The 460152-nt window shown below is 71.2% G+C and carries 400 protein-coding genes, 3 tRNA genes and 9 pseudogenes (2 of these 412 cut by a window edge); 211 read left to right on the forward strand and 201 right to left on the reverse strand.

What is annotated here, in order from left to right; translation table 11 throughout:
• From J8M51_RS01165 to J8M51_RS01175, 3 genes are all read left to right on the forward strand, one after another.
• Positions 1–158 carry the end of a family 2B encapsulin nanocompartment shell protein gene (locus J8M51_RS01165; protein ID WP_267298895.1) on the forward strand. Its footprint begins 1258 nt before the window's first position, so the window shows 158 of its 1416 coding nt (coding positions 1259–1416); its start codon lies beyond the left edge, outside the window; its stop codon occupies positions 156–158.
• Positions 159–276: 118 nt separating this feature from the next.
• Entirely contained in the window at positions 277–1626 is a 1350-nt protein-coding gene (locus J8M51_RS01170; RefSeq protein WP_267298896.1) for a family 2 encapsulin nanocompartment cargo protein terpene cyclase, read from the forward strand.
• A 15-nt stretch (positions 1627–1641) separates the two neighbouring features.
• Positions 1642–2541, forward strand: a complete 900-nt coding sequence (locus J8M51_RS01175) for a geranyl diphosphate 2-C-methyltransferase (RefSeq protein ID WP_398855319.1) — start codon at positions 1642–1644, stop codon at positions 2539–2541.
• Positions 2542–2566: 25 nt separating this feature from the next.
• Here J8M51_RS01175 and J8M51_RS01180 read toward each other — a convergent pair whose 3' ends face one another.
• From J8M51_RS01180 to J8M51_RS01200, 5 genes are all read right to left on the reverse strand, one after another.
• Positions 2567–4321: an amylo-alpha-1,6-glucosidase gene (locus tag J8M51_RS01180; protein ID WP_267298897.1), complete on the reverse strand. Its 1755-nt coding sequence runs from the start codon at positions 4319–4321 to the stop codon at positions 2567–2569.
• Between the two features lie 60 nt (positions 4322–4381).
• A complete protein-coding gene (locus J8M51_RS01185) occupies positions 4382–5194 on the reverse strand; it encodes a carbohydrate ABC transporter permease (protein WP_086762558.1) in 813 nt (270 codons plus the stop codon).
• Complete coding sequence (locus J8M51_RS01190; protein WP_256966251.1) at positions 5191–6099, reverse strand: carbohydrate ABC transporter permease; 909 nt, start codon at positions 6097–6099, stop codon at positions 5191–5193. Before J8M51_RS01190 ends, J8M51_RS01185 begins: the two co-directional genes overlap by 4 nt.
• A 21-nt stretch (positions 6100–6120) precedes the next feature.
• The gene (locus J8M51_RS01195; RefSeq protein ID WP_267298898.1) at positions 6121–7362 is read right to left on the reverse strand and encodes a sugar ABC transporter substrate-binding protein; all 1242 of its coding nucleotides are present in this window, start codon (positions 7360–7362) and stop codon (positions 6121–6123) included.
• 188 nt (positions 7363–7550) lie between these two features.
• Entirely contained in the window at positions 7551–8579 is a 1029-nt protein-coding gene (locus J8M51_RS01200) for a LacI family DNA-binding transcriptional regulator (RefSeq protein WP_267298899.1), read from the reverse strand.
• A gap of 491 nt (positions 8580–9070) precedes the next feature.
• Between J8M51_RS01200 and J8M51_RS01205 the strand changes: the two genes are divergently transcribed.
• Positions 9071–12724 (forward strand): LamG-like jellyroll fold domain-containing protein, encoded by a 3654-nt coding sequence (locus J8M51_RS01205; RefSeq protein WP_267298900.1) that lies wholly within the window; start codon positions 9071–9073, stop codon positions 12722–12724.
• Between the two features lie 75 nt (positions 12725–12799).
• Here the strand turns inward: J8M51_RS01205 and J8M51_RS01210 are convergent, their stop codons facing one another.
• The 5 genes from J8M51_RS01210 to J8M51_RS01230 form a co-directional block, all read right to left on the reverse strand.
• The gene (locus J8M51_RS01210; protein ID WP_179203235.1) at positions 12800–13846 is read right to left on the reverse strand and encodes a polyprenyl synthetase family protein; all 1047 of its coding nucleotides are present in this window, start codon (positions 13844–13846) and stop codon (positions 12800–12802) included.
• Positions 13843–15027: a tetratricopeptide repeat protein gene (locus J8M51_RS01215; RefSeq protein WP_256965432.1), complete on the reverse strand. Its 1185-nt coding sequence runs from the start codon at positions 15025–15027 to the stop codon at positions 13843–13845. Before J8M51_RS01215 ends, J8M51_RS01210 begins: the two co-directional genes overlap by 4 nt.
• Positions 15028–15294: 267 nt before the next feature.
• Positions 15295–15762 (reverse strand): MarR family winged helix-turn-helix transcriptional regulator, encoded by a 468-nt coding sequence (locus J8M51_RS01220; protein WP_086758628.1) that lies wholly within the window; start codon positions 15760–15762, stop codon positions 15295–15297.
• A 138-nt stretch (positions 15763–15900) separates the two neighbouring features.
• The gene (locus J8M51_RS01225) at positions 15901–16851 is read right to left on the reverse strand and encodes an NmrA/HSCARG family protein (protein WP_086758630.1); all 951 of its coding nucleotides are present in this window, start codon (positions 16849–16851) and stop codon (positions 15901–15903) included.
• 97 nt (positions 16852–16948) lie between these two features.
• Complete coding sequence (locus J8M51_RS01230) at positions 16949–17845, reverse strand: LLM class flavin-dependent oxidoreductase (protein ID WP_086758632.1); 897 nt, start codon at positions 17843–17845, stop codon at positions 16949–16951.
• A gap of 381 nt (positions 17846–18226) precedes the next feature.
• Between J8M51_RS01230 and J8M51_RS01235 the strand changes: the two are divergent.
• Together J8M51_RS01235 and J8M51_RS01240 are read left to right on the forward strand one after the other, a co-directional pair.
• Positions 18227–18729: pseudogene (locus J8M51_RS01235) on the forward strand (sensor histidine kinase); the annotation flags it as partial.
• 9 nt (positions 18730–18738) lie between these two features.
• A complete protein-coding gene (locus tag J8M51_RS01240) occupies positions 18739–19059 on the forward strand; it encodes a DUF6191 domain-containing protein (protein ID WP_086758642.1) in 321 nt (106 codons plus the stop codon).
• A 50-nt stretch (positions 19060–19109) separates the two neighbouring features.
• Here the strand turns inward: J8M51_RS01240 and J8M51_RS01245 are convergent, their stop codons facing one another.
• Together J8M51_RS01245 and J8M51_RS01250 are read right to left on the reverse strand one after the other, a co-directional pair.
• Entirely contained in the window at positions 19110–19664 is a 555-nt protein-coding gene (locus tag J8M51_RS01245; protein WP_086758644.1) for a GNAT family N-acetyltransferase, read from the reverse strand.
• Positions 19665–19696: 32 nt separating this feature from the next.
• Positions 19697–20620, reverse strand: coding sequence for an RNA polymerase sigma-70 factor (locus J8M51_RS01250; RefSeq protein ID WP_179203236.1), 924 nt, complete (start codon positions 20618–20620; stop codon positions 19697–19699).
• 179 nt (positions 20621–20799) lie between these two features.
• On the opposite strand from J8M51_RS01250, the gene J8M51_RS01255 reads away from it, so the two are divergent.
• A complete protein-coding gene (locus J8M51_RS01255) occupies positions 20800–21189 on the forward strand; it encodes a DoxX family protein (RefSeq protein ID WP_398855326.1) in 390 nt (129 codons plus the stop codon).
• Positions 21190–21239: 50 nt separating this feature from the next.
• Here J8M51_RS01255 and J8M51_RS01260 read toward each other — a convergent pair whose 3' ends face one another.
• Positions 21240–22130, reverse strand: a complete 891-nt coding sequence (locus tag J8M51_RS01260; RefSeq protein ID WP_086758634.1) for a LysR family transcriptional regulator — start codon at positions 22128–22130, stop codon at positions 21240–21242.
• Between the two features lie 106 nt (positions 22131–22236).
• Between J8M51_RS01260 and J8M51_RS01265 the strand changes: the two genes are divergently transcribed.
• The gene (locus J8M51_RS01265; protein ID WP_267298901.1) at positions 22237–22701 is read left to right on the forward strand and encodes a nuclear transport factor 2 family protein; all 465 of its coding nucleotides are present in this window, start codon (positions 22237–22239) and stop codon (positions 22699–22701) included.
• A complete protein-coding gene (locus J8M51_RS01270; protein WP_267298902.1) occupies positions 22701–23543 on the forward strand; it encodes an NAD(P)H-binding protein in 843 nt (280 codons plus the stop codon). The genes J8M51_RS01265 and J8M51_RS01270 overlap by 1 nt, the downstream gene beginning before the upstream one ends.
• Before the next feature lie 73 nt (positions 23544–23616).
• Here J8M51_RS01270 and J8M51_RS01275 read toward each other — a convergent pair whose 3' ends face one another.
• The 3 genes from J8M51_RS01275 to J8M51_RS01285 form a co-directional block, all read right to left on the reverse strand.
• On the reverse strand, positions 23617–25644 hold the full coding sequence (locus J8M51_RS01275; protein ID WP_267298903.1) for an FHA domain-containing protein: 2028 nt from the start codon (positions 25642–25644) through the stop codon (positions 23617–23619).
• A 64-nt stretch (positions 25645–25708) separates the two neighbouring features.
• The gene (locus J8M51_RS01280) at positions 25709–27355 is read right to left on the reverse strand and encodes a serine/threonine-protein kinase (protein WP_267298904.1); all 1647 of its coding nucleotides are present in this window, start codon (positions 27353–27355) and stop codon (positions 25709–25711) included.
• A 120-nt stretch (positions 27356–27475) separates the two neighbouring features.
• Complete coding sequence (locus J8M51_RS01285) at positions 27476–28078, reverse strand: sugar O-acetyltransferase (RefSeq protein ID WP_086758901.1); 603 nt, start codon at positions 28076–28078, stop codon at positions 27476–27478.
• A 459-nt stretch (positions 28079–28537) separates the two neighbouring features.
• Between J8M51_RS01285 and J8M51_RS01290 the strand changes: the two genes are divergently transcribed.
• Complete coding sequence (locus tag J8M51_RS01290) at positions 28538–29422, forward strand: hypothetical protein (protein ID WP_256965504.1); 885 nt, start codon at positions 28538–28540, stop codon at positions 29420–29422.
• Between the two features lie 36 nt (positions 29423–29458).
• On the opposite strand, the gene J8M51_RS01295 is transcribed toward J8M51_RS01290, so the two are convergent.
• The 9 genes from J8M51_RS01295 to J8M51_RS01335 all read right to left on the reverse strand — a co-directional run bounded on the left by J8M51_RS01295 (position 29459) and on the right by J8M51_RS01335 (position 37837).
• Positions 29459–30871, reverse strand: coding sequence for an aldehyde dehydrogenase family protein (locus tag J8M51_RS01295; RefSeq protein ID WP_086758900.1), 1413 nt, complete (start codon positions 30869–30871; stop codon positions 29459–29461).
• Entirely contained in the window at positions 30868–31302 is a 435-nt protein-coding gene (locus J8M51_RS01300; RefSeq protein WP_086758898.1) for a cupin domain-containing protein, read from the reverse strand. The genes J8M51_RS01295 and J8M51_RS01300 overlap by 4 nt, the downstream gene beginning before the upstream one ends.
• Positions 31303–31324: 22 nt before the next feature.
• Positions 31325–31627, reverse strand: a complete 303-nt coding sequence (locus tag J8M51_RS01305) for a putative quinol monooxygenase (RefSeq protein WP_216591672.1) — start codon at positions 31625–31627, stop codon at positions 31325–31327.
• Entirely contained in the window at positions 31624–32718 is a 1095-nt protein-coding gene (locus J8M51_RS01310) for an Ldh family oxidoreductase (protein ID WP_267298905.1), read from the reverse strand. Before J8M51_RS01310 ends, J8M51_RS01305 begins: the two co-directional genes overlap by 4 nt.
• An 89-nt stretch (positions 32719–32807) precedes the next feature.
• Positions 32808–33533 carry a GntR family transcriptional regulator gene (locus J8M51_RS01315; protein ID WP_086763183.1) on the reverse strand — a complete coding sequence of 242 codons (726 nt, stop codon included), beginning with the start codon at positions 33531–33533 and terminating at the stop codon, positions 32808–32810.
• Positions 33534–33616: 83 nt separating this feature from the next.
• A complete protein-coding gene (locus J8M51_RS01320; RefSeq protein WP_086763181.1) occupies positions 33617–34630 on the reverse strand; it encodes a VOC family protein in 1014 nt (337 codons plus the stop codon).
• The gene (locus J8M51_RS01325; protein ID WP_216590050.1) at positions 34627–35505 is read right to left on the reverse strand and encodes an alpha/beta fold hydrolase; all 879 of its coding nucleotides are present in this window, start codon (positions 35503–35505) and stop codon (positions 34627–34629) included. Before J8M51_RS01325 ends, J8M51_RS01320 begins: the two co-directional genes overlap by 4 nt.
• An 8-nt stretch (positions 35506–35513) precedes the next feature.
• A complete protein-coding gene (locus J8M51_RS01330) occupies positions 35514–37130 on the reverse strand; it encodes a bifunctional 3-(3-hydroxy-phenyl)propionate/3-hydroxycinnamic acid hydroxylase (RefSeq protein ID WP_267299279.1) in 1617 nt (538 codons plus the stop codon).
• A gap of 164 nt (positions 37131–37294) precedes the next feature.
• Complete coding sequence (locus J8M51_RS01335) at positions 37295–37837, reverse strand: hypothetical protein (RefSeq protein ID WP_216590051.1); 543 nt, start codon at positions 37835–37837, stop codon at positions 37295–37297.
• Between the two features lie 122 nt (positions 37838–37959).
• Between J8M51_RS01335 and J8M51_RS01340 the strand changes: the two genes are divergently transcribed.
• From J8M51_RS01340 to J8M51_RS01350, 3 genes are all read left to right on the forward strand, one after another.
• Positions 37960–39150: a serine hydrolase domain-containing protein gene (locus J8M51_RS01340; RefSeq protein ID WP_086763889.1), complete on the forward strand. Its 1191-nt coding sequence runs from the start codon at positions 37960–37962 to the stop codon at positions 39148–39150.
• Positions 39151–39507: 357 nt separating this feature from the next.
• The gene (locus J8M51_RS01345) at positions 39508–40170 is read left to right on the forward strand and encodes a response regulator (protein ID WP_086763896.1); all 663 of its coding nucleotides are present in this window, start codon (positions 39508–39510) and stop codon (positions 40168–40170) included.
• Entirely contained in the window at positions 40167–41318 is a 1152-nt protein-coding gene (locus J8M51_RS01350; RefSeq protein WP_256966313.1) for a sensor histidine kinase, read from the forward strand. Before J8M51_RS01345 ends, J8M51_RS01350 begins: the two co-directional genes overlap by 4 nt.
• Positions 41319–41416: 98 nt before the next feature.
• Here the strand turns inward: J8M51_RS01350 and J8M51_RS01355 are convergent, their stop codons facing one another.
• A complete protein-coding gene (locus J8M51_RS01355; protein WP_267298906.1) occupies positions 41417–42613 on the reverse strand; it encodes a polyamine ABC transporter substrate-binding protein in 1197 nt (398 codons plus the stop codon).
• A 259-nt stretch (positions 42614–42872) separates the two neighbouring features.
• On the opposite strand from J8M51_RS01355, the gene J8M51_RS01360 reads away from it, so the two are divergent.
• Positions 42873–43802 carry an alpha/beta hydrolase gene (locus J8M51_RS01360; RefSeq protein ID WP_267298907.1) on the forward strand — a complete coding sequence of 310 codons (930 nt, stop codon included), beginning with the start codon at positions 42873–42875 and terminating at the stop codon, positions 43800–43802.
• A 77-nt stretch (positions 43803–43879) separates the two neighbouring features.
• Here the strand turns inward: J8M51_RS01360 and J8M51_RS01365 are convergent, their stop codons facing one another.
• From J8M51_RS01365 to J8M51_RS01380, 4 genes are all read right to left on the reverse strand, one after another.
• Positions 43880–45016, reverse strand: a complete 1137-nt coding sequence (locus J8M51_RS01365) for an AI-2E family transporter (protein WP_086758667.1) — start codon at positions 45014–45016, stop codon at positions 43880–43882.
• Positions 45017–45329: 313 nt separating this feature from the next.
• Entirely contained in the window at positions 45330–45986 is a 657-nt protein-coding gene (locus J8M51_RS01370; RefSeq protein WP_086758665.1) for a response regulator, read from the reverse strand.
• Complete coding sequence (locus tag J8M51_RS01375; protein WP_256965440.1) at positions 45983–47311, reverse strand: sensor histidine kinase; 1329 nt, start codon at positions 47309–47311, stop codon at positions 45983–45985. The genes J8M51_RS01370 and J8M51_RS01375 overlap by 4 nt, the downstream gene beginning before the upstream one ends.
• Positions 47312–47441: 130 nt before the next feature.
• Positions 47442–49700: an MMPL family transporter gene (locus J8M51_RS01380; RefSeq protein ID WP_086758661.1), complete on the reverse strand. Its 2259-nt coding sequence runs from the start codon at positions 49698–49700 to the stop codon at positions 47442–47444.
• A 292-nt stretch (positions 49701–49992) separates the two neighbouring features.
• Between J8M51_RS01380 and J8M51_RS01385 the strand changes: the two genes are divergently transcribed.
• Entirely contained in the window at positions 49993–50685 is a 693-nt protein-coding gene (locus J8M51_RS01385; protein ID WP_086758660.1) for a GNAT family N-acetyltransferase, read from the forward strand.
• Between the two features lie 19 nt (positions 50686–50704).
• Here the strand turns inward: J8M51_RS01385 and J8M51_RS01390 are convergent, their stop codons facing one another.
• A complete protein-coding gene (locus J8M51_RS01390) occupies positions 50705–53848 on the reverse strand; it encodes a glycosyl hydrolase family 95 catalytic domain-containing protein (RefSeq protein WP_398855335.1) in 3144 nt (1047 codons plus the stop codon).
• Positions 53849–54176: 328 nt separating this feature from the next.
• Positions 54177–54731: a hypothetical protein gene (locus J8M51_RS01395; RefSeq protein WP_143673278.1), complete on the reverse strand. Its 555-nt coding sequence runs from the start codon at positions 54729–54731 to the stop codon at positions 54177–54179.
• Between the two features lie 522 nt (positions 54732–55253).
• Between J8M51_RS01395 and J8M51_RS01400 the strand changes: the two genes are divergently transcribed.
• The gene (locus tag J8M51_RS01400; RefSeq protein WP_086758654.1) at positions 55254–58112 is read left to right on the forward strand and encodes an FG-GAP-like repeat-containing protein; all 2859 of its coding nucleotides are present in this window, start codon (positions 55254–55256) and stop codon (positions 58110–58112) included.
• A 35-nt stretch (positions 58113–58147) separates the two neighbouring features.
• Here J8M51_RS01400 and J8M51_RS01405 read toward each other — a convergent pair whose 3' ends face one another.
• From J8M51_RS01405 to J8M51_RS01420, 4 genes are all read right to left on the reverse strand, one after another.
• Entirely contained in the window at positions 58148–59659 is a 1512-nt protein-coding gene (locus J8M51_RS01405) for an aminobutyraldehyde dehydrogenase (RefSeq protein ID WP_086758652.1), read from the reverse strand.
• A 25-nt stretch (positions 59660–59684) separates the two neighbouring features.
• The gene (gene dapA, locus J8M51_RS01410) at positions 59685–60584 is read right to left on the reverse strand and encodes a 4-hydroxy-tetrahydrodipicolinate synthase (RefSeq protein WP_086758650.1); all 900 of its coding nucleotides are present in this window, start codon (positions 60582–60584) and stop codon (positions 59685–59687) included.
• Between the two features lie 157 nt (positions 60585–60741).
• The gene (locus J8M51_RS01415) at positions 60742–62130 is read right to left on the reverse strand and encodes an FAD-dependent oxidoreductase (protein ID WP_267298908.1); all 1389 of its coding nucleotides are present in this window, start codon (positions 62128–62130) and stop codon (positions 60742–60744) included.
• 101 nt (positions 62131–62231) lie between these two features.
• Positions 62232–63602: an MFS transporter gene (locus J8M51_RS01420; RefSeq protein WP_086759805.1), complete on the reverse strand. Its 1371-nt coding sequence runs from the start codon at positions 63600–63602 to the stop codon at positions 62232–62234.
• 186 nt (positions 63603–63788) lie between these two features.
• Between J8M51_RS01420 and J8M51_RS01425 the strand changes: the two genes are divergently transcribed.
• The 4 genes from J8M51_RS01425 to J8M51_RS01440 all read left to right on the forward strand — a co-directional run bounded on the left by J8M51_RS01425 (position 63789) and on the right by J8M51_RS01440 (position 67492).
• Positions 63789–64457, forward strand: coding sequence for a GntR family transcriptional regulator (locus J8M51_RS01425; protein ID WP_086759803.1), 669 nt, complete (start codon positions 63789–63791; stop codon positions 64455–64457).
• 271 nt (positions 64458–64728) lie between these two features.
• Entirely contained in the window at positions 64729–65676 is a 948-nt protein-coding gene (locus J8M51_RS01430; protein WP_179203301.1) for a transporter substrate-binding domain-containing protein, read from the forward strand.
• On the forward strand, positions 65673–66689 hold the full coding sequence (locus J8M51_RS01435; protein ID WP_086759799.1) for an amino acid ABC transporter permease: 1017 nt from the start codon (positions 65673–65675) through the stop codon (positions 66687–66689). The genes J8M51_RS01430 and J8M51_RS01435 overlap by 4 nt, the downstream gene beginning before the upstream one ends.
• A complete protein-coding gene (locus J8M51_RS01440; RefSeq protein ID WP_317852971.1) occupies positions 66686–67492 on the forward strand; it encodes an amino acid ABC transporter ATP-binding protein in 807 nt (268 codons plus the stop codon). Before J8M51_RS01435 ends, J8M51_RS01440 begins: the two co-directional genes overlap by 4 nt.
• A gap of 257 nt (positions 67493–67749) precedes the next feature.
• Here J8M51_RS01440 and J8M51_RS01450 read toward each other — a convergent pair whose 3' ends face one another.
• The 3 genes from J8M51_RS01450 to J8M51_RS01460 all read right to left on the reverse strand — a co-directional run bounded on the left by J8M51_RS01450 (position 67750) and on the right by J8M51_RS01460 (position 70817).
• Entirely contained in the window at positions 67750–68184 is a 435-nt protein-coding gene (locus tag J8M51_RS01450; RefSeq protein ID WP_086759797.1) for a VOC family protein, read from the reverse strand.
• 28 nt (positions 68185–68212) lie between these two features.
• Positions 68213–70096, reverse strand: a complete 1884-nt coding sequence (locus J8M51_RS01455) for an ABC transporter ATP-binding protein (protein WP_086759795.1) — start codon at positions 70094–70096, stop codon at positions 68213–68215.
• 142 nt (positions 70097–70238) lie between these two features.
• On the reverse strand, positions 70239–70817 hold the full coding sequence (locus J8M51_RS01460) for a dihydrofolate reductase family protein (protein ID WP_086759793.1): 579 nt from the start codon (positions 70815–70817) through the stop codon (positions 70239–70241).
• Positions 70818–71009: 192 nt separating this feature from the next.
• On the opposite strand from J8M51_RS01460, the gene J8M51_RS01465 reads away from it, so the two are divergent.
• Complete coding sequence (locus J8M51_RS01465; RefSeq protein WP_086759791.1) at positions 71010–72890, forward strand: SMI1/KNR4 family protein; 1881 nt, start codon at positions 71010–71012, stop codon at positions 72888–72890.
• 17 nt (positions 72891–72907) lie between these two features.
• On the opposite strand, the gene J8M51_RS01470 is transcribed toward J8M51_RS01465, so the two are convergent.
• Positions 72908–73513: a TetR/AcrR family transcriptional regulator gene (locus tag J8M51_RS01470; protein ID WP_086759789.1), complete on the reverse strand. Its 606-nt coding sequence runs from the start codon at positions 73511–73513 to the stop codon at positions 72908–72910.
• A 148-nt stretch (positions 73514–73661) separates the two neighbouring features.
• Between J8M51_RS01470 and J8M51_RS01475 the strand changes: the two genes are divergently transcribed.
• Positions 73662–74780, forward strand: a complete 1119-nt coding sequence (locus J8M51_RS01475) for an FAD-dependent monooxygenase (RefSeq protein WP_086759787.1) — start codon at positions 73662–73664, stop codon at positions 74778–74780.
• The gene (locus tag J8M51_RS01480) at positions 74777–76252 is read left to right on the forward strand and encodes an MFS transporter (RefSeq protein ID WP_086759785.1); all 1476 of its coding nucleotides are present in this window, start codon (positions 74777–74779) and stop codon (positions 76250–76252) included. Before J8M51_RS01475 ends, J8M51_RS01480 begins: the two co-directional genes overlap by 4 nt.
• Positions 76253–76312: 60 nt before the next feature.
• Here J8M51_RS01480 and J8M51_RS01485 read toward each other — a convergent pair whose 3' ends face one another.
• The 3 genes from J8M51_RS01485 to J8M51_RS01495 form a co-directional block, all read right to left on the reverse strand.
• On the reverse strand, positions 76313–79294 hold the full coding sequence (locus J8M51_RS01485; RefSeq protein WP_086759782.1) for a hypothetical protein: 2982 nt from the start codon (positions 79292–79294) through the stop codon (positions 76313–76315).
• Between the two features lie 2 nt (positions 79295–79296).
• Positions 79297–81153, reverse strand: a complete 1857-nt coding sequence (locus tag J8M51_RS01490) for an HSP90 family protein (RefSeq protein WP_267298909.1) — start codon at positions 81151–81153, stop codon at positions 79297–79299.
• 207 nt (positions 81154–81360) lie between these two features.
• Positions 81361–82347: a hypothetical protein gene (locus tag J8M51_RS01495; protein WP_267298910.1), complete on the reverse strand. Its 987-nt coding sequence runs from the start codon at positions 82345–82347 to the stop codon at positions 81361–81363.
• 217 nt (positions 82348–82564) lie between these two features.
• On the opposite strand from J8M51_RS01495, the gene J8M51_RS01500 reads away from it, so the two are divergent.
• The 4 genes from J8M51_RS01500 to J8M51_RS01515 all read left to right on the forward strand — a co-directional run bounded on the left by J8M51_RS01500 (position 82565) and on the right by J8M51_RS01515 (position 85681).
• Positions 82565–83455, forward strand: coding sequence for a calcium-binding protein (locus J8M51_RS01500; RefSeq protein WP_179203310.1), 891 nt, complete (start codon positions 82565–82567; stop codon positions 83453–83455).
• 190 nt (positions 83456–83645) lie between these two features.
• Positions 83646–84395, forward strand: a complete 750-nt coding sequence (locus tag J8M51_RS01505) for a hypothetical protein (protein WP_086760085.1) — start codon at positions 83646–83648, stop codon at positions 84393–84395.
• A gap of 152 nt (positions 84396–84547) precedes the next feature.
• On the forward strand, positions 84548–85159 hold the full coding sequence (locus J8M51_RS01510) for a calcium-binding protein (protein WP_143673327.1): 612 nt from the start codon (positions 84548–84550) through the stop codon (positions 85157–85159).
• Positions 85160–85240: 81 nt separating this feature from the next.
• Positions 85241–85681, forward strand: a complete 441-nt coding sequence (locus J8M51_RS01515; RefSeq protein WP_086760081.1) for a cytidine deaminase family protein — start codon at positions 85241–85243, stop codon at positions 85679–85681.
• Between the two features lie 269 nt (positions 85682–85950).
• Here J8M51_RS01515 and J8M51_RS01520 read toward each other — a convergent pair whose 3' ends face one another.
• The 3 genes from J8M51_RS01520 to J8M51_RS01530 are packed head-to-tail and all read right to left on the reverse strand — an operon-like array spanning position 85951 to position 87124.
• On the reverse strand, positions 85951–86496 hold the full coding sequence (locus J8M51_RS01520; RefSeq protein ID WP_086760093.1) for an AAA family ATPase: 546 nt from the start codon (positions 86494–86496) through the stop codon (positions 85951–85953).
• A 5-nt stretch (positions 86497–86501) separates the two neighbouring features.
• Positions 86502–86873, reverse strand: coding sequence for a fic family toxin-antitoxin system, toxin component (locus J8M51_RS01525; protein ID WP_086760079.1), 372 nt, complete (start codon positions 86871–86873; stop codon positions 86502–86504).
• Entirely contained in the window at positions 86870–87124 is a 255-nt protein-coding gene (locus J8M51_RS01530; protein WP_086760077.1) for a hypothetical protein, read from the reverse strand. The genes J8M51_RS01525 and J8M51_RS01530 overlap by 4 nt, the downstream gene beginning before the upstream one ends.
• Positions 87125–87299: 175 nt before the next feature.
• Here J8M51_RS01530 and J8M51_RS01535 point away from each other — a divergent pair, with 175 nt between their 5' ends.
• The gene (locus J8M51_RS01535) at positions 87300–88292 is read left to right on the forward strand and encodes an aldo/keto reductase (RefSeq protein WP_086760075.1); all 993 of its coding nucleotides are present in this window, start codon (positions 87300–87302) and stop codon (positions 88290–88292) included.
• Between the two features lie 506 nt (positions 88293–88798).
• Here the strand turns inward: J8M51_RS01535 and J8M51_RS01540 are convergent.
• The 5 genes from J8M51_RS01540 to J8M51_RS01560 form a co-directional block, all read right to left on the reverse strand.
• On the reverse strand, positions 88799–89839 hold the full coding sequence (locus J8M51_RS01540; RefSeq protein ID WP_086755339.1) for a maleylacetate reductase: 1041 nt from the start codon (positions 89837–89839) through the stop codon (positions 88799–88801).
• 29 nt (positions 89840–89868) lie between these two features.
• Positions 89869–90831 (reverse strand): intradiol ring-cleavage dioxygenase, encoded by a 963-nt coding sequence (locus J8M51_RS01545; protein WP_086755340.1) that lies wholly within the window; start codon positions 90829–90831, stop codon positions 89869–89871.
• Positions 90828–91451, reverse strand: a complete 624-nt coding sequence (locus J8M51_RS01550) for a nuclear transport factor 2 family protein (protein ID WP_086755322.1) — start codon at positions 91449–91451, stop codon at positions 90828–90830. The genes J8M51_RS01545 and J8M51_RS01550 overlap by 4 nt, the downstream gene beginning before the upstream one ends.
• A 129-nt stretch (positions 91452–91580) precedes the next feature.
• A complete protein-coding gene (locus tag J8M51_RS01555; protein WP_086755323.1) occupies positions 91581–92342 on the reverse strand; it encodes an IclR family transcriptional regulator in 762 nt (253 codons plus the stop codon).
• Between the two features lie 160 nt (positions 92343–92502).
• On the reverse strand, positions 92503–94143 hold the full coding sequence (locus J8M51_RS01560) for a thiamine pyrophosphate-binding protein (RefSeq protein ID WP_086755324.1): 1641 nt from the start codon (positions 94141–94143) through the stop codon (positions 92503–92505).
• A gap of 491 nt (positions 94144–94634) precedes the next feature.
• Between J8M51_RS01560 and J8M51_RS01565 the strand changes: the two genes are divergently transcribed.
• The 3 genes from J8M51_RS01565 (at position 94635) to J8M51_RS01575 (ending at position 97764) form a co-directional block, all read left to right on the forward strand.
• Positions 94635–95909 (forward strand): aminomethyl transferase family protein, encoded by a 1275-nt coding sequence (locus J8M51_RS01565; RefSeq protein WP_218781430.1) that lies wholly within the window; start codon positions 94635–94637, stop codon positions 95907–95909.
• A 31-nt stretch (positions 95910–95940) separates the two neighbouring features.
• Positions 95941–96852, forward strand: coding sequence for a formyltetrahydrofolate deformylase (gene purU / locus J8M51_RS01570; RefSeq protein WP_086755326.1), 912 nt, complete (start codon positions 95941–95943; stop codon positions 96850–96852).
• Positions 96853–96930: 78 nt separating this feature from the next.
• Positions 96931–97764: a CmcJ/NvfI family oxidoreductase gene (locus tag J8M51_RS01575; protein ID WP_143673150.1), complete on the forward strand. Its 834-nt coding sequence runs from the start codon at positions 96931–96933 to the stop codon at positions 97762–97764.
• Positions 97765–98650: 886 nt separating this feature from the next.
• Here J8M51_RS01575 and J8M51_RS01580 read toward each other — a convergent pair.
• A complete protein-coding gene (locus J8M51_RS01580) occupies positions 98651–98824 on the reverse strand; it encodes a hypothetical protein (protein ID WP_218781431.1) in 174 nt (57 codons plus the stop codon).
• Positions 98825–99240: 416 nt separating this feature from the next.
• On the opposite strand from J8M51_RS01580, the gene J8M51_RS01585 reads away from it, so the two are divergent.
• Positions 99241–100170 carry a serine protein kinase RIO gene (locus J8M51_RS01585; protein WP_086755329.1) on the forward strand — a complete coding sequence of 310 codons (930 nt, stop codon included), beginning with the start codon at positions 99241–99243 and terminating at the stop codon, positions 100168–100170.
• A gap of 172 nt (positions 100171–100342) precedes the next feature.
• Here J8M51_RS01585 and J8M51_RS01590 read toward each other — a convergent pair whose 3' ends face one another.
• The 7 genes from J8M51_RS01590 to mdcA form a co-directional block, all read right to left on the reverse strand.
• Positions 100343–101140: an SGNH/GDSL hydrolase family protein gene (locus J8M51_RS01590; protein WP_086755330.1), complete on the reverse strand. Its 798-nt coding sequence runs from the start codon at positions 101138–101140 to the stop codon at positions 100343–100345.
• A 100-nt stretch (positions 101141–101240) separates the two neighbouring features.
• Complete coding sequence (locus J8M51_RS01595) at positions 101241–102179, reverse strand: ACP S-malonyltransferase (protein ID WP_086755331.1); 939 nt, start codon at positions 102177–102179, stop codon at positions 101241–101243.
• A complete protein-coding gene (locus J8M51_RS01600) occupies positions 102176–102799 on the reverse strand; it encodes a malonate decarboxylase holo-ACP synthase (RefSeq protein WP_086755341.1) in 624 nt (207 codons plus the stop codon). Before J8M51_RS01600 ends, J8M51_RS01595 begins: the two co-directional genes overlap by 4 nt.
• Positions 102796–104493: a biotin-independent malonate decarboxylase subunit beta gene (gene mdcD, locus J8M51_RS01605; RefSeq protein WP_086755332.1), complete on the reverse strand. Its 1698-nt coding sequence runs from the start codon at positions 104491–104493 to the stop codon at positions 102796–102798. The genes J8M51_RS01600 and mdcD overlap by 4 nt, the downstream gene beginning before the upstream one ends.
• Entirely contained in the window at positions 104490–104807 is a 318-nt protein-coding gene (gene mdcC, locus J8M51_RS01610; RefSeq protein ID WP_086755333.1) for a malonate decarboxylase acyl carrier protein, read from the reverse strand. The genes mdcD and mdcC overlap by 4 nt, the downstream gene beginning before the upstream one ends.
• A complete protein-coding gene (mdcB, locus tag J8M51_RS01615) occupies positions 104776–105687 on the reverse strand; it encodes a triphosphoribosyl-dephospho-CoA synthase MdcB (RefSeq protein WP_179203058.1) in 912 nt (303 codons plus the stop codon). Before mdcB ends, mdcC begins: the two co-directional genes overlap by 32 nt.
• A 5-nt stretch (positions 105688–105692) precedes the next feature.
• Entirely contained in the window at positions 105693–107354 is a 1662-nt protein-coding gene (gene mdcA / locus J8M51_RS01620) for a malonate decarboxylase subunit alpha (protein WP_086755335.1), read from the reverse strand.
• 171 nt (positions 107355–107525) lie between these two features.
• Between mdcA and J8M51_RS01625 the strand changes: the two genes are divergently transcribed.
• Positions 107526–108467 carry a LysR substrate-binding domain-containing protein gene (locus tag J8M51_RS01625; RefSeq protein ID WP_086755336.1) on the forward strand — a complete coding sequence of 314 codons (942 nt, stop codon included), beginning with the start codon at positions 107526–107528 and terminating at the stop codon, positions 108465–108467.
• A gap of 106 nt (positions 108468–108573) precedes the next feature.
• Here the strand turns inward: J8M51_RS01625 and J8M51_RS01630 are convergent, their stop codons facing one another.
• Both J8M51_RS01630 and J8M51_RS01635 read right to left on the reverse strand, forming a co-directional pair.
• Positions 108574–110172, reverse strand: a complete 1599-nt coding sequence (locus tag J8M51_RS01630; RefSeq protein ID WP_086755337.1) for an MDR family MFS transporter — start codon at positions 110170–110172, stop codon at positions 108574–108576.
• A 339-nt stretch (positions 110173–110511) separates the two neighbouring features.
• Positions 110512–111978 (reverse strand): annotated as a pseudogene (locus J8M51_RS01635) (ISL3 family transposase); the annotation flags it as partial.
• Positions 111979–112712: 734 nt separating this feature from the next.
• Here J8M51_RS01635 and J8M51_RS01640 point away from each other — a divergent pair.
• The 7 genes from J8M51_RS01640 to J8M51_RS01670 all read left to right on the forward strand — a co-directional run bounded on the left by J8M51_RS01640 (position 112713) and on the right by J8M51_RS01670 (position 122278).
• Positions 112713–113408: a TetR/AcrR family transcriptional regulator gene (locus tag J8M51_RS01640; RefSeq protein WP_086755966.1), complete on the forward strand. Its 696-nt coding sequence runs from the start codon at positions 112713–112715 to the stop codon at positions 113406–113408.
• A gap of 274 nt (positions 113409–113682) precedes the next feature.
• Positions 113683–114003 carry a DUF6191 domain-containing protein gene (locus J8M51_RS01645; RefSeq protein ID WP_086755968.1) on the forward strand — a complete coding sequence of 107 codons (321 nt, stop codon included), beginning with the start codon at positions 113683–113685 and terminating at the stop codon, positions 114001–114003.
• Between the two features lie 754 nt (positions 114004–114757).
• The gene (locus J8M51_RS01650) at positions 114758–115981 is read left to right on the forward strand and encodes an alpha/beta hydrolase (RefSeq protein WP_179203110.1); all 1224 of its coding nucleotides are present in this window, start codon (positions 114758–114760) and stop codon (positions 115979–115981) included.
• Positions 115982–116227: 246 nt separating this feature from the next.
• On the forward strand, positions 116228–117496 hold the full coding sequence (locus J8M51_RS01655; RefSeq protein WP_179203111.1) for an MFS transporter: 1269 nt from the start codon (positions 116228–116230) through the stop codon (positions 117494–117496).
• 70 nt (positions 117497–117566) lie between these two features.
• On the forward strand, positions 117567–120002 hold the full coding sequence (locus tag J8M51_RS01660) for a beta-glucosidase family protein (RefSeq protein ID WP_086755973.1): 2436 nt from the start codon (positions 117567–117569) through the stop codon (positions 120000–120002).
• A 263-nt stretch (positions 120003–120265) separates the two neighbouring features.
• Positions 120266–121087 carry an SDR family oxidoreductase gene (locus J8M51_RS01665; protein WP_086755975.1) on the forward strand — a complete coding sequence of 274 codons (822 nt, stop codon included), beginning with the start codon at positions 120266–120268 and terminating at the stop codon, positions 121085–121087.
• Between the two features lie 282 nt (positions 121088–121369).
• Positions 121370–122278, forward strand: coding sequence for a LacI family DNA-binding transcriptional regulator (locus J8M51_RS01670; RefSeq protein WP_179203112.1), 909 nt, complete (start codon positions 121370–121372; stop codon positions 122276–122278).
• Between the two features lie 325 nt (positions 122279–122603).
• Here J8M51_RS01670 and J8M51_RS01675 read toward each other — a convergent pair whose 3' ends face one another.
• Entirely contained in the window at positions 122604–123572 is a 969-nt protein-coding gene (locus tag J8M51_RS01675) for a helix-turn-helix transcriptional regulator (protein ID WP_086755979.1), read from the reverse strand.
• 96 nt (positions 123573–123668) lie between these two features.
• Between J8M51_RS01675 and J8M51_RS01680 the strand changes: the two genes are divergently transcribed.
• Together J8M51_RS01680 and J8M51_RS01685 are read left to right on the forward strand one after the other, a co-directional pair.
• Positions 123669–125204 carry a carboxylesterase/lipase family protein gene (locus J8M51_RS01680; RefSeq protein ID WP_086755981.1) on the forward strand — a complete coding sequence of 512 codons (1536 nt, stop codon included), beginning with the start codon at positions 123669–123671 and terminating at the stop codon, positions 125202–125204.
• Between the two features lie 171 nt (positions 125205–125375).
• Positions 125376–126341: an alpha/beta hydrolase gene (locus J8M51_RS01685; protein WP_086755983.1), complete on the forward strand. Its 966-nt coding sequence runs from the start codon at positions 125376–125378 to the stop codon at positions 126339–126341.
• Positions 126342–126406: 65 nt separating this feature from the next.
• Here the strand turns inward: J8M51_RS01685 and J8M51_RS01690 are convergent, their stop codons facing one another.
• On the reverse strand, positions 126407–127033 hold the full coding sequence (locus tag J8M51_RS01690) for a TetR/AcrR family transcriptional regulator (protein ID WP_086755986.1): 627 nt from the start codon (positions 127031–127033) through the stop codon (positions 126407–126409).
• A gap of 144 nt (positions 127034–127177) precedes the next feature.
• On the opposite strand from J8M51_RS01690, the gene J8M51_RS01695 reads away from it, so the two are divergent.
• On the forward strand, positions 127178–128002 hold the full coding sequence (locus J8M51_RS01695) for an SDR family oxidoreductase (RefSeq protein WP_218781441.1): 825 nt from the start codon (positions 127178–127180) through the stop codon (positions 128000–128002).
• 150 nt (positions 128003–128152) lie between these two features.
• Here the strand turns inward: J8M51_RS01695 and J8M51_RS01700 are convergent, their stop codons facing one another.
• From J8M51_RS01700 to J8M51_RS01730, 7 genes and pseudogenes are all read right to left on the reverse strand, one after another.
• Positions 128153–129034, reverse strand: a complete 882-nt coding sequence (locus J8M51_RS01700) for a fumarylacetoacetate hydrolase family protein (RefSeq protein ID WP_086755987.1) — start codon at positions 129032–129034, stop codon at positions 128153–128155.
• A gap of 13 nt (positions 129035–129047) precedes the next feature.
• A complete protein-coding gene (locus tag J8M51_RS01705; RefSeq protein ID WP_086755989.1) occupies positions 129048–130796 on the reverse strand; it encodes a hydantoinase B/oxoprolinase family protein in 1749 nt (582 codons plus the stop codon).
• Entirely contained in the window at positions 130793–132856 is a 2064-nt protein-coding gene (locus J8M51_RS01710; RefSeq protein ID WP_086755991.1) for a hydantoinase/oxoprolinase family protein, read from the reverse strand. Before J8M51_RS01710 ends, J8M51_RS01705 begins: the two co-directional genes overlap by 4 nt.
• A 55-nt stretch (positions 132857–132911) precedes the next feature.
• Positions 132912–133271, reverse strand: coding sequence for a hypothetical protein (locus J8M51_RS01715; protein ID WP_143673192.1), 360 nt, complete (start codon positions 133269–133271; stop codon positions 132912–132914).
• 32 nt (positions 133272–133303) lie between these two features.
• Positions 133304–134245, reverse strand: a complete 942-nt coding sequence (locus J8M51_RS01720) for a LysR family transcriptional regulator (protein WP_086755994.1) — start codon at positions 134243–134245, stop codon at positions 133304–133306.
• A 3-nt stretch (positions 134246–134248) separates the two neighbouring features.
• Entirely contained in the window at positions 134249–135073 is an 825-nt protein-coding gene (locus tag J8M51_RS01725) for a LysR family transcriptional regulator substrate-binding protein (RefSeq protein WP_256964762.1), read from the reverse strand.
• 128 nt (positions 135074–135201) lie between these two features.
• A pseudogene (locus J8M51_RS01730) lies at positions 135202–135312 on the reverse strand (helix-turn-helix domain-containing protein); the annotation flags it as partial.
• 227 nt (positions 135313–135539) lie between these two features.
• On the opposite strand from J8M51_RS01730, the gene J8M51_RS01735 reads away from it, so the two are divergent.
• From J8M51_RS01735 to J8M51_RS01750, 4 genes are read left to right on the forward strand one after another with little or no spacing between them, the layout of a single operon-like run.
• The gene (locus tag J8M51_RS01735; RefSeq protein ID WP_086755995.1) at positions 135540–136628 is read left to right on the forward strand and encodes an amidohydrolase family protein; all 1089 of its coding nucleotides are present in this window, start codon (positions 135540–135542) and stop codon (positions 136626–136628) included.
• Positions 136621–137004, forward strand: a complete 384-nt coding sequence (locus tag J8M51_RS01740; RefSeq protein WP_086755997.1) for a metal-sulfur cluster assembly factor — start codon at positions 136621–136623, stop codon at positions 137002–137004. Before J8M51_RS01735 ends, J8M51_RS01740 begins: the two co-directional genes overlap by 8 nt.
• Positions 137005–137032: 28 nt before the next feature.
• Complete coding sequence (locus J8M51_RS01745) at positions 137033–137902, forward strand: EthD domain-containing protein (protein WP_086755999.1); 870 nt, start codon at positions 137033–137035, stop codon at positions 137900–137902.
• Positions 137899–138783 carry an alpha/beta fold hydrolase gene (locus tag J8M51_RS01750; protein WP_086756001.1) on the forward strand — a complete coding sequence of 295 codons (885 nt, stop codon included), beginning with the start codon at positions 137899–137901 and terminating at the stop codon, positions 138781–138783. Before J8M51_RS01745 ends, J8M51_RS01750 begins: the two co-directional genes overlap by 4 nt.
• 118 nt (positions 138784–138901) lie before the next feature.
• Here J8M51_RS01750 and J8M51_RS01755 read toward each other — a convergent pair whose 3' ends face one another.
• Complete coding sequence (locus J8M51_RS01755; protein WP_086756002.1) at positions 138902–139702, reverse strand: IclR family transcriptional regulator; 801 nt, start codon at positions 139700–139702, stop codon at positions 138902–138904.
• Between the two features lie 208 nt (positions 139703–139910).
• On the opposite strand from J8M51_RS01755, the gene J8M51_RS01760 reads away from it, so the two are divergent.
• Genes J8M51_RS01760 through J8M51_RS01775 form a run of 4 tightly spaced genes read left to right on the forward strand, consistent with a single transcriptional unit; the run spans position 139911 to position 145182 of the window.
• Positions 139911–141533: a thiamine pyrophosphate-binding protein gene (locus J8M51_RS01760; protein WP_086756004.1), complete on the forward strand. Its 1623-nt coding sequence runs from the start codon at positions 139911–139913 to the stop codon at positions 141531–141533.
• A gap of 57 nt (positions 141534–141590) precedes the next feature.
• Positions 141591–143048 carry an aldehyde dehydrogenase family protein gene (locus J8M51_RS01765; protein ID WP_086756006.1) on the forward strand — a complete coding sequence of 486 codons (1458 nt, stop codon included), beginning with the start codon at positions 141591–141593 and terminating at the stop codon, positions 143046–143048.
• Positions 143049–143065: 17 nt separating this feature from the next.
• The gene (locus tag J8M51_RS01770) at positions 143066–144157 is read left to right on the forward strand and encodes an aromatic ring-hydroxylating dioxygenase subunit alpha (RefSeq protein ID WP_267298911.1); all 1092 of its coding nucleotides are present in this window, start codon (positions 143066–143068) and stop codon (positions 144155–144157) included.
• Entirely contained in the window at positions 144154–145182 is a 1029-nt protein-coding gene (locus J8M51_RS01775) for a PDR/VanB family oxidoreductase (RefSeq protein WP_143673313.1), read from the forward strand. Before J8M51_RS01770 ends, J8M51_RS01775 begins: the two co-directional genes overlap by 4 nt.
• A gap of 266 nt (positions 145183–145448) precedes the next feature.
• Here the strand turns inward: J8M51_RS01775 and J8M51_RS01780 are convergent, their stop codons facing one another.
• On the reverse strand, positions 145449–146243 hold the full coding sequence (locus J8M51_RS01780) for an IclR family transcriptional regulator (RefSeq protein WP_086759637.1): 795 nt from the start codon (positions 146241–146243) through the stop codon (positions 145449–145451).
• Between the two features lie 164 nt (positions 146244–146407).
• On the opposite strand from J8M51_RS01780, the gene J8M51_RS01785 reads away from it, so the two are divergent.
• From J8M51_RS01785 to J8M51_RS01840, 12 genes are all read left to right on the forward strand, one after another.
• Positions 146408–147826 carry a Rieske 2Fe-2S domain-containing protein gene (locus J8M51_RS01785; RefSeq protein ID WP_218781468.1) on the forward strand — a complete coding sequence of 473 codons (1419 nt, stop codon included), beginning with the start codon at positions 146408–146410 and terminating at the stop codon, positions 147824–147826.
• A complete protein-coding gene (locus J8M51_RS01790) occupies positions 147823–148449 on the forward strand; it encodes a 3-phenylpropionate/cinnamic acid dioxygenase subunit beta (RefSeq protein WP_086759638.1) in 627 nt (208 codons plus the stop codon). Before J8M51_RS01785 ends, J8M51_RS01790 begins: the two co-directional genes overlap by 4 nt.
• A complete protein-coding gene (locus J8M51_RS01795; RefSeq protein WP_086759640.1) occupies positions 148446–148751 on the forward strand; it encodes a hypothetical protein in 306 nt (101 codons plus the stop codon). Before J8M51_RS01790 ends, J8M51_RS01795 begins: the two co-directional genes overlap by 4 nt.
• On the forward strand, positions 148751–149536 hold the full coding sequence (gene hcaB / locus J8M51_RS01800) for a 3-(cis-5,6-dihydroxycyclohexa-1,3-dien-1-yl)propanoate dehydrogenase (protein WP_086759641.1): 786 nt from the start codon (positions 148751–148753) through the stop codon (positions 149534–149536). The genes J8M51_RS01795 and hcaB (J8M51_RS01800) overlap by 1 nt, the downstream gene beginning before the upstream one ends.
• Before the next feature lie 51 nt (positions 149537–149587).
• Positions 149588–149785 carry a ferredoxin gene (locus J8M51_RS01805; RefSeq protein WP_086759642.1) on the forward strand — a complete coding sequence of 66 codons (198 nt, stop codon included), beginning with the start codon at positions 149588–149590 and terminating at the stop codon, positions 149783–149785.
• Positions 149782–151026 (forward strand): NAD(P)/FAD-dependent oxidoreductase, encoded by a 1245-nt coding sequence (locus tag J8M51_RS01810; RefSeq protein ID WP_086759644.1) that lies wholly within the window; start codon positions 149782–149784, stop codon positions 151024–151026. Before J8M51_RS01805 ends, J8M51_RS01810 begins: the two co-directional genes overlap by 4 nt.
• The gene (locus tag J8M51_RS01815) at positions 151026–151748 is read left to right on the forward strand and encodes a class II aldolase/adducin family protein (protein ID WP_086759646.1); all 723 of its coding nucleotides are present in this window, start codon (positions 151026–151028) and stop codon (positions 151746–151748) included. Before J8M51_RS01810 ends, J8M51_RS01815 begins: the two co-directional genes overlap by 1 nt.
• 1508 nt (positions 151749–153256) lie before the next feature.
• Positions 153257–154498, forward strand: a complete 1242-nt coding sequence (locus J8M51_RS01820; protein ID WP_179203286.1) for an amidohydrolase family protein — start codon at positions 153257–153259, stop codon at positions 154496–154498.
• A 194-nt stretch (positions 154499–154692) separates the two neighbouring features.
• Positions 154693–156027 (forward strand): FAD-binding oxidoreductase, encoded by a 1335-nt coding sequence (locus J8M51_RS01825; RefSeq protein ID WP_086759650.1) that lies wholly within the window; start codon positions 154693–154695, stop codon positions 156025–156027.
• A 45-nt stretch (positions 156028–156072) separates the two neighbouring features.
• A complete protein-coding gene (locus tag J8M51_RS01830; RefSeq protein ID WP_086759652.1) occupies positions 156073–156597 on the forward strand; it encodes a nuclear transport factor 2 family protein in 525 nt (174 codons plus the stop codon).
• Between the two features lie 5 nt (positions 156598–156602).
• Positions 156603–158171: a carboxylesterase/lipase family protein gene (locus J8M51_RS01835; protein WP_179203287.1), complete on the forward strand. Its 1569-nt coding sequence runs from the start codon at positions 156603–156605 to the stop codon at positions 158169–158171.
• A complete protein-coding gene (locus J8M51_RS01840; protein ID WP_086759656.1) occupies positions 158161–158931 on the forward strand; it encodes an SDR family NAD(P)-dependent oxidoreductase in 771 nt (256 codons plus the stop codon). Before J8M51_RS01835 ends, J8M51_RS01840 begins: the two co-directional genes overlap by 11 nt.
• A gap of 26 nt (positions 158932–158957) precedes the next feature.
• Here the strand turns inward: J8M51_RS01840 and J8M51_RS01845 are convergent, their stop codons facing one another.
• The 3 genes from J8M51_RS01845 to J8M51_RS01855 form a co-directional block, all read right to left on the reverse strand.
• The gene (locus J8M51_RS01845; protein WP_086759657.1) at positions 158958–159893 is read right to left on the reverse strand and encodes a LysR family transcriptional regulator; all 936 of its coding nucleotides are present in this window, start codon (positions 159891–159893) and stop codon (positions 158958–158960) included.
• A gap of 298 nt (positions 159894–160191) precedes the next feature.
• On the reverse strand, positions 160192–161010 hold the full coding sequence (locus J8M51_RS01850) for an SDR family oxidoreductase (protein ID WP_086759659.1): 819 nt from the start codon (positions 161008–161010) through the stop codon (positions 160192–160194).
• Between the two features lie 298 nt (positions 161011–161308).
• Positions 161309–162094 carry an SDR family NAD(P)-dependent oxidoreductase gene (locus tag J8M51_RS01855; protein ID WP_086759661.1) on the reverse strand — a complete coding sequence of 262 codons (786 nt, stop codon included), beginning with the start codon at positions 162092–162094 and terminating at the stop codon, positions 161309–161311.
• Between the two features lie 71 nt (positions 162095–162165).
• On the opposite strand from J8M51_RS01855, the gene J8M51_RS01860 reads away from it, so the two are divergent.
• From J8M51_RS01860 to J8M51_RS01870, 3 genes are all read left to right on the forward strand, one after another.
• Entirely contained in the window at positions 162166–162621 is a 456-nt protein-coding gene (locus tag J8M51_RS01860) for a MarR family winged helix-turn-helix transcriptional regulator (protein WP_086759663.1), read from the forward strand.
• Positions 162622–163011: 390 nt separating this feature from the next.
• Positions 163012–163803 carry an IclR family transcriptional regulator gene (locus tag J8M51_RS01865; RefSeq protein WP_256964270.1) on the forward strand — a complete coding sequence of 264 codons (792 nt, stop codon included), beginning with the start codon at positions 163012–163014 and terminating at the stop codon, positions 163801–163803.
• Between the two features lie 53 nt (positions 163804–163856).
• The gene (locus tag J8M51_RS01870) at positions 163857–164468 is read left to right on the forward strand and encodes a TetR/AcrR family transcriptional regulator (protein ID WP_086754900.1); all 612 of its coding nucleotides are present in this window, start codon (positions 163857–163859) and stop codon (positions 164466–164468) included.
• Here J8M51_RS01870 and J8M51_RS01875 read toward each other — a convergent pair.
• Positions 164455–165906: an MFS transporter gene (locus J8M51_RS01875; protein ID WP_086754901.1), complete on the reverse strand. Its 1452-nt coding sequence runs from the start codon at positions 165904–165906 to the stop codon at positions 164455–164457. The genes J8M51_RS01870 and J8M51_RS01875 overlap by 14 nt on opposite strands.
• 157 nt (positions 165907–166063) lie before the next feature.
• Here J8M51_RS01875 and J8M51_RS01880 point away from each other — a divergent pair, with 157 nt between their 5' ends.
• The 10 genes from J8M51_RS01880 (at position 166064) to dmpG (ending at position 175300) form a co-directional block, all read left to right on the forward strand.
• Positions 166064–167347, forward strand: coding sequence for an NAD(P)/FAD-dependent oxidoreductase (locus J8M51_RS01880; RefSeq protein ID WP_086754902.1), 1284 nt, complete (start codon positions 166064–166066; stop codon positions 167345–167347).
• A gap of 36 nt (positions 167348–167383) precedes the next feature.
• A complete protein-coding gene (locus J8M51_RS01885) occupies positions 167384–167716 on the forward strand; it encodes a bifunctional 3-phenylpropionate/cinnamic acid dioxygenase ferredoxin subunit (protein ID WP_086754903.1) in 333 nt (110 codons plus the stop codon).
• Entirely contained in the window at positions 167713–168624 is a 912-nt protein-coding gene (locus J8M51_RS01890) for a VOC family protein (protein ID WP_086754904.1), read from the forward strand. Before J8M51_RS01885 ends, J8M51_RS01890 begins: the two co-directional genes overlap by 4 nt.
• 29 nt (positions 168625–168653) lie before the next feature.
• On the forward strand, positions 168654–169589 hold the full coding sequence (locus J8M51_RS01895) for an alpha/beta fold hydrolase (protein WP_086754905.1): 936 nt from the start codon (positions 168654–168656) through the stop codon (positions 169587–169589).
• A gap of 95 nt (positions 169590–169684) precedes the next feature.
• Positions 169685–171049: an aromatic ring-hydroxylating oxygenase subunit alpha gene (locus J8M51_RS01900; RefSeq protein WP_086754906.1), complete on the forward strand. Its 1365-nt coding sequence runs from the start codon at positions 169685–169687 to the stop codon at positions 171047–171049.
• Positions 171046–171594, forward strand: a complete 549-nt coding sequence (locus J8M51_RS01905) for an aromatic-ring-hydroxylating dioxygenase subunit beta (RefSeq protein ID WP_086754907.1) — start codon at positions 171046–171048, stop codon at positions 171592–171594. The genes J8M51_RS01900 and J8M51_RS01905 overlap by 4 nt, the downstream gene beginning before the upstream one ends.
• Positions 171594–172406 (forward strand): 3-(cis-5,6-dihydroxycyclohexa-1,3-dien-1-yl)propanoate dehydrogenase, encoded by an 813-nt coding sequence (gene hcaB, locus J8M51_RS01910; RefSeq protein ID WP_086754908.1) that lies wholly within the window; start codon positions 171594–171596, stop codon positions 172404–172406. Before J8M51_RS01905 ends, hcaB (J8M51_RS01910) begins: the two co-directional genes overlap by 1 nt.
• 112 nt (positions 172407–172518) lie before the next feature.
• On the forward strand, positions 172519–173325 hold the full coding sequence (locus tag J8M51_RS01915) for a 2-keto-4-pentenoate hydratase (protein ID WP_086754909.1): 807 nt from the start codon (positions 172519–172521) through the stop codon (positions 173323–173325).
• Positions 173322–174287, forward strand: coding sequence for an acetaldehyde dehydrogenase (acetylating) (locus J8M51_RS01920; protein ID WP_086754910.1), 966 nt, complete (start codon positions 173322–173324; stop codon positions 174285–174287). Before J8M51_RS01915 ends, J8M51_RS01920 begins: the two co-directional genes overlap by 4 nt.
• Entirely contained in the window at positions 174284–175300 is a 1017-nt protein-coding gene (gene dmpG / locus J8M51_RS01925) for a 4-hydroxy-2-oxovalerate aldolase (RefSeq protein WP_086754911.1), read from the forward strand. The genes J8M51_RS01920 and dmpG overlap by 4 nt, the downstream gene beginning before the upstream one ends.
• A gap of 277 nt (positions 175301–175577) precedes the next feature.
• On the opposite strand, the gene J8M51_RS01930 is transcribed toward dmpG, so the two are convergent.
• From J8M51_RS01930 to J8M51_RS01950, 5 genes are all read right to left on the reverse strand, one after another.
• Positions 175578–176507 (reverse strand): DUF6807 domain-containing protein, encoded by a 930-nt coding sequence (locus tag J8M51_RS01930; protein ID WP_086754912.1) that lies wholly within the window; start codon positions 176505–176507, stop codon positions 175578–175580.
• Positions 176504–177622 (reverse strand): Gfo/Idh/MocA family protein, encoded by a 1119-nt coding sequence (locus tag J8M51_RS01935; RefSeq protein ID WP_179203016.1) that lies wholly within the window; start codon positions 177620–177622, stop codon positions 176504–176506. Before J8M51_RS01935 ends, J8M51_RS01930 begins: the two co-directional genes overlap by 4 nt.
• A gap of 89 nt (positions 177623–177711) precedes the next feature.
• On the reverse strand, positions 177712–179022 hold the full coding sequence (locus tag J8M51_RS01940) for an ABC transporter substrate-binding protein (RefSeq protein WP_086754914.1): 1311 nt from the start codon (positions 179020–179022) through the stop codon (positions 177712–177714).
• A 113-nt stretch (positions 179023–179135) separates the two neighbouring features.
• Complete coding sequence (locus J8M51_RS01945) at positions 179136–180032, reverse strand: carbohydrate ABC transporter permease (RefSeq protein WP_086754915.1); 897 nt, start codon at positions 180030–180032, stop codon at positions 179136–179138.
• Positions 180025–180969 (reverse strand): carbohydrate ABC transporter permease, encoded by a 945-nt coding sequence (locus J8M51_RS01950; RefSeq protein WP_086754916.1) that lies wholly within the window; start codon positions 180967–180969, stop codon positions 180025–180027. The genes J8M51_RS01945 and J8M51_RS01950 overlap by 8 nt, the downstream gene beginning before the upstream one ends.
• Positions 180970–181127: 158 nt before the next feature.
• Here J8M51_RS01950 and J8M51_RS01955 point away from each other — a divergent pair, with 158 nt between their 5' ends.
• Entirely contained in the window at positions 181128–182162 is a 1035-nt protein-coding gene (locus tag J8M51_RS01955; RefSeq protein ID WP_086754917.1) for a LacI family DNA-binding transcriptional regulator, read from the forward strand.
• Positions 182163–182419: 257 nt separating this feature from the next.
• On the opposite strand, the pseudogene J8M51_RS01960 reads toward J8M51_RS01955, so the two are convergent.
• Positions 182420–183129 (reverse strand): annotated as a pseudogene (locus J8M51_RS01960) (cupin domain-containing protein).
• 109 nt (positions 183130–183238) lie between these two features.
• Here J8M51_RS01960 and J8M51_RS01965 point away from each other — a divergent pair.
• On the forward strand, positions 183239–183901 hold the full coding sequence (locus J8M51_RS01965; protein WP_086754918.1) for an SGNH/GDSL hydrolase family protein: 663 nt from the start codon (positions 183239–183241) through the stop codon (positions 183899–183901).
• 84 nt (positions 183902–183985) lie between these two features.
• Here the strand turns inward: J8M51_RS01965 and J8M51_RS01970 are convergent, their stop codons facing one another.
• Both J8M51_RS01970 and J8M51_RS01975 read right to left on the reverse strand, forming a co-directional pair.
• Positions 183986–186193: a right-handed parallel beta-helix repeat-containing protein gene (locus tag J8M51_RS01970; protein ID WP_256964200.1), complete on the reverse strand. Its 2208-nt coding sequence runs from the start codon at positions 186191–186193 to the stop codon at positions 183986–183988.
• Positions 186194–187322: 1129 nt separating this feature from the next.
• The gene (locus tag J8M51_RS01975) at positions 187323–188357 is read right to left on the reverse strand and encodes a LacI family DNA-binding transcriptional regulator (RefSeq protein WP_086754792.1); all 1035 of its coding nucleotides are present in this window, start codon (positions 188355–188357) and stop codon (positions 187323–187325) included.
• Positions 188358–188878: 521 nt separating this feature from the next.
• Between J8M51_RS01975 and J8M51_RS01980 the strand changes: the two genes are divergently transcribed.
• From J8M51_RS01980 to J8M51_RS01990, 3 genes and pseudogenes are all read left to right on the forward strand, one after another.
• Complete coding sequence (locus J8M51_RS01980; protein WP_086754791.1) at positions 188879–189946, forward strand: LacI family DNA-binding transcriptional regulator; 1068 nt, start codon at positions 188879–188881, stop codon at positions 189944–189946.
• 156 nt (positions 189947–190102) lie between these two features.
• Positions 190103–190987: pseudogene (locus J8M51_RS46080) on the forward strand (IS701 family transposase); the annotation flags it as partial.
• Complete coding sequence (locus tag J8M51_RS01990) at positions 190950–191795, forward strand: IS5 family transposase (RefSeq protein ID WP_086754790.1); 846 nt, start codon at positions 190950–190952, stop codon at positions 191793–191795. The pseudogene J8M51_RS46080 and the gene J8M51_RS01990, both read left to right, overlap by 38 nt.
• Before the next feature lie 262 nt (positions 191796–192057).
• On the opposite strand, the gene J8M51_RS01995 is transcribed toward J8M51_RS01990, so the two are convergent.
• The 6 genes from J8M51_RS01995 to J8M51_RS02020 form a co-directional block, all read right to left on the reverse strand.
• Complete coding sequence (locus J8M51_RS01995; RefSeq protein ID WP_086754788.1) at positions 192058–192330, reverse strand: hypothetical protein; 273 nt, start codon at positions 192328–192330, stop codon at positions 192058–192060.
• Positions 192331–192586: 256 nt separating this feature from the next.
• Positions 192587–193732, reverse strand: coding sequence for a DUF475 domain-containing protein (locus tag J8M51_RS02000; RefSeq protein WP_086753651.1), 1146 nt, complete (start codon positions 193730–193732; stop codon positions 192587–192589).
• 125 nt (positions 193733–193857) lie between these two features.
• Positions 193858–194433 carry a TerD family protein gene (locus tag J8M51_RS02005; RefSeq protein WP_037704475.1) on the reverse strand — a complete coding sequence of 192 codons (576 nt, stop codon included), beginning with the start codon at positions 194431–194433 and terminating at the stop codon, positions 193858–193860.
• 168 nt (positions 194434–194601) lie between these two features.
• Entirely contained in the window at positions 194602–195177 is a 576-nt protein-coding gene (locus tag J8M51_RS02010; RefSeq protein ID WP_086753653.1) for a calcium homeostasis/redox stress adaptation protein, read from the reverse strand.
• A 114-nt stretch (positions 195178–195291) separates the two neighbouring features.
• Positions 195292–195750: a peroxiredoxin gene (locus J8M51_RS02015; protein WP_086753655.1), complete on the reverse strand. Its 459-nt coding sequence runs from the start codon at positions 195748–195750 to the stop codon at positions 195292–195294.
• A 203-nt stretch (positions 195751–195953) separates the two neighbouring features.
• Entirely contained in the window at positions 195954–196394 is a 441-nt protein-coding gene (locus J8M51_RS02020; RefSeq protein WP_033527287.1) for a DUF3052 domain-containing protein, read from the reverse strand.
• Between the two features lie 436 nt (positions 196395–196830).
• Here J8M51_RS02020 and aceE point away from each other — a divergent pair, with 436 nt between their 5' ends.
• Together aceE and J8M51_RS02030 are read left to right on the forward strand one after the other, a co-directional pair.
• A complete protein-coding gene (gene aceE, locus J8M51_RS02025) occupies positions 196831–199563 on the forward strand; it encodes a pyruvate dehydrogenase (acetyl-transferring), homodimeric type (protein WP_086753657.1) in 2733 nt (910 codons plus the stop codon).
• Positions 199564–199634: 71 nt separating this feature from the next.
• Positions 199635–200396 (forward strand): potassium channel family protein, encoded by a 762-nt coding sequence (locus J8M51_RS02030; RefSeq protein WP_086753659.1) that lies wholly within the window; start codon positions 199635–199637, stop codon positions 200394–200396.
• Between the two features lie 173 nt (positions 200397–200569).
• On the opposite strand, the gene J8M51_RS02035 is transcribed toward J8M51_RS02030, so the two are convergent.
• Complete coding sequence (locus J8M51_RS02035) at positions 200570–200875, reverse strand: small hydrophobic protein (RefSeq protein ID WP_216588478.1); 306 nt, start codon at positions 200873–200875, stop codon at positions 200570–200572.
• Positions 200876–201161: 286 nt separating this feature from the next.
• A complete protein-coding gene (locus tag J8M51_RS02040) occupies positions 201162–202787 on the reverse strand; it encodes an MFS transporter (protein WP_267298912.1) in 1626 nt (541 codons plus the stop codon).
• 99 nt (positions 202788–202886) lie between these two features.
• Here J8M51_RS02040 and J8M51_RS02045 point away from each other — a divergent pair, with 99 nt between their 5' ends.
• From J8M51_RS02045 to J8M51_RS02055, 3 genes are all read left to right on the forward strand, one after another.
• Positions 202887–203552 (forward strand): TetR/AcrR family transcriptional regulator, encoded by a 666-nt coding sequence (locus tag J8M51_RS02045; RefSeq protein ID WP_086756764.1) that lies wholly within the window; start codon positions 202887–202889, stop codon positions 203550–203552.
• A 125-nt stretch (positions 203553–203677) separates the two neighbouring features.
• A complete protein-coding gene (locus J8M51_RS02050) occupies positions 203678–204886 on the forward strand; it encodes an alpha/beta hydrolase (RefSeq protein WP_086756766.1) in 1209 nt (402 codons plus the stop codon).
• 75 nt (positions 204887–204961) lie between these two features.
• Complete coding sequence (locus tag J8M51_RS02055) at positions 204962–205816, forward strand: DUF4429 domain-containing protein (protein WP_086756768.1); 855 nt, start codon at positions 204962–204964, stop codon at positions 205814–205816.
• Between the two features lie 92 nt (positions 205817–205908).
• Here the strand turns inward: J8M51_RS02055 and J8M51_RS02060 are convergent, their stop codons facing one another.
• Positions 205909–206952 (reverse strand): aldo/keto reductase, encoded by a 1044-nt coding sequence (locus J8M51_RS02060; RefSeq protein ID WP_086756769.1) that lies wholly within the window; start codon positions 206950–206952, stop codon positions 205909–205911.
• The gene (locus J8M51_RS02065) at positions 206949–207461 is read right to left on the reverse strand and encodes a MerR family transcriptional regulator (RefSeq protein ID WP_256964965.1); all 513 of its coding nucleotides are present in this window, start codon (positions 207459–207461) and stop codon (positions 206949–206951) included. Before J8M51_RS02065 ends, J8M51_RS02060 begins: the two co-directional genes overlap by 4 nt.
• A 97-nt stretch (positions 207462–207558) precedes the next feature.
• Between J8M51_RS02065 and J8M51_RS02070 the strand changes: the two genes are divergently transcribed.
• From J8M51_RS02070 to J8M51_RS02080, 3 genes are all read left to right on the forward strand, one after another.
• The gene (locus tag J8M51_RS02070) at positions 207559–208029 is read left to right on the forward strand and encodes a GNAT family N-acetyltransferase (RefSeq protein ID WP_086756775.1); all 471 of its coding nucleotides are present in this window, start codon (positions 207559–207561) and stop codon (positions 208027–208029) included.
• Between the two features lie 19 nt (positions 208030–208048).
• On the forward strand, positions 208049–208876 hold the full coding sequence (locus J8M51_RS02075; RefSeq protein WP_086756773.1) for a serine hydrolase domain-containing protein: 828 nt from the start codon (positions 208049–208051) through the stop codon (positions 208874–208876).
• Positions 208877–209000: 124 nt separating this feature from the next.
• Positions 209001–210878, forward strand: a complete 1878-nt coding sequence (locus tag J8M51_RS02080; RefSeq protein WP_267298913.1) for a serine/threonine-protein kinase — start codon at positions 209001–209003, stop codon at positions 210876–210878.
• A 7-nt stretch (positions 210879–210885) separates the two neighbouring features.
• Here the strand turns inward: J8M51_RS02080 and J8M51_RS02085 are convergent, their stop codons facing one another.
• Positions 210886–211551 (reverse strand): pirin family protein, encoded by a 666-nt coding sequence (locus J8M51_RS02085; RefSeq protein ID WP_086760603.1) that lies wholly within the window; start codon positions 211549–211551, stop codon positions 210886–210888.
• Positions 211552–211780: 229 nt separating this feature from the next.
• Here J8M51_RS02085 and fasR point away from each other — a divergent pair, with 229 nt between their 5' ends.
• The 5 genes from fasR to fabF all read left to right on the forward strand — a co-directional run bounded on the left by fasR (position 211781) and on the right by fabF (position 216758).
• Complete coding sequence (gene fasR / locus J8M51_RS02090; RefSeq protein WP_086760601.1) at positions 211781–212983, forward strand: fatty acid biosynthesis transcriptional regulator FasR; 1203 nt, start codon at positions 211781–211783, stop codon at positions 212981–212983.
• A gap of 89 nt (positions 212984–213072) precedes the next feature.
• A complete protein-coding gene (locus tag J8M51_RS02095; protein WP_086760599.1) occupies positions 213073–213987 on the forward strand; it encodes an ACP S-malonyltransferase in 915 nt (304 codons plus the stop codon).
• Between the two features lie 13 nt (positions 213988–214000).
• Positions 214001–215032 carry a ketoacyl-ACP synthase III gene (locus J8M51_RS02100; protein WP_086760597.1) on the forward strand — a complete coding sequence of 344 codons (1032 nt, stop codon included), beginning with the start codon at positions 214001–214003 and terminating at the stop codon, positions 215030–215032.
• 101 nt (positions 215033–215133) lie between these two features.
• Positions 215134–215382: an acyl carrier protein gene (locus J8M51_RS02105; protein WP_045557916.1), complete on the forward strand. Its 249-nt coding sequence runs from the start codon at positions 215134–215136 to the stop codon at positions 215380–215382.
• Between the two features lie 104 nt (positions 215383–215486).
• The gene (fabF, locus tag J8M51_RS02110; RefSeq protein ID WP_086760605.1) at positions 215487–216758 is read left to right on the forward strand and encodes a beta-ketoacyl-ACP synthase II; all 1272 of its coding nucleotides are present in this window, start codon (positions 215487–215489) and stop codon (positions 216756–216758) included.
• A gap of 78 nt (positions 216759–216836) precedes the next feature.
• On the opposite strand, the gene J8M51_RS02115 is transcribed toward fabF, so the two are convergent.
• Positions 216837–217331, reverse strand: coding sequence for a DUF3145 domain-containing protein (locus J8M51_RS02115; protein ID WP_086760595.1), 495 nt, complete (start codon positions 217329–217331; stop codon positions 216837–216839).
• A gap of 275 nt (positions 217332–217606) precedes the next feature.
• On the opposite strand from J8M51_RS02115, the gene J8M51_RS02120 reads away from it, so the two are divergent.
• The gene (locus J8M51_RS02120) at positions 217607–218524 is read left to right on the forward strand and encodes an SGNH/GDSL hydrolase family protein (RefSeq protein ID WP_086760593.1); all 918 of its coding nucleotides are present in this window, start codon (positions 217607–217609) and stop codon (positions 218522–218524) included.
• A gap of 33 nt (positions 218525–218557) precedes the next feature.
• Positions 218558–219547 (forward strand): aldose epimerase family protein, encoded by a 990-nt coding sequence (locus tag J8M51_RS02125; RefSeq protein WP_267298914.1) that lies wholly within the window; start codon positions 218558–218560, stop codon positions 219545–219547.
• An 86-nt stretch (positions 219548–219633) separates the two neighbouring features.
• Here the strand turns inward: J8M51_RS02125 and J8M51_RS02130 are convergent, their stop codons facing one another.
• On the reverse strand, positions 219634–222087 hold the full coding sequence (locus tag J8M51_RS02130) for a glycoside hydrolase family 3 protein (RefSeq protein ID WP_267298915.1): 2454 nt from the start codon (positions 222085–222087) through the stop codon (positions 219634–219636).
• Between the two features lie 125 nt (positions 222088–222212).
• On the opposite strand from J8M51_RS02130, the gene J8M51_RS02135 reads away from it, so the two are divergent.
• Both J8M51_RS02135 and J8M51_RS02140 read left to right on the forward strand, forming a co-directional pair.
• Positions 222213–222800 (forward strand): TetR/AcrR family transcriptional regulator, encoded by a 588-nt coding sequence (locus J8M51_RS02135; protein WP_086763126.1) that lies wholly within the window; start codon positions 222213–222215, stop codon positions 222798–222800.
• A gap of 141 nt (positions 222801–222941) precedes the next feature.
• Positions 222942–224252: a pyroglutamyl peptidase gene (locus J8M51_RS02140; protein ID WP_398856261.1), complete on the forward strand. Its 1311-nt coding sequence runs from the start codon at positions 222942–222944 to the stop codon at positions 224250–224252.
• Here the strand turns inward: J8M51_RS02140 and J8M51_RS02145 are convergent.
• From J8M51_RS02145 to J8M51_RS02165, 5 genes are all read right to left on the reverse strand, one after another.
• Positions 224224–224841, reverse strand: a complete 618-nt coding sequence (locus J8M51_RS02145) for a LysE family transporter (RefSeq protein ID WP_086759438.1) — start codon at positions 224839–224841, stop codon at positions 224224–224226. The two genes, J8M51_RS02140 and J8M51_RS02145, sit on opposite strands and share 29 nt — an antisense overlap.
• On the reverse strand, positions 224838–225668 hold the full coding sequence (locus J8M51_RS02150) for an EI24 domain-containing protein (protein ID WP_086759440.1): 831 nt from the start codon (positions 225666–225668) through the stop codon (positions 224838–224840). The genes J8M51_RS02145 and J8M51_RS02150 overlap by 4 nt, the downstream gene beginning before the upstream one ends.
• 124 nt (positions 225669–225792) lie before the next feature.
• Positions 225793–226980 (reverse strand): GDSL-type esterase/lipase family protein, encoded by a 1188-nt coding sequence (locus J8M51_RS02155; RefSeq protein ID WP_267298917.1) that lies wholly within the window; start codon positions 226978–226980, stop codon positions 225793–225795.
• Between the two features lie 65 nt (positions 226981–227045).
• Positions 227046–227624, reverse strand: coding sequence for a TetR/AcrR family transcriptional regulator (locus J8M51_RS02160; protein WP_086759963.1), 579 nt, complete (start codon positions 227622–227624; stop codon positions 227046–227048).
• 81 nt (positions 227625–227705) lie between these two features.
• Positions 227706–228716: a protein kinase family protein gene (locus J8M51_RS02165; protein ID WP_086759958.1), complete on the reverse strand. Its 1011-nt coding sequence runs from the start codon at positions 228714–228716 to the stop codon at positions 227706–227708.
• A gap of 204 nt (positions 228717–228920) precedes the next feature.
• Between J8M51_RS02165 and J8M51_RS02170 the strand changes: the two genes are divergently transcribed.
• On the forward strand, positions 228921–231524 hold the full coding sequence (locus tag J8M51_RS02170) for a M14 family zinc carboxypeptidase (RefSeq protein ID WP_086759960.1): 2604 nt from the start codon (positions 228921–228923) through the stop codon (positions 231522–231524).
• A gap of 25 nt (positions 231525–231549) precedes the next feature.
• On the forward strand, positions 231550–232734 hold the full coding sequence (locus J8M51_RS02175; RefSeq protein WP_086759962.1) for a serine hydrolase domain-containing protein: 1185 nt from the start codon (positions 231550–231552) through the stop codon (positions 232732–232734).
• A 108-nt stretch (positions 232735–232842) separates the two neighbouring features.
• Here J8M51_RS02175 and J8M51_RS02180 read toward each other — a convergent pair whose 3' ends face one another.
• Positions 232843–233865 carry an NADP-dependent oxidoreductase gene (locus J8M51_RS02180; RefSeq protein WP_267298918.1) on the reverse strand — a complete coding sequence of 341 codons (1023 nt, stop codon included), beginning with the start codon at positions 233863–233865 and terminating at the stop codon, positions 232843–232845.
• A 112-nt stretch (positions 233866–233977) separates the two neighbouring features.
• Here J8M51_RS02180 and J8M51_RS02185 point away from each other — a divergent pair, with 112 nt between their 5' ends.
• From J8M51_RS02185 to J8M51_RS02210, 6 genes are all read left to right on the forward strand, one after another.
• Complete coding sequence (locus tag J8M51_RS02185) at positions 233978–234415, forward strand: MarR family winged helix-turn-helix transcriptional regulator (protein WP_267298919.1); 438 nt, start codon at positions 233978–233980, stop codon at positions 234413–234415.
• Positions 234416–234581: 166 nt separating this feature from the next.
• Entirely contained in the window at positions 234582–235043 is a 462-nt protein-coding gene (locus J8M51_RS02190; RefSeq protein ID WP_086754170.1) for a DUF4396 domain-containing protein, read from the forward strand.
• A gap of 70 nt (positions 235044–235113) precedes the next feature.
• Entirely contained in the window at positions 235114–235518 is a 405-nt protein-coding gene (locus J8M51_RS02195) for a DUF6153 family protein (RefSeq protein WP_179202970.1), read from the forward strand.
• 110 nt (positions 235519–235628) lie between these two features.
• Entirely contained in the window at positions 235629–236303 is a 675-nt protein-coding gene (locus J8M51_RS02200) for a DUF305 domain-containing protein (RefSeq protein WP_086754172.1), read from the forward strand.
• Between the two features lie 69 nt (positions 236304–236372).
• A complete protein-coding gene (locus tag J8M51_RS02205; RefSeq protein WP_086754174.1) occupies positions 236373–236798 on the forward strand; it encodes a GNAT family N-acetyltransferase in 426 nt (141 codons plus the stop codon).
• A 43-nt stretch (positions 236799–236841) separates the two neighbouring features.
• Entirely contained in the window at positions 236842–237693 is an 852-nt protein-coding gene (locus J8M51_RS02210) for an alpha/beta fold hydrolase (RefSeq protein WP_086754176.1), read from the forward strand.
• Positions 237694–237765: 72 nt separating this feature from the next.
• On the opposite strand, the gene yjfF is transcribed toward J8M51_RS02210, so the two are convergent.
• The 6 genes from yjfF to J8M51_RS02240 form a co-directional block, all read right to left on the reverse strand.
• Positions 237766–238797: a galactofuranose ABC transporter, permease protein YjfF gene (gene yjfF / locus J8M51_RS02215; RefSeq protein ID WP_086754178.1), complete on the reverse strand. Its 1032-nt coding sequence runs from the start codon at positions 238795–238797 to the stop codon at positions 237766–237768.
• Positions 238797–239933: an ABC transporter permease gene (locus J8M51_RS02220; RefSeq protein WP_086754198.1), complete on the reverse strand. Its 1137-nt coding sequence runs from the start codon at positions 239931–239933 to the stop codon at positions 238797–238799. The genes yjfF and J8M51_RS02220 overlap by 1 nt, the downstream gene beginning before the upstream one ends.
• A gap of 11 nt (positions 239934–239944) precedes the next feature.
• Entirely contained in the window at positions 239945–241486 is a 1542-nt protein-coding gene (locus J8M51_RS02225) for a sugar ABC transporter ATP-binding protein (RefSeq protein ID WP_086754180.1), read from the reverse strand.
• 111 nt (positions 241487–241597) lie between these two features.
• Positions 241598–242608: a substrate-binding domain-containing protein gene (locus J8M51_RS02230; RefSeq protein ID WP_086754200.1), complete on the reverse strand. Its 1011-nt coding sequence runs from the start codon at positions 242606–242608 to the stop codon at positions 241598–241600.
• A 160-nt stretch (positions 242609–242768) separates the two neighbouring features.
• On the reverse strand, positions 242769–243818 hold the full coding sequence (locus J8M51_RS02235) for a LacI family DNA-binding transcriptional regulator (RefSeq protein WP_086754202.1): 1050 nt from the start codon (positions 243816–243818) through the stop codon (positions 242769–242771).
• Positions 243819–244274: 456 nt separating this feature from the next.
• Complete coding sequence (locus J8M51_RS02240; RefSeq protein WP_179202971.1) at positions 244275–245183, reverse strand: SCO2400 family protein; 909 nt, start codon at positions 245181–245183, stop codon at positions 244275–244277.
• Between the two features lie 523 nt (positions 245184–245706).
• Between J8M51_RS02240 and J8M51_RS02245 the strand changes: the two genes are divergently transcribed.
• The 9 genes from J8M51_RS02245 to J8M51_RS02285 all read left to right on the forward strand — a co-directional run bounded on the left by J8M51_RS02245 (position 245707) and on the right by J8M51_RS02285 (position 257610).
• A complete protein-coding gene (locus J8M51_RS02245; RefSeq protein WP_086754182.1) occupies positions 245707–246864 on the forward strand; it encodes a mandelate racemase/muconate lactonizing enzyme family protein in 1158 nt (385 codons plus the stop codon).
• Entirely contained in the window at positions 246861–247901 is a 1041-nt protein-coding gene (locus J8M51_RS02250) for a zinc-dependent alcohol dehydrogenase (RefSeq protein WP_086754184.1), read from the forward strand. Before J8M51_RS02245 ends, J8M51_RS02250 begins: the two co-directional genes overlap by 4 nt.
• Before the next feature lie 141 nt (positions 247902–248042).
• Positions 248043–249011, forward strand: coding sequence for a hypothetical protein (locus tag J8M51_RS02255; protein WP_086754186.1), 969 nt, complete (start codon positions 248043–248045; stop codon positions 249009–249011).
• 149 nt (positions 249012–249160) lie between these two features.
• Positions 249161–250273, forward strand: a complete 1113-nt coding sequence (gene chvE, locus J8M51_RS02260; protein ID WP_179202972.1) for a multiple monosaccharide ABC transporter substrate-binding protein — start codon at positions 249161–249163, stop codon at positions 250271–250273.
• Between the two features lie 42 nt (positions 250274–250315).
• Positions 250316–251866: a multiple monosaccharide ABC transporter ATP-binding protein gene (mmsA, locus tag J8M51_RS02265; protein ID WP_086754190.1), complete on the forward strand. Its 1551-nt coding sequence runs from the start codon at positions 250316–250318 to the stop codon at positions 251864–251866.
• The gene (gene mmsB / locus J8M51_RS02270) at positions 251863–253107 is read left to right on the forward strand and encodes a multiple monosaccharide ABC transporter permease (RefSeq protein WP_086754192.1); all 1245 of its coding nucleotides are present in this window, start codon (positions 251863–251865) and stop codon (positions 253105–253107) included. Before mmsA ends, mmsB begins: the two co-directional genes overlap by 4 nt.
• Positions 253108–253218: 111 nt before the next feature.
• Positions 253219–254274, forward strand: a complete 1056-nt coding sequence (locus J8M51_RS02275) for an aldose epimerase family protein (protein WP_256964151.1) — start codon at positions 253219–253221, stop codon at positions 254272–254274.
• 198 nt (positions 254275–254472) lie between these two features.
• The gene (locus J8M51_RS02280) at positions 254473–256170 is read left to right on the forward strand and encodes a pyridoxal phosphate-dependent aminotransferase (RefSeq protein ID WP_267298920.1); all 1698 of its coding nucleotides are present in this window, start codon (positions 254473–254475) and stop codon (positions 256168–256170) included.
• A gap of 162 nt (positions 256171–256332) precedes the next feature.
• Entirely contained in the window at positions 256333–257610 is a 1278-nt protein-coding gene (locus tag J8M51_RS02285) for an extracellular solute-binding protein (RefSeq protein ID WP_455568213.1), read from the forward strand.
• A gap of 9 nt (positions 257611–257619) precedes the next feature.
• On the opposite strand, the gene J8M51_RS02290 is transcribed toward J8M51_RS02285, so the two are convergent.
• Positions 257620–258885 (reverse strand): cation:proton antiporter, encoded by a 1266-nt coding sequence (locus tag J8M51_RS02290; protein WP_267298921.1) that lies wholly within the window; start codon positions 258883–258885, stop codon positions 257620–257622.
• Positions 258886–258914: 29 nt separating this feature from the next.
• Entirely contained in the window at positions 258915–259250 is a 336-nt protein-coding gene (locus J8M51_RS02295) for a hypothetical protein (RefSeq protein ID WP_267298922.1), read from the reverse strand.
• Between the two features lie 215 nt (positions 259251–259465).
• Here J8M51_RS02295 and J8M51_RS02300 point away from each other — a divergent pair, with 215 nt between their 5' ends.
• From J8M51_RS02300 to J8M51_RS02315, 4 genes are all read left to right on the forward strand, one after another.
• Positions 259466–260485, forward strand: coding sequence for a HAMP domain-containing sensor histidine kinase (locus J8M51_RS02300; protein WP_267298923.1), 1020 nt, complete (start codon positions 259466–259468; stop codon positions 260483–260485).
• Between the two features lie 2 nt (positions 260486–260487).
• Complete coding sequence (locus J8M51_RS02305; protein WP_086761624.1) at positions 260488–261156, forward strand: response regulator; 669 nt, start codon at positions 260488–260490, stop codon at positions 261154–261156.
• A gap of 130 nt (positions 261157–261286) precedes the next feature.
• The gene (locus J8M51_RS02310) at positions 261287–262108 is read left to right on the forward strand and encodes an intradiol ring-cleavage dioxygenase (RefSeq protein ID WP_086761626.1); all 822 of its coding nucleotides are present in this window, start codon (positions 261287–261289) and stop codon (positions 262106–262108) included.
• A 330-nt stretch (positions 262109–262438) separates the two neighbouring features.
• On the forward strand, positions 262439–262924 hold the full coding sequence (locus J8M51_RS02315; protein ID WP_216590519.1) for an ATP-binding protein: 486 nt from the start codon (positions 262439–262441) through the stop codon (positions 262922–262924).
• A gap of 16 nt (positions 262925–262940) precedes the next feature.
• Here J8M51_RS02315 and J8M51_RS02320 read toward each other — a convergent pair whose 3' ends face one another.
• The gene (locus J8M51_RS02320) at positions 262941–263423 is read right to left on the reverse strand and encodes a pyridoxamine 5'-phosphate oxidase family protein (RefSeq protein WP_086763311.1); all 483 of its coding nucleotides are present in this window, start codon (positions 263421–263423) and stop codon (positions 262941–262943) included.
• A 250-nt stretch (positions 263424–263673) separates the two neighbouring features.
• Here J8M51_RS02320 and J8M51_RS02325 point away from each other — a divergent pair, with 250 nt between their 5' ends.
• Positions 263674–264150 carry a hypothetical protein gene (locus J8M51_RS02325; protein ID WP_179203488.1) on the forward strand — a complete coding sequence of 159 codons (477 nt, stop codon included), beginning with the start codon at positions 263674–263676 and terminating at the stop codon, positions 264148–264150.
• A gap of 36 nt (positions 264151–264186) precedes the next feature.
• Here the strand turns inward: J8M51_RS02325 and J8M51_RS02330 are convergent, their stop codons facing one another.
• The 6 genes from J8M51_RS02330 to J8M51_RS02355 form a co-directional block, all read right to left on the reverse strand.
• Positions 264187–265053, reverse strand: coding sequence for an aldo/keto reductase (locus J8M51_RS02330; protein WP_086763305.1), 867 nt, complete (start codon positions 265051–265053; stop codon positions 264187–264189).
• 180 nt (positions 265054–265233) lie between these two features.
• A complete protein-coding gene (tgmC, locus tag J8M51_RS02335; RefSeq protein ID WP_267298924.1) occupies positions 265234–266364 on the reverse strand; it encodes an ATP-grasp peptide maturase system methyltransferase in 1131 nt (376 codons plus the stop codon).
• Positions 266361–267314, reverse strand: a complete 954-nt coding sequence (tgmB, locus tag J8M51_RS02340) for an ATP-grasp ribosomal peptide maturase (protein ID WP_086763877.1) — start codon at positions 267312–267314, stop codon at positions 266361–266363. Before tgmB ends, tgmC begins: the two co-directional genes overlap by 4 nt.
• Positions 267311–267607 carry a putative ATP-grasp-modified RiPP gene (gene tgmA / locus J8M51_RS02345; RefSeq protein WP_086763875.1) on the reverse strand — a complete coding sequence of 99 codons (297 nt, stop codon included), beginning with the start codon at positions 267605–267607 and terminating at the stop codon, positions 267311–267313. The genes tgmB and tgmA overlap by 4 nt, the downstream gene beginning before the upstream one ends.
• 154 nt (positions 267608–267761) lie before the next feature.
• Positions 267762–268022, reverse strand: coding sequence for a hypothetical protein (locus J8M51_RS02350; protein WP_086763873.1), 261 nt, complete (start codon positions 268020–268022; stop codon positions 267762–267764).
• Positions 268019–268222, reverse strand: coding sequence for a hypothetical protein (locus J8M51_RS02355; protein ID WP_086763871.1), 204 nt, complete (start codon positions 268220–268222; stop codon positions 268019–268021). The genes J8M51_RS02350 and J8M51_RS02355 overlap by 4 nt, the downstream gene beginning before the upstream one ends.
• Before the next feature lie 653 nt (positions 268223–268875).
• On the opposite strand from J8M51_RS02355, the gene J8M51_RS02360 reads away from it, so the two are divergent.
• From J8M51_RS02360 to J8M51_RS02370, 3 genes are all read left to right on the forward strand, one after another.
• Positions 268876–270216, forward strand: a complete 1341-nt coding sequence (locus J8M51_RS02360) for a hypothetical protein (RefSeq protein ID WP_256966311.1) — start codon at positions 268876–268878, stop codon at positions 270214–270216.
• A gap of 22 nt (positions 270217–270238) precedes the next feature.
• Positions 270239–270799, forward strand: coding sequence for a GNAT family N-acetyltransferase (locus J8M51_RS02365; RefSeq protein WP_086763869.1), 561 nt, complete (start codon positions 270239–270241; stop codon positions 270797–270799).
• A gap of 211 nt (positions 270800–271010) precedes the next feature.
• Entirely contained in the window at positions 271011–271871 is an 861-nt protein-coding gene (locus J8M51_RS02370; RefSeq protein WP_398855396.1) for an intradiol ring-cleavage dioxygenase, read from the forward strand.
• A gap of 77 nt (positions 271872–271948) precedes the next feature.
• Here the strand turns inward: J8M51_RS02370 and J8M51_RS02375 are convergent, their stop codons facing one another.
• The 3 genes from J8M51_RS02375 to arfA form a co-directional block, all read right to left on the reverse strand.
• Entirely contained in the window at positions 271949–272866 is a 918-nt protein-coding gene (locus tag J8M51_RS02375; RefSeq protein WP_086763867.1) for a sulfite exporter TauE/SafE family protein, read from the reverse strand.
• 178 nt (positions 272867–273044) lie between these two features.
• Positions 273045–273503: an RrF2 family transcriptional regulator gene (locus J8M51_RS02380; protein ID WP_086763865.1), complete on the reverse strand. Its 459-nt coding sequence runs from the start codon at positions 273501–273503 to the stop codon at positions 273045–273047.
• A gap of 70 nt (positions 273504–273573) precedes the next feature.
• Positions 273574–275088 carry an arabinosylfuranosidase ArfA gene (arfA, locus tag J8M51_RS02385; protein ID WP_086763863.1) on the reverse strand — a complete coding sequence of 505 codons (1515 nt, stop codon included), beginning with the start codon at positions 275086–275088 and terminating at the stop codon, positions 273574–273576.
• A gap of 333 nt (positions 275089–275421) precedes the next feature.
• Here arfA and J8M51_RS02390 point away from each other — a divergent pair, with 333 nt between their 5' ends.
• From J8M51_RS02390 to J8M51_RS02400, 3 genes are all read left to right on the forward strand, one after another.
• Positions 275422–276051: a transcriptional regulator gene (locus J8M51_RS02390; RefSeq protein ID WP_216590528.1), complete on the forward strand. Its 630-nt coding sequence runs from the start codon at positions 275422–275424 to the stop codon at positions 276049–276051.
• Positions 276052–276182: 131 nt separating this feature from the next.
• Positions 276183–276794, forward strand: coding sequence for a toxin-antitoxin system, toxin component (locus J8M51_RS02395; protein ID WP_086763916.1), 612 nt, complete (start codon positions 276183–276185; stop codon positions 276792–276794).
• Positions 276791–278095, forward strand: a complete 1305-nt coding sequence (locus tag J8M51_RS02400; protein ID WP_179203511.1) for an MAB_1171c family putative transporter — start codon at positions 276791–276793, stop codon at positions 278093–278095. Before J8M51_RS02395 ends, J8M51_RS02400 begins: the two co-directional genes overlap by 4 nt.
• A gap of 29 nt (positions 278096–278124) precedes the next feature.
• On the opposite strand, the gene J8M51_RS02405 is transcribed toward J8M51_RS02400, so the two are convergent.
• From J8M51_RS02405 to J8M51_RS02425, 5 genes are all read right to left on the reverse strand, one after another.
• Entirely contained in the window at positions 278125–279006 is an 882-nt protein-coding gene (locus tag J8M51_RS02405; RefSeq protein ID WP_216590530.1) for an SMP-30/gluconolactonase/LRE family protein, read from the reverse strand.
• Positions 279003–279776 (reverse strand): IclR family transcriptional regulator, encoded by a 774-nt coding sequence (locus J8M51_RS02410; RefSeq protein WP_086756330.1) that lies wholly within the window; start codon positions 279774–279776, stop codon positions 279003–279005. The genes J8M51_RS02405 and J8M51_RS02410 overlap by 4 nt, the downstream gene beginning before the upstream one ends.
• Before the next feature lie 286 nt (positions 279777–280062).
• A complete protein-coding gene (locus J8M51_RS02415) occupies positions 280063–280881 on the reverse strand; it encodes an IS5 family transposase (RefSeq protein ID WP_086756328.1) in 819 nt (272 codons plus the stop codon).
• A 376-nt stretch (positions 280882–281257) separates the two neighbouring features.
• Positions 281258–282499: a helix-turn-helix domain-containing protein gene (locus J8M51_RS02420; RefSeq protein ID WP_216591337.1), complete on the reverse strand. Its 1242-nt coding sequence runs from the start codon at positions 282497–282499 to the stop codon at positions 281258–281260.
• A gap of 3 nt (positions 282500–282502) precedes the next feature.
• Positions 282503–282655, reverse strand: coding sequence for a hypothetical protein (locus J8M51_RS02425; protein ID WP_179203426.1), 153 nt, complete (start codon positions 282653–282655; stop codon positions 282503–282505).
• Positions 282656–282984: 329 nt separating this feature from the next.
• Here J8M51_RS02425 and J8M51_RS02430 point away from each other — a divergent pair, with 329 nt between their 5' ends.
• From J8M51_RS02430 to J8M51_RS02485, 12 genes are all read left to right on the forward strand, one after another.
• A complete protein-coding gene (locus J8M51_RS02430; RefSeq protein ID WP_086762300.1) occupies positions 282985–283962 on the forward strand; it encodes a DUF3068 domain-containing protein in 978 nt (325 codons plus the stop codon).
• 239 nt (positions 283963–284201) lie between these two features.
• A complete protein-coding gene (locus J8M51_RS02435; protein ID WP_086762760.1) occupies positions 284202–285353 on the forward strand; it encodes a glycosyltransferase family 4 protein in 1152 nt (383 codons plus the stop codon).
• Positions 285354–285505: 152 nt separating this feature from the next.
• On the forward strand, positions 285506–286186 hold the full coding sequence (locus J8M51_RS02440; RefSeq protein ID WP_086762758.1) for a class I SAM-dependent methyltransferase: 681 nt from the start codon (positions 285506–285508) through the stop codon (positions 286184–286186).
• Complete coding sequence (locus J8M51_RS02445) at positions 286183–290643, forward strand: alpha-(1->3)-arabinofuranosyltransferase domain-containing protein (protein ID WP_267299281.1); 4461 nt, start codon at positions 286183–286185, stop codon at positions 290641–290643. The genes J8M51_RS02440 and J8M51_RS02445 overlap by 4 nt, the downstream gene beginning before the upstream one ends.
• Positions 290640–292085 carry a condensation protein gene (locus tag J8M51_RS02450; protein ID WP_267298925.1) on the forward strand — a complete coding sequence of 482 codons (1446 nt, stop codon included), beginning with the start codon at positions 290640–290642 and terminating at the stop codon, positions 292083–292085. The genes J8M51_RS02445 and J8M51_RS02450 overlap by 4 nt, the downstream gene beginning before the upstream one ends.
• Positions 292082–292852 (forward strand): class I SAM-dependent methyltransferase, encoded by a 771-nt coding sequence (locus J8M51_RS02455; protein WP_216591413.1) that lies wholly within the window; start codon positions 292082–292084, stop codon positions 292850–292852. Before J8M51_RS02450 ends, J8M51_RS02455 begins: the two co-directional genes overlap by 4 nt.
• A gap of 15 nt (positions 292853–292867) precedes the next feature.
• Positions 292868–293785 carry a hypothetical protein gene (locus tag J8M51_RS02460; protein ID WP_086764317.1) on the forward strand — a complete coding sequence of 306 codons (918 nt, stop codon included), beginning with the start codon at positions 292868–292870 and terminating at the stop codon, positions 293783–293785.
• Positions 293782–294036, forward strand: a complete 255-nt coding sequence (locus tag J8M51_RS02465) for a Trm112 family protein (RefSeq protein ID WP_086764315.1) — start codon at positions 293782–293784, stop codon at positions 294034–294036. Before J8M51_RS02460 ends, J8M51_RS02465 begins: the two co-directional genes overlap by 4 nt.
• Complete coding sequence (locus J8M51_RS02470) at positions 294033–294872, forward strand: FkbM family methyltransferase (protein WP_267298926.1); 840 nt, start codon at positions 294033–294035, stop codon at positions 294870–294872. Before J8M51_RS02465 ends, J8M51_RS02470 begins: the two co-directional genes overlap by 4 nt.
• Positions 294832–295437: a hypothetical protein gene (locus J8M51_RS02475; protein WP_398855404.1), complete on the forward strand. Its 606-nt coding sequence runs from the start codon at positions 294832–294834 to the stop codon at positions 295435–295437. Before J8M51_RS02470 ends, J8M51_RS02475 begins: the two co-directional genes overlap by 41 nt.
• A gap of 335 nt (positions 295438–295772) precedes the next feature.
• Positions 295773–296693, forward strand: coding sequence for an MEDS domain-containing protein (locus J8M51_RS02480; RefSeq protein ID WP_216591416.1), 921 nt, complete (start codon positions 295773–295775; stop codon positions 296691–296693).
• Entirely contained in the window at positions 296690–297130 is a 441-nt protein-coding gene (locus J8M51_RS02485; protein WP_267298928.1) for an ATP-binding protein, read from the forward strand. The genes J8M51_RS02480 and J8M51_RS02485 overlap by 4 nt, the downstream gene beginning before the upstream one ends.
• Here J8M51_RS02485 and J8M51_RS02490 read toward each other — a convergent pair.
• The 3 genes from J8M51_RS02490 to J8M51_RS02500 all read right to left on the reverse strand — a co-directional run bounded on the left by J8M51_RS02490 (position 297108) and on the right by J8M51_RS02500 (position 301565).
• Positions 297108–299648: a LuxR C-terminal-related transcriptional regulator gene (locus J8M51_RS02490; RefSeq protein WP_267298929.1), complete on the reverse strand. Its 2541-nt coding sequence runs from the start codon at positions 299646–299648 to the stop codon at positions 297108–297110. The genes J8M51_RS02485 and J8M51_RS02490 overlap by 23 nt on opposite strands.
• Positions 299649–299776: 128 nt before the next feature.
• Positions 299777–300685: an ATP-grasp domain-containing protein gene (locus J8M51_RS02495; RefSeq protein ID WP_267298930.1), complete on the reverse strand. Its 909-nt coding sequence runs from the start codon at positions 300683–300685 to the stop codon at positions 299777–299779.
• 43 nt (positions 300686–300728) lie between these two features.
• Positions 300729–301565, reverse strand: coding sequence for a DUF3152 domain-containing protein (locus tag J8M51_RS02500; protein ID WP_086756694.1), 837 nt, complete (start codon positions 301563–301565; stop codon positions 300729–300731).
• A gap of 263 nt (positions 301566–301828) precedes the next feature.
• Between J8M51_RS02500 and J8M51_RS02505 the strand changes: the two genes are divergently transcribed.
• Positions 301829–302923, forward strand: coding sequence for a MerR family transcriptional regulator (locus J8M51_RS02505; protein ID WP_086756695.1), 1095 nt, complete (start codon positions 301829–301831; stop codon positions 302921–302923).
• Positions 302924–302929: 6 nt separating this feature from the next.
• Here the strand turns inward: J8M51_RS02505 and J8M51_RS02510 are convergent, their stop codons facing one another.
• The 3 genes from J8M51_RS02510 to J8M51_RS02520 all read right to left on the reverse strand — a co-directional run bounded on the left by J8M51_RS02510 (position 302930) and on the right by J8M51_RS02520 (position 305391).
• Complete coding sequence (locus J8M51_RS02510; protein ID WP_086756690.1) at positions 302930–303901, reverse strand: nucleotidyl transferase AbiEii/AbiGii toxin family protein; 972 nt, start codon at positions 303899–303901, stop codon at positions 302930–302932.
• The gene (locus J8M51_RS02515) at positions 303898–304590 is read right to left on the reverse strand and encodes a hypothetical protein (RefSeq protein ID WP_256964934.1); all 693 of its coding nucleotides are present in this window, start codon (positions 304588–304590) and stop codon (positions 303898–303900) included. Before J8M51_RS02515 ends, J8M51_RS02510 begins: the two co-directional genes overlap by 4 nt.
• Positions 304591–304680: 90 nt before the next feature.
• On the reverse strand, positions 304681–305391 hold the full coding sequence (locus J8M51_RS02520; protein WP_216591464.1) for a FadR/GntR family transcriptional regulator: 711 nt from the start codon (positions 305389–305391) through the stop codon (positions 304681–304683).
• Positions 305392–305657: 266 nt separating this feature from the next.
• On the opposite strand from J8M51_RS02520, the gene J8M51_RS02525 reads away from it, so the two are divergent.
• From J8M51_RS02525 to J8M51_RS02545, 5 genes are all read left to right on the forward strand, one after another.
• On the forward strand, positions 305658–306953 hold the full coding sequence (locus tag J8M51_RS02525) for an SLC13 family permease (protein ID WP_086763921.1): 1296 nt from the start codon (positions 305658–305660) through the stop codon (positions 306951–306953).
• Positions 306954–307052: 99 nt separating this feature from the next.
• A complete protein-coding gene (locus J8M51_RS02530; RefSeq protein ID WP_216591462.1) occupies positions 307053–308549 on the forward strand; it encodes an acyl-CoA synthetase in 1497 nt (498 codons plus the stop codon).
• Between the two features lie 11 nt (positions 308550–308560).
• The gene (locus tag J8M51_RS02535) at positions 308561–310072 is read left to right on the forward strand and encodes a carboxyl transferase domain-containing protein (protein ID WP_267298931.1); all 1512 of its coding nucleotides are present in this window, start codon (positions 308561–308563) and stop codon (positions 310070–310072) included.
• Positions 310073–310266: 194 nt separating this feature from the next.
• Positions 310267–311304: a rod shape-determining protein gene (locus tag J8M51_RS02540; RefSeq protein WP_216590615.1), complete on the forward strand. Its 1038-nt coding sequence runs from the start codon at positions 310267–310269 to the stop codon at positions 311302–311304.
• A 252-nt stretch (positions 311305–311556) separates the two neighbouring features.
• A complete protein-coding gene (locus tag J8M51_RS02545; RefSeq protein ID WP_216869878.1) occupies positions 311557–312048 on the forward strand; it encodes a hypothetical protein in 492 nt (163 codons plus the stop codon).
• Between the two features lie 33 nt (positions 312049–312081).
• Here the strand turns inward: J8M51_RS02545 and J8M51_RS02550 are convergent, their stop codons facing one another.
• Positions 312082–312996, reverse strand: coding sequence for a DUF4231 domain-containing protein (locus J8M51_RS02550; protein ID WP_267298932.1), 915 nt, complete (start codon positions 312994–312996; stop codon positions 312082–312084).
• 259 nt (positions 312997–313255) lie between these two features.
• Here J8M51_RS02550 and J8M51_RS02555 point away from each other — a divergent pair, with 259 nt between their 5' ends.
• The 5 genes from J8M51_RS02555 to fxsT all read left to right on the forward strand — a co-directional run bounded on the left by J8M51_RS02555 (position 313256) and on the right by fxsT (position 321805).
• The gene (locus J8M51_RS02555; protein WP_236067896.1) at positions 313256–313417 is read left to right on the forward strand and encodes a hypothetical protein; all 162 of its coding nucleotides are present in this window, start codon (positions 313256–313258) and stop codon (positions 313415–313417) included.
• Positions 313418–313513: 96 nt separating this feature from the next.
• Positions 313514–315664, forward strand: a complete 2151-nt coding sequence (gene fxsBH / locus J8M51_RS02560) for a radical SAM/SPASM protein FxsBH, inactivated beta-hydroxylase extension form (protein WP_086754715.1) — start codon at positions 313514–313516, stop codon at positions 315662–315664.
• The gene (locus tag J8M51_RS02565) at positions 315657–316430 is read left to right on the forward strand and encodes an AAC(3) family N-acetyltransferase (protein WP_086754716.1); all 774 of its coding nucleotides are present in this window, start codon (positions 315657–315659) and stop codon (positions 316428–316430) included. Before fxsBH ends, J8M51_RS02565 begins: the two co-directional genes overlap by 8 nt.
• Positions 316431–316526: 96 nt before the next feature.
• Positions 316527–317858, forward strand: a complete 1332-nt coding sequence (locus J8M51_RS02570) for a TIR-like protein FxsC (protein ID WP_179202997.1) — start codon at positions 316527–316529, stop codon at positions 317856–317858.
• On the forward strand, positions 317855–321805 hold the full coding sequence (gene fxsT, locus J8M51_RS02575) for an FxSxx-COOH system tetratricopeptide repeat protein (RefSeq protein ID WP_086754718.1): 3951 nt from the start codon (positions 317855–317857) through the stop codon (positions 321803–321805). The genes J8M51_RS02570 and fxsT overlap by 4 nt, the downstream gene beginning before the upstream one ends.
• Positions 321806–321855: 50 nt before the next feature.
• On the opposite strand, the gene J8M51_RS02580 is transcribed toward fxsT, so the two are convergent.
• Entirely contained in the window at positions 321856–322758 is a 903-nt protein-coding gene (locus J8M51_RS02580; RefSeq protein ID WP_086754719.1) for an alpha/beta fold hydrolase, read from the reverse strand.
• Between the two features lie 256 nt (positions 322759–323014).
• Between J8M51_RS02580 and kstD the strand changes: the two genes are divergently transcribed.
• Positions 323015–324814 carry a 3-oxosteroid 1-dehydrogenase gene (gene kstD, locus J8M51_RS02585; protein ID WP_086754720.1) on the forward strand — a complete coding sequence of 600 codons (1800 nt, stop codon included), beginning with the start codon at positions 323015–323017 and terminating at the stop codon, positions 324812–324814.
• On the opposite strand, the gene J8M51_RS02590 is transcribed toward kstD, so the two are convergent.
• On the reverse strand, positions 324811–325287 hold the full coding sequence (locus J8M51_RS02590) for a GNAT family N-acetyltransferase (protein ID WP_086754721.1): 477 nt from the start codon (positions 325285–325287) through the stop codon (positions 324811–324813). The two genes, kstD and J8M51_RS02590, sit on opposite strands and share 4 nt — an antisense overlap.
• A gap of 20 nt (positions 325288–325307) precedes the next feature.
• On the reverse strand, positions 325308–325988 hold the full coding sequence (locus J8M51_RS02595) for a cyclase family protein (RefSeq protein ID WP_236067897.1): 681 nt from the start codon (positions 325986–325988) through the stop codon (positions 325308–325310).
• Between the two features lie 70 nt (positions 325989–326058).
• Here J8M51_RS02595 and J8M51_RS02600 point away from each other — a divergent pair, with 70 nt between their 5' ends.
• Positions 326059–326982: a LysR family transcriptional regulator gene (locus J8M51_RS02600; protein WP_216590610.1), complete on the forward strand. Its 924-nt coding sequence runs from the start codon at positions 326059–326061 to the stop codon at positions 326980–326982.
• Between the two features lie 17 nt (positions 326983–326999).
• Here the strand turns inward: J8M51_RS02600 and J8M51_RS02605 are convergent, their stop codons facing one another.
• The 4 genes from J8M51_RS02605 to J8M51_RS02620 all read right to left on the reverse strand — a co-directional run bounded on the left by J8M51_RS02605 (position 327000) and on the right by J8M51_RS02620 (position 331028).
• Positions 327000–327155: a hypothetical protein gene (locus J8M51_RS02605; protein ID WP_267298933.1), complete on the reverse strand. Its 156-nt coding sequence runs from the start codon at positions 327153–327155 to the stop codon at positions 327000–327002.
• Positions 327156–327231: 76 nt separating this feature from the next.
• On the reverse strand, positions 327232–328878 hold the full coding sequence (gene mhpA / locus J8M51_RS02610; RefSeq protein WP_267298934.1) for a bifunctional 3-(3-hydroxy-phenyl)propionate/3-hydroxycinnamic acid hydroxylase MhpA: 1647 nt from the start codon (positions 328876–328878) through the stop codon (positions 327232–327234).
• Between the two features lie 21 nt (positions 328879–328899).
• Positions 328900–329913: a fumarylacetoacetate hydrolase family protein gene (locus J8M51_RS02615; protein ID WP_086755435.1), complete on the reverse strand. Its 1014-nt coding sequence runs from the start codon at positions 329911–329913 to the stop codon at positions 328900–328902.
• Positions 329910–331028: a VOC family protein gene (locus tag J8M51_RS02620; protein ID WP_086755436.1), complete on the reverse strand. Its 1119-nt coding sequence runs from the start codon at positions 331026–331028 to the stop codon at positions 329910–329912. Before J8M51_RS02620 ends, J8M51_RS02615 begins: the two co-directional genes overlap by 4 nt.
• A gap of 158 nt (positions 331029–331186) precedes the next feature.
• Between J8M51_RS02620 and J8M51_RS02625 the strand changes: the two genes are divergently transcribed.
• On the forward strand, positions 331187–331828 hold the full coding sequence (locus J8M51_RS02625; RefSeq protein WP_086755437.1) for a TetR/AcrR family transcriptional regulator: 642 nt from the start codon (positions 331187–331189) through the stop codon (positions 331826–331828).
• Between the two features lie 187 nt (positions 331829–332015).
• On the opposite strand, the gene J8M51_RS02630 is transcribed toward J8M51_RS02625, so the two are convergent.
• Positions 332016–333617 (reverse strand): MFS transporter, encoded by a 1602-nt coding sequence (locus J8M51_RS02630; RefSeq protein WP_267298935.1) that lies wholly within the window; start codon positions 333615–333617, stop codon positions 332016–332018.
• 131 nt (positions 333618–333748) lie between these two features.
• On the opposite strand from J8M51_RS02630, the gene J8M51_RS02635 reads away from it, so the two are divergent.
• Both J8M51_RS02635 and J8M51_RS02640 read left to right on the forward strand, forming a co-directional pair.
• Positions 333749–334489 carry a TetR/AcrR family transcriptional regulator gene (locus J8M51_RS02635; protein WP_317852972.1) on the forward strand — a complete coding sequence of 247 codons (741 nt, stop codon included), beginning with the start codon at positions 333749–333751 and terminating at the stop codon, positions 334487–334489.
• 11 nt (positions 334490–334500) lie between these two features.
• Positions 334501–335394 carry an LmeA family phospholipid-binding protein gene (locus tag J8M51_RS02640; protein ID WP_256966126.1) on the forward strand — a complete coding sequence of 298 codons (894 nt, stop codon included), beginning with the start codon at positions 334501–334503 and terminating at the stop codon, positions 335392–335394.
• Positions 335395–335436: 42 nt separating this feature from the next.
• Here the strand turns inward: J8M51_RS02640 and J8M51_RS02645 are convergent, their stop codons facing one another.
• A complete protein-coding gene (locus J8M51_RS02645; RefSeq protein ID WP_179203404.1) occupies positions 335437–336090 on the reverse strand; it encodes a TetR/AcrR family transcriptional regulator in 654 nt (217 codons plus the stop codon).
• Between the two features lie 629 nt (positions 336091–336719).
• Between J8M51_RS02645 and J8M51_RS02650 the strand changes: the two genes are divergently transcribed.
• The 5 genes from J8M51_RS02650 (at position 336720) to J8M51_RS02670 (ending at position 340325) form a co-directional block, all read left to right on the forward strand.
• Entirely contained in the window at positions 336720–337406 is a 687-nt protein-coding gene (locus J8M51_RS02650; RefSeq protein ID WP_256966124.1) for a hypothetical protein, read from the forward strand.
• Positions 337407–337618: 212 nt separating this feature from the next.
• On the forward strand, positions 337619–338002 hold the full coding sequence (locus J8M51_RS02655; RefSeq protein WP_086761737.1) for a hypothetical protein: 384 nt from the start codon (positions 337619–337621) through the stop codon (positions 338000–338002).
• Positions 338003–338150: 148 nt separating this feature from the next.
• A complete protein-coding gene (locus tag J8M51_RS02660) occupies positions 338151–338498 on the forward strand; it encodes a hypothetical protein (protein ID WP_143673392.1) in 348 nt (115 codons plus the stop codon).
• A 1070-nt stretch (positions 338499–339568) separates the two neighbouring features.
• A complete protein-coding gene (locus J8M51_RS02665) occupies positions 339569–340045 on the forward strand; it encodes a hypothetical protein (RefSeq protein ID WP_086761731.1) in 477 nt (158 codons plus the stop codon).
• A 100-nt stretch (positions 340046–340145) separates the two neighbouring features.
• A complete protein-coding gene (locus J8M51_RS02670) occupies positions 340146–340325 on the forward strand; it encodes a hypothetical protein (RefSeq protein ID WP_143673391.1) in 180 nt (59 codons plus the stop codon).
• 525 nt (positions 340326–340850) lie between these two features.
• Here the strand turns inward: J8M51_RS02670 and J8M51_RS02675 are convergent.
• From J8M51_RS02675 to J8M51_RS02695, 4 genes are all read right to left on the reverse strand, one after another.
• A protein-coding gene (locus J8M51_RS02675; RefSeq protein ID WP_107473821.1) for an IS3 family transposase occupies positions 340851–342013 on the reverse strand; the annotation gives its coding sequence in 2 pieces (ribosomal slippage) (positions 340851–341726 and positions 341729–342013; 1161 coding nt in all).
• A gap of 335 nt (positions 342014–342348) precedes the next feature.
• Positions 342349–342714, reverse strand: a complete 366-nt coding sequence (locus J8M51_RS02680) for a DUF805 domain-containing protein (protein ID WP_256965022.1) — start codon at positions 342712–342714, stop codon at positions 342349–342351.
• A gap of 187 nt (positions 342715–342901) precedes the next feature.
• On the reverse strand, positions 342902–343273 hold the full coding sequence (locus J8M51_RS02685; RefSeq protein WP_086756978.1) for a DoxX family protein: 372 nt from the start codon (positions 343271–343273) through the stop codon (positions 342902–342904).
• A 356-nt stretch (positions 343274–343629) separates the two neighbouring features.
• On the reverse strand, positions 343630–344304 hold the full coding sequence (locus J8M51_RS02695; protein ID WP_086756975.1) for an SDR family NAD(P)-dependent oxidoreductase: 675 nt from the start codon (positions 344302–344304) through the stop codon (positions 343630–343632).
• A gap of 129 nt (positions 344305–344433) precedes the next feature.
• On the opposite strand from J8M51_RS02695, the gene J8M51_RS02700 reads away from it, so the two are divergent.
• On the forward strand, positions 344434–345147 hold the full coding sequence (locus tag J8M51_RS02700; protein ID WP_086756973.1) for a TetR/AcrR family transcriptional regulator: 714 nt from the start codon (positions 344434–344436) through the stop codon (positions 345145–345147).
• Between the two features lie 124 nt (positions 345148–345271).
• Here the strand turns inward: J8M51_RS02700 and J8M51_RS02705 are convergent, their stop codons facing one another.
• From J8M51_RS02705 to J8M51_RS02730, 6 genes and pseudogenes are all read right to left on the reverse strand, one after another.
• Positions 345272–345574, reverse strand: coding sequence for a hypothetical protein (locus J8M51_RS02705; protein ID WP_256965023.1), 303 nt, complete (start codon positions 345572–345574; stop codon positions 345272–345274).
• An 84-nt stretch (positions 345575–345658) separates the two neighbouring features.
• Positions 345659–346039: pseudogene (locus J8M51_RS02710) on the reverse strand (hypothetical protein); the annotation flags it as partial.
• Positions 346040–346049: 10 nt separating this feature from the next.
• Complete coding sequence (locus J8M51_RS02715) at positions 346050–346184, reverse strand: hypothetical protein (RefSeq protein WP_256965021.1); 135 nt, start codon at positions 346182–346184, stop codon at positions 346050–346052.
• Positions 346185–346632: 448 nt separating this feature from the next.
• Positions 346633–346706 (reverse strand) — tRNA-Ile (locus tag J8M51_RS02720).
• Between the two features lie 176 nt (positions 346707–346882).
• Positions 346883–346955, reverse strand: a tRNA-Asn gene (locus J8M51_RS02725).
• Positions 346956–346961: 6 nt separating this feature from the next.
• Positions 346962–347034: transfer RNA gene (locus tag J8M51_RS02730), tRNA-Asn, on the reverse strand.
• A 186-nt stretch (positions 347035–347220) separates the two neighbouring features.
• On the opposite strand from J8M51_RS02730, the gene J8M51_RS02735 reads away from it, so the two are divergent.
• From J8M51_RS02735 to J8M51_RS02750, 4 genes are all read left to right on the forward strand, one after another.
• On the forward strand, positions 347221–347526 hold the full coding sequence (locus J8M51_RS02735; protein WP_086756971.1) for a hypothetical protein: 306 nt from the start codon (positions 347221–347223) through the stop codon (positions 347524–347526).
• Positions 347527–347595: 69 nt separating this feature from the next.
• Positions 347596–349050, forward strand: coding sequence for an FGGY family carbohydrate kinase (locus tag J8M51_RS02740; protein WP_086756969.1), 1455 nt, complete (start codon positions 347596–347598; stop codon positions 349048–349050).
• Between the two features lie 145 nt (positions 349051–349195).
• Positions 349196–350929, forward strand: coding sequence for an ABC transporter ATP-binding protein (locus tag J8M51_RS02745; protein ID WP_086756968.1), 1734 nt, complete (start codon positions 349196–349198; stop codon positions 350927–350929).
• Entirely contained in the window at positions 350929–352863 is a 1935-nt protein-coding gene (locus tag J8M51_RS02750; protein ID WP_086756966.1) for an ABC transporter ATP-binding protein, read from the forward strand. Before J8M51_RS02745 ends, J8M51_RS02750 begins: the two co-directional genes overlap by 1 nt.
• 143 nt (positions 352864–353006) lie before the next feature.
• On the opposite strand, the gene J8M51_RS02755 is transcribed toward J8M51_RS02750, so the two are convergent.
• The 5 genes from J8M51_RS02755 to J8M51_RS02775 all read right to left on the reverse strand — a co-directional run bounded on the left by J8M51_RS02755 (position 353007) and on the right by J8M51_RS02775 (position 360314).
• Positions 353007–354335, reverse strand: a complete 1329-nt coding sequence (locus J8M51_RS02755; protein WP_086756965.1) for an RNA polymerase sigma factor — start codon at positions 354333–354335, stop codon at positions 353007–353009.
• A 214-nt stretch (positions 354336–354549) separates the two neighbouring features.
• Entirely contained in the window at positions 354550–356451 is a 1902-nt protein-coding gene (dnaG, locus tag J8M51_RS02760; RefSeq protein WP_086756963.1) for a DNA primase, read from the reverse strand.
• A 114-nt stretch (positions 356452–356565) separates the two neighbouring features.
• Positions 356566–357831 (reverse strand): NAD(P)/FAD-dependent oxidoreductase, encoded by a 1266-nt coding sequence (locus J8M51_RS02765; protein ID WP_086756962.1) that lies wholly within the window; start codon positions 357829–357831, stop codon positions 356566–356568.
• A gap of 144 nt (positions 357832–357975) precedes the next feature.
• Positions 357976–359301 (reverse strand): deoxyguanosinetriphosphate triphosphohydrolase, encoded by a 1326-nt coding sequence (locus J8M51_RS02770; RefSeq protein WP_216589597.1) that lies wholly within the window; start codon positions 359299–359301, stop codon positions 357976–357978.
• Positions 359302–359453: 152 nt separating this feature from the next.
• The gene (locus tag J8M51_RS02775) at positions 359454–360314 is read right to left on the reverse strand and encodes a sirohydrochlorin chelatase (protein WP_086762862.1); all 861 of its coding nucleotides are present in this window, start codon (positions 360312–360314) and stop codon (positions 359454–359456) included.
• A gap of 380 nt (positions 360315–360694) precedes the next feature.
• On the opposite strand from J8M51_RS02775, the gene J8M51_RS02780 reads away from it, so the two are divergent.
• Positions 360695–361312 carry a SanA/YdcF family protein gene (locus J8M51_RS02780; RefSeq protein ID WP_236067738.1) on the forward strand — a complete coding sequence of 206 codons (618 nt, stop codon included), beginning with the start codon at positions 360695–360697 and terminating at the stop codon, positions 361310–361312.
• Positions 361313–361336: 24 nt separating this feature from the next.
• Here the strand turns inward: J8M51_RS02780 and J8M51_RS02785 are convergent, their stop codons facing one another.
• Complete coding sequence (locus tag J8M51_RS02785) at positions 361337–361864, reverse strand: hypothetical protein (protein ID WP_086760664.1); 528 nt, start codon at positions 361862–361864, stop codon at positions 361337–361339.
• A 300-nt stretch (positions 361865–362164) separates the two neighbouring features.
• On the opposite strand from J8M51_RS02785, the gene J8M51_RS02790 reads away from it, so the two are divergent.
• Entirely contained in the window at positions 362165–364366 is a 2202-nt protein-coding gene (locus J8M51_RS02790) for a molybdopterin oxidoreductase family protein (protein WP_267298936.1), read from the forward strand.
• 223 nt (positions 364367–364589) lie between these two features.
• Complete coding sequence (locus J8M51_RS02795; protein ID WP_256966335.1) at positions 364590–365558, forward strand: hypothetical protein; 969 nt, start codon at positions 364590–364592, stop codon at positions 365556–365558.
• A gap of 41 nt (positions 365559–365599) precedes the next feature.
• On the opposite strand, the gene J8M51_RS02800 is transcribed toward J8M51_RS02795, so the two are convergent.
• The gene (locus tag J8M51_RS02800; RefSeq protein ID WP_086764164.1) at positions 365600–366040 is read right to left on the reverse strand and encodes a gamma-glutamylcyclotransferase family protein; all 441 of its coding nucleotides are present in this window, start codon (positions 366038–366040) and stop codon (positions 365600–365602) included.
• Between the two features lie 176 nt (positions 366041–366216).
• Between J8M51_RS02800 and J8M51_RS02805 the strand changes: the two genes are divergently transcribed.
• Positions 366217–367860 (forward strand): M4 family metallopeptidase, encoded by a 1644-nt coding sequence (locus tag J8M51_RS02805; RefSeq protein WP_086764166.1) that lies wholly within the window; start codon positions 366217–366219, stop codon positions 367858–367860.
• 49 nt (positions 367861–367909) lie between these two features.
• On the opposite strand, the gene J8M51_RS02810 is transcribed toward J8M51_RS02805, so the two are convergent.
• Genes J8M51_RS02810 through J8M51_RS02825 form a run of 4 tightly spaced genes read right to left on the reverse strand, consistent with a single transcriptional unit; the run spans position 367910 to position 370765 of the window.
• Positions 367910–368332, reverse strand: coding sequence for a hypothetical protein (locus J8M51_RS02810; protein ID WP_086764168.1), 423 nt, complete (start codon positions 368330–368332; stop codon positions 367910–367912).
• A 20-nt stretch (positions 368333–368352) separates the two neighbouring features.
• Positions 368353–369159 (reverse strand): TIGR03943 family putative permease subunit, encoded by an 807-nt coding sequence (locus tag J8M51_RS02815; protein WP_086764170.1) that lies wholly within the window; start codon positions 369157–369159, stop codon positions 368353–368355.
• Positions 369156–370301: a permease gene (locus tag J8M51_RS02820; RefSeq protein ID WP_086764172.1), complete on the reverse strand. Its 1146-nt coding sequence runs from the start codon at positions 370299–370301 to the stop codon at positions 369156–369158. Before J8M51_RS02820 ends, J8M51_RS02815 begins: the two co-directional genes overlap by 4 nt.
• A gap of 23 nt (positions 370302–370324) precedes the next feature.
• On the reverse strand, positions 370325–370765 hold the full coding sequence (locus J8M51_RS02825) for an SsgA family sporulation/cell division regulator (RefSeq protein WP_256966336.1): 441 nt from the start codon (positions 370763–370765) through the stop codon (positions 370325–370327).
• A 353-nt stretch (positions 370766–371118) separates the two neighbouring features.
• On the opposite strand from J8M51_RS02825, the gene J8M51_RS02830 reads away from it, so the two are divergent.
• Both J8M51_RS02830 and J8M51_RS02835 read left to right on the forward strand, forming a co-directional pair.
• A complete protein-coding gene (locus J8M51_RS02830) occupies positions 371119–372798 on the forward strand; it encodes a sigma-70 family RNA polymerase sigma factor (protein ID WP_267298937.1) in 1680 nt (559 codons plus the stop codon).
• Between the two features lie 68 nt (positions 372799–372866).
• The gene (locus J8M51_RS02835; RefSeq protein WP_267298938.1) at positions 372867–373574 is read left to right on the forward strand and encodes a hypothetical protein; all 708 of its coding nucleotides are present in this window, start codon (positions 372867–372869) and stop codon (positions 373572–373574) included.
• 22 nt (positions 373575–373596) lie between these two features.
• Here the strand turns inward: J8M51_RS02835 and J8M51_RS02840 are convergent, their stop codons facing one another.
• A complete protein-coding gene (locus tag J8M51_RS02840; protein WP_216589588.1) occupies positions 373597–374220 on the reverse strand; it encodes an NADPH-dependent FMN reductase in 624 nt (207 codons plus the stop codon).
• Positions 374221–374504: 284 nt separating this feature from the next.
• Here J8M51_RS02840 and J8M51_RS02845 point away from each other — a divergent pair, with 284 nt between their 5' ends.
• Positions 374505–375035 carry a hypothetical protein gene (locus J8M51_RS02845; RefSeq protein WP_216591270.1) on the forward strand — a complete coding sequence of 177 codons (531 nt, stop codon included), beginning with the start codon at positions 374505–374507 and terminating at the stop codon, positions 375033–375035.
• Between the two features lie 149 nt (positions 375036–375184).
• The gene (locus J8M51_RS02850) at positions 375185–375862 is read left to right on the forward strand and encodes a class F sortase (protein WP_267298939.1); all 678 of its coding nucleotides are present in this window, start codon (positions 375185–375187) and stop codon (positions 375860–375862) included.
• Positions 375863–375908: 46 nt separating this feature from the next.
• On the opposite strand, the gene J8M51_RS02855 is transcribed toward J8M51_RS02850, so the two are convergent.
• The gene (locus J8M51_RS02855) at positions 375909–376694 is read right to left on the reverse strand and encodes a sulfite exporter TauE/SafE family protein (RefSeq protein ID WP_216591268.1); all 786 of its coding nucleotides are present in this window, start codon (positions 376692–376694) and stop codon (positions 375909–375911) included.
• 303 nt (positions 376695–376997) lie between these two features.
• Here J8M51_RS02855 and J8M51_RS02860 point away from each other — a divergent pair, with 303 nt between their 5' ends.
• From J8M51_RS02860 to nirD, 3 genes are read left to right on the forward strand one after another with little or no spacing between them, the layout of a single operon-like run.
• Positions 376998–378224: an NAD(P)/FAD-dependent oxidoreductase gene (locus J8M51_RS02860; RefSeq protein ID WP_086755474.1), complete on the forward strand. Its 1227-nt coding sequence runs from the start codon at positions 376998–377000 to the stop codon at positions 378222–378224.
• Positions 378225–380837, forward strand: a complete 2613-nt coding sequence (gene nirB, locus J8M51_RS02865) for a nitrite reductase large subunit NirB (protein ID WP_086755473.1) — start codon at positions 378225–378227, stop codon at positions 380835–380837.
• Positions 380834–381184, forward strand: coding sequence for a nitrite reductase small subunit NirD (nirD, locus tag J8M51_RS02870; RefSeq protein ID WP_086755472.1), 351 nt, complete (start codon positions 380834–380836; stop codon positions 381182–381184). Before nirB ends, nirD begins: the two co-directional genes overlap by 4 nt.
• Before the next feature lie 18 nt (positions 381185–381202).
• Here nirD and J8M51_RS02875 read toward each other — a convergent pair whose 3' ends face one another.
• The 3 genes from J8M51_RS02875 to J8M51_RS02885 all read right to left on the reverse strand — a co-directional run bounded on the left by J8M51_RS02875 (position 381203) and on the right by J8M51_RS02885 (position 384840).
• Positions 381203–382132: an oxidoreductase gene (locus J8M51_RS02875; protein WP_216591264.1), complete on the reverse strand. Its 930-nt coding sequence runs from the start codon at positions 382130–382132 to the stop codon at positions 381203–381205.
• Between the two features lie 171 nt (positions 382133–382303).
• On the reverse strand, positions 382304–384202 hold the full coding sequence (locus J8M51_RS02880) for a SulP family inorganic anion transporter (RefSeq protein WP_267298940.1): 1899 nt from the start codon (positions 384200–384202) through the stop codon (positions 382304–382306).
• On the reverse strand, positions 384199–384840 hold the full coding sequence (locus tag J8M51_RS02885) for a carbonic anhydrase (protein WP_086764343.1): 642 nt from the start codon (positions 384838–384840) through the stop codon (positions 384199–384201). Before J8M51_RS02885 ends, J8M51_RS02880 begins: the two co-directional genes overlap by 4 nt.
• A gap of 293 nt (positions 384841–385133) precedes the next feature.
• Here J8M51_RS02885 and J8M51_RS02890 point away from each other — a divergent pair.
• The 6 genes and pseudogenes from J8M51_RS02890 to J8M51_RS02915 all read left to right on the forward strand — a co-directional run.
• Positions 385134–385490, forward strand: a pseudogene (locus J8M51_RS02890) (response regulator transcription factor); the annotation flags it as partial.
• Positions 385491–386681: 1191 nt separating this feature from the next.
• The gene (locus J8M51_RS02895; protein ID WP_398856267.1) at positions 386682–387191 is read left to right on the forward strand and encodes a winged helix-turn-helix domain-containing protein; all 510 of its coding nucleotides are present in this window, start codon (positions 386682–386684) and stop codon (positions 387189–387191) included.
• A complete protein-coding gene (locus J8M51_RS02900; protein ID WP_086758075.1) occupies positions 387188–388837 on the forward strand; it encodes a sensor histidine kinase in 1650 nt (549 codons plus the stop codon). The genes J8M51_RS02895 and J8M51_RS02900 overlap by 4 nt, the downstream gene beginning before the upstream one ends.
• A 169-nt stretch (positions 388838–389006) precedes the next feature.
• A complete protein-coding gene (locus J8M51_RS02905; RefSeq protein ID WP_086758073.1) occupies positions 389007–390167 on the forward strand; it encodes an alkaline phosphatase PhoX in 1161 nt (386 codons plus the stop codon).
• An 83-nt stretch (positions 390168–390250) separates the two neighbouring features.
• Positions 390251–391615 carry a glycosyltransferase gene (locus tag J8M51_RS02910; RefSeq protein ID WP_086758080.1) on the forward strand — a complete coding sequence of 455 codons (1365 nt, stop codon included), beginning with the start codon at positions 390251–390253 and terminating at the stop codon, positions 391613–391615.
• A 234-nt stretch (positions 391616–391849) separates the two neighbouring features.
• Positions 391850–393211, forward strand: coding sequence for a condensation domain-containing protein (locus J8M51_RS02915; protein WP_256965338.1), 1362 nt, complete (start codon positions 391850–391852; stop codon positions 393209–393211).
• 59 nt (positions 393212–393270) lie between these two features.
• On the opposite strand, the gene J8M51_RS02920 is transcribed toward J8M51_RS02915, so the two are convergent.
• From J8M51_RS02920 to J8M51_RS02945, 6 genes are all read right to left on the reverse strand, one after another.
• The gene (locus tag J8M51_RS02920; RefSeq protein WP_086758069.1) at positions 393271–393621 is read right to left on the reverse strand and encodes a hypothetical protein; all 351 of its coding nucleotides are present in this window, start codon (positions 393619–393621) and stop codon (positions 393271–393273) included.
• 174 nt (positions 393622–393795) lie between these two features.
• Positions 393796–396093 carry an FtsX-like permease family protein gene (locus tag J8M51_RS02925; protein ID WP_086758067.1) on the reverse strand — a complete coding sequence of 766 codons (2298 nt, stop codon included), beginning with the start codon at positions 396091–396093 and terminating at the stop codon, positions 393796–393798.
• Entirely contained in the window at positions 396090–396776 is a 687-nt protein-coding gene (locus J8M51_RS02930; protein ID WP_086758065.1) for an ABC transporter ATP-binding protein, read from the reverse strand. Before J8M51_RS02930 ends, J8M51_RS02925 begins: the two co-directional genes overlap by 4 nt.
• Before the next feature lie 64 nt (positions 396777–396840).
• Entirely contained in the window at positions 396841–397260 is a 420-nt protein-coding gene (locus J8M51_RS02935) for a hypothetical protein (RefSeq protein WP_086758063.1), read from the reverse strand.
• Positions 397261–397563: 303 nt separating this feature from the next.
• Entirely contained in the window at positions 397564–400311 is a 2748-nt protein-coding gene (gene ppdK, locus J8M51_RS02940) for a pyruvate, phosphate dikinase (RefSeq protein WP_086758062.1), read from the reverse strand.
• Between the two features lie 417 nt (positions 400312–400728).
• Positions 400729–401949, reverse strand: coding sequence for an ROK family protein (locus J8M51_RS02945; RefSeq protein WP_179203213.1), 1221 nt, complete (start codon positions 401947–401949; stop codon positions 400729–400731).
• 212 nt (positions 401950–402161) lie between these two features.
• Here J8M51_RS02945 and J8M51_RS02950 point away from each other — a divergent pair, with 212 nt between their 5' ends.
• Together J8M51_RS02950 and J8M51_RS02955 are read left to right on the forward strand one after the other, a co-directional pair.
• Positions 402162–403688 (forward strand): MGH1-like glycoside hydrolase domain-containing protein, encoded by a 1527-nt coding sequence (locus J8M51_RS02950; protein ID WP_086758060.1) that lies wholly within the window; start codon positions 402162–402164, stop codon positions 403686–403688.
• Positions 403685–405625 carry an amylo-alpha-1,6-glucosidase gene (locus tag J8M51_RS02955; RefSeq protein ID WP_267298941.1) on the forward strand — a complete coding sequence of 647 codons (1941 nt, stop codon included), beginning with the start codon at positions 403685–403687 and terminating at the stop codon, positions 405623–405625. The genes J8M51_RS02950 and J8M51_RS02955 overlap by 4 nt, the downstream gene beginning before the upstream one ends.
• 95 nt (positions 405626–405720) lie before the next feature.
• Here J8M51_RS02955 and J8M51_RS02960 read toward each other — a convergent pair whose 3' ends face one another.
• Both J8M51_RS02960 and dusB read right to left on the reverse strand, forming a co-directional pair.
• The gene (locus tag J8M51_RS02960; RefSeq protein WP_267298942.1) at positions 405721–406707 is read right to left on the reverse strand and encodes a polysaccharide pyruvyl transferase family protein; all 987 of its coding nucleotides are present in this window, start codon (positions 406705–406707) and stop codon (positions 405721–405723) included.
• 285 nt (positions 406708–406992) lie between these two features.
• On the reverse strand, positions 406993–408147 hold the full coding sequence (gene dusB / locus J8M51_RS02965; RefSeq protein ID WP_216587041.1) for a tRNA dihydrouridine synthase DusB: 1155 nt from the start codon (positions 408145–408147) through the stop codon (positions 406993–406995).
• An 81-nt stretch (positions 408148–408228) separates the two neighbouring features.
• Here dusB and J8M51_RS02970 point away from each other — a divergent pair, with 81 nt between their 5' ends.
• The gene (locus tag J8M51_RS02970) at positions 408229–409674 is read left to right on the forward strand and encodes an MFS transporter (protein WP_086761429.1); all 1446 of its coding nucleotides are present in this window, start codon (positions 408229–408231) and stop codon (positions 409672–409674) included.
• A gap of 243 nt (positions 409675–409917) precedes the next feature.
• On the opposite strand, the gene J8M51_RS02975 is transcribed toward J8M51_RS02970, so the two are convergent.
• Positions 409918–410133 (reverse strand): hypothetical protein, encoded by a 216-nt coding sequence (locus J8M51_RS02975; RefSeq protein WP_236067290.1) that lies wholly within the window; start codon positions 410131–410133, stop codon positions 409918–409920.
• A gap of 91 nt (positions 410134–410224) precedes the next feature.
• Between J8M51_RS02975 and J8M51_RS02980 the strand changes: the two genes are divergently transcribed.
• The gene (locus J8M51_RS02980) at positions 410225–411490 is read left to right on the forward strand and encodes a Twin-arginine translocation pathway signal (RefSeq protein ID WP_256966071.1); all 1266 of its coding nucleotides are present in this window, start codon (positions 410225–410227) and stop codon (positions 411488–411490) included.
• A 2-nt stretch (positions 411491–411492) separates the two neighbouring features.
• Entirely contained in the window at positions 411493–411813 is a 321-nt protein-coding gene (locus J8M51_RS02985) for a 4a-hydroxytetrahydrobiopterin dehydratase (protein ID WP_179203386.1), read from the forward strand.
• Between the two features lie 56 nt (positions 411814–411869).
• Here the strand turns inward: J8M51_RS02985 and J8M51_RS46440 are convergent.
• Positions 411870–412025 (reverse strand): annotated as a pseudogene (locus J8M51_RS46440) (XRE family transcriptional regulator); the annotation flags it as partial.
• On the opposite strand from J8M51_RS46440, the gene J8M51_RS02995 reads away from it, so the two are divergent.
• Both J8M51_RS02995 and J8M51_RS03000 read left to right on the forward strand, forming a co-directional pair.
• Entirely contained in the window at positions 411973–412146 is a 174-nt protein-coding gene (locus J8M51_RS02995; protein WP_179203385.1) for a hypothetical protein, read from the forward strand. The pseudogene J8M51_RS46440 and the gene J8M51_RS02995 overlap by 53 nt on opposite strands.
• A gap of 181 nt (positions 412147–412327) precedes the next feature.
• Entirely contained in the window at positions 412328–412549 is a 222-nt protein-coding gene (locus J8M51_RS03000; protein ID WP_086761421.1) for a hypothetical protein, read from the forward strand.
• A gap of 12 nt (positions 412550–412561) precedes the next feature.
• Here the strand turns inward: J8M51_RS03000 and J8M51_RS03005 are convergent, their stop codons facing one another.
• Positions 412562–412993: an SRPBCC domain-containing protein gene (locus tag J8M51_RS03005; protein WP_086761423.1), complete on the reverse strand. Its 432-nt coding sequence runs from the start codon at positions 412991–412993 to the stop codon at positions 412562–412564.
• 16 nt (positions 412994–413009) lie between these two features.
• Complete coding sequence (locus J8M51_RS03010) at positions 413010–413678, reverse strand: CGNR zinc finger domain-containing protein (protein ID WP_086761425.1); 669 nt, start codon at positions 413676–413678, stop codon at positions 413010–413012.
• A gap of 21 nt (positions 413679–413699) precedes the next feature.
• On the opposite strand from J8M51_RS03010, the gene J8M51_RS03015 reads away from it, so the two are divergent.
• Both J8M51_RS03015 and J8M51_RS03020 read left to right on the forward strand, forming a co-directional pair.
• Entirely contained in the window at positions 413700–414164 is a 465-nt protein-coding gene (locus tag J8M51_RS03015) for a VOC family protein (protein ID WP_216587039.1), read from the forward strand.
• Between the two features lie 32 nt (positions 414165–414196).
• Positions 414197–414607, forward strand: a complete 411-nt coding sequence (locus tag J8M51_RS03020) for a DUF4259 domain-containing protein (protein WP_267298943.1) — start codon at positions 414197–414199, stop codon at positions 414605–414607.
• Positions 414608–414637: 30 nt separating this feature from the next.
• Here J8M51_RS03020 and J8M51_RS03025 read toward each other — a convergent pair whose 3' ends face one another.
• From J8M51_RS03025 to J8M51_RS03035, 3 genes are all read right to left on the reverse strand, one after another.
• A complete protein-coding gene (locus tag J8M51_RS03025) occupies positions 414638–415231 on the reverse strand; it encodes a TetR family transcriptional regulator (RefSeq protein ID WP_267298944.1) in 594 nt (197 codons plus the stop codon).
• A gap of 26 nt (positions 415232–415257) precedes the next feature.
• Positions 415258–416274, reverse strand: coding sequence for an aldo/keto reductase (locus J8M51_RS03030; RefSeq protein ID WP_267298945.1), 1017 nt, complete (start codon positions 416272–416274; stop codon positions 415258–415260).
• 72 nt (positions 416275–416346) lie between these two features.
• Positions 416347–417327 (reverse strand): DUF4394 domain-containing protein, encoded by a 981-nt coding sequence (locus J8M51_RS03035; protein ID WP_086755815.1) that lies wholly within the window; start codon positions 417325–417327, stop codon positions 416347–416349.
• A 180-nt stretch (positions 417328–417507) separates the two neighbouring features.
• Here J8M51_RS03035 and J8M51_RS03040 point away from each other — a divergent pair, with 180 nt between their 5' ends.
• A complete protein-coding gene (locus tag J8M51_RS03040) occupies positions 417508–418623 on the forward strand; it encodes an endonuclease/exonuclease/phosphatase family protein (protein ID WP_086755814.1) in 1116 nt (371 codons plus the stop codon).
• Positions 418624–418764: 141 nt separating this feature from the next.
• Here J8M51_RS03040 and J8M51_RS03045 read toward each other — a convergent pair whose 3' ends face one another.
• On the reverse strand, positions 418765–420147 hold the full coding sequence (locus J8M51_RS03045) for a glycine--tRNA ligase (RefSeq protein WP_086755813.1): 1383 nt from the start codon (positions 420145–420147) through the stop codon (positions 418765–418767).
• Between the two features lie 227 nt (positions 420148–420374).
• Here J8M51_RS03045 and J8M51_RS03050 point away from each other — a divergent pair, with 227 nt between their 5' ends.
• The 4 genes from J8M51_RS03050 (at position 420375) to J8M51_RS03065 (ending at position 423594) form a co-directional block, all read left to right on the forward strand.
• Positions 420375–421337, forward strand: coding sequence for a metal ABC transporter substrate-binding protein (locus tag J8M51_RS03050; RefSeq protein ID WP_086755812.1), 963 nt, complete (start codon positions 420375–420377; stop codon positions 421335–421337).
• A gap of 52 nt (positions 421338–421389) precedes the next feature.
• Positions 421390–422157 carry a metal ABC transporter ATP-binding protein gene (locus J8M51_RS03055; protein ID WP_086755811.1) on the forward strand — a complete coding sequence of 256 codons (768 nt, stop codon included), beginning with the start codon at positions 421390–421392 and terminating at the stop codon, positions 422155–422157.
• Positions 422158–422170: 13 nt separating this feature from the next.
• A complete protein-coding gene (locus tag J8M51_RS03060) occupies positions 422171–423115 on the forward strand; it encodes a metal ABC transporter permease (protein WP_086755810.1) in 945 nt (314 codons plus the stop codon).
• Positions 423116–423186: 71 nt separating this feature from the next.
• Complete coding sequence (locus J8M51_RS03065) at positions 423187–423594, forward strand: Fur family transcriptional regulator (RefSeq protein WP_086755809.1); 408 nt, start codon at positions 423187–423189, stop codon at positions 423592–423594.
• Between the two features lie 58 nt (positions 423595–423652).
• On the opposite strand, the gene J8M51_RS03070 is transcribed toward J8M51_RS03065, so the two are convergent.
• From J8M51_RS03070 to J8M51_RS03095, 6 genes are all read right to left on the reverse strand, one after another.
• Positions 423653–425038 carry a histidine-type phosphatase gene (locus J8M51_RS03070; protein WP_086755808.1) on the reverse strand — a complete coding sequence of 462 codons (1386 nt, stop codon included), beginning with the start codon at positions 425036–425038 and terminating at the stop codon, positions 423653–423655.
• A gap of 287 nt (positions 425039–425325) precedes the next feature.
• Complete coding sequence (locus J8M51_RS03075) at positions 425326–425886, reverse strand: YcxB family protein (RefSeq protein WP_256964682.1); 561 nt, start codon at positions 425884–425886, stop codon at positions 425326–425328.
• Positions 425887–425889: 3 nt separating this feature from the next.
• Positions 425890–426738 (reverse strand): isoprenyl transferase, encoded by an 849-nt coding sequence (locus J8M51_RS03080; RefSeq protein ID WP_086755807.1) that lies wholly within the window; start codon positions 426736–426738, stop codon positions 425890–425892.
• Positions 426739–426798: 60 nt separating this feature from the next.
• A complete protein-coding gene (recO, locus tag J8M51_RS03085; protein ID WP_086755806.1) occupies positions 426799–427548 on the reverse strand; it encodes a DNA repair protein RecO in 750 nt (249 codons plus the stop codon).
• Positions 427545–427676 carry a hypothetical protein gene (locus tag J8M51_RS46085; RefSeq protein WP_317852980.1) on the reverse strand — a complete coding sequence of 44 codons (132 nt, stop codon included), beginning with the start codon at positions 427674–427676 and terminating at the stop codon, positions 427545–427547. Before J8M51_RS46085 ends, recO begins: the two co-directional genes overlap by 4 nt.
• A 58-nt stretch (positions 427677–427734) precedes the next feature.
• The gene (locus J8M51_RS03095) at positions 427735–427971 is read right to left on the reverse strand and encodes a hypothetical protein (protein WP_086755805.1); all 237 of its coding nucleotides are present in this window, start codon (positions 427969–427971) and stop codon (positions 427735–427737) included.
• Between the two features lie 297 nt (positions 427972–428268).
• Between J8M51_RS03095 and J8M51_RS03100 the strand changes: the two genes are divergently transcribed.
• The 3 genes from J8M51_RS03100 (at position 428269) to J8M51_RS03110 (ending at position 433273) form a co-directional block, all read left to right on the forward strand.
• Positions 428269–428865 (forward strand): HD domain-containing protein, encoded by a 597-nt coding sequence (locus J8M51_RS03100; protein WP_086755804.1) that lies wholly within the window; start codon positions 428269–428271, stop codon positions 428863–428865.
• A gap of 258 nt (positions 428866–429123) precedes the next feature.
• Positions 429124–432246: an AfsR/SARP family transcriptional regulator gene (locus tag J8M51_RS03105; protein ID WP_267298946.1), complete on the forward strand. Its 3123-nt coding sequence runs from the start codon at positions 429124–429126 to the stop codon at positions 432244–432246.
• Between the two features lie 370 nt (positions 432247–432616).
• Complete coding sequence (locus J8M51_RS03110; RefSeq protein ID WP_086763163.1) at positions 432617–433273, forward strand: M15 family metallopeptidase; 657 nt, start codon at positions 432617–432619, stop codon at positions 433271–433273.
• Positions 433274–433445: 172 nt separating this feature from the next.
• On the opposite strand, the gene J8M51_RS03115 is transcribed toward J8M51_RS03110, so the two are convergent.
• Entirely contained in the window at positions 433446–433775 is a 330-nt protein-coding gene (locus J8M51_RS03115; RefSeq protein WP_086763165.1) for a hypothetical protein, read from the reverse strand.
• Positions 433776–433833: 58 nt separating this feature from the next.
• Here J8M51_RS03115 and J8M51_RS03120 point away from each other — a divergent pair, with 58 nt between their 5' ends.
• Positions 433834–434208, forward strand: a complete 375-nt coding sequence (locus J8M51_RS03120; protein WP_143673455.1) for a hypothetical protein — start codon at positions 433834–433836, stop codon at positions 434206–434208.
• A 118-nt stretch (positions 434209–434326) separates the two neighbouring features.
• On the opposite strand, the gene J8M51_RS03125 is transcribed toward J8M51_RS03120, so the two are convergent.
• Both J8M51_RS03125 and J8M51_RS03130 read right to left on the reverse strand, forming a co-directional pair.
• Positions 434327–434797, reverse strand: coding sequence for a protein-tyrosine phosphatase family protein (locus J8M51_RS03125; RefSeq protein WP_086763169.1), 471 nt, complete (start codon positions 434795–434797; stop codon positions 434327–434329).
• Between the two features lie 18 nt (positions 434798–434815).
• The gene (locus tag J8M51_RS03130) at positions 434816–435556 is read right to left on the reverse strand and encodes a FadR/GntR family transcriptional regulator (RefSeq protein ID WP_179203480.1); all 741 of its coding nucleotides are present in this window, start codon (positions 435554–435556) and stop codon (positions 434816–434818) included.
• 324 nt (positions 435557–435880) lie between these two features.
• Here J8M51_RS03130 and J8M51_RS03135 point away from each other — a divergent pair, with 324 nt between their 5' ends.
• The 5 genes from J8M51_RS03135 (at position 435881) to J8M51_RS03155 (ending at position 442541) form a co-directional block, all read left to right on the forward strand.
• Positions 435881–437512 (forward strand): ABC transporter substrate-binding protein, encoded by a 1632-nt coding sequence (locus J8M51_RS03135; protein WP_086763173.1) that lies wholly within the window; start codon positions 435881–435883, stop codon positions 437510–437512.
• Between the two features lies 1 nt (position 437513).
• The gene (locus J8M51_RS03140; protein ID WP_086763175.1) at positions 437514–438473 is read left to right on the forward strand and encodes an ABC transporter permease; all 960 of its coding nucleotides are present in this window, start codon (positions 437514–437516) and stop codon (positions 438471–438473) included.
• Between the two features lie 82 nt (positions 438474–438555).
• Positions 438556–440556: a dipeptide/oligopeptide/nickel ABC transporter permease/ATP-binding protein gene (locus J8M51_RS03145; RefSeq protein WP_267298947.1), complete on the forward strand. Its 2001-nt coding sequence runs from the start codon at positions 438556–438558 to the stop codon at positions 440554–440556.
• Complete coding sequence (locus tag J8M51_RS03150; protein WP_267298948.1) at positions 440553–441590, forward strand: oligopeptide/dipeptide ABC transporter ATP-binding protein; 1038 nt, start codon at positions 440553–440555, stop codon at positions 441588–441590. The genes J8M51_RS03145 and J8M51_RS03150 overlap by 4 nt, the downstream gene beginning before the upstream one ends.
• A 15-nt stretch (positions 441591–441605) precedes the next feature.
• The gene (locus J8M51_RS03155) at positions 441606–442541 is read left to right on the forward strand and encodes a dihydrodipicolinate synthase family protein (RefSeq protein ID WP_086761129.1); all 936 of its coding nucleotides are present in this window, start codon (positions 441606–441608) and stop codon (positions 442539–442541) included.
• A gap of 116 nt (positions 442542–442657) precedes the next feature.
• Here J8M51_RS03155 and J8M51_RS03160 read toward each other — a convergent pair whose 3' ends face one another.
• The 5 genes from J8M51_RS03160 to leuA form a co-directional block, all read right to left on the reverse strand.
• Positions 442658–443338: a response regulator gene (locus J8M51_RS03160; protein ID WP_086761131.1), complete on the reverse strand. Its 681-nt coding sequence runs from the start codon at positions 443336–443338 to the stop codon at positions 442658–442660.
• A complete protein-coding gene (locus J8M51_RS03165; protein ID WP_398855445.1) occupies positions 443335–444585 on the reverse strand; it encodes a sensor histidine kinase in 1251 nt (416 codons plus the stop codon). Before J8M51_RS03165 ends, J8M51_RS03160 begins: the two co-directional genes overlap by 4 nt.
• A gap of 80 nt (positions 444586–444665) precedes the next feature.
• A complete protein-coding gene (locus J8M51_RS03170) occupies positions 444666–446789 on the reverse strand; it encodes an MMPL family transporter (protein WP_086762795.1) in 2124 nt (707 codons plus the stop codon).
• A gap of 176 nt (positions 446790–446965) precedes the next feature.
• Entirely contained in the window at positions 446966–447697 is a 732-nt protein-coding gene (locus J8M51_RS03175; protein ID WP_398855447.1) for a tellurite resistance TerB family protein, read from the reverse strand.
• A 229-nt stretch (positions 447698–447926) separates the two neighbouring features.
• Complete coding sequence (gene leuA, locus J8M51_RS03180; RefSeq protein ID WP_086762792.1) at positions 447927–449648, reverse strand: 2-isopropylmalate synthase; 1722 nt, start codon at positions 449646–449648, stop codon at positions 447927–447929.
• Between the two features lie 427 nt (positions 449649–450075).
• Here leuA and J8M51_RS03185 point away from each other — a divergent pair, with 427 nt between their 5' ends.
• From J8M51_RS03185 to J8M51_RS03200, 4 genes are all read left to right on the forward strand, one after another.
• On the forward strand, positions 450076–451146 hold the full coding sequence (locus J8M51_RS03185; RefSeq protein ID WP_086762790.1) for a M4 family metallopeptidase: 1071 nt from the start codon (positions 450076–450078) through the stop codon (positions 451144–451146).
• Positions 451147–451167: 21 nt separating this feature from the next.
• Positions 451168–451434: a protealysin inhibitor emfourin gene (locus J8M51_RS03190; RefSeq protein ID WP_086762788.1), complete on the forward strand. Its 267-nt coding sequence runs from the start codon at positions 451168–451170 to the stop codon at positions 451432–451434.
• A gap of 49 nt (positions 451435–451483) precedes the next feature.
• Entirely contained in the window at positions 451484–452818 is a 1335-nt protein-coding gene (locus J8M51_RS03195) for a GH1 family beta-glucosidase (protein ID WP_086762786.1), read from the forward strand.
• A gap of 338 nt (positions 452819–453156) precedes the next feature.
• Positions 453157–455118, forward strand: a complete 1962-nt coding sequence (locus J8M51_RS03200; protein WP_267298949.1) for a protein-arginine deiminase domain-containing protein — start codon at positions 453157–453159, stop codon at positions 455116–455118.
• Positions 455119–455196: 78 nt separating this feature from the next.
• Here the strand turns inward: J8M51_RS03200 and J8M51_RS03205 are convergent, their stop codons facing one another.
• Both J8M51_RS03205 and era read right to left on the reverse strand, forming a co-directional pair.
• On the reverse strand, positions 455197–455907 hold the full coding sequence (locus tag J8M51_RS03205; protein WP_086759177.1) for a bleomycin resistance protein: 711 nt from the start codon (positions 455905–455907) through the stop codon (positions 455197–455199).
• A 77-nt stretch (positions 455908–455984) separates the two neighbouring features.
• Entirely contained in the window at positions 455985–456947 is a 963-nt protein-coding gene (gene era, locus J8M51_RS03210) for a GTPase Era (RefSeq protein WP_179203269.1), read from the reverse strand.
• 176 nt (positions 456948–457123) lie between these two features.
• Here era and J8M51_RS03215 point away from each other — a divergent pair, with 176 nt between their 5' ends.
• A complete protein-coding gene (locus tag J8M51_RS03215; protein WP_179203268.1) occupies positions 457124–458437 on the forward strand; it encodes an ammonium transporter in 1314 nt (437 codons plus the stop codon).
• A gap of 3 nt (positions 458438–458440) precedes the next feature.
• Positions 458441–458779 carry a P-II family nitrogen regulator gene (locus tag J8M51_RS03220; protein WP_086759172.1) on the forward strand — a complete coding sequence of 113 codons (339 nt, stop codon included), beginning with the start codon at positions 458441–458443 and terminating at the stop codon, positions 458777–458779.
• A 76-nt stretch (positions 458780–458855) separates the two neighbouring features.
• Here the strand turns inward: J8M51_RS03220 and J8M51_RS03225 are convergent, their stop codons facing one another.
• On the reverse strand, positions 458856–459332 hold the full coding sequence (locus J8M51_RS03225) for a hypothetical protein (protein ID WP_086759171.1): 477 nt from the start codon (positions 459330–459332) through the stop codon (positions 458856–458858).
• 579 nt (positions 459333–459911) lie between these two features.
• Between J8M51_RS03225 and J8M51_RS03230 the strand changes: the two are divergent.
• Positions 459912–460152 (forward strand): annotated as a pseudogene (locus tag J8M51_RS03230) (oxidoreductase) (its annotated part continues 68 nt past the right edge of the window); the annotation flags it as partial.

Raw genomic sequence — 460152 nt, forward strand, 5'->3', positions numbered from 1 at the left:
TGGACGAGTACGAAGAGGGCCTGTCCGTGCGCTTCATGGGCATCGACGAGCGGGCGATCGTCTCCTACCTCGTCAGCACCTACTACTCCGCCGCGGTCCTCCTGCCCGACGCCCTCGGTGTGATGGAGAACGTGCAGATCGCCCCCACCTCGCACTGACGGCCCGCCCCGCGCTGACGGCCCACTCCGCGCGCCCCCGGCCCACCGGGCACGGCTCAGCACTCGCCCCACCGCGCCCACGACGGAACACCCGCCCCACCGCAGCAAGGAGCTGCCGATGCCCGACTCCGGGCCCCTCGGATCATCACCGCCTGAGCAGCGGCCGACGCCGCACCCAGCCCTGCCGGACGCCCCCGCGCCGGTGGTCCCGGACCCTCCGGCCACGCCGATCGCCCCCGGCTTTCTGGCAGCGCTGCACCCGCCGGTCACGGTCCCCGGCCCGCCGACTCCACCGCCGCCCACGGCCTCCACCGCTCCCGTCACCGCCACCGCCGTACGGGACACGGTGGACACGCCCGCGGCCGGCTCCACACTGCAGGACATCCTGCGCGGAGCCACCGGACTGGGCACGGCCGCACTCGCCCTGGCCGACCGGTACCGGGCCCAGCTCCCGGCACAGGTGTCCCCGGCGCCCGCGCCGCCCGCCGCGGGCCCGGCCGTCCCCGGTCTCTACCACCACCCCGTCCCGGAGCCCGATCCGGTACGTGTCGAGGAGGTGAGCCGCCGGATCAAGCGCTGGGCCGAGGACGAGGTCCAGCTCTATCCCGAGGAGTGGGAGGGGCAGTTCGACGGCTTCTCCGTCGGCCGTTACATGGTCGGCTGCCACCCCGACGCGCCCACGGTCGACCATCTGATGCTCGCCACCCGGCTGATGGTCGCGGAGAACGCGGTGGACGACTGCTACTGCGAGGACCACGGCGGCTCCCCCGTCGGTCTCGGCGGGCGGCTCCTCCTCGCGCACACCGCTCTCGACCACGTCCACAGCACGGCGCAGTACGCGCCGGCCTGGCAGGAGTCCCTCGCGTCGGACGCCCCGCGCCGGGCGTACCGCAGCGCGATGGACCACTTCGTCCGCGCGACCACGCCCTCCCAGGCCGACCGTTTCCGGCACGACATGGCCCGGCTGCACATGGGCTACCTCGCGGAGGCCGCCTGGGCGCAGACCGGTCATGTGCCGGAGGTGTGGGAGTACCTGGCCATGCGTCAGTTCAACAACTTCCGCCCCTGCCCCACGATCACCGACGCCGTCGGCGGCTACGAACTCCCCGCGGACCTGCACGCCCGGCCGGACATGCAACGGGTCATCGCCCTCGCGGGCAACGCGACCACCATCGTCAACGACCTCTACTCGTACACCAAGGAACTCGACAGCCCCGGCCTCCATCTGAACCTGCCGGTGGTGATCGCGAAGCGCGAGGACCTCTCCGAACGCGACGCGTATCTGAAGGCCGTCGAGGTCCACAACGAACTCCAGCACGCCTTCGAGGCCGCCTCGGCCGAACTCGCGGCGGCCTGTCCCGTGCCCACCGTGCTGCGCTTCCTCAGGGGCGTGGCCGCCTGGGTCGACGGCAACCACGACTGGCACCGCACCAATACCTTCCGCTACAGCCTGCCCGATTTCTGGTAAAGAACGGATATCTCTGTGACCACTGAAACCACCGCCACCGCGACGACCGCCACGGAAGCCCCCGCCACCGTCAAGATCCCGGCCCCGGCCTCGCCGTACCAGGGGGACATCGCCCGTTACTGGAACAACGAGGCACGGCCCGTGAATCTCCGCCTGGGTGACGTGGACGGGCTGTACCACCACCACTACGGCATCGGCGACGTGGACCACGCCGCGCTCGGCGACCCGGCGGACAGCGCGTACGAGAAGAAGCTCATCGCGGAGCTGCACCGACTGGAGTCGGCCCAGGCGGAGTTCCTCATGGACCACCTCGGCACCGTCGGTCCGGACGACACCCTCGTCGACGCCGGCTGTGGGCGCGGCGGCTCCATGATCATGGCCCATCGCCGCTTCGGCTCCAAGGTCGAGGGCGTCACCCTGTCCGCGACCCAGGCCGACTTCGGCAACAAGCGGGCGCGCGAACTGCGGGTCGAGGACCACGTCCGCTCCCGGGTGTGCAACATGCTCGACACGCCGTTCGACAAGGGCAGCGTCTCGGCCTCGTGGAACAACGAGTCGACCATGTACGTCGACCTTCACGACCTGTTCGCCGAGCACTCCCGTTTCCTGAAGCCGGGCGGCCGCTATGTGACGATCACCGGCTGCTGGAACCCCCGTTACGGCCAGCCCTCGAAGTGGGTCTCCCAGATCAACGCCCACTTCGAGTGCAACATCCACTCCCGCCGCGAGTATCTGCGGGCCATGGCCGACAACCGGCTCGTGCCGCACACCATCGTCGACCTCACCCCCGAGACGCTGCCCTACTGGGAGCTGCGGGCGACGTCCTCGCTGGTCACCGGGATCGAGGAGGCGTTCATCGAGTCCTACCGTGACGGCTCCTTCCAGTACGTCCTGATCGCCGCAGACCGCGTGTGAGCCCGTCCTCGCGGGGCCGGGGCCCCTACCGGGGTCCCGGCCCCGCGAGTTCCTCCCGCCGGTGGTGGTCCCGGGCGAGGAGGAGGTAGCTGCTCGCGGTCCAGGTGTAGGCACGGTCGCGCAGTCCGGTGCCGGTGAGGGCGTCGAAGTTCTCGGCGAAGCCATGGGTCTCGCACAGGGCGCGGAAACGGGCGCTGATGTCGTCCGCGAGCCGCCGGTGGCCGGCCCGGCGCAGGCCGTCCTCGACGAGGACGGTGGCGGGGGCCCAGATCGGGCCGCGCCAGTAGCCGTCGGCGAGGTAGTGCGGGGAGGTGGGCAGTTCGGTGGCGAGACCGTGCGGGGTGAGGTGGGCCTCGATGCGGTCGGCGAGCGCGCTGCCGACCTCGGCGGGCAGGTGCTCGCCCAGCACGATGGGCATCAGGTCCAGGAGGCTGGCACTGCCCCAGGTCTCCCCGGTCGCGGCCGAGCGGGCGACGAACCTGTCCCCGGTCCAGAGCTGGTCGAGCAGCGCCGCCTGGATCTCCCCGGCTGTCCGCGTCCACCGCCGCGCCTCGTCGCTCCGGTCCAACTCCTGCGCCAGTACGGCGAGTTCGTGGAGCTGGAGGACGAGGAGGGCGGCGAGGTCGGCGGTGACGACGACCCGCTCGGGGTCGAAGGTGGTGGCGTTGTCCCAGCCGCTGTCGTTGCCGTGCTGGTAGTGCGGCAGGTCGGCGCCGGGGGCCCGCCGGGCGGTGAGCCAGAAGCCGGTCCAGCGCTCCAGACGCTCGTACGTCTCCGTCAGCGCGGCCCGGTCCACAGGGGTCGTCATGGTGCGGCGCAGCCGGCCGAGGGCCCAGCCGTGGACGGGTGGCTTGACGAAGTTGTGCAGGACCTCGGAGTGGGTGACCGAGTCCGGCAGGGCGCCGCTCTCGTCCTGGTGGTCGAAGGGCAGGTGGTACTGGTGCCAGGCCAGTTCCGGCGAACCCTCGGCAAGGGCAAGGGCGTTGAAGCAGTGGTCCCAGCTCCAGACCTTGTCCATCCAGTGCTTGGACATCAGCACGCCCGGCCGGGTGAGCAGGCCCTTCGCCGCCACGGTCGCCGACCAGACGACGTACGCGGCGAGTTCGGCCGCCGGGGTGGCCGCCGAACGCCAGGGGGCCACGGCGTCGGCGAAGTCCGCGAAGGCTCCCCGCGCGGCGGCCACGACGGTGTCGAAGGGCGCCGGGGGCGCGTAGGGCGGGCGGGCGGTGTCGAGTTCCTCGATCGCGATCTCCCAGTGGCCGTCCGCCGGCCCGGTCACGGTGACGCCGCGGTCGCTCCTGCCCAGGGCCTGGGCTCCGGTGGTGTCGGCGAGGCTTCCGGACAGCAGGGTGACGCGGTAGCGGCGGCCGGTCTCGTAGGAGGTGAACACATGGGCGTCGGCGGTCGGGTCGTGGAAGAAGTACGTGCCGCTGAACGGCGTCAGGGTCCGCGCGGCGGCGTGGACGTGGAAGTCCAGGCCGCTGCCCCGCAGCCGTACGGTGTCGGGCGCCTCGTAGGCGAGTTCGGCGCGGCCCCCGCCGCCGGTCCAGGTGAGCAGGCCCGGTGTCGCCTCGACACGGGTCTCGGCCCGTTCGCCCGTGGCCGGGTCCACGGGGACCAGGCGCAGGACACCGTGCATGCCGTTCTGGTGCGAGACGAGGTGGAGGTCGTCGGCGTACGTCTTCTCCGCCACCACGGGCGAGATGTCGAACCAGGATCCGTACGCGCTGAACGGGATGTCGTGGACGGAGAAGGCCGGGCCGGATCGGGCGGCGGTCATGTGGCGTGACTCGTTTCTGGAGCAGGGGGTGCCCGTCTGCGGGCGTGGCGGGTGGGGGGCTCAGTCCTTGACGGCGCCGGTGGTGACACCGGCCGCCACATAGCGCTGGGCGAGGACGAGGATGACCGCGGCGGGCAGTGACGCGACCACGGCGGTGGCCATGATGGCGTTCCACTCCTGGTTGTTGTTGCCGATGTAGTGGTAGACGCCGAGCGTGATCGGCTCGTGGGCGCCGCCGTTGACCAGGGTGTTGGCGAAGACGAAGTCCGACCAGGACCACAGGAACGCGAACAGCGAGACCGTGACGACGGCGTTGCGGCTCATCGGCAGGACGATCGACCAGAAGGTCCGCAGGGCTCTCGCGCCGTCCAGCTGCGCCGCCTGGAGCAGTTCGCCGGGGATGCCGGACATGAACGCGGTGAAGATCAGCACCGCGAAGGGGACGGCCAGGGTGGAGTCGGCGACGATCAGGCCGGGGACGGAGTGGAGCAGGCCGAGCTGGAGGTAGATGGCGTAGAAGCCCATCGCCATGATGATGCCGGGGATCATCTGGGCGGCCAGCAGGACGAAGCTCAGCAGACCGCCGCCGCGTGGGCGCAGCTTGGCCAGGGCGTAGCCGGCGGGCGCGGCCAGGGCCACGGTCAGTACGACGGTGCCGAGGGCGATGACGAGGCTGGTGGCGAGGTAGGGCAGTTGCTCGTCGAGGACGGTGCGGTACCCGGCCAGGGTGCCGTGCGTCGGGAACAGGTCGGGCGGGCTCTTGCGCATGTCCTGTTCGCGGGTGAAGGAGACGTTGACCATCCAGTAGACCGGGAACAGCATGACCCCGGTCAGCAGCAGACCGACGGCCGTCTTCCACCAGGTTCGGTTCATGACAGTGTCTGCTTTCGCTGGACCCGGACGTGGATCAGACCGAACACCAGGGCGGCGACCACGAGCAGGTTGCCGACGGCCGCGCCGGGGCCGAAGGCGGGCAGGAGGTTGCCGAAGCCGAGTTGGTAGGACCAGGTGGCGAAGGTGGTGGAGGAGTCCGCCGGGCCGCCCTTGGTCATGATCCAGATGATGTCGAAGACCTTGAGGGTGTAGACGAGGCCCAGCAGCAGGGTGACGGCGGAGACCGGGCGCAGCAGCGGGAAGGTGAGGTGCCAAAAACGCTGCCAGGCGTTCGCCCCGTCGAGGGCGGCGGCCTCGTACAGGCCGGCCGGGATCGACTGCAGTCCGCTGTGGAGCACCACCAGGTTGAACGGGACCCCGATCCAGACGTTCGCGATGATCACGGAGGTCAGCGACCAGGACGGTGAGGTCAGCCAGTGCACCGGGCCGATACCGACGGCGTGCAGGGCGGTGTTGACGATGCCGGAGTCGCTGTTGAGCATCCATGACCAGGTGGAGGCGGACACGATGAGCGGCAGCAGCCAGGGCACCAGGAACAGGGCCCGCAGGGTGGTGGCGAGCCGGAAGTGCTGGTGGAAGAAGACCGCGAGCGCCAGGCCGATGGCGTACTGGAGGGCCAGGCACACGGTGGTGAAGACGACGGTGTGCAGCAGGGCGGGCGCGAAGGTCGGGTCGTCGAAGACCTTCTGGTAGTTCGCCAGGCCGGTGAACGGCGCGTCGCCCCGGACGAAGGAGCGGACGGTGTAGTCGCGCAGGCTCAGGTCGAGGTTGCGGTACAGGGGGTAGGCGTAGAAGAGGGCGAGGTAGAGGGTGACCGGGGCGAGGAAGGCCCAGGCGGTCCACTGCGGGGACCGGTGGTCCCGCCGTCGTGTCGCGTGTTTCATCCGAGGACCCGGGATCATCGGCTACTTGACGGCGGACTGGGCCTTGGCCAGCGCGTCCTTCGGCGACTCGGCGCCGCTGAGCGCGGACTGGACGGCCTTCCACAACTGCTCGGAGATCTTCGGGTACTTGGTGCCCAGGTCGTCACTGGTCCGGCCCTTGGCCGCCTTGACGGCGTCGACCCACGGCTTCAGTTCGGCGTTCGCCGCCACCTGCTTGTCCCGCACCTCGCCGGTGGGGGCGACGTAGGACAGGGTGGTGTCGGTGTCGTACAGGTTGTCGGTGCTGGTCAGACAGGTCACCAGTTTCTGTGAGGTGGCGTAGCGGCCGGTGTCGTCCTGGACGGGGACGGTCACGAACTCGCCGCCGGTCGGGGCCGCCGCGTTGCCGCCCGCGGCGGCCGGGACGGGTATCACGCCGTAGTCGAAGCCGGCCTTCCCCGCGTTCGCGAGCTGCCAGGTGCCGTTCTCGCTGAACGCGTAGTCGCCGGTGGCGAACTCCTGCCAGCTGGTGGTCTGGGTGTTGTTGAGGACCGAGTTGGGGGCGTAGCCCTGGTCGAGCCAGTCCTTCCACAGCGTCAGCGCGGAGACGCTCTCGGCGGAGTCGAGTGCGGTCAGCTGTGCGCCCGAGCCCCAGAACCAGGGCAGGAACTGGAAGCTGCCCTCCTCCGTGCCGATCGCGGAGAAGGTGATCCCCTTCTTGCCCGCCTTCTTGACCTTCGCCAGCGCCGCTGTCAGCGACTTCCAGTCCTTGACCGAGGCGATGTCCACGCCGGCGTCCTTCAGCACCTCCTTGTTGTAGTAGAGCGCGAGGGTGTTGGCGCCGATCGGTGTGCCGTAGGTCTTGCCGCCGGACTGGCCGGCCGCGAGCAGGTTGGGGTCCACCGCGGAGGTGTCGAGCTTGTTGTCGTCGGTGGTGGTGAGGACGCCGGCCTCGGCCAGGGTGGAGACGACCGGGTTGTCGACGACGAGGACGTCCGGGGAGTTGCCCTGCTGGGCCGCCAGCAGGGTCTTGTTGGGCAGGTCGCTGGTGTCGAAGCCGGTCCGCTTGATCTTCACGCCCGCGTCGGTGCCGCACTTGTCCAGCAGCTTCGCCCAGGCCGAGCCCTTGGCGAACTGCGGGTAGGGGTCCCAGACGGTGTAGGTGCCGCTGTCGGCGCCCTTGGTGTCGGTGCCGCCCGTGCCGGCGGAGCAGGCGGTGCCCGCGACGGCGACGGCGGTCGTCAGGGCGGCGGCGGTGAGGCGGCGTCCGGTGGTTCTGCGCATGGCGGGTTCCTTGATTTCGGACACGGGTGTGCCGTGCGGGGAGGGCGAAGGAGGCATGGGGGCATGGGGGCATGGGGGCGTGCCGAACGGCCCCGTGAAGGTGAGGGCGAGGGGTTCGGGTGCCCGGTGTGGAGAGGGGTGCGGAGAGAAGCCGGGGTCCGGGGCTAGGTCTGGGGCTGGGGCTGGGGCTAGGTCTGGGCGAAGGGTGCGCCGCCGACGGGTCCGGTGCTGGCCCGCAGCGAGATCGGCGGTGCGAGGAGGTGGTGGCGGGGTGCCGCGGTGGGATGGTCGAGCCGTTCGATGAGGAGGTCGACGGCGTGGCGGCCCATCTCCTCCGCCGGGACGTCGGCCGCGGTGAGCTGCGGGGTCACCGTCTCCGCCCATCGGCCGGCCACCACGCCGGTGACGGAGAAGTCGCGCGGCACATGGCGGCCCGCGTGGGCGAGGCCGCGGTAGAGGCCGCCGAGGGCCGCCTCGTTCAGGGTGACCAACGCCGTGGTGGCCGGGTCGTCGTGGAGGATCCGCTCCAGGCACGCCTGCCCCGAGGCGGCGTCGTCCCCGCAGCAGTACGTCCGCACGGTCAGCCCCCGCTCGGCCGCGGCCTTGGTGAAGCCGTCGAGTCCCCGGTGCGCCGACTCGTAGCCGGCCCGCAGGAGTTGCTCGGGCCGGTTGACGAAGGCGACCCGGCGGTGGCCGAGGTCCGCGAGGTGGTGGACACAGGCCGCCGCCAGCGCGGTGTGGTCCAGGCCCACCCACCAGGTTCCCTCCGGGTGCGCCGTACGGCCGATGGCGACGGATGGGAAGCCCAGCTCGGCCAGGTGGTCCACCCGGTCGTCCGCCAGTCTGATCTCCATCAGGATCGCGCCGTCGACGCGCCGCTCCCCCAGCAGCCGCTGGAAGGAACGGTCGCTGTCCACGCCACTGGGCGACAGCAGCACGTCGTAGTCGTGGGCGGCGGCGGCCTCCACCACGCTGCCGATGAAGTCCAGCTGCATGCCCGTGTAGTGGTTCCCGGCGGGCGGGAAGACGAGGCCGATGGTGCTGGTCCGTCCGTTGGCCAGGGCTCGGGCGCTGGCGTTGGGCCGGTAGCCCAGTTCGTCGATGACCCGCTGGATCTTGCGGCGGGTGTCGTCCGAGACGGGGCGTTTGCCGCTCAGCGCATAGGACACGGTGCTCCGCGAGACTCCGGCCCGCCGGGCGATCTCACCGATGTTCACGGAGGACTCCTCACTCGCTCACTCGAAGCTCGAACCGGTTCGCCGCCCCGATGGGACAGAGCGTCCGACCCGTACAGGACGGGAGACCCGGAGTGTATCGACCCTCGGTCGTCGAACCGGTTCGCATGAGCTGAACGTAGGAACCGCGCCGGGCCGCTGTCAACACCTGGAGCGAGAATCCCTTCTGCGGCAAGGCGGTTCTGGCCCGATCCGGGGTCTTCGTCGATTCACTCGCGTCGGATGTATTGCTGTGGGAAATGGCCGGTGCTAGCTTCCAGCGAACCGGTTCGACGAATGGTCCCGCCGAAGACCACAGACGACCGCCGACGACCGCAGAACACATGCGATCGGACCGACGCCGCAGCGTGCCACCCGCACCCGCCTCACGGGCAACGGCCCGTGAACGAGCAGCCGGGGGCCGAGGCAGGCCGACCGGCCCCGCCACCGCAGGCCGGCACCCACACACCACTCTCAGGATCGAGGACGCATCCATGTCATCCGCCGACAGATCAGCCCGGCGCCGGGCCCCGGCCGTCCTGGCTCTGGCCCTCGGCGCGGGCGTACTGGTCGCACCGACCGTCCCCGCCCGGGCGGCCGACGCACCCGAGCCCACGGCCCACTACACCTTCGACGAGGACGACCTCACCTCCGGGAAGATCACGGACAGCTCCGGCAACGGTCTGACGGCGAGCCTGGTGAACCCCTCCACCGCGCGGTCCGTCGAGGGCACGGGGGGCGGCAGGGCGCTCGCCCTGCCCGGCGGGGCACCCACGTCCGACGGCGCCTACGTCCGGCTGCCCCGCGCGGTCGTCGGTGAGGCGACCGATCTGACGGTGTCCGCCCGAGTGAAGTGGGGCAACGACACCTCGTCCTGGCAGCGGATCTTCGACCTGGGCACCGACACCACCAGGTACCTCTTCACCACCCCGTCCCACAACGGCGGGCTGCTGCGCACCGCCGTGACCACCGGCGGAGGGGGCGCGGAGGCCCAGGTCTCCGGGTACGCGGCACTGCCCGCCGACGCCTGGCGGACGGTCACGGTCACCCTCGACACCGCCGCCGGACGCGTCACCACCTATCTCGACGGTGTGGCGGTCTCCTCCGCCGCGACGACCGTCAAGGCCAGGGAACTGCTGGACGGCTCGGCCACGGCCGCCGGCTACATCGGCAAGTCGTTCTGGCCGGACCCGCTGCTCAAGGGCGCGATCGACGACTTCACCGTCTGGCACACGGCGCTCAGCCCCGCGCAGGTGGCCGGTACCGTCGGTGATGTGCCGACCGTCCGTGAACCGTCCAGGACGTCGTTCGAGGTCCGTACGACGACCGGGACCGCCCCCGCCCTCCCCGGCGCCGTCCGCTCCTCCTTCTCCGACGGCTACGACCGCGGCACGCCGGTCGCCTGGGACGCCGTACCGGCCGAGAAGTACGCCGCGCCCGGAACGTTCACGGTGGCAGGACGCGCGGCCGGGAAGGACGTGAAGGCGACCGTCACCGTGGTCCGCGAGGGACAGCTCACCGTCGACCTCGCCTCGGACACGGGCGCGTTCCACGGCGGGGCCTCCGGCACCCTCTACGGCGTGTACGGACCGGACGTCCCCACCAACAACCTCATCGAGGGCATGGGGCTGCGCACCGTCTCCACCAAGGCGCAGGACGGCCCGCAGCATCCGGGCGCCGACGCGCTGGAGGTGGTGAAGCCGCTGGCCGACTCCACCGACGGCGATGTGTACATCTACATGACCGACATCCACCGGGGCTTCCCCTACGAGTGGCCGGGCGACACCCCGGCGGAGAAGGTCAGGCTCTACGAGGAGAAGATCGCGAAGCAGGTCGACCAGGTCCTGAAGCTGCCGGAGCGGTACCGGGACAACATCGTCTTCGTGCCGTTCAACGAGCCCGAGGGCAACATGTTCGGCACCGGTCAGTGGAGTTACGACAAGGTCAGCTGGCTCGACGACCCCGACGCGTTCTTCGCCGCCTGGGACTCCGCGTACGGGCTGATCAAGAAGAAGATGCCGGACGCCCGTATCGCGGGCCCCAACACCAGTGTCCTGTACGACCAGGTGAAGGGTTTCCTGTCCCACGCCCTGGCCGCCGGCACGCTCCCCGAGGTGATCACCTGGCACGAGCTGAGCCATCCGGAGGCGGTGCGCGACAGTGTCGCCAAGTACCGGGGCTGGGAGAAGGACCTGTTCGAGGGCACCGACCGTGAGGGCACCGAACTGCCCGTCAACATCAACGAGTACGCGTTCAACTACCACACCTCGGTACCCGGCCAGATGATCCAGTGGGTCTCCGCGATCGAGGAGTCCAAGGTGGACGCGGACATCGCGTACTGGAACATCGACGGCAATCTCTCCGACTCCGCCGTGCAGTCCAACCGCGGCAACGGCCAGTGGTGGCTGCTCAACTCCTACGCCTCGATGAGCGGCCACACGGTCGCGGTGACCCCGCCGTTCCCCGGCGAGAACTACACCCTGCAGGGCGTCGGCACACTCGACGAGAAGAAGAAGCAGGCCCGGCTGATCCTCGGCGGCTCCACCGGCAAGGGGCACATCACCTTCACCGGCGTCCCGAGGAAGGTGTTCGGCAAGAACGTCCACGCCTGGGTCCGCGAGATCGAGTGGAGCGGCCAGCTCGGCGACAGCTCCGGGCCGAAACTGCTCACGGAGACGAACCTGAGGGTCGGAGCCGACGGCACGGTCTCCCTCGACTTCGGCGACGGCACCCTGCCCGCGCTGAAGGAGTCATCGGCGTACGAGATCGTCCTCAGCCCCGCCGGGAAGGCGGCCGGGGCCCAGTCCCCGCCGGTGCGCTGGCAGGGTTCGTACGAGGCCGAGGACGCCGCGCACACCGGGTCCGGCTACTCGAAGAACGGCCCGGAGGGCTCCCCTCGCGACGTGTCGAAGTTCTACACCTCCGGCGGGTACGACGTCGGCGGTCTGCGCACCGGTTCCGACCTGACGCTCGACTTCACCGTGGACGTGCCCGAGGACGGCACCTACGACCTGAGCGTCTTCGCCAACTCCCTCAACACCTTCGACAAGGTGAAGGACCAGGGCCCCACCAATGTGTTCCTCCGGGTGGACGGCAAGGCGGACGGCGAGCGGGAGCTGTATCTGCCGCTCGGCTACAAGTGGGTGGTGTGGGACCACACCGACACGAAGGTGAAGCTCACCAAGGGCAGGCACACCCTCACGCTCGCCGCGCGGAGCGCCGACGGCAAGGGTGTCACCAAGGGCGACGCCATCGTGGACCGGCTGACCCTGTCCCTGCCGGACGCCTCCGCCCGCAGCCGGGTGTACGAGGGTGAACTGGCCTGGCTCGGCGGCGGGGCACGGCCCGTCTACGACCCGCCGAAGCGGGCGGCCACCGGATCGGGCGCGGCGAGGCTCCCGAAGAAGGGGACCGCCACGTTCTGGGTCTACTCCCCCGCCGACCGCGAAGCCACCCTCACGATCGACACCCTCAAGGGTTCGGGTGCCCGTGTCTCCGTCAACGGCCAGGACGTCCTGCGGCTGGACAAGGGCGGGAACAGCGTCGCGGTCTCCCTCTCCGGTGGCGTCAACAAGGTGACGGTGACCGGGAGTTCGTCCACCACGCTGGTGGACCGGCTCACGGTCGCGCCGACCGAGGGCGCGCTCCCCACGCGTACGTACGAGGGGAAGGACGCCGCACTCGCCGGCTCGGCCGCCCTGAGCCCGCTCTCCCTGGCCACGGGCGGAACGGCGATCACCGGAATCGGCGGCGACCCGGGCAACGGCAACACCGCCACGTTCACCGTCACCGCGGACAGGGCGGGTACGCACGCGCTGCGCATCCGCTACTCCAACCCCGAGCAGTCACCGGCCACGCACTACAACCCGGACCCGCTCGCCCGCCACGCCGACCTCACCGTCAACGGCGGCGAAGCCCGGCGGGTCACCTTCCCGCACACCTTCCACCAGAACAACTTCTGGGAACTGACCGTCCCCGTCCAGCTGAGGAAGGGCCGGAACACGATCACCTTCCGCTCCGAGGAACTCCCGAACTTCGACGGCACCACCTACGCCTCGGACACCTTCCCCGGCGTGCTGCTCCGCTCCCGCTACGCACCGCTGATCGACCGGATCACGGTGGCGCCGTACGCGAGGGAAGTGCGCTGAGGTGCGATGAGATGAGGTGAGCGGTACCGGTGGCGCGGTGAGGTGCGCCACCGGTGCCGCGAGGCGCGGGCCGGCTCAGAGGTCGCGTCGTACCAGATACGCCGACAACGCCCGCAGCTCGTCCCCGGCTCCGCCCTCCGGCGAGATGTCGGCCAGTGCGGTCTCGGCGGCGGCGATGTGTGTCCGTGCCTCGTCGAGCGCCGCCTGCCGGCCGCCCGCCGCCTCGATCAGCTCGGCGGTCTCCCGGGGGTCCGCCGCCCCCGACTTCAGCAGCACGGCCAGCCGTCGCGACGCAGAGGACGGGGAGTCGAGCGCGGCCAGGACGGGGTAGGTCTTCTTGCCCTCGCGGAGGTCACCGTGCACGGGTTTGCCGGTGACGTCGGGGTCGCCCCAGATACCCAGTACGTCGTCGACGATCTGGAACGCCAGGCCGAGACGGCGGCCGACCAGATCGAGCGCCGAGACCACGGGCGGCGGACCGCCGCCCAGCAGCGCGCCGAGCGCGGCCGCGCCACCGAGCAGCGCCCCTGTCTTGCCCTCGGCCATCGCCCGGTACTCGGCGGGCCGCACCCGCTCGGGACCGGTCCAGGGCCGTGCCGCGAACAGCAGGTCCTCCGCCTGTCCGTGCACCAGGTCGCCCAACGCCACCGACAGCACGCGTACCGCGGAGGCCCCCGCGTCGGTGGCCGCGAGCGTCTCGACGGCGAGCGCGAACAGAGCGTCGCCCGCGAGGACCGCGGGGCCCGTGCCGTATGCCTTCCAGACGGCGGGGCGACTGCGCCGGGCGGAGTCACCGTCCATGATGTCGTCGTGCAGCAGCGAGAAGGCGTGCACCAGCTCCACCGCGACCGCCGCGGGCACCCCGGTCCGTCCGGCGGCCCCCACCGCCTCGGCCCCGAGCACGGCCAGTGCCTGCCGCACCCCCTTGCCCCCGGACGCGGCGGCGGGGGCGGGGGCGCCGCCCACCTCGCACCAGCCGAAGGAGTACGCGGCCATCTCGGCCACCCAGGGATGCATCCGCCCGACCGCGTCCACCAGCGCCGGCCGCACCAGCTCGCGGCAGCGTTCCAGTACGAGGGGGACGTCGGTCGGCGACCGCAGCGCCGAGGGGAGCGGGGTCACCGTACGGCCTCCGCCCGGACGCCGCGGTCCGTCCGCGCGTCGCCGTCCGCCGGGTCGCCGGGCCGGGTCCGCTCGCCGGGCCGGGCCGGGTCGCCGGGATCCGTCCGGTCGTGTGCGATGAGCCGGTCCTGGGCCCGCGGGCCGGATGCGTCGTCGTCCAGCAGACCGAGCTCGTCCCGTGCCCGAGCCACCATCTGCCGCGCATGCCGCAGTCCGATCCGGTCCAACTCGCGTGCCAGATCGTCCAGTTCGGCGGCCGTCTCGGCGCGGCTGCGGCCCAGCCGGGCCAGGGACTTGGCCAGCCCCAGCCTGGCCAGCGCTTCCCCGCGCGGCTCGCTCATCTCGCGGAACTCCGCGAGGGCCAGCTCGTACGTGTCCCGCGCCTCGGCATGGCGCCCCGCCCGGTAGAGCACGTTGCCCCGCATCTTGTGGTTGTAGGCCAGCGCGCTGGAGAGCCGCATCGCGCGGCACACGACCTCCGCCTCCGACAGCAGGGCGAGCGCCCGCTCGACGTCCCCGTCCCGCGCCGAGACGATGTCGGCGAGCCCGCGCAACGCCCAGGCGTGGCCGCGCCGGTCGTCGGCGCCCGCGGCTATCCCGGCCGCCTCCTCGAACATCGCGTAGGCGCTGTCGTACGACCCGCGCTGGCGGTGGATCTGCGCGATGCCCTCCAGCGCCCACACCGTGTGCCGGGCCTCCCCGCGTCGCCGGGCCTCGGCCAGCAGCTGTTCGTGGAGTTGGGCGACGGCCTCGTAGTCGCCCTGGATCCTGCCCGTCTCGGCCAGTCCCGCGAGGGAGTAGCCGCGCACGACGACATCGCCGCCCCGTTCACCGAGGTCGGCCGCCAGTCCGAGCAGCCGCCGGGCCAGGGCGAACGAGCCGCGCTGCCGGGCCAGCGTGCCGCCGCTCCACAGGGCCCAGGCCATCGCTCCCTCGTCACCCGCCGCTCTGGCCGCACGGTAGCTCGCCTTCCACGCCCGGTCGGCCTCCCCGATCTGCCCCAGCCGACGGTGCGCCTCGGCCACGGCGAGCCCGGAGCGGGCCGCCTCGCCGTGTTCCCCGGCGCGCTCCGCCTCTCTCAACTGCCGGGTGCCGGCCGCCAGCACCTCGGTCAGCGAGGAATTCACGGACAGGGTGGTCAGAGCGCCTTGGTATTCGGGCGCGAACGCCTTGCCGTACATGGAACCCTTTCGATGGAGGCGCTCTATACACTCTGCGTATACATGACGTGTATAGAGCGTGAAAATCGACGCCGCCCCCAGGAGCCGGGGCGGCGTCCGTCATCGATCAAGATGCCGTAGACGCCGGGAGGGTTGCTCGTGAGGTGTAGATCACGTCGCAACCACCGCCGGACGGGCCTCAGTTGGGGTGTCCGCGCGCGAGGGTGACCGGGACCCCCTTCCCGGTAGGCCGGACCCCGGACGGCGGCGGCCCGACCCCGCCCCGGGTCAGACCGGCTCTTCGTCCAGCTTGGCGATCACGCGGTCGGAGATCTCGGTCAGGACCCGTAGCTCGGCCGGCGTGACATGGTCCATGAACAGCGCGCGCACCGCCTCGACGTGACGCGGGGCGGCCGCCTCGACGGCCGCTCGGCCGGCGTCCGTGATCACCACATAGGCCCCGCGTCCGTCCTCGGTGCACTCCTCCCGCACCACCATGCCCCGCCCGGCCATCCGGGCGATGTGGTGGGACATCCGGCTCTTCTCCCACTCCAGGGCCCGCGCCAGATCCTGGTACCGCTGACGCCCGTCCGGCGAGTCGGTCAGATGGACGAGCACGCCGAAGTCCGCGGGGGACACCTGGGACTCCGACTGCAACTGGCGCCCCAGGCGCCCGCCGAGCCGCTCGTGCAACCGGACGAAGCCGCGCCACGCGCGCTGCTCCTCCGGTGTCAGCCATCGCACTGTGTCTCCCATGGAGAAAGTGTATACATAGTTGACATTTCATCGAATGACCGCGGCGGCTGTGCGGTCCCGCGCAGCGCCGTCGCCCCGGCGGGCCGGGGCCTGCCGGGGCGACGGGTGGGGTGACGGGTGGGGCGACGGGCCGTCCGGTCAGTCCACCTGGATGCCGGAGGCGTTCTCGGCCAGCCAGGTGTCGAAGCTCTTGAGCCCCGGGTGGATCTCCCGGAGCCCGTCCAGGTCACGGGCGCCGGTGAACTCCTGGTCGAAGTCGCCGTAGTACTGGAACATGTTGGCGATCTCGTCGCCCGCCGGCACGCCGAAGGAGCGGAAGACGTCGTAGGGCACCGACTGGAAGCGCACCGGCTCGCCGATCGCGGCCCCCAGCTTCTCCGCGTACTGGGCGCCGGTCAGGTGGTCGCCCGCCAGGCCGACGGTGTGGCCGATGAAGCGCTCGCCGTTCCTGAGGATGGCGAGGGTGGTGCGGCCGATGTCGTTCACGTCCACGCCGGCCAGCAGCTTGCCGTCCTCGAAGGGCAGGGTCAGCGTCAGTACGCCGTCCTCGGCCCGCTTGGGGGCCATCATCGACAGGAAGCCCTGGAAGAAGAACGTGGTGTTCAGGTAGGTGGTCGGCACCCCGGCCCGGCGGAACAGCTCGTTGGCCTCGCCCTTGGCGTCGAAGTGCGGCACGTTGTACTTGTCCTGGAGAACGGGCATCCGTTCGTCGTCCAGCGGCAGCAGCTCGCGGGTGTCCTCCAGCGTCGACCACACCACGTGCCGGAGTCCGGCGGCCTTGGCCGCGCGGACCAGGACCTCGACCTCCTCGGTCTCCTTGGCGGCCGAGCCGTGCGCCCAGAAGTTGGTGACCAGGAAGGCTCCGTACGCACCCTCGAACGCCTGGTGCACGGACGGCTCGTCGTAGAAGTCGGCCCGTACGACCTCCGCACCGAGCCCGGCCAGCTCCTTGGCGGCGGGCGAGTCCGGGTTCCGGGTCAGCGCGCGCACGGTGAAGCCCGAGTCCGGATCGGCCAGGATCGCGCGCGCGACGCCGCCGCCCTGTGCGCCCGTGGCTCCGGTGACCGCGATGATCTTCTTGTCACTCATGCCGGCTACCTCTGTCCAGAAGAGACAATCGTTGATGCATCAACAAAAGCGCATTGTGGTTGATGCGTCAACCATCAGAATCGGTCGACCGCACCGGTCACCTGCGGGCCTTCTCGACCAGTTCGCGTACGGCGGGGGCCACGTCCTCGCCGAACCGCTGGATGCCGGTGGGGTCGTCGCCGGCCAGGACGTAGCCGGTCACGCCGTGCTCCAGGGTGATCTCGGCGAGTTGCTCGGCCCACTGGGTGAGCGGACCCCTCAGGACCGGAGAACCGTCAGGGGTGAAGTGGCCGCCGATGTTCAGCAGTCGGCGGATGGAGGCGGGGTCGCGCCCCGCCGCACGGGCACCCTCGTCGATGTGCCGTCCGGCTTCGGCGAGCCCCGCGAGCCCGCCGTCGAGGTAGCTCAGGCTGGGCACCCACCCGTCGGCCACGCGGCCGACGAGCCTGAGAATGCGCGGCCGGTAGGCACCGACCCAGATGCCGATGTCATGGGCGGGCGCGGGTCCGCGCTTGGCACCCGAGACCTGGTAGTGGGCGCCGTCCATCCGGACCCCGCCACGGGTTCCGGTGTCCCAGATCTCACGGATGACGGTGATGGCCTCCTCAAGGGCGTCGATGGACTCACCAGGGCTCAGCCGCCCACCGCCGATCGCCTCGATCGCCTCCCAGAACCCGCCCGCGCCCAGCGCCAGTTCGACGCGTCCGCCGCTCAGCAGGTCCAGGCTTGCGGCACTCCGGGCGATCACGACGGGCTGACGCATCGGCAGGTTCATCACATTGGGCGCCAGCCTGATCCGGCTGGTCGCCGCGGCCAGGTAGGAGATCAGCGTCCAGGAGTCCAGCAGGCGCGGCTGGTAGGGGTGGTCCTGAAAGGTGGCGAGGTCGAGCCCGGCCCGCTCGGACAGCCGGGTGAGTGACACCACCTGCTCGACGTTGTCGGCGCTCGGCGTGATGAAGCTGCCGAAGAGCAACTCGTGCGGTTGTTGGGTCATGTCCGACGACCTCTCTCCATGGCCCGGGCCAAGGCCGATGCCGATGCCGAGACCGGAGCGCTCATCACCTGACGTGACAACACGTCCCTGGCGCAGGAACATTCCATCGAAGGGGACGACCGGCCACGGGCGGCTTCATCGGCACGGACATGGACGCCGACGCATCCTCCGCACCCGGCCCGGACCGGGTCCTCGACGCCGTGGCCGCCCACCTCGTCCGGTCGCCTCGTCCGGCCGCTTCGTCCGGCCGTCACCGTGCGAGGGACGTGACGCCGCCCACCACGATCACCGGGTGTCGTGCCGGGTCGGGCGTGAGCAGCAGTTCCTCCATGTGCTGCCGGGACAGGCTGACGCAGCCGTGGGTGGGTCCCCCGTGGTCGACACCGGGAGCCGCTGGCCGCGGACGACTTGATCCGCCAGGCCGCCGCCGCGCCCAAGGTGGCGCCGACGCCGCGGACATACGGCTGCGGGCCGAGGCCGACCCCGGACTCCGGATGGACGCCGACCCGGTGCGTATGCGGCAGGTCCTGGGCAACCTCGTCTCCAACGCGCTGCGGCACACCCCCGCGCGGGGCACGGTCACGCTCGGCGGACAGGGGACAGCGGACAGCAGGCGGCAGACGGCGGGCGAGGCCGTTCTGGCGGTGCGCAACAGCGGGGACGGCATCGCCCGCGAGGATCTGCCCCATGGCTTCGATCGGTCCTGGCACGCCGAGAAATGCCGCAGCAGACGCACCGGCGGCAGCGGTCTCGGCCTGTCCATCGTCCGCCGGCTCGTCGAGGCCCACGGCGGAACCGTCACGGCCGACAGCACCCCCGGCGGCGGGACGGCCTTCGCCGTCCGCCTGCCCCGTACGCCCGGTCCGGAGGAATCTCGGATATGAATGGACGGTATGGAATTCGTCGTCTTCATGACCCTGCCCGGGCTGGTCGTCCTGCTGACCGTCGTGGCCTTCGCGGATCAGGTGCTTCTGCGGGTCGGCCGGGCGGGGCTGCTGCCCTGGCGGAACAGTGTTCGGCAGGGGCAGATATCGGCCACCGGATTCGAGCAGCTGCATGCGAGCCTCTCACCGGGGAAGCAGGCCGAACTCAAGGAGCGGCAGTCGTCGTTGGTCATGCGGGACGACGAGGAGGACGGGACGCCGCCGAACCGGACCAGGGTGGACCTGGAGCGAGGGCGTGCGGTCGTGCGGATGCCGGAGAGCGGCCGGTAGGACGGTCTCCGGCATCCACCTGGTCCGAGGGCCGCGCGAGGTGCTGTCGGTCAGGGTGAGGACGTCGCCGTCGGTGGGGACCAGACGCCGAGCCACTGCTCGGCGTCGTACGCCTCGAACCGTTCCAGTTCGGTGAACCCGAGCCTCGCCGCCAGGCGCATCGAACGGGCGTTGGCGGTCTGGGTGTAGAGCACGACCGGCTCACCGGGCAGCGCGTCGGCGAACCAGGCGAGGGCCGCGGCACAGGCCTCGCCGGCGTATCCGTGTCCCCAGGTCCGTGGCAGGAACAGATAGCCGAGTTCGGTGTTCCCGGCCTCCCGACGGCGGTTCCCCTCGCGCTCGGGATCGTGCGGGTCGAGCTGGATCGTGCCGATGGCGGCGCCGTCGAGTTCGACGACGAAGAAGCCGGGGCGCTGCCCGGGGACCTCGGGCACCGTGCGTTCCAGTTCGGCGCGCGGTCGGGGGCCGCCGAGGTAAGTACCCACCTCCGGCGAGGCGTTCAGGTCGACGACCGTCGCACGGTCCCGGGCCTCGGACGGGCGGAGTACGAGCCGCTCGGTCCTGATCGGGGCGGACGGCCAGGCGAGGGGTCTGAGGTCGGTCATGCCGTCCAACCCTACGGCTGTCCCGCGCGGAGTCAGGTCGTCCGTGGGCGGGTCCGTTTCACCTCGCCGTCGATGGCCCAGGCGTCGGCGACCGGCCCCAGGTGCCCGAGCTTGTCGGGGTTGATCACCGACCGGATGGCCTGGATCCGCCCGTCGAGCATGTCGAGGGCCAGGGTATGGAGGATCTTGCCGTCCCGGTCGCGGAAGAGGGCGCCGGGCTGGCCGTTGACCTCATGCTGTTCGAACGTCACGTCGATCCGGGCCATCCGCGGGAAGACGGCGGCCAGCAGCCGGGCCACATTGTCGGCGCCGCTGACGGCCCGGGCCAGCTGCGGGGCCTTGCCACCGCCGTCCCCGACCAACTGAACGTCGGCGGCGAGCAGATCCCGCAGCCCGGAGACGTCGCCTTCGCGCAGGGCGTCGAAGAACCGCGCCGCCAGTTCCTGCCGCTCCTGTCGGTCCGCCTCGAACCGTGGCCGGCCCGCCTTCATGTGCCGCCGTGCCCGCACCAGCAACTGCCGGCAGGCCGCCTCCGAACGTCCCACCGCCGAGGCGATGTCGTCGAACCCGAAGCCGAACACCTCCCGCAGCACGAACACCGACCGCTCCAGCGGGCTGAGCCGCTCCAGAAGCAGCAGCGCCGCCATGGACACCGAGTCGGCCAGCTCCGCCGAGCGCGCCGGATCCTGGTACGGATCGCTCAGCAGTGGCTCGGGGAACCACGGGCCCACGTACTCCTCCCGCCGCACCCGCGCGGAACGCAGCACGTCGATCGCGATCCGCGTCACCGTGGCGGACAGAAACGCCTTGACCGACCTGGGAACGGTCGTCGAGCCGTCGAAACGCAGCCATGTCTCCTGCACCGCGTCCTCGGCCTCGCTCACGCTGCCCAGCATCCGGTAGGCGATCGAGAACAGCAGGGGCCGTAGCTCCTCGAACTCCTCCACCTTGTTCACGTCGCGTCCTCCTTGCTCGGACCTCACCGGTGTCCACTCCCCCTGGGACGAGACGGGCAGGCGCCCTGTGACACGGGCGCGGGAGATCCGCGTCCGCACGCACTCGGATGTTCGCAGGTGTCACAGGCGGAGCGGCCGTCTCGTCCCAGGGGAGCAGGCAATCCCCGACCAAGGAGCCGATGATGGACCTCGCCCTCTGGATCGTCGCCGGACTGTTGGCCGCCGTCTGTCTGATCGGCAGCTCCAAGATGTTCGTGCCCAAGGAGAAACTGGCCGCCTCGGGCGGCAGCGCCACCCGATGGGTCGAGGACTTCGATCCCCGTGCGCTCAGGGCCGTCGGCGCGGTCGAACTCCTGGCCGCGGCGGGCCTGATCCTGCCCGCCGTGCTCGGTGTCGCGCCGGTTCTCGTGCCGCTGGCCGCCGGCGGACTGGTGTTGTTGTTCACCGGCGCGCTGACCATGCGTCTTCGCCGTGGCGAGAGAGCGACCGTCACCGGCGATCTGGTCTACCTCGTCCTGGCTCTCTTCCTGGTGTGGGGCCGCTTGGGCCCCGAGTCCTTCACCGGATGACCCGCCGGGCCCGCGTGAGCCCGTCGCCGGGGCGCCGTCCGTCGCCGGCGTCACAGTGCGACGGGGCCGAGATCGGCGGCGGTCCGGGCGAGGGCGCGGAGGGTGGGGCTGTCGGCGGTGGTGCGCCAGGTGAGTGCCCATTCGAGGGTGGGGGCGTCGTGGAGGGGCAGGAACACGATGCCGGGGGGCTTGTTGTAGCGGGCGGCCACTTCGCCGAGCGGGTGGACACAGCGTCCCGCGGCGACCAGGGACAGGATCTCGTGGAACGTCCGCGCGGCGGGCCCCCGGGGGATGCGGCGGCCGAGCGGGGTGCGGACGGGGACCATGGCGGCCACCCAGTACTCGGGGGCGTCGGGGCCGAGGTCGACGACGTGGTTGTCGGCCAGGTCCTCCACGGAGGCGGCGCCGCGTCGGACGAGCGGATGGTCCGCGGACACGGCCAGCACACGCCCTCCGGTGAGGACGGTGGGTCCGACGGTGAGGTCCGGTTCGGCGACGGGCAGCCACAGCACATGTGCGTCGTGCTCTCCGGCGCGCAGGGCGGTGAACGCGTCGTTGCCGTTGATCTCGCCGAACTCGATGTCGCTGCCGGGGTGGCGGGCGCGGAACGCGTCGACGAGGGGCCGCAGTTCGTGTCCGGCGTGGCCGAAGACGCCCAGCCGGAGGGTCCGGCCCGCACCCGGACCGGCCGCCTGGGCGCGGGCGAGTCCCGCGTGGAGGAGGTCGACGGCCTGCTGGAGGTCCTCGCGCAGGCGGCGGCCGACCGGGGTCAGGGCCACGCGCCGGCTGGTGCGGTCGAACAGGGTGACGCCGAGGCTGCGTTCCTGTCTGCGGATGGCCTGGCTGACGCGGGCCTGGGACACATGGAGCCGATCGGCGGTGCGGCCGAAGTGCAGCTCCTCGGCCAGGGTCAGGAAGATCTCGATGTCCCGCAGCTCCATGCATAACCCCCGCGTTATGAACAGCCCCACGGACTCTACCTTGTTCCGCGTCTGACCTGCGTCGATGCTGAACACATCACCCGCTACGACAAGGCAGGGAAACCCCATGAGCGCTGCGCCGGCCGTCGTCGATCGCTTCGAGATCCAGGAGTTGCGGGCCGAGGTCACCGACGCGGTGACGATGCGCGACTTCGACCGGGTGGCCTCGCTGTTCACACCCGACGGTGTCATGCGCTGGCCGCACATCGGCAGGGAGTTCGTGGGCCGCGAGGAGATCCGCGCGGGGATCGAGTGGGGGCAGGGGCTCTGGGAGTTCTTCGTGCAGAACGTCCATGCCGGCATCGTCCGGCTGGACGGCGACACGGCGGCCGGCCGCGGGTACGTCCAGGAGTTCGGGCGGATGCGCGACGGCGGCTCACATCTGAACCACGCCATCTACCACGACCGTTACCGGCGCACGTCCGACGGCTGGAAGTTCAGCGAACGGGTCTACGAGGTCAGATACCTCGACTCCACCCCGCTCACGGGCGCACCGCCCGTGAGCCCGGCATCGAACCAAGGAGCACTGTGATGATCCTGATCACCGGAGCCAACGGCGTCGTCGGACGTCAGGTGATGGGCCTGCTGCTGCGGGAGGGCGCGGACGTCTCCGCCGTCACCCGCGGTCCCGGCTCGGCCGCCCTCCCGGACGGTGTCGCGGCCGTCAGCGGCGACCTGTTCCGCCCCCAGTGGATCGAGGGGGCGCTGAAGGGGGTGGAGGCCCTGCAGATCAGTCCCCGTGCCACGGGTCCGGGACTCGGGGAACTCCTGCGGCTCGCCGTCGAGCAGGGGGTACGGCGGGTGGTGCTGCTGTCGGCCACCACCGTGGAGTATCCGGCGGGGGAAGCCCGTTTCGCCGCGCGGTTCCGGCACGCCGAGGAGCTCGTCCGAGGCTCGGGGCTGGACTGGACGGTGCTGCGGCTGGCCGACTTCGCGGCCAACGCGCTGGCCTGGGCCCCGCAGATCAGGTCCGGTGACGTGGTGCGGGGCGCCTACGGCCGGGCGGCCACCTCCCCCGTCCACGAGGCCGACGTCGCGGCGGTCGCCGTACGCGCCCTCACCGGCGGCCTTCCCCCGGGGGCGGTCCACACGCTGACCGGGCCGCAGTCGCTGGACCAGATCGAGAAGGCCCACCTCATCGGCGCCGCCCTCGGGAGGGCCCTGTCCTTCCAGGAACTCCCGCCGGAGCGTGTACGGCAGGGCATGCTCGCGCAGGGGCTGCCCGAGGAGGTCCCCGACCGGCTGCTCGGCTCCCTGGCCGACTACGCCCGCCGCCCCGGGCCCACCACCGGCACCGTGGCGGAGCTCCTCGGCCGGCCCGCGCGCACCTTCGCGGACTGGGCGCGCGACAACGCACCCGCCTTCGGCGGCTGACGCGCGGCGCGGCGGGCCGCCGTGGCAGGGCGTGTCGGGCCGTCGTGACAGGCCCACGGGTCAGACCGTCATGTCAGGCCGGGCCCAGGATGGCCGAGGTGCGGGGGTCGGGGAGCTGGTCGGTCGCGCGGGGGGTGGCGGGGACGAAGACCGGGGCGTCCTGCTGGTAGAAGATGTCGATGTCCGCTTCCTCGCCGCCGACGATCAGGGTGTCCCACGCGCCGCTCTCCTGGAGCGTCCGCAGGGTCGCGGGGGCCAACGCGGCCAGATGGGAACGGAGTTCCTCGTCGTCGGGCAGGCCCGGCAGGCGTTCCGCGAGGCGCTCGCGGATGGACCGCATACGGTCCAGCAGGATCTCCAGGTCGGACTCCGTGGCCCCCGAGGACGCTGAGCCCACAGCGACTCCAGCGCCCCCGGCGGACCGGGCGGACCCGGCGGACCCGGCGGACCGGACTGCCGATCCGGCGGCTCCGGCCGCCGGGCCTCCCGGGGTCTCCATGCTGCGGTCGATGATGTCCTTGATCGCCCGGGTGACGCCTCGCTCGTCGGTCGTGACCATCGCGTTCCACGCGCGGCTCTTGTGGCGGTACTGCAGCATCGACATCGCGGCCTCGTGCCGGATGAAGTCCGCGTCCCGCAGCGGGCGTCCGCGCCAGACGCGGCTGAGGGAGCGGGCCAGGGAGACGGCCGAGGCGAGGCCGCTGTTCAGACCGCGGCCGGGCCAGAAGTGGATGGCGTTGGCCGCGTCGCCCAGCAGGAAGCCGTACGTCCCGGGGCGGTCGGCGGCGGGGCGGGTGAGCTGGGCGGTGAACCGCGGGCGCTGCACCATGTCGAGCCGGAACGACGTGATCGCGCTGAGGTCGTCCTCGTCGACGCCGAACAGCCGCAGTCCTTCCTGGATCCGCTTCCACAGCGGCGAACTCCGCAGCAGCGCCGGCAGGAACAGCGTCCCGTGCGTCGGGCAGACGAACTCGTTGTCCTCGTGCCGGCTCATCACACACGGCCGGGCGGCGATGCACTCCTCGAAGACCTGCCGCACCGGGTCGATCCCGATGACGGCACGCGCCTCCTCACGGGTCAGGCGCATGTTCAGGAAGCCCTCGCCGCGCAGCGAGTTGAGCAGGAACCGGTTCTGCGCCACCGTCAGGAGCACGCTCATCGGGTCCGTGAGCCGGGACTTGACCCGCAGGCCCAGGATGACGTCCTGGAGGTGCTCCCCGTCGAGGGAGTAGATGGTGGCGTCGGCCGCGCCGAAGCGGTCGGCGAAATGCTCGCGGGTGCGGGACCGGCCGCCCTCGCAGATCACCAGCACATGGTCGCGGGCGACGAGGTGCCCCTGTTCCACCGGGTCGAACTTCTTGGGCACCAGCCGGATCGCGGGCTTGCTGCCCGCCAGCTCCAGCAGCCGGTCCTCGATGTAGGCGATCCGGATGTTGCGGGGCGGGCGTCCGTCGACGGAGTCGGGGCCCAGCGGCCACATCTCGGAGAACTGGCCGCCGTCCCCGAACAGCGTCGCCCGGATCTCCTCCGTCAGGGCCAGATACTGCCGGCTCTGGACGGTGACGACCTGCTGGCGGCGGACGTTGCCCTGGGTCTCGTCCTTCCAGACCACGGAGGTGCCGCTGCGGACCCACCGGCCGTCGTGGACGGTGACCGAGACCCGCCCCGGGAGTGCCTCCTCCAGCAGCAGCGCGAAGGCGAGGCCGACCGGACCGCCGCCGGTGACCGTGACCCGCAGCACGCCCGGGTTGGCGACGGCGTCGGCACGGGGCAGGGCGAGCTGGGAGAGGTCCATGACCGTCTCCACCGCCTCCTGCGTCTCGAACAGGAAGGTCTCGTCGCCGATGCGGATGACGTCGCCGGGCGTCAGCTCGTGCCGGGTGACGCGCAGGTCGTTGACGTACGTTCCGTTCCTGCTGTCGCGGTCGCGCAAGACGTACACGCCGTTCTCCGTGACGATCTCGGCGTGGAACCGGGAGGCGCTGACGCTGACGATGATGACGTCGTTGTCGCTCTTGCGGCCGAACGTGAGCGGAGTGTCGCCGAGGACCACGCTCTGACCGGCGAAGGGTCCGCCGCGTCCCACTATGACCGACAGCACGGAAACTCCTTAGGGGAGGCCACGTCAGTTCGATTAGGTCGATTATGTACGGTGTGGCGCCGTATCACTCACTGTTCGATCGGCAAGTCAGCGAAAAAGCAACGGAGTTGGACTTGGCGTCGAACGGCGAACGGATCTCCACGGCCATCCCGCCGCGCAGCGTCCCCTCCCGCGCGTACGTCGTCAGCCGCACCGTCTCCTTCTTGGTGGTGGCGTCGCCCTCCCGGAACGCCAGAGTCCGCCACGCGCGGTCCGTCACCGCCCCGTTCTCCGAGACCCACCGGTAGGAGAACTGGACGGGCCGTTGGGACGTCGTGAACGTCGCGGTGAACCACGGCGCCCGGTCCTCCGTCGGCGGGCAGCTCCCGTCGTAGGTGGTCGCGCCGCCCGTCACCGTCACGGACACGGGTCGCGACGCGCTCCCGCCGGTCCCCGTCCCCTCCTCGCCGTCGCGGCCCACTAGGGCGTACGTCAACCCGCCGCCGAGCAGGACCAGCACGGCCGCCGCCGCTCCCATCAGGTACGCGGTACGGCGGGGGTGGCGCCGCCCGGGGGTGGGGGCGGGCCCGGCGCCGGGGTCGGGGCGGGGGTCGGGCGCCGTGCCCGACGGTCCGAACGCCGCCGCGTCGGGGGGCGGGCCGAACACCCCGAGGGGCGCGGGTACGGCCACGGGAGCCGGCCCGGTCTCCGGCGCCGCGATGACGCCGACGGTCACCATGTCCGTGACGGCGTCGGTGGCCCCGGGGGTGTCCGTGACCGTGACGGCGTCCGGGGCCGAGGTCACGGTCACGGTCACGGCCGCGGTCCCTGGATCGGTCGTCGCGGCCGTGGTCCCGGTGGCGGTGTCCGCCCGCGCCGGAACCGGCGACTCCCCCGCGATCAGGCTCAGTTCACGCCCGGCCTCCTCCGCCGTCATCCGCTGCCCGGGGTCCTTGCGCAGCAGCCCCTCGATGACCGGCGTGAGCGGCCCGGCCCGGTGCGGTGGCGGGAGTTCGTCGTCGACGATGGCGCGCAGCGTGTCCAGAGCCGTCGTCCGGCGGAACGGCGAACGGCCCTGCACGGCCATGTAGAGCAGCGCGCCCAGCGACCACAGGTCGGACGCGGCCCCCGGGGTCCGGCCCAACGCCCGCTCCGGCGCCACGTACTCGGGTGAGCCGACGACCTCGCCGGTCATCGTCAGCGGAGTGTCGCCCTCCACCGTGGCTATCCCGAAGTCGGTCAGGACGACCCGGCCCTCGTCGGCGAGCAGGACATTGGCCGGCTTCACGTCGCGGTGCAGCACTCCCGCGCCGTGTGCCGCGCGCAGCGCCGCCAGGACCTCGACGCCGATCCGCGCGGCCTCCTTCGGCGGCAGGGCGCCCCCGGAGCCGATCACATCGGCCAGCGACCTGCCGCGGACCAGTTCCATGACGATCCAGGGCCGGCCGTCGAAGGTGACGACGTCGTAGACGGACACCACCCCACGGGCGTTGACCCGTGCCGCCGCCCACGCCTCCCGCTCCAGACGGGCGGAGAGCCGCGCGCCGCGATCCGCGGGCAGGTCCGCGGCGGCCCGGACCTCCTTGACCGCCGCCTCCCGGCGCAGCACCTCGTCGAAGGCGCGCCACACCGTGCCCATGCCGCCCGCGCCGAGCACGGACAGGAGCCGGTACCGGCCGGCGACCAGCCGTTCGCCCCCGCCGTCCGGCGAGGCCGCGTCCTGGTGGGGCATAGGGGTCAACTCCCTGTCTCCGCGAACCGCCGGCCGCGGCGGCGACCTCTCACAGCCTTGCCCCGCCGCCCCGTCGATTATGGCCGGGCCTCGCACCCGGGACCAGCGGGCCGAGGCCCGCTAATGTCCGGCGGTACGTGTGGTGAGGTCCTCGTCGGTGATGGAGCGGACCACGCGGCAGGGTGTTCCGAGGGCGACGGTCATCGGGGGTATGTCACGGCTGACGACGCTGCCGGCGCCGATGACCGACCCGTAGCCGATCCGAACACCGGGCAGGACCACCGCGTTGCTGCCGATCCACACCTTGTCCTCGATCACGATCGGCTCGGAGAATCGCGCGAAGTCGGTGCGCCGTGACGGGTGCACGGGATGTCCTGTCGTGGTCAGTGTCACGCTGGGAGCGATCATGACGCCGTCGCCGATACGGATGTCCACGTCGTCGACGAACGTGAGGTTCACGTTCCCGAAGAAGTCGTCCCCGATGTGGACGTTGCTGCCGAACCCGGCGTGGAACGGCGGCAGCAGCACGGTGCGCGCACCGACCGAGCCGAGGATCGCGACGAGCAGCGCCCGGCGTTTCTCCGCTTCGCCCGGAGGTGTGTGGTTGTACGCGAAGATCTGCTCCGTACGGCGGCGAGAGGCCTGGAAGGCCGCCTCCGACTCCGTGTAGACGAGCCCCTCGGCGATCCGAGCCAGGACTTCTTCCTCGTGCGCATCCGTCACAACGGGGCTTTCCCTTCCGTCCGTTCGTCTCGGGCGCCGGCCCGGCGCGACCACGGCCGACCGCGCGCCCAGAGCCTACGTGCACCGTGCAGGCATCATGAGCCCTGGTCCGCGCCGGGCGGCGCGGGGACCGGCATGCCGCGGAGGATCTGCTGCGGATCGCGCTGATGAAGACCTGGCAGGGCGAGGCCGCCGCCGTCTCCCTGACACGGGAAGAACCCTGTGGACCAGCCAGGTGGGCTTCGAGATGCCCGATCAGGACTCCGCCGACAGCATGGCCAACGGCATCGCCGCTCCGGTGGTCTCGGAGAAGCGGCGGGTCGTCTGCTTCCTCGCCCGTCCGGGGATCTGTCGGGCCTCGATCTGCGCACGGGGGAGTGGGTCTGGCGCGATCGCGTCGGCCTGGGCAGGTCGGGATCGGGGACCGCGCACCGGGGCCGTCCCCAACTCGTGTGCCACGTGGACGTGTTGATCGCCCGGGACGCCAGCAGGATGGTCTCGCTGCTGCCCCGGTTCGCCGACGGACCGTACGCGGGACCGGCGGGCGGCCGGTCCCGCGGCCGGGAGATGATCTCCCGCATGACGAAGTCGGCGGACGCGGGTACGGACGCGCATACGGGCGCGGGTGCGAGCGCCGATGACGCGCACGCGTGGGACGCGCGGCTCGGCTGGGCGTCCGGGCTGATGGCCGACGACCCCGCCGAACGCGCCGTGGCGCTGGACCGTCTTGCCGCCGTCCAGAGGGACGTGCGGGATGCTCTTGGCCGGTTCAACGAGGTATGGCGCCTGACCGGGCCGCTCGGCGGACGGGAGCGGTGGCGGGATCCGTCCTTCCTCCGGGCGCATGAGAGGTACGTCGAAGCCGGCAGGTACGCACTGCCCAACGCGTTGTGGAACCGCCCGCTCGGGGACATCAGGACCTGGCCGGGCCTGCCCTACGCGCTCCTCTTCCTGGAATGGGAGGCGAGGTGTCCGCAGGAGTGGACTCGCCATGCCAAGCACTGGGGCACGAAGCAGGGCCTCGTCCGGGACCTGGCGGTCCCCGGTCACGGCGAGCCGGTCAGGACGCGGCTCGTCGAGCTGGTCGGGATCGTCGTGCGCAGGCCCTACCGCTGCAAGGACCGCGAGTACGTGCGGGTCGCGCGGGCCGTCGACGGTGAGGCTCTGCGCGCCACGCTGGGAGCCGCCTCCCGGTCCGACGCCTCCTGGGCACGACTCCATGCCGGCCATGTCCTCTGGCTCCTCGATCACCCCGAGGTGCCCAACACGGTGCACGTCTGGCGGAGCCGGATCGCGGCCGAGCGCGAGAGCGTGGGGCGCCCGGGCCCGTCCGTCGGGGAGTGACGGGCGGGTCCAGGGGGCGGAGCGGGGGCCCGTGCGTCAGGGGCTGACCCAGTACGTGCGGGTGTTGGTGAACTCTCGGATGCCCGCGGCGGCCAGTTCGCGGCCGTGGCCGCTGCGTTTGGTGCCGCCGAAGGGCAGCCGGGGGTCGGAGGCGACGACGGCGTTGACGAAGGCGGCGCCGGTGGTGACGCGCCGGGCCAGGGCGACGCCCCGTGCGGGGTCGGACGTCCACACGCTCAGGCCCAGTCCGTAGACGGTGGCGTCGGCGAGCCGTACGGCATCGTCGTCGTCGCGGGCGACGGTGAGGGCGGCCAGCGGGCCGAAGGTCTCCTCGTCGAAGGCGGGCATGCCGGGGCCGGTGCCGGCGAGGACGGTCGGTCGGAAGAAGCTGCCGTCGCCGGGAAGCGGCGCGCCGCCGGTGAGCAGGCGCGCACCGGCCGCGACCGACTCCCGTACCTGGCGGGCGACGGCGGTGCGCAGGTCGTCGCGGGCGAGCGGGCCGACCTGGGTGGCGAGGTCGAGGGGATCGCCGACCCGCAGCGCCTCGACACGGCGGACGAACGCCTCGGTGAAGGCGTCCGCGACCGCCTCGGCCACGATGAACCGCTTGGCGCACACACAGCTCTGACCGGAGTTGGTGAAGCGGGCCCTCACCGCCGCCTCGGCGGCCCGCTCCACGTCGGCGTCGTCGAGGACGACGAAGGCGTCCGAACCTCCCAGCTCCAGCACGGACTTCTTCGCCGCGCGCCCGGCCGCCGCGCCGACGGCCGCGCCCGCCCGGTTGCTGCCGGTGAGGGTGACGGCGGCGATCCGGTCGTCCTCGACGAGCCGGGCGATCACCTCGGGCACGTCCGTGTCGGCGATCACCAGCGCGGTGACGAGGTGTTCGGGGAAGCCCGCCTCGACGAAGAGGTCCTGGAGGGCGAGCGCGCCGCCGGTGACGTTGGAGGCGTGCTTGAGCAGCACACCGTTGCCCGCCAGGAGGGACGGGATCGCGCAGCGCATGACCTGCCAGACGGGGAAGTTCCACGGCATGACGGCCAGGACCAGCCCGAGGGGCTCGTACGCCACCCAGGCCCGTGCGCCTTCGCCCACGTCGACCTGTTCGTCGGCCAGGATGCCGGGGCCGTGCGTGGCGTAGTGCTCGGCGGTGACCGCCGACTTCTCCACCTCGCCCGCCGCCTCCCCGATCGGTTTGCCCATCTCGGTGGTGACCAGCCGCGCGAGGCGGTCCTCGTGCTCACGCAGGACACCGGCCAGCCGGGCGATGCGGGCGGCCCGTTCGGCGAGCGGTACCCGGGCCCAGGCGCGGGCGGCGTCATGGGCGCGCTCGACGGCGGCCTCGACGCGTCCGGCGTCCCAGGCGTCGTAGGTCGCGACGGGTCGGCCGGTGGTGGGGTCGAGGGTACGGACGACGGTCGTGGTGGGGGTGTCGATGCCGGTGCTCATGAGGTGGCCGCGCCTCCCTTGTCGTGTTCGGAGAGGTGCGCGAAGGTCTCGCCGGTGGCGGTGATGGTGCGGGTGACGTCCCGGCCGCCGTAGACCCAGTAGATCCGCAGGACGCCCTCGCCCCGGTTGAAGAACCGGTGCGGGACGCCCGCCGGGACCCAGGTGGCCTGGCCGGGCTCCAGGTCGAAGAACTCGCCGTCGATCTCGGCGGTCGCCGCGCCCTCCAGGATCAGGACGGACTCCTCGACGTTGTGGCTGTGCAGGGGCAGACCCGTGCCGGGCTGGAACACGGTCTGGCCGGTGGTGATGAGCGCCTGCTCGGAGTTCCATTTCCCCACATAGGGGAGGGTGGCCACTCCCCCGCCGCGGTCGAAGCGTTCGACGTTGTCGGGGTGGATGAGCAGGTGGGGCTCCGCGGGCTGGGTGCACATGAGAGCGGCTCCGTTCGGCGGGTCAGGAGTGGTGGAACAGGCGGCGGGAGAGCGTGTTGACCTGGCTGCCGGGGACGACGTACCGCGCCGCCGCCTCCCGCCAGTCCTTGAAGTGCGGAGCCGCGCGATGCGCGTCGACGGCGGCCTCGTCGTCGTAGATCTCGTGGAAGACGAAGTGGTGGTCGTCGGCCAGGTCGCAGACGACGTCGAAGGAGCGGCAGCCGGGCTCGTCCGTGAACGAGCGTGCGGCGTTCGCCTCGATGGCGGCGAGGAAGGCGTCACGGTGGCCCGGGACGACCTGGAGGGACACGGTCAGCGCGATCATGCGGGCGGCTCCTGGTGGGTGGGGTGCACGGGGGCGGGCGGGGCTACGGGGGTGGGCAGGGGGACGGCGGTGGCCTCGGCGATCCGGGCGAGGGCGGTCCAGGTGCCGTCGGCGAGCGTGATCCCCTCGGCGCGCAGCCGCTCGGCGGTACGGATCTCCGGCTCACCTGGCACGAGGATCTCCGCCGTGCCGGGGGCGACGGGCGTGTTCTTCGTCTCCTCGATCAGGGCCTCCATCCGCCGCCCGAACTCGGCCGGTTCGGCCAGCGCCGCGATGTCCACGCACAGCAGGAGATGGCCGACGCCGCTGCGGCCCTCGGGGGCGTACGGGCCGGTCACGCCCGTGCCGAAGGCACTGCCGGTGAGGACGCCGGCGAGGACGTCGAACATGAAGGAGATGGCGTAGCCCTTGTGACCGGCCATGGGCAGGATCAGGCCCTCCACGGCCCGGCGGGGGTCGGTGGTCGGTACGCCGTCCGGGTCCGCCGCCCAGCCCTCGGGGATCGGCTCGCCCCGCTCCTTCGCGTGGTAGATCTTGCCCCGCGCGACCGCCGTGTTGGCGATGTCCATGACGACGGTGCCGTACCGGCCGCCGGGGGCGGCGATCGACCAGGGGTTGGTGCCCACCCGCTTCTCCCGGCCGCCCCAAGGGGCCATCGCCGGGCTCGCGTTGGTGGCCAGCAGGGCGACGCAGCCCTGCTCGGCGGCGCGGCGCGTGAAGTACGCGGCGGTTCCGAAGTGCCCGGAGTTCCGCACGGCCACCGCACTGATCCCGTGCGCCCGCGCCCGCTCCACGCCCCAGGTCACCGCGCGCGCGGTGAGCACCTGGCCGAGACCGTCACGGCCGTCGACCACCAGCACGGCGCCGTTGTCGGTCACGATGTCCGGCGCGGCGACGGCGGCGGTCGCCCCGCTCCGCAGCCGGTCCAGGTACCAGGGCAGCCGCAGCATGCCGTGCGAGGGATGCCCCCACAGTTCGGCGGTCACCAGGGTGTCCGCGAGCAGCCGGGCGTCCACGGGCGGGACGCCGTGCGCCTGCGTCGAGGCGGCGGCGAAGTCCAGCAGATCGGCGGCACCGACGGTGTGCGGCATGGGACCTCCTCACTTCTCTGTATCCAGCTTCGTATCCATCTCTGTATACATCAAGCGATACCGCGAAGCCACAGTCGGAGAGCGGGGGCTCAGCCGGTGATGTCCACCTGCATGCCTCCGCCGAGGTACAGATCCTGGCTGGTCAGACCGTCGATGAGAGCGTGCTGGGTCTGCGCGAGATGGTGGCGGGAGGCCGCCTCCGCCGCGTGGGCGTCGCCCTTGGTGATCGCCTTCAGCATCGCGCGGTGCTCCTCCAGCGAGGTCAGCATCCGGCGCGGCCCGCTGTGGGAGATGTGCCGCAGCCGTACGGTCTGGCTGCGCAGATCACGGATGGTGCGGGCGAGGTAGGGGTTGGGGCACGTGGCGATGACCGCCTGGTCGAAGCCCTCGGTGACCTCGTAGAACTCCTGGTACGACCCGGACTGCGCGGTCGCGTCCAGCGCCCGGAAGGATTCGTCGAACTCCTCCAGACGGGCCAGCAGTTCACGGAACGGCACCAGCGACCGCTCGTCGGCGGCCCCCGCCGTCGCGACCGACGCGGCGGCCCGGGGCTCCAGCAGCATCCGGAACTCGAAGAGCGCGCGGACCCCGCCCAGCGAGATCGCGGCGACGCGGGCCACCTCACCGGGGACGAAGTCGACCAGCCCCTCCGCCGCGAGCCGGCGGATCGCCTCCCGCACAGGCGTCCGCGAGGCTCCCAGCTCCTCGCCCAGCTGCACCTCGCCCAGCTTGGCGCCCGGTCGCAGCCGCAGCGACTCGATGTCGCCCTTCAGCCGCTCGTAGACCGCCTCGCTCTTGCCAGTCACCCGGGCCATGAATCTCCTCGTCGGCCGCACGCTACGCTGTATACAGCGTAGCGTGCGGCCGCGCGTGGAGGGCCCCGACCGGCGGGAGCCCGTCAGTCGTCGGGGATTCCGGCGCCGCTCAGCGCGCGGACCGTGACCTCCGGCCGGGCCAGTGAGCGCGCGCCCAGCCGGAACTGGTCGAGCTTGTCGATGATCGTCCGGCCGACCGGCAGGTGACCCCAGACGCTGATGCCCTGGTGGGTGGTGGGTTCCCAGGTGGTCTCGTCGATGACGATCGGGTTCCAGCCCACCTCCCATTCGAAGCCCGAGGGCGTACGGGCGTAGTACGACAGCTCTTTGTCGTTGGTGTGCTGTCCGACGGACAGGGCCATGTCGAAGCCGAGCGCGTGGACGCGTTCGTAGCCGCGGGCGAGGTCGTCGAGGTTCGCGACCTCGGTGTTGAGGTGCTGGACGCGGGTGCGGACCGGGTCGATCGGCAGGCCCCGGACCGCGGCGACGGCGATGGAGTGGTGGCGCTCGTTCACCCGCAGGAAGCGGATCCTGAGCTTGACGCCGCTGATGGTCTCGTCGATGTAGTCCGTCAGCCGGGCGTCGAAGACCGTGGCGAAGTAGCCGCGCAGCCGTTCCGGTCTGGTCGAGGTGATCGCCACATGGCCCATGCCCGAGGCGCCGGTGACGAACGCCGAGTTGAGCATGGACAGGGGCGCGGCCGTCCGCACCGGAGTGGTGTAGATCTCCTGGGTGATGCCCTTGGGGCCGGGGAAGCGCAGCAGCCGTTCGACGCCGCGCAGGGCCGCCTCGTCGTCGGTGCCCCGGACGACGGGGACGCCGTGGGCGCGCACCCTGGCCTCGATCCGCTCGAACGTGCTGTGGTCGTCCAGGTGCCAGCCGGTGACGACGACGTCCTCGGCGGGTCCCCGCCGGAACAGGAAGCGGCACGTGTGGTCGTCCAGACGGAACCGCATGTGGTTCCGGTCCAGGGCGTCGTGGTGCATGCCGATGGCCTCGGCGCCGAAGCGCCGCCAGTCGGTGAAGCGGTCGGTCTCGATGACGAGGTAGCCGAGGTGCACCGACCCGAAGACGGAAGGGGTGTCCGGGGCCCTCATCGCCGGCCCGCCAGGAAGCCGGCGCACAGCGCGTTGAACAGCTCGGCGCGCTCGAACTGCACCCAGTGTCCGGTGTTGGCGACCGTGTAGAGGTCGCAGTCGGGCATGCGCTCGGCCAGCATCCGGCCGCCGGAGGGCCGGTTGACCTTGTCGGCGGCGCCCCACAGCACCAGCGTGGGCACGGGCAGCCGGGACAGGCGTCTGTCACGGGTGAAGTCCATCTTCCACAGGGTCTTCGGCGCGCCGGGGCCGGAGGGGCGGCGCAGCGGCGGGCTCGCGACGACCTCGGGGTCGACGCTGTCCCGGTACCGCGCGTCGATCACCGAGTCCGGTACGCCGGCGGCGTTGAAGACCAGGTAGGTGCGGACGAACCTCTCCAGTTTCAGCCGGGAGGGGCCGTCGCCGGAGTAGTAGGCGAGCAGGCTGTTGAGGCCGGGGGTGGGCAGCGCGCGGGTGGTGCCGATACCGCCCGGGCCCATCAGGACCATGCGGTCGACGCGGTCGGGGGTGTCCAGGGCGAGCCGCAGGGCGCAGGCACCGCCGTAGGAGTTGCCGACGAGATGGGCCCTGCCCAGGCCGAGTTCGTCGAGCAGGCCGCGGATGCCGTCCGCGAGGTGGCCGAACGGGTCGGAGGCGTCGACTCCCTTCGTGCTCCGGCCGTAGCCGGGCAGGTCGGGGACGATGACCCGGTACTCCTTCGCCAACTCCCCGATGTTGCGGGCGTAGTTGGCGACGCCGGACGCGCCCGGGCCGCCGCCGTGCAGCAGCAGGACGGGCGCCGCGTCGGGGTCGCCCGTCTCCGCGACGAAGATCTGCCGGCCGCCGACGTCGGCGAGACGCTCCCGCATCGGCGGTGGTTCGGTGTACGTGGTCATGGCTCTCCTCACTGGGCGGGGACGACGGCGGGCTCGGTGGCCGGGGTGAATCCGGCGGGGGGCGGCGGGAGTCGGCCGCCCTTGGGCGCCGCGGCGTAGACGTACGCGTCGGGGCGCAGGACGAGGGTGGCCGCGCGGTGCCCGGTCAGCCACGCCCGCAGTACGCCGTCGGTGTCGACGACCGTGCCCTCGGCGGGGCGGGATCCGGCGGGGGTGACGGTGAGCGAGGGCACGCCGAGGCGGTCCCAGGCGGGCTGGGGCGTGGCCGAGGCGGCGTGCAGCAGCAGCCAGCGGCCGGCGAGCACGTCGTCGAGGCGCACGTGCGCGCCGTCGGGGCCGGTGACCCGGGGCTGGGGGATCTGTGAGCCGGTGGCCCGGTGGCGCGGGCGGGCCCGGAAGCCGTCGGCGTAGCGGGCGACCGGTATCCAGTGGGAGTCCTGCAGCCAGTCGGTGAAGCCCGGTACACGGGACAGCACCGGGACCAGGGCGTCGCGGGGCCGGGTGATCACCCTGCGCCGTTCGGTGATGATCCGCCCGACGAACACGGCCCGCCGGGTGACCTCCTTGACGTGCGGTTTGCGCTCCGTCTCGTAGGAGTCCAGCACCGACTCGGGCAGCTCGCCCCGCAGCACGGCCGCGAGCTTCCAGCACAGGTTGGCCGCGTCGCGCACACCGGCGGCCATGCCCTGGCCGATCCACGGCGGCATGGCGTGGGCGGCGTCACCGGCGAGGAAGACCCTGCCCGCGCGGAAGCGGGCCGCGAAGCGCACATGGTGGCTGTACACCGTGGCCCGCAGGATCTCGATCCGGTCCCGGCCGATGCCGTACTCGGCCACCATCGCGTGGATCGCCTCGGGGGTGGTCAGCTGCTTCTCGTCGTCGCCGGGCAGGATCGGGAACTCCCACCGGTGGTGGTCGAGCGGGGTCGGACAGTCGACCGCGGGGCGCCGCGGGTCGCAGCGGAAGCGCAGCCGGTCGTGGTCCGGCCACGGCTCGATCATCCTGGTGTCGACGACGACCCAGCGGTCCTCGTACGTCGTCCCCTCGTAGCCGATGTTCAGCTGCCCCCGGGTGAGGCTGGAGCCGCCGTCGGCGGCGATCACGTACTGGGCGCGCAGCCGGTGGACGGAGTCGTCGGCGGTGCCCAGCACGGTCAGCTCCACGGCGTCGGCCTCCTGGCGCAGCCTGAGGCACTCGTGGCGAAGAAGGACCTCCACGTGGGGATAGCGGTCGACGCCGTCGCGCAGGACCTGCTCCAGGGCCGGCTGGTGGAGGAAGAGCTGCGGCGGATGGCCGTGGCCGCGCGGGGTGGGGTGCGCGCTGAGGAAGGCCCGGCCCTTGGCGTCGACGAAGTCGAGGCGGCGCTCGGCCAGCATGTCCTGCTTCAGCCGGTCGGCGAGACCGACGCGCTGCCAGACGCGCATCACCTCCTCGTCGGTGGAGATGGCCCGGGCCCGGGAGAAGATCTCGGCGTCACGCTCCAGTACGACGACCCTGAGACCCAGCGCGCCCAGCAGGTTCGCCGCGGTCACCCCCGTCGGCCCGTAGCCGATCACGGCCACGTCGTACGTGCCGGACCGGGCCCCCTCCCCCAGGCCCGGCCCCGCGCTGCCCCTGGCACTGATCCGGCTCACCGGGCCACCTCACTGTCCTGCGTCGGCATGCTGATGTAGCGCTCACTCCAATTGGAATGTTCGCTACGGTAATCCGGCCGTCGGGGCCGGTCAAGCGTCGACGGCGACCGGTGCCGAAGCCGCCGGGGCTCGATGCCCCAGGAGCGCGGCAGGTCTCAGGAGCGCGGCAGGTGGAGTGAGGTCCGTGGCCGCTCGATCTCCACGTCGTCGGTGAGGGCGCCGGCCGCCGCCACGCCGCCGAGGAGTGCCGCGATCAGGGCCGCGACCGCCGCCAGGGTGCGACGGGAGTGCCGGAAGGGCCTGTTCCGCGGCAACGGACGAGGCGCCTCGGCGAGCGCATCGGTCGCCTCGGGGGACCCTCCGGTCGCCTCGGCAGAGGGTCCGGCCGTCCCGGCGGAGTCACCGACCGTCCCGGCGAGGCCGCCGCACGCGATGGTCAGGCGGGCGTCCAGCCAGGCGTCCGCCTCGTCCTCGGGCACCCCGCAGGCCGCCACGAACGCGGCGACGGACTCCGCGCGGGGCAGCCGGTCCCGGCCGAGCATGGTCGCCGCCGTGGAGTAGGGCAGGGTGTGGCCCGCCGCGGTCGCGCGGCGTTCCAGTCGGCGGTAGCTGTGGCCGGACCAGGTCTTGAGGTGGCGGAGTGCCGCCACGAAGGCGACCGCGTCGGTGTCCGGTGGTGTGGGCGGTGGTGTGGTCATCTCGGTCCCCCTGTTGACCTGGACGTACACGGGCTCGCACAAGCTCGAACACCCTAGTGGCTTGAGGAACGGCGTCAGCGACGGTCAACCTCGGTGCGCATTCCCGATGTTGGAGAGGTCCCATGCGTACGACGCCGTCCCACCACCGCCATCAGCGGCACCGCCGCCGCTCCCGCCGCCGTACGGCCCTCGGCGCCGCCCTCGCCCTGGCACTGCTGGTCGCCGGGTGCGCCGAAGGGGCCGACGCCGGGACGCCGTCGGCCCGCGTCCCGAAGCCCCGGCACCACGACGGAGCGTCGGTGGCCGGCTTCCTGCGCCGCACGCTGCCCGCCGGTCCCGGCGTCAGCGTCGTCGCCGCCCGCGGTGACCGGCTCGTGTACTGCGGCGGCTTCGGAGTGGCGGACCGCTCCGCCGGCACCCCCGCGAGCTGCTTGACCGTGTACGACGTCATGTCGATCACCAAGCAGTTCACCGCGGCCGCGATCGTGAAGCTCGAGGTGATGGGCCGGCTGCGGGTGAGCGATCCGATCGGCCGGTTCCTCGGACATGGGCGGCGGCCCGTACCCGAGGACAAGCGCGGCATCACCATCGAGCACCTGCTCACCCACACGTCGGGCCTGCCCGAGGGGCTCGGCGACGACTACGACCCGGTGTCACGGGAGGAGTTGGTGCGCGGGGCCCTGTCCTCGAAGCCGCTCTCCGCCCCGGGCGAGGAGTTCCACTACTCCAACACCGGCTACAGCCTGCTCGCCGTGATCGTCGAGGAGGCGTCCGGGCAGCCGTACGAACGGTTCCTGGCCCGGCACCTGTTCGCGCCGGCCGGGATGGATCGGACCGGCTACGTACTGCCCCGCCTGCCACGGCACCTGGTCGCGGTGGAGTACGACGGCGAGGGGCGCGCCCGGGGCAGGCCCTTCGACCACCCCTGGGCCGCCGACGGACCGTACTGGAACCTGCGCGGCAACGGCGGCATGCTCTCCACCGCACAGGACATGTTCCGCTGGCACCGCGCGCTCCTGGGCGACAGGATCCTGCCGGCCCGGGCCAGGGAGAAGCTCTTCCGGCCCCACGTGCAGGAGCCGGAATCGGGGAACGCGTACGGCTACGGCTGGAGCGTCCGCGACACGCCGGACGGCCCGCTCGCCTGGCACGACGGCGGCAACGACTGGTCCCTCGGGCTACTGGGCCGGTACCTGGACGACGGGGTCCTCGTCTTCTGGATCAGCAACCACGCACACCGCGAGGGGAAATGGAACCTGGAGGAGCAGGCGCAGGAACTGACGCTGGGTGTCGCGGACCGCGTTCGCGGCTGATCCTCCCCCGGAGTGAACACGACCTGGGCCACGCACAGGCCGCACGGCCGCGCCCCGCTTGACGAACTCGCCGGCGATCACGACGATCACATCCGGCGGCGCGGCGGCCGTCGAACCGGCCGGGGTACTACGGATCGCCGACGCCACCACCGGTCACCGCGGCGGGACCACCGCCTCGGGGGCGACGGTGACTCCCCCGTGCGGCGGGAACTCACCCCCCGGGTGGCTGGAGTGCCCCGCCGAGCCGTCCTGGCAGGCACGGCCGGGACTACGGTCGGAGCAGTGACACACGACATCGACGTGCGGCCGAAACCGTACGCACCCTACGGCGAGGCAGGAGAGCCCGTGATCCGGGTCATGGTGGTGGATGACGAGGCGCTGGTGCGCTCCGGCTTCGAACTCATCCTGAGCGCGGCCGACGACATCGAGGTGGTCGCGACCACGACCGGCGCCGAGGCCGTCGACACCGTACGGCGGGAAGGTCCCGACGTCGTGCTGCTGGACATCCGGATGCCGGACGTCGACGGGCTGACGGTGCTGCGGCAGCTGCGGGTCCTGCCGCGGCCACCGGTGGTGGCGATGCTGACCACGTTCGACGCCGACGAGTACATCCTCACCGCGCTGCGCTCCGGTGCGGCGGGTTTCCTCCTCAAGGACACCGAGCCCGACCAACTCGCCCAGCTGGTGCGCACCTTGGCCGCGGGCGGCGTCGTGATGTCGCCGAAGGCGTCCCGGGCCGTGTGGCAGAGCCACCCCGGGGCCACCGCGGCCGACGACGCCGAGGCGGGGCGCGTCCGGCTGCTCACCGAACGCGAGCGCGAGGTCCTGGTACTGATCGCGGAGGGCCTGTCCAACGCCGACATCGGCACCCGTATCCACCTCAGCGCGGGCACCGTCAAGGACCATGTCAGCGCGATCCTCACCAAACTGCGGGTCGGCAGCCGGGTGCAGGCCGCGCTGCTCGCCCAGCGGGCCGGTCTGCTCGACGACGCGGCACGGCGCCCGGGGCCCCGGCGGTGACCGTGCCCAGAGCGTGGTGGGCGCGAATCCCGGACCCGGTCGTCGACCTCGTGGTCGTCGCGGTGGCCGTCATCGACATCGTGCTGTGTCTCGGCGGCGCGAGCGGCCTCGCCCGCGCGATGGCGGCCCTGGCCTGTGTCGCCCTCACGGTTCGACGCCGCTTCCCCCTGCCGGTGTTCCTGCTGACCCTGCCCGCGAGCCTGATGCTGGACATCGTCTTCGCCCCGTTCGCCGCCCTGTTCACCCTGGCGGAACGCTCCCGCGACCGCCGTCTGCTCGTGGTGTGCGCGGTGCTCTTCGCCACCGCCTCCGCGTCCCCCTGGCCGCTCGACGAGTTCTCCTCGCACGACCGCACCTGGACGGTCGTCTACTTCTTCTACACGCTCGCCACCGCCGCCGCCCCGGTCCTGCTGGGCCAGCTCGTCCAGGCCCGCCGGGACCTGGCCCGGCGGCTCGCCGAGATCGAGGAGGCCCGGGAACACGAGCGGCTGCTGCACTCCCAGGCCGTCCTCGCCCGGGAACGCGCCCAGCTCGCCCGCGAGATGCACGATGTCGTCTCCCATCAGGTCAGCCTCATCGCCGTACAGGCGGGCGCCCTCCAGGTGGCGGCGACCGAACCGAGGTTCAGGGAGGGCGCCCGCACCATCCGGTCACTGAGCGTCGACACCCTCGACGAGTTGCGTCATATGGTCACCCTGTTGCGGGCCTCCGGCAGCCGCACCACCGAGCTGACCCCTCAGCCCACCCTCGCCGACCTCCACCGGCTCGTGACGAACAGCGGCATCGAGGCCCGGCTGACCGGTGATCTGCCGCCCGACATCAGCACGACCGCACAGCGCGCCGTCTACCGCACCGTCCAGGAAGCCCTCACCAACGTCCGCAAGCACGCGCCCGGCGCCACCGCCACCATCCGGCTGTGGCGCACCGACGCCGACGACGGCGACGGCGACGGCGACGGCGACTCCTTCGGCGTCACCGTCACCAATACTCCGCCCACCCGCCCTTCGCTGCCCCTGCCCGGCTCCCACCAGGGCCTCATCGGCCTGAGAGAACGCGCCGAACTGCTCAGCGGCGTCCTCGGATCCGGCCCCACCCCCGAGGGCGGCTTCGAGGTGAGTCTGCGGATCCCGGCCCACGGGGACACCTGACGCCACCCGCCGGGCCCGAGCCGGTCCGGTCCGGTCCGATCCGAACCGAACCGGCTCGTGAGGCGCGGCGCCGTACGCCGTCCGCTCGACGGCGCGAGCTACAGCCCGACGATTCCGTTCCACCGCCGGGCGAGCTCCCGCCGTTCCGCCGAGGTGATGTCCCGGGCGACGGCGAGCCGGGCGCGCATGGCGTCGTCGGGGAAGATCAGCGGATCCTCGGCGAGGGCGGCGGTCTCCTCGTCCTTGGCGGAGGCGAGGACGTCGCGGGCGGCGGGGACCGGGCAGACGTAGTTGACCCAGGCGGCGAGTTCGGCGGCGACCTCCGGGTCGTAGTAGTGGTCGACCAGGCGCTCGGCGTTCGTCTTGTGACGGGCCAGGTTGGGGATCATCAGGGACTCCGACCAGAGTTCGGCGCCCTCCTCGGGGACGACGAAGCGGATGTCCGGGTCGTCGGCCTGGAGCTGGATGACATCGCCCGAGTACGCCTGGCAGGCGAGAACGTCGCCGCCGGCGAGGTCCTTGATGTAGTCGTTGCCGGTGAAACGGCGGATGTGACCGGTCCGGACCCGCGCCTCGACCTGGTCGCAGACGGTGTGGAAGTCGTCGGCGGTCCAGCGCGTGACATCGACGCCGTTGCCCTGCATCAGCAGCGCGAACGCCTCGTCCAGCCCGGAGAGAAGCGTGACGCGCCCCTTGAGGCCGTCCGCCCACAGATCGGCGACACTCCGAATCTCCCGGCCCACCTCGCGCCGGTTGTAGGCGATGCCGGTGATCCCCGACTGCCAGGGCACGGTGTGCGCGCGGCCGGGATCGAAGGCGGGCGAGCGCAGCTGCGGGTCCAGATGACGGGTGACGTTCGGCAGGTTCGCCGCGTCCATGGCCTGGACCCAGCCCAGCCGGACGAAGCGGGCACACATCCAGTCGCTGAGGACGATCAGGTCCCGGCCGGTCTGCTGATGGTTCATCAGCGCCGGGCTGACCTTGCCGAAGAACTCGTCGTTGTCGTTGATCTCCTCGACGTAGTCGACGGCGATCCCGGTGCCCTCCTCGAAGGCCTCCAGCGTGGGGCGCCGCGAGGCGTCGGAGTCGTCGGTGTCGACGTACAGCGGCCAGTTGGCGAACGCCAGCCTCTTCTCGCGCGCCGAGAGATCCGTCGCGGCCCGGTCGCCGGGTGCCACGTAGGCCGCGGGAACCCCGCACCCGGCGAGGGCGCCGAGCGCGGCGCCCCCGCCGAGGACACGCAGCAGGGTGCGGCGGGAGGGGACGGGCGGGAGGGTCCGCGGGCGAGGCAGCATCCGGGAAGCATGGCGGGGCCGGACGGCAGCGGGCAATGGACGCCCCGTCGAGCGCGGGCGCCGCCCGCGGACACCCTGTCCATCCCGGCGTGCCGTTCGTCCGGAAGTAGGCCGGCGCCTCCTCCTCCAGTAGCAGTGGACCTGGACGTTTTCGCTTCTCCGGTGCCCTGCTCCGCCGTCGGGCGATGACTAACCTCGACCGACTCACCCGAACTCATCGAACCGATCGAATGCATTGAACTGATCGAACGGAGCTGTCATGTCTCTCCTGGCCCGCCCGGCGTTCGCCACTCCCGTCGCCAAGGCGATGCAGCGCCTCAACGCCCTGCTGGCGGACCGGCACGTCGCGTCCTCCCTGCACAAGCGCTATCCGGAGTACCCCCGGAACACCTACGAGCTGACCGTCCCGACCTCCGTCGCCCCGGCCCGCGCCGTGGTGTACGTACCCGAGGGTGCCGCCGACGCGCCCTTGCCGCCGGTCCATGTGAACTTCCACGGTGGCGGCTTCGTCCTGCCGCCCGTCGAACTGGACGATCCGCTGTGCCGCTTCCTCGCGGCCGAGGCGGGGGCGGTGGTGGTGAACGTGGACTACGTCGTCGCGCCGCAGCACCCGTTTCCCGCGCCGCCGCACCAGGCGTACGAGGTTGTCGAGTGGGTCGCGGGGCACGGCGCCGAACACGGCTGGGACGGCGGCCTCCTCACCGTGGGGGGCCAGAGCGCCGGAGGTGCCCTCGCCGCGGCGGTGGCCCGTCAGGCACTGGAGAAGGGAGGCCCCTCCCTCGCGCTGCAGATCCTGCACTATCCCCCTCTGGATCTCGTCACCGATGCCAGGGACAAGCGCTCGGTCATCGCCAAGCCGATGCTGCGCCCGTGGATGGCGGACGTCTTCGACACCTCCTACGTCCCGGACCCGGAGAAGCGCGGCCATCCCCTGGTCTCCCCCGCCCACCCCTCCGACACCGCCGATCTGACCGGCATCGCACCCGCCCTCGTCATCACACCGGAGCACGATCTGCTCCGCGCGGAGGGCACACGCTACGCCGAGCGCCTGCGCGCGGTCGGAGCCCTGCGCGAGCATCTCGACGTGCCGGGGGCCGACCACGGCTACGACCAGAAGGACGCCGAGACGGCCCGGAACATCTACCGGTCGATGGCCCGGCACATGCGCCGCGCCGTGCACCCCGGCTGAGCACGGCCCCCGGCGAAGGCGGTCGGCGAGTGGGGCCCGCCGACCGCTCCCGACCAGCCACCACCGGTGTCGACGGGTCAGGCTCCGGACGCCGTGCCCTTGAGCCCGCGTGACAGGCGCGACGCCAGGCGCGACGGCCGAGGGGACGCCGGACGGGACGGGCGAGGGGACGGCGGAGGGGACGGCGCAGCGGCTGCCGCCGGGGAGGCGGCCGGGGGGTCTCCGTCCTCGTAGCGGCCCCGCAGCTCCGACAGCACCCCGAACGCCGCCGCGGTCATGGGCACGGACAGGAGCATGCCGAGGATTCCGGCGACCGACGCACCGGCGGTGAGGGCCAGCAGGATCACCGCGGGGTGCATCTGCAGCGTGCGGCTCTGGATCATCGGCTGCAGCACATTGCCCTCGACGAGTTGCACCGCGAAGACGATGCCGAGGACCCACAGCGCGGTCCCGAGGCCCCCGTCGGCGAAGGCGACCAGGACCGCGACCGCCCCGGACAGAAGCGCGCCGAGGTAGGGGATGTACGCGCCGATGAACACCAGCGCGCCGAGTCCGACCGCGCCGGGGACGTCCAGGACGAGCAGGCCGACGGTGATGCAGACGGCGTCGATGAAGGCGACGATCGTCGTGCCGCGCATGAAGCCCTCGATCGCGCGGAAGGCGCGCCGGGCGATCACTTCGAGCGTGCCGCCGGAGCCGCGAGGAGCGAGCGAGTGCAGTGCGGCGACGGCCCGGTCGGAGTCACGCAGGAAGAAGAACATCAGCAGGATGGCGAGCGTGCCGGTCGCGGTCGTCTCGGCGACCACGCTCACGCCGCTGAGCAGACCGGAGACGGCGGTCCCGCCGAACCTCGCCAGCAGGTCCTGCGCGTTCGCGGCGAGATCGTCCAGGGAGGTCCCCGCCACCTCGAACCGCTCCCCGAGCGACGCGGCCGCGTCGCGCAGCGAGGAGACGATCTGATCGCCCGTGTCGATCAGGGCGGTCACCACGATGTACGCCGCCCCGCCCATGACCACGACGACGGCGGCACAGGTCAGCCCGGCGGCGAGCGACTTGTTGATCCTCATCGCGACCAGCCGGCGGTAGAGCGGGCCGAGCAGGGCGGCGCCCAGCAGCGCGAGCAGGACCGGTGTCACGATCGTCTCGAACGCGACGCAGAACCACACCACGACGGAGACGACCCCGCTGACGAGGAGTATCAGCGCGCTCCCCACGGCCACCCGCCGGGCGATCCCGGCGAGCGGGTCGTGCCGCCGGTCCGCCCGGTCCCGGCCGGACCGCCCCGGCCCGCCCGGGGGCGCGCCCCCGGCCCTGATCACCGGCCGCGTCCGATGCACGGCCCCTCGCCGCCGTCGCTCCCCCGCTCCCGGAACTCCCGAGGCACGTACGGCCCCCGCGGACCCCGGACGGGCGCCCCCACGTTCCCCGCTGCGTATGCTCACTCCGGCCTTCTCCCTCCGTACGCCCGTACGGCGTCCCACCCGGCTGTTCCCGCCGACGCTCGTGCCGGCCCCTCGCACCGGCCGCTCAGGCCGGCCGTACGAGCCCGACGTCGTAGGCGAAGATGACCGCCTGGACCCGGTCCCGGGCGCCGATCTTGGCGAGGATGCGGCTGACGTGGGACTTGACGGTGGTCTCGGCCAGATGCAGGCGTTCGGCGACCTCGGCGTTGCTGCAGCCGGTGGCGACCGCCGTGAGGACCTCGATCTCACGTTCGGTGAGGGCTTCCAGCTGCCGCGTCTGCTCGGGGCTGTGGCCGGGCAGGCGCGTGGTGAAGGCGTCGATGAGCTTGCGGGTCAGGCCCGGTGAGATGACGGCGTCCCCGGCCGCGACCGCGCGGATTCCGGCGAGGAGTTCCGCGGGCAGGGCGTCCTTGAGGAGGAAGCCGCTGGCTCCGGCGCGCAGGGCGTCGTACGCGTACTCGTCCAGGTCGAAGGTGGTCATGACCAGCACGCGGGAGCGACCGCCGGAGGTGACGATGCGCCGGGTCGCCTCGATGCCGTCCATGCCGGGCATACGGACGTCCATCAGCACGACGTCGGGGTGGAGTTCGGCCGTCATCCGTACGGCCTCGGTGCCGTGCGTGGCCTCGCCGACGACCGTGAGGTCGGGGTGCTGTTCCATGAGCATGCTGAAGCCGAGGCGTTGCAGGGCCTGGTCGTCGACGATGAGGACAGTGGTCATGCCGGGTGCTTCTCCGTGGGCGTAGGGGTGGGTGGGACGAAGTGCAGTTCCGCTCGGACGCTCCAGCCGCCCCGGGAGTTCGGGCCGGCGGTCACGGTCCCCTGGTAGAGCAGGGCACGCTCGCGCATGCCGAGGAGCCCCTGTCCCCCGTCGGACCGGGGGCGTTTGCGGGGTGTACGGGGCGGGCCGCCGTCCTCGACGGCGACCTGTACCGCGCGGGAGGTCGCCGCGAGGGTCACGTCGACCGTCGTGGTGAGCGATCCGTGCTTGAGGGTGTTGGTGAGGGCTTCCTGGACGATGCGGTAGACGGTGAGCTGGAGTCCCGCGGGGAGGCCGGTGAGGTTCCCCTCGGTGTTCAGGTTCACGGTGGGGCCGGCGGCCCGGACCCGTTCCAGGAGGGCGTCGAGGTCGGTCAGGCCGGGCTGGGGTGCCAGCGGGGTGTCCCGGGAGGCGCTGTCGCGGGCCGCGTCGCCGTCCTCGTGGAGGGTGCCGAGGAGCCGCCGCAGATCGCCGAGGGCGCCGCGCCCGCTGTCGGCGATGATCCGCAGTGTCTCGGCACCCCGCTCGGGCTTGGCCTCGGCCAGTCCGGCCGCGCCGTCGGCGAGGCCGACGATGACGGCGAGGGTGTGGCCGAGGATGTCGTGCATCTCCCGGGAGATACGGGCCCGCTCCGCCGCCTCCGCGAGCCGGGCCCGCTGGTCCCGCTCCACCTCCAGCCGCACCGTCCGGTCCTGGAGGGTGGTGATGTACAGGCGCGCCACCCGGCCGCCCAGTCCCAGTCCGGCCATCGCGATCATGCCGAGGGTCAGCATGACCGCCAGCGCCAGGGCCGAGGTGATGCGTTCCAGTTGCACGTCGGACGTGAAGGCGAGGACGGTGACCAGGGTCTGGGTCACGGCGACCGAGACGGCTCCGACCAGGGCGGCGGGGGTGGCGAAGCGGGCCAGGTTGTAGAGCACGACCATCTGGGCGAGGAAGTGCGCGTTGTTCAGCACCCCGCAGGCGGCCTCCGCCGCGGAGAAGCCCGTGACGACGGCGAACACCAGCACAGGATGGCTCTGCCGCCACAGCAGCGGCACGCCGATTCCGGCGAGCAGGAGCAGCGCGACCGGGAGCGGGGGTCCGGAGCGGGGGTACTCCAGCAGGGGCTGGAGGCCGAGGGCGACGCACACCAGCGGCATGCCCCATCGCTTGACGTGGGGATGCGCCCGGTCCGCCTGTCCCACCGAGACGAGAAAGGTCAGGAGCCGGATGACGGTCCGGTGCTCCGAGCCGCCCAGCATGCTGCAGGGGTCGACCGAGGGGTCCTTGAATGCTGACGTCACGGCGTGTGTCTCCGAGGTACGGGCGGACCGTCCGTCGGCCCCGGGGGTGGGGGCCGACGGACGGCGACCGAAGGGGCCGCTGCGACTCCGTGGGATCACGTGCGCCGGCCCACTGTAGGCGGCCGGGCCTTCAGTCCTGGGCTCCGCGGACGGGTTCGAGCGGCCTGTCCCGCCGACTTCCCTGACCGGAGTCCTCGTCGGGCTCCGGGGTGCGGGCCTGCCCGGCCAGGGCGTGGCGCAGCTTCTCCCCCTCGACGTCCACGTCGGGCAGGATCCGGTCCAGCCAGCGGGGCAGGGCCCAGGCCCGGCGTCCCAGCAGGGTCATGACCGCGGGCACGATCGTCATACGGACCACGAAGGCGTCGAAGAGGACCGCCGAGGCGAGTCCCAGGCCGATCGACTTGATCAGTGAGGCGTCGGCGAGCAGGAACCCGGCGAAGACCGAGATCATGATGATCGCCGCGGCCGTCACCACCCGGGCTCCGTGCCGGAAGCCCGCGATCACCGCCTCGGTGGGCTCGGCGCCGTGGACGTACTCCTCGCGCATCCGGGTGACGAGGAAGACCTGGTAGTCCATGGCGAGTCCGAAGACCACGCCGATCATGAAGATCGGCATCACGCTCACGATGGGCGCGGTCGTGTCGACGCCGAAGACGTCCTTGAGCCAGCCCCACTGGAAGACCGCGACCAGGACGCCGAGCGTCGCCACCACGCTGAGCAGGAAGCCGAGTGTCGCCTTGAGGGGGACCAGGATCGAGCGGAACACGAGCAGCAGCAGGATCACGGCCAGGCCGACGACCACCAGGAGGTAGGGCACGAGGGCATCGCCGAGCTTGTCGGAGACGTCGATGTTCAGGGCCGTCGTACCGGTGACGACGACCTCCGCGTCGGTGGCCTTCAGCAGGGCGGGGGCGGTGGTGTCACGGATCTCCCCGACCAGGTCCACCGTCTTCTGGCTGTTGGGGGAGCTCTTCGGGACGGCCCGGATCAGTGCCACGTCACCCGAGGTGTTGAACACCGCCGGGCTCACGGAGGCGACGTCGGGCAGCTTGCCCAGCGCTGTCACCGTCTCCGCGGCGGCGGCCTTCGGGTCCCCGCTGTCCCGGGCGTCGACGACGACGGTGAGCGGGCCGTTGTAGCCGGGGCCGAAGCCCTTGCTCAGGGTGTCGTAGGCGGTCCGCTGGGTGCTGCCCGCCGGGGCGGTGCTGTCGTCGGGCATGCCCAGCCGCATCCCGAGCGCGGGAGCGGCCAGCAGGCCCAGGACGGCCGTCGAGAGGATGAGCGCCTTCCACGGGCGGGCGATGACGAACCGTGCCCAGCGCACGCCCATCGGCTCGCCCTCGCCCCGCTCCAGCGCGCGCATGCGTTTGGTCTTGAGGTTGCCCTTCATGATGCGTGGGCCGGCGAAGCCGAGGACGGCGGGCAGCAGGGTCAGGGCGACGACGACGGCCACGACGACCGCGAACGCCGCCGCCAGACCCAGGTCGGACAGCATCCGGATGCCCACGACGGTGAGTCCCGCGAGAGCGATCACCACGGTCAGGCCGGCGAACACGACCGCCGATCCGGCCGTCCCCAGGGCCCGGCCGCAGGCTTCCTCCGGGTCGTGGCCCTCCCTGATCTCACCGCGGTAGCGGGAGACGATGAACAGGGCGTAGTCGATGGCGACCGCGAGGCCCAGCATCAGCGCGAGCGTCGACGCCGAGGAGCTCATGTCCCAGAGCGCAGTGGCGATGGTGATCGACAGGATCGCCATGACGACGCCCAGGAGGGCGGTCAGCAGCGGCAGACCCGCGGCGAGCAGCGAGCCGAAGGTGATCACCAGTGCCACGGCGGCCACCGCGAGACCGATCAGTTCGGCGGCGTTCGCGCCTTCCTTCTCGTTGACGGCGTTACCGCCCAGGCTCACCGCGAGGCCCGCCTTGTCGCCCTTCTCGGCGACGGCGTGCAGGGCGTCCCGTGCCTCGGGGGTGATGTCGGCCTGGGCGACCCGGTAGGTCACCTGCGCGTAGGTGACGGTGCCGTCCCGGCTGATGAGGCGGCTGGCGTACGGGTCGCTGACGCTCGCCACCTGGGGAGCCTTCTGGAGGTCGGCGATCAGCGCCTCGACCTCGGTCCGGTGGGCGCCGGACGTCAGCTGCTGCCCGCGGGGGGCCTCGAAGACGACTCGGGCGGTGGCACCCGACGCGGAGGCCTGGGGGAACTCCTTGTCGAGCAGGTCCAGCGCCTTCTGCGACTGGGTGCCGGGAATCGTGAACTGGTCCGACGACGTGCCGGACACACTCGCGGAGCCAATGCCGACGACCGCGAGAACGGCGATCCACAACAGCACCACGAGACGGCGCCGCCGGAAGGCGAACCGGCCGATCCTGTAGAGGAAGGTGGCCACAGAGGTACTCCCACCTGGGAAAACAACGGGACGGATGACGAGAACTGAGTGGGTCTGCGTGACCCGTCCCTCAAGCTAGGCGCGGAATTCCGGCCGCCCCCGGCACCGGGGAAGCGGATACGGCGCCGGCGCCTCCTCCTGCGGTACTGGTCGCACTCCTCCTCAAGGACCTCTGCCGGACCGGCCGGGCGACGGTGACGGTACCGTTGGGCGGCGCCCCGGCCGTTTCGTGTTGCGCCGAACGGCCGGAACAGCGGGAGCAGCAGGAGCAGTCCGGGAAGGGCACGACAGCATGACGAGCGTGGACACCGCCGTACTCGACGATCCGGTGGGTGAGTCACTGCGCGGGCATCACGCGGGTCTCGGCCGACGGCTGGGCCGGGCCGCCACGTACGTGGCGGACGTGGCGACCTTCTCGGCGGTGTCGCCCACCGCCGAGGCGGCGGACTGGGACGATCTCGCCGGACTGCTCGGCCGGGACGCCTTCGCCGACATGTTCAGCTGCCCGGCGCTCCCGCCGCCGGACTGGGAGCCGGTGTTCGTCCTCGAAGGCCGGCAGATGATCTGGCCCGGCGGCCGGCCCGGTCCGACGGGCGTCGACGGCGTGGTCGAACTGGGCCCGGCCGATGTGCCCGAGATGCTCGACCTCGTCGCACGGACCCGGCCGGGACCGTTCTGGCCGCGCACCCACGAACTCGGCACCTATCTGGGCGTCCGCGTCGACGGCCGTCTCGTGGCCATGGCGGGCGAGCGTCTCCGGCCTCCCGGATGGAGCGAGATAAGCGCCGTCTGCACCGCCCCCGAGGCGCGCGGCCAGGGCCACGCCGTCCGCCTGGTGGGGGCGGTCACCGCACGCGTCCTGGCCCGGAACGAACGTCCCTTCCTGCACGTCGCCGAGACGAACACCGCCGCGACCGCCCTGTACGAACGGCTCGGCTTCGAGAGCCGCAGCCAGGTGACCTTCCGCGGATTCCGTACGCCGTGAACCGTGAGCGCGGTGCGCGTCAGGGCCTGGCCGGCCTCACCTTCTTGTCGGTGCCGTCGACCCGTACGGTGACGGGCTTCCGGTGGCGGGCCCGGTCGGCCACGATGTCGTACGACGTGACCTTGCCGTCGCGCCACTCACAGCTGACCTCGTAGCCGCCGCGGGCGCGCAGGCCGGTGAAGGAGCCCCGGGGTTTCCACGCGTCCGGGAGGGCGGGCAGCAGGTGGATCACGCCGTCGTGGCTCTGCAGGAGCATCTCCGCCACCGCGCCCGAGATACCGAAGTTGCCGTCCATCTGGAAGGGCGGGTGGTCGCAGAAGAGGTTGGGCAGGGTGTTGTAGGTCAGCAGGCCGCGCAGCATGATCTGGGCGCGGCGGCCGTCGCCGAGACGGGCGAAGAGGGCCGCCCGCCAGGGCCAGGTCCAGGAGCGTCGGCTGTCGCCGGAGACCGTCGCGGCGGTGAACGGGACGCCTTCCTTCTCGCCGCACCGCGCCTTGAGGGAGACGAGGGCGGCGGCCGCGAACTCGGCCGTGGCCGGGGTGATCTGGCGACCGGGGTAGACCGCGAAGAGGTGGGAGGTGTGGCGGTGGATGTCGGTGGGGCTGTCGATGTCCTCCTGCCACTCCTGCAGCTGGCCCCATCTGCCGATCTTGTTCGGTGCGAGGCGGGCCTGCATGTCCGCCACCTTGGCCCGGTAGGCGGGGTCCGCGTCGAGCACCGCCTCGCAGTCGAGGTAGTTCTGGAACAGGTCCCAGATGATCTGCTGGTCGTACATGACGCCGTCCTCGCGGGGCCCGTGCTCGGGTGACCAGCCGTTCGGGGCGACGAGGAGTCCGTCCGCACGCTCCTTGAGATGGTCCTCCCAGAACTGGCAGATCTCCTTGATCATCGGGTGGGCGAGGGTGCGGAGGTACTCCAGGTCCTGGGTGAACGCCCAGTGTTCGTACAGGTGTTGGGCGTACCAGGCGCTCGCGACGGTGTTCCACTCCCAGGCGTTGCCGCCGAAGACGCTCTGGCTGGTGCGGGCGGTCCAGCCGCGGGTGTCGGCGCCGAACGCGTTGCGGGTCGCCACGCGGCTGGGCACCGCGACCTGTTCGATGAAGCCGACGAGCGCCTCGTGACACTCCGGCAGGTTCGTCGTCTCGGCGCCCCAGTAGTTCATCTGGACATTGATGTTGGTGTGGTAGTCGGAGGCCCAGGCGGGCTGGTTGCTGTCGTTCCACAGGCCCTGGAGGTTGGCGGGCAGGCCCTTCGGGCGGGAGGAACCGATCAGCAGGTAGCGGCCGTAGTCGAACATCGTCTGTTCGAGGGTGGGGTCCTCGCCGCCGGCCGCGTAGCGCGCCAGCCGGGCGTCGGTCGGCAGGGCCACGACGGCGGGGTCCGAGGTGCCCCAACTGACGGAGACCCGGTTCATCAGGGCCCGGGTCTCGGCGGTGTGCTGGGCGCGCAGTTCGGCGTAGGGGCGGCGGGCCGCCTTGGCGAGGGTTCTGGCGACGACCGGTTCGGGGTCGGCGCCGCGCCAGCCGGCGGCCGCGTCGAGCTTGTAGTCGGTGCGGGCGTCGAGGAGCAGGGTCAGGGTCGTGCAGTCCCGGAACCGGAGCGTCGGTCCGCCGGCGGCACGGTCGCCGGCGTCGCCGTCCTCGTCGATGCCGAAGTCGCCGTCGGCGTCGACGACCTGGACGGTGCAGGCGTGCCGGAGGCCGTTGCCCATGACGCCCTTGAAGGCGATCCGGCGGGCGTCGGCGTGGACGGTCGTGGGGGCCTCGTCCTGACCGGACGTCAGTGAGATCGTTCCGGAGAGCCCGTGCCTGGTGTCGGAGGTGTAGCGGAAGACCATGACGTCGGCGGTCCGGCCGGCGAAGGCCTCGCGCACGACGCGTCGCCCCGGTGCGCCGAAGCGGGTCGTGTGGACGCCGTCCACGAAGTCGAGGCTGCGCTGGTAGTCGACGACCGTCCGCTGGGTGCGGGTGTCGAACCCTTCGCCCGTCAGCGCGATCCCCGCGATCCCGAGGCCGGTCGAGGACGCGCCGGGGGTGAGGGTGAGCCGGTAGACGCGGTAGGCCGTGCTGTTGGTGAACCGGAAGGTACGTGTCTCGCCGCGGGCGGTGAAGGGCTTCTCGGGGTTCTGGGTGTCGAGGGTCGTCCAGGTACGCCCGTCCTGCGACGCCTCCAGCCGCCAGGCCCGGGGGTCCTCGCGGGGGCGGTCCGGCGCCGAGGTCAGCGCGTACGAGGTGACGGCTCGGGCGCGGGGCAGATCGGCCTGCCAGACGACCGGGGTCGTGCTCGCGCCGACCCGCCAGACCGTGGCCGGATCACCGTCCACCGAGCGCGAGATGTCCTTGGCCCGGGATCCGCTCCCGGCGCCGGAGCCCTCCGAGTGCCCGCTCGGCGACGACAGATAGACCGAACCGCCCCCGCCGAGATCGACGCCGGCCAGGCCGATCTCGCTCACCTGGAAGTGGCTGACGCCCGCCTTGGGGACGAAGTCGAACCGGTAGAAGCGGTAGGCGCCGCTGTCGGCGCTGGTGAACTCCTTGGTCTGGAAGCGGCTCTCGAAGGGCGCGTCCAGCGTGCGGCTGTCCAGCGCCGTCCAGGTGGTGCCGTCGGCGGAACCCGAGAAGGTCCACTCCCGCGGGTCGCGCTGCGGTACGTCGTTGGCGCTCGTCAGACGGTACGACGCCACCTCGACGGGGTCGGGCAGTTCGACCTGCCAGCGCACCTTCTCGCCGGGCCCGTCGATGCACCACTTGGTGCTCGACGTGCCGTCGTACGTCTTGTCGACACCCTCCCCCGAGGAGCTGTTGTACGGTCCGCCCGGGGCCGTGACCTTCGGGCTCGACGGGGTGGCGAAGGTGACGACGAGGTCGCCGAAGGTGCGGTAGGAGCCGAAGCCGGTCATACCGGTGTCGAAGTCGCTGTCCGGCCGGCCGGCGAGGGCGTTGTCGTAGTTGTCGAGTCCGCCCCACAGGCTCTGTTCGTTGAACTGGACGCGCTCCTGGTGGGGGTCGGCGAAGAGCATCGCGCCGAGGCGACCGTTGCCGATCGGCAGGGCCTGCGACTGCCAGTCCGCGGCCGGGACACGGTACTTCAGCGCCTTGCGCGAGAGAGTCGGCCACTGGAGGGCCGTGGGGGTGCCGGTTTCCGCGGCGACCGCCTGTCCCATGGGAGTACCACCGGTCAGTTGAGTGATCAAAGGTGCGAAGGCGAGGGCACCGCCGGCCTTGAGGATGCTCCGTCGCTGCGGTTCGGGTGCATTGATCACAGTAAGGTCTCCCGGCCCATTCATCGGCTCTTTCGTCAGCTCCCACACCGGAAGCGACAGGTATTCTCATCCTCCTGTGCGGGAGCGATCATCGTGGCCGGAGAATTGATCCGATGTCTAGAGGTCGGCAGCATCAAATGAACACACGTGCCGCCTCCGTCCGTACCGCGGCCGGTCGAGGGGCCGCCCAGGCGGAACTCGGGCTGGGCGGCCCGGGGTTCGACTCCGGTCAGCCGTTCTGTCCGGACCGCGTCAGCGAACAGGAGGTGATCGCCACGACGGGCCCGGCCGCACCGAGGTTGCTCGTCCGGGGCTGCTGCCCGGGCGGGAAGACGATGGCGCTCTGCGCCTGGGACGTCCACGACCCCGGGAGGCACACGGTCGCCGCGTTGGCCTCGATGTAGGCGGAACCGTGGTTCTGGTTCGCCTGCGCGGCGACGGTCGTCCCGTTGCGGGCGAGCACGAGCTGGATCTGGAGGGACTGCACCTCATGGGTGCACCGGACGTTGGCCGACGTACCCATGAGCCTGATCCCGTCCTCGCCCGGGGCCTTGTAGGGGCCGTAGAGGGTGAGGGTGCAAGTGATCACGTCCTCCGCCGACTTGGCGACCCGCACACCGGCGGAGCCCAGGGAGAGGTCGGACCGTGTGCCGCCCCGGGGCAGCGTGAAGCTACGGCTCACCGACGGGCGACTCGTGGCGTCGGCCGGGGCCGATCCGGCGTCGCCCGCCGACGAGGACGCGTTCGCGGCCGGGACCGCCGCACCGAGAGCGGCGGCGCTCATGGCGGCCACCGCCAGACTCCGGGTGGTCCGCCGGACGCGACCCGGCATGCTCGGTGAGCGGTGTGCACGTGGTGAAGACATGGCGATTCCCTGTCCTGGAAGGTGACGATCGAGGTGAAGCACCGGTCCGGACGGCGCCGTGCACCGGCCCGCCGCGGTTCTCGGCCCGCCGCGCCGTCCGACACCGCAGAGCCCAGGAAGCGGCCCCGCGGAAACGCGGAACTCCCGCTGTATCCGCCCCACCACCTGACCGACCCCTCCGACCTGCGCGATCGGCCCCCGTCGAACCGTCGCACCACCTCGCGACCGGCAACAACCGGCAGCCGACCGGCAAAACGGGAAACGACCACCCGAGGCCGCGTCCACGTCCGATGAACACCCGGTCCGTGCCGCGACGGCAGGCCCCACGGACCGTCCGCCACCACCGGAGCTCGTGGCCCGCGCGGCGGAGAGCCTCCGTTCGCCTCACGGCCGGACGCTATTTCGTTGAAGCGTCATGTGAGAACGTCATAGCGTCCTCCCATGAATCTCTCCGCCGTCGTCAGGGCTCTGCTGCTGCCGCTGGTAGCCGGCGTCGCACTGGTGTCACCGGCACCCGCGACCGCAGCGCCCGTCATCACGGCCCAGCCACCCCAACTGCCCAGCCAGTCCACCCTGTTCACCTCGAACACCACCATCGGCGGCCGGACCTACACCTGCTTCCGCGTCCCCTCGCTGGTCAGCACCGGCAACGGGACGCTGATCGCCTTCGCCGAGGCACGGATGAGCGCGACATGCGATGACAAACTGGAGATGGACATCGTGAGCCGGACGTCGACGGACGGCGGCGCCACCTGGACCTCCCCGCAGATCATCGCCCGCAGTCTGTCCAGCGACCCCGCGAACCTGGGCGTGCCTGCCATCAACGCCCAGCCCACACCGATCGTCGACGCCACCTACAAGAATCCGGCCACGGGTGCCGTCGAGGGCCAGGTGGTGCTGCTCTACAGCGTGCGGCTCCTCACCAACGGGACGATCAACGGCCCGGACGGCAAGCCGAACCGTATCCAGACGTTCGCCATGTACAGCCACGACGACGGCAGAACCTGGGGCGGCCGGACGGACATCACCAGCCAGGTGAACCCGGCGCAGAGCAACCAGCCCGACGGCGAGCAGCAGGGCGTCCGCTTCTTCCTGCCCGGCCCGGGGCACGGCATCCAACTGCGTCCGACCCCGGCCGTCGCCGACGGCCGGCTGCTGGCGCCCGCGTACCAGAACGGCCGTGTGGACGCCGGCGGGGATTGGGTGGACGCCGGCATCCACCACGCCTCCGCCATCTACAGCGACAACCACGGACAGAGCTGGCAGCGGGGCAAGATCACCCCCAACACCGATAGATACGTCGGCGAGCCCAGCATCGCGCAACTGTCCAACGGGCACCTCTACATGACCTCCCGCAACAACCAGAACGTCACCAACGCCGACAGCGATGCCTCCTCGGGCGTCAACCGCAACAAGGCCATCAGCACGGACGGCGGCGCGAGTTGGGAACCGGCGACCGCGGCCAACCTCCCCGGCGCGCGGGTCTTCGCCCCGGTGCTGTCTCTCAACAGCGTCCCGCGCGGTGACAGCTTCAACCAGCTGGTGATCACCGAGCCCGTCTCCCGCGACACCGCGCATCCGGCACGGCAGGGCACCCTCAGGCTCCGCTCCTCCTTCGACGACGGCGTCACCTGGCAGACACCCGCCCAGGGCCTGGCCATCACCAGAGGGGGCGCAGGCTACTCCGACATCACCCGCACCACGTCCGGCGGTCTCGGAGTGATCTACGAGGCAGGGCCCGCCCCGAAGACGGACCCCGACAACGTGTACGACCACACCTCGGTCCGCTTCACCAACGTCTCCGCCGGCCAGACCGCGCTCCCCGGCCCGGTGACCGGCGCCCGTACGCCGGACACCGCCGGGGGCAACGCGGCCGTCCTGCGCGGCAGGGCACGGCTGACCGACGGCAGGTTCGGCCGCGCGCTGACGCTGAGCCCGGACACCTCCGCCGGTTTCGTCGACGTCGCGCCGAGCCCGGCGTACGCCAGTCTCAGCGGGGACTTCACGGCCGCCGCCGACTTCAAGTACAACTCCACCACCGGGCTGCGGAGCATCCTCTGGGGCTTCGGCGTCGGCGCGGGGCTGCCGCAGCTGTGGATCCGGGCGGAACCCGAGAACAACCGGATCGTGGCCAACGCCACCACGGCGTCCGGCAGCAGGAATCTGACCTCCACGTCGAGCTACAACGACAACGCCTGGCACCACGTGGCCCTCGTCCGCAGCGGCCAGGAGCTGAGCCTGTGGATCGACGGCACCGAGGTCGACACCGACACCGCGCCGAGCGGCGCCGTCTCCCCGGCCCGCCCCCAGCCGCTCCAGGTCGGCAACCGGCTGGACGGCGCACAGCCCTTCTCGGGTTCGCTGGACAGCGTGGTGCTCTACGACCGGGCCCTGAGCGCCCAGGAGATCTCCGCCGCGGCAGCCTCGGACACGTACTCCGGTACCGGCCGACTGCTCCACCTTCCCTTCGAGACCGGCGAGGCCGACACCCGTTCCTGGGACGACACCGACGGCGACGGCCAGTTGGATGTCCTCAACCGTGCGAGTGACGGCAACCTCTGGTACTTCGCGGGCTTCGGTGACGCGACCACCGGCGAACGGCATCTGGAGAACCGCACGCTGATCGGCGGCACCTTCGGCTCGTCCTTCCACCCGGCCCGCGGCGACTTCAACAACGACGGCCTCGGCGACCTCATCGCCATCGACGACCAGGGCCGGCTGAACTTCTGGCTGGGCCAGGGCGACGGCACCCTGTCCGCACCCGCCGTCCTGATGTCCGGCACCTCGTTCAGCAGCGTCAAGGCGGTCTCCGGCGGCGACTTCAACGCCGACGGCCTCACGGACATCGTCGGCCTCGGCTTCGACGGCAGCCTGTGGTGGTGGCCCGGAAACGGCGACCGTACCTTCGGTGCCCGGCAGAACCTGGTGTCCGGCACGGCCTTCGCCGGCTACTCCGGCGTCCCCACCGGCGACTTCGACGACGACGGCAGGACCGATGTCGCCGCCGTCGACTCGGGCGGCACCCTGTGGTGGTGGAAGGGCAACGGCAACGGCGGTCTGGGCGCCGCCCAGCAGCTGGCGTCCGGCACCTCCTTCGCCGCGTACAGCCGCTTCTTCACGGGCGACGTGGACTCCGACGGCCACACCGACTTCGCGGCCGTCGACTCCTCCGGCGCCGCCCGCTGGTGGCCCGGCGACGGCGCCGGGCACGTCTCCGGCACCGCCAGGACGCTCACCGTCCTCTCCCCCGTCGCCGGGACGACCCCCGCCCTCCTGAACGGAGGCGTCTACACCTTCTGACCCGACCCCGCGGGCGCTGATCCGGCCCGGCCGGATCAGCGCCCGTGGTTGTGCATGACGTGCTTGGTGCGCGAGTAGTCGTCCAGCGCGTAGACGGACAGGTCCCGGCCGTAGCCGGAGCCCTTGAAGCCGCCCCAGGGGACCTCGCCGGCCAGGACGAGGTGCGAGTTGACCCAGACGGTGCCGAAGTCGAGGCGCGCGGCGATGTCGTGGCTGCGACGGGCGTTCTCGGTCCACACCGACGCCGACAGGCCGAGGGGGACCTCGTTGGCCCGCCGTACCGCTTCGTCCTCGTCCGTGAAGGTCTCGACCGAGATCACCGGGCCGAAGACCTCCTCGCGCGTGATCTCGGCGCCGGCGGGGACGTCGGCCAGGACGGTCGGGGCCACGAAGTACCCGGGCCCGTGGAGGGCTCCTCCGCCGGTCGCCACACGGGCGCCTTCGCTCCGCGCCCGCTCCAGACAGCCGGTGACACGGTCGAAGTGGGCCCGGGAGACCATCGGGCCGACCTCGACGTCCTCCCCGGACGCCGGCTCACCGACGACCAGGGAGCGGACCTCGGCGACGAGTCGCTCCACGAACCGCTCGGCGACCGACGCGTGGACGAGGACGCGGCAGGCGGCCCCGCACTCCTGGCCCGAGTTCCAGAAACCGGCGGTGCGCAGCGACGACGCGGCGGCCTCGATGTCGGCGTCCGGGAAGATCACGACCGGGGCCTTGCCGCCCAGTTCGAGGTGCACACGCTTGAGGGTGGCGGCGGCGGCACGGGCGACGGCGCGGCCACTGGGCACCGAGCCGGTCAGGGCGACCATGTTCACCTCGGGGTGCTCGGCGAGCCGGGCGCCGACGGGCGTGCCGTGTCCGGTGACCACGTTCAGTACGCCGGGCGGCAGGAGGTCGGCGACGAGTTCGGCGAACTTGAGGGTGGTCAGCGGGGTCTGCTCGGACGGCTTGAGGACCACGGTGTTGCCCGCGGCGAGGATCGGCGCGATCTTCCAGGCCGCCATCAGCAGGGGGTAGTTCCACGGGGTGATCACGCCGATCACGCCGAGGGGTTCGCGCAGGATGACCGAGAGGTGGTCCTCGGCGTAGTCACCGGCGGCCAGGGAGGTGGTCGCGCGCACCGCGCCGGCCATGAAGCGGAAGGTGTCGACGGTCATGGCGACGTCGTCCCGGGACACCGCGAGCGGCTTCCCGGTGTTGGCCGACTCCAGCCGGACGAGGAGGTCGGTGTGCTCGGCCACCCGGTCGGCGAGGGCGTGCAGCACCTCCGAGCGGTCCTTCGGGACCCGCCGTGCCCAGGCCTCCTTGGCGGCGAGGGCGGCGGCGACGGCCCGGTCGGCGTCCTCGGCGGTGCCTTCCGGGATGCGGGCGACGACGTTCTCCGTGCTGGGGTCGATCACGTCGATGACACGGTCGGTCGACGGCTCGACGAACGTCCCGTCGATGAAGTGCCGGGCCGGAGGCAGGTCGGCCTCGGTGATCAGCGGGGGTGCGTCCGCCGCGCGTCGTACCGTGGGTGTCGTCGGGTCGGCTGCGGTGCTCATGGTCGGCTCCTTGCGCGTGGTGTCGTCAGTTCGCCGCGGTCGGCTGGGGCAGTCGCTCGACCAGGGCGGTGATCCTGGCGGTGGTGTCGGGGTCCAGTCCGAGCAGCGGTTCGCGGGGTTCGCCTACGGGGATGCCGGCCGCGTTCAGGGCCGCCTTGACCGCCGGGATGAACGGGGCGGACATGATCGCGTCCATCAGCGGATAGATCCGTGCCCATTCGGCCCGCGCGCGGGCGAGGTCTCCGGCGCGCAACGCGCGGTGGATCGAGACGAGTTGGGCCGGCATCACGTTGGCCGTGCCGGCCATGACACCGGCGGCTCCCTCGGAGATCGCCTGCAGCAGCAGGCTGTCCCAGCCGACGAAGGTGGAGATGACGTCCCCGTAGCGGTGGATCAGCTGTCCGGCCTGGGCCATGTCGGCGCTGGTGTCCTTGATGTACCGGATGTTGTCGACCTCGCGGGCGAGTCGTCCGACGGTCTCCGGGGAGAGGTTGACGCCGGTGGCCCCGGGCAGGTTGTAGAGCATGATCGGCAGGTCGACGGCGTCGGCGACGGTGCGCAGGTAGTGCAGGGTCTCGTCGAGGGTCAGCGGCTCGTAGTACGGGGTGACCACCATCAGGACCGAGGCCCCGGCGTCCTGCGCGTGGCGGGAGAGTTCGATCGCCTCCCCGGTGCTGACCGCGCCGGTCTGCGCGATGACCGGCACCCGTCCGGCGGCCTGGTCGACGACGGTCTCGACCACCCGGCGCCGTTCCGACGCGCTCATCGCCGCGAACTCCCCCGTGGATCCGCAGGCGACGACGCCGTCGACCCCGCCGTCGATGCTGCGGTCGACCAGGCGGCGCAGTGTCTTCTCGTCGAGTTGTCCGTCCGGCGCGAACGGTGAGGCGAGTGCGGTCAGGACACCGCTGAGCTGTGACGACATGTCTGGGGTCTCCTCAGGTGAAGCAGCGGGCGGGCGTCCGCCGGGGCTGGACGCAGGGGCGGCGGGGCGGCGGGGCGGCGGGGTCGGCGGGGCGGCGGGGCGGCGGGGCGGCGGGGCGGCGGGGCGGCGGGGTCGGACGTACGGGAAAGCCGGCCGTCTAGGACGCGGCGCCGACCGGTGCCAGGCCGCGCGGGGTGGACTGCCGGTCGGTGGCCAGCAGGCTGCGGGCCTCCTGCGCGGCGGACAGGCCGGACTGGATCGCGGTCTCGGTGTAGAGGGTGCCGAGGTAGTCGCCGGCCAGGAGGACCCGGCCGGTGCGCCGGGTCAGTGTCTGCTGCAGCCCGCCGCGGCCGGGGAAGCAGTACGGGGCGCCGGTGGGCCAGCGCTGGACCTCGGCCTCGACGACATGGGAGGCGAAGCCGGGGAGGACCTGGTCCAGGTCGTCGAGGTAGATCCGGCGGATCTCGGCGTCGTCGTGGTCCAGCAGTTCGCGGGCGAGGCTGCCCGGCGAGAACGTCATGATGCTGCTGCCGGGCCGGCGCTCCGCCTCGTAGCCGTGCACCACGTTCGACATGTTCAGCGCGACGTTGAAGGAGCGCTTGGGCGTCGCGATGCCGTAGGCGCCGTCCCAGACCTGGCGTCCGGTCTCGTCGCTGAGGAACGCCGCGCTGACGTAGGGGCCGTACTCGATCTTCGACAGGGCCTCGCGGACGTCGCGGTCGAGGTCGACGGCGACGCGGTGGCTGACGGTCGCGGGCGTGGCCAGGACCACGCAGCGCGCCTCGACCTCCCGCGCGACGCCGTCCTGCCGGTAACGGACCACGACGGAGCCGGTCTTCTGCACGATCTCGTCGACCGTGGCGTGGAGCCGCACCCGGTCCGCCAGGGCGGCGGCGATGCTCTCGGTGAGGGTGGACGGGCCGCCGAGGATGCTCTGCGAGAGGCCGGCGCCGATGTTCCACACCAGACTGAAGTAGCCGACGCCCGCACCCGCCGACAGCTGGTCGATGTCGGCGGCCGAGCGGGTCACCGTCGGTTTGAACAGGGCCTCGGCGTCCTCGGGCAGGTCACCGATGAAGTCCTTGAAGGAACGGTCGTTCATGAAGCCGTAGATCCGCTGCTGGCGCTGGGCCTCGGTCTCGCCGTGCCGTCGCTGGACGATACGGGCGTAGCGGGCCACCTGGAGCGCGACCTTGGCGCCCGCCCTGACCATGCCGACACGGGCCGACATGGGCATGGGGATGCGGAACGGGTAGGTCTCCACCCGGCCCTTGAGCAGCAGCTTGCCGTTCATGGAGAGTCCGGCGAGGGAGCCGGGCACCGGGATCGCGTCGACCCCGGCGTTGTCCAGGAGCCAGGACGTCGCGGAGTTCCCGCCGGCGTAGACGTGGCCGCCCCAGTTGAGCCAGTACGGTCCGCGGCGCTCGGAGCGGACGCGTCCGCCGATCCGCCCCTCGGATTCGAGGAGGAGGGTGTCCCAGTGCCGCAGGCGCCAGCCGGCGGCGAGGCCCGCTATGCCGCCTCCGACGATCACTACGTCTTTCATCAAGTCCTCCTGCGCGGTCGCGGGTCGGGGTGGGGTCTCGCGGTTCACCGCGCGAGGGTTCGGGGCGGGCCGGCCGGTTCGATGGCCGGGGCCGTGGTGGGTCAGGCGCCCGCGGAACGGCCGGCGGGCGCGGTCCTGGGTGTCAGTGCGGCGGCCTCGTGCAGCGCCAGACCGCGTGTCTCGGGCGCCCACCGGACGGAGACGACGGCGCCGACGAGGCTGATGGCGGCGGCCGCGAGCATGGTGCCGCCGACGCCCCAGCCGGTCAGGGCCATGGGGACGAGATAGGTCCCGACGGCGGCGCCGATCCGGCTGGCGGAGGAGGCGAGGCCCACCGCGGAGCCGCGTACCTCGGTGGGGAACAGTTCGTTCGGGTAGACCCATTGCAGGATCTGGGTGCCGCCGATGATCACCGCGTACAGCGCGAACAGCGTCATGATCACGGCCGAGGGCGCGTCGGGGAAGATGCCGAGCAGGAGCAGGGCAAGCCCCGACCAGAGGAAGCTGTGGATCACCAGGGGGCGGCGGCCCACTCTGTTCACACAGAACAGGGCGACCACGCAGCCGATGAGGAACATCACGGTGATCATCGCCTCGCCGATGTTGGCGAGACCGCCCTCCAGGCCGAGCGCGTCCAGGATCTTGGGGCCGAAGGCGTAGATGGCGAAGAGCGGGATGATCGAACAGGTCCAGAAGACGGAGATGTAGAGCATCCGTCCGCCGTAGCCGGAGCGCAGGATCGCCTTGAGGTCGACGTTCTCGCGCTCTTCCGCCTCGCCCGGCAGGTCGGCGATGGTCACGTCGGGGCCGTAGACCTGTTGGAGGACGGCCTCGGCCTCTGCGGTGCGGCCCTTGTTGGCCAGCCAGCGCGGGGACTCCGGGGTGCCGTGGCGCAGGAGGACGATGATCGTGGCGGGCAGCGCGGCACTGGCGAGCATCCACCGCCAGGCGTCGTCGCCGAGCGAGGACAGCATGATCTCGCCGGTGATGTACGCCGTGGCGGCGCCGACGAACCACATGACGACCAGTCCGCCGAGGAGCGGACCGCGGTGGCGGCGCGGGGTGAACTCGGCGAGCAGGGAGGTGGCGATGGGGTAGTCCGCGCCGACGGCCACGCCGATGAGGAGCCGCAGGACGAACAGCCAGACCGGGTCGGTGGCCCAGAACTGGGCGACGGAGCAGACGATGATGGCGATCAGGTCGATCGTGTAGAGGAGTTGGCGGCCGAACCGGTCGGTCAGCCAGCCGCCCGCGAACGCGCCGAGGAAGATGCCGATGAGGGCGGACGCGCCGATGAGGCCCTGGGCGGAGTCGGACAGGTCGAGCCGCGGGGTGATCTGGACCATGGCGACGCCGATGACACTCAGGACGTAGCCGTCGAGGAACGGTCCTCCCGAGGAGTACAGCGCCAGCTTCCTGTGGAAGCGCGTCAGGGGTGCGTCGTCGAGCCTGTTTCCTGCGGTCTCGCTCATCACAGCCTCCGGGAGCGATGCCCGGACCCGCCTGCGGGGGTGATCCGGTCCGGATGGGATTGCCCGTCACCATAAGATGTGATCACAGATCACACAATGGGTCGGAGTGAAGTCAGCGTGGCGGACCGGGGTGAGCATGGCCCAATCTCTCCCCCCGACCAGGCTGTTTATGATTCAGTCGTGCGTATGTCCAAACGTCTCGAGCCGTCGGCCTCTCTGACCGACCAGGTCTACGCGGTGCTGCACGAGGCGATCACGAGCGGCGAGTACCCGGCCGGCTACCGGCTGCGCATCCGCGATCTGGCCGCCGAGGTCGGCACCAGCGTGATGCCGGTGCGGGAGGCCATCCGGCGCCTGGAGGAGGCCGGCTTCGCCGAGCGGGTCCCGCACAAGGGCTCGGTGGTCAAGGGCCAGAACCTCGCCGAGCTGCTCCACATCTACGACACCCGCCGGGTCCTGGAGATCGAGGCCGCCCAGCGCGGCGCCGCACGGATCAGCGAGGCGGACGCCGCGCGCATGGGCGCGGAGTTCGAGCAGATGCGCACCGCGATCGCCGAAGGCGCCGTCGTCCCGTACCTCGACCACGACGAGGCCCTGCTCACCGTCCTCTACGAGGCGGCCGGCAACCCCGTGCTGCTGAACACCATCCGGACCCTCTGGGAGCACTGCCGCGCCTACAAGATCGTCGGCGCCCGGGCGACTCTCGACGTCCCCGGCGACGACTCGCTGTGGCGGTTCCAGGAGGATCTGGTCAAGGCCGCGTACGCCCACGACGCCGCGGCCGCGGCGGCCATCACCAACGAGTCGCTGGCCAACGCCACCGACCGGATCAAGGCACAGCTGGTCGCGCGCTAGCCACGGCGGTCACCGCTCGCCGCTTCACCGGGATCGGCTTCCCCGTCGGACGCGTCGAAATTGTGACCGTTCCGTTTTCCCAGGTCAGAGGGCGTGGCACAGACAGCCGAACAAAAAAGATCTGTGATCACATCTTGTCAGACCATCGCGAAGGTGCGAAGTTACCTGCCATCACCGACCCCTGAGTCTTCCGGAAACAGGGCCTATGTCGGGATTCCTCCGCTCAGGCATGCAGCCAGGCATTTCAGCCACAGGGAGAGTCATGGAGCGTATGCGCGACGCACGTCCGGTCCGTCTCGGGGCGATCGTCGGATCCGTCGTCCTGATCGGCGCGACGGCGGCCTGCGGGTCGTCGGCGACCACCGCCTCGTCCACCACCACCGCGGCGGACGCGGCATCGGAGAAGGTCGACTCGATCGCCGCCCTGGTCCCCAAGTCGATAGCGGAGAAAGGGACGTTGACGATCGCCGCCGCCACCTATCTGCCCGCGGTGATCGAGCCGGCCGACGGCGCGACGCCCACCGGCTGGGACGTCGAGAACGCGCGCCGGATCGCCGCCGTGCTGGGGCTCAAGGTCAAGATCAAGATCGCGCCGTTCAACGGCATCATCGCGGGCCTCCAGGCAGGCCGCTACGACGCCGCGACCGGGGAGATCTATGCGACACCCGAGCGCACGGCGACCGTCACGTTCGTGACCAACCACTCGTCGAGCGACGCCCTCATGGTGCCGACCGGAAGCAGGATCACCAGCGCGGACAGCGAGACGGACCTCTGCGGTCACACGCTGGCGGCGTCCCTCGGCTCCGCCGAGGCGGCCCTGGCCGGGAAGCTCGCCAAGAAGTGCGAGAGCGCGGGCAAGGCCGTGATCACCGTCAAGACCTTCGACTCGCAGGCCAATGTGAACCTCGCTCTGCAGGGCGGCCGGGTCGACGCGGCGGTGAGCAGCGCGAGCCAGGTCGCCTATGTGATGAGCCAGACCAAGAACCAGTTCAAGCTGGTCGAGCTGCCGTGGGCCCCCAAGTACAAGACCGGTCTGGTGCTGGGCCGCCACGACGACACCGAACAGTTCGCCGAGGCGGTGCGGGCGGCCACCGACCACCTGATCGGCAACGGTGAACTGCAGGAGGTCCTCGACGAGTTCAACGCCGGGCAGGGGCTGATCAAGAAGGCCGAGATTCTTTCGTCCGCCGCCGACGGCTCCACGGGGAGCAACGGATGAAGGCGGCCACCGCCCCCGACTCGACCCGGGTGGACGCGTCGGCCACCCCGCCCACGGACCTCGTCCGCATGCGCCACCCCGGCCGGGCCCTCTCCGCCCTGGTCGTGCTCGTCGCCGCCGCGAGTCTGGGCCAATCCGCCCTGACCAACGACAACTTCGAGTGGCCGGTCGTCAGGGAGTACCTGTTCCACCCCGAGATCATGGCCGGGCTGCGCACCACCCTGATCCTCACCGCGGTGTCCATGACGCTCGGCATCGTCCTCGGCATCGTGCTGGCCGCCTGCCGGATGTCGGAGAACCGGGTGCTGTCGTCGCTGTCGGGCGCGTATCTGTGGTTCTTCCGCGGCACACCGCTCCTCGTCCAGCTGATCTTCTGGTTCAACCTCTCGGCCCTCTACCCCCGCCTGTCCCTGGGCGTGCCGTTCGGCGGGCCCGAGATCATCGGCGCGTCCACCAACAGCGTGCTGAACCTGTGGGCCGTCGCCATCATCGGTCTGACCCTCAACGAGTCGGCCTACATGGCCGAGATCGTGCGCGGCGGTCTGCTCTCGGTGCCCCGGCACCAGAGCGAGGCGGCCGTGGCGCTCGGGATGAACCGGTGGCTGACGTTCTACCGGGTGGTCCTGCCGCAGGCCCTGCGGGTGATCGTCCCGCCCACCGGCAATCAGGTCATCGGCATGCTCAAGCACTCCTCGCTGGTCAGCATCATCGCCCTCGCGGACCTGCTGTACTCGGCTCAGCTGATCTACTCGCAGAACTTCCGCACGATCCCGCTGCTCGTCGTGATCTCGCTCTGGTACCTGGTGTGCACCACCGTGCTGTCCTACGCCCAGGGACACATCGAGCGTCACTACGGCCGCGGTGTCCATGTCGGCGCGCACCGGCCCGGCGGGCTCGCGAGGCTCCGCTCGCTCGGCTCCCGGGTGTCACGGCGGTCCCGGTCGACCGATTCCCCGGCACCGGCGCGACGACCCGACTCCGGCCCAACGAACGGACAGGTGAAGATCCCATGAGCGCACCCGTATCCGCGCCCGGCGGCAGCGACCCCTCGATGACCGGTCCCCTCGTCCGGATCATCGACCTCCACAAGAGCTTCGGACCGGTCGAGGTGCTCAAGGGCGTCGACCTGGAGGTGCACCGCGGCCAGGTGGTCGTCATCCTCGGGCGGTCCGGCTCGGGCAAGAGCACCATGCTCCGGTGCGTCAACCACCTCGAACGGCCGTCCAGAGGCACGGTCGTCGTGGACGGCGAGGTGGTCGGTCACCGCGTCAAGGGCGACAAGCTGCACGAGCTGCCGCCGTCGGCGATCGCGAAGCAGCGCACCAGGACGGGCATGGTCTTCCAGGCCTACAACCTCTTTCCGCACATGACCGTGCTGGAGAACCTCATCGAGGCACCTCGTCGCGTCAAGGGCGTGAACAGGGCCGAGGCCGTCGCGGACGCGATGCGGGCGCTGGAGGAGGTCGGCATGGACCACAAGGCGGACGTCTACCCGGGCACGCTGTCCGGCGGCCAGCAGCAGCGGGTGGCGATCGCGCGTGCCCTGGTCATGAAGCCCAGCGTCATGCTCTTCGACGAGCCGACCTCCGCCCTGGACCCCGAACTGGTGGGTGAGGTGCTCAACGTCATGAAACGGCTGGCCACCAGCGGGATGACGATGATGGTGGTCACCCATGAGATCGGCTTCGCCCGGGGCGTCGCCGACGAGGTGGTCTTCATGTCCGAGGGCCGGCTCGTCGAGAAGGGCCCGCCGTCCCAGGTCATCGACGCCCCCGTCCACGAGGCGACCCGTGCCTTCATCGACAGCATCCTGTGACGGCGGACCGTCGCGACGGCTGATCGTGGGGCACCGGTACCGAGGTTCAGGGGCCCTCGGGCAGCGGTCGGCCTCCGGAGCACCCGGCCCTCGGCGGCCCGGGCCGTCACCCGTGCCAGCGGTGCCCTGATGATCGCCATCGGTGCCTTCCTGGTGACGGAACGTCTGGCCGGCTGAGGCCTCCGGAGAACCGGGCCACCGCACGACCGGACGCCCGGGGAACCGCCGGCCGACGAGTGAGCAGAGTGCTCACGCTCTCAGTCGAGACAGAACTCGTTGCCCTCGATGTCCAGCATCACGATGCACGACTCGTTGTACTCGTCGGCCAGCAGCACGTTCTCACGTGTCGCTCCGAGCGCGATCAGCCGATCGCACTCGGCCTGGAGCGCGGCGAGACGTTCTTCACCCCTCAGCCCGGTGCCGACCCGCACATCGAGATGCACCCGGTTCTTGACGACCTTCCCTTCGGGAACGCGCTGGAAGTACAGCCGGGGCCCCACCCCGGTGGGGTCACCGCAGACGAACCCCGCGCCCCGGCGCTCGAGCGGCAGCGTGCGGTCGTAGTCGCCCCAGGTGGCGAACCCCTCCGGCGGCGGCGGTACGACGTACCCCAGCACCTCGCACCAGAAGCGGGCCACACGCTCGGGTTCCGCGCAGTCGAAGGTCACTTGGATCTGCCTGATCTTTGACATCGGCGCACCATAGCAGGGGCCCCGACGCTCATCTCCCGGTGCGGCTCGGTGCCGGGTCGGCCGGTCCGGGCACGGCGTCGAGTCCGGCCTCCGGGGGCGGGGAGCCGAAGGCCGGCCCGGCGCTCTCGCCGAGGAAGCCGCCCGACTGGTGCTGCCACAGCTTGGCGTAGGCGCCGTTCGCGTCGAGCAACTCCTCGTGGGAGCCCTGCTCGACGACGCTTCCGCGGTCGAGGACGACGAGGCGGTCCATCCCGGCGACGGTGCTCAGACGGTGGGCGACGACCAGGGCCGTACGTCCGTCCATCAGCCGCCACAGGGCGTCCTGGACGAGGATCTCGCTCTCCGAGTCGAGCGCGCTGGTCGCCTCGTCGAGGAGCAGGATCGGGGCGTCGCGCAGAATGGCCCTGGCGAGGGCGACCCGCTGGCGCTGGCCGCCCGAGAGTTTCACTCCCCGCTCCCCCACCAGGGTGCCGAAGCCGTCGGGGAGTTGGTCGGCGAACTCCGTGACGTGCGCGGCCTCCGCCGCGGCACGGATCTCCCGGTCGGTGGCGCCGGGCCTGGCGAAGGCGATGTTGTCGCGCAGGCTGCGGTGGAACATGGCGGGTTCCTGCGGCACGTAGGCGATCAGGGAGCGCAGGTCGCTCTGGCGCAGCCGGCTGATGTCCTGTCCGCCGATCAGGATGCGTCCGTCCTCGATGTCCGACATCCGCAGCAGAAGCCGGGTGAGCGTGGTCTTGCCGCCGCCCGACCTGCCGACCAGACCGATACGCGCGCCCGCGGGCACGTCCAGGTCGAGCCCCCGGAAGATGGGCTTCGCGCCCGCGTGGGAGAAGGTCACCACGTCGAAGCGGACCCCGGTGTCCCGTGGTGCGAGCGGTTCGGGTTCCGCCGGGTCGAGCACGGTGGGCGGGTCCAGCAGCAGTTCGGTGAACTGCGCGGCCTCGGTCATCGAGTTCTCCAGACGCCGGTAGATCTGGTTGAACTCGAACATGATCTGGGTCGCGTTGGAGTAGTAGGTGAAGGCGACGACGATCTCCTCCACTCCCTGGCCCGAGCCGCCGAAGGCGATGGCGACCAGCAGCCCCAGCACATTGGTCAGGACGGACATGGGGGCGATGAGGGTGTCGACGCGGAGATTGCCGTAGTCCCACGACTGCAGCGTCAGGCGCCGGGAGTCCGCGACCCGGTCGCGGTGTTCGTCGGCCTCCCGTTCCTCGGCCGCGAACGCCCGGATGGTCTCCATGTTGACGAGGCTGTCGGCGACATGGCCGGAGACCCGGGCGACCGCCGCCTCACGTTCGCTGACGAGCCGCTGCCGGCGACGGATGAGGGGGGTCGCGGCGACCACGGTCACCAGGATCATCACCAGAAGGCCGACGACGAGCATCGGCTGATAGGTCCACAGCACGACGGCCCCGAACAGCAGGGGGACGACACTGCCCACGATCCGGAACGTCACGGTGTCGACGAAGTCCTCGAAGCGCTTGCCGAAGCTGAGCACCCGTTTGGTCAGGGAGCCCGCGAAGTTGTCGTGGAAGAACGCCGCGTCCTTGGCGAGGAGTTCGTCCATACCGCTGACATACAGGTGTTCCATGCCGAGGGCGTCGACCCGGTTCAGACAGTGCTGCCCGACCCGCCACACGACCTCGGCGAGCAGCAGCGTCACACCGAAGGCCAGCACGTACGGCAGCGCCGAGTCGAGGGTGAGACCGCCGCCGTCGGCTGCCTGTCCCGCGAGTTTGGCGATCAGCAGAGGGGCGACGTAGCGGATACCGATGTTGCCCACGGCGGGCAGCACCAGCGCGGGCAGGGCCAGTCGGCGCAGTCGCAGCAGTTCCCGGCCGTAGTGGCGCAGCGCCAGCACGACCGCGCCCCTGCCCGGCCTCGGTCCTCGTGGTTCTGAGGTCCCCATCACACTCCCGGAGGTTCGGAAGTCGGAAGTGTCCCGTTCATGGGGGTCCGCAGTCCAGGCATTTACCGCCGAACGGCCAGAACCGGACACATCGTGTCCGGTCGGCGCGACCACCGTGCGGGCGGCGGTGGCCGACGGCGGGTCAGTTGTGCCGTGTGGGCCGGTAGACGAGCTCCTGGATGTGGCCGTCGAGCGTCCGCTGCTCGATCAGCTCCAGGTCGAAGTCGTCCGCTCCCCGGAAGACCGGGTCCAGTCCGGTCCGCCCGGTGATCACGGGGAACAGCGTCACCTGGACACGGTCGACGAGACCGGCGGCCATCAGCGCCCGGTTCATCGACAGGCTGCCGTGCGAGCGCAACGGCACCTCGGACTCCTCCTTGAGCCGGGCGACGACATCGACGGCGTCCCCGCTCACCACGCGCGCGTCGGGCCAGTCGAGGGGCTCCCGCAGCGTGGTCGACACCACCGTCGCCGGCAGGTTCACCATCCGGGTGACCCAGGGGTCGTGCACGTCGGACCGCTCGGTGCTCTCGGCCAGCATCCGCGCGAACGCCCGATGCGTGGTGGCGCCGAAGACCATCCGCTGCTCCTCGCGGTACTGGGCGAGGCGGTGGTCGAGCAGTTCGGGGCCCTGCTTGCCCCAGTAGCCGGTCCAGTCGCCGCCGGCGGCCCCGAAGCCGTCGAGGCTGGAGAAGACGTCGAAGGTGTAGGCAGCGGTCATCGGGCTCTCCTCGCATGCGGTTTTCGCGTGCCACAGATTCGTGTGGCACAGATTCGCGTCACAGATTCGCGTGTCACACATATAGACCGGCGGCCACGGAAGAACTCATCGCCGGCCGAACTCCGCCCCTGCGGCGGGGCGCTCGTCCACAGGCGGCGGGCGTTGTCAGTGGCGGCTGGCAGGATCGGGTGCATGACGGGGACCACGGCATTCGACTGGCAGTCCTTCCTGTTCAGGTGGAGCGGGGAGTGGGCGGACGCGCTGCCCGACGACGGGACGCGGAGCGCGGACGACGAGGCCGCGCGGCAGGCGCGCTGGCTCGGTTTCCCGCCCGCGCCGGAGGAGCGGATCGTGGCCATGGAGGAGCGTCTCGGCCGCCGGATGCCCCCGTCGTACCGGGAGTTCCTGAAGGTCACCGACGGCTGGCGGCACGCGGGCGGGTTCGTGTGGCTGCTGGCGGGGACCCAGGACGCGCGCTGGCACGACAACGCGTCGGGTCTCGCGGACATGTACGAGGAGTTCCTCGACGAGGACGCCGGGCCCGAGGAGCGGGTCGAGGTGGACATCTGGCGGCGCGGGCTGCAGCTCGACGTGGAGTCCGACATCACCCATGTCCTCATGGACCCCGAGGACGTGGACGAGGACGGCGAGTGGGCCGTGTACACCTGGGCGAGCTGGCGGGCCGAACCACCCGAACGGCACGCGAGCTTCCGTGCGTTCATGCAGGACATGCACCGGGAGTTCCACAGCCTGGGCGGGCACCGGGGCGACGGGGAACCGGAGTTCGTCAACGACACCACCCGCGAGCTGGACGCCCGGCTGGAGGCGGGCCGGCTGGCGGCGCTCCGCGGCGACTGGGAGCGGGCCGCGCAGGCGCTGGACGAGGCCAAGAAGTACGGCAGGCCGAGGGCCGCCGGGCTGGGCGATCAGCTACGCCGTCTGCTCGGACAGACCTCGGCGGTGCACTTCGACGGGCTGGCGAAGGACCCGGCGTACGCTCCCGAGCTGCTGCCCCCGCTGGTCGCCGAGCACGCGGCGCACTCGTACCGGGACGACTCCACGCTGACGTACCACCTGCGGGGCGCCGACGAAGGCCTGGTGGCACGGGCGTACGCGACGCTGGACGAGGTGCGGAGCGGTGCGTACCGGTACACCGCGGCCGGACCGTTCGGGGAGGCGGTCGAGCGGGCGCGGGAGTCGGCGCGCTGGGGAGACTCCGACGGGGCCTGGCGGACGCTGATCGACGCCCTGCCCCTGTGGGAGCCGCTGGGGCCGGACCTGTTGGCGCCGCTGGGATGGGTGGCCGACCCCGTACTGGGGCCGCTGCTGACGGCGGAGCGGGGCCGCGAGCTGCTGGCCACTCCCCGAGGCGGGCAGGCGGGCCAGGCACCTCCGCCGACCGCCGGACACGACCGGGACGACCTGGCGTGGCTCGCGGAGCCGGACCCGGGCGACCAACGCACGTCCTACCGGTTCGTGCTGGTGGAGGGGGTGGCTCCGGAGGAGCTGCCCGGCCGTCTCGCGGAGGGCGGCGGGCTGAGCGACCCTCTGACCCTGTGGGAGGCGCGCCGCAAGTCGTTGGAGGGCAAGAGGGAGTTCTCGTCCTACGACGACAGGGCTCTCATGGCGGTCGGCAGGGCCGGCGCCGGCTGGAGCTTCGCGTTCGACGGCGAACCCGCCTCCTTCAGCCCGGAGCGGTTCGTCTCCCCGGCCGTGGACGCCAGCGCGGGCACCCGTGCGGTGGTGGTGTGGAGCGGCTTGCGGGCGGAGCAGAGAGGGCCCGTGTTCCATCTGTCGGTGGCGCGGGACGGCGTCGAGGAGTACGCGTTCACCTACGCGGACGGAGAGGTCCGGTCGAGCGGGGAGATACCGGGGGCACTGGATCCGGCCCGGTTCTTCGGGGCCCTGTCGGACACGACGGAACGGTCGCTGCTGGAGGCGGTGACCGCGGAGTTCGGTGTCCGAGTGCCGCGCCACGCGCTCGTGCACGGGCGGCTGCACACGTTCACCACCCGCTCCTGGACGCGTCCGCCGGGCGACGGCGAGACGTACACGGTGATCCGGGTGGGCTGACAGGCCCCCTTGGCCGGTCAGGCGTCCGGTGCCGTGGCCCGGAGGCCCGCGAGGACCACGGCGACGATGCGTTCCGCGTCCGCGCGGGTGAACGGGCGGACGCCGCGGTTGACGATGAGGTGCACCGGGCCGGAGATCATCTCACCGAGGAAGGAGCTGTCGACCGGGGGGAGTTCACCCCGGTCGACCGCGGTGTCCACGCGACGCCGCATCGCGGCCACGCGCTGATCGAGGATCTTGGTCAGTGCCTCGACGGTGGGGCTGTGACGGGCGGGCTGTAGCGCCTGTTCGAGAGTCTGGCCGAACGGCGTCCCCAGGCCGCCGGCGAGGGCCAGCAGGAAGTCCACCAGATCGCGGTGGATGTCGCCCGTGTCGGCGACCGAGGCGAGATCCTCGGCGTACCGCACCAGGGCTTCGACGACCAGTTCCTCACGATCGGGCCAGTTGCGGTAGACGCTGGTCCGGTGCACGCCGGCGAACTCGGCGACCTCCTCGTAGCGGAAGCCCGCGATGCCGTCGCGCGCCACGAGTTCGACGGTCGCGGCGAGGATCTGCGCCCTCACGCGCGCGGTACGGCCACCCGGGCGCCGCGCGGCCGGCCGGTCAGCGGTCCCGTCGGCCATCGCCGCGCTCACCTTCTGTTCTCTGCTCGGGTGCCGATTGTCGCCAGGGGCGGCGGCGCGGTGCAAGCCGATGGGGCGTTGCGGTACGGGCGGTTCATGCGTACGCTCGCTAAAAGCGACAGATTGTTTCTTTAGCGGGGAGGCACACATGGACATCCTTGTCTCAGGGGCCGGAATCGCCGGGCTCGCCTGCGCGGTCGAGCTGGGCAGGCGCGGCCACCACGTCACCGTGGTCGAGTACGCCCGCCGACTGCGGCTCGCCGGAACACCCGTCGACATCCGCGGCGACGCGATCGAGGCCGTCGGCAGGATGGGCCTGCTCGGGGAGTTACAGGAGCATCGGGTCCGGATGTCCGAGCTCACCCACTTCGTCGACAGCGCGGGCCGGCCGGTGGCCCGGCTGCCGCTCGCGCAGATCAACGACTCCGACGACGACATCGAACTCCTCCGCGGGGACCTCGTGCGCATCCTCGCCGCGGCGCTTCCGGACAGCGCGGCGATCCGCTTCGGCGACTCGGTCGAGGCACTCACCGACCACACCGGCGACGGCGTGGACGTGCACTTCGCATCGGGCCGCACCGGGCGGTACGACCTGGTACTGGGCGCCGACGGCCAGCACTCCGCCGTCCGCGGGCTGGTGTTCGGCCCCGAGGAGGATCATCTGCGGCACCTCGGTGTCTACTTCGCCCTCGCCGACCACCCCGGCGAGGCCCAGGGTGAGGGCGTCAACTCGGTGTACAACGTCCCCGGCCGCATGGCCGGCCTCTTCCGGTACGGGGGCAGGGCCGTCGCCGTCTTCCAGTTCCGCTCGGAACGGATCGACCACGACCACCACGACCTCGACGCCCAGAAGCGGATCCTCACCGACGCCTTCGCCGGCCACCGTTCGTGGCGGATACCGGAATTGCTCGACGTGGCCCGCGCCGATCCCGGCTTCTACCTCACCCCCGCGAGCCAGATCCGGCTGCCCTCCTGGCATCGCGGGCGCGTCGCCCTCGTCGGGGACGCCGGGTACAGCCCCGCCTTCCTCTCCGGCCGGGGCACCTCCCTCGCCCTCACCGGCGCCCGGTTCCTCGCCGAGGAACTCCAGCGGCACGGCGCCGACCACGCCACCGCGTTCGCCCGGTACGAGGCCCGGCAGCGCCCGTACGTCACCTTCGCCCAGAGCCGTGTGCACAGCGGGCGTGACCGCATGTTGCCTGCCACCTGGGCCGCCATCGCCGCCCGCGACGAGGCGCTGCGGGCGACCGAGGCCGGCGCGCGGTGACGGAGACACGGGAGAAGCCCGCCGTCGGCCCCCCGGAGCACCACTGGAGCGGGCGGCTCGTCCTCTGGGCGGCCGTTCTCACCCTCGCGAACGTCCTGGCCGATCTGGCCATCGGCTCGCCCATGATGGTCCTGCCCCAGCTGCTGGAGCGTTTCGACACCGACCAGGCCGCGTGGCTGAACGCGAGCGCGATGCTGGCCGGGGCCCTCTGGTCGCCGCTGCTCGCGAAGAGTTCCGACGTCGTCGGCGGACGCCGGACACTCATCGTCACCCTGCTCCTGGCCTGCGCGGGAGCGCTGGTGTGCCTCGTCGCCCCCCACGTCTGGATCTTCCTGGCGGGGCGCTTCCTCCAGGGCGCCGCCTTCGCCGCGGTCTTCCTCACGGTCGCCCTCGCACGACGGATCTGCACCCCACGGGTGGCGATGGCCCTGGTCGGGCTGGTGACGTCCGGCTCGTCGGTCGTCGGCATCGTCGAGCCGTTCCTGATGCGGCCGGTCATCGACGCGTTCGGCCCCCGGAGTGTCTTCGGGGTGGCCGCGCTGCTCGCCGCGGTCGCCGCGGCCTGTGTGCGTGCCTTCATCCCGGAACCACCGGTCCGCGGCACCGGCCGGATCGACGTGAGCGGGGCGCTCCTGCTCGGCGGCGGTCTCGGGGCGGTGCTCGCCTACGCCAGCCTGGGGAGCGACCTCGGATGGCTGTCCTGGGGCATGCTCGCGCTGGTGGGGGCCGGTGCCGCCGCGCTGGCCGGATGGGCGTTCCTCGCGCTGCGGGTCGACGAACCCGTCGTGGACCTCCGCGCCCTCAGCCGCCCGGTCCTGCTGACGCTGCTGGCGCTGGTGCTGGCGGCGGGCTCCTTCCGCAGCATGCTGCAACTGACCGGCGTCATCGCGCAGGTGTCCCCGGACCTGGGCCTCGGGTACGGGCTGGGCGACGGGGAAGCGGTCGCGGTGCTCCTCGCCGCGCCCAATCTCGGCATCGTCCTCGGCGGCACCTGCGCCGGATGGCTCGCCGGGCGATTCGGTCCGGCGCCCCCTCTCCTCGGTGGGATCGCCGTCGGCGCGGTGGCGACCTTCGCGATGCTGGCGGGCGTGTCCGTACTGCCGCTGGCGATCGCCTGCGGCACCCTCCTCGGTGTGGCCGCCGGCGCGATCGGCGCCTCCGGCTACAACCTCGCCACCAGCCTCGAAACACCCGAACGACAGGGCACGACCGCCGGTCTGGTCTCGGTCGTCCTCGCCCTCGGCTCGGTCGTCCTCACCATCGCCGGCGGCGAGATCCTCAAGGCGACCCAGCTTCCCGGGCCCCTTGCCGACGGAGCCCCGGTGAGCACATCGGCCGGCGTGCACCTCTACATCGCGCTGGCAGGCCTGCTCTTCCTCCTCGCCGCGCTGCCGGCACTCGCGCTGACCCGCACCCGGCCGGCCCGTGCGGCGGGGACGCCGACGGCAACAGGCACCGGGTCGACCGTCTGACCGTCCCGTCCGAGCGGGCCGAGGGGGCACCTGTCCCGGCCAGGTGCCCCCCTGATGGCACTACTCGTCGCGCAACTGTGCCGCCAGCGAGACCAGCGGCTCGGTCTCCTCGCTGGTGTGGCCCTGGGCCGTCAGACAGGTGACGGCCCTGTCGAGGCGGGTGAGGGCGGGGGCGGGGCGTTCCAGGTAGATGCCCTCGACAGCGCCCGCGAGGCGGACGCACTCGGCCCACTCCCCGGCGTGGTCGTCGTCGCGTCCGGGCTCACCGAGCAGGGCGAGGGCCTTCTCCAGGGCGGCCAGCGCGGTCTCGTACTCGCCGGCGTAGGCATTGACCCGTCCGTGTTCATAGGCCAGGGCGCTGTCCAGGGATCGGCCCTGGGGCTCGTACGAGGCGGCGCGGGCCTCGTCGGCGATCCGGCCCGCGTCGGCGAGGAGGGCGAGGGCGTCGGCCAGGCCGTCGGGGCCCTGCTTCTGGGCCTGGAGCCGGGCGATCTCGCGCAGGCAGTTGCTGAGGTGTTCGTAGCGCGGGGCCAGGGCATGGGCGGCGAGTGCCTGCTCCGCGACCTTCCGGGCCCGGTCGAACTCGCCGGACTCGGCGAGGAGTACGGCCGTCTCCCCGGCGATCATGGCGTGGCTTCCGGGGTCGTCGTCCCAGCCGGCCGACTCGGCGGCGAGGGCGACGAACTCCGTCGTGGCGGCCTTGATGTCCTCGCCCTCCCGCAGTGCGCGGGCGCGGGTCAGCCGCAGCTGGGCGACGAGCCGGTCGTCCAACTCCCCCGCCACGACGTCCGGTTCGGCCAGCAGGGAGTCGAGCAGGGCGATGCAGTCCTCGACCCGGCCCAGGTCGAGGCTGAGCTGGGCGGCGTTGCTGTAGGTGCAGAACGCGTCCGTCCGGCTGCCGTGGCGCAGCTCCAGCTCCGCCGAGCGCGTCAGGTGCCGCAGGGCCTCGTCGGGGCGGCCCAGGTGCAGACAGGCCTGGGCCAGATCGCCGTGCAGACGGTCGGTGTCGACCGCCTCGGCCGGCCAGTCGGCGGCCAGACGCAGGGCTTCGGTCAGGTCGGCGTGGGCGGTCCGCGCGTCCCGGAGGCCGAAGTGGAGCCGCGCGCGCAGCCCCAGTGTGCGGGGCAGGTGCCAGGCGGGGCCGTGTGCCCTCAGCCGGTCGAGGAGGGCGTCGATCTCGGTGACGGCGGCGGGCAGGTCGCCGGAGATGGCGTGGGTGGTGGTCCGCAGCAGCAGGGCGCCGGAGATCTGTCCGGTGAGATCGTGCCGGGTGGCGAAGGTGTGCAGCGTGTCCGCCTCGGCGAGGACCAGCGCGACATGCTCCTCGCTGCCCGTCGTCTGCAGGCGCAGGCCGAGGGTGTTGCCCCGCAGGCGCAGCAGGCGGGCCTCCTGGGCCGGGGTGAAGCCGGTCGTCTCCTCGTGCAGGGCGACCATGGAGGCGTGGGCGGCGTTCAGCGCTGCGGCCCTGGCCCCGGTTCCGTCGGCGCCGTCCGCCTCCGCCCCCGCCCCCGCCTCGGGCTCGGGCTCGGTGACGGCCTGGGCGGTGGTGAGCAGGCCGCAGGCGCGGGCGAGCGCCGCGTGTCGCGGCAGGCCGGCGTCGTCGTACAGGGCCGCGGCGTCCTCGTAGAGCTCGGCGGCGTCGGCGAACTCGTCCTTCTGCGCCGCCCGGCTCGCCTCGTCCTCCAGCAGGTCCGCGCGCAGTTGTACGAGCGGTCCCACGGCGGGGTCGTCCGGGTGGCTGTAGTCGCGGTCGGCGACGAGGGTGCGCAGCCGGGCCCAGCAGGCCTGCGCGTCCGGGTGCCCCACCTCCTCCAACGCCCGTGCGCGGGCGATGAGTTCGGGCAGCGCCTCGGGGACGGCCTCGGTCGTACGGGCGGTGGGTGCGGGGACGGGGGCGGCCGTGGCCAGCTCGTCGAGGCCGCGGGTGCGCAGGGTCAGTTCCAGCGCGTCCAGGAGCGGGGCGCGGTCGAGGCGGGTCCGGCGGCGGTCGCTGTGGGTGGTGGTGCCGTTGCGAGCGTCGAAGCGGGCGGCGAGGTCGTCGGCGCGGCCCTTCACCTCGGCGCGCAGGCCGGACACCGTCCAGGTGCGGCCCGCGTACCCGGCGACGGGCAGACCGCCCTGGCCGAGGAGTTCGACGCGTCCGAGGAGGACCTCCACGCCGGTGAGGAAGCCGAGCAGGGCCAGCGGCGAGTCGACCTCGTCGAACAGGCTCCGGTTCTCGGCGAGGAGTTCCAGGCCGCGGGCCTCGTTGCCGGTGAGCGCGCAGAACTCCAGGTGGCGGCCGACCTCCTGGGCCATGGAGACATTGCGGCGGCAGCCCCGGTAGCCGGCGAGGTGCAGTTCGCGGGCCTGGTCGGTGCGGCCGGTGCGCAGCAGGGACAGCAACGCGTGCGAGACGGAGCGGGCCGGCTCCTCCTGGCAGGACTCCTTCCCGGCCAGGACGGGTTCCCAGACGCGCAGCGCCCGTTCGTCGTCGCCCGCCGCGAGGTGGTGCAGGGCGCGCTCGCAGGTCTCGCAGGCCTCGCAGTCGCTGAGCCGCACGCGGGTGCGGCCGGCCCACAGTTCGTAGGCGAGGGTGGTGTCCTCGCCCACGTGGGCGGCCAGTTGGTACGCCTGGCCGTAGTAGGGCTGGAGGCCGAGGCCGGCCTTCTCGTACCGGTCGCGCATCTCGGTCAGCCACTGGCGGAGGCTGACGAGCGGCACCTCGGGCAGCTGGAGCAGGGCGTTGGCCACCCACTTGAACCGCCAGAACAGCAAGTGCCGCAGACGCTCGTCGAAGACATCGGGCTGCTCGTCGAAGAGGTTCAGCAGCCGGGCGAAGACGACGGGCGACTTGCGGGGCTCGGAGCCGTACGTGTACGCCTCCTGGAGTTCGAGGAGGGCACGGACCAGGGCGAGGGGGTCCTCGAACTGCTCGGCGGCGTCGACGAGTTCCTCGGCGGTGACGGTACGGGGGCGGCCGTAGGGGCGCCGGCCGTTCTCCTGGAGCGCCTGGAACAGCTCGTCCGTGTTCTGGGGGTGGGGTGCGGGTGCGGTCGGCATCGTCAGCTGTCCTTGCGGAGGGCGTGGGCGAGCAGGTCGAGGAAGGAGCGGTTGATGAGGCTGGACTCGGCGGGCCTCAGCGGGCGCCGGGACAGCATCGCGGCCTGCCCGTAGAGGGCTTCGGCGCTGGTGCGGGCCAGTTCGGGTTCGCCGATGGTGACGGCGGTGCGGACCAGCGGGTTGAGCTGGTTGAGGATCAGCTGGGCGCGGGGTGCCTCCTGGCGCAGGGCGCCGAGGATGTCGCCCCACAGGCCGCCCTCCTGCTCGCGGGCGAGCTGGGAGCGGGTGCGCTCGTGCCGGGCCTCGCGGCTGTCGACGAGGAGGGCGGGGGCGGAGGCGGGCTGGAAGGTGCGCAGGGCCACGTCGCAGTCGAAGACGGCGAGGGCGTCGCGGGCCTGGGCCAGGTACGCCGCGGCGGCCAGCTCCGTCTCCCGGTCGACAGGGTCGAGATGGGCGGTGAGGGTCGCCGGGTCGAGGTCGGCGACGCTGACCTCGGGCCGGATCTCGGGCAGCCGGTGGACGAGGTCGCGGTCGTAGGTGTAGCCGCCGTTGACGACGCCGAGTCCGGCGGCCGAGGCGATCGCCGCGACCTGCCGGAACTCCTCCACGCTGGAGGTCACGAGCACGGTGCGGTGGGTGCGGGCGAACTCGTCGAGGGTGGTGTGCCCGTCGGTGGTCTCGAACGGCAGCCAGGGCAGCAGCATCCGCAGGATCTCGTCGTCGTGCACCGCGAGCGACTTCACGGCCAGGTGGTGGGCCTGGAGGAAGCGGCCGAGCAGGTCCGGGTCGCTGGCGGCGGCGCGGGCGATCCAGTCGCGCAGCCGCTCGGCGAGGGCGTCGCGGACGGCGGCGAGGGTGTCGTCCTCGTACAGGGACTCGCGGGACGCCGTGGGACGCAGGCTCTCGGCGTCGACGACGCAGCGGACGAAGAACGCCCACTCCGGCAGGATCTCCTCGGCCTGCTCGGACAGCAGCATGCCCTTGACGTGCACGCGGTGGCCGTGGCGGCGTCCGGCGGGCACCGTCTCGGGCAGCACACAGGCGATGCCTTTCAGGCCGACCGCCGGGAGGTCCAGTTCGATGGTGTCCAGCGGGGTGAACCCGAAGACGTCCGCGCCGTACGCGGCGAGCGCGCGGGACCGTGCTCCCGGGGTGGGGTGGGCACGGGACCAGGGGGCGGGCTCGGGGTTGACGGGCGCGCCCCGGCCGCCCGGACCGGCCGTGCCGTCGTCGAAGGTCACCGGGTGGCGGAGCAGGGAGCCGAAGTGCCGGGCCAGGGCGTGCACCTGGGCCGGGCGGGTCCACTCCCCCGCGTCGGCGCGCGGTGTCAGGGTGACGGTGGTGCCGGGCCGGGGGCGGGCGGAGGCGGGCAGGGTGCGGACGGTGTAGCTGCCGTCGCCGCGCCCCCGCCACTCCACGGCGGGCGCGTCGGGGGTGCGGGCGGAGCGGCTGAGGACGTGGATCTCGTCCGCGACCAGGAAGCAGGAGAGCAGGCCGATGCCGAACTGGCCGATGAAATCGGCCCGTTGCTCGGCTATTCGCTCGGCGCGCTTGCTGCTGCGGCCGATCGTGGCGAGGAAGGTGTGCACGTCCGCCTCGGTGAGACCGACACCGTCGTCCTCGACGCGGACCACGGAGCCGTCGGCGTACAGACGGATACCGAAGGCGCCGGCGTCGGCGGCCGGTTCGAGGGCGTGCCGGGCGGTCAGCGCGTCCACCGCGTTCTGCATCAGTTCGCGCAGGTAGACCCGGGGGCTTGAGTACAGGTGGTGGGAGAGGAGGTCCACGAGGCCGCGCAGGTCCACCTGGAAGGTGCGGTCGGCGGCGACCGGGTCGACGGCGGTGTCGGGCAGAGTCATGGGGCAGTCCGGGGTGGGAAGAGGGAAGGGCGACGGATGCGGGGGGCCGGGGGCCGGGGCCTTTACGCGGCTGCCTGCGTCGGCGCCGGAGCGGCGCCGGGGTCGGCGGGTGCTCGCGTACGCCGGTGGTGGCCGGGCGGAGGCGGTGTGTGCCGGGGCGCGCCGCTCAGGTCCGGGCGTGGCGGCCCGGCCGGGGCCGGGGCGGGCTCAGGCGCGGCGGTGGTGGCGCGCGAACTCCTTCTCGGGGTTCGCGAAGTAGGTCCAGGGCCAGGTGGTGTAGGCGCCGTCCAGTGCCTGGAACACGCGCCGGACCGTGTGGCGCTCGCCGGCCAGTGCCAGGGCCATGGCGAAGATGTTGAAGTCCTCCTGCCACCCCGGGTGCCGTACATGGGCGGGGTGCAGGATGCTGTGGTCCGCCGCCTCCCTCAGCTGGGCCTGGATCTCGGCGGTTTCGAGGTAGTCCCCGCGCTCCGACTCGACCCATTCCTCGATGTACGCCATGGCGATCACACAGCCGAGGCGGTGGCCCTCCGGGGCCCGGGAGAACGCCTCCTGGGCGAAGGCCAGGGCCTGCCCCGGCTCGCCGCCCCAGCGGGGCTGCAGCTGCGACACCCACTCCAGGTGGGTCTCCAGGTCCAGCGGGTCGCGGCGCAGGGCGGCGTCGCGGCGGGCCTCGTTGACCGCGAGGCCGAGCGACATGCCGCGGCCGGAGGTGAGGAGGCGGCGCCACGGGGTGACCCAGTCCGGCCGCAGCTCGGCGGCCTCCAGCAGCTGTTCCTCGGCGATGCGCAGCCGCTCGTGGAAGACCCGCCACTGCTCCTGCGAGACGTTCACGGCGCGGGCGGCGGTTCGGGCCTCCCAGCCCCAGCTGACATGGCGCGTCCCGGATATCAGCAGGGCGGTCGCCCGGTGCTCCTTGTCCTCCTCGACGGCCGCGCCGATCCAGTCCTGCACGCCGTCCAGGTCGTCCAGCTCACCGAGGACCCGGTGGTCGCGGCCGAGGTCGAAGGGGGCCAGCGCCGTCTTGACGGCCTCCCAGTTCCCGGCGTCGGCGGCCTCCACCAGGCCGAGCACCCGCGCGTCCCCGAGGGCGCGCAGCGGGTACATGCCGCTCTTCTGTCTGCGGGGCACGGGAAGGGCGTACGGATCCGACGCCGGTCTCTCCGTGCCCCTGCCGAACAGCTTGCCGAGCATGCCTCGTCCTCCCCGTGGTCCCGCGTGATCGTCCGTGCAGCATAAACGTCACCACCGACAGCTTTTCCACAGGGTTTTCACCGGGCCCACGCCATCGAGCGCGGTACATGGGGGCCGTTCCCCCATGTACGGCCCGGGTGTGGCTGGCACCTTGATACGGGCTCGGCGCACCGGCGGTGCGCGGGCCGGTTCGAATCAGGTGAGCGAGAGGGAGCCCATGGGCAGAAACGCGTTACTCCGGGTCATGGTGGTCGCCGCGATGGCGGGTTCCGCGGTGACTCTGACCGGAGGGACCGCGAGCGCGGCCACCGGTGTGTCCAAGAGCGGTACCAATGTGGTCGTGAACGCGGCGGCGGGCCGTGCGAACAACATCACCGTCAGTCTGTCCGGAAGCACCGTCTTCATCCAGGACACCGCCGACACCCTGTCCGCGGGGGTCGGTTGCACGCTCCAGGTCAACGGTTCGGTGGCCTGTCCGGTGAACCTGGGCAGCGACACGGTCGTGGTCAACGCCGGTGACGGCAACGACATCATCACCAAGACCGGCAATGTGCGCGGTGAGCTGAAGGGCGAGTCCGGCAACGACGTCATCAACGGCGGTCCCAGCCCGGGCAGCAACATCCTCAACGGCGGTACGGGCAATGACACACTGAACGGCGGGGTCACCTTCGACATGCTCGTCGGCGGTCCCGGCGCGGACCGGCTCAGCGGCGGGGGCGGCACCACCGACCTCGTCAACTACCTCGAGAGCACCTCCGGCGTGGTCGTCGACATCGACAACGCCGCCGACGACGGTGCCGGCGGCGAGGGCGACAACGTCCTGACCGATGTCGAGTTCGTCTACGGCAGCCAGTTCGGCGACACGCTCACCGGCAGCGCGGCGGGCGACATCCTGTCCGGCTTCGGGGGCAACGACCTCCTGGTGGGCGGGAACGGCAACGACACCCTGGTCGGCGGCGCCGGCAGCGACACCCACAGCGGCGGGGCGGGCAACGACACCCTGGACGCCGTGGACGGTGTGTTCGGCAACGACTCCCTCAACGGCGGCACCAACACCGACACCTGCACGGCCGACACGAACGACACGAAGAGCGCCTGCGAGGCGTGACCTCGCGCGGAGGGGCCGGACCGCGCAGCCGCGGTCCGGCCCCGGTCCGGTCCGGCCCCGTTGAACGGAAGCGCCCTGGTAGGCAGAATCCAGCCAGGACGTGCAACTGCCTACGGCTGAAACTCGTCCCTTCCTCCCGAGCCGACGGGGCTCACGGAGATATCGAGAACCAAAGGGTGGGGGACGGACCATGAACCTGACGCCGAGAACGAGCCGCCGCAGACCCGGCGCCGCCAGGGCTGCCGTGCTGGGCCTGTGCGCCGTCGGGGCGCTGGGCCTGGTGGGCTGCTCCGGGGGCGGCGGTACGAGCGGTACGAGTGGGGCCGCCGGTGACTCGAAGCCGACCGCCACGGCCACGGCGGCGAGCGACACCGACGACCAGGCGGACACCGGCGGCGGCGCGACCGGCGGCAAGTCCGGTGACACGTCCGGCGCGAAGGGCTCGACGGACGCGGGCGGCGGCGCCGGAAACCCCGGGGACGATCCGGCCGCCTCCAAGTCACCGGCCGGCTCAGGGGCCTCGGGCACCGCGGGGACCACCTCGGCCGGCGCCGACGGCGGAGACGGCGGCGGGGACGGCGGCGGAGACGACTGCGACCACAAGATGCCGATCTCCCCCGACGAGATCGCGGTCTACCGCTACACACCGGAAGGCGGCTTCCTGAGTCTGATCGTCAAGCACGGCAACTGGGGATGCGGCACCCCCGACTCGGACGGTGCGCCGTTCGAGACGGTCGGCAAGGAGACCTTCATCCCGCTGGACCAGGCCGCGGACATCACCGTCACCACACCCATCGTGGAGAGCACGGAGAACCAGCCCATCGGCGTCCAGGAGTTCCTCGACTGGCTGGAGGCCCATCCGAACTCCGGTCTGGTCTTCACCTATCACCTCGGCGGTGACGGTGCCATCGACCGCCTGGACGAGGTCTTCACCCCCTGACCGGCCCGACCTGGCAGTCCAACACCCTTGTCATCGGCGGTACTTGGGGGATCTACCCCCATGTGCCGCCGCCGCTCCGCACTCCATCCTGGAGCCCGGCGGGACCAGCCGGTGGTCAACGGGGTGAAACAGGAGGAACATTGAAGACCTCGATGCGCAGAGCGGTACAGGCCGGGGTGACGAGCGTGGTGCTGGGTGCGGCGACGGTGCTGTCCGCCGGGCAGGCACACGCCGCGACCGGTGTGCGGGTGGACACGGTTCGCATCCATGTCGACGCCGCGGCCGGGAAGGCGAACGACCTTTCCGTCTCCCTGTCCGGCAACAGGGTCTACATCAGCGACGGCGGCGACACGGTCACCGCGGGAAGCGGCTGCACCCGGGTCGACGGTGACACCGTGTACTGCCCGTTCGACAGCCGGACCCTGACCGTGAACATGGGCGACCTCGGGGACATACTCCTCGTGACGGGCAACATGCCCGCCGACATCAGCGGCGGCACGGGCAACGACATCATCACGCTGGACTACACCGCCAACTCCGCGACCTTCCTGGACGGCCAGGCCGGTCACGACTCCATCTTCGGCAGCGCGGGGGTCGACGACATCACCGGCGGACCCGGCGACGACGTCATGTTCGGCAGGAACGGGAACGACCGCATCAACGCCGCCGACTTCTCCATCGGCAACGACCGCTCCTACGGGGACGGCGGCTCCGACAGGTGCACGGGGGACGCCGACGACCTCAAGGACAGCTGCGAGCGCTGATCCCCGTCTTTTGCGCGCCGACGTCACAGGGCGGTACACCTGGGCCACGGCAAGCCGACACCTGGGGAAGGCGGAGACGGGATGACCACGCGGACGCACCACGTCGACCACGAGCTGATCGAGGCCGCGGCCCGGGTCGCCCGTACACGCTGCCACGGCGACAACCACACGATGGCGGCGGCGGGTCGCGCCCGGGACGGGCGGATCATCACCGCGGTGAACGCCTACCACTTCACCGGGGGCCCCTGCGCCGAGCTGGTCCTCATCGGGACGGCCGCCGCCCAGGGCGCCCCCGAGCTGGACACCGTCGTCGCCGTGGGCGACCGCGACCGGGGCGTCGTCGCCCCGTGCGGCCGGTGCCGTCAGGTCCTGCTCGACTACTTTCCCGCCCTCGAGGTCATCGTCGGTGACGGCGACCGCGTCCGCACGGTCGCCATCACCGACCTGCTGCCCGAGAGCTATGTCTGGGCCGACCATCAACTCCCCATGGACGCGACCACGTCCCCCGAAGCGTCTCATTAGCCTCGGCAGGAACCGGCGCCTCCCCAGGGCACGCCGTATCACGGACGTCGTCGACTCGGGCCCGCTCGGCGCCGTGCCCACGCCCGCCGAACGCTCCGGGAACTTCCCATCCACGCCTGCCCCTGTCACGGACGCGGGTACCGGCGTCCTGGCTCCCCCAGCCGGGCCGCCGACCGGTGACCCGGCATGATCTCGCCCTGGACATGGCGCTGGACGCGGCTGGGAGACCGGCCTGCTCCCGGCGGGACGGAGCCGCCCGGCCGGACCGCTCAGCGGTCCACCGCGGGCAGATGGGCCAGGCCTGTGTCGCACATGATGCGGTCGACGGTCTCGGTCAGGGCACTGTCGGCGCCGATGACGGTCTCGATGCCACCGGGCAGCAGATCGCACGGCCGATACCAGTCGCGCAGCCGAGCCGCGTCGACGACGTCGGCGATCGGTTTGGTGGTGTGCCGTGCGAGGGTTTCATCGAGCGGCACATCCAGGTAGTAGGCGTGCGTCGGTCCCCGGTGATCGGTGCGCAGCCGGGCGAGTATGTCGCCGTAGCGGTCTGCGTAGAGGATGCCTTCGACGACGACGTGGAAGCCGGCGTCGAGGGCGTAGCGGGCCGTCATCTCGATGAGGCCGATGTTCGCGGCTCCCGGTCGGTCGCGTTCGCGGAGCACGGTACGGCGGAGGTTGTCCTGTCCGACGAGGGCCACGCCACGGCCGAACCTGTCCCGCAGGCCGTCCGCGACGGACGACTTCCCCGAGGCGGAATTGCCGCGCAGCAGGACCAGCCGGGTCTCCTCGGTGCCCACTTTCCCTGTGTCCACGCGGGTCACGGCTTCCAGGTGCGCAGCAGGGAGGCAACCTGGGTGGCGGTGCCGTGCGGGTTGTTCAACTCGTGGGCGAGGGCGGTGAGCTGTTCACGGGTGGGGTCCACGGGGATGTTGCTCGCTTCCAGATACATGACGGCGACGGCGCAGGCCACGGTGAGGTGGGAACGCTCCAGCCAGCGGCAGCGGCCAAGGGTGTGGACCAGGGCTGCCGCGCGGGTGTAGGGGCCGTCGTAGACGGGTGTGTCGAGAAGTTCGCCGCGGTGCCGGGCGATCGCAGCGATGGGTACGCCGTAGTCGTCGGCGGTTGGGTCGCGGTGGCCCGCTCGTTCCGCCACTTCGAGGATCCAGGACTCGTCCACATGCAGGATCACGCGGCACCCGACTGCGGCTCCGTGCAGCGGGCGTCGAGCCGCCGCTCCAGGTCGCCGAGGAAGGCGCCGTGCTCGTGGATGAACCTCTGGGCGGCGGCCATGCCGGCGGCGCGGGCGCCGGTGGTGTCCTCGATGATGAGCCGCTCTATGTATTTGTTGAAATCCAATTGGCGGGAGGCCGCGGCCTCCTTGCCCGCCGCGAGCACGCCCTCGTCCAGCCGGACCTGTGTCTGCTTCTTCGTGGAAGTCACCTCCGGGAGGGTAGCAGGGTGGTAGCACTCAGAGGGTGACAACGGTGAGAACGCCGCGGCCGATCGCAGGTGACCAGACGCTGTGACTTGTTGCTGGGCAGGGTGTGTCACGGAGGGGCGGGACGCGGAGTTACGCGCTTGCCTAGAGCGCACTCCACCGGACTAGCGTGGGTCCATGAAGTACACGCAGCTCGGACGCACAGGACTCAAGGTCAGCCGACTCGTCCTCGGCACCATGAACTTCGGTCCGCAGACCGACGAGGCCGACAGCCACGCGATCATGGACGCGGCACTGGACGCCGGTATCAACTTCTTCGACACGGCGAACGTGTACGGCTGGGGTGAGAACAAGGGCCGGACCGAGAGCATCATCGGCGACTGGTTCGCCAAGGGCGGCGAGCGGCGGGACAAGGTCGTACTCGGCACCAAGGTGTACGGCAGCATGAGCGCGGACGACGCGGCGTGGCCCAATCACGACAAGCTGTCGGCGGTGAACATCCGGCGTGCCGTGGACGCGTCGCTGAAGCGGCTGCGGACCGACCACATCGATGTCTACCAGTTCCACCACGTCGACCGGGACACCCCGTTCGACGAGATATGGCAGGCCGTCGACGTCCTGATCCAGCAGGGGAAGATCCTCTACGTGGGGTCCTCCAACTTCCCCGGCTACAAGATCGCCCAGGCCAACGAGACCGCCGCCCGCCGCGGCGGCACCATCGGCCTGGTGAGCGAGCAGTGTCTCTACAACCTCTACGAGCGCCGTGCCGAGATGGAGGTCATCCCGGCCGCGCAGGAGTACGGTCTCGGCGTCATCCCGTGGTCGCCGCTGCACGGCGGTGCGCTCGGCGGTGTGCTGAAGAAGCAGGTCGAGGGCGGCCGGCGCAGCGAGGGGCGGGCCGCGGGCGCCATGTCCGGCCCCGAGGTGCACGCGAAGATCCAGGCGTACGAGGACCTGCTGGAGAAGCACGGTCTGGAGCCCGGCGAGGCTGCCCTGGCCTGGTTGCTCACCCGTCCCGGCGTGACCGGCCCGATCGTCGGCCCGCGCACGGCGGAGCAGCTCGAATCCGCCCTGCGGGCCGTCGAGTTGGAGCTGAGCGAGGAAGTGCTGGCCGGGCTGGACGAGATCTTCCCGGGGCCGGGCGCGTCTCCGGAGGCCTTCGCCTGGTAGCGGTGGGCGGCCCGGGGCTCCACGGCCCCGGAGCAGAACGCACCACAGCGCTGGGGCGAGGGTCAATCAGGTGGCTCTGCGGTGTCGTCGTCGGAGCCGCCGCCGCACGGGCGAAAAGCACGTGACCACGGCAGCCAGTTCCTCCGCGGTCGGGTTGCCCCGGTCCACCTTCGGGATTGGTCCGGCGAACGCGAGGGCCGCCGGGCCGTCCCGGTCCACCGCGGTGCTCGCGCCTCAGTGGCGGGTCCGGGTCCGATGTCCGCGGTCGCGGGGGCGTCCCGGTCAGGGCCCGCGGCACTGTCCGTCACCGGTCCCGGTGGCGCGCGCGGGCAGGACGCGGGGTACGTCGACGTCGGTGCCGTCCCTCCTCGGCGACGGTGTCGTATCCTCGGGTAACAGCACGCTCCGTCACCACCGAATATGAATAGGTCGTTAGATTTACACTCCCCGACCTCGAGGTGGTGACGTACTCGTCGTAGTTGTGAATGTGCACCGCCCACTGCATCTCAGGCGTCGCTCGTCGGCGGCGCTCCTGCCCAGGCGGCCATGAGGAGTCCTTCGACGCCGACGCGGGTGAGGGGCCGGGGGTTGGCGTACTGACGGGCGAGAACGAGCTCGGCGATCCGCGGGATGTCCATCTCGCGCATGCCGAGTTCACCGAGGGACCTCGGTGCGCCGAGTCGGACGGCGAGTTCCCACAACTCCCGGGCGGGATCCGGTGCACCGCCAAGGGCACGCGAGAGGACGGCGAGGGCCTGCGGTGCGGCTGGAGCGTTGTACGCCAGGGCGTGCGGCAGGACGACGGTGTGGGAGGGTGCGTGCGGTAGGTCGAGAGCGCCGCCGAGGGAGTGGCACAGCTTGTGGTGGAGCGACATCGTCGTGGCACCCAGCACGGCACCGCACAGCCAGGCACCGTACTGGGCATCGGACCGGGCGTCGAGATCGCTGCCGTCGGCGACCACGGCGGGCAGCGCGGCGGTCAGCGCCCGGACACCCTCCTCCGCCATCAGCGAGACGACGGGTGTGGCGTCGGGGGCGTAGAGGCCTTCCACGGCGTGGGCGATGGCGTTCATGCCGCTGGTGAGCGACACCGGCGCCGGCAGTCCCACGGTGAGTTCGGGGTCGTAGAGGACGCTGCGCGGCAGGACCCGCGGGTCGCGGCCGGTGCGCTTCACCCCGGCCTCGGTCAGGCCCCACACCGGGGTCATCTCGGAGCCGGCGTAGGTGGTGGGCACGGCGATCACGGGCAGGCCGTGCTGGAAGGCGATCGCCTTGCCCAGGCCGATCGCGGAGCCGCCGCCGACGGCCACGCACCCATCCGCGCCCAGTTCCGTGACCCGCTCACCAGCGCGGGCGGCGACATCGGCCGGAACATGCATGCGAGCCTCGGCCAGCACCCCGACCGCCCGTTGCCCCAACATGCAGGCGACGCGCCGACCGGTCCTCTCCTGGCCCGGCGTACACAGGACGAGCACCCGGTTCAGGCGCAGCCCGGCCACCTCGTCGGGGAGTTGGGCCAGGGTTCCGGCGCCGAACAGCACCCGCATCGGCTGCGCCGTGTAGGTGAACGCGCGGGTCACGACGGGACACCGGGGGCGGCCGTCGGCGCGGGCTCGGCCGGGTCGGCGCCGGACGGGGCCTGGTCCGTGCGCAGGAGGCTGATGTCGAAGGTCAGCGCGCGGAACGGGTTGGCCAGCCCGGCCTCGGTCGCGCGGGCCGGGTCGTCGACCTCCGCGACATCGCGGACGAGGCTCTCCTTGACGCCGAAGACCGCGTCGGAGTCCAGGTAGGGGCTGTCGGCGACGAACATGTGCGTGGTCACGCGCCGGTAGCCGGGTGCGTCGACGATAAAGTGCAGGTGCGCGGGGCGGTTCGGGTGTCTGCCGGTCGCGGCGAGCAGCTGGCCGACCGGGCCGTCGTCGGGGATGGGGTAGTAGCGCGGCACGACCGAGCGGAACCGGAAACGGCCCTGCTGGTCGGTGGTGAACAGTCCGCGCAGGTTGCCGGGCGGCTGGATGTCGGGCTGCTGGACGTCGTAGAAGCCGTCCTCGTTGGTCTGCCACACGTCCACCACCGCCCCGGCCAGCGGCTCACCCGCGGGGCCGGTCACCTGCCCCGACACCAGGCACGGGGTGCCCAGGCCGTCGAGTGCGATGTCGTCGCCCAGTTCCCGCGGCGGGGACTCCACCATGTGGAACGGGCCCAGCACCGTGGATTCGGTGGCGGTGCCGCCGGTGCGGTTGTTTATCGTCTCCACCAGCATGGACACGCCCAGGACATCGGAGAGCAGGATGAACTCCTGCCGGACGTCGGTGCACATGTGCCCGGCACGGGTGAGGAAGTCGATCGCGGTCTCCCATTCCCGCTCGGTCAGCTCCACGTCCTTGACGAACGCGTGCAGGTGGTGCACCAGCGAGGTCAGCACCTGCCGCAGCCGGGGGTCGGGGGTGTTCGCGAAGCTGGCGGCGACCGTCTCGGCCGACTTCTCCTCGCTGAAGTGCCCCCAGCGCGTCACGCCGTCGTCCCCTCCCTCGGTCATGCCGGGGTCCCGGGGCTGTCCGCCCCGGCCAGCCATCCCGCGCCCTCGGCGTACAACTGCTCGACCGCGGGACCGGTGAGCCCGGGCAGGCCCTCCTTGACGGTGAAGCCGGCCTTGGTCTGCAGATATCCCAGGTGCTGGTAGCCGACGGGGAACCGGGCCAGCAGCTCGGGGTCCAGGCTGAGTTCGGCGACGGTGTCCACGGGGTCGAGCCGGTCCTTCTCGTAGATCGGCTGCCGCCGCACGATGGTCCACCTCCCGTCGTCGCGGGAGAGGAAGTCGTAGAAGCGACCGGTACACACGACGTCGACGAGGACACCGTCGACGGAGGCACGCTGGCTGATGGTCATCTTGGTCTGCGCGACGGCACGGCCACCGGCGATGTCGGCGGTGTGGCCTCCCAGGAAGTGCAGGATGCTCACGCCGTGCTCGAAGCCCTCCCGGCTGACCTTGATGAACTCGGTCGCCGTGCCCTGGAACCACGTCGCGCTCATCCACCCCTTGCGCGGGTGCCAGACGGTGGCGAAGCGTTGCCAGTCCCCGGCATCACGCCAGACGGCCCAGTCCTCGATCAGCTGTCTGATCCGGAGACGATCCAGATCGAATTCCTTGTCCGACATCGCCTGCTCTTGTCCGATCCCTCGCGTAACGGTCACGACCGCCATGCTGCTGAACCGTCGTCGTTCGAACCAGGACTGGCCGCCACTCAGTGGCAGGGGCCGGCGTGCGTCGCGGGGCCCGGCAGGCCGTCACAGTTCGCGGGCGGCACACACCCGGGAGACGCCCAGAGCCGCGGCCCGCACCGCGGGCGCCAGCCGTTCCAGACGCGCCCGAGAACGGGTGACGATGCCCAGAGCCGCGAGGACGCGGTCGTCGCGCCCCAGGACGGGGGCGGCGACGGAGACGGCCCCGAGGGTCATCTCCTCCTGCGAGAAGGCCAGACGCGCGCGGCGCACGTCCTGGAGCGAGCGCGCCAGACGCCCGGGCTCGGTCACCGTGAACCGGGTGATCCGTGGAAGCCCGTTGTGCAGCGTGGCCTGGAGGACCTCGGGGGGCGACAACGCGAGCAGGACCTTGCCCACACCGGTCGCGTGCAGCGGAAGACGCCCTCCCACCACGGTCTTGGTCGATACCGCGCCCGCCGCCGAGATCCTCTCGATGCACAGGGCTTCGAGCCCGTCCAGGACGACCAACTGGACGTTCTCCTGCGTGGCTTCGCACAGGTCCTGCATGAAGGGCAGCGCCGCGTCGCGCAGGTTCCGCTGCTGGGGTGCCAGGGATCCCAGCCGCCACAGTCGCAGGCCGACCCGGTAGCGCTGGTCGGGGAGCCGCTCGAGAGCGCCCCAGTCGGCGAGTTCCTTCAGCAGTCGCCTGCTCGTGGACAGCGGCAGGCCGGTGAGCGCGGCGACTTCAGTGAGGCTGAGTGTCGGCCGACTGATGTCGAAGGCCCCCAGTACGGCGAGCAGGCGGCTGGACACACTGCGTCCCGGCTCACTGGTGTTACCGGACAACGTCCACCTCCCTGGGCGTGCCGCCCCTGCGCGCCCCAATGGAACGATGCCGGATCCGTTCGCCCCCCGGCCTCCGCCGTTTCGACCTCACCCTAGTGCGTGGGTGGCTAGAGGCCTACCACTGAGTGGCCGGCGGGGGCCGAGACCCACCTCCCCCGGCCTACTCGTGGTGAATGGCGTCGGCGAGGAACCAGCAGGGGAAGGACGCGATCTTCGCGTCGATCACCAACGGGGCGGCCCGCGGCCCGTCCAGCCAGGCCTTCACACCGCCGAGGTCGTCGACGCCGCGTACCGTGATCGCCTCGCATCCCACACCGCGTGCGATGGCGGCCAGGTCCGTCTGGGGGAACACGACGGCACTGAGGTCGAACCCGCCGTCCGCGAAGTGGTGGACTTCCGCGCCATAAGCGCTGTCGTTGTAGACGAGCACCACGAGAGGCAGGCGCAGCCGGACGGCTGTCTCCAACTCGCTCAGCCCCATGAGGAACCCTCCGTCGCCCACTCCGGCCACGGCCAGGCGATCCGGTCGGGCCAGAGCGGCTCCGATACTGCCGGACAGCCCCAGACCGACGGACATGAAGGCGAAGGACATGCAGAAGCCGTCGTTGTCGGGGACCGACAGGAACATGGAGGGGTAGCCGCAGAAGTTTCCGCTGTCGGGCACGACGACGCGCTCCCGGGGCAGGATGTCGTCGAGGGCGAACGACAGCGTGCGGGGATCGACGCAGTCCGCGTCGCCCTGGTCCTCGTAGGGCACGTTCCGCCAGCCGACGCGCGTCGCGATGGTCTCGTGCACCTCCGTCGTCCGGTACCCCGTCACGGCGTGGTCGGCTCGGTCGAGGGCATCGCCGACCTGGAGAGCCACGGCCGCGACGTCTGCGACGATCCCGAGATGCACCGGCCGATGACGTCCGATGGCGCCCGGATCGTCATCCACGTGGACGATCGTCGCCGCGGAACCGACGAGCGTCCCGTCGCGGGTGGTCCACCGGTTGAGGCTCGCTCCCCAGGCCACAATGAGGTCGGCGTCGGCGATGAGGGCCGCCGCGGCGGGTGAGGCGAAGCCACCCATGACGTCGACCGACCACGGGTCACCGGCGAACAGGCCGCGGGCGACAGCGCTCGTCGCCAGCAGCGCGCCGGACTGCTCGGCGAGGCGTCTGAGCGGGCCGGAGGCGTGGCGCGCGCCCCGACCGGCGACGAAGACCGGCCGACGGGCGTTCATCAGAGCCTGGCTGAGACGGTCGACGGCCGCTGCGCTCGCCGCCGGTGCCTCCAGTTCCGGCAGCGGCGACACCGGGACGCCGTCGGGCACCTCGCGCTCCTGAACGTCCAGGGGCAGGTTGACGACGATCGTCCGTCGTTCGTGCGCGGCCTGCCAGTACGCGCGAGCCACTTCCGACACCGCCGTGACCGGCGACGTGAGGGTGACGACCTCCGCCCCGAGGGCACGGATGACGGCCTCCTGGTCGATCCAGAAGTTGGAGGTGCGCTGCCAGGCCGGCGTGTCCCCGGCCAGGACCAGCAGTGGGGTCCGGCTCTTGGCCGCCTCGGTGATGCCGGTCAGCGCGTTGGTCAGGCCCGGCCCCTGGTGCAGGGACAGGGCGGCGACCCGGCCGGTCAGCCGAGCGTGGATGTCGGCCATCGTGGCCGCTCCGCCCTCATGGCGGGCGGCCACGAACCGGGCGCCGTGCCGGATCAGCGACTCCGTGACGTGGAAGTTGCCCGAGCCCACGACGCCGAACACATGGCTGACGCCGAGTCCGGCGAGCTCACGGCCGACAGCTTCTGCGACCTTCATACCGTCACCGCCTGCACTGAGCGGCACCCGCCCCGGGCCGGGTACGACACCGGCGCCGTCGCCGTGAGCACGGCACTGCGGGGCGTGGAACCCGCAAGGAGGATGGCGGTCGCCGGCCGTGACCGTCCGGATGGATCGGGGTGGGCGGCACCGTGGGCAGGATTCATGGTCGTCCTTCGTCGGAGGGGAACGGCGGCCACGACGGCGTTCGGGGGCCCGTCGTCCGCCCTGCCTGCCCGGGTTGGGCGGTTTCAGCGGAAGCGCAGTCTTGGAGCCTCACGAGGTGGACGTCCAGGCATCAGTGCCACTGAGCAGCAGAGCGCGGAGAACCACCGGATCACTCGGCAGGCGGCGACCCGGACTGCTGCCGCTCAGTGGCAGCCGACGCTTCGCTCCGCTTGTCAAGCGGTCCTACCGTCGCTGCAAACCGGTGACGCCCTCGTCGCCCGACCTGAGCCCTGCACCTCCACCGACGAGAAGGGCGACCCTCCGTGGACGTCAGCAGTATGCGTACAACCCCGCAAGGACACTTCACGTCGAGATGGGGTCTGCCGGAGTACACCGACTGGCAGGACGAGAGCATGTCGTGGAAGGAGACGTGCTACATCGGCGACTGGTCGTTCCTGTGGGAGCGGCGTTACCGCGGTCCCGAGGTGCTCAAGCTGTTCTCCGACTACTCGGTGAACAGCTTCGCGAAGTTCGACCTGGACCAGTCCAAGCACGTCGTCCACTGCAACCAGAACGGGAAGGTGATCCACGAGGGGATCCTCAGCCGGGTCGGCGAGGAGGAGTTCGTCCTCTTCGGCCGCGGTACCTTCCTGATGGACCACCACCTGCGCAGGGGCAGGTACAACGTGTCCTCGGAGGTCCTCGACCTGCACGTCCTGCAGGTCTCCGGGCCGACCGCCGTGCACGTCGTCGAGAAGGCCGCCGGGGAGTCGCTGCGCGACGTGAAGTTCATGCACTCACGCACGATCCGCGTGGGCGGACACGAGGTGCGTGCCCTGCGCCAGGGCATGGCCGGAGAGATCGGCTTCGAGTTGCAGGGCCCGAGTGAGAACACCGAGGACGTCGTGGCAGCGATCCTGGAGGCGGGCGAGGAGTTCGGGATCCGGCGGCTCGGCGGCCGGACGGTGTTCATCAACCACCTGGAGGCCTGCTTCCCGACGATCATCACCGACTATCTGCCGGCCATGTACGGCGACGACATGGCGGAGTACCGCGAGGAGTTCCTGGCGGCGATGCCGGCGGCGTCGGCGACCTTCAACATCGCCGGCAGCTTCGAGTCCGACGACGTCAGCGACTGGTACCGCTCCCCCGTCGAGCTCGGCTGGGGGAACCGGATCAGGTTCGACCACGACTTCGTGGGGCGCGCCGCCCTCGAGGTGGAGAAGGCCGCCCCGCGACGGGTGATGCGCACGCTGGTGTGGAACGCCGACGACGTCGCCGACGTCTACGGGTCGCTGTTCCGGTCGGGGACGCCCTACGACTACATGGAGATCCCCCGCGACCAGCGCGGGTTCGCGTGGAACGACCAGGTGCTCGTCGGCGACAGCCTCGTCGGGGCCGCGACGTCGCGCGGGTACAGCTACTACTTCCGCGAGATGCTGTCGCTCTGTGTCATCGACGTCGCCCACAGCGAACCCGGTACCCCGGTCGAGGTGCTCTGGGGGAACCCGGGCAGCCCGCAGAAGCGCATCCGCGCGACCGTCGCGCCGGCGCCGTACAAGCAGGACAACCGCCGAGCCGACCTCTCCTCGTCGTGACCGGTCCGGCCCACCTCACCCGGAGAACCTCATGACCGCAACCCCGACCGCGCTGCCCCTGCAGCGCGCCACCCCCGCCGCCCGGACCGGTGCGGATCACGGCCGGCTGCTGATCCAGTGCCAGGACCGGGCCGGAGTGGTCTCGGCGGTGAGTACGTTCCTCACGGCGGCCGGGGCGAACATCGTGTCGCTGGACCAGTTCTCCACCGCCGCGGAGGACGGGGCGTTCTTCCAGCGCACCGAGTTCCACCTGCCCGGTCTGAGCGCCGCCCGCGACGAGTTGGAGCGGACCTTCGCCACGGACGTGGCCGAGAGGTTCGGCATGGAGTTCCGGCTGACCGAGAAGACGAAGCCCAAACGTGTGGCGATCATGGTGTCCAAGACCGACCACTGCGTGCTGGACCTCCTCTGGCGGCATCGGCGCGGCGAGCTGGACATGAACGTCGCTCTCGTGATCTCCAACCACCCCGACCTGGCCGATGAGGTCCGCCCGTTCGGGATTCCGTACTTCCACATTGCCGCGACCCGGGACAACCGGCCCGAGGCCGAGGCACGGATCTTGGAGCTGTTGCGCGGAAACGTCGATCTGGTGGTACTGGCCCGCTACATGCAGATCATCACGCCGGATTTCCTCGACCGCGTGGACTGCCCGCTGATCAACATCCACCACTCGTTCCTGCCCGCGTTCATCGGCGCCGGCCCCTACCAGCGGGCCAAGGAACGTGGCGTCAAGCTCATCGGAGCCACCGCCCACTACGTCACCGCCGACCTGGACGAGGGCCCGATCATCGAACAGGACGTCGTCCGCGTCGACCACGGGCACACCGCCACCGACCTGGTGCGCCTCGGCGCCGACGTCGAACGCGCCGTGCTGTCCAGAGCCGTGCGCTGGCACCTGGAGGACCGGGTCGCCCGGCACGGCAACACCACCATCGTCTTCTGACGCGCATCCGCAACCACAGCACTCATCGTCGAACGGCCACCACCACATCAACGAGGATTGGGGACAGGGACCATGAGCATGCGCACGAACACGGCCGACCCCGGCCTGCCGACCACGGCCGCGGAGGTCAACTACGCCGTCGACACCGGCGGCCGGGGAAGGTTCGACGTGGTCGAGCCCGAACGCACCAACCTCCGCCTCGACGCGACGCCGGTGCGGATCGCCGACGCCCGGCCCGCCCTGAGCGACCTGGATCTCATGCGGGACGGGTACACGCTCGTCGACCATCACAGCGCCGTGACCTCGGCCGACGACAAGCAGCTGTTCGAGACGGTGTACCTGGACGAGATGAGCTCGTTGATCCAGCGGATCACGGGCGCACGGGAGGTCCGGCCTCAGCGCAGTACCACGTTCGTCCGCAAGAACGAGTGGACGGCCGAGGGCGGGATCGGCCCCGTCCGCTACACCCACCTCGACTACACCCCGCTCAGCGTCGAGTCATGGCTCAAGCTGTCGGAGGAGGACGACGGTCCGATCGCCCCCTTCCGACGGGTCGTCATCGTCCAGGCCTGGCGTGCGCTGTCCGAATCCCGGCAGGAGAGCTCACTGGCACTGATCGATCCGGCCACCATGGACTACGACGACGACACCATGGTGTTCGACGCCCGGTTCGGCCCGGAGGAGTTTCCGTCGTGCTTCTTCGAGCTCAGGCTGGTGAAGAGCAACCCCGCTCACCGTTGGCTGCACTTCGACTCGATGAAACCGGACGAGGTCCTGCTGTTCCAGGGATATGACTCCGACAAGCGTTCGGGCAGCGGCGTCGCGCACACCGCCTTCGACCGCCCCGCGGGCACCCCGGGCCTCGTGCCGCGGCACAGTGTCGAAGCGCGGTTCCTGGCGTTCTTCGAGTAGGCGGCAGCTGGGGACGTACTCGGGTCAGCTCCGTGCAGGCCGTACAGCTTCCGGCCCCACCGGGGACGCCGGAACTCCGCCCGATCCGGGGTCCCGTCTCGTCGTCCGTCCGTCAGGTCTGCGCCCGGCTCCGCTCGTCGGCCGGATCAGCACCGTTGCGCTCATCGGTCCGACGGCTCGACACCGGTCCCTGCCGGGAGGCGATCGAGGGTTCGCCCCCGGCAGGGACCCCTGCGTCTACCCCGCGGGGCCCGTTGCTCGATGCCACGACGACTCAACGATGTCTTGTCTCACACGGGGCCTGTCGGCGAGCCGCCGTCACGCCGGTGGCACGGACGAGCAGCAGTATGGCCAGCGTGCTGAGGGTGAATGCGAGCGACTCCGGCACCGCGGCGGCGGCCCCGTGTTCCTCCCAGGCGGTGTCCGGGTCGGCGTGCAGCCGTTCCGAGAGGGAGATCAGTGCCTCGGCATGCCGGTCGACCTGGCACCGGGCAACCTCTTTCGGTGCCGTCATCGCTGATCGCCCGGAACACCGTAGGAGGATGCGGACGCCGGATCGAGACCGCGCCACACATTGTCGTTCCGCGCGGCAACCATACGGTGACGAGGTCGGCCAGACGTTCGATCGGATCGTCGTCCCAGCCCACGCGAAGGTCAGCCACCCGCCAGCCCACGTCCGCGAGGACCGCCAGGCCGGTGGATTGCACTGGTGCCTTCTCGCCACCGGCCGCCCCGCGGCACGCATGGCGGCGGCCAAACACTCCTCCAGTCCCCTATTGGTCGCGAAGTAGGTGTCCAGGAGGACATGGGGAATGCGCTTCCCGGCCAGCATGTTGCCGGCCGCCACCGCGCCGTCCGCGGTGGCCGAGGCGTGCGTGCCGGGCGTCTACGAACCGCTGAAGGCGTAGCCGGGACCGGTTCGGCCAAGGACCGTCAACTGCAGGAAGTCCATGCTCCCCTTGACGCCGGGCGTGCCGGTGACGTCGGCCAACGCACGCTGTGCGTCGCCGTGCCTGGCCAGCCGGTCGATCAGCTTCGTGCTGAGGGAGGGGTCGGTCATGTTCTGCGAGACTCGGCACCGATGCCGGGCCGCAGGTGGGCGACGCGTGCGGCGACCGCGGAACTCGACGAGCTGACCGCGAGCCCGAACCGCTCATCATCACGAAACGAGTGAAAACGTCACGGTCGGGCCTCCGGTCAAAATGGGGTGCACCGCCCGGGCCGGACGCCTGCATCGGCCCAAGCAGGGCAGGGGCGAGCCCAGTGCGGTGGATTACGCCCGAGACCTACGGCACCGCTGTGGCAACTCACCGCGCGCCACCTTTAGTTAGTTTCGGCTTCCCGGGTCCGACCCTACGATGAGCGCGACACCGGGAACTGCCCGGTGCTCCACGAGAGGAGGCACGACCGTGACCACGACAGTCCTCGGCCTGCCCGCAGGCCGCCTTTCTCTCGCCTCATGGAGCACCTCCAGCGATGTCTCACGACCATCTCTCGCAGCACCCTCAGCACCCGGCCTTTCCTGACGGATTCAGCACCGACGCCTACCGCCACGTCCCGCCGCCGGGCGACATCGACGACCGGTTCGTCTTCGAGTTCCGTACCTACGACGACCTCGAGGACGGTCGGCGCTGGTCGACCTGGCACGACGTCGAACGCCTCTGCCAAGGCCCTGAGCCGCGTCCGGCCTGGGTGGTGACCTCGCAGGGCGCGGTCGACACCGAGCTCGGCATCCTCAAGACCGGCAAGGAGGCCGACGTCCACCTCGTCGAGCGCGCCGACCCGCACGACCCCGCCGCGGGCGTGGTCATGGCGGCCAAGCGGTACCGCTCTCCCGAGCGCCAGACATTCCACCGCTCCGCGTCCTACACCGAGGGCCGCTCGATGAAGCGCTCCCGTGACGAGCGGGCCCTCAAGCGGAAGAGCACCTTCGGCCGCCAGCTCGCGGCCGACGAGTGGGCGGTGTCCGAGTGGGGCGCGCTGGTGCGGCTCTGGAGCCTCGGACTCCCGGTTCCCTACCCGGTCCAGATCGACGGCACCGAGATCCTGATGGAGTGGATCACCGTCGTGGACGAGGACGGCACCGTCGCGACCGCGCCCCGGCTCGCGCAGACCCGGCCCTCACCCGAGCTGCTGGAGTCGTACTTCGGGCAACTCACCGATGCGCTCGCGACGATGGTGCAGAACGGCGTCGTGCACGGCGACCTCTCGGCGTACAACATCCTGGCGGCCGGCGAGCGGGTGGTCGTCATCGACCTGCCCCAGATCGTCGACCTGGTCGGCAACCACAACGCGATGACGTTCCTCCAGCGGGACTGTGCCAACATCTGCGACTGGTTCCGCTCCCGGGGCCTCGACGTCGACGAGCACGCGCTGTTCGCGGAGCTGATCGCGCACGCCTTCTGAACCGGCCGGGCTGCTGGCGGCGAGCTACTACGCCGCCACGGCCCGGTTCGGACCGGCTCCGACCAGTGCGATCGTCTTCGACAGCACGGGCGGGGCCGGTGTCCGGAGGAAGCCGCTCCCGTCACCGGGGGCGGCGAACCACCGGGCGGCCCGCCGTCTGCTCCACCGGCCCTTACAGGTGCTCTGCGATCGCGTCCGACACGGCCTGCATGCCGGCGCTGTTGGGATGGAAGGCACTCATGATGGTGGAGCCACGCAGGCGTGCGGGCAGTCCGTTCACCCAGGGTTCGGCCGAGCCGAGGGCGTGGTCACCACTGCGCTCCCCCATGGCGACGAGTTCTGCCCCGGAGCGGCTCGCGGCACGCTGGAAGACGGCGGCGACATCGTCGCCCAGCCGACGGAACTCCTTCAGTGTCGTCGCGTCGAAGGGGGTCGCACGGCTGTCGCGGGTGTCGGGTCCGAGCACCGTCAGGTAGTCCACCAGGAGCACCCGCGCGTCCTTCGCCCGGCGCCGCGTCTCCTCCACGATCCGGGCGAGACCGGCCGCCGCCCGGTCGATGTCGTCCTCCGACGGCCGCGGCACACCCCGCTTGCCGAAAGCCGCGCCCAGCGGCCGGGTGAGGGCGCGGGACGAGAGCCGGGCCGCCAGGCCCAGCCGCACCATGCTGCCGATGTAGTCGAGGTCGTTGCCGCCCGCGGTGATCGTCACGAGGTCGGCGTCCGCGGGCAGGCCCTCCAACTGGGGCGCGAAGGTGTGGAACATGACGCGTTGCGGCGTGGAGATGATCGTCTCCGTGGTGGCTCCGCTCACGGTCAGGTCGGTGAGTTCGGCACCGAGCCGGGCGGCGAGCAGCCCGGGGTAGTTCCGCGTCGAACGGTGCGCTCTGCGCTCGGCGAGCGGCTCGATACCGGGTCCCGAGGCGAACGAGCTTCCCAGCGCGGCGATGCGGCGGACGGACTCCGTGGTCATGTGGTCTTTCTCCTTTGGTGGTTGATCGATCCGTCGGCAGTCGCGGGATCGTCGGTGTATGGCTTCTCGTCCGGCCGCCGGGGGGACGGCCGGTCCGGGGTCATCGTGAACAGGTCCGCAGGACCTGCTCGATGCCCGCGTCGTCCAGGGCGATCGGCCGGGTCCCGGGGGCCGCGGCCTGCATCAGGCGGGCCAGTACCCGCCCCGGTGGCATCTGGACGGCACGGGTCACGCCGAGTTCGGCGAGCACCCGCGTCGCGTCGTACCACCGCACCGGACGGGCGACGGAGCGTGCGAGGTCGTCGAGCACGGCAGCGGCGTCTTCGCGGACGCGCCGGCCTCGCACGTTGGTCAGGTAGGGCACCCGCTGCGGGCGGCGGGGCACGCCGGTGAGATGTCCGGCCAGGCGTTCGGCGACGGGTTCCTGCAAGGGGCAGTGCGACGCGACGGTCACCTCCAGGCGCTTCCAGCGACGCGCGCCCAGGCCGGGCGCGGCCGACTCCGCCCGCCCCAGGGCCGTCGCCGTACCGGACAGGACGATCTGGTCCGCGGCGTTGACGTTGGCCACCCACAGAGGGTCGTCCGCGGTGCTCACCCGTTCGGTGAGGGTCCGTGCGTCGCGCGCGCCCAGTCCGAGTACGGCGGCCATGCCCCACTGGCCGTCGGCGCAGACCCGCCGCATGAGTTCGCCCCGCAGGTGCACGGCCCCGATCGCCTCCTCGAAGGTCAGGACGCCCGCTGTGACGGCGGCGGCGAACGCGCCGACGGAGTGACCGGCCACGAGGTCCGGGCGCAGACCGTGCTCCTCGGTGAGGACGCGGGCCGCCGCCACTCCGGCGATGAGCAGGGCCAGTTGGGTGTACGTCGTGACGCGCAACGCCTCGGGAGTGTCCAGCGTGTCCGGGTCCCGGGCGCCGATCCGGTGGAGCGCAGTCGCCGCCTCGCCGAGCGTCTCGGCGACCTCGGGAGAGGTCGGCAACGCGTGCAGCATGCCCGGGCGTTGGGACCCTTGTCCGGGGTAGAGGAAGGCGAGGCTCATCCCGCCGTCTCCCGGGCGACGGTGACCAGGCGCGGACCGTCGGCGGTACGCAGCAGGACCTCGGTCGTCGACGCGGCGAGATCCCCCAGTGCCACGGCGCCTTGATCGGTTTCGATCAGGCAGTCGACGCGCGCGGGCAGTTCCCCGAGTGCGGCGTGGAGGCGTTCCGCCACGCCGCGGATCGGCAGTCGCGCACTGCGGATCAGCAGGTCCAGATCGCTCGTGGCCGTCACCGCGGGCATCCCGGTGGCCAGTTCGAACCCCACACTGCCGGTCGGCCCCCACGGCAGGTCGACGCACCCCTGGATCAACGAGGCGGCGGCGTGCAGCGTGTGAAGCGCCGGAAGGTCCCGGTTCGCTCTGCCGAGACGCGTGGCGAGTTCCTCGGGGCGGAGCGCCTCGGCCACCCATTCGGCGGGGATCTCCAGGGCGCAACGCAGTGCCCGTACCGGTCCGCAGACGCCGACGGCGATCCGGTCGGCCGCTGTCGCCGGGGCCCGGCGGACGACGACCCAGGGGGTGGTGGCCAAGGCTGAGGCCACCCAGACCGGGGTGCCGACGGGCAGGACGCTCCGCCGCCGGGACAGGCGCAGCAGGTCGTGCGGGCGTACCGCGGTCATGCTCGCCACTGTGCGGCCATCCTGTCCCGGACCCGGCGCGACGCGGCACGGGCGGTGACCGCCGCCGCGGAGTCCAGTCGGCCCGAGAGATCGCCCGCTCCGGTACGGGCGTCCTCGATCGCCCGTGCCACCGCGTGGCGAACGCTCGCCACGTCCTCGGGCGTCGGGTTGTCAGCGTTCCGCACCGGCAGGAGTCCGTCGCAGAAGCCCAGGCGCGCCCAGTCCCGCACCCGGTAGCTCAGCGGCAGGATCTTCTGGGCGAGTTCGGCGAGTTCCTCGACGGAGCGCAGGGTGACACGCGCCGCGGCGGCCTGGTGCATGGCGTGGATCTCCACACCGGGGTCGTCCAGGGCGAGGATCCGCTGTGCCTGCAGGCCGTGGGCGAGGAAGCCGCCGGACAGCGCACGGCCGACGACGAGAGTGACCACGGGGTGACCGTCCCGGCGCGCGCTCGCGCAGGCGTCGACCGCCGCGGCGATCGCCTGGTGCAGTCCCGCCATCTCCTCGATCCGGCCGTATGCCTGGCTCGGCAGGTCCACCACCGCGACGACGGCCCGTCGGTGCCCGGTCCGCGCGTCCTCGGAGACGATGTCCCGCACGGTCCGGGCGAGGGCAACGCATTCGGCCAGTCCGACCTCGCCGCCGCGGGCGCGGTGGAACGGGGCGGACGGATCGGGGACGACCGCCAGGTACACGGCGTCGGGGGTGTCCGCGCGTACGACCGAGGGGATGACCGGGGTCGGCTCGCCGCCCAGGGCGGCGAGCCAGGCCAGGCCGCGGCTTGGACCGCCCACGTCCACGCGGCGCTGCCGCGGACCGGGGTGGTCATGGGTGCCAGCCCTCTCGAAGAGGGCTCGGAGTTCGAACGGTGTCGGCGGATGCGCGGGATCCAGCGCATCCACGCACGCGGCCAGGACGTCGAGCCGCTCGCTGCGGTGCTGACCGGGGTCGGTGACACCGGCGGCCACAGCCGCCGTGACGGCGCGGCGCAACGCGTCGGCGTCGTCGGGCACAAGTGTGTCGGCCTGACCGATCGCGTGGCGTTGCGCACCACCGTGGACGGCCCAGATCAGGGGGCGGTCGGACGCGTCGAACTCGGCCGGTCCGGCTTCCTGCTCGATGACCGCGGGGCCGTTGAGCCCCAGCCTGCCCTGCGGGGTCATGATCAGACGGGTGCAGAGCCCGGCGACGATGCCGAGGCCGCCGAAGCAGCCGACCTGACCGGCCACGACGCCGATCACCGGGGCGAGTTCACGCAGCTCCAGCACGGCGGAGCAGATCTCGGCGACCGCGTTGAGGCCGAGGTTGGCCTCGTGCAGGCGGACCCCTCCGGTCTCCAGGAGCAGCACGGCCGCCGTCGGTACACCGGCACGGCAGTCGGCGGCGGCCAGCAGCAGTGCCTGGCTGATCTTCGCGCCGGAGACCTCGCCGATGCCGCCTCCGAGGAACCCCTGCTCGATCGAGACGACGACGACCCGGGCTCCGTCGATGGTGCCGCGCAGGACGACCACGCCGTCGTCCGCCTGCGGGACCATGCCCTGGGGCTCCAGCCAGGGCGACTCCAGGTGGTCGAAGGGATCGCACACCTCCCGGCCCGACCCGCCGTCCACCAGGGCGTGGGCCCGGGCGCGGGCGTCGTACTCGATGAAGCTGCGGCGGGTGAGAACCTGCCGCCAGTCGGTGCCTGTGCTCACGGCTGCTCCTCAGAGGTGTCGGTAGCGGCCTCCGCGGCCTGGCCGAGCCTCAGCGCGACCACTCCGGGGGTGGCGCCGGAGTCGTTCAGATCCCAGTGGCCGGCCAGTGGGACGCGGGCGAAGAAACGCTCGAGCACCTGGCCCCACACGGTGTCGAAGCCGTCGACGCTGGTGCGTACCCGAACCTCGGCGTACGCGACGGACGTGGTCGGGGGCACGAGAAGGATCTCGAGGTCACCGGAGGCGACGACGCCGGTGTGGACCGGCCGTACCGGCACCCGGTCAGCGGGGAAACGGTAGACGAGTGTCTGCATGGGAACGCGTGTGTCCTTTCACTGCCGGAGGGGTCTTCGGGGCCGCCGGGAGGGAGTCGAGGAAGAGCGCGGCGGCGAGCAGGTCGGCGCTGCCGCCCGGGGACAGGCGCCGGGACAGTGCCAGAGCGTCGAGTTCGGACAGCCGCCGTCGGCCGGCGGGATCGGCGGTGCCTCCGACGGCCAGGACGTCTGCCGCACCTCGCTGGATGATCGCGAGTCCGGCGGGCCCACCTCGGTGCAGCACGCAGGTGTCCGGCAGATGGGCCATCACGGACAGCAGGGCGTCCAGCCGCGCGCTGGTCTCGTCCGCGCCGCGAGCCCGCGCCCGCCGCAGCATGGGCAGCGCATGGCCCGTCACGTGGGGAAAGCCCGCCGCCGCCTCACCGCGCGCGCCCGGCGCACCGTAGCGACGGCCCGCCCCGGCGCCGTGGGAGGTCCCCTGAGCGGGTGGCACCGCCGAGTCCGGCAGCCGGGCCAGGCCCGCGGCGAAACGTACGGCGTCGCCGATGCCGTGCCGCCGGGCGGCGCCCGCGGCAAGGAGCCCTACGGCCCACAGTGCGCCCCGGTGTGTGTTGACGCCGCCGGTGACCTGGAGCATCTGGCGCTCCCCGGCCCGGCCGGCGGCTCCGATCCGCGCGCGGAGTTCCGGCCCGAGGGGCAGTTCGACGGCCAGTCGGGCGCAGTGGGCGAACGCGCCGCGCAGGGCGTCCGCCGATCTCACCAGCAGGGCGTGGTCCATGTCGGTGTGGGCGCCGTTGTCGCGCGGGTCGACCAGGCCCGGTTTGGGGGCGAGGTCGGCTTCCGCGCGCAGCGCGGCCACGGCCAGGTCGGCGACGGCGTCCGGGGTGGGTGTGCGAGCCCCGGTGTGACGTTGCGGCACGGTGCTCACCACTCCCGGAACCGGGCGGGAGGGTCGTACAGTCCGCCCGACCACGCCACCAGGTCCTCGATGCTGCGCGCGGCCAGCAGTGACCGGTTCGCCAGCCGGACCTCGACCCCCAGGTCCTCCGGCAGGGCGACCAGCCCGTCCCGGCGCAGGGACTCGGTCCGCGCGGTGTCGGCTTGGCGGCCCACGGGGGTGATGCCCGCGATCGCCGCCAGGGCCGCACGCCGGTCGGCGAGGCTGTGCGCCTTGTACAGGTAGGCCACGCCTTCCTCGGTCACCACGTGTGTGACGTCGTCGCCGTAGATCATCACGGGTGGGACGGGCATACCGGCCGATGCGCCGACCTCGACGGCGTCCAGTGTCTCGACGAACGTGGGGAGGCCGCCGGCGCGGAAGCTCTGTGCCATCTGTACGACGAGTTTGCGGCCGCGCAGCATGGGCGCCTCGCCGTGCAGCAGACTCAGCCACGCGGGCGAGGCATGACGGCGGCCCCCCGGGTCGTGCCCCATGTTCGGCGCCCCGCCGAAGCCGGACAGCCGCCCATCGGTGACGGTGGAGGAGTTGGCGTCGCCGTCGATCTGGAGCGACGAGCCGATGAACATGTCGATCGCGTACTGGCCGGCCAGCTGGCACAGCACCCGGTTCGAGCGCAGTGAGCCGTCGCGGCCGGTGAAGAAGACGTCGGGGCGCGCGGCCGTGTACCGCTCCATGCCCGGCTCGCCGCCGAAGCAATGCACCGACTCCACCCAGCCCGACTCGATCGCCGGGATGAGAGTCGGGTGGGGGTTGAGTGTCCAGTGCCGGGCGATGCGTCCCTTCAGCCCCAGTCGCTCCCCGTAGGTCGGCAGGATCAGCTCGATCGCCGCGGTGTCGAAGCCGATGCCGTGGTTCAGCGAGACCACCTCGTGCCGTTCGTACACGCCTCGCAGCGCGATCATGGCCATGAGGATCTGTACGTCGCCGATGTGGCGCGGGTCGCGGGTGAACAGGGGCTCCAGGGCGAACGGCCGGTCGGCGCCCACCACGAGGTCCACCCAGTCGCCGGGCACGTCCACCCGGGGCAGGTCGGTGACGCTGTCGACGATCTCGTCGGCCTGGACCAGGACCACGCCGTCGCGGAACGCCGTCGCCTCGGCGATGGTGGGCGTGTCCTCGGTGTTCGGCCCCGTGTAGAGGTTGCCGTCACGGTCGGCCTTGGCCGCGCACAGCAGCGCGACATGCGGGGTCAGGTCGGTGAACATCCGCGCGTACAGCTCGACGTACGTGTGGATCGACCCGATCGTGACCGTCCCGTCCTCCACCAACTGCGCCAGCCGCAGACTCTGCGGGCCCGCGTACGCCAGGTCCAGGCGGCGGGCGATGCCCGACTCGAACAGGTCCAGGTGTTCCGGCCGGGACACCGACGAGATCAGCATGTGCAGGTCGTGCACCCGTTGCGGATCGCATGCGGCCAGTGTGCGGGAGAGGAAGTCCGCCTGCTTCTGGTTGTCGCCCTCCAGTGCGACCCTGTCGCCCGGCCTCAGCAGATTCTCCAGCGCCTGGCGCAGCCGGCCGGGGTCGAGTATCTTCCCCTCCCGGTACGGCGCGAGCGCGTCGAGCCGCTCTGCCTTGGCCCTGCGGCGCCGGTCCCATAGGGCCGGCACGGCCTCTCTAGCGGACATGGATCCTCTTTCGTCGCATGCGGCGTCACCGCGCCGCTGGTGTGGACCCCCTGACTCGAATTCTTGGAGATACCGGTGGGGTAGGCGAATGCACTCGTACGCACTGCTTATACTGTAAGTACATAACGGCTGCGCCTGCTGTACTTCGCGGCGCATCACCCGAGGCGGCACATGTCAGAAGGCCGGGAAACCTCCTCGACCACCCCTGCGGAGACGTTCGCTCCGCGACTCGTCCAGTTCCTCGCCGTCGCCCGCCATGAGAATGTCAGCCGAGCCGCAGAACAGCTCTGGCTCGGGCAGTCGGCACTAAGCCGTGCGATCACCCGGCTGGAAGCCGACCTCGGCCTGGCGCTGTTCAGCCACCAGTCCCGTCGCCTGAAGCTGACGCCCGCCGGGCGAACGCTCGCCACTCTGCTGGAACCGCTGGTACGGCACATCGACCAAGCCGTGGAAGAGGCAGGCGGATCCGTGGATCCCCAGCACGGCCATGTCCGCCTGGGCTTCCTGAGGTCCATGGGCGACGAGGTCGTGCCCACCATGATCAGTGCCTTCGCCGCGCGGGAGCCGGACATCGAGTTCACGGTCCTGAAGGAGGGCAGCAACGCGGACCTGCTCGGCGCGCTGCGGGACGGGGAGATCGACCTCGCCCTGCTCGCCCCGGAACCGAAGGAGCCGGACATCGCCGGCGAGCTGCTGGAGACCCAACGGCTTCATCTGGAGGTGCCCGCGAACCACCGGCTCGCCGCTGTCGGCACCGCCCGTTTCCAGGACCTGGCCGCGGAGACCTTCGTCGCCCTGACCAGCGGCTACGGTCTGCGGCAGATCCTGGACGGCGTATGCCGGGCCGCCGGTTTCCGTCCGAACATCGCGTTCCAGGGCGACGACATCCGCACCGTACGCGCTCTGGTCGCCTCCGGCGCAGGTATCGCGCTGCTACCGCCCGCCGCCCAGCCCTCGGCCGGCACGGTGGCCGTGCCCGTCACCGAACCCGTCGCCACCCGCGATGTCTGCCTCGTCCGGAGCACGACGAACCGCCTCAGCGCCCCGGCCGAGACCTTCCGGGCCTTCATGGTCGCCCAGCGTGGACAACTGTTCCCCTGCACGGACACGTGAAGCGGGGCGGCATCCCTTCCGGATGCCGCCCCGCGCCGCCGCCTCTTTTCAGGTCAGCCGAATGGAGGCCGATATACCACGCTCTCAGTCGATTTCTGTTCCCCGCTCATGAGCGGGACTCGACCGCACCGTCGTTCCGCTGCCCGGCGGGAACCGTGGGCGAGGTCGGCGCGGGCAGATCGAGGCTGCTGCGAAGGCTGACCGGTTTCATCAGAAGGGCGGCGACGACAGCGAGGACGGCTGCGGCCGCCGAAAGGAGGAAGACCTGCGCCGTCGCGTCGCCGTAGGCCGCGCGGACGACCGCCCGCACGGCGTGCGACGGCTCGGTGGCTCCGGAGACGGCGGCGCCCGTGGAAGGCAGACCGGCGGCGGCGAGACCGTGGGTGATCCGGTCCTGGACCTGCCGGGCCAGTATCGCGCCGAGCACCGAGACACCGATCGTGCCGCCCATGGAGCGGAAGAAGGACACCGTCGAACTGGCCGCTCCCACGTCTTTCAGGGCCACGGTGTTCTGCACGGTGAGCACGAAGTTCTGCAAGGTCATGCCGACGCCCATGCCGACGCACATCATCGCGGTGCCGAGGAAAGCCATGGACGTGGTGGAGTCGATGGTGCCGAGCCCTGCGGACCCGGCCGTGAGGAGCAGGGCGCCGGTGACGAGGAACGGTTTGATCTTTCCGGTACGGCTGATGAGACGACCCGCGATCGTGGAGGCGATCAGGGTGCCGGCCATCATGGGAATCGTCAGCAGGCCCGCCGCGGTGGGGGTCTGTTCCCGGCTGAGCTGGAAGTACTGGCTAAGGAACACGCCACTGCCGAACATGGCCGTCCCTACGGCGAGGCTGCCGAGGATGGCGAGAGCGGTCGTGCGCTGTCTGACGATGCCGAGGGGGATGACGGGCTCGGCGGCGCGGGTCTCCACCCACGCGGCCGAGGCGAGCAGCGCCAGAGCGGCCGTCACCATGGCGGCGGTCTGCCACGAGGCCCAGGCGAAGGAGTTGTCGAGGAACGACACCCAGATCAGCAGCGCACTGACGCCTGCGGCGATCAGCGTGGCACCCCAGTAGTCGATCTTGACGTTCTCCCGGTGTGCGGAAGGAAGACTCAGCGCCTGCCGGAGCAGCAGGAGCGCGAGGACGGCGAGGGGCAGACTGATGAAGAAGCACCACCGCCATCCGAGCCAGCCGGTGTCGACGATGACCCCGCCGAGGAGTGGGCCGCCGATGGTCGACGCGGCCGTCACACTGCCCAGGTAACCGCTGTACCGGCCGCGCTCACGGGGCGGGATCATGGCTGCGATCGTGATCTGGACGAGGGCCTGCACGCCACCCACCCCTACGCCCTGAATGGCTCGCGCGGCGATGAGCTGACCGGCGCTCTGGCTGATCCCGGAGGCCACGGACCCCAGCATGAAGACGGCCACGGACACCTGCACGAGGGTCTTCTTGCTGAAGAGGTCTGCCAGCTTGCCCCAGATCGGAGTGGTGGCCGTGGTCGTGAGGAGCGTGGCGGTGACGATCCACGCGTACTGGTCCTGCGATCCGTGCACGGCTCGGATGATCTTCGGCAGGGCGGTCGAGACGACCGTGCTGCTGAGTGTCGAGACGAACAGGGCGAGCAGAAGGCCGCTGAGGGCTTTCAGCACAGGGCCGCGCGAGGTGACCGGCTCGTCCACGGACCTGGGTTCCTCCAGAGGATGCTTCATCGGACCGGCTCACAATGACTGTTGGGGTGCCGCTGCACCACCGGCGCCTCGGTCATGCCGACGCTCCGGGGGTGTGCCTCGCCACGTTCGCACCGCGTTGCTCCGCCCATGGCGGTGAAGACGGCGGCCGTTCGGCAGCCGTCGCCAGGGGGCAGCTCCACCTGTGGCTGTCTCCGCGGAGCGGACGGCACGGTCGGCCGAGGATCCGGTGACGAGCCGAACCCCGTCGTAGGAGCAAGCAGATCCCGTAACGAGCCGAACCCCCTCGCAGGAGCGAGCGCCCGGTGTGACGGCGGCCAGTAGAAATTGGTTCAGGCCGCGATTCCGTGAATCCGCAGATCATGATCGGAGCAGGATTCGGGTGCGGAGGAGGCGGAACGAGGCTCGGCCGTACATGGTCCGCTTGATGGTCTTGATGCGGTTGACGTGGCCTTCGACGATGCCCGAACTCCACGGCAGTGTGAGGCCGGCGGTGACCGCGTCGAGGTCGAGGCACAGACTCTGCGCGAAGGACAAGACCGGGGCGGGTGCGTCGTGCTCGGCTTGGCGGACCCACTCCAAGAGCCGGTGACCGCGCCGGTGTTGGACCAGGTCGTGGAAGGTCCAGGCGAGGTCGCAGGCCCGGGCGATGTCCGGGCACGCCAGCCGGACTTTGAGGAGTTCGTCCTCCTCTTGGTGCTTCAGGGCACTGCGGGGAACCATGATCCAAGTGGTGATCTTGCGTGGGCTCGGGATGGCTCCGCGGGCGGGTTCGACGGTCCCGGTCTTGAGTCCGGCCACGTAACGGCGCACGGGTAGATCGCTGCCCTGGTAGCCGCGTTGGCGGATCTCGCGGAAGAGGTCGGTCGGGCTGGTCACGCCGTCGGTGAACCGTTCGGTGAGGTAGGCGGTGAACGGCTCCAGCACTCCCTTGGGGCGGCCGCACCGGGCGGAGGCCAGCAGCTCGTCGAGGCCGGTGTCGCGGAAGTGGCGGACGGTCTTGCGGTCCAGGTGCAGTCGCCGGGCGATCTCGGAGATGGTGTGCCCCTGTGCCAGCAGGCGGTGGATGTCCGAGTACCGGTCGACGGTACGGACGGCCATCTTTGTGGGCGGCAGAGTCGGCGGAGGAAGCGGATTGATGATCCGCCTGGGCTTTGCGTCTTGGTCGGCTTCGGCCTGTTTGCGCAGGCAGGGGCGGTGCTGGTGGCATGTCTTCTCGACCGCGGAGGAGAGGTTGTGCAGCAGGTGCCATCGGTCGGCGACCTCCTGAGCGCCGGGGGCGGCGTCGCGGACGGCCTTGGAGTAGGCGCTGGCCCGGTCCCTGCAGATGATCTCCGCGCCGGGGTGTTCACGCAGCCAGGCAGCGAAGGTCACCGCGTCCCGGTCCGGCAGGACGTCCACGACCTGGGCCGCCTCGATGTCGACCAGGACGGTGCCGTAACGCCAGCCCTTGCGGAAGGCGAACTCGTCAACACCCAGCACCCGAGGCGACCGCTCGGGCACTGCCGGGGCAGTGAGCAACCCCAGCAGGTAGGTGCGGCCGGTGGGTAACTGCAGGGCCTGGCACAGGCGTTCACCTGGGCGTCCGCCCAGGAACGTTGCGATGGCCTGCATCCATCGCCGCAGCCCGACGCTGTGACGCCGGTACCGCTCGCTCAGCTCCGAGACCTGCTCGACGAACGTCCGCCGGCGGCACTCGGGCCGGTCGCAGAAGAACCGACGCACGCTGAGCGAGATGGCCAACGGCCGTCCCGCAGCCGGGCGTTCGGCTATCCGGCGCACGTATCGAGAGTGCACGCGACGTCCCGGACAGCCGCAGTCTGGACAGGGAGGTGGTCGCCCGCATGAACTCGGCGAGGTGCCCGACCGCCCGGTTCCCTACTGGGGCTGGGGCAACCTCCCGGACCAGTACGCGCGCCGGTGGGACGGGGATGATGGGGAGTCGCCGATGCCGAAGCGGCCGGTCCGCGGCCTCAGCGACCTGCCTCCGATCCTGCCGTGGTGGGGCGAACACCGCCGGGGATGACGTCACGCTGCGTACACCAAGTGGCCGCCAGTGGGGAATTGAAGTGGCCGTGGTGGGGAGACGAAGTGGCCGCGCGTGGGGAAATCTAACTGGCCGCTGACACCGGTGGCAGCCGACCTGACCGGCAGGCGAGACAGCTTCCGGCCCGGTTTCGGCGCCGGCCCGTCCGTCTCCGCGTCGGCAGGCGCCGAGGGAGATTCCGGTCGGTGGCCGTGTGCCCTCGCCGAAGTGGTGGTCGTGGAAGACGACCACGCCGGGCCGGAGGGGAAGTCGTGCCTCGCCGTCTCCCCGGGGGCTGCTGGTGCTGCCCCCTCCGCCCGTTGGCGCACGGCGGCGGCTCCCCTGAGAAAGGTGGGGGTGGATCGTGGTCACAGGGTCTCCGCAGGACGGGTACGCGCCCGCGCCAGGGCGGCAGGGGCACACGAGGGCTTCGGCTCAGGTACCGGGTGAATGTCGCCACCGTAGCCTCGACTCATCAAAAATAGAAGCTCGCATCTAAATTGATGGGTCGGGGATTCCGCCCTATGCTCGACCCGTGACGAAGCAGGCGAAGACAGCGAGCGGCGGGGCCCGCGGCCCTCGGGGAGCCTACGCGAAGACAGCCGAAGTGCGGCAGAAGATTCTCGACGCCTGCGTCGAGGCGTTCGGCGCCGGAGGTTTCCACGGGGCCACCATGAGGGAGATCGCGAAGCTGGCCGGCATCAGCCAGACCGGACTGCTGCACCATTTCGACAGCAAGGCGGAACTGCTCATCGAGGTACTCGCCGCACACGAGCGGGAGACCTCCAGGATCGTACGGGAAGCGGACGACCTCGATGCACTGCAGGCTCAACTGCAGGTCACACACGCCAACGAAGCCCGCCCCGGGCTGATCCAGCTGCACAGCATGATCGCGGGCGAAGCCACCGCCGACGACCATCCCGCGCACGAGCTGTACCGGGCCCGCTATGACAGTCTGCGCCTGCATCTGACCCGGATCTTCGCGGAGTTGCGCGGTCGCGGATGCCTGAAGGTGGACACCAAGCCCGAGATCCTCGCCAACCTGTTCGTCGCCGTCATGGACGGACTCCAGATCCAGTGGCTGTACGCCCCGGGCGCGGTGGACATCTCGACAGGCCTGGAGGCTTTCATCGCGGGGGTGGTGGACGACGAGGCCCGAGAATCGCCGCACGGCCGAGACGGCTCGTCAGCCAGCCCGAACGCTAAATACGAATCCGAATTCGACATTTAACCAGGAAGAGCTCCATGACAGAGACATCGGCTCCAGGGCGCAGCCATGACGCTGTGTTCCCTGACGGCGTAGGACCCACAGGCGGAAGGAGGGCACGTCGTACCCGCCGGAGGCATGCGCACACCGCGGCGCTCGGGGGATCGGCCACCGACCGACAGGACCATCGCGCCCATCCCGGGCACTTCGCTCCGCTGCTGGCGTCCGGTGACAACGACCCCTGAACTGGGGGCCGTTGCAGGGTGCCTTTCCGCCGGCTCGGCACGATACTCAGGACATGCCGTTCGTGTTGTTCATGACCCTGCCCGGACTGGTCGTCGCGCTGACCCTGCTGGCCTTCGTCGACCAGCTACTGCTGCGTGCGGGACGGGCCGGTGTGCTGCCGTGCCGAAACAGCGCGCGTCAGGGGCAGATATCAGCGACCGGGTTCGAGCAACTGCATGCCAACCTCTCCCCAGGCAAGCAGCACGAGTTGAAGGAGCGGCAGTCGTCACTGGTCATGCCGGACAACCAGGATGACGGCGCCCCGCCGAATAGGACGACAGTGGATCTGACCGCGGGGAAGGCGGTCGTACGGATCCCGCGCTCCGGGCGGTAGAAGTACCCACCCAACCCTCGCACCCAGGGCGGTAGAAGTATCGCCCGACCGTCGATGACACACGCTCCGGATTCGTCGGCACAAGACCTGTCGTGGTTCGTCGCGTATGGCGCGACCACAACTGCTCGATGAGGCCCGGGAGTTCGTCCCGTAGTTCCTGCCGACGATGATCGAGGGGGACGTGCCACTGGTCCGCCTGGCTCACGGTTGCATGCGTCTGTCATGACGCCGTCATGAGGCAGATCCGCAGGGACTTCTCGCTCCGCGATGAAGGCCACCACTGAGGAGAGAACCAGGCCAGAGCGGCCACCGGCAAGAGCGAGACGGGCAGCCAGGTGGATTCACCTCGCCGTCGACCGCCTGCGCCGTCACGTCGGCGCTCATCCCGACCGCCGGCCGGGCCGCCGACAGCCCGCAGTCCATCCTCGTACAGAGGAGGGGAGCGTCTGCGACCTGCGCCACCCCTCCAGATTCAGGCCTGAGGGCCTCACACGAACGCCCCTTTGACCACCACCACACCCGCCCTGCCCGCCGGCGCCACGAGCCTTGGGCGCACAGAGCAGCGCGACATGCCCACACAGAAACGGACCGCCATACACGCCAGGCCGGCACTGATCGTCACGACCCACACCCTGGGGCGGTTATGGCCCTCGAATCCGCTCACCTTCTCGCCCCGGCACCCGAGAGTCACCGCACCGCCGGTATCGCCCTGGTGAAACACAGTCAACTCTCGCCTCGGCTCACCGAATTGACCTTGTCCTCCTCCGCCCTCACCGGCACGGCCGAGGTGCGTGTCCTGCTTCCTCGGGGCTACGGCGTGGAGGAGGGGCGCAGTTACCCCGTGCTGCACCTCTACCACGGTGGCGGACAGAGCGCTTCGAGCTGGACGCGGGACGGAGCCGCGGAGGAGATCACCGCCGATCTGCCCGCCATCGTGGTGATGCCGGACGCCGGCTGCACGGACTGGTACGCCGACTGGTGGAACGACGGCGATCACGGTCGGCCGATGTGGGAGACCTTCCACATCGGCCTGCTCATCCCGTGGGTGGACGAGCACTACCGCACGATCCCGGTGCGCGGGGCACGGGCCGTCGCCGGACTGTCGATGGGCGGGTTCGGAGCCCTCTCGTACGCCGCCCGGCATCCCGATCTCTTCGGTGCGGTCGGCTCGTTCTCCGGAGACGTCGATCACCAGAATCTGGAGATGCGCACCATCATCGAGCAACTCCACCCCTGCCTCTGGGGCCCGTGGGCGACGCAGGAAGTCCGCTGGCGAGGGGACAACCCCTGGGACCTGGGGGCCAATCTGGCCGGACTGGACGTGTCTCTGTACACGGGCAACGGGCACCCCCGCCAGGACGGCGAAGCCGTGGACCGCACGGAACAGAGAATCTGGCAGGAGAACGTCTCCCTGCACGAGCGTCTGCTGACTCTCGGCACCCGGCACCGGTGGCACGACTACGGCGCCGGCAGCCACACCTGGCCCTACTGGCAGGCGAGCCTCCGCGCCTGGATACCGCACCTGAAGGCATGCTTCGCCCGCCACGCGCAACACCCTGAGATCCCCCGATCATTCACCTTCTCGTCGATCAGGCCGCAGTACAGCACCTACGGCTGGAGCGTGCGGATGCGTCGTGACGTGACCGAGTTCAGCGCGCTGAAGGTGGCGCGCACGGGGCATTTCACGGTGTTCGGGAACGGCGCGGCCACGGTACGGACACCTCCCCTGGCCCGTCCGGGCAGCCGGCATAGCCTCACCGTCCACGACCGCGAGGCCGCTTCGGTGCGCACGGTCTCCGCCGACAGCCAGGGGCGCCTGGCGATCACCGTCTCCCTGGGCCCCGGCAACCCGTACCAGCAGTACTCGCAAGAAGCCGAGGCATCGAGTTCCGGCCCCAGCCCCGACGACGTGCCGTTCCACGTCAGGGGTGACGGCTCCCGCTTCCACCGGGCCGAGGTGACCATCCTCCAGCACTGAGACCCGCCGGGTTCACCCTCGGCGTCAGATGCGGGCGGGCGGCGGGAGACCGCCGCCGGACACCTCCTGCCCCGCACCCGTCGGGTGAAGCCGGCGCCACGGGGGCACGAACAGCAGGTGACCGGCACCGGTCGAGCACCAGGGGCGGCGCAGACTCCCCTTGCGGAACGATCCACAGGACATAGGTATTGCCCCGCGCTACTTATGCGCATAACTTATGCGCACCACCGCTCGATGGAGAGTCCTATGACCGAGCCCACCCTGTCCCTTGACGCACCTGAAGCCGGTGCTCAGCCCGCGTCCCCCCGGCCCCCCAGGAGGCTTGCTGTCGCGATCGCTCTCGCGGTCGCGTGCTGGATCGGCCCGCTCATCGCCGGAGGCAGCGTGCTGCTGCCCGCCCGCCTCGAAGTGCTCGCCCCCGCGAACAAGGTGACGCTTCTCTCCACGATCGCGGCCGTCGCCGCGGTCGTGGCCCTGGTGATGAACCTCGTCTTCGGTGCCCTTTCGGACCGGACCCGCGGCCGTCTCGGACGCCGGACCCCCTGGATGCTGCTCGGTTCCATCGGATGCGCTGTGGGGCTGCTGATCTGCGGGTTCGCGCCGAACGTCGCCACGCTGATCATCGGATGGCTCGTCTTCCAGCTCTTCGTCAACGCGATCATCGCCGGACTCATCGCCGTGGTGCCCGACCGGGTGCCGACCGCTCATCAGGGCTCGTACTCGGCCGTGTACGGCGTCTCGCTGATGGCGGGCGCCGGCGTCGGCACCGCGGCCGCCGGAGCTTTCGTGGCCCACCCCTCGGCTGGCTTCTTCGTGTTCGCCGTGGTCGTGCTCCTGGCCGGTCCGGTGATGGCGGTGCTAGCACCGGACCGCCCGAGCACCGACCTTCCGCCATCCCCCCTCACCACCAAGACACTGTTCGCGAGCTTCAGCTTCCCGACCAAGGGAGCGCGCGACTTCTACCTGGCCGGTGCCGGCAAGTTCCTGTTCGTCATCGCCGCGTACTCGGTCTCGGGCTTCCAGCTCTACATCCTGACCGACTTCATCGGCCTGGCGAAGGCCGACGCCGGCGGCATCATCAGCATCACCGCGCTGATCAACCTCGTGCTCGGCCTGCTCTTCGGGTCGATCTCGGGACCCGTTTCCGACCGTCTGGGACGTCGGAAGGTGCTGGTCATGGGCGCGGCGATCGTCGTCGCCGGCGGAATGGTGATCCTCGCCGTGTTCCAGTCCGTACCGGCGCTGTTCACCTACACCGTCATCGGCGGCATCGGCCTGGCCGTGTTCAACTCCGTGGACCAGGCACTCAACTACGAGGTGCTGCCGTCCAGCGCGTCGAGCGCCAAGGACCTCGGCGTCCTCAACGTGGCCAACACCGGCGGGCAGATCGTCGGACCCGCCATCGCCGGTGGGGCGATCGCCACCGGCCTCGGCTACGGCGGCCTCCTCTACTGCCTCGCCGGCGCCCTCGTGCTCTCGGCACTCGTGCTCGCCCCGATCAAAAAGGCCCGGTGATCAGCGTCAGCCCACGCCGTGCGGCGTGGGCTGACGCTCGCCCCGGGATCCCTCCGACCTACCAAGGACCATGATGAGCAACGCTGCCACCCCCCGCGAGCGTGCGGTCGAACTACTGGCTCGGATGAGCCTGGAGGAGAAGGCACAGCAACTGTCCGCGTTGATGCCCAACATCCTCTTCGGGGCTTCCGGGCTGGACCCCGCCGCCCTGCAGCAGCACCTCGGACACGGCATCGGGCACCTCTCCAACGCCGGCAGCCTCCCCCAGCCGCACGAGCTGGCCGCGAGGACCAACGGGATTCAGCGCTTCCTGGTCGAACAGACCCGCCTCGGCATCCCGGCGATCTCACACGCGGAGGCGTTGAACGGCTTCCTGGCGCCGGGCTACACCTCCTTCCCGACGGCGATCGGCCTGGCCGCCACATGGAACCCCGACGCGGTGCAGGCGATGACCGACGTGATCCGCCGGCAGATGCGATCCGTGGGCGCACGTCAGGCACTGTCGCCGGTGATGGACATCGCGCGCGACGCCCGCTGGGGCCGCGTGCACGAGACCTACGGCGAGGACGTCTACCTCGCCAGTGCGATGAGTGTGGCGTTCGTCCGCGGAATACAGGGCGAGGACCTGACCGACGGGGTACTCGCGACCGCCAAGCACTTCCTCGGCTACTCGATGACCGAAGCCGGCCAGAACATGGCGACGACACAGCTCGGATCCCGTGAGCTCTACGACGTGTACGCCACACCGTTCGAGGCCGCGATCAAACTCGCCGGCCTGGGCAGCGTGATGAACTCCTACTCCGAGATCGACGGTGTTCCCGCCGGTGCGAGCCGGGAACTCCTCACGGATCTCCTGCGCGGTCGCATGGGCTTCGACGGCTCCGTCGTGTCCGACTACGGCACGGTCGAGTGGCTCGCCACCCGGCAGTTCGTAGCCGACACGGTCGCCGAGGCCGGGATCCTCGCCCTTGAGGCGGGCCTCGACGTCGAACTCCCGACGATCGTCGGCTACGGGCAGAACCTCGCCGACGCGGTGTCGTCCGGCCGACTCGACGAGTCGGTTCTCGACGACGCGGTGATGCGTGTGCTGGTCGACAAGTTCAAGCTGGGGCTGTTCGAGAACCCCTACGTCAAGGAAGACCCGGTCGAGCTCGGCGCCCTCGCGGCGTCCGGGCGGGACCTCGCGCAGTCACTGACCGACCAGTCGATCACGCTCCTCAAGAACGACGGGGTGCTGCCCCTGTCCAAGGCCACCCGTGTCGCGGTCATCGGACCCCACGCGAACTCGTCCATCGTCAACTTCGCGGCGTACACGCATCCCGCGTCGATCGACATGATGAAGGGCATGGCCACCGGGGAGTCCCGGATGGCGGGCGTCGGCGCCATGATGGAGCTGACTCCGGAGATGGCCGCCGCGAGGGCGGCTCGCTACGCGCAGTTGGCGGCCGTCGACACGGATGCCCTGGCCAAGGAGGAGTACGGCGCGCTGGGCCTGGCCGAGGCAGTCGGCGAACTGGTCGGTGAGGCGAACGTCGCGTCGCTGACCGGTGTGGGAATCAACGCCGACGAACCACGCGACCTCGAAGCGGCCGTCGCCGCCGCCGCTGACGCGGATGTGGTCATCCTCGCGATCGGAGGCCGGGCCGGCTGGTTCGGCACGAGGATCACGGAGGGTGAAGGCACGGACAGCGCCGCCATCGAGCTGTCGGCCTCGCAGGTCGAGCTCGTCAAGGCCGTGTCGGCCACCGGCACTCCGCTCGTGGCGGTGATGTACCAGGGGCGGCCCTATGCCCTGACGGAGATCGACGATCTCCTGTCGGCACTGCTGGTGGCCTACTACCCCGGCCCGGCCGGTGCCCGCTCCGTCGCGGGTGTGCTCTTCGGGGACGTGAACCCGAGCGGACGCCTCCCGTACACGATGCCGCGCGCCACGGGACAGGTCCCGATCTACTACTCCCAGCGGAACGGCAGCGGTTATCGCCGCGGTGCGGGAGACATGTTCCGCGGCTATATCGATCTGGAGCACACGCCCCTGTACCCGTTCGGACACGGGCTCGGCTACACCACTTTCGAGTACGGCGAGTTGAGCGTCGCGTCGTCCGAACTGCCCACGGACGGCGGGCGGATCAGGGCCAGTGTCGAGGTGTCGAACACCGGTGAACGCGACGGTGTCGAGACGGTGCAGCTGTACGCGTCGGTGAACACCTCGGGGATCACCCGGCCGGCGCTGCAGCTGATCGGCTTCGGCCGGGCCGCCCTCCCCGCCGGCGGCAGGGCGACGGTCACCTTCGACGTGGAGACCAGTCTGCTGGGCTACACCGGGCTCGATGGCCGCTTCACGCTCCAGCCCGGCACCGTCGAGCTGGCGGCGGGCCCGAGTTCCGCCGATCTGGTCTCACAGACGAGCATCTCTCTGGTGGGGCCCTCCGCCGACCTCAAGGGACGGCGCAGCTACCTGAGCGAGGCAGGTGTGACGCTCCACGAGGGGCAGCCTCAGCCGGCGTAGCGGGCCTTGGCACACTTGCTGTGTCCTGGCATGAGGTCGACGGCCTGCCCACGTCCCTCCCCCTCCCCGCAACGGCGCCGGGGCAGGGACGTGCGAGCTGCGCCTCGACCTCGGCCCGCGGGCACCGACGACTGCTGGTGGGACCGAACCGCGCAGTCCCGCACCGGTGCTGTCACGCGACGCACCGCGGCAGCTCGTCGGTGTCGCCGGTCGCCGACGGGGGCCGGCCCACCACCGAGACAGACCAAAGAAAGAGAGCACCTGTGAAGATCGAACAAGGGCAGGTCGCCGTGGTCACCGGCGGCGCCAGCGGAATCGGCTTCGGTCTGGCCGAAGCACTGGTCGACCGCGGTGTCGCCGTCGCGCTCAGCGACATCCGTGCGGAAGCAGTCGCCGAAGCGGCCGCACGACTCACCGGCCGGGGCGGGCGCGTGCTCCCCGTCGTCACGGACGTCACCGACCCCGCTTCCGTCGACGAGCTGGCCGACCGGACCCTCACCGAGTTCGGGCAGGTCGACCTGGTCTGCAACAACGCCGGCGTCGTCTGTGCGGCGGCCCCCATGTGGGAGCAGACCCTGGAGACCTGGCAGCGGATGATCGACATCAAGGTCCTGGGCGTGGTGCACGGGGTGCGATCGTTCGCCCCGCACCTGGTCCGAAGGGGCCACGGGCACATTCTGAACACAGCCTCTTCGGGCGGCCTGGCACCCCTGCCGGACCGCACTCCGTACACGGCCACCATGCACGCGATCATGGGACTGACCGAGACGCTGGACATCGAGTTGCGCGCCGCCGCCTCCGGAGTGGGTGCGACCGTCCTGTGTCCAGGCCTGGTGGACACGCCACTGGGACAGAACTCGGCCACGCTCGGCATGCTCGCACCGCCCCGCCGTGTGGACCCCGAGGCCATGAAGAAGTATGCCGCAGCCGAGGGCGGCATCATCTCCTCCCGAGACGTCGCCGAGGCCTCCCTCGTGGCCGTGGAGGCCGACCGGGTCCACGTCGCGCCGGGAGCCGGTGTGTACCAACGCGCGGAGGCCCGAACACACGCACTCCTGAGTGATATCGCTCACGACAGGAAGTGACGGAGTCCTGTTCGGTCGGCGTGGGCCCGGTGCGAACATGATCGTGGGTCAGGGTCCGTGTGCGGGGAGCGCGGGCTCGAAGAGCGTGTCCACCCAGCCTGCGGATGGTGGGGGGCCGACTCGTCGCGCCGGTCGGCCCCTCACCCGGGCCACCCGGAACGCGCCGACAGGCAGGCGGTGCCCGGCAGGCGATCGAGGCTGCCGGAGATCTTGGCGCTGAGGTCTTGACGGTGGCCGAACAGATAAGGTTGAGGTATGCCCGGCTCACAACGCCCCGCCACCATGACCGACATCGCCCGACGCGCCGGAGTGTCGCAGGCGACGGTGAGTTATGTGCTCAACAACGTGGAGAAACAGTCGATTTCGGAGCAGACGCGACGTGCCGTGCTCGACGCGGCGAAGGCTCTCGACTACCGGACCAACCACAACGCCCGCAGCCTGGCATCGGGGGTCAGCTCCACCGTCGTGTGCGTGGTACCTCCCGTGCAGTTGGGTGAGCCGATCCTCGGGCTGCTCGGAGAGCTCACGCTCGAGTTCGCGCGCCGCGACTTCGTCCTGGCCGTGCATTTCGAACAGGCAGGGGACGAGTCCCTGGAGGCGATGAAGAAGGCTCTCCGCCCGATGGCTGTCTTCCCCTTGCTCAGCCCTCATGGAAGGGTGCCTTCCGGCGCACAACCCGGGTCGTCCTCGGAACCCGGAGCCCGGCTCCAGGTGACGTATCTGGCCGAGCGAGGCCATCGGCGGCTCGCTTTCGCCGCCCCGGCGGTGCCGTCACTCACGGTGCAGTGGGCATGGCGACTCAGCTCCGCCGAAGGCGCCGCGGAAGAGCTCGGGCTGCCGGAGATGGTCTCTGCCGAGTTCCTGCTCGACGGCTCCGACGCCCGCGACATCATCCGTCGGTGGCACTCCTCAGGCGTCACCGCCGTCTGCGCGCACAATGACGACGTCGCCTTCGCGGTGCTCCGCGGAATCCGGGAGAACGGACTGCGCTGCCCCGAGGACATCGCGGTCATCGGCTACGACGCGACCACACTCGGCGCGACCAGCGATCCCCCTCTCACCTCGATCCACTGGGAAACCCACCAGGTGGCTTCGATGCTCGCCGCCCAGATCCTGGGCGCGGAAGTACCAGGTGAGAAGGGCATCCAGGATCGCTACTCAGTCGCCGTGAAGAAGGGCGAGTCGGCCTGAGCCTGCATGCCGGTGCGCCGTCAGCCACTCACAAGAGCCTTGCGCTTTCCCGCGGCAAGGCCTCGGGCGGGTGATCAGATTCCCCTCTTCTGGACCGTGTCCCATCGCTACCTGGCCCATGCCTGCGGATGACACGGCCGCTTGTGCGCTGACGTTCCGTCGCCCATCCCGCTCTCGCTCGCCAGGCCGCCGCACTCCCCCACCGCGTCTCACGCACACGTGACGTGTCACGCCGGAGAGGGACATGCACTCGCCCGGATTGCGCTGCGGCAGCCGAACGGCGACCGCCCCCGGACATCGGCTATGCCTGCTCAGCCCGCCCCTGTCATGCTCGTGCACCGTACAAGTCGGCCAGTTCGGCGGCGACTGCGGTGAGTTCGGCGCGGGCCTCGGGCGGGTCGTAGACCTCGACGCTGGCACCGAGGGACAACAGACCGCGCATGTCGGGCAGTTCACGGAAGGCGAGCTCGGCGTGGGCCCAGTCGTCGTCCACCGGTTGGGGCGGGGCTGTCAGGTGGGAGGAGAAGAGCCGCCGGAATATCTCCAGCTGGGCGCGGCGCACCCGGCAGCGGACCCGGATGCCGTCCGGCAGGCTTTCGAAGCGTTCGCGCAGCAGCGCCCAGACGGTGGCCAGGTCCTGGCCGGGACGGCGGCGGACGGGCTCGTCGGTGACCTCGGCAGCGTGGATGCGGTCGGCGCGGAACAGCCGGGGTTCCTCTTCCCGGTCGGCGACCAGATACCAGATGCCGGCCTTGCTCACCAGCCCGTACGGGTCGACGGTGTGGCTGCGCGGGGTGCGGGCGTTGCCGCTCCGGTAGATCAACGTCAGTCGCCGGTCCGCGAAGACGGCGTGCTGCAGCTGGGCGAGGTCCGTGTCAAGGGCCGTCTCGGTGCCGTGCATCCAGCGGGCCGGGTCGACGAGGATGCGCTGGCTGGTGCGCTCGGCGTCGTCGCGATGGGGTGCGGGCAGCGCGGCCATCACCTTGCGCAGGGCGGAGCGGATCGCGTCGCCCAGCCCCAGGGCGTCATGGGTGCCCTCTGCGGCGAGTACGAACAGGGCGCGTGCCTCGTCATGGGTGAGGCCGGTGACGTCGGTGCGGTAATTGGGCAGGAGCCGCACGCCGCCGCTGCGTCCGCGCTCCGTCCACACCGGGACGCCGGCCGCGGACAGGGCCTCGACGTCGCGGTAGACGGTGCGGACGGAGACCTCCAGTAGGTCGGCGAGCTCGACGTGGGACACACGCTCACGGGTCTGCAGGAGCAGCAGTATCGACAGCAGTCGGTCGGCTTTCACACGACTCAGCCTAAATCCTGACACAGGATGTCAAGAACGCCTGGGATGCTGTCCATGCAACGCAAACATCGCAACACAGAGAAACAGGCACAGACAATGACAGACGCCGCACTGGTGGAGACCACTGGCGGAACCGTCCGCGGGCTCACCCTCCCCGACGACGGCCGGCTCTTCGCCGGCATCCCCTTCGCCGCACCTCCGGTGGGTGAGCTGAGGTTTCGTCCGCCGCAGTCGCCCCGGTCGTGGCAGGGCGTCCGCCCGGCCGATCGTTTCGCACCGGCCCCCGCCCAGGGCGTCTCGACCCTGATGCCGGAGGCGAGCCAGAAGTCCTCCTTCCCCACCTTCCCCACCGCCGAGATCACGGAGACCTCCGAGGACTGCCTGTACCTCAACGTGTGGACGCCCGGGACACCGGCCGGGGAAGGCCCGCTCCCGGTGATCATGTGGATCTACGGCGGCGGCTTCGAGGCCGGCTCGGCCGCACCTCCCTACAGTGACGGCGCCACCCTCGCCCGCCAGACCGGTGCCGTCGTCGTCACCGTCAACTACCGGCTCGGGGCCCTGGGCTTCCTGCACCTCGCCGACCTCGGCAGCCAGTGGGCCGACAGCACCAACCTCGCCCTGCAGGACCAGACCGCGGCCCTGCGCTGGATCCGGGACAACATCGCCGCCTTCGGTGGCGACCCGGACAACGTCACCCTGGCGGGCCAGTCCGCCGGAGCGTTCTCCATCGGCGCACTGCTGGCCGTCCCCGCGGCGGCCGGCCTCTTCCACAAGGCGATCCTCCAGAGCGGCAGCACCTCCCGGCTCTTCGACCGGGACACCGCCACCGGCATGGCGGAGGGCCTGCTCACGGCCCTCGGCCTCGACAACGCCGAGGGCCTGCTGACCGTGCCCGTGCAGCGGATCCTGGACCTGCAGAGCACCGTCGTCACCGGCGACATCGGCCGGCGCAACCTGCCCGGCGGCCGGTCCTGGGGCGCCGTGCTCGACGGCAACGTGCTGCCCATCGCGCCGCATCAGGCCGTCACGCAGGGGGCCGCCACGGCGATCCCGCTGCTCATCGGCACAACGCGCGACGAGGTACGCGTCTTCCAGATGATCGGCGGCGACTCGTTCCGGCCCGCCGACGAGGCAGCTCTGCACGCCGAGATGCGACGTGCGGGGATCGCCGAGCCGGACAAGCTCCTCGCCTCCTACCGGCACCGCGTTCCCGAGGCCGACGACCTGGCGAACCTGCGCAGCGCCTTCCTCACCGACGCCGTCTACCGGATGCCGGCGACGCGCCTGGCTCAGGCGCAGGTCGCCGCGGGCGGCCGCGCCTACCACTACCTCGTGCTCGACGAGCCCTGCGGCCCAGCGATGGGCGCCTTCCACGGCGTCGACCTGCTGCACGTCTTCGACAAGCTCCCCCTCGTGGGCGCCGCCACCCCCGAGCACCTCGCCGCACGCGACACTCTGGTCGGCGCGTGGGCCTCCTTCGCCGCCACCGGCGACCCCGGCTGGCCCGTCTACGACGCGAACGCCACGGGCAATTCCCAGGCCATCGGCGGTCCTTCGGCTGACGGGCATTCCATGATCACCGAGCCTCCCGCGGACGACGCCACCGCACTCTGGCCCACCCAGGTCTGAGCGGTCGCGCTCTGACCCATCCGGGTCAGAGCTGCACAGAGCAGAAGGCAGCCGGCCGAACCTCACGAAAACGCCTTGAGAATGCTGACGCTCGATGTCAGGTATGGCGCGGAAGACTGGCCGCCCTCCCCGCGATCTTGCACACGAAACCCTTCTGAGGAGCAGAGCACCATGTCCTATGCTTTCGATCCCGAGCTGGCCCAGTGGGCCGCGATGATCAACGATCTGCCGTTCGCCGACATCGCCGCAGCCCGCGACGCCGAGAAGGCGATGACGGCGAACATGCCCGTGTACGAGCCGGCCCAGCCGGTCGACGTCCGCGACACCCTCGCCCCGGGGCCCGAGGGCGCGCCGCGGATACCGGTCCGGATCTACACGCCGACCGCCGCCCGGGCGGAGGGCGCCGGATTGCCGGGGCTGGTGTACATGCACGGCGGCGGATACGTGCTCGGCACCCGGGAGTTCTGCCATTCCGACCTGCTGCGGATCGCCGACCAGGTCGGCGCCGTAGTGGTGTCGGTGGACTACCGGCTCGCCCCAGAACACCCGTTCCCGGCCGGCCTGGAGGACTCCTACGCCGTACTGGTGTGGACGGCCGCGCATGCAGCGGAACTGGGCATCGACCCGGCCCGCCTCGCCGTCGGCGGCGACAGCGCGGGCGCCGGGCTCGCCACGGCCGTCAGCCTGCTGGCCCGCGACCGCCGTGGCCCGGCTCTCTGCTTCCAGTACCTCGGCGTCCCCAAGCTGGACGACCGGCTGACGACGCCCTCGATGCAGGCCTTCACCGACACCCCGGTGTGGAACCGTCCCATCGCCGAGATCTGCTGGAATCACTACCTCGGCGGCGAGGAGCACCGCGGCGGCCCCGACGTCTCCCCCTACGCGGCCCCGGCGCGTGCCGAGGACGTCTCCGCACTGCCGCCGGCGTTCGTCTACGTCTGCGAGTTCGATCCCCTGCGCGACGAGGGCCTGACCTACGCGCAGCGGCTGACGCAGGCCGGAGTCCCGACCGAGCTGCACCTCTACCCGGGGACGTTCCACGGCTCCACGGGATTCACGATGACGGCCATCGGCCGGAAGATGGTCGGGGACGTTCTGGACGGACTGCGGCGGGGACTGGCGCGCCGGGAGCCGTAAAGCTCGCACCCGCCGTCCTCAGCACCATTGCGTGAGAACGGCGGTGCCGGCCGGGCGGTGCGAGGCTACTCCGTGATTGCATCCATCGCCCGGTCGAGCATCACAGCGAGAGGAACGGCGCCTTCGCAGGCCACCCACGCCGTCGCGGCCGCGTCGAGGCAAGCGAGCGCGGCCGCGACCAGCGCATGCGGCCCGGGGTCAGCGGGCCGGTCAGGGGTGCGGCCCATTCGCCGGGCGATCTCCGGCACCAGCAGTTCCTGCCACTTCAGCTGCTTCTCGAAGTGCCGGGCGCGCAATGACGGCGTCTGCTGGAGCATGCGCAGATAGCTGAGCGCCTGCTCAGGCGCCTGTTCGTTCACCCGCGCGAGGACATCGAACGCCCGTCGCAGCGTCTCCCAGGGGCGCTCGCCGTCCGGGCGGGCGGCGAGCTCCCCGGCGATCTCGTGTCCGGTTTCCTCGAGGCCGACCAGGACGATGTCCTCCTTGGTGCCGAAGTACCGGAACAGGCTGGCGCGCGACAGCCCCGCCTCGGCGGCGATCTGGTCCACGGTCGTCCGGTCGAACCCCTGCTCGGCGAAGAGCCGCAGCGCCACCGCGACCACGTCCGCACGGACCGTCGCCCGCATGCGTTCACGCAGGCCGGGAGGCTTCGGGGGGGACTGGGCGTCGGCGGGAGTGGCGGAGTCGGTCATAGCCGCAGGCTAGCAGAGCGGATCAACTCGACACATACTCTTTAAACAAGACGACAACTCATCTTGAGACTTCGTATCAGATAGGTGTAGAGTCTCCACCCAAGACTTCATGACCCAAGGCTTATCTCGAATGGAAGTGTGCTCGTGAGCAAGATCTGGTTCATCACCGGTGCGTCCCGTGGCTTCGGCCGCCGGTTCGTCGAGGCGGCTCTGGAGCGCGGCGACAAGGTCGCGGCCACGGCTCGCAACGCCGACTCGCTGAAGGACCTCCTGGCCGCCCACGGTGAGGCGATCCTTCCCCTGACGCTGGACGTCACGGACAAGACGGCCGCCTTCGAGGCCGTCCAGCGCGCACACGCCCACTTCGGCCGCCTGGACGTCCTCGTCAACAACGCCGGGTACGGCCTGTTCGGCGCCGTCGAGGAACTGACCGAACAGCAGATGCGCGACCAGCTGGAGACCAACTTCTTCGGCGCGCTGTGGGTCACCCAGGCCGCCCTCCCGCTACTGCGTGAGCAGGGCAGCGGGCACATCGTGCAGATCTCCACCGTCGGCGGCGTCACCGCCTTCCCGAATCTCGGCGGTTACAACGCCTCCAAGTGGGCCCTGGAGGGCCTGACCGAGGCGCTCGCCCAGGAGGTCTCCGCCTTCGGCATCAACGTCACCCTCGTCGAGCCCGGCGGCTACGCCACCGACTGGGCCGGGTCCTCCGCCGTCTTCGCCGAGCAGCTCCCGGTCTACGACGAGCTGCGCGCGGCCGTGGCCGCCGGCTGGAGCCAGGTCGAGGTCGGAAACCCCGACGCCTCCGGCCCGGCGCTGCTGAAGATCGTCGACGCCGACAACCCGCCGCTGCGCGTCTTCTTCGGTACGGCGCCGCTCGGCCTCGTCCCTCACGTCTACGCCGAGCGACTCAAGACCTGGGAGGAGTGGGCCAACGTCTCGACCGAGGCCCAGGGCAGCAAGGCGTAGCACCAACCGGCACCCATACCGGGCGACCCCCACGGAGTCCGTCGCGGTCCGAGCGAGCGCGGACCGCGACGGACTCCGTCCAGCCGGGACGCACGCGAAGCAGCGTCCGGCTACCGCATCCCGAACACTGCGGATGCGGTAGCGGAACCATCAGACGACGGTGTTCTCCAGTGTTCCCAGGCCTGTGATGGTGGCAGTCATGACGTCACCGTCGACGAGATAGGCACCTTCGTGGGCTGCGGCGGTTCCGGCCGGGGTGCCGGTCAGCACGAGGTCGCCCGGCTGCAACGTCACGAGCTGCGACAGGGCGGCGATCTGCTCGGCCAGGTCGACGATCATCAACGAGGTGCTGGAGTCCTGCCGGATGTGGCCGTTGACGGCCAGGGTCAGGCCGAGGGCTCCCGGTTCGGGGACGAAGCGGGCCGGGACAACCGAGGGTCCGAGCGGGGTGCAGCCGTCGGAGTTCTTGGAGGCGGTCCAGTCGATACCGAAGAAGGGGTGCCGTAGCCAATCCTCGTCACGGACCGACACGTCGTTGGCGATCGTGTACCCGGCGACGTGAGACAGGGCGTCCTCGGTGCTGACCCGCCTGGCCGGGCGGCCGATGACGGCGGCGAGCTCGATCTCCCAGTCCAGCTTCGTCGCGCCGGTCGGCCGGGCGACCACCGCTCGGTGGCCGGACAGGACAGTCGCCGGGGAGAGGAAATGGAAGGCGCGCTTGTCGAAGTCGGTCACGCCCATCTCGATGACGTGATCGGTGTAGTTCGCTCCGGCGCACCAGACCGTGGGGCGGTCGACGGCGGGGGGAAGGAACTCGACGGCGGCCGACGGGGTGGCGGGGCCGACGGCCACGGAGGCCAGGGCGGCGGCGACCGAGTCGACCAAAGGCTCCCAGTTCTCCAGCGCCTGCTCGAAGTTGACCGGGCCGCGCTCGCCGAGCAGATCGCTCAGCGGGCGGACGGTGTCGTCCCGGACGACGCCCAGCACGGGCTGTCCGTCGTGGACGATGCGGGCCATGCCGAAGGGGGTCATCTGTCCTCTCCCTCTACCGGGTGCGAAGGCGGGCTGTGGCGGCCTCGTCGACGGCCGGTTCACCGTCGAGGGGTTCGGTCAGCGCGACGCCGTAGTGCTCGCGGGCCGCCTCGACACTGACGTAGCCCGCGCGCACATCGCGCAGTACGTCCGCCGCGGGGCGTTCGTACGGGGAGCCGTAGCCACCTCCGCCGCCGGTCTCGACGACGACGCGGTCACCCGCCTCGACCGGTCGTGAGTCGACCTTGCCGTTGGGGAAGTCGACCCGCTGTCCTTGTGCTGTGATCAGGGAGATCCGGTTGGGCAGTGCCTCACCGCCGCCGTCGATGCCCCACGGGGCGCTGCGGGTGCGCTCGACGAACGTGTTCAGGCGGACCGGTGCCTCAGTGCGTACGTCGACCACCGTGCCGAGCCCGCCGCGGTGCCTGCCGGGGCCCGCGGAATCGGGGCGCAGCGCGTAGCGCTCCACGAGCAGCGCGGGGTACTTGGCCTCGGTGACCTCGACCGGCGTGTTGTGGGTGTCGCCGTCGTTGATGCAGATGGTGGCGCTCTCGCCATCCTTGGCTGCGGTGGCGCCCCAACCACCGCCCTGGGCACCACCGTTGTAGAGGAACAGACGGCCGCCGGCCGGATCGGTGCCGTACATGGTGATCACGGCGAGGTCGGCGTGGTGGCCGGCGATGGTGCCGCCGGGCACGGCTTGGGCCAGGGCGCGGAAGACGCAGTCGATGATGGTGATCGGGTAGGTCATCCACCAGCGCATCGCGGCGGGCTTGGTGGCGCTGACGACCCGGCCGGGCGGCAGAATGATCTGCACGGGCCTGAGCGAGCCCTCGTTGACCGGGTACTCGTGCGGTGAGGTGAGGAACTTGAAGGCGACCTGCGCGGCGGACCGGCCGGCGGTGGCACCGGAGTTGAAGTAGCCGGCGACCTGGGGGCTGACCTCGCTCAGGTCGATGGTCATCCGGTCGCCCTCGACGAGCACCCTGACCTTGATCGGAACGGGCTTGCCCAGGGCCACTCCGTCGTCGTCCATGGAGGTCTCGGCGAAGTACTCGCCGTCCGGGATGGCTTCCACGGCGTGGCGGGCGAGGGCGTCGCTGCGTTCGTAGATCAGCTCGAAGCCGCGTGTGACGGTGTCGGCGCCGTAGCGGTCGACGAGTTCGGTCAGCCGCCGCTCGCCGGTGCGGATCGCGGCGACCTGGGCCCGCAGGTCGCCGAGGGCAAGCTCGGAGAAGCGGACGTTGGTCTTGATGATGCGGGTGATCTCGTCGTCCTGCTCGCCGCGCTTGAAGATCTTGACGATGGGGACCTGGAGACCCTCGGAGTAGATGTCCTGGGTGGTGGCGCCCAGTACGCCGCCGATGTCCAGCCAGTGCGCCATGGACGAGGCGAACGCCACGATCTCACCGTCGGCGAAGATCGGAATGGTGAAGATCATGTGGTTGAGGTGACTGCCCATGATGTAGGCGTCGTTGGTGAGCAGGATGTCGCCCGGCTCGATGCCGTCGTATCCGTAGTGCTCGATCTTGGCCTTGATCGCCTGGGACAGGCCGCCGACGAACATGGGCAGACCCAGGCCGATGGAGACGGTGTCGCCGTTGCGGTCGAACAGGCCGACGGTGAAGTCCTGGGCCTCGTAGATGATCGCGTTGTAGGCGGTGCGGCGCAGGTTGGTCTTCATCTCGTCGGTGATGGCGACCAGGTTGGCGCGCAGGATCTCCAGCGTCACCGGGTCTACCTCGACAGGGGTGGTGGTCATCGCCGTCCGCCGATCGTGAGAAGCAGGTTGCCGTAGGAGTCGACCTCGCAGCGGTCGCCCTCGCGCAACAGGGTGGTCGTGGTCTCTTCCGCGATGGCCGCCGGGCCGGTGACGACGTTGCCCGCGAGGAGTTGCGGGCGTGAGTACACCGGGCAGTCCCGTGCGGGAGCGTCGGGGCGCAGGATCATGGGCCGGGTGCCGGCGTGGGCTGCGGCGGGGGGCTCGTGGCCGCCGATGCCGATCTTCGCGGGTTCCGGCCGGGGCACCGACCGGATCAGGGACACGCGCAGCGTCACGATCTCCGCGGGCTCGTCCGGAGCGCCGTGCGCGAACCGTTGCTCGTGCGCCAGGTCGAACGCCTTCTTGAGCGCGGCGAGCCCGTCCACGGTGGCCGCGGCGTCCAGCGGCGGGATCTCCAGCGTGATGGAGTGCTCCTGCCCCACATAGCGCATGTCGGCCTGGCGGAGGAACATCAACTCGCCCGCCCCGGAGTCGTCGAGGGCGGCGGCGCACTCCTGCTCGAGTTCCCGGAACCGGCTGTCCAGGACGGCGGAGTCGAGGTCGTCGAGCCGGTCCACCTGGGTACGGACGGCGTCGTGGCGCAGGTCGGCCATCAGCATGCCCAGCGCGGAGAACACCGCGGGGATCTGCGGTACGACGACCTGGGTGATGCCGAGTTCGCGGGCGACCAGCGAGACGTGCAGCGGCCCGTTGCCGCCGTAGGCGAAGAGCGCGAACTCCCGCGGGTCGAGGCCGCGTTCGGTGGTCACGGCGCGTACGGCGTTCGCCATGGACGCCGCCGCGATCGCGAGGACGCCGGACGCCGTGCGGGCCACGTCGAGGCCGACCTCGTCGCCGATCCGTGCCACGGCGGCCTCGGCGGCGGCACCGTCGAGCCGCAGGTTCCCTGACAGGCTTCCGTTCTTCGGCAGCAGGCCGAGCGCCACGGCGGCGTCGGTCACCGTCGCTTCGGTGCCGCCCTGGCCGTAGCACGCCGGGCCGGGCAAGGCGCCGGCGCTGCGGGGTCCGACATGGAGGCCGCCCGCGGCGTCGATCCACGCGGTACTGCCGCCGCCGGTGCCGACCTCGACGATGTCCAGGCACGGGATCTGGATCGGCAGGCCGTTGGCGTAGCCGCCGACGAAGTACTCGGCTGCCTGCGGGAACGTGAGGTCCCGGATCACCGACGCCTTCGCCGTCGTACCGCCCATGTCGAACGCGATGGCGTCGCGCAGGCCCAGCGTGCGGCACACCTCGATGGTGCCGACCACCCCGCCCGCCGGACCGGACTCCATCATGTGCACGCACTGTTCGCGGATGGTCGCGACGTCCGAGAGACCGCCGCTGGACTGCATGACGAGCAGGGGTCCCCGGGAGCCGGCGTCGGTCAGCTTCTGTTCCAGCCGGGTGAGGTAGTCACTGACCACCGGTCCGACGTAGGCGTTGGCGACCGTCGTCGAGGTGCGCTCGAACTCGCGGTATTCGCGGGTGAGTTGGTGGGACAGCGTGACGTAGGTGTCCGGGCAGTGCTCGGCCAGGATCTCCCCGAGGCGGCGTTCGTGATCAGGGTTGCGGTAGCCGTGCAGCAGGCACACCGCGACCGCCTCGGCGCCGCTGCGCCGGACGCGGTCGGCGACCTCTCGGGCGGCGTCCTCGTCCAGCGGGCGTTCCACCCGTCCGTCGGCGCGCATCCATTCCGGGACCTCGAACACCATCTCCCGCGGGAGCAGAGGCTGGTGCTGGCGGAAACCGAGGTCGAACGCCTCCGGCCGGTTGACCCGGCCGATCTCGTAGACGTCCCGGAAACCCTCGGTGGTGACGAGCGCGACGCGGGCGCCCTTGCGCTCGGTCAGCGCGTTGATGACGACCGTGCTGCCGTGCACGATCATCGAGGCGTCGGCGGCATCGGCGCCGCACGCGGTGAAACCGGTGAGGATGCCCTCGATCAGGTCATGCGGGGTGCTGAGGGTCTTGCCGATGACCGTGCTGCCTCGCACGTCGTCGTAGACCACGACATCGGTGAATGTTCCGCCGATGTCGACTGCCGCGCGGGTACTCATGGGACTCCTTTGCGTGCTTGAGGGCGTGGGCGTCAGCCGCACGGGTCAGTGGACGTCAGCCGCACCGGTGATGGGACAGGATTTCCCGGACCCATTGCGACCAGACGACTTCCGCGGACCGGCGTGCGGCGTCCTGGTCGCCGGGGTCGATCAGAGCGACGATCCGCAGGTCGCCGGTGAGATGAGCATCGGGAAAGTGCCTCTCCGTCACCAGCAGCAGGTGGTTGTCCAGCTCCGCGACGACGCGCGCCACCTCCGCGCTGCCGACTTCAGGCAGACGCGCTTTCAGTTCGGTCAGGAAAAGTGCTTTGTGCGGCCTGCTTTCGAGGACGCCGATAACGTGTGTCCGCACGTCCTTGGTCATGCCGAAAGGGAAGCCGAGGTTAAATACATGCGTCAACTGAATGTCATTCATGGGAGACATGCAGCGCATTCATCAGTGCTGCGTCACTCGTGTGTCACTGCCCTGAGCAGCTGCTCCCGTAGCCATGCACATGCCGGGTCGTGGGCGAGCCGGGGGTTCCACACCATGTCGATGCCGAGTGGGGGCACGACGATGGGCAGCGGGAAGACCTGGACCAGCCCGGCTTCCTGGAACCGCAGCGCGATGCGCTTCTGGACCACGGCCAGAGCCTTGGAGGAGGCGACGACCAGCGGGATGCTGAGGAAGTCGTGACAGCGGGCCCGCACCTGGCGGTCGATGCCGAGCGCGTCCATGACCGAGTACGGCGGGATGCGCATGTCCGCGTTCTCGAACACGACATGCGGCAGCTCGCGCAGATGGTCGACGGTGAGGTCGCCGGTCACGGCCGCGTTGTCCGGTGCCAGGACCGCGACCCACTCGTCGTTGAGGAGGCGTTCACGGGGCAGCGGGGTGGCCAGCCCGTCGGGCAGCAGTACGAGGTCGAGATCGGGGTGGGAGGAGAGATCCTCGATGAGCTGCGGGCTGGTGACGACCTGCAGGGACACCCCGGGAGCGTTCTCGTCGAGCAGACGGAGCAGGGGGCCGAGCACCACGGCGATGGTCGACGAGGAGGCGGAGATGCGGAACCGTCGCCGCGAGACCGCCGGCACGAATCCGGGCCGGTCCAGCACCTCGCTGGACATCGCGTGGAGCAGTCGGCGCAGCGGTCCCAGCAGGGCACGGCCGCGCGGTGTGAGCTCGAGTGTCGTGCCGACCTTCATCAGGAGATCGTCGCCGATGAGCCGACGGCAGCGGTTCAGGCTGTGGCTCATCGCGGGCTGGGTCAGGCCGATGCGCGCCGCCGCCCGTGTCACGCTGCGTTCCTCCAGGAGGACCTGGAGGTGCACGAGCAGGTTGAGGTCCACTCGGGACAGCCGCGCGATCTCGGACCCGTTCTCGCCCTCTGCCGGTGACGGTGCCTCCATGACTCACCTCGCCCGCTCGTCGCGCCGCCGCACGCCGGCCACCGGTGTTCCGCTCGCGGCCTGGGCGGCCCGGACCCGCAGGACGAGCTCGACGAACGCCGTTCCGACGCTGCTCGTGACCCGGGCGGGCAGGAACATCAGGTAGCTGCTGGGCGGGATGTCCCGGACCGGCAGCGCGACGATCCCGGCGTGGTTGACCGACTCCGCCACGGACCGCGGAACGAGATGGACACCGAGACCGACGGCGACGCAGGCGAGCGCCTCGTCGAAGTCCCGCACGACGGGACCACGCGGCGCGGGTTTCCCACCGGGCCGCGGCTCGACGAGGGCCCACCGGACGAACTCCGGGTCCGACGCGGCCGGCACCAGGAAGGGCACGTCGGCCAGCGCGTCCAGGGACAGCCCGGCCGGAGACAGACGATCCGGAGAGAGACCGTCCGAAGGCAGACCATCTGTGGACAGACCGCCCCAGGCCAACCCGTCTTTTGACAAACCATCCCGCGCCATGCCATCTCGGGCCAGACCATCCCGGGTGCCGGCGAGTTCGCTGTCGGCCGGGACGAGCAGAACGCGCTCCTCCTCGCACAGCTGCTGCGTGCGCACGCCGTCGATCCGGCGCGGTCCCCAGGCGAACACGACGTCGACCTCGCCCGAGTGCAGCGCCTCGGCCACCTCGTCCGGCTGGACGTGCCGGAACTCCAGCCGAAGCCGGGCGGGGCCCTCGGCGGCCCGCGCGAAGATCGCGCCGAGCAGCGGCGCGGGACCGACCTGGTGGAAGCCGATCCGGACGAGGGTGTCGTCGCGGCGACGCCGCGCCCATGAGTCGATCCGGCTGTGCGCGTCGAGAACGTCCTGGGCGAGCGGGAGGAGCTGCCGGCCCGCCTCGGTGAGCTCGACCTTCGGGACGACCGGTGAAACAGCTCCACGCCGACGAGCCGCTCGAGCCGGAGGATGTGCTGGCTCAGTGCGGGCGTCGTCATGTACAGCGCCTGAGCCGCCCGGCCGAAGTGGAGTTCCCGGGCGACGGCCACGAAGGCGCGCAGTGCCGAACTGCTCGGCTCGGGCATGTCCGCCTCCTCCTCGTCGGGCGTTCGGCAACTCTGCGAACGCCTCTCGTCGCTTGTCAACAGACTGCACGTCACCGGGCGGTTCGTCGTGCGTAAAGCCCGAGCTTCACGATCCGCACGGATTACGACGTGGACCGCGACGGCCGAGCCGCTCAGGATGGCTCGTACCACGGACGCGGCCCTGCGTCCGCCCCTCGACACCGACGGCGCTGAAGAGGAGTCTCCTGGTGATCGACGACTTTCCCGTCATCGACGCGGTCGTGCACGCCTACAACCTCGACCCGGCCAACTACGCCAACAAGTGGGGACTGCCGTCCTCCGAACTCGTGGCGGGTGCGAGCTACGCCGGCAGCAAGCCCGGCTACCGGCTCCCCCACGACCAGTACGTGCGGAACTGGACCATGGCGGAGACCGCCTCCATGATCTTCGCCGAGAGCAGCACCGACCTGGCCGTCCACCATGTCCTGCCGGTGGGCGCGTTCAGGGACGGCATGTGCTCGGTGGAGAAGACCCATGAGGCGATCACCCGCTGGCCGGACCGGTTCGTCGTCTACGCCGGCGTCGACCCCACCCTCGGCCGAGCGGCGATCGACGAGATCGACCGCCAGGTCGAGCTGCTGGGCAACCCGCCCGGCCTCAAGCTCTACCCCAACAGCTGGCGCGACGACGAGGTCCTGACCTGGAAGATGGACGACCCCGAGGTCGCCTTCCCGGTGTTCGAGCACGCCCGCTCTCGCGGGATCAAGGTCATCGCGGTGCACAAGGCCGTGCCGCTCGGCCCCTACCCGCTCGACGGCTACCGGGTCGACGACATCGATCGCGCCGCGATCGCCTTTCCGGACCTGACCTTCGAGATCGTGCACGGCGGCTCGGCATTCCTGGAGGAGACCGCCTGGCAGCTCGCCCGCTTCCCGAACACCTTCGTCAACCTGGAGATCACCACCTCGATGGCCTGCTCGAAGCCCACGGCGTTCCAGTACGCGATGGGCGGGCTGATGCAGGTCGCGGGGACGGCGGTACTGCCCCGCATCGTGTGGGGCACCGGTGCGATGGCGTTCCATCCGCAGCCGCTGATCGACGCGTTCTGGCGTGACTTCCGGTTCGACTCCGCCGTCATGGAGCGGTTCGGGCTGCCGCAGATCACCGACGAGGACAAGAAGGCGATCCTCGGCGCGAACTACGCACAGCTGCTCGGCATCGACGTCCCCGCCCGGCTCGCACGCATCGCGGGTGACGAGTTCAGCAAGAGAAAGGCCGAGGCGGGCGGTCTGCTGCCTGCGTACTCGACCACGGCCTCGGCAGGCGCGCATGTCTGAACCGAGCCCCGGCCCCACGGAGATCGACCCGGACATCGCCGCCGCGCTGCGCACGGTCGTGGACCCGTGCAGCGCGGCCACCGGCGCCCCGCTGAACCTGCTGGACATGGGCCTGGTCAAGCGGGCGGAGCGGGTCGGGGACCGGGTCGAGGTGGAGCTGCGCCTGACCTCGCCGATCTGCTGGAACGCCGCGCCGATGGCGGAGGCCGTCGAGCAGGCCGTGGCCCGCGTCGCCGGGGTGCGCCGGGTGACCTGCACCGCCGACCACGGGCTGGAATGGACACCCGACATGGTCAGCGCCGAAGGACAGGCGAGGCTGCGCCGCCTCCGCCCGGTCCCCTCACCCCCGCAGCGCCCCCTGCCGGTTCGCCCCTGACGTAGGACATCGGACATCGGAGTTTCGAATGATCAAGTTCTGGTTGGCCAGCAGACCTCCGGTCGGAGGCGAGCGCGAGCGTTTCGACTACGAGTGGGGCGTCATGCACCCGTCGCTGATGGCGATGACGCCCTCGGTGATGCGTGCTTTCCAGCGCTACGCCCAGCACCGGGTCGCCGTCGGTGCGACCGACGACATGCTGCTGCTCGGCGCGTCGGACGAGAACTGGTACAGCATCTCCGACCACTGGCTGGAGAACCTCGACGAGCTCGTCGACGACATCTTCGCGGGGGCGGACTACCCCCGGCGGATGGGCCCGCACAGGTTCGGTGACAGCGCCTTCGTCATCGAACTCACCGCGGGTGAGGTGCTCCACGACCAGGCCGTCCCGTTCACCGGCCGCGGCGGCGTGAAGGTGGTGCACTTCCTACGCCGCCGTGAGGACGTCGACCGGGCCGAGTTCGCTCGTCGCTGGTGCGAGGAGCACGCCCCGCTGCTGCTGCAGGCCACCACCGCGGACCGCGACCTGGTCCGCCGGTACGTGCAGAACCCGCAGCTCCCGCTCGATCCCGCGGTGTTCACGGGCACGCTGTTCGAGATGGGCGGCGTGGGCACCTACGCCGGCATCGAGGAGATCTGGTTCGACGACCTCGACTCGCTCGCCGCCCTGCGCCGCGACGACCGACTGCACAAGGTGTTGCGCGACAGCCTGGCGTCCTTCGTGGACATCGAGAACAGCTTCGCGATGCCGGTCGTCGAGCGGGTGGCGTGGGACTTCACCGTCCCGGGCGCGCCGCGGCCCGCGATCCTCGACCCGGACAGCTTCGAGTCCCGGCTGCTCGCCACCGAACGCCTCGCGCACGAGTGGGCCGTCGTCGAACCGACCCGTCCGGCATGACGGGAGGATCGCGCAGCCGGTACGTCCTCGTCGACGGCGTCCGCACCCACTACCTCGACGCCGGCGACGGGGACGCCACCCTCGTGCTGCTGCACGGCGGTGCCTACGGCGAGGACGCCGCCCTGAGCTGGGAGCGCACCATCCCGGCGCTGGCGGAGCACTACCGGGTGCTGGCGCCGGACTGGCTCGGTTTCGGCGGGACCGACAAGATCCGCGATTTCGCTTCGGGCAGTGCCCGCATGCTCGCCCACATGACCCGGTTCCTGGAGATCATGTGCGTCGAGCGCGCGCATTTCGCCGGAGTGTCGATGGGCGCCACCATGCTGCTGAGGGTCGCCGCGACCGGGCGGCCCGCCTGGCCGATCACCTCGGTCGTCTCCGCCTCCGGAGGCGGGTTCACCCCGGCGAACGCCGCCCGCCAGGTGCTGCTGGACTACGACCAGTCGCTTGAGGCGATGCGGGCACTGGTCGCGGTGTCCTACCACGACCCGGCATGGGCCGCCGACGAGGAGTTCGTCCGCCGCCGCTGGCGGAACAGCCTGGTCCCCGGGGCGTGGGAGGCCACCGCCTCCGCACGGTTCAAGGGCCCGGCGACACCCGACCGGGGCGAGTTCGGCCGACCCGACGACATCCCGTACGAGAACATCACCGTCCCGGTGCTTTACACCGGCGGCCGGCACGACCGGCTCCGCGAACCCGGATACCTCGACGAGATCACCGCGCGCACCCCCCGCGCCCGGTCGCAGCTGTTCGACTGCGGCCATGTCGTCCCCGTGGAGCGACCCGCGCGGTGGAACGACCTCGTCCTGCGCTTCCTCGCCGGCGTCGACGGCCGGCCCGCTCCGGGAGGCGTCTCGGCGGAGGGCTCGGTCCTGTCGTAGGACCGACGGTGACCCTCCGCGTCAGGTAGACGGTGGCTCTCCGCGTCAGGCAAGGGCGCTCGGGGCAGGCGCGCTCGCGTCAGGCAGGCTCGCCTCGCGTCAGGGAGGGGTGCTCGCGTCAGGCAGAGGCACTCTGGCCCCCGAGCCGCAGGCTGCGGGAGATGCCACGTCCGGCGAGGACCACCGCCGGGGACAGCTGGTGCGTGGCCGGGTCGGCGCTGACCACGGCCAGCGCGGCCACCACGCGATGGTTCGCGTCGACGACCGGTGTCGCCACGGAGTACACGCCGGGGCTCATCTCCTCGCGGACGACGGCCACGCCGGTGCGCCTGCAGTCGGCCAGGGCCGCCCGCAGCCGCGCGGGGTCGGTCGTGGTCGAGGGGGTGAAACGGGAAAGCCCGGCCCGGACGGTCTCGGTGAACAGATCCTCGCCGGCATGGGCGAGCAGTACCTTGCCGGAAGCAGTGGCGTGCAGGGGCATCCGGCCGCCGACCGGGGACGCGACGGGTACGGCGTTCGTCGTGGAGATGCGTTCGACGATGAGCGCGTCGGTGCCGTCGAGCACGGCGAGTTGCACATGCTCATGGGTGGCGGCGTGCAGGTCCTCCATGATGGGCATCGCGTGGAAACGCAGCGGCAGACCGCGCGGGTTGAGGGTGCCCAGCTCCCACAGCCTGAGGCCGATCACGTAGGCGCCGCCGGGCAGCCGTTCCATCGCGCCCCATGCCGTGAGCTCGGCGACCAGCCGGTGCGCCGTCGAGTGGCGGAGCCCGGTGAGGCGGCAGATCTGCGCGAGCGTGAGCTGCGTACGTGCGGGGGTGAACGCAGCCAGGATGGCCAGGACCCGCGATGTCACCGTGCGTCCCCGGTCCTCGCTGCTGGACACCTCGGCCACACCACCCTTCACGCTCGTGCCCATGGTCGCAGGCTCATGGGCCCACCGGACAGGAAGATGTCCGCCCACCGGACATCGTGCTGACGTCGGTTTGCGTCGGCGTCGACGATGTGGACCGGCCTTCCGCCTCTCGCACGGCCTTCTCCCTCGGATCCCTGTCGGCGTTGCCCGCAGGTTCGTCCGTGGTACCGGTCGCAGCTTTCGCCGACCATCGGCGAGAAAGGGACCTTGGATGACACTCCGCGATGAACACTCGACGAGGAGCGTTCGCGATGCCGCGTTGGATGTGCTGCGCCGGCTGGGACTGACCACGATCTTCGCCAACCCGGGCTCGACGGAGATCCCGTTTCTCGGCGGCCTGCCCGACGAAATGACCTTCCACCTGGCCCTGCACGAAGGCTCCGTCGTCGGCATGGCCACCGGATGGGCACTCGCGCAGGGCCGCCCGGCGCTGGTCAACCTGCACACCACCGCGGGCTTGGGAAACGCCGTCGGCGCGGTGGCCACGGCCCGACAGAACCGCGTACCGCTCGTGGTGGTCGTCGGCCAGCAGGACCGCCGCCACCTCGCTCTCGACCCCTTCCTGGCGGGGCGGCTCGACGGTCTCGCCGGGGAGTATCCGGTGTGGACACATCAGATCGCGCGTCCTCAGGACGTGCCCGGTGCGCTGGCCCGGGCGTATCACGAGGCGGTGACCGGGCGCGGACCGGCGATCCTGGTGGTGCCGATGGACGACTGGGACGCGCCGTCCGACGAGGTCCGCGACGCCGCCCCGCTCGTCGTGCGGCGCCCCCTCACCGCGATCGGTGACGAGGCGGACGAGCTCACCGGCTGGCTCGACGAGTCCGTCTCCCCGGTGATCGTCGCCGGGTCGGGCAACGACGACGCCACGTCGTGGGCGGCCCTGGTGGAACTGGCCGAGAAACTCGGCGCACCGGTGTGGCAGGAGGCCTTCGGGGCGCGCGCGGGGTTCCCGCAGGACCATCCGGCCTTCGCCGGGCACCTGCCGTCCGGGCGAACGGCGCTGCGTGAGGTGCTCGCCGGGCACGACCTGCTGCTCACCGTCGGGGCCCCCGCGCTGCGCCAGTACACGTGGGAGCCCGGCGAGCTCGTGCCCGCCGGCACCCGCGTCGCGCAGATCACGGCGTACCCGGACGAGGCGCACAACAGCATCGCCGACCTCACGGTGATCGCCGACCCCGCCCGCCTGTGCTGGCACCTGGCCGGGCAGGTCCGCGGCCGCGCCGCCACCGCGAGCGTACGTCGGGTTCCGGATCCGGTCCCTCCGCCCGGACGCGACGAACCGTTGCGCCCCGCCCACGTCTTCGACCTGCTCGCGCGTCACCTGCCCGCCGACGCGGTGCTGGTCGAGGAGAGCCCGTCGAGCCGCCCGGAACTCCATCGGCGCGTCCCGGCCCGTACCAGCCTCGGCTTTCTCAGCGCGGCGGGCGGCGGCCTCGGTTTCGGGCTGCCCGCAGCCGTCGGTGTGCGACTGGGCGCGCCCCAGCGGCCGGTCGTCGCGGTGCTGGGTGACGGATCGTCGCTCTACGGCATCCAGGGCCTGTGGAGCGCCGCTCACTACCAGATCGGCGTGCTCCTCCTCGTGCTCTCCAACGGTGGCTACGCCGTCATGGACCGGCTGGCCGAACAGGCCGGGCGCGGGAAGGCTCCGTGGCCTCGGTTCGAGGAGGTGCGCATCTCGACGCTCGCGGCCGGCCTCGGCTGTCCCACACAGCGCATCACGACCCACGACCAGCTCAGCGAGGCCCTGGCCGACCTGCTCCCCACGCTCGCCGACCGGACTGCGCCGCTCCTGCTCGACATCGACGTCGCCGGGGACCCCACCTACGGCTGACGAGACACCCGCAGGCCATCACCCCCTCCTCACCCCGCAAAGGAAAGGACATCCGCCATGGCTGTACCGGTCGTCCCCGAGATCGGCCATCTGATCGGTGGTCGTACGTATGTCGCGAACCTGCGCGCGGTTCACGACCCGGGCCGCCTCGACGAGGTCGTGGCGCAGGTAACCGTCGGCACCGCCGACGACGTCGACAAGGCGGTACGGGCCGCCCACGCCGCCTTCCCGCGCTGGCGCGACACCCCCGTCGCCGAGCGGATCCGGGTGCTGGGCGCGGTCGCCGACGTCGTGGCCGCCGCCGGTGAGGAGCTCGCCCCGCAGCTGGTGCGCGAACACGGCGGCATGCTGTGGGAGGCACAGACCGACTTCGGGATCGGCGGGGCCGTACTGGGGAACGTGGCCGACCTCGTCGAGGACTTCCTCAGGCCGGTGCGGTTCGAGGACGAGCACGGTTTCATCAGCATCGAGAAGGCGCCGCGCGGCGTCGCCGCGGCGATCGTCCCCTGGAACATGCCGGTCGCTCTGACCATGCAGAAGCTGGCCCCGGCGCTCGCGAGCGGTAACACCTTCGTGCTGAAGCCGTCGCCGTTCGCGCCGGCGGCGTTGACGCTGCTGCTGCAGCGCGTCGCCGAACTGCTGCCCGCGGGTGTGCTCAACGTCGTCCACGGCGACGGGGACGTCGGCGCCGCGCTCTGCGGCCACCCGCTCGTCCGCAAGGTCGCCTTCACCGGCGGCACCGCCACCGCGCGGAAGGTCATCGAGGCCACCGCCGCCACCGTCAAGAACGTCACCCTCGAACTCGGTGGCAACGATCCCGCCGTAGTGCTCGACGACGCCGACATCGACACGGCGGTCGGCCGGATGCTCAAGGGCGTCTACACGCGCAGCGGCCAGATCTGCTTCGCGGTCAAGCGGATCTACGTACCCCGCAACCGGTACGCGCGTTTCGCGGACGCGTTCTGCGAGAGCGTGGACCAGTACGCGGTCGGGCACGGTCTGGACCCGGCGGCGAGCTTCGGGCCGCTGAACAACGAGGCCCAGTTCAAGAAGGTCGTCGACCTCCTCGACACCACGCGCAACTCCCCGGCGCGACTGGTGGAGCTGGGGCGCAAGCTCGATCCGTCGTCCTGGGACAACGGCTACTACCTGCTCCCCCACGTCGTGCGGGAAGCCGAGCACACCGCGCTGATCTCGCGCGTCGAGCAGTTCGGCCCCGTCGTCCCGCTCATCCCCTACGACGACGAGGACCAGGTGCTGGCCTGGGCCAACGACAGCGAATACGGACTGGGTTCGTCGGTGTGGACCGCCGATCCGGAGCGGGGCCTGGCGTTCGCCCGCAGGATCGAGGCGGGCAGCACCTTCATCAACACGCACTCCTTCGACTCGCTCGACCTGCGCATGCCCTTCGGCGGGGTCAAGCAGAGCGGCATCGGCCGCGAGCTCGCCGACGCGGGCCTGTCGGAGTACGTCGAGGTGCATTCGATCCGCTGGCTCCAGGACCAGGGCCACTAGGACAGGGGAGGATCCCGATGTTCCCGCTCAACGCGTGGTATGCCGCCGCCTGGGACGCGGAGGTGGGCCGCACCCTGCTGGCGCGCACGATCTGCGAACGCCCCGTCGTGCTCTACCGCACCACCTCGGGCACCGCCGTGGCGCTCGCCGACGCCTGCTGGCACCGCCTGGTACCGCTGTCGATGGGTCGGCTGCACGGCGACGATCTCATCTGCGGCTACCACGGCCTGGCCTACGGCCCCAACGGCCGCTGCACCCACATGCCGGCCCAGGAAACGCTCAACCCGTCCGCGGCGGTCACGTCCTACCCCGTCGTCGAGCAGCACCGCTTCGTCTGGATCTGGCCCGGCGACCCGGCGGCGGCCGACCCCGCCCTCGTCCCGGACCTGCACTGGAACGACGACCCGGAGTGGGCCGGTGACGGTGAGACCATCCACCTCGACTGCGACTACCGCCTGGTCCTGGACAACCTCATGGACCTGACCCACGAGCAGTTCCTGCACTCCGACAGCCTCGGCAACGACGAGCTGTCCGACGCCGAACCGGACGTCGACCACGACGCGGACACGGTGACCGTCACGAGGTGGATGCGCGGCATCGAGGCTCCGCCGTTCCTGGGCATGCAGCTGCGGCGCAAGAACCCCCGGCACGAGGGCCCGGTCGACCGGTGGCAGATCATCCGGTTCACCGCACCGGCGACGGTCACCATCGACGTCGGCGTGGCGCCGACCGGTACCGGGGCGCCCGAAGGCGACCGCGGCGCCGGGGTCAACGGTCAGGTCCTCAACACCGTCACCCCGGGCGCGGCCGGTACCTGCCACTACTTCTGGGCCTTCACCCGCAACTACCACCTCCAGGACCAGGGCCTGACCACCCTGCTCAAGCGCAGTGTCGCCCGGGTCTTCGCCCAGGACACCGAGATGCTCAACGCCCAGCAGCGCGCCATCGAGCTCAACCCCGGCTACGACTTCTACAACCTCAACATCGACGTCGGCGGGATGTGGGTGCGACGCCTCATCGACGCCCAGGTCGCCCGCGAGCAGGGCCGGGCGCCCACCCCGCCCGCCCGGCTCGCCGCCGTCGCGGCCGCGACCCGGCGGACCGCATGACCGGCGCGGCCGAGACGCCCGGGCGGCTCGACCACGCCGACGGCGAGCGCCACACCGACGGCGAGCACCGCGCCACGGTCGTGACGCGCACGGAGCTCGTTCTCGGCATCGTCGAGCTGACCCTGCGGCCGGACCGGACCGTCGGGGCGGTCCCGCCGGGCAGCCACATCGACCTCGCGGTGCCCCTGGAGGGCGGCCCGGAGACACGGTCGTACTCCCTCGTCGATCTGGGCGACAGCGACAGCGACAGAACCCGCGTCGGCCGCTACCGCATCGCCGTGCGGCGCGACGACGCCGGGCGGGGCGGGTCCCGGTGGCTGCACACCCTGCAACCGGGCCGGTCAGTGACGTGCACGGGCCCGGCCAGCGCGTTCGCCCCCAGCCCCGGCGGGCTCCCCAGCGTGCTGCTCGCCGCGGGCATCGGCATCACGCCGATCATCGGGCTCGCGCGGGCCGTCCGCGACGCCGGTTCGGACTACCGGATCGTCTATGCCGGTCACTCCCGCGACCGGATGGCGTACCTCGATCACCTTGAGCGGGACCATCCCGACCGGGTCCGGATCGTCGAGTCGGCCCATGGCACCCGGGTCGAGTCCCGGCAGCTCGTCGCGGCCGTTCCCGCCGACGGCGTGCTCTACGTGTGCGGCCCCATGAGCCTGCTCACCGCCATCCGCGCCGAGTGGCAGCAGACCGGCCGTCCGGCGGGGAACCTGCGGTTCGAGACCTTCGGCACCAGCGGCACCCGGCCCGCCTCCGCCTTCCGCGCCCACGTCCCATCCCACGGGCTCAGCGTCGACGTGCCGACCGGCACGACCCTGCTCGACGCCCTCGAGAACGCCGGGGTGGAGATGATGTACGGCTGTCGGCGGGGCGAGTGCGGCCTGTGCCGGGTGAGGGTCCTCGCCAGCGACGGCGACATCGACCACCGCGACGTCTTCCTGTCCGAACGCCAGCGCCTCCTGGGGCGCCAGATGTGTGCGTGCGTGTCCCGGGTCGCCGGCGCGTCGATCACCATCGACTGCTGATCCCACAGGTCGGCCGGGCTGCTCCGTGAGGACGGCCCGGCCGACCTTCTGCTCCTCGACGGGGACCCGCCGACCGACGTCCCGACCATGCCGGCCGCATGGTCGACGAACGGGTCGAGCGTCCCCGTACACCATGGGCCCACCGCCCGGTTTCGCTCACGCTCCCGCCCGGCTTGTACGTCGCGGCGGCGCGGGGGCAAGGCGCCCCTGGCCGCAGCCACCGCGAGGCGCCTGCGGCACTCCGCGACGGAGCCGGGGTGCGGGACTCAGTGCAGCACCTCGGCAGCCTCCGCCACGACATCACGCAGCACCGCGCTGATCCGGCGATGGTCGGCGTGGTTGAGGCGGCCGACCGGCACGGAGACGTTGAAGGCGACCTGCATGGGGGCCCGCTGGGCGGGCAGGGCCACGGCGACCGAGCCCACCCCCTCCTCGCTCTCCTCGGAGCTCGTCGCGTAGCCCAGTCGACGGACCATGTCGACCTCCCTCTCCAACTCCGTGCGGGTGGCCACGGAGTTGGGGGTCAGCTGCCGCAGCTCCTCGTCCGGGTAGCGCCGTCGCAGTTCCTCGTCCGAGAGCTGAGCGAGGAGAACCTTGCCGGTGGAGGTGCAGTGCGCGGGCATCGACTGCCCGAGGCGGGAGGCGACGCGTACGGCACGCGGGCTCTCCAGCCCGTCCACGAAACGGACCGTCGTCCCGTCCAGCACCCCGATGTGCACCGTCTCCTGAAGATCGGCGTTGAGACGCTCCAGGAAGGGGTGCAGGGCCTGCCGGACGTCGAAGCGCTGGAGGATGGAGAAGGCGACCTGGGTGAGCGCCGTTCCCGGCACGTACGCCTTGCCTCGCTCGGCCTGCCGGATGAAGCCGCGGTAAATGAGCATCGCGAGCAGGCGGTGCGCGGTGGAGGTCGCGACTCCCAGGTACTGGGCGACCTCGGTGAGCCTGAGCTCGTTCCGCTCGCCGAGCAGGAGCAGCACCTTCAGCGCGTTGTCCACGGACTCGATGGGGTACTGCGGCGCGGGCCCGCTGCCGGATGAGAACTGAACCTCGGACTTCTTCATAGCAGAAGAGTAGGACGGAAGCGGGTGCGAGTCGCCCCCCTCCCCTTCTTGATGGGCCGGTCCGGCTCCAGGTGGGACCCGTCTCCGTCCGCTTCTCCCGTTGACTGTACTCGACATCAATGTTCTACTTTGCAGAGGAGATTTCCCCTATACAGAAAAGAGGGATGATGGGAGATCACGCCGACATCCTCGACGAGGTGCGCCGTGGAATGATCCCGGCCCACATCTACAACGACCAGGATGTCTTCGAGCTCGAGAAGAAGAGGCTGTTCAGCCGGGCGTGGATGTTCGTGGGGCACGAGTCGGAGATACCGGCGTCCGGCGACTACGTCGTACGGCGCGTGCTGGAGGACTCCTTCATCGTCGCCCGGGACGAGAAGGGCGAGATCCACGCCCACTTCAACATGTGTCTGCATCGGGGAATGCAGGTGTGCAGGGCAGAGATGGGTAACGCCTCCCACTTCCGCTGCCCGTACCACGGCTGGTCCTACCGCAACGACGGCCGGATCGTCGGCCTGCCGTTCCACCAGGACGCCTACGGCGGCGAGGCCGGCTTCCGCCGCAAGGGCCAGACACTGCTGCCCGCGCCGAACCTCGACACATACAACGGACTGATCTTCGTCAGCCTGGACCCCGAGGCCCCGCCGCTGCGCGAGTATCTCGGCGACTTCGCCTTCTACCTCGACTACTACACGAAGCAGAGCCCGAGCGGCATCGAGCTGCGCGGTCCGCAGCGGTGGCGGGTCAAGGCCAACTGGAAGATCGGCGCGGAGAACTTCGCCGGCGACATGTACCACACGCCGCAGACCCACACGAGCGTCGTCGAGATCGGCCTGTTCCGCGAGCCGAAGGCCGAGAAACGCAAGGACGGCTGCACCTACTGGGCGGGCAACGGCGGCGGCACGACCTACAAGCTGCCCCCGGGCACGCTGGAGGAGCGCCTGCGGTACGTCGGCTACCCCGACGAGATGGTCGAGCGGATGAAGGAGTCCTGGTCCGAGGACCAGCTCCGGGTCATCGGCGACGACGGCTTCATGATCTCCGCCGCCTCGCTGCTCCCCAACATCAGCCTGGTGCACAACTGGCCGAAGGTCGCCGACGGCGACGACGTGCTGCCGTTCATCTCCATCCGCCAGTGGCAGCCCGTCGGGCGGGACGAGACCGAGGTCCTGTCCTGGTTCGCCGTGGACGCCGAGGCGCCCGAGGAGTTCAAGGAACTGTCGTACAAGGCGTACCTCATGTGCTTCGGCTCGACGGGCATGTTCGAGCAGGACGACGTGGAGAACTGGGTGTCCCTCACGAACACCGCCGCCGGTTCGATGTCCCGGCGTCTGCTGCTCAACAGCCGGATGGGCCTGCTGGAGGACGGCACCGAGGTGACTCCGGCGCTCACGCCCGAGCAGTTCGCGGGCCCCGGCACCGCGCACGTCGGTTACGCCGAGTACAACCAGCGCGAACTGCTCAACCGGTGGGCCGACTACCTGGCCACCGAGGACGCCACGGCCGCATCGGTGGAGGTCGGCCAGAGCGGCGACCCCCGCAACCCGCACCCGCAGACCGACACGACGGGAGCTCCGGCATGAGCGTGCAGACCAGGACGTACCGCAGCGGGGTCCATTCCGCGAAGGGCTCCGGTACCCACTCCGAGCAGGCCGTGCTCGGCGCCAAGGCTTCACGGGTGCAGCGTGCGGGAGCCACTCTGCCCTTCCACGACGAGCGTCATCTTGAGGCCCACCAGTGGCTGGTCGACGAGGCGTACCTGCTGGACGCCCAGCAGTACGAGGAGTGGCTGGAGCTGCTCACCGACGACATCCACTACGTGATGCCGGTCCGGGTCACCACCGCGCTCGGCTCGGGCTTCGACACCGCCCCCGGCATGGCCCACTTCGACGAGGACAAGTACTCCCTCTCGCGCCGCGTCGCCCGGTTCCTGACCGAGCACGCCTGGACGGAGGACCCGCCGTCCCGGCTGCGCCACCACCTCACCAACGTCCGCACCTTCGCCACCGACGCACCGGACCACGTGGTGGTGGAGTCCGGCCTGCTGCTCTACCGCAGCCGCGGCGACTACCGGGAGGCGGCCCAGGTGTCCGCCGGCCGGGAGGACCTGCTGCGCCGCACCGAGGACGGATGGAAGCTGGCGCGCCGCACCATCCTGGTCGACGACTCGGTGATCCGGATGCAGAACCTGGCGGTGTTCCTGTGACCCTGACCTGGGAGGGCGAGGACGAGGACCTCCGGGCCGCGCGCCGGGCCGCCGAGGAGAAGGCCGCGCTGGAGGCCGGCCGTGTCGGGGAGCCCCTCACGCTGGGCAACGAGTTCTCCGAGATCCGGGTCGGCCTCGTACGGACCCGCAACGGCCTGCGCCTGCTCGTCGAGTCGACCCGCTCGGGCCAGTGGGTGGCGCTGTGCCCGCTCGAACTGGAGGCCCTGACCTGGCAGAACACGGCCACGTTCTCGGCGATGATCGGCAGCCCCTTCGGCCCCCTCGTCACGGAGGAGGACTGATGAGCGGCTGGCTGGACGGCAAGCGCGCCCTCGTGGTGGGCGCCGGGTCGGGCATCGGACGGGCCGTCGTCGACGTGTTCCGTGCCGAGGGCGCGCAGGTGGCCGCGCTCGAACGGGACCCGGCCAAGTGCCGGGCCCTGCGGGAGGAGGTCCCCGGCGCCCCCGTGGTCGAGGGCGACGCCACGACCCGGCGCGCCAACGAGGAGGCCGTCGCCGCCGCCGTGGGTGCCTTCGGCGGGCTCGACATCCTCGTCAACTGTGTGGGTGTCTTCGACTACTACAAGGGTCTCGGTGACGTTCCCGCCGACGTACTGGACGAGGCGTTCGACGAGATGTTCTCCGTCAACGTCCGAAGTCAGCTGCACTCCGTCAAGGCGGCGCTTCCCGCCCTGCGGGAGTCAAGGGGGGCGATCGTCCTCACCGAGTCGACGTCCGCCTACCACCCCGGGCGCGGCGGCATCCTGTACGTCTCCTCCAAGTTCGCCGTACGCGGCATGGTCACCTCCCTCGCCTTCGAGCTCGCCCCGGACATCCGGGTGAACGCGGTCGCTCCCGGCGGCACCCTCGGCACCGACCTGCGCGGGCTCGACAGCCTCGGACTGGCCGACCACAGCCTGGGCGACACGCCGGGCCGTGCGGCCGAACTCGCCGCCCGGGTCCCACTCGGGACAGCCCTGACCGCGACCGACCACGCCTGGAGCTACGTCTTCCTCGCCTCCGACAGGTCGCGAGGCATCACCGGCCGAGCCGTCCACCCGGACGGCGGCATCGGGGTCAAGGCCTGAACCCGTCCGGCGTTTCACACCCAAGGATCCGACACCAGAAAGGATAGTGCCGTGCCTCTGCTCAAGGCGGACCTGGCGGCCTGCCAGGGCTACGCGAACTGCGTCATCGCGGCCCCTGACACCTACGACCTGGACGACGACGGCGTCGTCGTCCTGCTCAGGACGGAGTTCGGCGAGGAGGAGCTGCCGCGCATGCGGGAAGCGGCCCGTACGTGCCCTGCTTCGGCCCTCACCATCGAGGACGCATGAACGGCCGCTCCGTCCTGATCGTGGGCGCCTCTGTGGCCGGGGTGCAGGCGGCGCGCTCCCTGCGCGCGCTGGGCCACGAGGGCAGGATCGTCCTGGCGGGAGCCGAGCCCCAACTTCCGTACGACAAGCCCCCGTTGTCCAAGCAGTTCCTGACAGAGGGCTGGGACACCGGCCGGGTCGGCCTGCTAAGCGAGCAGGAGGCCCACGACCAGGGCATCGAACTGCGGCTCGGCAGCCCGGCGGTGGAACTGGACCCGGCCGGGCGGCTGGTCCGCTTCGAGGACGGCGGCGAGTGCGGCTACGACGTGTGCGTCGTGGCGACCGGGGCTCACGCGCGGCCCTCGCCCTGGCAGGTCGACTCCGGGCTGCACCTGGTCCGTTCCCTCGCCGACGCCACCGCCCTGCGGGCGGACCTGGCACGGGGCGGGGACGTCGTCGTCATCGGCGCCGGCTTCATCGGGGCCGAGACCGCGTCCACCGCCGCTTCGCTCGGTTGCGGGGTCACGGTCGTCGACCCCGCCCCGGTGCCGATGGAGCGGGTGCTCGGCGCGGAGCTGGGGGAGTTGTTCGCCTCCCTGCACGAACGCCACGGAGTGGGCACGCGGTTCGGCCGGGCCGTGTGGTCGGTCACCGGGGCGGCGGGCGATCTCGCCGTCACGCTCGACGACGGCGAGATCCTCCGGGCGCACACGGTCGTGGTCGGTATCGGAGCCGTCCCCAACGACGGCTGGCTCGCCGGGTCGGGCCTGCGGGTGGAGAACGGTGTGGTGTGCGACGAGTACTGCCGCGCCGTCGGCGCCGAGGACGTCTTCGCCGCCGGCGACGTCGCCCGCTGGTTCCACCCCGACCGCCGCGAACACCTGCGCGTGGAGCACTGGACCAACGCCGTCGACCAGGCCGCGCTGGTCGCCCACAACATCGTCCACCCCGAGGATCCGCGGCCCTACGCGCCGGTGGAGTACGTCTGGAGCGACCAGTACGACTGGAAGATCCAGATCGTCGGCCGACCCTCCTCGGCCGCCCTGCACACCGTGCTCGGCAGCTTCGACGGAAACGCCCGCGGAGCCGCCCTCTTCGGTGACGCGGAGGGACGGCTCACCGCCGCCGTCACCGTCAACCGTCCCCGCGCACTGCTGGAGTGCCGCCGCCTCGTCGCTGCCGGGAGCGGTCTGGACGTCGCCGAACAACGTGTGGCGGCCACCCTCGCGAAGCCTCCCGTCCCGACCTCCGGAGCCACCTGATGATCCCTCAGGACCTGACCGACCAACGCCGGTTGGTCTCCGACGGCTGCCGCGTGCTGGCGGCCCGTGGACTCGCCGACGGCATCCTCGGCCACATCAGCCTCCGCGTCGACGAGCGCACGCTCCTCGTCCGCTGCCGCGGGCCACACGAACGCGGCCTGCTGTACACCGAGCCGGACGACATCCGCCTGGTCGACCTCGACGGGGCGGCAGCCGCGCCGGGGGAACTGGTCGGCTGGTCCGTGCCGAACGAACTCCCGCTGCACACCGAGGTCCTGCGCACCCGGCCGGAGGTGTCATGCGTGGTCCACGCGCATCCTCCGGCGGTCGTCGCGGCCGACCTCGCGGGCCTGGGGATCCGCCCGGTCATCGGCGCCTACGACATCCCCGGCATGCGGCTCGCGGCCCGCGGTGTGCCGGTCCACCCGCGCGGGGTCCTGATCCACGACCGCCGGCTCGCGGCCGAGATGGTCGACAGTCTCGGCGACCGTGACGTCGTCTTACTGCGCGGCCACGGACTGACCAGCACCGGGACCAGTGTGCAGGAGGCCGTGCTGCGCGCCGTCTCGGTCGACACGATCGCCCGGCTGTCCCTGGACGTCGTCAAGGCCGGTGGGACCCTGAGGGATCTACCCGACGAGGACATGCGCGAACTCCCCGATCTGGGCGGCGGGTTCAACCATGACACGGCCTGGCGTCACGAGATGGCCCGCCTCGGCTGACGGGGTCCGTGGCATGGTCGGGCCGCTGTCCGGGTTCATCCGGTGAGACCGGACAGCGGGCCAGGGGTCTGCGGCCGTCTCGGATGGTGTGACCGGGACGGCGCCGATGTGAGGGCCTGTCCTCCCGGCAGTGAGGTCACGCAGGCTGGTCCCCGGCCGACGGTTTCTACAACCGGGGGCGAGCCGACACCGCCGAAGACACTCCCTCGGCGCGGCTCACACGGGGGCGGCTGCGTGTCGACGCCGGGCGCGCCGAACTGCGCCACTGGCTCCCAGAGCCTGGCCTCGACCTCGCCTTCCGCAGCGCCGCGCTGCTTCGCGTCTTCTTCCTGTGGGCCCTCACCCGCGAGGAGGGTGTCGACTACCTGGAGAAGTTCACCCGCATCAACCACGACCGGGTCGCCGCCCTGGAAGCCATCCGGGACAACGCCGAATGGATCGGCGATCCCGCCCAGGTCCGCGGCTGGCTCATCCTCGATACGGTATCCGCGGCTTGAAGCCCTCGGCGGGCTGGGCCAGTTGGGCGACCGAGCGGCTCACCGAACACCTCTGATCTCCGCCCCCGGGCCACCCGGCCGCTCAGACCCTTGCCCGTCCGCGACCGCACCGCGAAGCCGTGAGACAGTGCCGCCACCGAAGCCGTGCCGGCCGACCCGCCACCGCCACCGATGAGCGAGCCGACGGGCCGACGGCCCGGCCGCCGCCCAGCAGCCAGGTGCGGGGTGCCCTGGTCCACTACCAGCCCTCGTCGCGCACAGAGTGAAATACCGGGCGATACGGCTGTGACAACACCTCCTCCGCTGCCGTCATCAAGTCGACGGCCGGAGGAGGCCGGTCGTGTCCCCCGTCGCGTGTAGCCCATCACGGTCCGTCGCCTCCGCTTCGGAGCCGTCCGGTACGTGGCGCTGCGGGCCGTCACACGATCACCGCTGGCCCCGGTTCGGCGAGCCCTGACAGGGCCTCCGGCGAGGGCTATTCGGGCCGCGACCTGTTAGATTCCGCCAGTTTGATCGGCTACATCACTCGACGGGACGCCATTGGCAGCGGGCGCCCGGCCAGGCTCTCACGGCCATGTCCGGCCCGCGACCCGCACCGCACCCCGGCGCAGCCGTGACGCCGATCGGCCCGCCGCCGTCGCGCCTGGATGAACCCCGGCAGAGGCCGATCACGCGAGCCTCCTGGCCCAACTGCCCCGTGCTCGAAGGGTGGTGAGGACCGGGGCCGCGCGCCGCAAGGGTCCGTGCGCGGCGCATGAGGCGCGCGTCTGTGGACGAACTCCGGCCCCAGAGGCCTGCCACGCCGTTTCACCCGGCCTGTCGACGATCAGAAGCCGTTCCCTATCGTTCGTTAGGAAGCAGCTCACCATGGACCGGCGTAATTCGTTGACTGGCAAAATCGTCCGGCTTATCCTCACGATCACAGGTCTCTTCCCGATAGCCACCTCCAGCGGGCGACGGTGTAATCGAGACCGCATCGCGAAATCATCGCTGTCTTTCCGGAGGTCGACGGTGTCTTCCATTGTGTTCACGAACGTATCCATATTCGATGGCACGGGCAGCGACCCCGTGCCGGGCGAGGTACGGGTCGACGGGCAACGAATCGCAGCGGTTCGGCCGTACGGATCCGAGGTCTCCCGTGACGGCGCGACGGTGATCGACGGGCGTGGCGGGACCCTGATGCCCGGACTGATCGACGCGCACGCGCACCTGACCTTCCCCTTCGGCGTGGGACGGCCCGCCTCCTCCTTCGTCCCCCCGGTCGCCGAGCAGACCTTCGCCACCGCCAACAACGCCCGTCTGCTGCTGGAGTCCGGGTACACCAGCGCATTCTCCGGAGGTTCCCTCAACGCCGAGGTGGAAGTGGCGCTGAAGCGGGAGATCGAGGCCGGCCTGCTGCCCGGACCGCGACTGCGCGCCTGTTCCTTCGAGCGCTCGGCCAGCGGAGAGCCGGGCCAGTTGCTCGACCACGACGCGGAAGCCGCCAACGCCGCGGCTGTCGGGACCTGGGTCGACGAGATGGCGGATCTGGGCTGCGACAACGTCAAGCTCATCCTCGACGGGCGCAGCGCCGTGCAGCCGCAGTACTGGGAACTGATGAACTACGGCGACGACGCCGCCGAGGCCGCCTCGCGCACCGCCAAGGCGCGCGGCATGAAGATGGCGTGCCACGCGTTGACGCCCGCGGGTGTCAAGCAGGCGGTCCGCAATGGCTTCGACGCGATTTACCATGCGACCTTCGCCGACGCCGAAGCAATCGACATGCTCGACGAGAACAAAGACCGGCTCATTCTCGCGCCCGCGATCGGCATTCTGCTCGCCGACGTGTACGAGGGCGGTTTCACCGACGAACAGGTCGAAGTGCGCGGCTCCAAGAAAGCTCTGGAGGCCATGGTCGAAACGTACGCCGAAATCCGTCGGCGCGGTATTCCGGTGCTGCCCGGCGGGGACTACGGCTTCCCCCACAACCCGCACGGCACCGAGGCGCGGGACCTGCAGCACCTGGTGGATGTTCTCGGCTACACGCCGAAGGAGGTGCTCAGCGCGGCGACAATGCACGGTGGTCGGCTGATGGGCATGGGCGACGAGCTCGGCCTGATCCGTGAGGGCTACCTGGCCGACCTGTTGCTGGTCGACGGTGACCCGCTGGCCGACATAAAGATCATGCAGGACAAGAGCGCGCTGCGCGTGATCATGCAGGAGGGCCGGTTCGCCAAGAACCTGGGGCCCGTCGCTCCCCCGGTGGCCGCCTGACCGTCTGCCGGCCTGCCCGAACCGGGCGCACCCGGTTCGGTTGTGTAAGACCCGATGCCAGGTCGCGACGTCTTCGTCGCGACCTGTGCACTCACGGCGGCCGAAGGTGCCTTCGGACCGCGTCCGCGGAATGTGCGCTGGGCGCCTTCCGCCGCCATACCCATCAGCGTCAACCCTCAGAAGGGCCATGCACCATGGAACTGGGCAAGAAGTTGCTGTGGCCGAGTGATCCCGGATACCAGAACGCACTGAGCGACGCCGTGTGGAACGGCCGCAAGCCGACTCGGGAGCCGGCCGCCATCGTGCTCGCGGAGACGGCCGAGGACGTGTGCGCTGCCGTGAAACTCGCCAAAGAGCGCGACCTCATGGTGTCCGTCCGGGCAGGTGGACACAGTTTCTCCGCCGCGGGCATCCGGGAGGGAGCCGTCCTGGTCGACGTGTCGCGTCTGACGGCCATCGACGTGGACGTGGCCGGACGCAGGGCGGTCGTCGGGCCCGGTGTGCACGGCGGCGACCTCAACCTGGCCATCGAGCCCCACGGCCTGTTCTTCCCGTCCGGCCACTGCCCGACCGTGGCTCTCGGCGGGTTCCTGCTCGGCGGTGGCATGGGGTGGAACTTCCAGGACATGGGCTGGGGTTGCATGTCCGTGGAGGCGGTCGACGTCGTCACCGCCGACGGCGAACTCGTCCGGGCGGACGAGAACCAGAACTCCGACATCTTGTGGGCGGCCCGCGGCTCCGGGCCGGGGTTCTTCGGCGTCATCACCGCCTACCACCTGAAACTCCACCAGGCCCGGGCGATCACGGTGACCGTGCACAACTACCCGCTCTCGGTGCGCGCCGAGCTGCTGACCTGGCTGCACGACAGGCGCCACGACTTCCCGCAGATCGCGGAGACGGCCCTGTACGTGACCGAGCACTCGACCCGCAGCACGTCCGGGCCGACGATGCTGCTGTCGACGTTCGGCTTCGGTCAGACCGAGGAGGAGTCGATCGACGCGCTGAGGATCATGGACAGCTCGCCGGTGCTCGACCATGTCCTGTGGAAGCACGACAACGCGCCTCAGTCGGTCCAGGATCTGACCGAGATCCCCGAAGGCCTCTACGAGAAGGGCTTCCGCTACGCGACCGACAACATGATCTCCAACTCCCCCGCGGCCGAACTGGTACCGGCCATGGAGGAGTTGCTGACCACGCTGCCGACCCCGAGGTCCCACGCCAGCTGGATCAACATGGCCAGGTGCCGGGAGCTGCCGGACATGGCGTTCTCGCTCCAGGGTGACACCTACGTGGAGGCGTACTCCGTGTGGGAGGACCCCTCTCAGGACCAGCAGATGCACCAGTGGGCCGTCGACATGATGCGCAAGCTCGAACCCGTCGCCGTCGGCTCCCAGATGAGCTGCGAGAACATGATCGGCCGCGGCCTGACCCCGAGTTCGTTCCTGTCCGCGCACGCCGTGACGCGGCTGGAGCAGCTGCGCACGGTCCATGACCCGGAGGGCCGGTTCGCCTCCTACCTGCTGGCCTGACGACCGCCGCCCACCAACGCCCGATTACTGATCCGAGGAGAGAACATGACACTCGCGAACTCCCCCAGCCCCGTTCCGGCCGACCCGGCGAAGCAGCTCCAGTGGCTCGTGGACCGCGCGGCCGTCACGGAGTTGATCGCGGCGTACTCGCGCAGCCTGGACGCCCGTGACTGGGAGGCGTTCCACGGACTGATGACCGAAGACGCCACCTTCGCCATCAACGGGCACGTGATCTCCGACGGACGGAAGCAGTTCGTCTCGGGTGCTCAGGAGAACTTCGGCAGATACCACGCCACCTGGCACAACGAGGGACTGGCCGGCATCCGCGTGGACGGGGACGACGCACGGTCCCGCGCCTACCACATCGGCATCCACGTCACCGACCCCGCGGACATCAACCACCATGGCGACGCCGGCGGCTGGTACGAGAACACCTACCGGCGCACGCCGGACGGCTGGCGCATAGCCAGCGTCGATCTGGCGCTGGTGTGGACCACCGCGCACGACGCCAACGAACTGCCGGTCGAGCCGACCGCCGTGCCGGACCCGACGGCGAACGGGGAAGCCTGATGCCGTTGTCCGATCGCCCTACGGTGGTCGACGGCGGTCTGGTGCGCGGGGTGCCGGACGAGAACGGGACCGGCACCGTGTTCCGCGGTATCCCGTACGCGGCACCGCCGACCGGTGACCGGCGATGGCGTTCGCCGGCGCCGGTCGTCCCCTGGGACGGTGAGCGGCTGTGCGACCGCTTCGGCTCCACGTGTCTCCAGCCGATGGTCCCGAGGGACGGGCTGATGGCGCTGTACGCCTGGGCCGAGCCGCCGGAGTGCGGAATCAGCGAGGACTGTCTGTACCTCAACGTCTGGTCCTCGGCGGAAAGTTCGGAGGAGCGCCGCCCGGTCGTCTTCTGGGTCTTCGGCGGCGGCAACCGGGTCGGCTCCGGCTCCCACCCGTGCACCTGGGGTCACAACCTCTCCCGGCAGGGCGCGGTGGTCGTGACCGTGAACTACCGCCTCGGTCCGTTGGGTTTCCTGGCGCATCCCGCGCTCGACGACGAAGCCGGAACGTCCGGCAACTACGCCGGTCAGGACCTCGTCGCCGCCCTCCAGTGGGTCCAGCGCAACATCGCCGGGTTCGGCGGTGACCCGGAGTGCGTCACGATCGCCGGTCAGTCAGCCGGCGCGGGCCATGTCCAGTCGTTGATGGCCTCGCCGATGGCACGTGGGCTGTTCCACCGTGCGGTCGGCCTCAGTGGCGGCCGGTTCGACGCCGAGCCCTTCGGCTACCGGACCGAGTCGCGTGAGCAGGCCGAACGCAAGAGCGTGGAGACGCTGGCCAGAGCGGGCGTCCGGACACTTGAGGAGATGCGCAACCACCCGGCCGACCAGTTGTGGGGGCCGCGCAACTTCTGGAACATCATCGTGGACGACCGGTTCCTGACGGAGACCGCGCAGGACGCGTTCCGTGCGGGCAGGCAGGCCGACGTGCCGTTCCTCGCGGGGTTCGACGCCGACGAGGCGAGCCCGTTCCCCGCTCCGGACCGCTGGACGACCGCCGGGCTGGCCGAGGGGCTGGTGAAGGACTTCGGTCCCGAAGTCGCCGCGCGGCTCCTGGAGCTCTACCCAGCAGCGACGGACGAGGAGGCGCGGGACGCGGCGTACCGGCTGCGTACCGAGGGCGGGTTCGCCTGGCAGGTGTGGCGGTGGGCCGGTCTGCACCAGGCCACCGCGTCCTCCCCTACCTGGCTGGCCCGGTTCGAGCAGCCGCTTCCCCTGCCGCCCGGGAAGAGGTTTCGCCAGCCCCGTCCGCCACGCGGCTACGGCGCGTTCCACGGCTCCGACCTCTTCTATCTCTTCGACACCCTCGAGACCCGGCCGGACTTCGCGTGGACGGAGGACGACAGGACGGTCGCCCGGCTCTCCAGCGCGGCGTTCCTCGCGTTCGCCCGCACGGGCGACCCCGCAGCCGAAGGGCTGCCGTCCTGGCCGCGGTTCTCGCCCCGCGAAGCGGTCGCACTGCACATGAGACCCGAGCCCGTCGCAGACGTCCTGAGCGAGCGGGACCGGCTGGCCTTCTTCGACACCGTCTTCACCCCGGACGGTGTCACCCGCACCCGAACAGGAGACTCCGCACATGTTCGCTGACCTGACCGGAAAGGTCGCCGTGGTGACCGGCATAGGATCCGGGATCGGCCGGGCGTCCGCGCTCACGCTGGCCCGGCAGGGTGCTGCCGTCTTCGGCTGCGACCTCCACGCCGAGACCGCCGAGGAGACCCTGCGTCTCGCCGAAGCGGAGGGCCTCAAGATCTCCAGCCTGCACCCGGTCGACCTGACCCGGCCCGAGGACGCGCGGGCGGTGATCGAGCAGGCGGTCGCCCAGCACGGCGGGATCGACATCCTGGCCAACGTCGCCGCGGCTGCCGCGCCCTTCTCGCCGTTCGGGGAGACCGACTTCGAGAACCAGTGGAAGCAGACCCTCTCCGGGGAGCTCGACCTGCTCTTCCTCGTCACCCAGGCGGCCTGGCCGCACCTGGTGGAGCGGGGCGGAGGTTCCGTCATCAACGTCGCCTCCGCGACCGCGCACCGGGGCTACCCCGAGCTGCCGGCCCTGCCGCACGTGACCGCCAAGGGCGGCGTGCTCGCGATGACCCGGCAGCTCGCCGCGGAGGGAGCGGCGCACGGCATCCGGGTCAACAGCGTCTCTCCCGGCCTCATTCCGACACCGCACAGCCTTCCCGCGATCGACCTGCCCGGTGTCCGGGAGTCGTTCTTCGCGAAGGTGCTGATCAAGAGGTTCGGCCGACCGGAGGACGTCAGCGGCTGCATCGTCTTCCTGTCCGCCCCGGAGAGCAGCTGGGTCACCGGCGCCGAGTACCTGGTCGACGGCGGTGCGACCGCGATCTGAGGATCCGGCCGCGCCCCGGCGCTCGGTCAGCCCGCGGCGGGCTCTCCCGTCGCGGGCCGGGCGCCGAACCGGCGCGTCTGCTGCCGGGCCGCCTGGAGCGCGATGCCTTCGAAGGCGTTCAGCACCCCGACGCGGGAACCGGACGGCAGCAGCAGGTACGCGGTCGTGTCGGGGAGGCCGTCGATCGGGACGTACGCCAGATCGGGGCGGGCCCAGTACCCCGTACAACTGGACGGTACGAGGGTGACGCCCATGCCCGCGGCGCAGACGTCCAGGATCTCGTCGACCGTGTGGAGGGTGGTGTCGACCCGGGGGATCAGCCCGCCGGACCGCGGCACGGCGAACCAGTCGTGCCACAGCGTCTGCTCCACCTCGATCCCGAAGAACGTCTCCTCGTTCGTCTCCTCGATGCTGATCGTCTGCCGAGCGGCGAGCTGGTGGGTGGCTGCCACGACCAGGACCCGGTCCTCCGACCACAACGGCACCGTCCGGACTCCCGCCGCGGTCACCGCGTGCGTGAACCCGGGTGCTATGGCCGCGTCGATCCGGCCCTCCGTCAACGCCTGGACGGATCCGGCGTAGCCCAGGTGGCGCACTTCCAGGCGGACGTCCGGCAGCGCGGCCGCGGCCGCGGCCAGGATGGCCGAGGACAGGGGGCTGCTGATGGCCAGCCCGATCCGCAGCCGTTCACCGGCCACGTGTCTCTCCTCCGCCCATGTGCTGATGTCCGCCATGGACGTGAGCGCGCGCTTGGCCAGCGGCAGGAGTTGCGCGCCCGCGTCGGTCAGCACCACCTGGCGCGATGTCCGGCGGAACAGCGGCGCGCGCAGGAGTCGCTCCAGCGCCGCGATCTGCTGGCTCAGCGAAGGTGCCGCCACGTGCAGCTTCTGGGCGGCACGAGCGAAGTGGAGATCTTCCGCCACTGCGACGAAGTAGCGGAGTTGCTGCACGGTGATGTCCATGCCGGTTTCCCTCGGCCTCTCCGACAGTTCGACCGCCGGATCGGCCGAGTTCTCACCGTATTCTCCCTCGTGAACAGGCCATCGAGTATCGCGATTCGGTCAGCAGATTCACGCGTTCCCGAACGGGGGCGAGCGCCTGTGCCGGCCGACGACGGTCCCGCGGCGTCCACGCCCCCGGCGCGGCGGGAAACACCCGGGACTGTTCGCGGCGTGCGGCTGGGCAGGCTGGGTCCCGCTCAGTCCCGCTCAACCCCGCGCGGTCCACAGAAACGGTTCGCTCCGGCCCGGCCGCACCCGGTCAGGCTGACGTACGGAGCGCCGCGACGACCCCGCCGTCCACCAGCAGGTCGGTGCCGCTGATGAAGGCGGCCTGCGGACCGAGCAGGAAGGCCGCCGCGGCGGCGATGTCGTCCGGGGTACCGAAACGCCTGAGGGCTGACATGTTCACCATGTCCCGCATCTGCTGCCCGTTCTGGCCGTCCAGTTCCTCTCGGCCCATGGGGGTCGAGATGATGCCGGGGCTGATCGAGTTGACCCACGCGCCGCGTTCGCCCCAGGTGCCTGCCGCAGCCTGGACACGCAGGGCGTTGGCCCGCTTGGCCAACACGTACGCGGCTCCCGGGACTCCCACCACGTCCGGCGCCAGGAACGGCAGGGACAGCAGATCGTTCGCCGGCGTCACGGCCAGCGCCCGCTCGTGGTCGGCGGGGATTCCGAAGGCCATGTAACCGGCCATGCTGGCGATGACCACCGCGGCGGCACCGGGTGCGACGACCCGCTGGAAGGCGTCGAGCACCAGTGCCGCACCCAGCAGATCCACGCGAAGAATCATCCAAGTCGATGCCTGCACCGCGGACAGCCCGGCGGTGTGCGCGACGTGCGTCACGCTGCCGAGTCCGGCGGCGACGTCGGCCAGGACGTGCACCGAATCCGCGTCGGAGACGTCGACCACCTGGGTGGCGACGTGGTGGCCCTCGCCGCGGAGCAGATCAGCGGCACCGTCCAGGGTGGACTCGTTGAAATCGGCGAGCAGCACCTGCCGTCCGCTGCCGATGCGGCGGGCTATCGCCTGCCCCATACCGCCCACGCCGATGACCACGACGACGTCCTTGTTCATCACATGTCCTAAATTTCGAGACAGATCGTACTGTAATCCCCAAGTGGCTGGCCTACGGTCGGGCCATGTCAGCGAGACAGCCCGGCAGGCCCCGCAGCGCCCGCGCCCATCAGGCGATCCTGGAGGCCGCTCGTGACCTGCTCACCTCCGGCGACTACGAGCGTTCCGGGACCGCGTGGGGCGGATCGCGTTGCCGGAGCGGCACGAGGGCCGGAGGGGATGGGATCCCCTCCGGCCCTCACCGCCGCTCGAAGTGGCCGGCGCGGCTCCGCAGGCCGGCGGCGACGGGTGCCCGAGCTCAGCCCCGGCCGTACCGCTCGGCGGGCGTCGGACGGTTGCCACCTGCCAGCAGACCCGATTCCGCCGCGAGGAGGGCGTCGAGCGCGTCAGCCTGATCCTCCAGACCCGGGACACAGATCGTCTCCCCCAACCGCAGGCCTGCCAGGCTGGCCTGGGCCACGCCTTCCGCGGTCATGGCGAAGGGAAGGTTCTTCCCGTATCCATCGCTGAACTCCGTCGCCACCACGCCCGGGCAGACCACCTGGGCGTGCACGCCGGTGTCGGCGAGCTCGTGGGCGAGGGTCCGGGTGAAGGCGACGGTGGCCGCCTTCGCAGCCGCGTACAGGGTGCGGCTCGGAATGTGGGGGTTGGTCTGTCCGGCGCTGAAGGCGAGCAGTGAGGCGACCGTGACGACCTTGCCTTCGTCGGCCGCCAGCATGCCGGGCAGTGCCGCGCGTACGAGCTGGATGGGCGCGACGCCGTTGAGGGTGAGCAGTCGGTCGATCTCGTCCGGGTCGACGTCGGCGAGCGGGGCGTAGCCTCCGACCCCCGCGTTGCTGATCAGCAGGCGGACGTCACCGGCGGACAGGCGCTTGGTCACCGCGGCCAGTCCGTCGGAGGTGCCGAGGTCCGCGGGGAGGACCTCCACGTCGGCGCCGGACGCGCGGAGTTCCGCTGCCAGCTCCGAAAGACGGTCGACCCGCCGGGCCACCAGAACGAAGTCGCTGTCGGCCGCAAGGAGCCGGGCGTAGGCGGCGCCGATTCCGGACGAGGCGCCGGTGATGAGAGCAAGAGTGCGAGTCATGACTCCATACTGATCAGCCGCTTGGCTAATGTCAAACGCTTGATATGTGACCAGTGTCGTATGCTCGGCGGGTGGACACGAATGACGAGGGACCGGTCGCCGGCGACGCTCTGGACCGGGTGACCTGGGCGCTGCGGCGGGCGGAACTGGCCGTGCAGGCCCTCAAGGAGCAGCGGCTGCGGTCGATGGGGATGGCGGCCGCGCACTATTCGCTGCTCATCTCCTTGCACGCCGATCCCGGGCTGACCGGCGCGGAACTGGCCCGCCGCCTGAACGTCACCCCGCAGGCGGTGGCCTCCCTGGTGGCCCGCCTGGACGACCGGGGCCAACTGGAACGGCGCCCGCACGCACGCCACCGCCATGTGCAGGAGCTCCACCTCACCGACGCCGGACGCGACGCGTTGCGCAGGGCCGACGCGGTGATCGCGGAGATCGAACAGCAGATCACCCGGAAGCTGGGCCCCGAGAACACCGGTCGGCTGGCGGCCATGCTCGGCCAGGTGACCGACGCGATCCAGGAAGGGTGATCACCCCCCGGACCGCGGCGGCCGGTGACGCCACGGATCACCTTCACCCCTGCGGCAACCGTCCGCAGCGCCGTCACGACGGCCTGCCTGCGTCGCGGTCCGGACGCTTTCCCCCACCGCCGCCCCCGGCGCACCCACCACCCCGCGGGCGGCCACTCCTGCGCCGCGGCGTGTCACCGACACCTCGGCGGCCGCCCGCGATCGGCCGGGTCCGCACCACCGGCGCCCCCGGCACACCTCCGCACCCACCCCGTCACCGGCATCCCCGATCCGCACGCGGCGCGCCTGTTCCCCGCCCGCGGAGCACTGAAACCGTCACTACCGTTGACAAGTGGGACGCTCGTACATAACTTCCCTCACTAGAATGGTCGCTCTAGCGATGGAGGTCACATGCCCCAGACGATTCCGGTCACCACCCTTCCCTCGGACACCCGGATGACGGCGACCCCCTCCATCCTGAGCAAGGCGTTCGCCGTGCTGAACTCCTTCGACCAGAACAGCCGCCACATGCCCCTGGCCGAGGTCGCCCGGCGCAGCGGACTGCCGAAGTCGACGGTGCACCGGGTGCTGGGCATGCTGATGCAGCTCGGCGCCGTGGTGCGGGAGGGTGACAGCTACCGCATGGGCCTGTCCATGTTCCAGCTCGGTTCCTGCTCGCCCGAGGTGGCGCTGCGGGACGTCGCGCTGCCCCACATGGAGGCTCTGCACCGTGCCACCGGCCAGACCCTCCACCTCGCGGTACTGCACGGAGCGGACGTGATCTACCTGGAGAAGCTGCGCAGCCGCTCGGCCCGTCCGCTGCCCACCGTGGTCGGCGGGAGTCTGCCCGCCCATCTCACCGGGGTCGGGAAGGTGCTGCTGGCGCACGCCGGGGGCGAGCAACGTGACGCCGTTCTGGGCGGGAGCCTTCAGGGCCGGACCTCTCGGTCCGTGATCGACCCGCAGGTGTTGCGGCGGGAGCTGCGCCAGATCGAGAAGGACGGTTTCGGCCGAGACAGGAGCGAGGCGATCGAGGGTCTCAGCTGTCTCGCGGCACCGCTGAGACTCGGCGGACAGGTCGTGGCTGCCCTGTCGGTGGCGTTTCCGGCGGCTTCGGGAGGCGGCGAGATCCTGATCAGCCCGCTCCTGGAGACGGCCGCCGCGGTCTCCAGGTCCCTGACCCGCTCGTCGGGCCGCCTGTGACGGCCCGGCCCCCGGTCCGCTCCACGCCGACCGGTTCCCAGCGGAGTGCGCGCATGACACAGAATGTCGGCGCATCGTCCAGGCAGGTTTTCCTCGACGCGGCGGAGGAGCTGCTCGCCCGGCGCGGTTACGCCGCCATGTCGATCGCCGCGGTGTGCAAGGCGGCCGGTCTGCCCGTCGGTTCGCTCTACTGGCACTTCAAGAACAAGGCGGACCTGGCGGTGGGGGTGCTCAGGCACGGCACCGAACGCTTCTTCGAGGATCTGCCCACGGGCACCGATGTCGTCGGCACTCCCCGCGAGCGGCTGGAGCGCTACTACATGACGGCGGCCGAGGTCTTCGAGCGCTCCCCCCGGTTCCTGCGGGTGGAGCTCCTGCTGAGTCTGCAGGAGTACGACGACCTGGACGTGCGCTCGGAGACGGCACGGATCCACGAGGCCCTCGTCGACCGTATCGCCGGGGTGATCGAACCGGTGGCCCACGAGGCGGGGCTCGCCGACGCGCCCGCCGTCGCGCGGGAACTGGCCGGTATGACGCTCGACATCACCGCCGGCGCCATCGTGGCCCACTCGCTGGGGAGCCAGGACTACGCCACCAGCCTGCGGCGCGCCCTCGACGCCGTCCTCGCGATGATCGACCGGCGGGCGGGCCTCAGTTGCGCGTGAGGTGAGCCGCACGGTCCGCGATCCGCACGGTGTCCGGTCTCCGCGTCACCTTCTGGCCGGTGAGACAGCCGAACACCACCACGGCCGCGGACACCACCGCGCCGAACAGGAACACCTGGACGTACGCGGACGACGGCGGGTAGCTCCGGCCCGCCGGAGGGGACAGCAGGGCCCCCACCGTCGCGCTCGCCGCCGCCGAGCCGATCCAGCGGCTGAGCGCGTTGATGCCGTTCGCAGCGCCGAAGTCCGCCGCCGGAACATGCCGGGCGAGCAGCACCGGCAGAGCCGAGGCACCGATGCCGACGGCGCCCGCCACCGCGGCTCCGCCGACCATCACCTGCCAGGGCGCGTCATGCAGGAGGACCAGACCCAGATAGCCGGCCAGTCCGGCGCAGCCCCCCACGATCACGGCACTGCGGCCTCCGGACCGCCGGACGAGTCGGTTGTCCAGCAGGGATCCGCCCATCGCGGTCGCCAGGCCCGGCAGCATGAAGACCAGCGACGCCGAGAGGACGGACGCCCCGAAGCCGTAGCCGGTCAGGGACGGGGACTCCTGTACGAACTGCGACACCGGCAGCCGTCCGATGATGATGAGTGCTCCGCTCAGCATGGCCAGGCAGTTGATCAGCAGTACGGCCTTGTCGCGGAGCCCCCGCAGGTCCACCAGCGGCTCGGGCGACCGCAGTTCGACCGCCACGAAGAGCGAGCACAGCACCGCGCCCACACCGACGGCGCCCAGGATCGCGGGTGAGGACCAGCCCCAGGCCCGCCCCTGGGAGAGCGCGATGAGCCAGGGGACGAGGAAGCCGCTCAGCAGAGCCGCGCCCCACCAGTCCACCCTGCCGCCGCCGTCGGGCCGCACCGCTCCCGGCAGGTAGCGCGCGGCCATGACGAGGATCACGGTGGCCAGCAGGCACTGCGCGGCGAAGGCCAGCCGGTAGTCACCGCCCGTTCCGCTCATCAGGCCCGCCGCGACGATGCCGAGACTCGCGCCGACACCCAGGGCACCGGCGACGCGGGAGGTCCCGGCGGCCACCCGGCCGGCCGGGAGTTCCTCCCGTACGAGACTCACCGCAAGGGAGTACAGGGCACCGCTGGCGCCCTGGAGCACCCGTCCGAGGATCAGCACCGGCAGCGACGCGACACTCATGCACAGCAGGGAACCGAGCACGACCGAGGCGAGGCAGAGCAGGATCAGCGGCCGTCTGCCCCGCAGGTCGGACACCCTTCCCAGTACCGAGGCCGACACGGCCGACGACAGCAGGCTGGCCGTGAGAGCCCATCCGGCGGTGGCGGTACCGACTCCCAGTTGCCTGCCGATCTCCGGTACCAGGGGCACCACCACGGTCTGCAGGGACGCCCCGAGCCCTGAGGCACAGGCGAGGGTGAGGATCATGGCCCTGTGTGTGTCGACGGGGCTGTCGCTGTGAGTCGGCATGCGCCGCAACCTACGGAAGATCCCCGTTGATCCGGTTCTCCGCGTTCCGGCCGCTGGAACCCGCCGACTGCCGCGTTCCAGCGGCCGGAACACTCGCGCGCCAAGGCCGCCCGACTGTTCCTAGCCTCTGCTGTCCGGCACCGGAGCGGAGGAACACATGCGGGGCAGTACAGAGCATCACGTGATCGTCGGGGGCAGTGCGGCAGGTGTCGCCGCCGCACTCGCCCTGCGCGACCACGGATTCCCCGGAAGGGTGACCGTGGTCGACGCCGGCGGTGAACTTCCCTACGAACGGCCCCCGTTGTCCAAGGCCCTGACCGGCCCGGCGACCCGGTTCCTGGTGCCCATCCTGCCCGCCGAGGTCTACGCCGAACGGGACATCGAGCTCCTGACGGGCAGGCGTGTGCTGGCCCTGGAGCCCACACGCCGTCTCCTCGTCCTGGACGACGGCCGCGCCCTGCACGCCGACCGCGTGCTCCTGGCGACGGGAGCCACGGCCGTCCTGCCGAAGCTGCCCGGCGTCCACCTCCCCGGCGTGCTCACCCTGCGCGACGCCCACGACGCCAGGGAGCTCGCGGGGCGGCTGGGGCGCGGCGGTCCCGTGGTGGTGGTCGGCGGCGGGTTCATCGGACTGGAGGTCGCCGCGGTGGCCCGTGAGGCGGGCCTGGACGTCACGGTCGTGGAACAGGCCCCGAGGCCGCTGGAGCGCCCACTCGGACCGGACCTGGCCGGACACGTGACCGGTCTGCACACGAGCCGCGGCGTCCGCGTCCGTACCGGTGTGTCGGTCCTGGAGTTCACCGGCGGCGACGAGGTCGAAGGGGTCCGGCTGACCACCGGCGAGGTGCTGCCCGCGGCCGTGGTCGTGGTGGGTGTCGGGGTGCGCCCTGACACCGCCCTCGCCGAGCGCGCCGGTGTCGCGTGCGACCAGGGGGTGATCGTCGACCTCCGGTGCCGCACCAACGACCCGTGGATCCTCGCCGCCGGTGATGTCACGCGCCAGCCGAACCCCCACCTGACCGCCCCGGGACGCATCGAGCACTGGGACAACGCGCAGAAGCAGGGGGCCGTAGCCGGTGCCGTGATGGCCGGGGCGGAGGACCGGGAGCACACCGACCTGCCGTACTTCTACTCGGAGCAGTTCGGCCACACCCTGCAGATGTACGGCCGCTTCGCCGCCGGTGACACCTTCGTGCTGCGCGACGACGCCACGGACGCCTCCTTCCTCGGCTTCTGGCTGGGTGACGGGCGTATCACCGCGGCGGCCGCCCTCGACCGGCCGAAGGACCTGCGCACCGTCCGCCCGCTCATCGAAACCGGGGCGCCCGTGACGGCGGCGGACCTCTCCTCACCGGGCACGAACCTGCGCGCACTCGCGAAGTCCGCGAAGGCGTTCAAACCACTGGAACGATCGCTCGCCTCCGGTGCCGGTGTCGTCTGAGACTGCGTCCACGCATCACACGAAGGAGCACCCCTGATGCCCTGGATCCGTGCCTGCGCGGCCGACGAGCTGGAGGAGGAGGACGCGGTCGTCGTCCCCTCCCAGCCGCCCGTCGCCGTGTTCAACGCCGACGGCGAGTACTTCGCCACCGCGGACACCTGCACCCACGGCCAGTTCGCCCTGTCCGACGGTTACGTGGAGGACGCCGTGGTGGAGTGCGCGCTGCACTCCGCCAAGTTCTGCCTGCGGACGGGCAAGGCACTGACCCTGCCCGCCACCGAGCCGCTGCGTACCTTCCCCGTCCGCGTCGAGGACGGGGACCTGTACGTGGAGATCGACGACACAATGATCAAGGAGCCTGTCTCATGAGTGAAGTCATCGCTCTGGCCTACGTCGGGATCGAGGCGACCGACGTCGGCGCCTGGCGCACGTTCGCCACCGACGCCCTCGGCCTGCAGGCCGTGGAGGGACCCGACGGGGCGCTGCGGCTGCGGGCCGACGAGCGTGCCTACCGCGCGGAGATCCGTCAGGCGGACACCGACGGCCTGTCGCACCTCGGCCTGGAGGTGCGCAACGCGGCGGCTCTGTCGGACCTCGCCGAGAAGCTGGAGAACAACGGCGTCGCCGTCAAGCGGGACCAGGCCGAGCTCGCCGCCCGGCGCCAGGTCACCGACCTGATCGTCGTCGAGGACCCGGCCGGTAACACCCTGGAGATCTTCTACGGCCAGTTGTACGGCGAGACCGCGTTCGTGTCGCCCACCGGAGCCCGGTTCGTCACCCACGGCACCAAGGGCCTCGGCTTCGGTCACTCCTTCTTCCTCGTGCCCGACCTCAAGGCCGCGCTCACCTTCTACACCGAGCTGCTGGGCTTCCGCGTCAGCGACCGGATCCCCGAGGGCCCCAACGACGCCTACTTCCTGCGCTGCAACCCCCGCCACCACAGCATCGGGCTCGCCTCGGTACCCGGTATGGGATCGCGTCTGCTGCACATCATGTTCGAGGTCGACGACCTCGACGCCGTGGGCCGCGCCTACGACAAGTGCCGTGACGGCGCCGCCACCCTGGTCAACACCCTGGGCCGGCACTCCAACGACCAGATGCTGTCCTTCTACGTCCGCACCCCCTCCGGCTTCGACCTCGAGTACGGCTGCTTCGGCCTCCAGGTCGACGAGGACAGCTGGGAGGCCGTCGAACACCGCTACCCCGTCGAGAGCTGGTGGGGTCACAAGCGCACCCCCGACAACGTCCGCGGCCCCGAGCCGGGCTGGCAGTACTGACAGCCGCTCCCCACACCGAAAGGCCCGTCATGGCTCGCCACTTGCAGTTGAAGGAACCGGTCACCGAACGGCCGTACGAGAATTGGGGCACGATCGGGGCGGAACTGGCCGGGTGCCAGGTGCGTTTCGTCGAAGGCAGGCGATGGCGTCACCGGGTCATCGAGGCCGGATCCGACGGTCCGCCACTGCTCATGTACCACGGCATCGGCGGGCACGCGGAGACCTTCGCCCGCAATCTGCGGGCCCTGTCCGAGAACTTCCACGTCTACGCCGTCGACGCCCGCTTCCACGGCTTCTCCTCGAAGGACGACTTCGACCTGCCCCACATGTACGACGGCCTCGCGGACGGCGCCATCGACCTGATCGACGCGCTCGGTCACCGCAGCGTGTTCTACGAGGGCGAGTCCATGGGCGCCCAGCTCGGCGTCAACCTGGCCCTGCACCATCCGGAACGGTTCGACCGGATGATCCTCAACGCGGGGTTCTACCTCAACCGCCCCGACCGCGAGGGATTCACGCCCGCCGCCCGTGGTGCGTCGAACCTGGGGCAGCTCTCCGCGCTGGCCGTCACCGAACCCACGACCGAGAACATCGGCAACCGGCTGCAGTGGCTGGTGTCCCGGCCGGACCGGATGACCGACGACATGGTCTCGGTCCGCCGGCGGATCTACTCCGACCCGGAGGTCAACCGGTCGCTGCGCCGCATCTTCAATCTCGACGGAGGCGGCTCGTTCGGCCCCCACCTCTACGAGCCGTCGTACACCCACGACGACCTCAAGTCCTGGCGTCCCGAGACGCTGGTGCTCTGGGGTGAGCACAACCCGGGCCACGGTCCCGACTACGGCGAGTACTGGGCCGACGTGATCGGCGCCGACTTCTACGCCTTCGAGGACGCGGGCCACTGGCCGCAGTGGGAGAAGCCCCACGAGTTCAACGCGGTCGTCACCCAGTACCTCACACGCTGAGGACGCCCGTTCCCGATCCACCCCCACGCCCCCTTTCCGATCCACCCGCCCGCACACCCGCTGAGCCGGGTACCAGCACACCGAACGGAGACGGCATGAGTCTGCAAAGAGGCAGGGCATTCGTCGATGACGCCGAGACACTGATCGACCGGTCCATCTTCTCCGACCCGGTCCTGTACCGGCAGGAACTGGGCCGCGTCTTCGCCCGTAGCTGGCTGTTCCTGGCCCACGAGAGCCAGTTCAAGAAGGCCGGCGACTTCTACTCCACCTACATGGGCGCCGACCCCGTCATCGTCACCCGGCAGCGGAGCGGTGACTACAAGGTGCTGCTCAACTCGTGCCGTCACCGCGGGATGCGGGTCTGCCGCTACGACTCGGGCAACGCCAAGGCGTTCACCTGTCCGTACCACGGCTGGTCCTACGGCACCGACGGCTCGCTGCTGGCCGTTCCCATGGAGGAGGCCGCCTACGGCGACGGGCTGGACCGCTCCGCGTGGGGCCTGGCCGTGGTGCCCCGCGTGGAGACGTACAAGGGGCTCGTGTTCGGCACCTGGGACACCGAGATCCCGTCGCTGGCCGAGTTCCTCGGTGACTTCCGGTACTACCTCGACGTCCTCGTCGACCCGGACGAGCAGGGCTGCTCGGTGGCGACCGGCGTGCACAAGTGGCGGATGCAGGGCAACTGGAAGCTCGCGTCCGAGCAGTTCGCCGGCGACATGTACCACGCCTTCTCCACCCATCTGTCGGCCCTGATCGCCGAGGCGCCGCGTTCCAAGGGGATCCGCCCGCCCGAGCTCGGCTTCCAGGTCGGCATGGAGGGCGGCCACGGCCTCGGCGGCTACGCGGGCTACCCGTACTGGCACTCGCAGGGCTTCTCGGACGAGGTCGCGGACTGGATGGGCGCCTTCTGGGAGCGCGCCGCGCAGCGGCTCGGCCGGGCCCGCACCACGGACTCCGTCCTGATCCACGGCACCGTCTTCCCGAACATGTCCATGCTGTTCAACCGCTGGATGATGCGGGTCTGGCAGCCCAAGGGGCCGGACGCCATGGAGGTCCACTCCTGGGTGCTCCTTCCCAACAGCGCCCCGCCCGCCGTGCGCCGCGCCCTGCTCCTCGACTACCAGCGGCACTTCAGCGCCTCCGGTACCTGGGAACAGGACGACGCCGAGCAGTGGAACTACAGCACCAACAGCAGCGACGGCTTCGTCACGGCCGGTCTTCCGCTGCACTACGGCATGGGCGTCGGCCGGGGCCCGAACAAGGAGTTCCCGGAGTTCCCCGGAACCGTCGACGACGTCCTCAGCGAGATCAACCAACGGCAGTTCTACCGGCGTTGGTCGGAGCTGATGGCCGTCCCGCAGCCGTCCGAGACGGCCGCTCCCCGGACACCCGCCGCCGACCGCGACTCCCACTCACACTCCGGCTCCGACTCCGACTCCGCGAAGGCAGTGATCGCATGACCGCCCTGTTGCCCGAGACCGGATCCGGTGTCACCGTGGAACGGCTGCTGCTCCAGTACGAGATCGAGCAGTTCCTCTACCACGAGGCGGACCTCCTCACCCGGCACGAGCTCGACGCCTGGCTGGAACTGTTCACCGACGACCTGCGGTACTACATGCCGATCCGGCGCAACCACTCCTCCCGGGACCCGGAGACCATCGAGGACGACGGCGCGCTCGCCGTCATCGACGACGACAAGTCCTTCCTCGCGGAGCGCATAGCCAAGATCCACACCGGCAAGGCGTGGGCCGACGACCCGCTGGCCCGCGTGCGCCATCTGGTCACCAACGTGGTCGTCGGCGAGGCGGACCCGGAGACCGGGGAGATCACGGTCGACTCGTACCTCCTCATCAACCGCAACCGCCTGGAGGACGAGCAGGACTCCTTCGTCTGCGGCCGCACCGACCGGCTCCGGCGCACCCCGGACGGTCTGCGGATCAGCCGGCGCCGGATCATGCTCGACCAGTCGGTGATCCTCAGCAAGAACATGAGCGTGATGTTCTGATGGGAACGCACAGCGGCTGGGTGCAGGACCAGGTCGTCGCCGTCACCGGCGGCGGCTCGGGTCTCGGCCGCGCCCTGGTCGACACCCTCGTCGAGGAGGGCGCGAACGTCGTCGTCCTGGAGCGGTCCGCGGCCAAGGCCGAGGCCCTGCGGGCCGACCACGGGCCGGACCGGGTGCGGGTCGTCGAGGGCGATGCCACGCTCCTCGCCGACAACCGGGAGGCGGTCGCCACCGCGCTGGAGGCGTTCGGCCGACTCGACTGCTTCGTCGCGAACGCCGGCCTGTGGGACTTCTCCACCCGGCTGGCGGACATGCCCGACGAAGCGGTCTCGGCGGCCTTCGACGAGGTGTACGCCCTCAACGTCAAGGCACCGCTACTGGGCGCGAAGGCCGCTCTCGACGCCCTGCGGGCCACCAACGGCTCCCTGGTCGTCACCCTGTCCAACGCCGCCCTGTACCCGGGCGGCGGAGGCAGCCTGTACGTGTCGTCCAAACACGCCGGGCTCGGGCTGGTCCGCCAGCTGGCCTGGGAGCTGGCTCCCGACGTACGGGTGAACGCCGTCGCCCCCGGCGGCATGTCGACCGACCTGCGGGGACCCGCCGCCCTCAAGTACGCCGACACACCGCTGAGTTCACTTCCCATGGACGACATCATGGAGAAGCACGGGCCCCTGCGCCGGGCCCCCAGGCCTCAGGACTACGTCGGCGGCTTCCTCCTCCTGGCGTCCCGCCGCTACGGCTCCATGTCCACCGGCACCGTGGTGGACGTGGCCGCCGGGCGCGGCATCGCGCTCAGCCTGCACGAGAACTGACGGGCCGTCCGGGCCGCCGACCTGACAGGGCGGCGGCCCGGCCTCCCGGCCTCAGCACACCGAATCCGGAGTGATACCCCATGCTTGATTCCCACGCGCCGCAGCGGCGGCGATGACCGACGCCGTCGTCCGCAAGGCAGCGGACACGCTCTTCGACGCCGAGCGGTCCGGCGTCCCCTGCTCCCCCGTGCGAGGCCTGCTCTCCGAGGGCGACGTGACGTCCGCGTACGCCGTGCAGCGCATGAACGTCGAGCGGCGGCTGCACGACGAGCGCCGTGTCGTCGGCCGCAAGATCGGTCTCACCTCACCCGCCGTACAGGCCCAACTCGGGGTCGACCGGCCGGACTTCGGTGCCCTGCTGTCCGACATGGCCGTGGCCGACGGCGCCACGGTCCCGGCGGGACGTCTGCTGCAGCCGAGGATCGAGGCGGAGGTCGCGCTGGTCCTCGGCCGCGATCTGCCGCACCCGCAGACGACGGTCGCCGACGTAATCCGGGCCGTCGACTTCGCGCTGCCCGCCCTGGAGATCGTCGACAGCCGGATCGCCGGCTGGGACATCACGCTGGTGGACACGGTCGCCGACAACGCCTCCTCGGGCCTGTTCGTCCTCGGCACCGCGCCGGTTCCGCTGACCTCGGTGGATCTGCGGTCCGTGCGGATGACCCTCCTCAAGAACGGCCAGCCGGTCTCCGAGGGCAGCGGCCGAGACTGCCTCGACGGCCCGCTCAACGCGGCCGTCTGGCTGGCCTCGACCCTGGCCGCCATGGGCGACCCGCTGCGCGAGGGCGACATCGTCCTCACCGGGGCACTGGGCCCCATGGCCGTGGCGACGCCCGGCAGTTCCTTCGAGGCCCGCATCTCCGGTCTGGGCAGCGTCCGGGTCGGCTTCGCACCGGACGACAAGGAGAACGACAAGTGAGCACGACAGCCCCGGGCGACCGCACCAAGGTGGCCGTGATCGGGTCCGGCAACATCGGCACCGACCTGATGATCAAGGTCCTCCGGCTGTCGGACAGCCTGGAGATCGCCGCGATGGTCGGCATCGACCCCGACTCGGACGGCCTGGCCCGCGCCCGCCGCCTGAAGGTCGCCACCACCCACGGGGGCATCGACGGCCTGGTCGCCATGGACGAGTTCGCCGACGTCCGGATCGTCTTCGACGCGACGTCCGCCGGCGCCCACCGCCACCACGACGAGATCCTGCGCGCGCACGGCCGCACCGTCGTCGACCTCACCCCGGCCGCCCTCGGACCGTACGTCGTCCCGCCGGTCAACGGCGACGCCCATCTCGACGCGCCCAACGTCAACATGGTCACGTGCGGCGGCCAGGCGACCATCCCGGTCGTCGCCGCGGTCAACGCCGTCACCCCCGTGCACTACGGCGAGATCGTCGCGTCCATCTCCTCCCGCTCCGCCGGGCCCGGCACCCGGGCGAACATCGACGAGTTCACGGAGACCACCGCGTCCGCGATCGAGAAGGTCGGCGGCGCGGCCCGCGGCAAGGCGGTGATCGTCCTCAACCCCGCCGAGCCCCCGCTGATCATGCGCGACACCGTGCACTGCCTCGTCGGCGACTGCGACGACGCGGCGGTGACCGCCTCCGTCGAGGCGATGGTCGAGCGGGTGCGGGCGTACGTGCCGGGCTACCGGCTCAAGCAGAAGGTGCAGTTCGACCGGGTCGTCACCGACGACCCGCTGCGCGGCTTGCTCCCGACGGGCACGAAGAGCCAGGCCGTGAAGGTGTCGGTCTTCCTGGAGGTGGAGGGCGCCGCCCACTACCTGCCCGCCTACGCCGGAAACCTCGACATCATGACCTCGGCCGCGCTGCGCACCGCCGAACGCATGGCCGCCCACGGCGCCTCGAAGGCGGTGACCGCATGACCCCCACGCTGTATGTACAGGACGTGACCCTGCGGGACGGCATGCACGCCGTCCGGCACCGGTACACCGTCGACCAGGCCCGCACCATCGCGGGCGCGCTGGACGCGGCCGGGGTCGCGGCGATCGAGATCTCGCACGGCGACGGGCTCGCCGGGTCCAGCATCACCTACGGCGTCGGCGCCCACACCGACTGGGAGTGGATCGAGGCCGTCGTGGGCGCCGTACGGCATGCCGTGCCGACCACGCTGCTGCTGCCGGGCATCGGCACCCTGCACGACCTCAGGCAGGCCCACGCGCTGGGGGTCCGCTCCGTGCGGGTGGCCACCCACTGCACCGAGGCCGACATCTCCGCCCAGCACATCGCCGCGGCCCGGGAGATGGGCATGGACGTGGCGGGCTTCCTGATGATGTCCCACATGGCCGAACCATCCGAACTGGCCCGCCAGGCCAAGCTGATGGAGTCCTACGGCGCCCATTGCGTCTACGTCACCGACTCCGGCGGCCGGCTCACCATGGACGGCGTACGCGACCGGCTGCGCGCCTACCGCGACGTCCTCGACCCTGCCACCGAGCTCGGCATCCACGCCCACCACAACCTCGCCCTCGGCGTCGCCAACACCGTCGTCGCTGTCGAGAACGGGGTGACCCGCGTGGACGCCTCCCTGGCCGGGCAGGGCGCGGGCGCGGGCAACTGCCCGCTGGAGGCGTTCGTCGCGGTGGCGGACCTGATGGGCTGGAAGCACGGCTGCGACCTGTTCCCCCTCATGGATGCCGCAGACGACCTGGTGCGCCCGCTCCAGGACCGGGACGTGCGCGTCGACCGCGAGACCCTCACCCTCGGCTACGCCGGCGTCTACTCCAGCTTCCTGCGCCACGCCGAGGCCGCCTCCCAGCGGTACGGCATCGACACGCGTGCCCTCCTCGTCGAGGTCGGCCGCCGCGGGATGGTGGGCGGCCAGGAGGACATGATCACCGACATCGCGCTGGACCTGCTGGACAGCAGCCGGGCCTGACCGCTCGTCGAGGGTCGCCTGTGCGTTTGTGCCGGGCGGCGGCCCCGGGACGCCGTCGATGTGGGCGGTGACCGCATGAGGTCTCGTCCCGCCAGGACCTTGAGACGCGGGCACCCGGCACGCTCGGGTGGAGCCGGAGAGAGCCGCGCGCTGCGCACCCTGGCGCAGGGCCCCGGCGGACGCACGGCCGGCAAGGGCGGACCAGGAGGGAGACCGTCCCGGGCGGGCCCCGTTCGCCCGGGACGGTCTCCACCGAGGAGGGTGGTGTCGGCGCGGGTCACCCGCAGGCGACGGACTCGCCGGACCGGGCGTGCACCGAGCGCACCGCGTCCGCGAGTGCGGGAGCCGCCTCGGCGCCGGCGTCGGCGATCCCCACTCCGTAGCGGAACCGCAGGGTGGAGCCGTCCGCCACGGTCATCTCCTCGCTGAAGAACGGCGCCGGGTTGAGGCAGGCGAACTCCTCCGTGCGGGCGAACCACTGCGGCGGGTGGCAGGGGTTGGCCGCGTCGTCGACCATGAGCACGAGCGACTGCTCGTCCGACTCGTCGTGGCGGCCCTCGAAGCCCATCCAGCCCATGCGCCGTCCGCGTACCTCGTCGCCGCCCAGACCTTCCTCGGTGACGAACCGGCCGCCGGTGAACGACCGCGGGCCGCGCCAGAACAGGCCGCCGTATCCGGCGTTCTCCCGTCCCTTGGTGGTCGGTGATCCCATGGCGACGTCCGCCCCGGACACGTTCGTCATCTCCGTCTCGAACGTCAGCGCCCATGCCTGCGGGGAGAGCAGTTCCGCTCGCAGCGTCCTGCGTTCGGTGAAGAACAGTGCGCCGGACTGGGTGATCCACTCCAGTTCGTGCGCGAACGTCGCCGTACCGCCGTCCCGGTCGAGAGCGGTGATCCGGCGGTGCGCCTGGGTGCCGTTGTTCTCCAGCTGGACGTAGAAGCGGCCGTGGATGTAGGTGGGGCCGCCCCAGAAGTTCTCCTCGCCCACGTGTGGCAGGGGCCAGGCGATGCCCTTGTGCCAGACGTGGTCGTGCGGGCGGAACAGGCTGACCGTGTTGCCGCCGCGGGTGCGCAGCGGGTGGATGTAGGGCTTGGGTGACTCCAGTTGGACGGTGTCCGGCCGGTACACGTAGTGGAAGATTTCGGTGTCTGCGTCGCGGACCGTGGCCGAGGTACCGACGTCGTGGCTGATGTGCAGAGTGTTCATACGAGGGTCTCCTTGACCGGCTCCCACGGCACGGCGCCGCCGTCCATGCTGAGCGTGAACGGGTCGTCGCCCGCCAACTCCCCTGCGGTGACGGGGACACCGCGGAACGCGGAGGCGTAGGTCGCCGCCGCGAACTCCAGGGTGCGACGCGCGTCGACCAGGGAGACCCCCGGTTCCCGACCCGCCTCCCAGGCGTCGAACACGGCCTCGATCTGCAGCCGGTGGCCGCTGATGAGGTCAGGCCCGGCACCGTCGTTCCACAGGGCGGCGAGTTCCTCGTGGCCGGAGGCCGGTGTGAAGCGCCAGTGCTCCTCGCGGTAGCCGTAGAGGTGCTCGAGTTCGACCGTGGCGTGTTCGAAGTCGAAGCGCAGCCGGGACGTCTCCCTCGGGGACAGCAGGGAGTTGACCACCGTGGCGAGGGCTCCGTCCGCGAACCTGACCGCGGCGACCGAGACGTCCTCGGTGTCGGTGGGCCTGGCCCGGCGGTCGGCGAGCGCGGTGATCACGGACCAGGGGCCGAGGACCGACACCATCAGGTCGAACTGGTGGATGCCGTGCCCCATGGTGGGACCGCCGCCCTCGGCGTCCCAGCATCCGCGCCACGGCACCTCGAAGTACTCGTCGGGCCGGTACCACAGGGTCTCGCAGGTGGCGACGTGCGGCCGGCCCAGCGCACCGGACTCGACCAGCCGCCGCAGCCGTACGGCGGTCGCGCCGTAGCGGTGCTGGAAGACGGTCAGGACCCGGGACCCGGTCTGCTCCTGCACCTCGGCCAGTTCGTCCATCTCGCGCAGACTCAGCGCGGTCGGCTTCTCTACCAGGGCGGTGGCACCGGCCCGCATCACCTGGGCGGCCAGGGGCGCGTGGGTCCGGGGCGGTGTGCAGATGTGCACGAGGTCGAGCGGCTCGCCGCTCTCCAGCAGCGCCGTCGGGTCACTGAAGACCTGCGGTACGCGGAAGCGGTCGGCGAACTCGGCGGCGCGATTCGGGTCGAGGTCGGCGACGGCGACCAGCCGGGCGCGTTCGGAGAGTTCGCCGAGGGCTTCGGCGTGGGCGTGGGCTATCCCTCCGGTGCCGATGATGGCCACGCGGTAGGGCGGCCGGGAGCTGGGCATGGGTGGTTTCTCTTCCTTCGTTTCCGGACCGGTCGTCGCGGTATCGCCCTGGGAGCCCGCCGACAGCGGCGGGCTCCCCTGGGGAACCATCACTTGGCGGCGTCGATCTCGCCCTGGAGCTCCTTGATGAACGCCTTCGCGGCGGCCTCGGGCGAGGTCTTGTTGAAGTAGACCTGCTGGCTGTAGCGCTGCAGCTCCGGCTCGATCCCGCTGCCGCCGTTCGGGGTGACGACCGGCGCCTCGCCCGGCGTCACGGCCTTCATGTAGTCGGCCGCCTCCTTGTCCGTTCCCGACAGACCCGCCTCCAGGTGCTGCAGCATCTGCTTGTTCGCGGGGATGCCGCGTTCCGTCCTGAGGATGTCGGCGGCCTTCTCGTTGTTCAGCAGGAAGTTGACGAACGCGGCCGCCTCGGCGGGGTGCTTGGTCTGGCTGGAGACCGCCCAGTACATGGAAGGCTTGAAGAAGTTCGCCTTCACGGTGCCCTCATGCGGCATCTGCAGCAGCTTCAGATGCGCGCCGGTCGCCTGCTGCAGGGCGGTGACCTGCGTGTTGTAGGCGCCGGTCATGGCCGACTTGCCGGTCGCGAAGCTGCCGGCGGTGATACCGGCGGTCAGGTCCTCGACCATGGTCGAGGCGCTGACGTTGGCGCCCGAGGAGATCAGCTTCTGTCCGAACGCCCACATGTCGGTGAGCGCCTTGGGCTTGAGGGAGACGTTGCCGTCCTTGTCGAAGAGGTTGCCGCCCTCCTGGCGGGCCCAGTACTTGATGTCACCGGCGGAGAACCCGGGCGCACCGGAGGCGCCGTGGATCTTGCCGCCGCTCTTGTCCGTCAGCTCCTTGGCGACCTTGGCGTAGTCGTCCCAGGTCCACCTCTTGTCGTCGGGCAGGGCCACGCCGTACTTCTTGAACAGGTCGGTGTTCACGACCACGGACATGACGCCGACGCCGACGCCGATGGGAAGCGCGTACTGCGTGCCGTTGACCTGGCCGGTGGCGAGGGACTTGGCGTCGAACTGGGAGGTGTCGACCAGCTTCTTGGCCTTGCCGAGGTCGTACAGCGCGCCGCGGTCCGCGTAGGAGGCGAGGTAGAGCTCGTCCATCTGCACCACGTCGGGCGAGTCCTTGGCCGCGGTCGTGGTGGCGAGCGCGTCCCAGTAGCCGTTCCAGTCCTTGTACTGCCCCTTGACGGTGATGTTGGGGTACTTCTTCTCGAACGCCGCGATGACCGAGTTGGTGAGCTTGGCCCGGTTGGCGTCTCCCCACCAGTCGAGGTTGATGGTGACCGGCTTGTCGCTGAGCTTGTCGGCGTTGCCGGCGCTGCCGCTGGAGCAGGCCGTCAGGACGAGCGAGAGCGAGGCGACCGCGCCGATGACGAGGCGTCTGGAGGGGCTGGAGTTCATGGGCTTCTCCGTAGGTTGTCAGGCGGCCCGGGGTGGGGCGGTCTGTCGGTGCTGCGCTGCGACCGGGCGGCCATGTCTCGTTCGCCGCCGTGGTTCTGCGGTGACCTGCGCGGTCACTTGCCGCCGGTGGTCGCGATGCCGCGCAGCAGGAAGCGCTGCCCGCCAAGGAAGACGAGGAAGACGGGCACGAGCGAGACGACGCTCATGGCGAACACCGAACCCCAGTCGGTCGCGCTCTGCTGGTCCACGAAGGCCCGCAGCGCGAGGGGGGTGGTGTACTTGTCCGGATCGGTGAGATAGATGAGCTGGGTGTAGAAGTCGTTCCAGGTCCAGATGAAGGTGAAGATCGCGGTGGTCGCCAGGGCCGGGACCATCAGGGGCAGGATGAGGTTGAAGAAGATCCGCAGGTGCCCCGCGCCGTCGATCCGTGCGGCCTCGTCGATCTCGCGCGGGATGCCGCGGATGAACTGCACCATGAGGAAGATGAAGAAGGCGTCGGTCGCCAGGAACTTCGGCACGATCAGCGGCAGGAAGGTGTTCACCCAGCCGAGCTGCGAGTACAGGATGTACTGCGGCACGATGATCACATGGACCGGCAGCATGATCGTGACGAGCATGATGGCGAACCACAGGCGCTTGGCCCGGAACTCCAGCCTGGCGAAGGCGTAGGCGGCCAGGGAACAGGCGAAGAGGTTGCCGAGGATCGCTCCGATCACGACGATCAGCGAGTTGACGAGGTAGTGGCTGAACGGCTGGGCGAAGGCGTGCCAGCCGTTGCTGTAGTTCTCGAGCCGCAGATGACTCAGGCCCAGTCCCGCGTTGCGGAAGATCTCGGCCTTGGGACGCAGCGAGCTGACCACCATCCACAGCACGGGGTACAGCATCGCCAGGGCGCAGGCACAGAGCAGGACGTGTTTGAGAACGGCGCGGACCCGGCGGCGGCCGCCCAGCGCCGCGCGACGGCGGGCGGCGGGCAACGAGCGGGGTACGGCCACGGCGCGGTCAGTCATCGTAAAACACCCAGTACTTGGAGGCCCAGAAGTTGACGGCGGTGAAGACCGCGACGATGAGGAGCAGGAGCCACGCGAGCGCGGAGGCGTATCCCATGTCGAACTGGCCGAACCCGCGCTGGTAGAGGTAGAGCGAGTAGAAGAGGGTGGAGTCGGCGGGGCCTCCGGTGCCGCCCGAGACCACGAAGGCCTGGGTGAACGTCTGGAAGGCGTGGATGATCTGCAGCACCAGGTTGAAGAAGATGATCGGTGTCAGCAGGGGAATGGTGATGCTGCGGAACTGCCGAAGGCGTGACGCGCCGTCGACGGAGGCCGCTTCGTAGAAGGAGGCGGGGATCTGCCGCAGCCCGGCGAGGAAGATCACCATGGGTGATCCGAACGTCCAGACGTTCAGGACGATGATGGTCGACAGCGCGGTCTTCGGTTCCGAGATCCAGCCCTGGCCATGGACGCCGAACAGGCCCAGGCCCTTGTTCACCAGCCCGCTGGTGCCGAAGATCGTGCGCCACAGCACGGCGATCGCGACGCTGCCGCCGATCAGTGACGGCAGGTAGAAGACGGAGCGGTAGAAGGACAGACCCCGCACTCCCTTGTCCAGCAGAAGGGCGAGGCCGAGAGCCAGCGCCAGCTGCAGGGGGACGGAGACCAGGACATAGGTGAACGTCACCTGCAGCGACTTGTGCAGACGGTCGTCGCTCAGCATGCGCGTCCAGTTGTCCAGTCCGCTGAACTGCGGTGGCTGCAGCAGGTTGTACTTGGTGAAGCTGAGGTAGAGCGAGGCCAGCATCGGGCCGAGAGTGATCCCGAACAGCCCGACGAACCAGGGCAGAAGAAAGAAGAACGCCGCCTTGTTCTCCTGTCGCGTGCCCCGTTGGGACCCGCGTAGTCGGCGTAGTTCGTTGATGGAGCTCACGGCACTGCTCCCTTGAGGCGGCATCGGCGCACAGCGACGGGCCCGGACCGGGCCCGTACGCCACGAAAGTGATCGTTCACTCTGGGGTTGCACTGCCCGGGCGATAGTGAACGATCACTTTTTGCGTCAAGGGTGTGTACTCTCTAGCTTCCGTAACGTTCGCGGATGGACGGGAGAGACGGATGGACGGCGCTGGCGCGGCGCAACGACGGCCGACGATCACCGATGTGGCGCGCCTCGCGGGCGTATCGCCCCAGACGGTGTCGCGGTACCTGCAGTTCAAGGGCGGGCTGAAGCCCGTGACCGTGGAGCGTGTGGAGTCGGCGATCCGCGAACTGGACTACCGCCCCAACCTGGTGGCGCGCTCCATGCGCACGCGCAAGACCGGGCGGCTGGCGGTCCTCATGCCCGCCATGGCCTTCAACCCCTCGCGCATGCTCGCGGGGGCCAGCGCGACGGCACACGCCGCGCAGTATTTCGTGGACGTCGTGAGCGCCGGGGGTGGCGTGCAGGCCAGAAGCGAACGCCTGCTGGAACTCGCCGATTCGGGGCAGTACGAGGGCATCCTCTCGCTCGCTCCCGTGCTCCCCGCGGTGGAGGGCAAGCTGCACCAGAGGACGACCGTGGTGATCTCGGCCGACTTCGACGACGAGATGCGCGGCATCGGGGAGCTGGCCGACGCCACGCCCCTGAAGCAGATGATCGAGCACTTGGCGGCGATCGGCCACTCCCGGTTCCTGCACGTGGCGGGCGACGCGCAGTTCGCCTCCGCGAGGGCACGCCGACAGAGCTATCTGAGCACGGTCGAACGCCTCGGGCTGGAGTCCGTCGGGGTCTTCGACGGCGACTGGTCCGGCGAGTCCGGCATCGAGGCGATCCGCTCACTGCCGAGCGACGCCCGGCCGACCGCGGTGATCGCGGCGAACGACCTGGTCGCCGCCGGCGTCGTGCGGGGTGCCCGGGAACGCGGATGGGACGTGCCGGGCGACATCAGCGTGACCGGCTGGGACAACGCCGGGGTGGGGCAGTTCATGACTCCGTCCCTGACCACCGTCGACGTGGACCTCGAACGACTCGGCAGCAAGGCCATGACCAAACTGCTCGCGAGTTTGCGTTATTCCACTCCTGCCGTACACGACGATCGTCTGTTCCGCATCATCTGGCGGGAATCCACGGCCGCGCCGCCCGCACAGGGGCCTTCCGGCGGCGGGCGGTGACCACGGGCAGGTGCTCACCGAGCGGGCGGGACGTCCGCCCCCGGTGGCCGCTATGCCGTGCGGTCGTCGCATGCGCCCGGTCATCGCGATGCCGTGCGGTCGTTGCGGGCATGCGGCGGCGCGGTGCCGCACCCCGACCGCCGCCGAGGCCAGTTCCGACAAGCGCCGAACGGCACCGCCTCCCGTGCCTGGTGGCCTCCGCCCCCGGCGTGCCACGGCGTGATCGCCCCACGCCACACCCCGGGCAGCCACCGAACTCAGTTCTGGTAGACGTCCAGGCGGCCGCACATGCCGAACCTCCCGCGCGCGGAGGGCTGTTCGGAACGCACCACGGCGTGCGCGAGATGTGAGTACTCCCCCTGTTCCAGCCAGTCGAGTTGCTCACCGGTGGCGGCAGCGGCTGCCTCGGCCCCCGGCGCCACCGCTCGCGCCACTCGGCAATGCGTGGCCGTACGAGAGCGGCGGCCGCCCGGTGGAACGCGGCGAGGGCCCGTGGTCCCTCCGCCTCGCGCAGTACCCGGTACCCCTCAAGGGCAAGGTCCCGCCGGGCCAGGGCGATGCGTGCCTGCTCCTCCTCGGGCGCGTCGGCCGGGATGACGGTGACGCGCGCGTACGTCTCGGCGTCGGTCAGGTACTCCGGGGGCAGCGTGAGGACGGCGTCCCCCGCCTCCGGCAGCCCGCTGTTCTGCCTCAGAACGGTGATCCGCAGATCGTCCTCGTTGACCAGCCGGTGGATGGTGCCGGGCGTGAAGCGGGCGACCGTGCCGGCCCGCAGCTCGGTGACCTCGTACCCCGACGCCGTCAGCGTCTGCACCGCTCCGCGTCCGCCGGTGACGACGTAGGCCTCCGAACACGCCAAGTGCATGTGAGGGGTGCCGCCGCACCCGCCGTCGGTCGCGGGCCAGTCGTAGACCGACAGGTGCGATACGGCCACGCCCCCCGGCAGTCCCGTGTTGATTCCGGCCATATCCATACGTATTCCATTCTTGGCAGCAATCGCTTGTCATCGCAATGAATGCAGCCCCCCTCCAAACCGCCGATCAATGTTCTGATTAAGATCGGAGCTGAAATCATGGATGCGCGAGGAGGGCAATGTGGGTAACGGGCTGACAGGCAAGAGTGTGTACGCATTCGGGGACAGTATCGTCTACGGACACGTGTACCCACGCAGCTTCGCGGACCTCGTCACGGAGCAGGAAAGCATGAACCTCACCAAGCTGGCCCGTAACGGCGCGACCATCGGCGCCGATCCGCACGCTTCCGGTGGGCAGATACTGGCGCAGATCGAGGACGCCCCCGCCGCCGCACCGGACTTCGTCCTCTTCGGCGGAGGCACCAACGACGCACAGTCGAACTTCCGAGATCACGCCTATGAACTGGCTGTCTACGCCGAGGCGGTGGAGCGGACGCTGCACACTGCGAGCCGGAGATGGCCGACCGCCCACATCGTCTACGTCACCGCCCACAAGCTCGGTTCGCGGGACTGGGACACACAGGTGGCCCTGCGCGAGATCACCTTGCGGGCCTGTCACGCATGGGGAGTGGCCGTCGCCGACGTTTTCGCGGACACGAATTTCGACACGCGCGAAGACGCCCAGCGCGTGACATACACATTCGACAATCTGGTCGACGGTTTCCCCGGCACGGGCGGAACGGGAACCCACCCGAATATGGCGGTCATGACAGAATTCTATGGCCCGGTGGTCCGGGCAAGAATGCGGCAGATGGTGACCCATTGATCGAAGCGGCTATCAGTTCTGCCGGGCCGACGTGATGCACGGATGCACGTGATGCCGGACCGGCAGAACTGGTCGCTCATTCCTCTACTGGCCGTATGCGGGACCCCGCGCGATCCGGACGTCGTCCACGTCCACCGCTCCGCGCTCACCCCCGTTCGCGTACCAGGCGATCTTCGCGATCCCCGGCATCGGTGTGCGGAACGTGACGTCCGTCAGCACGCGCCGGCCGTCGATGTCGAGGTCGAAGCGCTGGTTGGCGGTGTCCACCGTGAGCGTGACCCGGTACCACTTTCCGTTGGTGTACGTTCCGATCACCGAGTCCGTGGTTCCCTGATACGCGTGGATCTGGCCGCGCGCGAACGCGACGCTGACGGCCTGGACGCCACTGGAGTTGTACAGGTAGGGCAACCCGAACCAGCCGGCTTGTGTGTCGTCGCGCATCACCTGTGCGTCTATGGTCACCAGGCCCTGCAGCGGGGTACTGAAGACGCGGGAGAGGCTGGTCCCGTCGGTGCCGCCGCCGTCGGTGGTGCGGGTCAGCCGGACGCTCTTGTCGGTGGCGGACGGCGTCTCCACCGCGGAGACGTCGTTGTCGGCCGAGATGACTCGCCACCCGTTCGTCCCGTTGGCCAGCGCGCCGGTCGCCAGGTTGTCGAACGTGTCCGTGCGAGCGATGTCGGGCGCGCCGCGTTCGAAGGCACCGATCTCCGGACCGCTCCCGAGCGGAACGGGGGAGCCTGCGTAGTCCAGGCCGCCGTTGCCGGTGAGCGTGGCACCGGCGTCGACGAACGACGATCCGGGCTGGAGCGCGAAGTTCGCCGCCGTACCGAGTCGCGTGCCGTTCTCGTCGCCGTAGGGCCCGATGGCGGAGGGATTGACGAACATCGGATCGCCGACCTTGCGCGCGGCGTCGGAAGGGGGAACGGTCGTCAGGTTGGACGAGTACCCGTTGTTGTTGTAGACGATCGACGACTGTTGCTTGAACTCGGGTGCGGACTGTGAGGAGACGAACAGGTTGTCGGTCAGCGTCGCCTTCCCGGAGACACCGCCGGTCACCATGTTCTGCGAGTCAGTGTTCGCCCAGGTGTTGTTGTAGATGTTCGCCACCGAACCCGCCGTCTGCGACATGTGCAGGTTCCACCGCTTGCTACCGGTGATGACGTTGTAGCGGAGCACCACGCTGCCGAACCTGACATTGGCGTTGCACGCGCAGAGCAGGATGCCGTCACCGTTGTCATGGAGGTAGTTGTATTGGAACACCTGGTTGGTGGTCCCGATGTCGGGGTCCAGGCCGTTCTGGTCGGCGCCGCCCGACGCGAGGTGGGTCCCCATGATCTCGTTGTGTTGGACGGTGACGCTGTCGGCCATGTTGGTCTCGACGCCGGAGGTGCCCACCCGGTCGATCACGTTGCCCTCGACGAGTCCGCCCCGGACACCGGTCAGGTAGACGCCGTTGCAACCGTAGGCGCTGTTCGCCTGCGAGATGTAGTTGCCGCGCAGAGTGACGTCGGTGTGCGGGGTGAAGCGGGAGTCGGTGGCCGTGTCGCGCTTGCCCCAGCCCGTGTAGACGGCCCCGGGCGCGTCCCCGGCGTACTGCTTCACGACGATCCCGCCGAACGAGGTGTTCTTGATGGTGGAGTTCTCGACCGTGACGCCGTCGAGGACCGTGGGAGCACCGGGCGCAGTGATGTCCTTGACGCCGGTGATGAAGGCGATGCCGCCGGTGTCCTTCGAACGGTCCCAGCCCTGTTGGAACGTGATGCCCGGCCTGTTGTCGGCGCTGCTGCCGCCGATCCACCTGACCTCGCCGGTGACGTCGTGCACGTCGACCGAGTCGATCACGAAGTGGTGCAGGGTCTGGCCGTTGTCGCCGTGCACGCCGATGCCGCGGAAGTCGCCGAGCTTCGAACCGTCCGTCGTCCCCGTGGGAACCGCGTTCGACACGTCGAGGTTGCGGATCTCCCAGTACTCCTGGTTGTTCAGCCGCACCGCGTCGCCGACGGTGCCCTGGCCGGCGATCTTCGGCTTGGCGCCGACTCCGTAGCTGTCGATGGTGATCGGGGCGCCTTCGGTGCCGGACCCCTTGGGCCACAGTTGCCCGGTCCAGCTGTCACCGGCCTCGAAGCGAATGACGTCTCCGGGCTGGAACGTCGTCGAGTTCACCTTGGTCAGCGAGCGCCAAGGCGCGCTGCTCGTACCGGCGTTGCTGTCGCTGCCGCTCGCGCTCACGTAGTACGTGGTGCCCGCGGCGAAGGCCCGCTGCGCGGGGATGAGCACGATCGACGCGAGCACGACTGCCAACGCGCACAGCGCGGCGCCAACTGCTCGTGACACAAGTCTTCGACTGGCGATCATTGCCCTCTTCTTGTCGTCTGAGGTGGTGAAGTACTGGCTCCTGTCGTGACGCCCACAGCCAGGGCGGCGTGTAACGGCTCTGGGCGCGGGCAGTCCGGGACCGCGCGGTGGACCCACCAACGGGTGCGCGACGGCATGGGCACGACTCCGGCCGGACGTGCGCCGGGCGGGCTGACCTCGCCCCTGAGCCGCACTTCCTGCCTCACAGTTCCCTCCCGGATGGAGGTTCGGCCGGCGATCGTGGGACGGACGGTCGCGAGGGGGCGGCCGTGGACGCTTTCGAGTGGGCAGGCGTCGCGGATACCGCTACCTTCAGCACGCGACAGGCCCGCCGCGTGCTGAAGGACAGACCCGTGTCCCCGGCCGCCGCAGGTCGCACGCCTCCTGGTTGTCGCGCTCACGCTGCGCGTTGTCAGCGGTGCCGCGCGACCGCCGGCGTTGGGCGAGCGACCTCATGCCTGCCCTTCGGAGGAGCTGGGAAAACGCATTCCAGGCAGTGTGCCCAGCGTGATCGAGTGCGTCAAGGTTCCGAACAGATCGCCGCGTCAGCGAGGCTGAGTGCCCGCGGAACATCAGCGATGCAACCCTCGGAGCCCACCGGAAGACGGTCGACAGGTCGGTAGGCCGGCAGGACCAGTCGGCAACGGGGCTCAACCCGCCCGGTGCACAGCGAGGGCAGACCGCGGTTCAGACCCGTCCCGTCGTCGGCTTCACCAGGTACTCAGCCAAGCACCGGCTGCCCTGGTTGCTGCTGCCGTTGGCGCTCCATTCGATGGGGGTGCTGCCGGTGTTCCCAGCCTTGTACACGTCGGCCTCGCCCCCGGGCGGGACTCGACGGCGAAGCCGCATGGACGCCGAGCGCGTCTCCGCTGGTGACGCCTGTGACCGCGAAGGAGCCAGAGCTGGTGCAGTCTGGTCACGCAGAGCGCGGGAAATCGCATTCCGAACGCTGCGTGCCCGCATGTGCCAAAGCCCAGGAGGCGTTCAGCAGTTGGATTCACGGTGCCGCTGACGGGGTCCGCGTCAAGAGGAAACGCCCCGGCCCCAGTCAACGGCACGGGCTGCCTCAGATGACCCGGATCACCGTGCTGTCGCGCACCACGACCTGCCCCCGCATCACCAGGTGCACGGCCTCGGCCCGAGGCTCAAGTGCGAGGCGGACCGCCTCGGCACCTGCTCGTGCCAGGGGCAGCGACACCGTCGTCAGCCGCGGGGTCACGTCGGTCGCGAGCTCGATGTCGTCGAAACCGGTCACTGAGATGTCCGTCGGCACGGCCACGCAGTCGGCCCTGAAGGCGGACATCGCGCCGATGGCGATGGTGTCGTTGGCGGCGAGGACCACCTGGGGCGGCTCCAGCCCGTCGGTGACCAGCCGCCGCGCCGCGTCAAAGCCCCCTTGGCGGCTCACCGCAGAGTGCACGATCCGGATGTGCCTCTCCTCGACACCGCCGTCCCGGAGCCCGGCCACGAAGCCCGCGGTGCGGGCGGAGACGTTCCCCAGATCGCGCAGACCGGCGAAAATCGCCACACGCTGGTTGCCCAACTCGGCAACATATTCAGCCAGTTCCTTCGCAGCGCCGTGGTTGTCGAAGCTGATGGAGTCGAACGGCATGTCGGTATCGCCGACGATCACAACCCGCCCGCCCTCGTTCTCGAGCCCGACCAGCTCGTCCAGCAGGCGCCCACCCAGGGCGTTCGCGTCGAGTCGGCTAGAGGTCAGGATGAGCGCCCGCGGCCGCAGCGCGCGCTGCAGCCGAACGGTTTCCAGCTGGCGCTCGGCGGTGCCATGGGTCGACGAGACGGTCACGAACGCCCCGGCTTCGCGCGCCTGCCGTTCCATCGCCGCGGCGACCATGCCCATCGACGGGGTCGTGAGATCGTCCCCGACGACGGCGATCGAGTCGTTCGCGCGCCGCATCGCCCGGGCCGAGGCGTCAGCGGTGTAGCGCAGTGCGGCCGCGGCGGTGAGGACTCGCTGCCGGTACTCGGACGCGACGGTCCGGGAACTGCCGCCCAGGACGCGTGACGCGGTGGTGACCGATACCCCGGCGGCGGCCGCGACGTCGCGCAGGGTGACAGTGGGCCTGGCTGCATGGGGCATCGTGCTGTTCCTCCCGCACAAACGAGCCGTGTCCGGCGCCAGCCGAGGATATCTGCGGCAGGTCGCGGACGGGATTCGGACGGTGCCGGAGACAGCGGCCCGCAGCAGTGGCGGGCCGGAGACAGCGGTCCGCAGTGGCGCTCGGCGGTGTACTTCGAGGTGCCCCGGCTTGCGGAGTCTTGACGGTCCCGGTCCAAGGCTCCTCGCAGAGCGACGTGTACGGCATGCTCCTGGCCTCTGTCGCGTGCGACGGCGAGGCGGAAACGACGGCCGGCGAGCGGAATGCCGTCCCCGGGCGGATCCCCGGGCGGATGAGGTGGCCCGCCGGACCGTGGTCGCCGGGGCCCGGGCCGGGACTCCGTCCCCGTGCTCCGGACCCGACGCCGTATCGGGGCCGACCGCGCTTGCCACAGGCGGGATGGACGCGTGTCGCCCCGGGTGAGCGGTCCACCCGCGAAGGTACCGCCCATGCTCACCTCGCCCCGCAAAGCGCTGTGCTTGCTCGGGGCACAATGTGTGGCATGGAACATGGGCCGGCAGCGCCTCTACCACGGCGCGGGAAGCGCGTATCCGGAAAGCGTCAGGCGACTCTGCACGACGTAGCGCGGGTGGCGGGAGTCTCCCAGGCCACGGCCTCACGCGTGCTCAACGGCAGCACCCGCACCGTCCGGCAGGAGAACGCCGCCCGAGTGTTCGCCGCCGCCGCGGAACTGGACTACACGCCGCACCTGTCCGCCCAGGCAATCGCCCGAGGTTCGACGAACACCACCGCGCTGGTCGTCAGCGGCGTCGACGACCCGTACTTCTCCGCCATCGCGGGAGGAGTGACGCAGGTGGCAGAGGCAGCAGGTCTGATCGTGACCATGGCGGTCGCAGACCGCTCCCCCGAGCAGGAACTCCAGATCGTCAGGACCCTGCGCGGCATGCGACCCCGCGCCATCGTCCTGGCCGGCAGCCGCATTGATGACGCCAACGCCCGCGACGCTCTCCTCGACGAACTCGGCGCCTACCGGGAAGCAGGGGGCAGCGTGGTCCTGATCGGCCGGCACGATCTGCCGTTCCGCACCGTGAGTGTCGACAACTACGGCGGAGCGCGGCAGCTTGCCCGAGCGCTGGTGGGTCTCGGCTACCGACGATTCGCGATGGTGCGCGCGAGCCATGGACTCAGGACGTCCCGCGACAGGTGCACTGGCTTCGTGGAGGGCCTGCGCGAGTTCGGCATCGACGTCGACGAAGGGTTCGTGGTCGAAGCCGAGTTCAGCCGCCGGGGCGGCGGCGAGGCCGCCCGCGAACTCGTCGAGCGGGGCCTGGACGGAACGGAGCTGGTTTTCGCCGTCAACGACGTCATGGCGATCGGTGTGATGACTGCACTCCGCGACACCGGGGTGGTGCCCGGCCAGGACATCGCCATCGCCGGCTTCGACGACATCGGGTCGGCGGTGGACGTCGACCCAGCGCTCACCACAGTTTCCGTACCTCTGCAGCAAGTCGGGGTCTGCGCGATGGAACTCGCGCTGAACATCGACGCCTCGCGGATCGTGCCGGTCTCCACGAACGTTGTCCTGCGCGGCAGTACGCCCCGCCTGTGATGGTGTCGCCCTTCCACGGCGCGTAGCGGCTGAGGGTGAGCGCTTCAGCTTCGACAACAGTGCCGGGATCAGGCCAGATTGTACAGGAAAGCTGACCGACCTTCCCCAGTCTCCGCCCGTAGTGCTTCCTTGGTTCGTGGCGGATGTGTTCGCGTGAACATTCGGGCCCTGCAGCAGTTCGTGAACCAGTCGCCGTGGAATCCTGTGCCGGTGCGGCGACGGATCGCCGAGCGGCTGCCCGAAGGCGTCAGGTCCGAGGTGCGGGTGATCGACGACGTGTCGTTCCCCAAGTACGGCAAAGCGTCGGTCGGGGTGGCCCGCCAGTACTGCGGAGCGGTCGGCAAGCGGGCGAATTGCCAGGTCGCGGTCAGCGTCCATGCCGCCACCGACACCGCCTGATGCCGCTTGGACCGGCAGTTGCATCTGCCACGTGAATGGACGGACGAGCCCGACCGATGCGGCAGGGCAAAAGTCCCCGACGACGTGGTGCGCCAGGAGAGGTCGCGTCTGGCGCTCGGCCTGCTGAACACACTCGCCCAGTGGCAGTCGCAGGCGCCGGTCATCGTCGCCGCCACCGGCTACCGCGTCAGTACACCCCGCAGGATCGCTCACCGGAAGCGCGGGCTGTGGGGCGTGTGCGGCGAGCGGTCCGATCGCCTCGTCGCGCTGGCGTCGGACGGTGGGCTCGGAGATGTTGTTGCCGTCGGCCATGTCGGCAGGCGCTGGTTGTGGCGCAGTACAACCAAGACGATCACTGCGATCCGTCTTAGAGGACGTTCGTTTCATCTATGCGATGGTTTATGGCGATTGGCGCGTGCCGGGAATCAGTGTGTACAGGCTGGACGGGCGGTATGTCTCTTCGGTCGCAACGCACCTGATCTTGCGTTTCAACCTAGTTGCTACCGAAAGCTCCTGTCCGGTTCGAATACGCACCTGAACTTGACTTTTGCCTCGCCCGATCGAGCGATATGCCCGATCGGGAGCCCCGTGCATGAGTATCCCCATGGCCACTTCGCAGCAGCGCAAGCCGTACCTGAGTGATCTCTCCGACGCCCGCTGGGAGTTGATCGAGCCGATCTTGACGGCCTGGCGGGCCGAGCGTCAGAAGACCTCGCTCAACCTCGGCTGCAAGGTCACTGACCTGCGAGAGGTCATGAACGCGATCCTCTTCCTCAACCGGACCGGAGTCCCGTGGCGCTACCTGCCCCACGACTTCCCGCCGCACACCAGCGTGTTCAGCTACTTCAGCGCCTGGACCGCCGACGGCACCATCGAGAAACTCGGCGTCCGCCTGCACCGAATGGTCCGTGAACAGGCAGGACGCACCGCCGAACCCACCGCCTGCGTCCTCGACGCACAGAGCGTAAAGACCGCCACCAGCGTCCCAACCGACACCCAGGGCACCGACGCCGGCAAGAAAATCGTGGGCCGCAAACGCAGCATCGTCGTCGACACCCTCGGCCTGTTACTCCTGGTCATCGTGACCGCAGCCAGCGTCTCCGACAACGAGGCCGGCAAACAGCTCCTCACCCAGATCACCGCCGAACACCCCACGATCACCAAGGCATGGGTCGACACCGGCTACAAGACCCAGGCCATCGAGCACGGCGCCGCCCTCGGTATCGATGTCGACGTCGTCCCCAGGAACACCCAGGTCAAAGGGTTTTCCGTGATTCCGCGAAGGTGGGTGGTGGAGCGCAGTTTCGGTTGGATCATGATGCACCGCCGCCTCGCCCGGGACTACGAGACCAAACCCGCCCACTCCGAGAGCATGATCCGCCTCGCAATGATCTCCAACCTCGCGAAACGAGCAACCGGCGAAACACCCATAACTTGGCACAACCCATGAACTATCCCGTCTTCAAACGGAACGTCCTCTTAGCGGCAGGATCCGCAGCGCAGAAGCGTGCACGTTCACAGACGCATGGTGACCGGCCGATGGGCGGTTTCCGCAGCCGACCCAGGTCGGCCGCCCTGACCGGCTTCCCACGCAACGGCTCCAGCCTGGCCCGCACGCTGACGTCCACCTCGACGTCCACCTCCAGCACATCGCCGACCTGCCGAACCATGACCAGCCCGACAGTCTCCCGCACCACGACCAGGATGCGCTGTCAGTCCGGCGGGAGCCTGCTCTCATACACGCAGGACGTGCGGTCCGGGATCATCATCACCGCTCGGCCGCCCACCTGCCCAGGCGCCGACCCCGCCGAGGCCCGCAGTTCGGCAAGCCGCTCGCCCACCGGCACAATGACCTTCTCAGCGACGGCGAGTTCGCCGCGCTCAGCCCGGAGCTCCGCCACCTGCTTGGCCGGCTGTTCTTCGAGTTCGTCCCATTCCGCGCGCCGCGCGGTGATCCCTTCCAGCAGCTCGGGACAGCCGCCCATCGCGCCGCGTCCGGGGGGGGGGGGGGGGGGGGGGGGGGGGGGGGGGGGGGGGGGGGGGGGGGGGGGGGGGGGGGGGGGGGGCGCGGGGGGGGGCGCGGGGGGGGGCGGGGGCGGGGGGGGGGGGGCGGCCCCCCCCCCCCCCCCCCCCCCCCCCCCCCGCCCCCCCCCCCCCCCCCCCCCCCCCCCGGGGGGCCGCCCCCGGCCCCCCCCCCCCGCCCCCCGCCCCGCTCAGAGCCTGCCCTCACCCCACGGGTGGTCACACCCCGGAGGAGACCTCCGCCTTGTCGGCGGCGTCGGCATCGCCCTCTTCGGCCGCCAGCGCCTTGTTGCGGCGGACGGAGGACCAGAAGGACCAGGCGATCAGGATGACACCGATGGAACCGGTGATGAACTCGTTGATCTCGTACTGGATGGTGACGAGCAGGATGCCGGCGAGGGCGCCGATCGCGTAGTGCGCGCCGTGCTCCAGGTAGACGTAGTCGTCGAGGGTGCCCTGGCGGACCAGGTACACGGTCAGCGACCGGACGTACATCGCGCCGACACCGAGGCCCAGCGCCATCAGGACGATGTCGTTGGTGATGGCGAAGGCGCCGATGACACCGTCGAAGGAGAAGGACGCGTCCAGGACCTCCAGGTAGAGGAACATGAAGAACGCGGCCTTGCCGGCGAGGGCGACGGCCGAGCGCGGCTTGCCGGTGCGCGCCGCCGCTTCCTCCTCCTCGTGCTCGCGCTCCTCGTCCTCCTCCAGCTTGTTCTCGAAGTACCCGGAGAGACCACCGACGATGAGATAGGTGATCAGACCCGCGAGTCCGGAGATCAGGACCGTCTGCGCCTTGTCGGCATGGGTGCCGCCGTGCTGGTGGGCGTTGGTCGCGAAGGTCATCGAGGTGATCAGCAGGACGATCATCGCGATACAGGCCGACAGCATGTCGACCTTGCCGAGCTTGGCCAGCGGACGCTCCAGCCAGCCCAGCCACTTGATGTCCCGGTCCTCGAAGATGAAGTCCAGGAAGATCATCAGCAGGAACATACCGCCGAAGGCCGCGATCGACGGGTGCGCGTCGGTCACGTACTGCTGGTACTGGTCCTTGTCGGTCAGCGCCAGGTCGACGGCCTCGATCGGCCCGAGCTTGGCGCTGATGGCGACGATGACGACGGGGAAGACCAGCCGCATACCGAAGACGGCGATCAGGATGCCGATGGTCAGGAAGATCTTCTGCCAGAAGGCATTCATCTTCTTGACGATCCCGGCGTTGACCACCGCGTTGTCGAACGACAGCGAGATCTCCAGGACGCACAGGATCGCGACGAGCCCGAGAGCCGTCCATCCGTCGTAGAGAACCGCTGCTACCAAGCCGAGCGCGGTGACCGCGAACGACCAGCCGAAGGTTTTCAGAACCACTGGCTACCCAATCGTGTGTGTACGGGGTTCCCCCGCGCCGCGCGCGGCTTTACGAAACTTTGAACCCGAAGTCTAGTCGGGTACCCCTCGCACCCCACACGGCCCCGGCTTTTGCGCTTATAGCGCTACGAGACGTTCACACCGAAGTCGAGTGCGATGCCCCGCAGACCGGACGCGTACCCCTGCCCCACCGCGCGGAACTTCCACTCGCCGCCGTACCGGTAGACCTCACCGAAGATCATCGCGGTCTCGGTGGAGGCGTCCTCGGAGAGGTCGTAGCGGGCGAGTTCCTGGCCGTCGGCCTGGTTGACGACACGGATGAAGGCGTTGCTGACCTGGCCGAAGGCCTGGCCGCGGTTCTCCGCGTCATGGATGGAGACCGGAAACACGATCTTGTCGACGGTGGCCGGCACCCGGGAGAGGTCGATGATCAGCGACTCGTCGTCGCCGTCGCCCTCACCGGTGAGGTTGTCGCCGGTGTGCTCGACCGAGCCGTCGGGACTCGTGAGGTTGTTGTAGAAGACGAACCACTCGTCCCCCAGCACCCGTCCGCCCTGGCACAGCAGCGCGCTGGCGTCGAGGTCGAAAGGGGCCCCGGTGGTGGTCCGAACGTCCCAGCCGAGCCCGACCAGCACTTGAGTGAGGTTCGGCGCGGCCTTGGAGAGGGAGACATTGCCCCCCTTGGCGAGCGTGACGCCCATGGTGTGTTCCTCCCCGATTTTCGAGCTTCCGTTGCTCAACTGTTCAGTTGTCCGCGTACGCGTGGGCCGTCCGCCCTCGTCGTACGAGCGCGTCCGGCGCCGCGGTCGCTGAACGACGGCGGCGCCGGACGTGGTGTCTGTGGTTCACGGGGGGTCTTCCCCCATGACTCAGACGTTCACACCGAAGTCCTGGGCGATACCGCGCAGACCCGAGGCGTAGCCCTGGCCGATGGCGCGGAACTTCCACTCGGCGCCGTGCCGGTACAGCTCGCCGAAGACCATGGCGGTCTCGGTGGAGGCGTCCTCGGACAGGTCGTAGCGGGCGATCTCCGCCTCGCCGGCCTGGTTCACCACACGGATGAAGGCGTTGCGGACCTGGCCGAAGGACTGCTGACGGTTCTCGGCGTCGTAGATCGAGACCGGGAAGACGATCTTCTCGATCTCGGCCGGGACGGTCGCGAGGTTGACCTTGATCTGCTCGTCGTCGCCCTCACCCTCACCGGTGGTGTTGTCGCCGGTGTGCTCGACCGAGCCGTCCGGGCTCTTCAGGTTGTTGAAAAAGATGAAGTTGGCGTCGCTGCTGACCTTGCCCGACGCTTCCAGCAGCAGGGCACTGGCGTCCAGGTCGAAGTCGGTGCCGGTCGTGGTGCGGATGTCCCACCCCAGTCCGATGATGACCGCGGTCAGGCCCGGCGCCTCCTTGGTCAGCGATACGTTGCCGCCCTTGCTGAGGCTGACTCCCACGAGGTCCTCCGTTTGGTTTCAGGGGCGGGAAGCCCCTGCGTTGCGTTGGTATCGGATCAACGTGTCGATCCTAGTGACGGGTTCCCGATCCCCGCAGGGTGTGGAGCCGAAGAATCACAGGGTGTCGAGGGCCGCGAGGTACTCGTTCAGGTCGCGGGCGTCCGGCAGGGCGTTGACGACCGACCAGCGGACGAGGCCCTCCTTGTCGACGATGAAGGTGCCGCGCGCCGCGCAGCCCTTGTCCGCGTCGAAGACGCCGTACGCCCGGGAGACCTCGCCGTGCGGCCAGAAGTCCGACAGCAGCGGGTACTCCAGGTCCTCCTGCTCGGCGAAGACCCGCAGCGTGTGGATCGAGTCGTTCGACACGGCCAGCAGCTGCACGTCGTCGTTGACGAACTTCGGCAGGTTGTCCCGCAGCTCGCACAGCTCGCCCGTGCACACCCCGGTGAACGCGAACGGGTAGAAGAGCACCACCACGTTCTTCTCGCCCCGGAAGTCCGAGAGCCGCACGGTGGCGCCGTGGTTGTCCTTCAGCTCGAAGTCGGGTGCCTTGTCGCCGACCTGGATCGCCATGATTCTTCCTGGGTCCCTTCGTGGGCTGTTCGGGTGACCCAGCCTACGCAGAGGCAGAAAACCCCTGGAGGCAGGCCCCGAAGGGGCCGCCCTCCAGGGGCGCGGGGAACTGCGCTACAAGCCACGACCGGCCCGCGGTCGCCGACGCGCAGAACCCACCGAGCTATCAGGCGAGCCTGCCGAGCCAAAGCGGCAGCGTCACGTCACCTCTTGCCGGACTTGGCGGCCTTCGGCGTCACCAGCCGGCTGCCGCTCCAGTCCTTGCCCACGCTGACACTCTTCGACGCGGACAACCCCGCAGTCGTCGCGGCCTCCGAAATGTCGCTGGGCTCCACATAGCCGTCACGCCCGGTCTTGGGCGTCAGCAGCAGGATCGAGCCACCTTCCTCGATGTACGTGGTGGCGTCCACCAGTACATCCGTCAGGTCGCCGTCGTCGTCTCGGAACCACAGCACGACGGCATCGGCCACGTCGTCGTAGTCCTCGTCGACGAGCTCACTGCCTACGACTTCCTCGATGGACTCGCGGAGCTCCTGGTCGACATCGTCGTCGTAGCCGATCTCCTGGACCACCTGCTCGGGCTGGAACCCCAGCCTCGCGGCAGGGTTCGTCCGCTCCTCCGCGTGGTCCGCGGTCGCGCTCACGGGTTGCCTCCTGATCATGTTCGGGTGGGGTCGCCCCCTGGGGAATGAGCCACGCGCGTGCGCGAAGCATTGGCCGTAGTCCACACGGGCGGGACGGATCGCGCAAGTACCCAGCCTTCCAGACCGCCGAAACGGTGACGATCCGGGCCGTGTCACCGCAACTCTCTGCGCCGATTCACAGCCTCACGTGACGCACGCCACACCGTTCTGCCCGTTTTGCGTATTCGGCAACCATAGGGGGATACGAGCATCGAATACCTTTACTACCTTTGTCGAGCCGATGACCTCCCTGGTTACCTCTCGGTAGAGGTGACGTTTGCGTCCCCGAGGTACACGATGGGGGGCGGTGCAGGCACCCTAGAGAACACCCTCGAAACAACCGCGAAGAACCCCGAGGAACCCCTGAAGAGCGGCCCTCTGACAGCTAAGGAACAGCGTGGCTTCCGGATCCGATCGCAATCCGATCATCATTGGCGGCCTTCCGAGTCAGGTCCCTGACTTCGATCCCGAGGAGACCCAGGAGTGGCTCGACTCGCTCGACGCCGCGGTGGACGAGCGCGGCCGTGAGCGCGCGCGCTATCTGATGCTCCGGCTCATCGAGCGGGCCCGCGAGAAGCGCGTGGCCGTGCCCGAGATGCGCAGCACGGACTACGTCAACACCATCCCGACCAAGGCCGAGCCGTTCTTCCCGGGCAACGAGGAGATCGAGCGGAAGATCCTCAACGCGACCCGGTGGAACGCCGCCGTGATGGTCTCGCGCGCGCAGCGGCCCGGTATCGGGGTCGGCGGCCACATCGCGACCTTCGCGTCCTCCGCCTCCCTCTACGACGTGGGCTTCAACCACTTCTTCCGCGGCAAGGAGGAGGGCGACGGCGGCGACCAGATCTTCTTCCAGGGCCACGCCTCCCCCGGTATCTACGCCCGCGCGTATCTGCTCGACCGGCTCGACGAGCGGCAGCTGGACGCCTTCCGCCAGGAGAAGTCGAAGGCGCCGTACGGCCTGTCGAGCTACCCGCACCCGCGTCTGATGCCGGACTTCTGGGAGTTCCCGACCGTGTCCATGGGCCTCGGTCCGCTGGGCGCGATCTTCCAGGCGCGGATGAACCGGTACATGGAGGCGCGCGGCATCGCCGACACCTCCAAGTCCCATGTCTGGGCGTTCCTCGGCGACGGCGAGATGGACGAGCCGGAGTCGCTCGGCCAGCTGACGATCGCCGCGCGCGAGCACCTCGACAACCTGACCTTCGTCGTGAACTGCAACCTCCAGCGCCTCGACGGCCCGGTGCGCGGCAACGGCAAGGTCATCCAGGAGCTGGAGTCGGTCTTCCGGGGCGCCGGCTGGAACGTGATCAAGCTGGTCTGGGACCGCACCTGGGACCCGCTGCTCGCCCAGGACCGCGACGGGGTGCTGGTCAACCGGATGAACACCACGCCGGACGGCCAGTACCAGACGTACGCCACCGAGACCGGCGCGTACATCCGCGACCACTTCTTCGGTGACGACCAGCGGCTGCGCGCGATGGTCGAGAACATGACCGACGACCAGATCCTGCACCTGGGCCGCGGCGGTCACGACCACCGCAAGATCTACGCGGCGTACAAGGCGGCCCACGAGCACAAGGGCCAGCCGACGGTCATCCTGGCGAAGACGGTCAAGGGCTGGACGCTGGGCCCGAACTTCGAGGGCCGCAACGCCACGCACCAGATGAAGAAGCTGACGGTCGCCGACCTCAAGGGCTTCCGCGACCGGCTGCATCTGCCCATCTCCGACAAGGAGCTGGAGAGCGGGGCTCCGCCGTACTACCACCCCGGGCGGAACTCCGAGGAGATCCAGTACATGCACGACCGCCGCAAGGGGCTCGGCGGGTACGTCCCGACGCGTGTCGTGCGGGCGAAGCCGCTGGCGCTGCCGGAGGACAAGACGTACGCGACCGTGAAGAAGGGCTCCGGTCAGCAGTCGATCGCCACCACCATGGCGTTCGTCCGGCTGCTGAAGGACCTCATGCGGGACAAGGAGATCGGCAAGCGGTTCGTGCTGATCGCGCCGGACGAGTACCGCACCTTCGGCATGGACTCGTTCTTCCCGAGCGCGAAGATCTACAACCCGCTCGGCCAGCAGTACGAGGCGGTCGACCGCGATCTGCTGCTCGCCTACAAGGAGTCGCCGACCGGCCAGATGCTGCACGACGGCATCTCGGAGGCGGGCTGCACGGCCTCGCTGATCGCGGCCGGTTCCGCGTACGCGACGCACGGCGAGCCGCTCATCCCGGTCTACGTCTTCTACTCGATGTTCGGTTTCCAGCGCACCGGTGACCAGTTCTGGCAGATGTCCGACCAGCTGGCGCGCGGTTTCGTCCTGGGCGCGACCGCCGGCCGTACGACGCTGACCGGTGAGGGTCTCCAGCACGCGGACGGCCACTCCCAGCTGCTGGCCTCCACCAACCCGGGCTGTGTCTCCTACGACCCGGCGTTCGGGTACGAGATCGCGCACATCGTGAAGGACGGTCTGCGCCGGATGTACGGCCCGGACAGCGAGGACGTCTTCTACTACCTCACCGTCTACAACGAGCCGATCCAGCACCCGGCCGAGCCGGCGGACGTGGACGTCGACGGCATCCTCAAGGGCATCCACCGCTACCGGGCCGGCGAGGCGGGCTCGATCCCCGCGCAGATCATGGCCTCCGGTGTGGCGGTGCCGTGGGCGGTCGAGGCGCAGGCGATCCTCGCCGCCGACTGGGACGTGAAGGCGGACGTCTGGTCCGCGACCTCCTGGAACGAACTGCGCCGCGAGGCCGTCGAGGTGGAGCGGCACAATCTGCTGCACCCCGAGGAGGAGCAGCAGGTCCCGTATGTGACGCGGAAGCTGAGCGGCGCCGAGGGACCGTTCGTGGCCGTCTCCGACTGGATGCGGTCGGTGCCGGACCAGATCTCGCGCTGGGTGCCGGGCACGTACCAGTCGCTGGGCGCGGACGGTTTCGGCTTCGCGGACACCCGGGGCGCGGCACGGCGCTTCTTCCACATCGACGCGCAGTCGATCGTGGTCGCGGTGCTGACCGAGCTGGCCCGTGAGGGCAAGGTCGACCGGTCGGTGCTGAAGCAGGCCGTCGACCGCTACCAGCTGCTCGACGTGGCGGCGGCGGACCCGGGCGCCGCGGGAGGCGATGCATAGCACCCGATTCGGGGTCAAGGGGTGGTGAACCGGTGGGTTCACCACCCCTTCACGTTTTCTACTATGCGCCCATGAAGCAGCAAGCGGTCCCGGCGCAGATCCGTTGGGAACGGCGGACCCAGCAGCCGTTGTTCGGCCTGGCCCTGGTGTTCGCCGTCGCGTACACGGTGCCGATCGTGCGGCCGGACGCGAGCGACGAGGTGGAGTGGTGGTGCGAGGTCGCCGAGTGGGGCGTGTGGGGCGCGTTCGCGCTCGACTACGTCATCCGGCTCCTGCTCGCCGAGCATCGGTGGGAGTTCGTCCGCACGCGCTGGCTGGACCTGTGCGCGGTGGTGCTGCCGATGATCCAGCCGCTGCGGCTGCTGCGGCTGGTGGCGACGCTGCTGCTGGTGGGGCAGCGGGCGCGGATGGCCTCGCAGATAAGGCTCACGACGTACGTCGGCGGGGCGGTCGTCGGGCTGCTGATGTTCGGGTCGCTCGCGGTGCTGTCCGTGGAACGGGACGCGCCCGGTGGGAACATCGACACGCTGGACGACGCGGTGTGGTGGTCGTTCACGACGATGACGACCGTGGGGTACGGGGATCACGCGCCGACGACAGGGCTCGGGCGGGTGCTGGCGGTCGGGCTGATGCTGTCGGGGATCGCGCTGCTCGGTGTGGTGACGGCGAACATCGCGGCGTGGTTCATAGCGCGGTTCGAGAAGGACGACGCGGAGGAGCGGCGGCAGACCGCCGCGATAGTCGAGCTGACGGAGGAGGTTCGGCTGTTGCGGGCGGAGGTGGCGTCGTTGAAGGCGGTATCCGTGGAGGGGGTGCCGGAGCAGCGCCGCTGAGGGTGGGGGTGGGGGTGGGGGTGCGTCGGCGGGTGCGGGTCCGGTGGGGCTTCTCGCGCAGTTCCCCGCGCCCCTGAAAAGCACGGGCTGCGCCCCTTGCTTTTCAGGCCCGCGGGGGCCTGGTCTTCAAGGGGCGCGGGGAACTGCGCGAGAAGCCCCACCGGGCCGCACGCTCAGACGAGACCTGACCCCGGCCCCGCCGCACCCGCCAGCCAGATGATCGCCAGGATCGTGTCGATGGCGCCCAGGACGACCGCGATGATCGCGGGGACGGAGCGGGTGCCGGACCAGGTGCGGTTCATGGCGAGCCAGCCGCAGAGGATCGCGACGGGTCCGAGGATGATCCCCAGGACGAAGAATCCCGCGATCGCGCAGATGACGCCGATGATCCCGAGGGTCGCGCGATCCGGCCGGCTCCGTGACCACGTCCGGCCACGTGAGCGAGGGTGCCTGCGCGAACTGTGTCCGAAACCCGCCATTGTCAACAACTCCCTGAACCTCGCGGTCAGTTCGAGTACGACATGGCGAGTACCCCGGCGAAGTGGTTGAAACCAGGGGCGGTTGGCGGAGCCGTCCGCGCGCGCTGCCCCCCTCCGGCAGCGCGCCGCAGACCCCCGGGTCGCTCCGCCGGCGAACGACCATGCCGTGCGGAGGACTTGACCCAGGGTGACCTGCGGCGCGTACCGGGTGGAAGCGATCGTCCGACTTGTCACCCTGATAGGCGAACGCGGGCGGAAACCCGCGCGCGAGGCAGTGGCGGAGCTGTCAGATGTGCGCCGCTCCGGCACCCGCCTCGGCGTTCTCGCCACGCTTGGTCAGGAACGCCACGAGGACGGCGACCGTGGCCACCCCGGCGGCGACCAGGGACGCCAGACCCATGCCGGACATGAACGTGTCGTGCGCGACCGTGGTGATCTTCGCGGCGATCTCCGCCGGGGTGCCCTCGGCGACCGGGGGGACGCCGACCTGGACGGCCTCGGAGGCCTGGCCGAGCTGGGCCTCGGTGAGCGGCGGGAGGCCGGCGTCGGCCCAGTTGCCCGCCAGGTCACCGTCGACCTTGGAGGCCATCACGGCGCCCAGCACGGCCGTACCGAGGCTGCCGCCGATCTGCATCGCGGCCTGCTGGAGACCACCGGCGACACCGGACAGCTCCAGGGGCGCGTTGCCGACGATGACCTCGGTGGCGCCGACCATCACCGGGGCGAGGCCGAGGCCGAGGAGGGCGAACCAGAGGGACATCACGGCGCTGCCGGTGTCGGTCTCCAGCGTCGACATGCCGTACATCGCGATCGCGGTGAGGGCCATGCCGCCGGCCAACGGGATGCGCGGTCCGGCCTTGGTGATGATCGCGCCGGCCAGGGGCGAGCCGACGATCATCATGCCGGTGAGCGGCAGCAGGTGCAGACCCGCGTCGATGGGGCTCATCCCGTGCACGTTCTGGAGGTAGAACGTCACGAAGAACAGGCCGCCCATGAAGGCGATGGCCATCAGGACCATCAGGACGACACCCGCCGACAGGGGGACGGAGCGGAAGAGGGCCAGCGGGATGAGCGGCTCCTTCACCTTCGTCTCCCAGAGGGCGAAGACGGCGAAGAGGGCGATGGAGACGACCAGGAAGGTCCACGTCAGACCGTCGCCCCAGCCCCACTCCGGGGCCTTGATGAGCGCCCAGACCAGGCAGAACATCGCTCCGGAGAGCAGGGCGATGCCCAGGACGTCGAAGGAGCGCGGGGCGTTCTCGGCGCGGTGGTCCAGCAGGATCCAGGCGCCCAGGGCGACGGCGAGGACGCCGACCGGGACGTTGATCCAGAACACCGACTGCCAGCTGACGTTCTCCACGAGGAAGCCGCCGAGGATCGGGCCGCCCGCGGTGGAGGCGCCGATGACCATGCCCCAGATACCGATGGCCATGTTCAGCTTCTCGGCGGGGAAGGTGGCGCGGAGCAGGCCGAGCGCGGCCGGCATCAGCAGCGCGCCGAACAGCCCCTGGAAGACACGGAAGGTCACCACGAAGGCGACCGAGTTCGACAGGCCGATGGCCCCGGAGGCGGCGGCGAAGCCGACCACGCCTATGAGGAAGGTCTGCCGGTGGCCGAAGCGGTCGCCCAGCTTGCCGGCGGTGATGAGAGTGACCGCCAGCGCGAGGAAGTACGCGTTGGTGATCCACTGGACCTCGGCGAAGCTCGCCTTGAGGTCGTCCGCGATGACCGGGTTGGCGATCGCCACGATGGTGCCGTCGAGGGCGACCATCATGACGCCGACGGCCACGGTGAGGAGGGTGAACCAGGGATGGCCGCGCAGGCCCCGGCCCCGGTTCGTCGTCGGGTCCGACGGGACGACTGGCGCCTTGTCCCCCGGTCCCGTCTTGTCGACAGTGGTCTGACTAGTCATACGGCGAGGCTAATGACAGCCACTGACAGTTGACAAACCAATTCACAAGTCGGTAACTGTCACGTCACTCGCCGCAGGGGCGGGTGGAGGCGAGGGTTCATGGAGACGGCGGCCACGGCGGCGACCCCGGCGGAGGAGCGGCCCGGGCTGCGCGAGCGGAAGAAGCAGCGCACCCACGACGCGCTGCTGCGGGCGGCGCTGGAACTGTTCACGACCCAGGGGTACGACGCGACGACGGTCGACGAGATCGCCGAGGCGGTCGATGTCTCGCAGCGCACCTTCTTCCGCTACTTCGCGGGCAAGGAGGAGGCCGCCCTCGCGATCACGGACCTCCCCCAGGAGCACTTCCTCGCGGCCGTCCGCGCCCGCCCCGCGCACGAGGCACCGCTGGAGGCGATGCGCAACGCCGTGCTGGAGGGCTGGGAGGCCATCGGCGAGGCCATTCAGCAGGTCGTCCCCGTCGAGCTCTATCTGCGCGCCTACGGCATGGTCGAGTCCACCCCCGCGCTGCTGGCCGCGCATCTGCGCCGCGCGGACGAGGTGGCGCGGGAGATGGAGCGGATCATCGCCGAGCGCGAGGGGCTGGACGTGGACACCGACCCCCGGCCACGGGTGGCGGTGGCCGTCTTCGGCGGTGTGATGCGCGTCACGGAACGCATGTGGGCCCTGGGCGGCGATCTCAGCGTGGAGGCCATGCACGCCCTGACCGCCGCTCATCTGGACGCCCTGCGGCCCTCGTTGGCCGAGAAGTGGCGTACTGGCTAAAACGGACGGTGATCGTCATCATCACGACCTTCTCTGCGGCACCGTACGGAACGGGCGTGATCGAAACGTGATCCGCCTCACTCGGTTAACGCGAGACCCTTCCGTTCTCTTAGTGTGTCCTTTCAGTGACTTCCTTCGACTCCTCCCCGCAACTGAACGTCTGGCGCGCACTGCTGGCGCTGGCCGTGGTTTTCGTGATGCTGGCGACCACCGGCTGGACCGCGATCCGCAGCCACCGTGAGGAGTCGCCGCTGCAGGCGTCGCTCTCCGCGTGGCAGCGCGGACACCTCGACGGCCGGGAACTGCCGGACGCCGAATCGTCCCCGCACCGGCTGGCCGCCTTCTTCGCCTCGCTCACCGCGCAGCAGCGCACCCGGCTCGTCCACCGCTATCCGCTCGCCGTGGGCAATATGAACGGCGCCCCCGTCAAGCTGCGTTACCGGGCCAACCGCATCGCGCTGAAGCAGCAGAGCAAGCAGGAACGGGAACGCATGCGCGACCAGCGGCTCTCCGAGACGGGCCGCCACGAGGCCGGCCGCCGGATGCACCGCTTCGCCGCGCTGGCCGCGAAGAGCCGGCACATCCTCGCCTTCGACCCCGACGGCAGCGGCCGGATCGCCGAGGCCTTCGGCAGCCTCGACAAGGCCGAGCGCGTCTCGGTCGTCGTCCCCGGCGTCGACACCGACGTCCTCACCTTCCAGCGCACCAACCGCCGCTACTCCGCACCCGTCGGCATGGCCGAATCGCTCTACGACGCGGAGCGCGCGGCGAGCCCCGGGACGCGTACGGCCGTGATCGCCTGGGCCGACTACACCGCGCCCGACGGGATCGGCCTCGACTCGGCGACCGCGCTCCGCGCCGAACAGGGCTCGGTCCGGCTGAACGCGCTGGTGCGGAGCCTGCCCGGCGCCTCCACCGTCGCGCTGGTGTGCCACAGCTACGGCTCGGTGGTGTGCGGGGTCGCCGCGCCCTCACTGCCGTCCCGGGTCACCGACATCGCGGTGGCGGGCAGCCCCGGTATGCGCGCCGAGTCGGTGAACCAACTGCGGACGGCGGCCCGGGTGTGGGCCATGCGGGACGCCGACGACTGGGTCCAGGACGTGCCCTATCTGGAGGTCGGCGGGCTCGGCCACGGCGCCGACCCGGTCTCCTCGGAGTTCGGGGCGCGCATCCTGTCCGCGGCCGACGCCCGGGGGCACAGCGGCTATTTCGAGCCGGGCACCGACAGTCTGAGCAACTTCGCCGAGATCGGTATCGGCGCGTACGGATCGGTGCGCTGTGCGCGGGAGGACGGCGCGTGTCTGACGGGTCTGTCCGACAGCGCTGCGGCCTGACGCGCGTAGAGGAGGGTAAAAGTGCGGTTCGCCTCGGTCGGGACTTCCCCGCGTCGCCCGCATACGATGAGCCGCATGGGTGACGTACTGGCCGGATTTCATGCCGCCTGGGAGTTCGAGTCCGACTCCGTGCTCATCCGCTTCGAACGGGGGATTCGTACGCCGAAGCTGTTCGCCGCGCTCGGTGAGCGCCGTATCCCGCTGGAGGCGATCGCGGACGTGACGCTGACACCGGGGAAGCGGGGCACCGTCGTACTGCGTGCCGTGCCGCGACCCGGCGCCGATCCGCTGATGGAGGCGGCGGCGGACCAGCTCAAGGAGGGGTGCGATCCGTACCGGCTGGTGCTGCCGGCCGAGCGGGAGACGCTCGCGGAGTACTACGCCGACGAGCTGCGGGCGCGGTTGACCCGGTCCGGGCCCGCCGATCGTTTTCTGGTGGCCGCCCCGGACGTGCCGTTGCAGTTCAAGGCGTACGACGGGAAGGCGTCCTTCGACGGGCGGTCCGTGTCGTTCCGGTGGTTCTGGACGGGGGCTTCGTCGGCGAAGTGGAAGGCCGGGGACCAGACGTTCCCGGTGAGCGCGCTCAGTGGGGTGGAGTGGCGGTCGCCGGAGGTGTTCGAGGGGTATCTGCGGCTGCTTCGGCGGGACGGCGCCGGGGAGCGGCCGGCGCAGCCGGACCATGATCCGGCCGCGGTCGTTTTCGGGCTGGGGTACGGGCCGGTGCACGAGTCGCTGCCGTTCGCCGCCGCGGTGCTGGCGGCGGTCCGCTCCGCGGGGGGTTCGGCCCCAGCTGCGGTCGAGGCGGGGCCCCGGCGGGATCCGGCCGACATCGCCGACCGGATCCGGCACCTGGGGGAGCTGCACGAGGCGGGGCTGGTGACGGACGAGGAGTTCAGTGTGAAGAAGGCGGAGTTGCTGGCTGAGTTGTAGGTACTCGCCGTTGGGGGTCGCTTTCGTTGCCGGGTGCGGGTGCGTTGTGGCTGGTCGCGCAGCTCCCCGCGCCCCTTACGGGGCGCGCTGTCCTACTCCCTGCCTGCGGAAGTGAAGCGCATGTCCGCGTAACGGTCGCCCGCCACCTTCGCGGCTATCGGCTCCAGCAGCGTCATGTCCTCCTCGCCCAGGACGATCCTCGTCGCCGCCGTGTTCTCCTCCACCCTTCCCCGCCTGCGGGTGCCCGGGATCGGGACGACCGGGAGACCGTACGTCGCCGACTGCCGGTGGACCCAGGCCAGGGCGATCTGGCCCGGGGTGGCGCCGTGGGCCTCGGCGACCTCTCGGATCGGGTCCAGGAGGGCGGAGTTCGCCGCCGCGTTGGCGCCCGTGTAGCGGGGCTGGTGGCGGCGGAAGTCGTCGGCGGTGAGGTCCTCGGCCTTGGCGAAGGAGCCGGTGAGGAAGCCCCGTCCGAGCGGGGAGTAGGCGACGAGGGTGACGCCCAGCTCGCGGGCGGTGGGGACGACGTTCGTCTCGATGTCGCGGCTGAAGAGGGACCACTCGGACTGCACGGCCGCGATGGGGTGCACGGCGTGGGCCGTCCGCAGCTCGGCGGCCGTGACCTCGCTGAGGCCCAGCTGTTTGACCTTGCCCTCGCGGACCAGCTCGGCCATGACGCCGACGCTCTCCTCGAGGGGGACATCCACATCGCGGCGGTGCATGTAGTAGAGGTCGATCACGTCGACGTCCAGGCGGCGCAGGCTGTCCTCGACGGACTCGCGGATGTGCACCGCGTCGTTGCGGACGATCCGCTTGGTGGGGTCGCCGGGGTCGATCGCCAGGCCGAACTTGGTGGCGACGACGACCTCGTCGCGGTGCGCCTTGAAGAAGGGGGAGAGGAACTTCTCGTTCTCCCCGGCGCCGTACACGTACGCCGTGTCGTAGAGCGTGACGCCCAGCTCCAGTGCGCGGTCGAGGGTGGCCCGGGACTCCTCGGCGTCCGAGGGGCCGTACGCGAAGCTCACGCCGTACGCGAAGGTCATGGCCATGCAGCCGAGGCCCTGGACACCCACCTCGGGGCCGTCGGCGCCCAGCCGTGCGGTCGCGATCCTGCCGTTGGTCGTGGCGTCGGTCATGAAGCCCTCTCCGACGCCAGGGCCAGCCCCGCGTCAGCGTAGAAGTTGATCTTCCGGTCGAGCACGTTCAGGGTGTCCTGCAGCTCGGCGATGCGGGACAGGACGTCGTCCCGGGTCGACTTGAGCAGGTCGAAGCGCGCGGTGTAGGTGTGGTCGCCCTCGCGCACCAGTTCGGCGTACCGGACCATGTCGGCGACCGGCATACCGGTGAGCCGGAGCTTGCCGACGAGGTCGAGCCAGTCGAGGTCGCGGTTGCGGTAGCGGCGCTGGCCGGTGTGGGAGCGGTCGATGTGCGGCATCAGACCGATCCGCTCGTACCAGCGCAGGGTGTGCGCCGTCAGACCGGTGAGGTCGACGACCTCGCTGATCGTGTACTTGTCCTGCCCGTCCGGCCGGCGCGGCTTCAGCGGCGGTCCGGCGCAACTGTCGCCCCCTGCGGTACCCGTGGCACCCGCGGCATCGGTGGCACTCATGACACTCGGCGGACTCGTGGTCTCCATCACCGTCATGACCACCACGCTAAAACCTTGGAGTGCGCTCCAAGCAAGCGAATCGGGTGAGAAAACATGAGGACTTGACGTGATCGGGATGGTTAGCGTGCACGGCATGAGTCTCGTACGCCGTGCCGCCCCCGAGGACGCCGAGGAACTGCTCCGGCTGCGTCAGGTGATGATCGACTCCATGCGGGGAGCGGACCGCTCCACCGGCTGGCACCAGGAGTCGCTGCCCACCGTACGCCGCCGGCTCGCCGACCCCGACGGGGACTTCGCCGCCTTCGTGGTCGACCACCCGGACCGGCCGGGCGCGCTCGCCGCGCTGGTGGCGGGGACGGTCGACTACCGCATCGGACGGGCCGGGAACCCGCACGGCGCGGTCGGCCATGTCTTCAGCGTCGCCACCGACCCCGACGCCCGCCGCCGGGGGTACGCCCGCGCCTGCATGGACGAACTCATCGGCTGGTTCCGTGAGCGGGGCGCCGGCCACGTCCATCTGACCGCCTCCCCCGACGCCGAGCCGCTGTACGCCTCGATGGGCTTCCGGCGCAGGTCCGACCCCTTGATGCAGCTGGATCTGTGAGCGGCTTAGGCTCGTGGGCATGTCCTTGCAGAGCCTCGCGCTGATCGAGAACTGGCCCGTTCCCACCGCCGCCGCGGCCGTCGTACGGGCGGACGGCACCGTCCTCGGGTCGTACGGCCCCACCGGGCACCGCTTCCCGCTGGCCTCGGTCACCAAGCCGCTCGCCGCGTACGCCGTGCTGGTGGCGTACGAGGAGGGGGCGGTGGAGCTGGACGAGGCGGCGGGTCCGGCGGGGTCGACCGTACGGCATCTGCTGGCGCACACCTCGGGGCTGGCCTTCGACGAGCACCGGGTGACGGCGGAGCCCGGGGTGCGGCGGCTGTACTCCAACGCCGGGTTCGAGGTGCTCGGCGACCAGGTGGCCAAGGCGGCGGACATCCCGTTCGCGGAGTACGCGCGGCAGGCGGTGCTGGAGCCGCTGGGCATGACGGCCACCTCGCTCGACGGGTCCCCGGCCAAGGACGGCGTCTCCACCGTCGACGACCTGGTGCGGTTCGCCGCCGAGGTGCAGGCGCCCCGGCTGCTGGACCCGCGCACGGTCGCGGAGGCGATGACCGTGCAGTACCCGGGCACCAAGGGCGTCCTGCCGGGCTACGGGCACCAGAACCCCAACGACTGGGGGCTCGGCTTCGAGATCCGGGACTCCAAGGCACCGCACTGGACGGGGAACTCCTCGTCGCCGGGGACCTTCGGGCACTTCGGGCAGTCGGGCACGTTCCTGTGGATCGACCCCGTGGCGGGGGTGGCGTGCGTCGCGCTGACGGACCGGGCGTTCGGACCGTGGGCGGTCGAGGCCTGGACCCCGTTCACGGACGCTGTGCTCGCCGAGGTCGGGAACGGTGTCTGATTCGTGAAGGAAACGACAACTCTTCGACGGAAGAGGCGGGTGACGGGTCCGGACGGCCCCGGACGGCGATCCGTCCGCTAACCTCCCCCGTGCACATCAGCCGCACAGCATTCGGGGGAGCACCATGGGCGAGGTTCGCGCGGGCGGGCAGTTCCGGCCGTTGGAGGCCGGTGACCCGACGACCGTGGCGAGCTACCGGCTCGCGGCACGGCTCGGCTCCGGCGGCATGGGCACGGTCTATCTGTCGTACACACCGGGCGGCCACCCGATCGCGCTGAAGACGATCCGGCCCGAACTGAGCGAGGACCCCGAGTTCCGCCGCCGGTTCAAGCAGGAGGTGCAGGCCGCCCAGCGGGTGCAGGGCCTGTACACCGCGCCCGTCCTCGACCACGACACCGAGGGCGCGCAGCCCTGGCTGGCCACCGCCTATGTGCCCGGCCCGTCGCTGCACGCGGCGGTCGCCGAGCACGGCGCGCTACCGCTGGGCTCGGTCCTGCTGCTGCTCGCCGGGGTCGCGGAGGCGCTGTCGGTGATCCACGGCGCGGGCATCGTCCACCGTGATCTGAAGCCCTCCAATGTGCTGCTCGCCGGCGACGGGCCCCGGGTCATCGACTTCGGCATCGCGCGGGCCGCCGACGCCACCGCACTGACCGGTACCGGCGTCTCCATCGGCACCCCGGCGTTCATGTCGCCGGAGCAGGCCGCCGGGAAGCCGGTCACGCCCGCGTCGGACATCTTCGCCCTCGGCCAGGTGGCCGCGTTCGCGGCCCGCGGCACCGGCGCGTACGGCGACGGCCCCTCGCACGCGGTGCTGTACCGGATCGTCCACGAGGAGCCCGACCTCGGCGGCCTCCCGGACGAACTCCGGTTCATCGAACGCTGCCTGGCCAAGGACCCGGCCGACCGCCCCTCCCCCGCCGAGGTCGTGACCCTCTGTCAGGAGGCGTCGCCCACCCCGCTGGTGCAGTCGGGCTCCTGGCTGCCGGAGGCGATCGGCGCGGACATCACCCGCCGGGTCTCGGCGTCGGCGGATCTGCTGGCCGAACGGAGGAAGGACGCCGAGGCCCCGACCTCCGCGACACTGCCCCCGCCGCCCACCGCGCCGGTGACCCAGCAGAGTTCACCGTCCGTCAGCCCCGCCTCCCCGACCATCCACGCGGCGCCGACCATGCTCTCCGGGCCGACCACCCCGCCCCCGCCGGGTCCCGTGGGCCCGCCGTCGGCGCCGTACCACCCGCAGCCGGGACAGCCCGGGCCGTCGGGCCCGCACACCGTCCCGACCGGGCACCACGCGCCGTATCCGCAGCCGGGCTGGCAGCAGCCGCACCCACAGGGTCATCCCCAAGGTCACCCGCGTCCGCTCCCCCTCCCCCCGCCGCGCAGCAACGTCGGCAAGTGGATCGGGATCGGTGTGGCGGTGGTGTTCGGGCTGGGGCTGCTCGGCAGCTGCGCGACGTTCGTGAAGGGCCTCACGGGTTCGAGCAGTTCCTCCAGCGGCTCGGTCGGCGGTTCGTCGGCCGGCTCGGACGGCGGCTCCTCGGACGCGTCGGAGGGCTCGGAGTCCAAGCCGAAGGCGGACCCCAAGCCGGTCACCTTCAAGGGCGTCAACATCCCCGCCAACTACTACGTGCGCTTCGCCGACTCCCCGCCCAAGCCCCTCGACAGCGAGCTGGGCGTGTCGTACGAGGACGACGGGGACTTCTACTACTACTCGGACTCGCTGTTCGGGGAGAAGAAGGTGGGCAGCAGCAGCGAGAAGCTCGTCCTGCTGAACAACTCCCAGAAGGGTTCCCTGGAAACCTGCCGGAACGAGACCCGGTACACGGCCTCCGTCCAGCTCGGCCAGGTCTCCAAGGGCTCCCAGATGTGCGTGCGCACCAACTCCGGCCACATGGGCCTGGTCACCTTCAAGGGCTCGGCCGCGAGCGGCGACCCCAGCGACTACGTCTCGGTGGACATCACGGTGTGGCGCAACGCGGAGGAACCGGTCACCGAGAACTGACGGACGGTCATCCGCCCGGCTCCAGCTCCCAGATCAGCACCTCGACCGGGCCGGTGACGGCGACCAGCTCCAGCCCCTTCTCGTCCTCGGCCCGCACCGCGTCCCCGGGCCCCAGTTCGTACGGTCCGAGCCGCACGGCGCCCCGGACGACATGCGCGTACGCCCGCGCCGCGTCCGGCACGGCGGTCCGCTCCCCCGCCGCGCCCAGCCGCCGGACGTGCAGCATGGCGCCCGCCTCGGGGACGGCGTACGGGGTGGAGTCGGCGATGCCACGGACGACCTCGTACGCCGGGTCGCCGCCCGGGTCCAGCGGGGCCAGCCACATCTGCACGAAGGTGAGCGGCCCGGAGCCGTCGTTGCGCTCGACGTGCCGCACCCCGCCCGCCGAGCTGAGCCGCTGCACGTCACCGGGCCGGACGACCGTCTCGTGCCCGGTGGTGTCGCGATGGGTCAGCTCCCCCTCGACGACCCAGGTGACGATCTCGGTGTGGCTGTGCGGATGCTCGTCGAACCCCGCCCCGGGCGCGAGCCGCTCCTCGTTGCACGCGATCACCGCGCCGAAACGGAGGTTGTCGGGGTCGTAGTGCGCCCCGAAGGAGAAGGCGTGCAGGGAGACGATCCCGGCCCCGGGATCACCGCCGGGGTAACGCGCGTCGGCGCGCCGCAGCTCCATCACGCTCCCACGGTAGCCCGAGCCGACCCCCACGAGCCCTGGCCGCACCACCCGGCTCCGGCCGGCGCACTCAGCCCGTCCGGCGTCTGAGGACGAGGCCGTGCAGGCCGACAGGCGGGGGCCCAGGGGCGGCAGCCCTCGGGGGTACCCGCAGCCCGGGGCAGACTCGCGCCCCCGGCCCACACCCCTCCGGCGCAGGCGAGCGCAGCGATAAGGCAGGCTTGTCCCCGTGCCCGAACCCGAAACCAGCAAACCCGAGCCCGCACCGCCCGCCCACCCGCACGTCGCGACGTTGAAGCGGCTGGAGAAGTCGTCCGGAAGTCTCGCCGCGCAGGCCATCGCGCGGATGGACGAGACGCTGCCCTGGTACCGGGCGATGCCGCCCGAGAACCGGTCGTGGATCGGGCTGGTCGCCCAGGCCGGTATCGCCGCGTTCACGGAGTGGTTCCGGCATCCGGACGCCCCGCAGGCCATCTCCACCGATGTCTTCGGGACCGCGCCGCGCGAACTGACCCGGGCGATCACGCTCCGGCAGACCGTGGAGATGGTGCGCACGACCATCGAGGTCATGGAGTCCGCGATCGACGAGGTCGCCGCCCCCGGCGACGAGAGCGTGCTCCGCGAGGCCCTGCTCGTCTACGCGCGGGAGATCGCGTTCGCCACCGCGCAGGTGTACGCGCAGGCCGCCGAGGCACGCGGCGCCTGGGACGCCCGGCTGGAGTCCCTGGTCGTGAACGCGGTGCTCAGCGGCGAGGCCGACGAGGGTGCCGTGAGCCGGGCCGCCGCGCTCGGCTGGAACTCCCCCGACCATGTCTGTGTGGTCCTCGGCACCGCCCCGGACGGCGACAGCGAGCTGACCGTGGAGGCCATCCGGCGGGCGGCCCGGCACGCCAAGCTGCAGGTGCTGACCGGGGTGCTGGGCGACCGGCTGGTGGTGATCGCGGGCGGCGACAACGACCCGTTGCAGGTCGCGAAGTCGCTGATCGGGCCGTATGCGGCGGGACCGGTGGTGGCCGGGCCGATCGTGCCCGACCTGCTGGCCGCGACCCGGTCCGCGCAGGCGGCGGCGGCCGGACTCAAGGCCTGCTCGGCGTGGCAGGACGCGCCGCGCCCCGTCTTGGCGGACGATCTGCTTCCGGAACGCGCGATCGCCGGTGATCCCAGTGCGCGCGAGCAACTGGTGGAGGAGATCTACAGACCGCTGGAGGAGGCCGGGTCCGCTCTTCTGGAGACGCTCAGCGTCTATCTCGAACAGGCGTCCAGCCTCGAAGGCGCGGCCCGGATGCTGTTCGTCCACCCCAACACCGTGCGCTACCGGCTTCGACGTGTGACTGACGTCACCGGCTGGTCGCCCTCCGATGTACGCTCTGCCTTCACCTTGCGGATCGCACTGATCCTGGGGCGTCTGGTGGATGGGGAACCCCAGCTCTAGGGTTTTGTCGGAGGGCTACAAAACCCCCTCGTGTTCTTCGTCCCTGTCCTCACGGGCGGCCTGAGCCGTCCCCAAGAGAGAGTGTGAGAGTGCTCGTACTCGTCGCTCCCGGCCAGGGCGCCCAGACGCCCGGCTTCCTGACTCCTTGGCTCGACCTCCCCGGTGCCGCCGACCGCCTCGCCGCGTGGTCGGACGTCATCGGGCTGGACCTCGTCCACTACGGGACCGAGGCCGACGCCGACGCGATCCGCGACACCGCCGTGGCCCAGCCGCTGCTCGTGGCGGCCGGACTGCTGTCCGCCGCCGCCCTCGAGGACGTCACCCCCGGCGCGGTCGCCGGGCACAGTGTCGGTGAGATCACCGCCGCCGTGTTCGCCGAGGTCCTGGACGAAACGGCCGCGCTGACCCTCGTACGCAAGCGGGGCCTGGCCATGGCCGAGGCCGCCGCGATCACCGCGACCGGGATGTCCGCGCTGCTCGGCGGCGACCCCGAGGTGACGATCCCGCACCTGGAGAAGCTGGGGCTGACCCCGGCGAACGTGAACGGCGCGGGCCAGATCGTCGCCGCCGGCACCCTGGAGCAGCTGGCCGCCCTGGAGGCGGACAAGCCCGAGGGCGTCCGCCGTGTGGTGGCGCTCAAGGTGGCCGGCGCCTTCCACACGCACCACATGGCCCCCGCCGTGGAGACCCTCGCCAAGGCCGCCGAGGAGCTGGCGCCCGGGGACCCGAAGCTCACCTATGTCTCGAACAAGGACGGGCAGTCCGTCGCCACCGGCGCCGAGGTGCTCTCCCGTCTGGTCGGTCAGGTCGCCAACCCGGTCCGCTGGGACCTGTGCATGGAGACCTTCAAGGAGATGGGCGTGACCGCGCTCGTCGAGGTCTGCCCCGGCGGCACGCTCACCGGCCTCGCCAAGCGCGCCCTGCCGGGCGTGGCGACGGTGGCGCTCAAGACACCCGACGACCTCGACGCCGCTCGCGCGCTCATCGCCGAGCACCAGAACTAGGAGCCCTGGAGCCATGTCGAAGATCAGGCCGAGCAAGGGCGCCCCGTACGCACGCATCCTCGGCGTGGGCGGCTACCGCCCGGTCCGGGTGGTGCCCAACGACGTCATCCTGGAGAAGATCGACTCGTCCGACGAGTGGATCCGCTCCCGCTCCGGTATCGAGACCCGGCACTGGGCGAACGACGAGGAGACCGTCGCCGCCATGTCGGTGGAGGCGTCCGGCAAGGCGATCGCCGACGCCGGGATCTCCGCCGAGCAGATCGGCGCGGTCGTGGTCTCCACCGTGTCGCACTTCAGCCAGACCCCGGCCGTCGCCACCGAGATCGCCGACAAGCTCGGCACGGACAAGGCCGCCGCCTTCGACATCTCGGCCGGCTGCGCGGGCTTCGGCTACGGCCTGACCCTCGCCAAGGGCATGGTCGTCGAGGGTTCGGCGGAGTACGTCCTCGTCATCGGGGTCGAGCGGCTGTCGGACCTGACCGACCTGGAGGACCGCGCCACGGCCTTCCTCTTCGGTGACGGGGCCGGCGCGGTCGTCGTCGGCCCCTCCCAGGAGCCGCACATCGGCCCGACGGTGTGGGGCTCGGAGGGCGACAAGTCCCACACGATCAAGCAGACGGTCCCGTGGAACGAGTACCGGGTCGGTGACCTGGAGAGGCTCCCGCTGGACAGCGAGGGCAACGTCAAGTTCCCCGCGATCACGCAGGAGGGCCAGGCGGTCTTCCGCTGGGCCGTGTTCGAGATGGCGAAGGTCGCGCAGCAGGCGCTGGACGCGGCCGGGATCAGCTCGGACGATCTGGACGTCTTCATTCCCCACCAGGCCAACGAGCGGATCATCGACTCGATGGTGAAGACACTCAAGCTGCCGGAGCACGTCACGGTCGCGCGTGACGTGCGGACCACCGGCAACACCTCGGCCGCCTCGATCCCGCTCGCGATGGAGCGGCTCCTGGCGACCGGTGAGGCGAAGAGCGGCGACACCGCGCTCGTCATCGGCTTCGGGGCGGGTCTCGTGTACGCCGCGACGGTCGTTACCCTCCCCTAGGCACCGCCGCCGGATCTTGGTCCGGCGGCGGGAAAACGCACAACCTGCCGCTGACGCGGCGGGCCGCCAACCCTCTGGAAAACTAAGAAGGAGCGCCTGACATGGCCGCCACCCAGGAAGAGATCGTCGCCGGTCTCGCCGACATCGTGAACGAGATCGCCGGCATCCCGGTCGAGGACGTCCAGCTGGACAAGTCCTTCACCGACGACCTGGACGTCGACTCGCTGTCCATGGTCGAGGTCGTCGTCGCCGCCGAAGAGCGCTTCGACGTGAAGATCCCGGACGACGACGTCAAGAACCTCAAGACGGTCGGCGACGCGACCGACTACATCCTCAAGCACCAGGGCTGATCCGGCGGGATCGGGCCCGGCCCGATCCCCCGCGGAGCAGTCCGTTTGCCCCGCCACCCGGCGGTGGCGCCGCTGAATCCTCGTAACCGTTGGAGAACATTCCCGTGAGCTCGACCAATCGCACCGTGGTCGTCACCGGTATCGGCGCAACCACACCGCTGGGTGGCGACGCGACTTCCACCTGGGAGGGACTGGTCGCCGGCAGGTCCGGCGTCGGCCCCCTGGAGCAGGAGTGGGCCGCCGACCAGGCGGTCCGTATCGCCGCGCAGATCGCCGTGGAGCCGTCCGAGGTCATCCCGAGGCCGCAGGCCCGCCGACTGGACCGCTCGGCGCAGTTCGCGCTGATCGCGGCCAAGGAGGCGTGGGCCGACGCCGGTTACACGGAGACCTCGGCCGACGAGGGCACCGTCGACGCGGACCGCGTCGGCGCGGTCATCGCCTCCGGCATCGGCGGTGTGACGACCCTGCTCGACCAGTACGACGTGCTGAAGGAGAAGGGCGTACGCCGTGTCTCCCCGCACACCGTGCCCATGCTGATGCCCAACGGCCCGTCCGCCAACGTCGGTCTGTACGTGGGCGCGCGCGCCGGTGTGCACACACCGGTCTCCGCCTGCGCGTCGGGCGCCGAGGCCATCGGCTACGCCATCGAGATGATCCGCACCGGCCGCGCCGATGTCGTGATCGCCGGTGGTACCGAGGCCGCCATCCACCCGCTGCCGATCGCCGCGTTCGGCAACATGATGGCGATGTCCAAGAACAACGAGGACCCGCAGGGCGCCTCCCGTCCGTACGACACCGGCCGTGACGGCTTCGTCCTCGGCGAGGGTGCCGGTGTCGTCGTCCTGGAGTCGGCCGAGCACGCGGCGGCGCGGGGTGCCCGGGTCTACGCCGAGGCCGTGGGCCAGGGCATCTCCGCCGACGGCCACGACATCGTGCAGCCGGAGCCGGAGGGGCGGGGCATCGCCCACGCCCTGCAGAACCTGCTGGACCGCACGGACCTGGACCCGGCGGAGATCGTGCACGTCAACGCGCACGGCACGTCGACGCCGGCCGGTGACATCGCCGAGCTGAAGGCGCTGCGGAAGGTGTTCGGTGACGACACCGACCACTTCGCGGTGTCCGCGACGAAGTCGATGACCGGGCATCTGCTCGGTGGCGCCGGCGGTGTGGAGACGGTGGCGACGGTGCTCGCGCTGTACCACCGGGTGGCGCCTCCGACGATCAACGTGAACGACCTGGACCCGGAGGCCGAGGCCAACGCGGACATCGTGCGCGGTGAGGCCCGCAAGCTGCCGGTCGAGGGCCGTATCGCCGCGCTCAACGACTCGTTCGGGTTCGGTGGGCACAACGTGGTGCTGGCGTTCCGGACGGTCTGACCTCCGGCCGTCGCGAGCTGACGGACGAGAAGGGCCCCCACCGTGCGGTGGGGGCCCTTCCTCCGTGCTGAGCAGTCGTCACACCACCTGGTGCAGCCAGCGGACCGGGGCGCCCTCGCCCGCGTATCTGAAGGGCTCCAGCTCGTCGTCCCAGGGCTTGCCCAGGAGCTTGGCGATGTCCGACTCCAGGTCGCTCTCGCCGCGCTGGGAGCGGGTGAGGGCCGCGCGGAGGCGGTCCTCGGGGATGAGGATGTCGCCGTGGATGCCGGTGACGGCGTGGAAGATGCCGAGGTCGGGGGTGCAGCTGTAGCGCTCGCCCTCGGCGGTGGCGCAGGGCTCGGCGGTGACCTCGAAGCGCAGGAGCTGCCAGCCGCGCAGCGCGGACGCCAGCTGGGAGGCCGTACCGGCCCGGCCCTGCCAGGAGAACTCGGAGCGCCAGGTGCCCGGGGCGGCCGGCTGCCGGATCCAGTCGAGGTTCACCCGGGTCCCGAGGACACCCGCGACGGCCCACTCGACGTGCGGGCACAGCGCACGCGGCGCGGAGTGCACGTACAGGACTCCACGTGTCGTCACCGGGGCCTCCACAGAGCAGGACAGTTCGCGAATAGACGGATCGGCAGTGGCGACGCGGCCACGTGGCGAGGCTACCGTGCGGCGGGGCAAGGAGTGTGACGTACCGTCGGAGCGAGCGCCAGGATGAACGCGGGTTTCACCCGAGGGGACGCCTGTGCGGATGGAACAGTTGCACCTTCTGTCGCATCGAACCCGAGGCCTGCCCTCACCGGGAACTCCCGTGCGTTGTCATGGGTGGGAACTGGCACGTGTACGACCGACGAGGGGACCAGGGGATGCGGAAGCGACGCCATCGTTCGAGGGCGGTGTTCGGCGCGGTCTCGGCGGGTGTGTCGGCGGTGCTCCTGCTGGCCGTGACCGGGTGCGACGCCACCGGCGGTGACTCCCCCGGCCCCGAGGGGACCGGGTCGCGGGCCAGGCCCTCCGTGTCGCCGAGCCCCACCCCTGCCTGGGACACCACCCCCGAGTCGCTGGTCGCCGTCGGTGACTCCATCACCCGTGGCTTCGACGCGTGCAAGGTGCTCTCCGACTGCCCCGAGGTGTCGTGGGCGACCGGCACCGACGCCTCGGTCGACAGTCTCGCCGTACGGCTGCTGGGCGCGTCCGGCGCGGCGTCGCGGAGCTGGAACTACGCGGTGACCGGGGCCCGGATGGCCGACCTGCCGAGCCAGGTGGCGCGGGCGGTGACGCGCAGGCCCGAGCTGGTGACGGTGATGGTCGGCGCGAACGACGCGTGCCGTGCGAGCGCCGCCGACATGACGCCGGTCGCCGACTTCCGCGCCGACTTCGAGGACTCCATGGCCACGCTGCGGGACTCCCTGCCGAAGGCGCAGGTGTTCGTGGCGAGTGTGCCGGATCTGAAGCGGCTGTGGTCCGAGGGCCGCAAGAGCCCGATGGGCAAGCAGGTCTGGAAGCTGGGCATCTGCCCGTCCATGCTGGCCGACCCCGACGCCCTGACGACGGCGGCCGGCGAGCGGCGGGACGCCGTCCAGGACCGGGTGGAGGCGTACAACGACGTGCTGCGCGAGGTGTGCGAGAAGGACCGGTACTGCCGGTACGACGAGGACGCGGTCTTCGACTACCGCTTCGGGCGGACCCAGCTCAGCCAGTGGGACTGGTTCCATCCGAGCGTGGACGGGCAGGCGCGGCTGGCGGAGATCGCGTACCGGGTCGTGAGCGCCAAGCAGCCGTGACCTGGGGTTCTGCCGTGGCCTAGGGTTTCGCTCATGAGCGAACTCTTCGGCACGCTTTCCGACGGCACGCCCGTTCACCGGTGGACGCTGGAGCGGGGCGGCACCCGGGTGCGGATCCTGACGTACGGCGGGATCGTGCAGTCGGTGGAGCTGCCCGACCGGGACGGGCGCGTGGCGGACGTGGTGCTGGGGTTCGCCGGCCTCGACGGGTATCTGCGGAATCCGGGGCCCTTCTTCGGCGCGCTCATCGGGCGGTACGCCAACCGGATCGCCCGGGGGCGGTTCACGCTCGACGGGCGGGTGTACGAGTTGGCGCGCAACAACCCGCCGAACTCCCTGCACGGGGGTCCCCTCGGCTTCGACAAGCGGGTGTGGGAGGCGGAGGGCGTCGCCGGCGGGGCCGGGGTGCGGCTGTCGCGGGTGAGTCCGGACGGGGAGGAGGGCTTCCCCGGGCGGCTGGAGGTGTCCGCCACGTACTCGCTGGACGAGGACGGGGGCGCGCTGCGGATCGCGTACGAGGCGGTCACCGACGCGCCGACCGTCGTGAACCTCACCAATCACTCGTACTGGAATCTCGCGGGGGCCGGCACCGGGAGCTCGGGTGGGCACGAGCTGCGGATCTCCGCGTCGCGGGTGACCCCGGTGGACGCGGACCTGATCCCGACGGGCGCGCTGGAGGCGGTGGAGGGGACCCGGTTCGACTTCCGCACGGCACGGAAGGTGGGGAGCGGGTACGACCACAACTTCGTGCTGGACAAGGGGGTCACGAGCGGTGCGGAGGTGGTTGCCGAGCTGTGGGAGGCGGGGTCGGGGCGGGTGGTGAGTGTTGCCACTACCGAGCCGGGGATGCAGCTCTATACGGCGGATCATCTGGAAGGGGCTTTCGGGCCCGGGGACGGGGTCGCGCTGGAGACGCAGCACTTTCCGGATTCGCCGAACCGGCCGCGGTTTCCGAGTACGGAGGTGCGGCCGGGCGGCGTCTATCGGTCGGAGACGGTTTATGGGTTCGGGGTGCGTTCGTAGTTCGTCGGGTGCGGGTGGGTGGGGGCTGGTCGCGCCCACGCGGCGGAGCCGCACATGTGACCGCCCCGCGCCCCTGAGGGGTCGCCCTACGCCTGGATCGGTGCCGTGAGGCGGCGGTCGGCCAGGGAGCGGCCTGCCTCCAGGTCGTACGAACCCTCCACCCGTACCCATGAGTTGGTGCTCTCGTCCCAGATCTCGAAGGCCCGGGGCGGGAGTTGGACGACCGCCTCCGCCGTCTCGCCCGGTGCCGCCTGCACCGTGGCGAAGCCCGCCAGCCAGCGGGTCGGGCGGGTGGGGTCCGGGGTCGTGGGGGCCAGGTAGAGCTGGACGGTCTCGCGGCCCTCGCGTGAACCGGTGTTGCGGACGCGGACGGTCGCCGTCGTGCCGGTGACATCGAGGGACTCGTACGTCCAGTCGGTGTAGCCGAGGCCGTGGCCGAAGGCGTACGCGGGGGTCCTGCTCTCCTTGTCCCAGGCGCGGTAGCCGATGAAGACGTCCTCGTCGTAGGCGAGTTCGCCGGAGGTGGGGGCGACCCGGGTGACGGGGGCCTCGGCGAGGGTGCCCCAGGTGGTGGGGAGACGGCCGCCGGGCTCGTGGGTGCCGGTGAGGATGTCGGCGAGGGCGGCACCGCCCTCCTGGCCGGGGAACCAGGTGAGGAGGGCGGCGGCGACGTCGTCGCGCCACGGGAGTTCCACCGGGGAGCCGGAGTTGACGACGACGACGGTGGCGGGGTTGGCGGCGGCCACCGCGCGGACCAGGTCGTCCTGGCGGCCGGGGAGGTGGAGGTTCGCGCGGTCGAAGCCCTCGGACTCGACGCGGTCGGTGGTCGCCACGACCACCACGGCCGTGTCGGCGGCGCGGGCCGCCGCCACCGCCTCGGCGATCAGGTCGTCCGGGTCGCGCTGCGGCTCCTGGTGGCAGAGCGAGAAGGCGAGCATCGTGATCGGGGCGTCGGCGGGCAGTTCCACGACATGGGTGAGCGAGACCTGTACCGGGGTGCCCTCGGTCAGTTCGACCCGGGCCCGTGGGACGGGGGCGCCGAAGAACGACACGAAGGGATCGTCCGTGTCGGCGGTGTGGACGTCGTCGAAGTGGGTCGTGCCGTCGACGGTGAGGGTGTAGGCGCCCAGGCCCTTGATGCCGAAGGTGTGCGTGCCGCTCCCGCGCGGGACGAAGGTGCCGGTCACCTCGACGGTGTGCAGGGTGGTGTGGGTGACGCCGTCGGGGAGGTCCGAACCCATCCACTGGATGTGGCCGTTGGGGGCGGAGCGGGTGCCGATGACCGTGCCGGAGCTGTCGCGGCAGACGGCCCGGAGGGTGAATCCCCGGTCGGCGACGGCGAGTTCCTCGTTGGGGTCCGCGCCGACGGCGTAGGTCAGGGCGCCTTCGGGGAGGGCGGCGGTGAGGCCGTCGAGGGGGGAGACGATCCGGGAGGGGAAGACGGTGGCGGAGCCGCCGCCGAGGACGCGGGCGTCGCGGGCGGCGGCGCCGGACAGGGCCACCGTCGCACCGGTCCGGAGGGGGAGGGCCGGCCGGTCGTCCACGGGCTCGTTGCGGACCAGGACGAAGGAGCGGCGGGCGATCTCGCGGGCCAGGGCCTCGCCGTCGACGGGGGCGGGGAGTTCGGTGACCACCGGGTCGGCGCCCTCCAGGATGCCGACCCGGGCGGCCAGGCGCAGGACGCGGCGGACGGCCTCGTCGACCTCGGTCTCGGTGACCTCGCCGGCGCGGACGGCGGCGGCCAGGGGCTCGCCGTAGACGGTGACCGGGCCGGGCATGGCGACGTCGAGGCCGCCGGTGAGGGCACCGGTGGTGGAGCGGGCGGCCAGCCAGTCGGAGACGTTGAAGCCGTCGAAGCCCCATTCGCCGCGCAGGACCTCGTTCACGAGGTAGCGGTGTTCGGTCATCGTGGAGCCGTTGACCTGGTTGTAGGCGGTCATGATGCCCCAGGGGTGGGCGTTCGCCACGATCGCCTCGAAGGGGGCGAGGTACAGCTCGCGCAGGGCGCGTTCGGAGACCAGGTTGTTCACGGTGAAGCGGTCGGTCTCGGCGTCGTTGGCGACGAAGTGCTTGACCGTGGTGCCGACGCCGCCCGACTGGACGCCGGTCACATAGCCCGAGCCGATCTCGCCGGCGAGGTACGGGTCCTCGCTGTACGCCTCGAAGTGACGGCCGCCGAGCGGGGAGCGGTGCAGGTTGACGGTGGGGGCGAGGAGGACGTGGACGCCCTTGCGGCGGGCCTCCTGTGCCAGCAACACGCCTGCGCGGCGGGCGAGTCCGGGGTCCCAGGTGGCGGCGAGGGCGGTCGGGGAGGGCAGCGCGACGGACGGGTCGTCGGCGGTCCAGCGCACTCCGCGTACGCCGATCGGGCCGTCGGACATGACGAGGGAGTCCAGACCGATCTCGGGGAGCGCGGGCAGGGTCCACATGTCCTGGCCGGAGAGCAGCCTCGCCTTGGCGTCGAGGTCGAGCTTGGCGAGGGCCTTCTCCACGGCCGCTTCGCGGGCCGTGTCGGCCGGGGTGGGGTGGGTGCCCGCCATGGGGTCCTCCTGGGTTCGGGTCCGTTCGGGGCCGTGCGGTTCCTCCGTGAACCTCCCCCATCGTGCACGGGTTACCTGTAGAGCGGTAGGTTTCGTTATCTTCCCGTTACTTTCAGGGTGGGGTGATGTCGTACGGTGGCGCCATGAACGCCAGGGCCAGGAGCGTGGAGCGGCGCGCGGAGATCGTCCGGGCCGCTCTGGAGGTGATCGCCGAGCGCGGATACCGGGGGGCGAGCCTGGCGGCGGTCGCCGACCGGGTGGGACTCACCCAGCAGGGGCTGCTGCACCACTTCCCGACGAAGGAGGCGCTGCTGGTCGCCGTGCTGAAGGAGCGCGACCAGTGGGACGCGGTACCGGACACCCCGTGGCGCATCGATCTGCTGGTCTCGCTCGTGGAGTACAACGCGATGCGGCCCGGCATCATCCAGACCTTCTCCGCGCTGCTCGGCGAGAGCGTCACGGAGGGACATCCGGCCCGCGACTACTTCACCGAGCGCTACGGCCGGGTCCGCGAGACCATGGCGGCCGTGCTGCGCGCCGAGTACGGCGACCGGCTGCCGAGCGGGCTCACCCCGGAGCGGGCGGCGCCGCTGCTGGTGGCCGTGATGGACGGGTTGCAGTACCAGTGGCTGCTGGATCCGGCGGGTGTGGACATGGCGGAGGCGTTCCGGGACTTCCTGACACTGCTGGGCGAGGACGCGGGCGAGGGCTGAGGCCGGCCTCCGGGTGCGCCGCCCCTCGCGGCACGCGGCATGGCGTACGCCCCTTCCGTCACGCGATACTGCCGCCGTCCGGAGCGACACCCCCACGGCACGATCAGCGACGGAAGGACCCGAACTCCCTTGAGTTACCTACTGACTTCTCTGCCGACCTCCCGGCGAGCGCGTGGAGCGGCGATAGGACTGGCGGCCCTGGTGGCCGGTCTCTGCGCCCCCGTCTCCCCCGCCGCCGCTTCCGCTTCGGCCTCGGTCTCCTCCGCGGCCGCCCCGACCGTCGAGGAGCAGCGGCTCGATCGGGCCGTGCCCCAGGAGATCCTGCGGCGGTCCGGATTCGACGCCGTGGCACCGGAGTTCGCGCGGGCGCTGGACGGGGCGCGGTCGTACGCGCAGGCCGAGCGGATCGTCGTACGGCAGGGGGCGCGGCTGTGGACGCGTGCCGTGGACCGGGTGCAGGGGCGGGGGCCGGCGGGCGGGGATCTGAGCCGGGACGACGACCGGCCGTTGTACTGGGCACGGTTGGGGATGACGCGGGAAGTGCGGGGGTGGGAGCCGGGGTTCGCGCTGAGCGACCGTCAGAGAGCCGCGCTGCTGGGCGAGTTGGAGCGGACCTCTCGTGGACAGGACTCCCTGCGGTACCCGAAGGGTGGCATGAAGCGGGTGCTCGTCACCGGGTTCGACCCGTTCACGCTGGACCGTGATGTGCGGATCTCCAACCCGTCCGGGGCGACGGCGCTCGCCCTCGACGGGACGGTGATCCGGACCGCCGACGGGCCCGCGCGTGTCGAGACCGCCGTGTTCCCCGTCCGCTGGCAGGACTTCGCCGACGGCACGGTCGAGCGGACGCTCCGGCCCCGGTTGCCGGAGGTCGATCTCTTCACCACGGTCAGCCAGGGCCGGGTGGGCCGTTTCGACGTCGAGCGGACCAACGGGGCCTGGCGCGGCGGCTTCGGCGACAACGACAACATCGGCGTCACCGGGACCATCCCGGTGACCGACCCCGCGACCCAGCCCCAGTGGACGTCCACGACGCTGCCGTACACGGACATCGTCGCCGCGGACACCGGCCGCTTCCCGGTGTACGACAACACGAGCGTGACCGAGATCCCGGCGGGCGGCACGGTCCCGGTCGTCCGGCCGGGCGGACCGACCCCGGGTTCGACCGCACGGGCCGGGGGCGGTGGTGACTACCTCTCCAACGAGATCGCCTACCGCGCCACGCTGCTGCGCGACCGGCTGGGGCTGGGCGCCGGCCTGCCCGGCGGGCATGTGCACACGCCGGTCCTGCAGTTCGGGGCGGGCAACACGGACCCGGCGACCGGCACGGTGACCGATGCCGAGTTCGTACGGAACCGGGTGGACATCGTGGGCCAGGTGCGGGAGATCGTGCGGGTGGCGCTGGAGGCCTCGGACGCCTCCGTCAGTGCGACGGGGCGAACGCGAGGCTGACGCCGAGGCCGGCCAGGACGGACCCGATGGCCTTGTTCAGGACCTTCTGGCCGCGCAGCATCACGGCACGCATCCGGTCGTGCGAGAAGAACACGGCGACGACGCCGAACCACAGCAGGTGGGCGAGGGCCATGAACAGGCCGTAGCCCGCCTGCCGGACCAGCGGGGTGCCGGGGCTGACGACCTGCGCGAAGGTCGAGACGACGAAGAGGGTCGTCTTCGGGTTGAGGACGTTCGTCAGGAAGCCGGAGCGCAGGGCGGCCAGCGGGGTCACGCTCGCCGTGGACTCCGCGAGGTCCACCCGGACCTCGTCACGGGTACGGAAGGTGCGGATGCCGATGTACACGAGGTAGGCCGCGCCGACCAGCTTGATGACCGTGAACAGGAAGGTGGAGGAGGCGATCAGCAGGCCCACGCCGAGCATCGTGTACGTGACGTGCACGAGGACGCCGGCGGCGACGCCGGTCGCGGAGAGCAGGCCGGTCGTACGGCCGTAGAGGTAGCTGTTGCGGATGACCATGGCGAAGTCGGCGCCGGGGGCGACGACCGCGAGGACGGTGATGACCGCGACGGCGAGGACCTCGTTCACGCGCCGACCTCGGGCTTGCGGAACATCGGCGGGGCGGGGTGGCCGGCGGCGGGGACGCGGTTGCGCTCGTCCTCGCCGGTGGTCTCCTCGCCCAGCAGGTCACGGGCCATGAGGGTGGCGCCCGCGACCGCGCCCGGCATCAGGAAGACCGCGACGAACGGCACCAGGAAGGCGAGGCCGAGCGGGGTGCCGAAGCCCCAGATCAGTGTCTTGCGGGAGCGCAGGAGGGCGAGGCGGTCGCGGAGTTCGACGCCGCGGCGCTGGAGGGCGACGGCGGTCAGTTCCTCGGTGAGGAAGAAGCCGGTCACGAAGAAGCCGGCCACCGGGACGACCGTCTGGCCGATGAACGGGACGAAGCCGAGGGCGAAGAGCAGGACGGCCCACACGAGCGCGCGGGCGAGGACGCGGAGGCTGTCCCGGGCCGAGATCCACAGCTCCCGCCACAGCGGCAGGTCGGACTCGGGCGCGGTGCCGTCCGGGGAGACGTCCCGGTCGACCTTCTCGGAGAGGTTCTCGTAGAAGGGCTGGCCGATGAGGAGCGTCACGGCGGTGAAGGTGATGACCGCGAGGGCCAGGGCGAGGGCGAACAGGACGGCGGTGAGCAGGCCGCGGAAGAGGCCGGGCCAGGGGCTGGACCAGTCGTCCGCGAAGGGGGTGGCCCAGGTGACGAAGTCCGGGCCCCAGGCGGCCAGGGCCACGAGGGCGGCTATGTAGAGGACCAGGGTGATGAGGCCCGGGATCAGGCCGAAGCCGTACTGCTTCCCGTGCCTGGCCACCCATCGCTGGCCCTGGACGAGGTACTGGAAACCCACCCCTAGATCGCGCATGGGGCGAACTTTATCGTTCGGGTGCTTTGCGCAGGAGAGCTCGGGGGGTTGGGTGCGCCGGCGACTGCGGGTTGTATGTGGCTGCTCGCGCAGTTCCCCGCGCCCCTTTGGGGCCTGCGGCCCATCAGGGTGCGAAGGGTCCCTTGGCTGTGAAGACCCGGTCCGCGAAGCGCTCGCCGATGAGGTGGTGGGTCTCCGCGTCGGGGTGGAGGTCGTCCGGGAGGGGGTGGGTGGTGGCGTCCCGGTCGCCGTAGAGGGTGAGGCCGTCGAGGTGGTGGAGGTGGGGGTCCTCCTCGGCGCGCTGGGCGACGACGGCCGCCAGTTCCTCGCGGATGACACGGAGGGTGAGTTTGCCGGGGGTGAGGTCGTCGGGGTCGCCCATGGCGCGGAAGCGGAGGCGGCCCTCGGCGAGGCCGGTGAGGTCGGGGGCGCTGGGGCCGGGGGTGTCCTCGTGGATGGGGCAGTGGATCGGGGAGACGACGAGCAGCGGGGTGGTGGGGTGGCCGTCGCGGATCGTGTCGAGGAAGCCGTGGACGGCCGGGGTGAAGGCGCGCAGCCGCATCGCGTCGTGGTTGACGAGGTTGATGCCGATCTTGACGCTGATCAGGTCGGCGGGGGTGTCCCGCATCGCGCGGGCGGTGAAGGGGTCGAGGAGGGCGCTGCCGCCGAGGCCCAGGTTGATGAGGTCGACACCTGCCAGGGAGGCCGCGTGGGCGGGCCAGATGGCGGTGGGGCTCGCGGCGTCGGAGCCGTGGCTGATGGAGCTGCCGTGGTGCAGCCAGACCCGGCGGCCCCGGTCGGGGACGGGCTCGACGGGGGCGTCGGTGCGCAGGGCGAGGAGTTCGGTGGTCTCGTTGTGCGGGAGCCAGATCTCGACGGTCTTGAGGGTGTCGGGGAGGTCCGCGAAGGTCACGGTGCCGGGCGGGCCCGGCCGGTGCTCCGCCGTGCCGGCGGTCATGTCGACGGTGACGGTGTCGCCGTCCGGCACGCTCGCCTGCGCGGTCAGCCGGCCGTCGACGAGGAGGTCGTAGAGGCCGTCGGGGCGGGGCGGGGCGCCCACATAGGTCCGTTTGGTGCGCAGGGCGTCGAGTTCGACCGTGGTGGCGCGGGTGCGGAAGACCAGGCGTACGCCGGAGGGCTGGGACTCGACCATGGCGAGCTGCGGGTCGGCGTACTGGGCGCGGGCCCTGGCGGGGAGGCGGTGGGGCAGTATGCCGCGCCCGGTGTGTTCCAGCTCCAGGGCGCCGTGCAGGAGGTCGGCGGTGAGGGGGGTCGTGATGCGGTGAGGGTTCGTGCGGGGGCTCTCGGGCATGGCTCAACCTGACGGTCGGTGGGGTGGGCTGTCCGGGGGTGGCCGGTGCGGGGCGGCCGGATGCGTCAACTGGGCGGAACGGCAGGCCAGTTGCGCAGCAGGGCGTCGAGGGCGTCCAGGACGCGGTCCCAGCTCTGCTGCGAGTCGGGGGCGCTGTGGCTGAAGCCGCCGGACGCCTCCAGGCTGACGTAGCCGTGGAAGACGCTGCCGAGGAGCCGGACGGCGTGGGTCTGGTCCGGCTCGGTGAGGTCGTAGCCGCGCAGGATCGCCCTGGTCATCTGTGAGTGCCGGGCGCCCGCGCTCGCCGCTGCGGCCGCCGGGTCCAGTCTCAGCTGGGCCGCCGCGTACCGGCCGGGGTGGGCGTGGGCGTAGTCGCGGTACACGTTCCCGAGTGCCGCGAGGGCGTCCTTGCCCGCCCGGCCGGCGAGCGCGGTGGCACCCCGGTCGGCCAGTTCCTCCAGGGCGAGCAGGGCGATGCGGGTCCTGAGGTCCTGGGAGTTCCGGACGTGCGAGTACAGGCTCGCGACCTTCACGTCGAAGCGCCGGGCCAGCTCGGAGACGGTCACCTCGTCGAAGCCGATCTCGTCGGCCAGCTCCGCGCCCGCTCGGGCGAGACGCTCCGGGGTGAGGCCTGCGCGCGCCATCGTCATCCTCTCGTTCGACCTCTCACTCGACCTCGCCGATTATGCGGTTGCCTAAAAGCTTTAGGCAACCGGCATTGCCTCTTAGGCGCCCAGGCAGCGGAAGAAGTCCGCCATCTCCGTGGCGAGCCGGGCATGGCGGGTGATCGTCGCCGCGGCCGTGTCCGGGATGCCGGTGGGGCGCTTCCCCTCGGCGTACCCCCGGACGCGTGCCTCACGCTCGTCCCGTTCGTCGCCGTACAGGTCCTTGACCAGCCAGTTCACCAGGTGGCTCAGGGAGTAGCGGCGGTCGTAGTCGTGGTGGCGGTCGTGGAAGGCGGCCTCCTGCGGGGACAGGTCGAAGCGGGAGGAGAGGGCGAGGCCGAAGTCGGTGAAGTAGAGGCGCCGGCCGTCGGTCAGGATGTTCTGGAAGTGGGCGTCGAAGTGGAGCAGGCCCCGGCCGTTGATGAAGGAGAGGCCCGCGGTCAGTTCCCGCTCGACGAGGGCGCAGGCCCGGTCGGAGGTCTCGCCGCCGGTGGCCATCTGGTCGCCGAGCCACTCGTGGACGTTGCGCGGGATGTACTCCAGGAACAGCACGACGCTCGCGGAGGACTCCCGGCGGGCCTCGATGCGGTGGCGTACGCCGGGGTGGCCGCCCCAGTGGGCGACGGCGCGTTCGATGTCGGCCAGTTCCTCGGGGAGGGGGGTGGAGCCCGGGAGCACCCGCCAGTGGTGCAGGAGCGGGAAGCCGTCGCACTCCCCCGCGAGCGCCCAGTCCGTCGTCATCGTGTGGACCGCCAACTCCCGCCAGGCGCCGAAGCCGGGGCTGCCGACGGCGCCGACGCCGTACTGGCAGGAGAGGGGCAGGTCGAACAGGTTCGCCGTGGACCGGACGTGCTCGGGCCGCCGTTCCAGGTCGGTGAGGGGGAGGCGCTTCACGAAGACCGGGGTCCCGGCGACCTCCAGGGACGCCGACGTACCGCCGATGCCGGAGCCGAGCGGGGTGGCCGTGTCGAGGAGTTCGGCCAGGGCGTGGTCGCTGTGCAGCGCGAGGGTGGTGGACACGGCGCCGTGGGCGGTCAGCCGGGCGGCGCGGGCGGGGTCGGTGGAGGTCATCAGCGATGTGTAGCACCCGTGGTCGGGTCGTCAGGTGGCCCTCGGCCACGTTCCCCTCGATGCCCACGTTCCCTTCGGTGCCCGCGTGGCCGCCGTGCCCTCTTGTTGCCCGCGAGTCGAACAGGTAGACCACCTGTGGTCGACATCCGCACCGGCACGTTCGAGGAACCCCGCTCCAGAAGGAACCCCACTCCAGGAGGTAGCGTGCGTCCGCCGAGACCCGGCCCGAGATCCGCACTGTTCAGCGTCGCCGTCGCCACTCTCACCGTCGGCCTCACCGCCGGATCGCTCCTTGTCGCCCCGCGTCCCGCGGGCGCCGAACCCAAGCCCCCCGTCCGCGAGGGCTCCGCGCTGCCGCAGGGGGCCGCGCTGGCTCCGGCGAGCGCCGCCGAGCGGGCCCTCACCGCACCGGAAACCGACCTCTCCGATCCCACCGGCGCGTCCGGCACGGCCGGTTCCGACACGGCCGGTTCCGGTCGCGGCTATCCGCGGGAGCAGGTCCTCTCCCCCGACCCGGAGAACCCGGCCGACAAGTCCATCAAGCTGGGCCTGACCCCGTACCACGCGATCGCGCCGAAGCTGAACGCCCTGCAGCGGCTCGGCGACCGGGTGAGTGTGGAGATCGCGGGGCGGTCGGCCGGCGGGCACCGGCTGTACCTCGTCACCGTGACCGCCCCGGAGACCGCGCGGCAGACGCGCGAGCAGGCGCGGATGCGTGAACTCATCGAGAGCGCGCCGAAGTCGGCGGCCCGGGACCGGAGCATCGCGAAGTCGTACAAGACACCCGTCTTCTTCAACAACAACATCCACGGCAACGAGTGGGAGGGCACGGACGCCTCCCTGAAGCTCATCGAGCGGCTGGCGACGGCGGGCGACACGCGGACGAAGGAGCTTCTGGCCCGCTCCCGGCTGTACTTCAACATCACCGCCAACCCGGACGGCCGCATCGCGGGCACCCGCGCCAACGCGGGCGGGTTCGACATGAACCGGGACTTCGTCACCGCCTCGCAGCCCGAGGTGCGGGCGATGCGGCGGATCCAGATCGACAAGCAGCCCGCCGTGATGCTCGATCTGCACGGGTACGTCAACGGCACCCTGATCGAGCCGACCACTCCCCCGCACGGCGAGAACTACGAGTACGACCTCTTCCTGAAGAACACCTACGCCAACGCGCTGCGCATGGAGTCCGCCGTCAACGGCCTCGGCTACACGCCCGCGAAGGACGGTGTCGACCCGGCCCAGATCCCGTTCCGGGACTCGGCGGAGGGCTGGGACGACTGGCCGCCGATCTTCACCCCGCAGTACGCGGCCTTCCACGGCACGGTCGCCGCGCACACCGTGGAGATCCCGCTCCAGGTGAACAACGCGGCGTACGAGTCGCTGCCGGTCGAGGAGTTGCGCCGCCGGTCCGCCATCAACGTCGACGTGGCGGGCGCTGCGCTGCGCGCGACCCTCGACTTCGTGCGGGAGAAGCGGAGTTCGCTGATCGCCGACCAGATCGAGGTGTTCCGGCGCGGTGCCGCGGGCGCCGCCCAGGTCCCGGTCTCGGAGGCGACCGTCCCCGGGGTGCCCGGCATCGGGCCCGAGGACGTCTACACGACCCGGTTCCCGCGCGCGTACGTCATTCCGGCGGGCGGCGCCCAGCGGTCCGCCACGGCCGCCGCCCGGCTCGTCGACCATCTCCTCGCCAACGACGTCCGGGTGACCCGCGCGACCCGCTCCTTCCGGCTCGACGGGCGGTCGTACGCGAAGGGCTCGTACGTCGTCGACCTGCGTCAGCCCAAGCGCGGCCTGGCCAACGCGCTGCTCGCCGACGGGCGGGACATCAGCGACAAGGTCTCGGTGATGTACGACATCTCCGGCTGGAGCCTGGGGCGGCTGTGGGGCGCCACCGTGACGGAGGCGAGGAGCGGCCGTCCGTCGGCCGTCCCCGCCCGGCCGGTGACGGCCGCCGCCCGTGTCGGGTACGTCGCCCCGCGCGGCGACCTGCGGCTGCGCCTCGACTCCCCGCAGGAGATCGCGGCCCTCAACTCCCTTCTGAAGGACGGGGTTCCGGTACGGCAGGCGGCCGACGGCAGCGCGCTCGTACCGGCGTCGGCGCGACGGCGGGCCGAGGCGCTGGCACGGTCGTACGACGTGGTCTTCGACGCGACCAGGGCCGTGAAGGGTGTCCCGCTCCACCGGGTCCGCGTCGCCGCCGCCGTCACGGCCGGTGAGCTGTTCGCGCTGCGGGAGATGAACTTCGAGGTCGTCCCGGTGTCGACGGCGGTGCTCAACGCGGGCTTCGACTGGGCGAAGTCGGGGGCCGATGTGCTGTTCGTGTCGTCGGGGCTGTCGTACGGCGGGCTCAACGCCTCCGCGCGTACGGCCCTGACCGGCTTCCTCGCCGGGCACGGGCTGGTCGGCCGGGGTGCGACGGGCGCGGCGCTCGCCTCGGCCACCGGGCGGCTGAAGGCGACGGCCGTGCAGGGCAACGGGGACGCCAACGGCGTGGTCCGCGTGGTGAATGCGGGCGGCACGGTGACCGGCGGCGCGCCGGACCACAGCTTCGTCTACGCGCCCGTGTGGTTCACCGATCTCGGCGGCGGCGTCACCGTCGAGCAGTCGTACGGCACCGGGAATCCGCTGGTCTCCGGGCACTGGCGGCCGCTGGACGACGGCTCCGGCGGCCCGGCGGCGGCAGCGGGCCGGCCCTCCGTGGTCAGCGGGCCGAACGCGGTCCTCTTCGGCACGGAACCGCTCTTCCGCGACCATCCGAAGGGGGAATTCCCGCAGGTGGGGCGGGCGTTGCTGAGAGTCGTCGGATAGCGGGAGTCGAGGAACGGGAGCGCGCATGACCGAGGGAATCCGGACGGCCGCCGTCCATGGCACGGTCGCCGACGGCTTCGAGGCGGTGCGCGAGGAGTTCGCCGTGTTCGTGGCCGGGGAACGGGCCGACTACGAGGGGCAGTTGACCGCGTATGTGCACGGGCGGCGGGTCGTCGACCTGTGGGCGGGACCCGAGGAGGTGGCGGCGACGGGCGGCGACACACTGCACGGCGTGTTCTCCTCCACCAAGGGTGCCGCCCATCTCGTCGTCGCGCTCCTCGTCCAGGACGGCGTACTGGAGCTGGACCGTGAAGTGGCCCACTACTGGCCGGAGTTCGCGGCCGAGGGCAAGGGGGCGCTGACCCTGCGGGAGCTGCTCGCGCACCGGGCGGGGCTCATCGGCACCGATGCCGGGTTCACGCTGGAGGAGCTGGCGGACGACCGGGTGATCGCCGAACGCCTCGCCGTCCAGCGCCCGTTCTGGCGTCCGGGCGCCGCCTTCGGCTATCACGCGCTCGTCATCGGGGCGCTCACCGGAGAGGTCGTACGGCGGGCCACGGGCCGGACGCTCCAGGAGGTGTACGAGGAGCGGGTCCGTGCCCCGTACGGGCTCGACCTGTTCCTGGGGCTGCCGGACGAGCACGAGCCCCGCTACCGGACCGTCCTGCCGATGACGCCGACGCCCGCGCAGCAGGCCGAGCTGGACGCGGTGCCGCGCGGGCCGCACACACTGGCGTCGATCGCGTTCAACGGCCAGGTGCCGGAGCCGGGCGAGCTGACGGACTTCCCCAACGCGCGGATCGTGCGCGCGAACGGGCAGTCCTCGGCGGGCGGGGTCGGCTCGGCGCGCGGGCTCGCCGGGATGTACGCGGCGGCCATCAGCGAGGTGGACGGGCGCCCGCCGCTCCTCAAGCCCGACACCGTCGGCGAGTTCGGCCAGGTCCACTCCCTCGGCCACGACCTGGTGTCACGCACACCGAAGGCGTTCGGCCTCGGCTTCCAGGCCACCGCCGAGCTGGTCCACCCCTTCCTGGGCGCCGGCACCTTCGGCCACAGCGGCGCGGGCGGCTCCCAGGCCTTCGCCGACCCCCGCGGCGGCCTCGCCTACGGCTACACCCGGCGCCGTATGGCGTTCCCGGGCGGGGCGGCGCCGGAGAACGCGGGGTTCGTACGGGCCGTGCACGGCGCGGCGCTGGCCCTGGCCCCCTGAGGCCCCCGGACACACGAACGGAGCCCGCACCCCACGTCCAGGGGTGCGGACTCCGGCGTGTGCAACGAACGTGAGCGGGCGTTCGTCACGGGCGCGGGCGCATGGGGCTCAGAGCTTGACGATCATCTTGCCCGTGTTGTCGCCGCGCAGGACGCCGAGGAAGGCCTCCAGGTTGTTCTCGATGCCCTCGACGACGGTCTCGCGGTACTTGAGGGCGCCGGAGGCGACCCAGGGGCCGACCTCCTGGACGAACTGGGGCTGGAAGTCGTAGTGGTCGCCGACGAGGACGCCCTCGACGCGGAGGCGGTTCTGCAGGATCTTGACCATGTTGCGGGGGCCGGGGGTCGGCTCGGTCGAGTTGTACTGCGAGATCATGCCGCAGATCACGGCACGGCCGCGCAGGTTGAGGGCGCCGATCGCGGCCTCCAGGTGCTCACCGCCGACGTTGTCGAAGTAGACGTCGATGCCGTCGGGGGCCGCCTCCTTGAGCTGCTCCCACACGGGGCCGTTCTTGTAGTTGAAGGCGGCGTCGAAGCCGTACTCCTCGACGAGCAGCTTGACCTTCTCGTCGGAGCCGGCCGAGCCGATGACGCGTGAGGCGCCCTTGAGCTTGGCGATCTGGCCGACCTGGCTGCCGACGGCGCCGGCGGCGCCGGAGACGAAGACCGCGTCGCCCTCCTTGAAGGCGCCGACCCGCAGCAGGCCCGCGTAGGCGGTGAGGCCGGTCATGCCGAGGACGCCGAGGTAGGTGGAGAGCGGAGCGGCGTCCGGGTCGACCTTCACGGCCTGCTTGGCGTCGAACGTGGCGTACTCGCGCCAGCCGCCGAAGTGCAGCACATGGTCGCCGACGGCGATGCCGTCCGCCGCCGAGGCGACGACCTCGCCCACGGCCCCGCCCTGCATGGCCTTGCCCAGCTCGAACGGGGCGACGTACGACTTCGCGTCGCTCATCCGTCCGCGCATGTACGGGTCCACGGAGAGGTACTTGTTCCGTACGAGGACCTCACCCGCGCCGGGCTGCCGGATCTCCGCCTCGACCAGGGCGAAGTCCTCGTCCTTGGGCCAGCCGACGGGGCGGCTCAGCAGATGCCATTCACGGCTGGTGGCGGGGAGGGCGGGGGTGTCGGACATGGGGGGCCTTCCTGCGGGTGCGGTGGTGCATACCGTCCGGTTACTTCAGTACGTGAAACAACCATGCTCCTGAATATTTCATGTTGTCAAGTAAAGAGGTAGCCTCGAAGCCATGCCCACCCAGAAGACGGCCCCCCGTATCGACCCCCTGACCATGGAGGTCGTCGAACTCATCGGCACGGTGGTGGCCCGCTACCACGAGGAGTACGAGGACGCCGCCGCCGAACACACGCTCACCGGCGCCCAGGCCCGCCTCCTCGGCCTCCTTTCCCTGGAACCGCTCCCCATGCGCCGCCTCGCCCAGAAACTCCGCTGCGAACCGTCGAACGTGACCGGGATCGTGGACCGGCTGGAGGCCCGGGGCCTGGTCGAGCGGCGTCCCGACCCGAACGACCGCCGGGTGAAGCTGGCCGCCGCCACGGCCGAGGGCCGCCGCGTCGCCGGCAGCCTGCGGGACTCCCTGGACTTCGCCCGCGAGCCGCTGGCCGGGCTGAGCGACACCGAGCGGGAGTCGCTGCGGGATCTGCTGCGGCGGATGCTGGAGGCGTAGGCGGCCGACGGGCGCCCGCCCCGCACGCCGGCGTCCCGAACCGCCGGGCGGGGAGCGGTACACCGCCGGCGTGGCGGCCCGGGCGGACCCAGGGCGGAAAGATACCCCCTGGGGGTATAGTCGGTGAGGAGAGGCACCGCAGGAACGAGGACTCGGGAGGAAACTCGTGGACCACGGCGGACATGACCGGGGGGCTGTCTCGTGGGGGACGGCCGTGAAGGCGACGCTGCACTGTCTGAGCGGGTGTGTCGTCGGGGAAGTGCTCGGGATGGTGGTGGGGACGGCCCTGGGGTGGGGGAACGTGCCGACCATGGTGCTGGCGATCGCGCTCGCGTTCGTGTTCGGCTACTCGTTCACGCTGTTCGCGGTGCGCCGGGCGGGGCTGGACCTCAGGGGTGCGGTGAAGGTGGCGCTGGCCGCCGACACCGTGTCGATCGCGGTGATGGAACTGGTCGACAACGGGATCATCGCCCTCACACCGGGGGCGATGGACGCCGAGCTGTCGGACGGCCTGTTCTGGTCGGCCCTGTTCGGCGGCTTCGCGGTGGCCTTCCTGCTCACCACGCCCGTCAACAAGTGGATGATCGGCCGAGGCAAGGGCCACGCCGTCGTCCACGCCCACCACTGAGAGACCGGCCGCGGGGCGCCGACTCGGCCCGCGTGCCGAGGAGTTCGGGGGCTTCCGTAGCATGAGCGGCATGACAGCCCGCGCACAGCGACACCGCGCGCGACCGTCCTCCGGGCGGTGGCGGGCGCTGCTCGTGCTCGGGCTGCTGGCCGGGCTGTTCGGGATGCACGCGCTGGCGCCCGGTGGCGTCGGCGGCGAACACGCCGGGCCACGGCACCGGGTGACGGCCGAGGCCGAGCCCGGGGCCGAGGCCCACGAGGGCTGCCCCGGCGGCTGCGGCTCGGACCACGCCCAGCACGCCGACCCGACCTGTGCGTCCGGCGCGGTGAAGGGCGGGCCGACACTGCCCGGCCTCGTGCCCGACCCGGTGGCCGTCCCGATGACCGCCGACGCCCTGTGCGCGTACGCGGTCGCGCCCCCGGACGGCGCCCGTGCGCCCCCGTCCCTGGCGGAACTCCAACTCCTGCGGATCTAGACACCGCCCCGCACCCCGTCCTCACCGGCCCGGCCCGACCGGGCTCGGCGACGCGGGTGCGCCTCGGCACGTCCAGATCCCTTTCGCACAGCGACAGCAGGAGTTCCAGCATGCGCGCCACCCGAACCCGAACCCGCACCCTGGCCCGTCTCACCGCCGTGACGGCCGCGTCCGTCACCGCCGCCCTCGCGCTCACCGCCTGCGGCGGTGACGGCGGGAGCGGCCACGACGGCGGCGGCCACGGCTCCAAGTCGCCCTCGGCGTCGGCGGGCGCCGACGACACGGCCGGCACCCACAACGCCCAGGACGTGGCCTTCGCGCAGGGCATGATCCCGCACCACCGACAAGCACTGGAGATGGCCGGACTGGCCGCCGACCGGGCGTCCTCGGACGCGGTCAAGGACCTCGCCGCGCGCGTGGAGAAGGCGCAGGACCCGGAGATCGAGACCATGACCGGCTGGCTGAAGGCCTGGGGCGAGGAGGTCCCGAGCGGCACCTCGATGCCGGGCATGGAGCACTCGGGCGGGGCCGGCGATCCCGGGATGCCCGGGATGATGGACGCCCAGGACATGGCCGGCCTCGAGAAGGCGTCCGGCGCGGCCTTCGACACCCTGTTCCTGACCTTGATGGTCGAGCACCACGAGGGCGCCGTCGAGATGGCCGGCACCGAGAAGGACAAGGGCGCGTACAAGCCCGCCACGGCCATGGCCGATGACATCGCCACCTCGCAGACCGCCGAGATCACCGAGATGAACGAGCTGCTCGGCAAGGGCGGCGACAGCTGACAGCCCAGGGTGGGGAGGGGCCGCGACCACGGCCCCTCCCCGCCCGACCCGACCGCTAGCATGTAATGCATGACTAGCGATAACGACCCTTACGAGCTGAGCGTGGGCGTGCCCTCCGTCGAGGTCTTCCGCCGGCTGCGCACCGATGCCGGTCTCTCCGACAAGGACCCCGGAGCGGTGGCGCTCGCCCTCCCCCACACCTGGCACGGGGTGGTACTCCGGCACGCGGGGGAGCCCATCGGGATGGGCCGGGTCATCGGCGACGGCGGCACCGCGTTCCAGATCGTCGACATCTGTGTGCACCCGGACCACCAGGGCCGGGGCCTCGGCAAGCGCATCATGGCCGCGCTCACCGGGGAACTGGAGCGCCGGGCCCCCGCCACCGCCTACGTCTCCCTGATCGCCGACGGCCCCGCCCGCTTCCTCTACGAGAAGTTCGGCTTCGCCGACACCGCCACGCACGACTCGATCGGTATGTACCGCGTGATGCGGTGAATTGCGGTTGCCCCGCCGGGAAGAGGCTGTGAGGGTCGGCCCCATGACTTCCTCGGCCACCTTCCGCGCACCCGACGGCACCCCGCTCGCCCACCACACACTCGGGTCCGGTCCTCCGCTCGTCTGCCTTCCCGGCGGGCCCATGCGGGCCTCCGCCTATCTCGGCGGTCTCGGCGGGCTGGACGCGCACCGGCGGCTGGTGAGGCTGGATCTGCGGGGCACCGGGGAGTCGGCGGTGCCGGAGGACACCTCGTCGTACCGCTGCGACCGGCTCGTCGGGGACGTGGAGGCGCTGCGGGAGCATCTCGGGGTGGAGCGGCTCGATCTGCTCGCGCACTGCGCCGGGGCCAGTCTCGCGGCGGCGTACGTGCGGGCACACCCCGAGCGGGTCGGGCGGCTCGTGCTCGTCACACCCAGTCCGCTCGGGGTCGGGATCGCGGTCGGGGGCGCGGAGCGGCTCGCCGTGGCCCGGCTGCGTGCGGGAGAGCCGTGGTTCGCGGAGGGGTACGCCGCCCTGGAGGAGATCGTGGCGGGGCGGGGGGACGAGCGGCACTGGGGTGCCGTCTCGCCGTTCCTGCACGGGCGTTGGGACGACGCCGCCCGGGCCCTGGACGCCGCCGACGCCGGGCAGCGCAACCCGGAGGCCGCCGGGATCTTCGGGAGCGAGGGGGCCTTCGACCCGGAGGGGACACGGGCCGCGCTCGCGCGGTTCGGGGCGCCCGTGCTCGTGCTCGCCGGGGAGGTCGACCTCAACTCACCGCCCGTCGCGACGGCCGAGTACGCCACGCTGTTCAAGGGGGGCGCGGAGTTCGTCGTACAGCCGGGGGCCGGGCATCATCCGTGGCTGGACGACGGGGACCGGTTCGTGGGGACCGTCGCCGGGTTCCTGGGCTGAGAGCGGGAAAAGGGGACGCCCGCCCCCGCGAGGGCGAGCGTCCCCTTCCGTCCGATGCGCGTCGCGCTCACGTCACGTCTGTCGGCGTGCCGTCATCGCCCGCTGGATCAGGATGAACGCGCACAGCAGCACACCCGTGGCGATCTTCGTCCACCAGGAGCTGAGGGTGCCCTCGAACTGGATGATGCTCTTGATGAGGCCGAGCACGAGGACACCGAAGAGGGTGCCGAGGACGTAGCCGGAGCCGCCCGTGAGGAGCGTGCCGCCGATCACGGTCGCGGCGATCGCGTCGAGTTCCATGCCGACCGCGTGCAGCGGGTCGCCGGACTGGATGTACAGCATGAACAGCAGGCCGGCCAGGGCCGAGCAGAAGCCGCTCACCGTGTACACGGCGATCTTGGTGCCGCCCTGCGGGAGACCCATCAGCATGGCCGACTGCTCGTTGCCGCCGATGGCGTACACCCGGCGGCCGAAGCGGGTGTAGTGCAGCACGTAGAACGCGATCCCGATGACGATCAGGGCCGCGAGGGCGCCGATCGACAGGTCGCCCACGCCCAGCGACACCCGGGTCTGGGCCAGGCTGCTGACCGAGGAGTCGCTGATCGAGATCGACTCCTTGCTGATGACCAGGCACAGTCCGCGGAAGAGGAAGAGCCCGGCGAGGGTGACGATGAACGGCTGGATCTCGAAGTTCTGGATCACATAGCCCATCAGGAACCCGCCGAACGCCCCGACGCCCAGGGCGAGGAGGACGGCGAGCGGCAGCGGCACCCCCTGGCGCTCCACCAGCCAGGCCGTGAACATCGTGGTGAAGCCGATCACCGAGCCGACGGACAGGTCGATGCCGCCGGACAGGATGACGAAGGTGACACCGACTGCGGCGACCAGCAGATAGCCGTTGTCGATGAAGAGGTTGAGGAAGACCTGCGGTTCGCCGAAGCCGTAGTTCTGGTAGCGGCTCAGGCCCGCGATGTACATCGTGAGGAAGAGCGCGGCGGTGACCAGGACGGGCAGCCGCCGGTCGCCGAGCACCTGCGCGACCTTCGACGTCGTCGACGGCGTACGGCTGTCCGGGGCCGCGGGGGTCTTGGTGGTCGCGGTCATCACGACACCTCCATCTTGGGGGCCGCGTCGGCGGGCGTCGTGACGGTCTTCGCCGGGGCGGCGGGCGAGGTGCCCGTCCCACCGCTCGGCGCACCGGACCTGGGGCCGAACTTGGCGCCGAAGACCTTCGCGCGGAACTTCGGGGACTGGAGCAGGCAGACGACGATGACGACGGCGGCCTTGAAGACCAGGTTGGTCTGGGTGGGCACGCCGATCGTGTAGATCGTGGTGGTGAGGGTCTGGATGACCAGGGCGCCGATCACCGTGCCGCCGATGGAGAACCGGCCGCCGAGCAGGGACGTGCCGCCGATGACGACCGCGAGGATCGCGTCCAGCTCGATCCACAGGCCGGCGTTGTTGCCGTCCGCCGCCGAGGTGTTGGAGCTGATCATCAGGCCCGCGATGCCCGCGCACAGGGCGCAGAAGACGTACACCATGATCTTGATGCGGCGGGAGCGGATGCCGACCAGGCGGCTGGCCTCGGCGTTGCCGCCGACGGACTCGACGAGCAGGCCGAGGGCCGTGCGACGGGTCAGGGCGACCGTGACGGCCACGACCGCCGCCACCACGAAGATGGAGAAGGGCAGCGTCAGCCAGTAGCCGCCACCGATCAGCTTGTACGGCTCGCTGTTGATGGTGATGATCTGGCCGTCGGTGATCAGCTGGGCGACGCCCCGGCCGGCGACCATGATGATGAGGGTCGCGATGATCGGCTGGATGCCCATCCGGGCCACCAGGAAGCCGTTCCACAGGCCGCAGACGACCGCCGCCACCAGGCCGATGCCCATGGCCAGGAAGACTCCGGCCAGCGCGTTCTGGTCGGCCTGGTCGCTGATGTACGAGCAGGTCAGGGCGCCGGTGATGGCGACGACCGCGCCGACCGAGAGGTCGATGCCGCCGGTGGCGATGACCAGGGTCATGCCGACGGCCACCAGGATCAGGGGCGAGCCGAAGAGCACGATCGAGACGAGGCTGCCGTAGAGGTGGCCGTCCGTCATCTTGATCGAGAAGAAGTCGGGGGTGAAGGGGACGTTGATCAGCAGCAGGGCTATCAGGACCGCGACCGGCCAGAACAGGTGGTGGTGTGTCAGCGCCCGCCAGCGGGATGCCGTGCCGGTGGTGGCCGTGGTCGCCACGGGTGGGGTGCTCACTGGTTCTCTCCGTGTTCGCCGCTCGCGATGGTCTCCAGGATCCTGCTGGTGGTGATCTCCGGGCCGTTGGTCAGCTTCGCCACCAGCTTGCGGTCGCGCAGCACGCCGATGGTGTGGCTGAGGCGCAGGACCTCCTCCAGCTCGGCCGCGATGTAGAGGACGGACATGCCGTCCTCGGAGAGGGAGACGACCAGTTTCTGGATCTCGGCCTTGGCGCCGATGTCGATGCCGCGCGTCGGCTCGTCCAGGATCAGCAGCTTCGGCTGGGTGATCAGCCAGCGGGCGAGCAGCACCTTCTGCTGGTTGCCGCCGCTCAGCTGCCCCACGCGGGCCTCGGGGTTGGCCGGCCGGATGTCGAGGGCCTTGATGTACTTGGCGACCAGTTCGTCGCGCTGGGCGGCCGGGATGGGCCGGGTCCAGCCGCGGGACGCCTGGAGGGCCAGGATGATGTTCTCGCGGACCGTCAGATCGGGGACGAGGCCCTCGGTCTTGCGGTTCTCCGAGCAGAACGCGACCCCGGCGGCGATGGCGTCGTTCGGTGCGCTCATCGGGACCTGCTTGCCGCCCACGGTGACCTTGCCGCTGTCGGGCTGGTCGGCGCCGAAGAGCAGCCGGGCGAGTTCGGTGCGGCCCGAACCGAGCAGTCCGGCGAGGCCCACGACCTCGCCCTTCTTGATGTCCAGGTCGAAGGGGGCGATCCCGCCCGTGCGGCCGAGGCCGTCCGCGTGCAGCAGGGTCTCGCCGACGTCGGCGTGCAGCTGCTGCTCGTGCAGTTCCTCCAGCTGGTCCAGGTCCTTGCCGATCATCAGCTGGATCAGGCCGACCTGGTCGAGCTCGCTGACCATGTGCTCGCCGACGAGGGTGCCGTTGCGCAGCACGGTCATGCGGTCGCAGATCTCGTAGATCTGGTCGAGGAAGTGGGAGACGAAGAGGATCGCCACGCCCTCGTCCTTCAACCGCCGCATCAGCCGGAAGAGTTCGAGGACCTCGTCGCGGTCGAGGCTGGAGGTCGGCTCGTCGAGGACGAGGACCTTGGTGCCCTTGCCCTCCTCGCCGCCGGTGCCCACCGACCGTACGATCGCGACCAGTTGCTGCACGGCCAGCGGGTACGAGGACAGCGGGGCCGTCACGTCGATGTCGAGGCCGAGCCGGTCGACCAGCTCCGCGGCCTCCTTGCGCAGCCGCTTCCACTGGATACGGCCGAAGCGGGTGGGCTCACGGCCGATGAAGATGTTCTCCGCCACCGAGAGGTTGGGGCAGAGGTTGACCTCCTGGTAGACCGTGTTGATCCCGGCCTGCTGCGCCTGGAGGGGGCTGGCGAACCCCACGGACTCGCCGTCCAGGGTGATCGTGCCGCCGTCCAGGGTGTACACCCCGGTCAGTACCTTGATCAGCGTTGATTTTCCGGCGCCGTTCTCGCCCATCAGAGCGTGTATCTCGCCGGGGAAGAGCCGGAAGTCGACGCCGGACAGAGCCCGTACCCCCGGAAATTCCTTGACTATGCCCGTCATTTCCAGGACGGGCCGCGGCTCTGCCATGGCAGCGCTCCTCAGAATGCGTGGATTCGTATCGCCCCGCAGGGAGCCCCGGGACCGGACCGGACCGCAGTGCCGGTCGGACGGGGGGCTCCCTGCCGGAGGGTGGGTCGGTCAGTACTTGCGGGTGGGGAGGGCGTCCTTGGCCTGGTCCTGCATGAAGTCGCTCTCCTTGGTCTTGATCCAGCGCTCGACCGTGCCGCCGTCGTGGACCGTCTGGACGACCTCCATCAGCTGGGGGCCGAGCAGCGGGTTGCACTCGACGATGGCGTTGATCTTGCCCTCGGACATGGCCACGAAGCCGTCCTTCACACCGTCGACCGTGACGATGAGGATGTCCTTGCCGGGCTTCTTGCCGGCCGCCTCGATGGCCTGGATGGCGCCGATGCCCATGTCGTCGTTGTGGGCGTACAGGACGTTGATGTCCGGGTTGGACTGCAGGAAGGCCGCCATGACCTGCTTGCCGCCGGCGCGGGTGAAGTCGCCGGTCTGGCTGACGACGATCTCCCAGTCGTCCTTGTGCTCGGCGTCCATGACCTCCTTGAAGCCCTTGGCGCGCTCGATCGCCGGGGCGGCACCGGTGGTGCCCTCCAGCTGGGCGATCTTCACCTTGCCCTTGTGGCCGGCCGTCTCCAGGACCTTCTCCAGGATCTTGGCGGCGCGGCGGCCCTCGTCCGTGAAGTCGGAGCCGACCAGGGTGACGAACAGGGAGTCGTCGGAGGTCTCGACCGAGCGGTCGGTGAGGACGACCGGGATCTTCGCCGCCTTGGCCTCCTTGAGCACCGCGTCCCAGCCGGTGACGACCACCGGCGAGAAGGCGATGACGTCGACCTTCTGCGCGATGTAGCTGCGGATCGCGGAGATCTGGTTCTCCTGCTTCTGCTGCGCGTCGGAGAACTTGAGGGTGTAACCCGCCTCCTTGGCCGCGGACTTCACCGAGTCGGTGTTGGCGCTGCGCCAGCCGCTCTCCGAGCCGACCTGGGAGAAGCCGAGGGTGATCTTCTTGCTGCCGCCGCCGGAGGAGTCCGAGCCGGTGGAGCCGCCGTCGTCCTTGGCGCAGGCCGTCAGACCGGTCGCGGCCACCACGCCGACCGCCGCGGTGAGGAAGTTACGTCTGTTGAGCATGTCTTCTCCTTTGAAGAGCCGGTCCGGGAACGGACCGTGGTACTCGTGCTGGACCGGCCGCACTGCGTCCAACCTGTCGGACTACGTCCAACCTGTCGATCATTGTTCGAAATGTCGGCCATGCTGAGAGGGGAAAACGCTGGGTGGTACCGGGGCCGCGTCAGCCGCCCGGAGGGGTCCCCGGCTGGGGAAGGTACGGGAAGGTGCTGGCGCGGACGACGAGTTGGGGTTCGATGGCGATCCGGGACGGCCCGGCAGGGGTCCGGCCCTCGATCAGGTCGAGCAGGAGCGCGATACCGCGCCGGCCCACCGTGGTGAAGTCCTGCCGGACGGTGGTGAGCGGCGGGGCGAAGAACTCCGACTCCGGGATGTCGTCGAAGCCGACCACCGCCACGTCCTGGGGAGTGCGGACGCCCGCCTCCCGCAGCGCGCGCAACACCCCCAGTGCCATCTGGTCGTTGGCGACGAAGACGGCGGTCAGACCGCGGCCCACCCAGCCGGCCAGTTCCTGGCCCGCCCGGTAGCCCGACAGCGGACTCCAGTCCCCCCGCAGCGGCTGCGGCGGTTCCACGCCGGCCTCTTCGAGGGTGGCCCGCCAGCCGACGGTACGGTCCGCCGCCTCCTGCCAGTCCTCGGGTCCGGCGAGGTGCCAGACCCTGCGGTGCCCCGCGGCGAGCAGATGGCCGGTGGCCAGCCGCGCGCCCAGTTCCTGGTCCACGTTGACGCTCGGGATCTCGGAACCGGAGCCCGTGCCGACGGCCACCACCGGGAAGGGGTGGCGGAGTTCGGCGAGGGCCGCGACCGCCGAGCGCTGCGGGGCGAGGGCGATCACCCCCTCCACACCGCCGTCGCTGAGGCGGTCGACGGCCTCGGAGAGGGTCTCCACGGTCAGTTCGCGCAGACTGACCGTCGAGACGAGATACCCCTCGGCGCGGGCCGCCTCCTCCAGCGCGAACAGCGTGCTGGCGGGGCCGTAGAGCGTGGTGTTGGAGGCGACCACGCCCAGGGTCTGGGTGCGCCGGGTCACCAGGGCCCGTGCGGAGGAGTTGCGGCGGTAGCCCATCTCCTCGATCGCGCGCTGCACCCTGGCCCGGGTCTCGTGCTTGACGTTGGGGTGGTCCCCCAGGACGCGGGAGACGGTCTGGTGGGAGACACCGGCCTGGCGTGCCACGTCGGCCATGGTGGGCGGCCGGAGCTGCGAGTGGGTCACGGCCACACCTCCTCGGTGGTCGACGACGGACGGTTCGGGTGGTGCGGACGGCTTCCGTGTGGCCGATAACTCTCCGGTTGTGGGCGAGTCCGGTGCGGTCGGCGGATGGTTCCGCGCCGTCGGCCTCACGCCGGGATTCCGGAAAGTCCCAGGTCAGCCGCTGGTAAGGCGAGTTGGAGCGCTGTCGGCACGACGCTCGTACCTCCTCGGATGCCCTGCGGCGTCGACTGGTGAATGCGGAGGTCATTGTGAGCGCTAACAATTCATGGCGGTCAAGAGGGCTGCGTCAGGCTGCCCGTCACGTTTCAATAACGCGACGGTCCGCGCGGCATGGCGGGCGGTGCGGCCGGGCATGGCGGAGCCCCTGGGAGGTGACCCCGTCCCAGGGGCTCTGACCTGCGGTGATCGACATGGCGGTCGGTACGGTGACCGATGCGGCGACCGGCGCCGTGCCCGCTAGGAGCACCACCACAGGAACTGCTTGCACGTCTGCGAGGGACTGGGCTCCGGAGCGGGTTCGTCCGCGGTCGGTTCGGCGGTCGGGGCGTCGGTGCCCCCGGGATCGGCGGTGGGGTCCTGCGCCGAAGGGGCCGGGGTCGCCGAGGCGTTGGAGGCCGAGCGGTCCTTGGGCCGGCCCTCGTCCTCGGCGTCGTCCTCGTCCTCGGGCTTCTCGGACTTCGAGGCCGAGGGGGAGGCCGACTTGTCCGGCTTCTTCCCGTCCTCGGCGTCGTCGCCGCCGGCGGTGCCGGAGCCGTCACCGGCCCCCTCGGCGTCGTCCGTGGCCGACGGGGACACGTCGGAGGCGTCGTCCACCACGGCCGCGCGGGGCTCCTTCGGCGGTGCCTCCATGCCGAGTTCGGCGAGGCTCAGTCCGCCCACCGCGAGCAGTAGACCGGCTCCGGCCAGCAGCATCCGGCGGCGTCGGCGCCGGTGCGCCGCGGCCTTGCGGTCCCGGCGGCCGGCCCGCGCACCCCGGCCGCGGCCCTGGGACCGGGACCGGCGTCCGCCGCCCGGAGCCCCGGAGTCGTCGAGGGCGCCGGTGACCTCGGAGGAGTCGGCGGCGTCCGCGGTGCCGCTCCCGGTCGCGCCCTCGATGGCGTCGTCCCGGTCGGTCCGCGCCGCCCGCGCACCCCGGCCGCGGCCCCGGCCCCGGGCACGGCGACCGCCGCTCGGCTCACCGAAGGGGTCGGGGACGCCGGAGGTGCCGGGGACGTCGCCCCCGGCCGGACCGCGTTCGTCCACGGCCGAGTCGCCCCGGGCGGCCGACGCGTCCGCGTGGGCCCGGCACTCTTCGGCCGACGCGCCGCACCCCGAGCAGGAGAGGGCGCCATTGAGGTGCCGTTGGCACGGGTGGCAGTAATCCATGACGCCGGAAGATTATGTTCCGCAGCGGTGACGTTCCCGGGTGGGCCCGTGAAGGTTGTGTAGGGGCCTTGGGCCTGTCGTTTGGATCACACCTGGGCCGCGGGGCTTGGCACGCACATCTGCGGCGTTGTCGTCACTCGCCGACTCCCCCACTCTCGGCTTCGCTCGAGCGGGAGGTACCCCCATCGCGTCGACTCCCTCCTCCGCCTTGCAGCTGCACGCACCAAGCCCCGCTCACCGGCAGCCGTCAGGCGCCGTCGCCCGAAGCCGGCGTGATCCAAACGACAGGCCCACGTGGACCGGGTGGCCCGGGCGGGCACGGTCCGGATCATTTGCGCGCGATCCCGTCCATCGGCCGCCATCGGCCGCCATCGGCCCGAAAACGTGGCGCGTTCGGCCCGCCGACCCCGAACCGTTATGCGTTCGACCCATTGACACTCCGACCGGGTCGTCCTTACTGTCGCGATCAGCATTTCGAACGAGCGACGAAATTTCGAACAGACCACAGAGGACAGGGAGTACCGTGCGCATCACGGGAATCAGCACGCACGTGGTCGGGACGCCGTGGCGGAACCTGACCTACGTACTGGTGCACACCGACGAGGGGCTCACCGGCGTCGGCGAGACCCGCATGCTGGGCCACACCGACGCGCTGCTCGGCTATCTGCACGAGGCACAGACCAATCACATTCTCGGGTCCGACCCGTTCGCTGTCGAGGATCTCGTCAAGCGGATGAAGTACGGCGACTACGGTCGGGCCGGCGAGATCGTGATGTCGGGCATCGCCGTCATCGAGATGGCCTGCTGGGACATCAAGGGCAAGGCCCTGGGCGTGCCCGTCTGGCAGCTGCTCGGCGGCAAGGTCACCGACAAGGTCAAGGCGTACGCCAACGGCTGGTACACCACCGAGCGCACGCCCGAGGCGTACCACAAGGCGGCGCAGGGCGTCATGGAGCGCGGGTACAAGGCGCTCAAGATCGACCCCTTCGGCACCGGCCACTTCGAGCTGGACCACGAGCAGAGCCTGTACGCCGTCTCGCTGATCGAGGCCGTGCGCGACGCCATCGGGCCGGACGCCGAGCTGATGCTGGAGATGCACGGCCGGTTCTCGCCCTCGACCGCCGTCCGGCTCGCCAAGGACCTGGCGCCCTTCAAGCCCGCGTGGCTGGAGGAGCCGTGCCCGCCGGAGAACCTGAAGGCGCTGGAGAAGGTCGCCGCCAAGGTCGACATCCCGGTGGCCACGGGTGAGCGGATCCACGACCGGATCGAGTTCCGGGAGCTCTTCGAGAGCCAGGCCGTGGACATCATCCAGCCCGACGTCGGCCACATCGGCGGCATCTGGGAGACCCGCAAGCTGGCCGCGACCGCCGAGACCCACTACACGCTGGTCGCGCCGCACAACGTGGGTGGTCCGGTGCTCACCGCGGCCTCCCTCCAGGTCGGTTTCACCTCCCCCAACTTCAAGATCCTGGAGCACTTCAACGACTTCGCGGACGCGGAGATCAAGAAGGTCGTCTCGGGTGCCCCGGAGGTCGTGGACGGCTACTTCCACCTCTCCGACAAGCCCGGCCTCGGTGTCGAGCTGGACGTGGACGCGGCGAAGGAGTTCCCGCAGCAGCAGGCCCGCTTCGACCTGTGGGCCGAGGGCTGGGAGCAGCGCAAGCCCAAGGGGAACGCGTGAGCGCCTCGCCCGAGGCGGCCGAGGCCGGCACCCCGGCCGTCGCCGTCGTCATCGAGGCACCGGGCGAGCACCGGCTCGTCCCGCACGAGGCCCGGCAGCCGGCGGCCGGCGAGGCCCTGGTCCGGGTGCACGCCTCCGGGATCTGCGGCAGCGACCGCGAGGTCTTCCAGGGCAACCGGCCCGAGGGGTACGTCCGTTACCCGCTCACACCGGGCCACGAGTGGTCCGGTACGGTGACCGCCGTGGGTGACGGTGTTCCTTCAAGTCTTGTAGGGCGCAAGGTAGTTGGCGAGGGCTTCCGCAACTGCCAGGTGTGCGACCGCTGCCACGCGGGCGAGACCACCCTGTGCTCGGCCGGGTACGAGGAGACCGGGTTCACCCAGCCCGGTGCGATGGCCACCAGCCTCACGCTGCCCGCCCGGCTGCTGCACGTCCTGCCGGACGACGCGGATCTGACGGCGGCGGCGCTGCTGGAGCCGGCCGCGTGCATCGCGGCCGCCGCGCTCAAGGCGAACGCCGTTCCCGGCGAGCGGGTCGCCGTGGTGGGCACCGGGACGCTCGGGATGTTCGCCGTTCAGTTCTTGAAGGCGGCCTCCCCCGCCGAGCTGCTCGTCGTGGGCACCCGGCCGGACCGGGCCGAGCTGTCGAAGCGGTTCGGCGCGACGGACTTCCGGACCAAGGACCAGGAGCTTCCGGGCGACTTCGACGTGGTCATCGAGACCGCCGGGTCCGCGGACGCGGCCCGCACGGCCGCCGCCCTGCTGCGGCGCGGCGGGCGGCTGGTCCTCACGGGCATCCCGGCGCCGGGCGCGGACGGGCTCGACCCGACGGACCTCGTCGTACGGCAGCTGGAGGTGCACACGGTGTTCGGCGCGGCGCCGGACGCCTGGGCGCACACCGTGCGGGTCTTCGGGGCCGGACTGCTGGACCCGCTGCCGCTCGTCACGCACGAGCTGCCGCTGGAGGAGTTCCCGCAGGCCATCGAGCTGGTGGGGTCGGGCGACCCGACCGTCGGAAAGGTCCTGTTGCGGCCATGACACACACCTGAGCCGTACGCCGGTACGGGGTACCTGACGACTTCGTACCGGCGTACACCCAAGAACCCTGTGCACCAAGAGCCGCGAACCTTGTCCGAAATACCGAACCTGATCGCATCAGATCGCAGCGAAGGACAGCTTGTGACCGACACCACCGCTCCGGCGCCGCGCCGACCCGGCGAGCAGGCCCTCGCCGCGCTCGGGCTGAACGCACCCGCCCTCGACCCTTCCGACGCCTCCCCGCACACCTTCCCCGAAGGCGGGCGCTGGCGCACCGAGGTGCCCTCCGTGGAGGGGCCCGAGGCGCTCGCCGTGGTCCTCAAGGAGGCCTCGCGGCTCGATGTGCCGATCCACCGGATCAGCCAGGGCAGCGGTGTCTGGATGCTCACCGACGCCGAGATCACCGAGATGGTGGAGGCGACCGCCGAGCGCGACATCGAGCTCTGCCTCTTCACCGGCCCGCGCGGCACCTGGGACATCGGCGGCTCCACCCGTACCGACTCCAAGGGTGCCGGCCTCAGGGCCCGCGGCCACGACGCGGTCGCCGGCTGTGTGGAGGACGCCGTACGCGCCACCGAGCTGGGTGTGAAGTGCCTGCTCGTCGCCGACGAGGGCGTGCTGTGGACGCTGCACCGGGCGCGTGTCGAGGGGATCATCCCGGCCGACACGACCTTCAAGGTGTCGGCGCTGATCGGACCGGTCAACCCGACCGCGTACGCCGTGTACGAGAACCTCGGCGGCGACTCGATCAACGTGCCGAGCGATCTGACGCTCGATCACCTCACGGAGATCCGCCGGGTGTCCGGCGCCCCCATGGACATGTACATCGAGGCCCCGGACGATCTCGGCGGCTATGTGCGGATGTACGAGGTCGCCGAGCTGATCCGGCGCGGCGCACCGATCTATCTGAAGTTCGGCCTGTCGAAGGCCCCCGGGATCTACCCCTACGGGCACCACATGCGGGACCTCACGCTGTCCACGGCCAAGGAACGCGTACGGCGCGGCCGGCTGGCCCTGGACCTGCTCGCGCGGCACGGGGCGGACGGCGACATGGCGCCGCTCGGCTCGCGGCTTCCGGGCGCTTTGAAGCGCTTCGGAACACCCGCGTAACACGCCCGCATAACGTTCCGGCCAATGGGCTTCACAGACGTCCACACGGTCACACAGAATCCCCCACATCTTCTCTGGCGTCCTTCGGCTCATGAAGTGCCGTTCCCGCCAGAACGTTCCACGCCTTCAAGACATCAAGGATGATGATCATGCGCACTCGCCGAGCCGCACTCGCCGCCATGGCCTCCGCCGCCTCCCTCGCCCTGACCCTGTCCGCCTGCGGCCAGAGCGGTGAGGGTGGCAGCGAGGAGAAGGGCGGCAGCACCGAGGGCGCCACCATCGGCATCGCGATGCCGACCAAGTCGTCCGAGCGCTGGATCGCCGACGGCAACAACGTCGTGAAGGACCTGGAGTCCAAGGGCTACAAGACCAAGCTGGTCTACGGCGAGGACGACCCCGACCAGCAGGTCGGCCAGATCGAGAACCTGATCACCCAGGGTGTGAAGGCCCTCATCGTCGCGGCGATCGACAACAAGTCGATGAACAACGTGCTGCAGCAGGCCGCCGACGCGGACATCCCGGTCATCTCCTACGACCGTCTGATCCTCGGCACGAAGAACGTCGACTACTACGCGTCCTTCGACAACGAGAAGGTCGGCGAGCTCCAGGGCAACTACATCCTGGAGAAGCTGGGCCTCGCGGACGGCTCCAAGAAGGGCCCGTTCAACGTCGAGCTGTTCGCCGGCTCCAACGACGACAACAACACCCGCTACTTCTTCCAGGGCGCCATGAACGTCCTGCAGCCCTACATCGACAAGAAGCAGCTCGTCGTCAAGTCCGGCCAGACCGAGCTGAACCAGGTCACCACCCTGCGCTGGGACGGCGGCACCGCCCAGAAGCGCATGGACGACATCCTGACCTCCGCGTACAAGAGCGACCGCGTGGACGCCGTCCTCTCCCCCTACGACGGCATCTCCATCGGCATCCTCTCGGCGCTGAAGTCGGACGACTACGGCTCCAAGAGCAAGCCGCTGCCGATCGTCACCGGCCAGGACGCCGAGGTCGCCTCGGTGAAGTCGATCATCGCCGACGAGCAGTCGATGACGGTCTACAAGGACACCCGTGAGCTGGCCAAGGTCGCCTCGAACATGGTCGACGCGCTGCTGAACGACAAGAAGCCCGAGACGAACGACACCAAGACCTACGACAACGGGTCCAAGGTCGTCCCGGCGTACCTGCTGGAGCCGGTCAGCGTCGACAAGAGCAACTACAAGGAGACCGTCGTCGACTCCGGTTACATCAAGGAGAGCGACCTCAACTAGTCGACGGATCCACTGACCGACCACTGATTGGAAGGCACGACCATGGCGGGACCCGTCCTGGAAATGCGCTCGATCGTCAAGACCTTTCCCGGCGTAAAAGCGCTGTCGGACGTCACGCTGACCGTCCGGCAGGGCGAGGTCCACGCCATCTGCGGGGAGAACGGCGCCGGCAAGTCGACCCTCATGAAGGTCCTCTCCGGCGTCCACCCGCACGGCAGCTACACGGGCGACATCCTCTTCGAGGGTGAGCCCTGCGAGTTCAAGGACATCAGAGCCAGCGAGCAGCGCGGCATCGTCATCATCCACCAGGAGCTGGCGCTGTCGCCGTACCTCTCCCTCGCGGAGAACATCTTCCTCGGCAACGAGCACGCCAAGGGCGGGTTCATCGACTGGCGGGAGACCCTGCGGCACGGCACCGAGCTGCTGCGCCGGGTCGGGCTCTCCGACCACCCGGACACCCGGGTCGCCGACATCGGCGTGGGCAAGCAGCAGCTCTTGGAGATCGCCAAGGCGCTCTCCAAGAAGGTGAAGCTCCTCATCCTGGACGAGCCGACGGCCGCCCTGAACGACGAGGACAGCGACAAACTCCTGGATCTCATCCTGGAGTTGAAGAAGCAGGGCATCACCTCGATCATCATCTCCCACAAGCTGAACGAGATCCGCAAGGTCGCCGACTCGGTGACGATCCTCCGCGACGGCCAGACCATCGAGACCCTCGATGTGAAGGCCGCGGAGACCACCGAGGACCGGATCATCAGCGGCATGGTGGGGCGCGACCTGGAGCACCGTTTCCCGGAGCGCACCCCGCACGAGCCGGAGCAGGGCGCCTCGCCCGCTCTGGAGATCCGCAACTGGACCGTGCACCACCCGATCGACCAGCAGCGCAAGGTCGTCGACGACGTGTCCGTCCAGGTGCGGCGCGGTGAGATCGTCGGCATCGCGGGCCTGATGGGCGCGGGCCGTACCGAACTGGCGATGAGCGTCTTCGGCCGCACCTACGGCCGCTACAGCGGCGGCACGGTCCTCAAGGACGGCAAGGAGATCCGTACCCGGACCGTCCCCGAGGCGGTCGACCACGGCATCGCCTATGTCACCGAGGACCGCAAGCACTACGGCCTCAACCTCATCGACACCATCAACCGGAACATCTCGCTCAGCGCGCTGGGCAAGGTCGCCAAGGTCGGCGTGGTGGACGAGCACGAGGAGCGGAAGGTCGCCGAGCGGTTCCGCAAGTCGATGAACATCAAGGCGCCGACCGTCTTCGAGCCGGTCGGCAAGCTCTCCGGCGGCAACCAGCAGAAGGTCGTCCTCAGCAAGTGGATCTTCGCCGGTCCCGATGTGCTGATCCTGGACGAGCCGACCCGGGGTATCGACGTCGGCGCCAAGTACGAGATCTACACGGTCATCGACAAGCTGGCGGCCGAGGGCAAGGCGGTCGTCTTCATCTCCTCCGAGCTGCCGGAACTGCTCGGAATGTGCGACCGCATCTACACGATGGCCGCAGGGCGGCTGACGGGTGAGTTCTCGCGTGCCGAGGCCACGCAGGAATCACTGATGCGTCAGATGACGAAGGACAAAGAGGTAACCCGATGAGCACGGATGTGACCGCCAAGAGCCCGGCCCCCGCGCCGCCCGGCAAGAGCGGGTCGGCGGCGGGTGGCGGCCTGCTCCAGCTGGTGCTGGACGGCCTGCGCAGCAACATGCGGCAGTACGGCATGCTGATCGCGCTCGGTCTGATCGTGGCGCTGTTCGCCGTGTGGACCAACGGTGACCTGCTGCTGCCGCGCAACGTCTCCAACCTGGTGCTGCAGAACAGCTACATCCTGATCCTCGCGATCGGCATGATGCTGGTCATCATCGCCGGCCACATCGACCTGTCCGTGGGCTCGTTGACCGCGTTCATCGGCTCGATGGCCGCCGTCTTCATGGTCGACAACGACATAGCGTGGCCACTGGCGGTGCTGCTGTGTCTGGCCGTGGGTGCCGCGGCGGGCGCCGTGCAAGGGTTCTTCATCGCGTATCTCGGCATACCGTCGTTCATCGTGACCCTGGCGGGCATGCTCGTCTTCCGCGGTCTCACCGAGATCTTCCTCAAGGGGCAGACCCTCGGTCCGTTCCCGGAGGGCCTGCAGAAGGTCGCCAACGGCTTCCTCCCCGAGGTCGGCCCGGAGACGAACTACCACAACCTGACGCTGCTGGTGGGCTTCGCCGTCATCGCGTTCGTGGTGATCCAGGAGTTCCGCGACCGGCGCAGGCAGCAGGAGTTCGCGCTCGACGTGCCGCCGATGAACCTGTTCGTCCTCAAGCTCGTCGCGATCTCCGCCGCCCTGCTCACCGTCACCATGCTGCTCGCCAGCTACAAGGGCGCCCCGATCGTGCTGCTGATCCTCGGCGCGCTGGTCGTCGGCTTCGGCTATGTGATGCGCAACGCGATCATCGGCCGGCACATCTACGCCATCGGCGGCAACCTGCCCGCCGCCAAGCTGTCCGGTGTGAAGGACAAGAAGGTCACCTTCCTGATCTTCCTCAACATGGGCATGCTGGCCGCGCTGGCCGGTCTGGTCTTCGCCGCCCGCTTCAACGCGGCGTCCCCGAAGGCCGGCCTCAACTTCGAACTGGAGGCCATCGCCGCCGCGTTCATCGGCGGCGCGTCGATGAGCGGCGGCGTCGGCACCGTGCTCGGCGCGATCATCGGTGGTCTCGTCCTCGGTGTCCTCAACAACGGTATGAACCTCGTCGGCATCGGCACCGACTGGCAGCAGGTCATCAAGGGCCTCGTGCTGCTGGCCGCCGTCGGCTTCGACGTGTGGAACAAGCGCAAGGGCGGCAACTGACCGCACCGGAAGGGGGCCTCGCCGACTCGGCGGGGCCCCCTTTTTTTCATGAGGCATTTCGTGAGGCATTACGTGAGGCATTTCGTGAGGCACGAAAGTGGGGCGTCACCCGTGAAGTCACCCGTGAAGGAACTCTTCGGCAAGCTCGCCGACGGCACCGAGGTCCACCGCTGGTCGCTGGAGAACGGCGGCACCCGGCTGAAGGTCCTGTCGTACGGCGGGATCGTGCAGTCCCTGGAGATCCCGGACCGCGACGGCCGGTACGCCAACGTCTCGCTGGGCTTCGACAGCGTCGAGGAGTACGTCGCCGGCTCCCCCTACTTCGGCGCGCTGATCGGCCGCTACGGCAACCGCGTCGGCGCCGCCCGCTTCACCCTGGACGGCGAGACGTACACACTGTCCGTCAACGACGGCGCGAACAGCCTGCACGGCGGGGCGGACGGCTTCGACCGGGCCGTGTGGGACGTCGAGCCGTTCGAGGACGGCCCGGACCTGGGCCTGCGGCTGTCGTACACGAGCCCCGATGGCGAGATGGGCTACCCCGGCACCCTGACCGTCCGGGTCCGCTACACCCTCACCGGGCGGGGCGAGTGGCGGATCGACTACGAGGCGACCACGGACCGGCCCACGGTCGTCAACCTCACCCACCACGTCTACTGGAACCTGGCCGGCGAGGGCCGCGGCCCGGTCCACGACCATGAGCTGACGATCGCCGCCGGCCGCTACACCCCGGTCGACTCCGGCCTGATCCCCACCGGGGAACCGGCCGACGTCACGGGCACCCCCTTCGACTTCCGCACGGGCAAGACGGTCGGCGCGGACCTCCGCGCGGGCGATCCGCAACTGCTGTACGCCAAGGGGTTCGACCACAACTGGGTGCTGGACAAGGGCGTCACGGACGCGCCGGAGTGGGCCGCGACCCTGGTGGACCCGGCGTCCGGCCGGGTGCTCACGGTCTCCACGACCGAGCCGGGGCTGCAGTTCTACTCCGGGAACTTCCTGGACGGCACGCTCGTGGGAACCTCCGGGAGGAGCTACCGGCAGGGGGACGCGCTGTGCCTGGAGACCCAGCACTTCCCCGACTCGCCGAACAAGCCGTCGTACCCGTCGACCGTGCTGCGGCCCGGCGAGACCTACCGGTCGACGACCGTCCACGCGTTTGACTGACGCGCGGACGCGATGCCGCTGACGCGCACATGACGTAAGATCTTCACAGCGCGCACACAATTTCCCACGGAACTCTCAGTGGTTGAACAGCGCCACCCCAGCATGCGTATGTAAGGGCGGCCCGTGCTCCCCCGCACGGGCCGCCCTTAGTCGTCGGACCCGGTCGTCCCCAACGGGTCCGCCCCCTACGGAGGTTCCATGGCCGACAACGTCACCTCGTTGTTCCGCAGCACCGCGGCACACAGCCCGTCGATGGCGGCGCTGACGCGTGAAGGCGGCGACGGGGTGGGTCCGGTGGACTTCTGTATCCCGTGCAATCCCTATTTCCCCACCCCCGCCATGTTCGACGACATGGCGGGCAAGCTGCGCGACATCATCACGTACTACCCGAGCAGCGCCGACACCATCACGGCCGAGCTGTGCAGTCTGCTCCAACTCCCGCCGCAGTGCGTGGCGATGGGCAACGGCTCGACCGAACTCATCACCTGGCTCGACCATCTGATGGTCCGTGAGTCCCTCGCCGTCCCCGTCCCCACCTTCGGCCGCTGGACCGACCAGCCCATGGAGACCGGCAAGCGGGTCGACATGTTCCCGCTCCAGGAGTCCAGCGGATTCGCCCTGGACCTGGCCCAGTACGCCGAGTTCATCCGCGCCCGCGGCACCCGGGTCGCCGTCATCTGCAACCCGAACAACCCCGACGGCGGCTTCCTGCACCGGCACGCGCTGGTGCAGTTCATGGACGCCATGGCCGACCTGGACCTGATCGTCATCGACGAGTCGTTCCTGGAGTTCGCCGACGCCGAGTCCGAGCCGTCCACGGTCCAGGACGCGGTCATGCGGCCCAACGTGGTCGTGCTGCGCAGCCTCGGCAAGAACTTCGGTCTGCACGGCATCCGCTTCGGCTACCTGGTCGCCAACCCGGCGCTCGCCGGCAAGGTCCGCGGGATGCTGCCGAAGTGGAACCTCAACTCCTTCGCCGAGCACGTGGTGTTCATGCTCAAGAACCACGGCGCCGAGTACATGGAGAGCCTGCACCAGGTCCGCCGCGACCGGCTGGACATGGCCCGCCAGCTCTCCGCCCTCCCCGGGCTGACGGTCTACCCGTCGCAGGGGAACTTCCTCTTCGTGCGCCTGCCCGTGGGCGCCGAGGGCACCGTGGTCCGTGACCGGCTGCTCACCGAGCACCGGGTCCTGGTCCGCGAGTGCGGCAACAAGGTCGGCTCGTCCAGTCGCTTCCTGCGGCTCGTGGTCCGGCCCCAGGTGGACGTCCGTCGCCTGGTGTCCGGCCTGGAGTCGGTTCTCTACGGGTCCAGGAGGGGAGCCGCCGTACCGGAGCTGGGCACCGGGACCAGCTACAGCTCGGGTACGGCGGCCGTGGACCGGCTGATGGGCGAGACCAGCGGCACCGGGATGCAGAACCTCGCCGCGCAGGCCATGAGCATGCCGGCCCCGGCGCCCGCGTCCTCCATGCAGTTCGCGTCCCCTGCCCCGGCGCCCGCCGCGGCCATGCAGTCCCCGATGCAGTCGTCCATGCAGTCGTCGTCCATGCAGTTCCCGTCCCCGGCGCCCGCTCCGGCCCCGATGCCGATGCCGGTCCCCGCGCCGATGCCGGTCCCCGCGCCGGCGCCGATGCCCGTCGCGCCGGCCGCCGCGATGCCCGGTCCGGGCATGCCTGGTCCGGGCATGGCGAGCCCGGGCATGCCGGCCCCCGGCCTCCAGCCCGTCTCCCAGACCGGTATGCCCGGTCTCGCCGCCGCGGCCCAGGGCGGGCGCCGCGTCAACGGCGCGGCCCAGGGCCTCACCGCCGCGCAGGTGCGCGGCCGTACCCAGCCGGAGCCGCTGGAGGAGCCGCAGGGGTGGCCGGCCGCGGGGGCGGTGTACAACCAGGTGGGGTGAGCCCTCGGACGCCACCGGCGCCGATTCCGTATCTCCCGTCACACCGTCGGAACCAAAACGCAACGCCCACGGCCCGGTTCCCCACCGATGCGCACTCTACGATCAAGCCTGCCGCATACGCGTGCGAGTGAGGTTCGACCGACAGCTGGAGGTGGGTGGACCGTGCGCCACAGGACCCGGACGAGCCGCGGGGCACGGACGTTCGTGGCGGCCACGGCCGCGCTGGGGCTCGCCGCCGCGCTGTCCGCCTGCGGCGGCGACGCGGACGCGGAGTCGGCGGGGATCTCCCTGACCGTCGTCGCGACCAACTACGGCGACAGCGTCCGCAAGAACTCCGAGGGTTACTGGGACCGGGTCACGCTCGCGTTCGGCGCGGACCACCCGGACATCGATGTGGACGTGCGGGTCTACGACCCGGACGAGGTCGACGAGAAGGTCGCCGAACTGGTCGAGCGGGGCGAGGCCCCGGACATCGTGCAGACGGACAGCTACTCCGAGTACGCCGCGCGGGACCTCCTCTACAGCGCCGACGAGGTGCTGTCGGTCCCGGTCCAGGCCTCGTTCGTCCAGAGCCTCGCGAACGCCGGGGAGATGGACCGGGCGCAGTACGGCCTGCCGTTCACCGCGAGCACCCGGCTGCTCTACTACAACAAGGACCTGTTCGCGCGGGCGGGCCTGCAGCCGCCGGAGTCCTGGGACGAACTCCTCGCCGCGGCAAGGGCGTTGAAGGCACAGGGGGTGAAGTACCCGATAGCCGTGCCGCTCGGCCCGGAGGAGGCGGAGGCCGAGACGCTGATGTGGCTGCTGGCCGGCAAGGGCGGCTACACCGATTCCACGAACCGCTACGACCTCGCCTCCGCCGCCAATGTGGCGACGCTGACCTGGCTGCGGGACAACCTGATCGGCGAGGGCCTCACCGGTCCCGTAGCCCCCGGCGAGCTGAACCGGCGCGAGGCCGTCGCCGCCTTCCTCACCGGCGACGCGGCCATGGTCAACGGCCCGCTGTCGCTGATCCGCCAGATCGCGGACTCCTCCGACTCCGTGCCCTACGGCGCCGTACCGCTGCCGAGCCGTGACGGCGAGAACACCCCCACGATGGGCACCGCCGACTGGGTCATCGCCTTCCGCAACGACGACCACCGCACCGCCATCGGCCAGTTCCTCGACTTCCTCTACACCGACAAGTACGTGACCGAGCAGGCCGCCCAGTACGAACTGCTCCCCGTCACCACGTCCGCCGCCGACGCGATGCGCGCCGACAAGGCCCACAAGCCCCTCTGGAACGGCCTCGACACCCTCCAGAACCTCCGCCTCTACCCCGTCGCCGAGACCAACTGGTCCGAGGTCGGCGCGGCGATCCGCAAGCGGATCGGGTCGGCGGTGACTCCGGAGGGGAACCCGCGGGAGGTGCTGGAGTCGATCGCGAAGGTGGCGAAGTAGCCGGGCTGTTCAGGGTGTTCGGCGGTCTGCGGGGGAACGGGCGCTCGCGGCAGGGGTGTTGGGGGCGGGGACCGAGGGGCCGGGGCGCAGAGGTCGTACGGGGCTTACGTACCCTGCGGCTGTCAGGGCGCGGGCGAGGTGGTGCGCGTGCCCGGCGGCGATCGGGCCGAGGACGGCCAGGACGAGGACGTAACCGGCGATGAACGGGGCGAGGCGGCCGTCGAGGCCCGCTCCGGCGGCCATGGCGGCCAGGATCAGCGCGAACTCGCCCCGCCCGAGGAGCGTGGTGGCGATGTTCGCGGCGGGCTGGGGACCGTAGCCGTACAGCCGTGCCGAGAACAGTCCGGCGGCCACGTTCATGGCGACGGTGAGGGCGACGGCGGCGGCGACCGGTACGACGACGGAGGCGAGGTCCGCCGGATCGATGGCCAGGCCGAAGGCGAAGAAGAAGATCGCGGCGAAGGCGTCGCGCAGCGGATGCACCAGTTCACGGATGCGCGGCCCGGAGGGTGTCCCGGCGAGGATGAGGCCGACCATGAAGGCGCCGATGGCGTCGACCACCCCGAGGACCTCGGAGACACCGGCGACGAGGATCGCCGCGCCGAGGAAGCTGATGACCAGCAGTTCACTGTCGCGTACGGCGATCAGGCGGCCGATCAGCCGGGTGCCGTAGCGGGCGGCGACGGCCAGCACCATCAGGAAGCCGAACGCCTTCGACGCCTGGAGAACCGCGTCGGCGACGCTCTGCGCACCGCTGAGGACGGGCTGGAGCGCGGCGAGGTAGAGGGCGAGGAAGATGTCCTCGACGACGGTGACGCCCAGGATCAGCCGGGTCTCGGGGCGGGCGATGCGGCCCAGGTCGACCAGGATCTTGGTGACGATGGCGGAGGAGGAGATGCCCAGGACACCGGCGAGGACCAGGGCCTCCCGTGTCCCCCAGCCCAGGGCGAAGCCGAACCCCAGGCCCGCGCCGACGTTCAGCAGCAGATACGTCCCGCCGGCCGTCAGCAGCCGCCGGCCGCCGCTCCGCAGATCGTCGAGCTGGAACTCCAGGCCCAGGTAGAACAGCAGCAGCACCAGGCCGAGCGCGGAGAGCATCTCGAAATCGTGCGCGTCCTCGACCAGTACGGGGCCGGGGGTGTGCGGGCCGAGCAGGATGCCGGCGGCGATGAACAGCGGGATGGTCGGCAGCCCGATCCGTCCGCCGAGGCGGGCGAGGACGGCGGCGGCGAGGAAGGCGCCGCCCATGGCGAGCAGGGTGTCGGCATGTCCCACGGGTCACCGCCTTCCGGGGGTGTGGGCGGTCAGGCCTTGGTGATCGTCGCCGGGTCGGGGTCGTCCGGTGGGTCGGGGCGGTCAGGGCGGTCGGGGGCGTCCGGTGGGGTCAGCAGATGGGTCGCCATCCCCGCGGTGACCAGGCCCGTCGCGAGGAGCAGGCCGTGCGGCAGTACGGCGCCGGTGATCAGCATCGCCAGCGAGACGGCCAGCAGCGCCCAGGCCCGGCCCCGGCGCCGCCGGTACTCACGGGGGCGGAGTGGGCGGGCTGGGCGAAGTGGGCGGGCTGGGTGGAGTGGACGGGCTGGGCGTGCGCCGGGGAGGCGACGGGAGTCGTGCGTCGGGTCGGTGTCGGGCCGGGTCATGGCTGCTCCCTCCGCGAACCGGTGAGCCGGGGGTGCTGCCACCGTCACACGCCCGCTCACGGCCCCACCATCGGGCCCGGCACTCATTTCCGTGGGTACCCGACCCCCACGGCCCACCCCCGCGGCCGGTGCGGGGATGGGTGTCGGCCCCGATGGACACCGGCGCACCCCACCCCGCAGGCTGGCCGGGAGGCCCTCGGAGAGGAGGTGAACCGATGCCCTTGTTCTGGCGGATCTTCCTGCTCAACGCCGTGGTGCTGATCGCGGCGACCGCTCTCCTGCTGGGCCCGGTCACCGTCTCCACCCCCGTCCTGCTCACCGAGGCCGCCGTGCTCACCGTCGGCCTGGCCGCGATGCTCGTCGCCAACGGCGTACTGCTGCGGGTCGCCCTCGCCCCGCTGCAACGCCTCACCCGCGCCATGACCACCATCGACCTGCTGCGCCCGGGGACCCGTCCGGCCGTCGGCGGCCATGGAGAGATCGCCGAGCTGATCACCACCTTCAACGCGATGCTCGACCGTCTGGAGGCCGAACGCGCCACCAGCGCCGCCGGCGCCCTGTCCGCGCAGGAGGCCGAGCGCCACCGCATCGCCCAGGAACTGCACGACGAGGTCGGCCAGACCCTCACCGCCGTCCTGCTCGAACTCAAACGCGTCGCCGACCACACGCCCCCGGCCGTACGCGACGAGCTCCACCAGGTCCAGGAGACCACCCGCGCCGGTCTCGACGAGATCCGCCGCATCGCCCGCCGACTGCGCCCCGGCGTGCTGGAGGAACTCGGGCTGACCAGTGCGCTCAGGGCCCTCACCAGCGAGTTCACCGGCCCGGCGCTGGCCGTGCGCCACCACATCGCCACCGACCTGCCGGCGCTCGGCCGGGACACCGAACTCGTCCTCTACCGCATCGCCCAGGAGGGCCTGACCAACGCGGCCCGCCATGCGCGCGCCCAGCGCGTCGACGTCACCCTCCGCCGTATCCCCGGCGGGACGGAGCTGAGCGTCCGCGACGACGGCGTGGGAATCCGCGGCGCGCCAGAGGGGGCGGGCATCAGCGGTATGCGCGAGCGCGCCCTGCTCGTCGGCGCGGACCTCACGCTCGGCCCCGGCGGCGGCCCCGGCCCCGGCGGCGGTATCGGCAGCGGTACCGGGCCCGGCAGCGGCACCGGCACCGGCACCGGCACCGGCACCGGCACCGAGGTACGGCTCGTCGTCCCCACGCACTCCGGGAGGAGCTGACCATGTCCGAGGCGAAGCGAACCCGCATCCTGCTCGCGGACGACCACCGGCTGGTCCGCCGCGGCGTACGCCTGATCCTGGACGCCGAGCCCGATCTGACGGTGGTGGCGGAGGCCGGGAACGGCGCCGAGGCGCTGGACGCCGTGCGCGCCCACCACCCGGACCTGGCCGTCCTCGACATCGCCATGCCCCGGATGACGGGCCTCCAGGCGGCCCGCGAACTCTCCCGCACCCAGCCCGGCACCGCCCTGCTGATGCTGACGATGTACGACAACGAGCAGTACTTCTTCGAGGCCCTCGCGGCGGGCGCCTCCGGCTACGTCCTCAAGTCCGTGGCCGACCGCGACCTGGTCGAGGCCTGCCGTGCCACCATGCGCGGCGAGCCCTTCCTCTACCCGGGCGCCGTGAACGCGCTGATCCGCGGCCATCTCGACCGCGTCCGGCACGGCGACCCGCTCGGCTCCCCGCCCGACCGGCCGGTCACGGAGCGCGAGGAGGAGATCCTCAAGCTCGTCGCGGAGGGCCACACCTCGCAGCAGATCGCCGATCTCCTCGTCATCAGCGTCAAGACCGTGGAACGCCACCGCGCCAACCTGCTGCAGAAGCTGGGCCTCAAGGACCGTCTCGAACTCACCCGTTACGCCATCCGCGCGGGCCTGATCGAGCCGTAGACGAGGCGGTTCGCATGCCATCGACTCACAAGGCTCACACAACTCACGTGACTCACAAGAGACTTGACGATCTGTCACTTTACCGGACTGACAGCTGACCGACAGCCTCCGTTCCTAAGGTGCCGTGTCCATGACAGACACTTCAGTGCCCCCAGAGGCAACAGAGGCGACCGCGGGAACAGCGGCGACTGCGGGAACAGCGGTCGGCCGCCGCACCGTACTGATCGCCACCGGCGCGACGGCCGCCACCCTGGCCGTCGGCGCCGCGGCCACGCCTGAAGCCCCCACACCCGCCGCGACCGACACGGGGAACACCGCCCCCGTGGCCGCCGCGGCCGTCTGCACCCTCACGAAGGAGATGACCGAAGGCCCCTACTACCTCGACGGACAACTGGTCCGCGCCGACATCCGCGAGGACAAGACCGGCTTCCCCCTCGTCCTCACCCTCACCGTCGTGGACGACGACACCTGCGCCCCGCTCTCGAACGCCCTGGTCGAGATCTGGCACTGCGACGCGCTCGGCGAGTACTCCGGTTTCGTCGGCAACAACGGACACGACGAACCCGACAACGGCACGTTCCTGCGCGGCGCCGTCCTGTCGAACTCCAGCGGCGTCGCGAGGATCACGACGGTCTACCCCGGCTGGTACCGGGGCCGCTGCATCCACATCCACCTCAAGGTCCACACGGACGTCACGCTCACCTCCGACGGCTCGTTCACGGGCGGCCAGGAACTCCACACCGGCCAGCTCTTCTTCGACGAGACCGTCACGGCCCGGGTCGCGGCCCTCTCCCCGTACTCGGCGAACACGGTCACCCGCACCACCCTCGCCCAGGACTCCATCTACGACGAGGGAGGCGCCGCGTCGGGCCTCCTCACCCTGACGGCCCTGGGCACGTCGCCCACGGCCGGGTACGCGGGGTCGCTGACGGTGGGGGTGGAGTCGAGCTGAGCTGACGGCGAGCGCCGGCTTCCCTCCCGGACCGTGTGGGAGGGGAGCCGGTGCGGTCGGCGCCCTCACCCGCGTCCGCCACTCCGGCTGATCGCCGATCACCGATCACCGATCACCGATCGTCGGACGAAAACCGATCAGCTGAAACCGGGCGAACCCAATCACAAACTGATCGAATTCATAAGCTTCCAACCAGACACAATGCCCTCTCGATCCCCTGGGTACGCATGGGGCGAGCACGGCTAGCTTGGGCGAGGTGCGGCAGTTCACCTTTGACGCCCAGCGACCGCGCCCACACCCATCGACCCCCATCGAGAGGAGGCGGCCGTGATGCCGGGCGGGAAGACCGGGAGCGAGGCCGGAAGCGAGGCCGGAAGGACCGGCGGCAGGGATGGCGACGGAGCCCCCGGCCCCACCCCCGAAACGCTCTTGCTGAAACGCCACTTCACCGGCGAGAACCTCCCCCAGGTACGCGCCCAGGTGGAGGACACGGCGGCAGCGGCGGGCCTCGGCGGGGTCCGCCTCGGCGAGTTCACCCTGGCCGTGAGCGAGATCGCCGCGAACGCCGTCGAACACGCCGGAGGCCAGGGCCGCCTGGAGCTGCGCCGACTCCCCCACGAACTCGAATGCCGCATCACCGACGACGGCCCCGGCTTCACCCCCACCATCCCCGACCTCCTCCCCGGCCTCACCGACACCTGCCCCGGCCGCGGCCTCTGGCTGGCCCACCTGGTCACGGACCGCCTGACGGTGACGACGGATCTGAGGGGGACGGGAGCGGGTGCCGAGGTGACGTTGGCGATGCGGCTGGGGTGAGGGGCGGACCCGCGGGCTAGACCAGCCACTTCCCGTCACGCATCAGGGTCCGTCCGGCCATCTCGGGGACCGTCCCCCACGCCTGCACCACCCGCAACGTCACCCGGAAGAAGACGTACGACGGGTGGTCCTCGCGAGGGTCCCAACCATCCTTGGCGGCGAAGGCGTCCCCCACCTCGACCGGCAACTCCTCACGGGTCAGCACACTCGCCGTCCCGTGGGCCAGGACCACGTCCCGGGTATGCCCGAAGCTCAGCCGCACCCGGCCCGAGGCACACAGATTGCGCCCGGTCGGATTGGTGTCACGGGTGGCCAGCCACACCGCTTCCCCGTCCCACCAGAAGGCCAGCGGCACCAGACACGGCTCCCCACCGGCATCGGCCGTGGCAACCCATACATCCTTGTCCCGCCCGAGCCGCTCAAACGCCTCCCGCTTCCGCTGCTCCGGGCTTCGGGGTCCGCTGGTGGGTTCACTGCGGTGAGCGTCAACTGCCGTCATGCGGTGAGGTTATGACGTACGGGGCTCGGTGGCATCGGGCGGCGGGACTAGGTCGCGAGGCTTAGGTTCGCCCTCGTAACGGCGAACTCGATCTCGATGGCCCCGCCGACACGAACGGCGTGAACTCCCGGTGCAGGCGCTCCGCGTCGCCCAGCGCGTCACCCGAGGACGCATGGGTCCCGCCCTCTGTCTGCCTGTACGGCTGGATCGAGGCGGGCCCCACTCGTACACCGGTGACTACGTTCGGTCCATGCAGTGGATCACCCTGATGAGCACCCTGGTCGGCGCGGCGATCGCCACCGGATCAGCCCTGCTCCTGGACCGACAGCGCTGGAAGCGAGAGCGTCTGGAACGCGAGACACATACGCGTCGCACTCTGTATGGGGAGTACCTGGCCAGCCTGTCCGAGGCCCGGCACACCTGCGGCAACGTGGCCCGGGACCCCGACATGGAACTGTCCGTACGCCGCGCCACCGCCCGCCATGCCTTCGGGCCGTGCATCGGGCTCAGATACCAGATGACCATCAGCGCACCCAGCCACGTCGTAGACGCGTCAGAGGACACCTTCCGCCGCCTGCGCGACCTCCGCGACCGGGTCATGGAGGGAGCCCTCGCCACCGACCCCGTGTACGTCGAAGGGCGCCTGAACTACAACGACGCCCTCGCCGTACTCCGGACCCGCATGCGAGGGGACCTGCACGTCGGTGAGGACGACATCGCGCCCTGACGGCATGGGGTCGCCCGGTGGACGACGGTCGGCGCGCTAGGCAGGCGGGGCCGTACGGTCGAGGCGCTGACACTGGGAGTCGGTGAGCCGGAGGTCTGCCGCGGCGAGATTCTCCTCCAGATGGGCGAGCGAGCCGGTTCCGGGGATCGGCAGGACGACCGGGGAACGGGCGAGCAGCCAGGCGAGCAGGACCTGGGGGACGGTGGCGCCGAGTTCGGTGGCGACGGTGGCGAGCACGGACTCCTGGCCCGAGGCGGCTTCCGCAGCGACGGGGCGCCAGGGAAGAAAGGCGATGCCGGCGGCCTCGCATGCCTCCAGAACCGGCTCATAGTCCCGGTCGAGGAGGTTGTAGCGATTCTGTACGCTCGCGATCTCGGCGGTCCGCCGGGCCTCGGTGAGCTGCACGGTGGTGACCTCGGACAGCCCGATGTGCCCGATCTTCCCTTCCAGTTGGAGCTCGTGAAGTGCGCCAACCTGTTCGGCGACCGGAACCTTCGGGTCGATCCGGTGCAGTTGCAGGAGGCCGACGCGCTCGGTCCGGAGCCGGCGCAGGCCCTGCTCGACCTGCTCGCGCAGGCTCTCCGGCCGTGCGTCGTACGCCCACCCTTCCGGCCCGGACCGAGTCACCCCGACCTTGGTGGTGATCAACAGGTCGTCCGGGTACGGATGCAGGGCCTCCGCCAGGAGTTCCTCGTTGGCCCCCCATCCGTACAGGTGGGCGGTGTCGATCAAGGTGACACCCAGTTCGACGGCGCGCCGGGCCACCGCGACGGCGGCCTCCCGCGCGGGGCCGGGCTCGGTCGGCAGACGCATGGCGCCGAACCCGAGCCGGGTTACCCGGTATTCGCCTCCGATGGAGAACGTGCTCGCCGTGCCCGGAGTGTTCGGTGTGCTCAAAGTCATCGGTCTCCCCCTCGTCGCCCCGACGGTACCTGGGCCCGCCTTCATTCGGGTTCCCCGAACGCGACACTGCCGACAGCCTCCGTTCGGACACCACGACACCCTCGCCCAGCAGGTCGATGCCGAGCACCAAACGGGGGCTTGTCTCCGGCCGTCGCTCGCGTCCTCCCGGGGCTCGTCGCGTCAGCCCCTGGGCCAGGTCACGGTCTGCCCGGCGGGGGTGACGGTCACCTCGAAGCGATCGAGCCCGGGGGCACCGTCGGCACGCCAGCGGGTCACGGCTGCCTCGATGTCGTCCCACAGACGGGCGGCACCTCCCTGGCGTACAGTCCACTTGCCGCCGTCCAGGGAGAGAGCGGCCCACGAGCCTGCGTCGACGTCGACCAACAGGTGTTCGGTGTGACCGTCACGGTCGATGCTGAGGCGTTGCGCGTGAGGGGCCGCGAATTGGGCGACGAAGCGTGTGCTCCAGTCGTCGAGGCAGTCGACTGCGAGCGAGGTCGGACGTTCGTCGTCGCCGTCGTCCAGATCGGGCAACAGACCGAGCGGGGGCGGGAGTTGGGGGCGGGCGATCATGAAGGATACGTGGCCGTCGAGGAGTCGACCGCAGGCGGTGCCGTCCTCTCCCACGGTGAGGCGGGCGAGTTCGGAGGAATGGAGCCAACCACCCAGGGTGGCGAGGATGATCCCGCCGGGCCGGGTCTGCTCGACCCATGCATAAGGCAGTTCCGTGACGCCGCACATGGCGATCACCCGGTCGTACGGGGCATCCTCCGGGTGACCGGCCAGCCCGTCACCCACGACCAGGAACGGCGCGTACCCGGCGTGCCCCAGTGCGACACGAGCACGGGCGGAGACCTCCGGGTCAACCTCCACGGACGTCACAAGGTCATCCCCGAGCCGGTGGCAGAGGAGGCCGGTGGAGTAGCCGGTGCCGGTGCCGATCTCCAGCACGCTGTGCCCGTCCTCGACCTGTAGGTCTTCGAGCATCCGGACGACGAGGCCGGGCAGGGTGCTGGACGAGGTGGGCTCGCGAAGGATCTCGCCGCGGATGTCGCGAGGTGCGATCGCCCCGGCGATCTGGGTGACAAGAGATTCATCGTCGTAGCAGCGGTCCAGCCATCGGGGGTCATCAGGCAGGACGGGCTGCCAGGCGGTCGGACCGGGGCCGTCGGCCCGTTCGAAGAATCCGCCGCGCAGGAACTCGTGCCGGGGCACGGCTTCGACGGCGGCTCGCCAGGGGGCGGTGCGCACGTGACCACCTCTGACCAGGCGCTCGGCGAGTGCGAGGCGGAGGTTTCTGTCGTCGGTCACGTCGTGCCCTTCCCTTCCAAGAGGTCTGCCAGAGCCGCGCACATGGGCAGGCCCGTCTCAGGCTCCAGCCAGTACCACTGACCGGAGGGGTTGCACTCCAGGAACCACCATCGCCCGTCCTCGGCCACGCAGAAGTCGAAAGCCCCGAAGACAAGCCCGAAGTGATCCAGGTAGCGGTGGAGGGCCGGCACGATTCCGTGCGGCGGCTCCACGGGCGCGTAGGTCAGTCGGCCGTAGTCGGTGCGCCAGTCCAGCAGGTCGGAGTCGATCCGGACACAGAACACGTGGTCACCGATGACGGTCGCGCGTACGTCGGCGGTCTTGGGAATGCGACTCTGGAACAAGTGGGCCGTGCCCGCCACGCCGTCGTCGATGTCCGCTGCCGACACCTCGGCGACCTTCACGACGTTCGAGATTCCATCGACCCGGTAGACGGGATTGTGCAGTGGCTTGTAGATGACCGAGCCCTGTCTCTCGATGAAGGCCCGCGCGGCTTCGGGGCTGGAGGTCACAAGCGTGGGCGGTACCAGGAAGCCTGCCGCCACGGCTGCGGCGAGACCTGACGGCTTGAACTCCGCGTCTCCGATGCGGTGGGGATGGTTGACGTAGAGACAGCCCGGCAGCGATGCCAGCACTCCGCCGAGCCCGTATCGGGCCTGGGTGATGGCGAACAGCGTGTCCCGCTCGTCGAGGTGTGGGAAGGCGAACCCGGTCGGCCGACGGTAGTAGAGGGCACGGACGTCGGCCAGGCCGACGGTACGGGACGGGGTGCGGAGGCGTCCCTGAAGGCCGTGCGAGGTGATCTCCGCCTCCACCGACAGTGATGCGGGGAAGTCCCCGGAGTCGAGCCGCACGACCGGGACGTCCCGATCGTGCAACTCCCGGATCACCACGTCGGCGGTGGGATCGTGCAAACTGGTGACGACCAGCACCGGACGCAGGTTGTTCACTGGTCGCTGTCACTCCCGGTGTCGGTGTCCGTGGCCCCCTGGTTCTGCCCGTCGGGGCTGGTGCCGGTGGAGGGGTTGGTGCCGGTGCCCGTGCCGTGGCCCGGGATCTCCACGACGTGGCCGACCGCGTCGAGGTACACGGCTGTCTGGGTGGCCGGGTCCAGGCGGACGGTGGTGTACGCGGGGGCCATGGTGGGGTACGGCGCCATGCGACCGACGCCCCATGGCGCCGGGGTGGTTGTTCCCTGCGGGACCGCCGTGCTCGTGGGCAGACGGTCGGAGTGGACGAACATGCATCTCCTCTGTCTCTCGGGAGGACCCGCCTGGGCAGGTCTTGGATCTTTCCTCTGTCGGCAAGGTCCACAAGGACCGGGCCCCGGCTTCATCGCCGCCCGACGCCGGATGCCGCTCGGCCACAGGCGAGGGGTTGTGGGACAGCCCAGGAAACTACGCACGTCCCACGATGTGCGCCGTGCTGGGCGAGGTCTGAACCGACTGGCGGCAGTCCGGTGCGGTTGGTGGGGGCGGCTCACCGTCGAGTGCGCGGCACAATGCGGCATGCAGATGCTCGGCCTCGGAGAGGCTCAAGGTCAGTTCGGTGTCTGTGGCTTGGCCGTCGGTGAGGGACAGTCGTAGGGGTACGGCGAGTTGGTTGTCGGCGGTGCGGCGTACGGGGCGGCCCTGCGGGCGTTCGATGGTCCAGGTCATGGCGTCGTCGTCTTCCCGATGCGGGCGAGGCGGTATGTGCCCCAGAGTTGGCGTCCGTCCTCGCAGCCGTCCTGGGCCTTGGGGGTGCCCTTGCAGCCGGTGGTGCATTTGCGGGTGTGCTCGAACCAGAGGCGGTAGGCGCGGAGCATGGGGAGTTCGGTGGGGGGTGTGGTGGGCTGGCGGCTCTGTACGTCGGTCATCGGTGGGCCTCCTCTGCCATCCGCGCTGCGGCACGCGCACGTTGGAGTACCTCGGGTGGGAGGAGGTAGATGCCGACCAGGCTGCTGGTGATGTCCTCGGCGGTGATGGTGGGCAGTGCGATGGGCGGCCGGAGGCGTGGGGCTCTGCGGCGGCGGGCACTCGCGAGGATCGCGGCCCAGATCTCGGGGGTCGGATGGGGGACGTATCGGCCTGAGACAGGTTCCGGGGCTGTACCGCGGGCACTGCTGCCGGGACCGGATGTGCCGAGAAGTCTCCCTCTCACCCATGTGCGTGCTCGTGATACAAGGTGCATTGTCGGTCTCCTGGTCAGATCGGCCATGCCCCGGGGCCGTGTCAGCGGTTGCCGGGGTTCTGTATGCCGGGCGTGGGCTGTTTGCCGCCTACACGTGCTCAGGCAGGCACGCTCTGTAGTCGCGCTTTGAGTGTGGTGGGGCGGGAGCTTGCGTCTCCACCCCCGCATCGGCACCGGGTTCCCATCGGCTGGAGGCGATGGGTGGCGGCTTTCCCTCGCTCTTCCATCGGAACTGTGTCTGTGGCGATAACCACCGCTCACGCAGGGCAGTTTGAAGACACGACCGCTCTACCGTCGTGTGGCAGTGACGAAGCACGGAGGCCGTGCAGGGAGGACGTCATGGGCACGTTGTTCCGCTATCTGGTCGATCAACGGGAGTGGAAGGATCCCCGGGCATTCATCCCTCGCTTCCGGGAAGCCGCGCAGAGGCTGTCGGAGACCGATCAGGATCCCGATCTGGCGACGTGCACTCCGGCAGCCAGCACTTTCGAGGCCTGGTACTACAACCAGCGGAGGCCGAACCGCGATGCCAGACGGGTCCTGGTGGCCATGTTCGGCTGCAGTTTCGAGCGGCTGTGGAGCCCTGGCGAGACTGCCCCGTCCGCCGCTGTTGACCAGACGTCACGTACCGAAGACCACTCGACGTCGGACGCGGAACTGCGAGACATGAGAAAGGGCGCTGAAATGGCGGCACGGCGTGCACGGGATTTTGCCATGGGAGCCGAACGGGGGCAGTTGGGCGAGGAGACCATCGGGTTCTTGCAGGATGAGGTGCGCAGCATCGCCGAGCGCTATCCGCGCGTGCCGTTGACGGACGTGTTCGACGACCTGGTGGCCGCGCAGGACGAGGTGTTCCGGCATATCGAGGGCGGTCGGTCGCGGCCGTCGCAGTTGCGGCAACTGCACGTCATGGCCACGTTGTTGTCGTGGTTCATGGCGAAGGCCAGTCACGACATGGGGGACCCGGCGACCGCGATGACGCAGGCCCGCGCGGCCGGCGTATGCGCACAGCAGGCCGAGCATCCGGGACTGATCGCGCTGACCGACGGGTTGAAGTCCCTCATCACCTACTGGTCGGGCAATGCGGACGACGCCCTGTACTACGCGCGGAAGGGAGCCGCCGAACACCCGGACCTGCGCGGCACGACGAGCGTCTGGCTCGCCAGTCTGGAGGCAAGGGCCGCAGCACTGCTGGGAGACGCGGAGACCGTGCTCGCGGCGAGCGACCGCGCCGAGCGGCTGCGGGAGCGTACGGTGCCGGACGACGTCGACGGCCTGGGCGGTCTTCTGCACTTCCGCCCGGAGAAACAGCTCTACTACGCCGTCGAGTCCCATGTCCTGCTCGGCCACGGGGACGCACGTACCGCGAGCCGGGCGGAGCAGGCCGTAGAGATCTTCAGCGACACGGACGCACCGCACTGGGCGTTCGGGGACCAAGCGGGCGCGCACTGCAACCTTGCTCTGACCCGACTCCACGCCAACGACCTGGATGGGGCCGCCGACGCCATCCGGCCCGTGCTCGACCTGCCTCCCCGACAGCGCAACCGAGGCATCGTCGTCTCCGCACAGCGAGTTCAGGTGGCGCTGAGCCGGGAGGCTGTCCGCACCGCCGCCGTTGCCCGCGACCTACGCGAGGAGATCGCCCTGTACCCGCCGAACAGGACGGCTCTGCCGCGTTGACGATCCCAGTAGAGTCCGGGACATGTATCCGGTCCATCGTGTGAGCGGGAATCTCGAAGTACGCGAACTACGGTCGGAGGACGCCGACGCCGTGTTCGCCATCTACGGCAGTGAGCGGGCGACCGAGCATCTGTCCTTCGAGCCGCGCACGCGCGACGAGGTGGGCGGGATCGTGAGCCGTTCCATCGCGGCGGCGGATGCCGAGGAGCGTACGGAGTACGTGCTCGCCGTGGTCGAGCGGGAGACCGACACGCTCGTCGGGTTCGGGCGGCTGGCCCTGGACCCGCACCAACCCGGTGGCGCGACCATGGGGTTCGCCCTGCGCCCGGCCTCGTGGGGGCGAGGGTACGGGGTCGAGACGGTACGGCTGCTGCTCGGTGTCGGATTCGAGGAACTGGGTCTGCATCGGGTCTGGGGCGCACGGTCTCCGGTCAACGAGGCCTCCGCACGGACGATGGCCAGGGCCGGAATGGTCGAGGAAGGCCGGATTCGTGAGCACATCCGCAAGGGCGGAATGTGGCGTGACTCCGTCGTCCACGCGATGCTCGATCACGAGTGGGTCGAGCAGAAGCGGAGCGGTTAATCAGGAGTGTCGTCAACTCACGCAGGGAATTCCGCCTGTTGAAGGCGAGCGGCTCCACTCATGGACGTCGTCGCCGACATCTGGGCCGACACGCACTCGGAGTTGACCAGGCGTGCCCCAACTACGCCTGAATCAAGGCTAGTTGAGATGTACATCCCCAGCCCATTCACAGCCGCACATAAAGGATTTCTTCAGATGCGTTCCTAGGTTCATGGGCATGACGGAGAACACGAACAACCACCCCCAGCACATACAGCAGGACCCGACGCAGGAGGCCGGAGGGAAACACCGGCGGGACAAGAGTGTGCGGCGGCGGAGGGTGCTCATCGGTGGGGCTTCGGTCGCGGCGGTGGGTGGGCTGGCCGCCGCCGGGCTCGCGGCGGCGAACACCACCACCGAGAGCACCACGGCGGAGAGCGGTACGGCGGAGAGCAGCGGGTCCGCCTCCACCAGCAGCGTCTGTGTGCTGAACGCCGAGGTCACCGAGGGGCCGTACTCGCTCGACGGCGCCCTCGTCCGGGAGGACATCCGGGAGGACAAGGAAGGGTTCGAGGTTCGGTACACCTTCACCGTCGTCGATGTGGCCGATGACTGCGCGCCGCTCGCCGACGCGCTGCTGGAGATCTGGCACTGCGACCACCTCGGCGAGTACTCCGGGTTCGTCGGCGGGAACGGGCACACCTACGAGGACAACGGGACCTTCCTGCGCGGTGGGCAGATGACCGACGAGAACGGGCAGTGCAGCATCACGTCGATCTGGCCGGGGCACTACGTCTCCCGTGCCGTGCACGTCCATATGCGAGTGCACACGGATGTGACGCTCACCGACGACTCGTACACCGGCGGCGAGGTCATCCACACCGGGCAGCTCTTCTTCGACGAGGACATCAACGCGGAGATCCAGGCGACCTCGCCGTACTCCGACAACACGACACGGGAGACGACGCTGTCCGACGACGGCATCTACGACGACGGGGGCGCGTCCAGTGGGCTGCTGACCTTGACCGCGTTGGGGAGCGGTGTGTCCGACGGGTACAGGGCGACGATCACGGTCGGGGTCGACAGCGCCTGACGCGGGGGCCCGCCACGGCCCCGGGGGTCCTGGACCGTGAGGGATCCCCGGGCCCGTCGGCGATGCGTTCCGTGTCGCTACGCCCCTGCCGTCACGGTCTGCCGCTCCTCACCCGTCGGCTCCGCCGCCGCCCGCTCCCTCCGGTGGGCCCGGATCGAGTACGTCAGGGCCGCCGCCCACAGGGCGTACACCGCGACGTACACCACCGCGCTCACCGCGCCCGGCGCCGCGATCCAGTCGCTGTTCAGGAGTGTGCGGACGTTCGTCGCGATGATGACTCCGCCGACCGCCGAGCCGAGCACCCTCGGCGGGACCAGGCGCACCAGCCAGGCGGCGACGGGGGCGGCGATCAGGCCGCCGAGGAGGAAGGCGGCGACCCAGGCCCGGTCGAGGCCCTGGGAGCCGAGGGAGAAGAGGAAGCCGAGGCTCGCGGAGACGGCGACGAGGAACTCGCTCGTGTCGATGGAGCCGATGACCTTACGGGGTTCCATACGGCCGCTCGCGAGAAGAGCCGGTGTGCCCACCGGGCCCCAGCCGCCTCCGCCGGTCGCGTCCAGGAAGCCGGCGACCAGGCCCAGCGGGGACAGGAACCGCTTCCGCAGCGGCCGGCCGAGGCGTTCCTCGGGCAGGCCGCGCAGGGTGAAGCGGGAGAGGACGTAGAGACCGAGGCCGAGGAGGATCAGCGACATCAGCGGGCCCGCGATCTCCGTGGAGAGCGAGGACAGGACCGTCGCGCCGAGGAACGCGCCCACCGCGCCGGGTACGCCGATCCTGGCGACCACCTTCCAGTCCACGTTGCCGAACCGCCAGTGCGAGGCGCCCGACATCAGGGTCGTACCGATCTCGGCGAGGTGGACCGTGGCCGAGGCGGCGGCCGGGTTGGTGCCCATGGCCAGCAGCAGGGTCGTCGAGGTCACGCCGTAGGCCATGCCCAGGCTGCCGTCCACGAGCTGGGCGCCCAGGCCCGCCAGCGCGAGCAGTACCAGCGTCCGCATCTTCTTTCCTCGTCCCGTCCTCGTCGTCCTGGGTATCCGTCGGCGCGCTCCCTTCCCCGCCTTTCCCATGGGTTGGGTAGGGATGGAGCGAACGGCAACGGTAGGAGACCAAGCTGAGGAAAGGCTTAGGGCGAGGTAACGATGCTGTGGAGCCGGACCCCTCGGCCGGACGACGTGACTACGGGTTCTCCCACGCCGTCGGCTCCGCCGCCAGGTCCTTCACCGGGCCGGGGAGCGCGCCCGCCGCGATGTCGGCCACCGTGACGCCCTCCAGGATGCGGCGGACGTTGGCGCGCAGGGCGATCCACAGGGGCAGGAGCGGTTCGGCGGATCCCGTGTACGTCAGGCCGGTGGGGCGTTCGCCGCGCACCGACACGATCGGGCCGTCGACGGCCCGGATGACATCGGCGACGGTGATCGTGTCGGCGGCCCGGGCCAGCCGGTAGCCGCCGCTGCCGCCCCGCCGGCTGGTGACCAGGCCGCCGCGCCGCAGGTCCCCGAGGATGCCCTCCAGGAACTTGTGCGGGATCTCCTGCACGGTCGCGATGACTTCCGTCTTCACCGGGCCGCCGTCCTGCCGTACGGCCACTTCCAGTACCGCGCGTACGGCGTAGTCCGCCCGTGCCGAGATCCTCATGGCCAACATTGTCGGCCACGTGGACGGGCGGGCGCGCCCGTCCCGGCCGACCGCGGTCCCGGCGGGCTTCTCAGCCGAGCCGGATCACGTTCCACGACAGCGGTTCGAGGACCGCGTTCAGTACGCCGCCTTCCAGCGACGCCCCCTCCCCCGCGTGCGGCGCGACCCGCTCCGGGTCCGCGAGCGTGTTGCGGGCGTCCGGGTCCGCGTCGGCCAGCACGCTGTGCTCGACGATCCGGGTCAGGTCCAGGCCGTTCAGGGCCACTTCGAGCGGCAGTGCCTCCGTACGGCCGCGGTTGACCGCGAAGACGGTCACCGAGCCGTCCTCCGCGCGCACCGCCGTCGCGTGCAGCAGGTCGGCATCGCCGTACTTCTTCGTCCCGTACGTCGGCGAGTCCACCCGTACGTCGAGGACCTCGCCCCGCCCGTACCGGGCGGCCTGGGCGAACGGGAAGAACGTCGTCTGGCGCCAGGCCGGGCCGCCGGGCTCGGTCATGATCGGGGCGATGACGTTGACCAGCTGGGCGAGGCAGGCGACGGTGACGCGGTCGGCGTGCCGGAGGAGGGCGATGAGGAGGGAGCCGAAGACGACCGCGTCGGTGACGCTGTAGTTGTCCTCCAGCAGGCGGGGGGCCTCCGCCCAGTCCCGGGCGCCGGAGTTCTCGATCTCGTGCCACTTCGAGATGTACCAGACGTTCCACTCGTCGAAGGAGAGGTTGATCTTCTTCTTCGACTTGAGGCGGGCGCCGACGTGGTCACAGGTCGCGACCACGTTGTCGATGAACGACTCCATGTCCACGGCGGAGGCCAGGAAGGAGTCGATGTCTCCGTTCTCCGGCTGGTAGTAGGCGTGCAGGGAGATGTGGTCGACGAGGTCGTACGTCTCCGCCAGGACCGTCGCCTCCCACTCGGCGAAGGTCTCCATGGACTGGCTGGAGGAGCCGCAGGCGACGAGTTCGACGCCCGGGTCCATCTGGCGCATCGCGCGGGCCGTCTCGGCGGCGACCCGGCCGTACTCCGTCGCCGTCTTGTGGCCGGTCTGCCAGGGGCCGTCCATCTCGTTGCCCAGGCACCAGAGCCTGATGCCGAAGGGGTCCTTGTCGCCGTGGGCGGCACGGAGGTCGGAGAGGGCGGTGCCGGAGGGGTGGTTGGCGTACTCCTGGAGTTCCAGGGCCTCGGCGACGCCGCGGGTGCCGAGGTTGAGGGCCATCATGGGCTCGGCCTGCGGGCCGACCTTCTTCAGGAAGGCGATGTACTCGGAGAGGCCGAAGCGGTTGGTCTCGGTGGAGCGCCAGGCGAGGTCGAGGCGGCGGGGGCGGTCCTCGACGGGGCCGACGGAGTCCTCCCACTTGTAGCCGGAGACGAAGTTGCCGCCGGGGTAGCGGATCGTGGTGACGCCCAGCTCCCGGACCAGTTCGAGGACGTCGGTGCGCAGGCCCGCCTCGTCGGCGGTGGGGTGGTCCGGTTCGTGGATGCCGGTGTAGACGCAGCGGCCGAGGTGTTCGACGAACGAGCCGAAGAGTCGGGGGTTGACCTCGCCGACCTTGAAAGCGGGGTCGAGGGTGAAGCGGGCGGTGCGGGTCATTGCTGGGCGGCCCTTCGGTACGGAGTGCTCGGCGTGCGCTGTTCGGTATTACGGATGATGCTCGTCGCGTCGAACGGGACGCTATGGTCGATGCCGGGGTCAGTCAATGGGGTCTCATTGGCTGGGTGGGCGTGCGCCCGCGCGTCTGCCGGGCGTGGTTGTCGGGCGAGTGCGGGTCGTTCGTGGTCGCTCGCGCCGTTCCCCGCTCCCCTTGGAGGGCGCTCCCGCCGGCCCCTTCCAGGTGGTTACCGGTAGCGCAACCATCGTTGGCCAGGATTCAACGATCGTTGGAATCTCGTGGTGCCGGCAGGCGGGGGCACGTAGGGTCGGCGCGTGTCTGCGCTTCCCGATTCCCTTGCCGAGACCCTGACGCGACTGGACGCCCGTATCGCGGAGGCCGGTGCCGACCGGGGCCGGATTCTCGACGTACGGGCGCTGGCGGCCCGAACCGCGCTCGGCGAGGACGAGGTACGGGTCCTGCTCGGCGGGGACGCGCCGGTGGCGGACCGGGTCGACGACCGGGTGCGGGGGCGGGTGCGGGCGCTGCACGAGGCGTACGCCGCGCGGAGCGGCAAGCGGGGCGGGGTGGTCTGCCGGGAGGTCGCGGAGCGGCTGTCGATCAGTCCCGAGTGGGCCCGGCAGCTGCTGCTCGGCAAGAAGACGCCGAACGTGTCCGATCTGACCGAACTCGCCGGGTTCTTCGGGGTCGAGGAGGGCATCCGGTTCTTCACCGACCCGGCCGCGACCGTCCTCCGGCGGGAACTCGGTCGCGCCATCGCGGAGTTGGAGGGTGACGCGGACTCCCGGCACCCGGACGGCGACGGGCCGCTGGTCGAGTTCGCCACCCGGCACGGGGTGGTCACGCTCGCACTGCGCGGACAGCGGCTGACCCGTCGCAAGCAGGAGGCCCTCGCTGTCATGCTCGAAGGGCTGCTCGGCGCCGACGACGAGGAGGCCCGGTGATGAGCCGTGGCGAACGCGCGGAGACCGGGCGGGACTTGGCGTTCCCCGGACAGGGCGTGCGCTTCCCCCGGCTGCGCGGGGCGGTGGGCCGGATACGGGCCGCGCTGCTGCCCTCCCGGTCCGCCGCCGAGATGCGGAAGTTGACCGCCGGGCTCAGCAAGGCGGTCCGCGGACGGCTCGAAGCACCGGTGGACGTAAGGGAGTTGGGCGCGGCGCTGTGTGCGGAGATGAGCGCGCGGCGGGGCGGGCGGCCGGTGAAGCTGCGGTTCGAGCGGTTCCCGGACGGGATCGGGGTGACCGGGCTGTGGATGGAGTTCCCCGACTTCGATCTGGTCATCGTCGAGGAGCGGGCGGAGACCGTGCAGCAACTGGTCATCCTGGGACATGAGTTGTGGCACATGCACGCCGGGCACTGCCATCACCATCTGCCGGGCACGCACGCGTCCACACCCACGTCCACGTCCCCATCCGCGTCCCCGTCCTCATCCCCCTCCATGTCCGCGTCCGCGTCCGCGTTGCCGTCGCTCTCCCCCGAGTTGTCGGCCGCGCTCGGGCAAGGGGGGACCCCCATCGCGGCCCGCAACGGCTCGCACGCGTCGGACGAGCAGGAGGCCGAGGACTTCGGACACCGGCTCGCGACCGCCTTCCGGTCCTGGGTGGACAACGGGTCGGCGGCTTCCGCCGACCCGGTCGGGCAGGCCATCCAGGCGTCCCTGGGTTATCGCGGACCACGCGGACGATGAAGGGGACGGCCGTGCCCGCGACGACGACCGGGGCGACGACCGGGGCGCTCGGCTCCAGCGGCCCCGCCGACTTCTTCGGTGATCTGTACATCTCGTTCTGGATCCCCACGGCCGTGCTGACCGTCGCCCTGGTGATCAAACTGCCCAGCATCGTGAAGCTGTGGCGGGACTCGCTGCTGCGGGCGGTCGGCGGACTGCTGCTGCTCGCCGCCTGCGTCTTCGTGTCCGCGGTGCCGTCGGTCATCGCGTGGACCAACCGGGTCGTGGGCGTGCCGAACGTCGCCGCGCCCTGGGTCTACTCCCTCATCACCGCGTTCTGCGCCTCCTGTCTGCTCCTGATAGTCGCCTGGCGCAACGGCCCCGCCGACCGCTCCCCGGCGACCCGGCGGCTCATGCGCTGGGTCCTCGGCGTGTACGTGGGGGTGATCGTCGTCCTGTGGGTGCTGTTCGCGCTGGCGGACGTCCCCCACGAGCGGCTGCGCGACCTCGACACGTACTACGCCACCACGCCCTTCATGCGCGAGGAGATCCTGCTCTATCTCGTCGCGCACACGGCGGCCTGTCTGATCACCTACCGGCTGATACGGAACTGGGTCCGCGCGGACGGTCTCGACGGGTGGCTGCGCGGTGGGCTGACGGCGTTGAGCCTGGGCTGCGCGCTCAATCTGGTGTTCGACGCCGCCAAGCTCACGGCGGTCGTCGCCCGGTGGACGGGACACGATCTGGACTGGCTGAGCACCCATGTGGCGCCGCCGGTCGCCGCGCTGGCGGCCATCTTCATCGCGGTGGGCTTCATCCTGCCGCACGGCGGCCAGTACCTTCAGGACCGCTGGCGGGTGCGGACGAGCCACCGGCGGCTGCGGCCCCTGTATCTGCTGGTGCGCACCGTCGACGGCTCGCGCGTCCCCTTCACGCCGCGCGCCGGCGCCGAACTGCGGCTCACCCGCCGCGAGACCTTCATCCGGGACGCCCTGCTCCGGCTGACCCGTCACCTCGACGAGGAGCTGCGGCGCCGCGCGTACGACGCCGCGCTGGACCTCGGGCACCAGCCGGGCCGGGCGAAGGCCCTCGCGGCGGCCGTCGCCGTCCAGGAGGCGGTGGCCGCGCGGAGGCGGTCACCGGACAGCGGGACGACGGGCGCGCGGACCTTCCCCGGGTTCACGGCCTCCTCCGGCCCCGCCGATCTGCTCCAGGACATCGAGGCCCTGTCACGGGTGCTGCGTGAACCCGCCGAGATCGAGGCGGTACGGGCGCTCGCCGCCGCCTCCACGGCGGACAGCGGTGCGCACGTACGCGAGTGACGCCCGTGGAGGCGTGGCCGCCCCGGTGGTCAGCCCGCGAAGGCCGGCTGGGGCAGGCCCTTGCCCGCGCCCGGTACCACCAGGAGGGAGCCCGAGAGGGGGTGCGGGGTGTCCGTTCCCGTACGGGCCGTCGTGATGTACAGGTCGGTGAGGTCGGGGCCGGCGAAGGCACAGGCGGTGGGGCGGGGGGTGGGGAGGGCGATGGTGCGGTCGAGGGTGCCGGCGGGGGTGTAGCGGCGGACCGCGGCGCCTTCCCAGAGGGCGACCCAGACACCGCCCTCGGCGTCGACGGTGAGGCCGTCGGGGAAGCCCGCGCCGTCCTCGATGGTCACGAAGGGGCGGCGGCCGGCGGGGAGGCGTACGCCGTCCCCGGAGCCCGTGTCCGTCTCCGCGTAGTCGAAGACGTCGATGCGGCGGGTCGGGGAGTCGATGTAGTACATGAGCCGGCCGTCCGGGCTCCAGCCCGTGCCGTTGCTCACGGCCACGTCGTCGAGGACGGTCGAGGTCAGGCCCTCGGCGGTGAAGCGGGCCAGGGTGCCGCCGCCCGGGGCCTCGTCGTAGCGCATGGTGCCGGCGAAGAGGGAGCCGTCGGGGGCGACGGCGGCGTCGTTGGCGCGGCGGCCGGGCACCGGCTCGTGGTGCAGCCAGCGGAACGTGCCGTCGGGGTCGGTCAGGCCGACGCCGTCCCGGAGGTTCAGGACGAGGCCCCCGCCGGCGCGGGGCTTGACCGCGCCGACGTGCTGCTCGGTGACCAGGACCGTGCGGCGCCCGGTGGCCGGGTCGTAGGTGTGGACCCGCGAGCCGAGGATGTCGATCCAGATCAGACGCTGGGCGGCGGCGTCCCAGGTGGGACCCTCGCCGAGGGCCGCGTACTCCCGTACGGCGACGTCGAAGGCGGCGTACCCGCTCATGCCACGCTCCGGTGGCCGAGGCGCTCCGACAGCTCCGCGGCGCCCTTGGCGGCGAGCTGCTCCAGCTCGATCCGGCGGTCGTCGCTCCAGCGGATCATCGGCACGGAGATGGAGAGCGCGGCGACGACCTTGCCGGTGCGGTCGCGGACCGGGGCGGCCACACAGGACACGTCCGGGTTGGACTCGCGGTTCTCCACGGCGAGACCCCGCTCACGGATCCGGGCCAGGGTCTCGCGCAGAGCGGCCGGGTCGGTGATGCTGTTGGGGGTCATGGCGACCAGGTCGGCGTCGTCCGGGATACGGGCGTTCAGCTCGATATCGGGAAGGGAGGCGAGGAGCATCTTGCCCACGGAGGTGCAGTGCGCCGGCAGGCGGCGGCCCGCGGCGGAGACCATGCGGACGGCGTGCGTGGAGTCGACCTTGGCGATGTAGATGACGTCCGTGTACTCCAGGATCGCCACATGCACCGTCTCGTCGCAGGTCTCGGCGACGGATCTGGCCACCTGCTGGCCCTCGGCGGCGAGGTCCAGCTGCTCGGCGTAGCGGCTGCCGAGCTGGTACGGGCGGACACCCAGGCGGTAGCGGCCCGGCTGGCCCTGGACCTGGACGATGTACCCCCGGGCGGCGAGCGTGGTGACCAGCTCGTGCACGGTGGTGCGGGGCAGCTGGAGTCTGCGCACGATGTCGGGGGCGGAGAGTGTGCCGTCCCCGTCCAGGAAGAGCTCCAATATGTCGAGCGCCCGGGTCACGGCAGGTACTAGGCGTCCCACGGTCGGCCCCCTCCCTCTGTTCTGTCCGCGTCGGTCTGACCGCGGCGAGTGTTCGAAATTTCAACTGTCGATCGGCATAACGAACACAGGCTAGTCATAGTGCCCCTGACCGGGCAATGGCCGGGAACACCCTGGGTTCTCGCGGCCGGGAAGCGGCAGGCCGAGCGCAACCGTGGCTGGGGCAGCCGGGGCGGGGAGCGGCCGTCCGGGGCGTACGGGGGTGCGTTGTCGGGCGCGGGCCCGGTGGGGCTTCTCGCGCAGTTCCCCGCGCCCCTTAGGGGTGCTTTCAGAATGCCGGGTGCTTGCGGGCGAGGGTCATGCAGTGGGCGAGCTGGAGGAATGCGTCGTGCATGTCGTCTCTGGTTTCCCAGCGGGTCCGTAGGCGGCGGGGGCCGTGGAGCCAGGCGATGGCGGACTCGGCGACCCACCGGACCTTTCCCAGGCCCGAGCCGTGAGCCTGGCCGCGCCGGGCGATCTTCGGTGTGATGCCGCGCTCGCGCAGACGGCGGCGGTAGGCGTCGTAGTCGTAGCCGCGGTCGGCGTACAGCGTGCGGGGCTTGCGCCGGGGCCGGCCCCGCTTGCCCCGCACCGGCCCAAGGCTGTCGACCAGCGGCAGAAGCTGGGTGACATCGTGACGGTGGCCGCCGGTCAGCGACACCCGCAGCGGAGTGCCGCAGGCGTCGGTCAGCACGTGATGCTTCGAGCCCGGCCGTGCACGGTCAACCGGGCTCGGACCGACTTTTGGGCTGCTTCGCCCCCGCTTGGCCTGCACATGGGAGGCATCGATCGTGGCGCGGGAGAAGTCGAGACGGTCCGCCGCCCGTAACCGGTCCAGCAGCACCCGCTGGAGTTCCTCCCACACCCCCGCCCGCTGCCACTCGGCCAGCCGACGCCAGCAGGTAGGACCCGAACCGAACCCCAACTCCTGCGGCAGGAACTCCCACTGGACACCGGTGTAGAGGACGAACAGCACCCCCTGCAGCGTCTTGCGGTCATCGATCCGCTTGCGCCCCGGATGCCGGAACCGCCGTTCATGCTTCGGCAACAGCGGCTCGATCACCGCCCACAACTCGTCACTGACCTCCCACGGCTTCCGCCGCGCCATGCTCACACCCCACAGAACACGGGATCACCTACACCTCCACCGTGCCACACCACGATCTTTCTGCAAGGACTCCTTAAAAGCAGGGCCCCTGCGGGCCCTGAAAAGCGACGGACCGCGGGTCCGGAAGGCGGCGGGCGGGTGGGTCCGGAAGGCGGCGGGCGGGTGGGTCCGGAAGGCGGCGGGCGGGTGGGTCCGGAAGGCGGCGGGCGGGTGGGTCCGGAAGGCGGCGGGCGGGTGGGTCCGGAAGGCGGCGGGCGGGTGGGGAAAGGCAAGGGGCGCAGCCCCTGCTTTTCAGGGGCGCGGGGAACTGCGCGAGAAGCCCCACGCACCCGCACCCGCCGACGAGACCGCACCCCCACCCCCATAGGCGCCCCGGTCAACGCCGCCCGCGCGGACCCCCCAGCTCCCCCCGCAACCGCTGCGCCCGCAGCACCAGCTCCAGCTCGAACCGCCGGTCGGGGTCGTCGATCTCGTCACCCCACAGCTCCCGGATCTGCCGCAACCGATAGCGGACGGTTTGCGGGTGCACACCAAGGCGCGTGGCGATCTCGGGCGCCCCGCCCCGCGTCTCCAGCCACGCGAGAAGCGTCTCGGCGAGACGGCGGCCGTGGGTGGGGCCGCAGTGGGCGAGAGGGGCGAGACAGCGCAGGGCGAGGTCGTCGATGAGTTCCTCGGGCTGGAGGAGGACGAGCGCCTCGGTGTGTTCCGTGCAGTGCAGCACCTCACCCCCGGGCAGCAGCCGGCGCTCCATCAGCCGGACCGCCGCCTCCGCCCAGCGCAGCGACTTCGCCGCGTCGGTGAGCGGCACCGGGGGGCCGATCGCGCCGGACCAGCCGGTCAGGGCGCGGTGGAGGAGTTCGGGGCGGCCGGCCGCGTCCGGTTCGGGGACGACCATCCGGGGCTGCTCGTACTCCATGTCGAGCAGCACGCCCTGGCCGACGGCGGGAGCCATGGCCTCACGGGCGGGACGTAACAGGACCCCGACCGCGACCTTCTCCGGCAGGGTCCAGCCGATCCGGGCGGCGCGTTCGGTGAGCGCGTCGGCCGGGTCGCCCCGGTGGTGCTCGGCCAACAGCAGCTCCATCAAACGGCGTTGCAGTCGCAGCCGTTCGCCCGCCTGTCTCGCCGCCGCCTCCGCGTAACCGCGCACCGACTGGTCCACCAGGCCGTCCAGGTACTCGTATCCGGCGTCGACGAGTTCGTACATCGCGGGCGGCGGGATCTCCACACGCTGGCCGATCTCCGCGAAGCGGCGCCAGGCGAGGCGGACGCCGAGGCGGTAGATCGCCTGGAGCGAGTCGAGGCTGCGGCCGTTGAGGCCCTCGCCGCGGCCGAACTCCTGGAAGACACCGGGAGGGACGCGCGGCCGGCCCTCGGCGGTCTCCAGGTGCTGGACGAAGACCTCGATCGCGCGGCGGATGCCGATGAGGGCCATCGGCTCGCCGGAGTCGTCGAGGACGACGGGCAGTTGCGGGTACTCGCGGCGGATCTCGCCCAGGATCTCCTCGGCGAGGGCGGGGGCCTCGGCCATGGCGATCGCGGCGAACTCGCGCACCTGGAGCCGCGGTACGTCGTGCCAGGCGGAGCGGACGGTGACGGTTCCCGGGCCCGAGGTCACCCCTCAGCGCTCCTGGCCGGCGTTCTCGTACGTGATGAGCGGGGTGTTCGGCTGGTCGGGGGTCGCGTCCAGCGACGCGACGATGCCGAGCGCGGCGCCCACGGCGAGAGCGGCGGCGGCCACCATGGTCAGCGCGGCGGCGAGCAGTCGGGACATGGCAGGGCAGCCTCTCGGTCGACAGGTCGTCCCCACCCAGGGCACCCCGCACGCGCACCGCACGCACACTTCGACGGGACCGGCGCGCGGTCCCTGGGCCGCCGGCTCGTCCAGGCCGTCGGCTCCGGCCCCAGTGTCAGCAATGCATTGACACTGCGTCAAGAGTCCGCCTACGGTTCCCGGCCCATACGCAACCCGTCGGTAGCCCGAAGCGCAGCCCGTGTTCCGCCCCCTGCCCCGCCCTCTCCGCACGCGCACGTTCCCCTGGGCGTCGCCTCTGCCGCGCGCCTGCCCGAGCCGCACCTCCCAACGCCCCCTGGAGTGCCCGGATGCGCCGTACCACCTCACCTTTCTCCCTGGTCCTGCTGGGCCTCGGCACCTTTCTGCTGGTTCTCGCGCCGCTGCTCGCCTGGTACGTGGAGCCACGGGCCGCCGTCAATCCGATCGACATCGACACCACCGCCGTCTACACCGGCACGGGCAGCGTCTTCGACGTGGAGCAGGTGAAGACCGTGCCGGGCCAGGAGATCACCGTGACCCAGCGGGTGCGCGGCGACGTGGCCGAAAGCGAGCGCAGCGGGGCCGCGGTGTGGGATGTGATCACCTCGGTCGACACGAAGAAGTCGCTGCCGGCGGCCGACCCGCACGACGCGCTGGACTTCACCCCGCACCGCTGGGTCAGCGACCGGAAGACCAACCGGCCGGTGCACTGCTGCGACGAGAAGCCGTACATCGAGGGCGAGGCCTATCTGAAGTTCCCCTTCGACGTGCAGGAACGCTCCTACCGCTGGTGGGACAACACGCTCGGCGCGACGGTGACGCTCCACTACGAGGGCCGCAAGAAGGTCCGGGGCTACGAGGGGCTGCGTTTCACGGCGAAGGTCCCGGCCACCAGGACCGGCACCCGGCTGGTCCCCGGCGCCCTCGTCGACGCGCCGGAGCGGCCGCAGGTGCTGGCCGAGGAGTGGTACGCCAACCACGGTCTGGAACTGGTCGTCGACCAGAGCACAGGGCGGGTGCTGTACGCGCAGACCGGGCCGCGCCGGACCCTCAGGGCACCCGGCGGGGACGAGGACGCGGCGGTGCTGCTCGACAGCGAGAAGCTCGCGTTCACCCCGGCCACGCAGAAGTTCGCGGTGGACCAGGCGGAGAAGGACAGCGGACTGCTGCGGCTGGTGGGGCTGACGGTGCCGATCGGTGGTGCTGTGGCCGGGTTCGTCCTCGCCGCGGTGGGTGCCGTTTTGGTCGTACGCGGAAGGCGGCGCCCCGATACGTCCGAGTCCTCCCAGGAACCGATCACGATGTGACAGGGCGTCAGTTCAATAAACCCCGGAAATTGTCACGCCGGTGAGTAGCAGTGTCGATCCGCTGGGCGAAAACTGTCCACCCCACCTGAGCACAGCCCACCCACACCCCGTCCACCGACGCCTACAAGGAACGAGAGTCCCGCTAGCCCCGTCCGGACCCCCCGCCCACCGGAACATCCCCCACAGCGAACGTCCTTCTCCCCGCTGAGTTCCGCACCCCGAGACGAGTTGGAGCACCCATGCCCCAGCACGTGCCGTTCTCGCTGGTCGAGGTGTTTCCGCGCCTGGACCGGCATCGGCCGGCAGGCCCCCCACAGCCGCGCCGGATCGTCTTTCTCGCCCGCCGTGACCTCGGCAATCCGGCGGCGGGGGGCTCCGAGCTCCTCGTCGACCGGCTCGCCGACGGCCTGACCCGGCTCGGCCACCAGGTCACCCTGCTGTGCGGTGGCCCGGCGGCCAACCGCGACTACCGGGTCGTGTCGGCCGGCGGCGACCTGAGCCACCATCTGCGCGCCAAGTCGGCCTTCGCCCGGCAGATCGGCGACTGCGACCTGCTCGTCGAGGTGTGCAACGGCATGCCCTATCTGGCCCCGCTCTGGCACCAGGGCCCGACGATGTGCCTGGTCAACCATGTGCACACGGATCTGTGGCAGCTGCGGTTCGGCGGCGCGCTGGCGCCCGCCGCACGGCTCGGCCGCAGGCTCGAACACTGGTCGCTGACGGCCGCGCAGCGTCGCAACCTGATGGTCGCGGTCTCCTCCTCCACCGCCGGCGCGCTCCGCGCGATCGGGGTGGACCGGGAACGCATCCGCGTCGTGCACAACGGCGTCGAGGAACCCGGGCCGCGCGCCGAACGCTCCCCCGAGCCGCTGTTCGTGGCGGTGGGGCGGCTCGTCGAGTACAAGCGGATCGATCTGCTGCTGCGGCTGTGGGAGCGGGTCCGGCCGGTCACCGGCGGACGGCTCGTGATCATCGGTGACGGGCCCGAGCGAGCGCGGCTGGAGGCGATGGCCGGGGCGGGCGTGGAGTTCGCCGGGCATGTCACCGAGGAGGAGAAGCACCGGCTGCTGTGCGCGGCCTGGCTGCTGCTGCACCCCTCGGCCGTGGAGGGGTGGGGGCTGGTCGTCACGGAGGCGGCCGTACGGGAGACGCCGTCGGTGGCCTTCGACGTACCCGGGCTGCGGGATTCCGTCGTGGACGGGGAGACCGGCGTGCTGGCGCGGGGGGAGTCGTCCTTCGCGGCGGCGTGGTGTGCGCTGGCGTTGTCGACCGATCGGCGGGTGCTGATGGGGAAGGCGGCGCGGGAGCGGGCCGCGCACTACCGGTGGGACCGGACCGTGCGGCAGTTCGGGGCGGTGGCTGCGGAGGCGGTGCGGGGGTTTGTCCGGTGAGCGCGAAAGGGGGTGCCTCGTCCGTCCGTCGGCGGCTGCGGGTCGTTCGTGGCTGGTCGCGCAGTTCCTCGCGCCCCTTCAAGGGCGCTGTAGCCGGCCCGAGTCTCCAGGACCCCTCTTTTCGGCGCTCCCTCGCGCTCTTCCGGGCCTTCATGCGGGAGCAGGACGATCCCGAGTACTGCTATGCGCTGCTCGCGCGGGATGCCGTCGATCAGGTCGAGGCGTACGGGGGCGGGCCCGTCGACGGGCTGACCGTGGTCGATGTCGGGGGCGGGAGCGGGTACTTCACCGAGGAGTTCCGGCGGCGGGGGGCCAACGCCTACCTGTTCGAGCCGGATCTGCGGGAGTTGGGGACGAAGCCGCCCGAAGGGGCGGTCGTCGCCGACGGGTATCTGCTGCCGCTGGCCGACGGGGTCGCGGACGTCACGTTCACCTCCAATGTGCTGGAGCACGTGGCCGATCCGCCGACGTTCATCAGCGAGCTGGTCCGGGTCACCCGGCCCGGCGGGCTGATCTATGTGTCGTTCACCAACTGGCTCTCCCCGTGGGGCGGGCACGAGTGGGCGCCCTGGCACTACCTGGGGGCGGAGCGGGCGCGGGCCCGCTATCGGCGCCGTACGGGCAAGGACGCCAAGCACACGCTCGGCGAGAACCTCTTCGCCGTGCACATCGGAAGCACTTTGCGGCAGGTGCGCGGCCGGGACGACGTGACGGTCGTGTCGGCGCGCTCCCGCTACTGGCCGTTTCTCGCGGAGACCGTCGTGAAGGCGCCGGGTCTGCGTGAGTTCGCCACCTGGAACCTTCTCCTCATCCTCCGGCGGTGTCCACCATGACGAGCACGGTCCAGGCTCCACCTCCCGCGCCGGTAAGACCGGCCACCACGACCGGAGGCCCCCCCGAGGGGCCTCGGTCGCGGCGCTGGCTGCTGGGGTTCTGGGCCGTGGTGTTCGTGCTGCTGGTCGCGGCGCAGCCGGGGCGGCAGACCTTCGACACCAAGCTCGGGGTCACCACCGATCCCTGGCAGTTCGTCTCCGACCTCGGGCAACTGTGGCACGACCGGGGCGGGTTCGGCGGCATCGCGGACCAGTACGTCGGCTACCTGTGGCCGATGCTGCCGTACTACGGGCTGACCGATCTTCTCGCGCTGCCGGTGTGGCTGGCGGAGCGGCTGTGGCTGTCGCTGATCGTGTCGGTGGCGTTCTGGGGTGCGCTGCGGCTGGCCGAGCGGCTGGGGGTCGGGAGTTCCGCGTCGCGGCTGCTGGCCGCCGGCGCCTATGCGCTGTGGCCCGTGTTCACCACGGTCGTGGGGTCGACCTCGGCCGCCGCGCTGCCCGGCGCGTTCCTGCCGTGGGTGCTGCTGCCGCTGACGGACGAGCGGTACAGCGCGCGGGTCGCGGCGCTGCGGTCGGCGCTGGTCATCCCCTTCATGGGCGGGGTCAACGCGTCCGCCACGCTCGCCTCGCTGCTGCCCGTCGGGCTGTATCTGCTCACCCGGCCGCCGGGACCGCGTATGCGGAGGATGATCACCTGGTGGGTGCCGGGGGTGATCCTGGCGACCGCGTGGTGGGTGGTGCCGCTGCTGCTGCTCGGCTTCTACGGGGAGAACTTCCTTCCCTACGTGGAGAGTTCGCAGACGACGACGGCCACCATGTCGGCCACCGAGGCGCTGCGGGGCGCCGGCAACTGGGTGGGGTATCTGCACTTCGGTGAGGCCTGGCTGCCCGCCGGGTGGTCCGTCGCCGCCTCCGTGATCGTGGTCCTGTCGTCGGCGCTGGCGGCCGGGCTGGGCCTCGCCGGGCTGGCGCGGCGGGACATGCCCGAGCGCCGGTGGCTGGTGCTGACCGTGCTGGTGGTCGCGCTGGTCACGCTCGCCGGGTACGGCGGTGCGCTCGGGGCGCCCTTCCACGGGGTGGTCCAGGACTGGCTGAACTCGGGGCTCGCGCCCTTCCGGAACATCTACAAGTTCCAGACCGGGCTGGCGCTCGCGCTCGTCCTCGGGCTGGCGCATCTGGTCGGGGTGGCCGCGCAGGCGCGTGGGGCCCGCCGGGTGCGGGGGCGGCGGTTCGCCCCGCTGATCGCGGCCGTGCTGGTACTCCCGGGGCTGATGTGGCCGTACCTCAACGGGGCGGTGCTGCAACCCGGTTCGTTCCAGGAGCTGCCCAAGTACTGGCAGTCGACGGCCGACTGGCTGAAGAAGTACTCGCCGGACTCACGGGCGCTGGTGGTGCCCGCCACCGCGCACGGCATCTACACCTGGGGCACCACCGTCGACCAGCCGCTCGACGTGCTCGCCGAGTCCCGCTGGGCGCAGCGCGACTACGTCCCCTTCGGCACCCCCGGCAACCGGCGCGCCATGGACGCGGTCGAGCAGGCGCTGCTGACGGGCGCCGAAGTCCCGGGTCTGGCCGACTACTTGAGCCGGGCGGGGCTGTACTACGTGGTCGTACGCAACGACCTGGACCCGGACCAGCTCGGCGCGGTGCCGACGACGACCGTGAAGCGGACCCTGGAGCAGTCCGGGTACGAGCGGGTCACCGGCCTCGGGCCGACGATGACCGGCGGACGGATCGCCGAGGGCACCCCGCTGCAGGTGGAGGGGTTGTACGCGCGGCAGCGGGCCGTGGAGATCTACCGGCCCGCCGCGGACGTACCGCGTCCCGGGCAGGCGGGGCTGAAGGCGATCGCGGACACGGCCGTCGTCTCCGGCGGGCCCGAGTCGCTGCTGCCGCTGGCCGCCGACCCGGAGCTGCGGGACCGGGCGACCGTACTGACCGGCGACAACCACCCCGGGCTCGGCACCCCGGCCGTACAGGTGGTCGGTGACGGGCTGCGGCGGGCGGACACCCGGTTCGGCCTGGTCAACGCCAACACGTCGTACACGTATACGGCGGACGAGCGGAACCCGAGCGGAAGCGTGCAGAACGCCGGTGAGCCGCCGAAGCAGATCCTGCCGGTGTCGGGGCTGGACCACCAGACGGTGGCCGAACTGCGCGGTGCCAAGTCGGTGACCGCGTCGACCAGCGGCAACTGGCTGTTCCATCTGCCGCAGTACGACCCGGTGAACGCCTTCGACGGCGACCTGGGCACCGCCTGGGCGGAGGGCGCGGCCGGGTCGGCGGACGGGCAGTGGCTGCGGATCGACTTCGAGGAGGCCCGGGACATCCCGGAGACCTTCGAGGTCACCCCGCTGCCGCAGGACGGGGTGCGGTCGGCGCCGACCCGGATCAAGGTGGAGACCGAGCGGGGCTCGCGCTCCACGAACCTCCAGGCCGACGGCTCCACCCAGACGGTCAACGCCCGTGCCGGTGAGACGAGTTGGCTGAAGATCACGATCCTGGACTCGGCGGAACGGCGCACCGGGCTGGTCGGCGCGGGCTTCGCCGAGGTCGACATCCCGGGCGTCAAGGTCACCCGGATGCTGCGGCTGCCGACCGACGCGAAGGACGCCGACGCGTCCGCCGAGGTGATCTCGCTGCAGCGGGCCGCCGACCCGACTGGCCTCTCCCCCACGGGCACCGAGCCCGGTCTGCACCGGACCTTCGCCACCACCACGGCGGGCACGTACGCGATGAAGGCGACGGCCGTGCCCGTGCCGGGCGACGCGCTGGACAAGCTGCTGTACGAGGTGGCCCCCGACCAGCAGACCCGGATGACGGCGACCGCCGACTCCACGGCCGCCCTGGGCTCCGGGCTGTCGCCGCGCAACCTGACGGACGGCGATCTGACCACGGCGTGGATCGCGGGCGACAAGCCCACGATCCATCTGAGCTGGAAGGACAAGTGGCCGGTGGGCTCGCTCGTCCTGGCCCCGGCGGGCGGGCTGTCGACCCGTGCGACGCAGGTCGAGATCAGCTCCCCGGACGGCGCGGTCGTCGCCGGTGTCGACGAGAACGGCTGGGTGCGCTTCGACCCGATCACCACCGACCAGCTCGACATCACCGTCACCGAGACGGCCCCGATGACCGTCCACAACCCGGTCGCCGACGACGACCTGCAGCTCCCGGTCGGCCTCACCGAGGCGTACATCCCGGCCCTCGACCAGTTCCGCACCCCGCAGCCCGCCCCGACCCGGGACTTCGAGCTGCCGTGCGGCAAGGGCCCGGCGGTCGAGGTCGACGGGACGCTGTACGAGACGAGCGCGACGGGGACCGTACGGGACCTGGTGGAGCGGCGGCCGATCGATCTGACGCTCTGCCAGAACGGCGAGACGAGCCAGGGGTTGGAGCTGGACGCGGCCGACCGGCACACCTTCGAGTCCGAGGACAGCGGCGCCCTGGCCGTCACCACGGTGACGCTCACCCGGGGATCGGTCACCGAACCCGCTGCCTCCGGACGGGAGTTGGGCATCCGGGACTGGCTCGGCGACCGGCGCGAGGTCACCGTCGGCGACGGCGCGGCCTCCTATCTGACGACGTACGAGAACTTCAACGACGGCTGGAAGGCCACGCTGGGCGGCCGTGAGCTGACCCCGGTCCGGCTCGACGGCTGGCAGCAGGGCTGGCGGATCCCGGGCGGCGCGGGCGGCACGGTCAAGCTGTCGTACGAACCGTCCGTGACGTACGAGGCCGGGCTGATCGGTGCGGGAGTGGGCCTCGCGGCCCTGATCGGGCTGGCCCTCTGGCGCCGCCGGGAGCCCAACCCCGACGCACCGCAGCCGACACCGCCGGGGCCCGGTCTCTGGCTCGGCGTGGTCGCCCTCACCCTCGTCGGCGTCGTCGTCGCGGGCTTCCTCGCCCTCCTCGTCCCGCTCCTGGCGCTCCTCGCCCTGAAGCGGCACACCCTGCTCGTGCCGATCGCGTTCCTCGCCCTGGCCGGCGCCGGCGTCGCCGCCGCCTTCGGGGCGGGCGAGCCGGTGGCGTCGGACACGGGCGCGTTCGGGCCGGTGGCCCAGCTCCTCGCCCTGATCGGGTTGTTCGCTGCCCTGGTGAGCGTGGGCGCGGATGCCGCGCCCGCACCCGAACGGCCGGGCTCCACAAGGGAGTTCGCGGTACCGCCGGGGGCGCACGCACCCACCGAGCCGCTGCCGCAGCGGCGGCGGATCGGCCGCAGGACGCTGAACGGCGAGCCGGGAAGGTCCGGCGGGGCCCAGGGGAACGCGGGAGGAGGCGACGGGGCCGTGGCCAGTCCGACGATCTCCGCGCGCGGGCCGGGTTCCCCGCAGGGCGATCCGGACGACCAGGACACCCCGACCCGGCGGATCCCGCTCACCAAGCCGAAGCCGGGGGCGGCACCGCCGGAGGACGGCGGGGCCGGCGGTACGGGCGGTACGGGGAGGGGGGAACCGGCATGACGACGCTGGACCACCCCGCGCGGGACGACGCGGCCCCCGGGCCCGTCCGGATCCCCTTCCCGGTGGTCGACGAGGTGTCCCGGCACTGTCTCCAGGAGGAGGAGCCCGAGACCGTCCACATCGAGGTCCACCTCCCCGGGCGCCTCGACCCCGACCGTCTGCGGACCGCGTTCACCGCCGCGCTCCGGCGCCACCCCCGCATCCTCATGCGGGAGGCGCCGGGCCGGTGGTACCGCCGCCGCTACGAGTGGGAGCTGACGGAGGAACCCGAGGTCGAGGTGGTGGCCTTCCTCCCGGCGGGCCCGCACGCCCTGCGGGACGCCCGCACCAGAGCCCTGATCGAGGCACCCCCGCTGACCCTGTCTCCCCCGATCCGCCTGGAGGTGGTGGAGGGGGCGGGCCCGGCGGTGGGCAGCGAGGCGAGCGACGACGTGGGCCACGTGGTCAGGCGCCCGGGGCCGGGTGCGCCCGCAGGGACCTTCCGCGACCCGACGGTACGAGGTGCCGCCACGCCCACCGGAACAGGCACCGGCACCGTCCTCTTCCTCACCATCAACCACACCGCGCTGGACGGCCCCGCCTGCCTCCGTATCCTCGCCACCGCGGCGGAGCTGTACGGCGGCGAGGACAACGCCCCCACCGCCCCGCCCGTCCGCCCCGCCCGCACCCAGGACGAACCGGCCCCGGCCGGGACGGACACCCCCTCCACCTGGTCCCGCCCCGCCCGCGTGGCCCGGGGCGCCCCCGAACCCTCCCCCGGCAACGGCCTCCTCGTCACCGAGCTCCCCGTCCCCCGCCGCCCCAAATCCGCCCCCTACACCGTGAACGACCAGCTCATGGTCACCACGGCCCTGATGCTCGCCCACTGGAACCGGGAACACGGCGCCCACCCCCGCCCGCTGCGCATCACGATGCCCGTGGACGACCGCCCGAGGGACACGGACATGCCGATCGGCAACGGCACCCGCCTGGTCGAAGTCCCCTTCGCACCGGCGGAGTTGCACCAGGCCCACACCCCCCTCGCCACCCTGCTGCGGCGCACGGCGGACCGCACCCGCGCCCTGAAGTCCGCCCCGCGCCCCCAACTGGGCCACGGCGCCTCCCTGCTGACCGCCCCGGTGGTCCCCGTGTCCTGGCGGGCCGCCCTCACCCGGGGCCTGCGCCGGGCCGCCGCCCCCTGGACCTCGACCACCCTCCTCAGCAACATCGGCCGTATCCCCTACGCCCTGGACTTCGGCGAGGAGGCCGGACGCGCGCACGCCGTCTGGTTCTCGGCCCCCGCCCGCATGCCCCGCGGCCTCACCGTCACGACCGCCTCCACGGCGGGCCGCCTCCATGTGGCCCTGCGCTGGTCCCGCGCCCTGCTCAGCCATGGCGACGGCGCCCATCTCCGCGACCTCTTCGAGCACTATCTGCACGCGACGGAAGAGGACATCGAGTGACTCCGACGCCGACCACCGCACCCACCGGCACCCCGGCGAACGGGCCGCGCGACGGGCTTCGGGACTTCTACGAGGACCCCTCCGTCCCCGTCGCCTCCGGCACCCCCCGCAGCCTCGCCCAGGCCCGCATGCTGGCGGCGGCCCTCGGCCCGGCGACCGGCGGCGACGGCCCCCGCACGATCCTCGACATCGGCTGCGGCGACGGCACGGCCGCCGCCACCGCCGCGCCCCTCCTCCCCGGCCACCGCATCATCGGCGTCGACTGGTCCCAGGACGCCCTGCGCCGCGCCCGCACCCGCGTGCCGTACGCGATCCGGGGCGAACTGGCGGACGGCGGGCTGCCGTTGCGGTCGGAGTCCGCGGACGCGGTGCTGTTCAGCGAGGTCATCGAGCATCTGGTGGACCCGGACTCCGCGCTCGACGAGATCCGTCGCGTCCTGCGCCCCGGCGGCCATCTGATGCTGTCGACGCCCAACCTGGCCGCCTGGTACAACCGCGCCCTGCTCCTCGCGGGCGTCCAGCCGGTGTTCTCGGAGGTGAGTCTGCGGGGCATCCACGGCCGCCCGGGGAAGGAGGTCGTGGGCCATCTGCGGCTCTACACCGCCCGCGCGCTGCGGGAGTTCGTGGCCGCGTCCGGCTTCGAGGTCGTACGGCTGCGCGGGGCGCCCTTCCACGGCGTACCGCGCCCCCTGCGTCCGCTGGACCGGCTGGCCTGTGCGGCTCCCTCGGCCGCGTCGATCCTGCTGCTGCACGCGCGGAGGACGTAGCCGATGTGGTGGGGAGTGGCCGCGGCACTGCTGGCGAACGCGCTGTACAGCACCGGGTTCGTCCTGGAGAAACGGGCCCTCACCGCGATGCCGCAGGTGTCGGTCCGCGAGCCGTTGAAGCTGCTGCGGCAGGTCGTCGGCAGCCCGCTGTGGATCGCGGGCTCGCTGTCGCTGGCCGCCGGGTTCGCCGCCCAGCTGGCGGTGTACCGGACGCTGCCGATCGCCGCCGCCCAGGGCATCTTCGTCTCCGGGCTGGTCCTGCTCGTCCTGCTGTCCGCGCGGCTGCTCGGCGAGGAGACCACCGGCCGGGAGCGGTACGCGCTCGGGGCCATCCTCGCCGCGCTGCTGATGGTGGTGCTGTCGCTGGACGAGAACACCGACACGGTCAGCGGCGGGGCGCCGTACGCGCTGGTCCTGACGATCTGCCTGCCCGCGCTGGCGGCCGGGGTCGGGCTGTACCGGTCCGCCGAGCGGCGCGCCCGGCACCGGCACCGGCTGCCGACCACCGGGGTGGAGTACGGCGTGGCCGTGGGCCTGCTGTACGGCGTCAGCTCGCTCGCGATCAAGGGGGTGTCGAGCTATCTGACCACCAGTGGTTTCGGGGACGCGGTGGTCGGGCTGCTGCGCTCCCCGTACCCGTATCTCCTGCTGTTCACCGGCGCGTTCGGTCTGGTGATGTCGCAGGCGGCGCTGCAGCGCTGCCGGGCCTCACTGATCGTGCCGGTCTGTACGACGGTGACCTCCCTGTTCACGGCGGTACTCGGCACGCTGTCGTTCGGCGAGTCACTGCCCGACGATCCGCTGCGGCTGACGCTGCGGCTGTCGGGCACGGTGCTCGCGGTCGCCGTGCTGCTGAGCATGCCCAAGCACGACAGTCCCGCGCCGCCGGCCCCTCAATCTCCGTCCACGGCCAAGGAGTTGACTCCTCCATGAACCCCGATGACCCGTTGCTCCAGATCCTGGCGTGCCCGCTGGACAAGGGCCCGCTGCACCTGGTGGTGCATGAGGAGGAGCGCCCCGACACCACTGCCGACGCAACGGCCCCCGCGCCGGAGTCGCTCTACAACCCCCGGCTGCACCGCCGTTACCCGATCGTCGACGGCATCCCGCAGCTGCTGCCGTCGTCGGGCGAGCAGGTGACGGAGGACGAACACGAGGCACTGCTCCGGAGGTTGGGCTCATGACCACACTCGCCGCCCGGCTCGCGCCGCTCCTGCCGGACCGGCTGGTCGCCGCGACCGCCCGGTTCGTCTACCCGCGCTTCGAACCCGAGCTGACCCGCCTCGACGAGCTGTGCCCGCCGGGGTGCGGTACGGCCGTGGACGTCGGCGGCTGGTACGGCCCCTGGACCCGGCGGCTGGCGAGACGGGCCGGGCGGGTGGTGACCGTGGAGCCGGTGCCCCGGCTGGCCCGGCTGCTCGCCTCCTCGGCCCCCGCCAACGTCCGGGTCGTCCAGGCCGCCGCCTCCGACCGGCCGGGCACGGCCCGCCTCTGGCTGCCGCCGGGCGACGACGGCGGACGGGGGCTGTCCTCCCTGGTCCGCCGCGACGTCCACGGCCGGGCGCTGGACGTCGACTGTGTCACCCTCGACGGCCTGGGCCTGACCGACGTCGGGTTCGTCAAGATCGACGTGGACGGCAACGAGCTGGCCGTGCTGCGGGGTGCGGCCGGCGTCCTGGCCCGAGACCGCCCGGCCCTCTTCGTCGAACTGGAGGCCCGTATCCAGCCGATCACCCCGGTCGTCGACCACCTGGCCGGCCTCGGCTACGCCGGCTGGGTCCTGCCCTCCGCGACCTGGCTGCCCCTCGTCCCGGCCGCCCTGGAGGCCCACCAGGCGCGTACGGCTCATCTGGCCTCCCAGGGGCTGCTGCGGCGCGTCCTGCCGTTCGGCGGGGCCCGGTACGTCAACTCGGTGCTGTTCCTGCCGGACGGGCGCCGCCCGGGTGAGCCGGCCCCCGCCTCCGGCGCCGTACGCGACGATGGACCGCATGTCCTCCGCGAAACGCCCGGGTCCCGATAGGCCCTCCGGTCCCTTCACCCCGCTCGACTTCCAGCTCGTCCTGCTGCGCCGGATGGCCGACCACAATCCGGAGCTGGTCGAGGACGCCCGGCGTGAGCTGGGCGTCTCGATCGCGCAGATGCGGGAGGCGAACCGGCGGTGGCAGGCGATGGTGCGCTCGCCCCGGGGCCGGGGGTCGGCCTCCCGGTACCGGTCGGTCCTCGGGGCGCCGGAGTCGGTCACCACGCGGAGGATCGGCGACCTGGAGTGCGCGGCATGGCTGTGGCCGGTCCCGCTCTGGGCCGACCTCCGCTTCGAGGTGCTGCTCGCGCCGAACGGGGCCGTGTGGAACGAGTGGCTGGTGCGGACGCCGGGGGCGGCCGGTCCCGAGTTGCGTGCGCTGGAGGATCTGGTGCCGTGGTCCTGCACGGTGGACGAGGTGGCGCGGGCGTTCGCGCCGGCGCGGCCCTTGGAGGGGTCGGCGCCGACGCGGTGGGGGTTGCGGTTCGCCGCGGCGGACGGGGCGGGGGTGGTGCGGGAGTGTGTCGCCGAGTTCACGTGGGGGTTGTTGCAGAGGGTCGCCTAGGAGCTCGGGTGTCCTGGGTGGGTGGGCGAGTGCGGGTCCGGTGGGGGCTTCTCGCGCAGTTCCCCGCGCCCCTCAAAAGCACGGGGTGACCCCGGGCTGCCAAAGGGGCGCGGGGAACTGCGCGACCAGCCCCCACCGGACCCGCGCATGGCTACAAAGCGGCATCCGGTCGCAGGCTGTCAGGTCCCGCACGCTATCGATCAGTCGATTCAGCATCCGCTCCTAAATGCCCTCCAAAGGCGCCCAAGTAGAAGATTGGCGATCATCCGGCCGTCCCGGACCCCGCTGGCCCTACTGTCCGTCCTGAGTCCTGATCCTCACGGGAAGGCAGTCCCATGACGACCCAGCACCGCGCGGAGCGAACCGTGCCCGTCGAGCGGCTGCGGCTGGGGGATCACGCGTGTATGGGGCCGGCGGACATCGAGGGCGCCGGGGAGTCGCCGTGGAAGGTGTTCACCGCGTACACCCGGACGAGTCTGGCGCGCGGGGAGAAGGTCCTGCTGGTCATGGACCCGGACGACCTGAGCGACGACGAGGTGGTCGCGCTGCTGGACCGGGGCAGCGGGCAGGTCGTGGCGGCGCGGGCCGGCGGCCAGCTGTCGCTCAAGCGGAACACCGAGATCTACGCCCCCGACGGCCGCTTCGAGGAGCGGCGCACGATCGACACCTACGCCTCCGAGGTCGACCGGGCCTGCGACGAGGGCTGGGCGGGGCTGCGGGTCACCGCCGACATGAGCTGGGCGCCCCGGATGAACCTCGGCCACGACCGGCTGCTCGACTACGAGGCCTCGGTGGCACCGCTGTTCGCGGACCCGCTGTTCACCGCGATCTGCTGGTACGACCGTCAGCGGTTCGACGACGAGGTGACGGCCCGGGTCGGGAAGGTCCATCCGATGCGGGTCATGGAGCGCCTCGACTCGCTGGAGGTCACCGGGACCCCGGACGGCGGCCGGATCGCCGGTACGGCCGAGCTGAGCACCCGGACCGAGTTCGTCGAGGCGCTGCGCGAGGCGCTGGAGCGGCGGGGCGACTCCGGGCCCAGCCACTTCGTCCTCGACCTGCGTGACCTGTGCTTCATGGAGGCCCACTGCGCCTGGCAGCTCATCAGCCTCGCCGCGTCGCTCCCGGCCGGGAGCGAGGTCACCGTGCGCTGTGGCGAGCTGCTGGGGCTGGTGCTGGAGCAGTTGGGCGCGGGCGAGGTGCCGCAGCTGCTGGTCAGCGTGGAGGCCGAGGGGCACGGGGGCGAGGCCGGGTGAGCGAGGAGCTGCGGCTGCGGGCGGAGTTCGGCTGCGCCGAACTCCCCCTGGTGCGCGCGCTGGTCGAGGAGGCCGCGCTGCGGGCGGGTCTCACGACCGCCGCCCGGGGTGCTTTCACTCAGGCCGCGTCGGAGATCGTCACCCACGCGGTGATCCACGGCAGCGGCTCGGGCGGCGTCGAACTCCGAGTACTGGAGGGCGAGTTGCGGTGCGAGGTGGCGTACGACGGGACGGTGCCCCCGGCGGGGCGCCACGACGGGCACGGGCTGCGGCTCGCCGAGTCGCTGATCGCCGGCCTCGGCATCCCCGGCCGTATCGGCGTCCACCGCACGCCCCGGGGCACCACGGTCACCCTGTCGGCCCCGCTGCCCCCGTCCCTGCGCACACTCCCGGCCCCGGCGATGCCCCTCCCCGCTACAGCCCAGCCCGCGCGCTGAACCAGGCCGCCACCTGACTGCGATTGTGGAAACCCAGCTTCACGAGGATGCGTTCGACATGGCCCTCGGCGGTGCGGCGGGCGATGACCAGATGGTCGGCGATCTGCTTGTTGGTGCGGCCCTGGGCGACGAGGGCGGCGACCTGGAGTTCCCGGCGGGTGAGCGGCACCGGGTCGACGACCGGGGCGGTGACGGGGGCCTGGTTCCGCACCGGGGCCGGGGCATGGGCCGCGCTGCCCGCCGGGAGGGAGCCGTCCGGGGCGCCCGGGGGGACGTGCCGGAAGTCCCTGGCCAGGGCGGCCCCTTCCGCCGCGCCGGTGGGCGAGCCGCCGCGCCGGCCCTCCGCCTCCTGCGCGGTGGCCGGGGCGGTACGCCGCCCGCCGGTACGCGGGGCCGGGGCCTCCCGCCGGCCGCCCGTCCGCACCCCGGAGGCCGTGCCCTCCCCCGGCTCGCCCAGCGCGTACGCGACCGCCTGCTCCGGGGTCAGCCGGCCGCCCCGGCGCTGGGCGAGGGCGTAGGCCTGGTCGCCGAGCGCACGCCGGGCGTGCTGATCGGCGGCGCGGGGGCTGCCCGGCCGGCGGTCGTCCATGGGGTTGCCGCCGATGTCGTGCCAGATACGGTCGACGGCGCCGCGCAGCACCCCGGCCCGCTCGGCGTCGCCCGCCAGCGCCTCGGCGGCGGCGAGCAGATCGAGGGTGCGGGCGAGGCTCTGGTGCTGGCGCACGGTGTACGGCAGCCGCAGACAGGCGCGGGCGTGCTCGGCGGCGCGGGCGGGACTCCCGGCCGACCAGTGGGCGAGGGCGAGGGTGCGCAGCGCCCAGGAGCGGGCCCACTGTTCGCCGTGGGCCTCGCAGAGGGCGACGGCCTCGGCGCAGAGCGGGATCGCCTCGGCGGCCCGGCCCCGGCTGACCAGGGTGCAGGCCAGCTCGACGCGGGTGAGGACGACGAAGGCGGTGGAGGCGCGGGCCCGGCCCGGGGCGAGGGCACCGGCGGGTACGGGCGGGGGCGCGGGCACCCGGAGTTCCGCGTCGGCGGCGGCGGCGGTCCGGACCGGGTCGAGGCCGGCCAGCACGGCGGCGGAGCGGCTGTGCACCAGGGAGGTCAGGGCGCCCGCCCACATGGCGCGGGTCAGTCCCGCGTCGGGGCGGGCCCCGGCCAGCAGGGCGCCGTCCATCCAGTGCCGGCCCTCGCCCCAGATACCGCCCGCGACCCAGTGGAACCACAGCCCGGCGGCCAGCCGCAGCCCGTGCTGGGCCTCGCCGGGGGTGGTGAGGCAGAAGTCGAGGGCGGCCCGGAAGTTGTCCTGGTCGATCCGGATGCGTTCGGTGATCTCCGCCTGGTCGGGGCCGAACCAGGCCTGCTCGTACTCGGCGCCGAGCCGGGCGAAGTGGTCGCGGTGGCGGCGCCGGGTCTCGGTGGCCCCGCCCAGGTCGTGCAGTTTCTCCAGGCCGTAGTCGCGCAGGGAGACCAGCAGCCGGTAGCGGACCTGGCCGGCGTGTTCCTCGCGGACCAGCACCGACTTGTCGACGAGCCCGGCGACGGCGTCCAGCACGGCGCACGGGGCGATCCGTTCCCCGGTGCCGGTGTCCTCCCCGGCGCAGACGGCCTCGGCGGCGGCCAGGTCGAAGCCGCCGACGAACACGGACAGCCACGCCCACACCAACTGCTCCTGCGGGGTGCACAGTTCATGGCTCCAGTCGACGGCGGAGCGCAGGGTGCGGTGGCGGGGCGCGGAGGTGGGGCTGCCGCAGGTGAGGAGCTGGTAGCGGTCGTCGAGGCGTTCGACGAGCTGGTCCACGCCGAGGGCGCGCACCCGGACCGCCGCGAGTTCGATGGCGAGCGGCAGCCCGTCGAGGCGGCGGCAGAGCCGGGCCACGGCCTGCTGGTTGGCCTCGCCGACGGTGAAGCCGGGGACCACGGCCGCCGCCCGGTCGGCGAACAGCCTGAGCGCGGGGAACGACTCGACCGCCGACGCGCTCGTGGACGGGCTCAGCTCCTCCGGCGCGGGCGCGGGCAGCGGCGGCACCTCGAAGAGCTGTTCCCCGGCGAGCCCGAGCCGGTGTCTGCTGGTGGCGAGGATGCGGACGCCCTCGGTGGCCGCCAGCACGGCCTCGGCGAGGACCGCGCAACTGCGCGGCAGATGCTCGCAGTTGTCGAGGACGATCAGTAACCGCCGCTCGCGCAGATGGTCGACGAGGATCTCCAGCGGGGGCCGTACGGTCTCGTTGCGGACGCCGAGCGCGTCGTTCACGGCGTGCGGGACGAACGCCTCGTCGCTCAGGGCGGCCAGCGGGACGAGCCACACGCCGTCCGGGAACGCCCGTGCGACCTGTCCCGCCACATGTCCGGCGAGCCGGGTCTTGCCCACCCCGCCGGGTCCCGTCAGCGTCAGCAGTCTGCCCGCCGACAACAACCGTCTGACATCGGCCGCCTCGTCCCGTCGCCCCACGAAGCTCGTCAGCTCCGCCGGGAAACCGGACGTGCGCCGCGACTCCGATCCGCACACGATCCTGGTCACGCCCTCAGTTGTGGTTCCCGTACGCGCTGTTGTAACCCCGAAGGGTAGGCAGCGGGCACGGGCGGGACGCGCGCTTCGTGGATTTCCCGCCTCATCGGGTGAGGCGGGCTTGCGGGCGGGGGCGGCGGTCAGGGGGTGGCGGCGGCCAGGATCGCGTCGACGACATGGGGCAGCGAGTCCGGGTGGAGCCAGAGGAAGAGGTTGGGCTCGACGAGTTCCAGCTCCATCACGCACGGCTGTCCGTCGTCCCCGGTGACGAGGTCGACGCGTGCGTACAGCAGCTCGGGCCGGCCGGGTACGGCGGCCAACGCCCTTTCGGCGACGGAGAGTTCGGCCTCGGTCGGGGTCCAGGGCTCCAGGCCGGGGTGGGCGGTCTTGTCGGCGTCGTAGGCGGTGCCGGGCGCGAGCACGGCGCCCTTGCGGCTCGCGTGCAGCAGCCGGCCGCCGAAGAACTGCAGGGCCCGCTCGCCCTCGGTGTCGATGCTGGTCACGAACGGCTGCACCATCGCGGTGAACCCCTCGCCGTGCATCCGCTCGACATGCCGTACGGCGGTCTCCCGCTGTCCGGGGGTGTACCGCGCGGCGAACCGGGCGCCCGCGCCGGAGGTGGGCTTGACGACGTACTCGTGCGCCTCGGGGAGCGTCACGGGGTCGCCCGGCGCGAGATAGCCGGTCGGCACGGCGGGCACCCCGGCCCGGGCCAGCTCCCCGAGGTAGCGCTTGTCGGTGTTCCAGCGCACCACGTCGGCCGGGTTGGCGAGCCGGGTGACCGCGCCCACCTTCTCGGCCCAGGCCACGAACTCGGCCGCGCGCCAGCTGTAGTCCCAGGTGGAGCGGAGGACGACGAGGTCGTACCCGGCCCAGTCGGCCGCCGGGTCGTCCCAGCGCACGGCCGCCGCGTCGGCCCCGGCGTCCCGCAGCGCCTCCACCAGCACCGGCAGATCCCGGTCGCGGTGCGGCTCCGGCCCGGGGTCGTAGGTGGCGAGGGCTGTCCGCGGGGCGGCGGTGCGGGGGCGGGGGGCGGCTGTGAGGGCCACGGGGGCGCTCCGATCTCGTAGGTCCGTTCCTGTGCCTGTCCCCTCAGGGTACGGACGGCCCCGTGATGCGGCGGCCCCGGTCGTCGTACGGCCAGACGTTGGGGACGCAGCCCTTCATGCCCTTGATCTGCTGCATCATCGCCGGGGCCGGCTTGCCCGCGCCGGGGCAGGTGACATGGCCCTGGCCGAGGAAGTGGCCGACCTCGTGGTTGATGATCAGGGCGCGGTAGTCCTCGACGTCGTCGGCGTAGACGGGGGTCGCCAGTTCCCAGCGTTCGAGGTTGACCATGACGTCGTCGCCTGCCTGACAGTTGTACTCGCCGCGGGTGTTCAGCCCGACCCGGCCGCAGAATTCGTCGACCGTGCCGGGGGTCGCGAGCTTGACGACGAAGTCGGTGGCGCCGCCGGAGACCCGCTGGAAGGCCGACTTGCCGTCCGTGGTCCAGCCGCGGGGGTCGGCGAGGACCGCCTCCACCTCCTCGGCGACCTCGGCGGGCGACAGCGCCAGCCCCTTCTCGACCTCGACCCGGTAGCGCAGGGGCGTCGTGCCCTTGCCGACCTTGCCGCTGCCACCGGGGGCCGTGGTGAACGTGCCGGGCCCGGTGCGGGGGATGGTGACCGCCGACTCGCTGGGCGACGCGGACGCGGACGCCGATGCCGACTTGCCCGGTGACGACTTGCCCGGTGAGGAACCGGGCGAGGAGGACGGGCCGTCGCCGGAACCGCCCTCACCGGCGCCGGCGCTCGCGCTCGGTGAGCGCCGGGACCGCTCGGGCGAGGGCTCGGCGGACGCGCTGGCCCCCGCCTCACCGGCCGACTCGCCCGTGCCGCCGCCTATCCAGCCCACCGCGGCGAACCCGGCGACACCGACCACCGCCACGGCCCCGAGGCCGCCCAGCAGCGGCCCTCTGCCGCGTGACACGGGCGCCTTCCTCCTCCGGCGGCGGGAGCGGGTACGGGGTCGCGGTGCCTTGTGCGCGGTCATGTTCCTTCAGAGTGTGATCGGTATGTGATCGGATGTGGCCGACTCGGTCACGAAACGATAACGGATGATCGACGCGGCAAGGACCGGATCGCTTGACCTTGCCCTTCGGTGAAGCCCCAGCATCGAGAGCGGCACGAGGGAGGGACATGAAGAGGGACATGAAAAGGAAGACGCTGACGATCGGCGCCTTCGCGAAGGCCAGCCGGCTGTCACCGAAGGCGCTGCGGCTCTACGACGAGCTGGATCTCCTGCGGCCCGCCCGGGTCGACCCGGACACCGGTTACCGCCACTACACCGCCGAGCAGTTGGAACAGGCCCGGCTGGTGGCCTGGCTGCGCCGGCTCGGCATGCCGCTCGCCCGTATCCGTACGGTGTGCGCGCTGGAACCGGGTCCGGCGGCCCGGGAGATCCGGGCGTACTGGGCCGGCGTCGAGGCCGAGACGGCGGCCCGGCGCGACCTGGCGGCCTTCCTCGTGGACCACCTCACCCACACATCCGAGTCCAAGTCCGAGGAGGACACCGACATGCTGGAACTCCGTTACGCCGCGCTCTCCGACACCGGCCTGGTCCGCACCGCCAACCAGGACACCGCCTACGCCGGCACCCGCGTCCTCGCGGTCGCCGACGGCTTCGGACCGGCCGGGGCACCCGCGAGCAGTGCCGCCGTGGAGGCGCTGAAGACCCTGGAGGAGCACGACACCCTCCCGGCGGGCAGTGTGCTGAACCTGCTGGAGGACGCGGTGCGGGGCGCGACCGCCGCCGTACGCGACGCCGTGGAGGGCGACGACGACGGCACCACGCTGACCGCGCTGCTCTGGACCGGCTCCCGGCTCGCCCTCGTGCACATCGGCGACTCGCGCGCCTATCTGCTGCGCGACGGCGAGCTGTTCCGGATCACGCACGACCACACCGTCGTCCAGTCACTGATCGACGAGGGCCGGCTGACCCCCGAGGAGGCGACCGCACACCCCCAACCCGCCCTGCTCCTCAAGGCGTTGACCACGGACGAGTCCCTCGCCACCCCCGATCTGCGGCTGCACGACGCCCACCCCGGCGATCGCTATCTCCTCTGCTCCGACGGCCTGTCCACGGTCGTCCCCGACCCGGCCGTCCAGCACACCCTGTCCACCGCCCCGACGCCCGAGGCCGCCGTCCGCGCCCTGGTCGCCGAGGCGAACGCGGCGGGCGGCCCGGACAACGTCAGCTGTGTGGTGGCGGAGGTGGTGGGCAAGGAGGACGCACCCTCGCGGTAGGCGCCCTCACAGGAGTGCCAGGGCGCGCGCCAGACGCCTCAGCCACTCCTCGGCCGTGCCCCGCACCCGGGGGTGTTCCGCGCGGAACTCCGCCCAGGCCTCCGGGGAGACGGCGAGCGTGTCCACGCTCAGGGGGTCGCCGGGGGCCGTGCCGCCCGGTTCGCCCCGGAACACGGCACGCAGCAGCCGCGGGGACAGCCGGGTGGCCCCGGCCTCCGCGAGGAGGACGGCGTCGTAGAGGTCCTTGGCCCGGGCACGGTCCTCGGCGGCGCTGTCCGCGTGCAGCCACAGGAGCTTCCAGGCGAGGGAGAGTCCGGGGCCCGGGGTGCGGACGACGGTCCGGCCGGAGCCGTCGGCGCGGGGGATCGCCGTCCACACGGGGTTCTCCGGGAGCGGTTCGTCACGGGCGAAGTCCATCCGCGCCTCGCCGGGCGGGAGGCCTTGCGCCGACCAGGGGATGGTCAGCCGGACACCGGGCGTCTCGTACTCCGTGTAGGTCCAGGTGTCGTCGGGCCGCGCGGCGTCCGGGTCGAGCACCACACCGGGCGCCGCCACCGGGCGTTCCCGCACGAGGTCGAGCACCTCCTCGCGCGACGGCCACTCCTGCGGTTCCGCCTCGGTGATCCAGTGCAGCCCCTCGGGCGGCACCACCGGCCGCCGGCCCCCGGTGTCGAACTCCTCGAACCTCCAGATCTCGTACCGCCCGGCCCCGTCGGCCGCCTCCGGCCACTGCTGTACGGCCTCCAGGCCCTCCACGTACGGATACGGGTGCCCGGCGTCCACGGGGACGAGCAGCGGCCGGGGCACGATCCAGTCGAGGTCGGCGGGCTCCCGTGCCCCGGCCCCCACCCAGGCCGGCATGACCATGCTCCCGCGCAGCACCAGGTCGGCCCCCAGAGGGGAGTCGGCGACGAGGTGCAGCAGATGGTCGAGCACGGCCCGGTGGGCGACACGCCACGGCTCACCGGCCCGGGTCACCGGACGTCCGTCCCCTCGTCGATCCACCCGTCGTCCAGGGCCGGGCGGTCGTCGTGCACGACGAACTCCTCCTCCACCTCGACGGCCTCGAACCCCGCCGCCGCGAGGGCGTCGAGGAGGGCGTCGAGACGGCGCCGGGCCTCGGGGCGGCCGACGTCCCGGCAGCGCTGGGTGACGAACCGTTCGTGGCCGCTCCCGCCCAGCGCACGGCGGGCGTTGCGCGACACATGGGCGCGGTGCCGCCCGGCGAGGGAGCGCACGGCGGCCACCTCGGCGTCGTCGGCGAGGGCGAGCTTGACGTGGTGCTCGAAGTAGCAGCCGGGAGGGAGGGCGCGGGCCTCGGCGGCGGTCCGGGGCACGTCCTCGTTCCAGGGGGCCGCCTCGATCTTCACCCGGGCGACCCGGAACCCCTCGCCGGCCAGCCGCGCGGCCCACTTCCGCGCCGCCGCCCGCCGCGCCGACAGGACACCCTCGCCGGGCACGGTCAGCATCGGCTGGTCGGGGGTCGTGCCCCGGTCGAGCACGATCCGCGTGTACTTCACCCCGTGGCGCCCGGCCCAGCGACGTATCCGGCCGTCGTCACCGGTCGCGGTGGCGTCCCCGGCCCCGGCCGTCGGCGCCACCGTGAGATGGATCTCGAACTCCCCCGCGAACTCCCGCACCGCCGCCCCGCATTCCCCCGTGCCCACCGGCCCGTCCGCCGGAGGCCGACTGTAGCGACCACCACTGACAACGGCGGCGGGGCGATCCGGTCGGACGGAGGGTCGGGCGGGCGCGGGTCAGGCGGGCGGGTCGCCCGGGTCCCAGTCCAGCAGGCGGACCTTGGCGACCGTACGGACATGGCGGCGCATCGCGGTGGCCGCCTGCCTGGGCTGTCCGGCGGCGATGGCGTCGAGGATCGCCTGATGCTGGGCGAGGGAACGGTCGGGCCGGCCCGGCTGGCGCAGCGACTCGGTGCGGCTCTCGGCGATCTGGTCGGCGATGGAGCGCATGAACTCGGCGAGCAGACTGCTGTGCGCGGCGGCCGTGACCGCCGCGTGGAACAGCCGGTCGCCCTCGATGCCGTGCCCGTCCCGCTCGATCTCCCCGGCCATGTGCGCGAGGGCGTCCCGCATCGCGGTGAGGTCGTCCTCCGTACGGCGCTCGGCGGCCAGTTCGGCGAGCTTCGTCTCCAACGCCTCGCGGGCCTCCAGCACATCGGGCAGCCGCCGGCGCCGTTCGACCATCTCCTCGACCGGTTCGGCGTCGAGGCTGTCCCGGACGAGATAGGTACCGCCGCCGTGCCGTGCCTCCACCAGGCCCTGGACCTCCAGCACCACGATGGCCTGCTTGACCGAGGCGCGGCTGACCCCCAGCCGCTGGGCCAGGTCCCGTTCGGGCGGCAGCCGGTCCCCGGCCTTCAGCCCGCCCTCGGTGACGTACTGCCGCAGCCGGTCGAGGACCTGCTCGTAGAGCCGCTGCTTGGCCATGGGGCGCAGGGCGTCGCTCACGGTTCCCCCCTCACGTCCTGCCGTCCGGCTGCCACGTCGGTCCGGCGTCCGGCCCGCTCATCGGGAGCGTAACACCGGGACTCCCGCCGGTGGCCCGATGGCCGAGTGGCTGAGCCAATTTCTGCGCGACCCCTTGACTCCACCGTCGTACGCCCCCACGCTGACCACCCGTAAGTGGCTCAGCCACTCGGCCACTCACCCCGCCTCACTCCACCTCTCCCCGCCCTCCCCCTCAGCTGTTCCGGGACCCAACGACGGGAGCCCGTATGTCCCCCGAACTCATCTCGATCCTCGTCCTCGCCGTGGTGTTCGTCATCGCCACGACCCGTTCCGTGAACATGGGCGCGCTCGCCTTCGCCGCCGCCTTCGGCGTGGGCGAACTCGTCGCCGACCTCGACGCGGACGGCATCTTCGCCGGGTTCCCCGGCGATCTGTTCGTCGTCCTCGTCGGCGTCACCTACCTCTTCGCGATCGCCCGCGCCAACGGCACCACCGACTGGCTGGTGCACGCCTCGATCCGGCTCGTCCGGGGGCGGGTGGCGCTGATTCCCTGGGTGATGTTCTTCATCACCGGCGCGCTCACCGCGATCGGCGCGGTCAGCCCGGCCGCGGTCGCGATCGTCGCCCCCATCGCCCTCAGCTTCGCCGCGCGTTACGGCATCAGCCCGCTGCTGATGGGCGCGATGGTCGTCCACGGCGCCCAGGGCGGCGGTTTCTCCCCGATCAGCATCTACGGCACGATCGTCAACGGCATCGTCGAGCGCGAGAACCTCCCCGGCAACGAGGTTGCGCTCTTCCTGACCTCCCTCATCGCCAACCTCGTCATCGCGAGCGTGGTGTTCGTGCTGTTCGGCGGCCTGAAACTGTGGAGGCGGCCGACCGGGGACACGAGCGACACGGCCGACCCCGGGACCGACGGCAGCGAGGCCGGCGGCAGTGAGACCGACCCCGCCCTCACCCCGGCCCTCACTCCGGCCCGTACGGCGACCCTCGTCGCCCTCGTCGCCCTGGTCGTCGCCGTGCTCGCCTTCGACCTGGACGCGGGCCTGACCGCGGTCACCCTCGCCGCTCTCCTCAGCGCCGTCTGGCCCGACGACAGCCGCAAGGCCGTCACCCAGATCGCCTGGTCCACGGTCCTCCTCATCTGCGGTGTCCTCACCTACGTGGGCGTACTCGACGAGATGGGCACCATCACCTGGGCCGGTGAGGGCGTCGGCGACATCGGTGTCCCCCTCCTCGCCGCCCTGCTCCTCTGCTACATCGGCGCGATCGTCTCCGCCTTCGCCTCCTCCGTCGGCATCATGGGCGCCCTGATCCCCCTGGCCGTACCGTTCCTGGCGCAGGGCGAGATCGGCGCGGTCGGCATGATCGCCGCGCTCGCCGTCTCCGCGACGGTCGTCGACGTGAGCCCGTTCTCCACCAACGGCGCCCTGGTCCTGGCCGCCGCACCGGACGTGGACCGCGAACGCTTCTTCCGCCAGCTGATGATCTACGGAGGCATCGTGGTGGCGGTGGTCCCCGCGGCGGTGTGGCTGGTGCTGGTGGTCCCGGGCTTCGGGTAGTCACCTGTGCGGAAGCGGTACACCGGTGTACGCCGGGCAGGACGGCAGCGGTACACCGGCAGCGGTATCCCGAACGGCGACAACCAAGGAGTACGAGACGTGTCCCCTCTCTTCCCGGCCCTCACCGGCGAAGCCCGCACCCCCGACCGGCCCGCCCTGCGCTTCGGCGACCGTGCCCTGTCGTACGCGGAACTCGCGGCCGTCACCGGCACGCTGGCCGCGCGACTGAAGGGCGCCGACCGGGTGGCCGTCTGGGCGACCCCCACACCGGAGACCGCCGTGGCCGTGGTGGCGGCGCTCCGGGCCGGCGTCCCCGCGGTACCCCTGAACCCGAAGTCCGGGGAGAAGGAACTCGGGCACATCCTCTCCGACAGCGCACCGGCCCTGATCCTGGCCGCCCCGTCCGACGAACTCCCCGCCGCCCTGGCCGAGTCGGAGCGCGTCGATGTCCATCTCGATGTCGACGCCCACGACACCGCCACCGCCGCCACCACCGGCACCGGCGTCCCCCTCACCGACCGGCCGACCGCCGGCGACGAGTCCCCCGCCCTGATCGTCTACACCTCCGGCACCACCGGCCCGCCCAAGGGCGCCGTCATCCCCCGCCGCGCCGTGGCGACCACCCTGGACGCGCTGGCCGACGCCTGGGAGTGGACCGCCGACGACGTACTGGTCCACGCCCTGCCCCTCTTCCATGTCCACGGCCTGATCCTGGGCATCATGGGCCCGCTGCGGCGCGGCGGCGCGGTCCGCCACCTCGGCAGGTTCGACACGACGGCGGTCGCCCGGGAGCTGTCGTCCGGCGCGACGATGCTGTTCGGCGTGCCGACGATGTACCACCGCATCGCCGAGACCCTGCCCACCGACCCGGACCTCGCGAAGGCACTCGGCCGCGCCCGCCTCCTGGTCTCCGGCTCGGCCGCGCTGCCGGTGCACGACCACGAACGGATCGCGGAGGCCACCGGCCGCCGGGTGATCGAGCGGTACGGCATGACCGAGACCCTGATGAACACCAGCGTCCGCGCCGACGGCGAACCCCGGGCCGGCACGGTCGGAGTCCCGCTGCCGGGCGTGGAGTTGAGGCTGGTCGAGGACGACGGCACCCCCCTCACCGCGTACGACGGCGAGTCGGTCGGCGAGATCCAGGTGCGCGGCCCGAACCTGTTCACCGAGTACCTCAACCGCCCCGACGCGACCGCCGCCGCGTTCACCTCCGACGGCTGGTTCCGCACCGGCGACATGGCCGTCCGCGACCCCGACGGCTATGTCCGCATCGTCGGGCGCAAGGCCACCGACCTCATCAAGAGCGGCGGCTACAAGATCGGCGCGGGCGAGATCGAGAACGCGCTCCTGGAACACCCGGGGGTACGGGAGGCCGCCGTCACCGGCGCACCCGACCCCGACCTCGGTGAACGCGTCGTCGCCTGGATCGTCCCGGCCGACCCCCAGTCCCCGCCCCCGGCGGCCGAGTTGGCGGACCACGTGGCCTCCCGCCTCTCCCCCCACAAGCGCCCCCGCACGGTCCACCACCTCTCGGCCCTCCCCCGCAACGACATGGGGAAGATCATGAAGCGCGCGCTGAAGCCCGAGGCCTGAAGGAGCATTCCGTGACGAGTGACCGGCGGGGCTCGGCCCGCGAGGCCATCGCCTCCCTGACGGACGACTTCACCGAACTCCCCACCCCACCAAGGGAGTACGCCCCCGACGGCCCCCTCGCCTGGCAGGGCTACGACGCCACCCGCGCCCGCGCCGCCGAACGCACCGGCGAGGAGGAGTCGGTGGTGTGGGGCCGGGCGACGATCGGCACCTCGCCCGCCGTACCCGGCGTGTCCGCCGTACTGATCTCCTTCGAGTTCGGCTTCCTCGGCGGCTCGCTGGGCGAACGCACCGGCGACCGTCTGGAGGCGGCGCACACCTACGCCCGCGCCCACCGCCTGCCGGTCGTCTCCCTGGTGGCGACCGGCGGCAGCCGGATGCAGGAGGGCATGCGCGCCCTCGCCCAACTCCAGCGCGTGGCCCGCGAGTCGGCGCTGACGAGGGCGGCCGGGCTGCCCCAGATCGCCGTCCTGCGCGACCCGACGACCGGCGGCGGCTGGGCCACCCTCGGCGCCGGCGCGGACATCACCCTCGCCCTCCCCACGGCCCAGGTCGGCTTCGCCGGCTCCCGGGTCCGCCCCCCGGACGCGGACCCGACGGCGTACACGGCGGAGTCCCAGCTCGCGGCGGGTTCGATCGACGCGGTGATCCCCCCGACGGCCCTACGCGACACCCTGACCCGCTACCTGACCCTCCTGACCGCCCCTTCCACGGCCCCGGCACCTCCACCGCACGCTTTCCCGCAGCCTGAGAAGCACGGGGCGCAGCCCCTGCTTCTCAGGGGCGCGGGGCTGTATTCATCTGCGGCTCCGCCGCGGGGCGCGGCCAGCCACGACGCACCCGCAGCCGCCACCCCACAGAACCCCCCACCCCATGAGGCGCCCCTCCCCCTCACCGGCTGGGAAGCCGTACAACGCGCCCGCTCCCCCCAACGCCCCCACGCCGAAACCTACTTGGACACCTACTTCACCCGCCGGGCCTCCCTGCAAGGGGACCGCGCCGGCGGCACCGACCCCGGCATGCTCTGCGGCTTCGGCGAACACGAGGGCCGCGCCATCGCCTACGCGGCCCAGTGCGGCACCCCCACCCGCCCGGCGGGCTACCGCACCGCCGCCCGCCTCATCCGCCTCGCCGACCGCCTCGGCATCCCCGTACTGACCCTGATCGACACCCCCGGCGCCGCGAACGACGCCGAGGCCGAACGGCAGGGCGCGGGCCCCGCCATCGCCGACCTCTTCACCGCCGTCGCCACCGCCCGCACCCCCCTCACCACCCTCCTCATCGGCGAGGGCGGCTCCGGCGGCGCCCTCGCCCTCGCCGCCCCCGGCAACACCTGGGCCACCCCGGACAGCTACTTCTCGGTGATCGCCCCGGAACCGGCGGCGGCGATCCTCAAACGCCCCGCGCACCAGGCCCCCGCCACGGCGGACGAACTCCGGGTGCGCCCGCAGGACCTGGTGGAGCTGGGCGTCGTACGGGGAATCACCGAACCGGCGCCACCACTTCCCGATCCACCCGGCTGACGCCCGCACCACCCCTGCGCCACACGCCACCCCGCCGCCCCGCCCCGAACCACCCGTCCGGACGCACCCCCACCCGGCCCACCCCAACAGGCACCCCGCACCCGCCCCCCGCACGATGCAAAGGGAACCAGGGAACCGCCGACCGGCGGCGGTCCGTTCGGTCCGTGCTCTCGGGAGGATCCGCAATGACCGCGATGACCGCCAGTCTGGAGCAGCTGCGCCGCTGCCACTTCGGCGTCGATCTGGGAGCCGCGCGGACCCGGGTGTTCGTGAAGGGCGCGGGCCTGGTCGTCGACCAGCCGAGCGTGGCCGCCGTGAACACCCGTACGGGCGCGCTGATCGCGGTCGGGGAGTTCGCGGAGAAGATGATGGGCCGTACGCCCGACTACATCCGGGTCGTGCGGCCCGTCTCCGGCGGCACCGTCGTCGACATCGAGATGGCCCAGCGGATGCTGCGTCAGCTCCTGGGCGACCGGGTCCGCCGCAATCTGCGCCGCAAGCCCGTGCTGCGCGCCGCCGCCTGCACCCCGCACGACGCGGACCCGCTCGCGCAGCGCGCCACGATCGAGACCCTGGTGGGTCTCGGGGCGCGCCGGGTGGAGATGGTGGACACGCTCATCGCGGCGGCCGTCGGCTGCGGCCTGCCGGTCGAGCAGCCCGAAGCCACCATGATCATGGTCTGTGGCGCGGGCGCCACCGAGCTGGCCGTCCTCTCCCTCGGCGCGGTCGTCAGCGCGGTACGCATCCCCGTCGGCGGCGAGGCCATCGACCACGCGATCGTGCAGCATCTGCGGCTGCGGCACGAGCTGACGCTGCCGAGCCAGTCCGTACGGCCGCTGCAGCTCGCCCTGTCCGGCAACGGCCTCACCCCGCAGGGCCCCGAGTCCACCGAGATCCACGGCCTCGACGTGGCGACCGGGCTCGCCCGCTGCGTCCAGGTGGACACGGCGGCCGTGCGCGACGCCATCCAGACCCCGCTGACCGCCGTGGTCGACGGCATCGGCAAGGTGCTCCGCGACTGCCCGCCCGACCTGGTGGCCGACCTCGCGGACCGGGGCATCATGATGGTCGGCGGCAGCGCCCTGCTCCCCGGTTTCGACCAGATGCTCCGCCACGCCACGGGCATGCCGGTCCACATCGCCGAACGCCCCGACGTCTGCGCCGCCCTGGGCATCGGCGCGATGCTGGAGGGCCGCATCGAACCCATCAGCCTGGACCCGGTGGGCGACTGACCGCCCTCACGCCCCCTCACTCCCCCACACCCTCCGAACGCTCCTCCGAACGTTCCTCCGGCCATGCCTCCGGGCCGTACCCGCCGGCGGCATCCGGAGCACGCGAGGGCGGCCGGCGCCACGGCACTCCGCCAGCAGTCGCCCCCGTGCCCCCGGCAACGCCCCGGCGAACGCCCGTACGCGTCGTTCTCGCCGAAGTCCCCCGACGCTAGGGTTACTTGGAGGAACGCGTCCACGGAGGTGAGCGCACGGATGCCAGGGCCCGTGACCCGGATCGGTATCACCGGACACCGGGAGATCCCGGAAGCCGCCCTCTGGGCCGTCCGTTCCGGCATCCGGGCGGAGTTACGGGGCCGGGCCACCACCACCCGGGCCCTCAGCAGCCTCGCCGCGGGCGCCGACCAGCTCTTCGCGGAGACCGCCCTCGCAAGCGGCCTGCAGCTGACCGCCGTCATCCCCGGCATGGACTACGAGCCCCACCTCGGCGACGACGAGGTCCGGGCCGCGTACCGCAGGCTCCTCAAGTGCTGCGCCGAACGCGTGCAACTGCCGTACGAACGTACGCACGAGGAGGCGTACTACGCGGCCGGCCGCTACATCGTCGACCACGCCGACCGCATGATCGCCGTCTGGGACGGCGCCCCGTCCCGCGGTCTCGGCGGCACGGCCGACATCGTCGACTACGCCCACCTCACGGGCGTCCCGGTGACGGTCCTGTGGAGCCCGGGCGTGCGCCGCGCCTGACCGACCGGACCGTATCCCTCCGCCGCCGGGCCGTCAGGACCCGAACCGCACCAGCCAGTCCGTGTGCTGGGGCGAGACGACCCGCTCCGCCTCCGCGACGGCGTCGGCCCACCCGTCCTCCTTGACGGTGGTGCCCATGGCGACGCGCAGGGTGTTCAGGTCCTGTTCGACGAGCTTGTGCGCGTACGTGAGCGGCCGGTGCCGCCGTACCTCCTGCCAGGCGACTCCGGCCGCGGCGGCGGCACTCAGCACTCCGGTCGGATCCCAGCGGCCCTCGATCACGCCGAGCGCCCTGAGCACGGCGGCCAGCAGCGCGAGCAGCGTCAGGAAGGTCGTCATCCCCGACCAGCGCACGGACGCCCGGTGGGCCTGCCCGGCCTTGTTGCCGTACCAGGCGAGCTGCTCCGACACCCGGTCCCGCAGATAGATGTCCCGCCGCGCGGCGAACCCCTTGGCCCGCACCGCCCGCATCACGGGCGTGATCTGCCCGAGCCCACGCTCACGGGGACTCTCCCTCGGGTCCTCCCACCCCACCTTCCGCAACTCGCTGAGCCGCTCCTCCAGCCGCTCGGCGAACATCGCCTCGGGGTTGGCCAGCCGCGTCGGAAACGGCCCCCCGTGCACCATGAACTGCCACGCCAGCGACTTCACCACCTCGGCCGCCGCCCGATGCGCCTGCCACTGGACCCGGGCCCGGCGCCGTGACGCGTGGAGCCCGATCACGATCGTCAGCGCGTACAGCACCGCCGCCACCGCCGACGGCACCCGGCTCCCCACCCGCTCCGCCAGCGAGGCGGTCGCGGTCGCGAGCAGCAGCACGACCAGTTGCGTACGGACCACCTTGAACGACTCACCCTGACGGGCTACCGCCCGCTCGTCGCACACATGGAACAACGGGGGCAGATCTCGGTCACTCACCGTGGTACTGGGGCCGGGCATCGCAGCCATGCGCACCTCGTACGGATACGGAGTCGACGGAACGGTCATGCTCTCGTCAATCTTGAGCCCGCGCCAGAGGGTCCCCGGAGGGGGGCACCCTTGACATCCGGGCAGCGAACACCTAGCGGCTCGTGATAAAAACGCGAAAGTCTGGACCCTGTCGTCCAAACCCATGTCCGAGCGTCAGCCGAAAAGGACCTCGTCGGCAAGGGGCCGATGACAGCAATCCCTTTCGAACTGGAGCGACGAGATGAACCTTTCCTTTCCCATGACGACGCGTGGATCGGACACCGCCCGGTCGGCTCACACACGGCTCGCCCCGCTCGCGGCGGTCGCCGCGCACGGGCCCCGCGCGCAGCGCTCCACCGGACGGGTGACGGACGCCCGCGACCTGCGCGTCGCCCGGCCCGGGTTCACCTCCAGCATCTGACACGCGCCGACGGGGCCTCAACCTCCTTGTTGATCAAGGAAGTTGGGCCCCGTCGTCCTGTCATCCCGGTGTGACGCGAGGGCTTACACTGCCGAAGTGAGGGACCCCGCGATCCAGCAACTGGTGCTCAAGATCCACAGTCGGTGCGATCTGGCCTGCGACCACTGCTATGTGTACGAGGCATCCGACCAGTCGTGGCGCTCACGGCCCACCGTCATCGCCGAGGAAACCCTCGACCAGGTGTCCCGTCGCCTCACCGAGTACGTCCTTGCGAAAAGCCTGGATTCCGTCACCGTCATTCTGCACGGCGGCGAACCCCTCCTCGCCGGTCCTGCCCGACTGAGACGAATCTGCGCGGAACTCACCCGCGCTCTCGCCCCGGTCACCTCGCTCGATCTGCGTATTCACACCAACGCGGTGCGGCTGAACAGAGATCATCTGCGGGTCTTCGACGAATTCCGGGTGAAGGTCGGAATCTCGCTCGACGGCGACCGTGTCGCCAACGACCGCCACCGGCTCGACCGCCGGGGCCGCAGCAGCTACGACCGGGTCCTGCGCGCCGTCGAACTGCTCCGTCTCCCCGAGCACCGGCATCTGTACCAGGGGCTCCTGTGCACGGTGGACGTGGCCAACGACCCGGTCGCCGTGCACGACGCGCTGACCTCCCTCGATCCGCCCCGGATCGACTATCTGCTCCCGCACTCCACCTGGGACACCCCGCCTCCGGGCCATGAACCCGGCGGCCCGGCGACACCGTACGCCGACTGGCTGCTGAAGGTCTTCGACCGGTGGGAGGAGCAGGGCCGCCCCATGCCGGTGCGCACCTTCGAGTCGGTGCTGAGCACCCTGCGCGGCGGCCCCAGCCTCACCGAGGCGCTGGGGCTCGCGCCCTCCGACCTGGCGGTGATCGAGACCGACGGCACCTTCGAGCAGGCCGACTCGCTCAAGACTGCGTACGAGGGCGCCCCCGCGACCGGCTACGACGTCTTCCGGCACGGTTTCGCGGAGTTCGCCGAACACCCCGGTGTCCGGGCCCGCCAACTGGGTCTCGCCGGAGTCAGCGAGGCCTGCCGCCGCTGCCCGGTCGTGGAGTCCTGCGGCGGCGGCCTCTACGCCCACCGCTACAGCGCCGACAAGGGCTTCGACAACCCCTCGGTGTTCTGCGCCGACCTACGGGGCCTGGTGGAGGGCATCGCCGAGCGGATCACCGACCGCACCCTGCACCCGGCCGTCAAAGACGCCGAGGAACTCCGCCTGTCCCAGCTGGAGTTGGACCGGACCCTGCTGGCCCGGGTCAACGCCGCGCTGACGGATCGCCCCGAATGGCAGGCGGCCTGGCGGGCGCTGGTCGCGCTCGACTCCGAGCCCTCCGGTGCCGCGCACCTCAACACCGTCCTCGCCCACCCGTATCTGCGGCCCCTGCTGCGCCGCTCCCTGGACACCCCCGACCTCCCCCACCTGATGGCCGCGGTCACGGCGGCCACGGTCCTCGCGCGGACGGACGCCACCCTCACCTGGCGGCAGCCCGGCCGGGACCTCCACCTCCCGACCCTCGGAACCCTGCGGCTCTCGGCACCCGGGCACGTCGAGTGCGCGGTCACGGAGAACGGCCTCCGGGTCACCGGAACCGGCGACGACGGCAGCGAACTCGGCGTCGGATGGCGGCCGTTGGAGACGACGGAACTCACCGACGGACCCACCCTGCTCCTCGACGACGCCGACCCGTACCGCGACTGCTTCGGAGCGCCCGCGACGGCCCCGCTCTCCCCGGACGATCTGACGCTCTTCGGGAAGCGGCTGCGCGCGGCCCATGAGGCGCTGGACGCACGGGAGCCCGGCTGGCGCAAGGGAGCCGACGCGCTCGTCGTCACCACGGTCACCCCCCTCGCCCCGGGCTCGGGGCTGCGGCTCGGCGCGCACGCCTTCGGCGCGCTAGGGGCGGCCGTCGACTTCGAGCCCGAGGACCTCGTCCGCGCACTGCCGCTGCTGGGGCGCAGATCCCGGCTCGCCTCGCTGCGGCAGATCACGGATCTCCATGTGCCGGGCAGTGACGTCGGACGCCTGCTCGACGAAGCGAGCGAGTGCGTGGGGGGCGTCGCCGCGATGGACGGCGGCAGCGACGCGCAGCGGCGACGGGCGCGGGCCGCGCTGGACGCCCTCGACTCCGCCCCGGCGGAGCAACTCACGGAGACCGGAGCCCACTTGGTGAACGAACTGCGTGCGGAACTGGCGGCGGCGCATGACTGACGTCGCCCGGCTCACCGACGCGCTGGGCCGCCTGGGTGTCCGGCCGGGCGGTGTTCTGATGGTGCACTCCTCGCTGCGCGGCACCGGATGGAGCCCGCAGGACGTCCGCGACGCCCTCGTCGACGCGCTCGGCCCCGACGGCACGCTCGTCGTGCCCGCCTTCACCCCGGAGAACTCCGACACCTCTCCCGCCTACCACCGCCGTACCGAGGGGATGACCGAGCGGGAGAAGAGCGAGTTCCGCGCGTCCATGCCGCCCTTCGAACCGGACGCCACCCCCTGCACCACCATGGGCGCGCTCGCCGAGTGCGTGCGGACGACCCCCGGCGCGGTCCGCAGCGCGCATCCGCAGACCTCGTTCGCCGCGATCGGGCGGCGCGCCGAGGCGCTTCTCGCCGGTCACGATCCGCACTGCCACCTCGGTGAGCGGTCCCCGATGGCGACGCTGTACGAGGCCGACGCCCAGATCCTGCTGCTGCGGGTCGGCTTCGAGGTGTGCACCGCCTTCCATCTCGCCGAGTACCGGATGACCCCGCGGCCCGCGACCCGGACGTACCGCTGCGTGGTGGAGGACAAGGGCAATTGGATCGATTACGAGGATCTCTCGCTGTACGACGGCGACTTCGGTGAGATCGGCGCTCGCTTACCTCATGATTTGTTCGCGGAAAGGGAGTTCGCGGGAAAACCGACGTTTGTGTTCGGGATGCGCGATGCTGTCGACACGGCGCGGAAGCTGATGTCCGGATATCGCTCCGAAATGACGTGAAACGAGCCATGTGCCAGGGGGGTTGATCGGGCACATTGTTGGTTCCGGCTGGAGGGCGCCTGGGCGGGGGCACGAGGCATCGAAAGGCGGGGGCGTGTGGACACATCTGCGCGGGGGCGGGCTCCGGACAACCGGCCGTACTTCTTTCTCAGTTACGCGCACACTCCGCCCTCCGGACCCGACAGCGGCGACCCCGACCACTGGGTGCACACGCTGTACAAGGATCTGTGCGCGGACGTCCTGGCCCTCACCGCTCATCCGCGGGGGACGCCCGCGGGGTTCCTGGACCGGGAGATGCGGTCCGGGGAGGGCTGGCCGGACCGGCTCAGCGAGAACCTCGCGCACTGCCGGGTGTTCGTCCCGCTGTACTCGCCCCGCTATTTCTCCAGCGACAACTGCGGACGCGAGTGGTTCACCTTCGACGAACGCATCCGCGAGGCGCGCAACGCCGGCCTCGGCGACATCCCGGCCATCGTCCCGGTGCTGTGGACGGGCATGGACCTCGAAGGACTCCCCGAGTCCGTGCGGCAGATCCAGGTCGAGCGCAGCAAGTTCGGGGAGCGTTACTCGTCGTACGGGATCTACGGGTTGATCAAACTGAAGCGGCTGCGCGACGAGTACGAGGAGACCGTGTACGGGCTCGCCCAGCGGATCGTGCACGTCGCCGAGAACACACCGCTGCCGTCGAGCCGGCCCCGGCCGTACGAGTCCACGCACAGCGCGTTCCGTCCGCACGGCGAGGGGCCGCGCCGTATCCATCTCACCGTGGTGGCGCCCAACCGGAGTTCCGTGCCGGAGGGCAGGGACTCCGTCCCCTACGGCGAGGACGCGACGGAGTGGAATCCGTACCACGGCGAGTCGCGGCGCCCGCTGTCCGCGCTGGCGGAGGAGCTGATCCGGTCCCTCGACTACCGCATCACCGTGTCGGACTTCGACCTCCCGGACCCCGGCACCGACGGGCTCACCGCGGTCGCGTCCGAGGCCGACGGGACCGGGCAGCCGCCCGAACCGCACCCGGGAATCCTGCTGCTCGACCGGTGGGCGCTGCTCGACCGGGACCGCCGACACCGGCTCAAGACGTTCGACTCGTCCGCGCACCCCTGGGTCGGCGCGATCGTCCCCTGGAACCGCCTCGACCTCCAGTGCCGCGGCGAACAGGGCGAGCGGCTGCGGGAGGACCTGGAGGACACCCTGCCGCTGATCCTGGAGCGGGGGCGCCGCGCCAAGTGCTGGGCCGCGGTCAACGGCGTACCCACCCTGAAGCAGTTCACCGACATCCTGCCGGTGGTGGTGGCCCAGGCGACCCGGCAGTTCCTGAAGCACGCCAAGGCCCATCCGCCGCCCGGTCCGGCCACCCCCCGGCCGCGGCTGAGCCTCGCCGACCCCAGCCACCTCGATGCGGATTCCGACCACGGAGGACAGGCATGACGGCCCGCAAGGACGGACGCATCATCACCTTCTACTCGTACAAGGGGGGTACGGGCCGCACGATGGCCCTGGCCAACGCGGCCTGGATCCTGGCCGCCAACGGCAAGCGGGTCCTGGCCGTCGACTGGGACCTGGAGGCCCCGGGCCTCGACCGTTTCTTCCAGCCCTTCCTCGATCCGAGCGTTCTCGCGTCCACCACCGGCGTCATCGACATGATCACCGAGTACTGCTGGGCGGCGACCACCGGCGGCCCGCGCAGCGGCCCCTGGCACCGGGACTACGCCCGCGTCGAGCCGCACGCGGTCTCCCTCGGCCCCGAGCGGCTCGGGCTGTCCTTCCCCGAGGGCGGCTCGCTCGACTTCCTGTCCGCCGGCCGCCGCAACCGGGAGTACTCGGCGGCCGTGTCGTCGTTCGAGTGGGACAACTTCTACGAGCGGCTGGGCGGCGGGCAGTTCCTGGACGAGCTGCGGGCGGACATGAAGGCGTCGTACGACTACATCCTCATCGACAGCCGCACCGGCCTGTCGGACAGCGCGGACATCTGCACCATCCAGATGCCGGACGTCCTCGTCGACTGCTTCACGCTCAGCGGCCAGTCGCTGGACGGGGCCGCCGCGGTGGCCCGCAGCGTCGAAGGGGGCCAGCACAAGCGGCGGATCAGGGTGCTGCCGGTGCTGATGCGCATCGACGAGGGCGAGAAGCGCAAGGTCGACGCGGGACGGGCGCTGGCGCGGCTGCGGTTCGAGGGGCTGCCCCGCGGCATCGACGGCGAGGAGCTCGGCGCCGAACAGCAGGACGCCTACTGGGGTGCCATGGAAATCCCTTACGTACCGTTCTACGCGTACGAGGAGACGCTGGCGACGGTCGGTGACAAGAGCAATATCGCCAACTCCCTGCTGTCCGCCTTCGAGCGGTTGACGAAGGTGATCTCCGACGGCGAGATCACCGCCCTGCCACCGGTCCCCGAGCCGGTGCGCCAGCGCTGTCTCGAGGCGTTCACCCGACGGCAGCCGATGACGGACATCGTCGTGGTGTACGCGGCGGAGAACCGGATGTGGGCGGACTGGGTGGAGGCCGTCCTCCGGCAGACCGGCTGCAACGTCACCCTGCACGACGTGTCCACCGGGCCGCCGGAGCGGCTGGACCCGGCGTCGCGGGCCCTGCTGCTGCTGTCCCACGCCCTGCAGAAGTCCCGGCACGCCCAGCCGGTGCTGCGCTCCCTGACCGACACGGCCCTCGCGATCCCGCGCGCCACGACGGTGCCGCTGCGCGTCGACGAGGTCCGCTTCCCCGATGTGCTCGTGGACCAGGAGCCGGTGGACCTCTACCGCTTCGACGCCGACCAGTGCGTCGCCGCCCTGCTCGCGGCGCTGAAGCTGCCGGAGCGGCCCGACGACCTCGCCGCCGTGGAGCCCCGCTTCCCGGGCAGCGCCCCCACCGTGTGGAACGCGCCGCAGCGCAACACCACGTTCACCGGCCGCAGCGGAATCCTGGACGAGCTGCGTGAGCAGCTGCGCGGCGGGGCGTCGGCCGTGGGCACCCAGCCCAAGACCCTGTTCGGTCTCGGCGGCGTCGGCAAGACACAGGTCGCCCTGGAGTACGTGCACCGGTTCATGGCCGACTACGACCTGGTGTGGTGGATCTCCGCCGAGCACGGCGACGGCGTCACCTCCGCCCTCGCCGAACTCGGCGCCCGGATCGGCGCGTCCGGTGGCGACGACATGACCCTGGTCAGCCAGGAGACCGTCCGGATGCTCGCCGAGGGAACACCGACGAAGCGCTGGATCCTCGTCTTCGACAACGCCGACAACCCCGAGGAACTCACCCGGTTCTTCCCGCAGGGCGGCGGCGGGCACATCCTCGTCACCTCCCGCAACCAGACCTGGGAGCAGCGGGGCGCCTCACTGCCCGTCGACGTCTTCTCCCGGCACGAGAGCGTCGAGCACCTCTCCCGGCGCGCCCCCGGGCTGAGCGCCGAGGAGGCGGACCGGGTCGCCGAGGCGGTCGGCGACCTGCCGCTGGCCGTGGTGCAGGCGGCGGCCTGGCTCGCCGAGACCGCCACCCCCATCGAGGAGTACCTGCGGCAGCTGAACGAGCAGACCGCCGGCGTACTGGACCTCAACCAGCCCGCCGACTACCCGCAGACGGTGGCGGCGACCTGGAACATCTCCATCTCCCGGCTGAGGGAACGCTCCCCCGCCTCGGTGCGGCTGCTGCAGCTGTGCGCGTTCATGGCCCCCGAGCCGATCTCCTCGCACCTGCTGTACAGCCGGGAGATGCTCGACGAGCTGAAGAAGGTCGACCCGAGCCTGCAGGAGAGCCTGATGCTGGGCCGGGTCATCCGGGAGATCGGCCGCTTCGCCCTCGCCAAGGTCGACCAGGCCAGTACCAGCATCCAGGTCCACCGGCTGGTGCAGGCGGTGATCCGCTCCCGGCTCTCCGAGGAGGAGCAGCGGCAGGCCCGGCATGTCGTGCACACCATGCTCGTGGGAGCCCGGCCACCGGGCGACGAACCCATCGACGACGCCGAGACCTGGCCCCGCTTCGCCATCATCTGGCCCCATCTGAACGCCTCCGAGCTGCGCGACTGCCATGAGGTCGAACCCCGCCGGCTGCTCATCGACCGGGTCCGCTACCTGTGGAAGCGCGGCGACTTCCCCGGCGCCCGGAATCTCGCCGAGGACCTGCTGGGGCACTGGAAGGAGACGCTCGGCGAGGACGACATGCAGTACATGTACCTGCACGGGCAGCTCGCCAACGTGCTGCGCACCCAGGGGCGTTTCGTGGAGGCGTGCGCCATCGACGAGGAGGTGCGCGAGCGGCAGCTGCGGGTGCTGGGCCCCACCCATCCGCACACCTATGTCACCACCTCCAGTCTCGCCAGCGACCTCGCCGCCCTCGGCGAGTACACCAAGGCCGTGAAGCTGGCCCGCGAGGCCCACCAGGGATTCAGCCAGATCTTCCACGAGTCGCACGGCCGGACGCTCAACGCCGCGAACAACCTCGCGCTCGCGCTGCGCATGGTCGGCCACTACGACGAGGCCCGCGACGTCGACCAGGACACCTACGCCCGCCGCCGGGAGGTGCTCGGCCCCGACCACCCCTACACCTTGGTCTCGGCCCAGGGCCTCGGCCGCGACCTGCGGGAGGTCGGCCGCTACACCGACTCGGTGGCGGTCCTGTCGGAGGCGTACGAGACCCACAAGCAGATCCTCGGCAAGGACTTCCCCGGCACGCTCAGCTGCGCGAAGTCGCTCGCCGTGTCACTGCGGCGGGCAGGCCAGTTCGTCGACGCGCGCCGCCTCACCCAGGCGACGCTCGCGCAGTACCGGACCCAGTACACCCGGGACAAGTATCCGGACCCGATCCCGGACTCACTCGCCTGTGAACTGAACCTGGCGGCCGACCTGTACGCCGCCGACGAGCCCGACCGGGCGCGGGACACCGTCCGGGGTGTGCTGGAGCACTATGTGAAGGTCCCGGGCCGGGAGCACCCCTACACCCAGGCCGCGCTCAACAATCTCGGCATCTATCTCTGGGCCTGCGGGGACGCCGAGGAGGCCGAGGAGGTGTTCCAGCAGGTGACCGGGCGGATGGCGGCGGGGCTCGGCGAGGAGCATCCGCACACGCTCTTCGCCCGCGCCAACCACGCCAACGTCCTGGCGGAGAAGGGCCGTCCGGAGGAGGCGTGGGCCCTGGAGGAACCGGCCCGCAACGTCCTCAGGTCCGTCCTCGGCCCGCAGCACCCGGAGACGCTGGCCGTCATCAGCAACTCGGCGCTGACGCTGCGCTCGCTGGGCCGCGAGGAGGAGGCCCAGCGGCTGCGCGAGGCGACCCTCGCCGAGCTGCGCCGGCTCGGGCAGAAGCTGGGCGAGGGCAACGGGATCACCCGGCTGGTGGGGCAGCGGCGGCGGGTGTACCGGGACCTGGAGCCGCTGGCGGTGTGAGGGGGCGCGTCCTGAAGTCCCTGGGGCGCCCCCCTGTTTCCGCTTTCCGCTCAGGCCGCCGCGGGCGCCGTCGCTACCAGGAGCCAGCTCAGCACGTCGGGCAGGGCCCGGATCGCGGCGAAGTGCGCGGCGGCGGGTTCGTAGACGGTGACGGCGCCGGGGATGCGGTCGGCGAGCCAGGAGGAGTGGGCGGAGGGGGTGAAAACGTCCTTTCCGGCGTGCCAGAGCAGTACCGGGACCTTGATCTCGGTGGGGTCGAACCCCCAGGGGCCGGTCAGCGCGAGCGCGTCGTCGATCCAGCCGTACGGTGAGGTCCGCAGCGCCTCGTGGTAGTTGCGCAGCAGCATCGACCGGATGCCGTTGTCCGAGACGATCAACCGGTCCTCGTCCGTGAGGTCCCCGCGCAGTTCGTCGAGGAGCCGGGCGGGGTCGGACCGGATCGCGGCCGACCGTGGAATCAACCGGGCGACGAATCCCCGGGGATCGGTGAGCACCGAACGGAACTCCCGGACGTTGTGCGGCGCCATCCCCGCGAACCAGTCGAGCCCCTCCGCGTCCTGCGGCGCGAGTGTCACGAGCGCGGCGGCCCTGGTCACCCGGTGGGGCAGCAGCGCGGCACAGGCCAGCGCGTGCGGGGCCCCGCCGGACCGGCCCACCACGGCGAAGCGGTCCAGCCTCAGCGCGTCCGCGACGACTTCGACGTCCTCCACGACATCCACGACCCGCCGCCCCGAACGCCGGTCCGAGCCTCCGTACCCGGGCCTGTCGTAGCTGATCAGCTGTGCGCCTCGGTGGTAGAGGAACATGGACCGGGGCCTCGGCCCCACCCTGCTCCCCGGCATCCCGTGCAGCAGGAACACCGGCCGTCCGTCCGGATCCCCCGCGCACTCGACCCGCAACCGGCGCCCGTCGGCCGTCCGGACATGGTCCGGCGTCCGTACGAGGTCATGCACAGCGCTCCCCCTCCCTCGGTCCGCGGACCGGGACCACGCTGCCCGAAGATTTCCCGCGCGCCTACCCCGCGAAACGAATACGCAGGTCAAATAGGGCCTGCGCAAAGAGACCTGATTGAGCGTCAGTTATGGCTTGACTTCACCGGTTCCGCACGTCAGATTCGAGGCTCCGCACACCCCTGGGCGAAAGGGCGCCCCTCGCCGTCGCCGGGGAACAGCACGGCCACCGTCCCTTCGTGAGGCTGGAGCGTCCGGCATGTCCAAGAGCGCGGAATCCGAGAGACGTACGGGTGCGGAGACGGGACCCAGTCGGCGGCGGGTGATCGGTACGGCCGCCGCGGCGGGTGTCGCGGTCGCGGCCGGCGGGGTCGCGGGGAGCCCGGCCGCGGCGGCCGCACCTCCCCTCCTCGGCACCTACGACGTCGTCGTCATCGGCTCCGGCGCGGCCGGGATGACCGCCGCGCTGACGGCGGCGAAGCAGGGGCTGAGCTGTGTCGTCGTGGAGAAGGCGCCCACGTACGGGGGGTCGGCGGCGCGGTCGGGGGCCGGGATCTGGCTGCCGAACAACAGCGTGATCAAGGCGGCCGGGGTGCCGGACACCCCGGCCAAGGCGGCGCAGTACCTCGCGGCCGTGGTCGGGGACGAGGTGCCCGCCGACCGGCAGAAGGCGTTCCTCGACCACGGGCCCGCCATGCTGTCGTTCGTCATGGCCAACAGCCCACTGCGGTTCCGGTGGATGGAGGGGTACAGCGACTACTACCCGGAGCTGCCGGGCGGGTTGCCGAACGGGCGGTCCATCGAGCCGGACCAGTTCGACGGGAATCTGCTGGGGGACGAGCTGGCCCGGCTGAATCCCGCATATCTGGCCACACCGGCCGGGATGGTGGTCTTCAGCGCCGACTACAAGTGGCTCGCGCTGGCCACCGTGAGCGTGAAGGGGCTGGCCGTCGCCACGGAGTGCCTCGCCCGGGGCACCAAGGCCGCGCTGCTCGGACAGAAGCCGCTCACCATGGGGCAGGCACTGGCGGGCGGACTGCGCGCCGGGCTGCTCGGCGCGAACGTACCGGTGTGGCTCAACTGCCCCTTGACCGACCTGTACGTGGAGAACGGGACGGTGACGGGCGCGGTCGTCACCAGGAACGGCTCCGCCGGACTCGTCCGCGCCCGCCGGGGCGTGATCGTCGGTTCCGGCGGCTTCGAGCACAACGCGGCCATGCGGGCGCAGTACCAGGAGCAGCCCGTCGGCACCCAGTGGACGGTGGGGGCCAAGGAGAACACCGGGGACGGGATACGGGCGGGTCAGCGGGCGGGTGCCGATCTCGCGCTGATGGACGACGCCTGGTGGGGCCCGGCCGTCGACACCCCGGGCCAGGCCTGGTTCTGTCTCGCCGAACGCACTCTGCCCGGGGGGCTGTTGGTCAACGGCTCCGGTGCGCGGTTCGTCAACGAGGCGGGGCCGTACAGCGATGTCGTCCACACGATGTACGAGAAGGACACGGCGTCCGCCGCGCACATCCCGGCCTGGCTGATCGTCGACCAGAACTACCGCAACCGGTACCTGTTCAAGGACATCCTGCCGACCTTCCCGTTCCCCGACGCGTGGTACGACGCCGGGGCCGTCCACAAGGCCTGGTCGATCGACGCGCTGGCCGGCGCGATCGGGGTGCCCGCCGCGGCCCTCCGCTCGACCGTCGACCGCTTCAACTCCCTTGCCCGAAAAGGGGACGACACGGACTTCGGGCGCGGCGACAGCGCGTACGACCACTACTACACGGACCCGTCCGTCGCCCCCAACTCCTGCCTCGCGCCCCTGTGGCTGCCGCCCTACTACGCCCTGCGGATCGTCCCGGGCGATCTGGGCACCAAGGGCGGCCTGCTCACCGACGCCCGCGCCCGCGTCCTGCGCCCGGACGGCTCGGTGATCCCGGGCCTGTACGCGGCCGGGAACGCCAGCGCCGCCGTGATGGGCCGCAGTTACGCGGGCGCCGGATCGACGATCGGTCCGGCGATGACCTTCGGCTACGTGGCGGCGCTGGACCTCGCCGGGAAGCTCTAGGCCGGGTCCGCGAGGCCTCCGGCCGCGTCGAGCCTCAGGTCGATCCACGGGATCGTGTCGCCGTCCAGCAGATAGCGCTCGACCTCCACGAAACCGTGGTCGAGCGCGAACCGCAGGCCGTCCCCGTTCGACTCCAGGACACAGGTCTCGATCACCCGGGCGCCCAGTTCCCGCGCCCGCCGCACCGCCCGCTCGTACAACTGCTCGCCGAACCCGCGCCGCCGGTGTTCGGCGAGCACACGGGCGATCACCGTGGCCGTGGCCGGCTCCCCCTCCGGCGGGCGCACCGTGGAGTTGCCGACGAGGACGCCGTCGGCGTACGCGAGTTCCAGATGGTTGCGCACGGCGCGTTCGCGGACGTCGTCGAGGGAGAGGAGGTGGGCCGGGACGATCGTGTTGTGGACGTGCCGCCAGGCTTCGAGTTCCTCGTCCCCGGCCGTGCCGTCCACGCGTCTGATCTCTAGGTCGCTCACCCCCGCAGCCTAGGCATCGTCTACGTGTCGAGCAGCGCGTACGCCCGTACCGGGAAGGTGCCCATGCCCTCGACGGCCGGCGGCGCGGCGTGGAAGCGGAAGCCCTCCGGGGGCAGTTGCTCCAGTCCCCGCAGGTGCTCCACGACGGGAATGCCGGCGCCGAGCAGGCCCGTGTGGGCGGGGCGGGTGCCGTCGTCGGTGTCGTCGATGTTGAGGGTGTCCATGCCGACGAGGACGGCACCCCGGTCCACCAGCCAGGCGACGGCGTCGGCGGTGAGGTAGGGGTGGCCGTGGCCGTACCGCTCGGTGCCCCAGTGCCGGGCCCAGCCGGTGTGGATCAGCACCGCCCGGCCGGTCACGTCGTACGGCAGCAGCGTCTCCCGGTCCACGGCCCGGCCGCGGTCGGCGATTCCCTCGACGCGCACGACGACCCCGTCGAGGTCGGTCAGCCGGTCGAGCGGCAGCCCGGAGAGGTCCTGGCCGTCGTCGAAGCGGTGGTGCGGGCTGTCGACGTAGGTGCCGGTGTTGGACACCATCGAGATACGGCCCATGGCGAACTCGGTGCCCGGCGCGTAGATCTCCCGGGACGCCTCCCGGGTGAGGTGTTCGCCGATCTCGGGCCCGGGGAGGCCGGGATAGGTGATCATCCCGTGCCGGATGGGGTGGCTGAGGTCGACGATCCGCCGTTGCTGGTTGCTCATGCCCCGATCATTCCTACAGCTCCACTTCATCACAAGCAAGATTTACTGAAGTGTCGCTACAGTACGGCTTATGGAACTGGACCCCCGCAGACTGCGCGTCCTGCACGCCGTGGCCCTGCGCGGGGGTGTGGTGGACGCGGCGAAGGTGCTGCATCTGACGCCGTCGGCCGTGTCGCAGCACCTAGCCCAACTGGAGCGGGAGGTGGGCCAGCCGCTGGTGGACCGTTCGCGGCGCCGGGCGGGGCTGACCCCGGCGGGCCGGCTGCTGGCGGCGCGGGCCGAGCGGATCGAACGGGAGCTGGCCGAGGCGCGCCGGGAACTCGCCGAGCTGACCGGCCGTTCGACGGGACCGGTGACGGTCGCCGCGTTCTCCTCCGCGGTCTGCCATCTGCTCGTCCCGGCCGTCGCCGCCCTCGCCCACGACCACCCCGGTCTGGAGCCGAGGGTGGTGGAGGCGGAGGGCCCGGAGGCCCTGCGCGAGCTGCGCACCGGCGGCCTGGACCTGCTGGTCGTCGAGTACGACGGCGCCGACCCCGAGCCGCACGAGCAGGGGCGGGGCCTGGCGTCCGCGCCGGTCGCCGACGACGAGTACCGCGTGGTCACCCCCGCCGACTGGTCGCCGACGCCCCGCTCGGTCCGCGATCTGGCCGACCGTCCCTGGGTCGCCGCCCCGCCCGACACGGCGTGCGGACGCGCCCTGGCCCGGATCTCCGCCCAGTACGGCTTCACCCCGCACCGCGCCCACACCGCCGTGGAGTTCCCGACCACGCTGGCCCTGGTCCGGGCGGGCCTCGGCGCGGCCGTCGTCCCCACCCTCGCCCTCACCGACGCCCCGCCCGAGACCGTGGCCCTCCCCACGGTCCGGGTGGCGGGCCACCGCCGTATCGCGGCGGTCTGGCCCGCCTCCCCGTCGGGCCCCCAGCCCCGCACCGCGGCCCTGGTCCAGGCCCTCCAGCAGTCCGCCCTGCACCTGGGCCTCACCCCCGCCCCCTGAAAAGGGTGTGGTCGCCGTCATGAGGCGATACCCCCCGGCACCGGGGCGAGGTGTCCGTCCGCACCGGGGCGGCGGGTGGCGCACAGCAGCGCGGCCCAGCCACCGGGGTCGGCGAAGTGGGCGCCACCCGCCGGGAGGACATCCAGGACGATCCGGTCGGGGCGCAACAGCACCGCGTCGGCCCGGCCGGCGCGCAGCGCGCCTTGGACCTGGGCCTCACCCCCGCCCCTGAAAGGGGTGTGGTCGCCGTCATGAGGCGATACCCCCCGGCACCGGGGCGAGGTGTCCGTCCACGCCGGGGCGGCGGGTGGCGCACAGCAGCGCGGCCCAGCCACCGGGGTCGGCGAAGTGGACGCCACCCACCGGGAGGACATCCAGGACGATCCGGTCGGGGCGCAACAGCACCGCGTCGGCCCGGCCGGCGCGCAGCCAGGCGGCGAGGGTGCCGTCGTCGTGCAGCGCCCGTACGTCGACGAGGCGGGCGCCGAGGCCGTCGGCGACGGCCCGCAGCGAGGGCGTGGGCGGTACGGCGGTCAGGACGGCGAAGGAGTCGCCGAGCACATCGTCCAGGCGGACCCGGCCGCCGTCCTCGGCGGCGACCCAGGGCTGCGGACAGTACGTGCCGCCCAGGGCGGGGCGGAGGCGGCCCCGGCGCGTCAACGGGCCGTCGCCCAGGGGGCGGCCGAGACCCCGGCCGAGCGCGGTCGTCACCGCCGGCACCCGGCAGGCCGCGCCCACCACGGTCCGGCGCAGCGCCGCCGCCCCGTCCTGGCCGCCGGTCATGGCCCAGCCGGTGGTGACCGCCAGCCGGATCATATGGCGGGCGTGCGGCTTGCGTTCGCGTTCATAGGTGTCCAACAGCCGTTCGTCGGCGCCCTGTCGGAGGACCCTGGCGAGCTTCCAGCTGAGGTTGCGGGCGTCCCTGATCCCCGCGCACAGCCCCTGGCCCACGAACGGCGGCGTGAGGTGGGCGGCGTCACCGAGCAGGAAGACCCCGCCCCGGCGCCACCGGTCGGCGATCCGGGCCCGGAAGGTGTACGCGGACTGCCGTACGACCTCGAAGTCGGCCCCGGGGGACGGCATTCGGCGGAGATCGACCCAGGGCGCGACCAGTTCCCGCAGCCGCTCCCAGGCCGGCTCGTCCTCGTCGCCGAGCCGGAACTCCCAGCGGTAGCGGTCCTCGCCGATCCGCATGAAGGTGGCCGGCCGGTACGGGTCGCAGACCTGGTCGACGCCCTCCCAGCAGCGGACCGGAAGGGTGGTGCGGACATCGACGACGGTCCAGCGTTCCTCGAACCGCAGGTCCTCCCAGACGGATCCGATGGCCTGCCGCACCAGGCCGTCGGCGCCGTCGCAGCCGAGGACGTAGTCGCTCGACAGGCTGTGCCGCACACCGTTCTGACGGTAGGTCACCTGCACTGGACGACGGCCGGGTCCCTCGTCCCCCGGCGTCACCCCCTCGACCTCCACCCCGCCGCGCAGTTCGCACTCCGGGTGCCGGGCCAGGGCATCGCGGAGCAGCCGTTCCAACTCGGGCTGGTCGAACATGCTGGTCTCGGGGTGACCGTGGCGGCCGTGCGCGGAGCGCGGGAACTCGCCGATCCGGCGGTGGCGTCCGTCGAGCAGCCGCAGCCCGCGCCCTGGGCGGGCGATCGCGTCGAACGCGTCGGCGACACCGGCTGCCTGGAGGACGCGGCGCACCTCGTCGTCCATGGCGACGGCTCGCGGCAAGGGGTGGACGCCGTGGTGGCGTTCGAGGACGACGGTACGAACGCCCCGCCGGGCGAGCAGCAGGGCGGCGGTCACGCCCACGGGCCCGGCCCCGACGATGACGACGGGGACGCGCGCCGGTCCGGGCCCGGTCGCTCGCGGTCCGGTGATCTGGTCGGCGGTCATGTGCGGCTCACTTCGCGGGTCTCAGGGCGCGTCGGTCGCGTCGGTCGTGCCGGTCGTGCCGGTCGCGTCGGTCGCGTCGGTCGCGTCGGTCGCGTCGACGACGGGGGTGTGCTGGGCCCCGAGGTCGATCCGGCCGTCCGCCGTGGCGATGGTCGCGGTGATCACATCGCCCTCGCGCAGATAACGGGGGTTGCGGGCCTGGCTCCTGAAGAACGCCTTCCACCTCACCGCGGGCGGCAGCAGCGCGCCGGCCTTCTCGACCACCTTGGGCGGCGCCTTCAGGGCCGTGCCGCCGGGGGTGCCGGTGAGCAGCAGGTCCCCGGGGGCGAGGGCCTGGAAGCGGGCCAGCAGCGTCAGGGCCCGCGCCGGGCGGACGATCATGTCGGCGAGGGTGCGGTCCTGCCGCAGGTCGCCGTTGACGGCCAACCGCAGCCGCAGGTCGAGGAGTCGGTCGAAGTCCTCCGGCTCCAGCAGGGTCAGATGGGGACCGGTCGGGGTGAAGGTCGGGTAGGACTTGCTCTCGTAGAACTGTGTCTTCGTCAGCTGGACGTCCCGTCCGCTGATGTCGTTCGTGATCACGAGCCCGGCGACGTACGAGGGCAGGTCCCGCTCCCCGACGACCGTGCCGACGGGCAGCGGTGCGCCCATGACCAGGCCGAGTTCGATCTCGTAGTCGAGGAACTCGATGTGCGCCGGGCGGACGACCGGCTCGCCGGGGCCGCTCACCGAGCCGGACGCCTTGCGGAAGAAGGCGGGCGGGATGTCACCGGTGAAGCCCGATTCGCGGGCGTGGCTGCGGTAGTTGACCATCTGGGCGACGACCCGGCAGGGGGTGGTGACCGGGGAGAGCGCGGTCAGCTCGGCGAGGTGCGTACCGGCCTCGCCGGAGTGCGCGGCCTCCCGTGCCGCCTCCCGTACGGCCTCCCGGTCCGCCAGGAGTTCGGCGGTGGTGACGGCCCCGGTGGCGACGGGGACGGCCCGCTCGCCGAGGGCGACCCACCAGCCTCCCTCGGTGCGCAGCACGTTGGTGCTCATGAGTTCACGGCTTTCAGCAGGCCCAGCAGTCGGGCGGGGTCGAGTTCGTTGTCACCGCGCAGGGCGTGCAGCACCTCGCGCAATCTGGCCGGGGACGGCGTGGCACCGAGGAAGTCGCGGGTGGCGGGCGGGCCCCACTGGGCCAGGCCGCTGGTCGACATGGGCGCCCAGCCGGGTTCGAGGTCGCGGGAGAAGAGGTCGCCGTCCGCGAAGTGCTCCAGCATGAGGTGGTCGGGGTCGCGCCAGTAGTCGAAGAGCTGGCTGCCCTGGATGTGCCGCCCGATGCCCCAGCTGCGCCGGTGGCCGCGCTCGGCCAGGTACTCGCCGCCGGCCGCGATCGAGTCCAGGTCGGTGACCTGGTAGGCCGAGTGGACATAGCCGCTGCCCGGTCCCAGGTGCATCGCCAGGGTGTGGTGGTCGACGGCCAGTGAGCCCTGGTCGCAGCGCATGAACGCCATCGTCGGACCGCGGCCGCGCTGCCCGTCCAGGAACAGGAAGTCGGAGACGATCAGGCCGAGGGTGTCCAGGTACCAGTCGAGGGCGCGGGCGAACACCCGTGTCTCCAGGACCACATGGCCCAGCCGCTGGATCCGCGACGGCTCACGCGGTGGCCGCTGGGTGGCGTCGACCCGGCGGTGTTCGGTGCCGGAGTTCAGGGTGAGCGCCCGCTGTCCGGGCAGCTCGGGCAGGCTCTCGGCGCAGTGCACCACCCGTACCGGCAGGCCCGACGGGTCCAGCAGGTCGACGGCGCGCCCGCCTCCGGGTACGTCCGTGTCCCGTACGGCGGTGCCGGTGGCGCGGGCCAGCCGGTCCAGGTCCCCCCGCTCGGCCGCCCGGAACGCCGGGCCGACGAAACGGGACGTACGGCCGCGCCGGACGACCACGCAGGGCGGGCCCCCGAAGGTGCCGCGCAGCCACAGCTCCTGCGCGCCGCGGACGGCGGTGCCGAATCCGAAGTCATGGGCGAAGACCTCCGCGCGGTCCAGGTCGGGCTTCTCGAACTCCAGCCAGGCCAGGTCCGCCACCTTGATCACGGGGTTTCTGGACCGGCCGGGATGCTCGCCGCGCAGGGCGCCCCGCTCACTGTGGAGGTCCTGGTGGGCTGTCTGGGACATGGTGTCGTCCTCCGAGCAACATGGTCGATTTCATCGGTCGAGTGATTGATTGATGAAATCATCAAGTTTGATGCAGTGCTCGTCAAGGGGGCGACCAGGCCAAGTGATGGATTCATCAGAACTGCGACCGGCTTCGCCGCCGTGGCTAGACTCGGCGTATGTCGACGTCAGCCCCGCCCAGCAACCGCTTCGAACGACGGCGCGCCGAGACCCGCCGGGCGCTGGTGCGCGCGGCACGGCGGATCCTCGCGGAGACCGGTGACACCGGCGCCAGCATCCAGACGATCGCCGAGCGCGCGGATGTCGGTTTCGGCTCCTTCTACAACCACTTCTCGTCGAAGGCGGAGCTGTTCGACGCGGCGGTGGCGGACGCGCTGGAGGAGTTCGGCCGGACCTTCGACGAGTGGCTGACCGGTATCGACGATCCGGCGGAACTGATCGCGGCCGGCTTCCGGTTCAGCGTCCGGATGGTCGACTCGCACCCGGAGCTGATGCAGGTCCTGCGCCACCGGGGTCTCCAGCACATCCACTCCGACCAGGGACTGGCGCCCCGTGCGCTGCGCGACCTCCAGGTCGGCATCGCCTCCGGCCGCTTCCTGCCGTCCGACCCGGTCGTCACGCTCGCCGCGATGGGCGGCTCCCTGGTCGCCCTGGTCGAGCTGCGCTTCAACCGCCCTGACCTCGACCCCGACGAGGCCGCCGCCGACCTGGCCGAGCTGGTCCTGCGCATGCTGGGCGTCCCCCCGGACGAGGCCCGTGCCGTCGCCCGGCGCCCGTTGCCCGGGGGCGCGACCGGCTGAAGGGGATCTGGGCCGAGGGTGCGTCGGCGGGTGCGGGTGGGTGGGGGCTGGTCGCGCAGTTCCCCGCGCCCCTGAAAAGCAGGGGCTGCGCCCCTGCTTTTCGCCATGAAAGGGCCGCAGGCCTCTTTCAGGGGCGCGGGGAACTGCGCGAGAAGCCCCCACCCACCCGCACCCGAACCACCGCCCCTCACACCCCGGCTTCGACGCGCTCCGTCCCCTCCCCCACAGCCCCCTTCTTCCCGAAGCCCCACCGCCCCGGCAGCACCGCGAGGACGATCATCGTCCCGGCGGCCATGATGATCCCGCCGATCAGGCTGGTCTGGGCGACACCGTGCGCGAAGGCCTGGTGGACGGCGTCCACGACCGCCTGCGCCTGCTGGGGACCGGCGGACGGGTCCTGGGCGACACGCTCGGCGACGGCCAGGCCCCCACCGACGGAGTCCTTGGCCGTGTCCATCGCCGCCGCCGGAAGCCGGTCGCCGACCAGGCCGGTCAGCTCGTCCCGGTAGGCCGTGCCCAGCAGCGAGCCCAGCACCGCGATACCCAGCGCGCCGCCGAGCTCCAGCGCGGTGTCGTTGGCACCGCCGCCGACGCCCAGCTCGGACTCGGGGAAGGAGTCCATGATCGTGTCGGTGGCCGGGGAGACGCTCAGCCCGATCGCGAAGCCCAGCATCATCATGGGCGCCAGGAAGTCGGCGTACGTCGAGCCCGTGTCGACCGCGGTGAGCAGGAACACGCCCGCCGTGCCGATGACCATGCCGGTCACGACCATCGCCTTCACGCCCAGCCTCGGCGTCAGCCTCCCGGTGACCACGGCCCCGAGGAACACCGCACCGGCCAGCGGCAGCAGCCGTACCCCGGTGTCCAGGGCGTCGTAGCCGAGGACGAACTGCAGGAACTGGGTGGAGTAGTAGATCGCGCCGAACGTACCGAAGAAGAAGAACAGCACCGCCAGCATCGAGCCGCTGAAGGGCCGCTGCGCGAACTTGCGGACGTCCAGCATCGGGTGCGGGTGCCGCAGCTCCCAGGCGACGAAGGCGAGCAGACCGGCACCGGCGACGACGGCCGCGGCGACGGGACCGGCGCCCCAGCCGAAGTGCGGGCCCTCGATGGCCGCGTACACCAGCGATCCGACGGAGACGATCGACAGCAGACCGCCGACGTAGTCGATCCGGCCCATCCCCTCCGCCTTCGACGGCGGCACCAGGACGAGCGCGCCGACGACGGCGACGAGCGCGATGGGCACATTGATCAGGAACGTCGATCCCCAGGCGTGGTCCTCCAGGAGCCGGCCGGCCACCAGCGGGCCCACGGCGATCGCCAGCCCCGAGGTCGCGGTCCAGGCGGTGATCGCCTTGACCCGCTCGCTCCGGGGGAAGGTCGCGACCAGCAGCGACAGCGTGGCGGGCATCACGACCGCCGCGCCGACCCCCATGATCGCGCGGGCCGCGATGACCAGTGAGGTCTCGTCGACCAGGCTGCCCATCACCGAACCGCCCGCGAAGATCACCAACCCGGTGACCAGCGCGCCGCGCCGGCTGTACTTGTCGCCGATCGAACCCAGCACCAGCATCAGCGCCGCGTACGGGACGGTGTAGCCGTCGACGACCCACTGCAGATCACTGCTGCTCAGCCCCAGATCGGTGGTCATGTCGGGGGCGGCGACGATCAGCGACGTGTTCGCCATCACCACGATCAGCAGGCTCAGGCACAGCACGAGCAGCGCCCACCAGCGCCGTGCGTACGGCCCGGTCATCTTCTCCACGGGGGTGTTCGCGAGGAAGGGCATCGGAAGCTCCTAAAGGGACGGGGGGACGAGCGGCAGCACTTAATTGCTCATCGATGTGCAGACTAGTTTATTGCCCATCGGTGTGCAACTATCGCGATATCTCTCCCTCCTCCCCCTCCCGAGGTGCCGATGTGACCACCCGACCGGCACGGACACCGCCCCCGCCGCACCCGCCGCCGTACGCCCCACCACCCCCACCCGCGCCCCCACCCGCACCCCCACCCCTGCGCCGGGACGCCCGCGCCACCCGCGCCCGGATCCTGGAGGCGGCCCGGCGGGAGCTGACCCGCGACCCCGACAGCCGTCTGGAGGACATCGCCGGGGCCGCCGGTGTGGCCAGGCGCACGGTCTACGTCCACTTCGCCGGCCGGGCCGCGCTCGTCGAGGGCCTGGCCGCCGAGGCGGCGGAGGCGATCCGCCTCGCGGTCACGGGCGCCGCCGACGCGACCTCCGACGCCGCGACCTCCGACGCCGCGACCGACCTGGCGCGTCTGGTCCTCACCGTGTGGCCGGTCGGCGACCGCTTCCGCACCCTCATCCGGCTGGCCCGCCAGGACCTGGGCCCCGACCGCGTCAACGCCCTGCTGGCCCCGGCCCGCGATCTCGTCACCGGGGTCCTCGCCCGGGGCCAGCGGCAGGGCGCGTTCCAGACCACGGTCCCGCCCGACCCGCTCGGCCGCGCCATCGAGGCCCATCTGCTGGCCCTGCTCGACTGCGTCAACCGCGGCCTCTGGGCCGACGACGGCACCGGCGCCGCCACCGCGGCCCTGATCGCCGCCGGGGTCGCCCCGGACACCGCCGCCACGAAGGTCGACGGCCTGCGGGGCCCCGCCTCCACCCGGGCGGCCACCACTGACACCCCGTTCCGCTGAAGGGAAGACCCGTGTACCGATCCCGCCGCGACGCCGACTTGGGCTACGACTATGCGTACGAACCCGGCGACGGCCCGACGTACGACCCGCAGGACCCGCCACCTCCCCGCGACCGGCGGGCGACCTGGGGCAGCGACTCCACTCCCCGCCCCCACCGTCGGCGCCGGCGCCCGCTCGCGATCGCCGCCGCCTCGCTGGCCGCCCTGGTCCTCGCCCCCGTCGCGGTCGACGGGGCCGTGGCCGCGCGGATCGAGTCACGTACGGCGGAGGCCTTCCAGAAGGGCATGGGCACGCCCGCCCGGCCGGAGGTCGAGGTCCATGGCTTCCCCGTGATCGCGCAGGCCGCCACCGGCACGCTGGACCGGGTGGACATCACCGCGCACGACATCCCCGCCGACGACTCGGACCGCCCGCTCCCCGTGACCGAACTCTCCCTGGAACTGGACGGATTGACGAAGTCGGACGACGACAGCCAGGCCCACGCCCGGACGGCGGAGGCGACCGCCTTCCTGTCGTACGCCGATCTGTCGGACGCCCTCGGCCTGGAGATCTCCCGGGGCTACGGCACCGACCGGGTCCGCGCCCGCGTCCTGACAACCCTCGGCTTCGAGGTCACCGCGACGACGACGGTCTCGGCGGCCTCCGGCAACCGGGTCGCCTTCGAGGACTTCAGGGTCGCGGGCCGGGTGGCCCTCCCCGAGGCCGGCGAGAAACTGCTCGACCGGATCTTCGCCGAGCCAGTCCCCCTGCGGAACATCCCCGAAGGCCTCCACCTGCGCTCGGTCACCCCGACGGACAAGGGCCTCACCGCCCGCTTCTCCGGCAGGTCGGTCACGTTCCACCCCGACGCCGACACCCAGAGCACCCAGAGCACCCAGGACACCCCGCCGCACGGGACGGCGTGAGGCCGAGAGCCGTACTCCGTCACCCCATACGACAGGAAAAGCTCAGGCGTCGTCGGCGGGAAGGTCCGCGGCCATCGCCGACGCGACCTCCTCGACCACCGCGCCCGCCCGCTTCTCGGGCACCCCGGCGGCGATGAGGGTGGCGATGGCGATCCGATGCCCGTCGCCGTCCTCCAACGCACCGGTGTTGACCGCCTCCAGGAGCGCGACATGCATCGCCTCGAGTCCCGCGCTCTGCACGGCGGGCGGCAGGTGGGAGTGGAAGACACCGTCCCGCTGCCCACGCGCGAGGATGGCGGCGACCGCCTCACGGGCCGGCCTCAGCACCTCGGCGACACGCTCGGAGCCCAGGTCCCGCCGGGCCAGCGACAGCAGCATCCGGTACCGGTCCCCCACCGGCCACATCGTGAACACGAACTGCGCCAGCGCCCGCTCGGCCGGCTCCGTCGGCTCCGGCCCGGCCGACACGGTCACGCGCAACGTCTCGGCGGCCTCCTCGGCAAGGGCCTCCAACAACGCCGCCCGCCCCGGGAAGTGACCGAAGAGGGTCCGCCGCACGACCCCTGCGGCCCGCGCCAGCTCCTCCAGCGTGATGTCGGGGTTCCGCCCCAACTCCTCACGCGCCGTGGCCAGGATCCGCGCCCGATTCGACCGCGCATTACGACGCATCGGCTCACGGGCCACGGACTTGGTCACTGGGCCACCCTCGGAGGATCGATCGACACGGAGACAGAGACAGAGACCCCATTTTGTCACGCCGCCCCGGACGGCCCCGGAACAACCGCGGGACTCCTGCCCTGCCCGACGAAGCCGCCGGTCAGAAGGTTTCTGCACGCGTAGCGCGCGGTGGGGGGTGGGACTCGAACCCACAGCCGACGAATTATGAGCTCCGGCGATATCGATACGCCTAATTCCGGCCCGTGTCGCTCCCTGTCGGGCACTGCCGATATTTGCTGGTCACCGCACTGCCCTGCTCCCCCGTGGGCGCCTGGGTCGTACCGTCTTCTATGGCGTTCTGACGGGCACTTCCGGGGCGTTCGGTTGAGCACTGACTGAGCAGAAGAGCCTCCGACCTGCAGGTCGGAGGCCTTGTCTCATCTCCTCAACGGTACGCCTTCACCGGCCCGTTGTCAGTGGCCCGCCGTACCGTGGAACCCGTAGTTGACCGTGCTGTTGGCTGCCGTGCTGCTACTCGGGCACGAAGGCCGGACCGTGCTGTGTCCGGCCTTCGCCGTTCCCGTCACTCCGCTGCCCGTTCCTCCCGCTTACGGCGCCGGGCCCTCGCCGATGTCAGAGCCATCTGCGTGAAAGTGCGCCTTGCGGAGATGCTCAGCAACCTTCACAATCCACTGGCCGCCACCCTGGCAACCCGCCTGGTCAAGACAGCACGGGCGTGCGGCATCATCCTCGTCCTCCTCACCCGGAACCCCGACGCCCCTTCGCTGCCGTCCTCCGTCTCCTCCTCGGTCGGCACCCGGCTGTGTCTGGCCGTCATGGACTGGCGGGCCAACGACAACGTCCTCGGCACCGGCGCCTACGACCGCGGACTGCCCGCCACCGACATCAGCATCGACGAGCAGGGCACCGGCATCCTCACCCGAGGCCGCGAAGGCAGCACCGTCCGTGCCACCTTCATCAAGCAGACCGAGGCCGATGACATCGCCAAGCGCGCCCTGGCACTCCGCATGGCCGCCGACACCCTGTCCAGTCAGTACGTACGCGCGGTCGTCGAGGAGAAGGACGTCGAGACCGTCCTCAACCATCTGCGCGCCATCTGGCCCGCCGGAGTCGAAACCGTCCACTCGCACCGCCTCGTCGAGGCCCTCACCGCATACCGGGCCGACCTGTACCGGCTGTGGACGGAGATGGACGCTGCGGGCGCTTCCACCGCCCTGTTCGCCGCGCTGAAGCCATTCAAGGTGTCTGCCCGTCAGCTCACCATCCAGGAGTGCTGTGGGGGCGCGGAGGGTCTCCGGTTCGCCGATCTGCCCGCCGCCGAGGACTGCGAGTAGAGGCCCCGAAGCCGGTTTCGGATCACGCCAGCGGCTTCACCTCGATCCGAAAACGCTTCACCCGCCGATATCGACGCTGAGCCGGGAAGTTTCGGGTCTTTCGCCCTAGAGCTCTGAGGCCACCTATCGAGGTCCCTGGCTGTGGCCGATACCTCTCTGCTCAACTCAGTCCGACAGGTGACGGCCACGACCGGCAGGCGACAAGATGAGCCATGGCCCCAGAGGTTCGCATCTTCAGCATCGCCGTCGCCGTTATATTCCTCGCTGGCGGCGGATTCGCCGCTGGTCGGCTCACGGCCCCAGAAGCCCCAGCCAGTACCGTCGATTGCTCTGAGCCCCGCAAGCTCTCCGAGGAGTTCATCAACAACAGTTCCAAGAACCAGGAGGCGGAGCAGCAACGGTACGAGGGGCGGATGGCGGCCAACGCGATCTTGCAGACCCCGGACTGTTTTAGTTCCACGGACCGAGCGGCCGCGCAGACCCTCCTCGACACAATCGAGCAAGGCGTACAGCAAGATGCCATCGACGGTCTGCGCAGCGACACGGAGGAGTGCGTCGAGGATGCGACCGACGCGTATTCCTGGAGCGACTGCTAAGCCAACCGTGCGCTGTACAAAGCGCGGCAAGCTCCGGCTTCGTGTCGGCCGCCGCACCCACAACGCCTGGCAGCGCACCCACCAGGACGGCTCCTGCTGACGTCCTGCAGTATCAGCGAACGACCAACTCGCAACACTCTACCGGGCCATGCTGGGCGCCATGTCTGCACACGGGGATCCTTCGCCGAACGCTCACCTGACGTATTCGCCACGGCCGCGCATGTTCCGCGAACCCTGGCAGCGCTATGCGTGGGCCGTTGTGCCGCTCATCAGCATGTCTGTCTTCGCGTTCCTGCCCTTCATAGTCGCGTGGCAGCGCAGGGTCGTGCCCGCTTGGATTGCGGCGGCGTACTTCGTAGGGAGCGCGGTCGTGTTCGGCTTCGCAGTGGTTCAACCGGACGTCAATGCCTGGTTCACCGTGGCTGTGTGGGCGTTCATGATCACGGCGGTAGTCCACATCGCGCTGCTGGACCCGGCCAAGAAGCGGGCCAAGTAGCGGCAGGTCCGTGCCTCACCCGCCGAGGGCGTGCCTGCGCTAGCCCGCCCAGACATCTGGCCCACCTCCGCGCAACCCGATCAACGCAGACGCCGCCACGTACGCCTCCACGTCTTCGGCCTCGGCTCGGCACAGGAATTCGTCGACAGACCGTAGGTCAGCCTTCCCTGAAATCGCCCAGGCCCTCATTGACCTCGCCTTCGAACTCGGCGCCCCGCAGGCCGTCGACGACGACTTAGCGAAAGCCGCGATCCGCATCGGAGGCGCCCGCGCCACCAGCAAAGCAAAGTTCTGCCGCCCCACACCGGTCTCATGCCGGGACGCGAGAACGCCCCTCGCGCCGTCGTCTGCTACATCCGCCGAGGCGCAATGGTGAAGATCGGCACGACTGTTGACCTCCGAGGCCCCATGGCCGCTCTGCCTCCAGAGGAGATCCTGGCCACCGAGCCCGGAGACCAAAAGCTGGAGGTCCAGCAGCAACGAACCTTCCGCGCCCTCCGCGCACCGGGCCAGCGCGAGTGGTTCTACGCAGGCCGCGAACTCCTGGACCACATACAGCAGATCCTGGCGCAGCACGGGATGCCATCTGCGGGCCTCTCTACGCTCCGGCCCAGCAATGGCATGCTGAACACATGCGCGACCCTGTGATCGTCGACATCTACGCGGCGGCCATCAGCGCCCAGCAAAAGCCCGGAACTTCCGCCAATGGCTCCGGCGTGGACGTCTTTCCCACCACGGCTACGACCGCCAGGGGCGCGCCCTCGTCGACCTTCACGAGTTGCAGTCACTGTCGACAGGCCAAGCGGCTTGACCTGTTGCAACACTCAGGCCACATTCACTGTTCCCTCGAACGGTATCCACAGACAGCATCGACCACCAAGCCGAGGCCCAGAGGTCCGACACGACACAGCAGCGGCCAGCGGTAGCTCCGATTATCCAAGTGCCCGTCGTGAGGATGTCGGGGCATTGCCGTGCCCCATCGTGCGATCCTGCCCTACGTTGCGTCACAGACCGGTCACAGCACACCCGTACCGGCCCGTAACTACCTGGCGCGCCGTAACCGTGCCCGCATGCGCATCAGACACACCGCCACCGCCGTCACTGCAGCCGTCCTCCTCGCCCTCACCGCCTGCAGCAGTGCCGACACCAAGGACAGCAGTAGCGGCAACCCCTCGGCGCCCGCCACCCGCAAGCTCGACACGGCACCGAACATCGCCGCCGCACTCAACGACGCAGGATTCAACGCGTCCACGCCCCAGGAGAAGACCGACGCGTCCTACATCACCAAAGTCGGCGGCACGTCCTACAGCCTCACGATCACAGACAAGGCCGGCCAGACCGCGCCCGGCGAAAGCGGCATCAACATGTTCCCCAACGCTGAGGCGCTGAAAGCGTGGATCCCACTCTCCAAGAGCTTCGGCGGGGTAGCCGTCACCGGTGACACCTGGGCGGTCAGCCTGCCCACCAAGAGCAAGGAAGCACGAGCCGACAGCCTGGGCCTCGCCCCGAAGGTCGCCGAAGCCTTGGACGGCACGGTGCAACGCTGAAAGCCCCAGTCAAAGCCCCGCCCTGCAGCGGGACCTTCGTCATGTCACGGACGCCCAAGGCACTAGTGACACAGAAGACAGCACGCCCCATCCTTTCCTCATGCCTGAACACCAGCACATGCTCGACGGCAAGAGCCGACCCCTGACCCTCGACGACCTCAAGAAGTTCGTCGCCGCCGCCAGCACAAACGGCACAGATGGAAAGCGACCGCTGCACGCGGAGATAGCCAGCGGGAAGCTCAAGAAGATTTGGATCGACCTGTCGGAGCCCAACAGGTAGCCACCTCACAGACGCACGCGAAGCCCCAGCCGATCTCCCCGGCCGGGGCTCCGTCGTGCCCGAGCCCGGACAGCAGACTGCGCAGGTCACAGGACGGACAAGGCGGCACAGACGCAGGCGACGTAACGGCATGATGCCCCCTCTGTACACAGATCCCAGGGGGGACCATGCATATCCGCGCCACCGCCATACTCGCGGTCTCACTCCTCGCAGCAATCACCGGTTGCACTAGTAGCGGCAATGGCGACGGCAAGGCGCGGGAGCCCGCCAGTACCCAGCCCGTAGCCTCCCAGCCACCCACACCCGAGCCAAGCCCCTCCGCACCCATGGCACTCGGCGATACCTACCACTCGGTCCGAGACGTCGATGGGGTCACCTACGACAGCACCTCCACCGTCCTCGCCTACGAACACGACGTGAAAGCCCAGGCCTCAGCCGAAGAAGAGACCGGCGCAGCCGGCTACGTCTGGTCCGCCCTGGAAATTAAGGTGTGGGGTCTGATGCAGGTTCGGGTGACAGGTTCGGTCACGCGGCCTGGAGGGCCGGTGTGGTCATGGCGATCTCGAATTCGACGGGGGTCAGTCGGCCGAGTGCAGCTTGTCTGCGGCGCCGGTGGTAGGTCCTCTCGATCCAGGTCACGATCGCGATCCGCAGTTCCTCGCGGGTGGTCCAGGTCCGGCGGTCGAGGACGTTCTTCTGCAGCAGGCTGAAGAAGGACTCCATGGCCGCGTTGTCGCCTGCCGCCCCGACCCGCCCTATCGAGCCGGCCATCCGGTGACGGTCGAGGGCCTGGACGAACTTCCGGGACCGGAACTGCGATCCGCGATCGCTGTGCAGAATGCACCCGTCGACGTGATCGCGTCGGGCCACGGCGTTGTCCAGAGCGGTCACGGCCAGGCGGGACTTCATCCGCGCGTCGATGGAGTAGCCCACGATCCTGTTGCTGTAGACGTCCTTGACCGCGCAGAGGTACAACTTCCCTTCACCGGTGGCGTGTTCGGTGATGTCCGCGAGCCATAGCCGGTTCGGGCCGGACGCGGTGAAGTTGCGGCTCACGAGATCGTCGTGCACCGGCGGGCCGGCCTTCTTGCTCCTGCCGCGCTTCTTCCCGAACACGCTCCACCAGCGGTTGTCCCGGCAGATCCGCCACGCGGTCCGGTCCGCCATCCCGGCACCGGCACCACGGGCTTCATCGGCAAGGAACCGGTAGCCGAACTCCGGGTCGTCGCGGTGGGCGTCGAACAGCGCGTTCGCGCGGTATGCCTCCTCCAGCATGGCGTCAGGCACCGGCTTGCCGAGCCAGCGGTAGTAGGGCTGTCTGGCGAGCTTCAGGACCCGGCACGTGACCGCGACGGGCGTCCCGTCCCCGGCCAGCTCTTTCACGAGCGGGTAGATCCTTTTCCCGGCAGATGCGCCTGCGACAGATAGGCCGCCGCCCGGCGCAGAACCTCGTTCTCCTGCTCCAACAGCTTGATCCGCCGACGGGCTTCCCGCAGTTCCCCGCTCTCCTGGCTGGTCACTCCGGGCTTGGTCCCGTCATCGATGTCCGCCCTGCGCATCCATTTCCACAACGTCATCGGGTGGACCCCGAAGCCCTTGGCCACCTGCTCAACGGTCACACCCGGGCCGCGGTTCCTCGCGACCCGCACGACGTCCTCGCGGAACTCTTCCGGATAAGGCTTCGGCACAGCGACATCCTTCCCACCCGCCCCACAGGGCAAGCCAGTTCAGATGTCACCCGATCGTGCATCAGACCCGTGCGTCAACGGTGTCTACCGCTTGATGGTGGACAAGTCTGAGCGGCCCCTCCGGGCCGACGCCAACCGTCTGCCTGCCGCCCCGGTATGGACGCTGCGGCAGGCAGAAGCCGCTGACCCATGAAGAGGGAACGGTACGGATCCGCGGGACCTGCGCCATCAGCGGTTTGCCCGCCGGGAGGAATGCAGCGCCTGTGGCAGCAACCCGACTCCATCGGAACCGAGGCAGACCATTTCCCCGGACAGGAATGTCAGCCGCGGCCCGCTCAATGGTCTTCCTTGAGGGACGGGCCGTACTGATTGGCACCTGGAACGCTGTCCACGGTCATGCCCATGAGGTACAGGACGGGGCCGACGACCGGGATCAGGGCGATCAGCATCCTCCAGCCGGTCCTGCCGGTGTCGTGCAACCGGCGGACGGAGACGGACAGCATGGGCACGATGAACGGCAGCAGGAGGACGCTCAGCAGCGGGGCCTCTGCCGCCCAGCCGATCCCTCCGATCACGGCAGTGGCCATCACGTACAGCACTGAGTACCACCAGTACTCCGACCGCCGGGCGCGACCGGAAAACGTGGCGCAGTTCGTGGTGAGACACGTGCGGGACGCCTCGCTGAACGACATTCTCTGCATGATGGTTCCTTCGAATCGATCGGGGTGGGACACAGGCCGGACCGCGAGAGCGGTCACGCGGACAGCGGGAAGACGGCAGTGTCCTCGCCGGTCGCGGCGGAGCCGACCGGGTCGTGCCCGAGGAAGCCGGACCGGGGTGGTGGCCTGATGGCCTTCGTTCGGCAGCTGCGGTCGTGGGGTGGCGGTTTCAGAAGCTGTACGGGCCGAAGCGGCCCCAGGCCACCAGCGTGGCGAGGATCAGCAGAACGGCGTTGAGGCCGATCGCGGGGAGTTCCTTCTTGCGCGCGTGATAGGCCGCGGCCAGCAGCATCGTCATGCCAAGGCCGACAGCGGCCAGTGGCGTCAGGGCGGTGGCGATGCCGGTGGCCGCGGGCAGGATCAGCCCGAGGGCGCCGACGAACTCCACGATGCCGATGAAACGGACGGCGCCGGGCGGGAAGTCGGCCACCCAGGGCAGCTTCTCGACGAGCTTGTCCTTGGGCTGGGTGGATTTCATGACACCGGCCATGGTGAACAAGACGGCCAGTACGGCCTGCACGATCCACAGGAAGACGCTCATCAGGGTGGAGTCCTTCGGGACGAGAGTGAGGAGGGGAACGGGACGGAGCGGGCGGCTGGCCGAGGAGGCTGCCGCCGGTGGCGTCGAGGGAAGCTCCGGTGATCCACCGCACCCGGTCGGTGGCGAGGAAGACCACCACGTCGGCGACCTCCGCCGGCTCGCTCAGGCGCTTGAGTGCCGACAGCTGCGACAGCGGCTCGCGCACCTCGGGCAGGTCCGGGGAAAGGTGCGCGACCTGGCCCGGGGGCGACCCCGCGGGAATGCTTGCGGGGCCGCCCCGGGCAGGTGTCGATGACGAAGTGCGCGGCGTAGACGGCGGGATGCCAGAAGGCCAGCAGGACGGGCGCTGAGGGGCTTCAGAGACTGAAGACGAGTTCGGCCTGGTCGCGCTTGGTGGTGTGCAGGTCCCAGTAGACCGGGGAGATCTCCTCGGGTTGGGCGGTCGGGAATCCGGGGATCGCCGGCGTGCCGATCGACACGTTGATGGCGACGTGCGCCGCCTGGACACCGGTGCCGTCCAGCTCCTTGTGCAGGTTGATCACCCAGTTGCGCAGCGCCGCGGCGGCGGCGTTGACGTTGGCGACCTGCGGCACGGGGTCGACGGAGCCGGCGCCGGTGGTGAACAGCAGGGTGCCCGCACCGGCCTCCCGCATGGCGGGCAGCACCGCACGGGTGGCGTCGATCGCTCCGTAGAGCTGGAACTCCATCTCGTGCTGCACGTCGGCCGGCTCGGTGGCGCCCGGGGTGGTCATGACGGTCTGGAGGCCGCCGACCGGGGAGTACTCCAGGACGTCGATGGCGCCGAAGTGCGTGGCTGCGTCCTTGAGTGCCTGGGTGAGGGCGGGGCGGTCGAGGACGTCGGCGGGGAAGGCGGCGGCGGTGATGCCCTCGGCGGCCAGCTCGCCGACAAGGACTTCGAGCTTGGTACGGCTGCGGGCGATCAGTGCGACGTCGCAGCCGTGAGCGCCGTAGGTGCGGGCGATGGCGAGACCGAGCTGAGGGCCGGCACCGACGATGGCGATGGTGGGCATGAGAGAACCTTTCACTGAAGAGGGCGACGGATAGGGCTATCCGTTTCATTTCCGGAAAGCCCTATCCGGTTCACTGCCCACCGTAACACGAGAATCGGATAGGGCATTCCGGTTTGCTAGTCTGACGTCATGAGCCCCCGAGACCCGCACACCGAAGCCAGCGCCGACGCGACTGTTTCCGCAGGTCAGTCCAAGCGCAGCGACGCGGAGCGCAACCGGGGGCGGATCATCGCCGCCGCGCGCACCGTCTTCGGGCGCGACGGGCTGAACGCGTCGATGGCCTCAGTCGCGCGGGAGACCGGGGTCGGGATCGCCACCCTCTTCCGCCACTTCCCCCGCAAGGAGGACCTGCTCGCCGCGGTCTTCGCCGACCGTATGAAGGCGTACGCGCTGGCCACCGACGCAGCCCTGGCCGATCCGGACCCGTGGCACGGCTTCACCGACTACATCGAGACCGTCTGCGCGATGCAGGCCGCCGACCGAGGCTTCGCCGACATCCTGACCATGAACTTCCCGGGCGTTCCGGAGCTGGAGAGATATCACGCTCAGGCGTACGAGGGCTTCCTCGAACTCATCGGCCGCGCCAAGAACAGCGGGCAGTTGCGCGAAGACTTCACCAGCCGCGATCTCGTGCTGCTGCTGATGGCCAACGCCGGAGTCCTCAGCGCCACTGCCGATGCCGCCCCGGACGCCTGGCGCCGCCTGGTCGCCTGGATGATCCAGTCCTTCCAGGCCCCGGCCCGCGGCCCGCTGCCGGACCCGCCGGAAGACGCTGCGCTGTACGAGGCCATGCGCCGCGCCAGCCAGAGCGCCACCGCCCCCGAGGCGGGAAAGCGACGCTGAACCAGCGACCGGCGGGACAGGGCGACCGTGATGAGGCCGTACAACGGCGTGGTCTTGCCGGTGGTCGGATCCGCTTGGCAACCTCACAGAACATCAACCATTCCGCACGTTCGCATAACCGGGATCACCAGTACTCGGCCACTGCGGAGGTCTGCCGCGGCTGTCCGTCGGCCGAACGGAAGTCGAGTGTGCCGACCTGCGCTTCGGCGTCCAGGCAGTCGCGGAGCCGGTCGAAGAAGGGTCCGCGGTCGATGGCGAAGCCGGCGGCGACGATGTCGGCGAACTCCGGCATCTGGGGAAGTTCGGTGCCGATCAGACGGGACAGCGCTGCCGTGCCCGGCCGCGGGACCAGACAGGCGCAGTCGCGGCCGATGTGGTCCAGACCGTAGCGGGCATCGCCGGGCGGGGGCGGTTCGGCGTACTGCACGTCCAGTTGCCACTGTTCGGAGGTGACGGCCGCGAACAGCGCGGCTTTGGAGGGATACCGCCTGAAGAGAGTGCCGGTGGAGGCGCGGGCCTCCTTGGCGGTCTGGGCCAGGGAGGTCTTGTCGTATCCGCGGGCGAGGAAGAGGTCGCGGGCGGCGCGGATGATGCGCGCGCGGTGCGCAGAAGGCGGCGCCCCTGGCCCGGATGGCTGTCGCCGGTCGTCAGGGCGGTCTGGCTCAGGGAGCCGCTGAACAGAACCAGATCCTCGGCGGTGAGATCGGGGCGCAGCAGGCCGTCGTTCGTCACGAACCTCGCCCGGCTCGCGATCGCGGGCGGCCGACGTCCGACTGTCCACATCCCGCGATCCCCAGACCCCGGCGGAGACGGTGGACGAGCTCGGCCGACGAGCCCGCGCCGCGACACCCGAGGAGGCTGCCCGTGCCGGTGACCGGGTCGTGGTGAGCATCCCGCCGGCCCTACCGGGAGCTTCCCGCCCCCGCACTGTCGGACAAGGTCCTGCTCGACATCGGGGCGTCCATGACGCGCCGTACGACGAACCCGACGACGGCCGCGTCGAGCCACATCACGTCGTCGGCGATCACCAGCAGCACGCGCTCGGCGGCCCTGGGCAGCGCACCACGTCTCGCCTCAGCGGTAGGCGTCGCCGCCCCGGGAGGAACGGGATGAGCAGGAAGACCGGCAGCCGTATGCAGGGAGCCGGCCCGGCCCGGCCGCCCCGTCTGTCGGTCCTCTCTGGGGCCGGTTCCAGTACGGGCTGTTTTCGCGTCCCAACTCGGACGGCACGCCATTCGGACTGCGTCCGTGCCCCGCCGGCCCGGCAGGCCCGCCCACTCGAAGGTCCCTGGGCAGCGCTTCTGATTCCTCGTGTCCAGCCTGTGTCCAGAATCCGGAGCCCGGGCCTGGCACATGCCCCCGCAGAAACCTCACACCGACCACAACGGAGCCGAACTCACGCGCGGCAGATTCAGTCCGTTCAGGCACAGTTGACGATCCGACAGGGCAAATTGAACGTTTCGGCAGGTCAGAGACCTGCTGAAGTGGGGCGGGTGGGACTCGAACCCACGGCCGACGGATTATGAGTCCGCTGCTCTAACCGGCTGAGCTACCGCCCCGTACGGCGTGTCGCGTACATGTGTGCGCGCCGTCTGCCGCAGCATAGCCGCTCATACGATCTCCTGCTTCGGATGGTCGGCCTTCGCATGCGCTTCTTGACCTTGAGGACTTCGGCGGCGCGCACGCGGTTCCCCCGGACATGAAAAAGGACCCCGACGGGGTCCTTCTTCGTCTGCTCTCCCGACTGGACTCGAACCAGTAACCTGCCGGTTAACAGCCGGCTGCTCTGCCAATTGAGCTACGGAAGATCGAAGCTCCCCCGACTGGACTCGAACCAGTAACCTGCCGGTTAACAGCCGGCTGCTCTGCCAATTGAGCTACGGAGGATTGCCTCGCCGCATCGAACGTACCTCCCTGGGTATTCGCCAGGGGGCGTGCGCTCGCTGCGACACATACATTAGCGCAAGCAGGGGGGTGCTCCGCCAATCGGTATCCCCCGCGCCCGTCGCCCCCCGCGGGGCGGCGCAAGGCTTCGAGGCAGACGTACGCAGACGTAAGGGAAGGGTGGCCGCCATGCGTTACCGGCTCACGTTCTTTGCCGGACTGGCCCTGGGTTACGTGCTCGGCACACGGGCCGGGCGCGAACGCTACGAGCAGTTGAAGAAGTCGGCACGGCAGGTCGCGCAGAACCCGGCCGTGCGCAACACCGCGGAGTCGGCCGCCCAGCAGGGGCGCGTCTACGCCGGCAAGGCGTACCACGTGGTGAGCGAGCGGGTCGGGGACCGGATGCCCGACCTGGTGGCCGAGCGGGTCCGCTCGCTGCGCGAACGCAATGCGAACGGATCGGCCGGAGACGACTGGGGCACCAGCAATACATAGGGACCACATCCGGGCGACCGGACCGGCTCGCGGTGCTCCCACCCCTTCCCGTGCGGCAGAATTTCTGCCATGGGGATAGTCGCCGGGCTGGACAGTTCGCCCGATTTTACGCGCATTGTCGTCTGTGACTCGGACACAGGGGCCGTGCTCAGGCAGGGTTATGCCCCGCACCCGTTGGAGCCGGCGGAGAGCGGGGGGCGTCCGTCGGACGTCGATCCGCAGGCCTGGCTGCTGTCCCTCGGGGAGGCGGCCGGCGGCGGGCTGCTGGAGGGCGTGCAGGCGATCGGGGTGTCGTCCCAGCAGAACGGGCTGATCGCGCTGGACGCCCAGGGCAACTCCGTGCGCCCGGCGATGGTCGGCGGGGACAAGCGGACCCAGGTCGCGGCGGCGGACCTGGTGGACGCGCTCGGCGGGCGGGGCGCGTGGGCGGAGGCCGTCGGCTGTGTGCCGGGGGCCGCCCAGCCGGTGACCAAGCTGCGCTGGATGAGCCGTACGGAACCGGACGCCGCGATGCGGACGGCCGTACTGCTGCAGGCGCACGACTGGCTGGTCTGGCAGTTGCTGGGGCGGCCCGTCAGGAGGACCACCGACCGGGGCGGGGCGTCCGGGACGGGGTACTGGAACGCGGCGACCGGGCAGTACCGGACCGACCTCGTGGAGATGGCGCTCGGCCATCAGGTGATGCTTCCCGAGGTGCTGGGCCCCTCGGACGCCGCCGGTACGACACCGGAGGGGCTCCTCATCTCCGCAGGCACCGGGGAGACCATGGCCGCCGCGTTCGGGCTGGGCATCGGGCTCGGGGACGCGGTGGTGTCGCTGGGGGCCTCCGGGTCCGTCATGGCGGTCCACACCCAGGCGCTCGTGGACTCCTCCGGGATGATCACCTCGCTGGCCGACGCCACGGGGATGCATCTGCCGGTCGTCACCACCCTCAACGCCGTACGGACCCTGCGCGGGGCCGCCGAACTGCTGGGCGTGGCCGATCTGGAGGGGCTGTCCGAGCTGGCGATGAAGTCGACGCCCGGGTCGCACGGGCTGGTGATGCTGCCGTATCTGGAGGGCGAGCGGACGCCGAATCTGCCGCACACGGCGGGGACGCTGGCCGGGCTGCGCCGGGAGTCGATGAAGCCGGAGCACTTCGCGCGGGCCGCGTTCGAGGGGATGCTGTGCGGGCTCGCGGACGCGCTGGACGTGCTGCGCGGCCGGGGGGTCGACGTACGGCGGATCTTCCTGCTGGGCGCGGCGGCGGAGCTGCCGGCCGTGCAGGCGGCGGCTCCGGCGCTCTTCGGGGTGCAGGTGGTGGTGCCGCAGCCGGCGGACTACGCGGCGGTGGGGGCCGCGCGCCAGGCCGCGTGGGCGCTCGGGGTCTCGCAGGGGGCGCTCGATCCGCGTACGCCTCCGATGTGGCCCGGGGCGGCGGCCCAGGTGCTGGATCCGGGGGACGAACTGGCGGTGGGGCAGGCGGTGCGGCAGCAGTACGTCTCGGTCCGGGAGCAGACCCATCCGGGGGCGTTCCGGGCCTGAGAGACCGGAAGTCCGCCCTCACCTGCAAAGTTCCGGCATAGGACCTTCACCGTCGGGTTAATTCGGTTGAGGTAACGCGGGTGGAGTGTTCGACGATGGGGGGTGGTGCACCCCGCACCCCGTCTTCGACCCCGAGAGATCTCGCGTGCTCATACGATTGTTGAGAAGTCATCTCCGTCCGTACCGGACACCGATCGCCCTGCTGGTGCTGCTGCAGTTCGTGCAGACGTGCGCCACGCTCTATCTGCCCACGCTGAACGCGGACATCATCGACCAGGGCGTGGTGGAGGGGGACACGGGTTACATCCTGTCCTTCGGCGCGCTGATGGTCGGCATCTCGCTGGTGCAGGTCGTCTGCAACATCGGGGCCGTGTACTACGGCGCCCGCACTGCGTCGGCGGTCGGCCGGGACATCCGGGCGGCCGTGTTCGACCGGGTGCAGTCGTTCTCGGCGCGTGAGGTCGGTCACTTCGGGGCCCCGTCGCTGATCACCCGGACGACGAACGACGTCCAGCAGGTGCAGATGCTGGTGCTCATGACGTTCACGCTGGTGGTGTCGGCGCCGATCATGTGCGTCGGCGGCATCGTGCTGGCGCTCGGGCTGGACGTTCCGCTGTCGGGGGTGCTCCTCGCCGTCGTACCGGTGCTCGGGATCTCCGTCAGCCTGATCGTGCGCCGGCTCCGCCCCCTGTTCCGCACGATGCAGGAGCGGCTGGACACCGTGAACCGGGTGCTGCGGGAGCAGATCACCGGCAACCGGGTCATCCGGGCCTTCGTACGGGACGACTACGAGAAGGACCGGTTCCGGAAGGCGAACGTCGAACTGACGGATGTGTCCATGGGAACCGGGCGGATGCTCGCGCTGATGTTCCCGATCGTGATGACGGTCATCAATCTGTCGTCGATCGCGGTGGTGTGGTTCGGCGCCCATCGCATCGACAGCGGCCAGATGGAGATCGGCGCGCTCACCGCGTTCCTCGCCTATCTGATGCAGATCGTGATGGCCGTGATGATGGCCACCTTCATGTTCATGATGATGCCGCGCGCCGAGGTGTGCGCCGAGCGCATCCAGGAGGTGCTGGACACCGACACGAGCGTGGTGCCGCCGGTCGAGCCCGTCCGGGAGCTGCGGCGGCACGGGTTCCTGGAGGTCCGGGGCGCGGGGTTCCGCTATCCGGGTGCCGAGGAGCCGGTGCTCCGGTCGATCGAGGTCGTCGCGCGGCCCGGTGAGACGACCGCCGTCATCGGGTCGACGGGCAGCGGGAAGTCGACGCTGCTCGGGCTGGTGCCCCGGCTGTTCGACGCCACCGAGGGCGAGGTGCTGGTGGACGGTGTCGACGTACGGACGCTCGATCCGAAGCTGCTGGCGAGGACGGTGGGGCTGGTGCCGCAGAAGCCGTATCTCTTCTCCGGGACCGTGGCCACGAACCTGCGGTACGGCAATCCGGACGCCACCGACGAGGAGCTGTGGCACGCGCTGGAGGTGGCGCAGGCCAAGGAGTTCGTCGAGCGGCTGGAGAACGGGCTGGACTCCCCCATCGCGCAGGGCGGGACCAATGTCTCCGGCGGGCAGCGGCAGCGGCTCGCGATCGCGCGGACGCTGGTGCAGCGGCCGGAGATCTATCTGTTCGACGACTCGTTCTCCGCGCTCGACTACGCGACCGACGCCGCGCTGCGGGCCGCGCTGGGGCGGGAGACCGCCGAGGCGACCGTGGTGATCGTGGCCCAGCGGGTGGCGACCATCCGGGACGCCGACCGGATCGTCGTCCTCGACGAGGGCCGGGTCGTCGGCACGGGGCGCCATCACGAACTGATGGCCGACAACGAGACGTACCGGGAGATCGTCCTCTCCCAGCTCACGGAAGCGGAGGCAGCCTGATGGCCGGGCCGTTGGCACGGATGGCGGGGGCCGGGGCCCCCGACCAGCACTCCATGGACTTCAAGGGGTCCGGGAAACGGCTGCTCGCGCAGTTCAGGCCCGAGCGGTTCACGATGTACGCGATGATCGTGTGCGCCGTCCTCAGCGTCGGGCTCTCGGTGCTCGGGCCGTGGATCCTCGGCCGGGCGACCGACCTCGTCTTCGCGGGCGTCGTCGGGCGGGAGATGCCGGCGGGCGCCACCAAGGCCGAGGTCCTCGAGTCCATGCGCGAGCGCGGGGACGGCGGGGTCGCGGACATGCTGTCGGGGACCGACTTCACGCCGGGCAAGGGCATCGATTTCGAGGCCGTCGGGACAGTGCTGCTGGTTGCCCTCGGCATCTTCCTGGTCGCGGGGCTGCTGATGGCGGCGGCCACCCGGCTCTCCAACCGGGCGATCAACCGGACCGTCTTCCACCTGCGCGAGCAGCTCCAGGCGAAGCTGTCGCGGCTGCCGCTGTCGTACTTCGACAAGCGGCAGCGCGGTGAGGTGCTGAGCCGGGCGACCAACGACATCGACAACATCGGCCAGACGCTCCAGCAGTCGATGGGGCAGCTGGTCAACTCGCTGCTCACCATCATCGGTGTGCTGGTGATGATGTTCTGGGTGTCGCCGCTGCTGGCGCTGGTCGCGCTGGTGACCGTACCGGTGTCGTTCGTGGTGGCCACGCGGGTCGGCAAGCGGTCGCAGCCGCACTTCGTGGCGCAGTGGCGGGTGACGGGCAAGCTCAACGCCCACATCGAGGAGATGTACACCGGGCACACGCTCGTGAAGGTGTTCGGGCGGCAGGAGGAGTCGGCGAAGCAGTTCGCCGAGGAGAACGAGCGGCTGTACGAGGCCGGGTTCAAGGCCCAGTTCAACAGCGGGATCATGCAGCCGTTGATGTTCTTCGTGTCGAACATCAACTATGTGCTGGTCGCGGTGGTGGGCGGACTGCGGGTCGCCTCCGGGGCGCTGTCCATCGGTGATGTGCAGGCCTTCATCCAGTACTCGCGGCAGTTCTCGATGCCGCTGACGCAGGTCGCGTCGATGGCGAACCTGGTGCAGTCCGGGGTCGCGTCCGCCGAGCGGATCTTCGAACTGCTGGACGCGGAGGAGCAGGAGGCCGACGCGGTGCCCGGGGTGCGGCCGGAGGAGCTGCGGGGGCGGGTGGCGCTGGAGGGGGTGTCCTTTCGGTACGAGGCCGACAAGCCGCTGATCGAGGATCTGTCGCTGGTGGTCGAGCCGGGGCACACGGTCGCGATCGTGGGGCCGACGGGTGCGGGGAAGACCACGCTGGTCAACCTGTTGATGCGGTTCTACGAGGTCACCGGCGGGCGGATCACGCTCGACGGGGTCGATGTCGCGTCCATGTCGCGGGACGAACTCCGGGACGGCATAGGGATGGTGCTCCAGGACACCTGGCTGTTCGGGGGGACCATCGCGGACAACATCGCGTACGGGGCGTCCGCGTCGCGGAAGGTGACGCGGGGGGAGGTCGAGGAGGCGGCTCGGGCCGCGCACGCGGACCGGTTCGTCCGGACGCTGCCGGACGGGTACGACACCGTGATCGACGACGAGGGGACCGGGGTGAGCGCGGGTGAGAAGCAGCTCATCACGATCGCCCGGGCGTTCCTGTCGGATCCGGTGATCCTGGTGCTGGACGAGGCGACGTCCTCGGTGGACACCCGTACGGAGGTGTTGATCCAGAAGGCGATGGCGAAGCTGGCGCACGGGCGGACGTCGTTCGTGATCGCGCACCGGTTGTCGACGATCCGGGACGCGGACACGATTCTGGTGATGGAGAGTGGTTCCATCGTGGAGCAGGGGGCGCACGAGGAGCTGTTGGCGGCGGACGGGGCGTATGCGCGGCTGTACAAGGCGCAGTTCGCGGAGGCGGTGGCCGAGGTGGACTGAGGGGGTGGGGGCCGGCTGGGGTGCGTTGTCGGGTGCGGCTCGGTGGGGCTTCTCGCGCCCCGCGGCGCAGCCGCAGATGGATACAGCCCCGCGCCCCTGAAGAGCAGGGGCTGCGCCCCCTGCTCTTCATCACCGCGCGCCCCTCAGTCCAGGTAGCCTCTCAGCTGGTCCGCGAAAGCGTGATCCCTCAGCTTGTTCAGGGTCTTGGACTCGATCTGGCGTATGCGTTCGCGGGTCACGCCGAAGATGCGGCCGATCTCCTCCAGGGTGCGGGGGCGGCCGTCGGCGAGGCCGTAGCGGAGTTGGACCACCTTGCGTTCGCGTTCGCCCAGGGTCGACAGGACCGCTTCGAGGTGTTCGCGCAGGAGCAGGAAGGCCGCCGATTCCACGGGGCTCGCCGCGTCGCCGTCCTCGATGAGGTCGCCGAGGGCCACGTCGTCCTCCTCGCCGACGGGGGCGTGGAGCGAGACCGGTTCCTGGGCGAGGCGGAGGACCTCGCTGACGCGTTCGGGGGCGAGGTCGAGGTGGGCGGCCACCTCGTCCGGGGTGGGCTCGTAGCCGCGCTCCTGGAGCATCCGGCGTTGGACGCGCACGACCCGGTTGATCAACTCGACGACATGGACCGGGACCCGGATGGTGCGGGCCTGGTCGGCGAGGGCGCGGGACATGGCCTGGCGGATCCACCAGGTCGCGTAGGTCGAGAACTTGTAGCCGCGGGCGTAGTCGAACTTCTCGACGGCCCGGATGAGGCCCAGGTTCCCCTCCTGGACCAGGTCGAGCATGGTCAGGCCGCGGCCGACGTAGCGCTTCGCCACCGAGACCACCAGCCGCAGGTTCGCCTCGATGAGGCGGCGCTTGGCCATGCGGCCCATGACGACCAGCCGGTCGAGGTCGAGGGCGAGCCGGGTGTCGAGGTCGGGGGCGCCGGAGAGCCGTTCCTCGGCGAAGAGGCCGGCCTCGACACGGCGGGCCAGGTCCACTTCCTCCACGGCCGTCAGGAGAGGGATACGGCCGATCTCGCGCAGGTACTGGCGGAAGAGGTCGGAGGAGGGACCGCTGGTGTCCGGGCGGCTGCGCGGCGGTTCCACGGGCTCGGGTGGCTCGGCCGGGTCGACGGCCTCCACGGCATCGATCACGGCGGCGGGCGGCTCGTCCGGGTCGGGCGGGCCGTCCGGGGCCGCCTCGGGGTGGTGCGCGGCGCGGCTCTGGGCGGGCACCGCGGTGATGACATCGGTCTCCGGGTCCGGCTCCGCGCCGTCGGTACCGATGGCCGTACTGGTGTCGTTCTGTACGAGGGTCTGGGTCTGCACGGGGGCGACCTCCAGGAATGTCGCTGCCAGGGCGTACGGCAGCGGTACGTCTGGGATGGCGCGGGCGGCCTCTCCGCCGTCCATCCCGTACTCATCGAGCGGAACCGCGGGGATCTCGGACCCATGGGGGACGGGTCGGCCGCGCTCCGAGGACTCAGGCACCGGAACCCAGTGTGGAGTACGACACACAGCCGCTACGAGGGGCGTGCGGTGACTTTTTGCGTCCGGGCCGTGACCCCACGGTTACTGTGCCGTACGAGTGTGCTGCTGGGAGGGTCCTAAACCGCTTGAAGGCCGTACGGAGCGGGGGTGGCTCCGGCGTGGATCGGCAAGTGCGCCGGGGAAGTTCACACCGGGGGCGTGAACCGGCGCGGCCTCAGAGCGCCTCCGCGCCCCGCTCGCGCAACGCCTGGTCGTACTGCTGGAGCACCCACAACTCGTTCTGTACGGCGGCCAGCTGGGCCGGGTCGCCCTGGGCGGCGGCGCGCGCCAGGCTGCCCTGGACGTCGCGCACCCGGCGCTCGACGGCCCGGCGGCGTACGGTGACGAGTTGGTCGCCCGCGTAGACCTCGTCGACCTTCTTGCGCATGATCGCCTCGACCGCCAGCTCGGTCACCATGGCCCGCACCGTGTCGTCCGGCGCGGCCTCGCGGACCCGGACCAGATACTCCTGCGGGTCCTCGACTCCGTACTCGACGCCGCCCGCCTCGATGATCGCCTCGCGGACGGACGCGTACGGGGCGGCGGTGAACTCGTCGATGCCGTACGCGTCGAACGCCGGGGCCACCAACTCGGGGCGCTGCAGGGCGAGTTTGAGGAGTTCGCGTTCGGTGGCGAAGACCGGGTTGCGCAGGGTGAGGGCCGGGCCGGAGGGGGGCCGGGCGGTGGACTCGTACGGCTGGGCCTGGCGCTGGGCGGCCGGGGCCGGGCCCTGGCCGCCGCGGTCGCGGGCCCAGCGGGCGAGCTGGGCGACGCGCTTGACGACGAACTGGGTGTCGAGGATGCCGAGCATGCCGGCGAGCTGGACGGCGACCTCGTGCTGGGCGCCGCTGTTCTTGATGCGGGCGACGACCGGCGCGGCCTCGTCGAGGGCGGCGGCGCGGCCTGCCGGGGTCTCCAGGTCGTAGCGGGCGACGATCTGGCGCAGCGCGAACTCGAAGAGCGGGGTGCGGGGTTCGGCCAGCTCGGCGACGGCCCCGTCGCCCTTGGCGAGGCGCAGTTCGCAGGGGTCCATGCCGTCCGGGGCGATCGCGATGTACGTCTCGGCGGCGAACTTCTGGTCGTCCTCGAAGGCGCGCAGGGCGGCCTTCTGGCCGGCCGCGTCGCCGTCGAAGGTGAAGATCACGCGTGCGCTGCCGTTGTCCATCAGCAGTCGGCGCAGGATCTTGATGTGCTCGCCGCCGAAGGCCGTGCCGCAGGTGGCGATGGCCGTGGTGACGCCGGCGAGGTGGCAGGCCATGACGTCCGTGTAGCCCTCGACGACGACGGCCCGGCTGGCCTTGGCGATGTCCTTCTTGGCGAGGTCGATGCCGTACAGGACCTGGGACTTGCGGTAGAGCGCGGTGTCGGGGGTGTTGAGGTACTTCGGGCCGTTGTCCGACTCGTAGAGCTTGCGGGCGCCGAAGCCGACCACGTCGCCGCCGATGTCGCGGATGGGCCACATCAGTCGGCCCCGGAACCGGTCGATGGGGCCCCGGCGGCCTTCCTGGGAGAGGCCGGACAGCAGAAGTTCCTTGTCGGTGAAACCCTTGCCGCGCAGGAAGCGGGTGAGGTGGTCCCAGCCCTGGGGGCTGTAGCCGACGCCGAAGTGGACGGCGGCGGCCTGGTCGAAACCGCGCTCGGCGAGGAAGATCCGGCCGGTGTCGGCCTCCGCGCCGGTGGCCAGCTGCTCCGCGTACCACTCGGCGGCGATCTTGTGCGCCTCGACCAGGCGGATGCGCTCGCCGCGCTGGTGGGAGGGGTTGTACCCGCCCTCCTCGTAGCGCAGGGTGATGCCGGCCTGGCCGGCGAGGCGCTCGACGGCCTCCGAGAAGGAGAGGTGGTCGACCTTCATCACGAACGTGATGGTGTCGCCGCCCTCCTGGCAGCCGAAGCAGTGGAAGAGCCCCTTGCTCGGGCTGACCTGGAACGACGGCGACTTCTCGTCGTGGAACGGGCAGAGTCCCTTGAGGTTCCCGCCGCCCGCGTTGCGCAGCTGGAGGTACTCGGACACCACGGCGTCGATCGGGACCGCGTCCCGAACCGCCTTCACGTCCTCGTCATTGATCCGTCCAGCCACGCGGAGATTCTACGGTGACCTACTGACACGGCCGCGCTGCGGAAGGGGCGCGGGGAACCGCGCGGGCGGCCGCGTGCCACCCGCAGTCGCCCGCGCGCCCCACCCCGCGGGCGCCTAGGCGATCAGACTCTCCAACGGAATCTGGGGATTCGCGAGCGCGTCCACGTCGACCCGCTCCCGGGACCGGATGAGCTTCTGGATCGGCTCAGTGACATCCCACACGTTGACGTTCATCCCGGCCAGCACCCTCCCCTCCTTCACCCAGAACGCGACGAACTCCCGCTTCCCCGCGTCCCCCCGGATCAGCACCTGGTCGTACGATCCGGGCGGCGCCCATCCCGAATACTCCATCCCCAGGTCGTACTGGTCCGAGAAGAAGTAGGGCACCCGGTCGTAGGTGACGTCCTTGCCGAGCATCGAGCGGGCGGCGGCCGGGCCGCCGTTGAGCGCGTTGGCCCAGTGCTCCACCCGCAGCCGGGTGTCGAACAGGGCGTGCGGGAAGGAGACGACGTCACCGGCGGCGTAGACCGAGGGGTCGGACGTGCGCAGGCCCGCGTCGACCACGATGCCGCCGCCGTACGCGCGGTCGGCGATCTCCAGGCCCGCGGCCTCGGCGAGACCGATGCGCGGGGCGGCGCCGATGGCCGCGAGGACGTCGTGCGCCGGGTGCTCCTCCCCCGTGTCCGTACGGGCCGCGAGGACCATGCCGTCCTGGCCGACGATCTCGGTGAGCCGGGCGCCGAAGTGGAAGCGGACGCCGTGCTCGCGGTGCAGCTCGGCGAAGAGGTTGCCCAGCTCGGGGCCGAGGACGCCGTGCAGCGGGGTCGGCTCGGGCTCGACGACGGTGACCTCCGCGCCGTACTCGCGGGCCGCCGCCGCGACCTCCAGGCCGATCCAGCCGGCGCCCGCGACGACCAGGTGGCCGTTGTCGCGGCCCAGCGCGGCGAGGACGCCCTTGAGGCGCTCGGCGTGGGCGAGGCGGCGCAGATGGTGGACGCCCGCGAGGTCGGTGCCCGGGATGTCCAGCCGGCGCGGCTCGGCGCCGGTGGCGATCAGCAGTTTGTCGTAGTGGACGAGGGTGCCGTCGTCGCCGAAGCGGACGGTCTTCGCCATGCGGTCGATCGCGTCGACGGTCTGGCCGAGGTGCAGCTCGATGTCGTTGGCCGCGTACCAGGACGGTTCGTGGACGAAGACGGAGTCGCGCTCCTCCTTGCCGAGCAGATAGCCCTTGGAGAGCGGCGGGCGCTCGTAGGGGTGGTCGCGTTCGTCGCAGATCAGTATCACGCGGCCGGTGAAGCCCTCCGCTCGGAGCGTCTCGGCCGCCTTCGCGCCGGCGAGACCGCCTCCGACGATGACGAATGTCTGATCCGCGTCGACCACTTGATGCCTCCTCGTACTGCTTCTTTAAGGGTGCGTCCACATGCGAGCGTCCCGCACACAGCGTGATGCGGGAAGAGGTAGTGACCCGATCAGGCCACGCAGGGTCACGTGTCAGTCATATCCCGCACTTCCCGTATATCCCTGTCACATCCGTCCCGTCAGTCTCGCGTGCAGGGTGCGGGCGGAGGGATCGGTGAGCGAGGCGATCTGGTCGACGATCACCCGCTTGCGGGCACGGTCGTCCGGGGCCTCGTCGAACAGGGCACGGAACTGGGGTTCGAGGCCTTCCGGGGCGCGGGCGGTGAGCGCCTCGGCGAGTTCGGCGACGACGATCCGCTGGTCGGCGCGGAGCCGCTCCTGCTCGGCCCGCTGCATCACATAGCGGTCGGCGACGGCCTTGAGGACCGCGCACTCCAGCCGTGCCCCGCGCGGGACGACCAGTTCGGCGGCGTACCGGGTGAGGGGGCCGCTGCCGTACGTCTGCCGGGTGGCGCCCTCGGCGGCCAGGCAGAAGCGGCCGATGAGCTGGCTGGTGGCGTCCTTCAACCGGGCCTGGGCGACGGCCGTTCCGTCGTAGCCGTGGGGCCACCACTCCTGGTCGAGGAGGCGGTCGAGGGCCTCGCCCAGCTCGGCGGGGTCGGTGCCGGCGGGCGCGTACCGGTCGCGGGCGACCTCGAACACCGCCTGGCGTTCGGGCTCCGCGTGCAGGCAGTTGGGGTCGATGTGGCCCGCGTGCAGGCCGTCCTCGACGTCGTGCACGGAGTACGCCACGTCGTCGGACCAGTCCATGATCTGGGCCTCGAAGGTGGTGCGGGTGCCGGGGGCGTCCTTGCGGACCCAGTCGAAGACGGGGCGGTCGTCGTCGTACACGCCGAACTTGGGGGACGCGGGGTCGGTGGGGTGACCGCCGCGCGGCCAGGGGTACTTGGTGGCGGCGTCCAGGGCGGCGCGGGTGAGGTTGAGGCCGACGCTGACGAAATCGCCCGACTCCGGGGAGGGCACGAAGCGCTTCGGTTCGATGCGGGTGAGGAGGCGCAGGGACTGGGCGTTGCCCTCGAAGCCGCCGCAGTCCTCGGCGAACTCGTTCAGCGCCTGTTCGCCGTTGTGGCCGAACGGGGGGTGGCCGAGGTCGTGGGAGAGGCAGGCGGCCTCCACGAGGTCGGGGTCGCAGCCGAGGGCGGCGCCCAGCTCGCGGCCGACCTGGGCGCACTCCAGGGAGTGGGTCAGACGGGTGCGGGGGCTGGCGTCCCAGGTGTGGGTGCGGGTGCCGGGGGTGACGACCTGGGTCTTGCCGGCGAGTCTGCGCAGCGCCGAGGAGTGGAGCACGCGGGCGCGGTCGCGCTGGAAGGCGGTGCGGCCGGGGCGTTTGTCGGGCTCGGGGGCGTAGCGCTCCGCGGCGTGCTGGGTGTAGTGGGCCGGGGTGTCGTGGCTTGTCGGGGTGGTGTGGTCGGGGGGTGGGGTGCCTTCCATGGTTCGACAGTACGGGGAGGGTGTGACAAAAGGGGGCCTACTCGTCTGCCGGGTGCGGATCGACGGCGGGTGCGGGGTGCGTCGTGGCTTGTCGCGCAGTTCCCCGCGCCCCTTAGAGGGCGCCCCTGTGGTCCGGCGTCTTCCAGCGCCCCCTAGGCCGTCGCCAGCGCCGGGAGGGGCCTCGTCCTGGTTGTCAGGGACTCGTCGTAGCGGTGCAGGACCAGGTTCGCCATGGCCGGGTGGGCGCCCAGGGGGGCCGCGGCGATCCACGGGGCCTGGGCCGCGCACTCCCTCGCGAAGCGGCCGGGGGCCGTGAAGTAGGAGGCGAGGGCTGTGCGGGTGCGGCCCTGGGCGGCGAGGGTGCGGACGGCTTCGGCGACCGTGGGGGTGGCGGCGGAGGCATACGCGGAGAGGACGGGAACGCCGAGACGGTCGGCGAGGAGCCGGGCCGTACGGCCGGTGTCCTCGGCGGCGTCGGGGTCGCGGGAGCCGGCGGCGGCCAGCACGACGGCGCTGGTGCGGCGGGTGGCGTCGTCCATGCGGGTGCGCCAGCCGGCCTCGACGAGGCGGGTGCGCAGGGCCTCCACGAGGAGCGGGTGCGGGCCGAGGGGGGCGGCGAGGCGGGTGCGGGCCCCGGCCGCCGCGGCCATCTCGGGGATGTCCTGCTTGACGTGGTAGCCGCGGCTGAGGAGGAGGGGGACGAGGACCGCCTCCCGGTCGCCGAGCGCGGCGAGGGTGTCGGGGAGCAGGGGCTCGTTCAGCTCGATGTGGCCGAGGTGCACGGAGAGGCCGGGGCGCTGTCCGCGGACGCGCTCCATGAGGGCGCGCACGGTCGCCAGGGCGCGCGGGTCGCGGCTGCCGTGCGCCACGAGGACGAGGGCGGGCGGGGCCGGGCGCCGGGTTCCGTCGCGGGAGACACGGCTGAGCTGGGCGGCCAGTTGGCTCGTGATCAGGTTCATGATGTGCGCCGTACTGTCGAGGTCCGCGTTCGACTTGTTCGTCGTCGCCGTCATGGATCGATGGTGCCGGGGAGAGGTTGCCTGCCCGTTGCGCGGTGGTCACGGGTCTTTTCCGGTAGTTCACCGTGCCGGACAGGGCTGTGTGAACCCCTGCGACCTGGCACTTCTCCTCGTTCGAGTGAAGATTGTCACGCCGGGCGGTGAACCGGAGCGATGCGGATGACGTCTTCGTTGGGCGGGATGACGGGTGCGATCGGCTTCTCCGGCGGCCCGTCGGAAACAAGCGGGACACATAGCGGGATGCACAAGGGCCCCTCGGGGGGTCCGAGGGGACGGGGGCCGCGGTGGGGCGTGTCGAGCGGGTGGTGCGGGTCGCGCGCGGCGTACGGCTGCCGCGTACGCGGACCGGGCGGCGGCGGGCCGTGCAGGCGGTGATGGTGCTGTGCGTGCTGGCGCTGCTGCCCTCGACCTGGATGTTCACGGCGGCCGGTGACCGGCTGCGGACCACGGCCGACGTGCCGCGCACCGAGGTCGCGGTGGTCTTCGGGGCGGGGCTGTGGCAGGGCGAGCCGTCCCCGTATCTCGCGCGGAGGCTGGACGCGGCGGCCGAGCTGTACCGCTCGGGCCGGATCAAGGTGGTGCTGGTCACCGGCGACAACAGCCGGGTGGAGTACGACGAGCCGGACGCGATGCGCGGCTATCTCACCGGGCACGGGGTGCCGGACGACCGCATCGTCAGTGACTACGCCGGGTTCGACACCTGGGACTCCTGCGTCCGCGCCAAGAAGATCTTCGGGGTGGACCGCGCGGTCCTCATCAGCCAGGGCTTCCACATACGCCGGGCGGTCGCGCTGTGCCAGGAGGCGGGCGTCGAGTCGTACGGCGTCGGCGTGCAGGACCGGCACGACGGGACCTGGTACTACGGGGCGACCCGGGAGCTGTTCGCGGCGGGCAAGGCCTCGCTGGACGCGCTCTTCGAGCCGGACCCCCGCTTCCTCGGGCCTGAGGAAACGGGGGTCGAGACGGCGCTCGCGCTCGCGTCGGCGGGTTGACCCCTCAGCGGATCGACCGGTCGGTCAGTGCTTGACGGTGCCCCAGGTGCCCTGGTCCACGGCGCAGCCCCACTTCTTGCCGTCCGAGGTCTTGCCGTAGACGGCGAACTTCACCTCGTAGAGGTCGGTGCGCAGCATGCGGGTGCTGACCTTGAACGCGGCGCTCTTGCCGGGCTTCAGGGTCTTGGCGGCGACCTTGACGATCTGGTTGGTCTTCTGGGTGATCCGGGCGCCCTTGGTGGTCACCGTGGCCTTGCCGAAGCGGAGGCTCTTGGTGTTGGTCACCTTGAGGCTGACGTCCTTGAACGTCGCCTTCTTGCTGGAGTTCGTCAGGCCGAACCGGAGACCGCCGTTGGTCACCCAGTTGTTCTGGTCGACGTAGAACTTCTTCAGGTAGGTGATCTTGATCGGGCAGCTGGCGGCGGCCTGCGTCCCGGCGGCCGGACGGGTGTCGGTGGACGCGGCGGACGCGGCACCGGCCAGGCCCAGCTGGGCGGCGGTGAGCGCGCCGGCGGCCCCGAGGACGGCGACGGTGGTGCGCATACGGTTCACGGTGATGGTTCCTCTTCCCCCTACGGCCCTCGCACGGGCCACGTGACAGGACGTACGCCGCGCGGGGATCACGGCCCGACCCCCGTCGTCTGTGGCGCCCGTAGTTCTTAGCACGCGGGAGCCGAACAGGTGGACGGCAAGCGCTTGAACGGCCCCTTTCGGTGACAGAACCGGGACATGGGAACCCCCCGCGTTCACCCTGCTCCTCACGTCGGCCCCGGGCCCGCCGGGAGGTCCCCGTGCCGGTCGCGTAACGGGGGGCGTCCCGGCACGTAACACGTCCGACGCACGCTGGGCGGTATGCCGAACTCCGCGACGCCCACCCACTGCCCGTACTGCGCCCTGCAGTGCGGGATGAACCTGACGCCCGGTGCGGACGGGTCCGAAGGTGCCGTGGTGGTGACGGAGCGCGCGGACTTCCCGGTGAACCGGGGAGCACTGTGCGGCAAGGGCCGTACGGCCCCGGCTGTGCTCTCGTCCCGGGTCAGGCTGACCGGTCCCTTGGTCAGAAGGGCGGGCCGCCTGGAACCCGCCTCCTGGGACGAGGCACTCGACCGCATCGCCGAGGGGCTCACCCGCACGCGTACGGAACATGGTCCGGACGCGTGCGGGGTGTTCGGCGGCGGCGGACTGACCAACGAGAAGGCGTACGCGCTCGGGAAGTTCGCGCGGGTGGTGCTGGGCACCTCGCAGATCGACTATAACGGGCGGTTCTGCATGTCCTCGGCGGCGGCGGCCGGGATGAAGGCGTTCGGGCTGGACCGGGGGCTGCCGTTCCCGCTGGAGGACATCCCGCGGACCGGCTGTGTGATCCTCGTCGGCTCCAATCTCGCGGAGACCATGCCGCCCGCGCTGCGGTATCTGACGGAACTGCGCGAGAACGGCGGCACGTTGATCGTCATCGATCCGCGCCGCACCCGTACGGCAGAACAGGCCGATCTGCATCTGGCGCCGCGCCCCGGCACCGATCTCGCCCTGGCCCTCGGGCTGTTGCACCTGATCGTGGCGGAGGGACGGACGGACGAGGAGTACATCCGGGAGCGGACCGCCGGGTGGGAGGAGGCGCGGGCCGCGGCGATGGCGCACTGGCCGGAGTACGTGGAACGGATCACGGGGGTGTCCGTTCCCGAACTGCGGGAGGCCGTACGGCTGTTCTGCGAGCCGGAGCACGCGATGGTGCTCACCGCGCGCGGGCCCGAGCAGCAGTCCAAGGGCACGGACACCGTCGGCGCGTGGATCAACCTCACGCTGGCGACGGGCCGGGCGGGCAGGCCGCTGTCCGGCTACGGCTGTCTCACCGGGCAGGGCAACGGGCAGGGCGGGCGCGAACACGGGCAGAAGGCCGACCAGTTGCCCGGCTACCGCAAGCTGGTCGACCCCGAGGCGCGCAGGCATGTGGCCGAGGTGTGGGGCGTCGACCCGGACTCGCTGCCGGGGCCCGGGCGGAGCGCGTACGAGCTGCTGGACGCGCTGGGTACGGACATCAGGTCGCTGCTGCTGATGGGCTCCAACCCGGTGGTGTCGGCACCGCGCGCCGCGCACATCGAGGACCGGATCAAATCGCTGGACTTCCTCGCGGTGTGCGATGTCGTGCTGTCGGAGACGGCGGCGCTGGCGGACGTCGTGCTGCCGGTGACCCAGTGGGCGGAGGAGAGCGGCACGACGACCAATCTGGAGGGGCGGGTGCTGCTGCGGCGGCAGGCGATCACCCCGCCCGACGGTGTCCGCAGCGACCTGGAGGTCATGCACGAGCTGGCCGACCGGCTGGGCGTCGAGAAGGGCTTCCCGACCGACCCCGAGGAGGTCTTCGAGGAGCTCCGGCGGGCGAGCGCGGGCGGGCCCGCCGACTACTCGGGGATCACCTACCGCCGGCTCGCGGAGGAGAACGGGGTGTTCTGGCCCTGCCCGGCACCGGCCGACGGGGCTGGGTCCTTGACTGCCGCCGACGGGGTGGGGGGCCTCGTGGCCGCCGAGCCGGAGACTGCCGGGGCCGCCGCCGGGGTGGAGGCGTCCGCCGCCCCCGCTGTCGCCGGAGTGCACCCCGGTACCCCCCGGCTCTTCCTCGACCGGTTCGCCACGGAGGACGGGCGGGCCCGGTTCGTGCCGGTGTCGCACCGGGCGGCCGCGGAGGAGCCGGACGCCGAGTACCCGGTGCTGCTGACCACCGGGCGGGTGGTCGCCCAGTACCAGTCGGGGGCCCAGACCCGGCGGGTCGACGAGCTGAACGCCGCCGCGCCCGGGCCCTTCGTGGAGATGCACCCCCGGCTGGCCGAGCGGCTCGGCGCGGCGGAGGGCGAACCGGTCGCCGTGGTCTCCCGGCGGGGCCGGGCCGTGGCACCGGCCCGGATCACGACCGGCATCCGCCCCGACACGGTCTTCATGCCGTTCCACTGGCCGGGCGAGGGCCGCGCCAACACCCTCACCAACCCCGCCCTCGACCCCACCTCCCGCATGCCGGAGTTCAAGACGTGCGCGGTACGGGTGGAGGCGGTGCGGGAGTAGGGGCGCCGCCGACACGGCGCGGGAGACGGTGACCGGCTCCCGGCTCCCTGCTCCCTGCTCCCTGGGCGATCTCGACAGCAGCGACACCCCGTTAACTTGAACATTCATGCTCTCTGATGCGTAGATCCCGTGTGGGTATCCCGAACGTTGCACCGAGGATGGGGACAGCGGACGCACAGCTCGCCGTGGACACTGGGGAGCACAGCCGACCCGGGGGGATCGCATGCCGCAGCACGACAGTCATCAGTGGGTCGACTCGTTCCCGTGGAGCCTCGCGTACCGCTGGGGCCATTCCGCGCTGACCGCCGACTTCGACCTGAGCGGTGACGCGCCCGGACTGCTGCGCGTCCGCCGCCCCGACGAACCCGAACCGGGCCCCGAGGAGGGCGCCACCGGCACCGGCACCGCGCTGCCGCTGGTCCGTCTGACCCTGCTCGGCGACGACACGGAAGCGGGCGGCCGGCTGAGATACCGGGCGCACCACTCCACCTACGGCGGCACCGCACCCGGCACCGCACCCGGCATCGCGTCCGACTGCGCCGCGGGCCCGGACTGGCACCGGCTGACCTTCGAACTCCACGACCCCACAACCGGGTTGACCGCCTTCGCCGAGTACGCCTCACCGGACGGCGTCCCCGTGCTGCGCTCCCGCGTCCGGCTGCGCCACGACGGCACCGGGACGCTCACCGTGGGCGCGGTCGCCAGTCTTCTCCTCGGCGGACTGCCCTCCTCCGACGAGCTGTTGGTCCTCCACGCGCACAACGACCGTCTCGGGGAGTCCCGTTGGCACACCGAGCCCCTGCGGAACTCCGTCCCCGGCACCGGGCACGCGGCGGCACGGCGTGCCGGACGGGGCGGCCTGCGCACGGACGGGCCTCTCGCGACGGGCGCACTCCGGCACCGTAGGGACGGGCGCGCCTGGTTGTGGCGGATCGAGTCGGCGGCGGGCTGGGCGTGGGAGGCCGGCGAGTCGGCGGGCCGGACGTATCTGGCGCTCGGCGGACCCACCCACGACGAGCACCGATGGTGCCAAGTCCTGGCGCCGGGCGCCGAGTTCACGACCGAGTGGGCCGTCCTCGCCCTCGGCACCCGCTTCGACGACGCGCTGTCCGCCCTGGCCGCCTGTCGCCGCGCCCTGCGCGACCCGCGCGACCGTGCGGACGCGCTGACGGGCGAGCCGGTCACCGACTGACCGGACGCGCACCGCGGCGCGGGCCCCGCGCCGCACCCGGATCAGCCGCGCGGGCGGTGCGTGCGCCAGTCTCCGCCGTCGATCGGCTTCCCGCCGGCCCGCAGCCCGGCGGCCACGTGCGGGGCGGCGACGTAGACCCACGCCCGTACGGCCGTGCCGTCGGCGAGGATCGCCTCGCGGGCCACCCGCTCGTAGAGGTTCGCCGGGTCGTCCGGGGCGTACTCCTCCAACTCGTCGAGGGTGCGCAGGAGTTCGGCGTAGGACTCGGGTCGCGCGGTGACCAGTTCACCGCTCACCCCGGCCCGGGCCGCGGCCCCGTCCGCTGCCCCGCCGGTCTCCACCGCGTAGGGATAGCCGGGGCCGTCGTACAGCGTCATGCCGTACATCCGGGCCGGCTCCTCGGTGCGGGTGCGGCCGCGCAGGAAGAGGTCGTGGTTGACCTCGCCGGGGCGGAGGGTGCCGTAGACGAAGAAGGGGAGCACCGTTCTTCTCTCCTGGGGGTGCGGACGTGGCCGGACGTACCGTGCGCAGGCCTTTGCAGAAACGATTCTCACCCCTCACACATCCCCCTGGTGACGCCCTGGACTCGGCCTGTCATGCCCACTTAAATCGGACGACATCCGTGGTCGCTCCACCGACCACCGTCCCTGGGAGACCGATGAGCCGAATACGGCACCCCCGACGCCCGCGCCTCGCCACCACCGGCACCGCCGTCACGGCCGCCGCGCTGCTGGCGGCGACGCTCACCCCCACCGCGGGCGCCGCCGACCGGCCCGACCGGGACACCGCGATCGCCGACGCCGCCGACGTCCTGCGGGACCGCGCGACGAGTCTGGGGCTCACCGCGGACCAGGACACCACCGTACGGGACGTGATCGTGGACGCGGACGGCGCGCGGCATGTCCGCTACGACCGGACCTACCGCGAACTCCCGGTGCTGGGCGGCGACTTCGTCGTCCATCTCACCCCCGGCGGCGAGTTCCGGAGCGCGGACCGGGCGACCGTCCGGGAGATCACCGTCCCCACCGTCACCCCCGCCGTCAAGGCGCCCAGGGCCGCCGATCTCGCCGCCGCCGCGCTGCGCGCCGCGAACGTCGGCGAGACGCTCCGCAGGCTGACGTCCAAGCCCCGGCTGGTCGTCGACGCCCTGCACGGCGCCCCGAAGCTGGCCTGGCGGACGGACGCGCTGGCCCAGGACGAGGCCGGCAACCCGGTCGCCCGTACCGTCGTCACGGACGCCGTCACGGGGAAGCAGATCGACGCCTGGGACGCGCTGGAGACCGCGACCGGCGACGGCAGGTCCCTCTACTCCGGCACGGTCCCCCTGGAGACCACCGTCTCCGGGTCGGCGTACCAGCTCAAGGACCCCACGCGCGGCAACACGTACACCGGTGACGCGGCGAACCAGACCGACCTGTGCGTCCTCGGCATCTGCGTCCGGCGCGCCCCCGCGACGCTCTTCACGGACGCCGACAACCACTGGGGCACCGGCACGGCCGCGGACCGCGCCAGCGCCGCCGTCGACGCGCAGTACGGCACCGACACCACCTGGGACTACTACAAGAAGGTCCACGGCCGGAACGGCATCGCGAACGACGGCCGGGGCTCGTACAACCGCGTCCACTACGGCAACGCCTACAACAACGCCTTCTGGGACGACAGTTGCTTCTGCATGACCTACGGCGACGGTGACGGGAACCTGCTCGGCCCGCTCGTCTCGCTGGACGTGGCCGGTCATGAGATGAGCCACGGCGTCACCTCCGCGACGGCCGACCTGACGTACTCGGGCGAGCCGGGCGGGCTGAACGAGGCCACGTCGGACATCTTCGGGACCCTGGTCGAGTTCCACGCGGACAACGCCTCCGACCCCGGTGACTGGCTCGTCGGCGAGAAGGTCGTCCGCCCGGGTCTCGGCAGGCCCGCGCTCCGGTTCATGGACCGGCCCAGCAAGGACGGCTCCTCGGCGGACTGCTGGACTTCCTCGGTCGGGAACCTGGACGTGCACTACTCCTCGGGCGTCGCCAACCACTTCGCGTACCTCCTCGCCGAGGGCAGCGGCACGAAGACCATCGGCGGCGTCGAGCACTCCGGCACCACCTGCGACGGCTCCACGCTGACCGGCATCGGCAAGGACAGGCTGGGCGCCGTCTGGTACCGGGCCCTGACCGTCTACATGACCTCGTCCACGAACTACGCGGGCGCCCGTACGGCGACCCTGAACGCGGCGCGGGACCTGTACGGGGCGGGGAGCACGGAGTACGGCGCGGTGGCGGCGGCGTGGAGCGCGGTGTCCGTGGGCTGACGTCGCCCGAGGGTCGTTCACGTGGCGGCGCCGGGGAGCCGTGTCCGGTTCAGCGGCGCTCCTGCCACCAGCGGGTGAGCGTCTCCGCCTTCAGGTCGAACTCCTTGTCGAGGAAGGAGTCCGGGGTGTGCAGGGTGGTGCGGCGGCCGTCCGCGGTGTGGAGGGTGATCCGGCGTACGCCGAGAACGCGCCGGACCTCGAAACGCCGAACGGCCGTCCAGGGCACGCGCCTGCTCCGGATGCCGCGCATCACGAGGGCGTCCTCGGTCAGGGTCAGTTCGTCCTGGCGGCGCAGGACCGCGACGACCACGGTGGCCGTCAGCGCCCCCGAGAGGCACTGCCGCAGCGTGGCGCCGTCCATCGGGTCGGAGGCCAGGGCGAGGCCCGCGTACAGCAGTGCCGTGCCGCACAGGAACCCCAGCAGGACGGGCAGGACGGACTGGAGCAGGCCCGGCTTGTACGTGATCGTCATCGCGTGGGCGTTCCTGTGGGTCAGGGCGAGGGGAGCGGGAGGGCGTCCGTGTAGCCGTTGGAGGGGCGGGTGATCCTCTTGATGCCGTGGGCGTCGAGGGCCGCCGCGGCGGAGCTCGTGCCGAGGGTGCCGCCGGGGTGCCAGGTGCCGGTGAGCGTGACCCAGGCGTCGGCGGGCGGGGACGCGATGCCGTGGACGCGTACCTTCACGAACTGGGCGTCGGCGGCGCAGCAGCTGAAGATGACCCGGGTCAGATACCAGCCGGAGGTCCCGTCGCCCGCGGCCCCCTTGTCCGGGGTGACGAAGCCGGTCAGCCGGACGAGGCGGCCGTCGATGGCCCGGTGGCGGTCCTGCTGCACGCGGCGGGTGAAGTCGGTGAGCGTCATCGGAAGGGGGGAGGTCGCCGGCAGGGCGTCGAAGTCGTCCTGGTCGGTGACCGTCACCGCCTTGGGAGCCTCACGGGAGGCGGTGTACGCGCCGATGGCCGGCGGGGCGTAGAAGAGCAGGCTCAGCGCGGGGAGGAGCAGCAGCCAGGCGACCCGGGGCGGGGTGGAGTGGTCATGGCCGTGACCGTCGTCGTGCTGGCCGTCGTCGTGGCCGTCGTGGTGACGGTCGTGGCTCTCCCGCTCGGCGCTCCCGTCTCGCCCCTGTCGCCACAGCGACCATGCCTCCGCCGCGCCCAGGGCGAGCAGCAGGAGACCCGAGGCGACGAGGAGGGGGTGCATGCCCGCCTTGACGTAGCGCAGGTAGTGGTCGGTGAGGACGGTGGCGTGCAGGAGGCCGAGGCCGCTGAGGAGGAGAAGGAGCGCCTGGAGGGGGCGTTTCACAGGAGTACCGCTCCGATCAGGACGCTGCACAGGATCGCGACGACGACCGTCGCGGCGGAGAAGCGGACCGCGAAGGCCCGGCCGAAGGTGCCCGTCTGCAGGGCGATCAGCTTCAGGTCGACCATGGGGCCGACCACCATGAAGGCCAGCCGCGCGGTGGGCGAGAAGCCGGTGAGGGACGCGGCGACGAAGGCGTCCGCCTCGGAGCAGACCGAGAGGAGGATGGCGAGCGCGGCGAGGAACAGCACCGACAGCCAGGGCGAGTCGGCGAAGGTGTCGAGCACCGTGCGCGGGACGAGGACGTTGAAGGTGGCCGCTGCCATCGCGCCGACGACGAGGAAGCCGCCCGCGTGCAGGAAGTCGTGCTGGAAGCCGGTCCGGAACTCGTTCCATCGGCTCTGCCCGGGGCGGTGCCCCGTGTGCCGGGCGACCGGCTTGAGCCATTCCGCGCGGCCCAGCCAGAGCCACAGCCAGCCCATCACGGCGGCCGTGACGAGCGAGGCGAGCAGCCGGGCCAGCACCATGGCGGGGCTGCCGGGGAAGGCGATGGCCGTGGCGGTCAGCACGATCGGGTTGATGGCGGGGGCGGAGAGCAGGAACGCGAAGGCGGCGGCCGGGTTGACGCCCCGGCGGATCAGGCTGTGCGCGACCGGCACCGACGCGCACTCGCAGCCCGGCAGGACGACCCCGGCGGCACCGGCGACCGGGACCGCGAGCGCCGGCCGCTTGGGCAGGACCCGGGTGAACACCCGGGCCGGTACGAACGCGTTGATGGCACCCGAGAGGGCCGTGCCGAGCAGCAGGAACGGCAGCGCCTGCACGGTGATGGAGAGACAGACGGTCCGCCACGCCTGGACGGCCGGTTCCTCCAGCCCCCGCCCGACCGCGAACAGCACCACACCGGGGACGACGGCCGCGCCGAGCAGCAGCAGGGGCCAGTGCCGGGGCCAGCTGTGATCGGGGGTGCCGTCGGGGGCTTCGCGGCGGGCGGCCTCGTGGACCACCACGGCCATCTCCGGCTCCGCCGCCGTTCTCTCCGGCTCCGCCGTCGCTTCCTCCGACTCGGCCGTCACCGCCCCGTCGGCCGGTTCCTCTGTCTTCTGCATGCCAACTCCGAATGTCCGGCTGATCGGATCGAACATAGCGGGCGCTCCCGGCGGACTCTTCAGACCCCGTCCAGAAGCGAGGCGAGGCCGTCGTCGAGCGCCGGTTCCAGGTCCTCGCCGCCGAGCGCGACGACGGCGTAGGAGCGGCGCAGGAAGCGGCGGAGCGAGGGCGTGTCGAAGCGGATCATGGCCATGCCGTGCGGGGAGTGCAGCTCGACGACCGTGTGCGACGGGCCGCACGGCCACAGGTGCACGTCGCCGATACCGGCCGGGGCGGCCAGCCCCTCCACCAGCAGGGTGCGGGCGAACGTCCAGGTCACCTCGGCGTCGTCGGTGGAGGCACCGGCCGGGAAGTCGATGTGCACGGCGAGGGGGTCGGCGGGGGTGTAGCGCAGGGTGGTGCGTACCGGGATCTCCTCGTAGTCGGGGGTGATGAGGCGGGCGCGGGCGCGTTGTTCGAGAGCGGGGGGCGTGGGCCGGGTGGGCTGCGCGGGGTGCATGAGCGGTCTCCAGTTCGGGCACTTCAGGTACTTCGGGCGCTTGAGCTGCTTCGGGCGCTTCGACTTCTTCATGTGGTTCAGGCTCTTCGGATGCTCGGATGCCGCGGGTTCGTGTGTTCGTCAGATGTTTCTTCGGTCGGCCTGCCAGGTCGACCTCTCCGGTCGGCCTCTCCGGACGACACACCCTCTCGACCGCGCCAAGACCCCCTGTATTACGCCGTTTTCAAAGTCACCCGCTGTGACGCGCATCACTTTGTGTGATTACTTGAGATTTTTGTCATCTCGACATACAAAATCGTTCTCATCCCCACTCATCTCATCTCATCAGCAGGCGACTGGAGAGCGTTCCCGCCATGACCGACGGCCTCTCCGGGTCCGCGACCGCCGCGTACACCCGGATCTACGAGGAACAGCACCCGCGCCTGGTCGCGTACGCGCGCTCCCTCACCCGGAACTCCTGGACCGCCGAGGACCTCGTCGCCGAGGCGCACTTCCGCGTGTGGCGGCGGCTGTCCGGGGGGCACGAGATCGACAACGTACCGGCGTATCTGATGACGACGGTGCGGCATCTGGCGACGACGGCGGGCACCACGGCCACACGCGAGACGCCCTTGGACCCGACGGCCCCCGAGCGGGCCGAGGCCGAGATCAGGGTGGTCGGACCCCGGTCGGCCGACGCCTCCGACCCTGCCGAACAGGTCTCCTCCGTCGATCTGTTGGTCCGGGTACTGGGCCAGCTGCCCGAGCGGTGGGTACAGGCGCTGTGGCTGGCCGAGGCGGAGGGGGAGCCGCTGGAGACCGTCGGACGGCGCATCGGCGCCAAGCAGGGCGCGACGGCCGTACTGCTGCACCGGGCGCGCGAAGGGATGCGCCAGGCGTTTCTGCGCGAGCAGCCCGGTGCGCCGATCGATCCGGCGTGCCAGGTGCGTTGGGGGCGCATGCCGGCGTATGTGCGCGGTACGGCGACCTCGCGCCAGTCCGCGCAGTTGCTCGGCCATGTGGACGCGTGCGACGACTGCCGGGCGCGGCTCTCGGTGCTGATGCGCACGAACGACCGGCTGCCCGCGCTCGTCGGTCCGGCACTGCTGGTGTTCGTGGTGGGCGGCGGCGGGGGCAAGCTGCTGCTCTCCCTCACGGCGGGCTCCACCGGTACGGCCGCCGTGCTCGGCGGGGCCGGTGGCGCCGGGGGCGTGGGAGGCGCCGGCGGGCAACTGCTGCACGCGGTGCGGCAGGCCGTGGGCGGCGGGGCGGGTGGCGTGAAGGTGCCCACCGTCGCCGCGGTCGGGGCGGCCACGGCTGCCGCCGCCGTCGTGGCCGGGATCGTGCTCGGGCCTCTCGACTCCGGTACGGCGCCCGCGCGACGCGAGCCGGTCGCCCAGGCGCCGGGGCCACGGATGCCCGAGGCGCGGTCGCCCGAGGTCGTGGAGCGGCGGAACGCGGTGACGGACGCGGTGGTCTCGCCCCGGGGAGCGGTGCCTTCCGACCCGGTGGTGGTGCTGGTGGGGGACGACGGCGGTAGGGGTGCGGGGGGTTCCGGGAGCGATGACGGTGACAGTGACAGTGGTGGCGGGGACCCGCAGCGGCCGGAGGTGACCGTCCCCGAGGGCCCGGACGCGGAGGTGCCCGGGACCGGGCCCGTGGTCGAGGAGCCCGCGGTGGAGGAACCCGGCGTCGAGGAGCCGGGTGAGGAGGAGCCCGGCGGCGGTTATCCGGGGGCGGAGCAGCCGCCGGCCGAGGAACCGGTGGCCGAGGAACCGGTGGCCGAGGGGCCCGGTTCCGGCGAGCCGTCCGTTCCCGAGGAGGGGCCCGCTGAGGCACCGCCAGTGGAGGAGGCACCGCCCGTGCAGGAGGAGCCGCCCGTGGAGGAGCCCCCGGTCGAAGCGCCGCCCGTCGAAGAGCCTCCGGCCGAAGCCCCGCCCGTCGAAGAGCCCCCCGCGCCTGGTCCGCCGGAGGTTGTCGAGCCTGCGCCGGAGGTGCCTGTTCCTCCTGTGGAGCCGCAACCGGAGGTGCCCGGGCCCGGGGGCGACTGCTGACCACGGGACGGAGGACCGGCGCGGCGACCCGTGCCGAGGGACGACGGGAGACACGACGGGAGACACCTTTGCGGGACGGATTCACCGATGGGTTCTTCACACGGCTGGCGCACGACGCGCATCCGGTCGACCTGATGTGTCTCTATCTGCTGCACGGCTCGGTCGAACGGATCCCCGGCCTGCTGGTCGATCGGGAGACGCTGTCGTTCGAGTATCTGAGTCAGCATGTCCGCACCGCGAACCGCTCCGGCCACGGCGACGCGCACACGTTCTCGCTCGCCATCAGGAGGAAGGTCCGGGGGCGGCCGTACGGCTTGGAGTTCAGGGTCCACTTCATCGACGGTGAGCCCTACGCCGACGCGCTGATCCCGTTCGGTGCCGCTGTCGACCTCCCCCGGTTCCTGCACCGCTTCCGTGCGCGCTACGCCTCGGGGGGCGCTCCGGGCGACTGGGACTTCGACGTGTACACCGACGTGCGTGATCTCCGCGAGAGTGTCGTGGCGTTCGGCAACCACCGCCAGATCTGGTTCCAGGTCAACCGCGGTCCGGTGGTGGCCGGCCGGTCCCGGCCGATCACCGGGAGCCGGGGCCGGCTGGTGACCGGCCGCCTGCACGGGAACGGGTTCGGGACGAACGCCTCCCCGCCGAACGCGGGAAGCGCGATGTTCCCCGACCACCACGCCCGCGTCGAGGGCACCTCGGCCGAGGCCCGGGCGTACCGGCGCTACGTGGCCGGGCTCCGCGGCCCGCTGCCGCTGCGGGCCGGCCGGCCGTAGGCCCCGGCTTCGGCACCGCCCCCTACCCCCCGTACGGCCGCCGGCGCTTGGCCTCCCGGAGGGCCCGGCCCCACCAGGAGAGCTGGTCCAGCATGACCCGCGCGGCGGCGTCCGGGGCGGACGGGTCCTTGAGGTGACCGGAGTCGTCGAACGCGGCGTGGGCGTGGTGGAAGGAGACCGTGTCGCGGACGGTGGTGGCGTGCAGCTCGGCGAAGACCTGCCGGAGGTGCTCCGCCGCGCGCAGCCCGCCCGACATCCCTCCGTAGGAGACGAGCGCGACCGGTTTGGCGCGCCATTCGTGGAAGTGCCAGTCGATGAGGTTCTTGAGGGCCGCCGGATACGAGTGGTTGTACTCGGGGGTCAGCACGATGAACGCCTCGGCCGCCGCCAGCCTCGGGGTGATCTCGGCCAGCCGTGCCGTGGCCCCGGGCGTCGGCTCGAACGTCGTCGGGAGGTCGGCCTCGGCCACATCCACCACGTCGACCTCGAAACCGTCGTGCTCCCGCACCCGGTCCAGCAGCCACTTGGCGATCACCGAGGCGAAGCGGCCCGTGCGATTGCTCCCGATGACCAGCGTCACCCGCACCGGGGTGTCGGCCTGAGCGGGTGCTTCGGTGTGGGCAGAAGTGTGTGTGTCGGTCTTCATGGCGACCACCCTCGTACCTCGACTCGACTTGAGGTCAAGTCCTCGCGGACAACGGCCCGCCCTCCTCCGTCACCCGTTCACACCCCCGCCCTCCGACCATCGCGTTCTCTCCCTCGCCGCGCCCATCCCAGCCCTGTGACCTGCCCAAACGCCTCTCCCTCCGCTCCCCTCCCCCTTCCCCGGTGCTCACCCACCCCCCTTTCTGACGGCTCATCAGGAAGCGCTCGGGCCGGTCAGCCACTTACCTCGGAAGGGAACGGAGGACTCTCGGAGGAGGCAGCACGATGCGACATACCGCCCGGCCGCTGACCGCAACCGCCCTCGCCCTCACTCTCGCGGCCTTCGCCGCCGCCCCCGCGTACGCCGCCGCGGGCACCGGGCGGCTCGAACTCTCCCCCACCGGTGTCGTCCCCGGCGACGAGGTCACCGTCCGCACCGCCGCCTGCGGCACGGGCGGTACGGCCACGGGGGACGCCAGCGCGGTCGGCGCCGGCTCCTTCTCCCTCGCACCCGGCGACGGGAAGGAACGGCTCGACGGGCGGTTCGAGGTACCGCCGAGCGCACAGCCGGGGACGTACGAGATCGTCGCGACCTGCGGGAACGGTGGCCGTCGGGTCACCGGCGACCTGGTGGTCTCGCTCACCGGCACGCGGACCGCGCCGCCGGCGTATCCGAGGGGAAGCGTGAAGACGGGGGTCGGTGGCGCGCTCGGTCCCGACCCCGTGCAGACCGCGGCGGGTGTGGCGGCTCTGGCCGTCGCCGCCGCGGGCGGTACCTGGCTCCTGCATCGCCGGGCGAGAGGCGACGGGATCTGACGGACACCCTCCGCTGTCCGTCCGCCGGTACCGCCGTCCCCACCCCTCCGGGCCCGACGCCCCTCGTGGCCCGGAGGGAGGGACAAGACAGATGAAGAGAAAGGCCCCGCACGGCCCCGGAGGTGGCTGTGGAGGGTGAGGAGGTTCTCGTGCGTCGGGTCGCCAACTCCGTCATAGCCGGGGTCACCGTCGTGGCCCTCTGTTCCGGCGTGTGGCTGCTGCACAGCGGCACCGCGTCGCACGCGCCGCCGCAGCCGTCGGCCGCACAGGCCCATGTCCCGCCGTCCGGTCCGGGGAATCCGTCCGGCCCGGCGGTCCCGTCCTCCGGTACGACGGCCCCCGGCGAGACCGCCGCCGTCCCCCTGCCGCCCTCTCCGCCCGACCGCATCCGGATCCCCTCCATCCGTGTGGACGCGCCGCTGACGGGGCTCGGGCTCACGCCCGCCGGCAGCCTCGACGTTCCGCCCGCCGAGAAGGCGAATCTCGCGGGCTGGTACGAGGCCGGCACGACCCCGGGCGAGCGGGGCACCTCGATCGTCGCCGGGCATGTGGACAACGCCGACGGGCCCGCCGTCTTCTTCCGGCTCGGCGCGCTGCGGCGGGGCGCGACCGTCGAGGTGGACCGGCGGGACGGCGGGATCGCGGTGTTCACGGTGGACGCGGTGGAGGTGTACGACGCCCGGGACTTCCCCGACGCGAAGGTGTACGGCGCGGCGGCACGGCCGGAGTTGCGGGTCATCACCTGCGGCGGCGGGTACTCACGGGCGACCGGCTACCAGGGCAACGTGGTCGTCTTCGCCCACCTCACGGGCAGCCGCCCCGCCTGATCACCACGAGAAGCGCCGGGCGCCGCGGCCCCTGTGCGCCCCTCCCTCACGCCACCCACTGCTCGTACCCCATCTTCGCCACCAGCGTGAACACCACCGTCAGCAGGACCACCCGGACGAAACCGCTGCCCTTCTTGAGGGCCGTACGCGCGCCCACCGTGCCGCCGACGAGGTTGAAGACCGCCATCAGGGCCGCCAACTGCCAGTACACCGTGCCCTTCCAGGCGAAGGTGGCGAGGGCGCCCGCATTGGTGCAGCAGTTGACGATCTTGGCGGTGGCGGAGGCGGTGACCAGGTCGAGGTGGAGGACGGCGGTGAGGGCGAGGACCAGGAACGTACCGGTGCCGGGGCCGACGAGACCGTCGTAGAAGCCGATGCCGACGCCCGCGAGGCCGATCGCGGCGAGGACGCGGCGCGCGGAGACCGGGCCCGTGCCGGGGGCCGTGCCGAAGGCGGGACGCAGGATCACGAAGGCGCCCACGGCGACGAGGACCACCATGACCACCGGCTTCAGGATCTCGGTGCTCATGCCCGCGGCCACGAACGCGCCGGCCGTCGAGCCCGCCAGCGCCGCCAGACCGATCCGTACGGCGATCTTCACGTCGACCGGGGTGCGGCGGGCGTACGTCACCGCCGCGCCCGTCGTGCCGACGATGGCGACCGCCTTGTTGGTGCCGAGCGCGTACTGCGCGGCCGAGGCGCCGTTCGGCAGGCCCAGCAGGAGGGTGGGGAGGAGCAGGAGCCCGCCACCGCCCACCACGGCGTCGATCCAGCCGGCCGCGAGGGCGGCGGCGCAGAGGACTACGACCATGGTCAGCGATATGTCGGGCATGATCGCGACCCTATGCGGCGGGATAGGTGTGCTGTCCATCGACCTGAGGATCTTCTGAGCTTCGGCGGCACGCGCCCCCGGCCGCTGCCTCTCTCGTCGGCCCGTAGCCGCCCGCTCGCCCCGTATACGTGCACATGACCGCCGTATCGCCAGGTCAGCAGCGTGATCGAGGCCGTCCTCACACCCCACCCGGCTCTTCCGGAAACCCCTCACACCCCGGTCGGGGCCGCGGGGAGGGCAGCGTTCCCCGTGGGAAACAGACGTGATGCGGTCGGGTAACACCGGCACCGCACGCTCAGGGGCATGACCTCGAATGAGCGTGTGGTGGTGATCGGCTCCGGCCTCGCGGGTGTACGTCTCGCCCGGCGGCTGGGAGAGCTGGGCATGCCCGCCACGCTGGTGGGCGAGGAGGAGCACACACCGTACAACCGGGTGCTGCTCGCCGAAGTCCTGGCCGGACGGTACGCGCCCGAGGTCATCGCGTTGCCCGCCCCCGCCGAGCCGACCCGGCTGACGCGCGGCCGGGTGGTCCGTGTCGACCGCGAGATGCGAGCCGTACATCTCGCGGACGGCACGGAGATCGCGTACGACCGGCTGGTCCTCGCGACCGGTTCGAACCCGGTGCTGCCGCCGCTGCGCGGCCTGTGGGACCCGGAGCGGCACGAGTTCCCCGACGGGGTGCACGCCTTCCGGACCATGGACGACTGCGTCGGCCTGTCGAAGGCCGTACGGCCGGGCGTGCGGGCCGTCGTCATCGGCGGTGGGCTCCTCGGGGTCTCCGCCGCCCGCGCGCTCGCCCTGCGCGGCGCGCAGGTGGTCCTCGCCCAGCAGGGCGAGCGGCTGATGGAACGTCAACTGGACCCGGCCGCCTCGAAGTTGGTCCGCCGGCATCTCACCGACCTCGGTGTCGAGGTGCACACCGAGACCCGGGTACGGGCCGTGCGCAGCGTCGGCGGGACCGTGCGGTCGGTGTCGATGGCCGACGGATACGCCCTCGACGCGGATCTCGTGGTCATCGCCTGCGGGGTGCACCCCCGGGTGGGTCTCGCCCAGGAGGCGGGGCTCGCGGTGCACAAGGGCGTCATCGTCGACGAGGAGCTGCGCACCTCCGACCCCCGTATCCACGCCATCGGCGACTGCGCCCAGTTCGAGGGCACGGTGTACGGGCTCGCCACCCCGGCGCTCGAACAGGCAGATGTGCTCGCCGAGTTGCTGGCGGGGAACGCGCACTCCCGTTACACCGGCACCCGCGCCCTGACCCGGCTGACGCTGGCCGGCGCCGACTTCCTCGACCTGGCCGCGTTCGGCGAGCCCGAGCCGCTGCCCGGTGACGACGTCATCCAGCTGGCCGACGCCACCCGCGGCACCTACCGCAAGGTCGTCGTCCGCGGCGACCGCCTGGTCGGCGGGGTCCTCGTCGGCGAACTCGGCACCGTGGGCGCGCTCGCCCGCGCCTGGGAGGGAGCGGAGCCGCTCCCCACGGACGGCGCTCCCCTGCTCCACCTGCTCACCAACGATGGAGGCTCCTGAATGTCCGCCACCCTGGGGGCCACCCCCACGATCGTGCTCGTCGGCCACGGCATGGTCGGCCAGCGCTTCCTCGAAGCGCTCGCCGAGCGCGGCCTGACCGCCACGCACCGCGTGGTCGTGCTCTGCGAGGAGCCTCGCCCGGCGTACGACCGGGTGGCGCTCACCTCGTACTTCGCGGGCAAGAGCCCCGAGGACCTCTCCATGACCGACATGGAGTTCATCGAGACGCACGGCATCGAGCTGTTCGTCGGCGACCCGGCCGAGACCGTCGACCGTGAGTCGAGGAAGGTCACGGCCCGCTCCGGGCAGGTCTTCGAGTACGACGTCCTCGTCCTCGCCACCGGCTCGTTCCCCTTCGTGCCGCCGGTCCCCCACAAGGACGCCGCGGGCTGCTTCGTCTACCGCACGATCGAGGACCTGCTCGCGATCGAGGAGTACGCGAAGACGGCCGAGACCGGTGCCGTGGTCGGCGGCGGTCTGCTGGGACTTGAGGCGGCCGGCGCGCTGAAGGGCCTCGGACTCACCTCACACATCGTGGAGTTCGCGCCCCGGCTGATGCCGGTGCAGGTGGACGACGGCGGCGGCGCCGCGCTGCTGCGGACCATCGAGGACATGGGTCTGAGCGTGCACACGGGTGTGGGTACGCAGGAGATCGTGGTCGACGAGGCCGGTGCCGTCACCGGCATGAAACTCTCCGACGGCTCCGAACTCGCCACCGACCTGGTCGTGTTCAGCGCCGGTGTCCGCCCCCGCGACCAGCTCGCCCGTGACTGCGGGCTGACGGTCGGCGAGCGCGGCGGCATCAGCGTCGACGAGCAGTGCCGGACCGTCTCCGACCCGCAGGTCTTCGCGATCGGCGAGTGCGCGCTGGCCTCCGACGGCCGGGTGTACGGCCTGGTGGCCCCCGGGTACGAGCAGGCCGAGACGGCCGCCGCCACGATCGCGGCGGACGAGGCGTCCTTCACGGGCGCCGACATGTCCACCAAGCTCAAGCTGCTCGGCGTGGACGTCGCCTCGTTCGGTGACGCGCACGGCGCGACCGCCGACTGCCTGGACGTCGTGTACTCCGACTCCCGCTCGGGTGTCTACAAGAAGCTGGTCATCGGCCGCGGCGGCGAACTGCTCGGCGGCATCCTGGTGGGTGACGCGGAGGCGTACGGCACGCTGAAGGCGTTCACCGGGTCGGTCCCGCCCGTCTCCCCCGAGTCGCTGGTCCTCCCGGCGGGCTCCGGCGGCGGCGCCCAGCTCGGCCCGTCCGCGCTGCCGGACGAGGCGATCATCTGCTCCTGCCACAACGTGTCCAAGGGCGCGATCCGGGGCGCGGTGACCGAGCACTCCTGCACCACCGTGCCCGAGGTCAAGAAGTGCACCAAGGCCGGTACGGGCTGCGGCAGTTGTGTGAAGGTGCTGGGCCAGCTGGTCACCGCCGAGCTGGAAGCCGGCGGCGTGGTCGTCGACAAGGGCCTGTGCGGCTGCTTCTCGCAGACCCGCGAGGAGCTGTACGAGATCGTCCTCGCCCTGCGCGTCAACACCTACCAGGACCTGCTGGACCGCTACGGCCGCGACGGGGCCAAGGGCGGCGACGGCTGCGAGGTCTGCAAGCCCGCGGTCGGCTCGATCATCGCCTCCCTCGCCCCGACCATCGGCGCGAGCGGCTATGTCCTGGAGGGTGAGCAGGCGGCCCTGCAGGACAGCAACGACCACTTCCTGGCCAACCTCCAGAAGAACGGCTCGTACTCGGTCGTCCCGCGCATCCCCGGCGGTGAGATCACCCCCGAGGGGCTGATCGTGATCGGTGAGATCGCCCGCGACTTCGGTCTCTACACGAAGATCACCGGTGGTCAGCGGATCGACATGTTCGGCGCCCGCGTCGAGCAACTCCCGCTGATCTGGACCCGGTTGGTGGACGCCGGCTTCGAGTCCGGTCACGCCTACGGCAAGTCGCTGCGGACCGTGAAGTCCTGTGTGGGCCAGACCTGGTGCCGCTACGGCGTCCAGGACTCCGTCCGCATGGCGATCGACCTGGAGCTGCGCTACCGGGGCCTCAGGTCCCCGCACAAGCTGAAGTCGGCGGTCTCCGGATGCGCCCGTGAATGCGCCGAGGCCCAGTCGAAGGACTTCGGCATCATCGCGACGTCGAACGGCTGGAACCTCTACGTCGGCGGCAACGGCGGCGCCACCCCGCGCCACGCGGACCTCCTCGCCCAGGACCTGAACGACACCGAACTCATCAGGCTCATCGACCGCTTCCTGATGTTCTACATCCGCACCGCGGACCGTTTGGAGCGCACCTCGACCTGGCTGGAGCGCATCCCCGGCGGCCTGGACCACGTCCGCGACGTGGTCGTGGAGGACTCGCTCGGCATCTGCGAGGAGCTGGAGTCCCTGATGACCGACCACGTCGCGCACTACGCCGACGAGTGGGCCTCCACCATCAACGACCCGGAGAAGCTGGCCCGGTTCGTGTCCTTCGTCAACGCCCCCGACACCCCGGACCCGGTCGTCGGCTTCGTCCCCGAGCGTGAGCAGATCAAGCCCGACCTGCCGCTGCTGTCCATCGGTCTGCGGCCCGCCGCCGCCGAAGAAGTCCTGGAAGGAAGTGCCCAGCGATGACCCTCGCTCCCGAGAAGACCGATGTGAAGGTCCAACTGCGGCTGGCGGACGGCTGGTTCACGGTCTGCGACCTGACCCTGCTGATCCCGGGCCGCGGTGTGGCCGCCCTCCTCCCGGACGGCGAGCAGGCCGCGCTGTTCCTCGACCGCGCGGGGAAGCTGTACGCCGTCGACAACCGCGACCCCTTCGGCGGCGCCGCCGTCCTCTCCCGCGGCCTCACCGGCAGCCACCAGGGCCGCCCCTTCGTGGCCTCCCCGCTCCTGAAGCAGCGCTTCGACCTGGAGAACGGGCAGTGCCTGGACGACGAGACGGTACGGATCACGGCGTACGAGGTGCGGGCGGCGTAGCCCGGACCTCCCCGCCCGTCACGCCTTCAGCTCCGAGCACCTGACCCCGGTCAGGTGCTCGGAGGCGGTCCAGAGGCGTTCGCCCGCCCGGTCGTCGAGAGTCCAGGGCGCCCGGGGCGACGGACGCGGGGCGCCCCACATCCCGAAGGCCGGGCCGATGAAGGAGTCGGGGCGTACGCCGGGGGCGGTCGCCGCGTACAGCGTGGGCAGGGCGCCCCCTTCGGGGGACTGGGCGAAGAAGCGGTTGCCGACGCGCATGAAGCGTTCGACGCCCTTGCGGCCCTCGGCGGCCGGCCCGGCCGTCTGGAGGTTGGTGGACGCGTACCCGGGGTGCGCGGCGGCGGCGACGACCTCCGAGCCGTTCGTCGCGAGCCGCCGGGCCAGCTCGTGGGTGAAGAGCAGGTTGGCGGTCTTGGAGCGGCCGTAGGCGAGCCAACGGCCGTACGGCCGCTCGCTGTCGAGGTCGTCGATGTCGATGTTCGCCCGCAGGTGCATGAAGCTGGAGACGGTCACGACGCGGGCGCCGGGAGTGCCGAGGAGCAGTGGCAGGAGCAGGCCGGTCAGCGCGAAGTGACCGAGGTGGTTGGTCCCGAACTGCGTCTCGAAGCCGTCGGCCGTGCGGCCCTGGGCCACGGCCATCACGCCCGCGTTGTTGACGAGCAGGTCCAGCCGGTCGCTCGCGCGGGCGTACGTCTGCGCGAAGTCCCGTACGGAGCCCAGGTCCCCGAGGTCGAGACGGATCAACTCCGCGCTGCCGTCGGGGACTTCGGCGGCCATCCGCTCCAGCGCGGCGGCGCCCCGCTCCTCGCTGCGGCAGGCGAGGACGACGTGGGCGCCGCGGCGGGCGAGTTCCCTCGCGGTGACGTAGCCGAGGCCGCTGTTGGCGCCGGTGACCACCGCGGTGCGGCCGCGTCGGTCCGGGATGTCGCGCAGGGTCCAGCCTGGCATGGCGCCGCCTTCCCGAGGTGTTTCCTGGGCCGGTTTCAGCGTAGACCGGTGGGGGGTGTTGTGGGAGGTGTGTCGGCTGCGGGTGGGTGGGGGCTGGTCGCGCAGTTCCCCGCGCCCCTGAAAAGCAGGGGCTGCGCCCCGTGCTTGTCAGGCCCGCAGGGGCCTGGTCTTTCAGGGGCGCGGGGAACTGCGCGAGAAGCCCCACTCGTCCGCGGTCGGCATCGGGCGGGTGTCGAGGTAGAACCACTCGGCGGTGGGCCCGGGGCCGGTCCCGGGACCGGGGCCGGGGCCGTGCGGCAGCGGGCCGGTGCCGCCGACCGCCGCCGTTCCGATCGTGGCGTAGTCCCACACCTCGGTCGACGCCGGCTCCGGCTCCCTCGACTCTGCCGGCTTCGTCGGCGCCGCCGGCTGCGTGAGGTCGGGCATCAGCAGTTCCACCCGCAGCCCGGCCCCCCGCTGCTGCGCCACGAACTCCTCGACCTGGTTGCGGCAGGCGTGGTCGAGGTGGGTGACACCGAGCAGGTCGAGGCGGATGCGCGGCTTGCCGGAGGCCGCCGCGTTCTCCAGCGCGTCTATCAGCTTCGGCAGCCGCAGGAACGTCGCGTTGCCCGCCATGACGACCTTCGCCGTGTCGTCCTCGATGTGCTGCCGGATGACGGTCTGCGACATCCGCAGCGCGGCCAGCACGATGCCCGCGGCCAGCCCGAACAGCACCCCTTCGAGCAGCGCGGTCGCCGTGATGACCAGGGTGGTCAGCGTCATCACCGCGAACTCGCCCCGGTCCTGCCGCCACATCTTCGGGAACTCGTCCGGCGCGAAGAGTTTCCACCCGCTGTGCACGAGGACACCCGCGAGCACCGAGATCGGGATCAGCGCCAGCACCTGCGGCAGCAGCAGCGCGAAGGCGAGCAGCCACAGGCCGTGCAGCGTACGGGAGAGGCGGGTCTTGGCCCCGGCCTGGACGTTGGCCGAGCTGCGCGCGACGACGGCGGTGATGGGCAGCGCGCCGAGCAGGCCGGCGATCGTGTTGCCCGCGCCCTGGGCGATCAGCTCGGTGTTGTAGCGGGTGCGCGGGCCGTTGTGCATCCGGTCCACGGCGGCGGCGGTGAACAGGCTCTCCGCCGAGGCGATCACGGTGAAGGTGAGGATCGCCGTGATGATCCCGGCACTGGCCAGCCCGGACAGCTGCCCCGGCCCCGGCACGTCCACGGAGGCCAGCAGATTGCCGACCTGGAGCGTCTTCACCTCGACGCCCGGCAGCGCGGCGACCGCGATCCCGATGCCGACGGCCACCAGCGCGGCCGGGACCTTCTTGACCGGCCCGGGCATCTGCTTCCACAGGAAGCTGAGCACGATCGTGACGATGCCGAGCCCGGCCGCGATGAGCGCCTGCGGGTTCGTCACGGTGTCGGCGATCAGCCCGGGGACACCCGCCATGTTCTCCAGCGGGGTGCCGGGCGCCTTGGAGTCGGACATCGGGTAGAGCTGGCTGAACATCAGCGGCAGGCCGATGCCCGCCAGCATGCCCTGGACCACGGCGAGGGAGATCGCCTGGAACATCCGGCCCAGCTTCACCAGGCCCAGCACGATCTGGAGGATGCCGGAGAAGAGGACGATCACGCCGAGCATCGCGACGCCGAACTCCATGACCGTCTCCGCGACGAGCGCCGCGAGACCGGCCGCCGGGCCGCTGACCTGGAGGGTGCTGCCGCGCACCGCGCCGACCACCAGGCCGCCGATCACCCCGGAGATGATGCCCAGTTCGGCGGGCACACCGGAGGCCACGGCCACACCGATACAGAGCGGCAGCGCGACCAGGAAGACGACGAGGGACGCGGTGATCTCGGTGCCGAAGTCGATGCGCCCGCCGCCGGAGGCGCCTGGGCGGGTGCCCTTGGCTCCGGGGGGCGGTGCCGATGCCGGTGCCGATGCCGGTGCTTCCTGCGGGAAGCCGGGGATGTCGGGGGCGTATCGGGGGGCGGCGGGGAACTCGCTGAAGGCGGCGGGGGCGGGGGCGGGGGCGGGCCCGGGGGTGCCCTGCTCGCGCCGGCGGCCGTGGAGACCGCTCATGAGCCGTGCACCTGGAAGCCGCCGTCCGCGTCCAGTTCATGGATCTTGCCGGTGTCGATCTCGTAGTACCAGCCGTGCAACCGCAGCCGTCCTGAGTCGAGTTGCTGCCGGGCGACCGGGTACTCGCGCAGGACCGCGAGCTGGTTGCGGATGTTGAGCTGGACGACCTCGCGCAGGGCGGGGTCCTCGGACTGCTCGGTGTCCCGGGCGGTGCCCGTGTCCCCGAGGACCGGTTCGAGCGCGGGGCGGGCGTAGTCGAGCCAGGCGTCCACCCTGGGCAGTCCGGACAGGTCGGCGCCGTACTTCAGCGCCCCCATCGCACCGCAGTGGGAATGGCCACACACCACGAGGTCCTGAACGCCGAGCACCTCCAGCGCGTACTCGATGGTGGCGGCCTCACCGGAGGCGGCCCCCTGCGCGTCATGTGCGTCGTGCGGGGGCACGATGTTGCCCGCATTCCGTAGCTCGAATATCTCGCCGGGCCGCGCCCCGGTGATCAGGGCGGGAATCACCCGCGAGTCCGAGCAGGTAATGAACAACGCCTCGGGAAATTGCCCGACGGCGAGTTTCCGGTATTCGTCACTCTCGAAGTCGACCCGCCGCTTGAACGACCGGGCGCGATCCAGCAACGCCTTCACCGTGCCTCCCTGAACTGGTTACGACCCGTTCTGACCTGCTCTTACGACCGTAGGGGGCCGATGACCAGAGGAAGGTTAAGCGAACACTAAAACGCCGCCAGATTTTCCACAGATTTCAGCCAGTCCCGCTTCCACGCAGGTCCGGCGGGCTCCGGCGACCGAATACAAGCGGTTTCTGAGGGTCATTTCACAATGCTTCGGATTCCCTGCGCGTTCTTGTTCGCGGTCTTGTAGCGTGGCGCCCCACAGCACGGGTCTCGTGTTGTCCCGACTTTCTGGAGAGACAGGCGGCCATGGGCGTACGAGTGCTGCTCATCGAGGACGACGAGACGATCGCCGAACCGCTCGCCGACGGGCTGCGGCACTTCGGCCTGACGGTCCACCATGTGGCCACCGGCACGGACGGGTTGAGAGGTCCGCACGGCGATGTCGTCCTGCTGGACCTCGGTCTGCCCGACATGGACGGCATCGACGTCTGCCGCGGCATCCGCCGGACCTCCGACGTCCCCATCATCATCCTCAGCGCACGCGGCGAGGAGGCCGACCGCGTCCTGGGCCTCGAACTCGGCGCCGACGACTACCTGGCGAAACCGTTCAGCATCCGCGAACTGGTCGCCCGTATACGCGCGGTGTCGCGACGCCATCTGCGACCGGGGGCCGGCGGGGGCGGGGTCACGGCCTCGGGCGATGTGGTGGCCGGGGTCGTGGTGGCCGAGGCGGGGGTCGGGAGGGCGGCCGTGGGGGGTGGTGTCGGTTTCGACGCCGGTGCGGATCTCGACGGCGGGGTCGGTGCACGTGCCGGTGCAAGTGCCTTTGCCGGTACGGGCGTTGGGGTCGGTGTCGGTCCGGGCCGCCTGGCCGGGGGTGGTTTCCGGGGTGGGAACGACTTCACGGAGGCCGGCGGCTTCGGGGCCGCCGGGAGCGACTTCGGGGCCGGGGGCTCGCGCTACGACGGAGACGCGGGGGTGGGTGCCGGTGCCGGTGGGGACATGGGTGCCGGTGAGGGTGCGGGTGCGGGAGCCGGTTCGGGTTCCCATGCTGGAACGGGGTCGCGCGCGGGTCGGGGGCGGGGCGGGGGCGCCAGGCGCAGGAGCCGGGGCGTCCCCGACGCCGGAGACGTAGGGCGCGGGAGCGGTGTCGGTGGTGACGGTGGCGCGGGCGCGGGCCATGGCGTCCGGGACACCGGCGGTCCTGAGACCGGCTTCGGCGACGGAGACTCCGGCCGCCGTGGGACCGGCCCCGGCTTCGGCCGGGACACCGGCGGTCCTGGGACCGGTTTCGGCTCCGGCGTGGGGCCCGGCGGGTCCGAGTACGACTGGTCCGCCGGTAACGAGGGGCTGAGCGAGGGGACTTCGGCCCGCGAGACGTCGGCCCAGGACGCACCGGGCTTCGGCACCTCGGCCCACGACGGTCCGGGCCACGACTCATCAGCCTTCGGCACCCGACCGCCGGGAACCCCGTCGCGCGGTGCGCCCTTCGGCGGGACCCCCGCGCACGGCACTGCCGCCGTCCCCGGCACCCCGGTCTTCGGCGAGGCCTTCGACAACCCGCCGTTCGGGAACCCGGAGTACGGGAACCCGGGGTTCGGCGGCGGCGAGGGCTCGTTCGGCGGCGCTCGGCCCGGGTTCGACGGCGGTCAGGGCGCGTTCGGCGGCGCACCCGCGCAGGGCACGCCCCCGCACGGTTCGCCGATGTACGGCACCCCGGCCCACGGCACGCCCGCGTACGGCACCCCGCCGCACGGCTCCCCCGCGTACGGAAGCCAGGGGTACGGAGGGCAGGCGTACGGCACTCCGGCGCACGGCAGCCCGGTGTACGAGCCCCCGGTCTACGAGCCGCCCATGTACGAGCAGGCCCCGCCCGAAACCCGGGACGCCTCCGGTACGGCCGCGGCCGACGACGGTTCCGCCGCGCCGCCGCCCGGCCCGCTGGTCGTGGACCGGCGGACCCGGCAGGTGTGGGTGGGCGAGGTGCCGGTCGCGCTGACGCCGAAGGAGTTCGAACTGCTGGCGCTGCTCACGGAGGACCCCGGCGCCGTCTACTCCCGGCAGCAGATCCTCAACCGTGTCTGGGACGAGCACTACCAGGGCCCGACCAAGACCCTGGACGTCCATGTCGCCACACTGCGCCGCAAGTTGGGTGATCCGGCGTGGATCCAGACCCTGCGCGGAGTCGGCTTCCGGCTGGCGGTACGCACCCCCGGCCGGGCACCGGGACCGGCACCGGGCCAGAACCGGGATCAGGGTCAGGAGCAGGAGCAGGGTCGGCCCGCCGGGCACGGGCGGGGGCAGGGCACGGGCCTCGGCCGGGGATCCGGCAGGCATCGCACCCGTGAGGCCAGGGCGTCATGACCCGACGCCTGCTGCTGAGCTACCTCAGCCTCGCCGCCCTGGTCCTGCTCGGCCTGGAGATCCCGCTGGGCTTCGTCTACTCGCGGGCCGAACGCGAGCGGATCGTCAACTCCGCCAACGACGAGGCCGAGTCGGTGGCCGCGTACGCGGCGCTGTCCCTCGCCGCCGGACGCCGGGACGAACTCGTCGAACGCGCCCGGCACTGCGCCGAGCGCATCGGCGGGAAGGTCGTCATCGTCGACGCGGACGGGAAGCTGCTGGCCTCCTCCCACTCCCTGTCCGCCGACGAGGAGGAGACCCTGTCGTCCCAGCCCGAGATCTCCGCCGCGCTCCGGGGCAGCGCCACCACGGACGTACGGACGACGACGACCGGCGGGGTGCACTACCTGTCCGTGGCCGCTCCGGTCGGCCACGCCACGACCGACACGGGCACGGGCACGGGGACGGGGACGGGGACGGGGACAGGTTCTGGCTCGGGCTCGGGCTCGGGCTCGATCACAGCCGCACGTACGACCACATCCACCGCCACCGCCACAGCCACCGCCACATCCACAACCGCGCGCCCGGCCTCGGCCTCGGCCGCGTCGGCGCAGGGTGCCGTGCGCGTCACCCTCCCCACGACCATGGTGCACGCCCGCGTGTTCGCGGTCTGGCTGCTGCTCGCGCTGGCCGGGCTCGCGGTGCTCACCGGGGTCGCGGCGGTGGCGTTCGCGTTCGCGCGCTGGACGGGGCGTCCCATCCGGCAGTTGGAGGAGGCGACGCACCGGCTGGCCGAGGGGGGTGCGGCCACCAGCGTGGTGGTCACCTCGGGCCCGCCGGAGGTACGGAGTCTCGCGACGGCCTTCAACACGACCGCCGCCCGCCTCGAACACCTGCTGGCCTCCCAGCGGGCCTTCGCCGGTGAGGCCTCGCACCAGCTGAAGACCCCGCTGGCGGCACTGCGGCTCCGGCTGGAGAACCTGGAGCCGGACATCGCCCGGCGCGCCCGGCCCAGCCTCGACGCCGCCGTCACCGAGACGGACCGGCTGGCCCGGATGGTCGAGGGGCTGCTGGCGATGGCCCGGCTGGAGGAGGCGGCGGCCATCCCCGCCCAGGTCGATCTGGGCGGCGTCTGCGCGGAACGGCACCGTACGTGGGGGCCGTTGTTCGAACGCGAGGGGGTCTCGCTGGTCCTCTTCGCCGGTGCGGTCGGCCCGGTGACGGCCGTCCCCGGAGCCGTGGAGCAGATCCTCGACAACCTGCTCTCCAACGCGCTGCGCGCCTCGCCCGCGCACAGCACGGTCACCATGGAGCTACGGCTCCTCGTGCCCGCCCGGCGGGCGCTGCGCGACGCCCGGCCCAGCTGGGTCGACCTCCATGTCACCGACGAGGGGCCCGGGATGACGCCCGAGCAGCGCGCCCGCGCGTTCGACCGCTTCTGGCGCGCCCCCGGCGCGCCCAAGGGCGGCACCGGTCTCGGTCTCTCCCTCGTACAGCGTCTGGCGCATGCGAGCGGCGGGGACGTGACACTGCGGGAGGCGGCGACGGGCGGGCTGGACGCCGTGGTGCGTCTTCCGTCGGCGGAGCCGCCGGTTCCGCCGCCCGGCCACGGGTTCGGAGGCAGGCCGGGGCAGCGACGTCGTGAGGCTCCACCGCTGCCGGCCTGAACCGGGGCCCCCGCCGGCCTGAACCGACGGCCCCTGTGAATAACCCCGTAGAGTCATGGGTTGTCCATGCTCCGTCAATCACGCTCCCCTAAGTTCCATCAGCGCGCGACCCCGCCGCCGACCGGCAGGCGGGCCGGTCAAGGCACTCAAGGCACCCCTTGGAGCGACTGTGGAACGTCGTACTCTCCTGCGCGCGGCCGTACTCGGCGGCACCTCGACCGCCTTCGGCGGAACCCTGTGGCGCGGCGCCGCGTACGCCGCGCCCGCCCAGCCCGGCACGGGCCCGTACGGGGCGCTCGGCGCGGCGGACGCCAACGGCCTCCGGCTCCCGGGCGGCTTCACCGGCCGGGTGATCGCCCGTTCCGGCCAGACGGTCCCCGGTACGTCGTACACCTGGCACAACGCCCCGGACGGCGGCGCCTGTTACGCGGACGGCACCGGCTGGATCTATGTCTCCAACTCGGAGATCAACCCCTCCGGCGGCGCCAGCGCGGTGCGGTTCTCGTCGACGGGCACGGTGACCTCGGCGTACCGCGTCCTGTCCGGCACCCGCCAGAACTGCGCCGGTGGCAGGACCCCGTGGAACACCTGGCTGTCGTGCGAGGAGGTGGACCGCGGCTATGTCTACGAGACCGATCCGTGGGGCACGAACGCGGCGGTGCGGCGGGACGCGATGGGCCGCTTCAAGCACGAGGCGGCGGCGGCCGACCCGGTCCGCCGGGTGGTCTATCTGACGGAGGACGAGACGAACGGCCGCTTCTACCGCTTCGTCCCCACCACTTGGGGCAACCTGTCCTCCGGCACCCTCCAGGTGATGGTCGCCGGGACCGCCACCTCCGGCACCTACACCTGGGCCAACGTCCCCGACCCGGACGGCTCCCCCACCAGCACCCGCACCCAGGTCCCGGGCGCGAAGTCCTTCAACGGCGGCGAGGGCTGCCACTACGCCGACGACACGGTCTGGTTCACCACCAAGGGCGACAACCGCGTCTGGCAGCTCGATCTCGCCGCCGGCACCTACGAGTTGGCGTACGACGACTCCCTGGTCACCTCCGGGACGGCGCCCCTCACCGGCGTCGACAACATCACCGGCACCGCCTCCGGGGACCTCTATGTCGCCGAGGACGGCGGCACCATGGAGATCTGCCTCATCACCCCGAACGACACCATCGCCCCCTTCCTCCGCGTCGACGGCCAGTCCTCCTCCGAGATCACCGGCCCCGCCTTCTCCCCCGACGGCCGCCGCCTCTACTTCTCCAGCCAGCGCGGCACGAGCGGCAGTTCGTCGGGCGGCATCACGTACGAGGTGACGGGCCCGTTCCGCAGCTGACGCGGAATTCGGAACGGCATTATCGAACTCATTCTCACGCAAGACTTGTTCGATTCCGCTTCTGCTAGGTTCAGCGGGTGGTCATGCCCAACGAACCGGGGCCAAAGAGCCTCCAGGAAAGCCTCGGAATCAGCGCTCGCCCGCGCAAGGTTCTCCTGGCGGCATGCGGTACTCGCGGGGACGTACAACCCTTTCTCGCATTGGCCGTGGCGCTGCGTCGCCACGGCCATCACCCGTTATTGGCCGCCCCTTCCTCGTACGCGTCCGACGCCGCCGCGTACGGCGTCGATTTCGCCGCGATCGACGACGGCCCGACCCGGATCCTCGACGAGACGACGACCCGCGGAACCATCGACAAGGGCCTCACGGGCGTGCGGGGGAAGATCGCCGCCGCGCGGACCGTCGCCCGCCTCAAGCGGCTGCTCATCGCCCCGCTGCGCGATGTGGCCGCGATCGCCCACGACCACGGCGACATCGCGGCGGTGGTGCATTCGGCGGCGTTCCCCGTCCAGCACGTGGCCGACATGCTGGACGTACCCGCCGTCGTCGTGGCGCTGCAACCCGGCTGGATCCCCACCGACCTGTTCCCCTGCCCGCTGATGCCGCTCCCCCGCGTACCGCGTCTCCTCAACCGGAGCACGTACGCCGTGGTCGTGGCCGCCCAGCGGTCCCGCGAGGTGGAGCGCTGGCGGACCACCGAACTGGGCCTGGCCGCACGCCGGCACGGCGCCCGACGGTGGCTGCGGGACCCCGAGGGGCGGCGACGCCCGGTGCTGCAGTCGTTCAGCAGGCATGTCACCCCGGTCGACCCGGCGTGGGGCGACGCCGTACGCACCACGGGTTTCTGGTACCTCCCGGCCCGCCCCGACTGGACACCGCCCCCGGAGCTGACCCGCTTCCTGGACGAGGGCCCGCCTCCCGTCTACATCGGCTTCGGCAGCATGGCCGGCACCCGGGGACGGCGGAACAACGCGCTGGTCACCGAGGCGGTCCGTCTCACCGGCGTACGAGCGGTGGTCGCGACCGGCTGGGGCGGTATCGACGCGTCGGGCGGACCCGCCACCTCCGCGACCCGCTCCGCCCCTTCGCCGTCGCGCATCCTGGCGATCGAACAGGCCCCTCACGACTGGCTCTTCCCCCGTACGGCCGCGGTCGTGCACCACGGCGGCCCCGGCACCGTCGGCGCCGCCCTCGCCGCGGGGCGCCCCCAGGTCCTCTGCCCCCACATGGGCGACCAGACCCACTGGTCCGCCCGTATGCACGCACTGGGCGTCGCCCCCGCCCCCCTCGCGGCCCGCGCCCTCACCGCGCGCGGGCTGGCGGACGCGATCACCACGGCGGTGACGGACCGGCGCCTGGTTCACCGGGCCGGTGAAATCGCCCCCTTGGTCCGGGCCGAGGACGGCGTCGACGCAGCGGTGAATTCCCTGCTGACCCACTTCATCTGATCCCCCCACACACATCGCGAACGAAGGCCCCGAGTGCTGCAAATCCCGTTCTCAGAAGCCACCGTCGAACCTGGGACCGTAATCTCCTGGTCCCTGCGAACAAGGAACTCCTCTCCAGAAGAAAAGAACTCCCCCCTCCCTTTCCCTCCCTCTTCGACTTCCCCTTCCACTTCCGCTTCCGCTTCTTCCGTATCGGCATCGGCATCGGCATCGTTCAATCAGGACAAGCATCATTTGTCGTCCGAGGCGTCTCGGAACACGAGTGACGGAATCGCCAGTTCGATCACGGTCACCTTCGAGATCGCGGGCCGGCTGGACACGGCGGCGCTGGAATCGGCGCTGCTGCTCCTCGTGCGGCGGCACGAGGTGCTGCGCAGCGAGTTCCGGCGCCTGGCCGGGGACCTGAACTGCACGGCGCTGGCACCGGAGTCCATGGTCCTGGAGGCGGAGGAGGTCGGCCGTTTCCACACCGGCGACGATCTGCACATCCACCTCGACAAGACGTTCAAGAGCATCGACACGCTCTCCTGGCCGCTGTTCCTGATGGGCGCGGTGGTCCGCGAGGCGAGCGCGACCGTCTATCTCTGCTTCGACCACATCGTGTGCGACGGCCTGTCCATGCCCGTCGTCGTGAACGAGCTCCAGACCGCGTACGCCGCCCTCACCGCGAGGCGCACCCCCGAACTCCCGTCCACGGGAAGCTATTTGACCTTCGGCGACAACCAGCGCCGCCGGTATGCCGCCCTCGGCGCGGACGACGACCGCCTGGCGTACTGGAAGGACTTCATCCGCGGCAACGGCGGCTTCTTCCCCAGGTTCCCCTTCGATCTGGGCGTCCCCGAGGACCAGCTGTACCCCCTGGTGAACCGGGCGCTCCCCCTCCTGGACCCCCACCGGACCGACGCCCTGGCGGCGGGCGCCCGCGCGTCCGGCGGCAGTGTCTTCACGGCCGTACTGGCGGCCGCGGCGACCGCCCAGCACCGTTTCGGAGGGCCGGGGGTCTACCGGGGCCTGCTGCCCGTCAGCGAACGGACGGCGGACGACGAGGGGGCCCTCGGTGTCACGGGGGAAGCCCCGAACCCTTGGCTGCACTCCATCGGCTGGTTCGTGAACACGATGCCGATCGAGTTCCAAGTGGCCGAGGGCGGCACGGACCACGCCACCACCATTGCGCGGGCGCGCACGGCGTACGGCGAGCTGCAGCGGCACACCGGCGTGCCCTTCGTGCGGGCCTGGGAGTTGCTGGCCCCGGAGACCTTCTCCCTCCACCACTGGCCGTGTCCGGTGAACTTCTTCTCCTACATCGACTTCCGGCGGACGCCCGGCGGCCTCCACCACCCGCTCTGGAACCCGAGGTTGCACGTCTGGGCGGCCCGGGGCAACGGCATCAGCCACTGGTTCCACCGCACCGCCACCGGCCTCCACGTCAACATGCTGCATGTCGACACACCCCAGGCACATGAGATCAGCGACGCCCTGCACGACGAACTCGTACGGGTCCTGCTGGAGATGGCGGGCGAACGGGACGCGGGGCGGGCGCTGTCCATCCCACGGCCGTCGCGGGAGGCGACGACGGCATCGACGGCACGGAACTGACCTGCGCAGAGGGGCCGGCGGCGGCGTCCCGTCACATCGACCGGGCCGCCGGCCCCGGCTCACCGGAACTCGTGGACGACCTCGATCCGACCCACGAGGTGCGCGTTGAACTCGTCCAGTTCCTCCGCCGGCACCCACAATTCGAGGATCGTCTCGCCGCCGGCCTGCCGCACGGGGTAGCGCCGCAGGAACTCGGCGTCCACCTCGAACCGGGTGACGAACCCCGCCCCGTCGTGCTTCACGTTCCAGTCCCGGGCGATCTTCACCGCGTACGCCTCGTCGAGGACCGGGTAGAAGATCGGCTGCTCGGGCAGCCTCGGCGGCCAGGCCCGCCATCCCGAGTCCCGCACCAATCCCAGCTCCACGGGGCCGGTGGGCCGCCACAACGTCCTCGTCGGCTGCCTGCTCACGGATCGGTCCGCCTTCTCTGCGCGGCGACCGCGGGTTCGGCCGGCCGGGGGGCCGACGGTATCCGCGGACTCGGCCCGGCAGCCACCGGGTTTGCGCCGGACCCGCGGGAGAGGGCGGTGCCCGGTGCGGGACGCCGCCCTCTCCTGTCCTGTCTCACCACGGCCGCCGTCGCGTCAGTCCCGCCGGATCAGCTCCGGGTCGATCCGCCGCCCGACGAGCGGCAGCGCGCCGATGGCGGCGACGGCCACCGCGCCGAGTGCGCAGGCCAGCAGCAGGGGGATTCCGGCGCCGTCCCAGTAGACGGCGCCGCCCCCGGTCACGAGATAGCTGGACTCCGCCAGCTTCCCGGCGACCACGGCCAGCACCAGCCCCACGGCCAACGGGACCACCACCTGCGCCACTTGCACGGCCCGCAGCGTACGCGGCCGCGCGCCGAGCAGTGACAACGCGGTGACCTGTGGCTTTCGCTCCACGGCGCGGTCCGTGGCGGCGACGAGGTAGGCGGCTACGCCGATGATCAGGCCGAGGACCATCCCGATGCCCAGCAGACTCTTCACCACGGTGATCTGCTGCAGCGATGTGACCACCACCCCCGGTGTGTCGACCTCCGTGGTGGGGTCCACGCCGCCGATGCCGTCCAGTACCTGACGGACCGTCTCGGGGGTTGAGCTGCTGAGGAGGGTGAGGGTGGCGGAGTCGGGGCGGAAACCTTCCGGAAGCGCGGAGGGCGGCACCAGTACGTCGCCGCTGCCGAAGATCGGCCAGCCCGGGTAGCCGCTGAACCGCAGTGTCTGTCGTGGCACCGCTACTTTCATGGCGTGCCGCTCGCCTCCCCTTCGCATGTCGAAGAGGAAGGTCGCTCCGGGCTTGCTGGCCTCTGCGTACAGCTGACCCGGATCCCAGAGCCGTACCGGGCGGTCGTCCACACAGTTGTCGACCCGGGGCAGCATTCCGCGCAGCTGCGCGCAGGTGGCCACCACGGCACGGATGGCCGGAACCATGTGGTCGATGTCCGCGCTGGTCCGCGACTCCATGACCACCGCGTGCGCGCGAACGCCCTTCACCTGCTGCCAGGCCCGCTGCTTCTCGTCGGTGACACCCTTGAGCGGAATCGTGTACTCCTGGACGGGCAAGGTGTTCTTGCTCACTTGGTCCAGTTCGATGAGTACTCCCTGGACGAGCGACGCCGCGAAGACCAGGATCACCAGTCCGGTCGCCACCCTCAGTGCGCCCCCGGCCTCGATCTCGTTGCGCCGCATGGCAAGGCCCAGAGAGACCGAGTGGGTGGCTCGGGCCACTTTCCGGGAGAGCGTTCGCGAGAAGACCGGCAGCATCATCACCAGCCCGACGCCGACCAGAACGACGGCAAGCGGCATGAGGATCGAGGAGAGTGCCGTCTCCCGGGGTGCGTTGCCCGTCGCACCGGCCACGCAATACCCCATCACGATCCCCAGTCCTGGAACCAGTGGGAGCAGACCCCACTTTCCGGGTGACCTCTCCGCTGCGCTGCGACGGACGGCCAACGGGTTCTCCGCCGCCTTCCTCGCGCTCGCCCGGCCCACGAACCAAGCGAGGGTCGGACAGCCGAAGAGGCAGGCCAGGGCGGTGGACAGGGACAACGAACCGTCCGAGGGGTACCACTTGAAGCCTGGCACCCCCACTCTCGAGACGAGTTGGTTGGCTACCTCGTAGATACCCAGACCGAGCACGGCACCCAGCAAGGCCGCTGCGACCGTCTCGGCGGCATTGACCCTCTGGGTGCCCCTCCTGCTCAGTCCCAGCAGCCGCAGTGCCGCCAGCCGCCGGGTGCGAGCGGCCGCGGAGAGCCGGGCACACACGGAGAGGAACACGGCCAAGGGCAGAAGGACGACGCCGGCCAGCGTGAACCGGACGATGTCGAGAGTCGACGGGTCCACCGTCGGCAGGCTCGCGGACTCTTTGCCGAAGAACCCCACGGGTTGGCCGCCCTCCAGCTCTCCCCGGCCTACGCCGACATAGGCGTACAACTCGTCGGGGTGAGCCAGCCCTTGGGCACCGATGGTTCCTCGCTGCGTACCTGGCAGCAGTTGAGCCAGGCCGGGCTCCCGCCGCAGAATCTCGCTCAACCGGGGAGAGACGAACAGCGCACCCGGACCTGGAAGTTCACCCAGACCCGGCGGTGGTTGGGCAGGCTTGTCCCCTCGGACCACGAAGACGCGGGTGAGGGGTTCCGCGGCGTAAGGGTCCGTCCTGGTCAGCAGGGAGGAGCCGCCCTCGGGTACAACACAGGCGAAACGGTGCGGGTCCGTGACGCAATCCGGCTCACGCGCCGCCTTACGCCCGTCCTGCGCGGCCAGAATCCCGGGAATCGCCAGAACCATGGCCAGACAGCCCACCCCGACGGCACTCCCCACGACCATGAGCAGGAAACGCACCCGGCTGCCCCGCCCCGCCCCCATCAACAGCCGAAGCCCCAGGACGAGTTCCCTCACGACACCTCCCTCACCTGAGCGGAGAGGACGCCGTCGCGCATCGTGTAGCGGCTGTCCGCACAGGCCGCCACCTCTGAGTCGTGTGTCACCAGCACCACCGCGGTTCCCTGCGAGCGGGCAAGGGTCAGGAACTCTTCGAGCACGGCAGCGGCGTTGCCGCTGTCGAGCGATCCCGTCGGCTCGTCGGCGAAGACCACAGCGGGACGGTGCACCAGCGCTCGAGCCACCGCGATCCGCTGACTCTGGCCCCCGGAAACCTGTGAGGGCCGCCGCTCGCGCAGATCCGCGAGCCCGAGGCGGCCGAGCACCTCTCCGGCAGCGGCATGCGCCTCCTTCTTGCGCTGTCCGGCGAGGCGCAGAGGAAGCGCGGTGTTCTCCTCGACCGTCAACTCGGGTAGCAACTCGCCGTACTGGAAGACGAACCCGAACCGTTCTCGGCGCAACTCGCTGAGTTCCTCGTCATCCAGGTCACCGAGGCGGCGCCCCTCGAATCGGACCTCACCACTGGCCACCGGCAACACCCCGGCCAAGCAGTACAGCAGCGAGGACTTCCCCGAGCCGCTCTGCCCGGTGATCGCCGCGACCTCCCCCCGGCTCAGGGTGATCTCGGCGTTCCTGACTGCGGGGGTCTCACCGTAGAGAAGGTCGACTCCCTTGGCGCACAGGACTTCTGATGTCTTGATCTCGTTCCCCTAAGAAGAGCACGAGCCCAGGCGAGGACGCCTGGGCTGTGGATGCCGGGTGGGCTCAGCGGAGTTCGTACGAGAAGTACTTGGTGGGCGAGCAGTTGTCGGGCCGCAGAGAGCCCCGGTCACGACACACCCGGAGTTTCGCGTCGTCCGTGTACTGCTGTGCTCCGCTCCAGTCGGAGTGACGGATGCGTACCGTGCTCCGCTGCTTCCCGTAGTACCGCGCCCAGCCGTGCCCTTCGACACCGACCTGCACGTACACGTTGTGACCGTCTTCGGGGTAGGCGTCCTTGAGATCTCCGGCCCACTCGAACGAGCCGTGATCGGTACCAGGAGGATTGAACTTGTAGGTCCCGCGCTCGAACTGGACACCAGCCGACCGGAGCAGCGGAATCTTCCCCTTCTGCGCAGCAAGCGCCGCCCCCGCCCCCGACAGCATCAGCCCCGCCGCCACGATCCCGACCAGCATCTTCTTCATGCGCCCCTCCGTAACCACCAGCGGCCCCAACGACCACCATCAATTACGGAATGTAATGCCGCGCGCACGCAAAGAAACGATCGCCCTACCCCATCACCACCGAATCAGGTGATCTTGAAGCACACGAGGCAACAAAAGATGCACACCCCCACAAACCGAGCCCCACAAACCAAGCCCCCGAACAGAGAAGGCGGCACCCCCGCACAGGGTGCCGCCTTCTCTTCGTGAGCCGGAACCGCCGCCCATCGGTGAGGGTCGGTCGGGGACGAGCGGCGGTTCCGGGGTCGGGGTGGGACGGAGGGGTCAGCGGTGGTCGCTGCCGATGGACTGCGAGGCCGCACGCCCCGCTTCCAGGCGGGCGACCGGGATGCGGAACGGGGAGCAGGAGACGTAGTCGAGGCCGGCCTCGTGGAAGAAGTGGACGGACTCGGGGTCACCGCCGTGCTCGCCGCAGACGCCGAGCTTGAGGTCGGGGCGGGTGGCGCGGCCGGCCTCCGCGGCCAGCTTCACCAGGGAGCCGACGCCGTCCTTGTCGATGGTCTCGAAGGGGCTGACCCCGAAGATGCCCTTCTCCAGGTAGGCCGTGAAGAAGGAGGCCTCGACGTCGTCCCGGCTGAAGCCCCACACCGTCTGGGTCAGGTCGTTCGTGCCGAAGGAGAAGAACTCCGCCGCCTCCGCGATCTGACCGGCCGTGAGGGCGGCGCGCGGCAGTTCGATCATCGTGCCGATCGACAGCTTCAGCGACGTCCCCGTCGCCGCCTCCACCTCCGCGATCACCGCGTCCGCCTCCTCGCGGACGATCTCCAGCTCCTGGACCGTGCCGACGAGCGGGATCATGATCTCCGCGCGCGGGTCGCCCTTGGCGTTCTTGCGCTCGGCAGCCGCCTCGGCGATGGCGCGGACCTGCATGGTGAAGAGGCCGGGGATGACGAGGCCGAGGCGTACGCCCCGCAGGCCCAGCATCGGGTTCGCCTCGTGCAGGCGGTGGACGGCCTGGAGGAGACGGAGTTCGTTCTCGTGGGGCTCCTGGCGGGACTCCGCCAGGGCCACGCGGACGGACAGCTCCGTGATGTCGGGGAGGAACTCGTGCAGCGGCGGGTCGAGGAGACGGACCGTCACCGGGAGGCCGTCCATCGCGGAGAACAACTCCACGAAGTCCTTCTTCTGCAGCGGCAGCAGGGCCTTGAGGGACTCCTCGCGCTCGACCTCGGTGTCGGCCAGGATCAGGCGTTCGACCAGTTCACGGCGGTCGCCGAGGAACATGTGCTCCGTACGGCAGAGTCCGATGCCCTGGGCGCCGAAGCGGCGGGCGCGCAGCGCGTCCTCGGCGTTGTCGGCGTTGGCACGCACCCGGAGCCGGCGCTTGCGGTCGGCGAAGGCCATGATGCGGTGGACGGCCTCGACCAGTTCGTCGGCGTCCTGGGCGCCGGCGTGCATCCGGCCCTCGAAGTACTCGACGACGGGGGACGGGACCACCGGGACCTCGCCGAGGTAGACCTTGCCGGACGAGCCGTCGATGGAGATGAGGTCGCCCTCCTCCACCACATGGCCGCCGGGGACCGTCATCCGGCGGCGCTTGGTGTCGACCTCAAGCTCCTCCGCGCCGCACACACACGTCTTGCCCATGCCGCGCGCGACGACGGCCGCGTGGGAGGTCTTGCCGCCGCGCGAGGTGAGGATGCCCTCGGCCGCGATCATGCCGTCGAGGTCGTCGGGGTTGGTCTCACGGCGGACCAGGATGACCTTCTCGCCCGAACGCGACCACTTCACGGCCGTGTACGAGTCGAAGACCGCCTTGCCGACCGCCGCGCCCGGGGAGGCGGCGATGCCGCGCCCGACCTGGGCGACCTTCGCCTCCTCGTCGAAGCGGGGGAACATCAGCTGCGCGAGCTGGGCGCCGGTGACGCGCTGGAGCGCCTCGGCCTCGTCGATCAGGCCCTGGTCCACCAGCTGGGTCGCGATGCGGAAGGCGGCGCCCGCCGTGCGCTTGCCGACGCGGGTCTGGAGCATCCACAGCTGGCCGCGCTCGATGGTGAACTCGATGTCGCAGAGATCCTTGTAGTGGTTCTCCAGGGTCTCCATGATCTGCATCAGCTGGTCGTACGACTTCTTGTCGATGGCCTCCAGTTCGGCGAGGGGGACGGTGTTGCGGATGCCCGCCACCACGTCCTCGCCCTGGGCGTTCTGGAGGTAGTCGCCGTAGACGCCCTGGTGGCCGGAGGCGGGGTCGCGGGTGAAGGCGACGCCGGTGCCGGAGTCGGGGCCGAGGTTGCCGAAGACCATCGAACAGACGTTGACCGCCGTACCCAGGTCGCCCGGGATGCGCTCCTGGCGGCGGTACAGCTTCGCCCGGTCGGTGTTCCAGGAGTCGAAGACCGCGTGGATGGCGAGGTCCATCTGCTCGCGGGGGTCCTGCGGGAAGTCCCGGCCGGCCTCGGTCTTGACGATCTTCTTGAACTTGGTGACGAGCTTCTTGAGGTCGGCGGCCTCCAGCTCGGTGTCGACGACGACCTTCTTGGCCGTCTTCGCCGCCTCCAGCGCCTCCTCGAAGAGGTCGCCGTCGACGCCGAGGACCGTCTTGCCGAACATCTGGATGAGACGGCGGTAGGAGTCCCAGGCGAAGCGGTCGTCGCCGGCCTGCTTGGCCAGGCCCTGGACCGACTTGTCGGACAGCCCGATGTTGAGGACCGTGTCCATCATTCCGGGCATCGAGAACTTGGCGCCGGAGCGGACCGAGACGAGGAGCGGGTCGTCGGCCTGGCCGAGCTTCTTGCCCATGCTCTGCTCAAGGGCCGCGAGGTGGGCGGTGACCTCGTCACGCAGTGCCGCGGGCTCGTCGCCGCTGTCGAGGTAGACCTTGCAGGCCTCGGTGGTGATGGTGAAGCCGGGAGGCACGGGGAGACCGAGGTTGGTCATCTCGGCGAGGTTCGCGCCCTTGCCGCCGAGGAGGTCCTTGAGGTCCTTGTTGCCTTCGGTGAAGTCATAAACAAACTTCACGCCCTCAACGCTCTGAGCTACGTGGCCTACGTGGGGATCTTTGTTTTCCGACACAGGTCCCAACTCCTTGAGGACGCGGTGGCTGCCCTGACGGCGAGGAACATACCCAGATCGAAGGCACCTGGGTACGTCCACTTGCGCGTCATGCGCCTGTAACCACCCGTCCGCCAGGAGATCGAAAGTCAAGGCTTGGCAAGGAGTAGCGGGCGAATGTGTTCACCTCTTGAAGGCAGCCTCTCCCAGATGACCGCCTTTTCGCTCACCTGAGCGGCAATCGACACGCCTGAGTTCGCTCGATGAACGATCAAAGGGTGGCACCCAGTGCCACCCCTTGAAGTCGCAGAACCGCCCATGACTCGCTCATCTGAGCGCAACCCCTATCAGAGGTGGCGAGAATCACGCAGTTCGAGGGGGCGTGATTTCACCATGCGGACCGCTCCGCGGGACGGTCTCGGGACGGAAACACCCCTGTCACACCCCCAGCGCGGCCAGTCTCCGCTCGGCGCGCTCCGGCGCGTACAGATGCTCGACGACCAGCGCACCCGCCCCCACCAGCCCCGCCCGCTCCCCCAGCTTCGAGGTCACCACGTCCAGATGAGCGGTGGAGCGCGGCAGGGCGCGCTGGTAGAGCAGTTCGCGTACACCGGTGAGGAAGGGGGTTCCGGCCAAATCGCCGGCGATCATCAGAACGCCGGGGTTGAGCAGGGTCACGACCGTCGCCAGGACGTCCCCGACGGCCCGGCCCGCCTCCCGGGCGAGCGCCGTCGCCCCGGGATGCCCGGCGGTCAGCAGATCCCGTACATCCGATCCCGAGGCCGCCCGGACCCCGGCCTCCGCCAGCCGCCGGGCCACGGCGCCACCGCTCGCGACCGCCGCCAGACAGCCGTACGAACCGCATCTGCACAGCGCGTCCGCGCCCTGCGGGACCCGGATATGGCCGATGTCCCCGGCGCCGCCGTCCACGCCCCGGTATATCGAGCCGCCGACCACCACCCCCGCGCCGATGCCGGTGGACACCTTGACCAGCGCGAACGCCGAGCAGTCCGGGTATCCGGTGCGCTGTTCGCCGTACGCCATGAGGTTGGCGTCGTTGTCGACGAGGACCGGGACGGCGGCCGGGCCGTTCGCGTGTTCGGTGAAGGCGCGGACCAGCCGGCCTCTTATGTCGTAGCCGTCCCAGCCGGGCATGATCGGCGGCTGGACGACACGGCCGGTCTCGGTGTCCACCGGGCCGGGCACCGCGAGGCCGACGCCGCAGACCGCGTCGGCCGGCCGCCCCGCCTTCTCCAGCAACTCGGCGAACCAGCGCCCGAGTTCGTCCAGTACGGCATCGGGGCCCTCCTCGATCACCAGGACACCGGTGTGCTCGGCCTGGATCTCGCCGGTGAGCGAGAGGACGGCGGCGCGGGCGTGGCGGGTGTCGAGGTCGGCGGTGAGGACGACCGCGTGCTCGTCGTCGAACTCCAGGGTGATGGAAGGGCGTCCGCCCAGCGGGGAGCCGACGGGACCGCCGGCGCCCTCGCGGAGCCAGCCGGCGCGGAAGAGCCGGTCCAGGCGCTGGCCGACCGTGGCCCGGGACAGGCCCGTGGCCTGCTGGAGCGCGCCGCGGGTGGTGGCCCGGCCGCTGCGGACCAGCTCCAGCAGATCTCCGGCACCGGCGTGACTGCCCACGTTCACGGCCCTTCCGCTCATGTCGTTCTCGACCCGGTTCTCGTCGGGTTCCCATGCGGTTCGCACGGTGTCCTCGGTGCCGCCATTGTCGCGGCCCCCGGCTCAGCCGTTCCCGCTCACCCTCTTGCGTTCACCAACTCTGCATTACATATTGAGTTTTGCGTGTTAAGTAGACGTAACCCTACGGTAGCTACTGCCGAACCGGTCGGCACCTTCTCCTCAGGGAGCCCCGCGTGGACCGCACAACCCAGCTCACCGCCCGCCGGCCCGGCGCGGGTGGGCACGTCGGACGCGATGTATACGATCCGGCCGTGCCGTCGCCGCCGCTGCGCCGCGCGGCGGCGCGGGTGCTGGCCGACAACTGGACGGGCCGCTCCACGGTGCCGTCGCGCAAGCTGTATCCGCACCAGTGGTCGTGGGACTCGGCGTTCATCGCGATCGGGCTGCGGCATCTGTCGCCGCTGCGCGCGCAGACCGAGCTGGAGACACTGCTGGCGGCGCAGTGGGGCGACGGGCGGATCCCGCACATCGTCTTCAACCCCGCCGTACCGCTCGACGCGTACTTCCCGAGCCCCGACTTCTGGCGCTCCTCCACGGCGGGACGCGCCGCGGGCGCCCCGCGCGCCGTCCAGACCTCGGGCATCGTGCAGCCGCCGGTGCACGCGCTGGCGGCCTGGCTGGTGCATCTCGCCGACCCCGGGCTGTCCCGGGCGCGCGGCTTCCTGTCCCGGGTGTACGCGCCGCTGGCCGCCTGGCACCGCTATCTGCTGCACCGCCGCGACCTGGGCGGCGGCGGGCTGGCCTCGGTCGTCCACCCCTGGGAGCAGGGCATGGACAACAGCCCCGCCTGGGACGCCCCCCTCGCCCGGATCACCCCGGCACCGGCCCGCTCCTTCCGCCGCGCCGACCTCGACCACGGCGCGGCCGAGGACCGGCCGACGGATCTGGACTACGGACGGTACGTACGGCTGGCGGCGGACTACCGCGACGCCGGATACCGGGACCGGGACCGGGTCGACGGGAGAAGGGGGGCCGCCGGAGGCGAGTTCGCCGTGGAGGACCCGGCGTTCAACGCCCTGCTCATCGCCTCCGAGCACGCCCTCGCCCGGATCGCGAAGGAGCTGGGCGCCCCGGGCACGGCCCGCCACGCCCGCGCGGAACGGCTGACGGCGGCCCTGGTGGAGCGGCTGTGGGCCCCGGCCGAGGGCATGTTCCTGTGCCGCGACACCGTGACGGACACCCTCGTCCCCGAGCGCGGCGTCTCCGGGCTCGTCCCCCTGCTGCTCCCCGGCCTGCCCCGCGACATCGTGGCCGCGCTCGTGCGGACGGTCCACGGACCGCGCTTCGGGCTCGGCAGCGCCACCCGGCTCGTCCCCTCGTACGACCTCACCGGCGAGGCCTTCGACCCGCACCGCTACTGGCGCGGCCCCGCGTGGTTCAACACCAACTGGCTGCTGGAGCGGGGGCTCAGAGTGCACGGGGAGCAGACGCGGGCGGACGCGCTGCGGGCGGCGGTGCTGGAGACCGCGGGGGCCTCCGGGTTCGCCGAGTACGTCGACCCGTACACCGGTGAGGCCTGTGGAGCGCTCGGCTTCGGCTGGACCGCCGCGCTCACCCTCGATCTGCTGCACCGGGACGACCACGGCCGCGGGCCCGGCCCGGAGCCGCACCACGACCACGATCACCATCACCACCGGCACGAAGAGCGCGACGGCCAGGCCATGTTCGGCATGAGTGACCAGGGAGGGGACCGAGGATGACGGACCGGCATCACCTGCTCGTGCGCGGCGGGACGTTCGCCGCCGTGGGCGACGGCGGCGACATCAGCGGGGTGCGGGGCGGCAGTTCACCGGACGGGCTGTTCGTCCGGGACGCCCGGCATCTGAGCCGGTGGCAGCTGACCGTCGACGGCGCGGTTCCCGAGACGCTCACCCCGGTCACCGACGGCGACACCGCGCGCTGTGTGCTGGTGCCCAGGGGCGGGCGCCGGGAGCCGGCCGCGTACACGCTCTTCCGTGAACAGGCCGTCGCCGACAGCGCGTTCGTGGAGACGCTGCGGGTCACGAGCAACCGCCCGGTGGCGACCACGGTCCGGATCGCGATCACCGTCGACGCCGACTTCACCGACCAGTTCGAGCTGCGCTCCGACTTCCGTACGTACGCCAAGAGCGGTGTCGTCAGGAAGCGCGAAGTCCTCGCCGACGGGGTGGAGTTCAGCTACCGGCGCGGCGAGTGGCGGTCGTGCACGACGGTGACGGCCGAGCCCGCGCCGGACGCCGTGGAGGAGACCGGGACGGGGGCGCGGCGCCTGGTCTGGGCCCTCGATGTCGACCCGCACGCCTCGGCGGAGCTGACCCTGCGGGTCATGGCACGGCCGCACGGCGACCGGCGGGCCATCCGGGTGCCGCGCTCCGCTGCCGCCGTGCACGATCAACTCCTCGCGCTGGAGGGCGAGTTCATGGCGGGCGTGGCCTTCCCCACCGGCTGGCCGGAGCTGGCCGCCGCCTGTGCGCGGGGCCTCGCCGACCTCGCCGCGCTCCAGGTCGCGGCGACCGGACCGGACGGCGAGACGCTCCGGGTGCCCGCGGCCGGGGCGCCCTGGTTCCTCACCCTCCTCGGCCGGGACGCCCTGCTGACCTCCCTCTTCACCCTCCCCTACCGGCCGGAGCCGGCCGCCGCCACCCTGCTCGCGCTGGCCGCCGCCCAGGCGACCGAGGTCGGTGTCGGCTCGGTGGCCCAGCCCGGCAAGATCGTGCACGAGATGCGGCACGGCGAGCTGGCGCACTTCGGACAGGTGCCGTACGGCCGTTACTACGGCTCGGTGGACGCGACCCCGCTCTTCCTCGTCCTGCTGGGCGCGTACGTCGAGCAGACCGGCGACGTCACCCTGGCCCGCCGTCTCGAACCCCACGCACGGGCCGCGGTCGGCTGGATGCTCGACCACGGCGGTCTCACCTCGCGCGGCTATCTCGTCTACCGCGCCGACCAGGGCGGCCTCGCCAACCAGAACTGGAAGGACTCCCCCGGCTCGATCTGCTCCGCCGACGGCGGCCGGCCCGCCGCCGGGCCGGTGATGGCGGCGGGCGCTCAGGGGTACGCGTACGACGCGCTGCGCCGCACCGCCGTACTGGCCCGCGCGGTGTGGGAGGACGAGGTGTACGCGGCCCTGCTGGAGCAGGCCGCCGGGGACCTCCGGGACCGGTTCCAGCGGGACTTCTGGATGGCCGGACACGACTTCCCCGCGCTGGCGCTGGACGGCGAGGGGCGGCAGGTCGACGCGCTCGCCTCGGACGCGGGGCATCTGCTGTGGTCGGGGCTGCTGGACAAGGAGTACGGGAAGGTCGTCGGGCGGCGGCTCCTCGAACCCGACTTCTTCTCCGGGTGGGGCGTACGGACGCTGGCCGCCGGTCAGCCCGCCTACCACCCGCTGTCGTACCACCGGGGGTCGGTGTGGCCGCACGACAACGCGCTGATCACGCTGGGGCTCGCGCGGTACGGACTGCACGACGAGGCGCGGGCGGTGGCCTCCGGGATGGTGGACGCGGCGGTGGCGGCCGGGTACCGGCTGCCGGAGGTTCTCGCGGGGTACGGGCGGGACACGCATCCGGTGCCGGTGCCGTATCCGCACGCGTGTGTGCGCGAGGCGCGGTCCGCGGCGGCGCCGCTCGCCCTGCTGACCGCCGTCGGGGGCGCCTAGCCGCTCCGCTGGATGAGCCGATGGGCGCCATCGGGGCGTGGGTGGTCGGCGGGCCGCGGGTCCATCGTGGTTGCTCGCGCAGTTCCCCGCGCCCCTTACGGGGCCTGGAGTTCCGCCAGCAGCCGTCCCGCCCGCTGCCTCGCCTCCATCTCCGTCCATGCCCATTCCGTGGTCGGGGGGCGGTGGGTGGTCCAGGTGTCCCAGTAGCTGCGGGCCTTGCCGTAGCGGTCGGCGACGAGGACGTGGGGGAGGCCGAGGAGGAGGGCGAGGACATGGCCGTGGAGGCGGTCGGTGACGGCGACCCGGCCGGCGGTCAACAGGCGGCAGCCGCGCGCCAGTTGGAGGCGGGCGAGGCCGTCGTAGGCGGCGAGGAGGGCGGGGACGGCGCCGGCCGGGTCGCCGGAGCCGGCCCGGCACAGGGCCCGGGCCCGGCTCCGCCACAGCGCCTCCTTGGCCTGGCGCCAGTCGAGTCCGGTGCCCTCCCGGGTCCAGTCGAAGACGTACGGGCCCGCGCGGCCCCCGCGCGTCGCGCCCCGGCCGGCCGGTGGCCCCTTCGCCGACTCCTTGTCCTCCCTGGCCAGCCAGACCACGTCATGGGCGGCCGTGCCGCCGGTGAGCGCGTCCGGCGGCACCGCGAAGGCCAGGTCGGGGGCGAGCAGGGCCGGGGCCTCGAAGACGGTGCGGCAGCGGTGCAGGCTGTGCCGGTCGCGCAGCAGCAGGGTGAGGTCGGGGTGGGCGTCGAAGACGCGGCGGGCGCGGGTGAGCTTGGTGTGGTCCGTGAAGTGCACGGACTGGGGCAGCTGTACGATCCGGCGGTCCGGGAAGTCCCGGAGGACCTGTTCGCGCAGGAGCTGGCTGTCCTCCCACAGATCGCCGAGGTTCCCGCCGCCCGTCAGCATGATCGGGCCTTCCGGGAGGCAGGCCGCCAGCTGCCCGGCGTCGTACGACATCAGGTCGCAGGCGTAGCGGACGTCCGCCCCGAGCGCGCCGAGCAGCGCGCGCTGGCCGAGCCAGATCGCACTGTCGCCGACGTTGGAGTTCAGCGGGGCGCCGATGACCGCGCACCGGGTGCCGGCCGGCACCAGCCGGTCCAGGACGGTCAGGACGTACGAGACGTGGTGGGCGCAGTGGGGGACGTAGGACGGGGGCGGAACGCACGGGGCGGGGGGCCTGGAGGGTTTGCACTGCGGGGCCGGCGGTTTCCGCGAGGGTCGCTTCGACGGTGCCCTGGCCGGCTTCTTCGGGGTCTCGTTCGCTCCGCACACCAAAAGGCGCTACCCGGACATTTCCCCACTCATTCCAAGATGACGGAAACCGGCCGCACAACGACCGGAACACCGACAGAACGGGCACGCTCGATCGGGCAACTACCCGCCGGACGTGTCCAGTTCGGCATCCTCACCGACACCCGCGCAGTCGTACGGGTCCTTGAGCCAGCCGTCCGGCAGGACCACGCGGTTGTTGCCGGAGGTACGGCCGCGCGGACCGTCGGCGCCGGCCGGCCAGGGCTGGTCGAGGTCCAACTCGTCCAGTCCGGCGCGGAGTTCGGCGAGGGAGGAGGTGATGGCGAGCCGCTTGCGCATCTCGGAGCCGACGGCGAAGCCCTTGAGGTACCAGGCCACATGCTTGCGGAAGTCGACGACCCCCTTGGTCTCGTCGCCGCTCCACTCGCCGAGGAGCGTGGCGTGCCGGACCATGATGGCGGCGACCTCGCGGAGGGCGGGGCGCGCGATGTCCTGCGTACGGCCCTCGAAGGCGGCGACCAGATCGGCGAAGAGCCAGGGCCGGCCGAGGCAGCCGCGCCCGACGACCACGCCGTCGCAGCCGGTCTCCCGCACCATCCGCAGCGCGTCCTCGGCCGACCAGATGTCGCCGTTGCCGAGGACGGGGATCTCGGGGACGTGCTCCTTGAGGCGGGCGATGGCGTCCCAGTCGGCCGTGCCGCCGTAGTGCTGGGCGGCGGTGCGGCCGTGCAGCGCGATGGCCGTCACCCCCTCCTCGACGGCGATACGGCCGGCGTCGAGGAAGGTGATGTGGTCGTCGTCGATGCCCTTGCGCATCTTCATGGTGACCGGGAGGTCACCGGCCCCGCTCACGGCCTCGCGGAGGATGGCCCGCAACAGGTGCCGCTTGTACGGGAGGGCCGAGCCGCCGCCCTTCCGCGTCACCTTCGGGACCGGGCAGCCGAAGTTGAGGTCGATGTGGTCGGCGAGGCCCTCCTCCGCGATCATGCGCACGGCCTTGCCGACGGTCGCCGGGTCCACTCCGTACAGCTGGATCGAGCGCGGCTTCTCGGTCGCGTCGAAGTGGATCAGCTGCATGGTCTTCTCGTTGCGCTCGACCAGCGCCCGCGTGGTGATCATCTCGCTGACGAACAGGCCCTTGCCGCCACTGAACTCCCTGCACAGGGTGCGGAAGGGCGCGTTCGTGATCCCGGCCATGGGGGCGAGGACGACGGGCGGGGTGACGGTGTGCGGGCCGATCCGCAGGGGGGCGGGCGCGAGGGACACGGGCGTGGACATTCCCCCATTGTCACGCACATGGACGCATGCTCGCCATTCATTAGTTAGGCGCACTATCGAGTCGGGCGTACGATGGGCCGCATGCCCGAGCTCAGCCGCCGACACCGTCTGCTCGTGCTCGCGATCTGCTGCACCAGCCTCCTGATCGTGAGCCTGGACAACACCGTCCTGAACGTCGCCCTGCCCGCGATGCAGCGCGATCTGAACGCGAGCCTCGCGGGGCTCCAGTGGACCATCGACGCCTACACCCTCGTCCTCGCGGCGCTGCTGATGCTGGCCGGCTCCACCGCGGACCGGATCGGCCGCAAGCGGGTCTTCATGGCGGGCCTCGTCGTGTTCGCGATCGGCTCGCTGCTGTGCTCCCTCGCCCCGAACCTCGAATCGCTGGTCGCCTTCCGGATGGTGCAGGCGGTCGGCGGCTCGATGCTCAACCCGGTCGCGATGTCGATCATCACCAACACCTTCACGGACCCGCGCGAGCGGGCGCGGGCGATCGGTGTCTGGGGTGCGGTGGTGGGCATCTCGATGGCCGCCGGCCCGATCATCGGCGGACTCCTGGTCGAGTCGGTCGGCTGGCGCTCGATCTTCTGGATCAACCTGCCGGTCGGCCTGGCCGCACTGCTGCTGACCTGGCGGTTCGTCCCCGAGTCCCGCGCCCCGAAGGCCCGCCGCCCCGACCCCGTCGGCCAACTCCTCGTGATCGCGCTGCTCGGCTCCCTCACCTACGCGATCATCGAGGCGCCGACCGCGCCGCTCGCCGAGACCCTCGCCCTCGGCGCGGTCTCCCTGGCCGCGCTGCTCGCCCTGCTGCGCTACGAGCCCCGCCGCGACGAACCCCTGATCGACCTGCGCTTCTTCCGCTCGGCGCCGTTCAGCGGGGCGACGGTGATCGCGGTCAGCGCGTTCGCCGCACTCGGCGGTTTCCTCTTCCTCTCCACGCTGTACCTGCAGAACGTCCGTGGCCTCGACGCCCTGCACGCCGGTCTGTGGATGCTCCCCATGGCGCTGCTGTGCTTCGTCTGCGCGCCGATCGCCGGACGGCTCGTCGGCAGCCGGGGCCCCCGTCTGCCGCTCCTCATCGCCGGGATCGCGATGACCGCGAGCGGGGTGCTCTTCGCCGCGTTCGAGGCCGAGACCGAGAACGTCACCCTCGTCATCGGCTACGTCCTCTTCGGCCTCGGCTTCGGTTTCGTCAACGCGCCCATCACCAACACGGCCGTCTCCGGCATGCCCCGCACCCAGGCCGGCGTCGCCGCCGCGGTCGCCTCCACCAGCCGCCAGATCGGCCAGACCCTCGGCGTCGCGGTCATCGGCGCGGTCCTGGCGGCCGGCATCGGCGCCTCCTCCTACTCCGACGCCTTCGTCTCCGCCGCCCGCCCCGCCTGGTGGATCCTCACCGCCTGCGGCTTCGCCGTCCTCGTCCTGGGCGCCCTCACCACGGGCACCTGGGCCCGGGGAACCGCCGCCCGCACGGCGGAGCGGCTGGAGTCGGTGGAGGTACGGGACGCGGCGGGGGTGGGGTCGTAGGCATCGCGACCCGGGTCGCGGCGCCGGGTGAACACGCCTGCCCTCCGGCTCAGGTTCGCTACTTCGTGACGTTCCTGGCGTCCCTGTAGGCCCGCCACAGCTCGGTGGCCTCAGGACAGTGGATCTGCCCGTACCCGCAGTCGGCGCAGCCCGTCAGATGGGTCATGAACGCCCCGTACCGCGCTTCGCCAGGGAGCCGGTCCGGCAGCCGCAGCGGTTGCGGGCCACGAGGCGTCCGTCCGTTCACACCTTCCTCCGCTTCCGACGCGGCGGGTGGTGGCCGCGGATCAGAACGTTGAAGTCCGAGACCCGCGAGAAGTCGTCACGTGCCCTGGCCTCCCCGCGCTGCCGGGCCCAGTCCGCGCACACCCGGCAGTCCGCCGTCGGCTGGGGCTCGGCGGGCGGGAGCCCCAGAAAGGGTGGTGGATCCATCGTGTTCGGTGCACGTCGCATACTCATACCGCGATGATGGGCGGGCACGAGAAGACGCAGCTAGGCCGTGCCGTGGCCATCCGTGGCCACGTGGCGGCCATGGCCGGGAGACGGCACGATGACACTCCGGACTGGACGCGTGGGCCGCAACGACGCACTCAGGGCCGCCCGGCTCCGGGCGGGCTGGCGCACCGTCGAGCAGGCCGCCACCCGGCTCACCGAGCACGGGCAACAACTCCTCGACGACCCGCACTTCACGGTGTCCCCACGCACGTGGCGCCGGTGGGAAGGCGACCGCCCCGGCTGGCCGCCGGAGGAGACAGCCATCGTCATCCACGACGCGCTCGGCCGCTGGCCCGAAGACCTGGGATTCGCCACCCCGCCAGGGTGGATCCGACCCGAGCACCACGAAGAGGAGCATGTGCGGCGCCGCACCTTCGCGTCCGTCACCGACGCGGCCCTGGCTCCCGGCCCGTTTGCCCCTCAGCACGTCGACCCCGCGCTGATCGACTACTTCCAGCAGCAGCTGGAGGGCCACTATCGGGCGGACATGTTCCTCGGCCCGCACGACCTGATCGGCACTGTGTCCGCGCAGTACCAGCTGATCGACAAGCTCGTCCGCTCGGCGAAAGGCGAGACCCGGCGCGGTCTCCTCAGGGCCGGTGCCGCGTACGCCGCGCTGGTGGGCTGGCTCTATCAGGACGCCGGTGACATGGAGGCCGCCGCGTTCTGGCGCGGCGTCACCCAGGAGATCGCCATGCGGTCGAGGGATCCGCACCTGATCGGCTACAGCCTCGTCAACCAGGCCCAGGTACGCACCGACCTCGGCGACGGCCCCGCGGTCATCGACCTGTGCGAAGCCGCCCTGGCGGATCTCCACCGGCTGGTGCCGAAGGTCCGCATCATGGCCATGCAGCAACAGGCTCACGGCGCCAGCCTCGCCGGTGACCGGGGGGCTGTGGACCGGCTCATCGACCATGCGGACGGACTTCTTGGCAGGGTCGACGACGACTTGCCGTGGGGTAACGCGTGCCGTCGTACGCCCGGTTACCTGGAAATCCAACGCGCCACTTGCTACGGCCGGCTCGGGCTCGGCAGCGAGGCCGTGGCTCTCTGGTCACAGGTCCTCGATGCCGTCCCAGAGACGGCCCGCAGGGACCGGGGCGTGTACCTGGCGAGGCACGCCACAGCGGCGGCGGGCGCGGGTGAGCCCGAACAGGCGGTGGAGATCGCGCGTACGGCGGCAGGCATCGCCGCCGAGACCCGGTCGGCCCGGATGCGGCGGGAGTTGGTCACCCTTCAGCGGGTGATGCGGCCATGGCAGGATGCGCCGGTCGGCCAGGATCTCGCGGAAGTCCTGGCACCCGTGACCGAGGGGAGCTGAGCGTGGCGCAGACACCGGTGCCACTGACCGAGGACGAGATCACGGCAGCGCTGGAGGGCGTGCCGGGGTGGCGGCGGGTCGGAGACGAGATCACCCGCACCTACGGGATCCGGTACCACGGCGGGGTGGCGATGATCGTGCACGTCGCGGACGTCGAGCGGCTGATCGGCCACCACGCGGACATCGACCTGCGGTGGGGCGAGGTGCGGTTCGGGATCACGACCCACGACGCGGGAAACAGGCTGACCGAGGCGGACTTCGACCTCGCCCGGCGCATCGACGCGATCGCGCAGGCGCACCTGGCCGAGCCGCTCGACAACTGACGGCCCACACGGCAGCGCCCGGCTCGGTGATCCGGTAAGGCTCGGTGGTGTCGGAATCACCTATGCGGTCCCTCCCCGTTTCCTTCCCGCTCCAGCGCCAGCGCGTGCAGTCTCTCCAGTCGCCTCCGGGTCTCCTCGTCGACCGGTACGTACGTCACCATGTGGCGCTCCCAGGCCGCGCGGAACTCGGCGGACTCGGTGCGCAGCCGCTTCCTGGGGCTGGCCCCGGGGATGGGGATGCGGGACGCCCTGGTGGTGACCCTGCTGGTCCAACTGGCCGGGGTGGTGCTGACGGTGGGGCTGAGCACACGGCTGCCGCGCGTGGTGCGATGAGCGAGACAGGCCGGAGGGGGCACGGTGACCCGGGTAATCCTGGTGACCCCGGTGACCCCGGTCACCAATGGGATAACTCATCGGCCGTTCCGCCCCGTTGATGTTGGTCTTGCCGCACACTCCTCACGGACCTCACTGATCCCACGGTCACGGAACCGTGGGGGTGCCGGCTGGAGACGTCATGCAGCAGATCAACACGAGCAAGGTGAGCCGCTGGGACCAGCACGGGCGGGAACACACCGTGCGGGTCCAGCGCTCGGGGGTGCAGCGCACGATCAGCTGCGACACCTGCGGCTGGCGCAAGGGCGCGCAGTTCCTGCCGTGGCTGAAGGCGGAGGAACACCTCGCCGAGGCGCATCAGGCGACGGTGGACCCGACGGGGTCGTCCCGTACCGACTCGTAACGCCCCGGGCGCTCAGCCCAGTCGACCGAGCGCCTCGGCGACCCGGTCCATCACACGCCGCCAGTGGGCCCGTTGGCGTTCCCGCTCCTCGGGACCCGCCATGCGCTCCTGGTGGAAGACCAGCACCGACCTGCCGCCCCCGGCCGCCGAGACGGCGACCTGGACGGTCGTGTCGCCGTAGGTGACGCGGATACGGTCACCGGGCCGGTAGCCGCGCACCTCGCCCGTGGCGCCCGAGTCGGTCTCGTACCCGGCACCCTGCTCGGGAGTGAGCCGCGCCCCGGCCCCCAGCCACAGCTCCAGCCCGCGCGGCCCGCTGATGAACTCCCATACGGCGGAGGGCGATTGGGGCAGCGTGCGGGAGACCCCGACCTGCCATCCGGCGTCCTTGGTGAGTCCGGTGGATCGACTGGATCGACTGGATCGACTGGATCGAACGGGCATGAGGATCACCCTTTCTCTAGGACTTCTGCCGTACGCGGTGGGCGCGGACCTTGTGGCGGTTGCCGCAGTGCTCCATCGAGCACCAGCGGCGGCGGCCGGGGCGCGAGGTGTCGACGTAGAGGAGATGGCAGCGGTCACCGGCGCACATCCGGATCCGCTCCGCGTACGGCCCGGTGAGGAGGTCGACGGCATCGCGGGCGACGGTGGACAGCAGCTGCTCGCCGGTCGCCGTACCCGCGGCCCAGCCCCGGGTGCCGTCCGCGCCGATCGCCGGGGCGAGCGGGGGGCGGGCCGCGGCCTCGTTGACGAGGCCGAGGTCGGCGGCGTCCGCCGGGGCTATGCCCAGCTCGGGGAGCCCGGCGCCGCCGACGACACGGGAGACGACCGTACGGGTCAGCGCGTCGCGCAGCCGCCGGGCGTACGCCACGTCCTCCGCCGTGACGCGCAGGGCGAGGGGCGTGGGGGTGAGCCGGGACTGATCGGCCCATGCGACCAGGTCGTCGGGGGTGTGCAGCACCTCGAAGCGGGCCAGGGCGCCGGGGCCGCCGGTGACGAGCAGCTCCAGACACAGCGCGCCGGGATCGAACCGGTAGACGTTCCCGGAGTAGGACCGGAGCCGGATGCCACCCGCTGCCGACACTCCCGGCACCCCCTTCGCAGCCGATGCCCTGGACGTCGAACCCATGTAACCAATATAACCGGTTACATGGCTACGACCACCGCACTGAACTGGAAGCTGGTCATCGACACCCGGGACGCCCAGCCCCAGGCCGACTTCTGGGCCGCGGCGCTGGGCTACGAGGTGGAGGACCCGAGCACCCTGATCACCCACCTCCTCGCCACAGGAGACCTCCCCGAGGCCGCCGTCGCCGAGCACAACGGCCACCACGTCTTCCGCGGCTACGCCGCCGTCCGGCACCCCGACGACCCGTACGACCCCTTCACCGGCATCGGCAGGGGCCGCCGCCTGCTCTTCCAGGACGTCCCCGAAGCCAAGACGGGCAAGAACCGCCTCCACATCGACATCCACGCGGAGCCCGACGGCCTGGACACCCTGCTCGCCCGTCTGGAGACCCTCGGCGCCACCCGCGTCGAGGAGTTCGACCGAGGGCCGGCGGGACACTGGTGGGTGATGCGGGATCCGGAGGGGAACGAGTTCTGCGCGGCGTAGGCGAAGACGCGCGCCAGGGATACACGACGACCATGGGAACGTGGGGAACCGGGCCGTTCGACAGTGATCTCGCCGCGGATTTCGTCGACGCGATGGAGGGGCTGCCACCCGAGCAGGTCGTCGAGGTGCTGCGGAGGGCGCTCCAGCGTGCCGTGGACTCCGGCGACCGGGTGGACGGCGGGGACGGGGCGGAAGCCGTCGCCGCTGCCGCTCTGGTCGCCGCTCAAGTACCCGGCAGCGGCGTGGTGATCGACCCCGACGACGGGCCGAAGGAACCGCTGCCCCGGCTGCCCGTGCCCCTGCGGGCGCTGGCCCGTGAAGCGCTTCGGCGCGTCACAGGGGAGGGGTCCGAGCTTGCGCGGGGCTGGGTGGACGACGGTGATGGCCTCGCCTGGCGGAGGGAAGTGCGGTCGATCGGTGAGGGGCTGGACGCCGGCGGCTGACGACGGTCGGCACCGGAGCCGCGCACCCGTTCAGGCCCGCAGACCCCGCACCACCAGCTCCACCACCGCGCCGAACTGCTCCTCGATGTCCGGCTGTTGCCAGACGGGGGCGTAGGAGGGGTCGTGGAAGCGGGCGGTGGCGTGGAAGACGGCTCGGGCGGTGGTGGGGGGATCGGTGGGGGCGAAGGTGCCGGACTCGATACCGGCCCGGACGATGTGGGCCAGCTGGGCCGTCAGGTCGGCGAGGTGGGCGCCGACCGCCTCGCCGTTCTCCTCGGTGAGGACCTGGTAGGTCGCGAAGAGCTCCGGATCCTCGCCCGCCTTGCGCCGCTTGGCGTCGAAGAGGGCCGCGAGCCAGGCGCGCAGCCGGGCCTCGGGGTCGCCGTCCTCACTGGCGATCGCGGTGAGGGTCGCCGTCGTGCGGTCCAGCCAGCGCTTGGTCACCGCCTCCCGCAGCACCGCCTTCGTACGGAAGTGGCGGTAGACGCTGCCGTGGCTGACGCCGAGCGCGCGGGCCACGTCGACGACGGTGGCCTTGGCGGGCCCGTGGCGGCGCAGCACCTCCTCGGTCGCTTCGAGGATGCGCTCGGCGGTCAGGGCCTCGGAGGCCGGTGAAGGTGACATGGAGGGAACCGTAACCGGGGGCGCGGTCAGTGTTCGCTGTCGAGGTGTGCCATCTGGGCCGCCGGGTAGCGCTCGCCCGCCGCCGCGCCGGACGGTACGGCGTCCTCGATCGCCGCGAGGTCGGCCGCGTCCAGGGTCACCTCCAGCGCGCCCAGCGCCTCGGTCAGCCGGTCCCGGCGGCGGGCCCCGACGAGCGGGACGATGTCCTCGCCGCGGGAGAGCACCCAGGCGATCGCGATCTGCGCGACCGACGCGCCCTTCTGCTCGGCGATCTTCCGCAGGGCCTCGACCAGGTCCAGGTTGTGCCGGAGGTTCTCCCCCTGGAAGCGGGGCGAGAAGCTCCGGAAGTCCCCCGCCGCCAGCTGCCGGTCGCGGGTGTAGTGGCCCGAGATCAGGCCCCGGGACAGGACTCCGTACGCCGTGACCGCGATGCCCAGCTCGCGCGCGGTCGGCAGGATCTCGTCCTCGATGCCGCGCGAGATGAGGGAGTACTCGATCTGGAGGTCCGTGATCGGGGCGGTCGCGGCGGCGCGGCGGATCGTCTCCGCGCCGACCTCGCTCAGGCCGATGTGGCGGACGTACCCCTTCTCGACCAGTTCCGCGATCGCGCCGACCGTCTCCTCGATCGGAACGTCGGGGTCGACCCGGGCGATCCGGTAGACGTCGATGTGGTCGGTGCCGAGGCGCTGGAGGGAGTAGGCGGCGAAGTTCTTCACCGCCGCCGGGCGGCCGTCGTACCCGGACCAGGCCCCGTCCGGGTCACGCAGCGCCCCGAACTTGACGCTGGTCAGCGCCTGCTCCCGGTGGGCGGCGGGCGCGCTGCGCAGGGCCTCGCCGATCAGCAGTTCGTTGTGGCCCATCGCGTAGAAGTCGCCCGTGTCCAGCAGGGTCACACCGGCGTCGAGGGCCGCGTGGATCGTCGCGACGGACTCGGTCCGGTCGGCCTCTCCGTACAGCGCGGACATGCCCATGCAGCCGAGGCCGAGGGCGGAGACCTGGGGGCCGGTGGAGCCGAGGGTGCGGGTCCGCATCGTGTTCGTCATACGTCCACCATGACATGACAGCTGACAGATTTCAATATCTGTCAGCTGTCATGTGTCAGCACCTGGGTGTGATCACCCCTGCCGCAGCGGTATCGCCAGGTCCACCACCTGCCGCCCCTTCGGGAAGGCGCCCATCGGACTCGCCTTCCCCGTCAGGAGGTCGACGCCGAAGAGGCGCTTCCCCGTCACCGCGTACCCGGCGTTCATCCCGCTCCCCGCCGAGCCGTAGATGTCGAATCCGGAGTCCGCCGGGGCGTCGGCGCCGAGGCCGCCGGTGGGCGCGAGGCTGCCCGCGTTGGCCGGGGACTGGAGCGACACCCGGTCCCGGGCGGTGTCGAGGTCGAAGAGGGTGGTCGCCGTCGCGGCGTCGAGGTCGTTGTTCGTGTACGCCGCCCCGGTCACCCCCCGGGCCGTGACACCGGCCGTGGCGGGCGGGACCGGCGGGTCGGTCAGCGTGCCGTCGACGGCCGTGGTGCCGGCGGCCGGGGCGCCCTGGGCGTCGTCGAGGTTGTGGCGGAGGTTCTGGCCGGTGTCGCTGATCACCCGGAGACGGTTGGCGGCGGGGTTGAAGTCCACCCCGTACGCCGTGCCCCGGAGGGCGACCGTGAGCTGGGAGACCTTGGTGGCCTTGGCGCCCACCTCGCGGATCGTGTAGACGCCGCCCTTGTCGCCGACGCCGTACAGCTTGCTGTTCTGGACGCGGTAGTCGATGCCGACGAGCTTCGTGTCGCCCCTCAGGCCGCCGATCCGGCCCAGCGGGGCGACGGCGCCCGGCCTGTCGACGCGGAAGACGACGAGCCGCTGATCGGCGGTGAGACCGACCGCCTTCAGCCGGGCGGGCACCTTCGCCCCGCCGGCGCCCAGGACGCCGCCCTTGGCCTCGACGCCGGCCCCGGGACCGGCCGTCCCGTCCTCCGACGACCCGGACGACGCCGACGTCCCGGACGACGCCGACGACCCGGACGATCCGCCCAGCGCCCCCGCCCCGACCGCGCCGACCGTGCCGATCGCCACCGTCATCGTGAGTACGCCGATAATCGCTTGCTTGCGCATGTACGCCCCCGTGAAACCGAGCGGCCCGCCCCCTGCGGGCCGTATGACCTCTCCTTCGGCGCGGGGAAGGGCCCGGATTGGTGGGTCGTACGGGAAATTTCCGGGAACGGGGCGGGAACGGACCAAGCCTCCCTGTCATTCCGTTGGACACCATTCGTCCGCTCTCGGACAATTCGAGGGGTGAGCATACGTATCGCCACCTTCAACGCCGAGAACCTCTTCCGCCGGCCGACGGTGTTCGGCCTCGACGACGACGAGCGGCGCAAGGAGATCCTGGACGACTTCACCGAACTGGTCGCTCTCCTCGGCAAGGAGATCTACCAGGAGGCGGACAAGGCGCGGATCGCCGAGCTGATCGTGAAGCACGACGCACAGGACTCGAACGCGGGCAGCCGCCGCCCGTTCTACGTCAACCAGCCCCGGGGCGGCGCCAAGCTCTACACCGTGTCCACGGCCGGCGGCCCGCCCGTCAAGGTCGTCGCCAAGGGCCGGGCGAAGTGGTCCGGTTGGGCCGAGCTGGTGCGGGGCGACATCCGCTGGGACGCGGTGGAGAACACCGCCCGGGTGATGGCCGAGATCGACGCGGACATCCTGCTCGTGGTCGAGGTGGAGGACCGGCTCACCCTGGACCGCTTCAACACCCAGGTGCTGGGCGGCACGGCCGGGCACGACCCGTACCCGTTCAATCTGCTCGTCGACGGCAACGACAGCCGGGGCATCGACGTCGGCATCCTCAGCCGCTTCCCGGTCACCTCCGTGCGGTCGCACATCTTCGACCTCGGCGACAACGGCACCCCGGTCTTCAGCCGGGACTGCCCCGAGTTCGAGGTGGAGGTGGGCGGCGAGCCGCTGTGGATCCTCGGCAACCACTTCAAGAGCAAGGGCTTCGGCAAGGCCTCCGAGAACGACAGGCGCCGCAAGGCCCAGGCGAAGCGGGTCAGGGAGATCTACGAGGCCGCCCTCACCCGCTCCTCACGCGTCGTGGTCGCCGGCGACCTCAACGACTCGCTCGCCAGCCCCCCGATCAGGCTCCTCCTCGACGCGGGCCTGCGCGAGGCCATGACCCACGACAGCTACGGCGCCCAGCCCCCGGGCACCCACGGCACCGGCAAGCGCGACGAGCAGAAGCTCGACTACCTCATGTTCAGCCCGGAGTTGTGGGACCGGGTGACGCATGTGGGCGTGGAGCGCCGGGGCATCTGGGCCCCGAGGACCTTCGAGTCCTTCACCACGGTCACCTCGAAGGCCGACCAGGCCTCGGACCACGCGGCCCTCTTCGCCGACCTGGACCTGTGACGGCCCCTGCGAAACGCCGGGTTCCCCGCACCCCGAGGGGCCGAAGGCCCTTGAAGGGGCGCGGGGAACTGCGCGATCAGCCACGACTAACCCGCGGCCGGCCATCAACCCGAGCCAGGCAGACGCTGACCCGGAAAACGCCTAGGCGCCGACCAACCGACCCGCGAGGTAACCCTCGATCTGGTCGAGAGACACCCGCTCCTGCTTCATCGAGTCCCGCTCCCGCACGGTCACCGCGTTGTCGTCGAGCGTGTCGAAGTCCACGGTCACGCAGTACGGCGTACCGATCTCGTCCTGGCGACGGTACCGGCGCCCGATCGCACCCGCGTCGTCGAAGTCGATGTTCCAGTTCTGCCGCAGCGCCGCCGCGAGGCCCTTGGCCTTCGGGGACAGCTCGGGGTTGCGGGAGAGCGGGAGCACCGCGACCTTCACCGGCGCGATGCGGTGGTCGAGCCGCAGCACCGTGCGCTTCTCCAGCTTGCCCTTGGCGTTGGGCGCCTCGTCCTCGTTGTACGCGTCGAGCAGGAACGCCAGCATCGTGCGGCCGACACCGGCGGCGGGCTCGATGACGAACGGCGTGTAGCGCTCGCTGGACTCCTGGTCGTAGTACGACAGGTCCTGGCCGGAGGCCTTGGAGTGCGCGGAGAGGTCGAAGTCGGTGCGGTTGGCGACGCCCTCCAGCTCACCCCACTCGTTGCCGCCGAACTGGAAGCGGTACTCGATGTCGGCGGTGCGCTTGGAGTAGTGGGAGAGCTTCTCCTGCGGGTGGTCGTACCACCGCATGTTCTCCTCGCGCATGCCGAGGCCGGTGTACCAGTTCCACCGCTCCTGCATCCAGTACTCCTGCCACTTCTCGTCCTCGCCCGGCTTGACGAAGAACTCCATCTCCATCTGCTCGAACTCGCGGGTGCGGAAGATGAAGTTGCCGGGCGTGATCTCGTTGCGGAAGGACTTGCCCATCTGGGCGATGCCGAACGGCGGCTTGCGGCGCGAGGTGGTCTGCACCTGGGCGAAGTTGGTGAAGATGCCCTGGGCGGTCTCGGGGCGCAGATAGGCGACGGAGCCGGTGTCCTGCGTGGGGCCGAGGTGCGTGGAGAGCAGACCCGAGAACTGCTTGGGCTCGGTGAACTGGCCCTTCGTACCGCAGTTGGGGCAGTTGACGTCCGCGAGGCCGTTCTCCGGCAGGCGGCCCTTCTTCGCCTCGTACGCCTCCTCCAGGTGGTCCGCGCGGAACCGCTTGTGGCAGGAGGTGCACTCGGTGAGCGGGTCGGAGAAGGTGGCGACGTGGCCGGAGGCGACCCAGACCTCGGGGGCCAGGATGACGGACGAGTCGATACCGACCACGTCCTCGCGCGACGTCACCATGTAGCGCCACCACTGACGCTTGATGTTCTCCTTGAGCTCGACACCCAGCGGTCCGTAGTCCCAGGCGGCACGCTGGCCGCCGTAGATCTCGCTGCACGGGAATACGAAGCCACGGCGCTTGCTCAGGCTGACGATGGTGTCGATCTTGTCGGCGGCCACGGTGCTCTCTTCATTACGACGACGGGCGACGAAGCGATGCGCCCCTGGAGGGAAGCGAACGCGCTTCAGAGCGAATGCTTCAGATTACCGGCGGGGCCTGCCCTCCGATCAAATCGGTTCGGAGAAGGAGACGGACGGAGAGGGCCGAGACTCGGACAAAGGCCTTACCAAGGGCTTACCACCTGGCTTGTTGACAATCGTTTCCAGATAAGATGAAAATGACTGTCATGAACGTAGTACGACGACGACTCCTGATACCCGCGGCGGCGACCGCGGCCGCCGCCCTCGGTCTCACCACTCTCACGGCGTGCGGCGGCGACAGCGCCGCCGCGGGCAACACCGACAAGTTCGACGTCGTCGCGTCGTTCTATCCGATGGCCTTCCTCGCCGAGCAGATCGGCGGGAAGTACGTGAACGTGACCAGTCTGACCGAGCCCGGCCAGGAGCCGCACGACCTGGAGATCAGCGCCAAGCAGACGGCCGCGCTCCAGGAGTCGGACGCGGTGCTCTACCTCAAGGGTCTGCAGCCCTCCGTGGACGACGCGGTCGCGCAGTCCGGCCTGAAGACGAGGATCGACGCCTCGACGCTGACCGCCATGGAGCACCACGGCAACGAGGTCGGCGGCCACTCGGCCGAGCACGACGAGCACGAGAACGAGGAGCTGGAGGGCAAGGACCCCCACATCTGGCTCGACCCGGTGAAGTACGCCGAGGTCGCCAAGGGCGTCGGCGCCGCCTTCGAGAAGGCCGACCCGGACCACGCGGACACCTACAAGACCAACACCGAGGCCCTGGTCATGAAGCTGGGCGCGCTCAACGACCAGTTCACCAACGGGCTGAAGAACACGAGGACCAAGGTCTTCATCACCACCCACGCCGCCTTCGGCTACCTCGCCGAGCGCTACGGTCTCACCGAGGAGGCCATCTCCGGTCTCGACCCCGAGTCGGAGCCGAGTGCCGCCCGGGTCAAGGCACTTGAGAAGATGGCGAAGGCCGACGGCGTGACCACCGTGTTCTACGAGACACTCGTCAGCGACAAGACCGCGAAGACCATCGCCGCCGACGCCGATCTCAGGACCGACGTCCTCGACCCGATCGAGGGCATCACCGAGAAGTCGCGCGGCAAGGACTACTTCTCGGTCCAGGAGGCCAACCTCAAGGCTCTCCGGACCGCCCTGGGAGCCAAGTGACCTTTTCGATCACCTTGTCGATCACCTCGCCGATCGTCCGGAGGCAGCAGGCATGAACGAGCCCGTCATCTCGTTGCGCGGAGTCCGCGCCGAACTGGGCTCGCGCACTGTGCTGCGCGGCATCGACCTCACCGTGCACCGCGGTGAGGTCGTCGCGCTGCTCGGCGCCAACGGCTCCGGCAAGTCGACCGCCGTCCGCGCGGTGATCGGGCAGGTGCCGATCGGCGACGGCGAGATCGAGCTGTTCGGCACCCCCCGGCGCCGCTTCCGCGAGTGGCGGCGCCTCGGGTACGTGCCGCAGCGCACCACGGCGGCGGGCGGTGTCCCGGCGACGGTGACGGAGATCGTGGCCTCGGGCCGGCTCTCCCGCACCCGCCTCGGCATCCTGCGCAAGGCCGACCACGCGGCGATCCGGCACGCCCTGGAGATGGTCGGCATGGCGGACCGCGCCAAGGACTCGGTGAACGCCCTCTCCGGCGGCCAGCACCAGCGGGTGCTGATCGCCCGCGCGCTCGCCTCCGAACCCGAGCTGCTGATCATGGACGAGCCGATGGCGGGTGTCGACCTGGCCAGCCAGGAGGTGCTGGCCGCGACCCTGCGCGAGCAGGTGGCGAAGGGCACGACCGTGCTGCTGGTCCTGCACGAACTGGGCCCGCTGGAGCCGCTGATCGACCGCGCGGTGGTGCTGCGCGACGGCTGTGTCACGCACGACGGCCCGCCCCCGAAGGCGGTCGGCCAGCACGCGCTGCCCGGCCACGACCATGTCCACCCGCACGCGGCCCCGGGCACCGAGCCCGTCCGCACGGGTCTGCTGAGCTGAGAAGGCGCCCCTGATGGAATTCCTCGACTACGCCTTCATGCAGCGGGCCCTGCTCGCCGCCGTCCTCGTCGGCATCACCGCCCCCGCGATCGGCATCTACCTCGTCCAGCGCCGCCAGGCCCTCATGGGCGACGGCATCGGCCATGTCGCGATGACCGGCGTCGGCCTCGGCTTCATGCTCTCCTGGTCGCCGGTGTGGATGGCGACGCTGGTCTCGGTCGTCGGCGCCGTGGTGATGGAGCTGATCCGCTGGTACGGCAAGACCCGCGGCGACATCGCGCTCGCCATGCTCTTCTACGGCGGTATGGCCGGCGGTGTGATGCTCATCAACCTCGCGCCGGGCGGCACCAACGCCAACCTGATGTCGTTCCTCTTCGGCTCGCTGTCGACCGTGTCGCAGGAGGACATCACCGCGATCTGCGTGCTCGCCGCGTTCGTGATCGTGATGACGCTGGCGCTGCGCCGGCAGCTCTTCGCGGTCAGCCAGGACGAGGAGTTCGCCCGGGTCACCGGTCTGCCGGTGCGGGCGCTGAACCTGCTGACGGCGGTCACGGCAGCGGTGACCGTGACGGTCGCCATGCGCGTCGTCGGGCTGCTGCTGGTCTCCGCGCTGATGGTCGTGCCCGTCGCCGCCGCGCAGCAGCTCACCCGCAGTTTCGCGGCGACCTTCGCGATCGCCGTGGCGCTCGGGGTCTCCGTGACGATCGGCGGCACGGTCACCTCGTACTACCAGGACGTGCCGCCCGGCGCGACGATCGTGCTGCTCGCCATCGCCGCGTTCATGGTGCTCACCGGGCTGGCGACCCCGCTGGCCAGGAGGCGGGCGAAGGCCCTGGAGGCGGCGGCAGGCGACCCGGCGGAGTGCGTGGTCCCGGGAGCCCGTGAGGCCGCCGGGGCGGGGGTCGCCAGGGACACGGTTCCGGCCGCCCGGGGCCCCGTCGAGGGGTCCGCGGGTTGACCGGACGCCGACCCGGGTCCGCGGGGGCTGGCACAATGGCCCCCGCAAGACCGCTACGTGAGGAGGCAACGGTGACGACCGCCGGACCCGTACGAGGTCGTTCCACCCGGCAGCGGGCGGCCGTGGCCGCGGCACTCGACGAGGTCGACGAGTTCCGCAGCGCGCAGGAACTCCACGACATGCTCAAGCACAAGGGCGACTCGGTGGGCCTCACCACCGTCTACCGCACGCTCCAGTCCCTCGCCGACGCGGGCGAGGTCGATGTCCTGCGCACCTCCGACGGCGAGTCGGTGTACCGCCGCTGCTCCACCGGCGAGCACCACCACCACCTGGTCTGCCGGGTCTGCGGCAAGGCCGTGGAGGTGGAGGGCCCGGCGGTCGAGAAGTGGGCCGACGCGATCGCCGCGGAACACGGCTTCGTGAACGTCGCCCACACGGTGGAGATCTTCGGCACCTGCGTGGACTGCGCGGCGAAGTGATCCGGGGCGGGCCCGGGGGCGCCACAGGGCCCTAGCCCCGGGGTGCCCCAGCGGTGGGCTAGCCCTGGGGCTTCCGCCCGAAGCAGCGCTCCAGTTCGTTCAGTTCGTAGAACGAGCTGTGCTTCGACATCGGCCGGCAGCCGGTCTTGAAGGCGGTCTCCTTCTCGTTGTAGAGCATGCGCACGGCGTAGGTGGAGCCCTTCCTGAAGACGTCCCACTGGATGTTGGCGCCCAGCGGGGCCACGTCCGCGCCGCGCCAGGCGTTGTCGGCGTAGGTGTACGGCCGGCCGGCGGTGACGCCCTTCGTACTGCCGGGCAGCCCCATCAGCGCGGCGAGCGGGATGATCTCCTCGGCGTGGGTGAACCGCAGCTCCGCGCCCAGCTTGCTCGTGCCGTCGCGCTTGGCCTCGACCTGCTTGAAGAAGTCGTCGAGCAGGACGTTCGCCATCCCGTAGGTGATGTCGCTGTCGGCGAAGCTCGGGCCCTTCTCGTAGAAGTCCTCGGCGTCGCCGAGGTAGCCGAACCAGGCGGCGTCGCGCCGCGCGATGTACCGGTCCATCCCCCAGCCCCTGCCGCCGGGGCTCTCCTCGCTCATCGCGGGGGCGATGGCGTAGAGGTTGTAGACGGCCTCGGCGGCGTCGACGGCACTGCCGGTCGAGGCGAACTCCCCGGCCTCGATCCGCTGTACGAAGGCCGGCTTGAAGATCTTCTTCAGGACGTTCCGGGCGGCACGGGCGGTGGCCGGCTGGTCCTTGATGTCCCTCAGCGTGTCCGCGAGCCGCTGGTCGTTCGCCAGCCAGTCCTGGTAGGCGGCGCCGCCCGAGGACTTGTGGAAGTACAGCAGGTTCTTGTCGACGCGGGCGGGGCCGATGAGCGGCTTGACGGCGGGGGCGGCGTCACCGAGGGCGCCGGCGAAGGCGGTGCCGCTGTCGACGGCCCGGCCCTGACCGGAGCTGACCACGTCGATCTTCTCCGCGCTCCCGGGCGCCCTGGCGATCCGCCGGAACAGCTCCGGCAGCCGCTTCTCCAGCCGGGTGGCCGTGTCCCGCATCTCCCGCTTGCCGCGCCCGCTGAGGTTGCCGTAGCCGACCTTCGCCATGGCGGCTTCGAGGGCGCGCACCCGGGGCCCGAACTCCCGCCCGCGCGAGGTCAGTTGCCCCTCGCTCCCGGCCTTGTCCCACAGGGCGAGGATCAGGTCGCCGTCCGAGCTGTCGGTGGCGGAGCGCGAGCCGTGCCGGGAGACGTTCTCCGTGAACACCGGCACGAAGCCCTGGGGGGCGCTCTGGTACGTGCGGGCGTTCTGCCGCGGCGCGTACGTGGCCTTCGTGCCGTACGAGAGGGCCGTGGCCGAGGTGTGCCCGGAGGAGGCGGCCTGCGCGGACAGCGGGGCGGCGGCCAGCAGCGCGCTCAGCCCGAGGGCCACGGCGGGGGTGGTGCGTCTCATGGTGGAACCGTTCCGTCACGGGAGGTCCGGCAGGGCCGGGGATCTCTCCCATGGTTCGCGGAGGACATGAACGCGCCATGGCTGAAAAGTATGGTCCGCCCCAAGCGCCGCTCCGGCGTGCGCCAAGCGGGGGTGTGAGAGGGGCGCCCGGTAGCTCGGGGGCGGGTGCGGATGCGTCGTGGTTGCTCGCGCAGTTCCCCGCGCCCCTGAAAAAGCAGGGGCTACGCCCCGTGCTCTTTCGGCGCCCAGTAGCTCGGGGCCGGGGCCCTCGGTGCCGGCACCGGCCACTACACCCGGGGCAGGCCTTCGCGGGCGAGGACGGCGCGGAGCCGGTCCGTGTCGGCGGGGTCGGCGAGTCCCCGCTTCGGCAGCACGGTGAGGCGGGGCGCGTGGCCGCCGCCGAGCAGGACGAAGGTGTGCGGGGTCTCCGCGTACCGCGACACCTTCGACCAGGTGGCCGGGCGCTCGGTGCCCCGGTCGTGCTCGACGGTCACGCCCCACAGGTCCAGCACGGTGCGGTGCAGCCCCCGGGCCGCCGCCCGCCGGTGGAGCAGGTGGGCCTGGAGGCGGGGCAGCAGGACGAGTCCGACGACCGCCGCCACCGGCGTCACAAGGACCTGCGCGTCGGGCGTACCACCGAGGGCCAGCGACGGCGCCGTGGCGAGCGCGCCCGCCACGGCGGAAAACCACAGCAGCCCCCGCCCCCACCGGCCGGCGGCCGAGGCGCGCAACGACGCGCGGACCGCCTCGCGGAAGTCACCGGCCACCGCCCGGTACACCAGCTCGACGTTCTCCCCGGCGGCACCGGTGGGCCCGCCCACCTCACCGGCCCCACCGGCTTCCGCCAACGGTCAGCCCTCCGTCCGGCCTTCCATCGCGGCCTCCATCGCGAGCAGTTCCTCGTTCGGGACGGCGCCGCCGAAGCGGCGGTCGCGGGAGGCGAACTCCACGCAGGCCCGCCACAGGTCACGGCGGTCGAAGTCCGGCCACAGCACGTCCTGGAAGACCATCTCGGCGTACGCGCTCTGCCAGAGCAGGTAGTTGGAGGTGCGCTGCTCGCCGCTGGGGCGCAGGAAGAGGTCCACGTCCGGCATGTCCGGGTAGTAGAGGTACCTCGCGAAGGTCTTCTCGTTGACCTTGGACGGGTCGAGGCGGCCCGCGCGGATGTCCTCGGCGAGGGCCTGGGCGGCGTCGGCGATCTCGGCACGGCCGCCGTAGTTCATGCAGAAGTACAGGGTCAGCAAGTCGTTGTCCTTGGTCTGCTCCTGCGCGACCTGCAGTTCCTTGGCGACCGACTTCCACAGCCTGGGCATCCGGCCCACCCAGCGGACCCGGATGCCCAGCTGGTCGAGCTGGTCGCGGGTCTTGCGGATGAAGTCACGGTTGAAGTTCATCAGGAAGCGGACCTCGTCGGGCGAGCGCTTCCAGTTCTCGGTGGAGAAGGCGTACAGGGAGATGTTGCGGACGCCGACCTCGATCGAGCCCTGGAGGACGTCGAGCACCCGCTCGGCGCCGACCTTGTGGCCCTCGGTGCGCGGCAGCCCGCGCTCCTTGGCCCAGCGGCCGTTGCCGTCCATCACGATCGCCACATGCTTGGGGACCAGCTCACCGGGGAGCTTGGGCGCGCGGGCGCCGGACGGGTGCGGCGTCGGTGCCTCGTACTCGCGGCGCTGACGCCCCAGGAACCCGCGTACCACCATGTGCTTCTCGTCTCCTCTGTACCGCTGAGGTACCGCTGGGGTACCGCTGATCTGTGCGACTTACGACTTTTCCACGTACCGGAGGGAGCGCAGGCCGCGCTCCAGGTGCCAGTGCAGATAGGCGGACACCAGCCCGCTGCCCTCCCGCACATGCCGCGGCTCGCTCGCGTCCGCGGTCTCCCAGTCTCCCGTAAGAAGCGCGGCGAGCAGAGCCAGCGTCTGCGGCGAGGGTACGACGCTGCCGGGCACCCGGCAGTCCACGCAGACGGAGCCGCCGGCGGCGACGGAGAAGAAGCGGTTCGGGCCGGGCATCCCGCACTTGGCGCAGTCGCTGAAGCTGGGGGCGTAGCCGTTGACGGCGAGCGAGCGCAGCAGGAAGGCGTCGAGGACGAGGTGCGGGGCGTGTTCGCCGCGGGCGAGGGTGCGCAGCCCGCCGACGAGCAGCAGATACTGCTGCACGGCGGGCTCGCCCTCGTGGTCCGTGAACCGCTCGGCCGTCTCCAGCATGGCCGTCCCGGCGGTGTAGCGGGCGTAGTCGCTGACGATGCCGCCGCCGTACGGGGCGATGGTCTCGCTCTGGGTGCACAGGGGCAGCCCGCGGCCGATCAGCTCGCTGCCCCGGGCGAAGAACTGCACGTCCACATGCGAGAAGGGTTCGAGCCGCGCCCCGAACTTCGACTTGGTCCGCCGCACCCCCCGCGCCACCGCCCGCACCCGCCCGTGCCCCCGGGTGAGCAGCGTGATGATCCGGTCCGCCTCACCCAGCTTCTGGGTGCGCAGGACCACGCCGTCGTCGCGGAAGAGACTCATCGCACGCCCCCGAGGGTCTCCTGCTGGGAGTACCGGGGGCGCCCCCCGGGAGACCACGGCATGATCCGGTCCGCTTCACCCGGCTTCCGGGTGCGCAGGACGACACCGTCGTCGCGGAACAGGCTCATGCCGCCCATTCTCGCCTACGGCCACCCCGTGGCGGGACCTCGGGCCGTGGGCACCCCTTCAAGGGACCTCGCCCCGGCTGCGGGCGTTCTCGTACGCGGTCGCGGCGCGGAGCCGTTCTATGGTCGTGGCGGCCCGTACGGCCTCGGGGGCGCAGTCCCACTCCCGTCCGCCGCCGACCGGCCGCAGCTGGACGTACGGGCCCTCGTGGCCCATCACCCGGCCGACCTTCCCGGTGCGGGTGTCGACGGCGTAGGTCCCGATCGCCGGCTTCTTCCCGTTACCGTTACCGCTCACCGCAGGGCCGCCGCCGAATTACCCGGTACCGGCAGAACAATTCCCGCCTTCCCGGCCGTCCGCCGCAATTCCTCCACCGATTCCTCCGCCTCTTCGACGCACCCGCCGAGTGTCGCCCCCGGGCCTTTCCCCCACTGCCTTCACGGTGCTCCCCCGTGTCACCGAATTTCACTCTTCGCATCCCACCGGTGACCTGCTGTGTCTAAACTCGGCGGGAGTCTGTCCCTTACAACTTCGGGACCGCACAAAGGCGTTGGACCTCGCCCAAGGGACCCCCCGGGCCGGTATACACATCCCGTGAACGCGTCCTCACGCCCGGCCGACCCGCTGACCGCCGTCACCGACCCGCCCCTGCGCCCCCTGCCGGAGCGGGCCGCCGCACTGCTGCGCGCCCTCGGTGCCCCGCCCCGGCTCGCGGCACATCTGCGGCTCGTGCACGACGTGGCGTACGAGCTGGCCGACTGGCTGGAGCGGCGGTACCCGGAGCTGCCGTTCGACCGCGCGGGCGTGCTCTTCGGCGCGGCCACGCACGACATCGGGAAGATCGCACACCCCGGGGAGCTGTCGGGCCCCGGGTCCGCGCACGAGGAGGCCGGGCGCCGGCTGCTGCTGGAGCGCGGGGTCGAGCCGGAGTGGGCGAGGTTCGCGGGGACACACGCGGCGTGGGCGGGACCGGCGGCCGGGGTCGAGGATCTGCTGGTGGCGCTCGCGGACAAGGTGTGGAAGAACAAGCGGGTCGGGGAGCTGGAGGACCTCGTCGTCGCACGGCTGGCCGCGGTGAGCGGCCGGCCCGTGTGGGAGGAGTTCCTCGCGCTCGACGACCTGCTGGAGCGGCTCGGCGCCGACGCGGACCGGCGGCTGGCCTTCCAGGCGGCCCACCCCGTCCGCGCGTAGCCCCCGGCCCCTCCCCGCGCAGCCCCGGAGGGCGGCGTTCCGCGGACCCGGGGCTCCCTCACAGCATCGTCACAGTTGGTCCTCACCTACGCGGGGAATCTCCGCGTTGTCCACCTAAGATTCCCTTCGGTTCCCCCGTTTTCCGACAACTCACTGGCGCATCACGCGCCCTGGGAAACCACTCGGCGTGCATGAGCGTCGAACGTTGCGTGAGCAACCGCTGTCCCGGCGGTCCGACGGCACGGAAGATGGGGACCCGTGGAGCTGGAATTCCGACTGCTCGGCCCGGTCGAGGCATGGCACGGTGACAGACCCCTGCGGCTGGGCGGGCCGAAACCGCGTGCCCTGCTGGCCGTGCTGCTGCTCCGGGCCGGACAGGTGGTGCCCGCGGACGCGCTGGTCGATGTGATCTGGGGGGACGAGCCGCCGGACACCGCGCGGGCCCTGGTGCAGACGTATGTGTCGGCGCTGCGGCGGGCCCTGCCCGCCGAGGCGGCGGAGGCGATCGAGACCCGCCCCCCGGGGTATGTGATGCGGCCCGGCGTCGGCCGGGTCGACCTGGCGGAGTTCGAGACCCGCACGGCCGACGCACGGCGGGCCTCGGCCGACGGCGACCACGCGGAGGCCGCCCGGCGGCTGCGGGAGGCCCTGGAGCTGTGGCACGGGCCCGCGCTCGGCGGGGTCGGGGACGCGCTGCGGGGTGAGGCGGGCCGGCTGGAGGAGGCCCGGCAGGCGGCCCTGGAGGAACGTATCGCCGCCGAGCTGGAGGCAGGCGGGCACGAGGCGGAACTGGTCACCGAACTGACGGCGCTGGTCGGGGACCATCCGGCCCGGGAGCGGCCCCGCGCACAGCTGATGCTGGCCCTGTACCGGCTGGGCCGGCAGGCCGACGCGCTGGCCGTCCACGCGGAGGGCCGGGCCGTGCTCGCCGAGGAGCTGGGCCTCGATCCCGGCCCGGAGCTGACCCGGCTGTACGAGGCCATCCTGCGCGCCGACCCGGCCCTGCTCGCCCCCGCGGCCACGGCCGCCGCCCCGGCGCCCCGGGAGCCCGCGGCCGTACCCCGGCCGGTGTCCCTCCTCCCGCCCGCCATCGGCGACTTCACCGGCCGCGAGGAGGAACTCGCGCGGGTCGTCGCGGGGCTCACCGGCGCCCGGGAGGCGATGCCCGTGGTCGTGGTCTCGGGAGCCGCCGGGGTGGGCAAGTCCGCGCTCGCCGTGCAGGCCGCGCACCGGGTCGCCGAGTACTACCCCGACGGACAGCTCTACGCCGAACTGCACGGCTTCAGCGAGCCCGTACCGCCCTCCGAGGTCCTGGGCCGGCTGCTGCGGGCGCTCGGCGCGGACCCGCCGGAGGACACGGCCGAGCGCGGCGACCTGTTCCGCAGCCTGGTCGCCGGACGGCGGATCCTGCTGGTCCTGGACGACGCGAACGGCGAGGCCCAGGTACGGCCGCTGCTGCCGGGCAGCGCCAGCTGCGGGGTCCTGGTGACCTCGCGGGCCCGGCTCGGCGGTCTCGTCGGGGCCCGGCGCACCGACCTGGACGTCCTGGACGACGCCCGCGGCCTGGAACTGCTCACCCGGGTCACCGGCCCGGACCGCACCCCGGACGACCCGCGTGAACAGGCCGCCGCCCGCCGCATCGTCGAGCTGTGCGGCGGTCTGCCGCTGGCCCTGCGGATCGCGGGCGCCCGGCTCGCGACCCGGCGCCACTGGACGCCCAGCGTGCTCGCCGAGCGCCTCGCCGACGAACACCGCCGCCTGGACGAGCTGTCCGTGGGCGACCTGGAGGTCCGGGCCGGCCTGGGCCTCAGCTACCAGGCCCTCGACGGCTGCGCCCGCCGCGTCCTGCGCCGGGTCGCCGCGCTCGGCTCGGCCGATGTCGCCCTGTGGACGGTCGCCGCGCTCTCCGGCACCTCCGAGGACGAGGCCGAGGAGATCCTCGAACGCCTCCTGGACGCCCAGCTCATCACCTGCCCCGGCACCGACCACGTGGGCCAGCCCCGCTACCGCCTGCACGACCTGGTCCGCGTCTACGCCGGCGAACGCGCCGAGGCGGAGGACCCGGTGGAGGACCGTACGGCGGCGATCGGCCGGGCCCTGAGCGCGGGCCTGTGGCTGATGGACCGGGTCACGGAGAAGTCCCCGTCGGGCGCGGTCACCTTGAGACAGAGTCTCGCCCCCAAGGGGCGCGGGGCCGTGACACATGCGGCTCCGCCGCGCGGGCGCGATCAACCACACTCGGCCGAAAGCCGCGAAACAGCAGAAGCCCCCACCCCCGTAGGCGCGCGAACAACCCACCGAGCCCTCCAAGACCCCTTCGCCTGGTTCGACGCGGAGGCGGACACCCTCACCAACGCGGTGGAGCGCGCGGCGGCCATGGGCCTGCACACCCTCGCCTGCGAAGCCGCCGCCGCGCTGTGCTCCTCCTCCTTCGCCATCAAGAACCGCTTCGACGCCTGGTGGCGCAGCCACGACGCCGCCCTCGCGGCGGCCCGCCGCGCGGAGGACCGCTCGGGCGAGGCCCTGCTGATCATCGGCCTCGGCCAGCTCCGCTACGAACAGGACCGCATCGCCGAGTCCCAGGAGTACTTCCGTACGGCGGAACGCATCTGCACCGAACTCGGCGACGTACGCGGCCGTTCCGCCGCCCTCGCCGGCCTCGGCAGCGCCTGCCGCGAGGTCGGCGAACTCCGGGACGCCGAACGGGCGTTGACCGACGCCGCCGACGGCTTCCGGCGGGTCGGCGACGACACCGGCGTCGGGGTCGCCTGCCGGTACGGCGGTTCCGTACGCCTGGAACTCGGCGACCAGGAGGGCGCGTTCCCGCTGCTGGACGAGTCGCTGCGGGCCTACCGGCGGCTCGGCAGCCGGCGCGGCGAGGCGCTGGCGCTGCGCACGCTCAGCCTGGTGCACCGCTCGCTCGGCGCGTACGAGGAGGCCGCGCGGGTGGCCGAACAGGCGCTGGAGATCCTGCGCGCGCTCGGCGACCCGCACATGGCGGCGTACGCCCTGCGGGCCCGTGCCAAGGCCCGGATGCGGCTGGGACACGTCCGGGAGGCGGAGGCGGAGCTGCACGAGATCGTGGAGGTCTGCCGGGTCCACGAGGACCGCTTCGGCGAGGCCCTGACCCTGCGCACGCTCGGCGAGTGCGCGCTCGCCGACGGGCGGCCGGCGGACGCGGAGGGGCTGCTGACCGCCTCCGCCGCCCTCTGGGACGTCCTCGCGCTGCCCCTCCCCCGGGCCCGCGCCCTGCGCAACCTCTCCGTCGTCCGGGCCGCGCTCGGCGACCGGGCGGGCGCGCAGGCGCTGCGCGCGGAGGCGATGGCGGTGTTCGACACCTGCGAGGCGCGCGAGCGCAACGAGCCGTGGCCGTGGGTGTGACCCCCGTACCGCGGACCCCCTAGGCGATTTCCGGACCCTCCGGCAGGCCGAAACCCGCTTGCGGCGGACTTGCAGAGAACTTCCAGCGGAGTGCGCCATTCTCGTTGTTCTCGGGGGAACAACGGATCGGCCGGGCGACCACCGCCCGGCCGGTCGGCCCACCGGAGCGCACAGGGGACGGACCGGTGGGAACGTGACAACAGTGGGATCGCAGCACCAGGACGGGCTCGGGGGATGCCCGGAGCCAGGCCACGAACCACCACTCAAGGGGGGAAGCCCCCGGGGAGGGACATCAGGGGATCTGGTCCCTCCCCGGGGTGCTGCCACGCACCCCGCCGCATCGCACCCTCCGCCCGGTGGAAGACGACGCATGCCTTCGATCATCCTCATGAGCGACCCCGAGGTCGCCGGTGTCCCGGTCCAGGAGTGCGGTGAGTCCCTCGTCGATCTGCGGGACCTGCCCTTCGTCGTGGTCGACTCCCGCCAAGCCGACCCGGAGGGCTCGTACGCGCATCTCCGCGAGGGCGTCGCCTGGCGTCTCGCCCGCGCCGCCCGGCTGCTGCCCGACGGGCTGCGGCTGCTGGTGACCGAGGGGTACCGGCCGCTCACGCTGCAGATCGAGTACTTCGAGCGGTACGCCGCCGAACTGCGCGAGGCCAACCCCGACTGGTCGCAGGAGTATCTCCGCGTCCAGACCAGCCGTTCCCTGTCGCCGCCGGAGATCGGGCCGCACGTCGCCGGAGCCGCCGTCGACCTCACCCTGTGCACGGCCGCCGGGAAGGAACTCGACATGGGCACGCGTCTGGACGCCAGCCCCGAGGAGAGCGACGACGCCTGCTACACCGACGCGCCGAACATCTCCGACACCGCCCGCCGCAACCGTCGCACCCTGAGCGCCGCGCTCACCACGGCCGGGCTGGTCAACTACCCCACCGAGTGGTGGCACTGGTCGTACGGCGACCGCTACTGGGCCCTGATGACGGGCGCGCCCCACGCCCTGTACGGCCCCGCGAGCACCGACACCTAGCCCGCCACCGGCACCGGCACCCGGCCCTTCCGCCCCGCCGTCCCTACCCGTCCCATCCCCGAGGGCTGCACCCCGTCCTCCGTGCCGCCTCGGCGGCAACCCCGTAGCGGGGGTCAGGGGCAGCACCCTGTGGATGGGACGGGCAGGGGTGGCGGGGAAGGGGCCGCCGGCCTCAACGGACCTTCTCCAGCGCGGCGTTCACCGCCTGCTCGGAGCCGTCGACCTTGGCGCCCGTGTAGGCGAAGTCCAGGCTGCCGTCCGGCATCGGGGTGAGGGTGATCCGCCCGCCCTTCACACAGTTGCCGGTCTCGATGAACTCGCCTAGGACGATCGCCCCGCTGACCGCGTCCACCGCCAGCAGGGTGAGGTCGCCCTGGCACCGGGAGCCCCGCATCTCGTAGTGGACCTCGCCGACGTCCTCGGCGACGGCGCCGACCGTCAGTTCCAGCCGCACGCGGTAGGCGTCGGTCGAGTCGCTGTTCAGTTCCGTGGCGCTGCCCACCCAGGTTCCGGCCAGCTCCGGTGCCAGCCCTCCCGACCGGATGAGGGGCTGAGTGAGCGTGGGATCGGGCGTCGAGGGCTGCGGCGCAGGCGGAGGCGGCGTCGATATCGCGGACAGGGTGGGAGTCGGGGTCGAAGTGGGCGTCGGGGTGTGGGTCACGGTGGGTGACTGCGCCGGCGACGACGTCCCGTCGGACGCGCGTGCGGTGTCGGACGCGCGTGCGGTGTCGGTCCTGGAATCCTCGGGGCCCGAAGCGGCCATCACCCCCACCGTGACGGTCGCCGCCGCGGTGATCACGGCCGCGGCGATGATCGCGAAGGTGTGCCCTCGGGAGTCGGACGGGGCAGGTGGCGTGGGCGGCGAAGGTGGTGTCGTCACTGACTGCCTCGACTGTGGGTTCGACGGGCGGGTTCCGGCCGGATCAGCGAAGTGATCTCCCGCCTCATGGTGCCGCCCGGCCCCCCCCTCACGGACCTGTTTTCTCGGATTACCCGGTAAATATCCGAAAGGGAGCACAGAGAATCGTTTTGCCTGCGCCGGCTCCCGCTGGTTCAGCCGAATTCCCGTACATACCGCCGCTGCCACGGCGTCTCCACCGCGTGCCGGTCGTAGTGGCCGCGGACATACGCCACGGCCTCCTCGGCGGGTACGCCGTCCAGCACCGCCAGGCAGGCCAGGGCCGTGCCGGTGCGGCCCCGGCCGCCGCCGCAGGCGAGTTCGACGCGGTCGGCGGTCGCCCGGTCCCAGGCGTCCCGCAGGACCTCGGCGGCCTCCGCGCGGTCACCGGGGAGCCGGAAGTCGGGCCAGCGCAACCAGTGGGCGGCCCAGGGCACTTCGGGCGGTTCCTTGCCGAGGCAGTACACGGCGTAGGTGGGCACCTGGCCGTCCGGGAGCGGACGGCGGAGCCCCCGGCCGCGCACCAGCCGCCCCGACGGCAGCCGCAGGACCCCGGGACCGGCCGGGTCCCAGGGCTCGATGCCCGCCCCTTCCGTGCTCGTCCCCTCCACGCCCGTCCCCTCCATGCCTGTCTCCTCCATGGTCTAGCCCACCCCTCGCGACGCCTGCGCCGCTCTCGTCTCGATGCCCCTGAAGTGGTCGGACATCGCCCGCTGCGCGCCCTCGACGTCGCGGGCGCGCAGGGCGGCGACGATGTCGCGGTGGCGGCGGATGGTCAGCTCGGGGGTGGGGTCGTCGGTCCAGCCGCGGGCGCCGGCGACACGCAGGAAGACGGTCCAGAAGGCGCCGAGGAGCTGGGGGACGAGGGTGTTGCCGAGGGAGGCGTAGAGGAGTTCGTGGAAGTCGCGGTCGAGTTCGGCGACGGGGTCGCCCGCCCGCTGGGCCGCCTCCATCCGGTCGACGACGGCCGCGAGTCCGTCCAGCTCCTCGTCCGTGAGGGTGGCCGCGACCCGCCGTACGAGACCGTCCTCCAGGATCTCGCGGATCTGCAGGATCTCGGCGAGCGCGGCGGTGTCGCCGTCGGGCCGGGCGAGGGCGCGGAAGGTGAGGCCGTCGACGAGGGGGGTGAGGGACGCCTCGCCGACATAGGTGCCGTAGCCGTGCCGGATGTCGACTATGTCGAGGGCCTGGAGGGCCTTGAGGGCTTCCCGGACGGAGTTGCGGCTGACGCCGAGGTCCTCCATCAGCTCGGTCTCGGTCGGCAGGGGGGCGCCCGCCTGGAGCCCCCGGTCGAGGATGAGCCGCATGACCTCGTCCTGGATCTGGCTGCTCACCCGCCGTTCGGGCCGGCGCCGGCTCCCGCTCTCCTGAGACATGCGCCGCATCGTACGCTCCCCGGACATCCGACGTCCCACCTCCGGACGGAAACCACGTGAACTGGCCAGGGGAACGCCAGGTTAACGCCCGGTGGCGAAGCCGGGAAACTCTCGCCCAACGGACCCTCGACGGTCGTTGTTTCATACCGGACTTCTCGTCGACCCTTGATCCGCCGCCACTCCGCCATTGGTCGCACCTTTGGCAGGTACGCCATTCGTGTGCGATCACTTGACCCCCCTCACAGGTGCTCCTAAGGTCGCGCTGCTCCCTGTAGGACGTAGGACGTCGTATCTCCCTCGCTGTCTCCCTCCCTGTCTCTCGTTGGAGGAACCGTGCGCGACGTAATCCGTGACGCCCCGGCGCCGACCCGCCGGTCGCTCCTCAAGTACTCCGGCGCGCTGGGCGCCGCCGCGGCCGTCTCCTCGTCGCTGGCCGCCTGTTCGGCCGGGCCGGAGTCCACCAACGACACCGGCGGCTCGGGCGGCGGGAAGAACAGCACCCTGACCGCCGTCATCGGCTACGGCAACGACGGCAGCTGGGACCCCACCCAGACGGCGTCCGCCTTCTGCATGGCCGCCAACAACCACATCTACGAGGGCCTCCTCGACACGGACCCGATCTCGCGCGAGCCCTACGCGGCGCTCGCGACGGCCGTGCCGGGCGACACCTCCGGCACCTCCTGGACGTTCGAACTGCGGCCCGGCGCCACCTTCCACGACGGCAGGCCGGTGACCGCCGACGACGTCGTCTTCGTCTACGAGCGCATCCTCGACCCCGGCACCCAGACCCTCGCCAAGGGCTTCTTCGCGAGCTGGCTGAAGGAGGTCCGGAAGATCGACGCGCGGAACGTCGAGCTGGTGCTCAGGTTCCCCTTCCCGGACGGCATCGCGCGGCTGACGCTGGCGAAGATCATGCCGAAGCACGTCTTCTCGCGGCCGGGGGCCTGGGAGGACGCCATCAAGGGCAAGGCGATCGGTTCGGGACCGTACCGGCAGAGTGCGCACCACCCGAAGTCCAACACCACCTTCGAGGCGTACGCCGACTACAACGGGCCCCGCCCGGCCGCGTTCCGGAAGATGAACTGGCTGACCATCGTGGACGCGGCCCCGCGCGTCGCGAAGATCTCCGGCGCGAGTGCCGGAGCGCAGATCGCCGACAACATCCCGTACGCCAATATCGGGCAGCTGGAGAACGGCGGAATGTCCGTCCAGGGCGGCTCCGGGATGAACAACCTGTTCCTGATGTTCAACACCGCGCGCAAGCCCTTCGACGACATCCGGGTCCGGCAGGCACTGCATCACGCCATCGACCGGGACAAGATGATCGAGGTGGCGCTGAAGGGGCACGGAAAACCGGCGAGTTCGTTCCTGAACGAGCGGAATCCGAGCTATCGGCCGGCGAAGAGCGTGTACGCGTACGACCCCGACAGGGCGAAGGCGCTGCTCGCGGAGGCCGGGGTGAAGGGCCTGGAGATCGAGATCCTCGCCGTGAACGTCAGCTGGATCGTGGACTGTCTGCCGACGATCAAGGCGTCCTGGGACGCGATCGGGGTCGGGACGACCCTCTCCCCGCAGGAGACCACGGCCGTCTTCACGAAGATGGACCAGAAGCAGGACTACCAGGTGGTCGCCGCCGCCTCGAATCCCAATCAGTTCGGGCTCGACGCCGATCTGATCATGCGTTACAACTACGGGCCGCAGAACCTGTGGATGCAGTACGCGCGCTGGGCCGGGAATTCCGTGGCCAAGGCGCTCTTCAAGGACATGGACCGGGCCACGCGGGAACCGGACGCCGAGCAGAAGAAGACGATGGTCCAGGACTACATCGACATCGTCGCCGAACAGGCCGTGCTCTATCCGGTGGTGCACAACGAGCTGATGACCGCCTGGAATCCGAAGCGGCTCTCGGGGATAAGGGCACAGCCCTATCCGGGGATCAATCTGCTCCAGGCCAAGTGGGTCTAGCGTGGTCGCCGTTCTGCGCATTCTGATCCGGCGGGTCGCCCTGCTCGTTCCCCTGCTGCTCGGAATCGTGCTGTTCGTGTTCGTCGTCATGCGGTTCTCGGACGTCGACCCGGCGTCCGCGTTCTTCCAGGGCGCCAATCCCACACCGGAGCAACTGCACGACTTCCGGGAGGAGAACGGCCTGCTGGACCCGCTGCCCGTCCGCTACGCCGGCTTCATCGGCGATCTGCTGCACGGGGACATGGGGATCAGCGCGCTCACCCGGGCGCCCGTCGTCGACCAGGTCATGACCGCGCTGCCGCTCACCCTCCAGCTGACCTTCCTGGGGCTCGGTATCGCGGTCGTGCTGGCGCTGCTCGGCGGGATCACCGCGGCGATCCACCGGGACCGGCTGCCGGACCAGATCATCCGGGTGGTGTCGCTGACCGGGGTCGCGGCGCCCGGGTTCTGGCTGGCGCTGCTGATGATCCAGTATCTGGCGGTCGACCTGGGCTGGTTCCCGACCGGCGGCTACGTCAATCCGGCGGACTCCTTCACCGGCTGGCTGGAGACGATGACGCTGCCGGCCCTCGCGCTGTCGCTGCCGGTGGCGGCGCAGCTCACCCGGATCGTGCGGACCGCGATGGTGGAGGAGCTGGACAAGGACTACGTACGCACGGCGATCGGCAGCGGGCTGCCGCCGAGGGTGGTCGTGGGGCGGAACGTGCTGCGGAACGCGCTGATCAACCCGCTGACCGTGCTCGGTCTGCGCGTCGGCTATCTGCTCGGCGGCGCGGTCGTCATCGAGACGATCTTCTCGCTGCCGGGGATGGGCAAGCTGATGATCGACGCCGTGAAGAACGGCGACCCGGCGGTCGTCCAGGGCGTCGTCCTGACCACGGCGGCGGGCTTCGTGATCGTCAACCTCGTCATCGACGTGCTCCATCTGCTGGTGAACCCACGCCTGAGGGAAGCGAGTTGACGACCACCGTCGAGGGAGTCGACGACCGGCGTCGAGGGATGCGAGCCGATGCCCTGATGCGCGGACGGGAGCTGATGCCCTGATGTTCGGCCTGATCGTGACCACGCGCAAACGCCTGACGGAGGCCCTCGCCCGGCCCGGTGTCCGGCCGCGCTCCTGGCGCCGGCTGCCACTGCTCTCCCGGATCGCGGTCTGCTTCCTCGGGGTCGTGGTCCTCACCGCCCTCCTCGCGCCCTGGCTCGCCCCGGACGACCCGCTGGACCAGCAGGCCCTGGTCGGCGGCACCGGCGCGCCCTCCGCCGAGCACTGGATGGGGCAGGACAGCCTGGGCCGGGACATCCTGAGCCGGCTGATGTACGGGGCGCGCTGGTCGCTGGCGATCGGGCTCGGCGCGACCGCGCTGGCCCTGGTCGTGGGGGCGCTGATCGGGGCCGTCGCGGCGACCTCGCGCAAGGCGGTCGACGAGACGCTGATGCGCTGTCTGGACGTCGTCATGGCCTTCCCCGGCATCGCGCTGGCCGCCGTGCTGGTCGCCGTGTTCGGCGGCGGGATCACCGTCCTGATCTGCGCGATCGCGTTCCTGTTCACCCCGCCGGTGGCCCGGGTCGTGCGGGCCAACGTCCTCGACCAGTACGGCGAGGACTATGTGACCGCCGAGCGGGTGATCGGAGCCAGCACCCCGCACATCGTCCTGCGGCACGTGGCGGTCAACTGTGCCGCGCCCGTCCTCGTCTTCTGCACGGTCCAGGTCGCCGAGGCCATCGTCTTCGAGGCGTCGCTGTCCTTCATCGGCGCGGGCGTACGGCCGCCGGACCCGTCCTGGGGCAGTGTCATCGCCGACGGCAAGAACATGGTGCTGACCGGCGGCTGGTGGGCCACGGTCTTCCCCGGTCTGCTGATGCTGGTCACGGTCCTGTGTCTGAACATCCTCTCCGAGGGCGTCTCCGACGCGTGGGCGGCGCCGGTCTCGCGGGAGGCGGAGCCGGGGGCGCCGCGGGAGGCGGAGGACCCGCTGGAGGCCACCGTGCCCGGCGCCGGTTCCCATGAGCTCGCCGAGCTGCCCGGTCTGACCGAGGCGGCCCTGCGGCTGCGGTCCCGGGCCCGTCCGCTGCCGTCCGGCCAGCCGGTGCTGTCCGTCGAGGAGTTGGCGGTCGGCTTCGAGGGCCGCCACCGGGGCGTGGACATCGTCGACGGCATCAGTTTCGAGGTCCGGCCCGGTGAGGTGCTGGGGCTGGTCGGCGAGTCGGGCTGCGGGAAGTCGCTGACCGCGCTGACGGTGATGGGCCTGGAACCGAAGGGCGCCCGGGTGCGCGGCCATGTCCGGTTCGACGGACGGCAGTTGGTGGGCGAGCCGATGCGGGTACGGCGGCGGCTGCTCGGCCACGAGATGGCGATGATCTACCAGGACGCCCTGTCCTCCCTGAACCCGGCGATGACGATCCGCGCCCAGTTGAAGCAGGTCGTGCGCCGGGGCGGCGGCCGCCCCGCGCCCGAACTGCTGCGGCTGGTCGGCCTCGACCCCGACCGCACCCTGCGCAGCTACCCGCACGAACTCTCCGGCGGCCAGCGGCAGCGCGTGCTCATCGCGATGGCCCTGTCCCGCGACCCCCGGCTGATCGTGGCCGACGAGCCGACGACCGCGCTCGACGTCACCGTGCAGGCCCAGATCATCGAACTGCTGCTGCGGCTGCGCGAGGAGCTGGGCTTCGCGCTGATCCTCGTCTCCCACGATCTGGCGCTGGTCGCGGATGTCACCGACCGGGTGGTGGTGATGTACGGCGGGCAGATCGTCGAGACCGGTGTCACCGCGGACCTGGTGGAACTCCCCGCCCACCCCTACACCCGCGGACTGCTCGGCAGCGTCCTGTCGCTGGAGTCGGCGGCCGAGCGGATGACCCAGATCAGGGGAGTCGTCCCCGCCCCCGCCGACTTCCCGCCGGGCTGCCGCTTCACCGGCCGCTGCCCCCGGGCGAGCGAGGTCTGCCGTACGACGGCCCCTGCCCTGCTGGGCCCTCCGGCGCACACGGCGGCCTGCCACCACCCGGTGGTGGACCTGGTGGAGAGCACGGAGGTGAGCCGGTGAGCGCGCTCGTGGAGGTCTCCGGCGCCCATGTCGTCCACCGGGCGCGCAGCGGTGGGGTGTTCACCCGCGACCGGGTGTACGCGCTGACCGGCGCCGACCTGGTGATCGCGCCCGGTGAGACGGTGGGCGTGGTGGGCGAGTCGGGGTGCGGCAAGTCGACGCTGGCGAAGCTGCTGGTGGGCGTGGACCGGCCGGCGGCCGGGACGGTCTCCTTCCGGGGGCGGGACCTGTGGTCCATGTCGCCCGCCGAGCGCCGGACGGCCGTCGGCGGCGGCACCGGCATGATCTTCCAGGACCCGTCGACGGCCCTGAACCGCCGGCTGACCGTCCGCCGCATCCTGCGCGACCCGCTCGATGTGCACCGGCGCGGTACCCCGGCCGAACGGGAGGACCGGGTGAGGGAGTTGATGGCCCTGGTCGGTCTGCCCCCGGCGCTCGCGGACGGGCTGCCCGGCCGGCTCTCCGGCGGGCAGCGCCAACGCGTGGCGATCGCGCGGGCGTTGGCGCTGGACCCCGGGCTGGTGGTGGCGGACGAGCCGACGAGCGCGCTGGACGTCTCGGTCCGCGCCCAGATCCTCAACCTCCTGCTGGACCTCAAGGAACGCCTCGGTCTCGCGATGGTGTTCGTCTCGCACGACATCCAGACGGTACGGCGGATGAGCGACCGGGTGATCACCATGTATCTGGGCCGGATCGTGGAGGAGACCCCGGCGGCCCTGGTCACCGACCGCGCCCGGCACCCGTACACCCGCGCGCTGTTCTCGGCGACGCCCGGTCTGCTGGACCCGATCGACCCGATCCCGCTGGTGGGCCCCGTCCCGTCGGCGACCCGGCCGCCGAGCGGCTGTCCGTTCCGTACCCGTTGCTGGAAGGCGGACGCCGACTGCGCGGAGATCATGCCGGAGTTCACGGCCGCGTCGGCGCCCGGACACCGTTTCCGCTGCCACCATCCTGTGCAGGAGACGGAGTCGACGCGTGACCTGGTCGCCCAGGCGGCGAGCGGGGCCGCGCCCGACGCCGTACGAGGCAACTAGCACCAGGGAGCCGTCATGACCGTCCCCGCCCCGCTGACCGGTGTCGTCCCGCCCGTCTGCACGCCCCTGACTCCGGACCGGGAGGTGGACGTCGCCTCGCTGGTCCGGCTGGTGGACCATCTGGTGGCGGGCGGTGTGGACGGGCTGTTCGTGCTCGGTTCGACGTCGGAGGCGGCGTATCTGACGGACGCGCAGCGGCGGCGGGTCGTGGAGACGGTCACCGGTCATGTGGGCGGCCAACTCCCGGTGCTCGCCGGGGCGATCGACATGACCACGCCCCGTGTCCTGGACCATGTCCGCGCGGTGACGGCCGCCGGGGCCGACGCCGTCGTGGCCACCGCCCCCTTCTACGCCCGCACCCATCCGGCGGAGATCGCCCGCCACTACCGGCTGCTCGCCGCCGGTTCCCCCGTCCCCGTCCTCGCCTACGACATTCCGGTCTCCGTCCACACCAAGCTGCCCGCCGACCTGGTCCTGGAGCTGGCGGCCGAGGGAGCCATCGCCGGGCTCAAGGACTCCAGCGGCGACCTGGGCGGCTTCCGTACGGTCGTCACGGGCGCCCGCGCGGACGCGGCCCTCTCCGCGTTCGCCGTCCTCACCGGTTCCGAACTCCTCGTGGACTCCGCGATGGCGCTGGGCGCGCACGGCGCGGTGCCGGGGCTGGCCAACGTCGACCCCGTCGGCTACGTCCGGCTCGACCGCCTCTGCCGCGACGGCGACCGGGACCGCGCCCGCACCGAACAGGAGCGGCTGTGCGCCCTGTTCGGTCTCGTCGGCGTCGGTGACACCGCCCGTATGGGCCCCGGTTCCTCCGCCCTGGGCGCCTTCAAGGCCGCGCTCCACCTGCGCGGCGTCATCGCCTGCCCGGCCACGGCGGACCCGCAGATCCCGCTGTCGGAGCCGGAGACCGAGCAGGTGGGCAAGTACCTCGCGGCGGCTGGCCTGTTGTAGCCGTCATCCCACGAGGTCGGTCAGCGGCGGGCGGCGGAACCCGATCGTCCCGTACGGGCCCGTCGCGCGCCCGGTGGCGGGCAACAGGGCTGGCCCGATCGGATTCTGACGTGATGTCAGTGGACGCCCGGTGTCACCATCCCCGACTCGTAGGCCACGATCACCAGCTGGGCGCGGTCGCGGGCGCCCAGTTTGCCCATGATGCGGCTGACGTGGGTCTTGGCGGTCAGCGGGCTGAGGCCGAGGGTGTCGGCGATCTCGGTGTTGTTGAGGCCGCGCGCCACGAGGGTGAGGACCCCCCGCTCCCGGTCGGAGAGGTCTTCCGGGCCGCCGTCGGGCAGCGCCGGCGGCGCGGTGGGGCTCGCGAGCAGCCGGGCGATGAGACGGGCCGTGGGGCCCGGGGAGAGCAGGGCCTCGCCGGCGGCGACCGTGCGGATGGCGTCAAGAAGTTCGGCCGGCCGCATGTCCTTGACGAGGAAGCCGGAGGCCCCGGCCCGCAGGGCCTCCACGACGTGCTCGTCCGTGTCGTAGGTGGTGAGCACCAGGACCCGTACGCCCGCGAGGTCCTCGTCCGCCGCGATGAGCCGGGTCGCCTCGATGCCGTCCAGGTCGGGCATGCGCAGGTCCATGACGACCAGGTCGGCCCGCGCGGTCCGCGCCAGCTCCACCGCCTCCCGGCCCGTCCCCGCCTGCCCCACCACCTCCATGTCCCGCGCCGACTCCACGAGCATGGCGAACGCGGCCCGCACGAGGGTCTGGTCGTCGGCGAGGAGGACACGGATCACGCGCTCGGTCATCGGTCCGCCTTCCGTTCGGCGGCCACGACGACCACGGGCCGCTCCCCCGGTCCGCCCAGCGGCAGCAGCGCCGCCACCTCGAAGCCGCCGCCCGGCCGAGGCCCGGCGTCCAGCGTGCCGCCCACGCTGCGGGCCCGCTCGCGCATCCCGAGGATGCCGAAACCGGAGTTCTCCGCACGGGGCGGCGCCGCCCCCACCCCGTCGTCCGTCACCCGCACCCGGAGGGCACCCTCCCCGGCCCGCAGGTCCACCCGTATCGCCAGGTCCGCTCCCCCGTGCCGTACGGCGTTGGTCAGGGCCTCCTGGACGATGCGGTAGGCGGCGGCGCCCACCCCGGAGGGCACCCCGTCGGCCGCGACCGTGATGTGCGCGCGGGCGCCCGCCGTACGGGCCGCGTCCACCAGGTCGGCGAGGCCGTCGAGGCCGGGCAGCGGGCCCCGGTCGCCGGTGCCCGCGTGGTCGGGCTCGCGAAGCACCTCCAGCGTGCCGCGCAGTTCGCCGCGGGCGGTCCGGCAGGTCTCGGCGATGTCGTCGAGGGCCTTGGCGACGGCGGCGCGGTCGAGGCGGTCGGGGTCGGCGGCCAGGACGTGCGCGGCGACGGAGGTCTGCACGCCGACGAGCGTGATGCTGTGGGCGAGCAGATCGTGCAGATCGCGGGCGATGCGCAGCCGCTCCTCCGCGACCCGCCGCCGCGCCTCCTCCTCCCGGGTGCGCTCCGCGCGCTCGGCGCGTTCGACGACGGAGTCGACGTACTGGCGGTGGACCCGGACGTAACCGCCGAAGACGAGGACGGAGACGATCCAGCCGGAGATCTGCAGGAACTCCGGGATCTGCTGGGGGGTGAACAGCACGTTGACGGCCAGGGTGAGGGCCACGACGGCGACGCCGTTGAGCAGCGTCCGGCGGGCCGTACCGCTGACCGCGACGGTGTAGAGCGCCAGCATGGCCGGGGCCACGGCGGCGGAATGGTTGTTGTCGAACGAGTGGTAGGGCACGACGAACGCCACCAGCACCCAGAGCACGAGCACCGGCCGGCGACGGCGCCACACCAGCGGCACATGGACGGCGAGCAGCAGCGCGAACCCGAGCGGGTCCGGCACCCGCCCGTCCCCTCTGATCACCAAGGCGGCCACGCAGTCGACGACGGCGAGGCCGGCGACGAGATACGCGTCGTACCGCAGGGCGTTCGCCCCGGCGGCCGTCCGCAGCCGCTCGACGAGCCCCGGCCCCATCCTCGTCATGCCCATGGTTACCGTCACTCCCTCATCCTCCGTCAGGAGGGCGCCCTTCCGGGAGAGAAGGACGCCCTCGGGTGGTCGGGACGGCCTCAGCGGCCGGCCGGTACGCGTTCCCGGTCCATCGCCCCGCCCGTGGGCGGCCCCGCCGGGTGCGCCGGTTCCTTGGACAGCGGTCCGGGCCACCACACCTTCCGGCCGAGCGCCACGCTCGCGCTGGTCACGAGGTAGGTGCGGACGAGGAAGGTGTCGAGGAGGACACCGACCGCGATGACGAAGCCCAGCTGGACGAGTTGGACGAGGCCCATGTTGAGCAGCACGGCGAAGGTCCCGGCGAGGACGAGCCCGGCGGAGGCGATGACCCCGCCGGTGGTGCGCAGCGCGGTGAGCGCGGCGGCGGCCGGTTCGGCGCCGGCCAGGGACTCCTCACGCATCCGGTGCATCAGGAAGATGCCGTAGTCGACGCCGAGGGCGACGAGGAAGACGAAGGAGAGCAGTCCGAGCCCGGGGTCGGTGCCCTCGAACCCGAGCACCGGCCCGAAGACCAGTCCGCCGATGCCGAGCGAGGCGGCCCACACCGCGACCACGGCGACGACGAGCAGCAGCGGCGCGACCAGGCTCCGCAGCAGCGCCACGAGGACGAGCAGTACGGAGACGAGCACGATCGGTACGACGACCAGCCGGTCCCGGGCGTTGGTGTCGCTCAGGTCGAGCTGTTCGGCGCTGGGCCCGCCGACGTAGGACTCCGGCAGCGCGTCCCGCAGCGCCTTGATGGTGGCGGTCTCGGCGGCCGACTCCGGCGCGCTCCTCGCGATGACGGAGATCTCGGTCCAGCCCCCGCCGGTACGGCCCCGCTCGACCGCCGCGACCCCGCGCTGCCCCTCGATCGCGGCGACCGTGGCGTCGGCGCGTCCGGCCGGGGTGATGACGGAGATCGGCTGGGTGCCCTGCCCGGGGAACGCCCGGCCCAGGGTCTCCATGGCCACGACCGACTCGGGCTTGTCGACGAAGGAGTCCTCCTGCTTCAGCGAGCCGGGCAGATTGAGTGTGCCGAGCGCGAGCGCGCCGAGCAGCACGGCGCCGCCCGCCAGCACGAGGCGGGGGCGCCGCCCGGCGGACGAGCCCATCGCCGAGAACAGGCTCCGCCGCTGCTTGGGCTCGCTGCCGAACGCCGGGACCAGCGGCCAGAACACCCGCCGTCCCAGCAGCACGAGCAGGGCCGGCAGCAGGGTGAGCATGGCGAGGAGGGCGCACAGGACACCCACCGTGCCGAGGGGGCCCATGCCCCGGCTGCTGTTGAGGTCGGCGGCCAGCAGGCACAGCAGCCCGGCGGCGACCGTCCCGGAGGAGGCGAGCACGGCGGGCCCGCAGCCGCGCAGGGCGACCCGCATCGCCTCGTACGGCCGCTCGACACGGCGGAGTTCCTCGCGGTAGCGGGAGACGAGCAGCAGGGCGTAGTCGGTGCCCGCGCCGAAGACGAGGATCGTCATCACGCCCGAGCTCTGTCCGGAGACGGTCGTCCCGAAGGCCTGGTTCAGCCCGTAGGCGACCCCCATCGACAGGAAGTCCGCGATCCCGGCGACGACGAGCGGCACCAGCCACAGCACCGGGCTGCGGTAGATGACGATCAGCAGGACGGCGACGACGCCGACGGTGGTGTAGAGCAGCGGCCCGCCGAGCGCGTCGTAGACCTTGCCCGCGTCGGTGGCGAGGGCGGCCGGTCCGCCGACCTCGACGGTCAACCCGCCCTCGGTGCGGGCGACTTCGCGCACCCGCTCGACGAACGCGTCCCGCAGCTCCTCGTCCGCCCCGGGCGCGTTGCTCGTGACCGGGTACATCAGGGTGGTCCCGTCCGCCGAGGGCACGCCCTCCGGTGCGGCGGCCAGCCGGTCCCGCTCACCGATCTCGGTGACCTGTGCCTCGGCGGCGGTCCGGTCGGCGGCGGTCAGCCCGCCGTCCCGGTGGTAGACGAGCACCAGCTCGGTGGTCTCGCCGCCGGGCAACCGGTCCTGGATCTCGGCCACTTGGGTCGAGTCGGCGCTCGCCGGCAGATAGTCCACCGCCCGGTCCTTCTGCACCTCCGACAGCTTCGCCGCGAACGGCGTGACCACCGCGAGCAGCACCACCCACAGGCCGAGCACCAGCCAGGGCACGGCTCGCCGCCGTCCGCGTCCGCCTGTCCCTCGTCCGCGTACGTCTGTCTCTCCGGGCCCCATGACGGGTCCCCCTCCCTCGCCGGGTGTGTCTGGACGTTCACCAGACTCCCGGCCCGAGGACCTCGATTCGTCGGACGTCAGGGCGAGTTGAGGGGTACTGCGAGGGGTGACCCGTGGGGTGCGTTACTCCCCGGGGAGTACTGCGGGGCCTTCGAACCCCCTGGGGCGAAGGAACGTTACGACGGGGTCCTGGCCGCCGCCAGCAGCCGGGTGACGTCGTCCGAGCAGATCGTGAGGGCCGCGCCGACCGTGGCCAGCGCGTCCCGCTCCGCCGGGGTGTACGGGCCGTCCGCGAGGGCGATCCGGGCGCCCTGGAACAGGATGGCCTCGCGGCCGGTCGGGGCGAGGTGGGGGGCCAGCGGGTCCAGGGCCTCGTGCAGCTCTATGGCGAGACCGGGGCCGCAGGGCTCGCCGTGGACGCGGCCCGTGTCGGCGGCCAGCGCCTCGACCAGGGCGCCGAGTTGGTCCTCGGTGCAGTCGTCGAACCCGGCCGAGCGGACGGCGGTCGCGGCCACGGTCAGCGAGGGGCGGGAGCAGGTGCCGCTCGCCGCGAGGACGGCCAGGGCCACCGTGTGGACGGCGTCGCGGAGCATCGCGGCGAAGCGGGTGGTGGTGGGGTGGTCGAGGACGTCGGTGGCGTAGTGGTGGCGGCAGGCCGCGCACTCCACGACGGGCCCGGTCTCGCCGCGCGGCAGGACGGGGACGCCGAGGAGGGTGAAGCGGCGACGGCCGGTCAGCCGCTGGTAGTTGCGGTCGCCTCCGCAGCCCGGGCAGAAGAACTCACCGTCACCGACGCCCGTCCACGCGATCCGGGTACCCAGCACTCTCGACAGTCCGGTGACTCTGCTGGTGCTCCCGACGCGGGCGAGCGCGGCGGCATCGCCGATCGGGTCCCGTCCTGGCAGCACGTCGCACCTCCGTCACTCCCCCACACACGGCCCCTGGGCGCGGGAGGTGCCCTCTCGGCATCATCGCCGCGCTTGCGTGATGTTAGCCACATCGGTGAGGCGCAGTCAGTACCCCGGACGAGGCCTACCCCTGACGATCACCGGGTTTGGCCGGTAAACGACGGACGGACGACGGACCCCGTCCACCGGAATCCGGTGGACGGGGTTTTCAAACCGCCGGTCAGGCTGGTCAGCGTGTAGCGCGGTTGACGGCCGAGACGACCGCCTTCAGCGAGGCGCGCGTCGTGTTCGCGTCGATCCCGATGCCCCACAGGACCTTGTCCTCGATGGCGACCTCGATGTACGAGGCGGCCTGCGCGGAGGCGCCCTCGCTCATCGTGTGCTCCTGGTAGTCCAGCAGGCGGGCGTCGATGCCGATGCCCTGCAGCGCGTGGAAGAACGCGGAGATCGGGCCGTTGCCGGTGCCGACCAGGGTGGTCTCGGCGCCGTCGACCTCGGCCTCCACGGTCAGCGTGTCCACGCCGTCCTTGTCGGTGGTCGACTGGTTGTTGCGGACCTGGACGCGGCCCCACGCGTTGTCGGGGTTCGGCAGGTACTCGTCCTGGAAGACGGCCCAGATGGCGGAGCCGGTGACCTCGCCGCCCTCGGCGTCGGTCTTGGCCTGGATCAGCTTGGAGAACTCGATCTGCATCCGGCGCGGCAGGTCCAGCTTGTGGTCGTTCTTCAGGACGTAGGCGATACCGCCCTTGCCGGACTGCGAGTTGACCCGGATGACGGCCTCGTAGGAACGGCCGACGTCCTTGGGGTCGATCGGCAGGTACGGCACGGCCCACTCGATGTCGTCGACCGTCCTGCCCTGCTCCCTCGCGGACGCCTCCATGGCGTCGAAGCCCTTCTTGATGGCGTCCTGGTGGGAGCCGGAGAAGGACGTGTAGACCAGGTCGCCCACGTACGGGTGGCGCGGGTGGACCTCCATCTGGTTGCAGTACTCCCACGTGCGACGGATCTCGTCGATGTCGGAGAAGTCGATCTGCGGGTCGACGCCCTGCGAGAACAGGTTCATGCCCAGGGTGACCAGGTCGACGTTGCCGGTGCGCTCGCCCTGCCCGAACAGACAGCCCTCGACGCGGTCGGCGCCGGCCATCAGCGCCAGTTCGGCGGCGGCGACGGCCGTACCGCGGTCGTTGTGCGGGTGGACGGAGATGACGACGTGCTCGCGGCGGGAGATGTTGCGGCTCATCCACTCGAAGCGGTCCGCGTGCGTGGACGGCGTCGAACGCTCCACCGTGGCGGGCAGGTTGAGGATGATCTCGCGGCCCGGACCGGGCTGGTAGACGTCCATCACCGCCTCGCAGACCTCCAGGGCGAAGTCCAGCTCGGTGTCGGTGAAGATCTCCGGGCTGTACTGGTAGCCGAACTCGGTCTCGGGGCCCAGCAGTTTCTCCGCGTACTCCATCACCAGCCGCGTGCCGTCCACGGCGATCTGCTTGATGTCGTCCTTGGAGCCGCGGAAGACGACCCGGCGGAAGACGGGCGCGGTCGCGTTGTACAGGTGCACCGTGGCCCGCTTGGCGCCCTTCAGGGACTCCACGGTCCGCTCGATCAGGTCCTCGCGGGCCTGGGTCAGTACGGAGATGGTGACGTCGTCCGGGATCGCGCCCGGCTCCTCGATGATGGACCGTACGAAGTCGAAGTCGGTCTGGCCGGAGGCGGGGAAGCCGACCTCGATCTCCTTGTAGCCCATCTTGACCAGCTGGTCGAACATCCGGCGCTTGCGCTCGGGCGACATCGGGTCGATCAGGGACTGGTTGCCGTCGCGCAGGTCGGTGGAGAGCCAGCGGGGGGCGGCGGTGATCCGGTTGTTCGGCCACGTGCGGTCCGGGATGTCCACCTGGTCGTACTGACCGTACTTGTGGATCGGCATGGACGTGGGCTGCTGGCGGTTCGCCATGATGCGTGGGCTCCTCGGTGGTCCGGTCACTGCCGGGAAGGACGGCCGACGACACAACGCCAAAGCACCGCGGGGAGGGGGTCGGCCTCTAGTACAGGCCCTCGCCGCGGCAGCTAAGGAGAAGCAGCCCGAAACGCATGATGCGCAGCAGCCTAGCCGAGTCCTGCCGGGTGCGGGGGGCCGTATCAGTATGCGGGACCGGAGAACCTATTCGGACAAAAGGTGCGCAAGGCCACACCGGGTACGACAGCGCACCCCTGCTGGGGGCGCGGGGAACCGCGCGAGAAGCCCGACGAACGGGCGGCCCGCACGCAAACCACAACCCTCAGTAACGCCACGGCGGCGAAACGCAACCCATACGGCCACATTTCACCAATCATGGTTGCCCCCAGTGACAAGCACCCAACGGAGTGCAACCGTGTCAGCCATGACGACCAACGGGGGCCACGAGCCCGTCTTCTGCACCGTCGTACCACCGCACGTCCTCGACAAGCTCTCCCAGGCCGAGGACCCGGCCCTCGCGGGCGCCGCGCGCAGGACCCTGGAGCGCGACGCCTTCGAGCGCACCCACCGCCGGCTGACCACGGTCGTCGGCGCCCCGAGCATCGCCGCGCCCGCCGGCGCCGAGTCCGGCGCACCGCACCGCACGATCCACGACGCCCGCCACGGCACGGACCTGCCCGGCCGCAAGGTGCGCGGCGAGGGCGAGGAACCCGGCAAGGACGCCACGGTCAACCGCGCGTACGCGGGCCTGGGCGCCACCTACGAACTGTTCTGGAAGTCGTTCGCCCGGGACTCGATCGACGGCAACGGGCTGCCGCTGGACGCGACCGTGCACTACGACCGCGACTACAACAACGCCTTCTGGAACGGCGAGCAGATGGTGTTCGGCGACGGCGACGGCGAGATCTTCCTCGACTTCACCATCCCGATCGACGTCATCGGCCACGAACTGAGCCACGGCGTCACCCAGTACACGGCGAACCTCACGTACTTCGGCCAGCCGGGCGCGCTCAACGAGTCGATGTCGGACGTCTTCGGCGCCCTCATCAAGCAGTACACGCTCGGCCAGACCGCCGCCGAGGCGGACTGGCTGATCGGCTCCGGCCTGCTGGCCCCCCGGGTCACCGGCGTCGCGCTCCGCTCGATGAAGGCCCCGGGCACGGCGTACGACGACGACGTCCTCGGCAAGGACCCGCAGCCGGCGACCATGGACGACTTCGTCCGCACGGGCCGCGACAACGGCGGCGTGCACATCAACTCCGGTATCCCCAACCACGCGTTCTACCTCGCGGCCACGGCGCTGGGCGGCCACGCCTGGGAGCGGGCCGGACAGATCTGGTACGACGTCCTCACCGGCGGCGAACTCGGCAAGCAGGCCCTCTTCGTCGACTTCGCCACGCTCACGGTGAAGGCCGCGCGGGCGCGCTACGGCGAGGGCGACGAACTCACGGCGGTCCTGAAGGCCTGGGAGCAGGTGGGCGTGCGGACGCTGTAGTTCCGTACTAGACAGGGAGCCATGCGTATTCAAGTACGGCGCACGGGCGGTTTCGCGGGCATCGAGCGGCACGCGGTGGTGGACACCACCGGGCGGCCCGATGCCCCCGTCTGGCACGCCCTGGCCGAACGGGCCCTCACCACCGGCCGGGGCTCACCGCCGCTCGGCGTGCCGGACGGCTTCTCGTACGAGATCACGGTGGACGGCAGGGTCGTGCACTGCGCGGACCCCGGGCTGTCGGAGGACCAGCGGGAGCTGATCAGAAAGGTGCTCAAGGAGGGGGCGTGAGCCTCGCGGGCCGTTGACTTCCGTTACCAGTGGTACGGATGATCCGCTCATGGCGACGAACGCGACCAACCCGATACCCCAGTTCCCGGCAGGCTTCCTGTGGGGCGTCTCGACCTCCGCGCACCAGATCGAGGGGGCCTCGGGCGAGCGCGAGCCGTCCGTGTGGGACGCCTTCTCGGCCGGGGCGGGTCACATCAAGGACGGCTCGACGGCGGAGGTGGCCTGCGACCACTTCCACCGCTACCCCGAGGACGTGGCGCTGCTGCGCGACCTGGGCGTCGGCGCGTACCGCTTCTCGATCTCCTGGCCGAGGGTGAACACCCCCGGCGGCCTGGACTTCTACGACCGCCTGGTGGACGAGCTGGCGGGCGCGGGCGTACGCCCCGTGCCCACCCTCTTCCACTGGGATCTGCCGTCCTCGCTGGAGGAGGCGGGCGGCTGGCTCGACCGGGACACCGCCGAGCGGTTCGCGGAGTACGTCGCCGTCGTGGCCGCCCGGCTCGGTGACCGGGTCACCAAGTGGATCACCATCAACGAGCCCGCCGAGCACACCCTGCTGGGCCACGCCCTCGGCACCCACGCCCCCGGCAAGCAGCTGATGTTCGACGCGCTTCCCGCCGCCCACCACCAACTGCTGGGCCACGGCCTCGCCGTACGGGCCCTGCGCGCGGCCGGAGCCACGGACATCGGCATCGCCAACTCGCACGGGCCGGTCTGGGCGGCGTCGGACGCCCAGGCGGACGTGGAGGCGGCCGGCTTCTACGACCTGCTCCTGAACCGGCTGTTCGCCGAGCCGGTCCTGCTCGGCGAATACCCGGAGGGCATCGGCGAGTTGATGCCGGGTACGGACATCGAATCCGACCTGAAGACCATCTCCGAGCCGATCGACTGGTACGGCGTCAACTACTACGCCCCGACCCGCGTCGGCGCGCCCGAGGGCGAGGACATCGAGTTCGGCGGCGTCTCCATCCCCGCCGAACTCCCCTTCACCGTCAAGCAGATCGAGAACGTCCCCACCACCGACTTCGGCTGGCCGGTCGTCCCCGAGGGCCTCACCGAACTCCTCACCACCTTCCACACCCGCTACGGCGACCGTCTGCCCCCCGTCGTCATCACCGAGAACGGCTGCTCCTACGAAGGCATCGACGACCAGGACCGCATCGCCTACCTCGACGGCCACGTCCGCGCGCTGCACCGCGCGTCGGAGGCGGGTGTGGATGTGCGGGGCTACTTCGTGTGGTCCCTCCTCGACAACTTCGAGTGGGCGGAGGGCTTCGCCCGCCGCTTCGGCCTGGTCCACGTGGACTTCGAGACGCTGACACGAACCCCGAAGTCGTCGTACGCCTGGTACCGGGAGGTGCTGAGGGCGCAGAACGAGGGGTGACCGGGGGTGCGTTGTCGTCTGCGGGCCGGTGGGGCTTCTCGCGCAGTTCCCCGCGCCCCTTAAGGGCCTACGGCCCTTTCGGGCCGAAAAGCAGGGGCGCAGCCCCGCTTTTCAGGGGCGCGGGGAACTGCGCGACCAGCCCCCACCGGACGGACGCCTGGGGGTCGAAGGGGCGCAGCCCCTGGATGGGGGCACCTCCCGCTCGAGCGCAGCCGAGAGTGGGGGAGGGACGGGCAGGGGCGGCGGGGGCGAAAAAATCACAGCGGGCTCACAGGGAACGGTTCCCCTCTTACCGCACTCTTCCCTTCCGACCACCCTCCCCACGGAAGGACCACCCCGTGCCCCCGCGTCCAGCCAGACCCACCCACCGAGCCATAGCCGTACTCGCCGTATCGGGCACCCTCCTCGTCACCCCCTCCCTCGCCGCCCCCACCGCGTTCGCCGCCGGAGCACCGGCGACCGACCTCCGCGTGGACACGAACCGCGACGGCAAGGTGGACGTCACCGGCACCACGGACACCGCCGGCGAGAACGGCTGGACCCTCGCCCGGGGCGCCCTGATGCTCCCCAACATCGACGACGACACCCGTCGTTGCCCGACGAAGGGCGCGAACGGCAAGCCCCTCACCGACGCCAAGCTGGCCGCCTGCAACGACGCCTCCGACACCAAGGTGAACGGCACCGCGGACGCCGCCGACCTGGCCCGCGTACGGTCCGTGCCGCGGAGCGTGCCGGCCGGCGCGCAGGGCACCGTGAAGGTCACCGCGGGCGCCCAGCAGGTCCGGGTGTTCGTCAAGCGGGGCACGAAGTGGGAGCCGGTCACGGCGAAGACCCGGCTGTCGCGGGCCGAGTTGAAGGCCGGCGTGGAGTTCGGCGTCGAGGCGAAGGACGTCATCCGGGACACCGCGAAGTGGGACGGCACGGCCCGGGTCCGGCTGACGGTGAAGTCGTCCAAGGGCACCACCGCCGACTCGGTCACCCTGCGCGTCGCCCCGCTCCTCACCCACCACCATCTGCAGAACGCCCAGCAGTTGCTGGTCACCAAGGTCACCGGCGGCAACTACGGCAAGCTCAACCGCGCCTTCCGCGAGGGCCTGGACAAGGCCGCCAAGAACGCCGGCATCACCCAGCCGACGGTGAACTTCACCAAGTACGGGGACATCTGGGCGCAGGACTTCGTGGAGCCCGCGTACGTCAGCATGACCGGCGCGAACGGCAAGCGGCAGGCCATGCGGGTGATGCTGCGCTCCGCCCAGCTGGACCGGGAGGCGGGCCGGGAGCTGTTCGAGAAGATGCGCGGCCCGAACATCGGTGCCGTGCAGGTGACGGGCGCCAAGGACTCGGAGGAGTGGACGCTCAACTCCATGGGCAACCTGGAGACCATTCCGCCGTACGCCCACGGCGAGCGTTCGTTCCCCGCGGGCCGGATCATCATGGGCCAGCGCCCGGACGTCGGCTCCAAGCCGGCCAAGGTGATGCGGACGTTCCTGAAGTCCCAGGGTCTGCAGGACCCGCTGTTCCTGGACACGTCCTGGCTGCATGTGGGCCATGTCGACGAGTTCGTGCAGTTCCTGCCCGCCGACACCCCGCGCGGCTGGAAGATCGCGATCGCCGACCCCGAGGCGGGGCTGAAGCTGCTGCGTGACGCGAAGGCCGCGGGCCATGGCGCCAAGCCGATGTTCTCCCTCCCGAACGTCCCCTGGGAGTCCATCTCGGAGGCCCTCGGCTCCAAGAACCTGGTCTCCGACAACAACCTCGCCACGCGCCGCATCGAGGCCAACCTCGCCGTGCTCAAGCGTGAGACGGGCGTGACGGACGCCGAGATCGTCCGGGTCCCGGCGCTCTACACCCAGGGCCGGGAGATGGTGGGCGAGACCGCGTCGGGCAAGGACGCCAAGACGCGTCTCCCCCGGCTGACCCGCCTCGGCGCCGGCACCGAACTCCCGGAGGTGGCAAGGGAGTACGGCCAGCAGCGCCGCCTCGACGAGCCGGGCGAGGGCCTGGGAACGCCCTCCCCCATGGCACCGGCGCCCGCGCCCTCGGTCATGACCAGCGCCTACGTCCCCGGCGCGGTCAACGGCGTCGTCCTCAGCCGCACCCACTACCTCGCCCCGCGCCAGTGGGGTCCGGTCATCAACGGCAAGGACATCTTCACCGAGGCCGTGACGGCCGCGTACAGCGGCGCCGGCATGAAGGTGTCGTACCTGGACGACTGGGAGACGTACCACCTCGGTATGGGCGAGATCCACTGCGGCACCAACACCCTGCGGAACACGTCGGCGGCCTGGTGGACCCGCTGACCCCGGCGCCCACGCACTGACCCGACATGCCCGCCGCCGCCCCGGAGAACCGTCCCGGGGCGGCGGCGCCTTTTCCCCTCACACAGGCCCGCGGCCCCGCAGGTCCGCCAGCCGTACGAGACTGTCCCCGACCGTCTCCCGCTCCCCGTCATCGAGCGGTACGGCCTCGGCCCGGTCGAGCGCGGCGGTCGCCGCCTCCTCGTCGCCGAGCCGGACGGCGACATCGGCGCGCAGCACCAGCAGCCGTACCAGCAGCGACGGCGCCGGTTCCGCCGCCGACCCCAGCGCCCGGTCGACGACCCTGGCCGCGCCCGCCGGATCGTCCTTCGAGTCCGCCAGCAGGGACGCGAGGTGCAGGGCCCGCGCGAAGGGCTCCTCGGGGGCGGGCCGGTGGCTCTGGTCCTCGCTGATCGGCTGCCCGACCCGGACGCAGTTGCCGCCGGGGTCGGTCAGCAGGAACTGCCGCATGCCGTACGACATGTCCTTCAGCGGCCCGAGTCGGGGCAGGCCCCGGGTCGGTATCCGCCCGTACGCCGCCCTGAGCCCGGCCCGGAACGCCGCGTACAGGCCGTCGACGTCGTCCGTGCGCACGTAACACGTACTGAGGGACTGGGCGGGCTCGTACCGCTTCAGCCCGAAGAACTGCAGTTCGATGCCGTCCCGTACGACCACGGCGTAGGGATGGGGGCTGCTCTGCCGGAAGGTGACCTCGAAGCCGAGGGCCTCGTAGAAGTCGAGGAGCGGTTGGAGGTGCTGACACGGAAGGATCGGAATCGTCTTCTCGCCCATACCGCGACTCTAGTCAAACTTGACCAGATGTCGCGAGCGATTAAGCCCGAGCCGACCGCACGGTGTCGACCGCCCGCTCAGAACCCCAGCTTCCGCAGCTGGCGGGGATCCCGCTGCCAGTCCTTCGCCACCTTCACATGCAGGTCCAGGAAGACCGGCGTCCCCAGCAGCGCCTCGATCTGCTTGCGGGACTTGATGCCGACCTCCTTCAGGCGCTTGCCCTTGGGGCCGATGATGATGCCCTTCTGGCTGGGGCGCTCGATGTAGACGAAGGCGTGGATGTCGAGCAGGGGCCGGTCGGCGGGGCGGTCCTCGCGGGGGAGCATCTCCTCGACGACGACGGCGATGGAGTGCGGGAGTTCGTCGCGGACGCCCTCCAGCGCCGCCTCACGGATCAGCTCGGCGATCATGACCTGCTCGGGCTCGTCCGTGAGGTCGCCCTCCGGGTAGAGCGCGGGGCCCTCCGGGAGCAGCGGGACGAGCAGATCGGCCAGCAGGTCCACCTGCTTGTCGGCGACCGCCGAGACGGGCACGATCTCGGCCCACTCGAAGCCCAGCTCCTTGCCGAGCTGGTCGATGGCGATCAGCTGCTCGGCGAGCGCCTTGCTGTCCACCAGGTCGGTCTTGGTGACGATCGCGATCTTCGGCGTCTTCTTGATGGACGCCAGTTCCTTCGCGATGAACCGGTCGCCCGGGCCGAGCTTCTCGTTCGCCGGCAGACAGAAGCCGATCACGTCGACCTCGGCCCAGGTCGTGCGGACGACGTCGTTGAGCCGCTGGCCCAGCAGGGTGCGCGGCTTGTGGAGCCCCGGGGTGTCGACCAGGATCAGCTGGGCGTCCGGCCGGTGCACGATGCCCCGTACCGTGTGCCGCGTGGTCTGCGGCTGGTCCGCCGTGATCGCCACCTTCTGGCCGACCAGAGCGTTCGTGAGGGTGGACTTGCCCGCGTTGGGGCGGCCCACGAAGCAGGCGAAGCCGGCGCGGTGGGGGGCCTCGGCCGGCTGCTCGGATGACTGGGTACGCACGCTCATGGCGCCCATTCTCCCTGATCGACAGAGCCCCTCCGCACTCAGCACCGAGCAGACGCCGCGGCCAGCGCCGAGCGTGAGCTTTCCGAAACCCTCACGCAACGAAACGTCACCGAAACACATCCGTACACGTCCGGAAACGCACGCCGATCACCCTCTGACGAGCCCCCGCACCGTTGGAGACCACCGTGACCCTTGCCGCACAGGGCATCGACACCGGCGACACCGCCTGGCTGCTCGCCGCCACCGCCCTCGTCCTGCTGATGACCCCGGGCCTCGCCCTCTTCTACGGCGGCATGGTCCGCACGAAGAGCGTCCTCAACATGCTGATGATGAGCTTCGTGTCGATCGCCCTGGTGACGGTCGTCTGGCTGGCCGCCGGCTACTCCCTGGCCTTCGGGGACGACATCGGCGGCGGGCTCATCGGCGGCCTCGACCACCTCGGTATGGCCGGTCTCGGCCCCGCGAGCGTGCACGGCACCGTCCCGACCCTCCTCTTCGCCACCTTCCAGCTGACGTTCGCGGTCATCACGGCCGCGCTGATCAGCGGCGCGATCGCGGACCGCGCCAAGTTCGGGGCATGGCTGGTCTTCGTCCCGGTGTGGGCGCTGCTCGTATACGTTCCGGTCGCGCACTGGGTGTGGGGGCCGGGCGGCTGGATCCTCGACGACCTCGGCGCCCTCGACTTCGCGGGCGGTCTGCCGGTGGAGATCACCTCCGGCGCCTCCGGACTGGCCCTCTGCCTGGTCCTCGGCCCCCGGCTGGGCTTCAAGAAGGACGCCATGCGCCCGCACAACCTGCCGATGGTCATGCTGGGCGCGGGCCTGCTCTGGTTCGGCTGGTTCGGCTTCAACGCCGGCTCCGCGCTCGGCGCCAACGGTCTGGCCGCCGCCGCGTTCCTCAACACCCTCGCCGCCGGCTGCACCGGCCTGCTCGGCTGGCTCTTCGTCGAGCAGCGGCGCGACGGCCACCCGACGACCCTGGGCGCCGCCTCCGGCGCGGTCGCGGGCCTGGTCGCCATCACCCCGTCCTGCGGCTCGGTCTCGCTGCTCGGCGCGCTGGTCATCGGCCTGGCCGCCGGTGTCGTCTGCTCCTACGCCGTGGGCTGGAAGTTCCGGCTGAACTACGACGACTCCCTCGACGTCGTCGGCGTCCACCTGGTCGGCGGGGTCATCGGCACGGTCCTGATCGGCGTCTTCGCCGTCGAGTCGATGACCGGCGGGGCCGAGGGCCTGCTGTACGGCGGCGGGCTCGGCCAGCTCGGCAGGCAGCTGGTGGCCGTCGTCGCCGTCGGGGCGTACGCGTTCGCCGTGACGTACGGCATCGGGAAGCTGATCGACAAGGTGCTGGGCTTCCGCGCGGAGGAGGAGCACGAGCACACCGGCCTCGACCTTACGGTGCACGCCGAGACGGCATACGATCACGGCGTCCTGGGCCACGGCGCCCCGGTCGGCGCGTCCGTCACGTCCTCCGTCCCCTCCTCGCAGAAGGCCAAGGCCTAAGGAATGAAGCTCATCACAGCGATCGTCAAGCCGTACCGTCTCGACGCGGTCAAGACCGCCCTGCAGGAGTCGGGCGTGCACGGTCTGACCGTCAGCGAGGCCAGCGGCTACGGCCGGCAGCGCGGGCACACCGAGGTGTACCGGGGCGCCGAGTACCAGGTGGACCTCGTCCCCAAGGTCCGGATCGAGATCATCGTCGAGGACGCCGAGTCGGAGGCCGTGATCGAGACGATCGTCAAGGCCGCCCAGACCGGCAAGATCGGCGACGGCAAGGTGTGGGCGCTGCCGGTGGAGACGGTCGTCCGGGTGCGGACGGGCGAGCGGGGTCCCGACGCGCTCTGAGCCGGCGCAGTCCGGCATGAGGGGGTGCCGCCCGGAAGGCGGCACCCCCTCACCCGTCAGTACCCGCCCGGGCCGGTCAGTCGAAGACGAACGGGCTCGGCGACTGCGGTCCGCTCGCCGTGCAGGTCACGGGGAAGCCGAAGACCACCATCTGCAGGGAGCCGCCGTAGGCCTCCAGGCTGTCGCCCGGGGCGACGGTGCCGGTGAGGGGGCCCACGACCATGCCGTCACCGGCGGCCAGGGCCGGGTTCTCGGTGCCGGTGAAGGATGTCGTGCCGCCGCTCGCCTTGACGAAGGTGAGCGTGGACTGGATGGAGTCCTCGGCGAGGGCGATCGGTGCGGTGATCTCCTCGGACGTGAGGGTGACCGTGGCGGACGTGCCGTCCTGGGTGGCCGTGAGCGTGGCCACACCTGAACCGCCGATCGTGCAGCTGGCGTTGATGGTCGCGGTCGCGGGAGTGACCGCGAGGGCGGTCGGTGCGAACGCGAGGCCGGTGACGGCGAGCGTTCCGGCGGCGAGCGCCGAGCCGACACCGAGTCGTATGCGTCTCATCGAGCGAATTCCCTTCCCTGGTACGGGAGTCGCAGGGGCCTGGGGGCGCCCCGTACGTCCCGGTACGGGCGTTGCCATGTGGGGGCGGAGCAATGCGCGGCCGCGCGGCGGAATGTGACGGTCCGCCAGGAGAACGGCTCCATTGAGACGTGTACGGGCCAAGATTGCAAGAGAAGTTCTGCCGGTTCCCCCAAGGGTCGGTGAAAGTGGCCGAAGCCGATCGCCGACGCCACCGGCCGGCTCACCGGCGGGGTCGCGCCGATGCGCCGATCTGTCCCGCCCCGCACGCATTCGCCGGGAGAGCGGACCCGGGTGTCCACTCTCCCGCGCATGATTTTCACCCAGCTCAGAGGACTGTTACCGGCCGTAACACTACGCCGCGAGCGCGCGCCGACGCGCCGCGGTCGGAGATCACTACCCTGTACCGGTGCTCACCTACGACGAGTTGACGGAGCCGGAACGCGCGCTGTGGGACGCGTTCCCGCAGGGGCGGCGGGTCGATCTGCGGACGGGGAGGGACGCGGAGGCCCGGGTCGCCGGGGGCGCGGACCGGGGACCGGGGACCGGCGCGGACGGTACGACGCGACCGTCGGCTACGGCTACCGCCCCTGGCTGGCCGGTGTCTGGCTGCTCGTCCTGACGCTGCTGGGGACCGCGGCGTTCGACACCGGTGACCCGACGCCGGTGAAGCGGGGCGAGGGGGCGCCGTTCCAGCCGTTCGTCTACACCCTCGACCTGCTCGTCCCGATCGGCGGCCTGGGCCAGCGGGCCGCCTGGTACTGGACGGAGAGCACCCTCCAGTGGCTGGCCCACATCCTCG

Origin of the sequence: Streptomyces griseiscabiei (genome assembly GCF_020010925.1) — a bacterium.
Classification (GTDB): Bacteria; Actinomycetota; Actinomycetes; order Streptomycetales; family Streptomycetaceae; genus Streptomyces; species Streptomyces griseiscabiei.

Bases quoted from the DNA above. Each gene is read 5' to 3' on its own strand.
- J8M51_RS01170 (WP_267298896.1), top strand. From the start codon at position 277: ATGCCCGACTCCGGGCCCCTCGGATCATCACCGCCTGAGCAGCGGCCG.
- J8M51_RS01180 (WP_267298897.1), bottom strand. From the start codon at position 4,321: ATGACCGCCGCCCGATCCGGCCCGGCCTTCTCCGTCCACGACATCCCG.
- J8M51_RS01185 (WP_086762558.1), bottom strand. From the start codon at position 5,194: ATGAACCGAACCTGGTGGAAGACGGCCGTCGGTCTGCTGCTGACCGGG.
- J8M51_RS01190 (WP_256966251.1), bottom strand. From the start codon at position 6,099: ATGAAACACGCGACACGACGGCGGGACCACCGGTCCCCGCAGTGGACC.
- J8M51_RS01195 (WP_267298898.1), bottom strand. From the start codon at position 7,362: ATGCGCAGAACCACCGGACGCCGCCTCACCGCCGCCGCCCTGACGACC.
- J8M51_RS01205 (WP_267298900.1), top strand. From the start codon at position 9,071: ATGTCATCCGCCGACAGATCAGCCCGGCGCCGGGCCCCGGCCGTCCTG.
- J8M51_RS01215 (WP_256965432.1), bottom strand. From the start codon at position 15,027: ATGTACGGCAAGGCGTTCGCGCCCGAATACCAAGGCGCTCTGACCACC.
- J8M51_RS01220 (WP_086758628.1), bottom strand. From the start codon at position 15,762: ATGGGAGACACAGTGCGATGGCTGACACCGGAGGAGCAGCGCGCGTGG.
- J8M51_RS01225 (WP_086758630.1), bottom strand. From the start codon at position 16,851: ATGAGTGACAAGAAGATCATCGCGGTCACCGGAGCCACGGGCGCACAG.
- J8M51_RS01230 (WP_086758632.1), bottom strand. From the start codon at position 17,845: ATGACCCAACAACCGCACGAGTTGCTCTTCGGCAGCTTCATCACGCCG.
- J8M51_RS01240 (WP_086758642.1), top strand. From the start codon at position 18,739: ATGGAATTCGTCGTCTTCATGACCCTGCCCGGGCTGGTCGTCCTGCTG.
- J8M51_RS01245 (WP_086758644.1), bottom strand. From the start codon at position 19,664: ATGACCGACCTCAGACCCCTCGCCTGGCCGTCCGCCCCGATCAGGACC.
- J8M51_RS01255 (WP_398855326.1), top strand. From the start codon at position 20,800: ATGATGGACCTCGCCCTCTGGATCGTCGCCGGACTGTTGGCCGCCGTC.
- J8M51_RS01260 (WP_086758634.1), bottom strand. From the start codon at position 22,130: ATGGAGCTGCGGGACATCGAGATCTTCCTGACCCTGGCCGAGGAGCTG.
- J8M51_RS01265 (WP_267298901.1), top strand. From the start codon at position 22,237: ATGAGCGCTGCGCCGGCCGTCGTCGATCGCTTCGAGATCCAGGAGTTG.
- J8M51_RS01270 (WP_267298902.1), top strand. From the start codon at position 22,701: ATGATCCTGATCACCGGAGCCAACGGCGTCGTCGGACGTCAGGTGATG.
- J8M51_RS01280 (WP_267298904.1), bottom strand. From the start codon at position 27,355: ATGCCCCACCAGGACGCGGCCTCGCCGGACGGCGGGGGCGAACGGCTG.
- J8M51_RS01295 (WP_086758900.1), bottom strand. From the start codon at position 30,871: ATGAGCACCGGCATCGACACCCCCACCACGACCGTCGTCCGTACCCTC.
- J8M51_RS01300 (WP_086758898.1), bottom strand. From the start codon at position 31,302: ATGTGCACCCAGCCCGCGGAGCCCCACCTGCTCATCCACCCCGACAAC.
- J8M51_RS01305 (WP_216591672.1), bottom strand. From the start codon at position 31,627: ATGATCGCGCTGACCGTGTCCCTCCAGGTCGTCCCGGGCCACCGTGAC.
- J8M51_RS01310 (WP_267298905.1), bottom strand. From the start codon at position 32,718: ATGCCGCACACCGTCGGTGCCGCCGATCTGCTGGACTTCGCCGCCGCC.
- J8M51_RS01315 (WP_086763183.1), bottom strand. From the start codon at position 33,533: ATGGCCCGGGTGACTGGCAAGAGCGAGGCGGTCTACGAGCGGCTGAAG.
- J8M51_RS01320 (WP_086763181.1), bottom strand. From the start codon at position 34,630: ATGAGGGCCCCGGACACCCCTTCCGTCTTCGGGTCGGTGCACCTCGGC.
- J8M51_RS01325 (WP_216590050.1), bottom strand. From the start codon at position 35,505: ATGACCACGTACACCGAACCACCGCCGATGCGGGAGCGTCTCGCCGAC.
- J8M51_RS01335 (WP_216590051.1), bottom strand. From the start codon at position 37,837: ATGACCACACCACCGCCCACACCACCGGACACCGACGCGGTCGCCTTC.
- J8M51_RS01340 (WP_086763889.1), top strand. From the start codon at position 37,960: ATGCGTACGACGCCGTCCCACCACCGCCATCAGCGGCACCGCCGCCGC.
- J8M51_RS01345 (WP_086763896.1), top strand. From the start codon at position 39,508: ATGGTGGTGGATGACGAGGCGCTGGTGCGCTCCGGCTTCGAACTCATC.
- J8M51_RS01355 (WP_267298906.1), bottom strand. From the start codon at position 42,613: ATGCTGCCTCGCCCGCGGACCCTCCCGCCCGTCCCCTCCCGCCGCACC.
- J8M51_RS01360 (WP_267298907.1), top strand. From the start codon at position 42,873: ATGTCTCTCCTGGCCCGCCCGGCGTTCGCCACTCCCGTCGCCAAGGCG.
- J8M51_RS01370 (WP_086758665.1), bottom strand. From the start codon at position 45,986: ATGACCACTGTCCTCATCGTCGACGACCAGGCCCTGCAACGCCTCGGC.
- J8M51_RS01385 (WP_086758660.1), top strand. From the start codon at position 49,993: ATGACGAGCGTGGACACCGCCGTACTCGACGATCCGGTGGGTGAGTCA.
- J8M51_RS01390 (WP_398855335.1), bottom strand. From the start codon at position 53,848: ATGGGACAGGCGGTCGCCGCGGAAACCGGCACCCCCACGGCCCTCCAG.
- J8M51_RS01395 (WP_143673278.1), bottom strand. From the start codon at position 54,731: ATGAGCGCCGCCGCTCTCGGTGCGGCGGTCCCGGCCGCGAACGCGTCC.
- J8M51_RS01400 (WP_086758654.1), top strand. From the start codon at position 55,254: ATGAATCTCTCCGCCGTCGTCAGGGCTCTGCTGCTGCCGCTGGTAGCC.
- J8M51_RS01405 (WP_086758652.1), bottom strand. From the start codon at position 59,659: ATGAGCACCGCAGCCGACCCGACGACACCCACGGTACGACGCGCGGCG.
- dapA (WP_086758650.1), bottom strand. From the start codon at position 60,584: ATGTCGTCACAGCTCAGCGGTGTCCTGACCGCACTCGCCTCACCGTTC.
- J8M51_RS01415 (WP_267298908.1), bottom strand. From the start codon at position 62,130: ATGAAAGACGTAGTGATCGTCGGAGGCGGCATAGCGGGCCTCGCCGCC.
- J8M51_RS01420 (WP_086759805.1), bottom strand. From the start codon at position 63,602: ATGAGCGAGACCGCAGGAAACAGGCTCGACGACGCACCCCTGACGCGC.
- J8M51_RS01425 (WP_086759803.1), top strand. From the start codon at position 63,789: ATGTCCAAACGTCTCGAGCCGTCGGCCTCTCTGACCGACCAGGTCTAC.
- J8M51_RS01430 (WP_179203301.1), top strand. From the start codon at position 64,729: ATGCGCGACGCACGTCCGGTCCGTCTCGGGGCGATCGTCGGATCCGTC.
- J8M51_RS01435 (WP_086759799.1), top strand. From the start codon at position 65,673: ATGAAGGCGGCCACCGCCCCCGACTCGACCCGGGTGGACGCGTCGGCC.
- J8M51_RS01440 (WP_317852971.1), top strand. From the start codon at position 66,686: ATGAGCGCACCCGTATCCGCGCCCGGCGGCAGCGACCCCTCGATGACC.
- J8M51_RS01450 (WP_086759797.1), bottom strand. From the start codon at position 68,184: ATGTCAAAGATCAGGCAGATCCAAGTGACCTTCGACTGCGCGGAACCC.
- J8M51_RS01455 (WP_086759795.1), bottom strand. From the start codon at position 70,096: ATGGGGACCTCAGAACCACGAGGACCGAGGCCGGGCAGGGGCGCGGTC.
- J8M51_RS01460 (WP_086759793.1), bottom strand. From the start codon at position 70,817: ATGACCGCTGCCTACACCTTCGACGTCTTCTCCAGCCTCGACGGCTTC.
- J8M51_RS01465 (WP_086759791.1), top strand. From the start codon at position 71,010: ATGACGGGGACCACGGCATTCGACTGGCAGTCCTTCCTGTTCAGGTGG.
- J8M51_RS01470 (WP_086759789.1), bottom strand. From the start codon at position 73,513: ATGGCCGACGGGACCGCTGACCGGCCGGCCGCGCGGCGCCCGGGTGGC.
- J8M51_RS01475 (WP_086759787.1), top strand. From the start codon at position 73,662: ATGGACATCCTTGTCTCAGGGGCCGGAATCGCCGGGCTCGCCTGCGCG.
- J8M51_RS01485 (WP_086759782.1), bottom strand. From the start codon at position 79,294: ATGCCGACCGCACCCGCACCCCACCCCCAGAACACGGACGAGCTGTTC.
- J8M51_RS01490 (WP_267298909.1), bottom strand. From the start codon at position 81,153: ATGACTCTGCCCGACACCGCCGTCGACCCGGTCGCCGCCGACCGCACC.
- J8M51_RS01495 (WP_267298910.1), bottom strand. From the start codon at position 82,347: ATGCTCGGCAAGCTGTTCGGCAGGGGCACGGAGAGACCGGCGTCGGAT.
- J8M51_RS01500 (WP_179203310.1), top strand. From the start codon at position 82,565: ATGGGCAGAAACGCGTTACTCCGGGTCATGGTGGTCGCCGCGATGGCG.
- J8M51_RS01505 (WP_086760085.1), top strand. From the start codon at position 83,646: ATGAACCTGACGCCGAGAACGAGCCGCCGCAGACCCGGCGCCGCCAGG.
- J8M51_RS01510 (WP_143673327.1), top strand. From the start codon at position 84,548: ATGCGCAGAGCGGTACAGGCCGGGGTGACGAGCGTGGTGCTGGGTGCG.
- J8M51_RS01515 (WP_086760081.1), top strand. From the start codon at position 85,241: ATGACCACGCGGACGCACCACGTCGACCACGAGCTGATCGAGGCCGCG.
- J8M51_RS01535 (WP_086760075.1), top strand. From the start codon at position 87,300: ATGAAGTACACGCAGCTCGGACGCACAGGACTCAAGGTCAGCCGACTC.
- J8M51_RS01540 (WP_086755339.1), bottom strand. From the start codon at position 89,839: ATGCGGGTGCTGTTCGGCGCCGGAACCCTGGCCCAACTCCCCGACGAG.
- J8M51_RS01545 (WP_086755340.1), bottom strand. From the start codon at position 90,831: ATGACCGAGGGAGGGGACGACGGCGTGACGCGCTGGGGGCACTTCAGC.
- J8M51_RS01550 (WP_086755322.1), bottom strand. From the start codon at position 91,451: ATGTCGGACAAGGAATTCGATCTGGATCGTCTCCGGATCAGACAGCTG.
- J8M51_RS01560 (WP_086755324.1), bottom strand. From the start codon at position 94,143: ATGAAGGTCGCAGAAGCTGTCGGCCGTGAGCTCGCCGGACTCGGCGTC.
- purU (WP_086755326.1), top strand. From the start codon at position 95,941: ATGACCGCAACCCCGACCGCGCTGCCCCTGCAGCGCGCCACCCCCGCC.
- J8M51_RS01575 (WP_143673150.1), top strand. From the start codon at position 96,931: ATGCGCACGAACACGGCCGACCCCGGCCTGCCGACCACGGCCGCGGAG.
- J8M51_RS01580 (WP_218781431.1), bottom strand. From the start codon at position 98,824: ATGACCGACCCCTCCCTCAGCACGAAGCTGATCGACCGGCTGGCCAGG.
- J8M51_RS01585 (WP_086755329.1), top strand. From the start codon at position 99,241: ATGTCTCACGACCATCTCTCGCAGCACCCTCAGCACCCGGCCTTTCCT.
- J8M51_RS01590 (WP_086755330.1), bottom strand. From the start codon at position 101,140: ATGACCACGGAGTCCGTCCGCCGCATCGCCGCGCTGGGAAGCTCGTTC.
- J8M51_RS01595 (WP_086755331.1), bottom strand. From the start codon at position 102,179: ATGAGCCTCGCCTTCCTCTACCCCGGACAAGGGTCCCAACGCCCGGGC.
- J8M51_RS01600 (WP_086755341.1), bottom strand. From the start codon at position 102,799: ATGACCGCGGTACGCCCGCACGACCTGCTGCGCCTGTCCCGGCGGCGG.
- mdcC (WP_086755333.1), bottom strand. From the start codon at position 104,807: ATGCAGACACTCGTCTACCGTTTCCCCGCTGACCGGGTGCCGGTACGG.
- mdcA (WP_086755335.1), bottom strand. From the start codon at position 107,354: ATGTCCGCTAGAGAGGCCGTGCCGGCCCTATGGGACCGGCGCCGCAGG.
- J8M51_RS01625 (WP_086755336.1), top strand. From the start codon at position 107,526: ATGTCAGAAGGCCGGGAAACCTCCTCGACCACCCCTGCGGAGACGTTC.
- J8M51_RS01630 (WP_086755337.1), bottom strand. From the start codon at position 110,172: ATGAAGCATCCTCTGGAGGAACCCAGGTCCGTGGACGAGCCGGTCACC.
- J8M51_RS01645 (WP_086755968.1), top strand. From the start codon at position 113,683: ATGCCGTTCGTGTTGTTCATGACCCTGCCCGGACTGGTCGTCGCGCTG.
- J8M51_RS01655 (WP_179203111.1), top strand. From the start codon at position 116,228: ATGACCGAGCCCACCCTGTCCCTTGACGCACCTGAAGCCGGTGCTCAG.
- J8M51_RS01660 (WP_086755973.1), top strand. From the start codon at position 117,567: ATGATGAGCAACGCTGCCACCCCCCGCGAGCGTGCGGTCGAACTACTG.
- J8M51_RS01670 (WP_179203112.1), top strand. From the start codon at position 121,370: ATGACCGACATCGCCCGACGCGCCGGAGTGTCGCAGGCGACGGTGAGT.
- J8M51_RS01680 (WP_086755981.1), top strand. From the start codon at position 123,669: ATGACAGACGCCGCACTGGTGGAGACCACTGGCGGAACCGTCCGCGGG.
- J8M51_RS01685 (WP_086755983.1), top strand. From the start codon at position 125,376: ATGTCCTATGCTTTCGATCCCGAGCTGGCCCAGTGGGCCGCGATGATC.
- J8M51_RS01690 (WP_086755986.1), bottom strand. From the start codon at position 127,033: ATGACCGACTCCGCCACTCCCGCCGACGCCCAGTCCCCCCCGAAGCCT.
- J8M51_RS01700 (WP_086755987.1), bottom strand. From the start codon at position 129,034: ATGACCCCCTTCGGCATGGCCCGCATCGTCCACGACGGACAGCCCGTG.
- J8M51_RS01705 (WP_086755989.1), bottom strand. From the start codon at position 130,796: ATGACCACCACCCCTGTCGAGGTAGACCCGGTGACGCTGGAGATCCTG.
- J8M51_RS01710 (WP_086755991.1), bottom strand. From the start codon at position 132,856: ATGAGTACCCGCGCGGCAGTCGACATCGGCGGAACATTCACCGATGTC.
- J8M51_RS01715 (WP_143673192.1), bottom strand. From the start codon at position 133,271: ATGAATGACATTCAGTTGACGCATGTATTTAACCTCGGCTTCCCTTTC.
- J8M51_RS01720 (WP_086755994.1), bottom strand. From the start codon at position 134,245: ATGGAGGCACCGTCACCGGCAGAGGGCGAGAACGGGTCCGAGATCGCG.
- J8M51_RS01740 (WP_086755997.1), top strand. From the start codon at position 136,621: ATGTCTGAACCGAGCCCCGGCCCCACGGAGATCGACCCGGACATCGCC.
- J8M51_RS01745 (WP_086755999.1), top strand. From the start codon at position 137,033: ATGATCAAGTTCTGGTTGGCCAGCAGACCTCCGGTCGGAGGCGAGCGC.
- J8M51_RS01750 (WP_086756001.1), top strand. From the start codon at position 137,899: ATGACGGGAGGATCGCGCAGCCGGTACGTCCTCGTCGACGGCGTCCGC.
- J8M51_RS01755 (WP_086756002.1), bottom strand. From the start codon at position 139,702: ATGGGCACGAGCGTGAAGGGTGGTGTGGCCGAGGTGTCCAGCAGCGAG.
- J8M51_RS01760 (WP_086756004.1), top strand. From the start codon at position 139,911: ATGACACTCCGCGATGAACACTCGACGAGGAGCGTTCGCGATGCCGCG.
- J8M51_RS01765 (WP_086756006.1), top strand. From the start codon at position 141,591: ATGGCTGTACCGGTCGTCCCCGAGATCGGCCATCTGATCGGTGGTCGT.
- J8M51_RS01770 (WP_267298911.1), top strand. From the start codon at position 143,066: ATGTTCCCGCTCAACGCGTGGTATGCCGCCGCCTGGGACGCGGAGGTG.
- J8M51_RS01775 (WP_143673313.1), top strand. From the start codon at position 144,154: ATGACCGGCGCGGCCGAGACGCCCGGGCGGCTCGACCACGCCGACGGC.
- J8M51_RS01780 (WP_086759637.1), bottom strand. From the start codon at position 146,243: ATGAAGAAGTCCGAGGTTCAGTTCTCATCCGGCAGCGGGCCCGCGCCG.
- J8M51_RS01785 (WP_218781468.1), top strand. From the start codon at position 146,408: ATGATGGGAGATCACGCCGACATCCTCGACGAGGTGCGCCGTGGAATG.
- J8M51_RS01790 (WP_086759638.1), top strand. From the start codon at position 147,823: ATGAGCGTGCAGACCAGGACGTACCGCAGCGGGGTCCATTCCGCGAAG.
- hcaB (WP_086759641.1), top strand. From the start codon at position 148,751: ATGAGCGGCTGGCTGGACGGCAAGCGCGCCCTCGTGGTGGGCGCCGGG.
- J8M51_RS01810 (WP_086759644.1), top strand. From the start codon at position 149,782: ATGAACGGCCGCTCCGTCCTGATCGTGGGCGCCTCTGTGGCCGGGGTG.
- J8M51_RS01815 (WP_086759646.1), top strand. From the start codon at position 151,026: ATGATCCCTCAGGACCTGACCGACCAACGCCGGTTGGTCTCCGACGGC.
- J8M51_RS01825 (WP_086759650.1), top strand. From the start codon at position 154,693: ATGGAACTGGGCAAGAAGTTGCTGTGGCCGAGTGATCCCGGATACCAG.
- J8M51_RS01830 (WP_086759652.1), top strand. From the start codon at position 156,073: ATGACACTCGCGAACTCCCCCAGCCCCGTTCCGGCCGACCCGGCGAAG.
- J8M51_RS01840 (WP_086759656.1), top strand. From the start codon at position 158,161: ATGTTCGCTGACCTGACCGGAAAGGTCGCCGTGGTGACCGGCATAGGA.
- J8M51_RS01845 (WP_086759657.1), bottom strand. From the start codon at position 159,893: ATGGACATCACCGTGCAGCAACTCCGCTACTTCGTCGCAGTGGCGGAA.
- J8M51_RS01850 (WP_086759659.1), bottom strand. From the start codon at position 161,010: ATGAACAAGGACGTCGTCGTGGTCATCGGCGTGGGCGGTATGGGGCAG.
- J8M51_RS01855 (WP_086759661.1), bottom strand. From the start codon at position 162,094: ATGACTCGCACTCTTGCTCTCATCACCGGCGCCTCGTCCGGAATCGGC.
- J8M51_RS01865 (WP_256964270.1), top strand. From the start codon at position 163,012: ATGCCCCAGACGATTCCGGTCACCACCCTTCCCTCGGACACCCGGATG.
- J8M51_RS01870 (WP_086754900.1), top strand. From the start codon at position 163,857: ATGACACAGAATGTCGGCGCATCGTCCAGGCAGGTTTTCCTCGACGCG.
- J8M51_RS01875 (WP_086754901.1), bottom strand. From the start codon at position 165,906: ATGCCGACTCACAGCGACAGCCCCGTCGACACACACAGGGCCATGATC.
- J8M51_RS01880 (WP_086754902.1), top strand. From the start codon at position 166,064: ATGCGGGGCAGTACAGAGCATCACGTGATCGTCGGGGGCAGTGCGGCA.
- J8M51_RS01885 (WP_086754903.1), top strand. From the start codon at position 167,384: ATGCCCTGGATCCGTGCCTGCGCGGCCGACGAGCTGGAGGAGGAGGAC.
- J8M51_RS01890 (WP_086754904.1), top strand. From the start codon at position 167,713: ATGAGTGAAGTCATCGCTCTGGCCTACGTCGGGATCGAGGCGACCGAC.
- J8M51_RS01895 (WP_086754905.1), top strand. From the start codon at position 168,654: ATGGCTCGCCACTTGCAGTTGAAGGAACCGGTCACCGAACGGCCGTAC.
- J8M51_RS01900 (WP_086754906.1), top strand. From the start codon at position 169,685: ATGAGTCTGCAAAGAGGCAGGGCATTCGTCGATGACGCCGAGACACTG.
- J8M51_RS01905 (WP_086754907.1), top strand. From the start codon at position 171,046: ATGACCGCCCTGTTGCCCGAGACCGGATCCGGTGTCACCGTGGAACGG.
- hcaB (WP_086754908.1), top strand. From the start codon at position 171,594: ATGGGAACGCACAGCGGCTGGGTGCAGGACCAGGTCGTCGCCGTCACC.
- J8M51_RS01915 (WP_086754909.1), top strand. From the start codon at position 172,519: ATGACCGACGCCGTCGTCCGCAAGGCAGCGGACACGCTCTTCGACGCC.
- dmpG (WP_086754911.1), top strand. From the start codon at position 174,284: ATGACCCCCACGCTGTATGTACAGGACGTGACCCTGCGGGACGGCATG.
- J8M51_RS01930 (WP_086754912.1), bottom strand. From the start codon at position 176,507: ATGAACACTCTGCACATCAGCCACGACGTCGGTACCTCGGCCACGGTC.
- J8M51_RS01935 (WP_179203016.1), bottom strand. From the start codon at position 177,622: ATGCCCAGCTCCCGGCCGCCCTACCGCGTGGCCATCATCGGCACCGGA.
- J8M51_RS01940 (WP_086754914.1), bottom strand. From the start codon at position 179,022: ATGAACTCCAGCCCCTCCAGACGCCTCGTCATCGGCGCGGTCGCCTCG.
- J8M51_RS01945 (WP_086754915.1), bottom strand. From the start codon at position 180,032: ATGACTGACCGCGCCGTGGCCGTACCCCGCTCGTTGCCCGCCGCCCGC.
- J8M51_RS01950 (WP_086754916.1), bottom strand. From the start codon at position 180,969: ATGCCGCCTCAAGGGAGCAGTGCCGTGAGCTCCATCAACGAACTACGC.
- J8M51_RS01955 (WP_086754917.1), top strand. From the start codon at position 181,128: ATGGACGGCGCTGGCGCGGCGCAACGACGGCCGACGATCACCGATGTG.
- J8M51_RS01965 (WP_086754918.1), top strand. From the start codon at position 183,239: ATGCGCGAGGAGGGCAATGTGGGTAACGGGCTGACAGGCAAGAGTGTG.
- J8M51_RS01975 (WP_086754792.1), bottom strand. From the start codon at position 188,357: ATGCCCCATGCAGCCAGGCCCACTGTCACCCTGCGCGACGTCGCGGCC.
- J8M51_RS01980 (WP_086754791.1), top strand. From the start codon at position 188,879: ATGGAACATGGGCCGGCAGCGCCTCTACCACGGCGCGGGAAGCGCGTA.
- J8M51_RS01990 (WP_086754790.1), top strand. From the start codon at position 190,950: ATGGCCACTTCGCAGCAGCGCAAGCCGTACCTGAGTGATCTCTCCGAC.
- J8M51_RS01995 (WP_086754788.1), bottom strand. From the start codon at position 192,330: ATGGGCGGCTGTCCCGAGCTGCTGGAAGGGATCACCGCGCGGCGCGCG.
- J8M51_RS02005 (WP_037704475.1), bottom strand. From the start codon at position 194,433: ATGGGCGTCACGCTCGCCAAGGGGGGCAATGTCTCCCTCTCCAAGGCC.
- J8M51_RS02015 (WP_086753655.1), bottom strand. From the start codon at position 195,750: ATGGCGATCCAGGTCGGCGACAAGGCACCCGACTTCGAGCTGAAGGAC.
- J8M51_RS02030 (WP_086753659.1), top strand. From the start codon at position 199,635: ATGAAGCAGCAAGCGGTCCCGGCGCAGATCCGTTGGGAACGGCGGACC.
- J8M51_RS02035 (WP_216588478.1), bottom strand. From the start codon at position 200,875: ATGGCGGGTTTCGGACACAGTTCGCGCAGGCACCCTCGCTCACGTGGC.
- J8M51_RS02040 (WP_267298912.1), bottom strand. From the start codon at position 202,787: ATGACTAGTCAGACCACTGTCGACAAGACGGGACCGGGGGACAAGGCG.
- J8M51_RS02045 (WP_086756764.1), top strand. From the start codon at position 202,887: ATGGAGACGGCGGCCACGGCGGCGACCCCGGCGGAGGAGCGGCCCGGG.
- J8M51_RS02055 (WP_086756768.1), top strand. From the start codon at position 204,962: ATGGGTGACGTACTGGCCGGATTTCATGCCGCCTGGGAGTTCGAGTCC.
- J8M51_RS02060 (WP_086756769.1), bottom strand. From the start codon at position 206,952: ATGACCGACGCCACGACCAACGGCAGGATCGCGACCGCACGGCTGGGC.
- J8M51_RS02065 (WP_256964965.1), bottom strand. From the start codon at position 207,461: ATGACGGTGATGGAGACCACGAGTCCGCCGAGTGTCATGAGTGCCACC.
- J8M51_RS02070 (WP_086756775.1), top strand. From the start codon at position 207,559: ATGAGTCTCGTACGCCGTGCCGCCCCCGAGGACGCCGAGGAACTGCTC.
- J8M51_RS02075 (WP_086756773.1), top strand. From the start codon at position 208,049: ATGTCCTTGCAGAGCCTCGCGCTGATCGAGAACTGGCCCGTTCCCACC.
- J8M51_RS02080 (WP_267298913.1), top strand. From the start codon at position 209,001: ATGGGCGAGGTTCGCGCGGGCGGGCAGTTCCGGCCGTTGGAGGCCGGT.
- J8M51_RS02085 (WP_086760603.1), bottom strand. From the start codon at position 211,551: ATGGAGCTGCGGCGCGCCGACGCGCGTTACCCCGGCGGTGATCCCGGG.
- J8M51_RS02100 (WP_086760597.1), top strand. From the start codon at position 214,001: ATGTCGAAGATCAGGCCGAGCAAGGGCGCCCCGTACGCACGCATCCTC.
- J8M51_RS02105 (WP_045557916.1), top strand. From the start codon at position 215,134: ATGGCCGCCACCCAGGAAGAGATCGTCGCCGGTCTCGCCGACATCGTG.
- J8M51_RS02120 (WP_086760593.1), top strand. From the start codon at position 217,607: ATGCGGAAGCGACGCCATCGTTCGAGGGCGGTGTTCGGCGCGGTCTCG.
- J8M51_RS02125 (WP_267298914.1), top strand. From the start codon at position 218,558: ATGAGCGAACTCTTCGGCACGCTTTCCGACGGCACGCCCGTTCACCGG.
- J8M51_RS02130 (WP_267298915.1), bottom strand. From the start codon at position 222,087: ATGGCGGGCACCCACCCCACCCCGGCCGACACGGCCCGCGAAGCGGCC.
- J8M51_RS02135 (WP_086763126.1), top strand. From the start codon at position 222,213: ATGTCGTACGGTGGCGCCATGAACGCCAGGGCCAGGAGCGTGGAGCGG.
- J8M51_RS02150 (WP_086759440.1), bottom strand. From the start codon at position 225,668: ATGCGCGATCTAGGGGTGGGTTTCCAGTACCTCGTCCAGGGCCAGCGA.
- J8M51_RS02155 (WP_267298917.1), bottom strand. From the start codon at position 226,980: ATGCCCGAGAGCCCCCGCACGAACCCTCACCGCATCACGACCCCCCTC.
- J8M51_RS02160 (WP_086759963.1), bottom strand. From the start codon at position 227,624: ATGGCGCGCGCAGGCCTCACCCCGGAGCGTCTCGCCCGAGCGGGCGCG.
- J8M51_RS02165 (WP_086759958.1), bottom strand. From the start codon at position 228,716: ATGACCTCCACCGACCCCGCCCGCGCCGCCCGGCTGACCGCCCACGGC.
- J8M51_RS02175 (WP_086759962.1), top strand. From the start codon at position 231,550: ATGACCGAGGGAATCCGGACGGCCGCCGTCCATGGCACGGTCGCCGAC.
- J8M51_RS02180 (WP_267298918.1), bottom strand. From the start codon at position 233,865: ATGTCCGACACCCCCGCCCTCCCCGCCACCAGCCGTGAATGGCATCTG.
- J8M51_RS02185 (WP_267298919.1), top strand. From the start codon at position 233,978: ATGCCCACCCAGAAGACGGCCCCCCGTATCGACCCCCTGACCATGGAG.
- J8M51_RS02195 (WP_179202970.1), top strand. From the start codon at position 235,114: ATGACAGCCCGCGCACAGCGACACCGCGCGCGACCGTCCTCCGGGCGG.
- J8M51_RS02200 (WP_086754172.1), top strand. From the start codon at position 235,629: ATGCGCGCCACCCGAACCCGAACCCGCACCCTGGCCCGTCTCACCGCC.
- J8M51_RS02205 (WP_086754174.1), top strand. From the start codon at position 236,373: ATGACTAGCGATAACGACCCTTACGAGCTGAGCGTGGGCGTGCCCTCC.
- J8M51_RS02210 (WP_086754176.1), top strand. From the start codon at position 236,842: ATGACTTCCTCGGCCACCTTCCGCGCACCCGACGGCACCCCGCTCGCC.
- yjfF (WP_086754178.1), bottom strand. From the start codon at position 238,797: ATGACCGCGACCACCAAGACCCCCGCGGCCCCGGACAGCCGTACGCCG.
- J8M51_RS02225 (WP_086754180.1), bottom strand. From the start codon at position 241,486: ATGGCAGAGCCGCGGCCCGTCCTGGAAATGACGGGCATAGTCAAGGAA.
- J8M51_RS02230 (WP_086754200.1), bottom strand. From the start codon at position 242,608: ATGCTCAACAGACGTAACTTCCTCACCGCGGCGGTCGGCGTGGTGGCC.
- J8M51_RS02240 (WP_179202971.1), bottom strand. From the start codon at position 245,183: ATGGATTACTGCCACCCGTGCCAACGGCACCTCAATGGCGCCCTCTCC.
- chvE (WP_179202972.1), top strand. From the start codon at position 249,161: ATGCGCACTCGCCGAGCCGCACTCGCCGCCATGGCCTCCGCCGCCTCC.
- mmsA (WP_086754190.1), top strand. From the start codon at position 250,316: ATGGCGGGACCCGTCCTGGAAATGCGCTCGATCGTCAAGACCTTTCCC.
- mmsB (WP_086754192.1), top strand. From the start codon at position 251,863: ATGAGCACGGATGTGACCGCCAAGAGCCCGGCCCCCGCGCCGCCCGGC.
- J8M51_RS02280 (WP_267298920.1), top strand. From the start codon at position 254,473: ATGGCCGACAACGTCACCTCGTTGTTCCGCAGCACCGCGGCACACAGC.
- J8M51_RS02295 (WP_267298922.1), bottom strand. From the start codon at position 259,250: ATGACCCGGCCCGACACCGACCCGACGCACGACTCCCGTCGCCTCCCC.
- J8M51_RS02300 (WP_267298923.1), top strand. From the start codon at position 259,466: ATGCCCTTGTTCTGGCGGATCTTCCTGCTCAACGCCGTGGTGCTGATC.
- J8M51_RS02305 (WP_086761624.1), top strand. From the start codon at position 260,488: ATGTCCGAGGCGAAGCGAACCCGCATCCTGCTCGCGGACGACCACCGG.
- J8M51_RS02310 (WP_086761626.1), top strand. From the start codon at position 261,287: ATGACAGACACTTCAGTGCCCCCAGAGGCAACAGAGGCGACCGCGGGA.
- J8M51_RS02315 (WP_216590519.1), top strand. From the start codon at position 262,439: ATGCCGGGCGGGAAGACCGGGAGCGAGGCCGGAAGCGAGGCCGGAAGG.
- J8M51_RS02320 (WP_086763311.1), bottom strand. From the start codon at position 263,423: ATGACGGCAGTTGACGCTCACCGCAGTGAACCCACCAGCGGACCCCGA.
- J8M51_RS02325 (WP_179203488.1), top strand. From the start codon at position 263,674: ATGCAGTGGATCACCCTGATGAGCACCCTGGTCGGCGCGGCGATCGCC.
- J8M51_RS02330 (WP_086763305.1), bottom strand. From the start codon at position 265,053: ATGACTTTGAGCACACCGAACACTCCGGGCACGGCGAGCACGTTCTCC.
- tgmA (WP_086763875.1), bottom strand. From the start codon at position 267,607: ATGTTCGTCCACTCCGACCGTCTGCCCACGAGCACGGCGGTCCCGCAG.
- J8M51_RS02350 (WP_086763873.1), bottom strand. From the start codon at position 268,022: ATGACCTGGACCATCGAACGCCCGCAGGGCCGCCCCGTACGCCGCACC.
- J8M51_RS02355 (WP_086763871.1), bottom strand. From the start codon at position 268,222: ATGACCGACGTACAGAGCCGCCAGCCCACCACACCCCCCACCGAACTC.
- J8M51_RS02360 (WP_256966311.1), top strand. From the start codon at position 268,876: ATGGGCACGTTGTTCCGCTATCTGGTCGATCAACGGGAGTGGAAGGAT.
- J8M51_RS02365 (WP_086763869.1), top strand. From the start codon at position 270,239: ATGTATCCGGTCCATCGTGTGAGCGGGAATCTCGAAGTACGCGAACTA.
- J8M51_RS02370 (WP_398855396.1), top strand. From the start codon at position 271,011: ATGGGCATGACGGAGAACACGAACAACCACCCCCAGCACATACAGCAG.
- J8M51_RS02375 (WP_086763867.1), bottom strand. From the start codon at position 272,866: ATGCGGACGCTGGTACTGCTCGCGCTGGCGGGCCTGGGCGCCCAGCTC.
- J8M51_RS02380 (WP_086763865.1), bottom strand. From the start codon at position 273,503: ATGAGGATCTCGGCACGGGCGGACTACGCCGTACGCGCGGTACTGGAA.
- arfA (WP_086763863.1), bottom strand. From the start codon at position 275,088: ATGACCCGCACCGCCCGCTTCACCCTCGACCCCGCTTTCAAGGTCGGC.
- J8M51_RS02395 (WP_086763916.1), top strand. From the start codon at position 276,183: ATGCGGAAGTTGACCGCCGGGCTCAGCAAGGCGGTCCGCGGACGGCTC.
- J8M51_RS02400 (WP_179203511.1), top strand. From the start codon at position 276,791: ATGAAGGGGACGGCCGTGCCCGCGACGACGACCGGGGCGACGACCGGG.
- J8M51_RS02405 (WP_216590530.1), bottom strand. From the start codon at position 279,006: ATGAGCGGGTACGCCGCCTTCGACGTCGCCGTACGGGAGTACGCGGCC.
- J8M51_RS02415 (WP_086756328.1), bottom strand. From the start codon at position 280,881: ATGGCGCGGCGGAAGCCGTGGGAGGTCAGTGACGAGTTGTGGGCGGTG.
- J8M51_RS02425 (WP_179203426.1), bottom strand. From the start codon at position 282,655: ATGTCCCGACTGCTCGCCGCCGCGCTGACCATGGTGGCCGCCGCCGCT.
- J8M51_RS02430 (WP_086762300.1), top strand. From the start codon at position 282,985: ATGCGCCGTACCACCTCACCTTTCTCCCTGGTCCTGCTGGGCCTCGGC.
- J8M51_RS02435 (WP_086762760.1), top strand. From the start codon at position 284,202: ATGCCCCAGCACGTGCCGTTCTCGCTGGTCGAGGTGTTTCCGCGCCTG.
- J8M51_RS02440 (WP_086762758.1), top strand. From the start codon at position 285,506: ATGCGGGAGCAGGACGATCCCGAGTACTGCTATGCGCTGCTCGCGCGG.
- J8M51_RS02445 (WP_267299281.1), top strand. From the start codon at position 286,183: ATGACGAGCACGGTCCAGGCTCCACCTCCCGCGCCGGTAAGACCGGCC.
- J8M51_RS02450 (WP_267298925.1), top strand. From the start codon at position 290,640: ATGACGACGCTGGACCACCCCGCGCGGGACGACGCGGCCCCCGGGCCC.
- J8M51_RS02465 (WP_086764315.1), top strand. From the start codon at position 293,782: ATGAACCCCGATGACCCGTTGCTCCAGATCCTGGCGTGCCCGCTGGAC.
- J8M51_RS02470 (WP_267298926.1), top strand. From the start codon at position 294,033: ATGACCACACTCGCCGCCCGGCTCGCGCCGCTCCTGCCGGACCGGCTG.
- J8M51_RS02475 (WP_398855404.1), top strand. From the start codon at position 294,832: ATGGACCGCATGTCCTCCGCGAAACGCCCGGGTCCCGATAGGCCCTCC.
- J8M51_RS02480 (WP_216591416.1), top strand. From the start codon at position 295,773: ATGACGACCCAGCACCGCGCGGAGCGAACCGTGCCCGTCGAGCGGCTG.
- J8M51_RS02505 (WP_086756695.1), top strand. From the start codon at position 301,829: ATGAAAAGGAAGACGCTGACGATCGGCGCCTTCGCGAAGGCCAGCCGG.
- J8M51_RS02525 (WP_086763921.1), top strand. From the start codon at position 305,658: ATGTCCCCCGAACTCATCTCGATCCTCGTCCTCGCCGTGGTGTTCGTC.
- J8M51_RS02540 (WP_216590615.1), top strand. From the start codon at position 310,267: ATGACCGCCAGTCTGGAGCAGCTGCGCCGCTGCCACTTCGGCGTCGAT.
- J8M51_RS02545 (WP_216869878.1), top strand. From the start codon at position 311,557: ATGCCAGGGCCCGTGACCCGGATCGGTATCACCGGACACCGGGAGATC.
- J8M51_RS02550 (WP_267298932.1), bottom strand. From the start codon at position 312,996: ATGGCTGCGATGCCCGGCCCCAGTACCACGGTGAGTGACCGAGATCTG.
- J8M51_RS02555 (WP_236067896.1), top strand. From the start codon at position 313,256: ATGACGACGCGTGGATCGGACACCGCCCGGTCGGCTCACACACGGCTC.
- J8M51_RS02565 (WP_086754716.1), top strand. From the start codon at position 315,657: ATGACTGACGTCGCCCGGCTCACCGACGCGCTGGGCCGCCTGGGTGTC.
- fxsT (WP_086754718.1), top strand. From the start codon at position 317,855: ATGACGGCCCGCAAGGACGGACGCATCATCACCTTCTACTCGTACAAG.
- kstD (WP_086754720.1), top strand. From the start codon at position 323,015: ATGTCCAAGAGCGCGGAATCCGAGAGACGTACGGGTGCGGAGACGGGA.
- J8M51_RS02595 (WP_236067897.1), bottom strand. From the start codon at position 325,988: ATGAGCAACCAGCAACGGCGGATCGTCGACCTCAGCCACCCCATCCGG.
- J8M51_RS02600 (WP_216590610.1), top strand. From the start codon at position 326,059: ATGGAACTGGACCCCCGCAGACTGCGCGTCCTGCACGCCGTGGCCCTG.
- mhpA (WP_267298934.1), bottom strand. From the start codon at position 328,878: ATGACCGCCGACCAGATCACCGGACCGCGAGCGACCGGGCCCGGACCG.
- J8M51_RS02615 (WP_086755435.1), bottom strand. From the start codon at position 329,913: ATGAGCACCAACGTGCTGCGCACCGAGGGAGGCTGGTGGGTCGCCCTC.
- J8M51_RS02620 (WP_086755436.1), bottom strand. From the start codon at position 331,028: ATGTCCCAGACAGCCCACCAGGACCTCCACAGTGAGCGGGGCGCCCTG.
- J8M51_RS02625 (WP_086755437.1), top strand. From the start codon at position 331,187: ATGTCGACGTCAGCCCCGCCCAGCAACCGCTTCGAACGACGGCGCGCC.
- J8M51_RS02630 (WP_267298935.1), bottom strand. From the start codon at position 333,617: ATGCCCTTCCTCGCGAACACCCCCGTGGAGAAGATGACCGGGCCGTAC.
- J8M51_RS02650 (WP_256966124.1), top strand. From the start codon at position 336,720: ATGCTCAGCAACCTTCACAATCCACTGGCCGCCACCCTGGCAACCCGC.
- J8M51_RS02655 (WP_086761737.1), top strand. From the start codon at position 337,619: ATGGCCCCAGAGGTTCGCATCTTCAGCATCGCCGTCGCCGTTATATTC.
- J8M51_RS02660 (WP_143673392.1), top strand. From the start codon at position 338,151: ATGCTGGGCGCCATGTCTGCACACGGGGATCCTTCGCCGAACGCTCAC.
- J8M51_RS02665 (WP_086761731.1), top strand. From the start codon at position 339,569: ATGCGCATCAGACACACCGCCACCGCCGTCACTGCAGCCGTCCTCCTC.
- J8M51_RS02670 (WP_143673391.1), top strand. From the start codon at position 340,146: ATGCCTGAACACCAGCACATGCTCGACGGCAAGAGCCGACCCCTGACC.
- J8M51_RS02680 (WP_256965022.1), bottom strand. From the start codon at position 342,714: ATGCAGAGAATGTCGTTCAGCGAGGCGTCCCGCACGTGTCTCACCACG.
- J8M51_RS02685 (WP_086756978.1), bottom strand. From the start codon at position 343,273: ATGAGCGTCTTCCTGTGGATCGTGCAGGCCGTACTGGCCGTCTTGTTC.
- J8M51_RS02695 (WP_086756975.1), bottom strand. From the start codon at position 344,304: ATGCCCACCATCGCCATCGTCGGTGCCGGCCCTCAGCTCGGTCTCGCC.
- J8M51_RS02700 (WP_086756973.1), top strand. From the start codon at position 344,434: ATGAGCCCCCGAGACCCGCACACCGAAGCCAGCGCCGACGCGACTGTT.
- J8M51_RS02735 (WP_086756971.1), top strand. From the start codon at position 347,221: ATGCGTTACCGGCTCACGTTCTTTGCCGGACTGGCCCTGGGTTACGTG.
- J8M51_RS02740 (WP_086756969.1), top strand. From the start codon at position 347,596: ATGGGGATAGTCGCCGGGCTGGACAGTTCGCCCGATTTTACGCGCATT.
- J8M51_RS02750 (WP_086756966.1), top strand. From the start codon at position 350,929: ATGGCCGGGCCGTTGGCACGGATGGCGGGGGCCGGGGCCCCCGACCAG.
- J8M51_RS02770 (WP_216589597.1), bottom strand. From the start codon at position 359,301: ATGGAAGGCACCCCACCCCCCGACCACACCACCCCGACAAGCCACGAC.
- J8M51_RS02775 (WP_086762862.1), bottom strand. From the start codon at position 360,314: ATGACGGCGACGACGAACAAGTCGAACGCGGACCTCGACAGTACGGCG.
- J8M51_RS02780 (WP_236067738.1), top strand. From the start codon at position 360,695: ATGGTGCTGTGCGTGCTGGCGCTGCTGCCCTCGACCTGGATGTTCACG.
- J8M51_RS02790 (WP_267298936.1), top strand. From the start codon at position 362,165: ATGCCGAACTCCGCGACGCCCACCCACTGCCCGTACTGCGCCCTGCAG.
- J8M51_RS02795 (WP_256966335.1), top strand. From the start codon at position 364,590: ATGCCGCAGCACGACAGTCATCAGTGGGTCGACTCGTTCCCGTGGAGC.
- J8M51_RS02805 (WP_086764166.1), top strand. From the start codon at position 366,217: ATGAGCCGAATACGGCACCCCCGACGCCCGCGCCTCGCCACCACCGGC.
- J8M51_RS02810 (WP_086764168.1), bottom strand. From the start codon at position 368,332: ATGACGATCACGTACAAGCCGGGCCTGCTCCAGTCCGTCCTGCCCGTC.
- J8M51_RS02820 (WP_086764172.1), bottom strand. From the start codon at position 370,301: ATGTTCGATCCGATCAGCCGGACATTCGGAGTTGGCATGCAGAAGACA.
- J8M51_RS02825 (WP_256966336.1), bottom strand. From the start codon at position 370,765: ATGCACCCCGCGCAGCCCACCCGGCCCACGCCCCCCGCTCTCGAACAA.
- J8M51_RS02830 (WP_267298937.1), top strand. From the start codon at position 371,119: ATGACCGACGGCCTCTCCGGGTCCGCGACCGCCGCGTACACCCGGATC.
- J8M51_RS02840 (WP_216589588.1), bottom strand. From the start codon at position 374,220: ATGAAGACCGACACACACACTTCTGCCCACACCGAAGCACCCGCTCAG.
- J8M51_RS02845 (WP_216591270.1), top strand. From the start codon at position 374,505: ATGCGACATACCGCCCGGCCGCTGACCGCAACCGCCCTCGCCCTCACT.
- J8M51_RS02855 (WP_216591268.1), bottom strand. From the start codon at position 376,694: ATGCCCGACATATCGCTGACCATGGTCGTAGTCCTCTGCGCCGCCGCC.
- J8M51_RS02860 (WP_086755474.1), top strand. From the start codon at position 376,998: ATGACCTCGAATGAGCGTGTGGTGGTGATCGGCTCCGGCCTCGCGGGT.
- nirB (WP_086755473.1), top strand. From the start codon at position 378,225: ATGTCCGCCACCCTGGGGGCCACCCCCACGATCGTGCTCGTCGGCCAC.
- nirD (WP_086755472.1), top strand. From the start codon at position 380,834: ATGACCCTCGCTCCCGAGAAGACCGATGTGAAGGTCCAACTGCGGCTG.
- J8M51_RS02875 (WP_216591264.1), bottom strand. From the start codon at position 382,132: ATGCCAGGCTGGACCCTGCGCGACATCCCGGACCGACGCGGCCGCACC.
- J8M51_RS02880 (WP_267298940.1), bottom strand. From the start codon at position 384,202: ATGAGCGGTCTCCACGGCCGCCGGCGCGAGCAGGGCACCCCCGGGCCC.
- J8M51_RS02895 (WP_398856267.1), top strand. From the start codon at position 386,682: ATGTACGAGCAGGCCCCGCCCGAAACCCGGGACGCCTCCGGTACGGCC.
- J8M51_RS02900 (WP_086758075.1), top strand. From the start codon at position 387,188: ATGACCCGACGCCTGCTGCTGAGCTACCTCAGCCTCGCCGCCCTGGTC.
- J8M51_RS02910 (WP_086758080.1), top strand. From the start codon at position 390,251: ATGCCCAACGAACCGGGGCCAAAGAGCCTCCAGGAAAGCCTCGGAATC.
- J8M51_RS02935 (WP_086758063.1), bottom strand. From the start codon at position 397,260: ATGAAGAAGATGCTGGTCGGGATCGTGGCGGCGGGGCTGATGCTGTCG.
- J8M51_RS02945 (WP_179203213.1), bottom strand. From the start codon at position 401,949: ATGAGCGGAAGGGCCGTGAACGTGGGCAGTCACGCCGGTGCCGGAGAT.
- J8M51_RS02955 (WP_267298941.1), top strand. From the start codon at position 403,685: ATGACGGACCGGCATCACCTGCTCGTGCGCGGCGGGACGTTCGCCGCC.
- dusB (WP_216587041.1), bottom strand. From the start codon at position 408,147: ATGTCCACGCCCGTGTCCCTCGCGCCCGCCCCCCTGCGGATCGGCCCG.
- J8M51_RS02970 (WP_086761429.1), top strand. From the start codon at position 408,229: ATGCCCGAGCTCAGCCGCCGACACCGTCTGCTCGTGCTCGCGATCTGC.
- J8M51_RS02975 (WP_236067290.1), bottom strand. From the start codon at position 410,133: ATGAGTATGCGACGTGCACCGAACACGATGGATCCACCACCCTTTCTG.
- J8M51_RS02980 (WP_256966071.1), top strand. From the start codon at position 410,225: ATGACACTCCGGACTGGACGCGTGGGCCGCAACGACGCACTCAGGGCC.
- J8M51_RS02995 (WP_179203385.1), top strand. From the start codon at position 411,973: ATGTGGCGCTCCCAGGCCGCGCGGAACTCGGCGGACTCGGTGCGCAGC.
- J8M51_RS03000 (WP_086761421.1), top strand. From the start codon at position 412,328: ATGCAGCAGATCAACACGAGCAAGGTGAGCCGCTGGGACCAGCACGGG.
- J8M51_RS03005 (WP_086761423.1), bottom strand. From the start codon at position 412,993: ATGCCCGTTCGATCCAGTCGATCCAGTCGATCCAGTCGATCCACCGGA.
- J8M51_RS03010 (WP_086761425.1), bottom strand. From the start codon at position 413,678: ATGGGTTCGACGTCCAGGGCATCGGCTGCGAAGGGGGTGCCGGGAGTG.
- J8M51_RS03015 (WP_216587039.1), top strand. From the start codon at position 413,700: ATGGCTACGACCACCGCACTGAACTGGAAGCTGGTCATCGACACCCGG.
- J8M51_RS03020 (WP_267298943.1), top strand. From the start codon at position 414,197: ATGGGAACGTGGGGAACCGGGCCGTTCGACAGTGATCTCGCCGCGGAT.
- J8M51_RS03025 (WP_267298944.1), bottom strand. From the start codon at position 415,231: ATGTCACCTTCACCGGCCTCCGAGGCCCTGACCGCCGAGCGCATCCTC.
- J8M51_RS03030 (WP_267298945.1), bottom strand. From the start codon at position 416,274: ATGACGAACACGATGCGGACCCGCACCCTCGGCTCCACCGGCCCCCAG.
- J8M51_RS03035 (WP_086755815.1), bottom strand. From the start codon at position 417,327: ATGCGCAAGCAAGCGATTATCGGCGTACTCACGATGACGGTGGCGATC.
- J8M51_RS03050 (WP_086755812.1), top strand. From the start codon at position 420,375: ATGAACGTAGTACGACGACGACTCCTGATACCCGCGGCGGCGACCGCG.
- J8M51_RS03055 (WP_086755811.1), top strand. From the start codon at position 421,390: ATGAACGAGCCCGTCATCTCGTTGCGCGGAGTCCGCGCCGAACTGGGC.
- J8M51_RS03060 (WP_086755810.1), top strand. From the start codon at position 422,171: ATGGAATTCCTCGACTACGCCTTCATGCAGCGGGCCCTGCTCGCCGCC.
- J8M51_RS03070 (WP_086755808.1), bottom strand. From the start codon at position 425,038: ATGAGACGCACCACCCCCGCCGTGGCCCTCGGGCTGAGCGCGCTGCTG.
- J8M51_RS03080 (WP_086755807.1), bottom strand. From the start codon at position 426,738: ATGGTGGTACGCGGGTTCCTGGGGCGTCAGCGCCGCGAGTACGAGGCA.
- recO (WP_086755806.1), bottom strand. From the start codon at position 427,548: ATGAGTCTCTTCCGCGACGACGGCGTGGTCCTGCGCACCCAGAAGCTG.
- J8M51_RS46085 (WP_317852980.1), bottom strand. From the start codon at position 427,676: ATGAGCCTGTTCCGCGACGACGGTGTCGTCCTGCGCACCCGGAAGCCG.
- J8M51_RS03110 (WP_086763163.1), top strand. From the start codon at position 432,617: ATGCCTTCGATCATCCTCATGAGCGACCCCGAGGTCGCCGGTGTCCCG.
- J8M51_RS03125 (WP_086763169.1), bottom strand. From the start codon at position 434,797: ATGGAGGGGACGGGCGTGGAGGGGACGAGCACGGAAGGGGCGGGCATC.
- J8M51_RS03130 (WP_179203480.1), bottom strand. From the start codon at position 435,556: ATGCGGCGCATGTCTCAGGAGAGCGGGAGCCGGCGCCGGCCCGAACGG.
- J8M51_RS03145 (WP_267298947.1), top strand. From the start codon at position 438,556: ATGTTCGGCCTGATCGTGACCACGCGCAAACGCCTGACGGAGGCCCTC.
- J8M51_RS03155 (WP_086761129.1), top strand. From the start codon at position 441,606: ATGACCGTCCCCGCCCCGCTGACCGGTGTCGTCCCGCCCGTCTGCACG.
- J8M51_RS03160 (WP_086761131.1), bottom strand. From the start codon at position 443,338: ATGACCGAGCGCGTGATCCGTGTCCTCCTCGCCGACGACCAGACCCTC.
- J8M51_RS03165 (WP_398855445.1), bottom strand. From the start codon at position 444,585: ATGGGCATGACGAGGATGGGGCCGGGGCTCGTCGAGCGGCTGCGGACG.
- J8M51_RS03170 (WP_086762795.1), bottom strand. From the start codon at position 446,789: ATGGGGCCCGGAGAGACAGACGTACGCGGACGAGGGACAGGCGGACGC.
- leuA (WP_086762792.1), bottom strand. From the start codon at position 449,648: ATGGCGAACCGCCAGCAGCCCACGTCCATGCCGATCCACAAGTACGGT.
- J8M51_RS03185 (WP_086762790.1), top strand. From the start codon at position 450,076: ATGACGACCAACGGGGGCCACGAGCCCGTCTTCTGCACCGTCGTACCA.
- J8M51_RS03190 (WP_086762788.1), top strand. From the start codon at position 451,168: ATGCGTATTCAAGTACGGCGCACGGGCGGTTTCGCGGGCATCGAGCGG.
- J8M51_RS03195 (WP_086762786.1), top strand. From the start codon at position 451,484: ATGGCGACGAACGCGACCAACCCGATACCCCAGTTCCCGGCAGGCTTC.
- J8M51_RS03205 (WP_086759177.1), bottom strand. From the start codon at position 455,907: ATGGGCGAGAAGACGATTCCGATCCTTCCGTGTCAGCACCTCCAACCG.
- era (WP_179203269.1), bottom strand. From the start codon at position 456,947: ATGGGCGCCATGAGCGTGCGTACCCAGTCATCCGAGCAGCCGGCCGAG.
- J8M51_RS03220 (WP_086759172.1), top strand. From the start codon at position 458,441: ATGAAGCTCATCACAGCGATCGTCAAGCCGTACCGTCTCGACGCGGTC.
- J8M51_RS03225 (WP_086759171.1), bottom strand. From the start codon at position 459,332: ATGAGACGCATACGACTCGGTGTCGGCTCGGCGCTCGCCGCCGGAACG.